Origin of the sequence: Bacillus sp. FSL H8-0545, from assembly GCF_038006105.1 — a bacterium.
Lineage (GTDB): Bacteria > Bacillota > Bacilli > Bacillales > Bacillaceae_G > Bacillus_A > Bacillus_A cereus_U.
Map to the genome: position 1 here is coordinate 1,682,915 of NZ_JBBOUO010000001.1, position 461,373 is coordinate 2,144,287.

The window sequence follows — 461,373 nt, forward strand, 5'->3', positions numbered from 1 at the left end:
TTTAGTTACTTAGTCATTACAGGCGAAACGGACGGACCGATTTCACCATGTGGTGCATGTAGACAAGTTATTGCTGAATTTTGTAATCCGAAAATGCCAGTTTTACTAACGAATGTAAAAGGCGATGAAAAAGAAGTGACTGTAGAGCAGTTATTACCTGGTGCCTTCTCAATTGAAGATTTAAAATAAGTTAGAAGGCCATTCCACAATTAATAGTTGTGGAATGGCCTTTTTATTTTCAAGAAATAAAAAACCAAACTAACAATGTAATACTCTGTTCATATTCCGTTCATAAACTTTGCGTAAAATGATTGCAGTGAATATGGAAAGTGACGATATTAATTGTCGTTCTACAGCAGGAGGAATATAATGAAGAAATTATATAATGCAGCATTCATTTACTTAATTATTGGTTTATTATCAGGTGTATTTGCTAGAGAGTATACAAAAGCGCAAGGAATTAAAGGATCTACTATGTTGCAATTAGTGCATACACACGTATTAGTGCTCGGCTTCGTATTCTTTTTAGTCGCTTTAGCTCTATTTAAAGTATTTAATGTCCGTGAAACAAAAAGTTTTCGTGCATGGTTTGTTGTGTATAACATAGGATTAATTTTTACAATCGCTACAATGGTATTTAGAGGTATTTTACAAGTAAACGGAACAGACTTTAACGGTTTAAGCCATATGGCTGGATTAGCTCATGTCATTATAAGTGTCGGGCTTGTTTGGTTTATGATTTTGCTCAAAAAGTCTTTTAAATAGATAGGGGTGGAGAGTATGAGTTTAGCACTTTTATCAAGTATCGTAGCAGTTTGTATGGCCGTTGGAGTAATGTTTCTTCGATTTAAGTCAGCGAAAAAACCGGTAACGAAAAAGAAAATTATATTACCGCCAATCTTTATGAGTACTGGCGCATCGATGTACTTCTTACCAGAGTTTCGGTTAACATCGTTAGAAATAGTAGAGGCAATTAGTATAGGACTTATTTTCTCTATATTTCTTATTAAAACATCTAAGTTCGAAATAAAAGGTGAAGACATATATATGAAACCGTCAAAAGCGTTCATATTTATTTTAGTTGGATTATTAGCTGTACGAGTAGGACTTAAATCATATTTAAGTCAATCGATTGATTTAGCACAATTAAGCGGGATGTTTTTCTTACTTGCCTTTGCGATGATCGTATCGTGGAGAATTGCTATGTATCGCTCGTATACTAAATTAGAAAAGACAATAAAAAGAGCTGGAATTTCTATATAGGAATTTCAGCTCTTTTTATGTTTTATTGAATGTATTCTTTAGCACGGAGCTCATTCGCTAAATTTCAAACGGTCTTGGGCATGCTGTAAAGCAAGTGGAGTAATATTTTCTCCGCTAGAATCTACAATTGTTGTATTTAGTAAAATGGAATCTAAACTTCCGCGGAATTCTTTCGTATAGCTTTTTCTTAGCATTTGTTGCTCTTGTTTTTCTGCACTATTTAATCCTAAAGTTTTTTCTTTTTTTGCTAATTCATTAATACGGAATAAAATGTTTTTCATTTCTTTCACCTCTAAGTTTTTTTACTATAAATTAGTAACTTACTAATTTATAGTTATTGTAACCTATCTTTTATAAGGTGTCAATGCCTGTAAAAAATCAACTCTTTATACTGTATATAAAATAGTATGGAGAAACTAAGTAGATAAGTAATACTTGAAATATGAAAATTATTTTTATACAATACCTAAGTAGGGTATGTAAAGGTTTTTTGTATTGACCGCATTTATACAAGCATAATGAAAAGAGATAATAAAAGGAGTATGTAATAATGGATTCAGTAATTTCAAGGAAAGAGACAATTATTTCATATAGCATTGCAATTCTATTTATTTTAGCAATGGTCGCAGCTGGTGTACTATTAGATGATCCAGAAGTAATTTTGCCGGAAATAGCTGCGATGGCAATAGCTTTATGGGCATATCGTGAGCTGGGATGGCTAAGACAACCAGAAAAAATCTTTATTGCGCCGTCAATAACAGCTGTTATTGGTTTTGCAGTGAATCAAATGGATATTTCCTATATAGGAAAAGTTAGCTTAACACTTATATTAATGATGCTATTTTTACGTGTTATTCAATCCAATTTAGCGCCATCTATTGCGACTGGTTTATTACCATTAGTAACAAATGCGACTGAATGGTCATTCGTTATATCGGTCTTCATTTTGACATTCATATTAATGCTAGGTGTTCTTATATTTAAACTGAATAACGGTCTTAAGAGAAAAGTGAAAATACAATATAAATATATGGTAGTATTTCTAATACTAAATTTCGTATGGATAAGTTTATGTTGGATAACTGGTTATGAACAATTAGCGGTCATTCCACCTATTTTAGTCGTTGTGTATGAATCGCTTCAAAAACCGATGTACAATGAAAAGATGGCATGTAAACAAATACTAGTATTAACTACATCGGCAACTGTTGGAACTTTATTGTACTTTGCAATCGATTCATGGATGTTAGTTACTTTATTAAATATGATATTGATGCTTATTTTATTAAAAATCGTTGGTATACGCATTCCAGCGGCTTACGCATTTCCATTACTTCCGCTCGTATTTCCTGATGAAATGATAAAAATGTTACCAGTGGGTTCATTCATTGCGGGGGTATTCTTATTTGGTGCAGTACTACTTTATAAAAAGTGGGAGATGAAGCAAAAGGGAAGGCAAATGTAGAGGAAGCAATGATAAGTTCTAGTTAGCATAATAAATAGACACCCGCGGGTGTCTATTTTCATTAAATGAAATTTAGCTTAATTCATTTAAGTAATTAACAAGTTCTGTTGTTTTAGAAAAGAATGGTGAATGATCAGCTTCCAAAGTAATTATTTTCGTGCAAGGAGTTTCTGTATTCATTCGGCGCTGAAAATCAATCGGAATCGCTCTATCTAGAGTTGTTTCGATATAAATACGATTTACAGTTCCAAAGTTCTCTTCTGATATTTTTAGCTCTTGTTGGAACGGTCCTAGCGGTTGAGGACGCATTTGATTAAAAGATGCTTCTTTAATAGAACCGTCTTCTGTAGCATTTAAAAATGTTTGTTCAATCAACTCTGGTATAAGTTCTGCAGTCAAGTCTTTCTCATTTATAGAGAATTGTGGTCCGGTTTCGCCATTTAATTTACTACCAAGACTTTCACCGTTTTGTGGTAAGAATGCGCAAAGATAAACTAATTTATCGATTTTATTTGGTATATATTCAGCTGCTTGTGTAATAACAATGCCGCCCATACTATGTCCAACGAGAATAACATTTTCATTTTGTTGATGTATCGCATCCGTTACTGCAGTAACATAGGAATCTAACGTTACATTCTGAGAAGGAGTCGTATCTTTACCGCTTCCAGGTAAGTCTAGTGTAATAACTGTATGTCCGAAAGCCTCTAACTGAGGTTTTACAAATTCCCATGCCCATTCGCCTTGCCATGCTCCATGTACTAAAACGTAAGTACTCATTGAATCAACACTCCTCTAATGTTTATATGCTTATTTTTTCGTAATATTGATGATGTATAATTAGTGTATATGAAGTGGGTTGATAAATATAATGAAGCTTATTTATAGATGATATAAATATCTTTTATATAAGGAGAACAGAATGAACGTTTTTGATTTTAAAGTTTTTAAATACGTGGCTCGTTTGAACAGCATTAGTTTAGCAGCTAAGGAATTACATATGACACAACCAGCAATAACGCATATCATTAACAAATTAGAGAAAAGATATGCTTTAACTTTATTCGAGCGATCTAGACAAGGAACGGTGTTAACTGAAAATGGAAAAGAATTTTTAGTTTGTGTAGATCGACTTCTAATGGAGTATGAAAATCTTGAAGAAACAGCTTTACATTTGAAAAATAAGAGCTTGTATAAGATTGTATTAGCTACATATCCTTCCGTTACTGTATATTGTTTGGCAGAGTGTATCGAATTAGGTAATGTTGATCAAAGTCAGTATGTGCTTGCAGTTCGAGAAGGAAGCTATCAAGAAGTGTTAGATTGGCTGTCTTCTGGAAGTGCAGATTTTTCTATTTCTATAAAAGAAAATTTAATACCAGGATTTCATTATGATGTAATTGGTGAAGATCCGTATGTTATGGTTTCTTCTAAGTCAGTTCCATCTGATCTTACAAGAAAAGAGTTGAAAAATTATCCTTTTATAATGCCGCTTTCTGGTTGTAAAGAAGTACTTGAACCATATTTGATGAAAAATGAAATAGTAGTTAATAAAGTGATGGAGTCAGAGTCAATTAGTTCAGCATTAGCACTTACTTTACAAGTTAAAGGAATAACAATCGTTCCATTATCAGGACTTCATAAACAAATTATTCATGACTTTATCGTGCAACCGATAGAAATTAAAATTCCACGACAACTTATTATGCAATGGTCACCTAAAAAAGAGAATGATCCGCTGTTTCTGGCGTTTGTTACGAATTTATTAGTACAATTACAAAATAAAAAAAATTAATAAAATGCTTTTAAAAAAGGTAATTTTGATTCACTTGAACTTACCTTTTTGATTTACAACCAATATAAGGATGTATCATAAAGTCCGATTAAAATGAGAAGTACACCAGCTATACGCTGAATGCTTTTTCCTATTTTTCGGCTCTTTTTGAGTAATGCCCCATTTAATCCAAGATAGGAGATGATGAACATTAGTATAACGATAGGCAGAGCAGTTCCTATCGAAAAGAATGTCGGAAACAAGTACCCATAATTAGATGATAAAGATAAAGGGATTAACGTTCCGAAAAATAGCACAAACATAGTCGGACAGAAAGCTAAAGAAAAGAAGAACCCAAGTAAAAATGAGCTGACTTCATTTTGTTTTCGTATAAATTTGATAGGGAAGATGGAAGAGAAGAAATTTCTTCCTGTTATAATACCTGATAATATTAGACCCATTAAAATTAATAAAGGCCCGATCAGCTTGCGTAACCACGGGAAATACAAAGTTAATATTTGTTGAATCTCTTTTCCTAACACCCATACTAATAGTCCAAGTATCGTAAAAGCTATTACTTTTCCTAAAATGAATAACAGTATATGTTTCCAGGCATGTCCCTTTTGTAAAGATGGATTGCCATAAAGTGAAACTTTAATCAGTGGGGGTTTTGTTCATCCCCCACTGATTATTAGTTGAACCAATCGGGCATTTACGGGCAGTTGATCTCCCGCCTAACTTCTTTGTCCTATCTGAATTTTGAGGTGGGAGTTTTACTGCCCGTTAATGCGGGATAAAGTGTAATAGCACTAATGTTTCCTGTTAATTGGCAAGGAGCAAGGGTACCTACTATGCCTAATAAAAACGCAAATAAAAAAGGCGTTGATTTCGTAGCATTCGCGACATCCATTAAAGGAGACATGAGTTGATAACTCCATTCACTAATTGTTGAAAACACGTTATATTCACCTTTCTAACTAGTTATATTGTAATGATCCCTCTTTAGTAATCTGTTTCCACGTTTTACCGCCATCCGTAGAAAGGAATACATTCGCTTTCATTGTAGCAAATACCATTTCAGATGAATTTTGAGGGTTTTGTGAAATATACATGATGGTATCCTTAGAATCTAAAGATGGAATTTGTATATTTGTTTCTTCATTTGTAGCAATTGATTTTTTCGTTATCATTTGCTCATTTTGCTTATTGATAGAGGCATAAATAACATCTTCATTACTTAATGTAACTGCTGTCGATTCAACTGATTTAGAAAATAGTTCAAATGTATTTCCATAATCCGTAGATAAATACACGCCATCTTTAGCACTTACCGCGACTACACTAGATTGATCGGGATGTGCTGAAAAGGAGTGGATAGTACTTGAAAGCCCCTTTAACTTACTATTTTTCCATTCTTGTCCGTTGTCCGTACTGAAATAAAAACCTTGTTGTAATTTAGAATTAGGACGTTCGTTGTATAAATAAATCGCTTCCGTATTATATCCGACAGCAAGGTTATGAAAATCAGATTCTCCATAGAATGCTAGCTTTTCAAGGTTATTGCCACCATCCGAACTTTTCATTAATCCTAAAGGGTTTTTAAAATTTGCACCTGGTTCAGGATGCCCGCTGGCAAAAAATCCATTTTTCGTTGCTTGAAAGCCCATATAATCGTGTAGCTGTGTAGCAGTTTCAAACCATTTGCCATTTTGATAAACCTTTATACCACTATGAGTTGCGATAGAAATCCCTGGCATATTTCCTGCATAGCCAATTCCATGAATGTGCGCGATTTTTCCGGATGTAATTTCTTTATAGAAGTTTTGCGGAATCGTATTTGCTGTTTCTTTATTTTTTGGCTGAGATTGAACTGTTTCTGTTTTTGCTGGTTGTGTTTCTACATTATTAGAGCATCCTGTAATTATAAATATTGAAGTAATGGCTAGTCCTACGTAATGTTTCACGCTTGTAGGCTCCTTTCCTATATGTATGAGATTTTAAGTATATGGAATAAATGTCAAGAAATTGTGGAGTGGTATGCATAATCTCGAGTGGAATAGTAATGAAAATTTTATCCCGTATATATGCGTGGTAAGAAACCCGGTAATGAAAGTTTTATTTTCAAAATAAACACTATTAATTGACGAAAAATTATAACAATAATAGAATGAATTGTATTGGATAATTAGTTTGAAAAACATACATAGAACGCTAGGGGGATTATTATGAAGTCAACATTTTTTGCTCAAAATAGAGAAAGATTAGTGAAAACATTACCAGAGGAATCAATTACTATTTTATTTGCTGGACAGGCACCTCATATGTCAGCTGATGCACATTATAAATTTGTGCCGAATCGTAATTTTTACTACTTAACGGGAATCGATGAGCCGAATGTTATTTTCATGTTAAAAAAGTTTGGAAATAGTGTAGAAGAGACTCTTTTCATTGAAAAATCAGATCCAGTACTTGAAAAGTGGGTTGGAAAAACAGTTTCTAAAGAAGAAGCAGAGAAATTATCAGGTATAAAGAAAGTTGTGTATTTAGATAGCTTTGAAAAGACGATGACGAATACACTTTTCACAGAAAATGTGAAACACGTGAATTTAGACTTGGAACTTCGTGAGTGGAACGGTACTGAGACGAAAACATTAGCGTTTGCTAAACATGTAAGAGAACAGTACCCGCACATAACAATTGGGAATGTATACCCAAACATTTGTGAATTACGAGTGTTTAAAACAGAGGAAGAAATTGAAATCATTAAAGAAGCGATAGCTGTTACTAAAGAGGGCATTTATAACGTGCTGAAGCATGCAAAAGCAGATGTGATGGAATATGAATTAGAAGCTCATTTTGATTTTACGCTTAAATCATCTGGAATTAAACATCATGCGTTTAATACAATTTTGGCGAGCGGTAAAAATGCTACAGTCCTTCATTATGAAGATAATGATGCACAAATTCAAAATGGTGATTTAGTACTGCTCGATTTAGGTGCTCAAAAAGATTACTACAACGCTGATATTAGTTACACATTCCCAGCTAGTGGAACATTCTCTAGTCGCCAAAAACAAATATATAATATCGTGTTAAAAGCATTGAAAGAAACAACTGAACTTATTAAGCCAGGATTAAAGTTTGCTGCATTAAATGAGCATACAAAAAAAGTACTGGCAGAAGAGTGTAAAGCTATTGGTTTAATTCAAGAAGATGAGGAACTATCTAAATATTATTATCACGGCGTGAGTCATTTCTTAGGTTTAGATACTCACGATGTCGGAACATACAAAGAGAGAGTATTAGAAGAAGGTATGGTTATTACGATTGAACCAGGTTTATATATTGAAGAAGAATCAATTGGGATTCGTATTGAAGATGATATTCTTGTAACAAAAGATGGGTTTGAAAACTTGTCAAAAGATATCGTTAGGTCAGTTGAAGAGATTGAAGAGTTTATGAGAGAAAATAATATAAATGTAAAAGAAGATGAAGTTGTTACGAAATAATAATTAGAAGAGGCGCTCAATTTTGGGCGCCTTTTTATTGTGCACATTTTACATCTCCATATTTTCTTGAAAATTGTCTTCTATAATAAGCTTGAAAAAGAAAAAGGAGGGATTTTCGATGAAAAGATTTGTATTAACAGCAGTTACGGTCTCCGTAATATCTTTAATTGCTGCATGTTCTGCGACCACAAATACAACAAATGATCATAAAAATATGAACGACAAAAAAACAACACAGACTGAAACGGCTACAAAACCATTGAAAGTTGTAAAAGGGCCAGAAGTTACTTTAGTAGCGAAAGAAGAAAAACAAAAGCTAAGTAGCGGTGTTATTGTTCCAGTCTGGACATTTAATGGTTCATCTCCTGGTCCAGAAATCAGGGTGAAAAAAGGTGAAAAGGTTAAAGTGACATTAAAAAATGAACTATCTGCACCAGTATCTATTCATTGGCATGGGTATCCTGTCCCAAATAACATGGATGGAATTCCAGGCGTGACACAAGATGCGGTTGAATCAGGAAAAAGTTTCACCTATGAATTTGAAGCGAACGTACCAGGAACGTATTGGTATCATTCACATCAAGATTCTGTAAATCAACTAGATAGAGGTTTATATGGTGCTCTCGTTGTAGAGGATACAAATGAAAAGTATGATAAAGATTACACATTAATGTTAGATGAATGGGTAACAGATAAAGAAGAAATTAATAAGCAGTTAAAAGAAATGACAAAAGGGCAAACAGAAAAAGTAGATGGTAATAAATCTAAGGATAATGAAAATACGAAAAAGAATGATGATATGAAAGGCATGGATCATGGAAATATGAAGATGGAAGGTCATGATATGAGTGTGTATGACTTATTCACAATCAATGGTAAAAGCGGAGATTTAGTAGAGACATTAAAAGTGAATAAGGGCGATAAAGTTCGTCTTCGATTCGTTAATGCTGGTTATCTATCACATGATATACACGTTCATGGCCATGATATAAAAGTAATTGCGACAGATGGCCAACCAATTAATGATCCAAAAGTTATTAAGGATAAAGTAATTTCAATAGCACCGGGTGAACGTTATGATATTGAATTTACTGCTAATAATCCTGGGAAATGGTATGTTGAAGACCATTCAGAAAATAAAGGTGCAAAAGGAATGAAAGCTGTTATTGAATATGAAGGTAGTAAAGAGATGAAAGACAAAGCAAACGAAAAAGAGAAGTTATCAAAATTGGACATGACGAAATATGGTACTAAAAAATTAGGAAGTTTCACGTTAGATCAACAGTATACTGCCACATATAATATGGACTTGAATACGCAAATGAATGGAAATGAAATGGTATATACAATTAACGGAAAGGTATTCCCAGATATTGACCCAATTCCAGTGAAAAAGGGTGACTTAGTAAAAGTAAAATTAGTAAATCGCTCTAAAGCGGACGATCACCCGATGCATTTACACGGTCATTTCTTCCAGGTGTTAAGTAAAGATGGAAAACCGGTAGAAGGTTCTCCAATTGTTAAAGACACTTTGAACTTAAAACCAGGAGAAGAATATGAAGTAGCCTTTGTAGCAGACAATCCGGGTGAATGGATGTTCCACTGTCATGATTTACACCATGCTTCAGCAGGAATGGTAACAGAAGTGAAATATACAGATTACAAATCTGATTATGTTCCAAACCCTAACATTCCTAATCAGCCAGAATAATATGAAGCAGTTATCCTATGGATAGCTGCTTATTCATTTTCGTTGCAAGTGTTAATGCATATGTTGATCGTGCCCGGATGAAGATGGGGGAGTATGATCTGGAAATGTCACGAATACAGTAAGAACAATTACTACGCTAATGGAAAGTACTAATAAAAACCGGCGGTGGATATAAGTAGAAAAGGTTTCTGATAAAAGCTGAATCATACATGACATAGTCATCGTTATAGTAAGTAAAAGACTAATAAACAGAATACTATGTGCTTGTTGAGCGTTTAACATTTCTGTAATCATAGCTCCCATCATACTTGCCATTAAACCAGAGAACATTCCTTCTAAGGCAGTGTACAGGTGAAAACGTAGACCGACTAAAAAACCGATAAAACCACTAATCAAAATAGCAAGCAAAGTAGAATATAGTAATTCCCCTTTAAAGAGAATACCTAAATAAAAACCTATACTTAAACCGATACTCATACTAAAAGACATAATAAATACCATATACTCCATTAGGGTACCCTTACGTTTAGAAATATATGATGTAATAATAAGCGAGATACAACAAAGTGTTAAGGCAGTTAACGTATAAGCGAACATCATGATACCTCCCTGTCCTATCGTTCACTTCATCATATGTTCAAATGGAGAGTACTTATGCTTATTTATATCTGCAAATTATCTGCACAATTTAAAAAAGGTAAGTTCAATATAATTTTTAAATAATGATGGTTATCTTAGTAGACGATGCTTCATAAGGAATTGTTGTATTTTAAATTTTATAGAATATATGCAAGCAAATAGTAGTGAATGGAAAGGACGCTCGATTTTTGGGCGTCTTTTTTGTTTGTGAGCATGCGAAAGAAAGTGTTATATAATGAGTTTCTATTGTGAAGCCATAAAGAATAAGCGTATAATATTATAGGTCTCCCATTCGTGAGACAAACCGCGAATGATAAATAAGATTGTTGTATTATCATCGCTTCTAAACATATAGACAATGAAAGTAACACTGGAATACAGATAGGGAGTTATAAAATGAAATTAATTATTGCCGAGAAACCAGATCAAGGTTTGGCTCTTGTTTCACAGTTTAAATATCGCCGGAAAGATGGGTATTTAGAAGTAGAAGCAAATGAGTTATTTCCAAATGGAGCGTACTGTACATGGGCAATTGGTCATTTGACGCAGTTATGTAATCCAGAACATTATCATGCAGAGTGGAAAAAATGGTCACTTAATACGTTACCAATGATTCCAGAACGTTTTCAATTTGAAGTAACAAAGTCAAAGTATAAGCAATTTAATGTAGTGAAACAGCTGTTACATAATCCTCAGGTAACAGAAATCATTCACGCGGGCGATGCTGGGCGTGAAGGGGAATTAATCGTACGAAACATTATTAATCTTTGTAACGTGCAAAAGCCAATGAAGCGTCTATGGATTTCGTCTTTAACGAAGCAAGCTATTTATCAAGGATTTAAAAACTTACTTGATGAATCAGATACGATTAATACGTATTATGAAGCATATACAAGATCTTGCGCCGACTGGGTGGTTGGGATGAATGCATCGCGTGTCTTTAGTATTTTGCTAAAGAAAAAGGGAATGAATGATGTATTTTCCGCCGGTCGTGTGCAAACACCAACTTTAGCATTGATCGTAAAGCGTGAGAAGGAAATTGAAAACTTTAAATCAGAGCCGTTTTGGGAAGTGTTCGCAACCTTTAATATAGAAGGAAAGAAGTATGAGGGGAAATGGGAGAAAGATAATGAGTCCCGCTTAAATGATCCTGATTTGGCAAATAAAATTGCAGCGTTTTGTCAAAACAAACCGGCTGTAGTAAAAGAAATGAAAACGGAGCGTAAAGAGTTTCAGCCGCCGTTTTTATTTAATTTATCAGCGCTGCAAGCGACAGCGAATAAAGCCTTTAAATTTTCACCAAAAAAGACACTTGATATAACGCAAGCACTATATCAAAAAGGGATTGTCTCTTACCCTCGTTCGGATTCTAACTATGTTACACAAGGAGAGGCAGCGACGTTCCCTGATATTTTACAGAAATTAAGTCAGTTTGATGAATATAAAGGTTTATTACCAGCACCAATTGAATCGATTATGGACAATAAGCGTTATGTGAATGAAAAGAAAGTTACAGATCACTATGCAATTATACCGACAGAGCAAGTTACAAATCCAAGCAAACTATCAGGTGATGAGAAGAAAATTTACGATATGATCGTAAGAAGACTTATTGCGGCGCATTATGAAGTAGCAATCTTTGATTATACAACGATTACAACTCTTGTAGACGAACGTGCTGAGTTCATTTCGAAAGGAAAACAGCAAATTCAAGAAGGTTGGCGTAAAGTTATTTTCCAAGACGATAAAGATGACGAAACAATTCTTCCAATTGTCGCAGAAGGTGAACAAGGAAAAGTTGTAAAGGTGAAAGTGAAAGAGGGAAAAACACAGCCACCGAAACGTTATACAGAAGGACAACTTATTACGTTAATGAAGACGGCCGGTAAGTATTTAGAGAATGAAGAGCTTGAGAAAGTATTGAAGAAAACAGAAGGTTTAGGTACTGAGGCCACTCGTGCTGGTATTATTACGATGCTGAAAGACCGTAAATATATAGATGTGCAGAAAAACCAAGTGTACGCAACAGATAAAGGGAAAGTATTAATTACAGCAATCGGTGATAAAATACTGGCTTCACCAGAAATGACAGCAAAATGGGAGCAACGCCTTGCGGAAATTGGTGAAGGCACAGCTTCACCAGCGACATTTATGGAACAAACGAAAAAACTATCAGCTAAAATTATTGAAGATGCGGTAGAAATGTCAGAGAAATGGGATTTCACTGGATTACATGTTGAATCGATTGAACGAAAAGGATCGAAATTTACAACAGGTAAAAAGGTAGGGAACTGTAAAAAATGTGATGGCGATGTTATCGACAAGTCCACGTTTTACGGTTGTTCCAACTACAACACAACACAGTGTGATTTTACCATTTCGAAGAAGATATTAAGCAAAGCCATTTCGCAAAAAAACATGACGAAGCTATTAAAAGGTGAGAAGACCGATTTAATTAAAGGCTTTAAAAAAGGCGAGAAAACGTTTGATGCGAAGTTAGAGTGGAAAGATAATAAGATTAATTTTGTGTTTGAGAATTAAGTGGTTTTAACAAATAAAAGGTTCTATAACAGGTTAGGTTTGAAAAAATATGGATAGAAAAGAGAAAGCATGACAATTTTATGTCATGCTTTTTTATTTTTTAATTAAAGGGTTTTGTGTGCTAACAATAAAAAAACATTTGAAAAGATAGTATTAAATAGGACGTTTATATTATCTTTATCATTTCTTTTATATAAAGGGAAAATAAGCAATTAAGAGAACAACTGAAAGTAGCTTATACTGATGTTTGTAAAAATGCACAATAAAAATATTGCCTAAAATAATAAAATTTTATTGCGAAACGATAAAATTTATATTAAAATCAAAATCAGAATAAATAAGTGTGGTGCTTTTTATGGAAAAGGTAACAACGTTATTTTTAAAATTAGAGGAGGTATAAATATGGACATTAACAATTTGATTATTGAAAATATGGATAACCCTCATGAGTTGGAGAGAATGTATAGAAAAGACCCGAAAGCTTTTAAAAAGTCATTCTCACAAGCATGGGCCCAAAACCCTGATTCTCAGGTGCTAGGTGCTTGGTATGAAAGGTTGCATTTCAAGGAGACGGCAAATACAGAAAAACCTTCATTGTTTCAAAAAGGTTTCTTATTCATGGGCATTTTAGCTATTCTGGCAGGGTTAAGCACCAGGGTAATCTTCCATTTTGTCGAACAGGGAGCAATTGCTCCAATTAACTTGGCTTTTGGTGTAATTCCCTTTATTGCTGCTTATTTTATTTACAATAATACTCCGAAAAAAAGTATTATTTATTTCCTTGCAGCGTTGTTCCTAATTTCCGGGTTGTATCTTAATATGCTGCCATTAAATTATAAAGACAGTATTATCCTTGCTTATTTACACTTTCCTATATTCTTATGGGTATTGGTAGGGCTTGCATTTACAGGGAATGAATATTCAAAAGGCAGTACAAGATTAGCCTATATTAAATTTAATTTGGAATATTGTATTCTCTACGCCAGCATGGCAGTTAGCGGAATGGTACTAGCAGCATTAACCATGCAGTTATTTAGGTTTGTTGACTTGAATATAGAAGACTTCTATTTTAGTAATGTTGTTTTATTTGGTGCTGCCGCTCTTGCAATTGTGGCTGCATACCTGGTATCAATGAATCTGAAACTTGCTAAGAATATTACACCATATATAGCTAAAATTTTTAGTCCACTTGTCCTGATCACATTGTTGCTCTATCTAATAACGGTTATATGGGTCGGAAAAAATCCATTCTTGGACCGCAATTTCCTGATAGTCTTCAACGGAATACTCCTTGGTGTATTGGCCGTTACCATATTTTCCATTATCGAGAGCGACTCAGACGAGAAAAAGAACATTTCAGATTATATAAATTTTTCCTTAATTGTTCTTGCACTTATCATTGACAGTGTAGCTTTGTCAGCAATCGTGTTCAGACTTTCTTCTTATGGGATTACGCCTAATAGACTTGCTGCTTTAGGAGTAAACATACTTATCTGGGCAAATCTAATTTGGATTATGCTCTCCTATATGCGTTTTCTACAAAACAAATCCGGACCTTCAACTATCCAAGATGCCGTTACTAAGTATTTGCCGGTATACGGATTTTGGGCAGCTTTCGTTATATTTACTTTTCCTATAATTTTTAATTAGAAAGGCTCTGTTAATGTAACGAAAAGTTAATCTTTTATTATATCATTTTTATTAATGAGTAAGAGACGATAAGTATCGTTAATTCTATAATTTCTCGACAATAAAAAACGTCCCGCAGTGGGACGTTTTTTATTATGTATATTGCTTTTTTTTCTTAATAAGCAGCAACATTTGCGAAATGCTAGCAAGCACAGGTAATTCAATTAACGGTCCAATGACCAAGGCAAGTGCAATAAGAGGTTCGTCTGGAAAAGCAGTCACAGCAATTGCGAGTGCAACAGGCGAGTTTCTCGCTAATGTTGTTAAGCTTAGGCTTACAGTGTCTTCATAGGATAAATGCATCATACGTCCTACAAACTGTCCTAGTATAAAGTTAATCATGAAGAACAGTAATACTGGTATAAGTAACAATAAAACAACATTCATATTTTGTAATAAGTACTTACCTTGTGAGGCAAACATCGCTAATATTGCTAAACTTAAAAATACAATTTGTGCAGAGCTGAAAAACGGAATGAGTTTATTCTCAAGTGTTTCAGTTTTTTTCATTTTATGCATAATGAATTTTGTAGCGTGCGCAAGTAAAAATGGTAAAACAAGTACAATAACAATACTTTCTAATAAAACAGAAATATCAACAGTTTTCATTACACCTGCAAATAAAAACAAATAAATTGGTAGCAATAGTATTTGTAAAATCAAATTTACCGGTAGAATTGATGTAGATAATGCGACGTTACCTTTTGCGATCTCTGTGAAAATTAAATACCAATCTGTACACGGAGTAACCATTAACATAATAAAGCCAACCCAAAGTGCTGGGTGATCTGAAAGAAATAACGCGCCTAATCCCCAAGCGAGAAAAGGTGTCCATATAAAATTAATACCTAGGCTTGTTCCAGCGAATTTTAAGTTGCGGAATCCATTTTTTATATCCTTTAAGGGGATGCTGAGGAATAATCCATAAAGCATTAAAAATAAGAAGGGGACAATAAATTTTTCTGAATACATATGTATCATATTAAATTGTCCTAATATAACCCCAAATATAACAGCTGCAAGAATGATAAAGGTTTGAATCTTTTCTAAAGTACTCATTAATAAATCCTCTCTATAGATGAATTTCCCTTTCTAGTTGTATTATACAAGGTATTTATGTGTTTTTGAATTTATCATTTTGACTGAGGAAATATCTTCATTTAATATTTTTAATTCGAGATACTTTTCTTTTTTGAAAGTTACTTGACTAAAGTAAGTGAGTGTACTATACTCACTTACATAAGGTAATTAATTAAATAAATAAAAGTTAAAACTTCGGTTTAGATAATGTATTTAAATGAGATAGTTTCAGCAGGACATGATGAAACCTTTTCTTAGAATAAGATTTTTAATGCTGATGAATAATGAATATGATAAGAAAGTTTAGGTGAAGAGAATGGGATTATTTAGCTCATTATTTGGTAAAAAAGAAGAAAATACAAAAGTAGAGGAGAATAAAACTATGTCAAAAGTATTATTTGTAAAAGCGAACGATCGTCCAGTGGAGCAAGCAATTAGTTCAAAAATGTATGAAACATTTGTAAGTGCTTATAAGGAAGCAAATCCGAATACAGAAATTACGGAGTTAGATTTATTTGCATTAGATCTTCCGTATTACGGAAATATCGCTATTTCAGGTGGATATAAACGTAGTCAAGGAATGGAGATAACAGCTGAAGAAGAGAAGGCAGTTGCTACAGTAGATAAATATTTAAATCAATTTTTAGAGGCTGAAAAGGTTGTATTTGCGTTCCCATTATGGAACTTTACAGTACCAGCACCATTAATTACGTATATTTCATATCTTTCTCAAGCTGGAAAAACGTTTAAATATACAGCGAACGGTCCAGAAGGTTTAGCTGGTGATAAGAAAGTAGTTGTTTTAGGCGCTCGTGGTTCAGATTACTCTTCTGAACAAATGGCTCCTATGGAAATGGCTGTTAATTACGTTACAAACGTACTTGGGTTCTGGGGAATTACCAATCCAGAGACAGTTGTAATTGAAGGACACAATCAATATCCAGATCGCTCACAGCAAATTGTTGAAGAAGGTTTAGAGAACGTTAAGAAAGTAGCGGCGAAATTTTAAATAATGATAGTAAATGTAAAAACCAACATGGATGACCATGTTGGTTTTTTAGTCTATTCCCTATGTTAAAAAATGTATATTTATAAAATAAAAGAAAAGTTTGAAAATAGTATTGCAAAATATTATATATCAAACTATAATGAGTTCAAGAATAGTTGATACTTAAATTAAATATTCAGAAAATTCAATTAGTTAAAATTGGAAAATGAGATAAGGAAATTTGAATGGGGGTTATATTATGGCGAATAAAGTACCATTTTCGTTTATAGTAGTTATCGGATTAATGTTATTTGCACTATTTTTTGGAGCGGGAAATTTAATATTCCCAGCGATGCTTGGTCAATCGGCAGGAGAGAATGTATGGATTGCTAACGCTGGATTTTTAGTAACAGGAGTAGGTTTACCATTACTAGGTGTATTAGCATTTGGTTTTTCAGGTAAAGATGATTTACAGTCATTAGCAAGTCGTGCTCACCCAGTGTTTGGGATTGTGTTTACAACAGTTTTATACTTAGCAATCGGTCCGTTATTTGCAATACCAAGAACAGGAAATGTTTCTTATGAAATTGGTCTTAAGCCTTTTATGCCAGAGGGATTAGGTTCTACACCTTTAATTCTTTTCACAATTATATTCTTTAGCATCACTTGTTTTTTTTCGCTAAATCCTGCGAAAATTGTCGATATTGTTGGGAAAATATTAACGCCAATTAAATTGACATTCATCGGTATTTTAGTAATCGTTGCTTTTATTCATCCGATTGGAGAAATGCAAGCACCAGTTGAAGGGTATACATCACATGCATTTTTCAAAGGATTCCAAGAAGGATACTTAACGATGGACACGCTTGCATCATTCGTATTCGGAATCATCATCATTAATGCAATTAAAGAAAAAGGTGCGAAAACGAAAACACAAATTATGGTTGTTTGTGCAAAAGCAACACTGATCGCTGCATCTATTTTAGCAATTATTTATACAGCTCTTTCTTATATGGGAGCTTCAAGCGTTGCGAAGCTTGGACATTTAGAAAACGGCGGAGAAGTATTAGCAAAAGTTTCTAACTACTATTTCGGATCATATGGCGGAGTATTATTAGGGTTAATGATTACAGTTGCTTGTTTAACAACAAGTGTGGGACTTGTATCAGCATGCTCTTCATTCTTCCATAAGTTATTTCCAAATGTTCCTTACAAAGCAATTGCAATTACGTTATGTGTGTTTAGTGCTATTGTTGCAAATGTTGGATTAACGCAATTAATCGCAGTTTCTGTTCCAGTATTAACAGCAATTTATCCACTAGCAATCGTGTTGATTTTCTTAACATTCTTCCACTCATTATTCAAAGGAAGAGCTGAAGTTTATCAAGTGAGTTTAATCGTAACGTTTATCATCAGCTTATTTGATGGATTAAGTGCAGCTGGAGTTAACATTGAAGTAGTAAGCCGTGTGTTCACTAAATTCCTTCCGATGCAGGGAGTAGGGTTAGGCTGGATCTTCCCAGCGATTATCGGTGGATTTATCGGATATGGCATTAGCATTTTAAAAGCGAAAAATCAAGTTCAACCAGCAGCTAGTGCGAATAAGAAAATAGGTTGAATTTAAAAAGTTATAGAATTTGATTCTATAACTTTTTTTGTTACTATTAATAATGAGAAAAAATAAAGTAGTAGGGGAAATGAAATGAAAAAAACAATTGATCATATCGGCATCGCAGTTCGTGATATAGATAGTACGATACATTTTTATAAAAAGGTTTTATCAGGAACTTTAATAGATCGATACGTAAGTGAAGCACCCGGTGTTGAAAGCGAAGTAGCTATTCTTGAAGTTGATGGTGATAGAATCGAATTACTTGCGCCAACGAATAATACAACTTCTCCAATAGCACGATTTATAAAGCAAAAAGGGAAAGGTGTCCATCATGTTGCGTATCGTGTAGATGATTTAGATGTAGCTTTAGAAGAATTAAAGGAACAAGGCATTCGAACTTTAGAGCATACCCTTCGAATTAATAAACATGGTAGACGATTAATTTATCTTAACCCAGCGGATACAGAGGGAACAATCATTGAGTATTGTGATTATCCGGAAGAGAAGTAAAGGAAGTTTATCCTTGAGAAAAGGTGTTACGTAATAACGTAACACCTTTTTAATTTGTGTATTTCTCTTTATATGGGAGTTTATTTCACACTTTTTTCACAAATGATTCACGATAACTTTTCTTCTTTAGAAACTTACATAAATATATTTTATGCTATAATGATAATCAACTTTAAAAATATTAGTAATATCTATGAAGGTAGCTACTATTATATTGGAAGTATAGAGGTGAGGAATAAATAGAGAGTGATACTAAATAGATCCTTATACTTAATCAGATTAATATTTTATCAAGAAATAAAACTTGGGAAGTAAAAAGTAATGAAAGTGTAGTGACGAAAAAGAAAGAAGTGAAATGATTGTGAAAGTAATGCGAAGGTTAGGGGCATGGCTATTAATAGCGTGCGTGTTTATCATATTGATACCAAAAAGCACATCTGCTCATGCGTATGTTGTGAAATCAAACCCTACTGAAAATGAAACGTTGAAGAAAGCACCATCTATTGTGAAAATTGAATTCGATGAGGACATACAAGTTTCAAGTTTTAATACATTGTTCGTAAGAGATACCTCAGGTAAAAGAGTAGATTTAAAAGATGCTCATATTGATAAGAAAAACAAAAAATTATTAGAAGCTGGGTTAAAAGAGAATCTCAAAAATGGTCTTTACTCTATTCAGTGGAAAGCTATTTCAGCTGACGGGCATCCGATTCAAGGAGTTATTCCATTCCGGATTGGATTAGCAGAAGCGGGAACAGACGATATACAAGTAGAAGAGATGGGCTATGTTCCGCAAATCGATATGATCATGGAACGTGGGGTTCTATATACAAGTTTCTCACTATTTTTAGGAGTTCTATTCTTTAATCTTATTATGTATAAAGGGAATGCAACCCCAGTTCAATCAAGGAGTAAGAGAATAATATGGATATCATTATTTGGGATATTTATTAGTTTACTATTCAATCTACCATTGCAGGCGAAAATAAATGCTGATGTTTCATGGTTAGAAGCATTCGATCCTATATTATTAAAAGAAACATTACAGCTATCTGTTTTTGGTTATGTATGGATAACTCAAATGGCTCTTATTAGTACGCTTATGATTGTTACATATTTTGCGGTGAAGCGTGAGAAGCTTTCGTCGTTTAAAGTATGGAGCATTCCAATTGTATTATTTATTGGGTTACTTGTTATGAAAGCCTTCAATAGTCATGCATATGGATTAAAGTTTAAAGAAATTGCTGTCGTTATGGACTTTCTACATTTATTCGCAGCTTCGTTATGGATTGGGGGGCTATCATCGATTGTTCTTCTTTTACGTAAAGCGGATGACAAGTGGACTATGTATTGGGATGCGATTAAGCGTTTTTCACCGTGGGCAACAGGTGCTGTCATAGTGGTTTTATTAACGGGTCTTTTTAACAGTACATTTTTTATTCCCACGATCCATTCCCTATTTGATACGAAGTATGGATTGGCCTTATTAGCAAAGATACTTTTATTCGTGTGTATGGGGATATTGGGAATTATTCATTATGTGAAAGGGAGAATGCGAGCGCAGCAAAGGTTAGGAGCTACGGTGAAAGTAGAGTTTATCATTGGAATTATCGTTTTTGTAATCGTAGCGTTTATGACAAATGTACAAACGCCGCCGATGCCTCCTACGGGACCTTTTACAGAGAGTAAACAATTAGATAATGGATATGAACTTACTTTACATGTAAGTCCTAATAAGGTAGGACAGAATACATTTCATATTACTTTGAAGGATGAGAATGGACAGCCTGTTACTGATATGGAACAAATTGTATTGACGACTCAATCTTTAGATATGAATATGGGCAAAGGTTCATTTAAAGTTTCGGCAGTGTCACCGGGAGAATATGAAGCGGAAGGAATGTATATTAACATGACAGGAAACTGGAATATACATGTTCATGGGTTAACAAAATTCCTTGATAGTTTCGATATAGATTATAAATTTATTGTAGGTGGCAGATAAAGAGAAGTTACAGAGGAAAAGGAGTTATAAGAAAATGAAACGTATAAAAAAATTAGGAACAACAATGATAGCGACAATAATTGCAATGGGAATTTTTTCGTTACCTGTAAGTGCTCATGTGACTGTGCAACCAGCAAATTCGGATGCTAACTCATGGGAAACCTACACAATAAAGGTACCAGTTGAAAAAAATGTGGCAACAACAAAAGTCACACTAAAAATACCGTCCGGCGTTGAGTTTCAACAGTATGAACCAGTGTCAGGATGGAAAGTGGAAGAGCAAAAAGATGGAGCTGGAAAAGTTAAAACTGTAGTATGGGAAGCGACAGGGGAAGGGATTTTATCTGGTCAGTTCCAACGATTTACTTTCGTTGCTAAAAACCCAGATAAAGAACAAAAAATAGCTTGGGATGCATATCAACAATATAAAGACGGAGAAATTGTTGAATGGACAGGCGATGAGAAAGCTGAAAAACCGCATTCAGTTACTACAATTGCAAAAGGTACGTCCTTAACTGGAGAACATGGAGAAGTATCTAGTGTGGAAAAAAATGAAGGTACAAGTAATATATCAACAATAGCAATTGTGTTATCAGTTTTAGCGATTGTATCTTCGGTGGGTACGTTTGTTTTTGTAGTACGTCGTAAAAAGTAAGGTATAAGAAAGAGCCTACAAGCAGTAGGCTCTTTTTCACGTTTATTTATTTCACTTCAACTTGCTGCCTTACAGCAAGTGTTTTCGGCTTTATATTCACAAAACAAATACTCACCACAATAAATAATAGTCCGATGAATAAGCTAATTGTAATGGCCTCATGTAAGAAAATTGAACTTACAATAATAGCGATAAGAGGGATAAGGAATGTATAAGCCCCAACTTTACTTGCCTCACCAGCTCCTACAAGTGTGAAGTAAGCAAGCCACCCCATTGCAATAACGAAGAATGAAATAAAGAGTAGTACACTTACAAATGGTATACTCCAAGCGATGTTAGACCAGCTCTCAAATTCTGAACCAAATCCGATTAAGCAAAATCCGCCAATAATAAGCTGAAGTGTTACCATCCAAATGGCATTAACGCGGTGTCCGGTTTTCTTAATAAATACTGTGCCGAGTGCCCAGCCGATAGCGCATCCTAAAGCAAGTAGTACACCGATAATAGAAATATGTCCAGTTAAACTACTAGAGCTAATAACCCCAACACCAATAAATCCAAGAATAAGTCCGAAAATTTTCAAGCCATACATTGCCTCTTCAAGCCAAATCCATGAGAAAATGCCGAGTAAGACAGGTTGGAGAAATACGATTGCGGAGAAGAGTCCGGCGGGCATGTATTGAAGTCCGACAGTTTGTAGTCCATAAAACAAAATAATATTGAGTAAAGATGAAATAAAGTATAAATGCCAAGTTTCCTTTAAATTTAATTGTTTGTATTTCGGTAATGCGAAAATAAGTAAGATAAATCCTCCTATTAAAGTTCTAATCCCTGCAAAGAGTACGGGTGGTGTGTAATGCAGAGCAAATTTAGATAACGGCCAATTAATTCCCCACATAATAACGAGAAATGTAAGGAATATTGTCGCTTTAGTTCGAGAAAGCTGTGTCACTGTAAGACCTCCTTGTTGTAATTCATTTCCCTATGATATGATATCGAGTGTAATAAATAAAATGAATCTTTTTTATGGGGAGTATAAGTAATTAGTTATGACCATTACACAACTTCAAGTTTTAATTAAAACGGTTGAATTAGGAAGTTTTACGAAGGCTGCTGGGATGTTGAATATGACGCAACCAGCTGTAAGTCATGCAATTTCAAGCATTGAGTCAGAATTAGGGGTTACCATTCTTATACGTGATAAACGAAAAGGGCTAATCGTTACAGAGGTGGGAAACCGAATTCTTGTACATATTAGAGAAATTTTGAACGGTGTGGAGAAGATTGAGCAAGAAGTTGCGATGGAGAAGGGGCATGAAGTTGGAACGATTCGAATCGGGAGTTTTCCGAGTGCTTCAGCATATTTCTTACCTAAAATGATTAATATCTTTCATGAAAAGTATCCGAATTTAGAATTAGTTCTTTGCGAAGGTACACTTAAAGAAGTAGAAGATTGGCTATTATCACGAGTAATTGATATCGGAATTGTTATTTTGCCTAATAAAGATATGGAGATCGTGCCCTTAACGAAGGGGAAAATGGTTGTTGTCTTAAGAGAGGATCATCCTTTGTGTAAGAAGAAATCTATTACAATAAGTGATTTAGAGAATGAACCAATCATATTATGTAAGGGTGGATATGAACCTCCCATTATTGATATGTTTAAACAAGCGAACGTACCACTTCGGGCTGAATATGTAATTTCGACAGTTACAACAGCTTTAAATATGATTCAAGAAGGATTGGGAATCGCAATTTTGGCTGAGTTATCTTTAACGAGTTTACCAAAGAATATACAAACGAGAGAATTGGAACCACAAGTATGGAGAGAAATTGCTTTAGCTGTTCCTTCATTAAAGGATTCTTCACTCGCTGTACAGCTATTTATTGAAGAATTCCAAGAGTTATTTGCAGAATAAAAAGAGGTGTCTCATATATCATAATGGGACACTTTTTTAATTTGCTTATAAAAAATCTATAAAAAGGATTGACTTATTTTTCGGTTGTAACTATAATGATTACATCGGGTGGTGATTACGATGAAAATTAGTAGCCGCTTTTCTATAGCTGTTCATATTTTATCTATTTTAAAAAACAATCCATCTTCAGTTTGCACTTCGGACTATATGGCCGAAAGTGTAAATACAAGTCCGGTAGTCATTCGTAAAATAATGTCTTACTTGAAACAATCTGGATTTGTTTACGTAAATCGCGGACCAGGTGGCGCGGGATTATTAAAGGATTTACATGAAATCACATTGTTAGATGTGTATCATGCAGTGAATGTAGTAGAAGAAGACAAACTATTTCATTTTCACGAGCAACCGAATCCAGATTGCCCAATTGGAGCGAATATTCAAGCGGTGTTAGAAGTTATTTTAATTCAAGCACAATCCGCGATGGAAGAAGTTTTGAGAAATATTACGATGGGGCAGTTATTTGAATCTTTACAACAAAAAATGAATGCATAATATGATAATCGCAAGTCTCTAAAAGAGAATGCATATTTTTTTCTTAAAATTGTAACTGTCATGGTTACATCTGAAAATAAAAAGAAGGTAAGGTGCAAATAATATGGCTGTGAAAATGAAAGTATACTCAGATTTTATATGTCCGTTTTGCTTTTTAGCAAAAGGTCCATTAGATGAAGTAGCGAAAGAGAAAGATGTGGAAATCGAATGGATGCCATTTGAATTGCGTCCAAGTCCATATTCTAAAATAGATCCTTGGAACGAGCCAGATAAGTTAGGTTCATGGGATTCTTTCATTCTTCCTACTGCAAAAAAATTAGGGGTTGAAATGCGTCTGCCACGTGTTTCACCGCATCCATATACACATTTAGCTTTTGAAGGATGTGAATTTGCGAAAGAACGTGGACTAGGAAATGAGTATCATCACCGCGTATTCACCGCATTTTTCCAAGAAGAACAAAACATTGAAGATATTGATGTGTTAACAAAACTAGCGGTAGAAGTAGGGCTTCCTGAAGCTGAATTTAAAGATGCTTTAGTAACTCGAAAATATAAAGAAAAACATCAAGAAGCAATTCAGCATGCATATGATGAAGCGAATATTATGGCGGTACCAACTGTCATGATTGGTGATGAAGTCATTCAAGGGCTTGCTAGTAAAGAAACGTTACAAAGAGTAATTGATAAAGAAATCGAAAAGGATAAAACAAATTCATTTGAAGGTATGCAATGTAATACGGATGGATATTGCTAATTCGTTTTGCATGAAAGAATCAAGTTGATTTGTTTAAATAAAAATAATAAAACATATATTTGGAGGAATTAAAATGTCAGCAACTACAACAAACTTAAAAGAAGCAATCGTGAACCGTCGTTCAATTCGTAAAGTAACAAAAAACGCTACAATTACAAAGGAAAGAATTGAAGAAGTTTTAAAAACAGCTTTACACGCACCAACATCTTTTAATATGCAAAGTGGCCGTATGGTTGTATTAATGGATGGAGAGCATGAAAAGTTTTGGGATATCGTAAAAGAAACGCTTAGATCACGCGTACCAGCAGAAAACTTTGAAGCGACTGTAGAAAGACTAAAAGGTTTCCATACAGGTGTAGGTACAGTTTTATTCTTTGAAGATCAAGCAACTGTAGAAAAAATGCAAGAAAATGCACCGTTATATAAAGATCAATTCCCATTCTGGTCTCATCAAGGTAATGCAATGTTACAACATACTGTGTGGATGCTATTATCTGCTGAAGGAATTGGCGCATCACTGCAACATTACAACCCAATCGTAGATGCTGAAGTAAAAGAAACTTGGAACATTCCAGCAGAGTGGAGCTTAGTAGGTCAAATGCCATTTGGTGAACCAAATGAACAGCCAGCAGAAAGAACATTCTTACCTACTGAAGATGTAGTGAAATTTTATTAAGAAATACAATTCAAGATCAAAATTAAAAAAAGTTAGATAAATTAAAGGACAGTACATATTAGTCAAATATAATATGTACTGTCCTTTCTTATTTAATATTCACGCCCGATTTTGGAAAATCTTATTGAAGATAAGTATCCTTTTAGCTTAATAATGAAAGGGTTACTGCGAGAACAATTTCTTTAATATTGATGGATGTCTTCTCCTACAATTAAAAATCTATTATGTTTATTTTTTTGAAATGACAGTAAACATCCCCGTCATGTTTGGTGAGTAATCTTTAAAATCATATTTTTCATAGAAAGATTCTTTACCTTGCGATGCAAACAAACCGACAAACGCCTTATCAGGGGCATTCTGATTTAAGTATTCAACCAAAATATGCATTATTTCTTTCCCAATACCATTTTTCTGATAATCTGGATGAACCACTATATCTTGAATATAGAAATAGATAGCCCCATCACCAACAATTCTCCCCATGCCCACAATTTGTTCATTATCTTTGACTGTGATGCAGTGGATAGAATTCTTTAGTGATGTTTCCACCACTTCAAAATTCATATAATTAGTCCATCCAACAGACTCGCACAAATATTTGTACTCTTCCAATGTTGGAATGTTATTTTTAAACTCATATTTCTTCAAAATGTATCCTCCAAGTCCTCAATTTCAACAAATAAATAAATTCGACATTTTTTTATCTATTCCTCTTATGCAACTAAACTCCCTTTAGCTATTTAATTTAGTACAGCTTATTTGTGTTAATTTATAAGAGTTTAGGGAAGAAATATAAGAAATGATCTGGTGAAAAAGGAAGTGGAAATATGAGTGATGAGAAAAAATATACAGTGGTAGGTACTGATGTCGAGGAAGTAAAGCGTTTAAACAAAAATTCAGGTTTAACGTATAACCAAGTGAAGGAATTGTTAGCGAAGCAAATGCAAAAAAGAAATAATTAAGCTTTTCATTTAGCATTTTTCTAGAGAGAGTTAAGTAATAGATAACTCTCTTTTTTCAATATGAAAAATCTACTAAGGAGCAACAGTCTAAAAATAGACGTTCTCCTAAAATATAGATTTGAAAAATAGTTTTTAGAAAAGTATTAGATGAAAAATCCGACATTAGAAAAGAAAAAAAGGATTCTTCCTAATTAGTAAGAAAGATTGTCTATAGAAGTTCATAAAATGTAATATATTCAATTTCCATCCATTGAAGGGGGAGGTTAATTTTTAATGAATGAAGTGAAAAATTTCTTTCGAAGTAGAGGGTTTCAACGGTTTCTCGTTTTAATAATATTAGTGCTTGTATTGTATGGATTAAAAAGTATGATTAATTTAATATTAATTACGTTTATTCTCACGTTTTTGATGGATCGATTTCAAAAGTTTATTTCAAAAAAATTGAAAGTAAATAGGAAAGTGGTTATTGCTGGTTTATATATTGTATTAGTGACGTTTATTGTAACTACACTATATAAATATTTGCCTGTACTAACGATACAAATTTCACAATTAATTTATCAATTTAAATTGTTTTTTCAGAACCCACCTGATAACGAGATAATTAAATATGCACTTTCGACAATTAATGGAATGGAAGTATCGAAATATATCGAACAAGGTGTAGATGTCATATATCAATCGATAGCAAACATAGGAAAAGTCAGTTTACAAATACTACTTTCTCTTATTTTAAGCTTATTTTTCTTATTAGAAAAAGAACGCATTATAGCATTTACTTCGAAATTTAAAGATAGTAAGCTGAAAATTTTTTATGAGGAGATTGCATATTTTGGTGAAAGATTTGCAAGATCGTTCGGAAAAGTAATTGAAGCACAGTTTTTAATTGCGGTTGTCAATTGTGTGCTCACTGTAATTGCACTTGTCATTTTAGGATTTCCGCAGCTTCTTGTATTGGCTGTCATGGTCTTTCTACTCGGTTTGATTCCAGTTGCTGGTGTTATCATTTCATTGTTTCCACTTTGTATCATTGCCTATAACGTCGGCGGGGTTATGTATGTTGTTTACATACTAGTGTTCATTACAGTAATCCACGCTCTTGAAAGTTATTTATTAAATCCAAAATTTATGTCTGCAAAAACGAATTTACCTGTTTTTTATACATTTATGATTCTTATTTTCTCAGAACATTTCCTTGGAATATGGGGGCTTATTATTGGGATTCCAATCTTTATCTTTTTATTAGATGTACTTGATGTAAATAATGATGAACCGATTAATGATACTAAGTGATAGAAAATGACCGATGTTTTCTCTTGATGAAAACATCGGTCATTTGTTATTTTTTCTTTGGAGGAGGTAGTTTAACGAAGGTATTTGCAATTAAAGCTATAATAACAGCAGCAAAAATAAAGACTGCGATTACACCAACTCCCATACCTGCCCATCCTCCTATAAGGAAGATACTTATCGGTATTGCTAACAAGCTTAAAATAAGTAGAATCAATCCGAGATTCTTATCATATTTTTTAGTTGGAAATAGCGTTCTGATGATTAAGAAGAGGAAAAGTATTAAGGATGCTACAGCTAGCAAGAGGATTACAATCGTCCAAGAATCATTCATGAAATCACTCCTTTTTATAGATAATATTACCGTTTAAATTGAGGGGGAACTATAAAAATATAAAAAAGCAATCCAATATAAATTGGATTGCTTTTTTGATTGAAAAATATGATTAAAGAACAGGAGCCATTGTTTCTTTCAATACTTGAACAGAGTGATCGAATTTTAATTCTTCCTCTTCACTTAGTTCAACTTCTAAAATTTCACGAACACCGCCGCGGTTTAAAACAGCAGGTACGCCGATATAAACATCTTGTTGGCCGTATTGACCTTCAAGATATGCTGATACAGTTAATACGCTGTTTTCATTGCTTAAGATTGCTTTCGTAACACGTAAAAGTGACATGCCGATGCCGTAGTATGTAGCACCTTTTCGTTCAATAATGTGATAAGCTGCATCACGAACGTTTACGAAAATATCATCTAAATCTTTTTGGTTATATGTGTTGTCTTTTTCAAGAAGCGTTTGTAGTTTTTGAATACCAATTGATACGTGACTCCACACCGGAAGTTCTGTATCACCGTGCTCTCCGATAATATAAGCGTGAATGTTATGAGGTCCAATATCGAAGTACTCACCTAACATATAGCGGAAACGAGCAGAATCAAGAGTTGTACCAGAACCGATTACGCGTTCTTTCGGTAATCCAGATTCTTTCCAAGTTACGTAAGTTAAAATATCTACAGGGTTTGTTGCAATTAAGAAGATACCGTCAAAGCCGCTATCCATAATGCTCCGAACAATTTGCTTGAAAATTTTAGCGTTTTTCTCAACTAAATCTAAGCGTGTTTCACCTGGCTTTTGTGGTAATCCAGCTGTAATTACAACAAGATCTGCGTCTTTACAATCTTCATAATTACCTTTCCAAACCTTTGTTGGAGCTGGTGCGAAAGGAACGGCATGGCTTAAGTCCATTGCTTCTCCTTCAGCTTTTGCTTCATTTACATCAACTAAAACAAATTCTTCAGCTACAGCTTGGTTAATCATACAGTAAGCATAACTACATCCAACTGCTCCTGTTCCTACTAATACAACACGGTTAATACCTTTTTTCATTTCAAAATTCCTCGCTATTTCATAAATTTTATTATGTAAGATAATACGTCTTACTTCTATAGTTTCATATCTATTTTATTACATTTTATAAAAGATATTCAAGTGATTGAAAATGTATCCACTCAATTACTTGAATGAAACATAGGAATCCTGTTAAACGAATATAATTCAGTAAAATCCTTCGTAAAAGGGGAATTGGCATGGGGAATCCATTATCAATGGAACAAATGCTTCAAATTGTTCATGAAGGGCTTGCCAAAACGAATAACCCCAAACGGATTACAGTTGCCGGTGCAGGGATATCTGGATTAGTTGCAGCATCTTTATTAAAAGAGGCTGGGCATGAGGTAACGATTATAGAAGCAAATAACAGAATAGGTGGCAGGGTGTATACGATTCGTGAACCATTTAGTGCAGGATTATATTTTAACGCAGGTCCTATGCGTATTCCAGATACTCATGATTTAACTTTAGCCTACATTCGTAAATTTAAACTACCGTTAAACCTTTTTATTAATAAAACTTCTTCAGATATAATTTATACGAATAACAAAAGAACGAGATTGGATGTGTTTGAAAAGGATCCAAGTGTAATTGGATATCCAGTTTTAGATAAAGAAAGAGGGAAAACGGCAGAAGGGTTAATGTTAGAGGTATTGGAACCGATACTTAATTATATTAAGAAAGATCCTGATAAAAACTGGATTATTGTTGAAAAAAAGTATAAAACATATTCGCTCGCTTCATTTTTAACTGAGTATTATTCAGATGGAGCAATAGATATGATCGGAGTACTTCTTGATATGGAAGCATACATGGGAATGTCTTTAATTGAAGTATTACGCGAAATGATCTTTTTCACTTCAACGACGAAATATTATGAGATAACGGGCGGGATGGATAAATTACCAAATTCATTTTTACCAGAACTAAAGGATAATATTTTTATGTCGTATAAAGTAGAAAAAATTATACAGGAAGATAATAAAGTAATGCTGCAAGTAACCCATGAACAAACGTTAAATTCATTTATAGTAACTGGTGACATCGCTATTGTCACAATTCCATTTTCAGCTTTGCGATTTGTAGAAGTCCAGCCATATCATTTATTCTCTTATCATAAAAGGCGGGCAATTCGTGAATTAAATTATATTGCTTCAACTAAAATTGCGATAGAGTTTAAAAGTAGGTTTTGGGAAAGAGCAGGACAATATGGTGGGAAGTCCATTACAGATTTACCTATCCGCTTTACATATTATCCGAGCTACGGCATTCATACACCAGGGGCAGCGATCGTTTTAGCAAGTTATACTTGGGCAGATGAAGCATTAACATGGGATAGTCTCTCGCATAGAGAACGTATTCGTTATGCGTTGAAAAATTTAGCGCAAATATATGGAAACGTGGTTTATAGTGAGTATGTTGCAGGAGAATCTTTTAGCTGGAGTCAAAATCCGTATTCTTGCGGAGCATTTACAGCTTTTGAACCAGGGCAAGAGCTTGAAGTATTTCCATATATTACGCCGCCAGCTGGCAGGGTGCACTTTGCAGGAGAACATACGACGTTAACACATGGATGGATGCAAGGAGCGATTGAGTCTGGAATTAGAGTTGCTCATGAAGTGAATGAAAATGAAACGATAATCTAGCAGTTTTGTTTACAAATAGGTATTCTTTTAATAAAATGATAAATATAAATCGTAATAATTACGCTTTGAAGAAATTTGAAGTAGAGAAATGGATGGTCGGTCGAATGAGTAAAGTAGAAATTCATATATTAGGTGGTTTTTTAGGTAGCGGAAAATCAACATTGCTGCAAAATTTATTATTAGCAGAAAAGAAGAAAAATCGAAAAGTTGCCGTGTTAATGAATGAAATCGGTGAATACTCGGTAGATACAGATATTATTGGAAAAGAGAATGTGTTAAGGGAACTTCTGAAAGGATGTATTTGTTGTACGTTAAAAGAAGAGCTTGAAATACAATTACATTCTTTATATCAACAGGAAAGACCAGATGTAATTTATATAGAAACAACAGGCGTCGCACATCCAATTGAAGTGTTAGATGCATGTGTATCACCAATTTTAGCTCCTTTCCTTGAAGTGAAATCTATAGTAGTCGTATTAGATGCAGTAAGATGGTTAAACCGAAGTATATTAAGTGCAAATGTACAACAGCTATTACATGAGCAAATGAAATATGGAAGTCATATTCTTATTAATAAATCAGATTTATTAACAGATGAGGATAAGAAAAAAGTAATTGAAGAAGTAAAAGAAATAAATAATCATGCGAAATTGTTTGAAACAAAGTATTGTAATATATCTTTGAATGATATAGAAGAAGCTGAATTTGTGAGTGATGGAGAACACGAGACACTTCATGTTAAACAACATTTACATATACAAACAATGACGTATCAATTTACGAAATCGATTGATCAAGAGAAATTGTATGAATGGCTTTCGAATTTACCAGATAGTATTTATCGTGTGAAAGGTTTTGTGAAATTCCATGGAGATAAATACCCTCACTTATTCCAATATTCGTTTGGGGTACCAACTTTACTGGAACAAGACTTCGGTTTCCCGACAAACTTGGTGGTAATAGGGGAAGGGTTAGATAAGAAACAATTGGCTGAAGGGTTAGAGAAAGTGGAACTTAGCTCTAATTAAGATTAAAAGACTAACTTAAAGATAAGTTAGTCTTTTTTGTATGTAGAAAAATACTTGGCGGATTTTGTCTAATGAAAATAATTGTAAAATTCAAAAATATATTTATAATCAAACCTAAGAGGTGATTCAGGTGTCAGAAAAAATAGTAATGGATGTAAAAAAACTAACAACAAAAGGACTGGAAACGAGAGAGAAATTATTGTGTGCTGCAGAAGAGGTGTTTGGTAGTAAAGGATATTATGAGGCTTCTATCGTGAATATTACGCAAGAAGCAAAGGTAGCGCACGGAACTTTCTATAATTATTTTCCAGCTAAAAAAGATATATTTGATGAATTGATTCGTAGATTGAACCGTGAGTTACGCTTAATTATTAAAGAAGAAATGAAGGGGATATCAAGTTATGAAGAGGCGCAAAGAAAAGGTTTTCAGGCATTTTTTCGATGGGTAAAAGATCGTCCTAATCTATATAACATTGTACAACAGGCGGTAGTTGTTGATGATGATTTATATAGATGGTACTATGCAAAGCTCGCAAATGGATTTTTAAAAAGTTTGTCGGCTGGTATGGAAGCGGGAGAGTTTAAACAACTTGATAAAGAAACAATTGCGTATTGTCTTATGTCAATTGGTCAATTTCTAGGAATGCGCTGGGGGTATTGGGAAGAGAAGGAGGTTCCGGAGAAGGTATTTGAGGCAGCGATGTCATTAATATTTGAAGGATTGAGAAAGAGATAAGGGAGTGGTAAATATGGAAGGCATTGCTTATTGGATTGAAAAACGAGCATATTTACATCCTGATCGCATTGCCGTTATTACGGAAGAAGAGGAAATAACATATAAACAGTTACATGAGTATGTGAGTAAAGTAGCAGCATATTTAATTTACGACTTAAATGTGCAAAAAGGAGAGCGAGTAGCTATTTTATCACAAAATAGCTTGGAATATATTGTGCTTTTATTTGCTATAGCGAAAGTAGAATGCATTGCTGTTCCACTGAATATAAGGTTAACAGAAAATGAACTTATATTTCAGTTGAAAGATAGTGGAACCACGGTTTTATTTGTAGAGGAAACATTTCAAAATATGGCACTTTCAATGGAGAAGGAATCATATGTACAAAGAGTTCTTTCGATAAAAAATTTAAAGCGAATAGAAAATAGAAACAACCACTATTTTGAGGATATAAATGAAAGCGCATCCTTTATTATATGTTACACTTCGGGAACAACAGGAACACCGAAAGGAGCTGTACTTACACAAAAAAATATGTTTTGGAATGCGCTCAATAATACATTTGCGATTGACCTAACTATTCATGATCGCTCCATTGTATTATTGCCTTTATTTCATATTGGTGGGATTGGTTTATTCGCATTCCCAACTTTATTTGCAGGTGGAATAATCATTATTCCAAGAAAATTTGAGCCAATCACAGCGCTTTCCATGATAGAAAAACATAAAGTGACTGTAGTGATGGGAGTGCCTACAATTCATCAAGCATTAATTAATTGTTCAAAGTTTGAAAGTACGAATTTACAATCAGTACGTTGGTTTTATAATGGCGGTGCTCCGTGTCCAGAAGAGTTGATAAGAGAATTTATAGATAGAGGATTTTTATTCGGTCAAGGTTTTGGTATGACTGAAACATCACCAACAGTATTCATGCTTGCAGAAGAAGATGCAAGACGTAAAGTAGGCTCAATTGGAAAACCTGTTCTATTTTGTGATTATGTACTTATCGATGGAAATAAAAATAAAGTTGAAGTTGGTGAAGTTGGAGAGTTAATTATAAGAGGGCCAAATGTAATGAAAGAGTATTGGAATCGGCCAGATGCAACAGAAGAAACTATTCAAGGTGGTTGGTTACATACTGGTGATTTAGCTAAAGTTGATGAAGATGGTTTTGTATACATTGTCGGTAGAAAAAAAGAAATGATAATTTCAGGTGGTGAAAATATTTATCCACTTGAAGTAGAACAAGTCATTAATAGGCTTTCGGATGTATGTGAGGTAGCGGTCGTTGGTACACAACATTTACAGTGGGGAGAGATACCAATCGCTTTTGTTGTGAAAAAGAGTAGCAGTGTATTAACTGAAAAAGAAGTAATTGAACATTGTCTTCTATTTCTAGCAAAATATAAAATTCCAAAAGAAATTGTATTTCTAGAGGAATTACCTAAAAATGCAACTGGTAAAATTCAAAAAGTACAGTTAGCTAATCAATTGAAAAGTAGGTGAAGGGATGACCAAATATAGCGCTGGGCAACAAGCATCTTGTAGTAAAACAATAACAGAAACAGATTTTGTACTATTTGCAGGTTTAAGTGGGGATTTTAACCCAATCCATATTGATCATGAGTATGCGAAACAAACTAGATTTAATCAAAGAATAGCACATGGTTTATTAACTTCTAGTCTATTATCACAATTGTTAGGAGTACATTTGCCAGGAAAGGGTTCTGTTTATATGGAACAAACTATTAAATTTACAACACCAGTTTTTATAGGAGATACGATTACAGCTATGGCTACAGTACAAGAGTTTATTATCGAAAAGAGAGTAATAAAGTTGTTAACAGAGTGTCATAATCAAAAAGGAGATTTAGTTTTAACAGGTGTAGCTACTATGATGGTGCCAAAAGAAGGAGGAGTAGTCTAATGAATATCGGGATTGAAGCGACAGGAGTATTCTTCCCAAAAGGCGTAGAGACAGCTGCAGACCTATCTAAAAAAACAGGTATCCCTGAGAATATTATTATAGAAAAATTTGGGCTATATGAAAAGCATGTCGCAGACGAAACGATGCATGCATCAGATTTAGCTATTGCTGCTGCAAAGCCAATATTACTACAAGTTAATCCTCAATCTATTGATGTAGTCATTTATTTTGGCAGTCCACATAAAGATTACCACGTATGGTCTAGTGCCCCAAAAATTCAGCATGAACTTGGATTGAAGAATGCTTATGCTTTTGAAATTATGAATGTTAGTTCTTGCTTTCCAATTGCTCTCAAAGTCGCAAAAGATATGCTCTACTCTGATAAATCAATTGAAAACATATTATTAGTAGGTGGATGTAAAGAATCTCAAATTGTAGATTATGATAATCCACGCTCACGTTTCATGTTTAATTTCGCTGATGGCGGAAGTGCAGCCTTAGTAAAAAAAGGCGCTAGCAACGGTGAAATATTAGGAAGTGCTATTATAACGGATGGTTCATTTCATGAAGATGTACGTATTCCAGCAGGTGGATCGAAACAAATTGCTAGCTATGATACGGTTGAGAATCGACAACATTATATCGATGTAATAGATCCTATTAGTATGAAAGAACGTTTAGATCTGGTTTCAACTCCTAATTTTGAAAAGGTTATTCGGGAGGCGTTAAGAAAAAGTGGATTAACTCCCAAAGATATTAAAGTATTATTACCACTGCATACAAAACGTTCTATGTTAATAGAATTGTTACAAGGATTGGGATTAGTAGAAGAACAAGTTGTATATTTAGATCATCATGGGCATATGTCAGCGCTTGATCCGTGTATCGGTCTTCACATTGCAAATGAACAAGGGAAATTACAGCCTGGAGATATTGCAGTAGCGGTTAGTGCAGGTACTGGGTATACTTGGGCAGCTACTGTGATTAGGTGGTAGTAAGCATGGATTTTATAAAAAAAATTATATGTTGTTTTTTCATTGTTACTGTGAGTCTAGGAATGTTTACTTCTGTAGGAAGTGCCTCAGCTGTAAAATATGTGAAATCATGGGGGAGTGAGCTAGATACTTCTAAGTTATTAAGGACGCCTGTGGCAATGGCAAGGGATGCAAAAGGATTCTTGTATGTTGTTGATATGGGAAATAATAGGGTTGTGAAAATAGATAAGAATGGAGAAGTTGTTGACGCTATAGGAACTTTAGGTGAAGGTCCGGGGCAGTTTAATATGCCATTTGGTATTGCTGTTGATAAAGAAGGTAATATTTTAGTTGCGGATACAGCGAATTATCGTATTCAAAAATTTAATGAGCAGTTTCAATTTATTAAAAGTTGGGGCACGAAAGGTCAAGGAAATGAGCAGTTCTCGTTTCCTAGGGAAATTGCAGTAGATAGCGATAACAATTACTATATTACGGATGAATACAATCATCGTATTCAAAAATATAGCCCGGATGGGCAGTATATTCAAACAATCGGGAATTATGGAAAGGCGAATGGAGAATTGGCTTTACCACAAGGAATCGCGATAAATAAACAAGATGAGATTTATATTGCAGACACATATAACAATCGTATTCAAGTGTTTGATAAAAACGGGGAGTTTCAGCGAGTAATCGGAAATGGAATTGCAGGTTTAGGCCCATATCAATTCTATCATCCAAGAGGAATAAATTTCGATTCAATATCTGGATCGCTATATGTAGCAGACACATATAACAATCGGATAATGAAATTTACAAATAAAGATCAATTTTTATATACAGTAGGTAACTTTTTTCAGTTTGTTTATCCCAATCAAGTTCTTCCGGATGGTCAAGGAAATATCTATATTACGGATACGGGAAATAATCGTGTACTTTTATATAATGGGGTAGGTTTAACAGCGATAATGAAGAAAATCATAGGTAATGAAAGGAGTGGAAATACACAATATTCAGGACCTTATGATGTTGAAAGAGACACGAATGGGAATGTTTTTGTATCTGATTCCTTTAATCATCGAATTTTAAAATATGATATATCTGGAAAGATTGTTGGGAAGTGGGGAAGTTTATTTGGTGCTGGTGGACCACTTGGATTCGGAAGTCTTCCAGGACAGTTTTTTGTTCCAAGACAAATTGCAATGGATCGTTACAACAATGTGTATGTATCTGATTCTGTAAATCATCGTATCCAAAAGTTTACTAATTCAGGGATAGTGCTTGCTTCATATGGTTCATTTGGAGTATTACCAGGATTTTTTCAATTTCCATCTGGAATAGCTATTGATAGTAAAGGAAACATATTTATAGCTGATTCAGAAAATAATCGTATTCAAAAATTTAATCCATTCTTTGTATATATGAAAGAGTGGGGGAGAAAGGGAAGTGGAGAGGGAGAGTTTTCTCAACCTATGCAATTAGCAATTGATTCAAAAGATAATGTTTATGTTGTTGATCGGATCAATAATAGGATTCAAAAATTTGATAACGATGGTAAATTTCTTACTAAATGGGGTACAAATCATGGGGCAGGAAACTTAGATCCACTAGAAAATTGGAGAGAGGGTCCAGGAGATCTCTTTTTGCCAATAGGAATTGAAATTGATATAAATAATACGGTTTATGTCACAGATACTTCTAATAATCGTGTGAATATTTATAATGAAAATGGAATCTTTTTAGAGTCTTTTGGAAGTTTTAATGGTATGTCAGGGCAGTTTTTCTCACCACAAGGAATAGATGTAGATAGCCAAGGAAATATAATAATTACAGATGGTTTACTCCAAAGAATTCAATTTTTTAAGAAAGCAAATTAATACTGGAGACTCAAAATACTTGTTAGAAAGGATAGAAGTTTAATAGTGTGGGAATGCTTGTATATATAGGAATTAAATATTTATATCAAATTGTAAAGGTATTCAATGGAAATCGGAGAAAATACATTAATATTAACAACCTGGTTTATTTTTGTTTAAAGAAAAAGTCATAATTACAGATGGGGTACTTTGGCGTGTTTGATTCTATCAGAAAGTAAAGTATGGGGGGAATCACGATGTCGATGAAAAAACGTAAATGGCTCAAAATGATGTTGACTGGTTGTGTTTTAGGTTCATTGTTAGTAACGGCAGCTTGTTCAGGAAAGAAGACAAGTACAGAAGATGAAAAAACGATTAAGGTAGGGGTTCTTGCTTCGTTAACAGGTCCATTAGAATCATATGGAAAACAAACGGTAAATGGATTTGAATTAGGGTTAGACTATGCAACTGGTGGAACAGGGAAAGTCGAAGGAAAGAAGATTAAGTTTGTTGTAGAAGATACAGAAACGAAAGCAGATGTAGCAGTTAAAAAAGCTACAAAGTTATTAGAAGAGGAGAAAGTTGACTTTTTAGTCGGATCATCTAGTTCAAGTGATACATTAGCGGTTTTACCACTAGCTGAAGAATATGAAAAAATAATGGTTGTAGAACCAGCTGTTGCTGATAGTATTACCGGGAAGAACTGGAATAAATATATTTTTAGGACTGGTAGAAATTCATCTCAAGATGCAATCGCTGGTGCTGCGGCAATTGCTAAAAAAGATGTGAAAATAGCAACGCTAGCACAAGATAATGCTTACGGTCGTGAGGGGATTGCTGCATTTAAAGCTGGAGCGAAGAAATTAGGTGCAAATATTGTAAACGAGCAATACGCGGATACGAATGCAACTGATTTCACTGCGAATATTCAAAATATTATTAGCTCAAAACCAGATTATCTATTTATCGTTTGGGCAGGTGCGAATTCACCATGGAAACAGTTGAAAGATATGAATGTAGAAGCGCAAGGTATTAAAATTTCTACTGGTGCACCTGATATACCAGCATTAAAAACGATGGATGCGCTAATAGGGATGCAAGGGTTTTCCGTTTATTATCACTCACTTCCAAAGAATAAGGTGAACGATTGGTTAGTAGAAGAACATAAAAAACGATTTAATGGTGCTGTTCCAGATTTATTTACAGCAGGAGGAATGTCAGCAGCAATTTCTATCGTCGAAGCTGTAAAGAAAACGAAGGGCGATACAGATGTAGATACACTTATTAAGAAAATGGAAGGGATGGAATTTGAGACACCGAAAGGAAAGATGAAATTTAGAGAGAAGGATCATCAAGCATTACAAACTCTATATTCTATAACTCTGAAAAAGCAAGATGGTGTTGATTATCCAGTACCAGTGTTAGAGAGAGAATTAACGATGAAAGAGACAGAACCATCAATTCAGAATAAATAGACTGAATTTTCTGTTGTTTTTGTATAAAGAGGGGATACCCTCTTTATACTTATTTCTTTCATAAACATGGTTTTCAGTGGGAGGGATTTCATGACACATTTGTTAGAGACGAAAAATCTTTGTGTATCTTTTGGGGATCATCATGTTATTAAGGATGTTAATTTAACGGTACAAAAAGGAAAGCTCATTTCAATTATTGGACCGAATGGTGCTGGAAAGACAACACTGTTCAATTTACTAAGTGGGCAAATTTCTCCGACGAAAGGTGAAGTTTATTTTAAAGGGCAGGATATTACAAAATTATCAATTTCAGATCGAACGCGTTTGGGCATTGGTCGTTCTTTTCAGTTGACAAATATTTTTCCAGAGCTAACAGTACTTGAAAATGTACGTCTAAGTGTTCAATCGTTTGTTCAGGATTATTACAGTTTCTTTCCGAATGCAGCCAAGTTAAAGCAGCAAACTGGAGAAGCGAGACGTCTTTTGAAGACAGTACTCCTTCACGAGAAAGGGGACGTATTAGCTAAGGATTTAGCTCACGGAGAAAAAAGAAAGTTAGAGCTTGCTATGTTGTTAGCATTAAAGACAGATGTATTACTACTAGATGAGCCGACAGCAGGTATTTCAGTTGAGGAAGTTCCGGCTATATTACAAGTAATCGAAAATATTAAAAAGAATCCAGAGAGCACAATCGTACTTATCGAACACAAAATGGATATGGTGCTAGATTTATCAGATCGTCTTATCGTTTTATTTCATGGTGAGTTATTGGCTGAAGGATTGCCAGAAGAAATGATGAAAGACGAACGAGTACAAAGTGCTTATTTAGGGGGATTATATAGTGGCACTACTACAAGTGAATAATATAGAGACGTATTTAGATCAGTTTCATATTTTACAAGGAGTGTCCCTTTCGGTTGAGAAGGGAACGATTACAGTATTGTTTGGAAGAAATGGAGCTGGAAAAACAACAACATTGCGCTCGGTTATGGGGTTTCACCGGATAGCAAATGGAGAAGTTTATTATGATAACACAAAAGTAAATGGATTATCTACACATTTAATTTCAAGAAAAGGTATAGGGTATGTACCAGAAAATCAAGGTATTTTTCATGATTTAACAGTAGAAGAGACATTCGCACTTGCTAGGGGAAAAAATGGGGAAGAAGCTGAAGAGAAGATAGAATGGATGCTCGAACTATTTCCAGATTTAAAGCAATTTTGGTATAAAAAAAGTGGACTATTAAGTGGGGGACAAAAGCAAATGTTGGCAATTTCAAGAGCATTTATTAATAGTGATGGACTATTGCTTATTGATGAGCCGAGTAAAGGGCTATCTCCAATAATGATAGAAAAATTAATGGTAGCTATTTTGAAAATGAAGGAAAAAACGACTGTTTTACTTGTTGAACAAAATTTTATGATGGCTAGTCAAATCGGTGATTATTTTTACATTATGGATAATGGGCGTATTGTGCATAACGGTTTCATGGAGGAACTGCGAGAGGATAAGGAAACATGTTATAAATATTTAGGTATTTCTTAACATTGATACGGGGGGATAGAACGTGGATGTGCTAATTAACTTATTTGTAAACGGCGTTTCGACAGGGATGCTTATTTTTTTATTAGCGTCTGGTCTATCACTTATTTTCGGTTTAATGAGCGTACTAAATTTTGCGCATGGCGGTTTGTTTGCATGGGGAGCATTTACAGGCGTTTGGTTATTTAATATGACAGATAGTTATTTATTAGCGCTAATTGGCGCAGTCGCTATGGGTATGTTTCTTGGTTTCATTTTAGAAAGATTTCTTATTAGACCAGTGTATGGAAACCATGTTCGGCAGCTTCTCGTTACACTCGGAGGAATGCTCGTTCTTAGCGAGTGCATCAAAATATTTTGGGGTCCTAATCCAATTGCTGCAAAATTACCGTTATGGCTTCAAGGAAGTTTTACATTTGGAGGAGTTATCTTAATAAAATATCGCCTATTCGTTATTTTAGTTGGGATACTAATTTACATCGCTTTACTATTATTGCTGAAAAAAACAAAGATAGGACTTATGATTCGCGCGGGTGTAATGGATAAAGAGATGGTTCAAGCTCTCGGTATTAACGTAAAAGCGATATTCTCATTTGTCTTTTTATTAGGAGCAGGAATGGCAGCATTAGGTGGTTTCCTACTTGCACCATATTCAGGCGTTATTTTCGCCGAGATGGGCATGCAGTATGCGATTTTAGCTTTTATAGTAGTAATAATTGGAGGGTTAGGTAGTGTACAAGGTTCAGCTCTAGCTTCTTTAATCGTCGGATTAGCCGGTGCTTTTACAGCGTATTTTATACCAGATTTATCTCTTGCAATTAATATGTTAATGTTACTATTTTTCTTAATAGTGAAGCCGACGGGACTCGTTGGTGAAAAGGGGTGACATGGTGAACAGCATATCGGGTCGAATTAAAGTATACTTCGGAGTTTTTATGCTCATTTGTTTAAGTGTATTTCCATTCGTAAATGATTCACGGAGCTTGTTAATTTTGTTCACTCAAATTTTCATCTTTGCTATTTTCGCTATGAGTTTTGATGTTCTCCTTGGATATACGGGTATTGTTTCATTCGGTCATTGTATGTTCTTTGGAATAGGGGCGTATGGTGTGGCACTCTTATTTGATCGGCAAGGGGTGTCTATAGTGAACTTTTTTATAGGAATAGCAGCCGCTATTATTGTATCAGCTATCGTTAGTTATATAATCGGTATGCTTTCATTACGTTTGAAAAGTCATTTTTATGCAATGTTAACGCTCGCTATTTCTCAGCTGTTTTTTGTACTTGCTGAAAAATGGCGTTCGCTGACTCACGGAGGAGATGGATTTACATTTCGTGTACCAGATATATTCCGTGATCGTTTTACGTATTATTACGTAACACTTATATGTTTAATCAGCATCTTCATTTTGTTACGTCTTTTCACAAAGTCTTCTATTGGAAAAGTATTAAATGCAATTTCACAAAATGAACAACGTGTTGAAGCGCTTGGATATAAAGTTCTCCATTATAAAATTATCGCAAGTGTAGTGGCAGGAGTAGTAGCGGCAATTAGCGGTGGTTTATTCGTTATCACATTGCGTTTTGTAAATACGACGGTATTTTCAATTGAAATGACGCTAAACGCATTATTGATGACAATGATCGGGGGAGTAGGAACGTTAATCGGAGCAATTGCTGGAGCTGGGATTATTGAATCACTGAAATACTATTTATCAGAACTAGCGACGGAGTATCCGATTTTTGAAAGATGGACGATTATACTTGGTTTATTATATATTATCGTGCTACTAGTTTTTCCAAAAGGATTAGTTGGAACGATTAAGAAGTTGAAGAATTTTAAAAGGGGTAAGAAGGAGAAGAGTGCAGGGGTGGAACAGAACATGTAAAAAATGGGTGGAAAAGGTTTTAAGTGAAGTTATAGTATGAAACCCCCTCCTTTAGATAAGTTAAAGGAGGGATTTTTCATTTCTAGAAAGAGAAGTCTGGCTTATGTAATTCATGAAATTGATATTTTTAAAAAAGTCAATTGTTTTAATTGAATAGTTCAATGGGAATCTTTTTTTCTAATTCTCGATGCGTAAAAAAATTAATAGATAGGTTTTCTATTGGCATATCTTCAATTGGTGCTAATTTATCATTTCTAATCGGTAAAAAGGCTATCCCGTTCCCCTCAGCGATGAATTCTTCAATAAGCGAATAAGAATCTAACTGTTGAAGTTGATGCTGAGATAGATTGTTTTCTTTTAGAAATTGTATTGTCATATTTCTAAAAGGGCACTTTTTGTCGTTACTAACAAAGAAAAGTTCTTTTGAAAAGTCAATGGTACACTGTTCCTTCGTTTTTAATAAGCCTACAGAAATTGAAGTGGTGAATACTTTTTTAAACGCTGCGTCAGGATAATCCTCATAAGTTATGACCATATCAACTTTTTGCTTTTGTAGCAGTTTTTGCAAATGACTACTACTTTCTATGTATATTTGATAATTCCTGAAATTTTCTTTAATACGCGTACTCAAATAATTAGTTAAAATAGATTGTGACGTCGCTATTCGATAAGATGTACAACTCATTTTAATTTCATTTTTTGCTTCTTCTAATAAAGTTAATATTTTGCTAGTGTAATCTAATAAAATTTCACCTGAAGGTAACAGTGAAACCCCTTTGTTATCTCTATGTAGTAAAGCTGTTTCTAATTCTTGTTCTAATTTTTTGATTCGCTCAGTTACATTTGGTTGAACATAACCTAACTCTTTAGCAGCTTTACTAATAGAGCCCTCATTCGCTACAGTTTTAAATATGATAAGATCATTTATTTCCATTCATTTCAGCCCCTTATACGGTATCATTATAAATGATAGCAAGCATAATTTATACCTATTTTACACCGATCCAACATCGATTTATCATTATGTATATAATATCGAAAGTGAGTGATAAACATGATTGGAATGCAATATAAGGTCATATTGCCAAAGGATTATGACATGGAGATTATTAGGCAAAGGGTAAAGGCAAATGGGTATAAAACAGATGGTTTTCAAGAACTGAATTTTAAAGCCTATTTAATTGCTGAGGCGGGTAAGAATGGGAATTTCTATAATTGTTATGCACCTTTATATATTTGGAATAGTCATGAAGGGATGAATAAATTTATCTTTGAAGGATATTACGATAATATTTTACAATCATTTGGATGGCAACAAATAAATATAGGTGTTCCTTTAGTTGTTAATCTAAGTGATGATTTTAAGAAAAGTAGATATGTTGTTGAATGTGAAGGAAGTATCTCTCAAAGTAAATCATTGATTGGTACTCAATTAAATACAATGAACGAAAATGTACAAAATACAGAAAAGTGTTTAGGTAATGTAATAGTTTATAATCCAGATAAATGGGGTTATAGTCAATTCAATTTTTATAATGAGAAGCCTGAAATAGATGTAATGGACAATGTTACAATATATGAGATTTTACACATTTCACAATAAAATCTTCTTGAATGCCAAAATAAGAAAAAGGAATGAGAATATATGCCTTTTGTAAACGTTTATTATCCTGAAAATATATTAAATAAAGAAACGTTGAAAAAGATAAGTGAATGTATTCATCTGTCATTAATTGATCATTTTAACATCCCTGAAAATGATTATTTTCAAATGTTTTTACCTTATCGACTAAACGAATTTTTTTATAATCCATATTATTTGTTAGAGCAAGAAGAAAAGAGAACAGAGAACATAATGCATGTTTCTATTACATGTGGACCAGGAAGAACGATAAAGCAGAAAAGAGAGTTATATCAATCGATATCACATAAAATATCTGAATGTTCAAACATCGGTAGCGCTGATATTTTTATTACACTAAATGAGACAGCTGCTGAAAACTGGTCATTTGGTCAAGGGGTGGCACAACTAGTGAAGAGGAAGGGGGAGTAAAATGATGAATGAACCAATTGAATTTTATATTCAAAAGAAAATGAGAGAAATGGCACCTGCATTTGCTCATTATAGTGAAGAGATATTGTTTGAAGAAGTGTGGCGGGATGCCACTTTAACATTAAGAGAAAGAAGCTTATGTACATTGTCGGCACTAATCAGTCTTGGTAATACAGAACAATTACCATTTCATCTGAAGCTAGCTAAACAAAATGGGATGATGGAGAATGAATTAGTTGCATTAATAACACATATGGCTTTTTACGTTGGTTGGCCAAAAGCTGTGGCAGCTTTAAATATAGCAATGAATGAAATGGAAAGTTAAGAATAATGATTTTGGGAGGTGTTTTTAACATATTTCTACTTGCATTACTATCACTTGAGTGGTAAAGTGATAGTAAGATCAACGCTAGGAAGTGATGAAACATGCGTGAAAATACGATAGGATCGTTAATATGGTTACGCCTAATACGGTTTACGAACCAAAGTAATCAGATGTCAAATGAGTTTTTGAAACGTTTTGATTTGACGACAGCTCAATTTGATGTACTTATGCAAATACGGATTTATCAGCCCCTTACACAAATGGAGTTAGCCGAAAAAGTTACTGTGACGCAAGGTGGTATTTCTAGAATGTTAACACGTCTTGAAAAAGAAGAGTATATAGTACGTAAACAAGATTGGAAAACAAAAATGATTAGCCTTACTGAGAAGGGTGAAGCAGTATTAGAAGGAGCATTGCCAGAGCAACTTGCATTCCAATCATCCTTTTTTGATGATGTATTAGATGAGGAAGAACAGAAAATACTATACGCGTTAATGACAAAAGTTCATAAGCATAGTGAAAAAAAAGAATTACCACATGAGTAATTTTTTTTACACCATCAATTGACTAATCAAGTGATGGTTAGAGGAGGAAATATTATGTATACAATTCCAGGGCATCACCACATTTCTATGGTGACAAAAAATGCGAAAACAAATAATGATTTTTATCAAAAAGTATTAGGATTACGCCGAGTGAAAAAGACAGTCAATCAAGATAATCCATTTATGTATCATTTGTTTTATGGCGATTTAACAGGGAGTGCTGGAACTGAATTATCATTTTTTGAAATGCCGAATGTAGGAAGAACAATCCGTGGTACAAATGCAATAACACAAATAGGCTTGCTCGTACCTTCAATAGAAAGTCTTACATTTTGGAAGAGACGTTTTGAGTCGCTCCAGGTGGCGCATGGGGAAATTACAACTTACGCCGGAAGAGACGCACTGCACTTTGAAGATTCAGATGGCCTACGGTTAGTGCTGTTAAATAATAACGGTGAAGAGGTGCCTGAATATTGGACTGGATGGGATGAATCTTCTGTAGAGCAGAATCATCGTATTTTAGGTATGGGAACAGTTGAAATGACAGTGCGCAGTTTAAATAAATTATCAAAAACATTAACAGGCTTGTTTAGTTATAAAGAAGTATCTCGTTCAGACGATGAGGGGATTTATCAATCTATTGCTGGTCAATCTTTTGGAGAAATTTTGGTGAAACAGCAAGTGGGAGAGAGTGAAAGACCTGGAAAAGGAAGTATTCATCATTTAGCTATTCGTGTAAAAAATGATGAAGAACTGAGCTATTGGAATGAAGCGGTGAAAGATAAAGGGTTCCAATCAACAGGGATCATCGATCGCTTTTATTTTAAAAGTTTATATTTCCGTGAGTCAAATGGCATTTTATTTGAGATTGCGACGGATGGACCAGGATTTACAGTAGATTCAGCAGTTGAAGAATTAGGAAAAGAGCTGGATTTACCACCATTTTTAGAAGAGAGAAGAAAAGAGATTGAAGAGAAATTAATACCACTTGATTAAAAGGGAGAGAGCAACTATGGAAAAATACCGTATTGATACAAGTAAAGGAATTGAATTTGGATTATATTCAATTGGAGATCATATTTTAAATCCGCATAATGGTTCGAAAATAAGTGCAGAAAAAAGAATTCATGAACTAATTGAAACAGCCAAGTTAGCAGATGAAGCTGGAATTGATGTGTTTGCTGTCGGTGAAAGTCATCAAGCGCATTTTACAACGCAAGCTCATACAGTTATTTTAGGAGCTATTGCACAAGCTACGAAAAATATTAAAATCGCGAGTTCTGCAACAGTATTAAGTACGTCAGATCCGGTTCGTGTATATGAGGATTTTGCTACAATTGATTTAATTTCTAATGGTCGTGCTGAAATCGTTGCTGGTCGTGGATCTCGTATTGGGGGATATAGTTTACTTGGTTACGATGTAAATTATTATGAAGAACTATTTGAAGAGAAGATGGATCTTTTATTAAAAATAAATAAAGAAGAAAGTGTAACATGGAAAGGGCAGTTTAGAACGCCACTTGAACATGCGGCAGTTATACCGAGAGCTAAAAATAACAATATGCCAATTTGGCGTGCTGTCGGAGGGCCACCTGCTAGTGCGATTAAGGCAGGGCACGCAGGTGTACCAATGATGCTTACGACACTTGGTGGCCCAGCTATTAATTTTAAAGTTTCGGTTGATGCATATCGTGAAGCTGCTGAGCAAAGTGGTTTTGATCCAGCAACATTACCAATTGCGACAACAAGTTTATTTTATACAGCAGAAAATTCACAAGATGCACTTAGTGAATATTATCCTCATATTAATGCTGGTATGCTTGCGCTACGCGGTGGTGGGTATCCGAAACAACAATTTACTAATGCAGTAGACCACCGTGACGCGTTAATGATTGGTAGCCCGCAACAAATTATTGAAAAAATGCTTTACCAATATGAATTATTTGGACAGCAACGTTTTATGGCACAAATTGATTTTGGCGGTGTACCATTTGATAAGATTGAGAAAAATATTGAATTAATTGCTACTGAAATTATGCCGGCTGTTAGAAAATATACAACAAAATAATGATAAAAGTACCGAGAATATAATCTATTCTCGGTACTTTTTTATTTAGGCAGTTTGAAAAAATGACGAAAAAATGAATTTTTAGTCTAAAAAAGGAAAGGATTTTTCTATTTGTGAATAACAATATTATTGATTTGAATTTTGGAAATACATTTTTCTCTTGACAAAAATCTAGCGTATTTCCGGATTTGATGCGAGGACATTTTTCAAGAGGAAAGTCAAGCGTATGAAGAGAAAAACGTAATAATAATTGATATAAGAGTATGTTATATGTTTGAAAAATACGTTTTTAAAATGTGAGAAATCTAATTCAAAAAAATTACAAAAGACATATTTCAGACAAAATCCTGTCAATAATACGTCAAAAATTACCTGAATTTATTATGTAAGTATATTATACAATTCGATTAGCGAATAAAACACTACTGAAATAGTGAAAAGGTAAATCGTATGAAGAAAGTTCTTTTGTAATTATCTAAAAAACTGACAATCTATATTTTCAGAAAGTACATAAACGAATTTATCTTTTTGTATTTCCAAATGATTGAATTGTTCGTTATGAAGTGAATTCATACAATTCAATCGATATTACGATATAAAAAATTATGAAGGAAGTGACTTTAGCATGGAAACGCTCGAATTGGCACGAATACAATTTGCATCTACAACGATTTTTCATTACTTTTTCGTTCCGCTATCTATTGGTTTAGCTTTTATCATTGCGTTAATGCAAACGTTGTATGTGGTAAAGGGACAAGAAGTTTATAAGAAAATGACAAAGTTTTGGACACAAATATTCCTTGTTAACTTTGCAGTAGGTGTTGTAACAGGTATTTTACAAGAATTTCAGTTTGGTATGAACTGGTCAACATATTCACGTTTTGTTGGTGATGTTTTCGGACCGTCATTGGCAATTGAAGGTTTATTAGCATTTTTCATTGAGTCTACATTCCTAGGTTTATGGGTATTCGGTGAGGATAAACTTCCAAAGCGAGTTCACCTTTTATGTATTTGGCTCCTTTCAATAGGAACAATGTTATCAGCATTTTGGATTTTAACTGCAAGTGCATTTATGCAGTCCCCGGTAGGATATGAAATGGCTGCAGATGGACGTGCGCAGATGAATGATTTCTTGGCGATTATTCAAAATCCACAACTATGGGTGCAATTCCCGCATACAATTACAGCGGCACTTGCAACAGGCGCATTCTTTATTGCTGGTGTTAGTGCATGGAAAATCGCAAAACAACAAGAGACTGAGGTGTTTAAGAAGTCTTTCCGAGTTTCTATCGTTGTTGGAACAATTTCAACAGCATTGGTATTATTTTTCGGTCATGCACAAGCGCAAAATTTAATTAAGACACATCCGATGAAAATGGCAGCAGCTGAAGCATTATGGAATACGAGTGAGGATCCAGCGCCATTTACAGTATTTGCAAAAATTGATACAGAGAAGAAAGAAAATTCGTTTGAAATTCAAATCCCTTATATGCTAAGTCTATTGTCATACGATAAATTTAGCGGTCAAGTAGAAGGAATGAATCAAATTCAAAAACAATATGAAGAAAAATATGGACCTGGAGATTATATTCCGCCAGTACATACTATGTTCTGGAGTTTTAGAGCGATGGTAATGAGTGGAACATTCATGCTTCTTCTAGGAGTGTACGGCTGGTTCTTATCAAGAAAAGATCGTTTAGCTGAAAAAACTTGGTATTTAAAATTAATGGTATATGCAATTGCACTACCGTTTATCGGAAATACAGTAGGTTGGATTATGACTGAAATGGGACGTCAGCCTTGGGTTGTCTTCGGTGTTATGAAAACAGAAGATGCAGTATCTCCAAATGTTTCATTTGGAGAAGTATTATTCTCTCTTGTTTCATTCACATCACTATATGTAATTATTGGAGGCATTACTGTTTACTTATTCGTTCGTATCATTAAAGGACATGCGAATAAGAAAACGAAAAAGGATTATCAGAGCCATGATCCATTTGATAAGGAGGAAGAGTATGTTATCTCTTAATGAGTTGTGGTTTCTAATTATCTCAACCTTATTCGTTGGCTTCTTTGTACTTGAAGGTTTCGATTTTGGTGTAGGAATCGTTTCAAGGTTTTTAGGAAAGAATGATTTGGAAAAGCGTATATATTTAAATACAATTGGACCGTTTTGGCACGCTAATGAAGTATGGCTTGTTTGTGCTGGTGGCGCTATGTTTGCGGCATTTCCGCATTGGTATGCAACTTTATTTAGTGGGTTCTATATTCCGTTTGTGTTTATGCTTCTTGCATTAATTATAAGAGGTGTTTCCTTTAAATTCCGTGCGAAAATAGAAAACCATAAGTGGAAAAGTTTCTGGGATTGGGGCATGTTTATTGGAAGCATGCTACCTCCTATACTTTGGGGAGTTGCAATTGCAAACTTTATGACAGGTGTACCAATTGATGAAAGTAAAAATATGGTAGGCGGATTTATGAAATTACTTCACCCATTTGCATTACTTGGAGGAGTTATGTTTCTTCTTCTATGTATTGTTCATGGTTTACAATTTCTTACTATACGTACAACAGGAAAATTACGAGAACGCGCACGTATTGCCGCAACAAAGATTGCACCTTTTGCATTAATAACACTGCTTGTTTTTGCAGGTGTAGGGTTATGGAAAACAGATATTTTCACCGCACATGGTTCAGAGTGGCTAATGGTTCCGATCGGAGCTTTTGTAGCACTATTTGTTTCTACTTTATTAAATAAAAGAAGAAGAGATGGTTGGGCCTTCTTTATGACAAGTTTAACAATCATTTTGCTAAGTGCAAGTGTGTTCATCGGTATGTTCCCGCGTGTCATGATTAGCTCATTAGGAGCGGTAAATGATTTGACAATTTATAATGCAGCATCAGGACCTTATGCATTAAAACTGATGAGCTATTTCTCTCTTGCTATTTTACCGTTTGTTATCGGTAGTCAAATATGGAGTTTCTATGTATTTAGACAACCTGTTAAGTCAGACAAAGATTTGGAGTACTAATGAAAAGAAAAAGAGGACTTCCGTCGTATCCTGGTAGCCGAGTTTTATATGTAACTTTAAGTCTTATTAGCATTTTAGAGGCGTGTAGTATCATTGCGCAGACAGTGTTTTTAGCACGAGCAATCACATTTTTATTTCAAGGAGAAACAGTGCAAGCTGTGCTAAATGAAACTGTTTATTTTGGAATCATGTTTGCAGCACGCCAAATGTTGGTGCGAGCATCGCAAATATTGGTTGAGCGTTTCGCTGAAAAAACAGGATTGGCATTACGTAAACAGTTAATAGAAGCATATTTTACATTAGGGCCGAGATTTGTCCAAACGAATGGGACTGGCCATCTGGTTACTTTATCGATAGAAGGTATTGAGAAATTTAAAACTTATATTGAATTAACAATTCCTAAAATGATTAGAAGTAGTATCGTACCAGGACTAATTGTTCTATATGTTTTTACACTGGACATTAAGTCTGGAATCATTTTAGTTGTAACGATTCCAATTGTGATTATATTTATGATCCTTCTAGGATTAGCAGCGCAGAAAATGGCGGATAGCCAATATGAAACATATCGTGTACTTTCTAATCATTTCGTAGATACGTTAAAAGGATTAGAAACATTAAAGTATTTAGGGAAAAGTAAACAGCACGAAGGAAAGATTGAAAAAGTAAGTAAACGATATAGAAAAGCAACGATGCGTACTTTGCGAGTTGCTTTTCTTTCTTCTTTTGCATTAGATTTCTTTACGAGTTTATCAATTGCATTTGTAGCAGTTGGATTAGGGATACGGTTAATAGATGGGACAATTATACTGTTACCAGCTCTTACGATTTTAATTTTAGCGCCGGAATATTTTCTGCCGATAAAACAAGTTGGAGCGAATTATCATGCTACATTAGATGGACAACTTGCAATGGAGCAAATAGAAGAAATTTTACAGAAACAAAAAGAAATAGAAAAGAAAGATTCAAATGTAGATATAGTATGGAATTCTTCTAGTAGTTTGAAATTACAAGATGTAAAAGTAAATAATGATGAATCTGAAAAGGCTATATTAGAGGGAATTGATTTTACTTGGCAAGGTAACGGTGCTATAGGCATTATTGGTGAAAGTGGGGCAGGGAAATCAACGTTAATCGATGTGTTAGCAGGATTTCTCCCTCCTTCGGGTGGGAAGATGTTAGTAAATGGTGTGGAAATTGATGAATCTACTCGAGAAGATTGGCAAAAAAATATTGCTTATATTCCGCAACAACCTTATATTTTTCCACTTTCGTTAAAAGATAATATTTGTTTCTATGAAACGAATACACCTGATGAAGAGGTTGAGAGAGTTATAAATGAAGTGGGCCTTCGTTCGCTCGTTGCATCATTACCACATGGGATGTACGAAAGGATTGGAGAAGGTGGACGTATGCTTAGTGGCGGACAAGAACAACGTGTCGCTATGGCACGTGCACTTTTAAGTAAAAAGCCAATCATTTTATTAGATGAACCTACAGCACATCTTGATATTGAAACTGAATTTGAAATAAAGCAATCGATGTTACGTCTGTTTGAAGGTAAGTTAGTATTTCTTGCAACGCATCGTCTCCATTGGATGAAGCAAATGGATCATATTCTTATTTTAAATAAAGGGGAAATTAAAGAAAGTGGAACATATGAAGAGCTTTTAAAGAATGAGACATTACATTTTCATAGGGAAGAGAGGGGAGAGCGATGAGTAACTGGATTAAACCTCATATACAGCAAAATAAAGGTAGAATGACGTTGACTATTTTCCTCGGGTTTCTTGGAGTTAGTTCAGGTGCGATGTTACTTTTCATTTCAGGTTATTTAATTTCTAAATCTGCTCTCAGACCAGAAAATGTAATGGTTGTATATGTTCCTATAGTTGCAACGCGTGCGTTTAGTATAGGGCAAGCTGTCTTTCATTATTTAGAGCGTTTAGTAGGGCATGACGTCGTTCTACGAATTTTAGAAAAAATGAGGACAAAACTATATAGAATTGTAGAACCACAGGCGTTATTTTTACGCTCAAGATTTCAAACTGGTGATGTACTAGGTGTATTGTCTGATGATATAGAACATTTACAGAATCTATATTTACGTACAATATTCCCTAGTATATTAGCGTTAGTTGTATATAGCATTTTCGTACTTGTTATCGGTGCATTTGACTTAGTATTTGCACTTATCGCAGCTTGTATGTTAGCTGTTATTGTTTTTCTTCTTCCATTCGTATCACTACTTTTGATGAAACGACATCATGTTGCTTTGAAGCGAGGAAGAAATCGTTTGTATCAACAATTGACAGATGCTGTATTTGGGTTATCTGATTGGCAGGCGAGTGGTAGAAAAGATGAATTTATTAATGCGTATGTAGAGCAAAATGTCCAGCTGTTAAAGACAGAAAAGAGAGTGAAACGCTGGTACCATATTCGAGATAGTATCATTCATTTAATAGTAGGTATTGTAGTTATTTCGATGATTTTGTGGACTGGAAATCAAGCAGCAAGTGAACAAATTGCACCTACAGTTATCGCAGCATTCGTATTAATGACATTATCTGTGACGAATGTGCTTATTCCTGTATCAGATGCTATTGATCGAATTCCATCTTATGTAGAATCTGTTCATCGGCTTAATGGCGTAGAAAGTGATACCGCTTTAGATGATGGTAAGGAGTTACCTGGAGATAAAGAATACGTTGTACCAAAACATGTAGATATTGAACTGAGTAATGTGTCGTATAATTACCCGAATAGTAATGAATCCGTATTAAAAGATGTATCATTGCAAATAAAGGCAGGAAAGAAAATTGCTATTTTAGGTAGAAGTGGAACAGGGAAATCTACTTTACTAAAATTGTTAACTGGGGCACTACGTCCGGTGAGTGGCCAAGTTATATTGAATGGTGAACAAGCTCATACGGATTTTCTGTCAAAATATATTTCTGTATTAAACCAAAAACCACATTTATTCGATACGACAATTGGAAATAATGTGCGGATCGGTAAACCAGAGGCTAATGATGAAGAGATATGGAAAGCTTTAGAGAAAGCACAGCTAGCACCACACATTGCTTCTCTTCCTGATGGATTACAAACAAAAATGCATGAAATGGGAAAGAGGTTTTCTGGCGGAGAAAGGCAAAGGGTAGCATTTGCAAGAACTCTCATGCAAGAAACACCAATCATTGTACTTGATGAACCAACTATCGGTTTAGACCCTAAAACAGAATTAGCCTTAATAGAAACAATGTTTTCTGCAACAGAAGAAAAGACTGTTATTTGGATTACACATCATCTTGTAGGAATTGAACATGTAGATGAAGTTATTTTCCTTGATAGTGGCCAAATCGCTATGCAAGGTAGTCATGAACAGCTACTGAAAGAAAATGAGAAATATCGTAGGTTATACGAGCTTGATAAAGGTATATAAGAATGAAATGCAAAAAACACAAATTCTTGATAGTTCAAGGTTTGTGTTTTTTGTATTTGTGGTGAAATCATATAGACTGTATAAGCTAGTTGAGCATGAAATGGTTATATATTGTTAGAAAGGGTGTTTAAAACCTATCCTTTCAAGGCAATACTTGAGCCATAGTGAATGGATTGTTGGAAGGCGTGATTATATGTTTGAAGAGGATGGCATTGTTTTAATTCTGGAGCCTGCTGATGAACGGAATATGAGGAAATTTATTTTTACAGTACCGAAGTCAGTTTATGAAAAAAAAGAGATTGTATTACATTACGGAACACCTTTAGGCCAAGGATATACGGACATTATAGAAGATATTATTAGTGTACATATAGACATAGATATTGTAACGGTAATAGGGCGTGTGAGAGGATAAAGAGAAACTTTAATTAGTGGGAGTAATACTTACCTGGAAAATAGACGTACTTAAAATAAGTATGTCTGTTTTTATATTTATATGAAGATAGTTTCGAGGTACATGTTGAACAGGATAATAATGATTTTTCTAGAATGTATAAGAGGAAGATTAAAAAATAAGATATGATGTGATAAGGTGTATAAGAAGAAAACAAAGTGTTTATAAATGAATAAAAGTATGACAATTATTTAGGAGGTCAAAATGAAGTTTACAAAAACAATGTTACTTTCAATTGTAGTTTCAATTGGTTTGATGGGATGTTCGCTAGTGGAGGAAGGGAAGAACTCCATAGATTACGCTCAAAAAGCGACAGACTATGTAAATGAAATAAGTGCATTTGCAAATGAAGCGCCAGCATTAGCTGAAAAGACTGTTAATGATGGAGAAGCTCGAAAAGAACTAGAAACGAAACTTACTGAAATTAAACAAGATATACCAGCTTTTAATGAATTAACACCACCGGATGTAGCGAAGGATCTTCACCAGCAAATCGTCGGATATAATGAAAAGTTAAATACATTAATTGATACCTCTATGCAAAAAATAGAGGAAGGAAAAATGAATGTAGAGCAGTTTAAAAACTCTGAGCTTATGCAGACGATAGAACAAGTTCAGGATTTGAAAGATAAGGTTCAAAATTTAGGACAATAATAAAAAGATCCGTTTATCATAAACGGATCTTTTTATTATTGTATACAATAGATGATTACACCAATGACAATAATAATGTTGCCAATGATTTTTCGCTTCGTTATTTTCTCTCCTAGGAAGTACCAACTAAAAATTAAAATGATGATATAACTTAATGATTCTAATGCAGATGCTTGCTTTAATGCCAAGCCTTTTAAGGTGATTACATTTAATCCGACATTAATTATAAATTTGTCTTTAAAATATAAAACAATAGAAGGCCATACGTAGCTTTAGAGTTGAAGATAATAGAGGTAGTAGAGTTAGATTTTCCACTGTTCTATAATTTGTATCGTTTTATTTGTTGCATCCATCTCTACTTGAATACCTATTGGTAAAGTAATCATTGGATGAGTATGACAACAATCAAAATCGGCTAGAAAAGGAAGCTTTTGATTTTGTAATACTTCTAATAGTATTTCGTAAGGATTTCTATTTGTACCACAATCATCAAATTGCTCATGTTTTCCAAGGATGATACCTGAAACTTTATCAAAAACGCCGTTAATTTTAAGTAATGAAAAACTTCTTTCGATAGTAGCTGCATCTTTTGAGCTATCTTCAATAAAGAGAATGTCACCTTCTTGAATATGTGGCATATAGGGGCTACCCCAAATACCTTGTATAGTGTTTAAATTCCCACCAATAATACGTCCAGTAGCTTTTCCACCAATTACTGAAATCCAATTGTTCGGTCGAAGATCTTTTTCTTTCGTTTTTTCTTCCCAATTAATAAATTCATCTGACCAAAATAACGGCTGGTTTATGTCGTAAGGAAGGTGTTGATCAGTTAATAAAGTATCCGCAAAATATTTGTATGTGCAATCTACGAAAGGCTCAAATTCACCAAAAGAAGGAACGAGTGCTGGACCATAAAATGTAGGAATTCCTGTTTTTGCATAAATTCCTAGTAATAATGCTGTTGCGTCTGAATAGCCAATCATTATTTTAGAGTTTTCTTGAAAAGAAGCATAATCAATATAAGGTAATAATGAATTTGAATTCATTCCCCCAATTGTCGACATGATACAAGAAACGTTAGGGTTTCTAATCAATTCATTTAGTTCCTCAGCACGATCTTTAATGCTCCCTGAACGATAATAATCATATTGACCTGTTAGTGAACCTTCTAATATATGAAATCCTTTCTTTTGTAAGTATAATTTTGCTCGCTCAAATCTCTTTGGAGAAGTATGGGTTACTGGTGAAGAGGGAGAGTAGATGCCAATTGTATCGCCATATTTTAATGCTTTTGGAAGTATCATTTGTATAAATCCTTTCTATTATATAGTGTTTTTGCGCTTAGATGTTATTGAATATTCTTACATTTCGTTGTTTTTAGTGTAACATACATGAAAAGAGAAAGAGGTTGAAATTATAATTGCTGTAGATGAATAAATATGCTTTTTACCTTGACGATATAAAGTAATTGTTGTTATGGTTAAACATGAGTGTATAAAAGGTTTGCTAAAGGAGTTTTAGAATGAAGCAGTTAAAATGGGGAAGATTAACAATCCCATTAGTAGTAATTCTGGGTATATGTTGGTTCTTTTTTCAAGGAGTTCAAAAGAGTGAAACAAGTTTAGATACTCAGCCTTTACAAGTGGCAGAGCTACCTAAAATAGGGCTATCTGAAAAAGTAGTTCCACCAAAATATATACCACCAGAAATTGATGTAAAAGCAGCTATTATTATCGATGCGAGTGATGGAGATGTTATTTATCAAAATAATGAAAATGAAGCTGTTGCCCCTGCTAGTATGTCAAAAATGATGACAGCATATCTCGTTTTAGAGAGTATACATAATGGGAAAGTCCGCTGGGAAGATCCAGTGAAAATAAGTGCAAAATCGGCACAAACAGAGGGTGCAAAAATCCCAATGCAAGTAAATGATACGTTAACTGTTAAGGACTTATATCATGCGTTAATGATTGAATCGGCTAATAATTCGGCTGTCGCTTTAGCTGAACATGTAGCTAAGACAGAAAAAAACTTTGTTCAACTTATGAATGAAAAAGCCCAGCAGTTAGAAATGTCAGATAAAGCTAAATTCGCGAATGCTTCCGGATTACAGGAGCCCGACGGAAGTGAAACAAAAATGACAGCAGCTGACGTAGCGAAATTAGCGTATCATCTTATAAAAGACTATCCAGAGATATTAGAAGTGACTCACTTACGTCAAAGTCAGTTAGCATTTAATAATATTAATGTTACAAACACAAATGAGATGTTAAACAAAAATAATAAAGCTTTATATATAGAAGGAATAGACGGATTAAAAACAGGATTTACAGATAGCGCAGGGTATTGTTTTACAGGTACTGCAAAACAAGGCGATAATCGCATTATTACAGTTGTTATGGGGACAAAAAGTAAAACAAAACGTTTTACAGAAACAAATAAATTAATGTCCTATGCATTTCAATTGCTTAATTAGGTGAAGAAGTAAGTTAATTGCTATAAAAAAAGACAGACAGTTTATTTGAACCTTGATGTTGGTGATAATAAGCTGTTTTTAAATTTTTGAGAGTATGGGGAGTAAAAGCTCAAGTGATATCATTTGAGTTTGTTTTTGTTTGTTGATATTATAAAGTTAAGAACTTATTATTAATAAGTTTAAGAGATGTTATATGCTTCGTACATATGATATTGCCTCAAATGAAAAATTGGAGGGAATTGTGATGGCAAAAGATTTTTACTCAGCAATTGAAGACAGAAGATCTATTTACGCGATTAGTAAAGAGCAAGTAGTTTCTGATGAAAGAATTCAAGAAGTGATTTATCATGCTGTGAAACATACACCTTCGGCTTTTAATTCTCAAAGTGCAAGAGTTGTTGTATTACTAGGTGAACAACACGACAAATTATGGAATGTTACGAAAGAAACGTTACGAAAAATTGTACCTGAAAATAATTTTGCACCTACTGAAGAGAAAATGAATGCATTTAAAAGTGGCTATGGAACAGTTTTGTATTTCGAAGATAGTAAAGTAGTAGAAAGTTTGCAAAAGAACTTTGCACTATACAAAGATAATTTTCCTACATGGTCTCAGCAATCTTCTGGAATGTTGCAATTTGCGATTTGGACAGCATTAGAGATTGAAGGTTTTGGTGCTACACTACAGCATTATAATCCGTTGATTGATGAAGAAGTAAGGAAAGAATGGGATGTACCTGGAAACTGGAAGTTAACTGCGCAAATGCCATTTGGTAAACCAGTAGTTTCTGCAGGAGATAAAGAATATCAGCCATTAGAAACTCGTGTGAAAATTTACAAATAAAATAAAAAAATAAAAGGTGAACAGAGATAAAATCTGTTCACCTTTTTATACGTGGTATGGTTTTTTGTACTGAATTATTTTCATTTGCTCTTTTAGTTCGTTTTTCTTTGTTTCAATGATTGTTACCTTTTTTAATGTTGTAAACGATAATAGGTGAGTAAGAGCATAGTAAAGTTCGATATTATTATTTATGTGATCGTCTATTATTTTTTCCACGAATGCAACTCCTCTTTTCATGTGATTATACATATTCTATCAATAAACCCCTAATAATTCCATATTTAGCAGGGAAACAAAATAGTCAATGGTGTTTTTGGAATGGGAATGCTTTCGAGTGGGGGGGGAATCTTACAAATCATCACTTTGTTTAAAATCATACATAGTATAGAGAATTCATTTTTTTAAAATATTATACTATTGATAAATAAAGTGTTTTTTGTCATGATAAGAGTGTGCCTCATGAAAAAGAACTTTCTAGAAAAACATATTGCGTTTAAGTATTAGATTAATGGAATTTCTATATTAGATAAAAAGTGTAAAATCTATATTGAAATAACGTATGGAATTTTAAATTTTGATGTAATACATAAGAAGTTTGAAAAAATCGTTGCAAAAACACACAGTTTAATGGTAAAGTTCACATGAAGTTCACACGGAAGTCACCTCAATCGTTTAAAATGAACGACGTGTGAAAAATAAAACTCTTGCTAAAAAATGGAACTAGATGAATATTTTACTTTGATAATATTGTAAAGTACTAAGTTTATAGTTTTTCTCAAGAGGATAGTAGGGAAAGGAAGTAAAGACAACTTATGAAAAAAGTAATCGCAGGTTTAGCAGCAGCATCTGTAGTAGGCGTAGCAGTTCCAGGAATGGATTCTGCTCATGCACAAGTTTCAAATGATGCGCTAAAAGAAATTAATGGACAAACTCAAACTCAAACGACTGTAACTGAAACAAAAAAGGTAGAAACAACTTCTGAATTAAAATACACGGTAACAGCTGATGTATTAAATGTACGTTCAGGTGCTGGTACAGGACATAACGTTATTTCTAAAGTAAAAGCAGGTCAAGTACTTCAAGTAATTGGACAAGAAAACGGTTGGTTCAAAGTTAGTGTAAATGGTCAAACAGGTTATGTAAGTGGGGACTTCGTAACAACTGGTGGCAATAAAGGAACTACTGTTCAACAAGGAACAGGTACTTACACAGTAAACGTTTCTTCACTAAACGTACGTACAGGCCCAAGTGCATCTCATACTGTTTTAGGTTCTGTAAATAAAGGGAAAACAGTTCAAGTTGTAGGTGAAGTTCAAGATTGGTTTAAAATTAACTTCAATGGTGGAACTGGATACGTAAGTAAAGACTTCGTAACAAAAGGTGGTTCAGCTGTATCTAACGAAACACAGCAACCAACTACAAACAACAATACTACTACAGTTCAAACTGGTGGTTCATATGTTGTTAACACGGGTGCTTTAAAAGTACGTACAGGCCCAGCTACATATAACGCTGTAATTGGTGGGGTAACGAACGGTACAGTATTAAACGTTACTGGCGCTGAAAACGGTTGGTACAAAATTAACCATAACGGCCGTACAGGCTACGTAAGTGCAGACTTTGTTAAGTTTGTAAAAGGCGGAGTGAACAATGTAGTTACTGGTGGTAACCAAGGTACTAATCAAGTACAAAAACCAACAGCGCCAACAGGTGGAGATACATCTTCAATCGCTGGATTCGCTAGATCTTTAAATGGTTCAAAATATGTATTTGGTGGTCAAACTACTGCTGGTTTCGACTGCAGTGGATTCATTCACTACGTATTAAATCAAACTGGTCATTCAGGCGCTCGTCAAACAGTTGCTGGATACTGGAGCTCTAAAACAAAAACTAGCAATCCACAACCAGGTGATTTAGTATACTTCTCTAACACTTATAAATCAGGTCTTTCTCACATGGGTGTTTACCTAGGGAACGGTCAGTTCATTAGTGCAGAGAATGAAAATGTTGGTGTAAGAATTAGTTCAATTAATAACTCTTACTGGGCTAAACACCTAACAGGTTACACAAAAGCATACTAAGAAAAAGTAGTTTATATACTACTTTTCGTATAGAGAAAAGGCTTTCCAGGGAAACTTGGGAAGCCTTTTTCATATTTAGATAAACTAACAGTATAGTAGTGTTTATCCCGCTTCAAAGTTCATTGGGGTTCGGGCAAATAATGAGTGGGGGTGGACAATCCCACTCATTAAAGCTTGACTTTATTTCAAATTCCCATGCAAAAACTTAGCATATAAATCATGAAAATAGTTTGGACGGAATAAGTTTGCTGCATGACCTGCTAATGGAATTTCTTTATATAAAACGTTCGGAAGAATGGACTTCAAATCAAAGAGACACGATTTATAGAGATGATCATGTTCTCCCATCACCCATAATATAGGGTGATGAAGTGCTTTTAATTTAGATTTCAAGTCGAATTCTAAGCGGTGTCGTAATGACTCAGCAATAATGGACGAGTGTAATTGTAATCCGAAACGGTAATAGATATTTCGTGAAATAACAGCGAACGGATTTGCCCTTAGTATTCCACTTGGAAAAATAGTACTAGCATACTGAGAAAGCCAAGATGAATATTCATCACCACGTTTTTCCCAAAATTTTTGAAAAACATTATATAAACGGGAAGGGTTATTATAATGTCCACCAATATGACAAATGCTCAATACTTTTTCTGGATGCATTTGTGCAAATGTCGTAGAGATATAACAGCCATAGCTTAGAGCGCAAATATGAGCCTTTTTAATTCCCTCTTTTTCATACAAGTTCAATAATTGATCTACCAAGCGCTGTATTGAAAAGTCGATAGCTTCTCCTTTATCGTCACCGTGACCTAATAAGTCATAAGTTATAATGTTGTAGGATGCAGAAAATCGTTTATGCTCTTTTTTGAAGGCGCGGCGATTTCCAACTAATCCATGAATAAAAATGATTGTTTCCTTTTCGGAATGTTTATTTGTTTGCAAAAAGGATACTCCTTTCAATGCTGGAGATTTATATAGTATTTTAAATTAGCTAATTGATAAAATCAGTTATTATTATTCTATGCGTAGTCTATAATTCACATAGAATAATAAGTACCAGGTAATAATATCAGATGTTTACACTTGTTGTAAAGATGAGTTTATATGGATATTTTGTAAAAATATAAAAAGTGTGTTTACATTCAGTTTACATTTATAGCGTATTCTAGTTTTAGAGATAATAGTTTTGTTTATAACGAGGAGATGAACGACAATGGAAGTTAGGAATACAGAAAAGAAAAAAGGAAATTGGAGGCAGTTTTTACGTCTCATTCAAGATACAAATCCACCGAAAGGCATTCTTATTTTTGCATTACTAATGAGCTTACTTTCTACTGGAGCGAGTTTGTTTATTCCAATGCTGACAAAAGGTTTAGTTGATAATTTTTCGCTTTCCTCAATTAGTACGGGACAAATTATTGGATTAATTGTATTCTTTATTATTCAAACAATTGCTGCAGGATTGTCTATTTATTTACTGAATTATATTGGACAAAAAATTGTGGCTGGACTTAGGGAACGATTGTGGAAAAAGGTACTTATTTTACCAGTGTCTTATTATGACCAAAACAGAACGGGAGATACAATTAGTCGTATGACAAATGATACAGGCGTTGTTAAAACATTAATTTCTGAGCATTTGTCAAACTTATTAACAGGCGGTATCTCAATTATTGGGTCATTAATTGTATTATTTGTTTTAGACTGGAAAATGACAATTTTACTTTTAACGGTTATTCCGTTATCGGTACTAATTTTAGTTCCACTTGGACGGAAAATGTATAAGATTTCAAAAGCACTTCAAGATGAAACGGCTTCTTTTACTAGTGTATTAACACAAGTACTATCAGAAATTCGTTTAGTGAAATCTTCAAATACGGAAAAAAAAGAATATGAAACAGGGAATACAGGTATCCGAAAATTATTGCAATTTGGTTTGAAAGAAGGAAAAGTACAAGCATTAATTTCACCAGTTATGTCGTTTGTTTTAATGGCATTGCTTGTTATTATCGTAGGGTATGGTGGAATGCGAGTTTCTAGCGGTGCATTAACAACAGGTGAACTTGTAGCATTTATTTTGTATTTAGTTCAAATTATTATGCCGATGAGTCAGTTATCTATGTTCTTTACTCAGTTCCAAAAAGCAATTGGTGCAACCGAAAGAATTAATACGATTTTAGAATATGAAGTAGAAGATCATGAAACAGGTATGAATGTTACAAATGCGAAGCAGCCGATCGTTATTGAAAATGTACATTTTGAGTATAACGAAGAAGAGAAAGTATTGAAAAATATCGACTTCACGATTGAATCTGGAAAAGTAACAGCGATTGTAGGACCAAGTGGTAGCGGAAAAACAACTTTATTCTCGCTGTTAGAACGTTTTTATGAGCCGACTAGTGGTTTCATAAAATTAGGGAAAGAACCAATTACAGCATATTCATTACAGTCATGGCGACGTCAAATTGGTTACGTTTCACAAGATAGTCCGTTAATTGATGGAACGATTCGTGATAATATTTGCTACGGTGTTGAGGGCGAAGTGACTGACGAAGAAATTGAAAAAGTAGCAGCGATGGCGTATGTTGATGCGTTTATTCATGATTTACCAAGTGGATATGCAACAGAAGTTGGAGAGCGTGGTGTGAAGCTTTCTGGAGGGCAAAGACAGCGAATTGCGATTGCTCGAGCGTTACTACGAAATCCGCAAATCCTGATGTTAGATGAAGCGACTTCAAGTCTTGATAGTAAATCGGAATCAGTTGTTCAGAAGGCGTTAAATAACTTAATGAAAGGTAGAACAACTTTAGTTATTGCGCATAGACTTTCTACTGTTGTCGATGCAGATAAAATTATCTTTATTGAAAAAGGGAATCTTACAGGAAGTGGCTCACATGATGAGTTATTACGGACACATGACATGTACCGTGAATTTGCAATGCAGCAGTTGAAAATTAAAGAAGGAGCATTATAGAATGAAAACAATCAGTGAGGGGGCACTTCACTGATTGTTGATTTTAGAGTGCTAAAAAGTATGTTAAGCAGAAAGGATATGATTCCTTGATACCTAAAATATTAATTGTAGATGATGATCCGCATATTAGAGAACTTGTTTCTGTATTTTTGGAACGAGAAGGTTTTCAAACATATGAGGCCGTTGATGGATTAGATGCTCTTCGAAAAATAGAAGAAGTGAAAGTCGATATGGCGATTCTTGATATTATGATGCCAAATATGGATGGGTTTGATTTGTGTTTTGAATTAAGAAAATACTATGATATTCCGATTTTGATGCTAACTGCTAAAGGAGAAACATCTCAAAAGATAAAAGGGTTTCACCTCGGAACAGATGATTATCTTGTGAAACCCTTTGATCCTTTAGAATTAGTTGTGAGAGTGAAGGCATTATTGAAACGTTACCAAATTACAGTATCTCAGTCTATTCAAGTTGGGAATGTACTGTTAAATCGTAAAACATTTGAAGTTAACGCCGGAGAACAAACGGTCACATTGCCTCTAAAAGAATTTGAGTTACTCTTTACATTAGGATCTAAGGCGGGAAGAACTTGTTCAAGAGAGCAATTAATTGAAGACGTATGGGGATATGATTTTGAAGGGAATGAACGCACGCTAGACGTTCATATTAATCGGTTGCGTGAAAAGTTTCAAGAAGAGCAATCGAAGTTTAATATAAAGACGATAAGGGGTTTAGGGTATCGCTTAGAGGTAAGTAAATGAGACAAAGAAAACGAATGAGTAAGATGAAGATGTTAAAAATAATGGGGGCGATAATAGCGCTCTTTACTTTTCTTACTATAATTTGGTCTATAGCCTTTTTTGTATCGTCTAGTGTAATGAAAGCTTTGGAAATAAACGTATCGCCTTTTGTTACGTTTCTAATTAGTGATATGGTCGGCTTTGTATTCAGTGTTCTTATTTGGGTATTGATCGGAATATTAATGAGACCGAAGCGAGAAGCGATGATTTGGACGATCATTGAACCGATACAAAAAATTGCAAAAGGAGATTTCTCCGTAAAAATACGAAATGAAGAAAAGTATGATGGAGAGATTGGAGTACTCGTAAAAAGTATAAATGATATGACAGATGAACTGAATGCGATGGAGAAACTGCGCCAGGAATTTGTATCGAATGTTTCTCATGAAATACAGTCACCATTAACTTCTATAAAAGGATTTGCTAGAGCGCTACAAGATGATAATCTGCCAGCTGAAAAAAGAAAGCATTATCTTACCATTATTGAAACTGAAACAACGAGATTATCTAAACTGAGTCAAAATTTATTAAAGTTAACACTTTTAGAATCAGAAGAGTATGTACCAGAAAGAGTGACTTATCGATTAGATCAGCAGTTAAAGCAAGTTGTATTAAATAGTGAACCGCTTTGGGCTGAAAAAGAAATTGAGTTAGACCTTGATTTAGAAAAAGTGCAAATGACTGCTGACCAAGAAAGTATGAGTCAAGTATGGATAAATTTAATTCATAACAGTATTAAATTTACTCCAAGTGGTGGTACGATTACAATTCAGTTAAAAGAACATGCGGAGTTCCTGGAAGTAAGTATTCATGATACGGGAATTGGTATATCAGAAGAACAGAAGCAACATGTTTTTGAGCGTTTTTATATAGCGGATTCTTCACGAAACCGTGCTTATGGAGGAAGTGGCCTAGGTTTAGCGATTGTAAAAAAAGTACTCGACCTTCATCAAGGAGAAATAAAATTCGAAAGCGTGGAAGGGAATGGTACAAAATTTATTGTACGTATTCCAAATCATGAAGAAAAATAGTGTTAGGAGGAGAACCTTCTAACACTATTTTTTTTAAAAATGCATTTACCATTACCATAGTTACCTATAAGTAACCTACGCACATGAAAGTGCATCATTGCCTTTTTGCATAAATATAGATACACTTTTAATATAATAAACAACTGAGATGATTAAGGAGTGTTACACTTGGCAGAATTATTACAAGGAAAAAATGCTTTAATTACAGGAGCAGGTAGAGGGATTGGTCGCGCTGTAGCGATCGCATTAGCGAAAGAAGGCGTAAATGTTGGTCTTTTAGCTCGTTCAGAAGAAAACTTAAAAGCAGTTGCGAAAGAAGTAGAAGCAGAAGGCGTAAAAGCTGTTATTGCGACTGCTGACGTATCTTCATATGAAGAGGTGACTACTGCAATTGAAACGTTAAAAAATGGTTTAGGATCTATCGATATTTTGATTAATAACGCTGGCATTTCTAAGTTCGGTAAGTTTTTAGAACTAGAAGTTGCTAATTGGGAAAAAATCATTCAAGTAAACTTAATGGGTGTATACTATGCAACCCGCGCCGCTTTACCAAGCATGATTGAACAACAATCTGGTGATATTATTAATATTTCATCTACAGCAGGACAAAAAGGTGCACCTGTAACAAGTGCATATAGTGCTTCTAAATTTGGTGTTCTTGGTTTAACAGAATCGTTAGCAATGGAAGTTCGTAAACATAACATTCGTGTAACAGCGTTAACTCCAAGTACAGTAGCAACTGACATGGCTGTAGACTTAGGATTAACTGATGGAAACCCTGATAAAGTAATGCAAGCAGAAGATATTGCAGAGTTTATCGTAGCGCAGCTGAAATTAAATAAACGTACATTTATTAAATCTGCTGGACTTTGGTCTACTAATCCGTAAGGGCTAAAGTTATAAATAAAGAAGGGATATCTATTCTGTAATGGAATGGGTGTCCCTTCTTTATTTTTTGTATATGAAACAGAATTTTCGGTATAATTAAATATGAATGGTAGAAAAGTATTAAAAACTTTAAGGGGATGGTATTTACATGAGTACGATTGAGAAATGGACGGCTGTGGATCAATATATGAGTGATGTATTAATACCGAAAGATTCTACATTAGAAGAAGTTCTTCTAGCAAATGCTGCAGCTAATTTGCCGGCACATGATGTATCGCCAACTCAAGGGAAGTTTTTACAACTATTAGTACAAATTCAAGGAGCTCGTAATATTTTAGAAATTGGCACTCTAGGCGGATATAGCACTATATGGCTTGCAAGAGCATTGCCATCTGGAGGGCGAATTGTTACATTAGAAGCAAGTGAAAAGCATGCTGAAATTGCACGGAGCAATATTGAACGTGCCAATTTGAATGATAGAATAGAAATACGAGTAGGATTAGCGTTAGATTCTTTACAGAAAATAGAAAACGAGAAGTATGAACCATTTGATTTTATTTTCATAGATGCTGATAAACAAAATAATCCGGCTTATTTTGAATGGGCAATGAAACTATCACGCCCTGGTACTGTAATTATTGGGGATAACGTAGTACGTGAAGGAGAAGTTATTGACAATACTAGCAGCGATCCTCGTGTACAAGGGATACGCCGATTCTATGAATTAATAGCTGCTGAGCCGCGTGTAAGTGCTACGGCGCTTCAAACTGTCGGAAGTAAAGGGTATGATGGATTTGTAATGGCAGTCGTTAAAGAATGATGTAAGGAGATAAGTGGAATGAAAAAGATGTTTCAAAAATTATAACATGTATCGTGTGTAACAAAGTTAGCCCGAGGACCTCCAACATACATAACAATATAAGTTTATATAAAAAATTGGGGGTTAGGAATAGATGAGAACTGAAAAAGAAATGCTAGACTTAATTATAAATACAGCAAAAGAGGATGAAAGAATTCGAGCTGTCATTATGAATGGGTCACGTGTGAATCCAAATGTGAAAAAAGATTGTTTCCAAGACTATGATATTATTTATGTTGTAAAAGATATACAATCTTTTACGTGTAATCATAGTTTGATTCATAGATTTGGAGAAATAATGATTGTGCAAATGCCGGAAGAAATGTCGTTAGTTCCAGCGGATGAAGACGGGAAATTTCCGTATTTAATGCAGTTTATGGATGGAAACCGGATTGATTTAATGCTAGTTCCAGTGGGTTTAATAAATAAATTTATTGGACAGGATAGTTTAAGTAAATTACTACTGGATAAAGACAATTGTATTGGAGAATTTCCGCCAGCAAGTGATAAAGATTACGTTATAAAAAAGCCTACAGAAAAAGAGTTTTTCGATTGCTGTAATGAATTTTGGTGGTGCAGCACAAATGTAGGGAAAGGGTTATGGAGAGAGGAATTTTCTTATGCGAAAGGAATGCTTGAAGGCCCTGTACGAGATATGTTAATCGTAATGATAGAATGGCATATTGGCATGAAAACAAATTTTACAGTGAATACCGGAAAGTTTGGTAAGCATTTCGAGCAATATGTTGAAAAAGATACGTGGGAGCAATTTAGAAAGACATTTTCAAATGCAGAATATGAAAATATATGGCAGTCATTCTTTGTAATGGGAGATCTATTTAGGGAAGTTGCGAACGAAATTGCTAACGCTTATGGATATCAATACCCGCAAGGTGATGATGACAGGGTGACAAGTTATTTAAAACATGTGAAAGTTTTGCCGAAAGATAGTACATCGATTTATTAATTTTATAAAGCAGTAAGACTGTCCTAATTATGGACAGTCTTATTTTTGTATATTGATAAGAATTTCTCTAACAAAGTGCAGATGAATCACATATGAAATTTTAGGGAGGTTTTTATCATGTATTATTTTTATGCGTCAGAAATGTTCGTTCCATTTCAGTTGGGGACAGAACGTAATATTTCGTATGCTTATATGCCATATCATTCATTTTATTATGGAGACTATATAAACGCATTGCCATACGCATTACATGTTCCTCAAAATTATGAAGCCCAAATGAAAGAAGAGGATCGAGGGTCATGGACACCATTTTCATGGGTCGAAAAATATGCGTATGCATTTTCAGGACCATACAATAAAGCAGAAGTAGCTCTTACATTTGATGATGGACCAGATTTAGTATTTACTCCAAAAATTTTAGATAAGTTAAAACAACATAATGTGAAAGCTACATTCTTCTTGCTTGGTGAAAATGCAGAAAAGTTTCCGAATGTAGTAAAGCGTATCGCGAATGAAGGGCATGTAATTGGTAATCATACGTATAGCCATCCGAATTTAGCGAAAGTAAATGAGGCTGAGTACCATAATCAAATTATAAAAACGGAAGAAATATTAAATCGTTTAGCTGGTTATGCACCGAAATTTATTCGTCCACCATATGGTGAAATACTTGAAAATCAATTGAAGTGGGCAACAGAGCAAAATTTTATGATTGTACAGTGGAGTGTTGATACAGTTGATTGGAAAGGGGTAAGTGCTGATACGATTACAAATAATGTGTTAGGGAATTCATTTCCAGGTAGTGTCATACTTCAACATTCGACTCCAGGTGGACATTTGCAAGGGTCTGTAGATTCGCTAGACAAAATCATTCCGCAGTTAAAAACGAAAGGAGCACGTTTTGTAACACTTCCAAGCATGTTCCAGACATCGAAAGAAAGAAAATAAACAAATATGCCACTAATTGGAAAATGTAGGGTTATACCGTATAATGAAAGTGTAAGTTAGGGGGGATATAATTGATGGATGCACTAGTAAACATAGGAATAAGCATATTGATTGGTATTATATTTATACTTGCGGCCCTTATTCTTCAAAAAAATCCACCGACGGATATTAACGCAGCATACGGTTACCGTACGAAACGATCTATGAAAAATAAGGAATTATGGGATGCAGGTAACAGGTATAGTGCAGAAGTGATGAAACAAAATGGATTCATTATGATGTTAATTGGAAGTGTTATTAGTATACTGTTTAGATATCCACATACAATGATAGCGATTATGGTTATTATGCTGTTGTTAATCATTCGCTTATTTATGAGAGTAGAGAAAAGATTAAAGATACTTGAACAATAATGAGAAATAAAATAGGACTTCCGCACAATATAAGCTGGGAGTCCTATTTTATTTACAAACTATTATTTTTTAGCAATTCTTTTCCTTGTTCTATAACAAATTCATAGTATTCAAGGTCATAGGGATAAATATCTTCAAATGTTATCGTTATCGGTTTACTATTTAAAACAGAAATAGTCGTTAAAGATGAAATATCTCTTTTTAATAGTTGTAGAAAAGAAGTTGCATGTACTTTCATCACGTCGTCTACTTCTTCACCCGGTGCAAATGGAAGTGGTTGTATTACATTGTGAAAATACATATGACAAAACTCACGATCAGTAAGATTTGAAATTTCATAATCTATTTTAAAGATTCCGTTGTATGCTAAATCAGTCGTTTGAAAGGAAAGCCCCAATTCTTCTTCAATTTCACGTAGGCCACCAATTTGTACATCTTCATCATGCATAATGTGTCCAGCTGATGTAATATCCCATATACCCGGCGCCTCCTTTTTATTTATAGAGCGTAATTGAAAATATAAGAACATATCTTCATCATCTTTTTCTACAAACCAGCAATGAAATGTTTCGTGCCAATCACCGTCACGATGCACTTCATCACGTAATTTCTTCCCAAGTGTATTTCTTTCAGGATCAAATATTTTTAACCACTCTGTCATTTTAATTCCCCTTTCTGCAAATTTTATTATACAATAATTGTATTGAATTTTGGGAAAATAAAGAAAAAGGAGCGGTTATAAGTGGGGATAGAGAGTAAGGAAATTAAATCGATTATTTCAACAGAGGAAGAATTACGAGAAATATTAGGGCAACCGAGTGAGCGGGCCTTGAAAAAAGTTATTTCATCATTAGACCACCATTGCGTAGATTTTCTATCTAAATCTCCTTTTCTAGTATTATCTACTGCAAATAAATTAGGAGAGTGTGATGCTTCGCCGAGAGGAGACGCACCTGGATTTGTATATGTATTAAATAAAAATAAAATTATCATTCCAGAAAGGCCGGGTAATCGTCGTATAGATTCAATTTTAAATATTATTTCAAATCCGCACGTAGGGTTAATCTTTTTTATTCCTGGTCTTGGGGAAACACTCCGAATAAACGGTAAAGCATATATTACAAACGATGAAGAAATTTTGAAAGAAATGCAGGCGAATGGACGTAATCCGTTACTTGGAATTGTTGTTGAAATAGAAGAATGCTATATTCATTGTGCAAAAGCTTTTATTCGTTCAAAAATGTGGGACCCAGAGTCATGGTTAAATAAAATAGAGTTACCTTCAGCTGCAAAGATGTTACGGGAGCATGCGAAAGTGAATGCTTCAGAAGAGGAAGTTGCACGTTCTTTAGAAGAAAGTTATACGAAAAGATTGTATTGAAAATGTTTTATAAATATAGTTTTAGGAAGTGGGAGGCTTCTCGTTTTAGAATGAATTATTTATATATGAACTGCTGATTTACAAGTTAGAAATTTAAAATATAGGTAATAAGAGAAGTCTTTGTAAAATGTTATTGTGAAATATAATGAGAAATTATCTTTAAAATATTAAATAAAAATAGGCTTGCTTTTTAAAATTTTCATAACTATAATAAGTTAACAAATAGACATGAACGAAAAAGTAACGATAAGGACATGAGATGATTTTTACGGTTTACAGAGAGGGAAGCCAAGGCTGTGAGCTTCCTAACACGAAAAATGATCTTACCACCTTTGAACTTCAATAGTGAACGAGTAATCTAGTAATTATTGACGGTATCAGCCGTTATCTGAACTTGAGCAACCTAGAAGGAAATAAGCCTGGGTTGGAACAAGGGTGGAACCACGAAAACACATTCGTCCCTTTCCTAGGGATGAGTGTGTTTTTTTATAGTTATTAGATTGAAAATTAAAAATAATTAAAAAATAGTATTGATTTTGTTTTTTATGCGAGTATAATGAGTTAACAAATATATATGAACGGAAAAGTAACGATAAGGACATGAAATCATTTTTACGGTTTACAGAGAGGGAAGCCAAGGCTGTGAGCTTCCTAACACGAGAAATGATCTTACCACCTTTGAACTTCAATAGTGAACGAGCAATCTAGTAATTATTGACGGTATCAGCCGTTATCTGAACTTGAGCAATCTAGAAGAAAATAAGTCTAGGTTGGAACAAGGGTGGAACCACGAAAACACATTCGTCCCTTTCCCAGGGATGAGTGTGTTTTTTTTATTACTTTGAAAGGAGGTGCGGTAACATGAAACGATTAGTACGTACGGAAATAACCACCACCTGCATGAAAAAATGGCAGAGCAAGGTGATTGATAGAGATAAAAAATAAAATTTTAGGAGGAGATTAGAAGATGAATAATGTTATTAATGTTGGGGTATTAGGGTTAGGTACTGTCGGAAGTGGTGTTGTCCATATTTTGAAAGAACATTATAAAAAAATCACTCTTGATACAGGATATGAAGTAAAGGTAAAGACAGTCGTTGTACGTGATTTGGAAAAAGAACGTGATGTTTGCATTGATGGAATCGTAGTAACAAGTAATGTTGATGAAGTTCTAAATGATTCAAATATTGATATTGTAGTAGAGGTAATGGGCGGAATTGAAGAAGCGAAAGAGCATATTGTGAAGGCTTTACAAAGTAAGAAACATGTCGTAACAGCAAATAAAGATTTAATGGCCGTATACGGTGCGGAGCTTTTGCAACTGGCAAATAAAAATGAATGTGATTTATGTTATGAAGCAAGTGTAGCGGGTGGGATTCCGATATTAAGAGGATTAACAGACGGGCTAGCGTCAGATCAAATTGAAAAAATAATGGGAATCGTAAATGGAACAACAAATTATATGTTAACAAAGATGAGTCAAAATGGATGGTCGTATGAAGAGGCTTTACAGGAGGCACAAAAATTAGGTTTCGCAGAATCCGATCCAACAGCGGATGTAGATGGGCTAGATGCTGCGAGAAAGGTAGCAATTCTTGCTAACTTAGGTTTTTCGATGAATGTTTCTTTAGATGATGTTCAAGTTAGAGGTATTCGAAAGGTTGAAAAAGAAGATTTAGAGATGGCCGAAAAATTAGGATTTACTATGAAATTAATTGGTAAAGCTGAAAAACAAGGATCATCCATTCACTTAAGTGTAGAACCGACTTTATTACCAAGTCATCATCCGCTATCGAATGTGAATAATGAATTCAATGCGGTGTATGTTCACGGTCAAGCAGTAGGAGAAGTGATGTTTTACGGACCTGGAGCTGGGAAGTTACCAACTGGTTCTGCTGTAGTAAGTGACATTATTTCAATCGTTAAAAATATGAATCAAGTTCCGAAAAATAAAAGTGTATTAAAAGAACCGGAGCCGTATGAATTACAAGGAGATGAAGAAGTAGTTTCGAAATACTTTTTGCGTATTTCATTACGAGATGAGCCTGGAATGTTACGAAAAATAACAGAATGTTTCGTTGATTATTCTGTGAGTTTAAAAGAGGTAATTCAATTACCTTTGAATCGTGAGCTTGCAGAAGTCGTTGTTGTGACGCATCGAACTTCAAAATATCAATTCGAACAAGTTTTAGGGGCGATAGAAGATGTCGCAAGTGAAATAAACAGTTACTACATTATTGAGGAGGAAAAACAATATGTATAAAGGTCTATTAAAACAGTATGCTTCTTATTTACCAGTGAATGAAAACACACCTGATGTCAGCTTAATGGAAGGAAATACACCCCTTATTCCATTATTAAATATATCAAAACAATTAGGGATTCAGTTATACGGAAAGTATGAAGGAGCGAATCCAACAGGTTCTTTTAAAGATCGTGGTATGGTAATGGCCGTTGCAAAGGCGAAAGAAGAAGGGGCAGAGGCAATCATTTGTGCATCTACAGGTAATACATCGGCATCGGCTGCAGCTTATGCGGCACGCCTCGGTATGAAATGTATTATCGTAATACCAGAAGGGAAAATTGCGCATGGGAAATTAGCGCAAGCAGTTGCTTATGGAGCGGAGATTATTTCAATAGAAGGGAATTTTGATGATGCACTTAGAGCTGTAAGAAATATTGCTGCAGAAGAGCCGATTACATTAGTAAACTCAGTGAATCCTTATCGAATTGAAGGGCAAAAAACAGCGGCATTTGAAATTTGTGACCAGTTGCAAAACGCACCAGATGTTCTAGCTATCCCTGTTGGAAATGCTGGGAATATTACAGCATATTGGAAAGGGTTCTGTGAATACGAGAAAGAAAAAGGCTATAAGAAGCCAAGAATTCACGGTTTTGAAGCGGAAGGAGCCGCGGCAATTGTAAAAGGACATGTCATTGAGGCACCTGAAACGATTGCAACAGCGATTCGCATCGGTAATCCAGCAAGTTGGTCGTATGCAGTAGAGGCAGCCGAGCAGTCTAATGGTGAAATAGATATGGTGTCAGATGCAGAAATATTACATGCGTATAGATTGTTAGCAAAAACTGAAGGAGTTTTCGCAGAGCCAGGATCGAATGCTTCATTAGCGGGCGTAATTAAACATGTTCAATCTGGAAAAATCAAAAAAGGCGAAACAGTTGTTGCAGTTTTAACTGGAAATGGTTTAAAAGATCCTGATATCGCAATTTCTTCTAATAAATTTGATATTGCAAGTGTGTCAAATGATATAGAACAAATTAAAGAGCATATTAAAGGGGTGATTATGTCGTGATACCATTAAGAGTTCGTGTTCCTGCTAGTACAGCGAATGTTGGACCTGGATTTGATTCTGTTGGAATAGCTTTGTCATTATATTTAGAAGTGAGTGTAAAGGGAGAAGCTGATAAGTGGCAAGTGATACATTCTTTTGACGATTCAATTCCAACAGACGATAAAAATTTAATTGTTAGCACGGCATGTAAAGTATGTCCTTCTTTATCACCTCATATAATAGAAGTTACTAGTAATATTCCGCTGACAAGAGGGCTAGGAAGTAGTGCATCAGCGATTGTAGCAGGAATAGAGCTTGCGAATCAACTTGGAAATTTACATTTAACAACTGATCAAAAGGTCCAAATTGCTACAAATTTTGAAGGACATCCAGATAATGTTGCTGCTTCTATTTTAGGTGGAACTGTAATCGGAGCACTGGATGGAAAGAATGTTTCGGTTGTAAGGATTGAAAGTAAGGAATTAGGCGTAATTTCTCTTATTCCGAATGAAGAGCTAAATACGGATGAAAGTCGATCTGTATTACCAGAGATGTTTCCGTTTCATGAAGCGGTTAAGGCTAGTGCGATAAGTAACGTATTAGTAGCTGCGTTATGTCAAAAGAAGTGGGAAGTTGTAGGTGAAATGATGGAAAGAGATCATTTCCACGAGCCATATCGTTTAGAACTTGTACCGTTATTACCATCAATTCGTAAATGTGCAAAAGAATTCGGAGCATATGGCACAGCGCTTAGTGGCGCGGGACCATCCATTTTTATTTTAACTCCGTATGAGAAGCGTCAAGAAATTGCTGACCAATTAGCAAGAGTATTTGCAGCTATGAAAGTATGTGAGCTTGAAATCGATCATAAAGGGATTACTGTAAATAAGGAAGAACATATTGGATTATAAAGAAAGCTAGCATCGCTAGCTTTCTTTAAGTTATGGGGAATTTATTTTAACTAGGATTTTTTGGGAGTAATAATATTTTAGAAAGAGAATATAAAATGAATATTAATTTTAGAGGTGATCATATGAGTTCAAAAGAGTCACCAGAAGAAAAAAGAGAGCGTATGAGACAAAGTGAATTGAAAAATAATCCTACCGGTTCTTTGAATGATGGACTCAACAGGGCGGAATCAGGTAGCCCTGTTGATATGACAGGTGGTATGAATTGGAAAGGTACAGGGATATTAATTTTAGTGCTAGTTTTAGGATATATTATATACAGTTACTTTTTCAGTTAAGGAAAGCTTGTTAAAATTTTGATTTGTTTGAACTCATAATTAGTAAAAATGAACTTATTTTTACACTTTGAAGAGGGTCGTCCAAAAAAAATTGGACGGCCCTCTCTTATTATTTGTGTTCGATATAATTTCATGTACTGTTGCAAATTTACCCAATAAGAACATGACTCCATTTCAAAGTTCGGCTTTTGGGGCAGGCCCTATTATTTTTTGCCACATTCCTGTAACAAAGCTCCTGTATATTCAGTGGTGGAGGTGCAGAAGATGAAAAAAATGATAGCAATATGTCTTCTTACTACTATGTCATTTTCGACTTTAGTCGGGTGTGATGTAAAAGGTAATAATGCTTTACAAGAGTCTAAAATAAAGAAAGCGACGTATAAAGATTTTACTTACGATGTAAATCCAGAGACTTTCACGTTAACTGTAGAACATGATGGTGTAAAGGAACAGGCATCACAACCGTTACCGAAAATGAAGGTGTCGAATTTTAAAAAAGACAAGGATCGCACATCGTGGGAATATCCAGATCAAAAAGTAAAAGTAAACTTAGAAAAGAAAAAAGAGCACTTAAATATTGAAGTGGAATCGACTGGTGCAGAAAGTTTTACATGGCCGAAAGTACAAGCTGAAAATTATACACTTCCGTTATGGGAAGGTAAGCAAATTCCAAGTAATGATGAGAATTGGAAGAAGTTTTTAAAGGATGATGCATATTCATTTGCTGAATCATTTTCTATGAAGTTTTTTGCATTAAATGGTTCTAAATATTCGATCGTATATATTGCGAATAATATGTTTAATAATGAATTGAAATTTCATTCAGATCCGAAAATAGGGTTTGATTTTACACATGAATTCCCGAGTATAAATAAAAATAAAACATATGGCTTTCAATTATATGTGACAAATAATGATGCAGTAAGTATCGCAAAACTATACAAGGACAATATTATTGAAAAAGGTGAATTTAAAACATTACAAGAAAAGGCAAGAAAAAATAAAGAAATTGAAAAACTTTACGGTGCAGGTCATTTTTATTTTTGGAATCAAAATGGTTTATCAGAAAGTAATGTAAATTGGCCAAAGCTAAGGGAGCAAATAAATAGTCCGCTGTTTAGCCATATAAAAGAGCTTATTCAAAAGAATAGTTCAGAGCCTGGGGAACTGAATGTATTTGAACAAATAAGTAAACAAGATTTCATTGATAAGTATCAAAAAAATGTTATTTTGCGTTATGTAAACGAAGCATTATCAATGAAGGAATTGTATAAAGAGGATATTTTCCCGAAAGTTGATCAGGAAGCTAGTGTGTTATTAAAGAAAGGTGTAGATCACTTATCGAAGACAGAGCTGTATAGCTTAAATAAACATTTACTAAAGTCAGTACTCGGTGATGCGGTTGAAGAAGTAAGTAAATGGGGTAATGCAGATGGAACGGATATACTAAAGGAAATGAAAGAGGCCGGGATAGAAAAGGCGTGGATTGGTCTACCGAACTGGGAACAAGGATATATGCAACCTAATTTTGTTACAGAAGCTAAGAAAATGGGATATTTAGTTGGTCCGTATGATTCTTATCATTCCATTCATGAAAAAGGTGATAAAAATTGGAACACAGCTTCCTTTAATGATCCATCGTTATATGAAGAAGCAACTGTAACGAAGAAAAATGGAGAGAAAGTGCAAGGGTTTTTAGGGAGAGGCCGAAAATTAAATCCGACATTATCACTTCCTAGTGTAAAAGAACGAATGAACGATATATTACAAAATGGCCCTAAATATAATTCATGGTTTATTGATTGTGACGCGACGGGCGAAATTTATGATGATTATTCAACAAAACATTTAACGACACAAGAACAAGATTTAAAAGCACGATTAAAACGAATGGATTATATTGCACAAGAAAAAGGTATGGTAGTTGGCTCAGAGGGCGGAAATGATTTTGCGAGTAGTACGATTGCATTTGCTCATGGCATTGAAACACCAGTTATTAAGTGGGACGATGAAGATATGAGGAAAAATAAAACAAGCCCGTATTATGTCGGTGGGTATTGGTCACCAAATCAAAATGTTCCTGAAAAATATGCAAAACAAGTACCGTTGAAAGAAGAATATAAACAAGTATATTTAAATCCGGTATATTCGGTACCGTTATATAAATTAGTATACAATGATTCCGTTATTACAACGCATCACTGGGAATGGGGAAGTTTGAAAGTAAAAGATGAGGTAGGAAATCGTATGTTGTATGAGTTATTGTATAATGTTCCTCCTTTGTACCATTTAGATGAAGTAGAGTGGAATAAGCATAAAAAAGAAATTACAGAGCATCTGAAAGTTTGGAATGAAGTTCATGAAAAGGCAGTAAAAGAAGAAATGACGAACTTTGCATATTTGTCAGAAGATAAGTTAGTACAATCTGCTTCATATGGAAAAAACATTAAAATCATTGTGAATTTCTCTAATGATGAGGTGGAAATAGAACAAACGAAAATAAAAGCAAAGTCAGCTTTAATTAATAATAATGGGAAGCAAATAATATACACACCAAATGAGAAATAATAAAGTGAAACTTTAATCAGTGGGGGATTTATCTCTCACTGATTATTAGTCATCATCAATCAAAATTTTACGGCACAAACTTGACTCTTTATTCCTACTAAATTGTGAGGTGAAAATCTTACTACCTCAAATAACAGAATGATAATTCTGTAAATCTGAATGTTCCGAAGTGATGGGTTTTTTAAGTTGATAAATAGTGACTTGCCAAAAATAAGCACAAGAGTATAATGTGAAATGGAATACATGTTGGATTCATGAAGTAACCTTACAAAATTGTAAGGTAATTGAAAGGAAATTCAATATGAAGATTAATAGACTTACATTATACTAGGGAAAGAGAAAGAGAGGCGAGTGGGTATGAGCTCTGAATTAGAACAAAACACGAGAAGTAATAAAAAACGTTCTAAAAGAAAGTCATTAAAATGGTTCATTTTAATTCCATTTTTCCTACTTATTTTTGGAGGAGTAGGATATGGATCGTTTATATATAACAAAGCAAAAGCTGTTGTAAGTGATGCGTATGCAAAAATTGATAAGTCATCAAAGCGTGATAAAGAAGTTGAACCTTTAAAGGATAACATTTCAATATTAATCATGGGTGTAGATGGAAGTGAAATGAGAAAAAGCCAATACGGCGAAGCAGTTCGGACAGATGCACTTTTATTAGCGACAATTAATAAAGATGATAAGTCAGTTAAATTAGTAAGTATTCCACGTGATTCACGTGTTTATATTCCATCTAGAAAAAAATTAGATAAAATTACACACGCACACGTATTTGGTGGTGTTGAAAGTACACGAGATACAGTGGAACGATTTTTAAATGTTCCAGTTGATTATTATGTGAAGTTTAACTTCGAGTCATTTGTACAAATTGTAGATTCAATTGGTGGTATTGATATTGATGTACCGGTTACTTTCACAGAACAAGATAGTAAAGATCAAGCAGGTATGATTCATTTAGAAAAAGGTTTCCAACATTTAAATGGAGAACAAGCACTTGCACTTGCGAGAACGCGTAAAATTGACAGTGATGCAATGCGTGGTCAAAGACAACAACTTGTAATTGAAGCAATTGCGAAAAAAGCAATGTCTGTTCAATCTATTAGTAAAATGGGCTCTCTACTTGATGCAGTTGATAAAAATATGAAAACAAACTTAACGTTTGATGATATGCTTGCTATTACGAAAAATATGGCAGGATCAGATTTGCAAATGGAAAAGATGCAAATAGAAGGAACGGATAAACGTATTGGTGGTATTTATTATTACATTCCAAACGAAAAAAATGTGAAAGATATTTCGAATAAGTTAAATGAGCATTTAGGTGTTACACCAAAACCAACTCGAAATGAATAAGTATAAAAAAAGGTTGGCCTCAGCCAATCTTTTTTTATGGAAATGGATTGCTTTATTTGTTTTTTTAGTAGAAAAGCTACTAGGTTTTTCAAGTCTACATTCAAATCATTTAAATTTATATAAACAAAAGGTGTAATTGTACGATATACTAGAGGAGAATAATTGGTAATTAACTCCTAAAGTAGAGAAAATAGATTCATCTCATTACAAATTGAAAGCGAATTGAATTGATGGAAGATCAAACAGGTTAAAACAAATCTTCTTGAAAGTTGTACATAGTGCAATCAAGAATTGGTATGAAAAGAATAAAGAGTTTGTTGAGGCAGGAACAACAATTTTGATAAAACTCCCACTATAATTTATATAAAGTTTATATAGTGTAATAAGAATAAATAGATGTATAATTATATTGGGTGATTTATATATAAGATTAATAGGGAGAGGGAATCGATAGAATGGAAAAAGCTTTTAATATTAAACGAGTAGTAGTCGTTTTAATAGCGATTGCAGCAGTAGCTATTGGGTATTTCATGTTTCAATCTATTACTTCACCAGCAAAAGCTGTTGCGAAACAAGAAAATGTAATACAGCTTGCAAGTGAACAACCGAAAGTTGAAATGAATAAAACGGCACCAAGTCGTTTTAATGGACAGGAAAGAAAAGTTGCTTACCTTACATTTGATGATGGGCCAGGAAAATATACGGCTGAATTATTGAATATGTTAAAACAGCATGATGCGAAGGCGACATTCTTTTTAATTGGTGCGAATGTGAAACAGTTTCCTGATTTAGTAAAACGTGAGAATGCAGAAGGACATTATGTTGGAATGCATAGTATGACACACAATTTTGCGAAGTTATATAAAAATGGCGAGTATGTTAATGAAATGAAAGAAGATCAAGGCTTAATCGCAAATATTATTGGGAAAGCCCCTAAATTAACACGTCCTCCATACGGATCGATGCCTGGTTTAAATGAAGGTCTCCGAAATAAAGTAGTTGAGGATGGTTTAAAAGTGTGGGACTGGACAATTGACTCTTTAGACTGGAAATACAATAAAGTTCCAGTTGATGCAGCGGCAGCGCAAATCGCTCAAAATGTATTAGCTGGTGCAACAAAACCGCAAGAAGTCATTTTAATGCATGACATTCACCCGCAATCAGTTGCTGCTGTGCCAGCAATTTTAAAGGGTCTAAAAGAAAAAGGTTATGAATTTGAGGCATACCATGAAGAGAATCACTTCCCAGTGAATTTCTGGCACGATAACCGTATGTAATTGGAGGAATTGAAGTTGAAGTATGGAAAAGTAGCAGTAGTTGGAGCATTATCAGTAGGATTATTATCAGGTTGTTTCGGTGAAAAACCAGAAGAAAATTTATATACGGCTTTTGAAACAGCAGCGACACAAGAAAAATCGTTAGCTGATGATACGAAAAAGTTAGAGCAATTAGAAAAGCAAGGGCAAGAACTATATTCTCAAATTTTACAAGAAGGTAAAGAACATAATGAAGCAGTCACGAAGAAGATAGAGGAAGCTACTGCAAATGTAAATGAGCGTGAGAAAGTATTGAAAAACGAGAAAGAACTGTTAGAGAAAGCTCAGAAGGAGACGAAATCAGTTCAAAGCAATATAGAGAAGCTTGAAGATAAGAAATTACAAAAACAAGCTAAAGCAGTAGAAGAGTCGTATAAAAACCGTTATGCTGCATTCCAAAAAATGAATGAGGATTACACGAAGGCGTTAGCGAATGAAAAAGAGCTGTATGAAAAATTAAAAGTAAAAGAAACGAAGTTAAAAGAAATTGGTGAAAAAGTTAAAACTGTTAATGAGTTAAATGTGGAAGCGCAAAAGGCGAAAGAACAATTTAACAATTATACAAAAGAGTATAATGATAATAAATTAGCATTTTATAAAGATGCACAAATTAAAATTAAAGAACAAAAATAAAGAAAGATCTGAATTATAATAAAAAGCCGGGGAAACATTGTCAAAAATGTTTTTTCGGTTTTTTACTTTAAATGAATAGAAAAGACTGGAATTGATATCATAAAAGAGTTATAGTGAAATATTCGAAGGGAAACATTGTAAAGTAAGGAGAATGAATTATGTCATATGAATTTTTATTCAAATTAGGTTTAGCACTCTTTTTAGGATTATTCATCGGAATAGATAGGCAGCTAAAGAATAAACCGCTTGGTGTGAAAACAAGTATGGTTATTTCCGTAGCGAGTTGTTTAATTACAATGGTTTCAATTGAATCAGTGAATGTTTATTCTGTACCGGGTCATACAAACATGGATCCAATGCGTCTCGCTGCTCAAATTGTAAGTGGTATCGGTTTTCTTGGAGCAGGGGTAATTTTACGAAGAAATAATGACGTTATTTCAGGATTAACGACAGCTTCTATGGTATGGGCCGCTTCAGCACTAGGTATTGCGATTGGCGCAGGGTTTTATATACAAGCGACGGTTGCCATGATTTTAATTATATTAGCGATTAATGTACTTCCTCAACTTGTGAAAATCGCAGGACCGTATTCATTGAGACAAAAGGACTTGTCGATAAAAATTACCGTAAACAAACATCGAGAGTTAGACGGGATTTTTAAGCAAATTAAAAATTTAAATATGCAAGTGAAACGAGTGAAAATTAAAGATATTGATAATGGGGCATCTCAGCAATTGGAAATGGTCATTTTAGCTCCAGAAGATTTATATACAACTGAATTATATAGTTCTTTAAAAGAAATCGATCATGTTGTTTCAGTAGAAGTTGAAAGTAGATAAAAAGAGTGATGAAAATTCACTCTTTTTTTAATGCATACAAAACATTTTGCTATAATTATTTTCTAAGGGGGATGAATATGGTGGAGATACATATTAGAAAGGCAATGAAAGCTGATATTGCGGCAATAGCGAAAGTGCATGTGGAAAGCTGGAAAACGACGTATACTGGGATATTCGCTAACGAAATTTTAGAAAATTCAACATTTGAACAAAGAAAAAAGCAATGGGAAAACATTTTTCAAAAAGAAGACAATCTGCAATATAGATTTGTAGCAGAGATGTTAACTGGAGAAATTATTGGATTTATCGATGGTGGAACTGAAAGGATGGGTACATATAATTGTGATATGGAATTATATGCGATTTACATTTTACAAGATTATCAAGGTTTGAAAGTAGGGAAAAGATTATTTCAAGCTTTACTGTCAGAATGTATAAATAATAATATGGAATCTCTTTTAGTTTGGGTAGTTTCTAATAATCCTTCTAAAAAGTTTTATGAAAAATATAATCCGGAAAAAATTGACACGAAACTTTTAGAAAGACTAAATGTAGAAGAAATAGCATATGCTTGGCGAGATATGGATTGTTTATACAAATCACTATCAATTTAGAAGAAGATAATATTATTATGTAAACTTAATTTACAAGAATGAAAAAATACATCAATTATTATATTGGTGTATTTTTTGTTGATGGATTAAACGTTTTGAAAAGATGAAAAGTTTAGTTAGATAAAAAAATTCTGAAATATATCTTGAAATGATTATCATTATCAATTAGAATCATAGTTGATAATAAAATTCAACTGTCAGAAGTTTTATAAAAAATGATAGTGTTCGTCTAAAAGAGGAGGAGCAGTATGCAGCATGCGAAACAAATCGCGGAACATGCAACAATACAAAGCTTTTTAAATTGTTATTTAAGAGAAACAGGAAGTGGAGAATGGATTACGGAGGATAAAAGGATAGAGGATATTTTCTGCCATTCATTTCAAAGAGATACTATCCCCACTTATTTATGCTGCCCTTTATCGGCACAAAACGTTACTTTGTATGGGGAAGTTATATATAAATCATCAACGGACCGTCATCTATTTGGAGAACAATTTTATTACCAAATTGGCGAAAATAAAAATGTTATTAAAGCAGATTATATTACGGTTATTATGTTTTTAATAAAGGAAATGTCTATTAACTATGGAGAAGGTACGAATCATGATGAACTTATGCTTCGAGTTATTCGTAGTTGTCAAAATATTGAGAAGTTTATACAAGGAAGGGAGCAGGATATAGCTGAATTATATGGTTTCCATACGACTTTTATAGAGGCGGAGCAATCTTTATTATTTGGACATTTAACTCATCCTACACCAAAGAGTAGACAAGGTATATTGGATTGGAAAAGTTCAATGTATTCTCCTGAATTAAAAGGGGAGTGCCAACTTCACTATTTTCGGGCACATAAAAGTATAGTAAGTGAAAAATCATTGTTACAAGATTCCACAACGGCGATGATAAAAAAGGAATTAAAGAACGATGAAAAGGTAGGTCAAGAATTTATTGAAAAGTACTGTCAAGAAGATGAATATTCATTAATTCCAATCCATCCACTACAAGCAGAATGGCTATTACATCAATCTTATGTGCAAAATTGGATGAATCAAGGCGATCTTGAATATATCGGTCCAGTAGGTAAGTGTTATATGGCGACATCATCACTTAGGACGTTATATCATCCTCATTCCAAGTACATGCTTAAATTTTCATTCCCTGTAAAGGTGACGAATTCAATGCGTATTAATAAATTGAAGGAACTTGAGAGTGGTCCTGAAGGGAAGGAAATGTTAAATACTAAAATTGGTGAAGTGTTAGAAAAGTTTCCGGGGTTTGATTTTATATGTGATCCCGCCTTCATTACAATAAATTATGGTATGCAAGAGTCCGGATTTGAAGTAATTATTCGGGAGAATCCTTTTTATAGTGAAAATGAAAATGATGCAACGCTTATCGCTGGATTAGTACAAGATGCAATTCCAGGTGAAAGAACTCGTTTAGCGAATATTATCCACCGCTTAGCAGATTTAGAAGGTAGAAGCTGTGAAGAAGTAAGTTTAGATTGGTTTAGACGATATATGAATATCTCTTTAAAGCCGATGGTATGGATGTATTTACGTTATGGCGTTGCATTAGAAGCGCATCAACAAAATAGTGTTGTTCAATTGAAAGATGGTTATCCAGTTAAGTTTTACTTCCGTGATAATCAAGGTTTTTATTTCTGCAATTCAATGAAGTCAGTGCTAGATAATGAACTAGCCGGTATTGGCGAACGTACTGGAAATTTATATGACGATTATATTGTAGATGAAAGGTTTCGTTACTATTTAATTTTTAATCATATGTTTGGACTTATTAACGGTTTTGGTACAGCAGGATTAATTAAGGAGGAAATTCTTCTCTCTGAATTAAGGTCTGTACTTGAATCATTCCTTCCATATAACCGTGAACCTTCTACATTTTTAAGAGAATTGTTGGAAGAGGATAAGTTGGCATGCAAAGCAAACTTGCTAACGAGATTTTTCGATGTTGATGAACTGACAAATCCTTTAGAGCAAGCAATTTATGTACAAGTAGATAATCCACTCGTTAGAGAAGTGGCTGTTCGTTCATAAGTAGTGCTAAAATTTCACGTAATACAAATAATGGAATTCAATATTCCGTATTATAGCGGAGGGATTTATGAAAGAAGAAGTTTATCACATAAAAATATTGAAGGCACTCCAATCAAAAGAGTACATTTCAGTAAGAAGAAGAGTATTCCGGCAATTAGTAGAATCGTTAATTTATGAAGAAATCATTACGCCGATTCGTATACAAAAGGGAGAGCAAATACTTTTTATTATACAAGGTCTTGATGAAAAGAATCAAAATGTAACGTACCAATGCTATGGACAAGAACGTATGACATTTGGGCGTATTTGTTTACATGACTCATTAATAATGAGAGTTCAAGATGAGGAAGAAGAAATACAATCAGTTTCACAATTTTTACAGGAGATTTTTCGAATTGTTCAAGTTGATCGAACGAAATTGGATTCTTTTATTCAAGAATTAGAACAAACAATCTTTAAAGATACGATTGCACAATATGAGAGAAGTTGTGAAGAAGACTATCTTGCGAAATCTTATGATGAGCTTGAAAGTCATTTAATAGATGGACACCCGTATCATCCTAGTTATAAAGCACGCATCGGGTTTCAATATCGTGATAATTTTCAATATGGATTTGAATTTATGCAACCAATGAAAATTATATGGATTGCAGTTCATGAGAAATATACGACTGTAGGATATGAAAGTGAAGAGAGTTATAACTGTACCTTTAAAGAAGAAATTGGTGAAAAGAAAATCGAAGAGTATATGGATCGTATTCGAAAAATGGACTGTGATTCGAAGAAGTATATGTTTATACCTGTTCATCCTTGGCAGTGGGAGAACTTCATTATTCCGAATTATACTGACCATATACAGGATAAATATATTATTTATTTAGGGAAATCAGAAGATGATTATTGCGCGCAACAGTCGATGCGGACATTAAGAAATGTTACGAACCGAGCGAAACCATATGTAAAATTATCAATGAATTTACTCAATACTTCAACTATCCGTACATTAAAACCACATTCGGTTGTGAGTGCACCTGCTATATCGAATTGGTTAAAAGATATAGTAGATCATGATCCGTATTTAAGGGATGAATCGCGTTTAATTTTGTTAAATGAATTTTCGAGTGTTACGTACGATGCGAATAAAAAAGCTACATATGGCTCATTAGGATGTATTTGGCGCGAAAGCGTTCACAAATATTTAAATAAGAAAGAAGAGGCAATCCCATTTAACGGTTTATATGCCAAGGGAAAAGATGGGACACCAATTATTGATTTGTGGTTAAAGAGATATGGAGTAGAAAGCTGGCTACAATTGCTTATTCGAAAGGCAATTATCCCAGTTGTACACCTCGTTGTAGAGCATGGAATCGCATTAGAATCACATGGACAAAACATGATTTTAGTTCATGAAGAAGGAATACCAGTCCGTATTGCACTAAAAGATTTTCATGAAGGACTGGAGTTTTATCGTCCATTTTTGAAAGAAATCGAAAAATGTCCTGACTTTACTAAAATGCATAAAACATATGCGAATGGTCAAATGAATGATTTCTTTGAAATGGACCGTATTGGATGTTTGCAAGAAATGGTTTTAGATGCGCTTTTCCTATTCAATCTAGGTGAACTGGCTTTCGTGTTGGCAGATGAGTATCAGTTGAAAGAGGAACAATTTTGGATCATTCTTGTTGAAGAAGTAGAAGATCATTTTGAAAGATTTTCACATTTGAAAGAACGTTTTGAAGCATTACAATTATATGCACCTACATTTCATGCAGAGCAATTAACGAAGCGGCGCTTATATATGGATGTGGAATCACTTGTTCATGAAGTTCCAAATCCGTTGTATAGAGCAAAGCAACTTACAATACAAAAATCAGTTGTTACAGGGGGAAATCATGCTAATCGTTAATAAACAAGAATTTAGCAAAAATGATTTTGAATTGAGATTACAAGGTTACGAGGGAGTGGAACAATTTCAAGAAGCAGAAGGAAATAGATTTGCACTTTGTCTGAAAGATCCATTCGATATTATTACGCTTGTGTTTTTCCTAAAAGAAAAAAGAGCATCTGTGCTACTTATTCATGAAGATACGCCAAAGGATACAGCTATTGAAATGGCAAAGCGTGCAAAGTGTACTGCACTTTTATACGGAGAAAGTAACGACTTTACAAAATTAGAAGTTCCAAATCTATTACAAGAAGAACCGTCTTTATTGCAATATAGTTCAGGCACAACAGGAGAACCAAAACTAATTCGTAGAGCATGGACGGAAATTGAAACGGAAATTGCTGCTTACAATGAAGCTTTAAAATGTGAAGAAGACGAAGTGCCAATTGTAATGGCTCCAGTTTCACATTCATACGGATTAATTTGTGGCACGTTATCAGCAATTACGAGAGGTAGCAAGCCTATAATCATTACTAATAAAAACCCTAAATTCGCATTAAATATAGTTCGTAATACCGAAAAACATATCATATATACAGTACCACTTATGCTACATATTATGGGGAGTTTTCCACAAGGGACTTTTCAGTTTCATAAAATTATGACATCAGGATCACCATTGCCAGAACCGCTATTTTATAAGTTAAAAGGCATGACGAAATATATGATGCAGCAGTACGGCTGTTCTGAAGCTGGTTGCATTAGTATATGTCATGATATGAAGACACATTTAGACTTAGGGAAGCCACTTTCTCATGTAAGTATTAACATAGGTTCAAATGAAGATGAACCTGAAGAAATCGTAGTGAAAATTGCTGGAAAGGATATTTATACGAAAGATTTAGGGTATAAATCTGAGCAAGGCCTTCATTTCATGGGGCGAATAGATGATGTTATTAATGTGTCCGGTTTAAAGGTCTTTCCTATAGAAGTGGAAGAAACGATGCTTCGATTAGAAGGTATTCAGGAGGCGATTGTATACCGCGGCAAGCATCCTGTGATGGGGGAAATTGTAAAAGCGAAAGTAGTCTCTCGTATTGAACCAGTACAAATAAGAGAATGGTGCATACAGCATTTACCGTTTTATAAAGTACCGCATGAAATTGAAAATGTAGCAGAGATTCCGAAAAATAAAACAGGGAAAGTAAGTCGTAAGTTATTAGAGATGGGAGAGATAACAACATGAGTCGTGAAATGTTAAAAGAAGCAGTTTTAAGCATTATGAGAGAAAAAATGGAACTGAAAAATGTAACGCATTTAGAAGAAACGATGCGTTTAAATCAAGATTTATATATAGATTCGGTAATGATGTTACAGCTTATAGTATACATAGAAATGGATTTAAAGCTATGCGTTCCAGAGGATGAGATAGACCCAAAGGCGTTTCTTACTGTAGGATCTTTGCTTGACTTTATGGAAGAGTTGCAGCCGTTACACGAAGTAAATGTGAATAACTAACCTTTTAGGAAAGTGGATGAGAGTATGACTTCAATTAAAGTTCACTGTTTAGTGAGTTGTTTTTGTGAAATTATAAAAAGGCGTAGCGATATAGATTTCCGTCCATTTTATTTCGGATTATGGGATGGAGATTTTGATATAACAGAAGGTGGGGTTATTTCTTATCATTCCGAAAACATTAACCATGATAACTACTTACTCTGGTATGAAAAATTGTATGGTATTAAAGTGAACGAATGGTACGATCATTCAAAAGATAAAAGTAGCAATGTAGAAACATTTTTAGAATTAGTAGAAAATAAGCCGGAAAATCGTTACGTAATTGTAATGGTTGATATGTCTTTATTGCCAGAGAGAGAAAATAAGTTTCATCAAAAACCGTTTCCGCATTACTTAATGATATCGAAGACAGAGAAAGAAGATGAATGGTTCATGCTTGATCCTGATTTTCGCTGGGAAGGGAATATGGAAAGAGAAAAAGTGCTCCATTCTGTTAAAGATAATCCATTTGGTGGAGGTTATTTCATTGATATAGAAGGAATTCAGGAGCCAACACAAGAGATGGTAGAAAGTTATTTCATGGAAACATTCAAAAAGAATGATAACAAACTAACTATGGAATTAAAAAATTTAATAATAAAAATGGTAAATGAAGAGGATGGGTATTCACTTTCCAGGCTCGTAACGGCAGTAAAGCAAATACCCGTATTGGCAATACGTAAATATAGCTATGAACATGCCTTTGCATACTTCCGTGAAACTCTACAATATTCGGAGCAAGAATTTGATTATTGGTGTGATCGAGTGGAAGACATTGTACAAGGATTTACAAATGTACAGTACCGCGCAATCAAAATGGTAATGACAAACGATAAAGATATGTTAATCCCAATTGTTGAGAAGCTTAATGAAATGAATACAATTGAACTGCAGATTAAGGATGAATTAGAGAAACAGTTTCTGTCATGGAAAGACATGATAACAAGTCAGTCTGTCTTAACTAATACAAGTTCATTGAATATAAGATAAGGGAGTTCAAACCAATGAAATATTCGCTATGTACAATTTCATTTCGCCATCAACTAATTTCATTTACTGATATTGTTCAATTTGCATACGAAAACGATTTTGAAGGAATTGAGTTGTGGGGGACCCATGCACAAAATTTATATATGCAAGAGCGTGAAACGACAGAACGAGAAATAGATTATTTAAAGCATAAAAATTTAGAGGTCACGATGATAAGTGATTACTTGGACATATCATTATTAGCAGATTTTCAAAAAACGATGGGAAAATGTGAACAGCTGGTAACACTAGCTAATTGGTTTAATACAAATAAAATTCGTACGTTTGCCGGGCAAAAAGGTAGTGAGGATTTCTCGGAACAAGAGAGAAAAGAGTATGTGAAGCGAATTCGCATGATTTGTGATCTATTTGCTCAGCACAATATGTATATACTATTAGAAACACATCCAAATACGTTAACGGATACTTTGCCGTCTACTTTGAAATTGTTAGAAGAAGTAAATCATCCATATTTGAAAATAAACCTCGATTTCCTTCATATATGGGAGTCTGGTGCAGACCCTATAGATAGTTTCCAGCGACTAAAGCCGTGGATACAACATTACCATTTTAAGAATATATCATCAGCGGAGTATTTACACGTGTTTGAACCAAATAATGTATATGCCGCTGCTGGAAGTCGTATAGGAATGGTTCCATTATTTGAAGGTATAGTAAATTATGATGAAATCATCCGGGAAGTGAGAGATACTGATCATTTTGCTTCGCTTGAATGGTTTGGGCATAATGCGAAAGATATATTAAAAGAAGAAATGAGAGCATTAACAAGTAGAAAATTAGAAGTAGTAACCTCATAAGATGAAATGATGTAAGAGTCTTGTTTAAGAGACTCTTTTTTTATGGAATGAATAACCAAAAATTACCATGTATTTAATTTCGGATTTGGTACAATTTAATATATATAAGGAGGTGATCGGTAATGGCTAGAAATCGTAACGCTAATCAATTAGCATCACATGGAGCACAAGCAGCTCTAGATCAAATGAAATATGAAATTGCACAAGAGTTTGGTGTACAGCTTGGGGCTGATACTTCTTCACGTGCAAACGGTTCTGTAGGCGGTGAAATTACAAAGCGCCTTGTAGCGATGGCAGAACAACAGCTTGGTGGCGGATATACTCGCTAAATGTAGAAGGTTATAGGAGAAAGGAAGGATTCTTCCTTTCTTTTTTATTTTCAATTAATTGGTATGGATATATTGTGAACAGGATTCAAAGAATAGGAGTAATGCTATATTTTACCCAATTTCTTTTGTTGTAAATGGAAAGTAGTAAAGATGAAATAGCCTTGGTGGAATGTAAACATAATTTCCAGCAGGGCTATTACATGGTAAGAAATATATGATGAAAGGTTCCGAAATCAACATGTTAAAAAAAGAAAACTGTTGTTTAATTGCACTTGCATCAGTTCCACTTGTTATGACGTTAGGTAATTCAATGCTTATTCCAATCCTGCCAACCATTGAAAAGAAATTACATATTTCATCTTTCCAGGTATCCATGATTATTACAATTTATTCTATCATTGCAATTATACTTATACCGATTGCTGGTTATTTATCAGATAGATGGGGACGGAAGATGGTAATGGTTCCAAGTTTATTAATTGCAGCTATTGGAGGAGCGATAACGGGCTGGGTATCATGGAAAGTTGATAACCCTTACGTTTGGATTCTTATCGGAAGAGCAATTCAAGGGATAGGAGCTGCGGGTGCTATGCCAGTTGTCATACCATGTGTAGGTGATTTATACAAAGATGAAAAACAGGTTAGTGCAGGTTTAGGAATCATTGAGACGTCAAATACATTTGGAAAAGTATTGAGTCCTATATTAGGATCAGCTCTTGCAGCTATTGTATGGTTCTTACCATTTTGGGCGATTCCAGTTTTATGTGTAATATCGATTGTTTTATTACTGGTACTAGTAAAGGCGAAGAAACAAGAAGAAGAAGTCCCACCACTTAAAGAATTTATTCAATCTATTATCTCTACGTTTCGAGAAAAGGGAAGATGGTTAATTGCCATTTTTATACTAGGTGCAATTATTATGCTTATTTTATTCGGAATACTTTTTTATCTGTCAACTATACTGGAGTCGAAGTACGATATTCATGGTATATGGAAAGGGTGTGTACTCGCTATTCCTTTACTTGTACTATCACTTAGCTCATATATGGCTGGTAAAAAAATTGGAGATAAACAAGATATTATGAAAAAGTGTATCTATATTGGATTTTTACTGGCTGCTGCATCTGTCTTCTTACCTTTATTTCTAAAAGGAATCTATTTGCTACTTCTTTGTCTCGTTATTATGGGGGGAGGAATTGGTATGGCGTTACCGTGTCTAGATGCTCTTATTACACAAGGGATTGAAAAAGAGCAGAGGGGGACAGTTACGTCATTTTATAGTTCAATGCGATTTATCGGTGTAGCAGCTGGACCACCCATGTATTCTTTTTTTATGAAAGGGGCGGACCATGAAGTATTTTATTTAACAAGCATCTTCGCTGCTATTGGTGCGGTCATAGCAATTATTTGGATTAAACCAGCAAAAGATACAATGATGGTAAAACAGAAGCCGGAACCAACGTCATAATCCGAAAGAGAATTGCATGTTAATTACACAACATGCAATTCTCTTTAATTAGTTAGGAAAAATAACTTGTTTTAACATATAAAGTGCGACTCCCCATATGATTAGCCCTGAAAATTTATTTAATACTGTAATCGTTTTTCCTGTCGAGTCTAATCCTTTTAGAAATTTTCCAGCAAAAGCTAAACTAATAAACCAAATCCAAGAAACTATAATTGTTGCAAAAGTGAAAGCCCATTTCTCACTTCCTATGTACTGTATAGAGTTTGTTCCGATTACACCAATTGTATCTAAAATTGCGTGTGGATTTAGTAATGAAACCGATGCGGTGAAAATAATTTGATTTTTTAAAGGCATGCTTTTTTCTTGCTTTACATCATTTGAAGGATCGCTTCTCCAAATAACCCAGCCCATATACATAAGAAAGAAAAATCCAATCATATACAGAGTGGTTGTTAACCAAGAAAAAGTAAGGAGTACAAGGGATACACCTTGTACAGCAATTAATATTAATAATGTATCACATATAGATGCAGTCAAGACTACAGGAGCAGCTCGCCAAATATTTGGTTGACTCGCGCCTTGATTAAAGACGAAAACATTTTGGACACCTAATGGAATGATAAGACCAAATGCAAGGATGATACCGTGAATAATTGCTTCACTCATCATATTACCTCCTACTTAATGTGATTAGTTATGATAGTGTATATTGTATAGAAGAAATGAAAATTTGTATCCATCCATATGGTTGGATAGGTTACCAACCATAAAGTATGTGAGGTGATATAGTGGAAAGGCTCGTTTGGAAACCTAATATGTCTTCGCCTATTCCTTTATATAAACAAATAGAATCTTATATAAAAGAAAGAATTGTTAATGGGGAATGGACAGTTGGAACTAAATTACCTTCACAAAGAGATTTGGCGCATACGTTTGAAGTGAATCGAAGTACAATTGTAATGGCTTTCGATGAATTAGTAGCAAAAGGGTATATTGAGGGGAATGGCCGGAAGGGAACAATTGTTATAAATAATAGTGAGAGTACTTCTACATATGCCCCGCCTCCAAACTGGCAGTCTTATGTAGAAACAGGACTTCATTATCCGAATCTTCCTGCTGTACAAGAGATTAATCAAGCTGAATTTACTCCCAATGTAATTCGATTAGGAACAGGTGAACTTTCACCGAGTCTCTTGCCTGAGAAAAAGATGAAGGGTATTATTAGTAAAATTTTACAATCAAATGTTACACTTGGGTATGAGGAACCGAAAGGAAATCTCCATTTAAGAAAAAAAATTGCGGAATATTTAAAAGGGCATGGGGTATATGTATCTCCTGACTCTATTTTAATTGTTTCGGGGGCAATTCAAGCACTGCAACTTATTTCTATGGGTCTTCTTCCGAAAGGAGCGTCAATTTTATTAGAAAAACCATCATATTTATATTCGCTTAATGTATTTCAATCAGCAGGAATGCGCTTGATTGGAATACCAATGAATGAGAATGGTATAAATACTTCATATATTACAAAATATAAGAAACAATTTAACGCATCTATTTTATATACAATCCCATCTTTTCATAATCCGACCAATTTTAGTATGAACGCTAAGAAGAGGAAAGAAGTGATGGAGATATGTAATGAAATTGGATTGCCTATTATTGAGGACGCGGTATATCAAGATTTATGGTTCGATGCACCAGTTTCAAAGCCTTTAAAGGCATATGATAAAAATGGTATCGTGCTACATATTGGAAGTATGTCCAAAGTCATTAGTCCTGGTTTAAGAATTGGATGGGTTGTTGGATCAGAATCCGTTATTCAAAGATTAGCAGATATAAAAATGCAAACTGATTATGGTTCAAGTTCTATATCCCAGCAAATTGCAGCGGAGTGGTTTGAAAATGGATTGTATGATGAACATTTACAGTTTGTAAGAAGTGAATTGAAAAAACGTAGAGATTTTATGATAAGTATGTTAGAAAAGTATTGTAGTGGCATTGCAACTTGGCATGAGCCAGTAGGAAGCTTTTACATTTGGCTACATATAAATCTACCAATTTCGAATCGTAGTTTATTTGACAAAGCTTTGCAAGAAAAGGTGTTATTAAACCCAGGCACTTTGTATGATAGAAGTGCTAACCAATTTTTACGTCTTTCTTATTCATATGCAACTATAGAAGAAATTGAAGTTGGAATAAAAAAGATCGCGCAATTAATTAAAGGGTAAAAGGAGAAAACCATGAAACAATATGTGATTTGCCAAATGATTGATGGAGATAAATATTTAGCTGCTTATGCGGAAACAAAACAGGATGCAATTGAAAAAGCAGAATTATTAGGGTTAAGAACTGGAAATCGTTACATAGTAATTACCGCAGAAGAAGCAGAAGGGTTAACTTATCCTTAAATAATGGGAGAGTACATAAGAAGTAAATAAGCCTAATAATGTACTATATTATTAGGCTTATTTACTATTAAAGTGTGATAGGGAAAATAATATAATTATGAGTCAAGTTGACGGAAATACCGATTTGTTTTTCGATCCTGATTTCCGTCTCTATATTCATCAACATATTGCCTGAAGTTCCAAGATTGTAAAAATTTATTAGCGGCATTATAACCAGAGTTATAGAGCCATTCTTTCTCTACTTTAGTTAATTGAAAATTAGTACTTGTAATGGTTCCTGTTGGAATTGTAATAGTTCTAGCCTTCGATTCTTTATCTAAATGACGTAAATCATGAGCTTGCATCATCGTTTTAAATAGTCCTTTGAACATGGAAATAGGTTCTTCATAGTGGGCGGGATCAGCTTGAATCTCATCTTTTACAAAATGAAATCCAAAGGTAGGCCAGCGAGGAGAAGTCGGTGAATCGAAAATCCAAATTGGATAATTACTTAAAATACCGCCGTCAACCATATAACAAGGTTGTTTCCATTTTGGTGTTCTCCATTTCACTGGTTCGAAGAAGAAAGGAATGGTTCCACTCATTCTTACTGCTTTAGCGATAGAGAAGCGATAATTTAAAAATCCGTAGTTTGGCAAGTCATCGGGAAAAATAACCATTTTACCATTGCTTATATCTGAAGCGATAATTTTGAGTTTATTCAAATCGGATAAGTCTGTAAACAAATGAATTCCTTTTTTTCTAAGCAGGTCTTCTAGCCATTCTTCGAGAAATACATTTGAATAAATACCTAGAGTAGACCAAGCGTTTAATCCTTTACCAATAAAGGGGATTCTATCAAGAAAAGTTTTTTTAGTGAATTTTTCATAATCAATGTCTGTTACAATAGTTTTTAATTCGGAACAAGAATATCCTGCTGCTAGAAGAGCTGCAATAATAGCGCCGGCTGATGTTCCAGCTAAACGTTCCCATTCATAACCTTTTTCGGCTAACGCGCAAATTGCCCCTACATGAGCAATTCCGCGTACACCGCCTCCCTCGAAAACACCATCAATCTTCATTAAACATACTTCCTTTCAGATGGGAAATTTGAAAATGGCAAAAAAGCACGTATTGTACGCGCTTTTTTACAATAGTTTTTAAGTTTACTAGCAGCCTACAAAGCCGCCCCAACAGCTAGCTCCAATGATGATTAGAAGGATAAATAAAACGATTAATAAAGCGAAACCTCCATAACCGCAACCACCACCGCAACTACCGCCGTAACCGTAACCACCGCCGTAACCACCGCAACTATATCCGTAACCCATGTGGAATTCCTCCTTATATTAAAAGTGAAAATGAACGAGGGAAAGTATACTGTAAGAAATTATGAGATATCATGTTTGTAGGAACAATGTATACTATGCTCTTTTAAACTTGTTCGCGTACGAGGGAAGAGCCCGTTTTTTCTTGAGCTTGTTGAATTTACAATGAATGAAGTATAATCTTTGTGCTATGATACAAATAAGTATGTAAATGTAAGGAGAATTTATGGAACAGAAAATTGAAGTATTAATTGATAAATATGAACTAACACATTTGAAACAGGAGCTTGTAAATACTATATTTCCTTGTATAAAAGTTGTGCCAAAGGTGCAGGAGACAATCGGAAAAGGTAGTTCAAAAATGGGCGGAGTTCCTGATTTGCCAAATACATTTGAATATCCAACATACAAAGAGAATCCGTTACGTTTTATCGCACAATTTAATTTAAGTGATTTACAAAACGTTGGTATGGATCACAATCTTCCTAAGACAGGGATGTTATATTTCTTTAGTATTGAAAATTACTTTGAAGAAGATGTAAATCCAAACGAAGCGGGACGTGTGCTTTATTATGATATCCCTGTAGAGCAATTACGTAGAGCAGATGAAGTTCAGGGGGAATTTAATCAATGTGCAATTTCATTTGAACTGACGTATAAATTACCTGAGCTTTTCATTGAAGATGAGGCGGATTCAGATCGTTTCTTGCAATTACTTGAAGAGCTAATCCCAGACAACTATGATAATCATCAAATGTTTGGAGAACCATTCTCTGTACAAGATGAGGTATTGTATGAGACTGGACAATATATGGGAATAGATCCACAGCATATGACGCTCTTATTCCAAATTGATTCAGATACTAAAAATTGTAATATGATGTGGGGAGATTTAGGGATGCTTTATTTCTGTATTGGAAATGAAGACTTGAAAAATCGCCAGTTTGAAAATACATGCTGTGTGTTACAAACTTGCTAAAAAAAGGGTTGTTCTTTTTCTAAAAGAACAACCCTTTTAAAAATGTTAAATATGCATAATCTCATATGACCTATTTTGAAAAGTATTGTATACTCTGAAACTATACGATACTTTTTCGTATAGTTATAGAATGTAAGGAGTGACAAGATGAGAAAGACAAATAAGTATGGGACAGTTGCCCTGCTTTGTTCAACAATTGTAATGGGTGGCTTACACGCGTCGTCTGTATCTTACGCAGCTACGAAATCGACTGTAGTTACTACACAATCAGATGCTAAATTATTAAATGATTTTCGAAAAGAATTAAAAAAACATATTGATAATCGAGATGAAAATATTACAATCGCATATAAAACAAAAGATAGAAATGCTAGAGATGTTATGGACCAATTATACAAAGAATATAATAAAATTGTAGATGCTGATGAGTATGTAAAATATAATGTAGCGTCTACTAAATATTCTATAAAAGGGATGCCTGGGAATTATACATTTACATTACAAGTGAAGTATCGTGAATCAAAAGAGCAAACACAGTATGTAAAGTCTCAGGCGAAAGCAATTGTAAATTCTATCATTAAACAAGGCATGGATGAACATGAAAAAGTGAAAGCTATTCATGATTATGTTGTGAAACAAGTATCATATGATACGTCTTATCAAGCATATACAGCGTATGAAGCGTTAGCGAATCGTTCTGCCGTTTGCCAGGGATATACATTGTTAACATATCAATTACTAAAAGAAGCAGGTATTCAAAATCATATTGTAACAGGTACAGGGAATGGACAAGCTCATGCATGGAATTTAGTGAACATTGATAATAAGTGGTACCACCTTGATACTACATTCGATGATCCGGTGCCAGATAAAGCTGGGCGCGTAACATATTCATATTTTAATATGTCTGATGACCAATTAAGCAAAGACCATGAATGGGATCGGAGTAAATATCCAGCGGCAACTACAAGTTACTTCAACGAATTAACAAGCAAAATAAAAGCCGGTAGTTCAAAAACTGCTGTATATGAACAAATGTTAAAAGAAACAAATTTAAAGTATTTATCTGCACAATATGGAGCGGAAAATTACAATGAGTTTAAGAAAAAATTACAGCAACAATTTGCTTCCAAGCCAGAAAAAGTAGAAGTACGATATAAGCAGTCAATGGATGGAACGATGCAAGATATAAAGACAGTATTAAATGAAATAACTTGGCCAAAAGGTGCAAAGCGTGTATCTTATCAAGTTGCGCCATATAGTGCAATGACAGGTTATTCATTAGCGACAATTACATTTACGTATTAATGAAAAAGAGCATCTTTAAAAGGTGCTCTTTTTGCGTTTGATTATAATTATAGTGACTATTTAGAATCGTGTGATAAAATGATTCTAAATAGAGGATGTGATAGCTGAATGAATTTGTTCGAAAATAATATATATGCATTGATATATTTTTGTCTAGTAATCGGGCTTATCGTTTTGTTTTTTGTATCATTTACTCTGTTTATTAAAAGATTATTGCAAAACAACACTATGAAAAAACAACATGTGATCAATATGAATCAGAAGTTAGATCGGATTATTGAATTGCTTGAAAAAGATAAAAAAGAATGATGGAAGATGGATAAAAAGGAGAAGCAGATGGCGAATTATATAAAGGAATTACGTGAAAAAATAGGGCATGATTATGTTATTTTGAATTTTGCAGGTGGTTGTGTGTTTAATGAATTTGGTGAAGTGCTTCTGCAAAAAAGAGGAGACTTTAATGCTTGGGGATTTCCGGGTGGCGCAATGGAAATCGGGGAATCTGCGGCAGAAACTGCGATTCGAGAAATTAAAGAAGAAACAGGATATGATGTGGAAATTGATGAGCTCATTGGTGTGTATACGAAATATTTTCAAACATATCCGAATGGAGATCAGGCACAGGCAATTGTAATATTCTTTAGGTTTTCAATCGTTGGAGGGAACAAAAAAATAGACGGTGATGAAACATTAGATCTGAAGTTTTTCCCGTTAGACAAAATGCCGCCATTGTTTAATAAACAACATGAAGATTGTTTGCAGGATTTATTAGAGAAAAGAGTAGGGGTATTTCGTTAATATATAGAAAAAGAAGCTAATTTCCATTTAGCTTCTTTTTCTATATAATTTACTTCCACCAATCATCAAACATAGATGCTGGGACTTGTCTTTTATGTTCACTCACTTTGTAACGCTTCTCGATCTTTTCAGCAACGTCAGCTGGAACGGATTTACCTTCTAAATAGTCATCTAATTGATCGTAAGTAATACCTAATTCTGTTTCATCAGCTTGACCTGGTTTTTCATCTAATAAATCAGCTGTTGGCATTTTTAAGTAAAGTCGCTCGTCTGCACCTAACTCTTGTAATAAAGCACGTCCTTGGCGCTTCGTTAAACCTGTTAATGGCAATAAATCTGCACCACCATCTCCGAATTTTGTAAAGAATCCTGTTACAGCTTCAGCCGCGTGATCAGTTCCGATAACAAGTAATCCTTGTTGTCCGCCGATTGCATATTGTGTAACCATGCGAATACGTGCTTTTACGTTTCCTTTATTGAAATCTGTTAATGATTCACCTAATAAGTTTTCATATTGATTTGAGAAGGAATCAACAGTTGAAGCGATATCAAAAGCAACAGATTGATCAGCTTGAATAAATTGTAATGCTAATTGTGCATCATCTTCATCTTTTTGTACTTTGTACGGAAGACGTACGGAGATAAATGTTGCGTTACCACCTTCATTACGAACTTCTTCGACTGCAAGCTGCGCTAAACGTCCTGCAAGTGTAGAGTCTTGTCCGCCGCTAATTCCAAGTACAAATCCTTTAGCACTTGTTTTTCTTACATAATCCTTTAAGAAATCAATTCGTTTACGAATTTCTACTTTCGGATCAATTACAGGTTGAACATGTAATGCTTTCATAATTTGTTCTTGTAATGTCATTATGTTTTCCTCCTATTCATATTAAAGCGGTAAATAAGTTTATATGTATATTGGAACATACTTCTATCCTTTATTATTTCGCAAAACTAACGAATATACAATAGAATGCGTGTATGAATATGAATGAAGTTATTATAAAAAAATTGTTTTGTATAAGCAATTTTTTTAAACCTTTCAATAATGTAAGGTTTTTGTCATTTGAATCGATGGAAGGTATTTCCGTACTTTACTAATATAAAAGCATAGTTAGTAGAAGGGCGGAGAAGTAGTATGAACATTAGAGAACTCGCATTTCGAAATGTAACGCGAAATAGACGAACATACTCAGCTTATTTTTTGAGTAGTGCATTTGCCATTATGGCTTTTTTTGTGTATTCATTTTTTGCGTTCCATCCGGCATTAAGTGCTGGACAATTAGGACAGTACGTATTCGTAAGTATGTCTTTTGCACAGTCTATTATTTACTTGTTTACATTTTTCTTCATTTTATATTCTATGGGAATGTTTTTAAAAACGAGAAAACGTGAGCTAGGGATATTAATGATGCTTGGAATGACGAAATATCAATTAAAGCGTCTTATCTTCTTTGAAAATATCATGATTGGAATAGGGGCAATTATTTTCGGGATTCTTTCAGGTATGCTGTTTTCAGGAGTACTAATTTTTGTAGCCCCAATGATATTAAAACTAGATATTTCCTTATCCTATTACATACCGATGAAAGCGATAGTTGTAACGAGTATTATGTTTTTCATATTATTTATTATCATTTCCTTATTTAGTGCCGGAATGGTTCGTAAAAATAAAATTATGAAATTGTTTAGAGGATCAGCAGAGGCGAAGCCAGAACCGAAAGCATCAATTATTTCTTCTATATTAGCAGTAGTATTGCTTAGTGCTGGTTATGCAGGCGCTCTTATGTCACATGGTGCAATGGTATTTATTATGATGATTCCTGTTACAACGGTAGTCACTATCGGTACGTATTTGCTGTACAAGCAGTTGAGCGTCTTTATTATTCGATTATGTAAAAAAAGTCAACGTTTCTATTGGACACAGACAAATATTATTACTTTGTCAGATTTAGCATACCGTATGAGAGATAATGCAAGGATGTTCTTTATTGTAACAATTATTTCAACAGTAGCATTTTCAGCAATAGGTACATTGGTTGGGTTTGCTTCGATGACGAAAGAAATTATGGACAGACCAATTGCGTTTCACTATCATTCTAAGCAAGGTAATAGCAATGAGTCACAGCATCTGAAGATTATTGACGAAGGATTAAAGAAACATAATATAGCAGCTTCAAAAATAAATATTTCATCGAAGACAACGGAGGAGCAGTCGTTAAGAAACGCCAGTTTTATAAAAGAATCAGATTATAAGGAGTATGCGAAGTTAACGGGGGAACCGTTCAATACTTTATCAGACAAAGAAGCCTTATTTCTATCAGTAGAAATACCAGGGCCACCGATAAAGGAAAGAAAAGAAATTTCTTTCCAAAATGCCAATGAGCCCTTAAATGTGAAAAAAGTTAATGATTCTTCACTAAGTAAAATACTTATGGGTAATGTGTATGTAATCTCTAAAAATCAATATGATTCATTACAAGATGGATTTAAAGAAGAAAAAGATTATATGTATAAAACAAAAGGAACGAAAGATGAAATTGAGGTTGGTAAAGAGCTTACGAATCAGATTAAGCCTTATCAAGAACATGCAACGTTTAGTGCAGAAGAGTACGATCAAAATCAAAGTTTACAAATCGCAGGACCCATTTTATTTGTAGGTTTCTTTATTGGTATTGTATTTTTCGTTTGTGCAGGAAGCTTCCTTTACTTCCGCTTATTTTCTGATTTGGAGGACGATACTCGTTTATTTGAAATGATTCGAAAAGTTGGATTGACGAGAGGCGAATTATCGAAAGTAGTCACAATCCGCTTAGCGCTTTTATTCTTCGTTCCAGTTGGAGTTGCAACATTACACGGGGCAGTAGCATTAACTGCGTTAGGACAGATGTTTGAGTACTCACTGTTTAAAGAAAATACAATTGTATTAAGTATTTTTGTAAGTATTCAAGTTGTATACTTCTTAATTATACGATCTCGTTATTTAAAACAATTGAAAGAAAGATTGAATATTCGTTAAATGTGTTTTTTTAACTTTTGTACTATATTTTCTAAAAAGAGTAAGCCATTACCAAATATATAGTGATAAAATGAAAATAGCGAGGTGAAAAAAATTAATAGAGAGTAAGGGGGGAGTAACATGAAAGCAACAGGAATTATTCGAAAAGTAGATGAATTGGGACGGTTAGTTATTCCTAAAGAATTACGAGATGTATTAGGAATACAAATTAAATCACCACTTGAAATTTTTGTAGAAGAAGACAAAGTCATTTTACAAAAATATCAACCTTACAATGCTTGTCAAATAACAGGTGATGTTTCAGACCAAAATATTTCATTAGCAAATGGAAGCATTACTGTTAGTATAGAAGGCGCAAAACATGTAATAAAAGAAATTGAGCAGTTTTTGAACAAGAGTGAGATTTAGTCTTAATTTATTATTCTTTTGAAAAACTGAAAAAGAAAAGGACCATAATCGGTCCTTTTCTTTTGTTTATTGAGAAATATTTGAGAGGAAGGGAAATGGAACGAATAAAACGAATGTTAAATCTAAACGTATTCAATAGTGGTCTGAAATGAAAATAATACATTTTCAGGAGGGATTACGATGAATAGTAGTACAGCGAATAAACAAAAAGGCATTAAATTAATTCCGTTTACTGTAAATAAAGTGGTTGAGCAAGTAAATGAAATTCCACCAGGTGTACAACTGATTCATGCTCCGCAAGTATGGGAAAAGAGTGCGAAAGGGAAAGATATTGTCGTTGCCGTTTTAGATACAGGTTGTGATATAAATCATGTAGATTTAAAAGATCGTATTATTGGTGGGAGAAATTTCACGAAAGATTATGAAGGTGATTCGAAAATTTATCTTGATAATAATGGCCATGGTACTCATGTAGCAGGGACAATCGCAGCAACCGAAAACGGAGTGGGTGTATTAGGTGTAGCACCACTTGCTAAAATGTTAGTTTTAAAAGTATTAGCTGGAGATGGTTCTGGAAGCTATGAGCAAATTATCGAGGCCATTCATTATGCTGTAAATTGGAGAGGACCGAATAAAGAGAAAGTGAGAATTATTTCAATGTCACTTGGTGGCCCGCAAGATGTACCAGAGTTACATGAAGCTATTCAAAATGCGGTAAAACAAGACGTACTTGTCGTATGCGCTGCTGGAAATGATGGAGATTGTAACGATGATACTTCAGAATTAGATTTTCCAGGTGCTTATTCTGAAGTAATTGAAGTAGGTGCTGTTAATTTAGAGCGGAAAATTTCATGCTTTAGTAATTCAAATCAAGAAATTGATTTAGTAGCGCCGGGTGATGAAATACTGTCTACGTATCCAGAGGGGAAATATGCAGTATTAAGTGGTACTTCAATGGCGACGCCGCATGTCGCTGGGGCGCTAGCACTTCTCATAAAGCAGTGTGAGAGAGAGTACGGTAGAAAATTATCAGAGCAGGAAATATACGCGCAACTTATAAAAAGGACTGTACCTTTAGGGTATGAACGTACATCTGAAGGGAATGGATTAATAGATTTGCTAAAAGAATAGGAATTATTAAAAACCATCTCATATTCATATGAGATGGTTTTTAGTATGGTTCTGTAGCGTTTAATACAACATCTAATAAACCGGGGAATCTAGCATTTAAGTCTTCTTCACGAATTGAAATGAAACGTTGTGGAAAATAGTTTAAGAAGATTACAGACAGAGTATATTGATTTATATTATTTACATTTTACAAACTCTGAAACAAGTTACATAGATTCAATTGGAGAACTGATCCGTTTAAAAGAAGAGGGGAAAATCCGTTCAATTGGGATATCAAATGTAAATGTAGAACAATTAAAAGAGGCGAATCAATATGGAGATATAGATGTTGTACAATCGCCTTACAATATGTTGGATCGCACTGCAGAGGAAGAACTATTACCGTATTGTATAGAAGCTGGTATTTCATTTATACCGTATGGACCTCTTGCCTTTGGAATATTAGGTGGTAAATATACAGAAGATTTTAAATTGAACAAAGTCGATTGGCGCCAAAGTGTAAATCTATTTGAAGAAAATACATATAAGAGTAACTTTAAGAAAGTTGAAAAGTTAAAAGACTTAGCTAAAGAAAATAATATTGAAGTATCTCATTTAGCCTTAGCATGGTTATTAAACAAAAAAGGAATTGATACTGTTATTCCTGGCGGAAAGCGAGTAGCGTAAATAAGAGAAAGTGTTAGAGCAGTGGACGTTTTATTGAGTGAGATGGATATGAAGAAAATCAAATCTATATTAGAGGAATAATAGAAAAGAGGGGTATTACCCTCTTTTCATATATAAGGAGATGGCAAAAATGAAAGGGAGTTGCACCATAGAAGCGTTCTAAAGAAAAAGCACTGTTTTAGCTAAAACAGTGCTTTTCTCTTTGATTGCACAGTTGCTGCATTTTCATCATGTATGCCTGCTTCTTCAGTAATTCGTTTTTTTACTTTATTTAATAGATGGTCTACTGCTTCACCAAAATAATTAGCTTCGCTTTTTGTGCGGGCTTCTCGTAAACATTTATAGTTTTCTAGCAGTTCCTCTTTTTCGGAGTTTGTTAAGAAATCTTCTATTTTCTTTTTTGTCATACGAAACACCCTTTCTTCTGACAAACGACGCAATAGAAAATATTTATTTTTCATTATAACAATAATTTTTAAAGAAAGTATAGATTAACGTCGTAATAATTTGTCAATTTCTTGAATTTTCTCATCAGCTTTCCCAATTTGTGAATTTTTAGCCTGTTCACCACCTAGAGCTTGATGAAGTAAAAATGTTTGGCCTGAAATAGCGGTTACAATAGATACTTTTATAATTTCTTTAATTAAGGTGACATCGAATAAAACAAGTCCAAGAAGTGCAGCTAGGCTACCGGTAAATATATCGGTTAAAAACCCAAAGTGGAAAAACGTTTTTAAACGGCGTGGAAGCAATAACTTACCTTGGTTATTGATCAGATGGGAAACGAAGCCAGTAACGCCACCAACAAGAACAGCAGTTAGCCATTGATACATTTCCATCGAATCCACTCCTTTTAGTGAATAAGATTCGTTTACTAAATATATATTCCTTTTTAAATTTTATATAAGCATATTGAGAAAGTTTGTTCTGGCTAATTGCTTGTTCAATTTAATTATAACAGAAAAATCTGATATATTTCAGTCTATTATATGAAGCCTTTTTTCATTAATATGAATTCAGAAAGGGGTGCGTGAAATGTATATAGATTATCGAATAAGAAGTGTAGATGGTTATACAAAAAATATAGGTGAACTTGTAAGTATGATGGAGCATACGCGGGCAGTAACATTACAGGAAATAGATGATTTAGCAGTGGAGCAATTGGATTTAATAATGCCGAGTGGTGAGAATTCAATTGGTGCTTTACTGAAGCATATAGCGGCTATAGAAAAAGTCCATCAGCTTATTTCTTTTCAAAATCGTGATTTTACAAAAGAAGAATTAGAAATATGGGAAGATGCAATGTATTTAGGGGAAGCGGGGAGATCTATCCGTGGTTATGAAATACAGTATTATGTACAACTTTTACAGAAAGTTCGAGATGAAACAATAGAGTGTTTGAGACAACAGGATGATGAATGGCTAATGTCAGAAAGAAAGTGGCCTAATGACGTAGCGTATAATCAGCACTACCTTTGGTTTCACGTGCTAGAAGATGAAATTAGTCATCGTGGACAAATTAAAATGTTAAAAAACAAGTTATTTGAAAATTATGTTAAATAATGTAGCTTTTTAATGAGATATTCCATATAATGAGAGTAATTAAAATTAGAACGGAGTGATGTATTATGGCGAATATGACTGATATGAATAATAAATCAAATACAAAGGTGGATGGAAAGGGCGATATTATATAAGATAGTTCGCAATCCTTCCACTTAGTACAAACTAGGGAGGATATTTATTTGAATCAAAATATTTTAGAATCGTTCGGCTGGGATTCATTTTTTGAAGAGCAAGCTGTAGAGAAGAATTATGAAGTAGGGCGTATTTTACTTGAGCATAAGCATATATATCGGATTATTTGTAGTGACGGTGAATATATGGCAGAACTGTCTGGGAAGTTTCGGCATGAAGCGTTAACGAAGGGGGATTATCCGGCAGTTGGTGATTGGGTGTATATAAAGAAAATAGAAAATGAGAAAAAGGCAATTATTCACCGTATTTTTCCGAGAAGAAGTTCTTTTTCAAGACAAGAAGCTGGTAACAGAACTGAAGAACAAATTATCGCAACAAATGTAGATTATCTATTTTTAGTGAATGCACTTAACCATGATTTCAACGTAAGAAGGATGGAACGTTATTTGCTGGTGGCTTATGAGAGCGGTGCAATGCCTGTTATTGTTTTAACGAAGAGTAGTTTATGTGAAGATGTGGAACAGAAAATTGCAGAAACTGAAGCGGTAGCAATCGGTGTTCCGATATTTGTTGTTGATAGCTTAGTGTACGTCGGAATAGAATCATTGCAACAATTTGTTTCACCAGGAAAAACAATTGCTTTAGTTGGATCTTCAGGTGCAGGGAAATCTACTTTGTTAAATGCATTAATAGGAACAGATGTAGCAAAAACCGGAGATATACGTGAAGAAGATAGTAAAGGAAGGCATACGACAACTCACCGTGAATTGTTCCAATTACCGAGTGGCGGTTTAGTAATTGACACGCCTGGTATGAGGGAACTTCAGCTTTGGGAAGGAAGCGCGGCAATTCAAACTACATTTTCCGATATTGAAGATCTTGCAAATACTTGCCGCTTTCGAGATTGTAAACATGAAGGTGAACCAGGATGTGCAGTGCGAAGTGCTATAGATAACGGAACTATACCCGTAGAGCGCTTACTAAGCTATAAAAAACTGCAAAGAGAATTGGCATATGTTATGAGAAAACAAAACATTATTCTGGCAAGAGCGGAACGAGATAGATGGAAAAAGGTTTCTAAACAACATAAAAAAATGTAAAAAACCAAAGGGCTTGTTCCTTTGGTTTTTTTGTATTTGTAAATTTTATAATAATGTTATTCGTATATATAGACAAAAGAAATTAATTTGTTTAAACTTTACAAAGTGTTCATCAAAACAAGTTATAAAAATAGAAACTAAGGAATGGAATATATTCAAAATTAGCTCTATTTAATCTTTAAAGCTTAATATTGAAATGCAGGAGGTTTATAATGAGTAAACTAGTAAGTTGGTTTAGAGATATGAAAGTAGCAAAAAAGCTATTAATTTCATTTTTTGTTATATTAATTGCGGCAGTCTCTATTATTGGGGGCATGTCGTATCAAACAGCTAAAAAGAATTTTGAATCACAAATTATGAGTAGCGCTCAGGATAATATAAAAATATTGGATAATTTAATCAATCAAATGATTGAAGCGAAATTCAACGATGTAAATAATTTTGCACGAGTGATTCATAGTGATATGTATCAAGGAGATAATCAGGATGAACTAAGAAAAACATTATCCCAATATATTAGTTTGAACAAAGATGTAGAACAAGTGTATGTTGCTGGAAACGATAAAAAATTTGTACAAGAACCAAATATACAAATGGCAGCAGATTATGATCCAACAGCGCGTTCTTGGTATAAAGATGCAGTGAATAAGCAAGGTGGAATTGTTGTCACTGAACCATATAAGGCACAAGGAAATGGACATATTGTCGTAACAATCGCAAAACAAACTGAAGATAAAAATGGTGTTATTGCGGTAGATTTAAGTTTAGATAATTTATTAAAAACAACAAAGTTAATCAATATTGGTAAAAAAGGCTATGCTTTCATTTTAGATGGAAAACAAAAAATAATTGCTCACCCTCAAGAAAAATCGGGTGACAAGGCAGATGATTCTTGGGGAAAGAAAATATACGAAGATAACCATGGCACTTTTTCATACACTTATGGTGGTAGTGAAAAGAAAATGGTATTCGCGACAAATTTAAAAACAGGTTGGAAAATTGCGGGGACGATGTATTCAAATGAAGTAGTTGAAGCTGCTCAACCTGTATTTTATAATATGTTAATTGTAATGTTTATTTCATTAGTTGTAGGCGGAGCGCTTATTTATTTCGTGACACTTTCTATTACCAAACCTTTAAAACAATTAGTTGTCACTTCTAAAGAAATAAGCGAAGGGGACTTAACTCAAACGATTCAAATACATTCAAATGATGAAATTGGACAACTTGCTAAAGGTTTTAATGAGATGACACATTCACTACGTACATTAATTGGAAGAATTAATACTTCAGCAGGGCATGTTGCAGCTGCATCTGAAGAGTTAACAGCAAGTGTGAGACAAGCGAGTGAAGCGACTGAACAAATTACATCAGCAATGGATGAAATATCAAGTGGTGCAACGACGCAAACAGCAAGCGTAGAAAATGGTGCTATGTTACTGTTTGATGTAACAGAAGGGATTCAGCATGTAGCAAATAGCTCATCATCTATTAATATTGCTTCTGCTCACACTCGCGAAAAAGCAGAAGATGGCGGCAAGCTAGTTGGAAAAACAGTAAATCAAATGCAATCTATTGCGGAATCTGTTTCACAGTCAGATGCTGTTATTCAGTTGTTGAATAACAAATCAAAGCAAATTGCTGAGATTTTACAATCTACAAATGAAATTGTTGATCAAATTAAAACGATGGTTGAAACGGCTAATGGAATGTCAAAAGGTGCAAATGAAGTATCCATTTCAGTTGGCCAAATTGCAATGACAGCACAAAATAACGCGACGAGTACACAAAGTGTTGCAGCGTCAGCTGAGGAGCAGCTAGCTTCCATGGAGGAAATTGGTTCTGCAGCTGGTACACTAGCTCAAATGGCTGAAGAGTTACAAGTATTAATTGAAAGATTTAAAGTATAAAAAGGGGAGGCTGTCTCAAAATAGCATTAGTGTTATTAGAGACAGTCTTTTAGCTGATATTTTAATAATTAGTGGAGGATGGGCGGAAAAAGGGGTACGGAAACGATTCTAGGGGGATTAGTTATGCCTAGTATTCAAGATACGATATATCCAAGAATTAAACATAATTTAAGTACGGAAGATTTAAGTAGTGTATATACGCCAACAAGAAGTGAAATAGAATGGACAAGTTTGAAAACAAAAGGAACATTACAACAGCTCCCGCCGAACCGAAAAAAGAAATAAAAAAAGAACAACCTAAACAAGATGTTCAACAATCTGTATCGGGATTTACAAATCCTATAAAAAATATCGATCAAACAGCTGCTATGAATGCCGTCAAAGAAAAAGCAAAGAAAGACTTTCCAGATGATTACATGACACAGAATTACGTAGCAGAGGGACAAGATAAGGCGTTTGACCATTTAAATGGTATTGAACTCAAATCCCAGGAAGAACTAAACGTTATGAAGAATGCGATCGGCGACTTCCCTAACGACTTCATGACTACCAAATATGTGTATGAAGAACAGATAAAAGCTATGAACAAGCAGTAATAAGATACTATGTTGTTCATTTTTTCCTGATCGAAAATATAGTAAAACAGAAATCGGATGGGAGTCCAATACATATTATTAAAATTAAGATGGTTCAAGTCAGAGGAAGGCACTGAACTGTACCCCGAATCATGGACACTTAAAAAAAGCCCCATGATTCGGGGTTTTTGTGTATTTTTATCAAAAAACCTCGTTATAATGGAACCAACGATAGAAATGAGGTACGGAGAATGAGTAAAATTATTTTTAACGAAATTCAAATGAAACAGCTAGAAAAAAATAAAAATGTATTAAAAGCGTCGGACCGTTCGATTAGCTATTGTTCAGATTTCAAAGTAAGAGCGGTAAAAGAAAATCAACAAGGAAAAGGTCCTAGCCAAATCTTTTTAGAGAATGGGTTTGACTTAGCTGTGATCGGTGAGAAGAAACCAAAACAATGCTTGAAACGTTGGCGAAGAACCTTTGAACAATTTGGTGAGGAAGGCTTTTATACAGAACGCCGTGGGAAAGGAAGCACGGGACGCCCTTCGGAAAAACCCCTCTCTTCTGATGAAAAATTAAAGAAAGCGGAAGCACGTATTGCGTTTTTAGAAGCGGAATTGACATTCCTAAAAAAGTTAGACGAACTCGAAAGGCAGGCGTTACAGAAGAAGCGTTAACACCACGAGAAACATACACACTGATTGAACAAACCATACGTCGATTCCAATTCCCACGTATGGTGCGTTACCTTTGCACACTGACTGGGGTAAGTCGGAGTGGATACTATGCGTGGCTTCATCAGACAGATAAACAGCTGGAAAAAGAACGCAATGATGAAACAGATTATGAATGGATCCAAGAAATTTTTAATCGAAAAGGGAAAACATGTGGTGGTCGTTCTATCAAAATGGTGTTGGAAAAGACAAAAGGAATTTGTATGAATCTCAAGCGTATTTACCGTATTATGCGTAAATATAACCTTGTGACAAAGATTCGCCGAGCGAATCCTTATAAACACATCGCAAAAGCGACACAAGAACATAAAACATGTCCGAACCTTTTAAAACGCCAATTCAATCAAGAAGAGCCTGAAAAAAGTATGTTAACGGATATTACCTATTTATTTTATGGAAAAGGAAAGAAGGCTTATTTATCATGTGTAAAAGACAGCGCAACACGAGAGATTTTAGCCTATCATGTCTCTTCCTCTTTACGAATGGATATCGTCTATCAAACATTAGATAACTTGAAAGAGAGATTAGGAGAAGTCATTCATCCTGAAGCGCTTCTACATTCAGACCAAGGTATTCATTATACACACCCTGAATTTCAGAAACGTGTAAGAGAAATGGGGATCAGACAATCTATGTCCCGTAGGGGCAATTGTTTAGACAATGCACCAATGGAATCCTTTTTTGGTCATATGAAAGATGAATTAGATTATAAAGATTGTCAAACCTTTGAATCCCTTGAGCTCAACATAAAGGATTATATGGAGGAGTATAATTATAATCGTTATCAGTGGACATTAAAAAAGATGGCTCCGATCGAATATCGGAATCACCTTTTAAGTGCTTGATTTTTCAGGGCTTTTTTATTAAACTGTCCATTTTATAGGGTACAGTTCACACCTTAGGGTGTCTTTTTTATTTCTTTTCGACAAAATATAACAGAATAGTTGTAATTGGATTTGTTATGATTGTTCAGGGAAATCTTACATTTAAAAATATTGATGAAGCTAAAGAATACGAAAAGAGTTTAAAAATAAAACAATAGACTTGAATCATATTTCTCAATGAATAATATAATTTAACATGGTAAAATAATATATCTATGAAAAGGTAATTTTGTATAATATTGTTTATATAAAATATTAAAATGAAGATAAGGGAAGTGAATATGGACAAGAAGCTAACGTATTGGCTAGGATTGATTATAGGAGTAATAGTACTTGCAGCTGGTATGACTTATGGAATGTTACAGTTTGCTGAAGTACCAATGGGTAGTGAGAAGCATGCTTTTGCAGAGTCTGATTATAAAGAAGCACCACCATCGAATGAAGCAGAAATTGAAGGTTCAAATGCACAACTTCACATCACTAAAAATTCTACTGAAGAAGAAGTTATTTCAGCTATGCATAGCATGACTCATCAAAAAGTAAAAGTGAATGACGGACGGGGAGCAACTCCTATGTCTAAAAAGAATGCAGGAAAAGTAAGAAGCATTCTAAGCCAAAATGATTTTAAGAACAAAGAAGAACTATTAGCAATCACTGAAAGATGGGTAAATAGAGATTTTAGTAAAATCGTAGAAGAACATAACTATTTCTGGGAACTTCAAGACGGCAAGATAGGTGAAGCTACAGAAATGGATCCGATAGAAGAGCAAACATTCTCTTTAAATAATTTCGGTGATGAAGTAACAGCCGCATTACATAAATCAGGAGATCTTCAGTACGTTGGAGAGTAATAAACATCTATAAATTATAGTTAGAAGCTTCCCTTTTTGTATTTATCTTTTCTAAATTTCTTCAATACATAGATGTGATCTCAAGTCGGAGGAAAGCAATTAGGGGGATTTAAATAAAAAAATCACTTTAAAATATGATCTCCCTTACTAAAATTAAAATCCTCCTAAGTTAATAATTATTTTAAATTAACTAAAGTGTACATCAATAAAAGATATAGCTCTAGTCCCTATTGGTTTGCTATGAATAAGTGATGTTATGTAATAAAGTTGGTACAAGTTAATAGATGGCAATAGATAAGATGACTTTAACAGGTAATTCAAGGGTTAATCTTATCTATTATCATCCATATTCGAATGTAAAGTATTAGAAATTAAGGTTATGGATAACTGGTATATCTATTCTAGGGAAACCACCCATACCTGTTCCAGGGAAACCGCCCATACCTGTTCCAGGGAAACCACCCATACCCATTCCAGGGAAACCGCCCATACCTGTTCCAGGGAAACCACCGATACCCATTCCAGGGAAACCACCCATACCCATTCCAGAGAAACCACCCATACCTGTTCCAGGGAAACCACCCATATCCATTCCAGGGAAACCGCCCATACCTGTTCCAGGGAAACCACCCATACCCATTCCAGGGAAACCGCCCATACCTGTTCCAGGGAAACCGCCCATACCTGTTCCAGGGAAACCGCCCATACCCATTCCAGGGAAACCGCCCATACCTGTTCCAGGGAAACCGCCCATACCCATACCCATACCCATACCCATTCCAGGGAAACCTATAATACGGTGAGAATCTAATGTCATGTTTGCACCTACTTTTTATAAATATTTCATATTCTTTTACATGTTATGCTTAAAGAAAATAAAAGAGCTTATTCTCATTTGAAATTAGGCAGACTAACTACTGATAAGAGGGTTTTATGTCAATTAGTTGGCGGGGCCCCTACTAATAAAAATCCTCTATTGCTATAAAAATGAAGTCGGAGAAAGGCACCTTAGGGTGTCTTTTCTTTATTTTCAAAAGGACCTGCTCAATTAATGCGTAAAAACATAAAGTAAAATGAATCCGTTAAAATACATGAGTGACCCCTTGTTTTCTCCTCTTATCTAAAGGAGGAACTATTATGGGCTTTGGTGGTAGTTGCAGTAGTTGTGGCGGCGGCTTTGCTTTATTAGTTGTATTATTTATTCTATTAATCATAGTTGGAGCTTCTTGCTTCTGCTAAAAAAAACTATCAGAAAGGACGCTCATTTGAGTGTCTTTTCTTTATGCGTTAAAAAAGCCACCTATTTCCGTAGGTGGCCTTTATCTTTATTACACAATACCAAAGTATACTCTCTTTTTTTCATGAACTTTATGTAATTTTTACAAATATGTAATTATACATATTTGTAAAAATTACACTAAATAAATATTACATGTAATAAAATATAAATTGTGAACACGTTCTATAAAGCAGATTCTCCGATTAGAAGGCGTAACACATCTCAACCATATAGATGTGGCGTTGCTTTAATCTAGCCAAACAAACGATCTCGATTCTCTTGTATTTGTACACTAACAATCTGGTGAAAATAAATGATTCTGTTTTATAGGATGTGTTTACTTAATGTCCAATACATATTATTAAAATTAAGATGGTTCAAGTCGGAGGAAGGCACCTTAGGTGTCTTTTCTTTATGCACAAAAAAAGCCTATCCATTTCCATGGTGGCCCGTATTATGCTTGTACAAACTAGAAACCATTCAAAGTTATTAATAATGATATTTTAAATTCTTCAACACTTCTATCCGGATTAACTATAGTTAATTTACCTTCTTTTATATTATCGGGTTTAGGTAGACTATTAGTGGAAAATGAAGATGCACTCTTACACTTGCAATCATTAGAATTACAGCTTTCAATAGATAACTCTTCACCCGGGATATCTGAAAAACTCAGAGTGGCCCCTCATCCCTAGAATCGTTTCCGTACTCCAAAAACATTAAATAAAGTTTCACTTTATTTAATGTTTGTCGAAAAATAGAGGAATTTGTTAAGTGGGTGTATAATGAATATAGTATAGATTACATATAAAGGAGATCAGTATGGGAGTGTATTGGGGAACGAAAAGAAATTCTTGGCTTAGCTATGTCTCGTTTTGGTTAAGTATTTTATTCTTTGTTGTTTTTTTAATTGAAGTGTTTGTATTTAAAACACTTTCAAATAGCTCATTACAAATCGCTAAATACTTTTATTTTATATTTGTTCCATTAAATATCATTCTTAGTTTAAGGTTATTATTTAAGAAGAATGAAAAGAAAATATTACCGATTTTTAGTTTAATTGTATCACTATTATTTGCAAGTTTAATTATAGTGTTAGCATTAGCAGCTACAGGAAAAGTCTTATGAGGAGAGTGATATAAATTACTCTTCTTTTTTGTGGTTTTTTTAGATGTATAAGTAGTGTGTAGGAAATAAGGAAAGTGATAAGTTATCAGTAAGAGGGCGTACTAGTGAATAGAGAGTGAACTGAAAATACTATATGTTTTGTATGTGTATATAAAGCAAATGAATGCAGTAAGATTCGTGATATATGGTACAATAAACATGGATAGTGATAGAGATAAAGGGTATATAAAATACTCATCGTTTTTTAGTAAGAGAGGGGTTATCTTATGCTATACGAGGATTTGATGACATTATTCCAAGCTACTCCGATAGAATTGGATAGAGGCGGCTGGAAATATATAATCCAGGAACAAAATGATAATTATGAAATTGTTGATGAAATGTTAAAAAAGAAAATGAATGTTGAATTGTATTTTAATGAGTATGATGAGGTGAAAATCACTTTATATAAAGATGGAAGCCCTATTACTACTATGCAAAGAATTGCTATTTCAAAAGTTGAGTTGGATGAAGAAGAAGAAGGCATTCAATTCGTATTAGAACGCATGCCAAGTCGAATGATTCGTTTGCAATTAAAGCCATACCTTGCAGTAGAAATGGGGCCGTACTGGGAAGTATGTGAAGACTGTGAATGAACATGAAAAAACATCCGTATACACGGATGTTTTTTCATGTTTTTTGAAGTTGTTTAAAGGCAATAATCGGTAGTAAAATGATGCTCACCCAACCGATAATAGGGTATAGAATATGAAGTAATTCACTATATCCGATGAAACTAAAGCAATAACTAATTAGTAATATGAAATAAATAATGTTATTACTTTTCCATCCGGTAATGGATTGCATTTGTTTTGTCATTCCGAATATATTCCCAACTAATGTTGTGAATACTTCACCAAAAATGATAAGAACAAAGAAAAAATGGAAAGTTGCATTAAACCTTCTTACAACTTCAGCCATTGGGATGTTATATTGATAAAATTGATCAACTGATAATATTGCTAAATGGCTACATAATAAAATAAAGCAAAGCCCCGCGCCTCCTAAAATGCCACCCCATAAAATAGCTTTTCGATCTTTTACTTCACTGGCCAATGGGACGAGAACACTTTGGGCGAGAGAAAGATTTAATGCGACATATGTAATAGGGCTAGTAATCCATTTCATATTCCAACTTTCTGTAGGAACAGTTTCAATAATAGGAGTTGTACCATGAATAAAGGTTGTAATAGCAAGTCCGATAATAAAAATCATCATAATAGGTACGACAAGTGTATTCACTTCAAAAACACCTTGTAACCCCCGGCTCCCAATAATGAGGCAGGCGATGACTGTGATGAAAATACCAAGTTGTCTCGGGAGACGGAGTTGTTCTTCAAATACTGCCCCGGCTCCTGATAACATAACGCTAGTTACGCCAAATAATACGAGTAATAATAAAGTATTTACGACATTTCCAAATACATCCCCAAATAAATATTTATTAAATTCTTGCGCTGAAAATGCCCCGATTTGTGATGAAAGTAACATCATTTTTGTACCGAGCCAAATAAAAAAAAATCCACTTATACATATGCCAATGGTCCCGTACAATCCGTTAACTGTAAAAAATTCAACAATTTCTCGCCCAGTAGCAAATCCAGCTCCAACGACCGTTCCGATATAAGTAGCAGCGACTTTCTTTGCTACTTGCCATTGTTGATTGTCCATGTTATCCCTCTTTCTTCTATGATGAGCTTGACTTACTATTATGCATATGTGTGAGCTTGGACAATTAGACATATGAAGTAGTTGAAAGGATACATGAATTATATGATATTAGGGAAATATTAAGGTTGTTAAAACTTTGTTACATATAAGCTGTTCATTCGGAAGAATAGGGGATATATGGTAAAATGAAGTTAGGTTATTAAAAGATAGTAACATGATAAGAGGAGTGGATTGTATGAGTACGAAAACAAATGTTGTTGAAGTATTAAACAAGCAGGTAGCAAACTGGAATGTATTATATGTGAAACTGCATAATTATCATTGGTATGTGACAGGACCACACTTCTTTACATTACATGAGAAATTTGAAGATTTTTATAATGAAGCAGGAACGTACATTGATGAGTTAGCAGAGCGTATTTTAGCGTTAGAAGGAAAACCGTTAGCGACAATGAAAGAGTACTTAGCAACTTCAACTGTAATCGAAGGGACAAGCAAAGAGTCTGCAGAAGAAATGGTACAAACTTTAGTAAACGATTTTTCTGCACTTATTCAAGAATTAAAAGAAGGTATGGAAGTAGCTGGTGAAGCTGGTGATGAAACGTCAGCTGATATGCTATTAGCAATTCATACGACATTAGAACAACATGTATGGATGTTAAGTGCATTCTTAAAATAAACATAAATTGATTAAAGAAAAACTCTATCGGAAAATTCTTTCAATAGAGTTTTTTATAATTTTTCAGTTTTCTTTTATGCTATAATATAGTAAAAAGGAGGCGATACGATGTTTCGCTTTTTCAGAACTGGAAAAGAAGATAGGGAAATTACGAAAGATGAATTAGAACAAGCGATGGCTAAGTTTCTAGAAACGAATGCTAATATCGTTTATACAGTCTTAGTAAATGATGATTACACAGTAAATTATGATTTGTTAAAGCCTTATTTACCTGCATTTCCAACAAATTTTTTTCTGATAACGAAGGAAACGCTTGAAGTATTTGAACATACAGAAGAAAATTTAAACCTAGTTAAAGAAATTGATATCGTACAAAAGGCCGTAGATCAATATGTAACAGAAAAAGAAATGTTCCCAATTGTTGAAGATAGCGAAGATCGCCTCATATGCGGAGTGAAATTAGGACCATATTTAAATCGTATATTAAAAAGAAACTTATATATTTCAGAAAAGCATTATTTAGTTTCAAGTAAACCAGATAAGAAAAAAAGAATAGTGGGTAAGATGTTATGAGAACAACAATAATATATTGTTGTCTTTTTTTTTGTTAAAATATTGATTTTTTCAGTTTATTTAGTTTTATACTACAACTAGTGGATAGGAAGGAGTGGTGTATTATGCGTATACATACATTAATTATTAAATATCATTCTGAGAATCAGGTATTGTTAAGTTGAATTGTAGAATTCACCTACTTATACCGTGACCCTAGAATGATAGGAAGATTGGAGAAACAATTATTATAAAAGGTTACGGGGGGAATTTCTATATGAAAAATAGTATGACTTATATTAAGTTATTAAATGAAACGTTAGATTGTTATGCAAATAAAGGAAGTTTTGAGGCGTATTCTTACATAATGAAAAACGCTAAAGATGTAATGGGTAATGAAGCACAAATGAATAATTTTAAATATGCATTAGCAAGTGCAGCAGGACTTGAAGAAGAAGCGCTGCATTTAATGAAGAAAGCAATTATAGAAAATGGATTTTGGTATGGAAGTAAGTATTTAATTTCCGATGATGATTTAAAACCACTACATAAATTTGAAGAGTTTCATAGAATGGTTCAATTATGTAAAGAAAGAGAAGAATTAGCAAAGAAATCGGAACAAGCAGACGTGAAATATACATACAGCAAACAAAATGAAAATCTATTAATAACGCTGCATGGGGATCAAGAAAATATACAAATAATAGAACCATATTGGAACTCTGTAATGGAACAAGGTTTTATGCTAGCGTTGCCTCAATCTTCCCAAATTCAATTTTCAGATGGATATGTTTGGGATAATGTCGAAAGAGGAAGAGAAGAGTTAAAAGGACATTACAATAAGATTATATTGAATAATACATTTGAAAATATTATTATTGGTGGCTTTTCTGCGGGGGCAAGAGTAGCGTTACATTCCATGTTACAAGGTGAAATAGAAGTGAACGGTTTTATTTTTGTGGCACCTTGGCTCCCGGAAATGGAAGAATGGGAAGAAATGATTGGAATATTACATGATAAAAGCATAAAAGGATATATAATATGCGGGAATCAAGATGAAGATTGTTTCGAAGGTACACAGCAATTTGTACAGTTATTAAAGGATAAAAACATAGAACATAAGTATAAAGTTGTGCCTAACTTAAATCATGATTATCCTCATAATTTTGATGAGTTATTAAAAGAAGCTATTGAATATATAGGAAGCAAAAACAATTGATTGGTAGTAAGAAAGGGAGATGCATCATATGTGATGTATCTCCCTTTCGCTATTATAAATTAAAAGCGTCTGCCAATAGGCGATAAGAGTTTAATTTATCTTCAAATTGATGAGTGATTGTGACAATCATAAACTCTTCAGTATTGTAGGCTTTGCTTAAGTTTAATATTTTTTCTTTCACAGAAGACGGATCACCGACGATCATACGTTGACGATTTTCTTTTATGCGGAATAGATCATAAGCACTATACGCATAATTTTGAGCAGTTTCGATAGAAGGAGTACCAGTAGTCCGTTTTCCTTGTTCTAATAGTAAAATCGATAAATCAAGGCTTGATGCTATCTTCTCCGCTTCTTCATTTGTTTCTCCGCAAATAACAAAAATAGATACGATTGATTTTGGTTTATCACCTAAATAGGAAGGTTGGAATTGTTCTTGATAAGCCCTCATTACTTCAGGGCCACCGTATCCGTTAATGAATTGTGCAAATGCAAAAGAAGCGCCTTGCTTTGCGGCAATCATTGCACTTTCTCCGCTAGAACCGAGCATCCACATTTCAGGAGATGTTGTGATAACTGGAGTAGCCTTTAAGTTTGCATAATGATGATTTTCTGGTACTTGATCATGTAAGTACATAGCAACATTTGCAATTTGTTCTGGATATTGATCAAGTGAGACCATTTTACCTTCTTGAAGTGCGCGAGTTGCTATCGGCATACCACCAGGTGCTCTCCCGACACCAAGGTCGATGCGGTTTGGATAAAGTGCTTCTAGAACGCGGAAATTCTCGGCAACTTTATATGGACTATAATGTGGCAGCATAACACCACCAGAACCAACTCTAATACGATCAGTTTTCGCGGCAATATGTGAAATGAGTATTTCTGGACTTGAACCAGCTAAGCTAACTGAATTATGGTGCTCGGATACCCAAAAACGTGTGAATCCTAGTTTTTCAACTTCTTGTGCAAGCGTAACTGTATGTGAAAAAGCTTCAACTGCTGTGCTACCATCTGAAATAGGTGATTGGTCTAATACACTTAATTTGATCATAGAATATACCTCTCAATCTTAATGTACATTCTATTATATATTTACTTACGAAAAATGCGTAGTGAAATGCTCACACAAAAAAGAGGGTGATATTATATCGGCTTTTAACGAGAGAATCCTCGTTCATAATGATTCATTTCGACTAAGTTTAATATATATTCGTAGTTATCGATCTCGAGTTTTATTTGTTCACGTTCTTTATTAGATAATTTCATATTACTAAGTTTTTTGCATAGGTGTTGTTTCTTTAATTCCAAATGCTTTTTTGTAGCATGGTAGTCATAAGTATGTTTCATTTATCTAACTCCTTCCTTACCGTTTCCTTATTATATGAAGCATGGGGAGATGCGAGAGCTATACCTTATGTATTTTTAGTGAATATTCCAATTGCTATGGTGTTATGTTTATAGGAACTTATGAATAAAATGCACTAAACCACTAATGCATATTTTATCCCGCATTAACGGGCAGTAAAACTCCCACCTCAAAATGCGGCTGGAGCAAAGAAGGTAGGTGGGAGATCAACTGCCCGTAAACGCCCGATTGGTTCAACTAATAATCAGTGGGGGATGAACAAAACCCCCACTTCATAAAGTTTCACTTTATGAAGTAAGGGGTGGAATTGTGCAGAAAGATATAATGTTTAACACTGAGATGGATGAAACGTTAAAAGTTATAGATAAAGGATTGAAGAAGACGACACACCCGAAACAAATTATTGTAGTAGGGGCTGGTATGGCGGGATTAGTTTCGGCATCTTTATTAAAGGCTGCAGGACATCAAGTGAAAATTTTTGAAGCAAACAACCGTGTAGGGGGCCGGATAGAGACGGTTAGAATGGAAGATACCGGATTATATCTAGATGTTGGAGCGATGAGAATACCATATTCGCACACATTGACGATGGCTTATATAAGAAAATTCGGGCTCCAGGTGAGTCCTTTTATGAATCGGAATGAAACAGATATTATATATGTTAATGGCCGAAAAACGACATTGCAACAATACGAAAAAAATCCAAGTATTTTAAGATATCCCGTTGAAATGAATGAAGTTGGGAAAACATCTGAAGAATTATTATTATTAGCAGTACAGCCAATTATAAATTTTATTAAAAAAAATCCAGAAAAAAATTGGGATATTGTAGTAAAGGATTTTGGGAGATACTCTACAGGTCAATTTTTAAAGTATCATCCTTATCAATATAATACGTATTTTTCACCGGTAACGATCGAGATGATTGGTGTTCTATTAGATTTAGAAGGTTTTTTGGAAAGGTCATTCGTTGAGACATTAAGATTTTTATATATTATGCAAGAGGAAAGTGGATTTTGCGAAATAATAGGTGGGAATGATAGATTACCAAAGTCTTTTTTACCACAATTAGAAGAAAATATTATATATAATCAAAAATTAATGAAGCTTCATCAACAAGCCAATGGTGTAACAGCCTATTACCGAAATGAGGAAACTTTTGAGTATAGTAGTATAACTGGCGATTTAGTTATTGTTACAATTCCTTTTTCAACAATGCGATTTGTAGAAGTAGATCCATTTGATTCGATATCTCATGCGAAGTGGAAAACAATTCGCGAATTGCATTATATGCCGGCTACAAAAATAGGGATTCAATTTAAAAGTCGTTTTTGGGAGGAACAAGGGCAATTAGGTGGGAGAATTATAACAGATCTTCCTATACGTTATGCGTATTATCCAAGTCATGGAATCGGTTCAAAAGGACCAGCCATTATGCTTGGGAGTTATACGTGGTCATACGATGCATTACTATGGGATGGTTTATCAAAAGGGGATCGTATCTATTACACATTACAAAATTTAGCAACAATATTAGGTGGTCAAGTATATGATGAGTTCATGTCTGGAATATCAAAGAGTTGGACATTAGATCCATATGCGCTTGGAGGGTTTGCACTATTTCAAGCTGGCCAAGAATCTGAATTACAGCCAGTCATTGTAAAACCTGAGGGGAGAATATATTTTGCTGGTGATCATACAACGCTGTATCACGGATGGATTCAAGGTGCGATTGAATCCGGAGTGCGTGTGGCGGTAGAGGTAAATGATTCGAAAGTATAAAATTCAGAAAGTTCTTTACTGTCTACCTTGAGATGGATATTATTAAATACAAAAGAATTATGGGGAGTGTTTAATTTGAATCCATTATTATTCGATTTTCCTTCTGAATTTTATACCGAAAGGCTTTTAATTCGAATGCCAAAACCAGGTGACGGTAAGGTTGTATATGAAGCGATTCAAGCTTCAAAGAAAGAATTAAGGCCTTGGATGGTTTTTGCACAAAAAGAGCAAACAGAGGAAGAAGTGGAAGAGAGTATTAGAAAATCGCATATTCAATTTTTGCAGCGAGAAGATTTGAGGTTACTAGTGTTTTCGAAAGAAACCGGCGAATTTATTGCATCTGCCGGATTACATCGTATTAATTGGGATATACCTCAATTTGAAATCGGGTATTGGATTGATTCAAGGTGGAGTGGAAAGGGCTATATGGTAGAGGCGGCAAAAGGTATAACGGAGTTTGCTTTCACTGAACTGAAAGCAAACCGGGTAGAAATTCGTTGTGATTCTCTAAATAAGAAGAGTAGAGCGATACCTGAGAAATTAGGTTTTAAATTAGAGGGGATTTTAGAAAGTGCGAGTGTTGCGGTAGATGAAAATGGATTAAGAGATATGTGTGTATTTGCAATGACGAGAAATACATATAAAAAAGAAGAGCTGTAAAGTAACGGCTCTTCTTTTTGTACATTATGGGACAGGATGTCCGTTAGAGCTTTCGAAAATTGTAAACCATTGTTGGCGGTCTAAGTTAACTTTTGTTGCCATTGCAGCCGTTTTTACTCGATCTAATTTACCAGAGCCAACGATTGGCATCATTTTAGCTGGATGAGCAAGTAACCATGCATACATAACAGTATCGATGCTATCAATGCCTAGCTCAGTAGCAATTTTTTGTAAAGTTTCACGTACACGTACGGCGCGTTCTGATTGGCCAGTAAAGATTTCTCCACCAGCAAGAGGTGACCAAATCATTGGATTGATTCGTTTTTCTTGGCATAAATCAATCGTACCTTTTTCAAAATGCTCAAGCTGCATCGCAGATACTTCAATTTGATTTGTAATGAGCGGGAAATCTAAATATGAACTTAACATATTAAATTGAGAAGGTAAAAAGTTAGAAACACCGAAGTGACGAACTTTTCCTTCTTGCTTTAAGCGTGAGAACGCTTCTGCCACTTCGTTTGGGTCCGTGAATGGATCAGGACGATGAATGAGCAATACATCAATATAATCTGTATGTAAGTTTTGTAATGAATCCTCCGCGCTCTTTATGATATGTTCAGCACTCGTATTGTAGTGAGCAACATATCGCTCTGGAAATTTCGGTGATGGGGGAGCGATTCCACATTTTGTGATAATTTGCATGTTTTCGCGTAAGGAAGGCTTGAGTTGTAACGCTTCTCCAAACAATCCTTCACATGTATATCCGCCATAAATGTCAGCGTGATCAAAAGTAGTAATCCCGATATCCATACAAGATTCAATAAAAGAAAGTAATTCTTGTTTCGTCATATTCCATTCTGCTAAACGCCAAAACCCTTGAATAATACGAGAAAATTCTAGTGTTTCGGCCATTTGAACTCGTTCCATTATAAGTACCCCCTTGATGAATGATAATGTTTTTGAAAAGGCTTTCTTGCTACATATTATTATATAGTTACAGGGTCGTACATACAATAAATATGTTTTGCTACAAAAACGATTTTCTCTATATGCTATAATGTAAAAACATATAGCTATAAGGAGAGGACGAAATGATTCCAGTAACAATATTAACGGGTTTTCTTGGATCTGGGAAAACGACATTATTAAATCGCATTTTATCAGAAGATCACGGCAAAAAATTAGCAGTGATTGTAAATGAAATAGGGCAAATTGGTATCGATAATCAGTTGATTATGAATGTTGAAGAAGAAATTATGGAAATGACAAACGGCTGTTTATGCTGTACTGTACGTGAAGATTTACTCGTTGCTTTAAAACAATTACTGGACGTAAAAGCAGAAGGGAAAATGGACTTTGATGGCTTAGTAATTGAAACGACTGGTCTTGCAAATCCAGGACCGATTATACAAACATTCTTTTTAGATCCAGTAATTCAATCTGCATATCAAATTAACGGTGTTGTAACAGTAGTAGATAGTTACCATATACATAAACATTTTGAAAAAGGGCTAGAAGCAAAGGAACAAATTGCATTTGCAGATGTCGTTTTAGTAAATAAATTAGATTTAATTGACGAAAGTGAAAAGGAAAATCTTCTGCATGAACTGCAAGGAATTAACCCGACTGCAAAATTAATCGAGACGACTAACTGTGAGGTAGATATATCATCGTTACTACAAATTCAAACGTTTAAAACGAAAGATACGTTACAAATTTACCCTCATAAAGAACATAATCATCTGGAAGGTGTAAAATCATTTGTATTACGTGAAGAGCGTCCGTTAGATTTACAAAAATTAAATGAGTGGATGTCAGCTGTCGTTCAAGAGCTAGGCGAATATTTATATCGTTACAAAGGAATTTTATCGATAGATGGAGTAGATAAACGTATTGTGTTCCAAGGCGTCCATACGTTATTTGCCGCTTCGTACGATAGAGAGTGGCAAGAGGGAGAAGAGCGAGTAAGTGAAGTAGTTTTCATCGGAAAAGATATTAATAAAGAATGGTTCCAAGAACATTTTCAGGAGTGTGTGAAATAAGTCTGTGTAATTGCAGGCTTATTTTTTATGAGCATTCTATTAGAGATAGTATTAGATTGCAAAACGAAGCACATAAGGGAAAGAAACTAAAAATAGAAAACATAACATTGATAAATAAATAATAAAAAGCCTGTTTTCACAGGCCTGTATTTTCATCTATACGTAATTCCATTACAACACCTACAACTGGACCCTCGTCATCAATATCCCCGTTTAAACGGAAGCCGAATGACTCATATAGTCCCATTGCGAGTTTGTTGTCTGGATGTAAACTTAAATAAATTATTTTACATTCAAATTTTTCTTGTAAGAATTGAATGAGTAAGCGAAGGAAACGTTTTGCGTATCCTTTTCCTTGATATTGTTGGTCAATCATAAAGCGATCTAGCCAAACACTTTCATGTTTTTCCGAATACCATCCATACATTGCATACCCTATAAGTGTTTCTCCATCATATAAACCTACTGACGTTCCGTTTCCTTCAAATAATGATTCTGCTAAAGAAAACGCATTACTTTCAATAAATTGCTGCTGGTCTTTTGCTACGTTTAAAGCAGCTACTGAACGCCAATTTTTTGCTGTTACTTCACAAATGTGAAGAGTCATAATTCCAACTCACCTTCTAAATTAATATAGCTTAACAGCTAATATGGATAATTTTACTTGTTATTTCAGTCTCGTCAAGCAGAAGAACATAAAAAGTCGGCTAAATGACATATTTAGCCGACTAGAAAATATAGTTGATTAGTTTGTTGCTTCTTTTAAAGTATTTACGTTTTCTTCCATTAATGTGAAGTAATCTTTATTGTTCTTTGCATCATCCTCAGAAATAGTAGCAAGGTGATTTAAGCGTAAAATTTTTGTACCTGTTTCTTTTTGAATAACTGATGCTACTTTTGGCGTAGAGAATGTCTCAAATAAAATATATTTTAAACCGTGTTCTTTTACTGTTTTTGTAATGTCAGCAAGCTGTTTTTGAGATGGTTCATCAGACGCTGAAATTCCAGCGATTGGAATTTGTTTTAGACCGTAGCGTTGTTCCCAGTAGCCATAAGCTGCATGTGAAACTAATATTTCTTTCGTTTTTGCATTTGCAACAACTGCTTTAAATTGATCATCTAAATCAGTAAATTTTGTTTGTAGTGCTGCGAAGTTTTTTTCGAACTCTTTTTTATGTTCAGGCTGTAATTCTACAAGTGCATTTTTAATTTTTTCTGCTTGTTTCATCGCAAGAGTAGGATCTATCCAAACGTGTGGGTCTTTATCATGGTGATGTTCATCTTCTTTATGACCGTCTCCATGATCGTGCTGCTCTTCTTCAGATGAAGCACGAAGTTCGATATCTTTAGATGCATTTACAACTTTTACGTTTTCTTTTTTTAATGATTTTTCCATTTTTTCGGCAAATGGTTCTAATTCTGCGCCATTATAAACGAATAAATCGGCTTTTGCGATTTGTACAGTCTGTTTTTGACTCGGTTCAAATGTATGAGAATCCGCACCAGGTGGGTAAATTGCTTCTACATTTACATAATCACCACCGATTTTTTTTGCGAAATCAGCAAGTGGGAAAATGGTTGTATAAACAGTTAGTTTTCCATCTTTCTTGGCAGTATCTTCTTTTTTATTTGAGCAGCCAGTAAAAATTAAAGTGAAAATAAGTAAGAATGAAAATATAGTCAATCTTTTAGGCATGAAGTTCTCCTCTTTTCTTTTTTTACCGATATATCTTCCCCAATTATAGAAGAAAAATATCATTTTAATGCAAAACGGAATAATTACGTTTTAGTTCGCGAACTTAGTATAATACATCTTTAATAAAGTTGCAATAAATAATAATCATTACGATTTGATTTTGTTCTAAAGTTGTCAAATATAGATGTATTATTTTTGTGAATGCATGCATATGTGACAACGCTGCTTTCATATATTTGAAAGGAGGGAGAAGAGGGGGATGAGTATTTGGGTTATTTAATGGAAGCTATCTTATTGATATTAGCGGTAGTATTGCCATTATCTTTTGTTCTCATTTTTTTAAGAAGGTTAATAAGTAATTTAGGGGATGCATCAACAATAACAAAATTGCCAATGGAAGAAAAAGAAAAGAAAAAAGAGTAAGTAAAGCACTATGCATACGCATAGTGCTTTACTTATGGTAATATAAAAAGAAGGAAACTCCTAAAAGTTGTATTTTGCTGAAGGAGAGAAAAGGAAACTAAGAGGTATATGCATATATGAATACACGAACAGCGTTAGTACTTGGTGCAAGTGGTTTAGTTGGGCAAGAGATAACGCGTCTATTACTTGAATCAGATTACTACGATTCGGTTACTATTTTTGTAAGAGAACCAATGCAATGGCAACATGAGAAGTTACAGCAGAAGCAAGTAGATTATTCTGTATTAGAGGAATATAAAGAGTTTTTTGCTGTAGATGATGTTTTTAGTTGTCTAGGAACAACAATAAAAAAAGCAAAAACAAAGGCGAATTTTAAAAAAGTAGATTATGAATATACGTTACGAGCAGCTTGTCTAGCTGAAAAACAAGGGGTGCAAAATTTCCTTGTTGTGTCTTCAATGGGAGCAAATCCTAAATCGTTTTTCTTTTATTCACAAGTAAAAGGGAAAATGGAAGAGGAATTGCAAAAGTTAGTGATCGGTGGTATTCACATTTTTAGGCCATCTTTATTAGTAGGCAATCGACAAGAATTTCGTTTCGGTGAACGAATGGCTGAAAAGTTATCTCGTATTATTCCTTTTATATTTAAAGGGGCTTTCAAAAAGTATAAACCCATTTCAGCTAAAGATGTGGCGAAAGGGATGTATATAACTGCGCTGCGAGAAGAATCAGGTATCTATACTTATAATTCAAATGAAATTAAAACGATAGAATAAACAAAACCGAGAAGAATATGTAATACTGAATCTAAAATAATTAAAGATATATAAGATATACTACACGACAACACATGTTGTTTAACAATGTAGTTTTAAGGTGTATCAACACTTTGCTTGATACACCTATTTTTTATGTTTTTATCACCCATTTATCACTACATTCAAACTCTTTATTACCACTTTTATTACTACATTCATTAAGTCAACAAATATGTTATGTCCTTTCTTTTAAAACTGCTTTCTTTACTTTAAGTACAATACTTCACAATTTTTTTACACCTAAATAAATTCAATCTCTTAAAAGTATTATCCATGTGAAAAGATGGCACCTTATTAAAGAAAAGCGCCCTATAGTGGAATAACAAAATAGAGAAATAGAAACAACTTAGGTTATTTCCCTTCAAGTAGGGGTAGCGTCACATGCCCATCAACTTAAGATATGGATATGAAATAAAATCACGATGTTTATAAGAAAGATGCGATACTATATCTTTTCAATTAAAGAATTCTAAATGTGTTTTGATCAAACTTTTTTATAAAAATTGAACATCCAGTCACAAAGAAAGACTCTATTTTGATCAAACTTTTTTCAAAATGGAGTCTTTTTGTGTAACACAGAATGTGGATTTGTAAGAGGTTTTTAATCAAACTTTATAAACAGTATGTTTTTTATCTTAAATCAATTATATCCATAAATTTAAGAAAAATTCTGTTATAAGATGCATCAGTACAAGTTATTAAATTTATTATCGGATTTATGTCAGTTACAGTCATATATCTAGTAAGCAAATGATCATCTCTATAATAAGTAATCAATTTCTTCTCTTCAGAAAGAAATGGACATAATAACATGTTTTCAATACGTTCTTGTTCGTCTTGGGTTAATGTAGGGCGCTCCACTTTTGTCTGCTTTTTAACAATCTTACCAATACCGATGAATTTCTTCGGTATCGAAGCGAATGGAGTCCGCTTAACCATTCCTATTCTTTTTGGCATATTTGTATAGTTCATGCTGTATATCCCCCTAATTGCTATTAATAACCGTATCATTGTATCTAACTTTAGTTATATTAGGATTAATTATGTGATTATAAAATAAATATTTAGAGGTTTTTGGCTTCTTATAAAATCAAACCAATTTAACTAAGCATGATTTATATATAATAGGAGAAATTACTGTGGAGTCCCTTTGTAGGTAAGTGTGTTGTTGCTGGTTCTGTTGATGCAGGATTAGGATTTATAATTGATGTGGAGATAAGGGTTCTGGTGCAAAAACTTAAGGACAATTGCAATGAATCTATAAATCTTGGACATACTGTTACTATTACTTTAGAAAGGGTGCGTGATTGGTATGGAAAATGTATTCAAATGGAGGAATTATCAGCCTGATATTATTTTGTTAACGGTAAGATGGTACCTACGGTACAACCTCAGTTTTCGTGATTTGGTGGAAATGCTAGAAGAACGGGGTTTATCCATTTCTCATACAACGATTATACGTTGGGTACACCAGTATGGTCCTGAATTGGACAAACGAATCCGACGTCACCTCAAACAAACAAATGACTCTTGGAGAGTCGATGAAACATATATCAAAGTAAAAGGTCAATGGATGTACCTGTATCGTGCTGTTGATTCGAAAGGAAACACAATCGATTTTTGCCTAGGCAAAACAAGAGACCAGAAGACTGCAAAGCGCTTTTTCAAGAAAGCTTTGCGGTCTTTTCATGTTTCGCAGCCTCGTGTTATGACAGTCGATAAGAATCCAGCTTATCCTATAGCAATTGAACAGTTGAAAAAAGAGAAAAGCATACCTGATGGTATGCAACTTAGACAACAAAAATACTTGAATAACATAGTAGAACAAGATCATCGCTTTATAAAGAAGCGATGATCTTGTTCTATGCTAGGGTTCAAATGTTTTGACACAGCTACATCCATTCTTTCTGGAGTAGAAGCTATGCATATGATTAAAAAAGAACAGATTGATTTACGGGACCAGTCTGTTCAAAACCAGAAAAAATTCATCCATCAATTGTTTGGACTGGTAGCATAAGATACGATTCCGTTAGGAATATATGCGCTTTATTCTCTTTTATTTTATTTTTGCACCAGCCCCCCCTAAGGTGCCTTCCTCCGACTTGAACCATCTTAATTTTAATAATATGTATTGGACTCCCATCCAAATATTATTTTACCATGTTAAGTTATATTGTTCATTGAGAAATATGGTTCAAATCTATATTTCTAATTTACTTGATTACACCACCAGAAACTCCGGACATTGCCATAATATTAATTATTTTATCTGATACGGTGGCTTCTTCTCCGCCTCCATAGTAGGCGTTTAATGCATCAATAAACCAATATCTATCTTCACGACAAACCTTACAGGAGAGCGTTTAGAAGGCGCATATGATGAACGAATTGTATCGCGTATTTTCAATAACTTTAAAGCGCTTGTTTTCAAAGATACAAAGGATTACAGAAGAAAGGCGCTATCATTCTAAGGGGGAATTAAGATGTGTGCATGTAACGGAACAGGAGTAATCAGAAACGATATGGGAACGGAAATATATCAATTTGGGCCATGTATTTGCGAGGCAGGGAATATTACACCTGAAGAATCGGATAGAAGACGTCATGCCGTTATGGCCGAACTAAGAGAAATTCATCAATTACAACTGGAGGAGGAATGGGATGCCGAGACTTGGGACGGATTTGGAAAAGGAGAATTACACAATCGCAGCACAGCAAAGGAAGTACATGAAGAAATCGCGTCGTAACATGTATGTAGCGTTAGAAGATTTGGACTTGTTATTCGATGAGAGTGAAGTGATTCGATTCCAAGAAATGTGGGAAGAAGATAAAAGTTTCATTGAAATTGCAGTAGAGATGGGAAGACATCAATTAGAAATCGCAGCATTAATCATGGACCGGGCGGATAAGAGCAAGATAAAATCTCGCCCAATGGGGTTAGGGGCATGAAACAACTAACACTTGAGGATGTTGTGGGAAGTTTTGACTATGCAGCAAAAAGTACGTCAGAGAGGTTCTTGCAGCGTAATAGCGTTATGACGTACTCAATAGAGTTTTATGACAAAGATGAGAAGTGGAAGCTTCGTTGGATTGAGGCGGGGTCCGAGGGCGAAGCTATAGGAATGGCTAAAAAGAAATACGGAAAGATACAAATTATTACCACTTATATTTCGGATAGAACCTTAGAAGAGATAATGCATTTGGATTGGGAGGCATAGTGCTATGACGTGTGATACAAAGTTACGCGTGGTTATCGGATAGTGAAAGAGGCAATAACGGGTTTGGATCGACAGGAGTAAAGTAAGACCAATTTTGAATTTTATTCAGGATGGGAATTCAGTGCAACAAAAAGTAATATCTCTCCTATAAAATCCCTGCGGGGACAGGGATTTTATAGGAGAGATATTATTGTCGTATGGTGTCGAAATTTGGCGTATTCGACGAATTAATATTATCACGAGTTTTCAAGTAATTGTGATGGTTGATGTGTCAAAAATGTGTACGACTTTCATATAAAAGCGTTATTTTATTGCTAAATGTATTTAAAAATTTTGAAGAGGCTTTCTAAAATATAGAAAGGGAATTTTTGTTTATATAAATTATGTTATTAGAAATTCCCCTTCATTTATCATTATGGGTATAGAAAATGGTAAGAACTTAAGGTATAGGACTTGTAAGTGGGAATCTTGCTGCAGAAAAACTAAGCATTGATGGAGTCGGTAAAGCTAAAATTCTACCTTTTATAGTAGCAAGAAATACTACTCTTAGGGTATCACCTGGATGTAATCCATAGATAGTGGATACGCTGAAACTAGTAACATCGTCTTTTATATCTCGATAAACGGAAGTGTCATTGACAAATAAATCTAATATTCCCACAAAAGGCTGAATGAATACAGGTTCAAATGTCAAATTTGCATTAATTTGGTATAAACCTTCTTGTTTGGCTGTAAAAGTATTTATACCATCATATTCATTATTAAAATCAAAGAGTTCAGTTGTGAAATTTACAGTTTGAGAGGTAAAAGCAACAGTAAATTGTTCATCAGTTCCTATATTTGCCCTGAATGCAGATTCTATAGCTCCCGGTCCAGTCGGCCCAGTAGCACCGATAACTCCTCTGCGGCCAGTCGGTCCAGTCGGCCCAGTAGCACCGATAACTCCTCTGCGGCCAGTCGCTCCAGTCAATCCAGTAACACCGGTAACACCAGTAGGACCGGTATTGCCGGAAGGACCAGTAATTCCTATTCCGGAAGGTCCAGTAGGTCCAGTGTCGCCGGAAGGACCAGTAATTCCTATTCCGGAAGGTCCAGTAGGTCCAGTGTCGCCGGAAGGACCAGTAATTCCTATTCCGGAAGGTCCAGTAGGTCCAGTGTCGCCGGAAGGACCAGTAATTCCTATTCCGGAAGGTCCAGTAGGTCCAGTGTCGCCGAAAGGACCAGTAATTCCTATTCCGGAAGGTCCAGTAGGTCCAGTGTCGCCAGAAGGACCAGTAATTCCTATTCCGGAAGGACCAGTAGGTCCAGCGTCGCCGGAAGGACCAGTAGGTCCAGCGTCGCCGGAAGGACCAGTAATTCCTATTCCGGAAGGACCAGTAGGTCCAGTGTCGCCGAAAGGACCAGTAATTCCTATTCCGGAAGGTCCAGTAGGTCCAGTGTCGCCGGAAGGACCAGTAATTCCTATTCCAAACGATCCAGTAGGTCCAGTATCGTCGGTAGGACCAGTCGGCCCTGTTGAATCGATTGAATCTGGGTTTAGAGCAGCGGAAGACAGAAATTCATCCATTATATTTTCACCTCTGAAAAGATTTTAATATCAATAATAAATATAGGGGGAGTGTAAAGTGAAGTGGGCAAGTGATTGTATTTTATAAATTTAACAAAATAGTTATTTTGTAAGAATCAAAAAAGAGCACCTCGTATAGGTGCCAGAATAAGAATTATTCAATGATCAAGATAATTACTTACCACCATTTTGATATATATGTTTTAAATAAAAAAATAGAACAAGATTCTTATTTTGTACATCAAGGTAGTCAGCACAATTAACTAACGGCTTGTTGAAAAAAGAAGCCCTGAGGAATTGTTACAGGACTTCATAAGGTTGAGTTATGTCATACTCACAAGGGATTTTAACATGAATGTTGTGGTAAATAAACTGGTAAATGTGTCCGATTGGTTTAGATCTATTATTTTAAACAAAAACGCTATTTGGTAGCTAGACTTAAAAGTAAAAAGAGCTCCGTCTACTGGTCGGAAGCTCTTTTATGAAAATCAGTGAGTTTCGTTCACTAATTGAATATATGTATAGATTATATGTATAGATTATTTTAGTGTGACTAGTACTATAAAAATTTCATTTTGTAGAAAAAAGTAAAAAGAGCACTATCAATTAGTGCCCTTTGTAAAAATAGCGTAAGTGGCCAGCTCACGTTATAAAGAGAGGTAGAATTTAATATATTCACCCCCTGCTTAAATGGTGAAAACAAAAGAACAGCTAGCAAAAGCTAACTGCTCGCCTCCAGAGGAATTGGAGAATGGGTTGTCTGCAGTATTGACGGAATATTGAGTTTTATTCAGGAGGTAGAGGGAAATGATTAATTTTAGACTGTTCCAACTTGATTTTGGTCTGCAACATCAGAATCGAATGTGTTTGTTGCACTAACACCGCTAAATGTATTGGCAACAAAAGCAACATTTGATGAACCTGAACCATTATAAGCTTTTGTATTTTCCTTTGGAGAAACGTTATAAAAATCACCTAAGTTGAAAGAACCGTTACTATTTTGTACAACCAGATTTCCAACAACAGATGGCATAGGTTTCACCTGCTTTTCTAAAAAGTATTTAAATTAGTATATGGTGTATGCGTCTAGAGGTTCATTTGAATCTGAAAATTTTGAAATGAATTTTGTTAGAAAACACAACAAAATAATCCTTTGAATAGAAAGCGAGGAATAAAAATGGGACAAGGTAACCGTGGAATGGCATTTGAAATGCTTACCAATCTAGCTAATGAAATGTATCAAAGAGGGGGAGTGGCACTTATAAACAAGCGTCCAACTCCTGTGAAGGTGTTAAAGAGTAAAGGTGGCCGTGTGCTAAATAGATTCTATGAAGCTAAAAGTACAGTAGACTATGACGGCGTGTCTGTTGCATTTGAAGCGAAGTCTACAGAGAGTGCTACACGCTTTGATTTAAAGAACATTGCACAGCACCAGTTAGACTACTTTGAAAAAGCAGAGAAGATGGGAGCAATTTGTTTCTTCCTTATTGAGTTTAGCAAGGACCAGTCAATATTCGCGGTATCACTATCAGTCATTCAATCTTATGTAAGGATATCGCAGCAACTAAAAGGTAAGAAGTCGATACCGAGAGCAGACTTTGATATTTATGGATACTTAGTAGATCAGACAGAACGGGCGCCAGTTGATTACTTACAATACATTGATGAAGCAGTATCTCCAGTTATGTTTGATAGAATGATTCAATTCGATCAGGACCATAAAAGGGTAACGAATAACATTGAAGCAGCAAAAGCGAAGATGGCCAACAAGAAACACAAATTATTAAAGGCCTAATGGATAAGGGAAACATGCAGAGTGGATGGTGGGGGCTACTCGCTATGCATGTTTCCCTTATTCAACAAAGAGGTATTAAAATTTCACGTACCTGATGTGAATGTAAAAACCAAAATTTGAAATAAGGGGATTCCTTCATGGAGAGACAATTAACATTATTACCAGCAATCGATGACAAGAAAGTACAAAAGGAAGTAGTCAGCATCTTAAAGGAATACCGTGCATTAAAGATGCGATTCAATAATGAAGTGGAACAGGAAGGGATCAGTTTGTTTCCTGAGTTACGTGATTCAAGAGTGACGAGTAGGATGAAGGTGCAGCAAATAGAAAAGACATTAAACAATATCTTAGATGAAGATGAAAGAAACATCATTACTATGAAGTTCTTAGATAATAAACCAGTTAAAGATTCGTTCGTACAAAATGAACTGATGATGAAAAACTCATACTTTTACGAGAAGAAGAAGAGTGCCATTAAATTGATTGCTACTACATTAGGAATCATTTAAAAATGGTAGAGAAAATGTAGAGAAATAGCGTATTTTTTGGGGAGTTTTTGCAAATGAAATCAATGGTAAGCTATTCCTATAAACAGTTCTTTGAAAAGAGAATACGTTTTGGGGATAGCGTTCCCATTATAATAAAGTTACTCGGTGACGCGGAGGCTAGAGGGGATAAGAGCTTCCCGAAATTATTTGTATTTATCGATCAGCTCGGAATGCGTCCTCTGGGTTGATAATAAATATAAGTCTATTACTCTCTAGTATGTCGGTTCTTGAAAATGGAATGGGGGTGGTTGCTTATGATTGAGTGATACTTACATTAAATTTTAAGAACAATAATGTTTTACCAAGTACATCAGTAATTACTCACGATCTTTATTGATGTAGCGAGCAGAGAGCTTCCGCTTTTTGTTTGAGCTAACGTAGCGGAGCCTTCTCTCCGCCCCCTTGAAAATACGTTAGTCCAAACAAGGCGTCGGAAGAAACATATACGTCTTGGATATTATATAGATCCTTTAGATTTCGACATAGGCCAGCAAAGGTGAAAATGACATTAAGTAGCCGAAGTATTGAGCAAGCTCTACGGAGTGTAAACGAGAAGATTCTTAGTCTTCTCCCAGTCACCGAACACAGAGCGTGTAGCCATACTAGTTGATACGGCGGCTTGGAGAAGCCCGAGAGTATCTAGAATACCAGAGGCTTGAAGAGATATTTATTGCCATTTGTTATCTCTCTTCCCCTTTGAGGAGCTGTCACCTTTCGGTGATGGCTTTTTCTTTGTTATATAGAAATTACACATTAAACCAGTGAACATTCTAATCAGACAGGCATATAATGGATTCGTGGGACGAGTTATCATATGAGGTGAGACTTGGAGCACCATACTTATTTTTGAAGAGTATCTAATGGCAGGTACTCTTTTTTATTGCAGCTTTTGATAAGGACATGCATATATTGAATTGTGGGACAAGTTTTTCATGTCTCATTCAATACCCATAGGAAACTCCTTATCACATTAAGAGCACCCACGGCATGGGTGCTCTTTTAAATTTGAACAAAATGGACATTTGGATTAAAGGATATCTATATAAATAGGTAGAATCTAGTGATTTGGTTCACATTTTAATCCAAGGGGTACAAATTCGATGCGACGTGAAAGGATTTGTTGAAACAGTGGAAGGCGGATTTGCAAGCTGTTCAAGAAGAAAAGAGGCTGAAGAAGAAGGCTAAGAAAAACAACAAAAAATATAGCATTCCTGGTAATACAGCTGACTTCATGAATGGAAAGAATACTTATCGTAAAGAGAATGGGGTATGGAAGCAAAGAAATAAATAATGTGAGGATAAATGAGTTTGATTAAGTGTATAGCAATTATCGTAGGCGCTGCCGTGATTTGGGTGGCGTCTTGTTTGTTGTTAGGGAAAGATAAGGGATGAAATAGATTTGAAACTTAAAGATTAGATAATAATATTATTACTTTAAAATGCAGAAAGTAGCCTAGTAAACAAGCCGTTTTTGTTTTTTAGCATAGAATATGATGAATCCTAGAGTTAAGAGGAGGTAATTATATTTATGGAATGTAATTGTAATTTCAGACGTTCCCGAGATTGTGATAGATTTTGGGATGATTTAATGTTCTGCAGACGCAGAAATAGAGATTGTGATGACCGTCGTTGTAGACGTGACCACGACTGTGATTGTGATGAATGTCGTCGTAGACGTAATCATGATCATGACTGTGATTGTGATAAGCGTAAAGATTGGTAAAGTCCTTTGAATGAGTGCGTTTCTTCACAGCACTCTTTTTTTGTTTATGGGTTTCCTAAATTTATACTTATTAAATACGAAGAATGTAGTTGCAATTCGATTTAAGAACTAACAAAATAAACGAACTCAACGAACGGAAATAAATGTTCTCTTTACCTGTCTAAAAGTTGACCTTCTTGTACAATTTAAATTTATAGGGTAAAAACTTTGTAAACAGATAGTTGTTAATGTCTAAAATAAAATTATATAATTCTTAAAAGAATGAAACCAGATTTTGTGTTTACAATATGTCCAAAAACAGTTAAAGTCTATCGGCAATTAGGAGTCCCAGCTGCTCATTTGGACTTTGGCTTTGAAGAAACAGCACACTACAAATCTCCTAAATCCTCAGAATACAATTGTTCAATTGCAGTTGTTGCAAATGTATATCCTCATATTTTGGGAAAATACCCTGATCATTTTAGAAGTCATGCTCTTAATGCCCTAATTCGACCGCTTTTGGAAAAAATATTCGTATTGATTTTGGGGGGAATAAATGGGATGAAATGAATCGTTTTTTTGGCATGGATATACCAAAAGACTGGATTCATGGCCCTATGCACTATTTAGAGACATATAAGGTGTATAACTCGGCAGATATTATAATAGGGTTACAAAATTATCAAGAGCTAATTACCCAAAGAACGTATGAAATTTTAGGATCGGGTGGATTTCTTCTTACGCTAGATACTCCAGGTGTTAAGAAGATATTTAGGCCAGGGAAAGATTTAATTACGGTTTCATCATCAAAAGAAACACTTGAAGCAATACACTATTTTTCGAATCATCCAAAAAATAAAGCGAAAATTCAAGAACGGGGGCGAATAACAGTACAGGAGCATACTTATCAAGCTCGTGCTAAACAAATTATAGATACACTAATTGAGCATAATATATTAATAGAAAGAGAAAAAACAAGTAAGCAAACAGGGAAAATGATGTATGTTACTGATTTAGAAGAAGACTATGAAATGTATACAATTGAAAAAGGAGATACGTTACACGGGATTTCAAAGAAATTCGGTGTATCTATTGAATCTTTAAAAAAATTAAATCATTTAACATCTAATATGATAGTAGAAAACCAAAGATTAGCAATAAGAAAGAAGAATATCGAATGGAATTTTTAAATTGCATATAACGAACTTTAAGAATTCTTAAGATTTGACTTTTATAGATTTCACCCCAGACCATGGGCACTTTTAAAAAGCGTCTGTCTGGGGTTATATTTTATATACGCATTTCACTTCCTTTTATAAAGAACCTAATAAGATGGGATGGATGAGAAGCAAAAATTTGGTTCATCACCGTAACATGGGGTTGATATTTTGCAAATGAATCAATTTTAGCACACTCTAAGTGTCCACTCAGAATGGAGTGTACATCTATCCAAATGTTACCCTGTCTTTTGGTGATGAACTAAAAGTTTACATATTTTCTTTAGCATAGAATCCGTACAGTTGAATTTGTCTATATGACTTTTTCACTACAAGTATCCATAATAGTTGGAGAACCCCTGTTTCAACTGCTCTGTATTTAAATAAAGAGGATGCATACCATATATATCGTCCATATTCGGGATACTTAAAGGATTCCAATCAGGTTTGTCTAAGTTAGAGAAGAAAGGACAAATATCTAAAGAGGTGAAATGGATGCAAATCCTACTAATTCGTCATGGAAAATCTGAAGATGATTTTTTAGAAGAGGGTTATAAAGGATCTACTGATTTACAGTTAACAAAAAGGGGATTGGAACAAGTTGAAAAAATGTCTAGTTATATATCAAAGGAACTCTCTCCAGAACTTATTTGGTCGAGTACTCTATTGAGAGCAACTCAATCTACTGAAATTTTGAATAATGCTGTTAAATGCCCTGTAGAGTATCTAACTGAGTTATGTGAAATGCAGAATAGAGAGAGTAAACTAGACTTTAGATTACGTGCTGAGAACATCCTTGCAGCTGTTAGAGAAAGGGGGAAACAGTACAAACGAATTGCAATTGTTTCCCATGGAGGAGTGATTACAAAAATTATAGATAGCTTCCTTCGGTTACCGAAAGAACATGATGTGTGGTTCCATACTGACAACACAGGCATACATCTACTTGAATATAAGTCAAATTTCCGTATTATTAGGTTTAGTAACAATACCAATCATTTAAACTAAGACAAAAGTCAACTTCTGAAATCGGGAATTAAGTAACCTACTAATCATTTTTTTCATATTCATCATTGTAAAAAGATAAAAAGAGAACGATCGGAATGCCATTTGTATGGGCAACTGATTGCCATTCTACTCTGTTCTTCTACCATGTTTCAAATGCGGCAATTACTTCTTATGAAAAAGAAACGAGAACTGAGTGAATATAAGGCAATATATATGATTAAAGATTACTTTCTTCTTCTTTTCCAAGCTATACAGAAAGACACCCAAGAGCTATCAAAGATTCTAATTCGTCTGTTCAACCTCCTACAGCAAAACGAGCGAAAATCCCATCGGTATGAGAAGGAAACAGTCTTTGATATATTAGGTGTCGTTTACAATTGTAACATGTCTCATAATCAAGCGGCCTAATTCAAAAAATGAAACCCGATAAGTTTTATTTCACATACAAATCTTTAATTTCTCTACACATACCCTTTAAAAAAAGAAACAATCTCTACTATAATTGACATTGTATGAGCTTAAGTTGATAGCGATGTGTTTGTACACCACATCTATCAACTTAAGCATTTTTTCGTTTTGGGACACTTGTTTCTCTTATCTTAATAGTGATGTGGTGAGACCTATTAATTGTAATCATCATTTTGATAATTGTTATCTAATCTCAGCACGCTTCCATATGAACGATATTATGTTTTTACTTATACTGAGGCTCTTCCTGTTCAATTTGCTGAAGTCGAGGATTTAAAGATTCAATAATTTCTTGAGTTTGTTGTGCTGCACCTATATATAATTGTTTTGCTTGCTTGTTATCAGTATCAAGAACAAATCCTTCTAGGCATGCTTGAGCACTCTTTAATCCAGCAATAGTTTGTTTAAGTTTAGTGATTACTGTCATGTAATATTCCTCCTTGTAAATGTACTTCAAAACATAGAATGCCTCTTTTGTTATCATAGTACGATTTCAAATTTTAGGGTTATGCGAATGGAGAATTTTACAGTTAATCATTCAAAGAAGAATTTTTTAGCTAATAAATGCATGGAATAGCTTTGTCCCAATAACAAAAGAAAAAGAGTACATATTTAATATGTACTCTTGAAAAAGGAAGTCTATAAACGTGATGGAATATTATATGTTTGTCGCGTTTAAAAGTTCAAGGAAATCAATAAAATTGTTATTTAGTAATAAATAGAAAGAACACATGTATTCAGCTCATGTTAAAATATGTACTTTCATATGAAGGGTAAGAAGAAAAAATAATTATGAAGCAAATATTATACGCCCTAACTTTATCTGTTAAATATCAAAAAACTATAAGGATGTATTCATGTAAATATTGGTAATGGAGAGGCTGACCAACAAAATCCTTATTTAATATTGAAATGAAAAAACATGTACAAAAATTGTACATGTCTATATAAGACCTATGCCTTATCTCTGTAAATATATGTTTGTTTTATGAAAATGTTGAGTACCTTTGAAAAATAAAGAGTACTTTAAAAGGTACTCAACAACTAATACTGAGGTGACTATGATTATTATATGTACGTTTCCAATGAATGAGCATTTTATTAAAAACCTTTAATTCATTATATTAAAATGCACAAATAAATATCGATTGAGATCACACCTTATACAGAAAGGTAATAATTATAGTTTTTCGAAACATGAGATTAGCGAATGGGTTCAGATAAAATTTTAAAAATATAAAAGAGATCTTAGTGGTCTGAAATCAAAAGCAAAATATTATCTTTAAAGAGAAAGTAACATCTTGATATGAAATTGTTTTTAAAAATCTTGATACAAAAAACATTACAAAAATAGTTATTCAAATAAAAATACATGCTGGTCTAGGTTACATATGTAAGTGATGAATCATAGAATGTGAGATGGGACTACTGCAAAATCAAGAAATACTTATTAAGGAGATATAAAATGAACAAATACTTTAATAAAAGAAAAATAAGTAGAAAAGATTTAGTGGAATATAAGCTCATTGGAGACGGAAAAGATGGAGAAGTATACCAATTAAGCCATGATAAATGCGTAAAAATATTTTTCCTGGAAGAAACTCAAAAAAAAGAGTTGAGAGCTCTAGTAATTGGGCAATCATCACCTATTATTCCAAGACTTTATGGATATGGAGAAAATTATATTATCATGGAGTATATACAAGGAATTTCACTTGCACGTCACTTGAAAAAAGAAAAACAAATTACAGAAGAACTAACTGAAAGGATATTAATAATGTTGGATGAATTAAAAAGGATTGGATTTACTAGGTGGGACACGGAAGTAAGACATGTGTTAATAAATGAAGAAGGTCAGTTAAAAGTCATTGACCATAAAAGAGCTTTTACTTCAAATAGTGAGGTTCCTACGAAGTTGTTAAAAGGGTTTAAGAAATTTGGACTATCACAAGATTTTCTGAACTATGTGAAAAATATACGTTCTTCTGTTTATAATAGATGGGCGGAACATCGATAAAAAACAGATTATCTTGTGTATAACGTTTTTATATTGAAACTTTCATTTGGCTTCTTAATTATTCCCTTGTAAAATTCATTATAAAAATGAATAAATATATATGTAAATCTTAATACAAGATTATTTTCTCTCTCTTTTTGCGGGCAGTACCCCCATCGTCATCAAGCTAATAAAGGCAAATACCCCCAAAATAAGAAAAATGGCATATAAGGTTCTATATTTCATGTTGCAAGCAAAGTAAAAGAACCCTACACAAAGCCGGATTCTCTTACAAATGTATTCGTTTATAAAAGGCTGCACTAAAGGAATTGAGCCTGAAACACTCAATTCCTTTTTTATGTTATAACAAATGAATAAAAATTTTCAATAAAGGAAATTCCTTTTTGTCTTAAACTTAATTACAAATTGAAATTTTGAAGCAGAAGAATAACAGAACCACTCAAGGTGTTTTCTTAATCTCGCATTGCCCCTGCCTCTCGGGAAGTCATTGCCCCTTGTCCTTCACTTACATCTTTTTGGATGTCTTGCTTTACTTTGTTTGCATCAGTTCCAACAAAATCAGGTTTCAAAATAGAACCCGAATTTTCTTTAGCTTTGTTATGATTTAGCATACAAGTCCTCCTCAATTTCTTGTTTAACGATCTTATTATTTACAAAATTCATTTGGTATATCCCGAGTAGTTGAGCGAATTTTACGTAAAGTAAAAGGGATTTAAATTGTATAAGTGGTTTCTTATTTTAGGAATAGCCATTAGTCGGATTTTATAACTTTTCGCTTACATTTTTGATAACATTTTCAATAGATTGGCACATATAAACTGAAAAGCCCCTCCGGTACTTCTGAAGGGACACATTAATATATTCATTGTTATCAGCTATTTATAGTTCTATTTGGTGAGAGTCTCCCTGAATATACATACATATACTCAACAGTGACAACATAATACCCACAACGAAAGTCATAGGATTATCTTCTTTTTCCTTGTCAAAAGTAAAGAAAGTTACTATACAAAAAATAATTGTGAATATGGGCATGATTACAAATGCGTAACCGAATATAAATGAAACTCCACCCATAACCATCCCTATTAGTCCATATAGATTTTGGGTTGGAATTTTTTCTATAAGTTCCCTCTCATAATCAGATATGCCTTCATAATCATCTTCTTTCCATTTGTTCTTTAGTTTATTAAGAAAATTGATTGTTTTTTTGAAAAACTTCATTGTTTACACTCCTAGAGATTACATGAACGCTACGGTTTATTAAGTTTTCTCCTCTTTATTTTAACAGTAGGTACATTTGCTTTTTCTAAATAAAAACTATTCATTAGTCTAAACCATTACATAAGTAAAGTAGAAAAATAAGAATAGAAGATTGAAATTTTGTTTAAAACGTGGAAGTCATTTTTTGAAATTGATGAATGTAAAAATATTAAAAGAGAACGCCTAGAGTGTCATTTATATGGACAACTCATCGGCATTCTCCTCTGTTCTTCTACGATGTTTCAAATACGACAGTTTCTGCTTGAAAAGACAAAGCAGGAACTGAGTGAATACAAAGCGATTTATATGATTAAAGATTACTTTCCTTTACTGTTTCAAGCGATAGCCGCTGGCACAGAAAAACTTTTAAAAATTCTGCATCGTCTTTATCTGTTGCTCAAAAAGAATGGTCGTAAATGTCATCGGTATAAGAAGATGACCGTCTTTGATATTCTAGGGATTGTGTATAAAACGACGGTGAAGCATAGACAAGCTGCCTAGCGAAAAAATCACGTTTTAATAGGCTTCTTTAGCATGCCTACTTTTCTATCAATTGCTAGTTTTAAAACAAGGATCGTTTCATATCTAGTAATTTACTCGGTTAGCTTGATGGGCATGGGGTAGTACCCCTTATATCATAAAATTGTTGGGGGAGTAAAGAAGTTAGGGCGGAGATAGACTGGCAAGGGTATGAAAAGATGGCAAACAATGAAGCGGTATTTCCGCTAATGCCAGTTTCTTTTTGTAGCATCATTCATACATTAGGATTAGGTCGTATAGGGAGGGATAAGAGTTATGAGAGAGTGTGTTTTAGTTATTGGTGCTCACCCAGATGATGAGTTATTAGGATCTGGAGGGACTTTAAAAAGATTAGTGGAGAATGGCCATCGGGTTATTTCAATAATTATTGCTTCAGGAAGAAGGGAGGAAGCGGATCGGATACATCAACTAGGCAAGGATGCAAATAAAGAAATTGGTATTGAAGAAGTGATATTCCTCAATCATCCTAATTTAGAATTGGAATTAATTCCGTTGCATCAATTAACGAAAGAATTAGAACAATTAATACAGAACTATAAACCAAGTAAAATTTTCACCCACCATTATGGAGATGTCAACATTGATCATCTAATTACCTTTCAAGCGGTTTTGACCGCAACGCGACCTCTACCTAAACGAAATCCGATAGAATTAATTACGTTTGAAACGGTTTCCTCTAGTGAGTGGAATGTCTATACAAATGATAAAGTTTTCAAACCTAATTATTTTGTTAATATTACAGATCAAATGGATTCAAAGATTGCGGCGCTCAAACATTATGATGTAGAAATGAGAGATTTTCCTCATCCTCGTTCGTATGAAGGCGTTCAGCATTTAGGAAGGGTTAGGGGTATGACGATTGGCGTACCATACGCTGAAGCGTTCGAAGTGATAAGGAGGATCTGGCAATGAGAAATGAGAGTATGTTTCCGTATTCCTATTTAATCGAAGCGATGGATAAATATTTTGGAATGCATTCACCTTCATCACCCAAAAAGAAAGATGCAACGAGAGAACGATATGTAAATGCAAAGCCAAAGGTGACTTCAAAGAAAAGAAGACTTTCTATATTAATTGCTACGTTTTGGGATTATCCTCATACGGGGGGGTTATCTAATTATATTACAGCACTTAGAGAAGGTTTAAAAAAATTGGGCCATAAAGTCGATATTATATCTCCTAATCAATTTCTTACGAGCGAAGTAAGAAACATGCGTAAAAAGGTTGTTCCAGAATTGAAAAATTTCTTTTCTGCACGTTATGGAAGCTATAATACCACGATTTTGAGAAATTGCAGACGTATGTATATCTACGAAATGATGTTGCTTAAAAATATCAACTTAAAAAAATATGATGTTTTTCATGCGCAAGATTTGTTTACAGCCAATATATTGGGAAGAATCAATCGACTTTATAAGAAACCTTTGCTATTTACACCCCATGGGATGTTTACTTTTAACCGGGTGAAATTTGGTATATTTGAAAAAGATTCACTAGAAGAAGCCTATTATAAAACATTAGAAAGTAAAGCTATTGAATTTGCCAATCATCTTATTATTCTCAGTGATTCATTTCGTCAACCGTTAATGCAACTGGGGGCAAAGCAAGAGGAAATGACAACTGTGCTTACGGGTATTGATTATCCTGAGAAGTATGATGTAAAAAATACATTGGCACAGAAAAAAATCGTTATTACATGTGTGGCGAGATTAGGACCAAGAAAAGGTCATAAAGTATTATTTGATGCACTTTCACAGATGGAAAGGAAATATACTGAAAACATTAAGGTGCTTATTGTCGGAGATGGCGAGATGAGAGATGCGTTAGAAAAGCAAGTTGCTTCTTTGAATCTTTCCATGGTGGAGTTTTTAGGGGAAAGAGATGATGTACCAAACATTTTAAGTAAAACCGATATTTTTGTACTTCCAACTCTAAATGATAGTCTGCCTATTTCTATTATTGAGGCCATGCATAGTGGAGCTTGTGTCATTTCGACAACATCGGGAGGAATACCTGAATTAGTGCATCACGAGAAGACAGGTATTCTAGTAGATGTAGGAGATGTAAATAAACTAAAACACGCATTAAAGTTCGTTATTGAAAACCAGCAAGATCGGGAGAAGTTAGGTGAAAATGCCAGAAACTTCGCTAAAAAATATTTAACTAGAGAGACAATGATAGCTCATATCGAAAAAATCTACAAAGATATTTAAGTGAGGAAGGATTCTATGTATCATGAACACAGTGCAGTTGTACTGGACTTAAGTGCCAATGGAGTTGGAATTATTAGAAGTTTAGCGAGAAAAGGAATTAAAGTTTATGCGTTTGATGTAGAGGGGCCTTATAAGATAGGGAGATCACGCCTTGCTTCATGTGGAGTATGTCCAAGTCCTTTATCGGAAGAAAAGGAATTATTAACTTTTTTAATCCACTTGGCTAAAGAATTAAAATTGAAACCAGTTTTGTGTACAGGTGCGGATGATTATGTGGTATTTATTTCAAAATATCGAGCGGAGCTGTCTGACTACTATTTATTTTTGTTTCCTGAGCATTCATTAATTGAAACAATACTAGATAAACATAAAATGTATGAACTGGCTGTGAAGCATAATATTCCATGCCCGAAAACATATGTGATTGAACATAAAGGACAGTTAGAAGAAGCAATATTGAACCTCGGTTTTCCATGTATATTAAAGCCGACTTTGGGCCATAAGTTTCGAAAAAAAATAAATAAAAAGGCTATATTTATAAAAGATCCAGATCAACTAAGAAATGAGTATGAATTGTACCGACAGCATGGAAAGCTCATCGCTCAGGAAATCATTCCTGGAGACAATCAGCATTTTTATAAAGTGGCTACTTTTTATGACGACAATATGGAGCTATTAGCATTATTTTCTTTGCAAAAGAACCATCAATTTCCAGCTGACTTTGGAACAGGAGCTCATATTGTTAGTAAACAGATTCCAGAACTAGTGGATGTATGTTTACCTCTTTTTAAAAAAATACAACTTAAAGGTATTGGCATGGCAGAGTTTAAAAAGGACCCGCGAGATGATGTTTATAAGTTTATTGAAATCAATCCCCGTTTTTGGTTAACTCATAGCCTAACAGAATCTGCAGGCATCGATTTTGCTTATATGTATTATTTATATCTAACCAAGCAAAACCCAGCGCCAAGACTTAAACAAAGAGACGGTATCAAATGGATTTATCTTGTGCGGTATTATTTAACGTTCCGTGACAAGAAAAAAAGAGCTGAAATGACATGGCAAGATTTTTATGAAGGCTTGCGAGGAAAAAAAGAGTTCGCTCTTTTTGCGTGGGACGATCCGATGCCATTTATTAGAAGCGCATGGTCTCATTTGAGGAATGCATGGAAACGAAAATGAAAATGAAAGGAATGAAATCATTGTATGAAGCAAAAGAATTATCCTATTATTTAAAGAAGTTTAGAATTTCAGATAAAATCTCTTATTCAATGGGTGAAAGGGTAGCAATAGATCCTGCTAAAATTGAATGTCTGAAATCAACAACAAGAACTAGTATCTACAAATTATTTCTTCGAAAAAAAATGAAAAACTATCCCATTATTTTAAAAGTATATAATTCAACAAGCTACAGAAATGAAGTAGAGATTCAAGTATATGAAAAAGCGTATCCGATATTGAAAGAGTTTCTTCCTCAAATATATTATATTGAAAAAAAAGGAACTGAAACCTGGATATTCATGGAGTTTGTCCAGCAAGTACGCGGCCAGATTACTTTCTCCCCAAAACATTTAGAACATATTATCCCCACTGTTGCCAAACTTCACGCACACACATTTGAAGACAATTTGAAAAAACATAAAAATATTTGGAATGAATGGCTCCCCATTTATGAATCAAGCAAAATGAGAAGTGGTCGATCTAAATACATTGGAAGAACGATTACTTTTCTCGATGATGCAGTGCAAGACGATAGGGTAAGTGAGACCATTAAACCCTATCATAAATCGCTAATAAAACTGTGTCAGAAGGGACCGGATTTTTTTCCGGAATTATTTGAAAACGGTTCATCTATAACACATGGAGACCTTCATATGCAAAATATATGTAGTAATAATGTGACACTAGATGCTCCATGGAATATTCAGTTTATCGATTGGGAGTCTATTAAATACGGACCCGTCTGGTTTGATATGGTTGTTTTAGTCGAAATATTATTAGGCTTTAGAAAAGATTGGCAGAGCAATGCAGAAGAGATTCGCACGCATTGTGTGAATTTATATACAAAACAAATGCAGAAGAATGGGATTGAATTTAAAACAGCTCCAATTGATCTTTATAAAATGGCGTATTTGCAGAGAACATTAGAAAAGGGGCTGCATACTCAGTTACGAAGAATATTCAATAACCGTTCTGGTTGCGAATTATTAGCATATCATCTTGAAAAAGTTTCAATTTGGGGAGAAGAATTAGGTTTATAGAGGATAAATCTCCCTTGTATCATTAGAAGAGTTAGGATGTAATACTTTTGATTGCAATAAAGGAAGAGTGAAATAAATATATCAAATATAGAACTGCAATTTGGATTTGGCAGGAGGCACATCTATAGATTTGGAAAAAGATGTTTAGAAAAGGACGAATTTGAAATGATAATGGGCTATAGAGCTCTAATCCCTTATAAAAAATTACCGTAGGGAATCTTTTCCGATGGTAATTTTTTTTCGATGGCTTATATTGCAAAGGAAAATTTTTTAGGTGCTTTTAATTTATTAATCAATACGTATCCCTAGATAAGAGAAATGATAATAAATTTGTATTTTAATAGAAATAGTAAATATAATGTGAATGATCCAATTATTTATATCAAACCTCATGTTCGTTCAATTAGTAATAACTAATCATGGACAACTAATTCAATCCTTATTTAATGACTTAGACTCCGATACAGCACATGAGCCAACATTAAAGACTGATATAGGAGTTACCATCATTGATGAGGCCCATGAATTTCAAGAAGCATTTATGAAAATAATCGAAAGAAAGGTTAACATGCCTCAATTAAAATCAATAACTAATACGATTAAAAGAAAAATGAAAAATGGAAAAACTCAGTGCAATAGCTATTAAATTGGATACATACATTAAAAAAGAACACCCAGATATAGATAACGGTAAACCTTTAAGAGGTCGAGATGAAGGCGATCCTTTAGGATGTGCCCATTATGATTGCGAATGGGATACTGGTGATCTTTTTGGAGAAGTCAAATATGTTTATAATAAAACTGATGAATCGGATAATAAATAATACACATAAAGAAAAGACACCCATATAAGAGCATAGTCATCAACTTTTTTTACAATCATTGAGTAAAATCCTGTATTTTGGGCATACTCAAATAGAACTTCCCTTGGTTCATATTTTATGAAGCCACTGGAAGTTGCTCCGTTGATATCTCTATTAAGCCTAGGATTTCAAACGGCGTTGTTTTTCGGTACCGCCGCGCTTTTTTCCCATTCTTACTAATATCTTGAAAGAGCCTGCTAAGCACTGAAACAGGATGTTGGAAAGTACAAAAAAGTGTGGTGTGTATTTTTTTAGATAGATTTGCACCATATAAGCGCATTTAAGCTCACTCATTTCTTTTCTATGTTTCTCCCATAAAAGTCTCCGCATTTGATAGGTCGTGCTTGCGACTAGACATAATCGCAAGAGTTGGCCATATAAGTGACATTGAAACCGTTCTAGTTTCATCCGTTTGTTTACATGAATGCTAAATATAGATTTCCATGTTTTGAATACAATTTCTACTTGCCATCGTAAAGAATAAAAAGCGTAAACCTCTGTGGCTGGCAATATTTCTGAAGGAGCGTTGGTAACTAATAAGTTTACGCAACTTGCAGCTTTAGGCATCTTTTTTTTCATTTTTTTATGATGTATCAACCGTTTATCCCATTCGTTTTGTGTTAAACGGTATAAGATGAGTCGAGTTCGATGCTTGTGCTTCAATCCGATATATACCTCTGGCAATTCTAGCGTCTCTCCTTCTTGTAATTTCTTCGTTAAGGTTTCTATATGTAATAAAATCCATTTCCCATCTTCACCCTTTTGGTACACTTGCGTGTTCCAACGAATTCTAGATATATAGTAAGCCTCGCGTAGTGAGATATTCTCTAAATCCACCAATATCATGATATCCAAGATCGCGAAGTACAAGATCTCCATTTTGTAAGGTCTTCGTGCGTTCTTGCCCATATTTTGCGTCGTTACTAGTAGCGTGATCTACCGTCATGCCTAGAAACTCTCCTGAAAGTAGCTCATATTCCAATTGAATCTTCACACCAGCCTCAGAACCTCCACCCCCAAAGCCTTTATAAATTTCGGCATAGGAAGAAGGTAGTTGAAAGGATGTCGAATCTAAAATACGGATTCGTGTAAAGAGACTGGATAATGATGTGGCGGAACAAACTTTTTGCCGGAAGGCATACAGAAATAACTTTTTAAGGAATACCACAGTTCGTGTATTCCAACGCTTATTAAGCGCTTCGGCTGAGATACAAGTTCCTGTGGCTTCATTTAATTTTGTGCAGAGACTAACTAAAGACTCAGAACTGATTGTTTGACCCAAAAATACACAGAGTGATACAAGGTCTTGTGCCTGAAATTTTCGTTTTCGTTGAATCATACCTGTTTGATACGCAAGTTCTTGTAAGTGATGGATAGAAAATTTATTTCGAAATTCTTTACCCAATATGCGTAATTCCTCAACTAATATGTTGTTTGTAGACATAAATTAAAACACCCTTTCATGCAGTACTGCATGAAAGGGTGCCCTAATTTTATTATTTTATTCATTTTCTTAAGTTGATGGCTATGCACCCTAAGGTGTCTTGCTTCGACTTGAACCATCTAAATTTTAATAATATGTATGGACTCCCATCCAAATATTATTTTACCATGTTAAGTTATATTGTTCATTGAGAAATATAATAAAATTTAATTAGACATATTTTTGCTACTTACATTATAAAGGTCCACTTGCTTATTTATGCTGGTTGTCTGTGTTAGGTCGTTTTGTAGTCCATGCAGCGATTAACAAGAGAAAAATAGCAGTGACGACACCTAAAAGTCCTTGTTGGAGCCACATAGATAATGCGAAATTTGAGCCAATAGCTAGAAAAATAAGCATTACTGTGTATTTATTGAATTTCATTACGAACAACCTCTCAATGGAACTATATTTAAGGGGATTTTACCATAGATTTAAGGAGGATATTTCATAAATGGAGCAGGTTATACAAGAGTTTTTTTCTCCAAGTAAAAACTATAAGGTTCAAATCATTAAAAGAAAAGATGGTCTATATACAACAGAAGCCTATAGATGGATGGAGGATTGTGGTTATGAATTTTGGAGTTATATATCACAAGGATTGACTTTGATAGATAGTGAGGAACATGCGTGAAAGATTGCTATGGAACAACTAAAAGAATGTTCAAGAGAAAGGTTTTAAAAATACGTTATTCCATCTGTGAAATTATAGGAAAGTATGATGTTTTATTATTGGTGAAAGAATACAAATATTTTGTAAGTGAACCTAGTATTATTTATTTCAATAGTCATTGAGAAAATATTAAAAAATACTTTAGTAAACATAAAGCGACTGCAAAATCTACTTTTAGTGTATATTTTGCAGTCGTTTTATTTGAAAAAATAAATTACTTGTAGATGTATGAAGTGGTTATAAATAGTTCAATATGAGTATATTGAAACATTAAATATGCAGTAATCAAACAATAAGAAGAGAGTGGTAAAAACTCTCCTTTTTATAGAACTGCAAAATCCGTACATCGTAAAAAATTATACGAAAATTTAAATGAAATGCCATTTTACATAGAAGAATTTGTGGAGTACAAAGAATTGCATGATGCCTCTCCCTCCACCCTACTGAATTATGTATATGATTTTAGAGTCTTCTTTAATTGGCTATTATCTGAACAAATTATTGAATTTAAGCCCATTAAAGACATATCTTTCTCTGATTTGGAGAATTTAAGGAAAAAAGATATTGAGAACTTTATGAGGTTTCTAAAACTACAACAAAACATGCAAAATTCCTCTGTTAACAGAAAAATTTCAGCTTTAAAATCTTTATTTAAGTATCTTACTTCCCTTTCAGAAGATGAAGATGGAGAATGCTATTTTTATAGAAATGTAATGGCTAAAATTGAAATACATAAAGATAAAGAAACATTAAACGCCCGTGCGAAGCGTATGAGATCTAAAATATTCCATAATGATGACGATCAAGAATTTTTAAATTATGTTAAGTTTGAACATGAAAAAGCTTTAACAAAACATCAGTTGTTCTATTTCCTAAGAGATAAAGAGCGTGATGTAGCTATTCTCTCTCTCTTTCTTGGTAGTGGTATTCGTGTAAGTGAATTGGCCGATCTTCGTATGGAAGATATAAACTTAAAAGAAAGACTAATTGATGTAATACGAAAAGGAAACAAAGAAGATTCTGTATGGATTACCCCAATTGCATTGAATGATCTTGAGAAGTATATGGAAATTAGAGATAACAAATATGCTCCGGGGAAAGAATTAAAAAATGTATTCTTATCAAAGTATAAACATACTGCACAGCCTCTTTCAGTCAGGGCTATCCAAGAGGTTCTGGTGCAAAAACTTTGAAGTAGATGAAAATGGTCTATCAAACTTGGAAATACTGATAGTACTACTCTATAAAAGGTGTGTGATCAGTATGGAAAAGGAGAATTTATTTAAGTGGAAACATTATCAACCAGACATCATCTTGTTAACTGTACGTTGGTACCTACGGTACAACTTAAGCTTTCGTGATTTGGTGGAAATGATGGAGGAACGAGGGTTATTCCTGGCTCATACAACTATTATGCGATGGGTACATCAATATGGACCGGAGTTTGATAAACGAATTCGACGTCATCTCAAACAAACGAATAACTCATGGAGAGTGGACGAAACATATATAAAAGTAAAAAGACAATGGATGTATTTATATCGTGCTGTTGATTCTGAAGGAAATACGATTGACTTTTATTTGAGTAAATCTAGAAATCATAAGGCTGCAAAGCGATTCTTCAAGAAAGCCTTGCGGTCTTTTCATGTCTCAAAACCTCGTATCATCACGGTTGATAAGAACCCTGCTTATCCAATTGCTATCGAACAGTTGAAGAAAGAAAAAAGGATACCAACAGGCACCAAAATCCGAAGGATAAAATATTTAAATAACATAGTAGAACAAGATCATCGTTTTATTAAAAAACGTATACGCTCTATGTTGGGATTTAAATCATACAAAACATCAGCCTCTATATTGAGTGGTGTTGAAGCCATGCATATGGTCAAAAAAAACAAATTGATTTGCAGGACCAGTCTGTCAAAAATCAGAATATTTTTATCAACCAGCTGTTTGGATTAACTGCTTAACAGGTGATTCCGTTAGGAATCATTGATTCTTTTTTATTTATCATCTTTTTTGCACCAGAACCGAATTTTCTTACATTGTATCATTCACTTTTTTGCTTTACTAATAAAACGCCTATACGAAAAATTTTGTCTATTCGTGTTACAATGACTAATATGAACTGGATGGGAGGATAACATATGTACCAGGCTTATTATGAAAGTGAACTAGGTTTGCTGGAAATTACAGCGAATCAAGAAGGAATTACGTCTGTTATATTTGTTGATGAGCGACAAGAAGAAAATACAAATGAAATGATAGAACAATGTATAAATGAGTTAGATGAATATTTTAAAGGAAAAAGAAAAGAGTTTACAATCCCGCTGTCTGCTGAGGGAACATCATTTCAAAAAAATGTATGGGATGCGCTCTATACTATTCCGTACGGCGTAAGTGCTTCATATCTAGATATTGCAGAGAAGGTTGGAAATACGAAAGCTGTACGAGCGATAGGAGGAGCAAATAGTCGTAATCCCATTTCAATTATTGTTCCGTGTCACCGCATAATAGGAAAGAGTGGAAAGCTTGTAGGGTATGCGGGTGGTTTATGGAGGAAAGAGTGGTTGTTAAAACACGAAGGTATTTTGAAATGAAGTGTGGAAGGAAAGAGGGATTGTTTTGGAATGTATAAATTGTGGGCAACCTTGCGTGAGTAATCAGTTGAATTGTGCAAATTGTCAACGAAACTTGCACAATGAACAAGGTGAAGAAAGCTCGCTAATAGATAAAGAATTAGAAGTATATGTAGGGAGACAATATCGATATTACAAAAGAAAATGGGAGCTTGAGAATAAGCGAATTGCTAGGTGGAGCTGGAATGGTTGGGCTGCTATTTTCAATGTAGGTTGGCTTGGATATCGTAAGTATTATTTACCTGCTGCTTTATTTATACTGTTATTAGTAGCATGTGATGCATTTTCTTATTATATGGGGTTCAACGTAGCATTGCCAATCATTAATATGGTGCCTCTCACGTTTTTATTACTCGTTTTTATTCTATTTGGGATGGGGATTTTTGCAAATGGATTATATTATCAATTTGCAGAAAGGCGTATATATAGAATAAAAGCACGGGGAATTAAAGATGAATCGGTTGAAAATTATCTCATTCGTGATAGTGGCGGAACAAGTAAAATGGGAGCGACAATCGTTACTATTTTAGCAGTTGCTAGTATTTTTTTCAGTCATTTCTTTTTTCCGACTGATCGAGATATTATACAAAAAGTACGTACAAGTTCGCTTTATGAATATCCGTTCTTTTCGATTGGTGAATCGTTTGAAAGCTATTTTCAAAATTCAGGGTGGATATATTATCGTGGTTCGGAAGGTATGGAATTAGTAGAATTTCAAGGATACAGCCCAGGGATGCCAAGACAAAAAGTTACAATTCAATTTATTGTTGATTATAAATTGAGTGAAATTGAGCCATACTCCCTTACGATTAATGGTGAATCTAAAAATGAAGAAGAGTTTTTGAAGATGATGGAAGAAATATTCAAGGTTCAAAATCCGTTTGAAATAGAGGATGGATTGCAAGTAAAAATGATAGAAAAAGAAGCGGATGGAAAGAACTCTCTATCTGCTTCTTTTTTATTTGTGAAAAATAATATTTGAAATAATCTGAATCTTTTGTATAATAATATATATTATACTGGCTTTCATTTATACATATAGATTGGGGGAAGGAAGAATGAAGAGAAAGGTAACAGCGATTGCTGCAGTTGCATTATCGACGAGTGTATTGGTTGCAGGTTGCGGAAGTGGGGAGAAGGCATCTACAACGAAGAAAGAAGCAGGTAAGGGAATAGCAGATAAGCAAGTATTAAACTTACTAGAAACAGCAGAAATTCCTTCAATGGATACATCAAAATCAACAGACTCTGTATCATTCCGTGCCTTTGTAAATGCAATGGAAGGGTTATATCGTTTGGACAAGGATAATAAGCCAACTCCAGGTATGGCAAAAGATGTGAAGATTAGTGAAGATAAAAAGACATATACATTTGAATTACGTGATGCGAAGTGGTCAAACGGAGATCCAGTTCGAGCGCAAGATTTTGTATATGCATGGCAACGTACATTAGATAAAGCAACAGCTGCAGAATATGCATTCATTTTATTTGATGTGAAAAATGCACAGAAAGTAAATAAAGGAGAATTACCGTTAGATCAATTAGGAGTGAAAGCGAAGGATGATAAAACGTTAGTAGTAGAATTAGAACAACCAGCACCGTATTTCCTTGAACTTACTTCATTCCCAACATTTTTCCCTTTAAATGAAAAATATGTGAAAGAACAGGGGGATAAATACGCATTAGAAGCAGATAAATTATTGTACAATGGACCATTTACAATGAGTGAATGGAAACATGAGCAAAGTTATCAGTTAAAGAAAAACCCTAATTATTGGGATAAAGATACTGTAAAGTTAGAAGAAATTAATGTAAGTATTGTGAAGGAAACGAGCACGGGAGTAAATTTATATGATAGTGATCAAGCAGATCGAGTTATTTTAAGTTCTGAATTTGTTGATAAATATAAAAAGAATAAGCCAGATGAATTTAAAACGAAGTTAGATCCACGTATGTATTTCTTGCGCTTTAACCAAAAAAATGCAACATTTAAAAACCAAAAAGTACGTGAAGCGATTGATCTGGCATATGATAAAAAAGGAATTGCAAATGTTATTTTAAATGATGGCTCATTACCAGCATATTTCTTAGTCCCTGAAAAATTTACGACAGGACCAGATGGAAAAGATTTCCGTTCTGTAAATAAAAATTTCCGTGACAGTAAAGACAATGCAGCAAAAGCAAAAAAATTATGGGAAGAAGCGAAGAAAGAACTTGGCCAAGATACAATTACAGTAGAATTTCTAAATGATGATAACGGTAGCCGTAAAAAAGTGGGCGACTTTATTAAAGAAGAGTTAGAGAAAAATTTACCTGGTATTAAAGTGAATTTGAAACAACAACCATATAAGCAGAAACTAGATTTAGAAAAGAAATTTGAATATGAATTCTCATTATCTGCATGGAGTCCAGATTATCCAGATCCAATGACTTATATTGATATGTTCGTTACTGGAAGCACATTTAATGAAATGGATTATTCTAATCCGAAGTATGATGATTTAGTAGCGAAATCAAAAGGGGAACTATTAAAAGATGATGCAGCACGCTGGAAAGCACTTGCGGAAGCTGAAAAAATCCTAATTGGTCAAGACGCTGCAATCTCACCTGTGTATCAGCAAAGTACAGCGTATTTAGAGAAGCCGTATGTAAAAGGTATTGCTAACCATACGTTTGGTGGAGACTTCAGTTATAAATGGGCATATATTACAAAAAAATAGTATAATAAAAGATGAGTGAATTTTCGCTCATCTTTTATTTGTATAAGGGGGAGCCATAGTTGTTAAAGGGAATCAATCATCTTTGCTTTTCAGTTTCCGATTTAAAAAAATCTATTATGTTTTACGAAAAAGTACTAGAAGGAAAATTATTGGCTAAAGGGAGAAAACTTGCATATTTTAATATATGCGGGATATGGATAGCACTTAATGAAGAGGCGCATATTCCGAGAAATGAAATTCACCGATCTTATACACATATTGCATTTTCTGTTGAACAAGAAGACTTTGAAAGCTTACTACAGCGGTTAGAAGAACATGATGTTCATATTTTACAAGGAAGAGAACGTGATGTAAGAGATTGTGAGTCTATATATTTTGTTGATCCTGATGGTCACAAGTTTGAGTTTCATTCAGGGACGCTAGAAGACCGTCTAAATTATTATAAGGATGAGAAACCTCATATGACATTTTACTAAGGAGGACGAGTATTTGCATGCACTTGTAATTGGTGGAACAGGGATGTTAAAGAAAGTTTCCATGTGGTTTTGTAATCAAGGGTTCCATGTTTCTATTATTGGACGAGATGAAGTGAAATTAGAAAGTGTAAAGCGAATGAGTCCTGCACCAGAAAATATTACATGCCTTTCGTTAGATTATCATAATGATGACGATGTAAAGTTAGCTATTAAAAGTACGATTGAGAAAAATGGTCCAATAACATTAGTTGTCGCATGGGTACACTCAAGTGCAAAGCATGCGCTATCAAACATCTGTAAAGAACTAGATTTGTCGTCTGAAACATATAGTTTATTTCATATTTTGGGCAGTAAAGCATCGCGTATGACCGCATCGAAAATAGGTGGTACACAATGTAATTATCACAGAATTATATTAGGTTTTATGTTAGAAGGTACATACGGAAGATGGCTTACCAATGAAGAGATAGCGGATGGGGTTATAAAAGGGATTGAAAGTAAACGAGCGGAATGGATTGTAGGGAGAGTAGAACCGTGGGAATTACGACCAAAATGGTGAGGGGGAATAAGAAATGAAAACAACTGTCTATGTAACAAGGCATGGTGAAACGGAATGGAATGTAGCGAAACGAATGCAAGGACGGAAAAATTCAGCTTTAACTGAAAATGGTATGTTACAAGCGAAACAATTAGGGGATCGAATGAAAGATTTATCGATTCATGCGATCTATAGTAGTCCGAGTGAAAGGACCCTTCATACTGCGGAGTTAATAAAAGGTGAACGTAATATACCTATTATAGAGGATGAGCACTTCTATGAAATTAATATGGGTATATGGGAAGGACAAACAATCGCGGATATAGAAAAGCAATATCCAGAAGAAGTACATTTATTTTGGAATGAGCCACATCTTTTTCAGTCAACATCAGGAGAAAATTTTGGGTCTGTTTATAAAAGAGTTATTAAAGGGATACAGCTTCTATTAGAAAAGCATAAAGGAGAAAATATATTAATTGTTTCTCATGCGGCAGCGGCGAAATTACTTGTAGGACATTTTGCGGGTATTGAAATTGCAAATGTATGGGATGATCCATTCATGCACAGCGCGAGTCTTAGTGTGATTGAATTTGATGGAAATCTTGGTAAAGTAAAACAATTTGCAGATATAAGCTATTTTCAGTAAACGTAAAAAAGGCCGCAATGCGGTCTTTTTTGGTGGGTATAAAAACTAGCAATTACGCTTTTTATACCAGAAGTGATCGAATTTTTTATTTTTGCAAGAAGAGGACTTGTGTCCGCTATCTTTGTAATCATTCCATTTACGCTCTGTTGTACATTTACGCCCTGTTGTACATTTACGCCCTGTTGTACATTTACGCCCTGTTGTACATTTACGCCCTGTTGTACATTTACGCCCTGTTGTACATTTACGCCCTGTTGTACATTTACGCCCTGTTGTACATTTACGCCCTGTTGTACATTTACGCCCTATTGTACATTTACGCCCTTTTGTACATTTACGCCCTGTTGTACGTTTACGCCCTATTGTACATTTACGCCCTGTTGTACATTTACGCCCTGTTGTACGTTTACGTCCTGTTGTACATTTACGCCCTGTTGTACATTTACGCCCTGTTGTACATTTATGATGAGAGAATTTATCATCATCGCACTCAAAATTACTTGGATCTTGATATAAGAAATCCTCCATCCCTGCACTTTTGATTTCTTCAACAGCTTTTCTAATATCACGTTTCATAGAAATCCTCCTTATGGTGTATTAAATTGAAAAGGTATTCTTTTTCCTTAACATGATATGAGATACGGTTTCTTTCTGAACAGGACAAGAGTGTAATTTTATATAAATGGATGATAGCGGATGTATGGACAAGGCGTGGTGCATACATTGAATGAAGAGAACTGAGAAGGGATGAGAAAACATGCTGCCTTCATATGATTTTTTTGTTCATCCAATGTACTTAGTGGAATTGAAAAAAGACATTTGGTCAGATAGTCCAGTGCCAGCAAAATTAACTTATGGAAAAAAGAAGTATGACATTGATATTGTCTACCGTGGTGCTCATATTCGTGAATTTGAGAAAAAATCTTATCATGTTATGTTTTATAAACCGAAAAAATTTCAAGGTGCGAAAGAATTTCATTTAAATTCTGAGTTTATGGATCCGTCTCTCATACGAAATAAATTATCTCTAGATTTCTTTCATGATATTGGTGTACTTTCACCAAAGTCACAACATGTATTTATAAAAATTAATGGTCAAACTCAAGGGGTATATTTACAGTTAGAATCAGTTGATGAAAACTTTTTAAAAAGTAGAGGATTACCGAGTGGTTCTATTTATTATGCGATCGATGATGATGCGAACTTTTCTTTAATGAGTGAGCGAGATAAAGATGTTAAGACAGAGCTCTTTGCAGGGTATGAATTTAAATATTTGAATGAAAATAGTGAAGAACAACTGAGCGAATTTGTATTTCAAGCGAATACTTTGTCGAAGGAAGATTATGAAAAAGAAATTGGGAAGTTTCTAAATGTAGATAAATATTTACGGTGGTTAGCTGGAGTTATTTTTACACAAAATTTTGACGGTTTTGTTCATAATTATGCACTATATCATAACGATGAAACAAATTTATTTGAAGTCATACCGTGGGATTATGATGCGACTTGGGGGCGCGATGTACAAGGGAGACCACTTAATCATGAGTATATTCGTATTCAAGGATACAACACGTTAAGTGCAAGATTGTTAGATATACCTGTAATTCGAAAACAATATCGAAGTATTTTAGAAGAAATATTAGAAGAGAAATTTACAATTTCTTTTATGAGGCCGAAAGTAGAAGAAATGTGTGAATCGATTCGTCCATATTTAATACAAGATCCATATATGAAAGAAAAAATCGAAACATTTGACCAAGAGGCTGATATGATTTGTGAATATATAAATAAAAAAAGGAAGTATATACAAGACCACTTACATGAATTGGATTAATTTTGAAGAGATTGAAACATTATCAATCTCTTTTTTGTATAATAAAGAAGTATCGATAAAAAGTGAAATAGTATGAATATAATAGAGAATGGGGTTGTGTAGAGATGACGATTAAATGGATTGATTGGGTAAAGCAAATACAATCTATAGCCCAGGCAGGGTTAACGTATTCCAAGGATGTGTATGATATAGAGCGTTTCCAACAATTAAGAGATATTTCAACTTCTATGATGTCCCATTACACAAAAACAGATTGGGAAGTAGTGGAAAAATTATTTGCAAGTGAGACAGGCTATCAAACACCAAAAGTGGATATACGAGCAGTAATTTTTCAAAATGAAAAACTATTATTTGTGAAAGAAAAAAGTGATGGGAAATGGGCATTGCCAGGTGGATGGGCCGATATTGGTCATACTCCAACAGAAGTCGCAGCGAAAGAGGTTTTAGAAGAGACAGGATATGAAGTAGCTCATTTTAAATTATTAGCTATATTCGATAAAGAAAAACATCAACCATCACCTTCAGCAACACATGTATATAAGATTTTCATTGGATGTGAGATTGTAGGTGGAGAAAAGAAAACTAGTATTGAAACAGAAGAAATAGAGTTTTTTGGTGAGGATGAATTGCCAGATTTATCAATTGCTAGAAATACTGAAGAGCAAATTAAAGAAATGTTTGCCTACATGAAAGATCCACAGAAAGAAAAACTAATAGATTAGTGTTGCTATACATATTGTTTTAATGAAGATATTGGCAGATTGCAACCTTTATGTGATAATGGGATGATATGTGAAGAAAAAAGGAGATAGAAAAGAAGATGTTAGCAAACATAATAGATCAGTTATTGCAATTCTTTGCAAGTCTAGGATACTTTGGAGTAGCACTAGGTTTAATGATTGAAATTATCCCGAGTGAAATTGTTCTTTCATATGCAGGATTTTTAGTTGCAGAAGGAAAAATTAGTTTTGTCGGAGCTGTTATCGCTGGAACAATCGGTGGTACTTTAGCACAAATCTTTTTATATTGGCTTGGATACTACGGCGGGCGTCCTGTTGTTGAGAAATACGGAAAATATCTGCTTATTAATAAACATCATTTAGACATAGCAGAAAATTGGTTTAAGCGTTATGGAGCTGGAGTGATATTTTCTGCACGTTTTATCCCAGTTGTACGTCATGCAATTTCTATTCCAGCAGGATTAGCAAAGATGCCTTTAAAACTCTTTACAATGTATACAGTAGTAGCGATTATTCCATGGTCAATTCTTTTTATATATTTAGGAGAAAAGCTTGGTGGAAATTGGCGACATATTAAAGAATATGCATCTGATTACACACATTACATAATTATAGGAGCGGTTTTCTTTATTGCTTTATACTTCGGTTTAAAGCTTTTGAAAAAGAGAAAAACAACTCATTAAAGTCAATGATTTTTCATTGGCTTTTTTTAATTGTTTCGGTTCTAAAAAAAAGGAGTTGTCCATAATGTGTAATAATAAAGCGTAGCGGGGGAATGTGATGAAAGGATCACCGTTTTTACGTGGAACGATATTTTTAACGATGGCAACGATGATATCTAAAATGTTAGGGTTCATATATGTTATACCATTTACAGCAATGGTGGGTACGAGTGGGTACGTATTATATACGTATGCATACCGTCCTTATACAATTATGCTTAGTATTGCAACGATGGGATTGCCACTTGCCGTTTCGAAAATGGTATCAAAATATGATCAACTCAATGATTATCATACTGTTAAGAGAGTATTAAAGAGTGGTATTGTTTTTATGCTTTTAATGGGGGTTATCTCGTGTTTTACGTTATATATGTTAGCGCCGCATTTAGCTGAACTTGTAATCGATGGAAACGATCAGTCGGGGAATAGTGTAACGGCGGTCACTTACAATATTCAAATTGTAAGTTTTGCGTTATTACTCGTTCCTGTAATGAGCTTGTTACGTGGTTTCTTTCAAGGTTTTCAATCTATGGGACCTTCTGCGCTCAGTGTAGTTGTAGAGCAATTTTTTCGGGTCTTAACTATTTTGATAGGAAGCTTTGTCGTTTTATATGTCATAAAAGCTTCTGTTTCGTTGGCAGTTGGTATTTCAACGTTTGGAGCATTTATGGGAGCACTAGGTGGATTAAGTGTTTTAAGTGCGTATTATATAAGAAGGAGAAAACATTTAAAGAAAAAAGAGATGGCAAGTATACCACAAACAACGAAATCTTTTTTCTCGTTATATAAGGAGCTCTTTACATATTCAATACCGTTTGTTGTGGTTGGTTTAGCGATTCCGTTATATCAGACAATTGATACATTTACAATTAATAAGCTACTTATACAAGTAGGATATATGCAAGGAGAAGCTGAAAAGATTAATGCGATAATTGGTCTTGTTCAGATGGTTGTACTTATCCCGGTTTCTGTTGCAACGGCTTTTAGTATGTCCCTTGTACCTGAAATGACGAAAGCTTATACAGCGGGAAATGAGAAGCTACTGTATAAACACCTTACAAGGACAAATTTATTAGTGGTAGGAATTACCGTACCGGCGGCGATTGGAATGATGGTTTTAGCAAAACCAGTGTATACTCTTTTATTTGGTGCTGGAAATGATCCAGAGATGGGCAGTATTATTTTGCAGTATTATGCTCCTGCTTGTATACTATTCTCACTATTTACAGTAACCGCTGCCATGTTACAAGGAATTAATCAACAACAGAAAACAGTGCTAGGATTAGTAATCGGAATAACTGTGAAGATAGTTTTAAATATTGTATTGCTACCTTATTTTGATTATGTAAGTTTTATTATTTCAACATACGCTGGCTATACGATTTCAGTCGGCTTTAACTTGTGGATGCTTTCTAAATATGTTATAAAGGCAACATAAGCTTTTTAAAAGGCAGAGAACACTCTGTCTTTTTCTATGTTTACAAGATTTTTCTTAAAAAAACGTTTTCAAAATAATTTTTCTATTGAAATTTAATCGTTTGTTTCATATGCTGAAAATAGCGGTTCAAAAACTGTTGTTTAAGTGAGGTAGATTCCCACATGTAAAAAGAATCGGGGTGATAGTATGTTAAATATTTATTTAACAGACCGAAACGGAAAACTACAAGAGATTGAGGAAATGCAAAAGGGCTGCTGGATTAATGTACTTCATCCAACAGAAGAAGAAATTCAGTATCTAGTACAAACTTTAAATGTAGACTTAGATTTCATTAAAGATCCTTTGGATGATGAAGAACGCTCTCGTATTGAAAAGGAAGACAATAATACTTTAATTATCGTGGATATTCCGACAGTCAGCCATGATGAAGAAGGAAATTCAATTTATGACACGATTCCAATAGGTATGATTGTAATGCCAGATTGTTTTGTTACTATTTGCTTAGAAGAAAATCCAATTTTTGAACGCTTTATTAATCAACGTATTAAAGAATTTTATACGTTTAAAAAGACGCGCTTCGCACTTCAGCTCTTATATACAATTTCTACTTATTATTTAAGGTACTTAAAGCAAATTAATCGAAAAACAATCGATTTAGAGCACCAATTAAATAAGTCGATGAAAAATAAAGAAATTTTCACATTGCTCGGCCTTGAAAAAAGTTTAGTTTATTTTACAACATCATTAAAGGCAAATAAAATTGTAATTCAAAAATTAATGCGAAACAGTACATTTTTGAAAATGTATGAAGACGATCAAGATTTACTAGAAGATGTATTAATTGAAAATAAGCAGGCTATTGAAATGGCGGAAATATATAGTCACATCTTAAGTGGAATGATGAATACATTTAGTTCGGTTATTTCTAACAATTTAAATAGTGTTATGAAACTGTTGACTTCTATTACAATCATTTTATCATTACCAACGATGGTTTCTAGTTTCTTTGGAATGAATGTAAAGGTTCCATTTGAAGGGGAAGCATATGGTTTTGTAATTGTACTTATAATATGTGTAACATTATCTTTCACTTTAGCATTTGTTTTTTGGAAGAAACGTTACTTTTAATGATAAGAAAGCTGCTCTAGCATAGTTATAAAACTGCGCTAGAGCAGCTTTTTTTGCTATAAAATCTCAATTTTGGAACAGAATATAACTTGTGAAATGTAATGTGTATGAAGGTTATGAATTCCATATAACTCTTGTTCAAATAATAAAATGGAGTTAAAATTACATATTGTTAATGAAAAGTTGGAGGAAATACATCATGGAATTGTTTCAATTACCGAAAGCATTCCTGCAAATGAATACAATCTTTATCTCAATATTAATCGAAGCACTTCCTTTTGTGCTAATTGGTGTATTTATTTCAGGATTCATTCAAATGTTTGTGACAGAAGATATGGTGGCAAAATGGATGCCTAAAAACCGATTTCTGTCTGTTTTATTAGCTACTTTTTTAGGTATGATGTTTCCTGGGTGTGAATGTGGAATTGTTCCGATTGTAAGACGATTAATCGGAAAAGGGGTTCCACCCTATGCAGGAATTGCATTTATGTTAACTGGACCGATTATTAATCCAGTTGTATTATTTGCAACATATGTTGCTTTTGGAAGTAGTATGCACATGGTATGGTATCGTTCTATAGTAGCGATTATCGTAGCAATTATCGTTGGAATTATATTATCATTTATGTTTAAAGAACATCAATTAAGAGATGATCACTTCCCAGAAGTGAATCATAAGCGTCCGTTACGTAAAAAAATGTGGGATGTATGTACACATGCTGTTGAGGAATTCTTCTCAATGGGAAAATATTTAGTGCTAGGTGCGTTAATTGCAGCTGCGGTTCAAACATTTGTACAAACTTCAACATTGCTTGCAATTGGACAAGGTCCGTTTTCTTCATCAGCTGTTATGATGGGACTTGCTTTCATTTTATCACTTTGTTCAGAGGCAGATGCATTTATTGCTTCTTCATTCCAAAGTACATTTTCAACAGCGTCACTAGTCGCGTTCCTCGTATATGGACCGATGGTGGATATTAAAAATATGTTTATGATGCTTGCGACATTTAAAACAAAATTTGTAATTGTTGTGACGGTTACAGTTACACTTGTTGTTTATGCAAGCTCACTACTCATTTATGCGATGGGGTGGTAGGTTATGTTTCGAGCATATATATTACTAGGGTTCACAATTTTAATTGGACAGCTTCATATTTCCGGTAACATTACGAAGTATATAAATATGAAGTATGCCTATTTATCAAAAACTGCAGCTATTATTTTAGGCTTCTTAACGATTATACAAATTATTATCGTTTTCCAGAAAGAGCATCAAAAGGAAAAAGAGAAACATGATTGCAGTTGTGATCATAGCCATTGTGGGCATGATCATTCGAAAGATGAAAATACATGGTGGAAACGAACGTTTTCTTATACTCTGTTCTGTTTTCCGATTATTTCAGGATTATTTTTCCCAATTGCAACATTAGATTCGGACATTGTTAAGGCGAAGGGGTTTCACTTTCCTGTTGCACAAGCGGAAAGTAAAGATCCATTTATGACAAGACAATTCTTAAGACCGGATACGAGTATTTATTACGGGAAAGAAGGATATCGTGGTGTAATGGAAAAAGGGAAGAAAGAGTTTGTTACGAAAGACAATATCACTTTAAAAGATGAAGATTTCTTAAAGGGTATGGAGACAATTTATAATTATCCTGGTGAATTTACTGGTAAAACCCTGTCTTATAAAGGATTTGTTTTCCGAGATGATTCTTCTAAAAAGGAACAATATTTCTTATTCCGTTTCGGTATTATACATTGTGTTGCGGATTCGGGTGTATATGGTATGTTAGTTAAAAAACCAGAAGGTGTAGAGTGGAAAAATGATGATTGGATTCAGGTGGAAGGAGAAATTTCAACTGAATTTTATCAGCCATTCCATGCAAATATTCCAGTGTTAGAAGTAACGAAATGGAATAAAGTTGAACAGCCGAAAGAACAATATGTATTTAGAGGAGCCGATTGATAAAATCGGTTCTTTTTTTGTGGACTAAAAGTTCTAAAAATTGTTAATATTAAACGTGTAGTTCATGAGATGTAGTAAATGTTTGGATATTAGAGATATATAATTAAAGGGGTGATAACAATGACTGAAGTAAAGGGTAAAACAGCTAATGAATCAAGAGTTTTTAAAACAAGTCGAGTATTTCCAACGGATTTAAATGATCATAACACGCTATTTGGTGGAAAGATATTGGCGGAGATGGATATGGTTGCTTCAATTTCAGCAACGAGACACTCGAGAATGGAATGTGTCACAGCGTCTATGGATTGGGTAGATTTCTTATACCCAGTACGTTCTTCAGATTGTGTTAGTTATGAATCTTTCGTAATTTGGACGGGAAGAACTTCTATGGAGATATTTGTGAAAGTAGTAGCAGAAGATTTAATTTCAGGTGAAAAACGTGTAGCAGCAACTTCATTCGTTACTTTTGTTGCGCTTAGCAAGGAGAATAATCCAGTCCCTGTACCTCGTGTTATCCCTGAGACAGAAGAGGAGAAAGAATTGCATCGAATTGCTGTGTTACGTGCAGAACAGCGTCATATTCGTAAGGCGGAGAGTAAGAAGGTAGCTACACTGCTAACTTTTTGATGTAAAATACTTTCCTAGTGGTACTATTTTTGTAATGGGCTAGGGGATTTTATGAAATGAAAAGCGGACACCTAAAAATAGGTGTCCGCTTTTATAGTTTTTTCATCCCCATATCGTATTACAATAACTGCTTAGCAGAAGCAAGCAGCACCGACGATAATTAAGAGGATAAATAATACGACTAGTAGCGCAAATCCATTACCATGTGCGAAGCCCATTGTTATTTCCTCCTTTTATTTTAAGATACAACATACAATATGCAGATGAGCTCTTGTTTGATATGGACGTATATCATGCAATGACATATTTTTTTGTATGATAATGTTTAAAAAAAGGAAAGATATAGGAATAACAGTAGTTAGAGAAAGGAACGTATCCATGAAGCACTTTTTAATTGTAATAATTTGTTTTATAGGTGTATTCATATGGATGAACGTTGATGTGGAAATGGGGAAGAAAATGGCTAGTGGATATGAATTAGAAAAAATTCGATCAGGGGATTTTCAATTATATACGAACGGTGATGAGTTATATAGAAGTTTATTTGAGAATATAAATCGTGCAGAAAAGAATGTGTATATTCATTTTTATATTGTAGGTAAAGATGAGGTAAGTAAAGAATTCTTACAATTATTAGAGAAAAAAGCATCTAGCGGAGTAGATGTAAAATTGTCAGTAGACCGCATTGGCGGATATAAGCTTAAGAAAAAGATAATTAATCAATTAAAAGAAAAAGGCGTGAAGTTTACATTTAGTAAAAAACTTAAATTAAAAAACTTATTTTATTCTTTGCATCAACGTAATCATAGACGCATTGTTACTATAGATGGGAAAGTTTCGTACATTGGTGGCTTCAATATCGGAAAGGAATATCTTGGGCAGGATCCTAAATTTGGTCCGTGGCGTGATTATCATGTACGCATCGAAGGAAATGGAGCTACTGATATGGAACGGAAATTTGCGGAAGATTGGCAGGAAGATACGGGAGAAAAGGTCCCTATACGTCAAGAGTTACCTGTACAAGGAAATATAAAATATCAATATGTATTTTCGAATGGGAAAGGTTTATGGCAGGAGTACGGAGCGCTTTTAAAGAAGGCAAAACATTCCTTAATTATCGCTACACCATATTTTGTACCGAGTAAAGAGATGGTAAAAGGACTGAAAGATGCATTAAATCGTGGTGTTCATGTGAAAATACTCGTTCCATTTAAAAGTGATGCCGTATTGTTAAAACAGGCTGCCTATCCTTATTTGAAAGACATGTTAGATGCTGGAGCGGAGATTTATCAATATCGAAATGGATTTTTTCATGGGAAAGTAACAATCATTGATGAGGACATCGTTGATATCGGTACAGCGAATTTTGATAATAGAAGCTTTTATTTAAATAACGAATCTAACTGTTTCATATATGACAAGAAAGTCGTTGCTGACGTATGGAGTCGATTAAAAGAAGACTTTCATAAATCAAAACGATTTTCTGAAGAAGATTTTGAGAAAATTAGTAGCTGGGATTGGTTTCTAGCAAGAATAGCGAATGGTATCGCATCATATTTATAGTATATAGATGAAAAATAGGAAGGGAGGAGCTTTAATGGATTGTATGAAAGAATTGATGACATATAGTTACACACTTATATATAAAGTTGGAGAGTACACGGGCAAGGTTCGAGATGAAGAATTAAAGGATATTTTACAGCATCATTTGCCGTATATGTTACAAGCATATAATGAACAAGTGAATTTTCAAGAAGGAGAAAATGTACAGCATATAACTTGTAAACAAATGTGGCCGGAATTTACAGAAATGGATAGGGAAACAGATAATGAATATACAGGGGATATGGGGATTGCTATTTGTTATATTACACATTTGAAACGATTGGCATTAAAGTTTGCTCAAGTGGCAGTAGAAGTTGCGAACCCGGAGTTTCGTTCTTTTCTGGAAAATTGTTTTGTGAAAATGAATCGTTACGCATATAATGTTTGGCAATATGTTGTGAAGAAGGAATATAAGATTAAACATGTATATGAAAATGAAAAATTCGCGTGAAAAGCTAAGGTGGAATGAAAGGCGCCTTAGTTTTTTTATGTCTAATTAGAGGGGGGATTAAAGATTGGTTATGTTATCCGAAAATTTACAAAAGTTTACTGTATCTTTACTATTTTTAAATCTTTCCTTTAAAAATAAAGAGTAATATGGGATTGTACATATTCTATCAAAGGGAGGAAACGCAAATGAACAAATGGGTTAAGTCATTAACTGCTATGGCACTTGCAAGTTCTTTATTAATGGTAGGTTGTAGTAAAGATGAGGATAAAAAGAAAGAGGATGACACAACAACAAAGCAAGATGAAAAGAAAGATAAAGAAACAAGCGGAACAGATAAGTCTTCAGATTCGAAAGAAAAGAAATAAATGGATAATAGAGCTTCCTCACATATATGAGGGAGCTTTTTTGTTGCGTATTTGTAAGTTTTGCGGAAAAATAGAGAGAAAGAATTGAAAAGGAGAAAGTAAATGAAAGTATGTATATTAGGAGCGACAGGTAGAGTAGGGTCACACATTATGAAATTGGCATTACATGATTCATATGAAGTGACGGTATTAGTTCGTGATTTGAGTAAAGTAGAAATAGAGCATGAAAGGTTGCATGTTATTAAGGGAAATGTATTAAACGGAGACGATATAAAGGAAGCGATTAAAGGATGTGATATTGTAATTAGTGCTCTTGGAACTGATCGAAATGGAACGTTAGAGAAGAGTGTACCGATTATTATAAAACAAATGGAAGAAGAGGGCATAAAGAAAATTGTTACAATAGGAACTGCTGGTATTTTACAAGCGCGAACAAACCCCAATATATATCGTTTCCAATCAAAGGAATCGAAAAGAAAAACAACAACAGCTGCGAAAGACCACTTAGCTGCTTATAAAGCGCTACATAACAGTAATTTATGTTGGACTGTTGTTTGTCCGACTCATTTAATAGACGGTGATGTAACTGGGGTATATCGAACTGAAAAAGATATATTGCCAGCAGATGGATCCAAAATTACAGTTGGTGATACAGCTCATTTTACATGGAGATTACGTAATAAAAGCTTATACGAGAAAAGCCGAGTAGGTATTTCATATTAAAAAACCATCCCAAAATAGGGATGGCTAAAAAATGATATAGCATACAAAGATGATAATCATAATGATTTGGAGAATGGCTTTGGCTACTGTACTACTTAAAAAACCGACTACAGTTGCAATTCCGACTAAAAGGGCGTCTTTTGGCGCCTTTTTATGCATTAGTTCCGTAATAAATACAGATAAGAACGGTATGATAATAAGCCCGAATGGTGGGAAGAAGAACGATCCGACAATGATAGAAACCATACCAACACGTTCGCCCGATTTTGTACTTCCGTATTTTTTTAGGAAGTATCCATTTGCAATAAAGTCAGCAACGAAAATGAAGAGTGTAAAAATGACTTGAATAATCCAAAAAGATGTCGTTAACTCTCCGCCATTTATTCCAAAATGATAAATGAAATAGCCAGCCCATACGGCAAGGATGCCAGGAATAATGGGGTAAATAAAGGCAAGAAATGAAACAATGAAACAAGCAATGATACAAATTGTTAGTAAAACAGTCACTTTATAACTCCTTTGTAGTATCTAATTTATGTACAGCGATCTTTTTAATTTGATGCCCATCAAGTTCTAATGCTTTAAATTGAAAACCATCATATTCAACTGAATAGCCAGCCTCAATATTTAAATCAATTGATTGAGAGAGAAGCCAACCACCAATTGTATCTAAATCACTTTCATCGATATGTAGGCCAAACATATCATTTACTTCAGAAATGAGTACTTTCCCATCTAAAACAGTAAGCTTAGGAGTACGCTTTTCAATCATTGGTGATTCGTCTGCGTCAAATTCATCTTGAATTTCTCCGATAATTTCTTCAAGAATATCCTCCATCGTTAAAAGGCCAGCAGTTCCACCGTATTCATCCATAACAATCGCCATTTGTACGCGGTTCTTTTGGAGGTGTATTAACGTTTTACGAATGGGAACTGTTTCAAATACAGTTAAAACAGGATGTATGTAAGCATCAAGTGGTTTGTAAATGCCTTTTGTTTGATTATGAAAAATCTCTTTCGTATTTATCATTCCGATAATATCATCTTTATCCTTTTCAATAATAGGATAACGTGTATACTTTTCAGTTGCAACGATTTTCATATTTTCTTCTAACGTATTTTCAGTAGATAAACAAACCATTTCAGTTCTAGGTACCATAATTTCTTTAGCAACACGATCATCAAATTCAAAAATATTATTTACATATTTATATTCGGTTTGATTAATTTCGCCGCTTTTATAGCTTTCACCTAAAATGAGTCGTAGTTCTTCTTCGGAATGAGCAAGTTCATTTTCTTTTGCAGGTTCTAAACCTAATAATTTAGTGAAAAATACAGCTGAACTATTCAGTAACCAAATGAATGGATACATAATTTTATCAAACAAAATAAGCGGTTTTGCAAATTTTAATGTGATTGCTTCAGCTTTTTGGATTGCGAAAGACTTAGGAACTAACTCGCCTAATACAACATGGAAAAAAGTAATCACACTAAAAGCAATAATAAAGGATAGCGTGTTAGCCATTGTTCCAGTAATATTTATTCTTTCAAATAGTGGTCGTAATAAATGCTCTACAGTTGGTTCACCAAGCCAACCAAGTCCTAAAGAAGTGATAGTAATACCGAGCTGACAAGCAGATAAATAAACATCTAAATTAGATAAGACGCTTCTTGCAGCTAATGCTTGTTTATTACCTTCATTAGCAAGCTGGTCAATTCGACTTTTTCGTACTTTTACGACAGCGAATTCTGAAGCAACGAAAAAACCAGAAATAAGGATAAGTATAAAGATGAGAAAAATATTTAATATGTCCAAGTGTGTTCTTTATTCCTACTTTGGAATAAAGATGTCACCTCCTGCAATTATGTTATACTTTTATAATAAATCCAAATGAAAAGATTAGTCAAAGAAAATGGGTAAATAATGGTAGGTTTTAATAGTAGTTTTTTAATTTGCTGTTATTTTGTCCTCTATATAATAGGAATAACCGTCTACTTTTAATTTAAGTAGACGGTTATTCTATGTTATGGTTTCGAAATACTTCTAGTTAAAGTATACGTGTTCTGTTTAGGGTAGTTTGTTGTCCATAAAGCTTGGAGAAACGATAAGATGCTATATGGAATATAAAGTAGTAATAAACCAATCGTGACAACTATAGGTGCATTTCCGCCAAATTGGACGATAAATTGTAATAGTCCGTTTGTATGAAAAATACATTCCATAAAAACGAATGAAAGAATAATGGAACTCAAAATAGATTTATGATTAGAAGTAAGCGCAATAAATAACGTATCAACAAGGAAAGATGAATTTTTTATTTCGTATTCATTAGTAGTATTTAAAAACGGTAGCCATTTTTTAATTGCTTGCATAACGATTATCATAGAAGTGCTACATACGATGATAAAAGAGGAGAAGAAAGGAAACTTTATGAATTTCGCGATGTAGAGAAGTGATAATAGGACTAAACATTGTAATATCACCGTGCCAAAAGAATACGGTATCCAGCGAAATAAAGAACTACACTTTTTTAAAGAGTTTGGTGCTTTTAAAAATAGATGACCAATTCCTAGACTTATAAAGAAACCGATTACAAGAGTGAATGTGAAACGAACGATCGATAAAAAATATATTTCCCATATGTAGGGGAACAGTGGTGACGAATGGTTAGAGGTATGTATTATATTTTGTGTATGTATAAGCTGATTTGCTGAGAAAAGGATAGGTTCATGCATCCAATCAATTGTTGGAATTGAAATGGAAGAAGGCTGTGCTAAATTATGAAAAATGCTTATAAATCCAGTTAAGTAGGAGTAATTATGTGTAATGAATAATACTGGAAGAGGACTTATGACAAAAATAATCAAAACACCGGCTATAAATTTACATATATGTGAGCGCAATAAGGACATACAACCACCTACTCTTTGAATATTCAGAAAATTCTTATTCTTATTTTATCTTTTTTCGGATGAAGTTACAACATATTTTTCTCGAAGTAAGTTAGAGAGAATATACTATACTGTGATTAAACAAGTGTATGATTAATGAATAAATTATGACGGAAAAACGAATAATTTTCAGAAAAATAAAATAATATATTTATTTTTTTCTGAAAATATAATATAGTTATGGCACAGAAAGTATTTTAGCATAAGGAGGCTTTTTTATGAGGATTAAAGGGAATTATGTGCCAAAGAGGGAAGTTTTGTTTTGCTCAAGTTCAATTACGATAGGGGAAACGCTGGAGCATTTAAATAAAACGGGGTATCGTTGTGTACCAGTTTTAGATGAAAAAAAAGAGAAGTTTTTAGGGAATGTATACAAAGTAGATATTTTAGAATATAAAGGTTCACTTGAAGATAATGTATTACAATTATTGAACGATACGAATGGGTACGTGAGAGAAGACTCTTCCTTCTTTAAAGTATTTTTTACAATTAAAAAACTACCGTATTTATCAGTAGTTGATGAAAAAGGGATCTTCCTTGGTATTTTAACTCATAAAAAAGTTTTTGAACTATTAGAAGATGCATGGGGAGTCCATTCTAGTAAATATTCTGTCATGATTGGAACACAAGATTATAACGGGGCCATTCAAAAATTATCGACAGTGCTAAAGAAATACACTGGTATTCAAAGCTTAATGACTTTTGATAATGATGCTTTATTAGTACGTAGAATTATGTTTACATTGGGAGAAGAGTTTGAAGATAGTGAATTAGAAACATTGCTAAAGGATTTAGAAGATCATGGATTTAGAGTTGTGTATGTTGAAGAGATGAATAATCCACGTGAAGTTGAAACGATAGAGTAACAAGTAAAAGCCATCTTATTTTTTGATGGCTTTTACTTTCTTTCGCATAAAAATATTCAAATATAATAAAATGTAAAAATCGTAAATTTCTAAAAAAATTTGTGTAATAGAATAAATAAAGGAGTTATGTGTGGATAATTTTGATTTTCAAAAAATTCTATTTAAAAATATGTTTTTATTTTTCAGCCAAATATGTTACTATATGTGTGATAAAAACAAAGAGGTCTGACAACTAAACTCCACGTTATAACACTCTAATGACTTAAATATTCAAAAAAATCAAAATCTATCATTTGGAGTAATTAAAAGGGGAATGGAGAAATTATGGAGAAAGACATTGCTTTGTAAGGGGCATATTTTATGATTATGAACAGAGAGGAGGATGCATAGCATATTGTGAAAATAGAGAAAAACAATGAAAAAGTGCTATGCAAATGAAAAAAATGAAGGGACGATTAAGGCCAGGTGATACGCTAGCAATCGGTTTAATGTTATTTGCATTATTTTTAGGAGCAGGAAATTTAATTTTTCCACCAGTTTTAGGTCAACAAGCAGGAGAAAATGTTTGGATTGCTACCATTGGATTCCTAGTAACAGGAGTCGGATTACCCCTATTAGCTGTCACAGCTGTCGCGTTTGTAGAGGGGGACTTGAAAGCGCTATCTTCTAGAGTTCACCCTATATTTGCGTTTATTTTTCCACTAGTTAGTTATTTAGCAATTGGACCATTCTTTGCGATCCCGCGTACTGGAGCTGTTTCGTTTGAAATGGGAATGAAGCCGTTTTTATCAGAAGCAATGGTTTCAGAATGGTACATGCTGTTCCTTTACACTATAGTTTTCTTCGGAGTAACGTGGTACTTATCATTAAATCCATCTAAATTAGTTGATTGGTTTGGAAAGTTCCTTACACCGTTGTTAGTATTAATAGTTGCTGTTATTGTCGGAAAGGCAATTATTGATCCGATTGGAACACCGGCGGAACCGTTAGCTGCTTATAAAGAAAATGCTTTCTTTGGAGGGTTTATTCAAGGGTATTTAACGATGGATGCAATTAGTGCTCTTGTGTTTGGAATTGTTGTTGTACAAGTTATTCGCTCAAAAGGAATAAAAGAGAGCGGACAAATCGCAAAAATAACAGTCGTATCAGGAGTAATTGCTGTAATAGGTTTAACGTTAATATATTTATCACTTGCTTATCTAGGTTCAACAAGTACATCACTTGGTGTTTCAGAGAACGGTGGTCTTATATTAACGAATGTTGTAAATGAGTTGTATGGAACGAGTGGGAAAATTTTATTAGGACTTGTTATTACACTTGCTTGTTTAACGACTTCGGTTGGATTAGCATCTGCATGTGCAGGGTTCTTTTCAAACTTATTCCCGAAATTTTCACATAAAACGATTGTAACAATAGTATGTGTATTTAGTTTAATTGTATCTAACTTAGGATTGACACAATTAATCGCAGTAACTTTACCAGTGTTAATGATCATTTATCCAGTTGCAATTGTATTAATTGTACTTTCGTATTTCCATAAATGGATTGGAAAGCGTAATACAATTTATATTGGTGCAATATTAGGTGCATTGTCGATTAGTTTATTTAATGGTTTAGAAAGTGCGAACATCAAAATTGACGCAATTTCAAATGTACTACAAATGTTACCGTTATATAAAGAAGGAATAGGGTGGTTAATCCCATCATGTATTGGCGGAGTTCTCGGTTTCTTCTTCTATAAATCAAATGAATCATGTGAATTACAAAAGAAAGGTGCCTAGGCGCCTTTCTTTTTTTTGAAGGAGATTTTTATGCTTTGTCTAAGTAATAATTGGGAGGATTGATAAAATGGCTAATTTTGAAGATTTTTTAACTTTGGATTTGCGTATTGGGACGGTAAGAAAGGCAGAGGAATTTAAAGAAGCAAGAATTCCTGCAATTAAGTTAGAAATCGATTTTGGAGAGTTAGGGGTTAAGCAATCAAGTGCTCAAATTACGAAAAGATACAATCCAGAAGATTTAATCGGTCAACAAGTCGTTGCTATTGTGAATTTCCCACCAAAGCGTGTGGCAGGATTTAAATCGGAAGTACTTGTACTTGGCGGAGTTCCTGAAGCTGACGATGTTGTTTTACTTCAGCCTAATATGGAACTACCGAATGGAACGAAAATTAGTTAGTGTGAAGGTAGGTGTTAATTTGGATATCGGACGAGAATATTTAAAATGTGCAATTTCGAATTTTAAAGCAACACAAAGCCAAGGAGAACGAGTACTTTCTCAATTATCTTATGAACAGATAATGTTGTCTTCTCATGAGGAGATAAATAGTATTGCGATTATTATTAAGCATTTGCATGGTAATATGCGTTCGAGATGGACGGATTTTTTAACGTCTGATGGTGAAAAAACAGATCGTAACCGAGATGGTGAATTTGAAGGGGGCTATCGTTCTAAGGAAGAAGCCCTTGCAGCGTGGCAAGAAGGGTGGGAATACGTTTTTAAAACGATGAATACTATAATGTCTGAACACTTATTAAAGACAGTATACATTCGCGGTGAAGCACTTACTGTCATACAAGCAATTGAAAGACAAATTTCTCATTATGCTTTGCATATTGGACAGATTATTTACATTGGAAAAATGTTAAAAGAAAATGAATGGGAGTGTTTAAGCATTCCTAGAGGTCAGTCTACTAGTTATTTAGAGAAAAAACGTTCAACGTAATAATAGGAAAGAAATCGATATAAGATAGGAAGCAAAAAAATAAGCCAAACGATAGATGGCTCCGTGAACATTAGAATGCTACCAGCAATAAGTCCATATATAATAAGAAAGAAACCAAAGAGTGTATTTATAGGAATAAAACGTGAGACAAATAATTGCTGATTTTTGAAACAAGTGTTGTGAAATAAATAAAAGCGGAAATGCCATGTAGAGGTAATAAGATCTTTCTTTCTTGCTATTCTTTTTTTGCATTTATGACAGATGAATGGTGGCTGCATTTCGTTACGCTCCATTTTTTATATTCATTAGTTTCATAATAATTTGAGACAAAATTAAGTACAAAGTGTATATACCTATATATGCTCCTGCAAGTAGAAAAAGTGGATTTAGTAAAATTCCATGAATGCTTGTCATGAAAACTAAATTTTGTATTAAAACATCATATATATTAATAGAAATAATTGTCCCGAGTACATACAGTGCTAAGTATGCGAAAATATGTAGCGTAATACGAATTTTAGGATGTAAAGCAAACAAATAAAAAATAAATGATAAGACGATTGGTAATGTTCCTATTAGTAGCTTCAATTCATTTCACCTCATTAACAATATAGCCGGAATTTAAGCGGTCTATTCTCTAGAGCTTGTACATAACTTGAAATAGAGAGGGTGATAGTATGAATCGAGGCTTTTTTTACGTGAAATTAACAAGTGTACGCAAGTTAATTATATTTGTTATTACTACGGTATTAGCGACTTTCTTTCTTATTAGTGTAATGGTAACTTCCATGAAAGAGACAAAGTCAACGTATTTATATAATTGGTTAAATGAGTTATCAATGAATGGTTACATGTACGTTATTGGGAAAGAGAATCATTATTTTACACAGGAATACCGGAATTTGAATCAAGACTTTTCTATTTCTTCATTCCTCTTTTCGATGGCTACGAATATTCGTTTTGATGATGTACGTAGTTTTGTCGGGAAAGAACTTCCGGGATTTGGGAAATATGATACAGAAATCGTTATAGCAGGTGAAGGAACAAATTACTCCAACTTACCGATAGAATCGAGTGTTCCTCTTGAAGAAGTAGTGAAGGAACGGACTGGAGAAGCTGGACAAGTTCCTAAGCCTGATCCGAATAAAGAGAAGAAACAACCATCTCAAACGACGGGAAAAAGACAAGTTGCATTGATTTATCATTCACATAGCTGGGAATCTTATTTGCCGTTACTCAACTTAACGAATGACCCAAATCCAAATAAAGCAACGAGTTCTGTAACGAATATTTCAATAGTTGGCGATCGATTGCGTGAACAGTTAGAAAGTGAAGGGATCGGTGCTACTAACGATAAAACTGATGTTGGTCAAAAATTAATAAGTAAAGGATTAAATAGTAATAGTTCTTATAAACTGTCACGAGAAATTGTACAAGAAGCGATGGCTGGTAATAAAGAACTCCAATATTTTTTCGATTTGCACCGTGATAGTGCACGGAAAAATGTCACGACAAAAACAATTGGAGATAAATCATATGCAAAGCTTGCTTTTGTAATTGGGAAAGGAAATAAAAATTATGAAAAGAACTTACAATTAGCAACAGCTCTTCATGAGGAAATTAATAAGAAATATCCAGGAGTAAGCCGTGGTGTCATTCAAAAAGGGTTCCAAACAGGAAATGGAGTCTATAATCAAGACTTATCGGGACAAGCGATTTTAATTGAAGTTGGTGGTGTAGATAATACAGATGAAGAATTAAATAGATCGATTGATGTTCTTGCTAAAGCATTTGGAGGGTATTTTTGGCAAGCGGAAAAAGTGAATGGATAAAGTGGGAATTTAATTAGCCCTCATCAATCGGGATACCCGTTAATACGGGAAAAACGTAAGCGAGAAGCTTACGTTTTTTTTATTCATAATCTATAGGTAGAAAGACATGTCACATTATAGACATAATTACCTATTATTATAGTAATATCGAAATTTGTCTATTTATAGTAAGAAATTTAGAAAGGAATTTTCAGAATAGTGGAGAAAATGTTTTTACAAGGGAAATTTTAAACTAACAGAATGGATAGGGGATCAAGATGATACGAGAGATTAGAGTAGAAGATGCAGCATCATTTTTACAATTAAGTAAGCAATTAGACGAAGAAACGAAATTTATGTTATACGAACCAGGAGAACGAAAAACTACAGTAGAGCAACAAGAAAAGATGGTCCACCGTTTTATAGAAAATGAATATGCGACAATATTTGTAGCAGTTGAAGATGATAGAGTAATTGGATTTATTTTAGCTAATGGTAATGATGTTCAAAGAAAGAGACATGTTGCGACAATTGTAATTGGTATTTTGCAAGAGTATAGTGGCCGAGGTATTGGAACGAGTTTGTTTAAAGAAGTGGAGATGTGGGCAAGATTACATGATGTATGGCGTTTAGAATTAACGGTAATGGCCCACAATACAAGAGCTCAGGCACTATATAAAAAAGCTGGATTCGAACAAGAAGGTGTCAAAAAAGCTTCTCTTATTATCGATGGAAAGGACGTCGATGAGTATTACATGGCCAAATTATTAAAATAAGAGGTCGTTATATGAAAAAAAGATGGACATTACTTGGTATCGTAGCAGTGATACTGATTGTTGGAGTAGCGGGAATAAATTATAAAATGTATAAGGATCAAGAGGCGCGAGAAGTAAATGTAAACAATATATTTCCGAAAGCAAAAGAAACGATTGCTAATATGGATGGGGATATCGCAGTCATTAGTAATCCAAATTCGATGCTTGTACTTGTGAATAAAAATAGGCGTTTACCAGATGGGTATAGACCGCCAGATTTAGTTGTTCCGAAAGTACGTTATTCTAGTGAAGGTGATCAGGAGAAGAAAAAGATGAGGAAAGAGGCAGCGGTGGCACTTGAGGAAATGATTCAGCAAGCCGATAATGAGCGGATTTTCCTTTTTGCAGTCTCTGGATTTAGATCTTTTGATCGACAAAAAGCATTAAATACAATGTATAAAAAACAAGATGGAGAAGCAAAGACAGCGATGTCTAGTGCAGTCCCTGGTACGAGTGAACATCAAACAGGACTAGCTATGGATATTACATCTCAATCTGCTAAATTTCAGTTAGAAAATGTTTTTGGGGAGACGAAAGAAGGAAAGTGGCTTTCTGAAAATGCCCATAAGTTTGGTTTTGTTATTCGATATACGAAAGAGAAAGAAGGGATTACCGGCTATCGTTATGAACCGTGGCATGTACGGTATGTTGGGAATCCGCAAGCTACATATTTATATGAAAACCAACTGACGCTTGAAGAAGTAACGCAGTAATGAATTGAGGGGAGAGGGCTAAGATGACGATGTTATATAAGAAAAAGGTACATGCATATATTACGAGAGAAAAAGAAGGGGTTATGCAACTACTCGTTTTTAAACATCGTGATATACGAGAGGCTGGTATCCAAGTGCCAGGTGGGACAGTAGATGAAGGGGAAACGTTAGAGGCAGCAATTTTACGCGAAGTACAAGAAGAGTCAGGGCTACGCCATTTTTGTATCGAACGCTTCCTTTCTGATTACATTATTTATATGAAAGAAAAAAAGGAATATCAAAAATGTCATTTTTTCCACATTTCATTATTAACAGATGTGAAAGATACGTGGGAACATATAGTAAGTGCCGGTGAGGAAGACAAAGGTTTAGTATTTTGTTATGAGTGGATTGATATTAACAAATGTCCTGAATTAGCGGGTAAACAAGGCGAGTTTTTACATTTGTTAGAAGAGGTATATGTAAAATAATAAAAAGGGTCTGAGGCGATATTGAATTCGTTTCAGACTCTTTTTATTTCTCTGGAAATTAAAGGTTTTTGAACTAGTAAGTTGAAGTCCTTTAAAGGGTAACTAACTGTTACGATTTATTTAACCAATTATAACCAAAGTTAATTAAATATATCAGTAAGCCCTGCTAGTCAAGTGATTGGCTAGTAGGGCGGGTTAACTGCGGGCAATCCCTAAAGCTGATTGAACTACAACGTGGCTAGAAATGGTGAGCGTGAATGTTGCGAAAGCTGAAAAAATCAATCAGATGATTAAGGAGTTGACTTCTGATGATATTGTCGAAGAAAGTCAGACTGATTCCAACGCCTGAACAAGAAAAAGTGCTTAGAAACCATGCTGGTGCTGCAAGATTCGCTTATAACTATTGTAAAAGAATGAGTGATAGATACTATAAGCTATTTGGAAAATCTGTTTCACAGTTAGCTTTACAGAAACGATTTACAAAGATCAAGAAGCGAAAGAGATATAAGTGGTTAAAAGACATCAATGCACAAGTTCCCAAACAGGCTTCAAAAGATTTTGACAAGGCGAGGAAACATTCGTTCGAAAAGTACAAAAATGGTTATCACACTTCTTATAAATCCAAAAAAGATTTAATCCAAGGATTTTATGCCAATTATGAAAGACTGATTATAGGAAAGAAAGTAGTTGATATTCAGTCCATTGGAGAAGTAAAAACAAGCCAACAACTACCAAGAAACAAAAAACCATCAAATCCAAGAGTTACCTTTGATGGTCGTCACTGGTGGATTAGTGTAGGGTTCCAAGAATCCTTTGAAGCACAAGAATTAACCGATGAGTCGATTGGTGTGGATGTTGGTTTAAAAGAGCTGTTTGTAGCTTCTAATGGTACGAAAGAACGAAATATAAACAAAGATGCTAAGGTTAAAAAACTTTTAAAAAGGAAAAAGTCAGCGCAAAGAGATATGTCTAGGAGATTTAAAAAAGGTGTGAAAATTCAATCTGCCGGATATGAAAAAGTTAAAACTGAGCACCTTCGGTTATCTAGGAAAATTATTAATATCCGAAATAACCATATCCATCAAGCAACAGCTAACTTGGTGAAAACCAAACCAATGAGGATTGTTGTGGAAGACTTACATATCTTAAACTTGTTAAAAAACAAAAAACTATCGAAAGCATTTTCATTTCAAAAATTAAACTTCTTCTTTCAATGTTTGTCATACAAGTGCGAGAAGTACGGCATTGAATATGTAAAAGCTGATAAATGGTTCGCTTCAAGCAAGATTTGCTCATGTTGCGGAGTTAAATACGACCATTCAGTTCAATCAGAAGGACAGTGGAGTTTAAAGATTCGTGAATGGGACTGTGTTCAATGCAATAGCCATCACGATAGGGATTTAAATGCTTCGATAAATTTATCAAGATGGGTAAAATAAATGCTTGATAATATGAGGTAACGATACTGCCTCGTGTGGAGTGTGATACCCCTCGTCCCTTCGGGGTTGCGAGAACACGATGAAGCACTAACTTGTGTAAATTTGATTGAATTGTATAGATTTAGTTAAGTTTATCGTATCGGCTTATAAAAGGAGAATGAAAATGGAAATTCAGTTCAATACATTATTGCAAAAAGAATTAACAATTCATGATATACAAACTGCAATGGAAGAAGGAAAATTAACGTCGAAAGAATTAGTCATGTATTATTTTTATAGGATCGCAAAGTATGACCAAGATGGTCCGAAAATCAATTCTATTTTAGAAATAAATCCAGATGCTATCTTTATTGCAGAAGCGTTAGATCATGAAAGAAAGACAAAAGGTGTGAGAGGTCCATTACATGGTATACCAGTTTTACTGAAGGACAATATTGAAACGAATGACTCCATGCATACAAGTGCAGGTACGATTGCCTTGGAACAAAATATAGGTAGTGAAGATGCATTTCTCGTAAAAAAATTGCGAGAAGCAGGAGTAGTTATAATAGGAAAAACAAATATGACAGAACTAGCAAATGCAATGTCTTTTGAAATGTGGGCCGGGTATAGTGCAAGAGGTGGTCAAACAATCAATCCATATGGAACGGGCAAGGATGATATGTTTGTTGGAGGATCGAGTACAGGTTCTGCTATAGCGGTTGCCGCTAATTTTACAGTGTTATCTGTTGGGACAGAAACGGATGCTTCTATTTTAAGTCCGGCTATTCAAAACTCTGTAGTAGGTATTAAACCGACTGTTGGTTTAATTAGCCGTAGAGGAATTATTCCGTTCACTTATTCACAAGATACAGCCGGTCCGTTTGCTAGAACGGTAACAGATGCAGCTATTTTGCTAGGGAGTTTAACTGGGGTAGATGAGAAAGATGTAGCTACTCATAAAAGTGAAGGTATGGCAGAGAAGAGTTATACAAAATATCTCGAGGTTAATGGCTTAAATGGAGCGAAGATTGGTGTATTTAGCAATGCACCAAAAGATTATTACGAATCTAGTGAGTACGATGAAAAATTGTTTGAAGAAACACTTCAAGTATTACGTAGTGAAGGAGCGACAGTAATAGAAGAGATAGATATTCCATCCTTTCATAGGGAATGGAGTTGGGGAGTTCCGCTTTATGAACTGAAGCATAGCTTAGATAACTATCTTTCTAAATTACCTTCTACTATCCCAGTACATTCTATTTCGGAGTTAATGGAATTTAATAAAAATATAGCAGAAAGAGCTTTGAAATATGGACAAACTAGGTTAGAAATAAGAAAAGATTTTCCTAATACGTTAAGAAATTCTGAATACTTAAATGCAAGATTAGAAGATATATATTTTTCGCAAGAACAAGGAATTGATTTTGCATTAAAAAAATACGATCTTGATGCGATACTGTTCCCTTCCTATATAGGCTCTACAATATGTGCAAAAGCTGGGTACCCATCTATAGCAATACCAGCAGGATATATGAAAAGCGGGAGGCCTTTTGGAATTACGATTGCCAGTACTGCTTTTAGTGAGGGGACTTTGATTAAATTAGCATACGCTTTTGAACAAGCGACAAAACATAGAAAAATACCAAACTTATCGTAAATAGAAACGAGAGAAGGTTGCCTGAAATGGATTTATTATAACAAGAAGCATAAGATGGCCGTTTTGGTCAACTTATGCTTCTTTTAGTATACGGCCAACTTGTGCTTCCAGGATTTGAAGAATATTTTTAATGTCGCGACTTTTAGGGATAGCATCACATTGCCATCAACCTAAGAATAGCAAATACCCCAAAATGAAAAACGAGCTGAATTCCCATAAATAAATGTAGAAAGAACAAACTTCGTTTTGGATACATTTCAAAGTCTCAAGTCTATAGGCATATGGCTACTTTTCAACTAGTACGATATCATCAATATAGGCATGAAGATATTCATTATCATCGCCTGGTAATACGGAATCAGTAAAAATGTTGATGTTTGGACTTGGAGAACTATAATTTCGAGTAGTAAATTCGAACGATTTTTGTTCATACTGTGAGGAAGTAAATCTAATGCCGTCTGGTTTTATTACATCAGGCCCCCCTACTGATACGTATATACTTCTACCAGGAGTAGTTACTTTTCCAGATGCGGACAGTATGTATGTAGTATTAGGCTTCAAAGTTACGTCCCCCAAAAATCCACCGCTATATCCACTTAAATGAAGTCCTTTAGAATTATTTACTCCTGCATGCTCTTCAATATTGTAATTTATATAGCCATATGGTTTAAGAGGTTCTAAACTTGAATTGTGGTCAAAATCAACATTTAAAATATAAGATTTTTCCTTTTCCTTTAATTGTACATTATCAAACTTAACCCTCCCATTTGCTGTAGAAGCAAGTTTGACAGCAAAGTTTGACACATCTTCCCCTGTTTTAAACTTTATCTCATGATGTTCCGGCTTAAATCCTGTATACTGCTTCTTTGTTAATGGAACGATTTCTTGATTGGCATTCAGATTACCTACTGTTACTTCTGATGGGGAAACTATACTTCCCGCTATATCAAATGTTAATGTATATTCTGTATACGGCTTTACAGTAACAAGCTGATAGGCTGTGTCTGCATGTATTAATTTGAGATAATGATTGCCTGGTTCAGAAGTGCCGATATTCTCGGTAGAAGAATTAGGATTAGATAAAATCCAGTTATTTAGCCCATCCTCAAAGTCTCCATTCCTAACTTGTTCATTTGCAGATGGACTATCTGCTGATACAATACCTGAAAAACCTATACTGGCACTTAATGCAATTGCTGTAGAAAATACTCCTATACCGACTTTTTTTAACAATTTCTTCATCTCCTCTGGTCAGATTAAAATTTACTTTTTCACATTTCTATATATATTTGGATAAACCTGCCAAAGAACAACTTTATTTATAAATGATTTATAGGTTATTTTCAATTGAAAGATCTTCAACATATACAAGGACACTTTGCTCAAATTGAACGGGTAAAGAAAGCATATCAAGAGAGCATAGTGACCTATTAACTAACGAAAGCGTCAGTTCCACTTGCTCGTATATTAAGGTTATTAGTATCAATTTAACCAAATATTATTCCAAAGCTACATGAATAAAACACACGGCCAGCTTATGGGTTAATAATTAACTTACGGCCAATTTATGTTTCCAATTCCGTTGAATAACTAGATAATTATTTGCAAAAATAAGTGTTTTCTGGTCAACTTATGCTTCCAACTGCGGCCAACTTATAGGTAAAGTGACATTTATGGAGGCCAGCCTTCTCTTATTAATAGCTAAAAGTATTGTCGATTTCTGTTGATGAATCGATATCTCATATCGAATCGTTGATATATTGTAAGCTGTGATAGATATAATTGGAAAATCGTTGATATAAATTCATTGGACTATGTAGTTGGAAGTCTTATATAAGAAATAAATCACTTAGATACAATATGTTAAATAGAAATCTCTTTCTTTTGCAATCTCTGATGCTTTAATAAACGAAAAGACAAACAAGCAGAACATAAAATAAGAAAAGAAGCGATGATATAAATAGTACGAACACCGAAAATATCGGTAATTGTAGCTGATTTAGTTGTGATATAGATATACAATGTCAGCGAGGGTAATACACATTTTGGAGCCTAAATAGTAAGCTAGTGAACGTTTCGGCAATAAGAATCCCATCTTCAAATCAATAATATTTTTAAAATTATAATCTGAAAAATATATTTTTGAAAGAATTAAATTTTTTGTCATTTTTTGAAAGGGATTTTCATGTATAATGAGGAATATATTAATATAGTATTTTATTAATGCTTGTTGTAACAGCGAATATACATAATAGCTTGTAGCAAACGCCCCTCTATGAGAAAGGGCGGATAAACCATTCTTTTCTTCATATACATATAGAAAATGAGAAAGAAAGTGAGGGTTGCATATGGCTGGATGGGTGATTTGGTTTATAATAGCGGGTATTTTATTTATTGCAGAAATGTTGTCGATTACTTTTTACATGCTTTGGCTTGGAATTGGAGCTGTTGTCGGAGGTCTTATTGCTTTGTTTGCTCCTGATGCACTATTCTTACAAGTTGTTGTTGGGGCGATTGTAAGTTTAACATTGACTTTCTTTACGAAAAGAATTTCAAAAAACTTTCGAGAAGCAAAAGGTTTTACTGATACAGTAGATAAACTGGTTGGTAAAAATGGAATTGTTATGCAAGCGATTACAAGTGAAGTGAACGGTATTGTGAAAGTGGATGGAGATACTTGGACAGCTATTTCGGATACTCCTATTGATGCTGGAGAAAAAGTCGTTGTTATAAAGAGGCATAGTACTATTTTACAAGTGAAAAAGGAGAGTGAATAAATATGGCAGTAGCATTAACGTTAACGATTATTTTCGCATTGATTGTCGTTGTATTTATTGCATTGACGATTAAAATTATTTCGCAGCAAAAAGTTGGGGTTGTTGAAAGGTTTGGTAAATTTCAACGGATTATGCACCCAGGATTAAATATTTTAATCCCAATTGTAGATCGTGTTCGTGTATATCATGATTTACGTATTCAACAAACGAATGTACCACCACAAAAGGTAATTACGAAAGATAATGTACAAGTAGAAATTGATACAATTATTTTCTATCAAATTGTTGAACCAGAGCTTGCGACATATGGTATTTCAAACTATGAATATGGTGTTCGTAATATTACATCTGCAACAATGCGACAAATTATTGGTAAAATGGAGCTTGATGAAACATTATCAGGTCGTGAAAAAATTTCAACAGAAATTCGTTTAGCACTTGATGAAGCGACAGAAAAATGGGGCGTTCGTATTGAGCGTGTCGAAATAGTCGATATTAACCCACCAAAAGATGTGCAAGTATCAATGGAAAAACAAATGAAAGCAGAACGTAATAAACGTGCAATCATTTTAGAAGCTGAAGCAGCGAAACAAGATAAAGTCCTTCGTGCTGAAGGGGAAAAACAAAGTAAAATTTTAATGGCTGAAGGGGATAAAGAAGCGCGTATTCGAGAAGCTGAAGGTTTAAAAGAAGCAAAAGAATTAGAAGCGCAAGGGGAAGCAAGAGCGATTGAGGAAATCGCAAAAGCAGAACAAAATCGAATTGAATTACTTCGCGCAGCAGATTTAGATGAGCGCGTACTTGCTTATAAATCATTTGAATCATTGATTGAGGTTGCAAAAGGACCAGCAAATAAAGTCTTTATTCCGTCTAATGCAATTGAAACACTTGGTACTCTTGGTGCTATTGGGGAAATTTTTAAAGAGAAACAAGCGAAGAAATTACCTTCGTCAGATACAGAAAAATAACTATCAGAGTGAGGAAGAGAAATGGGATGCCATTTCTCTTTTTTGTGCGTATATTGCGAAAGGCTTGTACATATCCATGTATAAAGAAGGTGATACAGTGAAAAAGTATGCTACTCGTATACATGGGAAAAAACTAGTTTCGTTACTCTTTCTATATGCACTAATAGTAATTATTATTGCGTCGATTTTGACGTCACTTTTACATACAATGAAATCGAATTATGCGAATCAATGGTTTGGAAAAGTATCTATGCAAGGTTTTGTTCAAATGATAGAAAGTGAGAATCGCTATTATGGATTTGATTATTTTAAGCAAAATAAACGAGAATCGGTTGGGAATTTAATGTTCTCTATTGCGACAGATTTAAAAATAAAAGATTTGAGAACGTTTGTCGGTAAAGAAGTACCTGGTATGTCAAAGTATTACTCTAACATTATCGTAGCTGGAGAAGGGACAAACTTTACGAATATCCCAAATGAATCTAGTGTACCGATTGAAGAAGTAACGAAAGAGCGAGAAGTAGCAAAAGATAAAGTTACAGAAGCGGAAAAGAATAATCCAATCAAGAAAAAGAACGGAACGAAAAAAGGAGAAAGCGCAGTATACATTTATCATACACATAGCTGGGAATCCTTCTTTCCGTTATTACCAGGGGCTACCGATCCATCAAGTCCGGATGTAAATGTGTCCTTACTAGGGAAACGTATGAAAGAACAACTTGAAGGACAAGGAATTCCGGTAATTCATGATAAAACGAATATGGGGGATTTATTAGCGAGTAAAAAATGGAAATGGCCGCAATCATATAAAGCGTCTCATGGATATGTAAAAGAAACATTAGCACAAAATACTAAAATTGCGTTTCCGATTGATATACACCGTGATGATCAGCGGAAGAAGGTAACAACAAAAGTAATTAATGGAAAATCGTATGCAAGATTATATTTTATAATTGGGATGGAAAATGAAGGGCGTGCTGAAAATGAAAAAATTGCAAGGGCAATCAATAGTTATTTAGATGAAAACTATTACGGATTAAGTAGAGGGATTTTTCCGAAGTATAAAAAAGATGGAAATGGCGTTTATAACCAAGATTTATCTAAAAATGCGATGTTAATTGAAGTTGGTGGTGTTGATAATACGTTAGATGAATTATATAACACAATTGATGTGTTAACGGAAGCGTTTAGTAAGTATTATTGGAATGATGCAGAGAAAGTGAATGGGTGAGGAACGGGAAACCGTTCCTTTTTTATTTTTGAAATCCTAAAATATGATATAATAGAATTTTGTGAATATTAAACAAGGAGTGGGATAGACATGCAAATACTATTAATACGTCACGGTGAATCAGAAGCTGATATTTTAAATGTACATGAAGGTCGAGCTGATTTTGAATTAACAGAAAAGGGAAGACAGCAAGTACAAAGACTTGTACAGAAAGTGAAAGCGGACTTTCCGCCAGATTTCATTTGGGCAAGCACATTAAAACGTGCTCGAGAAACGGCTGAAACATTAGCTGAAGCGATTCAGTGCCCAATTCAATTAGAAGAGGAATTAATGGAGTTCAATAATGGAGTGCAAGCAGGTTTATCATTTGAGGAAGCAAAAAAATATCCAGAGCCAAAGTTTCTTCATGACCGGTTTGAAAACGGGGAATCATTTATTGAATTTAGAATGAGAATAGAAGGAATCTTTTCTAAAATCGTGACAGAAAATACATATGATCGGATTGCAATTGTTGCACACGGTGGTGTAATAAATAGTATTTTACGAGCATTTTTCCAAATGCCAATTAGTATGGACTATTATTTTAAAATGGGAGATACGGGTATTAGTTTGATTGAACTTACGGATAAACAGAAAACTGTTCATTTTATAAATGATACAAATCATTTGGATGGATTGTAAGAGGATATGTACAAAGTTGTATTTTTCGATGTTGACGGTACTCTTTTAAGTGAGATTGATAGAAGTATGCACGAAAGTACAAAAGAAGCGATACAAAGGTTAATAGATAAAGGAATTCACGTCGTTGTTACAACTGGGAGACCATATAGTTTATGCTCACAATTTAAAGAACTGGGCATAAATACGTTTATTTCTGCAAATGGTGCACATATAAAATGTGCTGATGAAGTTATACATAAATCGGTACTTTCAATTGAAATTGTTCATGACATTTCAAATTTCGCTGAATTACATGGTCACAGTGTTTCTTATTTTACAGAAGAATTTGTAATGAATGGTATTGCCTCAAAAGACGAACGTGTAATACGAGCATTAAATGAAACGTTAAATTTAGAGCGGTATCCTGACAAAGTTAGAAACTTGTCAGAAGAGATTTATTGTGTATGTCTGTATGCTGATGAAACAGAAGCTCAAAAATTCTTTGAAAGATATCCAGCACTTACGTTTGAACGTTTTCATGGTTACATTATGAATGTGTTGGAAGATAATAAAGTATCGAAGCTAACTGCAATTCAAAAGGTATTGGAACATCTGAAAATTTGTAAATCAGAAGCAATTGCTTTTGGTGACGGTGGAAATGATATTGAGATGTTACAGTATGTAGGACTGGGAATTGCGATGGGGAATGGTGGAGAAGAGTTAAAAACAAAAGCTGATTTTGTTACAAAGAAGGCGAGCGAAGGTGGTATTGCTTTTGCTTTAAAAGAGTTTCGTATTATTTAAAAATAATAGCTAGTCAGTGTAGAGAGATCCTGTTTAATAACAGGATTGTTTTGTCTAATAATATTCTTGCAATAAAAGGAAGAATGTGAGTATAATGAAAAGTAGTTAGGTAAGCTAATTAATTGAGGGGAAAGGAGAGTGAAGATGAATGAATTCAAGAAAAGATTCTCTTCCTTTAGGGATTGAGCCATATGCAGAGTTAATAAAAAAGACAGCATCAGCGGATACGGATCAAGTCGCAGCAAAACTTGGTTTGTTAATGTTATGGACGTCTGATAATGTTCTTGATGCTGTTGACGTAGATTTAGCTCCGCTTGGTATTTCGGAAAGTAAATTAGATTTTTTACTGTTATTTATTTTGCGTGAAATGGAATCGAATGGGGAAGAAGTGAACATGAGTCCTTCGGATATTGCGAGTCGATTAGGGATTACACGTGCTTCTGTCACTGGCTTATTAGATTGGATGGAGAAACGAGAGTTAATCGTCAGATTCCATCATTCTGAAGATCGAAGAAGATTAAAGGTGAAAATTACTCCAAAAGGAAAAGAACTAGTTACGCATTCTTTACCAACTTTTTGGTTATCTTGCGCTTCGTTAGTTGATGACTTTAATCAAGAAGAGCGTCAAGTTTTAGAGAAGCTATTAAATAAAATGCAAGTAACTATGCAGGTGAAATTAGGAGAAGGTAGATAAATAAGTTGATTGTGAGAGTCAACTTTTTTATTTAAACATATAATTAGGTTACCTAATTATATGTTTAGCTAATTTGATCAAGGTGGTGATATGTCTTTTAACGTAAACAAATTAAGTGAGTATTGAAGGAATGTCCTTTTGAGTAATTTGCTTCAGATGTTTTAACCCGATGGGGAAAATCATTGTAAGGGGGAGATTTTATGATGGAAATATCAAAAGAAGTAAATAGTGAAAGGAATTACGCAGTAATGACAGCGGTGTTATGTTGGGCAGGTATGGTAGTTATGTCCAGCTTATATGTGACAATTCCTTTAATCGCTCTATTTTCAGACCTTTTTAAGGTTTCATTAGCGCAATCTGCGGCTACAGGCAGTATATTTTCTGTAGGCTTTGCTATAGGTTGTTTGTTATTTGGGGCAATCTCTGATAAATATGGGCGGAAGAAAGTGATTTTTATCGGATTACTTGCGCTGTCGATTGTTTCTTTTTTATTAGGGTTTGTCGATAGTTTATTTTGGTTTGTTATTCTTCGAGGATTACAGGGGATAGCAGCAGCTACATTTTCTCCAGTAGCGTTGGCTTACGTCGTAGAAATGTTTCCAGTAGAAAAAAAGGTTACAACAATAGGATTTGTTAGTACCGGTTTTTTAGTAGCTGGAATTGCAGGGCAAGTAATAAGTACAGCTGTTAGTCAGCATTTTGGATGGCATATGGTGTTCTTTCTTCTTAGTATTGTCTATATCATTACTGCTGTATGGATTCATTATTCTCTTCCGAAAGGGGAAACGTCTCAATCCTATACTGATATTTTGGGACCAATTAAACAGATGGGTAAAGTTTTTACACATAAAAGCTTAGTATTGAGCTATATGATTGCTTTTGTTTTATTAATGGCTTTTGTTAATATGTATACTGTTTTAGGGAATTATTTGAGCTCTCCTACTTACAATTTAACTCCAGAACAAATTCTTTATTTTCGCTTAGCAGGGCTATTTGGTATGTTGCTGTCACCACTTGCGGGTCGCTTAACAAAGAGGTTCGAAGTAAGGCAAGTTCTTCAAGGCGGATTGTTGGTCTCTATTTTTAGTCTAAGTTCAATGGGCTTTATTTCGAACCTGCCGCTACTTGTAATGATGAGCGTCTGTTTTGTAATAGGTATTGCTATATCCGTTCCGTCTTTAGTTTCTCTTGTCAGCCAATTAGGAGGAAAATCAAGGGGAATAGCAGTTTCTATTTATACTTTCATTTTATTTTTAGGAACTAGTATAGGACCTATTATTTCTATTTATCTTATGAAAATAGGGGACTATGCTCAGACGTTTATTTTATTAGGGTTGATACTCTTTATTGGTTTTGTTGCTTCGCTTTTTATAAATAACGAATCTATGTTTGATAAGGCATGAAAATGGTTTATATAAAGTGAGCAGGCATTCGCTTTCTCTCTATATGTTAACTTTGTCAGGGGGTGACCGTTTTTATGCAAAATTTTTAAATTACATTTATATAGAAAGAAAGTGGTGATTTCATATTAACGAAAAATTAGGAATGTATGTAGAATAATGAATGGGTGGAAAAGCTATTCAAATAAGGGAATGCAAGGATCTTTAATATGCTCAACTAATAAAACATGAATTTGCCCGCGATGATGATAAAAATGTGCAACGATTTCAAGTAACCATTCGAATCGAGAGTAAGAAATACCCCAATAAGCAGTCATAATTTCTGCTAATTCTTCATTGGAATAGGATAAAAAAGTTTTAGAAAGTAAATCGTACCCTTGTATCATCGTTTGTTGCATTTGAGTAATTGTTTCTGGTGTTTGTTCTATATAAAAGGTATGTAATTCTTTTTCTGTAATACCATTTAATATGAGTAAATCAGCATGGAAAATAAGGGAAAGATGTGTACACATTTCAAATAATGACCGCTTTGATTCAATCGGTTGTATTTTCAAATCACTTTCAGTATATTGGTTCAGTATTTGAATGGAAGTATCGATAGCAATTTTAACTTGATTCAATGCAGATGGAACAAACATTGTAATTATTCTCGCCTCCGTATATAATAATTTCTTAAGGGTATTATATCATACTCAAAATTCCGAAAATTCTAGTAGTTTGACTAGCATAGTGAAAAGTATTATATTGTAAAAGGTCATATGAAACATGAAATAGAATGGAATGTAATTATTGAGTTAGGAGTTAGACCAATGAGCTTGAAATATGGAAGAGATACAATTGTTGAAGTTGACTTAAATGCTGTAAAACATAATGTAAAAGAATTTAAAAAACGTGTGAATGATGAAAATATTGCAATGATGGCTGCTGTAAAAGCAAATGGGTATGGTCATGGGGCAGTTGAAGTTGCGAAATCGGCTATTGAAGCAGGAATAAACCAACTTGCAGTTGCATTTGTAGACGAAGCAATTGAATTAAGAGAAGCTGGAATCACTGTACCTATTTTAATTTTAGGATATACACCAGTAGCAGCTGTAGAAGATGTAATTCAATATGACGTTATGATGACTGTTTATAGAGTAGAAGATTTACATGGTATAGATGAAGTTGCAAACCAACTTCAAAAGAAAGTGCGAATTCATGTGAAAATTGATACAGGAATGAGCCGTATCGGTTTACAGGAAGAAGAAATTAAACCGTTTTTTGAAGAGTTAAAAAGTATGCGATATGTAGAAGTAGTAGGGATGTTTACACATTACTCTACCGCTGATGAAATAGATAAAACTTATACAAATATGCAAACAAGTTTGTTTGAGAAAGCTGTAAATACAGCGGAAGAATTAGGAATTCATTTTCCATATATTCATAGTTCAAACAGTGCAGGATCAATGGAACTTAGTAACACATTTCAAAATATGGTTCGTGTCGGTATTGGAATTTACGGTATGTATCCTTCAAGAGAAGTGGATCATACAGTTGCTTCCTTACAGCCAGCGTTGTCTTTAAAATCAAAAGTAGCTCATGTTAAACATGCGAAGAAAAATCGTGGTGTTAGCTATGGGAATACGTATGTAACAACGGGTGAAGAATGGATTGCAACTGTACCAATTGGTTATGCTGATGGTTATAATCGTCAGTTATCTAATAAAGGGCATGCATTAATTAATGGAGTTAGAGTACCTGTTATTGGTCGTGTTTGTATGGATCAGCTTATGCTAGATGTTACAAATGCAATGCCAGTACAAGTAGGAGACGAAGTTGTATTCTACGGCAAACAAGGTGAAGAAGAGATTGCGGTGGAAGAAATAGCAGATATGTTAGGTACAATTAACTATGAAGTTACATGTATGTTAGATAGAAGAATTCCACGTGTTTATAAAGAAAATGATGAAACGACTGCGGTTGTAAATATATTAAGAAAAAACTGAATCGATATGATTCAGTTTTTTTATTTTTGACAAATGAAAAATGTTCTATTTGCACCATGTATTTGAATGTTTTTAAATCCCACAGAGTTTAAAGAGATAATAATTTCGTCTCTAGAATAACATGCTTCCTCGATGGAAAAGTCAATATTATTCCGATAATTCGTAATAATCATACTTTGTTATAATTTCAAATCCACACTGTGTATATAGTTTTAAAGCATTGTTATTTTTCGTTTCGACGTCTAATTCAATTGTTGAAACGCCTTTTGTAATAAGTGTATGTACCATATAACTAAGAATATCTTTACCATATCCTTTACCTTGATAAGAAGGATGAACTGCGAATCCTGATAGTGTAGTAGACTGCTCTTGCTCAGTAACGGTAATCGTTCCAATTGCTTTTTCATTAATAAAAGCAATGTAAACTTGATGAGAAGGTGACTTCATCATTTTTTGTAACCATGTGGATGTATTTGCTGCCGAATCTCCAAAAGCTTCACTAGCGATTTCTATAAGATCAGGAAGTAATTCAGAGGATGCAACGGTAAGGTTAATATGATTTTTCATTGTTTTTTGTGCTTCGTTTATTTTGAACTCCATACCGTACTCACTATATAAATAAGGTAAGTTCATTTGTTTTGCAAATGATTTCCCTGAAATAGAGTCACCATTAATTATAAGAAGGGCTTCATCTGCCTCTCTTTTTTGTATTTCTTTCATTGCAGTTTGTAAAAGAGTAGTGCCTATATGTTGTTTTCTATAGTTTGGATGAACAAATCCTATTAACTCCAGTTTAGTCGGTCTTTCAAAGTCATACATACTTAATGCACCGATTAATTGAGTATCATCATAAAATAGAAAATCATTTACCACTTCTTTATTACGGGCAGTTAAAAAGTTGACATGCAAATCTGACGAGTAATCAATTTTATCGTGTTGCCCGCAAACATGAGCTAAATCTTTCAGCTGTTGTATTTCATTTTCAACTAAAAAGTTCTTTTTCTGAATATCCATTTCATAATCCCTCTCAATCATATTTAAAAATAGGATGGGTGACATAACCACTTTTCTAACTCCACACTACCTTGAATAGATAATAAGCGATATAAATATCGATAGGGTTGTCTACATTCTTCAAGACGAGGAATGGGCATAATGGTCTCATAACCTTGTTTAAAAGCACGAGCCTCTTTTTCTGTAAGTACATATTCTAATCCAATAAAATCGAACTCTCGTGGAGCAATTGCATAAGCTTCTGTATCTACTAAACCAGTAATAGATTGACCATCTGATAAAAACTGAGTAGGATCCATATCAATTAAAATGAGTGTAGATTCCTTCGGTGATGGCAAGGAAGAGAGTTGTGATTCAAAAGTATGAAATGCGTTATGTATGCTCGCATTATCGGAATAAAACATATTTACAAGATTCTTGCTTACTTTTAAAATATGAGACTTAAATTCTTCAAGTGGAACTTGGAAAGTACCAGAAGGGTTTCCTGTGAAATTAGCTTTAAATGAATGAATCTCTGCTAGTCCTTTTCCAAGGCTGAATAAAATAGAATCAGGTTGTCCAATAAATGATTGCAGCGTATTTCCTGCTAGTTTTTCGGCGATAACATACTCTCGTCCATTTAAAACATGTTTTTGCAAAATAGTCGGGATGGGTAAGGTAGTATGCTTTTTCAATAGTGCGTGTATCGTTTCTAAATGATGTACATTTCTTGGGTCAATTCCAAATAGGTTTTTGCATTCCCACCAAAAATCATTGCTTGGCTCTTCAGTCATTTTTGAGGAACGAACAATAACTTTTTCAGCTTCTGTTTTAACAAGAAACACGTCGCTTGCATGGTCTTCATAGCCCGGATGTAGTGCTTGAACAGATAGGATAGGTGAAGTGAAGAGTTGTTGTAGCATGAAAAGGCTCCTTTTTCTGTAAATTCTATAAATTGATTATATACCATAATTTAATTAAGAGGTAAAAATCAGGAGGGTTATTATTTCTATATATAGTGTATTAAAGTTTGAAATTCTACATAAGAATTAACAAAAAGGTGAAGGATGTGTGTATATAAAGCAATTTCTTTGTATTTGCGAAAAAAATTAGTTATGATAATACTAAGAAAATATATATGTTTTGGGGGTAATGAATGAAAAAATTATTCGAATACGTATTATTAACAATTGGATCTATTATTGTAGCTGGTTCACTAGAGCTTATTTTAGCGCCTAATGGATTAGTAGATGGCGGAGTAACTGCGATTGCTATTATGGCAAATAAAGTTGCAGGGCTACCACTTTACGGAGTGTTTTTAGGACTTAATATTCCTATTTTACTATTTACTGCAAAAGTAATGGGAAAGAAGTTTTTTATCCGTACATCCTATGCAAATGTTGTTACAACACTCGGATTGATTTATTTAAAACCATTTCCAGCAATTACGACTTCGGAATTATTAATTGTACTTTACGGAGGAGTTCTATTTGGTGTTGGTGTTGGGATTGTTGTAAAAATGGGCGGAGCAATTGACGGATCAGAAATGTTAGCTGTTTGGATGAATAAGCATTTTAAAGTACCAATTAGTACATTTTTACTTGCTGTAAATGCGGTTATTTTTGTATTTGTTGCTATTTTATTTTCAATTGAGCAAGCGATGTTCTCATTAGCAATTTTCTATATTGTTACGAAGATGATTGATTTCATATTAGACGGTATTAATCAAGGAAAGAGCGTCATGATTATTTCGAATAAAAATAAAGAAATTGGCGAACTGCTTATGAAAGAATTACAACTGTCTGTTACGTATCTACATGGAGAAGGTGGTTTTTTAGGAGAGCACCAGAGAATTATTTATTGTATTACAAACCGTTTCATTTATCCGAAAATGAAAGATCTCGTTCTCTCTGTAGATCCAAGTGCTATAATTGAAGCTTCTTATTCAACAGAAACAACTGGTGTAAAGCGTCCAGGAAGGACAGCGAGATCAGGGCAAGTATCAGAAAAATAGTGAATGAAAATAACTCCACGCAAGTATAACTTGCGTGGAGTTATTTTTAGTTAGGGAACCAGACTCTTTTCAGTAATTTGACAACAGTTACGATACAATCTTCTGGAATACTGCCGAAACCGAGTAATACATACGACGCCTCGCTTAAATTATGAACAGAATCGTATGTTGAGAGAGGGTACAACTTAATGCGTTGTTTCGCAGCGACATGAATAAGTTCTTGTTCGTTCATCCCATTATGAACGTGAAGTACGATATGAAGTCCTGATTGTTCGCCGAGTATTTGAACACGAGATTTCATTTCATTTTTGATAGATTTAACTAGTAATGTATGCTTTCTTTTATATAACGTACGACTACGGTTTAAATGACGTTCCCAATCACCTTTTTGAATAAAGGTGGCAAAAGCGAGTTGTTGCAGGGTAGAAACCGTTTGTTTAAACATGCCACCAAGTTCTTTATAGATTTTTAAAAGATGAGGTGGTAAGACGATATATCCCATTCGTAAAGAAGGTAAAAAGGATTTCGAGAAAGTTCCCATATAAATAACACGTTCCTTTGAATCCAGTCCTTGTAAAGAAGGAATAGGTTTGCCTACATAACGAAATTCCCCGTCGTAATCATCTTCAATAATATATCCTTCGCAATCATTGGCCCATTTTAATAGTTCGAGTCTTCTAGATAAAGGCATAATTATTCCAAGTGGAAATTGGTGAGATGGAGTAACGTATGCTACATTAGCACCTGATTCACGTAAAGCTGAAATATGAATCCCTTTATCATCTAAAGGGATAGGGTGAACAGGAAGATCAGCACTTTGAATCATAGCAGTTATACGGTGAAATCCAGGATTTTCGATTCCGTATTCTTTTTTTGAACCAAGCAGTTGAAGTAGCAGCCAAAGAAGAGGTTGCGTACCGGCTCCGATAATAATTTGATCAGGTGAAGAATGTACCCCGCGGGCATGATATAAATATTTTGAAATATGCTCTCGTAGAACGAACTCACCTTGAGGATCTTCTTTAGCAAATAATTCATTTTCATACTGGAATAAAGTTTCTTGTAATGCTCTTTTCCAGTTTGTAATTGGAAAAGCTTTTTGATCAATAAGCCCTTGGCTACAATCATAGTCATATTTTTCTTTTTTAATATTGTTAGTGCTGTTTGACACAACTTGTTGTTTATTTTGAATGACATCAATATCAACTTCTGCAACAAAAATCCCACGTTTCGGTTTACTTTCTACGTAACCTTCAGCTAATAATTGTTGATAAGCAGATTCAACAGTAATACGGCTAACATTAAGTTGTACCGCTAAATTTCTGTGAGAAGGAAGGCGTGTACCAGTAGGTAGTAATCCCTGAGAGATTTCTCGTTTCATATATTCGTAAATTTGTAAGTAAATTGGTGTTTTACTTTCAAGTTGCAATGGGATAGTAAAATCCATTTTATGAATTCTCCTTTAAAAACTGGCCATATAAAAAATAATCGAACTGTCACTTAAGTTAGGGGCAGTTACTTTTTATAATAATGATATAACATTTAGAAAATTTTATAAATAGTAAGGAGAGAATCATAATGAATATTAGAGAAGTAGTAACAGAAGCTGATTTACATGATGTATTCCCCGTATTACAGCAATTACGAACGAAACTTTCAAGAGAAGAAGCAAGTTCTTTATTTCAAAAAATGAAAGAAGAAAATTACAAACTACTCTCGTTACAGAATGAAGATGATGAAGTTGTTTGTCTCGCTGGTGTAGCGATTTGTACGAACTTTTATAATGAGAAACATGTTTTTGTATATGATCTTGTAACTGCGAAAGCTCACAGATCAAAAGGGTATGGTAAGGTTCTGCTATCATATGTAGAAAAATGGGGGGAAGAGAAAGGGTGCAGTTCTATCGTTCTTACATCAGCGTTTCCAAGGGTTGATGCCCATCGTTTTTATGAAAGAGAAGGCTATGATAAGGTAAGTTATTCTTTTTATAAAGAGTTATAATACTAAGTAGGTTCTATGTGAGATAACATATAGAACCTACTTTTATTTAGAAGTATAAGATGAAGAGGGTTAATTGCTTATTTTGTCGAATAGTTTCTTTACAATTGAGACGATAATATTGAATTTAAAGAAGGTTAGGGGAGTTTATACTTGGAAAAAGTTCAGAAACTATTAGTCCCAAAAGGTGTAAGAGTTATCGTAATATCTGATATTCATGGGGAATTAAATCTTTTAAAAGAATTATTACATAAAGTTAATTTTAAAGATGATGATTATTTAATTATAAATGGCGACCTTTGTGAGAAGGGGAGCGATAGCATTGGCGTCGTAGACTATGTGATGGATCTAGTAATTAGCAAGTCAAATGTTTATGTTGTTGAAGGGAATTGTGAAGTTGTAGTTGAAGCGCTTGTAAATGAAAATCCTGCGCTAATAAATTATTTATGTACGCGAAAAAATACAATTTTTAATGAATGGCTAGGGAAATTGAACGTTACCGTTCATGAAGAGAGTGATATTTGTGAAGTGAAAAACATATTGATGAGCCATTTTTCAAAAGAAATAAAGTGGCTAACAGGATTGCCAACTGCTATTGAAACTGAGGAGTATATCTTTGTGCATGCTGGCCTTGAAGATAGAGAGGATTGGAAACAAACAGATAGGAAAAATGCAATTGCAATGCCAGGGTTTTTTAATAAGTCACACCGAGCGGATAAGTACGTAATTGTTGGACATTGGCCTGTTGTGAACTATTCTGAAGAAGCGCCGTCTAATAATCCAGTTATTGATAAGGAGAAAAAAATTATTGCGATTGATGGTGGTAATGCGATTAAAGAAGCAGGGCAATTAAATGCATTTATTATTTATCGAGATATTTTAAATGATACATTTTCCTATACATATGTAGATCATTTTCCGCAGTATGAAGTATTGGCCGATTTTAATGCGAATTCAGAAATGCAGGGCGGGGTTACATATCCGCATTATTACATAGAGCCTGTGGAGAGAATGAAAGATTTTACCGTATGTAAACAAAAAGGAACAAATGAACTACTTCATGTAAAAAACGAGTATATAAAGCAACTTGAATCAGGTGAATACACGGTAAAAACCGATATTTCTTGCGCGCAAATCAATATTAGAAAAGGGGATACAGTTTCTTTAATTGATGGTAGATGCATGGGATATGATTTAATTAAAAAAGATGGAGTAGAGGGCTGGATAGAGAAAGGAATTCTACTTAAGATAGAAAGGAAGGAAAATAAAATATTTAGCTAAAATGGGAGGGATATAACCTCCTATTTTTTATTAACTATGTTACGAGTTCGTACTTCATCTAATTTTTTTCGAAGTTCCGTTTCTAAATTAAGCTCGAAAAAATTAGCGAACTTACATAAATAATTCGTATCTTATAACAAAATTATACAATATAGAGTATAGTTTTGTTTTGATTTTTCTGAAAAAATATTATAATTATATATGAAATAAAGAGGAATGTAGGAGGAAATTATGCAAAACGTTATATTAAAGGGGAACAAAGTTACAATTCGTACAATTGAAGAATCGGATATAAAAACATTATGGAGCTTCATATATAAAGAAGAAAATCCAGAATGGAAGAAATGGGATGCACCGTATTTTCCGTTTGCAATGCAAGAATACTCGTCCTATAAAGAGAAGATGCAAACTCGTTTGCAAGAAGAACCACTATCAAATTTAATAATAGAAAATAACGGTCAAATTATAGGGACAGTCGGATTTTATTGGGAACATAAACCGACGCGTTGGTTAGAAATGGGAATCGTAATTTATGATCCAGCATACTGGAATGGTGGCTATGGTACAGAAGCATTAACACTATATAGAGATTTACTATTTGAAAATATGGAGATTGGTAGAGTAGGGCTCACAACTTGGTCTGGAAATGAACGAATGATGAAAGTAGCGGAAAAAATAGGAATGCGATTAGAAGGTAGAATGCGAAATTGTCGATATTATAACGGGACATACTATGATTCTATTCGAATGGGAATGATTCGTGAAGAATGGGAAGCGCTATGTGTAACGAAGGGGTGAGGAAGCATGTACGCTATTATTGCTACATTTGATTGTGTGTTCACTAATAAAATTAGAGAATTGCAAAATGAATTAACAAATATAATAGGAATAAATCAACTAGCTGGAGTAGAACCCCATATAACATTGGCTGATTATAATGAGTTAGATGTTAATTTATATACGGAGAAATTAGAGGAGTTTGTAGTTTTTCAAGAGAACATTGCTGCTGTAACTTTTCCTTCTGTTGGAACTTTTCCTACTAATAGAACGATCTTTCTAGCACCAACCATTACCGATGAGTTATTAAGACTTCATCATTCTTATCATGATTATTTCAAAGTTTTTCATGATAATCCGAATTCATATTACGTACCAGGAAAATGGGTTCCGCATTGCACGATTGCTAATGGGTTAAATTCAAATCAATTTTTAAGTGTAATGGAATATATATATGAAAAATTTGATGTTACACTAGCTTCGATTGAGAAGTTAAAATTAATTAAGGTAAATTATGAAAATGGTTCTGCCATTTCTTCTAGTATATTAGCAGAATATAATTTAAAGAGAATGGAGACAGCGAGATGACATATGTAATTAGAGAAATGAAGCAAGAAGATATTCCTGCTGTACAAAACGTAGCAAAAATAGCTTGGCATGATACTTACGAAGGAATTATTCCGAGAGAGGTTCAAGATAGTTTTTTAGAGGAAGCATATTCTGATGAAAAAATGAAATATCGTCTTAAAAATACACATTTATTCGTTGCAGAAGAAGAGGGAGAAGTAATTGGATTTGCGAATTTTTCACCTGTTAGACTGCAAAATGAAGCAGAATTAGGTGCGATTTATTTGTTACCAGATCAGCAAGGAAAAGGGATAGGAAGTACCTTATTACAAAGAGGGATTAAGACATTAAAAGGGATCCGGAAACTGTACATACATGTAGAGTCAGCAAATGAAAAAGGAAAGCGCTTTTATGAAGCGAAAGGTTTTGCCGAATTAGAGCAATTTGAAGAAGATTTTGAAGGACATTTGATGCAGACAGTAAGGATGGTTTTATACATATAAGGAGGACTAGAAGTGAAAATTTTTGATTTTAGTGAAAAAGTGGGAAAGCACATATCAGTATTTCAATCTAATTTCATAATGTCGAAAATATTAAACCATCAAGGGAATATACATATCGGTGCTATGCATTTACAAGAGAATGGAATCATCGGATATCATGAAGCAGTTGTATCTCAACTGCTTCTTATTGTGGACGGCGAAGGATATGTGTGCGGGACAGATAAAGAAAAAGTGACAGTAGAAGCTGGACAAGCTGTGTTTTGGGAGAAGGGTGAGTTTCATGAAACAAGTACAGAAAAGGGATTAATGGCAATTGTTATGGAAGTGGAGAATCTTGAACAAGCGATAATAATGCCTATTATTCAAGGGGAGTTGTGAAAAATGATAATAAAGGCAAATCAAGAAGATACAAATGAAATATTAAAATATGCAGCTCAATCGCTTTTTGAAGGGACGAGAGGAAATTGTCAGTTAAGTACGGAGAAAGCGATTGAAATTACAGAGCCAATAATAGAAAAAGGAGCATATTATTTAGTCATTAAAGAAGAAAATAAAGTAATGGGATGGATATTAATAGGGGAAAATACTGATTATTTTTCTCGTGAAAAACTTGGATTTATATACGAATTGTATGTGTTTTCAGAGTATCGCGGGAGAGGGTTATCACGAAAATTAATGGAGGCTGGGATCAAAGAACTACAAGAAAAATATTCAGAAGTTCGTTTGAATGTATTTGCAGGGAACTTTGCGAAAGAAATGTACGAAGATTTTGGGTTCGTTGAAAGACAAGTAATTATGACTTTGAAGTGAGAAAATAGCTCAAGCTGGAATAGCACAATATAAATAAAAGAAGCCGATGAATAAATCGGCTCTTTAACGATACATCGTCCACATTCCAATATCTTTAAACCCTAGTCGTTTATAAATACGTCCAGCAGTTGGATTGTTATAAAATAGGCAAAGTGTTCGGCCTTCTTTCGTAAAGTCCTGAATCATTTTCTGTAATATGAGTGAAGCATATCCGTTTCCGCGATAATTCGGATGTGTACATACGCCAACTACCATAGCGGATAATGAATTTTCAGCGGAAGTAGAGGCGGATGCGATGATTGCACCGTCTTTTTCAATATAATATGTACGTCCTGTAGTTGTTTCGATAGCTTGCCTTAACATTTTTTCTGATTCATTAGCGGTCGGGAATTCAGAGATGTTACTTCGTAATTGCATAATTCGTTCTATATCATCTAGTGAGGCAAGTTTAATTGTTTCATGAATTGGTGTGTTAGGTAAGTTATTGTCATCTAGACATTCACAAAAATACATTTCATTTTTGGCCCCCAGTTGTATACTTGGAGCAGTTTCAAATCTTTCTACAATAGTTGACTTGCCAGAGAGTTTAAGCGGCTTATATGCTGAAAGAAGTGCCTCATAGTCAGTAACCACAAACTCTTCTTTACTATAAGGTATAAACGCATCATGAAAGCGAAGTAAAATAGATTTTAATGTTCCGCTTTCTTCAAATGCTCCCCATAACTCTTGAAAGTCTGTTTCGTAACCAAAAGCCTCAATATCTCCAATAATAAACAAGTTAAGGGCTACTTCTTCTTTTAGAAAAGAAAATACTTGTTCATGATCTTTCTTTGTTAATTTTCGTATCATAACAAACTACCTCTTTTTTGTTTTTTCTAAATATTATAACTTTATATTTTTGAAATCAATATAAAATTTTATGTTTAGTTCACAAACTTTCGGAAAAACTAGGAAAGATATGACAAAGGAGGTTATGAACGGTGGATCATCCAATTCAAGGGTTAATGAAAGCAGCGATGGAAAATTTAAAGGAAATGGTCGATGTAAATACGATTGTTGGGGAGCCTGTTCAAACGGCTGACGGTGGTGTAGTGTTAACAGTTTCTAAAGTAGCGTTCGGTTTTGGAGCAGGAGGTTCTGATTTCCAGACGAATGATGGACAAAGAGCGAATGGTAACCCTGCATTTGGTGGCGGTAGTGCGGGTGGTGTGTCAATTACACCAGTAGCATTTCTAGTCGTGAATAAAGATGGGGTAAATATTCTTCATTTACAAAATGCGACACATTTAGCAGAAAAAATAATTGAATTAGCTCCACAAACAATCGATAAAATTCAATCGATGTTCCAAAAAGATGAAAAAAAAGAGGGGAATCATCACCCTCAAAATCCAGATGATATCCTTTAAAAACGCCTGCTTATGAGCAGGCGTTTTTTCTTGTAATCAGTATGTAATAAAACACATGAAATTGTAAATAGTTTTTGAAGTTTTTTCTATGTTTCTAAAATTTTTCATGTTAAAATATGCTATAGAATTGAAACATATAAAACGAAGGTGGCTAGGTGCTTTGTCTGGAGGATCTGACCAAGTAAACAATATGATATATATTAATGGTAATCGTCGGGGTCATTGTTTTATTACATCTGGAATTACGTTTAAAGAGTTTGCAAGTAACATCCCTTCACCGCTTCATCAAGTATTGCTTTTAAAGCATAATTTTGAGTGGACAGATTTTCATTATCATACTTTATTTGAATATGTTGAGGAAGAAAACATACATAAACTCATTCAAGCAGAGATTGATGAATTTGATGAATTTTGTTGGGTAGATTTCGATGATGCAAGCGATTTAGATGAGTTAGAGCCAAAAGAAATTGCAGAATTATTATATTTGGCTCACAAAAAAGAACCACTTGGAAGAACGTTCTTCCCATTGTTGAAGAATAGATTCGTTTATTTTTCACATGATGACGGTTGGTACAACAAAGTGTATTACCGTAGAATCGGTGATTTTGTAGGAATGCTAAGTAAAGTGATTCCATATAAACTCGGTTCGTTTGGAAAGAAACGTTTTACTTTCTTCCAAAAATCAAAAATTTTCCCAGCAATTTCAAAGGAAGTTATCCTTGGGCTTATGCCGTTAATGGAAGATGGGTTATACATTGATTTAGCGGGGAAAATTGAGTCGAGAAGAGGTCTTGAAATTCCGGTATATGTAGTAGGATCATTCGAAAGTACGGATGAGGTACTAGATAATATCGATGAATTGAAAGCGGAAGCAACAGAAACGGGTTGGCTCATTTTTGATAAGAAAGAACAAGAGTGGCAATGGGTTGTGGACTAAGAAAACTTGGCGCATGAAGTCAAGTTTTCTTGTCTTTTGAAAGGAGAACAAATGAAGAAATATTATACAATTGTGGGTATTGTAAGTATTATTCTCGTGGCGATATTACTTATAACTTGTCCGAAAGAATCAGATTTTAAATTGTATTTAGAGGATAAGTATGCATTGAAATGTGACGAGAGTAGCTTTGAATGCACGCAAAATGTAGATGAAAAAAAAGAGAAATTACAGTTTGAAAGTATTGATGCACGAAATGGTGTTTTCTTTATGACTGTAAAGCAAACGTATAAAACAGAAGCTGGTGTTACGAAAGAATATAGCGGAGTAGGTATATTCGGTACATTTCTTTTTGTTTCAGAGAAGACTTTCTAGTAATAGAAGGTCTTTTTTTTATGCTTATGTTCATATAGATGAAGTAAGACAAGCATAGGAGGGGTATTGATGAAGAAGGGATGTATCGTTTGTGGTGGTGAGGAGTTTTTTTCTTCAACATTATATGCACGTACGAAACAAGATTGGGCATATGCGCCAAACATGTACCGATTTGAAAAGGTGTTTATTGAGCATAGAGATGAAGAAAATTATCCGGTTTTTCAAGAAATTACAGCGAAGCATTGTTGTGGATGCGGTCATATCATGTTGTATCATGAATGAACACACCAAGTATAACTTGGTGTGTTTTTTTTTAAAACGCTGATAAAGCAAGCGGATATAGTAGAGTGAATAAAACAGAAAAACTGCCAAAACCAATTGCGGTATATCCAAGTGTTCTTGCCCCAAAATTGACAGCTAATAAGCCAACTAAAATAGCAAGGGAGCCGAGTGTAACAGGATAAAAAGCAATGGAGAATAACGAAAGAAATAATGCGACATAGCCGATCATTGCACCGGTATTTGTACCTTCAATTTCATTTGCAATTTCTTTGCGCTCATGTCTAATCGGAATACCAGCTGGAGATATTTCAGCTGCATACTCTTCGTTTTTTTCACCACTTTTAAAATGATGATTTCTCTTTCTTCGCATGTACATCCCTCTCTTTCAATTGGGTGTATCTATAGTATCTTTCATAAGGAACAGAACATGAGTATGAGTTAAACCCAAGTAAAGCAAAAATTGGAGAAAATAGATTTCGTTGTTATCCTGTTCATCTCCTTATGAAGATAAAGTGAAACTTTAATCAGTGGGGGTTTTGTCCATCCCCCACTGATTATTAGCCCTCACCAATCGGGCTTTTACGGGCAGTTATCTCCCACCTAACTTCCTCGCATTCGCCGAATTCTACTGCCCGTTAATGCGGGATAAACAGGAATTTTGGAAAATGATGTAGAATGAAATGAATGATAATAACTGAAGGTAGGGGAATGTATGACGAGGTTTAATTGGCATGAATCGGCGGAGAAAAAATGGGATAACAATGCAGAGTTTTGGAATCAAAATAGTCAAGAAATGTGGGATAGCGGGAGCAGGAGTACAATCATTCCATTTTTTGAGCAGTACGTGGAAAAGGAAGTACAAGTGCTAGATGTTGGCTGTGGTGATGGGTATGGTACATATAAATTAAGTCTTACTGGGTACAAAGCGGTTGGGGTGGACTTATCGGAAGTTATGATTCAAAAGGGTAAGGAACGCGGAGAAGGCCCAAACTTATCTTTTATAAAAGGTGATCTTTCTTCATTACCATTTGAAAATGAGAAATTTGAAGCAATTATGGCAATTAATTCTTTAGAATGGACCGAGGAGCCATTGCGAGCATTAAATGAAATAAAGCGTGTTTTAAAGAAAAATGGATACGCATGTATTGCAATTTTAGGACCGACAGCAAAACCGAGAGAGAATAGTTATCCGCGTCTATACGGCAAAGATGTTGTTTGCAATACGATGATGCCTTGGGAATTTGAACAGTTAGCAAAAGAACAAGGATTTGAAGTTGTAGATGGCACCGGCGTATATAAGCGCGGAGTAAATGAGAAGATGTTAGGTCAACTACCTACAGAGTTACAACAATCGTTAACGTTCTTATGGGTATTTATGTTAAAAAACGTATAACGAAATCAAAAAATTTTTAGGAGGTAAAAAAGTGCAGAAAATACAAAAAACTGATACAATATCATCAGAACCAATTAAAGGGGGACTAGGGTATATGACAACTACTACAACAGTTAAATCCGATATTGAAATCGCACAAGAAGCAAGTATGAAGAAGATTCAAGAAATTGCAGCTAATTTAAATATTTTAGAAGAAGAACTAGAGCCATACGGACATTATAAAGGCAAGTTATCTCTTGATATTTTTAAGCGTTTACAAGATGAGAAAGACGGTAAAGTTGTTTTAGTAACAGCGATTAACCCAACTCCAGCAGGAGAAGGTAAATCAACAGTAACAGTTGGTTTAGGTCAAGCTTTTAATAAAATTGGTAAGAAAACAGTAATTGCACTTCGCGAACCATCTCTTGGACCAACAATGGGATTAAAAGGCGGAGCAGCAGGTGGCGGTTATTCTCAAGTAGTACCAATGGAAGATATTAACCTTCACTTTACTGGAGATATTCATGCGATTACAACTGCCAATAACGCATTAGCGGCGTTCATTGATAATCATATCCAACAAGGAAACACACTTGGAATTGATACGCGTAAAATCGTTTGGAAACGCTGTGTTGACTTAAATGATCGTGCCCTTCGTAACGTAGTAATTGGCCTTGGTGGACCGGTTCAAGGTGTGCCACGTGAAGACGGTTTTGATATTACAGTAGCATCTGAAATTATGGCCGTATTCTGCCTTGCAACAGATATTCAAGATTTAAAAGCTCGTCTATCTCGCATTGTTGTCGCTTATAATTTTTCAAATCAACCTGTAACAGTTAAAGATTTAGGCGTAGAAGGTGCGTTAACACTTCTATTAAAAGATGCATTAAAACCGAACTTAGTACAAACATTAGAAAATACACCAGCTATCATTCATGGCGGACCATTTGCGAATATCGCTCACGGTTGTAACAGTGTTATCGCTACGACGATGGCAGCAAAATTAGGTGATTATGTTATTACAGAAGCTGGATTCGGTGCAGATTTAGGTGCTGAGAAGTTTTTAGACATTAAAGCACGTGCAGCTGGTATTAAACCAGAAGCGGTAGTTATTGTTGCGACTATTCGTGCGCTTAAAATGCACGGTGGCGTGGCGAAAGATCAATTAAAAGAAGAAAATGTAGATGCGTTAGCAAAAGGAATGGAAAACTTACAGAAGCATGTTGAAACAATTCAAAGCTTCGGTGTTCCATTCGTAATTGCCATTAACAAATTCATTACTGATACAGATGCAGAAGTTACATACTTACAAGAATGGTGCAATGAGCGTGGCTATGCAGTATCCTTAACAGAAGTTTGGGAGAAAGGTGGCCAAGGCGGAGTTGACCTTGCTGAGAAAGTGTTAAAAGAAATTGAAAAAGATGAAAACAACTACGCACCACTTTATGAATTAGAATTACCATTAGAAGAAAAGATTCGTACAATTGCTCAAAAAGTGTACGGCGCAAAAGATATTGAATTTGCTCCGAAAGCACGTAAGCAACTAGCTCAATATGAAGGGGAAGGTTGGAGTAACCTACCAATTTGTATGGCGAAAACACAATACTCTCTTTCTGATGATGCAACAAAATTAGGTCGCCCATCTGACTTTATCGTTACAATTCGTGAATTGAAACCATCTATCGGTGCAGGGTTTATCGTTGCGTTAACAGGAACAATGTTAACAATGCCTGGTCTTCCTAAACAGCCAGCTGCGCTTCAAATGGATGTAAATGAAGATGGAAAAGCAGTAGGTTTATTCTAAAAGGTTGTAATTCATCTCGTTTATCTGTAAACTATATATACATCAAGTGGCGCCTTTCCATAGAAAGGCGCCTGTTTTTTGGAGGAAATTATGTTTGATCCAACTGCTTTTGAAAATTTAAAGGTAATTGTGGAAGGAGCTGTCTATGATTTCGATTTACACGGTGATATTCTCGTAACAGATCGAAAAGATGTGATGGATCTTGCTTCATTAAGTCGTATGTATAGTATTTCATTTCAACTAACAGAAACATTTAAAACGCTGGTAGAGGCGACATTTTCACTATCTGTTGATGCGAAGAATTTATCAGGTGAAATATTAGAAGTACCTCAGTTTATACCAGGTTGTGAAATGAAGTTAGCGTTCTCGTTCGAAATGGAACAGCCAGAGATAGGATGTCAAGAAATTGAAGCTTTATTGCAATCTATTTGGGGAAAAGAGCGAATGATTACACAGAAAATTTCATACGAATATAATAAGCAAGCGATTTCATATCATAATAAGGTAGAGGTTCTATTTCAAAAAGCGATTACAGAAGACCATGTTGATGATTTAATAGCTGTTATTTCACACATGATAGAAACGGTGCGAACAATACAACATTTTCTTCAAAAATAGAGATAAAGGAGAAAAACAAATGATAAAAGATATGCAACCATTTTTACAACAAGCTTGGGAAAAGGCTGGTTTTAAAGAGTTTACTGAAATTCAAAAACAAGCGATTCCAACTATTTTAGAAGGACAAGACGTTATAGCTGAATCTCCAACTGGAACAGGAAAAACATTAGCGTACTTATTACCACTTTTACATAAAATTAATCCTGAAATTAAACAACCTCAAGTTGTAATTTTAGCGCCAACTCGTGAACTTGTTATGCAAATTCATGAAGAGGTTCAAAAGTTTACAGCAGGAACTGATATTTCAGGTGCGTCTTTAATTGGTGGTGCGGATATTAAGCGCCAAGTTGAAAAATTAAAGAAACACCCAAGAGTTATTGTCGGTTCACCAGGACGTATTTTAGAATTGATTCGTATGAAAAAATTAAAGATGCATGAAGTGAAAACGATTGTATTTGATGAGTTTGATCAAATTGTAAAACAAAAGATGATGGGTGCTGTACTTGATGTAATTAAATCAACGATGCGTGATCGTCAATTAGTATTCTGCTCGGCGACAATAACAAAAGCTGCAGAAGATGCGGCACGTGATTTGACAGTTGAACCACAATTAGTACGTGTAACACGCTCAGAGGCACAGAGCCTAGTTGAACATACGTATATCGTTTGTGAACGTCGTGAAAAAAATGATTATATTAGAAGAGTTATGCATATGGGAAATGTAAAAGCAGTTGCCTTCTTAAATGATCCATTCCGTTTAGATGAAATTACTCAAAAACTAAAATTCCGTAAAATGAAAGCAGCAGCACTTCATGCAGAGGCAAGCAAACAAGAGCGTGAAGTAACGATGCGCGCTTTCCGCAGCGGGAAATTAGAGATTCTACTTGCTACTGATATTGCAGCACGTGGATTAGATATCGATGATTTAACACACGTAATTCACTTAGAATTACCAGATACAGTAGACCAATATATTCACCGCTCTGGACGTACAGGACGTATGGGTAAAGAAGGAACAGTCGTTTCTCTTGTAACAGAACAAGAAGAGCGTAAATTACTTCAATTTGCGAAAAAATTAGGTATCGTGTTTACGAAACAAGAAATGTTCAAAGGAACATTTGTAGAATCGAAACCACCAGCACCAAAGAAAAAGAAACCAGCTTTTACTGGTAAGAAAAAGCCTAGATAAATGAATGGAAAGACGTAACTATGCGTAGTTACGTCTGTTTTTTGTGGAATAATAGATGAAATTTTATTAACGATGATTAAAATTTCATCTATCGTAACTTTAAAAATATTAACGATTCTACAGGGAATATTGATAAAGGTGTAGCATTTCTAGTTTAGTTTGTACAAGGAAGTAACATAAAAAAAGTCGAATATTAACATGATACGAAATAATAAAAAGAAGGTACATGTATGGCTAGGAAATTAGGAATGTTTTTAAATACGAAACATATTGAAGTAAACGAAGGAATAAGAAAGGCGAGAGAATGGGATTTAGAATATATTCAACTATATGCTATGAATGAGAATTTCAATTTAGCTAATATTTCAAAGTTAGAATGGATTACTTTAAAGGATAGCTTATCTTTTAATGGGATTAAAGTCCCATCATTAGCGATTAATTTTGGAGAAAACGGAATTGTAGGAATGGAAGTTGACAGTGCAATAGAACGGTTTAAATATATTACTGACAGAGGGTTAGAGTTGGGAGCAAGGATAATAACAGCTCATATTGAGGGAATTCCAAATGATGAAAAAAGTGAGTACTATAATAAAATGGAACAAATCTGTTACGAAATAGGGAATTTAGCATTCAAATTCGGGGGAGTCTTCGCTATTGAGACGGGATCTGAAAAAGCAATAGTGTTAAAAAGATTTTTAGAAACTACAAACTCAAAAGGACTAGCTGTTAACTTTGACCCAGCAAATTTAATAAGTGATGTAAATAAAAATCCGATAGAAAGTTTATTGCTATTAAAAAATTATATAGTACAAACGCATATTAAAGATTGTAAAGAATTGAAAAGCGATAGTTCAAGTAAGTATATAGAAGTCGCAGCAGGAAATGGTGAAGTAGATTTCGACTTGTTTTTTCATACATTAGATAACATCGGTTTTGATGGATATAACATGATTGAAAGAAATGATTATTTTGACGAACGTGAAGGAATGATCCAGTCGATAAATTTCATAAAGAAGTACATATAAATGAAAAAGGAATAACAATAGTAATTGTAGAAAGCTACATAGAATATAAAAACCATTAGGGGGAAATGAAATGATTCATAAAGTCGGACAAATTATGTTATATGTAAATAATCAAGATGAGGCATTAAATTTTTGGACAGAAAAAGTAGGGTTTCATGTAATCGCAGAGGAAGATAACAATCAAGGAATGAGATGGATTGAAATCGCTCCAACTAATGATGCTGAGACGAGTATCATATTACATAATAAAGAGGTTATCTCCAAAATGAGCCCAGAATTGAATCTTGGTACACCGTCTTTAATGTTCTTCTCAGAAAATCTGGAACAACTATATACAGATTTAACAAATAAAAATGTTACAGTTGGCGAAATGGTAACAATGCCTTCGGGTAAAGTGTTTAACTTTGCTGATAGTGAAGGGAATTATTTTGCGGTTATGGAAAAGAACAAATAATGATATTGTTATGTCAAAATCCCCCTCATATATAATGAGGGGGATTAAATGTTTGAAGTGGATTTTTCATTAGAGAGTTGTTTGATAAAAAATGTCCCTTTTTCAATAGCTGTCTCAATATAACCAACGATTTGATCAAATGTAAACACCTGTAGGTCTTCATACAAATGTTGCTCGGGGTACAGCATATCTTCAAAAATATATTGCCGAAAAGCTAAAGCATTCTCTCTAGAAATCTCCTCGATATTTACAATGTTAGCCTCTTGATTAAGTAGGGCGAAGAGCTGTTGTTCTTTATCGTAATGATGCAACAATTGTGCGTTCAATAATTTAAAATCGTTATAGTACATAGGCACGATAGTTTCGTCGTTCTCAATTCTGTTTTTTAGCCAAGGTAGAAAAAATCCACTTAGCCAATTATCATCGGCAATGAGGTGGGTATAATAACCTAAAATATAAGAGGCATCCATATGATCTTCATATTTATGAATAAATGAATCATAATCTATTCTTCTCGTATAGTTTTTCGTTGTACCAGCGTAAAAATGTGAAGTTCCTTTTTCTTCTTTTGAATGAACAGCATCAGGAGCTACACCACCAAGTAAGAAAGAGGTTTTATCTTGAATAGAAAGTTTCTCAGCAATACCGTTAGCGATAATGATATGCATAATTCGTGATCCCATGAATAACACCTCTATTTCATGTATTCATTTTAGGGAGCTGTCTGAACGTGTAGTATTACTTTCCCTGTACTTTGTCTACTTTCGACCCATTCATGTGCTTTCCCTGCATCTTGAAGAGGAAAAGATTTCGTAGTTTTAATTTGTAAACTTCCATCGCGTAAATAACGGAAAACTTGATTAGCAGTTTCTTGAAGCAATTCAGGACGTTTTTTTCGTGTAGTGCCAAAGCTGAAGCCGAGTATAGAACGGCAACTTGCGTGTAAATCTTTCGTTTGAAAACTACCAACTTCTCCGCTAGCATTGCCGAAATGGACGAGACGACCGTAATAAGCAAGGCAGTCTAAACTTCTTTCGGACACAGTACCAGAAATAGAATCTAAAACAATATTAACGCCTTCTCCGTTTGTAAGCTGACCTACCCTCTCTACAAAATCGTCATCTTGATGACAAATAACATAATCAGCGCCAGCATCTAAAGCAATTTTTCTTTTTGCTTCACTTCCGACAGTCCCGATTACTTTTTTAGCCCCTAATAATTTTGCGAGTTGAATCGCAGTAGTACCAATTCCTCCAGCAGCGGCATGAATTAGAACAGATTCACCTTGCTGAAGTCTTGCAACATTTGCAAGTAAATTGTAGCTTGTAAAAGATACGATAGGGCAGGCAGCTGCAGTTTGGAAATCAACTTCATCAGGTAATACAAAAGTAAGATTTTCGTTCGCGACAACATATTCAGCGTAAGAGCCATTTTGAGGAAAAGTAATGACACGCTGGCCAGGATAAATATTTTTCACATGAGAACCTACGTGTTCTACAATACCAGCTGCATCTATCCCTGGAATAAAAGGTAAGGCTTTGTTTCCTTTTTTGCCATAACGTGATTTAATATCGGCGAAATTAACACTAGTAGCAACAACGCGAATTAAAACTTGATTATCTGAAAATGTAGGAATATCCATGTCCGTATATTTCAACACTTCAGGACCACCGAATGAAGTTACAACGATAGCTTTCATATACATCCTCCTAAATTTGAATATATATATTATTTTAAATCTTCATTAGGAATTGGGAAATTATATAATTGTTATGCAGGGTTATAAGTGAAGCTTATGAAGCCATTGCATCCTTATATTAATTTATTTGAAAAATCTTTGAAAGAAATCGAACGAAATATCGTTTGCTTGCCAATATATAGTGTAGGACAAAGGAGGGATGGTATATGAAGGATGAAACAGTATACACAGAACTAATCCAATTAACTTTATCAGGCAATAAAGAAGCGTATAGTGAGTTGTATGATAAAACGATTCAAGAAGTATATAAGACAGCACATTTTTTAATAGAGGATAAAGCAGATATAGATGATGTCGTTCAGGAAATATACATACAGCTATATGAATCGCTTCGTAAATATGATAGTGAGAAGCCATTTCGTCCATGGTTAATTGGACTTGCGATTAAACAAATTCATTCTTATAGAAGAAAGAGGTGGATGCGACTGCGAATTGTAAAAAAAGCAGAAGAGCAAAGAAAACCAGTACAAATTGATTTTTCTAGCGATGTTGTAAGTAAAATATCAAACCAAAAATTAATTGAACTCATTCATAAATTACCATATAAATTGAAACAAGTTATTATCTTAAGATACTTACATGATTACTCACAAGAAGAAGTAGCACATATATTACATACTCCAATCGGTACCGTGAAGTCCAGAATTCATGCAGCACTAAAGAAACTACGTCAAAAAGAGCAAGTAGAAGAAATCTTTTTAGGAGAGGTAGGGAATGTGAAATGAGTTTAGATTGTAGAGTTAGGGAATCCATACAAGAAGAAGCGAAAGGGATTATAGCCCCGCCAGAGTTAAAAGAAAAAGTAATCGTTCAAATTAAAATGAAGAACGGTGGAAGTAAAAGGAAGAAGCGCCTTATCGCAGGAGTGCTTGCAGCCGCATTTTTAATTCCGACAACTGGTTTTGCTTATCAATCTATTATGGCAGATGGTATATACGGGTCGTTTGAAAATTTAAAGAAGCATGCCGGAGCTATAACATTAGAAGGATACATGCGTTTTAATGCAAAGTTATCTCAAGCGAAAGATGAAATAGGTGCAAAAGAATATGAAGAGTTTACAAAAGAACTAAAGAAATTAACGAATGCAAAGCTTGAGTACGGGGATTCGAATGGTAATATTGATTATGATCAATTATCGCCAGCTAAAAAAGAGGGATTAAAAAAGGTAGAAATGGAGCTTCAGCCGTATTTTGATAAATTAAATGGCCATAAATCTAGTAAAGAAGTATTAACTCCTGAAGAGTATGAACAATATATGGAAGCATTAATGGCATATCAAACCGTGTTAGTAAAAACGAAATCGAGTGGTGGGATAACAGTAGAAGAAGTACCTGAAGCGTATAAAGAAAGGTTTATTAAAGCAGAACAGTTTATGGAGTATGTAGATGAAAAGGTGAGCTTTTCTTATTGAAACGTAAATATATTAACCACCTATTCCTTTTGCTAGCAATAAGAAATATACAAATACTAGTATTACTCCATTTAATGCCGTACCAACTATTTTAAATAGCCAATTCTTTGATGCGATCGCAAAAATAATACCGAGTAATGAAAGCATACTTAGAAGCACAATAATTAATGTTAAATTCGCATTAGGTCCTCTTAAAACAAAGAAAGAACATATACTTGCGATAAACGTTAGAAACGAGAAAGTCCCTAATTTCATAATAAGTCTCCCTTGTTTGAAATGTATTTTGATTTAGTGCACGACTTTCTTTAGTTTAACATAAATTTCCTATTATCAATTAAATATATGAACAATAAAAAACGAGTATAAAATCTATGCGATTTCATACTCGTTTTGTTATTACTTAAATTTCCTTACCGCATGTATAGCAACTCTTACAAGGAGTATTGCACTTATAAATAAACCACCATAACCAACGACACTTAAAAATTGAACATTAGGCTCTTTTGCATACAAGTCAGGGGCAGAATTAACTTGATTTGCTTAATAAAGTGAAAGTGGGAAATCACTTAGTTATATTCCTTACTATTCTCCTTGTCTTTTTGTATAAAACAATCTAATAGTGAATAACCAGCTATTAAACTAATAATGGTAACGAAAGTTGTATTCACAAGAATAATATTAGTTAAATAAGGTAGGTATTCGCCAAGTGGTGAAAAGAGTAGAGCTGGAGAAAAGGAAATGAATAGTGTAGGCAACGTAATAGCGATAAATTTATCCAGCTGAAAGTTCCAGTTTTGTTTGCTCGTTTCGCGATTAATTGATTGTAGGAATCGTAATAAAATGCCGACTAAAAGAGGGAAGAGTGTAAAGTAGAATAACCTTGGATAAAGGTTAAAGTTCACTTGCGCATCTGTATCTAAATAAAATTGAATTTTTACTCCGACAAATAATAATAAGACGATAAATAATGTAAAGCAGAGGTATAGCATCACTTTTTGCATTGCATTCCACCATCCTTTACTAAAAATATATTCAAAGAAAGAAGAGATATACAATAACTACTGTTGTATATCTCTTTTTTTGCCGTTATTTAATAGTGGAATTTGTTTTTTCTTGCTTTGTGAAATAATCAATAATGCCCATGGCGCTAATTTCTATATCTAGATGTAAAATGTTATAAACGGAATGATTTGATGGGACGTTTAATTTTGTAAGGTGAGAAGAGATTTTATCCATTAATAAAGTTTGTAATGCTTTGGTTGCCTCATCGAAATCATTACATTTTTCAAAGACATCTTTACCAGTATGAACGAAAATGGGTAACCAATGTTCAAGTTGGCTATATACTTCTGTAACATTGGCAGATGCGCCGTAATGACCGAAATAAATAGTATCTACATTCATACTTTGAATGTGATTTTTAGAGGCAATCATCGCATCTGGCTGGAATTGTGAAGGGGACGTTGATGGTAGATATAATTCTACACCAAGATCAGCTAGCTCCCTATAATAAATTCCAATCGTATCACCAGTGAAAATGCCGTTTGTTTTTGAATCGTGAATGCTAATATGGTGCTTCGCATGTCCCGGTGTATCATAAAATGTAAGTGTACGGTCTTCTGCAATTTTTAATGTATCACCATTTTGTACAATGTGAACACGTTCTTCTTCAATTGGAAGAATTGGATCAAAGAGTGTATCAAAATCTTCTTTGTACACAGCTTTTGCGCCAAGAATTAGTTTTGTGGGGTCAATCATATGACGTGCCCCGCGCGGATGCACAAATAGAGTAGCATTTGGGCACTTTTCCATCATTAACCCTGCTGCGCCTGCGTGATCTAAATGAACATGTGTAACGATAATGTTTTTTACATCATTTAAATTAATATGTAATTGCTGTAAGCCGTCTAAAATATAGGGAAGAGAAGGGGCCGCACAAGTTTCAATTAAAGTAATATCGTCACCTAATAAAACGTATGTACCTGTGCGTTCATCATGTTGTAAGTCATAATCATCAATAAGATATAGATGAGAAGATAGTTGTTCTACTTTTTTCATACTTACCACTCCTTATATACTTGCATGTTTTTTATTATACGCTAAAAAAGAAAAAGGCAGAAAACGAAAATTTCGTCTTCTGCCTTTATGTAATGTTGTTATTTAGTTTGTTCTTTATTGATAAACATAACGAACAGTCCAACAATGCCGCCAACTAAGGGAAGAATAATCTCTCCTGCTAAATTAAAGTAGGAACTTAGGAATAAGCCATTTACATCAATTACCCAACCAGTAACATACAATAACATCATATATAGTACGAAATAAAACTCACGATTTGAAATCATTTCACGTTGTGCAGTTTTCATAATCAACACCATCCTTTTCTTTTATAATGGAATTGAAAATGTCACAATTTATAATGCAAACTGTCACATTTTGTTCACAATTCAATTGTAAAACTTTCCATCATTAAAGTCTAGTAATTTGTGTCGAATTTTTGAACAAAAATAAAGCGCTATCATTTTAATGTGTAAGTATTGTAATAAGAGCCGTATATTCACTAATGTAGTATAGTATAAACATAGAATGATAGTGAAGAGAGGGGTAGGAACAATGACAGTTTATGATTTTTCAGCTAAAACAATAACAGGAGAAGAAAAATCGTTAAAAGATTACGAAGGAAAAGTACTTCTCATTGTAAATGTAGCTAGTAAATGTGGATTTACACCTCAATATAAAGGGTTACAGGAAGTATATGATAAATATCAAGAACAAGGACTAGAAATACTCGGTTTCCCTTGTAATCAATTCGGGGGACAAGAACCTGGTACAGAAACGGATATTACAAGTTTTTGTGAATTGAACTACGGTGTAAACTTCCCGATGTTTGCAAAGATTGGTGTGAAAGGTGATAAGGCTCATCCTCTTTATGCATACATGACAGAACAAGCACCAGGTTTACTTGGTATGAAAGCTGTGAAATGGAACTTTACTAAGTTTTTAATTGGAAAAGACGGGAAAGTAGTAGGGCGTTTTGCACCGCAAACGAAGCCGGTGGATTTAGAGGTTGAGATTGAGAAGCTGCTTGGGGAATAATTAGGAGTTAGCTATCTTTTATTATGTTTATTAAATAACACCTCAAAGAACAAAGTAGTTCTTTGAGGTGTTTTCTTTAAACTCACATTATCAAGATTAAATCACTGTATCGAAGTCATTTGATTTAGGCAGAGAAGTTGCTTTTTTCATAAGCACTTCCCATAAGTGTACGGATTTCTTCCATTCGGCTGCGGCCTGTCCCTTTTGATACATAGCGTTCTCATAACTGAAAGTAAGTTGTTGCATATCGGCCGAGTTGTAAAGTGTATCGATCTGGAGAGCATACTCTCGGAATGTTTGACTTTCACCCCGTGGTATGCCAATTCTCGCAAATTGTTTTAAAAGTGCACTGTAAGCTTTTTGATAAACAGCATCATCTTTTCGGTATTTATAGAAAAGAATAATAAAAAATGTAATCCATTTCATTCTAGTAGTGAAGAGAATGTATCCGATGATACTAATCGGTATCGTAGAGAGGAATACGTACCACCAAGAAATCCTATTTTTAGAATTTGTAATCTTTTTAGTAGAGGCTTCTTCTGTATTTTCTATTAAACTTTTGAGCTTCGCTTCATTGTTCCGTTGGTGTATTTGCCCACTATTAGAATTAGTTTCTTCGCTATTTTGTGAAGTAGAAGCAGGGGTATTATTTATAAAATTATAGGGATTGGTAAACCCTTTTGTTGGTTCGAATGGAATCCATCCGTATTCTGGAAAATATACTTCGACCCAAGAGTGTGCGTTATTGTTCGCGATTTTATAAACATTCTCACCTTCTGTACCAGCAAGTGTATTCTCAAGAGTTCCTTCTGTATAGCCTTTTACCCAGCGAGCAGGAATCCCGGCAGAACGAAGTAACACGATCATAGACGTCGAAAAATTATTACAGTAGCCGCTTTTTGTATCGAAAAGGAATTGATCTACATAATCTTGGTTTTTGGCAGGGAATAAGACATTCATTGTTTCGTATACAAAAGAATTGTCTGTGAAGTAATTTTCAATAGCTAATACTTTATCATATCGATTGTCTTTATCATTTGTAAGATTGATAGCCAAGTCTTTTACTCGCTGCGGTAATGATTCGGGAAGTTGTGTGTACTTTGTCATGAAATAAGAACTTGTTTCCTGACCTTCATTCGTTTTTACAGCTTTCAAGTTTTCTATGGAAAACTCCGGGATCTCATATGTTACTTTATATGAATTTAAAGTAGTAGAAGAGTCTCCGTGCATCGTATAGATTTTTTCTGAAAATGGGTCAACGCTGTATGATACATCAGAAGAAGCCTCAACTGATACTAATCCTGCTGGATAGGTAAGGTGAGGATAACTTTTTTGCATGGTGATTGTTGCCTCCGTTGCCTCCGTCTTTGTATTTTGTTCGTACCAGCTCACGACGTCGTTTTTATTTTTAAAAGAAACCTTTTTTTGATTTTCAGAAACTTCCCAGCCTTTTCCTGTATAAAAATCTTTTGTTTCTACTCTCCAATATTGTTTGTTTTGTGTTTGTGCTGTGAAAACAATTGTAGGATCCGCCTTAAAAGGACCGCCTAATCGGGAGTCATCTAAACCATACCCAATTTTAGAAACTTCTTGTTCTTTACTTGCTTCGGATGTGTTGAATTTTAAAAAATTCATTGGGTTTGGCCATTGAGGACCAAATTTTGGAGCAAAGTATGCGATGATTGCTGACAATACAATAAATATTGTAAGAGGTCTAAGTAATTTTGAGATTACTCTAGCATAATTTTGTAAGTGTTCCATCTCTTTTATTCGTTCTATGTGAAGAAGACTAAGCATAAAAAAGCCGATGACAACAGTACGAATAATAGCGTAGTTTGCATTGTATAAATGTAAGTTATGAAAAGTTGTGATATAAATAATAGTCAATACAAGAAATAACAATCCACGTTTTTTATGAATCATCCAAAAAGAGATGAAAGCACTCAAAAACCAAAATGATAAAAAAAATAAAAGTGTTGGAAAAACTGGAGAAATATCTAGCAAATTCCCTTGGAAAAACAGGGAGGAATTTCGAGAAATATCAGTAAAAAATTTCGTTAACCAAGATGGATTTATAAAAGTATTTTTATAATACAGAAAATGAATGATGAATAATATCGTGACGATCTTTATTGGAATCTGCCACCTTGTTTGAAAAAAAGAGAGAGTGAAGCAAATTCCTATAAATATTACAAAAATATCTAATCTACCTACGTTTGTAATACCTATAAGGGGTCTTAGCCATTCTAGTAAAAGAAGAAGTGCACATACATGCATGAAGAATCTGCTCATATCCCATTGGTATTTTGTTTGTAATGTTATCATTTGCTCACCTCAAAAAACACGTTTGTATACCGGTTTTCATAAACCGCGTTTACAAATATTTTTCGTTTTTGTAGAGTTTCTAGTATACTGAGTTCTCGCTGTGAGAGTTGATTCGCTTTTTCTTTCACGACAAACACCATTAATTTTCTATTTTTTATAGCAGCACAGTCAGCCGACTTTTGAATATCGGGAGAAAGATCGCTTGTCACGAGTATAATCGTTACGGGCTCATAAATTTTTCTTAATTCCATTTCTACACTCTGGGAGAGCGGGAATACACTGTCTGCTTGTACTTTCGCTAAATGACAAAAGATTTGCTGCAACTGAGTATCTCCATTGTCTAAAGGGAAAATAGTTTGTTCTTTTCCGACGGACACGAATGACGCTGGTGAATTTTGCTTCAAGACAGCCCTCACAATAGAGGCAGTAAACGTTACGACTGATTCGAATAGAGGGGATGTGGTTCTGTCCATGAATATCATGATATTATGGCTGCGCTGTTGTTCAAACTCTTTCGTCATAATATTGTTTGTTCGTGCAGTTGCTTTCCAATCAATCCATGAAAAGCGGTCACCAGGTTTATAGTCTCTGACACCGACAGAGATTGTAGAGTCTTTTGCTAAATTTATATTTGCTGAAAGCGCTCCTTGTTCGAAATGATTTTCCAATTGTCGATACGTTATATCTACGTACTGGGGATAGATTAAAAATGTATCTGGAACTGAAAAAGTTACTTCTTTCTCCATCATACCGAATAGATCGCCAGTTTTGACACGTACGCTTGAAAAAGTGTGCTCTCCTCTAGGGAGTGTGTCAATCACATATTGAAACGAAATATTTCGTTTTAATCCTGGAAAGAGTATTACCTTATTCATCTTTGTTTGTATACAACTTGTAAATTGTGATGGCAGTTCATCTTCTATAACTAAATAAAGTAAGGGAAAAGGAAATTTTCTTTTTATTGTAATAGTGCTTAAAAATTGTTCTCCTGCTACATATTCGTTTTGGTTTGTTATTCGTTTTACTTCAGCATCCCGTAAAGCGTAGAAGGGGAGTAGTAGTGAATAAAGACCAATAGGAATCGTACTGTAAAACAAAAACCAACTTACAAATCCTCCTTGAAGCATAGCGTAAACAAATGTTAAGACTAGGCATAAAGGGATTAGCGATAACTTGGTAACGTGATATAGTGCTCGTAGTAGTCGTTTCATCAAAGGTTCGTCGTCCTTTGAGTTGGCACGGTAGTTCGTGCAACGATTTTGGCGACAACTTGTTCTCCTGTTATTCCTTCAAATCTTGCTTCCATTTTTAGAATGAGTCTGTGTGCTAAAACGTAAGGAGCTAAAAATTTAACATCGTCTGGAATAACATAATTTCTACCATGGATGAATGCATAAGCCTGTGAAGCTTTCATTAAAGCAATTGAGCCGCGTGGACTTGCACCTAGCTGTATAGAACTATAAGAACGAGTCTGATTAACAAGCTTTATAATGTAATGCTTGATTGCTTTGTCCATGCTTACTTCCCGTACGCTTTGTTGTAAATAAAGTAATTCTTTTATTGTAGTAATAGCTTGTAAATGGGAGAGTGGATTTGTTTTTTCCATCCGGTTTAAAATTTCAAATTCTTCTTCTGGTGTAGGATATCCCATTCTTAGCTTCAACAAGAAACGATCGAGCTGAGCTTCTGGTAAAGGGTATGTTCCCTCATATTCGACCGGATTTTGTGTAGCCATTACAAAGAACGGTTTTGGTAACGGTCTTGTAATGCCATCTATTGTGATAGTGCCTTCTTCCATACTTTCAAGTAAGGCAGATTGCGTCTTTGGAGATGTACGATTAATTTCATCAGCAAGTACAAAATTCCCCATAATTGGTCCAGGCTTAAACTCAAATTGGAGCTCTTTTGGATTGTAAATAGAAACACCTGTTACATCTGACGGCAGTAAATCAGGTGTGAATTGAATCCGCTTGTAATCGGCATCAATTGATTTAGAAAGAGCACGTACTAGCATTGTTTTCCCGACACCGGGAACATCTTCTAATAGTACATGACCTTCAGCTAAGAGAGCTGTCAAGACTAAGATCGTTTCTTTTCGTTTTCCGACCATTAATTTTTCAATATTGTTGATTATTTTTTCTACAATGGGATGTAATGAATCAATCTGGGGCATCGTAATCCTCCTAGTTTTATTATCGTTTTCTAATTCATTTAGTGAAAAATAGAATTTAGGTTAAAGAAAAGGAGTTCCTTCATTTTATTGCAGTATGATAGTAATCTAAGAGGTAACTCGTAATGGTATTATATAAGTTCATATTGAGAACTTGTATAAATAGGAAGAAACTTACATGTTAAAAAATCATGGTGAGATACTTTACAATTTCTATGCCCTCAAAGGAAATCCTACTCTTAATTCTAAGAATATTCAGATTATTAATTCAAATTATATCTAGTATAATTGTTTCCGTAACCAAGGGCAATATAGTAAATAATGATTTCTAGTTTAATGTAAAATATGTCTTAATATAAAATAGTATCGCTGAAAAAATAAATTCCTTACATACAATTTATAATCGTTTCCTTATAGCATTTTTGAAATAATATCAAAACTTTTTTTAATATATTTATAAAGAAAAACGTAGGAATGTCTCCTACGTTTTTTCTTTTGCAAAATGGTCGATACCTCAAAATACTATTCTCCTAATAATCACTGTTGACCTTAAAACTTCACAACGGAGCAAAGAAACCTTTATTTACGAATACTTTCTCTCAAACTTATTTTTTTATGAATTTTTGACAATCTCTTGAACTGTGCGAAATGTCACATCTGTATTTTACAACCTCTTTTATAGTAAGGGTATGTAAGAGAGACGTATTAAAGGAGTGAACACTATGAAGAAGAAACCTTCAGCACTAATGAGACGTTTAAAATATTTTTCACCAATAGATCGTTATAACGATAATCATACACAAGAAACATATGAAGATCGTGAATGGGAAAATGTGTACAGAAAGCGTTGGCAGCACGATAAAGTGATCCGTTCTACACACGGTGTGAACTGTACTGGTTCGTGTAGTTGGAACATTTATGTGAAAGATGGAATTGTAACATGGGAAGGGCAAGAGCTTAATTACCCAACAACAGGTCCTGATATGCCTGATTTTGAACCACGAGGATGTCCACGTGGGGCGAGTTTTTCTTGGTACATTTATAGTCCACTTCGTGTGAAATATCCGTATGTACGTGGTGTTCTTTGGAGTATGTGGCAAGAGGAATTACAAAATAACGATTCACCACTAGACGCTTGGAAAAGCATCGTGGAAAACCCTGAAAAAGCACGTGCTTATAAAGAGGCACGCGGTAAAGGGGGATTCATCCGAGCGAATTGGGATGAAGTATTACAACTTGTTTCAGCTTCTTTACTTTATACAGTAATTAAATATGGTCCAGACCGAAATGTTGGATTCTCACCAATTCCAGCTATGTCGATGTTAAGTCATGCTGCTGGTAGCCGTTTTATGCAACTTATGGGTGGGCCGATGCTAAGCTTCTATGATTGGTACGCTGATTTACCACCAGCTTCTCCGCAAATTTGGGGTGATCAAACGGATGTGCCAGAAAGTAGTGACTGGTATAACTCTGGTTACATTATGACATGGGGTTCAAATGTACCGATGACAAGAACACCAGATGCTCATTTCTTAGCAGAAGTTCGTTATAAGGGGACGAAAGTCGTTTCTGTAAGTCCTGATTTTGCCGAGTCTACAAAGTTTGCTGATGATTGGATTAGTGTGAAGCAAGGTACAGACGGTGCCCTTGCGATGGCAATGGGGCACGTGATCTTACAAGAATTTTACGTAGATAATCAAGTGGAATACTTCACAAAGTATGCGAAGCAATATACTGATTTTCCGTTCTTTGTCACATTGAAACAAAAAGGAGATCAATTCGTTGCTGATCGTTTCTTAAACGCTTCTGATATTGGACGTGAAACTAAGTTAGGTGAATGGAAACCTGTTCTTTGGAATGATAACACGAAAGATTTTGCAACACCTCACGGCACAATGGGATCACGTTGGGATAACGAGAAGAAATGGAACTTGCGTTTAGAAGATGAACAGACAGGTGAAACGATTGATCCACGTCTTTCTTTACTTGGAATGGAAGATGCTGTTGAAACTGTACAAATCCCGTACTTCTCGGATGATGGAAACAAAGTATTAGAACGTACCATTCCAGTGAAAAAAGTTATGACAGAAGAAGGCGAAGTGTTCGTTACAACTGTATACGATTTAACGTTAGCAAATTACGGTGTGAACCGAGGTCTTGGCGGGCAAGAACCGAAAGATTTCAATGATGATGTACCGTTTACACCTGCATGGCAAGAGAAGATGACTGGAGTAAAGCGAGAACTTATTATTCAAATTGCTCGTGAGTTCGCGCAAAATGCAGTTGATACGAATGGTCGCTCGATGATTATTGTCGGAGCTGGTATTAACCATTGGTTTAATTCTGATACGATTTATCGCGCAGTTTTAAATCTTGTTCTTCTCGTCGGGGCACAAGGTGTCAACGGCGGTGGTTGGGCACATTATGTTGGTCAAGAAAAGCTGCGACCAGCAGAAGGGTGGCAAACAATCGCAATGGCAAAAGATTGGCAAGGGCCACCGAAATTACAAAACGGTACGTCATTCTTCTATTTCGTAACAGATCAATGGCGCTATGAAGATACACCTGTTGGACATTTAGCATCACCAATTGAGGGCAACTCACGTTATCAACATCACGGTGATTACAATGTATTAGCGGCACGACTTGGCTGGTTACCTTCGTATCCAACATTCGAGAAGAATGGAATTGAATTATATAAAGAAGCTGTTGCTGCTGGTGCAACAACGCAAGAAGAAATCGGAAAATACGTTGCACAAAAATTAAAAGAAAAAGAACTGAAATTTGCAATTGAAGATCCAGATAATAAAAACAACTTCCCGCGTAACTTATTCGTATGGCGTGCAAACTTAATTTCAAGTTCCGGTAAAGGTCACGAATATTTCTTAAAACATTTATTAGGTACAACAAACGGATTAATGAATGACGATAGTGATTCATTACGACCAGAAGAAATTAAGTGGCATGAAGATGCACCTGAAGGGAAGTTAGATTTACTCATTAATTTAGATTTCCGTATGGCTGGAACGGCGCTTTATTCTGATATCGTCTTACCTGCTTCAACTTGGTATGAAAAACATGATTTAAGTAGTACAGATATGCATCCATTTGTACATCCATTTAATCCAGCAATCGGTTCACCGTGGGAAGCACGCTCTGACTGGGATATTTTCACCGCTCTTTCTAAAGCTGTGTCGGATTTAGCGAAGAAAATTGATCTTGAGCCAATGAAAGAAGTTGTTGCAACACCACTTCTTCACGATACACCGCAAGAATTAGCGCAACCACTTGGCAAGATTAAAGATTGGAGCAAAGGTGAGTGTGAACCAATACCAGGTAAAACAATGCCGCAAATTCATGTTGTCGAAAGGGATTACAAAACGATTTATGACAAGATGACAGCGCTTGGACCAAATACCGGAAAACAACCGATTGGTACGAAAGGGATTTCTTGGTCAGCAGAAAAAGAATATGAGCAATTAAAGAGTCGATTAGGAGTTATTCGAACGGATTCTATTGCGAAAGGGTGCCCAGATATAAAAGAAGCAATCAATGCTGCTGAGGCGGTATTAACACTTTCTTCTACAACAAACGGTCATATGGCTGTAAAAGCATGGGAAGCACTTGAAAAACAAACCGATTTAAAACTACGTGATTTAGCAGAAGAACGTGAAGAAGAATGCTTCACATTTGAACAAATTACAGCGCAGCCTAAAACAGTAATTACTTCTCCAGCCTTTACGGGTTCTGAAAAAGGTGGACGACGTTACTCACCATTTACAACCAATGTTGAGCGTCTCATCCCTTGGAGAACGATAACCGGTCGACAATCTTTCTACTTAGATCACGACATGATGAAAGAATTTGGTGAAACGATGGCAACATTTAAACCAATTCTGCAACATAAACCGTTTCGTAAATCACGACCTGAAGTAGAAGGGAAAGAAATTACACTAAACTATTTAACACCGCATAATAAGTGGTCGATTCATAGTATGTACTTCGATTCATTGCCGATGTTAACGCTGTTTAGAGGCGGTCCAACTGTTTGGATGAACAAAGATGACGCGAATGAAGCTGGAGTTGCCGATAATGATTGGATTGAATGCTTTAATCGTAACGGCGTTGTCGTAGCACGTGCTGTTGTAACGCACCGTATACCGAGGGGAATGGCATTTATGCACCATGCACAAGATCGTCACATTAACGTGCCTGGTACGAAATTAACAAGCACCCGCGGGGGAACACATAATAGTCCAACCCGTATTCACGTTAAACCAACACATATGATTGGTGGATATGGCCAATTAAGCTATGGATTTAACTACTATGGTCCGACGGGGAACCAGCGTGACTTAAATGTCGTAATCCGTAAACTGAAGGAGGTAGATTGGCTTGAAGATTAAAGCGCAAGTCGGAATGGTAATGAACCTAGATAAATGCATCGGCTGCCACACTTGTAGCGTAACATGCAAAAACACCTGGACAAATCGTCCAGGTGCTGAATATATGTACTTCAATAACGTAGAAACGAAACCTGGAATTGGTTATCCGAAACAATGGGAAGATCAGGAGAAATACAAAGGCGGCTGGGAATTAAAAAATGGTGAAATTCAGCTGAAATCCGGTTCGAAAATGAAGCGTCTTATGAACATTTTCCACAATCCAGATCAACCAACAATCGATGATTACTTTGAACCTTGGAATTATGATTATGAAACGTTAACAAACAGCCCGCAGCGTAAGCATCAACCAGTTGCTCGTCCAAAATCAGCAATTACGGGCGAATTTATCGACAAAATTGAATGGGGTCCAAACTGGGAAGATGATTTAGCAGGTGGACATATAACAGGATTACAAGATCCGAACGTCAAGAAAATGGAAGAAGGAATTAAAACGGATTTTGAAAATGTCTTTATGATGTATTTACCACGCATATGCGAACATTGTATGAATCCATCTTGCGTTTCGTCTTGTCCATCTGGTGCGATGTATAAACGTGAAGAAGATGGAATTGTCCTTGTTGATCAAAATGCATGTCGTGCTTGGAGATTTTGTGTATCGTCTTGTCCGTATAAAAAAGTGTATTTTAACTGGCAAACAAATAAAGCAGAAAAATGCACAATGTGTTTCCCGCGTATTGAAGCTGGTATGCCAACAATTTGCTCTGAAACATGTGTAGGACGTATTCGCTATATAGGGGTAATGCTATATGACGCTGACAAAGTAAAAGAAGCAGCTTCTGTTGAAAATGAAAAAGATTTATATGAATCTCAGCTTACTGTTTTCCTAGATCCAAATGATCCAGAAGTAATAGCTGAAGCAAAAAAACAAGGAATTCCTGATGAATGGATGAAAGCTGCTCAAGAGTCACCTATTTATAAAATGATTATTGATTGGAAAATTGCTCTTCCTCTTCATCCAGAGTACCGTACAATGCCGATGGTTTGGTATATCCCGCCGCTTAGCCCGATTATGAATATGGTGGAGGGGAAAGGAAGTAACTGGAAAGCAGAAGAAATTTTCCCTGCTATTGATAATATGCGTATTCCAATTCAATATTTAGCGAATTTACTCACTGCAGGAGATGAATCACACATTCGTCTTACATTGAAAAAAATGGCTGTCATGCGAACACATATGAGAGCACTGCAAATTAATAAGGAACCAAATGAAGCAGTATTAAAAGAAATTGGTTTAACGAAAGAGGATGTAGAAGATATGTATCGTCTTCTTGCCATTGCGAAATATAAAGATCGCTTCGTCATTCCGACATCTCACCGCGAACAAGTTGCAGATTTATATAGTGAACAAGGAAGCTGTGGTCTTTCCTTCACAGGTGGCCCAGGCTCTTGTATGACAATCTCTTAAATAAAGGGGGCAGACAAATATGAAACAAAGTTTACAAACCGCTTTTTCTTGTTCTTCTTTTCTTCTCTCCTATCCTGAACTAGGTTGGAGAGAAGCTTTACTAGAATTACAGGAAGAGATTCAAGAAATTGAACAGGAAGAAATCAGAGCATCACTTACAACATTTATAAAAGCAGCGCTAGATAAAACAGACAATCAACTTATTGATTCTTACGTCTATACATTCGACTTTGGAAAGAAGACAAATATGTATCTTACCTACATGAAAACAGGTGAACAAAGAGAGCGTGGAATTGAATTATTAGAGTTAAAACAGCATTATCAAAAATCTGGTTTTAACGTAACAGATAAAGAACTACCTGATTATTTACCGCTTTTACTTGAGTTTCTTGCAAACGCGAATGAAAAAGATAGCGAACCAATTATGAGTAAATACACGGAAAATATACAAGCACTGCACGGGCAATTAAAAGAAGCAAACTGTATGCACGAACCAATTCTTGCAGCCGTTCTCTTAGCTATCGATGCATGGGGAGTACAGACGAATTAGAAAGGAGTGTTGTCAAAATGATGGATCAATTTTTATGGGTGCTGTTTCCCTATATCATTTTTGCAATCTTTATTGGTGGACACATTTTCAGATACAACTATGATCAATTTGGCTGGACATCAAAATCTAGCGAACTATTAGAGAAGAAAATGCTCCGGATCGGAAGTCTATTATTCCACTTTGGGATAATGTTCGTAATTGGCGGTCATGTTATGGGGATATTAATTCCAGAGTCCATATACCGCTCAATAGGTATTTCTGAGCATATGTATCATATAATAGCGATTAGCTTCGGACTTCCGGCAGGGATTGCCTCTATTATTGGATTAATTATATTAACGTATCGCCGTTTAACAGTAAAACGCATCATTGCAACGAGTACAACAGGAGATTATGTTGCGCTTATCTTATTGCTTATTGTGATGCTGGCGGGACTGACTTCAACCTTTTTAAATATTGACTCAAAAGGATTTGATTATCGTACAACAATCGGTCCTTGGTTCCGTAGTCTCTTTATTTTCCAACCGAAAGTTGAATATATGATGGAAGTATCTGTATGGTTTAAAATTCATATTATTGCAGGGATGGGGCTTTTCGCAGTATGGCCGTTTACAAGACTTGTCCATGTTTTTAGTGCTCCGATTAAATATTTAAGCCGTAGTTACGTTATTTACAGAAGACGTATTCCTAATGAATTGAAAAAATAATGCCGTTATACCTATTTAGTAATATATCAAGAAAGACGAGGTTTAATTGAAGCCCTCGTCTTTCTTGATATAGGGGATAGCAACAAGGAAAATAACCAGTAACTTAATATGAAAAAAGAGTAGCATCTAAATAAGATGCTACTCAATACTACAAATTGAGGCAGAACAATCCTCACAAGCAATTTCACATTTTAAGAATTGTAAATCATGAATTGTAATCTTACCTTTGTAAATAGAAATTGTCCCTTGTTTTTTTAAATCACTTAACATCCGATTTACGCTTTCACGGGAAGTTGCACAGAAATTCGCAAGTTCTTGATTCGTTAAAGGTAAATCGATGAGAATCCCATTTTCTTTTAAAATACCATAACTATTTGTCATTCGAATGAGTGTAGAATACAGGGCACCTTTTTTACCGTGTAATACTAGATCTCGGAATTTTGTTTGCATTCTTCTTAAATGTTCGCTAATCCATCTCATAAATTCAAATACAAGTGCAGGCTTTTGAAGTAATGCTATTTCTAAGGCTGCACGTTTAATAACCCCTACTTCAACATCTTCAAGGCATTTCGAATTTAATAAATACCTTGCATTTTCCGTGAACAATGTTAATTCCCCAATAATATCATTTTGTGAACAAATGCGAAGTGTTAATTCTTGTCCGTCAGCACTAAGTTTACTGATTTGCACTTTTCCAGAGTGAATGATATAAATTTCTGTTGCTTCCATACCTTCTTGAAAAATAAAACTCCCCTTATTGATTTGCATTTTATATTCAACAGATGAAAGTAACTCCTTTAAATCTTTGGATAATGCCGTACTGTTTGCCACAGCAATCACCTTTCTTCTTATAAGCAGTATATTTCTTATTTTGGATGTAATCATGATGAAATTGCAAGAGATATTTTTGGAAATAAAGTGAAATTTCAATGACCGTAAGGAAAAACGACTTTAAATGTCTAAAAAGCTACTTATAGTAAGGGATTATATTATGTGAATATAAGTTTTTTAGTTTAAGAAATTTTAGTATGTAAAGAGAATGGGACTAGAGATGTGAACAAAATTCGAACGGATTTGTGAAGATTTTTTAAATGGGGAAAGTAATGTGAGAAAAGTCACATTGAATATGTAGCTTCTTTTTTATAATGAAGGCAAATGAAAAATTGAAAACTTACTAAGGATTTAAGTAGAAAAGAAGGGATATAGATGCAAGGGAAGATGAAAGATTCTTTAGAGCGACCACTTCAAGATTTACGTATTTCAGTTATTGACCGTTGTAATTTTAGGTGCACATACTGTATGCCGGCTGAAGTGTTCGGACCTGATTATGCTTTTTTACAGGAAGAGTGTTTACTGACATTCGATGAAATTGAAAGGTTAGCGAAATTATTTATTAGCATGGGAGTGAAAAAAATTAGGATCACAGGCGGGGAACCTTTATTACGTAAAGACTTACCGAAGTTGATTGCAAGACTTGCAAAGTTAGATGGCTTAACGGATATTGGACTCACAACAAACGGTATTCATTTAGCAAAACAAGCTAAGCTATTAAAAGAAGCAGGATTACAACGTGTAAATATTAGTCTAGATGCGATAGAGGATCATATCTTTCAAAAAATTAATGGTCGTAATGTAAGTACGAAGCCTATATTAAAGGGAATTGAGGCAGCAAAGGCAGCAGGACTAGAAGTAAAGGTAAATATGGTCGTAAAAAAAGGGATGAATGATAGTCAAATTCTTCTGATGGCAGGTTATTTTAAAAAGCAGGGAATTCAGCTCCGTTTTATCGAGTTTATGGATGTTGGTAGTACGAACGGATGGAACTTTGAACAAGTAATTACGAAGGAAGAGTTAATAGAAAAAATTAATCGTGTATATCCTATTGAGCCCATTAAGCCTCGTTATTTTGGAGAAGTAGCGAAATTGTATCGGTATGTAGGGAGCGATACAGAAGTTGGATTTATTACTTCTGTTTCTGAGTCATTCTGTTCTTCTTGTACGAGAGCTCGTATTTCGGCAGATGGTAAATTTTTCACGTGCTTATTCAGAGCAGATGGAACAGATTTACGAACGCTTCTTCGGGAAAATATTTCTGATGCATCATTATTAAAAATTCTAAAAGGTGTATGGGAGTACAGAAAAGATCGGTATTCAGATGAACGAACGGCAGAAAGTACAAAAAATCGTCCTAAAATTGAAATGTCTTATATTGGTGGATAACGAAAGGAGGATTCTGCATGGAAGAGCGTTATTCAAGGCAAGTTTTATTTTCTGGAATTGGTGAAATGGGCCAAAGAAAAATAAGAGAAAAGCATGTGCTCCTAATCGGTGCGGGTGCACTAGGAGCTGCAAATGCGGAAGCGCTAGTTAGAATGGGAATTGGGAAATTGACAATTGCTGACCGTGACTACGTCGAATGGAGTAATTTACAGCGGCAACAGTTATATACAGAAGAAGATGCACAGCAGTGTAAACCAAAAGCAATTGCAGCTGCAGAACATTTAGGGAAGATTAATTCTGAAGTAGAAATTGTACCAATTGTAACGGACGTCACAATGCAAGAGATGGAAGTGTTAACAAAAAAAGTGAATCTCATATTAGATGCGACTGATAATTTCGATACGCGCCTACTTATAAATGACATTTCGCAAAAAGAAAATATACCTTGGATATACGGTGGATGCATTGGAAGTTACGGTGTAACGTATACAATTCTTCCTGGGAAAACACCATGTTTTCGCTGTCTGATGGATCATCCTATGGGCGGAGCAACATGCGATACAGCAGGGATCATTCAGCCAGCTGTACAACTGGTCGTTGCTCATCAAGTAACAGAAGCAATGAAAATATTGGTGGATGATTATGAGTCGCTAAGAGGGACAATGTTATCATTTGATATTTGGAACAATGAGTATCTCTCATTAAAAGTAAATAGACAGAAGAAAAATACATGTCCATCTTGTGGAAATGCACGCACGTACCCAAGTTTAACATTTGAATCACAGTTGAAAACAGAAGTGCTATGCGGAAGGAATACGGTTCAAATCCGCCCAGGCATAAAACGAGTTCTTCATTTAGAGGAAGTTCAAAAGCGCTTACAAAAAAGTGTGAATGTCCAAAAAACGCCGTATTTACTATCGTTTTTAGTTGATGAATATCGTTTCGTTTTATTTACAGACGGTAGGGCATTTATTCATGGAACAAATGATGTGAAAATGGCAAAACGATTATACGCAAAATATATAGGTTAAATAGAAAGAGAGTTTTTCTTTCTCAAAATGAGGTGAAAAAAGAATGTTAGAAAAACGTATACCAATTCAAGTGGAAGAAGCAGTCGCACGTGTAATGGAGTATGCCTATCTAGGTGAAACGGAAAAGGTTTCTCTTATAGACAGCTACGGAAGAACTCTTGGAGCAGATGTAGTTGCGGATCATGACGTCCCGCATTTTGATCGATCTCCATACGACGGGTTTGCGATTCGAGCGGAAGATACAAAAGACGCAAGTAGCAGTAATCCTATTCGGTTTGAAGTTATTGGTGAAATCGGGGCTGGTTTTGTTTTTACAGAAGAGGTGAAGGTATTTCAAGCTGTTCGCATTATGACAGGAGCCGCAATTCCAGTAGGGTGTAATGCTGTCGTTATGTTAGAGCTAACGGAAGCATTTGAAGAAAACGAAAAGACTTATATGAAATTAAAACGTCCTTTCGCCTCTGGTGATAACATTTCTTTTACAGGAGAAGATGTGAAAAAAAATTCCATACTTGTGAAAAAAGGGACTTCTATTACCCCTGGAGTAGCAGCACTTCTTGCTACGTTTGGTTATAGTTCAGTATGTGTTGTAAGACAGCCGGTTATTGGAATTGTAACGACGGGAAGTGAACTGCTCGAAGTACATGAACAACTGAAACCAGGGAAGATTCGAAATAGTAACTCCTATATGATAGCTGCTCAAATTGAACGAGCGGGCGGAGTTGTACAGTATTATGGACAATTTGCTGATGATTTAGAGACGTGTTATAACACTGTAAAAAAAGCGATGAAAGAAGTCGATATTTTAATTACAACTGGTGGTGTTTCAGTAGGAGACTACGATTATTTACCTGCTATTTATGAGAGGTTACAGGCTAATGTATTTTTCAATAAAATAGCGATGCGGCCAGGAAGCGTGACAACTGTAGCTGAGCTAGAAGGAAAACTATTATTCGGTCTATCTGGTAATCCTTCTGCTTGTTATGTCGGTTGTGAATTATTTGTTCGACCCGTCATTCAAACATATTTGTATAGGAAAGATCCGCATGTATATCGTACAGAGGCGATTTTACAGAAAGACTTTGCGAAAGCAAACCCATTTACTCGTTTTGTAAGAGGGAGAGTGGAAATTGTAGATGGTCAATTGCAAGTTACACCAGTTGGCTTAGATAAATCAAGTGCAATTTCTTCACTTGCAGATGCGAATGCATTTATCGTTTTACCGGGAGGAACGAGAGGATTTGAAGCAGGAATAACTGTTTCGGTACTGTTATTAGAATCAAACGTAGGCAGTGAGTGTCCATGGAAAGAACCACTTCGATCATACAAGTAATAGAAAAATAGATTGATGGCTTCTTCGCGGATTATGATTTATACAAAGATAAGAGGTGCAAGATGACACATACGTATTATGAAGTAATTGATACGCCTATTTCAATTGAAGATGTTACAAGTAAAGTAATTCGACGTGAGTGTGGTGCAGTTACTACTTTTATTGGTACTGTCAGAGAATTTACGAAAGGACGTCGTACGTTATATTTAGAGTATGTGGTTTATAAGGCAATGGCGGAAAAGCAGCTTGCGAAAATTGGTACCGAAGTAGAAGAGAAATGGCCTGGGACATATGTGGCAATTACGCATCGCATTGGTACATTGCAAATTTCTGACCTTGCTGTTGTTGTAGCTGTTTCTACACCACACCGGAAAGCAGCCTATGAGGCGAATGAATATATTATGGAACGAATTAAACAAATTGTTCCGATTTGGAAGAAAGAGTTTTGGGAAGATGGTGAGTCATGGATAGGGGATCAGTTAGAGAAAACAGCATATTTAAGTGGGGAGCCTGAAAAGGAGATGAGAAGATGATTGAAGTATTATTATTTGCAAATTTGCAAGAAGAAGCAAGTAAGCCAGCGTTGCAAATAGATTGTGAAAAGATTACTGTTGCTGAGCTAAAAGATATTCTTGTTAAAGAATACAACATAACAATTTCAAACCAGATTATGGTCGCTATAAATGAAGAATACGCAAATAAGGACGACATCATTCAAACTGGCGATATTGTAGCGATGATTCCGCCAGTAAGTGGTGGTTGATTCTTTTCAGTCTAATCATGTTAAGACGTGATTAGACTGGAGGGAATTAATATAACTACGAATACATAGGAGGGAACAGGATGAAGAGTCCTAATTTTCAATTAAGTTTACAAACTTCTAATCTAGTTATCGGTTTTATGGTATGGGTAATTTTATCATCATTAATGCCATATATTAAAGCAGATATTCCATTAACTGCGGGAGAAATTTCTATGATCACAGCAGTACCGGTTATTTTAGGTTCTATTCTTCGCATTCCAATTGGTTATTGGACAAATCGTTTCGGAGCAAGAAAATTATTCTTTATTAGTTTTATTCTATTATTATTCCCTGTCTTTTATATTAGTGTTGCCAATTCTATGAGGGATTTAATTATTGGTGGCTTATTTGTAGGGATTGGTGGGGCTGTATTCTCTGTAGGGGTAACTTCTTTACCGAAATACTTCCCGAAAGAGAGTCACGGCTTTGTAAATGGTATTTACGGTGTAGGTAACGCCGGAACAGCAATTACTTCATTTTTAGCACCTGTCATTGCAACTTCATTTGGCTGGAGAACGACAGTACAGTGTTATTTAGTTTTACTTGCAGCATTTGCACTTATGAACTTTTTATTAGGTGATCGTAAGGAGAAAAAGGTGAATACACCATTAATGGAACAAATAAAAGGTGTATATAAAAATGAAAAACTTTGGTTTTTATGTATCTTTTACTTTTTAACATTCGGATCATTTGTAGCATTCACAGTATATTTACCAAACTTTTTAGTATCTCACTTCGGATTAGAGAAAGTAGATGCAGGTATGCGGACAGCCGGATTCATCGTATTAGCAACAATGATGCGTCCGATTGGTGGTTGGCTCGGTGATAAGTTTAATCCATTTAAAATATTAATCTTCGTATTTATCGGCTTAACACTATCTGGTATTGTGTTATCATTTATGCCTAGTATGAACGTGTATACATTTGGTTGCTTACTAGTCGCATTCTGTGCAGGTATTGGAAATGGTACAATCTTTAAACTTGTTCCAATGTACTTCTCTGAACAAGCAGGGATTGTAAATGGGGTTGTGTCAGCTTTAGGTGGACTAGGAGGGTTCTTCCCACCATTAATTTTAACACTACTATTCCAACTAACAGGTCATTATGCAATTGGATTTATGGCATTATCAGAAGTAGCGCTTGCTTGTTTAATCATTACAGTGTGGATGTATAGCCAAGAGAAGCTGTTAGTGATGTTAAAGAATAATTAATAGAGAAAAAGGGTGCCTAGTAGAGGCATCCTTTTTTTATACTTGAACACGAGAGGGGATGAATGGTTGTATCAATATCGTTCTATAGATAACGATATTTTACTTGTTTCATAAAAAAGAACAAACGTCTCTAAAAACGTTTGTCCAAAGTAAATTCATATGCTAGCTAAGAGATAGATTCCGATTTATGTGTACGGGAAAGTTTTTTTATAAGCTTAGGAAGTATAGAGGTTAGTTCCTGCTTCATACGTTTTGTAAACGATGGATCTTTACCTGAAGTTGAAATACTGACAACAAATTCATCATTTCGTATGACACCAGGTGTGTGAAATGATGATGCTGTACCATCACTTACAACGTTAACCCATTGGAAATCATGGGCAGCTTGCTTGACCATCATATTTACAGTATGTTGATTTGTTGCGGCATAAATAAGATGGGCATCTTTAATATCATCATTAGTAAAAGTTTTTTGCTTCCATGTAACATAAGGAAGCTCCTTCATTTCCTCGCAAATTTCCGGGCTGACAACCGTGACAAAAGCGCCTGTATCCTTTAATCCAGACGCTTTTCGATATGCAATTTTACCACCACCAACTATAACAACCACTTTTTTATTTAGATTAAGCATAAGAGGGTACAGGTTATACATACACACATTCCTCCATTCGTTCTAATAATGTTAACTTCATGTATGTATCAAACTGAAGGCAGTTGCAAGTTGTAACGGGATCATACTTTTTTGTATGTAATTTAATTTTTTGAAGCAATAATCCGGTAAAGAGAAGGTACGGCATGACATATACATGTGACGCAGTCGATGTTATATTTTTGAGCTCAGCAGTAAAAGAGGGAGTTCCTTTTGTTAAAAAGGAACAAGATACTGGCATACCGAGTTTTCGTCCGGCAGCTGCTCCAATTTGTTGTAATTCATATATCGGCTGAGGGTCACTACTACCTCGACCGACGAGTATAATTCTACTGTCTTGCATTGGCATTGTTTCACGTATTCTTTTAACTACAAGTTCAACCATATGTGGATGCGTACTAAAAGGTGGTGCAACTGAAAAATTTATATGTGGATATTTCTTTTGCATTTGCTCTATCTCAAAAGGAATATCACGTTTATAGTGAGCTGCTGCAAATAATAAAACAGGAACTATCATTATTTCAGTTGCTCCCTCTAGTATTGTTTCTGTAACTGCATCTTGAATGGTAGGTGTTGTTAGTTCAAGAAAAGCTATTTTTTGAATTCTTTCGTTACGCTCTGTCATAACTGATTGAATAAAGTGAATGAATTGTTCATTGCCTTCTTGTAGTCGACTACCGTGTCCAACATATACAATTCCTTTCATCTTGCCACCATATCCTTCTTCATAATAATGTCTTGTAATTGATGATCAATGTTATGTAACCCGACTTTATTCGCATAGTGTAAAGTTGGAACGTCTGTATACGAGAATGGAAGAGTAAGAACATGCATAAATCCAAGACGCTTTACTTCTGATAGAAACGTATCAATTGAAGCGCGTCCTTCAAATACAATGCTATCCCATGAGAATTCCGAAAGCATACGGGAATGAATTTCATCGAAGCGATTATCGATTGTATACTCATGAGTCATCATATAGGAGCCTGCACCAATTTTTTCTTGAATGAAAGCAATTCGATTAATATTTCGGCCTAAATAAATAGTTGTATTAGAAGAAAACGCTGCAGGTTTACTTAACAATCCATACTGCATAAGCTTTTCTTGAACAGGAAGGTTCATATATTGCAGTTCTGCCTGTAAGGAACGAATATCTTTATGGTGCTTACTGCATGATTGCATCAAAATCTCTACACTCTCAGCTGAACAAAATACAAGGCGATCAACACTAAAAATTTCATTGATTTGTTCAGAGGTTAATGTGTATTCTTCCTTTTGGAAAGTTGGAATTTGATATATTTCTGCACCAGATTCTTGTAACATTTGTTTTATTGAACTTTCTTTATTTGTTGCAGATGCAAATAAAACTTTCTTGCCGTGCAATGGTTTACGTTCTTTCCAAGCGATTTGATTCCGCAAAGTAACAACATCACCAACAATTGTCATGGAAGGGTTAGAAATATTTTCGTTTTTGACGATAGGAACAATGGTTGAAAGTGTCCCTGTGGCAACGCGCTGCTTTCCAGTTGTACCCCATTCAATGACTGCTACGGGTGTATCTTCTTTTTTTCCTGCTTGTAGTAAGTTTTCACAAATGGTAGGTAAGTTTTTTATACCCATATAGTAGGCGATCGTGTCGCTATTGTGGGATGAATTGTATTTTCCATGATCGGTTAAAGGACCTTTTGAATGTCCAGTTAGTAAAGTTACACTATTACTGTAGTTGCGGTGGGTGAGGGGGATACCTGCATAACTACTAGCGGCGATGCTAGCTGTAATACCTGGCACAATCTCGTATGGAATGTTTGCTGCCGCTAAAGTTTCTGCTTCTTCACCAACTCTGCCGAAAATAGATGGATCTCCGCCTTTTAAGCGGACAACGATTTTCCCTTCTTTCGCAAATTGAAGGAGGTGGGCGTTAATCATTTCTTGTCGCATAGTATGATTCTTAGGCATTTTACCGCAATAAATAAGTTCACAAGTTTGCTTTGTATAACTAAGAAAAGTAGGGTTCAATAAGCGGTCATATAAGACAATATCTGCACGCTTTAAGCAATCTATCGCTTTTTTTGTAATAAGCCCTTCATCACCTGGTCCTGCACCAACTAAATATACATATCCGTTCATATTCGCACCTCGTTTGTTTTTATTTAAAAGGAAGCCAGGGGAGGCTTCCTTTTGTAAATTACATATATATATAAATATCTCCGTCGATAACTTCTACTTCGTACGTTTGAATACAGCCGTCATCCGGTTTTTGAACTTCACCTGTTAGTAATGAAATTTTCCAATCATGTAGTGGACAAAAGACGAATTCTCCAGATACAATTCCTTCCGCTAACGGTCCGTTTTTGTGAGGACAACGATTTTCTACAGCTCGAATATCGCCATTTGAAAGACGAAATAGGGCGATAGACATGTCTTTCATTTGCACTTCTTTACCAATTTGAATAGGAAGGTCTTCCGCACGCATAACTTTTATTTTCTCTTTCGTTTGTAACATATGGTTCACAGCTCCTTATTTCACAGTTTCTACTTCATACATAGCTTTTAATGATTTCGTTTCTAGTGCCTGTCCCCAAGCTTCCGTATATGTGCTACGAGCTGTTTGGAAACGCTCATTTAACATCGTGACCATACTTGTATCCTGTAGTATTTCTTTTATGTGATCGAAGCCTAACCGTTCTGTCCAGTAGGCAGTACGTTCCCCATAAATACCAGTTTCACGATAATATTGCATGTAAGCTGTTGCGATGCGAAGGACATCATCTTCAGTAGGGACGATCATTACAAAATCAGCTTCACGTACTTCCGTACCACCATTTCCGCCAATATAAAGTTGGAATCCATTTTCAACACACACAACGCCGAAATCTTTCGTAAGTACTTCCGCACAGTTACGTGGACAGCCCGTTACACCCATCTTCATTTTATGAGGTGTATCTACCATTTCTAATGATTGTTCAAGGAGCATACCAAGTCCTAATGAATCTTTCGTACCGAACCGACAGAAACGAGAACCAACACATGATTTTACATTACGAAGCGATTTTGAGTACGCATATCCAGAAGTCATATGTAAGTCAGCCCATACGTTAGGTAAATCTTGTTTCTTAACACCATATAAGCCGATTCGACTCGCACCTGTAATTTTCAAGAGAGGGACGTCATATTTTTTCGCAACCTCAGCAATCTTCATTAAATCATCTGCGGTTGTAACCCCTCCGTACATACGTGGAATAACAGAAAATGTACCATCATGTTGGATGTTACCATTCATTCTTTCATTAACGTAACGGGATGATTTATCATCTGCATATTCTTCTGGAATCGCCATACGTAAATAGTAGTTTAAAGCAGGGCGACATTTCGAACAGCCGTCTTCATGTGCAAAACCAAGGACATTTCGTACTTCTTTTGGTGATTTTAAACCTTTCTCGTGAATTGCCGCTACAACTTCATCACGCGATAAAGTTGTACATCCACACATACCGGCAGATTGCGTTGAGGCATCAAAAGCATCTCCAAGTGTATGAGATAAAATTTGTTCAACAAGTGGACGACATTTACCACAAGAACCTGCGGCTTTCGTGCATCCTTTTACTTCTTCAAAAGTAGTTAACTCTTGTTCTAAAATGGCGTGAACTATTGTGCCTTTCGTAACACCATTACATCCGCAAATAGTGTCATCCGCACTCATAGTAGCTACGTTAAGTTCACTTTCTTCACCAGCTTTGTGAAGAAGGGAAGCGGCTGTATATTCTTGTATGTCTTCTTCTTTCTTTAACATGCTAAAGAGGCGTGTACCATCAGCAGTATCACCATATAAAACGATACCAACGACTTTATTGTCACGAATTAATACTTTTTTATAGGAACGTTTACATTCATCAAAGATTGATATTGCTTTCGTTATATCATCTTCATAAATTTGGCCAGCAGAGAATAAATCACAACCTGCAACTTTTAATTGCGTACCGACGATACTGCCTGTATATCCATCCGTTTGTAAATTCGTTATTTGTTTTGCTAATATTGCACCTTGTTCATAAAGAGGAGCAACAAGTCCATATGCGATACCATCATGTTCTGCACATTCTCCAACTGCATAAATGGATTCATCATTTGTTTGCATATAGTCGTTGACTACAATGCCGCGATTTACAATTAAGTCAGCATCTTTTGCTATTTGAGTATTTGGACGTATTCCGACAGCCATTACGATTAAATCACAATTTACAATTTCACCATCTTCAAATTGAATACCCTCAACATGATCGGTACCAAGAATCTTCACAGTTTTCTTTTCCATTAGAAATTTCATGCCTTGCGTTTCTAAATCTTCACGCAATAGAGAAGCAGCTTTGGCATCTAATTGTTGCTCCATTAAGCTCGGCATTAAATGAACAATATGTACGTCCATTCCTAAGTCAATAAGACCTCTTGCGGCTTCTAAACCAAGTAATCCACCACCAATGACAACGGCCTTTTTCTTATCTTTAGCAGTATTAATCATAAATTGTGTATCTTCAATTGTTCGGAATCCAGTCACACCAGGAAGGGTGGAACCTTCAACAGGTAATATAAAAGCACTAGATCCTGTTGCGATAATGAGTTTGTCATATGTAAGAGTACGATTTTTTTCTGTGACAATGACTTTTTCTTCTCGGTCAATACTTTGAACTCTCTCGTTTGTATATAAAGTTATTTCATTTTCTTCGTACCAACTATATTCGTTCATAATGATATCTTGCATATTTGTTTTTCCCTGCAGAACATGAGAGAGCATAATGCGATTGTAGTTTGGATGTGGTTCATCTCCAAAAATAGTAATATTATATAAATCACTATCATGTTTTAATATTTCTTCCATACAGCGTATGCCAGCCATACCATTCCCGATCATAACTAAACGTTTTTTCATATTCATTTCCCTTTCTATGTGAAAAGTTGAACAAAGAATTATATTTCCATTATAGAAAATTAAAAAAGAGGGAGATGTGATATTTATCACATATTTATAATGATTCACAAATTGTTAAAATTCGGGTTTATGTGAAGGGAGAAGCGAAAGAGATATTTGGTTATGTGGGCAGATAACTAGATTGTAGTGGAAGTGAAAGGAGAGAGGGACGCTTAATGGTCTGCGGGAAATGAACAAAACCCCGCAAATTAGAAGTTTTACTTTATGAGAGGACTTGTTTTTTAGTGAGATTAAAGAAGAGAGGAAGGAGGAATAATCAGTTGGGAATGAAGAACCCTCCATAACAAGCTGTAGTTCTTCTTCTGAAAGTTCTTTAAAGAGGAGGAACTCTCGTAAATGTTTTTTAATCATTTTTTCTTTCATAAATACAACGCCTTAATGCTACCTGATATATTCCTTTGATAAATTAAATTATATCAAGCTGTCCAGTGAAACGGTGGGGGAACGTGTGAATATTTTTTACAAAATGAAAAGCAGGACATGAGTAAAAATGCTCATGTCCTGCGCCGTAATTAAGCTTTTGCGATAGCACGTGGAAATAAAATGTTATTTTCTAAATGAATATGTTCAAACAAGTCAGATTCAAGAGCTTCAAGGCGCTGGTAAACAAGACGATAAGTGCCGCAAGCTCCTTCTGGAGGAGTAAAGTCATTTGTCACCTTACGAAGTTCTTTAATAATATTGCCAGCGTGGCTATGTTCATTCTCCAACTCATCTACTACTTTACGTAACTTTGCATAGTTTTCATCAGTTGGATTTTGCTCGAATTCTAAAATTAATGGGAAATCTTCGGTTTCTTCTTTAATTAAATGCTGTTCTAATTCAATTTTAAGTTCATGAAATAGCTTATGAATTTGAGCTAAATGAGGCTGACTAGCCCCATGAACGCGTAATACTTTCGTCACATATGGGCTTAACTGTGGCAATTCTTCATTTAAATAGCGATGATGCTTATTTATAACATAATCAATCAATTCTTGATAAGAAGCATTTTTCCAATCAACTTCAGATTCGTTTAATAGTTTCGTTTTATGATAAAGCGTATTTAACTCTGTGATTACCTCTGATGCTGATAAATTTCTTTCATTAATTGCATCAATAAGTGGTCTATTTCCACCACAACAAAAATCTATTCTATATGATTTGAAAAGATCACTAGCTTTCGGAAATTGTGTTACAATCTCACCGATAATTGAAGTTTCAGTAAATGTATGTTCCATATGAAGACCTCCATAAAGTTTAAATGTAATATCTAAATCAAGAATAGCGATAAATTAAAATCAATGTGGTGATTTAAATCACTTATTATGTGTCATTTTTGAGAATAATAAAAGGAGTTTTATTTAAGTAAGAGGAAGCGTAATTCGTCGCAATACTTTAGGATAATAAAAAAAGAAGCTTAGTGGAAGCTTCTTTTTTATTACTATCTTTCACACGCAACTCCATCGCCATCACGATCAAGTTTAGAGCTATATCCTGGTTGGTCTCTATATAATGGGGCTTTCCCAGCATTTTTAACTTCAGTACAATTTTTGAAATATGTATTACTATTGCTTCCAGCAGCCGGTTGGGTTTGAGTTTGCTGTGCTTTTTGTTGTTCCTGTTGTACGCGAGCTTGTTCAGCAGCTTGACGTTGTTGTTCTTCTTGTTGTTTGCGAGCTTGTTCAGCAGCTTGACGTTGTTGCTCTTCTTGTTGTTTGCGAGCTTGCTCAGCAGCTTGACGTTGTTGCTCTTCTTGTTGTTTACGGGCCTGTTCTTCAGCTTGACGTTGTTGCTCTTCTTGTTGTTTACGGGCCTGTTCTTCAGCTTGACGCTGTTGCTCTTCTTGTTGTTTACGAGCTAGTTCTTCAGCTTGACGTTTCTCATCTTCTTGCTTACGAGCTAGTTCCTCAGCTTGACGTTTCTCATCCTCTTGCTTACGAGCTAGTTCCTCAGCTTGACGTTTCTCATCTTCTTGCTTACGAGTTTTTTCGTCCGCTTCTTTCTTTTCTAATTCCTTTTTCTTTGCGTCATCTTTTTTCTCTTCACTATTAGAAGCGACTTGTTTATTAGTTGCTTTCGTTTTTTCAGAAGAAGGACTTGAAATACCTGATAGCGCAACAAAAATGACAAATAAAACAGCTGTAATTATAAATTGTTTTTTTGCTACACCTGTTTTCTTAATAACAGATAATATTGCAAGAACAAGGAAAAATATAAATAGAATGAAACTTAAAGTAGAAAAAAATTCGACGACTGGGTGTTCAGATTTTGTTGTGCCGGTCATTATTAACATAATTGAAATCATAAAAAGAATAACAGTTGGACGACCATATTGTTTTGCTTTTCCATTTTTCTTAAAGAATGAAATGATACATAAGATTAAAAGAATGATAGCAATCAAAAATAAAGCTACACCAATATTACTCAAAATAGCCATTTTCATACCTCCATTTGTAAGATTTTCTTTATTGATTATATAAGAATTCATTGGAAATTACAGGGTTTTTAATAAAATAAAAAGATTTATATTATTTTTAATAGATAAACAAACATTTATTTTATATATAAGGAAAAATAGATTTAATTCCTATTACATTTTGAAAAGATTTTCATAGATTATAGTATCTCATTTGAAAGGAGGAGATTTGAATGGAATTTCAATTATTAGTGAATTGCGTGTTACAAGAAGGGAATGCTTACTTTTTAGTAACAAAAGTAGATGATGTTATTACGTTGAAGGTGCCAATTACAGCAGGAGTAGCGGGTTTATTTTTAGCTTTAGGTGTACCAAGGTGTTCTTAATTTAGATTTCTATAGTAAAAGGATGAGGGACAAGCCTTACCCTTTTACTATTACATAATTTTTTTATGTAAACTAAATGAGGTTTTTTCAGTTTTTTAATATTATTTTTGCCATAGCACGTTTAAAATGGACATGCATATACTATAATGTTTCATTGGCCTTTGATGATGAACGATAGTTTTAAAAAGTGTATCGAAAGTAGAAGTGGTACTCTTTTTATTAATGAAAATAGAAGAGGTGCTAGTATATATGAAAAGACGAACGTATGAAATTCCAATCGCGTTGCGAAGAGAATGGTTTTTAATAGAGTTAGCGCATTTAACAAAAAAATATGGAATCGAAATTGCAACTAGTAAAATAGAAGATGCACCATTCCTTAGAGATCAAGTTACAGAATTGAGAATAGGAGCTGGTTTGCAATACGATAAATATGATGATGAGTATATCATCGGATTTTAAACAAAGAAGCTGCGTATAAAAGGTTATTAAAGAGACCTTTTATACGCAGTTTTTTTTGTGAAGAGAAAGCTTTATTGAGAAATATTCAAAACGCTTATTGTAAAAAGGAATGAATGAATGTTGAGAGAATAACGTTTGATAAGAAAGAAATGCGGCTACTAATTTCTAATTCTAATGTATCGAAAAAGTAATTGATTAAATGGAATTTAAAACAATTGGTGTTCAATGTAATGGTAGCGTTTTCTTTCTTGCAGAAAAGGGGGATGTTAATGGGAATTATGAAAAGGAGTATAGCATTATTTATTGTACTTTGTTTTATGAGTCCGCTGGTTTTTAGTACAAATGTACACGCGGAGGTTGTAACAGAGCTTAAGACTGGTTTTCCAGACAAAGAAGTATTTACTCCTGGAGAATGGTTTTTAGGTCAGAAACCTGCTAATTATGATGAGAATAAACCACCAATTCTCTTTGTGCAAGGAAGAAATGGTAATGCGGATAGTTGGTATGGAAAGACAGTATATCATGATATGAATGATATGTACGACTACGCCTTGAAAGCAGGCTATCAAACTGTATTTATTCAATTATACGATGCTGCGGGGAAAGGATCAGCTAGCCAATGGGACAATGGAAAATTGTTAGCACAAAAGCTTGAAGAAATTTATAATCATTTTGGTGAAAAAGTAAATGTTGTAGCTCATAGTAAAGGTGGTATCGATACACAAGCTGCGTTAGTTGGATATGGAGCGAATCGATTTGTTGGAAATGTTATTACACTTGCCACTCCGCATTACGGATCAAATTTAGCGGATTTATCATATAGTTGGTGGGCAGGGTGGCTCGCCTCTATATTAGGTCAAAAAGATGATGGGACATATTCATTGCAAATAGGTGAAATGGCAAAGTTTCGTTCTACAATAGATAATAATCCTGCAGCTAAATTAAACCGTTACTATACGGCTACTGGGACAAGCTGGGGACCTGTTTTTTCAGCATTATCTATGGGCGGGTTGTACTTGTCATCATACGGTTCTAATGATGGATTAGTGAACGAATGGAGTGCTAAGTTACCATATGGAACACATTTATTTACGGATGCACGATTTGATCATGATAATATACGAAAAGGTTCAGCTGTTTTCGCACGAATTGAGCCATATTTACGGACAGCAAATTTACCAGTACCGGCTTTATTAGCCCCGAGTAATAGTTCAGAGGAAAAGGTAGAACAATTAAACACAACTTCTAATCAAGCTATTTTAGGAGGAGAGTTGTCACAAAATCAGTGGGTAGGGCAAATTGTCGCAGTTGATAAAAAAGCAGAAGGGGTAGTTTCTGTTTTAACAGCTTCTTCGGATGTAGAAATACAACTAATATCTCCAAAAGGAAAAGTTTATACAAATAAAGATAGTGCTGTATCTACTGGTGAAGGTGAATCTCTCTTTAAAGGAGCGACTATAAGAACATTTAAATTTGATAAAATGGAAGCAGGAGAATGGCAAGTTAAAATGATGGCAAAGCAGCCAAAAGATGCATATTTAATCGTAACCGATTACAAAAAAGATGCTCCGTTCGTCCTTCAAATGCCGGCAAAAGTTAAAGGAAATAAAGCAGAGTATAAACTCAAAAAATCACCTGCAGCTCCAGAAATGAAAGGCAATCTTTCAGTAACAGTAAGAGTAATTAATAAAGATGGAAAATTAGTTTCTGAATCAAATGAATCGCAAAATATTAATACAACTACATTCACAGGTGCTTTGAAAAATATAGAACAGCCAGGTGTATATAACGTTACAATTGATATGAAAGGGATGAATAAGGAAGGACAACCTTATAATCGTACGATAGTTAAATCGGTTTATGTAGAGAAGTAGGAAAGAAGGAATCTGTTTTAATAAAAAAAGTGCCGAATTCTTGTGGTAGAAGGATTTCGGCACTTTTTCATGTTTATTAGATGAATAGAAAAGTGAAATGGGAGTTTATGTTCTATAAGAGGACGATAGGAATCAAAAAAACGTTATGCAATAAAAAAAGATGCGGAATTAGCATCTGAATGTGAGGGAGTAGTATTAACTTAGTTTTGTAACTGTTAATTCAACTGAATTTATACCATTATCACAAGTTATAATACTTTGATGATTGAAACCACTATTATTTCTAAGTTGAAGTGTTGAATTAGCTGGAACCGTAACAATAGTTTCGCCAACTAGTTGAAGGCATTCGTTATTTGATGAAGTATTCATTTGAAAAGCGAAATCACCTTGACTATTAGCAAGTGGATTGTTATTTAAAAATATAGTTATGACTGGAATATGGGGCAATACAGGATTTAAAGTAGTGTTAATGCTTGAAATGAATGAGATTCGATAATCACCTGCTGGACTAAATTGTATAGTAGTAGGATTTAGTAAAGAAACTCCTCCCGCCAAAGGGCCAACGTGATTAGATGGAAAAGAATCGCCAAAAGGGACAGTTATAAACTCAGTTTGCCAAAAAGTTACGTAAGCTGAGCAGGATGGTTTATGTGAATGGTCGCATGAACATTTTTTATACGAACTGGAAGATTGATGGCACGAACACTTTTTATATGAACTAGAAGAAGAGTGGCATGAACATTTTTTATATGAGCTTGAAGAATGATAGTATGAACCCAATATATTACCTCCTATTATTAATAAATGTATAATATATAGTAGTTTATGTAATTGAAAAGTAATTGGCGTGTATACTTGTCCATATATAAGGTGATAGATTTGGGATAAAAAGCTGGCATAATATAAAGTGCTCTAATGAGGAGATACAGTTTTCAAAAGAATAGAACTAGAATATTATATGTAATGACTTTTGAAGACGAAAAAGGCTGGAAATTTAGCAGATAACTCTATCCGAGGTTTTAAAATGTTGAAGTATTTAAAGGAAAGCATCTTAGTGACACAGAGAAATGGATAAAGCGATGATTAAGTTTCCAGCTTAGTCATCGCTTTTTATTTATGCAATTGAGCAGGAAGAAGACAAAAGATATCGAATGAATGTAATTATACAGAATTGTTTGCTTTTGGTATGAATAGTAGTTAAAGATACGTTAGTTATATTTCAAACCGTAAGAAAAGAGAGATTAAATAATAGAGGGAGCAACGTACATGGAAAATATATTAAAGGTATCCTCAAAATCAAGTCCAAATTCAGTGGCAGGTGCAATAGCCGGTGTACTAAGAGCAAGTGGCAAGGTAGAAATTCAAGTAATTGGAGCGGGTTCTTTAAATCAAGCGATTAAAGCAATTGCGATTGCAAGAGGTTTTGTCGCTCCAAGTGGAATTGATTTGGTTCTTGTTCCAGCGTTTCAAGAGGTTACTATCGATAATCAAGAAAGAACAGCAATCAAATTAATTGTAGGTCCTAGAAGGAAAAGATCTTAATAGCGAACACTAATATAAGGGGATTTGAAAAGGCCAATAGACTCCAAAAAGTTAGACACGTTATTTCATTTGGCAGTTCCTTGGGCGTGGACACAGTATTGTACCGGATTCATGACTTTTAATTTCCCCTTATATTTAGCGGGTTTTTCTAGAACCTTAAAAATGCCAAATCCTTTGTGACATAAGGGATTTGGCATTTTTGAGGTTTTTATGTTTTTTAAAATCAACAATTCTAAAACTGCTCATTCTTCTCCCAAGATTCTACAATATAATGAGCAATCGTTGGGTTGAATCCTTTACCAACTAAGAACATAATCGCAGCAACTTCTGTTAAAGCATGTTTGTGTGATGTATGTTTCGCTTCATTTAAACCGTAATCTACCCAAGGTTTTACGAAATCAAGTACAGGTTTTTTTAAAGGTAAAAACTGTGTACCGACAACTTGTTGGATTTGTTGTTGCGTTGGTTCTGTAATAGGTCCTGGTGGTAAAATTTGTGGCTGTGTAATATCGAATGTTGGTCCAGGCGGTAAAATTTGCGGTTGCGTAGGATCGATAGTTGGCGGTGCTGGCGGTGAGACACGTGGGTCATAGTTTGGCTGATACATTTGTTGTTGGTATTGCGGTTGTTGTGGCTGAGTTGTGTATGGATTTTGTTGATATTGTTGTTCTTGAGTGTACTGAGTTGTGTATGGATTTTGCTGATATTGTTGTTCTTGAGTTGGTGGTGCTGCATATGGATTTTGAGGATATTCATAATTTGGACGTGTGTCATATGGATTTTGTTGATATTCAGTTTCTTGAGTTTGCGGTGTTGCGTATGGATTTTGTTCGTATTGAGGCTCTTGATGTTGTGTCTCTTCCTCCCCATACTGTTCAGCATATCTTTGTTCCTGATGTTGAGGGGAAAAAGGTTGTTGTGGGTAAGGCGGTTGATTATTATAGAACATGTTTATTCCTCCTTCATAATGATGCCTACCACCTAGTGTATGGGCAGACAAGAAAATATGTGATGAAAAAATGCGGGCGTGTTACAATAAGTAACTGGGTGAAGATAAAATGATAAAACAAGAAAAAATTCAAAAAACAATAACTTTCGTAAAGCATATTTTAGAAAAAGATGCGAGTGGGCATGATTGGTATCATATTGAACGCGTACATAAATTGGCGATTTCTTTATCTGAGCAAGAAGGGGGAAATCGTTTTATAATTGAAATGGCAGCATTACTTCACGATGTAGCAGATGAGAAGTTAAATGAGAGTGAAGAAGCAGGAATGAAAAAAGTTTCTGATTGGTTAGAAGAGTTACGTGTTGAAGAAGAGGAAAGTAAACATGTTCTTCATATCATCGCCAATATGTCTTATAAGGGTGGTCATGGTGGCACAGTTGAGTCACTTGAAGGTAGAATTGTTCAAGATGCGGATCGTTTAGATGCTCTTGGTGCAATTGGAATAGCTCGTACATTTGCATACGGAGGAGCGAAAGGGAGATTAATGTATGATCCAACTATCCCTCCTCGAGAAGTGATGACGAAAGATGAATATAGAAAAAATAATGATCCATCTTTAAATCATTTTTATGAAAAACTTTTAAAACTAAAAGATTTAATGAACACGAACGCAGCAAAACAAGAGGCTGAAGTTCGTCATCGTTATATGGAAGAGTTTATTGAACAATTTATGAAAGAGTGGAATGCACAAATATGAAAATGTTAACTGTGGAGAACTTATCGAAATCATACGGAGAAAAACCGTTATTTGATGGATTATCATGTAGTATTACAGAAGGACAACGTGTCGGAATTATTGGTGTAAACGGTACTGGTAAATCGACATTATTAAAAATAATTGCAGGATTAGAAACTCCTGATACAGGTGATATGACGCATTCACGTGGTTATACAATTAGTTATTTATCACAGCAACCAGAGTTTGATGAAAAACTAACAGTATTAGAGCAAGTGTTCCATGGTGATACACCTTTAATTCGTCTTCTTCGTGATTATGAACAATCGTTATTAAATATCGAAAAAGATCCAAGTAATGAAAAAGTACAGGAACAATTATTTGCCGTACAGCAACGTATGGATGCAATGAGTGCATGGGAAGCAAATGCAAATGCGAAATCTCTTTTAACGAAATTAGGAATTACAGATTTTACTGCAACTGTTGGAAACCTATCTGGTGGACAGAAAAAACGTATCGCAATGGCACAATGTTTTATTGAAACACCTGATCTATTAATTTTAGACGAGCCTACGAACCATCTTGACCATGAGACAGTTGAATGGTTAGAAGAATATTTAGCAAGATATACAGGTGCGGTATTACTTGTAACCCATGATCGTTATTTCTTAGATCGTGTGACAAACCGTATTTTTGAATTAGATAACGGTAAACTATATAGCTACGAAGGAAACTATAGTACATTTTTAGAAGCGAAAGCACTTCGTGAAGAGCAAGAATCGGCACAAGAATCCAAACGCCAAAATTTATATCGTCGTGAACTTGCTTGGATTCGCCGTGGTGCAAAAGCCCGTTCTACGAAACAAAAGGCGCGTATTCAGCGTTTTGATGAGCTGAAGGGACAAGAAGGACCAGCAGCGAAGCAATCAGTTGATATTGCACTAAGTGGAAGTCGTCTAGGAAAGAAAGTACTTGAGTTAAAAGATGTAACGAAAAAATTTGGCGATAAGACGGTACTACATAATTTTAATCATATTGTGAAACCAGGCGATCGTATCGGAATTATTGGGGCGAATGGAAGCGGGAAATCTTCGCTATTAAATATGCTTGCAGGCAAGTTATCTCCTGATAGTGGTGAAGTTGAAGTAGGACAAACTGTAAAAGTTGCTTATTATACGCAAGAAAATGAAGAGATGAATTTAAATCAGCGTATGATTGAATACATTAAAGAGATTGCAGAAGTGATTCATACGACAGACGGAAAAGTAATTGGTGCATCTCAAATGTTAGAACGTTTCTTATTCCCGACACATTCACATGGTACACCGATTGGTAAACTATCTGGTGGTGAAAGAAGACGTTTATATTTATTACGTATTTTAATGGGAGAACCAAACGTACTATTACTTGATGAACCTACGAATGATCTAGATACACAAACATTAACAGTACTGGAAGATTATTTAGAAGATTTCCCAGGTGTCGTTTTAACTGTATCGCATGACCGTTACTTCTTAGATAAAGTAGTAGATGAATTGTTCATCTTTAGTGGCGAGGGCGAAGTGCGTGAATTCCTAGGTAGTTATACGGACTATTTAGAAATGGAAAAGACGAAAGAACTTATTGAGAAGGCGGAAGTTCAAAAAGAGAAAAAAGTAGTAGAAGAAGCTCCAAAACAACAACGTAAACGTAAACTTTCATACAATGAGCAGCGTGAATGGGAAACAATTGAAGATACAATTGCCGAACTAGAAGAGAAAATTGAGTCAATTGGAGAAGAACTTGCGAAAGTTGGATCTGACTTCACAAAGGCACAAGAATTATCTGAAGCACAGCAGAAAACAGAAGAAGAGCTAGAAAAAACGATGGAAAGATGGAGCGAACTATCAGACATTGTTGAAGGATTAAAATAAAAACAAGCTGCATATATTGAAAAGTAAAGAGAAAAACTTTACACTATTGGTAGAACCTATTTTAGGAGGGGAAAAAATGAGAACATCTAATCCAATGTTGAAAAAAGACGCATTTCGTAAAGAGGGAGCAAGTGCTTCTGCGATGACTATTGGTGGAACAGTAGGCAAAACGTTTATCATGCTTATCTTGCTTCTTGCAACGTCTGTCTATTCATACATACAGATGACAAATAATACGATGAAAATGCCAGTATTAATTGGTGCTTTAGTTATTGCGGCAATCGTCGCATTTGCATCTATCTTCTTCCCGCGTATATCACCAATTGGTGCACCGATTTATGCAGCGGTAGAAGGGATTGTATTAGGAAGTATTTCAGCGATTTATACAATGAAATTTGGCGATACTATCGTTTTAAACGCTGTCTTACTAACAATTTCAATTCTATTTGCAATGCTAGTGTTGTATGCAACGCGCGTAGTAAAAGTAACTGATAAATTCCGTACGGGTGTAATAGCAGCGACAATGGGAATTATGGTTATGTATTTAATCGTATTCTTACTAAACATGTTCGGTGTTACTGTTCCATATATTCACCAAGGTGGAACAATTGGTATGATCATTAGTGCAGTTATTATTGTAGTTGCTGCATTAAATCTATTACTAGATTTCGATTTAATCGAAAGCGGTGCACGTAGCCAAGCTCCAAAATATATGGAGTGGTACGGTGCAATGGGTCTAATGATGACTCTAGTATGGCTATACTTAGAAATTCTTCGTTTTGTTTCTTACTTTACGAAAAATGACTAATAAAAAAATCCTGCATGAAATGTGCAGGATTTTTTTGTTTTCAAAGATAAATTGAAAATATGGATGTTGGCGACTTAAATTGAAGGGGGATGGAATATGATGAAAGAGGAAAAAGGATTATGAAAAAACTATTTTCTAAAAGTTTTTTCATAGAACTAGATGACGCTTTAACATATCCATCAGCAGAAGTCATTCGTTCAGCTATTGAAGGATATGCGGCTGAATGTAATGGGAAATTAAAATTTGAGAGTAAAGTTAAACCGATTATTTTTAACTTGGAAAATGTAATGTACTGCGCTGAAATAAAGATGGGTCGCGGAGGATATTACATATCTTGCAGTGAAGTATAATATTTTTGGAAACCTTACATGTTTAAACTATGTAGGGTTTCTTTTTTAGTTTTGTAAGATATAAAGTAATACTTTTTATTTACAAACATGCCGTTTTGTACTTTTTACCCTTCCAACATTTTTCCTTACAATGAAGAAAAATATGTGAGGTGGTATAACTTATGATGAATCGAGTTGTATTAATCGGTAGATTGACAAAGGAGCCAGAATTATACTACACAAAACAAGGAGTCGCTTATGCACGAATATGTGTTGCGGTGAATAGAGGTTTTCGAAATAGTTTAGGTGAACAACAAGTCGATTTTATAAATTGTGTCATATGGCGAAAATCGGCTGAAAATGTAACAGAATATTGTATGAAGGGCTCACTTGTTGGGATTACCGGGCGTATTCATACGAGTAATTACGATGATGAACAAGGAAAGAGAATATATAGAACTGAAGTTGTAATTGAGAGCATTACATTTTTGGAGAGAAGGCGGGAGGGTGCATCGCAATAATATTAGAATTTTAACGATAGTTTCGGATTGATTAGGTGGAAAGAGAAAGAATGAAAAAGTATGAAAAAGTATGATGATGGGAAGAAATCAGCAAAATTAAGCATCCGAGTAGGAGTATAAAGGGTTAACATGTTACAATACAGCTAAGAACACGCAATAAAGGAGAGTTTTTTACGTGAAGATTAAAGCTATTGAACCGACGCCAAGTCCGAATACAATGAAAGTTATTTTAAATGAAGTATTACCATCAGGAGCGCGTAATAATTATACAAATGAAAATAAAGAACAAGCACCAGTACAAGTGCAAGAAATTTTGAAAATTGAAGGCATTAAAGGTGTGTATCATGTAGCAGACTTTTTAGCAGTGGAGCGAAATGCGAAGTATGACTGGAAAGTTTTATTACAACAAGTTCGTGCCGTTTTTGGTGAAGAAATAGTGGAAGAAAGCGAAGAACAACAACTTTCTCATTTTGGAGAAGTGAAAGTGTTTGTTCAAATGTTCTTTACTATTCCGATGCAAGTGAAGTTAACAGATGGAACGACAGAAGAGCGTGTAGGCTTACCTGATCGTTTTAAAGAATCCATTATGAAAGTGCAAATGTCTGCACCTAACGTTGTGAAAGAGCGCAAATGGGTAGAGCAAAGTACACGTTACGGTAATTTTGAAGAAATCGGGAAAGAAGTAGTAGAAGAAATTGTTGCTGCTTATTCAGAAGAACGTGTAAATGAAACGGTTAAAGAATTATTAGATCAAGCGGGTGCTGTTGAAGTAACGATTCAAAAGCGTGAGCCATATAAAGTAACAGAAGAGATGATGAAGGATTCCGACTGGAAAAAACGTTTTGCAGCTTTAGAACAAATGGATCCTACTGAAGAAGATATGCCAGTATTGAAAATGGCGTTAGATGATGAGAAAGTATCTATCCGCCGCCTAGCAACAGCTTATTTAGGTATGGTAAAAGGTGATGGAGTATTGCCGTTATTATATAAAGCGTTATTAGATCGTTCTGTAAGTGTTCGCCGTACAGCAGGAGATTGCTTATCAGACGTAGGTGACCCAGCAGCGATGTTCGTTATGATTAAATCTCTGAAAGATTCAAGTAAATTAGTACGCTGGCGTGCAGCAATGTTCTTATTTGAACTTGGTGATGAAAGTGCAATTCCGGCATTAAAAGTAGCTGAAGATGATCCAGAGTTTGAAGTAGCAATGCAAGCACGTTTAGCTTTAGAACGTATTGAAGGCGGCGAAGAAGCAAAAGGATCAGTATGGAAGCAAATGACGGAGTCTCGTAAAGGGGAATAGTTTATGATTGTTTTCTATGATAGTTGGTGTCCGATGTGTACAGCAGTTGCAGAGCGTACGGAAAAATTAGATAAAAAGGGTACGATGAAATTTGTTTCATTTCGAGATGAAGATGTAGTTGAGAAGTATGAACTTTCTCAAGAATTACAAAGTAAGATGGAACAGAGATTGTATATTTTAAAAAATAATAAGTGGTATGACGGAATTCATAGCATTAACGTATTAGCAAAGGCCGTTCCATCTTATTGGTTTGCAGTGCCGTTTATAAAATTATCTATCGTACTTGGATTTGGAAGTAAAGTATACGATTATATTGCCAACAATAGAAAACTTGTCCCAGTTGGACACTGCCATGAAGGGGTTTGTGAAATCCCTACAAAAAAATGAAATCATCACTATCTTTCTTTTGCACCTATTAATAGCGCGTGATATGATGAAGTTGGAATGAAAGTTGAAGGAGAGATTACAAGATGTCAAATGCATATGAAGAATACATGCGCCAAATGGTAATTCCAATGCGCCAAGAATTAGTGCGTTCTGGATTTGAAGAGTTAACTACAGAAGAAGCTGTAACAGAATTTATGGAGAATGCATCAGGTACAACTTTAGTAGTTGTAAACTCTGTTTGTGGTTGTGCAGCTGGTTTAGCACGCCCATCAGCAGGTCAAGCGGTTGTACGTGCTGAAAAACAACCTGATCATCTTGTAACTGTATTTGCAGGTCAAGATAAAGATGCTACTGCGAAAATGCGTGAATACTTCGGAGAAATTCCTCCATCTTCACCATCTATGGCATTACTAAAAGGAAAAGAAGTTGTTCACTTCATTCACCGTCATGAAATTGAAGGCGCAACAATGGACGAAATTATTACAAACTTAGAACAAGCTTTCGAAAAGAATTGCTAAAGTAGGGGGAGAGTAAATCTCCCTCTTTTCTTTATATAGAGGTGAAAAAATGATAGTAACAACAGCAGGAAGAACAAATAAAGAAATGACAGCTTATGCAAATAAGGTAGCAGAAGAATTAAATTGTTCTTTCGTTTTACGTAATGATATACCTGTGCACAAACTGCATGAGCAGTATGAACAAGATGTGCTGATTGTAGGGAAAAACCGATTAGCTATTTATCCAAAGGGTACGGAAGAGTCGTTTTTCTTTCATCCAAACTCAGCAATGTTTCGTGTGAAAAGGTTAATGCGCGGAGAACACGATCCCTTTGTACAAGCTGCTAAACTAGAGAGCGGAATGACCGTATTAGATTGTACGCTTGGTATGGCATCAGATAGTATTGTTGCTAGCTATATTGTTGGTGAAGATGGAAAAGTAACAGGGCTTGAAGGAAACGAATATATGGCGTACATCATGGGAAAAGGCTTGAAAACATGGTCTTCATCCGTTTCTGAAATCGATGAAGCAATGCAAAGAATCGATGTAAAACAAACTGAGCATTTCGCATTTTTAACGCAATGTGAAGATAATAGTTATGACGTCGTATACCTTGATCCGATGTTTGAAGAAACTGTCATCGAATCAGATGGAATAAAAGGGTTAAAACATTTCGCTTTGTATCATGATATTACTGACGAAACAATTGCGGAAGCGAAGCGTGTGGCGAGAAAACGTGTCGTTCTGAAAGATCATTTCCGTAGTTCTAGATTTGAAAAGCACAATTTTCACGTATACAAAAGAAAAAGTGCAAAATTTCATTTTGGTGTAATTGACCCTTGCTAATTGTTTGAAAAGATGTATAATAAGCAATAATTAATTAAATATACTGTCTGTGATGAAGAGAGTAGTCTTTTTCAGAAGGAAAGCGAGCTAGGGATGGTGTGAGCCTAGTGCAGAAGAAAAAGATGAAGCGCACTTCGGAGACGCTTCTTGAACGAATAGTAGAGTAAGCCGAGGCCCCCTGTCCTCGTTATAAACGGGAAAGTGGTTCGGAATGAACAACAAGGGTGGTACCACGGGTTAAAACTCGTCTCTTTTTTAGAGACGAGTTTTTTGTGTTTTAAAAAATAAGGAGGTTACAGTATGGAGTATAAAAAGCAGTTTGCGAAGAGCTTATCAAATATTATTACGAACGAATTAACGCAAAATCAAGTTTTAGATTTAATTGAAACACCAAAACAAGATGAATTGGGTGATGCAGCGTTCCCATGTTTTTCACTAGCGAAGCAATATAAAAAATCACCAGCTGCTATCGCAAAGGAAGTTGCGGAGAAATTAAATGACCCATTTTTTATGAAAATAGAGGCTGTTGGCCCGTATGTAAACGTCTTTTTTAATCGTCAAACAGTAAGTGATGAAGTATTAAAAACAATTTTAGCGGAGAAAGAAGAGTACGGTCAAAATCATTTTGGATGTGAAAAAACAGTAGTTATCGATTATTCCTCTCCTAATATCGCGAAACCTTTTTCAATGGGGCATTTACGTTCTACAATGATCGGTAATTCGCTGAAACATATCGCCGAAAAATGTGGATATGAAGTTGTCGGAATTAATTATATTGGGGATTGGGGAACACAGTTTGGAAAGTTAATTACCGCATATAAAAAATGGGGAAATGAAGAAGTAGTTAAAGAGGATCCAATTCGTGAGTTATTTAAGTTATATGTTCAGTTTCATGAAGAAGTAAAGGAGAATAAAGAACTAGAAGAAGAAGGGCGATCATGGTTTAAAAAACTGGAAGAAGGAAATGAAGAAGCAGTCGAACTTTGGAATTGGTTCCGTCATGAGTCTTTAAAAGAATTTTCTCGTATTTATGAACTTCTCGGTGTGGAATTTACAAACTTTCAAGGAGAAGCTTTCTATAACGATAAAATGGAAGACTTTATTGGGATTTTAGAAGAGCACGACTTACTGGAAGAATCAGAAGGGGCATTAGTCGTTAATTTAGAAGAAGAAGGTATGCCGCCATGTTTAATTAGAAAATCAGATGGTGCTACCATTTACGCAACACGTGATTTAACAGCGGCATTGTATCGTCAGAACACATACGAATTTGATAAAGCTTTATATGTAGTAGGACCCGAACAAAGCTTGCATTTTAATCAATTTTTCACTGTATTAAAAAAGCTTGGCTATAACTGGGTGGGTGGTATGGAACATGTACCGTTCGGGTTCATATTAAAAGATGGTAAGAAAATGTCGACACGTAAGGGCAGAATTATTTTATTAGAAGAAGTGCTAGAAGAAGCTGTTGCACTTGCGGAACAAAATATTGAAGAGAAAAATCCGAATTTAAAACAAAAAGAAGAAGTGGCAAAACAAGTCGGTGTTGGAGCAGTTATCTTCCACGATTTAAAAAATGAGCGTATGCATAATATCGAATTTTCATTAGAAAATATGTTGAAATTTGAAGGAGAAACAGGACCGTATGTACAGTACACGCATGCGCGTGCTTGCTCTATTTTAAGAAAAGAAAGTGTGGAATTTGAAACGTGTAATTTTGAATTAAAAGACGATTACAGCTGGAGTGTAGTAAAATTACTCAACAAATTCCCGCAAGTAATTGAAGCGGCCTTCAACAAAAATGAGCCATCTATTATTTCAAAATACGTATTAGATGTAGCACAAGCGTTCAATAAATATTATGGAAATGTTCGTATTTTAGAAGAGAGCGAAGAGAAGGACAGTAGACTCGCATTAGCTTACGCTGTGACGGTTGTATTAAAAGAGGGATTACGTTTACTTGGGGTGGGGGCGCCTGAGGAGATGTAAAATAATAATTTTGTAACAAAAAGGCAAATCAGGCGGTCATTAACCTGATTTGTCTTTTTGTATTTTCTTGAATAAATTCTTATCTATAAAGTGTTATACGCTACGAAGTGTAAGAATTCTATAATTTTGTTACGAAATCAATTAAAATATTTTTAGAGAGGATGGTTCGTATTGATTCGAAGTTTCATTTTAAATATTCCTTGTCATAGAATACAGGAAAGGAGTTTCCTGAAACTACAAAAATACATACCTTTATGTGCACGATGCACAGGTATGTTTATTGGTTTCTGTATATTCCCAATATATTTTTTAATAACGCCTTCGTTTAGTCTTTCATTAATACTATCCTTTTTTGCTCAAATTCCATTATTAATCGATGGATTCACCCAAAAGTGGAAATGGAGAAGCAGTACAAATTTACTAAGAGTAACGACCGGTTTATTAAGCGGTAATGGTATGGGATTATTCATTTCATCTAGCATTATATGGATATTGTCTTAAAACATATACTAACGGAGGTACCTACATACATGTTTTGGATCTACTTAATTCTAATTTTTATTTCAGGGGGAAGCGGAATTGGTTTTATTATTCATGAAAAATATATAGAAGCAATAATAGCCTTTGTTATTTGCCTATTATTTATGGTACTACTATATTTTTATCTTAAAAGAAACAAAAAAAGGAGAAATTTAGATTGTGACGTAATAGATTGTACCGATTGCTCAGATTGTGATTGTACTAACTAAACCTCCATTTGTTTTGATATTTTTATAAAAAGGATTATATATCGTTTTAGGTATGTAATCCTTTTTATTTTTTGAAGCGTTTCATATACATTCTTCTTTGGTGTACGCTCCTAATATGAAAATTACATACGGTGAAATAAGGAGATAAATCTAATATTAGAAAAGTAGGGATATAATGAGAATTGCTATCCTCAACATTTGGAATCATCAAACTTTGTGGTCAGAGAGATTAGAGGCTATTTGTGAGGAAGTTCAAAATGTTGCTCCTCATATTCTAGCTATTCAAGAAGTTAGGAGTCATATGGATGATGAAAAGAAGATAAATGTAGCACAATATATCGCGAATCAAATAGGTTATCCATTTTGTATATTTAAAGAGTATCATGCGTATTTCCGAGTGATCATTACGGTGTTTTTGTGGATATAAAATTTGATAAGTGAAACGACCTCTCTAATATATGAAATAGAAGGTAGGGCAATTGTTGTTTTGTCGATAAATCGATATTCCTTGTCGGATCGTTGATATATTATGAATTATGATAGATATATTTAAAAAATCATTAATATAATTTCATTTACTGAGAATGATCTCTTAAGAACATACATTATTACATCAAATTAAACAAAATAACGAGAAAAAGTATCGTTTTTAAGATATTTAGTTATAAACTTGAATAATATTAAATAATATCGTTCATTATATGAGGTTTTAGTTGAATGCATACTATATGATGTGTAAAATCTAAGCAAGTAGGTTAGAATACTGCTTGCAAATGGCAGTATAAATAATTATTTGAGGTGAATACATGCTAGATTTTAAACAATTAGAAATTTGTTTGAAAGAAAAGAGATTTGTAGATGGATTACATGAGATAAATAATGAAATTGCACATATAAAAGAAACGAATAAGTTATCATACGTGAAGAACTGGCTTTCTAACGTCTCGTCACCCAAGGAGTTTGATACATTAATTCGTCTTGCTGATGAAGGTTTGATGCATCAATATAGCTCCTTTTTAATTCGGTATACGTATAAAAAATTCCCAAATATGAGAACGCTCTCTTTATATTGTGATGAGTTAATTGATGAGCGTAAAATTCTTGATGCTGAACAATTGTTAAAAGATTCTTTGGAAGAGGTAAATGAAGAGGAAACTGATGCGGATGTTTTAACGAAAGCATATTTTACGTTAGTTAGATGTTTGTTAGATATGAAGCGAAATGAAGAGGCCTATGCCTATATGCAAAAGGCGGAAAAGTATAGTACACGTGCAGTTTTTGATAAATGGGGTTACTTATATATACAGACTGGTGAGTGGGAGAAGGCAGAGGAACAACTTTTATCCGGTCAGCAGCATAAAGATTGTGAAGAGTTAGCTACGTACTTATTGGCGCAATTATATGCATATAAAGGTGAACAGCAGCGAGCATTACAACTCATTAATGATGCGATTGCAAAGTTCCCTCAAGTACCATATTTCTATTTTGAAAAAGTAAAATATTTATTAGATTTAGAGCGCTATGAAGAAATGTTAGCGGTAATAGATAAAATTAATCATATGCTTCCGCATCATGCATATACAACTTATTTTATACATTTACGTGCAGAAGCATTTTATAAAACGAATAGTATTCACGATTTGCAAGCACTATTGAAAAGTGAAAAGAGTTTGAAGAATTCTCTATATCATCATATAGAAAAAAATCCTGATGGGAAAAAGGTTCGTTTACCGATAGTTCCGGTTGTACAAAAGGATAACTATTGCGTTCCGACAAGTTTGGAAATGATGTTAGGGGTATGGGGAGAAAAATGTACGCAAGATGAAATTGCACAATATATTTTTGATGTAACAGGTTCTAAGTTTTCAGATACAGTTACATATATAGAAGAGCAAGGTTACGAATATCGTTATTTTCAAGGGAATGCGGAAAATTATAAGAGATTACTCAATCAAGGTATTCCCGTTTTATTAAGTATAGATATTGAGCACGCTTCCCATGTACAAGTGCTTTCTGGTTATGACGATGTACTGCAAGCTTTTTATATTCAAGATCCGAATTTCTTGGAACCGATTCTTGTGGAATATGATAAGTTGCAAGAAAAATATCGTTATACAGATTGTTTAGCTATTACGTTTATACCGAAAGATAGAATAGAACAACTTTCATTTTTAAATGAGGAAGAACACACTTATTATAAAACAATCTTTTCTCTTACAGATCATTTAGCTGAGCAAGATAAAGAGGGGATTGAAAAGTTAGTACTATTTTTAAAAGAAACAAGTGAAAATCCAAACACTTGGCTATATACGATTAAACATTTAGATGCTGAAGTAGATAAAGATTTTATTCAGTTTTGTATAGAAAAATTAATGGAAAAGTTTCCGAGCTCTGACTTTGTGAAATTGCATAGTGCACAGTGTTTTATTCGTCTGCAAGATATGGAAAAAGCAGGACATATGCTTCAAAGTGTGGAGAAGAAAAATAGTCAAGCGTTGTATCATCTTATAAATGGACGTTATTCTTTTGAGCAAGATAATTATGCAGAAGCGATTGCTAGTTTTCGTTCATCATTACAATTGGATGCAGATCAACCAGTTGCGTGGAGTTTCTTAGCATTATCATACATGTATATGGATCAATCCGAAAAGGGGCTAGAGTATTCTCTAACAGCTATAGAACGTAGCCCAGAAAGGTTTACACTTGTAAATCACGGTTTGATTTTAATAGATTTAGAACGATATGAAGAAGCATATGTATTCTTTAATGATTTATTAAAAGAATATAAGTATGAAGCGCACATATGGTATGAACGTGCAAGATGTGCTCAGCATTTAGGAAAAGTGTATTTGGCGGTAAAAGGACTTAAAGTAGCAATTCAATTAGATAAAACGGCAGCGTATTTATATACGAAGCTTTCGGAAATCTATGAATCAGATTTGGATGATGGGAATAATGCGAAGGAAATTTTATTACAAGGAATTCAAAATTGTGAAGATCAGGCATCTTTATATGTTCGTTTAGGAGATGTGCATTTTCAAAATGATGAACTTGAAGAAGCGGAAAATATATATAAGCGTTCTTTAGAAGAAAATAATGAAGATGTATATGCCCATTTCGGTTTAACTCAAGTTTATATGGCAAAGGAACAATATGAGGATGCAAAAAACTATATTGTTAGTATTAATGAGCAATTTGAAGACAATCAAGATTTCCTTATGAATGCTGGCATGGTGCTATGGGATGCTGAAATGGCATTAGGTGGGGATGAAAAAGAGTTAAAACTTGCACTTTCTAAATTAGAGAGCGGTATACGAAGTGTATACGCTAATATAGCGAGCGTGTTGGATGAGTATGTAAATCGAATAAAAGACACAGCTTTTGTGCAACGAGGCATAGCGTTTTTAAGAACGTTAGAAAAAGAGAAAACGGAAGTAATTGAATACGGTTGTTACGCTGGTGTTTTATATGAATCTATTGGACAGTATGATCAAGCAATAAAACGGTATAATGATGCACTTAAGAAAAAACAGGATTTATTGCCGTATTTCCGAATCGGTGAAACATTCATGGCGTTAGGGCAATTTCAAGAAGCGAAGCATGCGTATGAAACATGTTTAGAAATGGATAAGAATTTCACAGGTGTACATGTGCAACTAGCAGAAATATATGAAAAAGAAGAAAATAGTTCTAAAGAACAAAGTCATATGGTCCAGGTAATGAAAGAAGAGCCTTTGCATATTAATATGGAATATTTGGCACAGCTTTCAGTAGATTTGAATCTTCATGAAGAATTGCTAGTTGAACTAGAACAATTAGCAGAAGAGGTACCAGAAATATGGCGTTTAGATGCAATTGCATATGTATATGGTGCGATGAATGAGGTAAATAAAGAAAAAGAATATATTGAATGCGCAATGAAAATAGATGAAGCGCATGTGGAAGTACTATATCATTATGCGAAAGTACTAGTTAAAAAGCAGAGTGCAGAAGCAATCGAAGTTGCGCTGAAAGTAATGCATAAAGATTTGGAAAGTGAACGTATATTTGGTGTGTACGTAAAAGCAATGGAACAACATAAAAAATTATCCCAAATACGAGACGTACTTAATACGCTAAAGGTGAAAAAAGCAGAAAGAAGTACAGCGTTTATGTATGCAGCTACTGCGGTTGCCGAAAGATTAGTAGAAAGGCAGCAAAATGAGCAACCGAAAAAATCTTTATTTACAAGAGCATTTTATCGCATGAAAAATCGTGCGAAGGAAATTTCAATGATTACAGTTATTATTGATTTATTTGAGATTTCCTTAAAGTTAAATCCGAAAAATAGTACGGCAGCGAAGCGTTTTGCACTATTTTACGAGAATGCAGCGATGAATAAAGAAGCGATAGAGGTATTACAAACATCGTTAGAACATAAGTGGGATTATGATGTAGCGAAGCAACTTGTAAATCTTTTCATTGAGTGTGAGGAAGAAGCTATGTTACGAGATGCTTTGGAATTAACGAAACAAATGGTTCGAGAGCTACCGGATGATTATGATACTCTTCTTTTACAAGCGAGTGTATTATGTAAAACCGGAGAAGAAAGAAAAGCGGAGAAAATTTGCTTACAATTAATTGAGAAAACACCATTTGTAAGTAGAGGATTCCTTGCTTTAGCAGAAGTATATCAAAGTCAAGTGAGGTTTGAGGATGCGATTTATTTATTAGAAGATGCTTCTGTACATCATCCAAATGAAACGGCAATTCTTCTTACGTTAGCATCTTCGTGTCATAGAGTTGGGCAAACGACAAAGGCAGAAGAAATAACAAGTGAAATATTAGCAATTGATGCTACTGACTTGTTAGCAAGATACGATCATGCTTGTTACTTAGCGTTATTAAATAGAAATGAAGAAGCGAAAGAAGAACTTGAAATTGTGCTTCGTGAAGATGAAACAGGATTTTTCGCTGAACTTGCAGAGGAAGATGAAGATTTAGCAGGATTGCGAGAGTTTGAAAAGTAATTGTATAAGAATAGAAAAAAAGGGTATAAATAAAAATATATTTTGAATTAGTTGACAATTAATTGCCCAATGGCATAAAATAACTTTTAATAAAGTATACAAATCTGAAGACGAGAAAGAGTAAAATAGTGAGCTGTTCCCCAGAGAGCCGGTGTATTGCTGAAATCCGGTGTGCAGACGTTATTTGAAAATCATCTCCGAGGAGCCGTGGCTGAATAAAGTAAGCTCGGACGGATGTCTACCGTTACAAAGAACGCGTATGTTAGTACGTTGCTAAGTGCTATTAGTGAAAAGCTAATAGAATTAGGGTGGTAACGCGGGTAAACCCGTCCCTACTTCATAGGGACGGGTTTTTTGTGTGCTTTTTAAAAAATTCAAAGGAGTGATTGTACATGAAAAAAGTAGATGTCAAAGAGTCAGCTGTAGGGAGAGAAACACGTATTCGTAAGCAGTGGAACGAACAAAGTATTTTCGAGCAATCAATTCAGAATCGAGAAGGCGCACAATCTTTTGTGTTTTATGAAGGGCCACCAACTGCGAACGGATTACCACACGTCGGCCATGCACTTGGACGGGCGATTAAAGATTTAGTAGCGAGATATAAAACGATGGCTGGATATAAAGTTTTAAGAAAAGCCGGATGGGATACACATGGATTACCTGTAGAATTAGGCGTTGAAAAACAACTTGGTATTTCAGGTAAACATGAAATCGAAGAGTACGGCATTGAACCATTTATTCAAAAGTGTAAAGAAAGTGTATTCACATATGAGAAGCAGTGGCGTGAATTTACGGAGAGTATTGGATATTGGGTAGATATGGATGATCCGTACGTTACTTTAGAGAATCCATATATCGAAAGTGTATGGAATATTTTAGGGACGATTCATGAAAAAGGTTTGTTATATAAAGGGCATAGAGTTTCACCGTATTGTCCAAGCTGTCAAACATCTCTTAGTTCACATGAAGTTGCACAAGGATATAAAACAGTGAAAGATTTAAGCGCGACAGTTAAGTTTAAAGTGAAAGATAGTGAAAATGAATATTTCCTTGGATGGACGACAACACCGTGGACACTCCCAGCGAATGTTGCACTTGCCGTACATCCGAATATGGAATACGTTAAAGTGAAACAAGAAGGGTATGTGTACATTGTTGCGAAAGAACGTGTACAAGAAGTACTAAAAGAAAACTATGAAGTACTATCTGTTCATAAAGGTGAAGAATTATTAAATACATCGTACACAGCACCGTTTCCGATGAAGGAAGTTACAAATGGATACCGTGTTATTGCGGCAGATTTTGTTACTGCGGATAGTGGTACAGGACTCGTTCATATCGCTCCAGCATATGGGGAGGACGATTATAAAGTCGTTCAAAGTGAAGGGTTATCGTTCTTACATGTTGTAGATGAAAAAGGTGAGTATACAGAAGCGGTACCATTTCTTGAAGGTAAGTTTGTAAAAGAATGTGACGTTGATATCGTTCGTTATTTAGCGAAGGAAGGTTTACTATATCATAAAGAAAAATATGAGCATAGCTATCCACATTGTTGGCGCTGTGATTCACCATTACTTTATTATGCAGGAGAAAGTTGGTTAATCCGAACAACTGAGATTAAAGAAACATTTTTACAAAATAATGATACTGTCACGTGGTATCCAGATCATATGAAACATGGACGCTTTGGTAAGTTTTTAGAAAATATGGTGGACTGGAATATTAGCCGAAATAGATATTGGGGAACACCGTTAAACGTATGGGAATGTGAAAGCTGTGATCATCAATTCGCACCAAAAAGTATTGCTGAATTAAGAAAGCATAGTACAAAAGAAACGCCTGAAGATTTAGAATTGCATAAGCCATATGTAGATGAAGTACAAGTGTGCTGTGAAAAATGCGGAAGTACAATGCATCGTACACCAGAAGTAATTGATGTTTGGTTTGATAGTGGTTCCATGCCTTTTGCGCAATATCATTACCCGTTTGAAAATAAAGAGTTATTTGAAGAACAGTTTCCAGCAGATGTAATTGCGGAGGGAATTGATCAAACACGCGGCTGGTTTTATAGTTTATTAGCGGTATCGGCACTATATACAGGGAAAGTACCATATAAACGAGTATTATCACTTGGGCATGTTCTAGATGAAGAAGGACAGAAAATGTCTAAAAGTAAAGGTAACGCACTAGATCCTGTTGATTTAGTAGAGAAGTTTGGTGCCGACGCTCTAAGGTGGGCTCTACTCGTGGACAGTGCTCCGTGGAATGCGAAACGTTTTTCTGAAAGAACAGTACTGGAAGCAAAATCGAAATTTGTAGATACATTAGTCAATGTGTATAGTTTCTACGTTTTATATGCAAATTTAGATGAGTATAATCCGAAAGAAACGTATGATGTAAAGCGGACGAAATTAGATGAATGGGTATTATCAAGATTGCATAGCACAACGAAAAAGGTAAGAACGGCACTTGATGATTATCAATTCACAAATGCAGCTCGTGAAATTGCTGCTCTTGTAGATGAAGTGAGTAACTGGTATGTAAGACGTTCACGCAATCGTTTTTGGGAATCTGGTATGAATCCTGAAAAAGCAGCTGCGTATGAAACACTTCATGAAGTGCTTGTAACAATTAGTAAATTAATCGCACCATTTACACCGTTTGTAGCTGAGGATATTCATCTGAATTTAGAAGGAAGCAGCGTTCATTTAGCAGATTATCCGGTTGTAAACGAATCACTTATCCAGCCTGAGTTAGAAGCGGAAATGGATGCTGTTTTACAAGTTGTTGAACTTGGAAGAAGTAATCGTAATCAACATTCATTAAAAGTAAAACAGCCGTTAGCAGAGCTTGTATTACTTGAGCATAACGAAAGTGATATGGATTGGGAATCTTATCGTGATATCGTAATGGATGAGCTAAATGTGAAAGCATTCCATGTTGAACTCGATGAATCGAAATACACATCATATCAATTAAAGCTGAATTTTAAAACAGCGGGACCGAAGTTTGGTAAAAATGTGAATGCAGTAAACGGGTGGTTAAAACAATTATCACAAGAAGAAGTACAAAATTTTGTATCAACAGAAAAAGCAGTATATGAGGCAACAGCAGGGGAAGAAGTAATTGTCACGGCTGAAGATGTATTAGTAGAGAAAGTTGCGAAATCAGGATTCTCAAATACGACTAACGGACAATATACGGTCATGTTAGATACGAATGTAACTGAGGAATTGTTACAAGAAGGAGTAGCACGTGAATTTATTCGTGCAGTTCAAGAATATCGTAAGCAGTTGAATTTACCGGTTAATTTACGAGTGGATGTAATTCTTGATACAGAAGAAGAACTACAGCAAACGTTAACGAATCATAAAGATCTATTGGAAGAAAACTTACTCGTCAAGCAATTTACATTTGGTCACTTAACGAATGAAGACGACGAACTTTCTTTAGGGGAGACAAAACTCCGAATTAAATTAAACGCGGCTAATTAAAGAAAAAAGGAAGTTGGAATGATTCCAACTTCCTTTTTTCATGCTAGAAAATTATCCCGCTATTTGTGGGAGTCGGACTGCTCGTAAAAGCCCGATTGGTGAGGGCTAATAATCAGTGGGGATGGACAAAACCCCCACTGATTAAAGTTTCACTTTATCCGGCCAATTTCCTCATAATCCATTCGATAGGGCCTCTAGAAAATTTCTTTCTCCATAAAACGCTAAATAATACACTGAAAATGAAAAATCCAGTAGCAAATAGTAAAACGAATAATAGTGTTTGATGTTCGATCCTATTTAATAGAATCAATAGCCCAATACCGATAAATACATGACTTACATAATGAGTTAATGTTAATTGACCGGTTTGTACAATGGATGTAATAAACCAATTCTTTTCATATTTTTCAGTAAGATGGAGGCAGATTATTAATATAGCAATAGCAGATCCTGTAGCGGATGCGACGTATAATATATTTGGTAAAATCGGTCCTGTATTAAATAAAAATGTAGATGCTTCCTCACCAATGTATGGGATGAAAAGGTGAGTTAACGCTTTGGATAATAGCTCTATAATTAACGTTACTGTTAAACCGAGCAAGAGCAATCTATGCCTAATTTGTCTATTATGAAGATCTAACCTGCCAATTATCATACCGATTAAGAAGAAAGAAAACCACGGAAAAATAGGGTGATAGCCATTAAAAAGTAAGTTGCGAAGAAATCCTTTTAAGGTCCAAAAGTCTATATAGTTTATAAATGGGATTGTGCCTCCCCATCCTTCGAAGGCGTTGAAAGTAAGTTGGAGATATTGTGCAGCAAGTAAAATAATGATAGAAAGCCATATTAGTATAGTTCTTCGTACAGTAATTAGTAATGCAGCGATGAAAAGGTAAACGCCGTAGTAGTGTAAAATATCACCCGTCCATTCCATTACATACAATAATAATCCTAAAATAAATAAGAATAGTGATCGTTTCCAAATCAATATTCGGCTGGTATTGATTTTTATTTTCTCTTGGCTAGCAACAGATGATTTAGTCATTAAAGTTATGCCAATCCCAGCAAGTATAACAAACAAGGCAGAAGCTCTACCTTCAAAAAGTGACATAAAGGTTTTTAACAGAGGAGGCCCATTTCCTTCCGCCCCTGTTATCACCATGAAATTAACTAGTAACATTCCAAACATCGCCCACGCTCTAGCAAAATCTAAGCCGATAATTCGTTTTTTAGTTTTCATATGAATCACTTCTTTCGAATATGCTGTGGACAGCTTCAATCCATATTTGTTTATAATTCATATTTACATCAAACATCATGAAGTTTCCGATATTATCAAGTACTAATGCTAACATATGAGCTTTTGAAACTAGATTTTTATTTTGAATGAGTTGAAGTTCATTTGCTTTTGTGAGCAGTGATTCAAATCCGTTTAAATATTCTGTTTGTACAGTTAGTAATCGATCTTTGTACATATCGTTTCTTGAAGATAGTAATACATATTCTTGTAATACACGATTAAAATAAGGATCTTTCTGTTGTTCGTCTATCATTTTAAATCCAATTTCAATACATTTCTCAATGAAATTCTCTTTCGTAAACTCTTCTGTATGGAAGAATGAGGAGAACTGCATCGCTTCGCATAATTCATTAAAAATACTTTCGATTAATGCATCTTTAGATTTAAAGTAATAATAAATAGATGGCTTGGCGATACCAACTTCCTCAGCAATCATTGAATAGGTCGTTTTGGCAATGCCGTGTCTGGCAAATAGTCGATAACTTGCTCCAACTATGGAAGAGAGTGTTTCTTCACTTTTGCTCATGATAAGTCCTCCTAATAAAATAGGTTACATATAGTGTAGCATTCATCAGTAACTTTTTCAACCTACCGTTAGGTAAAAAATATCCTATTTTTCAATACATTATTTAAAATAATATAAGGTGAAGGAAATTGGTAAAAGAAATATATTTCTAAAGTATTTTTCTCATTTTATACATAAATATTGAGAAAATTTCACTCACCCTAAATGGAAAGGTAATAGAATTGCTCGTATAGAAATACTCGTAGATTCACTTTATTTCGTTACTTGTGGACAGTAATAGCCTTATAGGAATGGGGTAAAGGTTTCAATTTATTAGGGGGAGTGGTTCTATGTTAAACAAAAAAATGGTGGCAATGGCAATGACTGTGCCATTAGTAATGGGGACAATTTCTACTGTTTCGGCACTGGAAAAACAACAGCAAGTAAAGTTAGAAGCTTATTCACCACAGAAAAAAGCAATTGAATATTTAAAGGGACATGCTACGGAATATGGATTGAAGGCGGACCTTTCAGACTTACAATATATTTCTACAACAGAAACATCAGTAGCTTCATATGTTAGGTTCCAACAAGTAGTTAATGGTGCTCCTGTATTTTCAAAACAAATTACAGTTACTCTTAACGGTGAGGGAAAAGGATTACTTGCAGTTTCTGATTATCAGCCTGTTACAGGTGTGAAGGAAGTTACGAAAAAAATTAGTGAAAAAGATGCAGAACAAAAATCGATGGCGTATGTTGGAGGAGAAAGTGAGCAAAATCTATGGGCTCCTACAGAAAAAGAATTCGGATATATTGTTGAAGAAGGTGTCGCTCTTCCAGTATATAAAGTGGTAGTCCATTCTAATAATCCATTCGGTGCATGGGAAACATTCATTGATGCAGAAAATGGAAAGTTAATTAAAAAGGTTGATATAAACCGAAAAGCAGAAGGAACAGGAAAAGTATTTTTACCTAATCCTGTCGTATCTAGTGGTAGTAAAACAGGATTAAAAGATAGTAATGATGCAGATTCAACAGCACTAACGAATCAACTGAAAACTGTTACGTTAAAAGGTTTAGATGGTACAGGATTTTTAATTGGTGAGTATGTTACAATTTCTTCAAAAGCGAAGACGAAATCTACAAACTTACAATTTAACTATACACGTGCAAATGATAGCTTTGAAGATGTTATGTCGTATTATCATATCGATACATTGCAGCGTTACATTCAAGGATTGGGCATTAACAATATTAATAATCGTTCTATTAAAGTGAATGTAAATGGTACAACTGATGATAACTCATTTTATTCACCATCAACGAAAGCCTTAACTTTCGGTACTGGCGGAGTAGATGATGCAGAAGATGCGGGCATTATCGCGCATGAATATGGACATTCTATTCAAGATAATCAAGTACCAGGCTTCGGAAGTTCACCAGAAGGTGGAGCGATGGGAGAAGGGTTTGGAGACTTCTTAGGTGCTACTTATGAAGATGCAGTATCGACAACAGGTTACGGTAAAGCATGTATTGGAGAATGGGATGCGACCGCTTATTCTAGTTCAGATCCGACGTGCTTACGCCGATTAGATACGAATAAAGTATACCCGAAAGATATAACGAATGAAGTGCATAATGATGGAGAAATTTGGGCTCAAGGTCAATACGAAATGGCACAGGCCTTTGGCCGTGATGTAGCAACAAAAATTATTTTACAATCACATTGGTCATTAACGCCAAATGCTAAATTCCGTGATGGAGCGAAGGCGATTAAACAAGCAGATGCTCTTTTATACGGCGGACAACACGCGGCTGAAATTGATCGCATTTGGGCAGCGAGAGGGATTAGTACGAATTAATTAAAAACGTCGTGGCATTTATAAGCCACGACGTTTTTAATTTGCTTAAGAACTGGTACTGGAAAATTTATTGGTATCGGTAATAATGTACATATACCGATAAATTTACTTTACTGCTTCTTTAAAAACAAAATGCTCTTTAAATTTTCTAGATTCAAATTTTTGACCGTTTCTCATGGAGAGGAAAGGATGTTCTTGCCACGTAATGATCACGTCAATCTTATCCGCTTTTGTAGAAACTGGAAAATTAGCGTGTTCAAATCCAGTTTTTCCGCCCGATAGGCGACTTTCTTTTAGGGAAAAGAGTTCATATTTTGTTTTCGTATGTGGTTCATTCCGAAAAACTTCAACTTGTACATTATACACTTCACTTTTTCCAAGATTTTTTACAGAGAAATGATATGTTTGAAATACACCTTTTTTTGGTTGTAACAATTTTTCACTCGTTTTTTTCACTTCATCAATATTTACTTGCCATTGATCAGAGTTTTGAGAGATTGGTAAAGACTTTGGTGAATAGGCATATGTTTCATTTACAACAATAAGGCAAAACAAAAGGAGAAAGAAACTAATTGCTTTTTTCATATGTACACCTCCGATAAAACTTTAATAATAATATGCGTGGGAAACGTGTAATTTATGTAATAAAATGGAAAAACGAGTGCGATTGAAAGAATTTGAGAAGGATAAAATATTTCTAAGCTGTCAAATGATAATTGTATAGAGTTCAATGTTCATATTACATACCTTTAGAAGGGGTCTGTTTAGTGAGAAATCGCAATATTTTCCTAAAAAGGCTTGCGTTTTATAAAACAAAGAGATAGAATACTCTGTAAATATAAAAAGTGATGATTAGGAAAAGTACATGATGCAAGGGTCTACAGAGAGCAATCGGTTGCTGGAAAGATTGCGATACCGCATGATGGAAAGACACCTGTGAGTGTTGCTTTGAACGTGATAATTAGTAAAAGCAAACGGTACCTACCGTTATCAGGGCTAAGATGGTCATTATGACAATTTGGGTGGTACCGCGGAAAAATCCGTCCCTATTTATAGGGGCGGATTTTTGTATTCTTTGAAAGGAGGTGAGTGACCGTGGATGATGACGACGACAACAATAACAATAACGTAAATAAAAATAAAATTAATGGAGGGAAATATAATGGATCAAATAATGAAGCGTTCACTCACACGAGAATGTACGGAGCATAGCGGAAAGGTTGTATTACTACAAGGGTGGGTAAAAAAGATTCGTCATCTAGGGAATGTTAGTTTTTTATTATTAAGGGACCGAACGGGAGTTATTCAATGTGTATTAGAAAACGAGTTAGCTGGGTATAAAGTTGATGTTGAAAGTGTCGTCCAAGTAATTGGTGAAATAGTAACGACAACGAAAACAGAATTAGGGGTTGAAGTACTTGCTCATGAAGTGAAAGTATTAAATGGTGCAGAACAACTTCCATTTGAAATAAATAAAAAGAAGTTACAGGTTGGCTTAGATCAACTGTTGAATGAGCGGGTATTATCATTAAGACATGAGCGAATCGCTGCGATTTTTAAAGTGAAATCTACACTCGTTCAAAGCTTTAGTGAATTTCTAATAGAGAACGATTTCACACGTGTATTTACTCCGAAAATTGTCTCGCAAGGGGCAGAAGGAGGAGCAAATGTTTTTAAGATTCCATATTTCCAAAAAGAAGCGTATTTAGCTCAATCACCACAATTTTATAAACAAATGATGGTAGCAGGAGGGCTCGAGCGTGTTTTTGAAATTGCACCTGTATACAGAGCGGAACATCACAACTCCTCCCGTCATTTGAATGAATATATATCGTTAGACGTAGAACTTGGATTTATTCATGATTTTCATGAAGTGATGCAATTAGAAACAGATGTTTTACGATATATGTTTCAACAAGTAGGAGAAAAATGTGAAAGAGAACTACAACTATTACAAGTAACAGTACCTGTTATTGCGGAAATTCCTAAAATCACATTATCAGAAGCACAAGAAGTTTTGAAAAGTAAGTATCGAAAAGAATCTCCCATAGGGGATTTAGATACAGAAGGTGAAAAATTACTAGGGAAATATGTGAAAGAAACGTATAATAGTGAATTTGTATTCATTACACATTATCCGAAAGAAGCGCGACCGATGTATACGATACCGAATAAAGAAAATCCAACTATTACTGATTCATTCGATTTATTATATAAAGGGTTAGAAATTACATCAGGTGCACAGCGAATTCATAACTATGACATGTTACTTGCTTCTTTTAAAGAAAAAGGATTACATCCAGAGAAATTTCAATCTTATTTAGATACATTCCGATACGGTTGTCCACCACATGGCGGATTTGGGATAGGATTAGAAAGGGTTGTGTATCGACTTTTAGAATTATCCAACGTGAGGGAAGCGAGTGCTTTTCCGAGAGATTGTACTCGTCTTATACCGTAAAAAAGAATCTTCGCGATTATCGCGAAGATTCTTTTTTAATGTTCTTTATATTTCATTTGTAAATATTTTCTATATAAGTCTATAAAAATCCTTTTCGACAAAATAATTAATATATACCTTGACAGTTATAAATATAACCGATATACTTCATATTAATTTCAAAAGAAAATATATTCTAAATATTAAAATGTGTTGAATAGGAGTAGTAAGGTCATGTATTTGTACAGAGAGCTATGGGTTGGTGTGACATAGTCAAATGACATCCTGAACTCGCCTAGGAGCAGTAAGGTGGAACGGAATCACATTCTTAGTAAATCTTAACGGTTAACCTTCGATATTAGGTTTGTAATCAAACGATTACTACTAAGGTGGATTCATAATGGAATCAATAAGGGTGGTACCGCGTTAAGTAAATGGCTTAGCGTCTCTTTATATAAAGAGATGCTAGGCCATTTTTTATTTTATAGAAAAAGAAATGGAGGGTTTATTCGGATAGGTATATAAAATTTATTTATTTATATAAAAAGATTTAAATAGGAGGAAAATAAGATGAAACAGACGGAGCAATGGACTTCGAAATTAGGTTTTATAATGGCAGCAGCAGGATCAGCAATTGGACTTGGCGCAATATGGAAGTTTCCTTATATCGCTGGAAAGAGCGGGGGAGGAGCATTCTTTTTAATCTTTATATTATTTACTGTATTAATTGGACTACCACTACTTATTGCTGAATTTATGATTGGACGCAGTACACAGAAACAAGCAGTTGGAGCATTTAAAAGTATCGCACCAAATACAGGATGGCACTGGATTGGCCGTCTTGGCGTTGGAACTTGTTTTATATTACTATCATTTTATAGTGTTGTAGGTGGATGGGTATTAATTTATTTATTCAGAGGAGTGACAGGACAGCTTATTACTCCAGGACAAAATTATAGTGCATTATTCACAGAGACAATTGGAAATCCGACTTGGGCCATTATCGGTCATTTTGCATTTATGTTCATTACGATATGGGTTGTATCAAAAGGTGTACAAAATGGGATTGAAAAAGCAAGTAAATATATGTTACCAGCGTTGTTCGTATTATTTGTCGCTCTTATTATTCGTTCATTAACACTTGATGATGCGATGCAAGGTGTGAAGTTTTTCTTACAGCCGGATTTCTCAAAAATTACTTCAGAAAGTATTTTGTTCGCAATGGGGCAATCATTCTTTGCGATTAGTATAGGAATTTCGATTATGGTTACGTATAGCTCGTATTTAAATAAAAAAGAAAGTTTACCAAAATCAGCAGTTACGATTGTTGGATTGAATTTATTCGTTTCTTTATTTGCGGGACTTGCTATATTTCCAGCAGTATTTTCATTAGGAATGGAGCCAACAGAAGGACCTGGATTACTATTTATCGTATTGCCATCTGTATTTAGTCAAATTCCATTCGGTGGACTATTCTTAACAGTATTTCTTGCGTTATTTACATTTGCGACATTAACATCGGCATTTTCACTACTAGAGACGGTCGTTTCAGCATTAGCAAATGGCGAGCAAGAAAGAAGAAATAAACTATCATGGATCATCGGTTTCTGCATTTTCCTAGTAGGTATACCATCTGCGTTATCATTTGGAGTATGGAGTGATATTACGATTTTTGGGAAGAATATTTTTGATGCGATAGACTTCTTATCTAGTAATATATTAATGCCACTCGGAGCATTATTTATTAGTATTTTCGTATCATTCAAAATGGAAAAGAAAGTGTTAGAAGCTGAATTTTTTATAGGTGGAAATTACGGAAAGAAAGTATTTACTACCTGGGTATTTTTACTTCGATTTATAGCTCCACTTGCAATAATTATCGTCTTTTTAAATGTAATAGGGATTATTTAAGGTAAAATGTTATAATATTCAGTAAAAAAAGAAGGTGATGATAATAAAAACGAATTTGATTGAAGTTGGGAAATACATAAACATTAGAGGGAAAAAGCTATATGTTGAAACACATGGAAGTCCTAAGAATAAACCAGTATTATATTTGCACGGTGGACCAGGAGAGAGCTGTTATGATTTTTCATTTCATCAAGCGGAACGATTAAAAGAATCATTGTATGTAATTATGTTAGACCAACGAGGAGTTTGTCGTTCGGAAGTAATTACTGAGGAAGAACCTTTTGGACTAGGTGATTTAATTCAAGATTGTGAAGAACTAAGAAAAGTATTACAAATTGATAAATGGTCTGTAATAGGACATTCTTTCGGTGGGTATTTAGCATTGTTATATGTAGCGATGTATCCAAATTCAATAGAGAAAATAATATTTGAAGGTCCGACTTTCGATTTTGCATTAACAAGTAGAGCTTTGTTACAAAAGACAGGAGATTTATTAATAAAGTATGGAAAAGAAGAAGCAGCAGAAGAGTGCCTAGCTTATTCATCTAGTAATGCTAGTTCAGAAAAATTGCTAGAAGCTTATATAAGATTAAGCTCTGAATTAGAAGAGAAGAGAATGGAGATTTACAATTATAAGGAAGATGAGACAGACGATAGTTTATATAGTGACGAAGAGTGGGAACAATTTTCCAATCGTTCAAAAACCCATTTTGATAGATTAAAATCAGAGGGATTATGTCATACGTCATTATTATCAAAAATAAAAGATGTACAGAACCCAATGTTATTAATTGTAGGAAAACATGATGTAGTAACGTGTGAAAAGCAAATTGAAATATTCAATCGAGATTCTCTAAATGGAAAGTATATCATATTTGAAGAAAGTGGTCATACACCACATTATGAAGAAGCAGATCGATTTGCTGAAACAGTCATTCATTTTTTGAAATAAAAAAAGAAAGGGTGCTTCTAATAATGAGAAGCACCTTTTTTAAATTTCTGGATAAGTGATTGTAATGTTAGGCCATTTGCTTTGCCAATTCTTTTGATTAACCCTATTTTTGTACATATGTATTCCTTCTTTCGTTTCACGAAAATGGGCTGTAGGCTGCACTTGTAATGAAAGTACATCTTCAATTCCGCACGGGGATGTTAATATGACATTATTCTTCTCGTCTAATGTAACACCAAGTGCGGTTGCTGTTTCAGGAAATTTAGAAATAGCATCAACAGCAGAAGAATATGGTGGCATGTTATTCACCACATGCATACGAGCTTGATTCTTTACTGACCAAGGGATAGTAGTATCCATATTCATTAGTTTCGTTTCTAACGATTGTTCGTATGTCTCATCTTTATGTAATTGATCAAAATAGATGACATCAACATCTGGTGTAGCTGTCCGTACTTCGTAGTTATGTAAAGTATCCCAAATTTTAGAACGAACAAACCCAGCGCAAATCCACCAATCAGGTAGCTCTAGTGATCTTGCAATTTGTAATACATTCATCATCCACGGATCATTTTGTATCAAGTGGATAATATCTTGTTCGGTTTTAATAGTCATTTGATAGTACACCTACTTTTTTAGAGAGTGAATTAATGCATAAGCTCAATAATCCATAAAATCCAGTAAGCACCTGGTACAAATAAAAGTTGTGCTAATAAGGTGCCGAGAAGTCTAGAAATCATTAGCCAGCCATACATTTTACTCATTGCTTCAGCACCCTTTTCTGATTGTAAAGCTCGTTCTGTTAAAAGAGCAATGCGTGGATCGAGTAGCACTGTTAATAAAATGGTAGCAAAACCATTAACAAGGCCAGAAGCTGTACTTGCATTTGTTGCGTAATCTGGGTTTAAAAAGGAAGCGTAAAGGGCTGAAAGGACACCCGCTGTATAAATTGCAGTAGCAAACATGTTGATAAGCATAATACGCTTTGGGATACCACCGATCCTCATTCGATGAATCATTTCGAATTTTGGGAAGCGTACATATTTTTTTGTGTACTTTAATTTTTGAATGTTATTCGTCTTCATCATTCGAATGAATGAACCATCTGTTTCAAAGTTTTGAATTACGTATCCAAATAGCTTTGTCAAAGTTGGATAGAGTATAATCGCGAGCAATGTACCGACAGAAGCAGATAATAGAACGAGCCGTATAATATGCTCTAAATCAATAGAAGAATCTAGCTTTGCTTCATCGACAATACCACCAATTAAAAAAGCTTGTAGTAAGTTAGATGTTCTTGAAATAAGTAGTACCATTCCTACGATGGATAAGGCAACGACAATCTTTTTTAAACGTACACCAGCTAATCGAATACTATAAGAGCTAGTTTCAACTGCGTGGATAACAATTGTGAAAGCCATTATAAAAATTAACGTAATTGACATGTGTTTCACCAGTTTCTATTAAATTAATTATAACTTTTTCACTTTATCATATCTTTTGTGATTTTGTAACTGAAAGTATAAGGGGTAGAAAAAGTAATTTTCTGAAAAGTTGAATGGTGATAGTATAGTAAAGGTGTAAGTAGGAGAATGGCCTTAATGGGGTACATATAAAATCAGTGGGGGAATGAAATATGTATACAACATTTCTATTTGATTTAGATGGAACATTAACTGATCCGAAAGAAGGGATTATAAATTCTGTTCTATACGCGTTAGAAAAAATCGGGATCGAAGAAGTAAATATAAGTGAATTAGATTCATTTATCGGCCCACCAATACAACAATCTTTTGTAGATAGATATAATATGAATGAAATAGAAGTAGAACGAGCAGTGTTTTATTTTCGGGAATATTTAAAGCAAAGTGGTTTATTAGAGAATAAAGTATACGATGGAATTCCAACCCTATTGCAAGAATTAAAGGATGCTGGCAATCGTTTGTTTGTAGCAACTTCAAAGCCTACTGTATTTGCGAGACAAGTAATAGAGCACTTTCAGTTAACATCTTTTTTTGAAGAGATTGTTGGGAGTAATTTAGATGGGACAAGAATAAAAAAGGAAGAAATAATTGCTCATATTTTACAAACAAATGAAGAACTTCAAAAAGAAGAAATTGTGATGATTGGTGATAGAAAGCATGATGTAATCGGTGCGAACAGTAACGGAATTGCTTCAATAGGTGTATTGTATGGATATGGTAATGAGAATGAATTGAGTGATGCTGGGGCGAGTCATATAGTGAAAGATGTCGAAGAGTTACAAAGCTTTTGTATAGAGAATAGTACGATAAAACTATAGAAATAGAACCTAGAAATCCCTTTATAACATATGACGATGAAATCGTTTTTGTTTAAAGGGATTTTACATATGTAATCGAATACTATAATTAGACAATTTTAGCATGAAAAATTTGTAATAAAGTGAAACTTTAATCAGTGGAGGTTTTGTCCATCCTCCACTGATTATCAGCCCTCACCAATCGGGCTTTTACGGGCAGTTGATCTCTCGCCTAGCTTCCGCGCATTCGCCGAATTTTAAGGTGGGAGTCATACTGCCCGCAAATAGCGGGATAAAAAGAGGAGGAATGTCATGAAATAAAAGGTTTCGAAATACTAGTGAAAGTTCGTTGTCAAAAGATTGAATTTTCAGTTTAAAAGGAGGGTTATAATTGGAGCTAGTTATTATTTTATTAGCACTTAGTTTACTCATGTTTGTAGCATATAAAGGATTTTCTGTAATATTATTCGCACCGATTTTTGCATTATTTGCGGTATTTTTGACAGAGCCTAGTTTTGTATTACCTTTCTTTTCAAATATTTTTATGGAGAAAATGGTAGGGTTTATTAAATTATATTTCCCTGTGTTTTTACTTGGAGCAATATTTGGGAAAGTAGTAGAAATGTCAGGAATCGCTGATTCCATCGCAAAGACGATTGTAGAGTTAGTTGGAGAAAAACGTACAATTTTAGCGATTGTTTTAATGGGAGCTATTTTAACGTATAGCGGTGTTAGTGTGTATGTAGTGGTATTCGCTATATTTCCGTTTGCGGCTAAGTTGTTTCGACAAGCGGATATCCCAAAGCGTTTAATCCCTGGCACAATCGTTCTTGGAGCAGCAACATTTACAATGGATGCGCTTCCTGGATCACCACAAATTCAAAATGTAATACCTACAAGTTTTTTTAAAACTGATATTTATGCAGCACCGATACTTGGTATTTTAGGCGCAATTTTTGTTTTAACGTTAGGTTTACTTTATTTAGAGAGTAGGCGTAAGAAGGCAAAAGCAGCAGGAGAAGGGTATTTTGGTTTTAACGATGGAAAGTCTGAAATGGCAGCATCTTTACAATTAGAACAAAAAGATATACCGATACTAAGCAGTATTGAAATCACAAGAGTACAGCAAGTAATTGCGTTTGTACCACTTATTTTAGTAGGTGTAATGAATAAAGTTTTCACAATCATGATACCAAAGTGGTATCCAAATGGTTTTGATTTCTCAGCTATTGGTATGAAAGCATTTGGAAAAGTAGAATTAAGTGCGGTAGTTGGAATTTGGTCTGTAGAATTGGCACTTATTATAGGGATTTTATCAACGCTTTTATTATATTGGAAACGAGTAGTAACTGGATTTCAAGCTGGATTGAATACAAGTATTGGTGGAGCGCTACTTGCAACAATGAATACAGGAGCTGAATTTGGATTTGGTGGTGTAATTGCAGCACTTCCAGGTTTTGCAATTATGAGAGATAGCATCTCTGCAACTTTCACGAATCCATTAGTAAATGGGGCAGTAACAACGAATATTTTGGCTGGTATTACTGGATCAGCATCAGGAGGAATGGGGATTGTTTTAAGTGCGATGGGAGATAAATTTATTGCAGCGGCCAATCAATATGATATTCCATTAGAAGTTATGCACCGCATTGTATCAATGGCATCAGGCGGAATGGATACATTACCACATAATGGTGCAATTATTACTATTCTAACGGTAACAGGATTAACACATAAACAGTCATATAAAGATATATTTGCTATTACAGTTTTGAAAACGGTCGCTGTATTTGCAGTCATCGCGTTCTATACTTTAACAGGAATCTATTAATACTAGTTAATATACGAAAAGAAAATATTTATCAGATTGATATTTTACATAATAAAATATTTATTGTAACTACGCAGTCACTCTATGAAAAATCGGCAGAAAAGTTTTTTAAGTTGGTCGAGAGAGGACCTGGCTATGTATAGGAGCGGTCAGGGCCTTTCCTGCCACGCGCAAAGTTTTAAAACAAAGAAAGGTAGCAAGGTGTAGGTCCATTTTTATCTTCATGGCAGCAATCTATATGCTGAAAAATGAAAACAACTTTCTATAGTTAATAAGGGGGCTTATTTTAACTGGAATAATACACTTTATCAAACTTCTGAATGAAATGCATGGCTGAGTAGTTGCAAATATTTATTATAGATAGAAGGGGTGGAGTACTTGCAAGAAGTTGCTGAGTTTCGTATGCCGAAGTCTGTATTATATGGGAGAAATTCGTTTGAAAAACTAGGGGATCAATCAAGAAAGTTAGGGAAAAGGGCTTTTATTGTAAGTGATACAATTATGGAGAAGTTGGGTTATGTTGAAAGATGTGTGGATCACTTAAATGCGAAAGGGATTACTGTTATTACGTACAATGAAGTAAATACTGAGCCTACAAATTTACACGTATTAGAAGCGTTATCTATTTGTAAAGAAGGAAAATGCGATTTTATCATAGGTATTGGCGGAGGAAGTTGTATTGATGTTGCGAAAGCAGTAGCAGTGTTATATACAAATGGTGGAGAAATTGAAGATTACGTCCAAAAGGATATAGAAATAGAATACAATCCACTACCGCTAATCGCAATCCCAACGACTTCTGGTACTGGATCGGAAGTAACAAGTGTAGCAGTAATTACGAATAAAAAAACAGATGTGAAAATGATGATAAAACATCCAAGCTTTATCCCTCATGTTGCGATAATAGACCCGATTTTTACAAGTTCGGTACCACCTCATATTACTGCAGCAACGGGAGTAGATGCATTATGCCATGCAATTGAAGCTTATATTTCTAAAGTTTCACAACCTCTTACAGATGTTCTTGCTCTTTCAGCTATTGAAAGCATTATGAAATATTTACGTATCGCATATGAAGATGGAGATAATATGGAAGCAAGGGAAGCAATGATGATTGCTTCATTACAAGCTGGGATTGCTTTTTCAAATGCATCTGTTACATTAGTGCATGGTATGTCTCGTCCAGTGGGGGCATTATTTCATGTGCCACATGGAATATCGAATGCAATACTATTACCTGCAGTTTTAGAGTTTACAAAAATGAGTGCAATAAAAAGGTTAGCGGAAGTAGGACGTAGCTTAAACAAAGATTTGTATTCTCATTCTAATGAAGAAGTAGCGAACTACACGATTGCTGAAATTAAGAAACTTTGTTTTGATCTTCGTATTCCTAATTTAAGAGAATACGGAATTGATGAAGTAGAATTTGAAAATGCTATTTCTAAAATGGCGAAAGATGCTATCGAAAGTGGGAGTCCAAGTAACAATCCGCGAGTTCCATCTTGTGATGAAATAAAAGAGCTCTATCGAAAATGCTTTGATTATAAATATGAGTCTACTACAAAAGTTATTTTCTGAATGTTCTTTAATTATTTCCGTGGAAATGAAAAATAACTTTAAATCATGTAGAGGGTTTAATTTGATAAAGAAAATGTTTTCATTGCTATAAAACGATATTCATTATGTATAAATTACAGTATTAGTGTTGACTAAAACAATATTATCTTAAAGGTGAATATATGAAATTAATAGGTCTTATTGGGGGAATGAGCTGGGAGTCATCTACTGAGTATTACAAAATGATAAATGAAGAAGTAAAAATAATATATAATTTTATTATGTAAACAACAATCGTATGTGTGGAAAACATTCAGAAAATATCTTATAATGTAAGTGGTTACATTTAAGGGGGAATGCGGATGTTTTCAGTTCGACCAATCGCATTTGTACATAATGAAAGAATGGAAATTGCGGATGATGAGTGGGGAGAAGTAAGATCACTTATTACTTTAAGCGAGTCGTTTACAGAGGAAAGTATACAGGGGATCGAAGAGTTTTCTCATATTGAAGTTATTTTCTATTTTCATAAAGTAACAGATGAACAAATTCAGTATTCTGCTAGACACCCTAGAAATAATAGTAAGTATCCGAAAGTAGGGATTTTTGCACAGCGTGGAAAAAATCGTCCGAACCGAATAGGAGCGACAATTGTTAATGTGATAAGAAGAGATGGAAAAACAATTGTTGTTGAAGGATTAGACGCAATCGATGGTACACCTATATTGGATATTAAGCCTGTTATGAAAGAATTTATACCGAGGGAAGAAATAAAGCAGCCTAAATGGGCAACAGATATTATGAAACAGTATTGGAAGGGGAATGGAGTAAAATGAGAATATATGAAGCAACAATTGCAGATTTAGATGGACTAGCATCTGTTTTTAATAACTATCGAGTATTTTATCGACAAGATTCTGATATTGAAGGAGCAAAAGTGTTTTTACGAAATCGAATCGAGAGAAAAGAATCCATTATTTTCGTCGCAGTTGAAGACGGTGAATATATTGGATTCACGCAACTATATCCTTCATTTTCTTCCATTTCGATGAAAGAATTATGGATTTTAAATGATCTGTTTGTACAAGAGGCAAAGCGCGGAGCCGGAACAGGTAAAAAATTATTAGAAGCTGCTAAAGAATTCGCCTTAGAAAATGGCGCAAAAGGTGTAAAATTACAAACAGAGATTGATAATTTATCAGCTCAGCGATTATACGCTGAAAATGGATACTTGAGAGATAATCGTTATTTCCATTATGAATTAACTTTTTGAAATATATATAGTTAAATGAGACGTTTTCAAAGTGAAGACGTCTCATTTAATTTTTTTATTGATGATTTAAAATCCAATTTGTAGCGTCTTCAAAGTTTTCTGCAATGTAATTCGGTTCAATAGGTGCCCATTTGTCTCGGAACGTATGTAAAGCATCATATCCAGCACCAGTTCGAACTAATATTGTTGTTGCATTTACTTTTGCACCAGCAACAATATCAGTCCAGCGATCACCGATTACAGCGCATTTTGTTAAATTAAGCTCATGTTTTGCTGCTGCTTGCAGGAGCATACCTGTGCTCGGTTTGCGGCATTCACATCCGCCACCATGTTTATGAGGACAAAGGTAAATATCATCAAAACCAAACTCTTTTAATTCTTGAACAAAATCATTCGCAGTTGCTTTTCCATCCGCGATACCTGGTTGATTCGTAAAAGAGAATAGTTTAATATTTTGAGCTTTTAACTTTTGTAAAGATGCCTTTGTAAAAGAAAATAATGTGAAAGAACCTGGATAATGTATTGTAGTATCACCGCCAATTGTTCCGTCACGATCAATGAAAATAGCTTCAATGTTTTTCATAGTTACAGTCCTTTCAATTTAAAACTTCAAACATTAAATATTCTGTTAAAATATGTTTTTTCCTGCTACCGAAACAAATATATCAGAAGTGATATAATACTAAATTAAGAGGGGTATGTTATTTTTTTCCTTGATTGTAATGTAAATGGAAAGAAGGTAAGTATTATGCTAGAGGTGAATATCCGCTCAGCCGGATATGAAATTGGTGAAAAGACAGTTCATGATATTGCCTTTGCAATTGAAAAAGGCGAGTTAGTTGCTCTTATTGGTGCAAATGGCGCAGGAAAGAGTACGACAATTAAATCGATACTCGGTTTGCTTGTCAATACGGATGGTGAAATCTCATTTGGTGAAAAGAAAAATCCATATGCATATGTACCGGAGCATCCCACTTATTATGATTATTTAACTTTATGGGAGCATATTGAATTGTTAATGGCTGCCCGTGGAAATGAAGAGGGAAATTGGGAGGGCAAAGCAAGGGAATTATTACATACGTTTCGAATGGAAAAACATATACACGAATACATATCAAAGTTTTCAAAAGGTATGAAACAAAAGTCGATGCTTATATTAGCATTTTTAACAGAGCCAGATTTTTATATTATTGATGAGCCTTTTATCGGTTTAGATCCAGTAGCTACGAAAGAATTTTTGAATTACTTATATAAAGAAAAAGAGCGAGGAGCCGGAATTTTACTTTGTACGCACGTACTGGATACAGCTGAAAGAATTTGTGAAAGATTTTTACTCATTTCGCAAGGTACGTTAGTAGCAGATGGACATTTAGGGGCGATCCAATCGTTAGCAGAAATGCCAGGAAGTACACTGTTAGATTGTTTCGATGCAATTGTAAGGCGGGAACAAAATGATTAAACAACAGTTTAATAAAAGGTTACGTCATGAATTGCAAAGAAAATGGAAAGCGATTCGTTCTGTAACAGATTGGACAGTAGCATTATATATTATTATTCCCGCACTTATATTTATTGGAATGTATTATCGTTCATTATGGGTAAAAGAACTATCAATGGAAGAGACCGTTTATTTCGGATTAGGTTTACTTGCATTTTACTTTGTTACATTTTCAAGAGGAGTTCGCTCATTCTTTGAACAAGCAGATAGCTTATTTTTAATTTCGTACCCAAATCATATGCGAAGGTTAATGAAGATTGGCATGATATATACGTTAATTCGGATTGCAATAACGAACGCAATTGTAGTATTCATTATGCTGCCTATATTGATGAAAAGTATGGGAGCGACAATTATACAAATCGTACTGTTCTGGATTTTCTTTACTGTTTTTCGATTTATGCTATCGTTGTTGACGAGATTCATAAATGTACGTGTGGGGAAACGATGGGTTTTATTGATTATAAAAGATGTTATATTTTCTTTTAGTTTGATTTTTTTTGGAATCAGTGTATTTTTTATTTATAAAAATCCATTGTATTCCATATTATTTATCGGTCTAGCAGCTTTATTTACTATAGTCTTGGTAAAAGAAAAGGTGAATTATAAAAATTTCTTTTTTAAAGAAGTTGAGAAAGAAAAAGAAGAAAGTATGCGTTGGACGGTAGGGATTATGCAAGTTGGTGGCCATGCTGCGAAGCCGAGTAGTTCGAATAAAAAACCGTGGATGTTCCCTCGTTCTAAAAAGATATTAGGAAAAAAATCTGATTCGCGTATTGTAGAAGCTTTTTTAAAAGAATTTTTGCGTACAAGTAGTGCTTTAATGTTTTATGTTCAAATTGTATGTATAAGTACTGTAAGTATTATCGTGACTCCGCAGTGGATAACAGCTATTATTCTTGTATTTGCTATAGTTGCTATTTCTCGCTATGCGCGTGATTATTGGAATGAATTTACGAAGAAAATGTTTCTACATTTATATTGTGATGAAGGAGAATTACTATTATTAAGGTGGAAGGCGGATCGTTATTTGCTCCTTCCAGTCGTATTTATGTACGGAACAGTCATCCTCTCACAGTTTTATTTATTGCCAGCAGTAATTATTGGAGTTATTTTTATAGTATTCATTGGTTGGATTGTATTTTTACCATAGAAAAAGAGCCGGAAATGGCTCTTTTTCTAGTCTGTAACACACTGATAAATAAAATATACTAAAACGAGTATGCTTGCGGCGGAATATATGACATCTAAAGTCATTTAATCGCCTCCTCATTGTTGTTGTATTTCTAGTGTATGAAATCTTACAATTTCATATTCAAGTGAAAAATATGTGAACGTTAACAAATTTGTAAAGTGCAAAAATTACAATCATTTTGTATAATAGAAGAAACAACCGTTAAATAAAATATAATGAGTGAAAGGGGAGGGAACATAAATGCCAAATTGGTTTAGAAAAACCTTAGTCGCATTAATTACCGTATTTACGTTTGGTTTAGTGACGCCTCCTTCCATATTACTTGATAATGCCAAAGCTGCGGACAAGCCTACGAGCACAGCTGGGCAACAAAATTTGGAGAGTACGTCCTATACATATGAAGAAACGAATGATAGGTTAACCACCGATACTTTTGTTAACTATGCGATGCAAGAAGCAGAGAAGCAATCTATGCAAAAATTTGGCTCTAAAATTGGGCCTGTAATTGAAGATGAATTTAAAGATGTTGTATTACCTAAAATTGAAGAGGCAATTGCGGAACTTGCAAATGATGTACCAGAAGAATCGTTACAATCATTAGCGATTTCTCAAAGACCAGCTGGCGGAAATAATGAAAAGATTTTTCATGTTTATGACACGAAATCAGGAAATGACTTACTGCGATTTCATGTAAGGAGAGATCATCCACCGCAAGATGGATATTATTTTAATTTCCACTATCATCGTTTTGATGATGGATACTCAGGACACCATGAGTTAGGAAATATTTATTGGAATACGAATGTACCGCCGAAATGGTTGTCTTAATGAAGAACAAGAGAAAATCTTGTTCTTTTTTTATGTGTATGAAAGGGTAAGACATTTATGCTGTTGAATAACATAGGTTTAGGAAAAAAACAAAGGGAGTCTGGGAATGCAAAAATACATTGTTTTTGACTTTGATGGCACGTTAGTAGATTCACAAAATATATTTGTACCAATTTATAATCAACTTGCTGAAAAGCATGGATATAAGACAGTTAGTGAGGAAGAAATCGAGCCTTTACGAAAACTGACTATTGCTGAAAGATGTAAACAACTCGATGTACCACTGTATAAATTACCGATATTAGCGTTAGAGTTTTATAAATTATATCAACCTGCTATAAAAGATCTCGTTTTATTCCATGGGATGAAGGATGTTTTAGATGAATTACATAAAAAAGGCTACGGGATTGCGGTTATATCTTCGAACTCAGAAGAGCATATTAGGGCATTTTTACGTAATAATAGAATAGAAAATATTCAAGAAGTGTATTGTTCTAAAAATTTGTTTGGTAAAGATAAAATGATAAAAAGATTTTTAAAGTCGAAAAAGCTAACAGAACAAGATATGTTGTATGTCGGTGATGAACAACGTGATATTGCAGCTTGTAAAAAAGCTGGTGTGAATGTCATTTGGGTTTCGTGGGGGCATGACGTAATTGAGACGGTAAAAGGAGACGCGCCAGATTACATGGTTAATACGCCAGGGGAAATTGTGCAAGTAGTACAGGCAGCACATTCTTAATATAAATAAACTTCGAGCAGGTATTCATCATATTGAATTTTGGGTTGCAAAGTTTCTTGCGGGTAATAAGGTGAAGGTTATACGTAGTCCTATTGAAATGAATCATTATTCGGATGGTTATACAATAGACTTTTATGACCCGAATGGCTTTATTGTAGAGGTTGCGTATACACCGAATACAGAAATGTAAGGAGAATAGACATGAAGATAATTACAACGTGGAAAAACAGTATACAAATAGTAAAAAATGCCGCAAACATTGAAGAAATCTCTAAAGGTTTCTCTCCTGATAAAAAATATATTATTACGACTACTGATGATGAAAAATATTTATTACGGGCAGGCAATATAAAAGAGTATGAAAGAAAGAAAATAGAGTTTCAAATTTTAAAAGAAATGCAAAAACGAAACGTACAAGCACAAAGACCGATTGAACTCGGTATGTTGGAAGAAGTAGGTTTATGCTATAGTGTTTTTTCATATTTAGAAGGGGAAGATGCGAAGAATCTGTTACCAACATATACGCCAAGAGAACAATATAATATTGGTATAGAAGCAGGAAAAGACTTAGCAACAATGCATACACATGAAGCTCCTAAGGATATACTCCCATGGTATGAAAGAGCAATGAAAAAACATAGAAAATATTTAGAGGCATATAAAACATGTGGAATAAAAATAAAAAATGATGATAAAATTATTAAGTTTATAGATGAAAATGAAATGTATGTACAAAATCGCCCAAATCGATTTCAACACGATGATTTTCATTTAGAAAATATAATTGTGCGGGATGGGAAATATGTAGGTGTTATTGATTTTAATGGTTATGATTGGGGCGACCCACTTCATGATTTCGTAAAAATTGCACTATTTGCAAGGGACATTAATATCCCGTATTCAATCGGACAAATAGAAGGATACTTTAATGGTAGAATACCAGAGGAGTTTTGGAAATTATATGCGGTGTACGTTGGCATGACGGTTTTCTCTTCAGTTGTTTGGTGTTTACGAGCAGCGCCGCATATGTTAGATGATACGTTAGAACGTCTTACTATAGTTTTAGAGGATCATAAAGACTTTGAGTTATCAAAGCCAATTTGGTTTGATGGTGAAATAATGAATAGAAAATAAGGATAGCAGGTGGGAGATCTCACACCTGCTATTTGTAAATAACTCATGAGATAATCTCTTTACATACTATATATGTAGTTTTTTTATGAAGGAATGAAAACCTTGACGTCTACTTTATAATATAAAAAGGGGGTGGACTATTGAAAATCAGGCAAGGCAAATATGAAGAAATAAAATTACGCGATAGAATTCCAGGAATGGTTGAATATATAGAGGATACAATGCTACCTACTGGTTTTCACTATTATATTCCTCCTCACTGGCATAGAAGTATTGAAATTAGCCTAGTCGTATATGGAGAAGTTTTCTTGTATGTGAATGGGCAAAAAAAGAAAGTATCCGCTGGCGAATTTATTTTTGTAAATAGTGGCGATGTTCATGAATTCGAAAAAGTTGAAAATACAAGTTGTGCAGTAATGATGTTAATTATTTCTTATGAATTTCTTAAAGAGGTAAATGGAGATTTTGATAAATATAGATTTAATATAAAAGAATCAGTTGTTCAGAAAACTAACCTCCAGCAAATATTTTATGAATTAAAGGAGTTAGTCGCAAATTCTGATGATTTAAGTTACATAAAAATTAATAGTCTAATTTATGAAATTGTTTATATTCTATTGCGATATTGCAAAGATGGAGAGAGTATAGACAATAATTATCAACTTGGAAATAAACAGAAAGAAATGATTACATATATTTATAAACATTATGATGAAGAACTTAAACTGAAAGATGTGGCTAAACATTTTTTTGTAAGTGAAGAACATTTTTCACGTATGTTCAAAAAATCGTTCGGATCAAATTTTACCACTTTTTTAACGAGATATAGGCTCTATAAAGCTTATGAAGATATTATTAGAAGTACAAATTCTATACAAGATATAGCAGTAAAACACGGATTTCCAAATGTAAAATCATTTATTTCACAGTTTAAAGAGAAATATGGATATACACCATTACAGTATAGAAAAAATATCATATCAAAAAATGCCTATAATTGCATCAAATATAAACAACAATAAAAAAACGTTCCATGTTACATTTTGTACATGGAACGTTTTTTTATTTAGTAATAGTAAATGAAGTGAGATTCAATAGAGATTTATCTAATCCGAAGAAATGAAAGCATTTAAAAAAGGGAGGATGAATACTAGATGACTAGAAAATATGACTTAAATCTATTAGAAAAAATTCAAGAAAAACAAGAAAACATCAATGTACAGGGGGCAAAAGTCTTAGTAAAAAACATACCAGATTGTGATGAAAAAGGAGCGATGGATCCACGTCTTTATAAGGATATGAAGGTTCAAATGAATATCATGAGGTTTATGCCTAAAAATATGATGAAAATGGACGCTTCTGAAAAATCGGTAAGGAATATGCGAAAACAATTTAATGGAATTAAAAGTGTTCCAATTGTCACTAAAGACATTAATATTACACATAAAACAGTGAAAGCGGAAGATGGATATGATATTCCGATAAGAATTTATAACAGTGTTTCTAAACAGGAGAATGCGCCAGTTTTATACTTTATTCACGGTGGTGGATTCATGGCAGGATCACCAGATGTAGTAGAAGAACTTGTGAAATTGATAGTAGAAAAAACAGATATACTAGCCGTTTCTGTGGATTATCGATTAGCTCCGGAAAATCCTTTTCCAACTGGGCATACAGATTGCTACACTACTTTAAAGTGGATTTATGAAAATGCTGATACATTAGGCGGAGATAAGAATAATATCTTTGTGGCAGGTGATAGTGCAGGAGGGAACTTAACACAGTATTGTACAACTAAAGATATGGAAGATGGTAGGAAGTACGTGAAGGGACAGTTGCTTCTGTATCCTACAATTAATATGTGTGATTATGAAGATGAATTTTATTCTTGGAGTATAGATAAATATGAAATTGCTCCTAAGTATAAAAAAGGATTAGAAAAAATGCTTAATATTATGCATTCAATGGTTGGAGGTATGTCAGAAGTGCTTGGTACGACAGAAATTCATTCTAAGTATTTAAGTCCATATGTTGATGTATCCTCAGATTATCCAAGTACATTTATTACGGTAGGAGAGCATGATTTTTTAATGATAGAATGTTTAGCGTATGCAGCTAAATTAACTAAAAAAGGAGTTGATACTGAAACAGTTCTTTATCGTGGTTTAGGGCACGCTTATGGAGATAACGTAGGTGTCTATCCTCAAAGTGAAGATTTAGCAATTGAGATGGGGAATTTTATATTAAAACATAGTGGGAAGTAGGAGGGATGATGAAAAGTAGAAAAGTGATATTAATTTCCAGCTTCGCTATTTTACTATGTATCTTTGCATTTACAGACTTACAAATATCCCATAGTTTATATGAACCAACTAATAAGATCGCTCTTTTTTTACAAGCTATAGGAGAAATTCCAGCGATGCTTATTGCCTTATTTTCTAGTATGTATTTATTTAAAACTAGAAAGAATAAAGGTTCAAGAGGGTATTATCTATCTGGAATTGGCTATGGAGTAATCATTCTTTTGTTCGCTTTCATAGCTTCATTTATGCTAGTACATTATTTAACTATTTCAAAAATATTGATTCCAACTTTTATGCTTTGCTTTATTGTAGCTTGTTATATGATTTCTAAATCATGGAGTAAATACGATGATGCAAAATTGAGAGACATTGCATTAATTGGATTATTAAGTGTAGTTATTGTGTTAATTACATTTAATCTAATAAAACTAGGATGGGGTAGAGAACGCTATCGTCATATGATTTCTATTGGATCATTTGAAGGATTTTCAAAATGGTTTATACCTCAAGGAATTGCTAAAAGTGATGAGTTTATGTCATTCCCTTCAGGCCATAGTGCTAATGCAGCGTTGGTCATTTTGTTTAGTTTATTACCAGAATATTTCGCTTCACTAAAAAGAAAAAAATAGGTGTTTGGATTCTCATTCTTTTATGGATGATACTAGTACCAATGAGTCGTATTATGGTAGGAGCTCATTTTGCTTCAGATGTTACAGTTGGAGTCGCTATTTCAGTAACTGTGTTTATGTGTTTGAAAAAATTCATATGGAGAGATAAGAAAAATAAACGCACCAATAATAATGATGTTCTTCCACATTCATTGAATCGGTGATAAGAAAGTCTTGTCCGTTGAGGGAATATATAATAATTAATGCATCGCTTGTTCATTAAGCTGTTTTGATAAATGAGTTAGTATTTGGGTTATCCTCATTTCATTTATTAAATTCAATAATAGGATTATAGGTTTCAAGGTGGATTTCTAATTTCAAAATAATAGAGGGAAGAGTAATCTTCCCTCTATTTAATTTGTTATTTAATTTTCGTAAATGTAAGAGGCTGAGTACTTAAAGTTGCAGGTACATGTAATTGAAGAGTCGGGAATTCACCATTTACATTCATATCATAAGCGAATAAAAGCCCCATTTTCATTTGGAACAAACTAATTGATGCTGAGAAGATGTCGTAATGATGGTGCTGTAGTTTAATTTCCGTATCCATGAATTGTACATGTAAGGAATCATCTTGTTTGTATATTTTCAGTGTTCCATAAGCAGGGTGCTCAAAAGTTCCAGTGTAGTCATCTAATGTATGAGAAGGGGTAGTCCCATTTATTGCTTCAGGAAGTGATTCAGTTGCCTCTTTCATCATTTCTTTCATTTTTTCACTATCTTCTATAGCACGTTCATGCCAGTCGATATATTCTAGTCCGAGAAGTTCGTCGTAAATATGTTTTGTAATATAAGTAGGGAGTAAAGTTTGTCCAGAATTTGTTAGCACGATAACACCGATATTTTCGTTGGGCATAAATGACGCAAGTGCAGAAAATCCATCAATATTACCGCCGTGATGAATCAGTTTATAACCGCGGTAAGCGCTAATAAACCAACCGAGTCCGTAGCTATTTAATGGTGATTCAGTCGTTGATAACATTGGCTGATCTGGAATTGGAGTATGCGGTGTATACATTTCTTGGAGTAGTTCAGTAGAAATCAAATCATGATTTTCTGTTTTTCCTTTGTTTAAATGAAGTAGAACCCATTTTGCCATATCTTCAATGGTAGAGTTAATACATCCAGCTGCTCCAACGGTATCGATATTTCGGAATGGAATTTCTTTCATTTCACCATTATCTTCAGTGTAAGGTAATGCGTAATCATCTGTATGTTGTGAGTCTGTAACAGAGAAGTTTGTATGCCTCATATTTAAAGGTTCTAAAATATGTTCTGTAACGTATTGCTCCCACGTTTGATTCGTAATGCTTTCCACAATATAACTAATTGTCGCATACATTAAGTTGTTATAAAGAAATGCTGTGCGGAACGGTGCATCAAGTGATAAATGTTTTATTTTTTCTACGATATCTTTTCGAGTTAAGGAAGAACTGTACCAAAGAGCATCGTGACGACTTACCCCAGTACGATGAGAAGCTAAATCTCGTCCTGTAACTTGCGAGTTAGCGAGCATATCAGATAAAGAGAAGTTAGGTACGTAAGTTTGGACAGGAGTATCCCAATTAAACTTTTTTTGCTGTGCTAATAAGCTTAATGAAAGTGTACCGAATGCTTTCGTTGCGGAACCGATTGCGAATCGTGTCTGCGGAGTAACAGCCTCTTTTTTCTCTATGCTACGATAACCAAAACCTTCAGAAATAATGACCTCACCATCTTTTATAACGGCTATAGCAGCGCCAGGAACGTGTAAATCCCTCATCATCTTCTCAACCTTATGTTGTAACGTACTTAAAACAGGAGTTTTGATTTTAGACATGCTTCCAACCTCCAAATATAATTTTTATGTTCCGCACTATACTTTCTGTAATAGAAAAGTGAAAACCTTTTTTAATATTGAAAGTTAATAATTTTGTAAGAAATATTGAAAGAATTTTTATTAATTTGGATTATTAAATTCGCTGTTTTTCATGTTATGATAAATCTCATATAAGATTGAAAGAAGGTTTTCCTACATATGAAACATGCTGAATATGAATACTTAAATTTATGCCGTCATGTAATGGAGCACGGTACGAAGAAAGAAGATCGTACAGGGACAGGTACTGTATCTGTATTTGGATATCAAATGCGTTTCGATCTAAGTAAAGGATTCCCTTTATTAACTACCAAGAGAGTCCCATTTCGCCTTGTAGCAAGTGAACTGCTTTGGTTTATGAAAGGTGATACAAATATTCGTTATTTATTACAACATAATAATAATATTTGGAATGAATGGGCGTTTAAGAGCTGGGTAGAAAGTGACGAGTATAATGGCCCTGATATGACAGATTTCGGTCTTCGCTCTCAACAAGATGAGGAATTTAAGAAGCAATACGATGAGCAAATGGAATTGTTTAAAAAGAACGTTCTAGAAGATGATGATTTTTCGAATAAATATGGTTATTTAGGAGATGTATACGGAAAGCAGTGGCGAGCTTGGAAAACGACAGCTGGTGAGACGCTTGATCAGCTAAAAGATGTAATTGATATGATTAAAAAAACGCCAGATTCACGTCGCCTAATTGTTTCTGCTTGGAATCCTGAAGATGTACCGAGTATGGCTTTACCGCCTTGTCATACGCTATTCCAGTTTTATGTAGCAGATGGAAAGCTTTCTTGTCAGTTATATCAAAGAAGCGGTGATATTTTCCTTGGCATTCCATTTAACATTGCAAGCTATTCACTTTTAACACATTTAATTGCACATGAATGTGGTCTCGAAGTAGGAGAGTTTGTTCATACAATTGGTGATGCACATATTTATACAAATCATTTTGAACAAGTAGAAAAGCAGTTGGCACGTGAACCACGTCCGTTCCCTAAACTTACATTAAATCCAGATGTGAAATCTGTGTTTGATTTTGAAATGGACGATTTAACTATTGAAGGATATGATCCACATCCAGCAATTAAAGCACCAGTTGCAGTGTAATTGTAGAGGAGATGAAAAGATGATTATTTCATTTATGGTCGCAATGGACGAAAATAGAGTAATTGGTAAAGATAATAAATTGCCTTGGCATTTGCCAAGTGAATTACAGTATGTGAAGAACACGACAATGGGTCACCCGCTTATTATGGGAAGAAAGAACTACGAAGCGATTGGTAGACCACTGCCAGGAAGACGTAATATTATCGTAACTCGCAATGGAGAGTATCATGTTGAAGGTTGTGAAGTTGCTCATTCTGCGGAAGAAGTGTTTGAGCTATGCAAAGATGAAGAAGAAATCTTTATTTTTGGAGGAGCGCAAATTTATGATTTATTCTTACCGTATGTGGAGAAATTGTATATAACAAAGATTCATCATGCGTTTGATGGAGATACATTCTTCCCGGAAATAGATATGACTGATTGGAAAGAAGTTTTTGTGGAGAAGGGCTTAACGGATGAAAAAAATCCGTACACGTACTATTATCATATTTATGAAAAGCAACAATAAAAAAAGATTGATGTGAGCATTCACATCAATCTTTTTATTTATATTATTAAATGTATCTTTATAGAGGGGATTCGATAGTGCTATAATGAGAGTTAGCATGTATAGAATGCTATAAATCTTTAGAAGTACGCTATGTAATAAAAGGAGGAGAATCGGTTGAGAAAAATATGGGGGATTCTTTTTCTTTGCTTTGCATTAATGCTAGTCGGATGCGGCAAAGAAGAAAAACCACAAGAAGCGTTTGATACATATGTAAAAGCATGGAATAAACAAAAATTTGCAGATATGTATGATCAATTATCAGAAAATGCAAAAAAAGATATTTCACAGAAAGAGTTTACTGAGAAATATGAAAAGATTTATTCTGGTATTGAAGTGAAAGACTTAAAGGTAGAAACAGGGGAAGTAAAAGAAGATAAAAAAGATGAAGGCCCTGTTCCTTTTAAAGTAAGCATGGATACAGTTGGTGGTAAAATCACTTTTGGCCATGAAGCAAAAATGGTGAAAGAAAAAGATGGGGATAAAGAGTCTTGGAAAATAGATTGGACTCCTGATTTCATTTTCCCTGGCATGACAAAAGATAGTAAAGTGCGTATGCAGACAACACAACCAAAACGTGGTGAAGTTTACGATCGTAATGGAAAAGGTCTTGCGACGAATGGTAAAGCTTCTGAAATCGGAATGATTCCTGAAAAGTTAGGGGATGCTGCTCCGCAAACGAAAGAAACGGTAGCGAAGTTGTTAAATATGTCTGTAGAAGAGATTGATCAAAAACTAGCTGCGAAATGGGTAAAACCAGGGTATCTCGTACCAATTGGAATTTTGCCTGAGGGGGCAACGCAAAATACGTACATCGATTTACCAGGTGTTGCAACAAAACCTGTAAATGTTCGTACATATCCGTTAGGGGAAGCAGCAGCGCATCTTACTGGTTATATCGGAAAAGTAAATGCTGAAGATTTAAAAACGCTTCAAAAGAAAGGCTATCAAGCCGATGAACCAGTTGGTAAGGCTGGATTAGAGCAAGTATTGGAAGAACAGCTACGCGGGAAAAAAGGTGGCCGTGTCTTCATGGAAGATGCACAAGGAAAAGAAATTAAAAATTTAGCGAAAACAGATGCTGTTGATGGGGAAAATGTAACTTTAACTATTGATAGTGCTACTCAAGAAAAAATTTATAATGAAATGAAAGGAGAGGCTGGATCTAGTGCTGCAATTAATCCGAAAAGCGGGGAAACGATTGCACTTGTAAGTAGTCCAGCATACGATCCTAATCTTATTGCGAGAGGGACATCAAAAGCTCAACGTGAAGCTTGGAATAATGACCCGAAAAAACCGATGACGAATCGATTTACACAATTATCGGTTCCGGGTTCTGTATTTAAGCCAATTACAGGTGCAATTGGACTTGAAACAAAAACAATTGATCCGAAAGAAGAATTGAAAATTGAAGGATTGAAATGGACGAAAGATTCTTCTTGGGGCAATTATTACGTAACACGTGTAAAAGATGCAAATCCGATTGATTTTGATAAGGCAATGAAATACTCGGATAATATTTACTTTGCACAAGAAGCTTTGAAAATTGGAAAAGATAAATTTATGGCTGAGGCGAAAAAATTCGGATTTGATGAGAAATTACCAATTGAATACGGATTCCCGGTTTCTAAAATCGCAAGTGATGGCATAAAAAATGATATTCAAATGGCAGATACAGGATATGGACAAGGACAAGTCTTAATGACCCCTCTTCATTTAGCTTTAACGTATGCACCGATTGTAAATGATGGAACGATTCCGTCGCCATATCTTATTAAAACAGATAAACAACCAAAGGCCTGGAAAGAAAATGTGATTTCTAAAGGAACTCAAGATATATTGAAAACGGCTTTAACAAAAGTAATTAACGATCCAGATGGTACGGGGAAAATTGCGAAAATTGATGGTATGACCCTTGCTGGTAAAACAGGAACAGCAGAATTAAAAGTATCAAAAGAGGCAGAAGGAAAAGAACTAGGTTGGTTCGCTGCGTTTGATTTAAATTCACCTGATATGGTCATTACAATGATGATTGAAGATGTAAAAGGTAGAGGTGGAAGTAATATTCCGGCTGAAAAAGTGAAACATGTTTTTCAAAAGTAGTAATTGATGAAGACTATCTCCATGAAATATGGAGGTAGTTTTTTTATTTGATTAAAACCTTAATATTTATATACAAAAACTAACTGAAATAATATAACTTATTAACTTACGAAAAAAAAGCAGCTATTTTTTTATTGACAGCCATTAAAACTTTTTGTATTATACTTACATAAGGTAAGTTATTTACTATAAAATAATAAATCTCAAATTAAAGATAAATTTAAAAAAGGGAGATAATACAATGACAAAAGTACTATTTATTACAGCAAATCCAAATTCAGCAGAAGGTTCTTTCAGTATGGCAGTAGGGGAAGCTTTCATCGAAGCATATAAAAACGAACATCCACAAGACGAAGTTGTAACAATTGATTTATTCAATACAACTGTACCAGCAATCGATGCAGACGTATTCGCTGCTTGGGGTAAATTTGCAGCAGGCGAAGGATTCGAAACTTTAAGTGAAAATCAGCAACAAAAAGTTGCAGCAATGAACAATAACTTAGAAACATTTATGCATGCAGACCGTTATGTATTCGTGACTCCAATGTGGAACTTCAGCTACCCAGCAGTAGTGAAAGCATACTTAGATAACTTATCAATTGCAGGCAAAACATTCAAATATACTGAAAATGGTCCAGTTGGCTTACTAGAAGGCAAAAAAGCACTTCATATTCAAGCTACAGGCGGCGTTTACTCTGAAGGAGCATACGCATCTATGGACTTCGGTCGCAATCACTTAAATGCAGTATTAGGATTCATGGGTGTATCAGACACTGAATATATTGCAGTTGAAGGAATGAATGCAAATCCTGAAAAAGCACAAGACATTAAGGAAGCAGCAATTGTAAATGCACGCGAATTAGCAAAACGTTTCTAATATAGAAAACTTCAAAATGTCCAAACACTTGTTGTTTGGACATTTTTTCTTCTTTTTCCTTCGTTTGTCTAGTATAATGAAGGTCGGAATGATAATAGGTGGGGGTTCTGTATGATTCAAACGTTTTTTAAAATCTTTTATTTAATTTTAATCGTAATTGCGATTACACCAAGATTGTGGCGTATAAAAAGAAAAGCAAATGCGATGTCACCGCAAGAAAAAGATAGTGTTGTGTATAAAACCACAAACTGGTTTGGTAAGAAAATGGTGGGTGTAACTGGATCGACTGTAGAAGTAAAGGGACTTGAAAATGTTCCGAAAGACAAGCCAGTGCTAGTTGTAAGTAATCATCAAAGTAATATGGATATTCCTGTTTTACTAGGTTACTTAAATAAGCCAATTGGATTCGTTTCAAAAGCGGAAATTAAAAAGTTTCCGGTTGTACCAACATGGATGGAACTAATGAATTGTGTGTTTATGGACCGCAGCGATCGCCGTCAATCTCTTAAGGCAATTAAAGATGGAATTGAACTGTTAAAGAACGGGCATTCTATCGTAATTTTTCCAGAGGGAACGAGAAGTAAGGGTGGCGAAATCGGTGAGTTTAAAGCAGGGAGTTTTCACCTTGCTGTAAAATCTGGCGTATCTATATTACCAGTAACTTTAGATGGTACATATAAGATGTTTGAGGCTAATGGAAATCGTATGAAACCAGCTCATGCAACATTAACAATTTCTAAGCCAATTACACCTGAAGAATATGCAAGTATGGATGCTAAAGAGTTAACCCAGCATACAAAAGATATTATTGCATCTCAATTACATAAGTAATAAAAAAAGTTTCAGCTTAAACAAGCTGAAACTTTTTTTATGCTGCGGGTAAGACATAAAACAGTACGCAGAAAAACATCATTGTACTACCGCCTAGTACGAAGAGATGCCAAATGGCATGATTGAACGGAAGCTTTTCCCAAAGGAAGAATATAGCTCCGACAGAATACAAAATGCCGCCTATTAATAGTAGTGAGAAGCCGTGACCGGTTAAATTTTCATAAAGGGGTTTAATGGCAACGATGATGAGCCAACCCATAATGATATAACATAATGTTGATGTTTTAATAAAGCGACGAACAAAGAAGATTTTGAAAATAATTCCACCAATCGCAAGGGTCCAAATAATTGCGAGTAAAGTCCAACCGAGCGGGCCACGCAGTGTAATGAGTAGAAATGGTGTATACGTGCCGGCAATTAATAAATATATGGCGGAGTGATCTAAAATGGTAAATAACTTTTCTACTTTTGGATGATGGATACTATGTAGCAGTGTAGAAAATAAGTATAGCAAGAACATGCTTACGCCATAAACGGTAAAACCAACAACAGCAGATGCTGTACCATGTTTGGAAGCATGAATAATTAATATGATTAAGGCAGGGATGCTTAAAATGGCACCGATACCATGGGTAATTGCATTCGCAATTTCTTCTTTTACAAATTGGGTCATTCTTGTAATTTTTTGCGTCATAATGTTAATCCCTTTCACTGTATTGAGATAAGTTATATTTTCCTTAACCATATCATATACAAAAGGAATAGAAAATGATATTTGTATAATTGATTTTATTTTTGAATTTTTTTGACAAAAGACAACGGATACATTGACGTTTACAAAATTTTTTGACAAAATGAACTTATGGAATAGTAGGACAAGAATCTACTTATGAAGGGGATGGGGAAATGTTTTCAAATATTGGCTTTCCAGGGTTAATTTTAATTTTAGTAGCAGTGTTAATTTTATTCGGCCCAAAAAAGTTACCGGAAATTGGGAAAGCTTTAGGGGAAACGTTAAAAGAATTTAAAAAATCAACAAAAGAATTGACTGATGAGGCATTTCAAGAGAAAGAAAAAAATAAATAAAAGAATCTGATGAAGTTTTTCTAGGAATGGATAAATAAAGTGTGGTGAACGAGATGGAAGATCGGGAAATGAGCGTAGTAGAACATATTGTTGAGCTTCGCAAACGAGTAATATATACAGTATTATCCTTTGTATTATTTTTAATTATTGGATTTACTTTTACGAAGGATATTTATTTTTGGCTTGTAAAAGATTTACCAATGAAATTAACTGTTCTCGGTCCAAGTGATGTGTTGTGGATTTTTTTCTTGATTGCTACAGTATTTGCTATCGTTTGTACAATTCCTTTTGCTGCGATACAAATTTGGTTATTTGTAAAACCAGGTTTACATCCCAATGAACAAAAAATGACATTAATGTATATACCGGTATTGTCTATATTATTTATAGCAGGCCTATCTTTCGGTTATTTTATCGTCATGCCATTTTTATTTCATTTCCTAACTACAATTGGTAATGAGATGTTTAATACAATGTTTACAACGGAAAAATATTTTCATTTCGTATTAAATTTAACAGTTCCGTTTGCTGTTATATTTGAATTACCTGTAGTTGTTATGTTTTTAACGAGTATAGGTCTTCTAACGGCAGAATTTCTGCAGAAAATAAGAAGATATGCTTATGTCGTGTTGATTATAATTGCATCGTGTATATCGCCGCCAGATTTTTTATCACATAGTTTAGTAGCGGTACCGCTTATTTGTATTTATGAAATTAGTATCGCTTTATCAAAGATAGTTAGTAAACGAAAACAGAAAAGAGAAGAAGAAACACAGTCGAAAAGTGCCTCGTTATAAAGGCACTTTTTAATTTATTTGTTATACTCTAGCCATAATTGTATACAATATATAGAAGAAAAAAATTATAGAATCTCCAAAATTTAGACAAACTTTTCATTTTTATAAGGTTATACTGAAGTTATCAAGCTATATATGGGTAATAAGACTCCCGTCTCAAAGTATATATAGGACAGGGTTCGAATTAGGTGGATATAAATGAAGTATTAACTTCTAAACGGGGGCAGTTTAAGGATATTTTAGTATTCATAGGAAACCTACACTAAAAAACGTGTTAAAGAATAAAGTGGAGGAAGTTCAAAAATCCAACGAAAAAGAGGATTGATATTGTGATTACGAAAAGTTTTTATTTCACTCATGCAACAGGGAATTGTATTAAAATATTTGAAATCCCTGTCCTACAAACACAGCATCCATTAGCGTTTCTAATTCAGTCTCGTCTTCAATTGTTTATTGCAAAAATTCAAAAACATAAAAACCCAAGAGTCTCGTACTCTTTCCGTGAATATTTACAAAGTTGTTTGAAGTGGAATGATTATTCAAATGTATATAAAACAAATACTCTTGAAAAGAATGCATAATATACAGCAGGGACAGAGTTAGGTAGGCTCTGTCTGTTTTATTTTAGGTATAAAAATATAATTAATTTGGTGAAATTTATTCGAAATTGTTGAAAGCATCAGGAATGCTAGTATAATAACAGGGAGAGCGTATTCGAAAGGGAAGAATATAATATGCAAAAAATTAAAATTGTAACAGATTCAACGGCAGATTTAACTCAAGAAGTGATTGAGAAGTATGATATTCATGTTTTACCATTATCTATTTCTGTAAATGGACAAACATACTTAGATCGTGTAGATTTGCAACCGGATGAATTTATTGAAGAAATGATTAAATCAGAAGAATTACCAAAAACATCACAACCGGCTATGGGTACATTTGTAGAAATGTATGACAAGCTAGGCGAAGACGGAAGCCAAGTGCTTTCTATCCATATGACAGGTGGAATGAGCGGTACTGTCGCAACAGCGAATAGCGCTGCATCAATGACAGATACAAAAGTAACAGTTGTTGATTCTCAATTTATTACACATGCTTTAGCATATCAAGTAATTGAAGCTGCAAAAATGGCAAAAGAAGAATGCTCACTAGAAGATATTTTAAAACGTATTGATGAAGTAAGAAAGAATACTCGTTTATATGTTGTCGTAGATACATTAGAGAACTTAGTGAAGGGTGGACGTATCGGTAAAGGGAAAGCTTTTATCGGTTCATTACTTAATATTAAACCTATTGCAAGCCTTGAAGGTGGCGTATATAATCCGGTAACGAAAGTACGTAGCCAAGGGCAAATTGTAAAAACATTGGCTAAAATATTCGAGGAGGATACTACTGGAAAAGTGGTGAAAGCTGTTGCGATTCCACATGCTAAAGCAATTCCTTTAGCAGAAAGTGTAAAAGCAGCTGTTGAAAAAGTGAATGGATTCACTCAATCAGAGATTTTCTATACAACACCAGTTATCAGTACTCATACAGGACCAGGAGCAATTGGTTTTATGTATTTAGCAGAGTAATAAAAAAGCTACTTGAAATGAATTTTCAAGTAGCTTTTTTATGTGTATATGAAGTAAGAAATGAGAAGGGCAATACAGGCGCTTCCGCTAATGATATAGCGAGTCTGTAAATAATCTTTCATGGAAAACACCCTTTTCGATTTTTTGAAGTATATGGTAAATTACTCAGAAAATTTAGTTCTATTATACAGGAGAAGTTTCTGTGATTTTTACTGGTTCTTTATCTGGGACAATAGGGCTATAAGTGAAAGTTTGACCTAAAAAGAGAACATGTAGTTGTTCCCACGGTAGCATTCGTAAATTCCAGTTATTTCGTAGTCGTGTTACTGCTTCCCTTGGTGTTTCATCTGCTAAAGCAAAAGTACCGTAGTGCATGGGAATGAAATGTGTAGCTTTTATATCTAGATAGGCTTGCACAGCTTCTTCTGGTGAAACGTGAGACACTTTCATAAACCATTCTGGCTCATAGGCACCAATTGGCATAAGTGCAATATCGATTGAAAAACGTTTGCCGATCTCTTTAAATCCTTGGAAATAACCACTATCACCACAAAAATAAATGATTTCTGAAGAAGTCATATTATCAATGATCCATCCTCCCCAGTGAGAGGTGTTCATATCAAATAATGTTCTTCTCGTCCAGTGCTGGGCAGGTACGAAGTGAAAAGAGACTTCATCAATTGTTGTACTTTCCCACCAATTGTATTCTTCTACATTGGTGAATTTTTTACGAGTAAATAATTTTTTTAGCCCAATAGGAACTAGGTATAAAGTATCATCGCTTAGTTGACGAAGAGATGAAAAGTCTACATGATCGTAATGACCGTGTGAAATAAGAACGATATCGATTTTAGGTAGTTCTTTTATAGTGAGCCCAGGCTCAGTAAGTCGTGGAACTAACTTTAATTTATTAGCCCATACTGGATCTGTTAAAATATTTAAGCCGTTCGTTTGAATGAGAAAAGTTGAATGACCAATCCATGTGACAGTCGTTTTTTTAAAGTTATTTAGCAGAAATTTACTTTGTTTAACAGGTGATTGTTCTACTAGGAAAGAAAAGTCTTTTTTGTTTTGCTTTCTCTCTTTACGCCAGCGTAAGAAGGAGCGAATTGATTTTTTTGTACTTACATTATCCATATTTTCATAGCGCTTTGCCATGAACATCACCTCATTTAAAATCGTTGTAGTTGTATTGTACCGAAATGTTGTTAAGGAATACAGTGTTTAACATGGATTAATGTTTAAGTAATTGTAAAAAAATAGGGAGATTTATTTACAAATTTAACAATGAACTTTGTTTCGCAAATAATGGTTAGAGAAATAATAGTGGTAAAATATATTTTGTCTAGTAATTAGCTTGAAATAAAGAAGTAACATACGTAAATTCGTACGATTTCGTGAACAAATGAAGTAAACAATTTTCTCATAGTATTTACTTTTGTTATGATATACATAACTTACATAAATTAAGGATAGAGAAAAGAGGTTTAATAATGAAGCGTTATCAAAAATTAATTGGTCTTATGGTTGTATTTTGTCTCTTTGTACTTGCCGGTTGTAGCAGTTCAGGTTCAAAATTACGTAAACCATTAAACTGGGATTTGGAAACTTTCCAATACACAAATCAAGAAGGAAAGCCGTTTGGTACAAAAGATTTAAAAGGGAAAGTCTGGGTAGCTGATTTCATGTTTACAAACTGTCAAACGGTTTGTCCGCCAATGACTGCTAATATGGCTAAATTACAAAAAATGGCTAAGGAAGAGAAATTGGATGTTCAGTTTGTTTCGTTTAGTGTAGATCCTGACCTTGATAAACCAGAAAATTTGAAAGCTTTCATTCAAAAGTTTACAGAAGATACAAGTAACTGGAACTTGTTAACAGGTTATTCACTAGAGGATATTACAAAGTTTTCAAAAGATAACTTCCAATCGCTTGTAGATAAACCAGAGAATGGGCAAGTTATTCACGGAACATCATTTTTCTTAGTCGATCAAAATGGAAAAGTAATGAAAAAATATAGTGGTATTAGTAATACACCATACGAAGATATTATACGTGATATGAAGCGATTAGCTGATTAAAAAGAAGGGTGCTTAGCACCCTTCTTTTTTGTCTTTTAGTCTATGGATAATATGTCATGCTGTTGTGGTAGTTTCGGTGCGCGAATTTCTAACACACCGTTTTGATAAGAAGCTTTCGCTGTTTTTTTATTAATTAAATATGGTAACTTAATAATTCTTGACGCTTCTGAAATGGAACGTTCTCGGCGATAATAATTGTGAGAAGATTCTTCTTCTGTCTCTTCAAGTATATCTTCTTTTACAGAGACTTTTAAGTATTCGCTTTGTATTTCAATTTGAATTTGTTCTTTTTGTATACCTGGTAGTTCGGCTGTAACGACGAGTTCGTCACCAACTTCGTATAAATCTACTGGGAATGTTAATAAACGGTTTCCTTTTTGGAAAAAATGATTTAAATCAGCAATTACGCCACGAAGAGGTGTTTGTTCGAAAAAATCATCAATTTGCTTTAAATAATTACGAACCGGTGGGCGAGAAGAATCTTTTTTTTCTTCACTCATGGTATTACCTCCTAGAAATCAATTTGCAATATCATATGACAAAAGCGGAGAAAGGTGAGTGCCTAGTTTTCATGTTTTCATAAAAAATTGTTAAAAATGTGAAATGGAGTGAGTTTTTTATAGTTTTTGGTCGCCATATTCAGTTGATTATGCTAGTATAAATAGGGTTGATATATAGTATAGAAACAGAATGAAAACCGAAAGAGGGTAAGAAGTATGTGTGGTTTTGTAGGATGTTTATGTGAAAACCCTAGAGGGTTTTCAGAAACAGAAAAACATCAATTTGAAAATATGAACACGATGATTTTCCACCGCGGTCCAGATGACGAAGGATATTTTCGTGATGAACATGTACAATTTGGCTTCCGCCGTTTAAGTATCATTGACTTAGAGGCAGGACATCAGCCGCTAACTTATGAAAATGATCGATATGTAATTATTTTTAATGGTGAAATTTACAATTATGTAGAACTACGTGAAATGTTACTTGAAAAAGGTGCAACTTTTGCTACACAATCGGATACAGAAGTTATTATTGCATTGTATGCACATATGAAAGAAAAATGTGTAGACTACCTTCGTGGTATGTTCGCATTTATGATTTGGGATCGTGAAGAAAAGAAACTTTTCGGTGCACGTGACCACTTCGGTATTAAACCTTTATACATTGCACAACAAGGTGATACTACATTCTTCGCATCTGAGAAGAAAAGTATTATGCATGTAATGGAAGACAAAGGGGTAAACCCAAAGTCACTACAACACTACTTTACGTACCAATATGGTCCAGAGCCAGAAACATTAACAATTGATGTTAACAAAATTGAGCCTGGTCATTACTTCGTAAAAGAAATCGGTAAAGAGATGGAAATCCATCGCTACTGGAATCCTTATTTCAACGCTTCAAGCGCAACGAAAGAGGAGCATATCCAAGCAATTCGTGATGTATTATACGATTCTGTAAAAGTACATATGCGTAGTGATGTACCAGTAGGTTCTTTCTTATCTGGTGGTATCGATTCATCTATTATTGCTTCTATCGCAAGAGAAATGAATCCAAATCTATTAACATTCTCTATTGGTTTCGAACAACGCGGTTTCAGTGAAGTTGATGTTGCGAAAGAAACTGCTGAGAAATTAGGAGTTAAAAACCATAACGTATTCATTACAGCGCAAGAATTTATGGATGAGTTCCCAAAAATCATTTGGCATATGGATGATCCTTTAGCGGATCCAGCAGCTGTACCATTGTATTTCGTTGCGAAAGAAGCGCGTAAACATGTAACGGTTGTTCTTTCTGGTGAAGGTGCAGACGAGCTATTTGGTGGATATAACATTTATCGTGAGCCAAACTCTTTAAAAATGTTCTCTTACATTCCTAGCCCAGGAAAGAGTGTTCTAAAGGCATTAAGTGGTGCTCTTAAAGAAGGGTTTAAAGGAAAAAGCTTCTTAGAGCGTGGATGTACGCCAATCGAAGAGCGTTACTATGGAAATGCGAAAATCTTCCGTGAAGAAGAGAAAGCTGAATTAATGAAGTATTACGATGAAAGTGTTAACTATATGGATATCACGAAACCATTGTATAACGAAATTAAAGATTATGATGATGTAAGTAAAATGCAGTACATTGATATGTTCACATGGTTACGCGGCGATATTTTATTAAAAGCTGATAAAATGACGATGGCAAATTCATTAGAACTTCGTGTACCGTTCTTAGATAAAGAAGTATTTGACGTTGCATCTAAAATTCCGACAGAATTTAAAATTGCAAACGGAACAACGAAAGCTATATTACGTGAAGCTGCTCGTGGAATTGTTCCGGATCACGTGTTAGATCGTAAAAAGCTTGGATTCCCAGTACCAATTCGTCACTGGTTAAAAGATGAAATGCACGATTGGGCTGTAAATATTATTAAAGAAAGCAAAACTGAGCATTTAATCGAAAAACAGTATGTATTAAACTTACTGGAAGCACATTGTGCAGATAAAGGCGATTATAGCCGTAAAATTTGGACTGTACTTGCGTTTATGGTATGGCATCAAATTTATGTTGAGCATAAATACGATACGAATAAGTTCCACGAAGAAACAAAGCGTGCGTATAGCTTAGTTTAATAAAAAACCTTAAGGTCGCATTTGATCTTAAGGTTTTTTTCATAAATTGCATTTATTATTGATACAATAATAGTAAAAGGATGGACAACATATGATTACGTTTGAGAAAGTAAATACAGAAAATGAAAGCGCTGTAAAAGAAATGTTTCACTCACACAGCTTAGATGAGAAAAAGGTTCAGCATTGTGTAAAGGTTGATGATACATATATTGGTGTAATAGATTATAGCGTTCAAGAAGAGAGTGCTATTTTGTCACAGTTAATTATTCATTTTGATTATCAAGGTTATGGATACGGGACAAATACGTATTTTACATTTGAAGAAATGATGAAACAGAGAAATGTGAAAGAAATAAAAGTATTGCATGAGGTATTTACAGAACAAGCTAACTCTTTCATAGAGGGATCTGGTTTTATTGAGGAAAATGGAATATATGTAAAGAAAATATAGTGAATATTGATTGCTTGATGAAATGAATATGGGGTAGGTGAACGTATGACAATGACTGCTGGTCTTGCATTAGTTGGAAGTTGCTTTATTGTAGCAGAGTTATGCCAGATTTTCATTCGAAAAAAAATGTATAAGAAGAGAAGGCCATATGAATTACAATATATACCTGTGTTTGTAATTTTGTTTTGCATGTTATTTGTATTACAAAACGCATCTCATTTCCCGCCTCTTTTGAACATCTTTTTGAAGTTTGGTTTGCTATATGGCGGTGTTGGAATGTTCCTTTTGTGTCTTTTATTTTGCGTACGTTACATCCACTATCAATCATACATATTCATTTTAAATTGGTTAAAAAAAAGTGATAGAAACCCCCTTGCATAAGGGGGTTTTTTATTTGTACTTGTAACGGAACTTGTACAATTAACATAAAATAGGACGAGTAGAAATGAAAGCTTATTACAATAAAGAAAGGAACGAAAAAGATATATGAAACTTGTTATAGACGCAGGGCATGGTGGGTATGATTCTGGTGCTGTTGGTAATGGGTTAGTGGAAAAAGAGTTAACACTTCAAATTGCTAGACGTGTGCGAGATATTTTATCTGCAAATTACCCAATCAATATTAAAATGACACGTGATAGTGATGTGTTTATCTCTTTATCAGAACGTGCTAATATTGCTAATTCATTTGGTGCAGATTATTTTATCTCATTTCACATTAATAGTGGCGGTGGAACTGGATTTGAAAGTTATATTTACAACGCGCTATCTAATAGTAGTTCCGCATATGAAAAGCAACAAAAAATGCATGCAGCAGTCAATCCTGTATTAACAAAATACGGCCTTCGTGACCGAGGAGCCAAAAAAGCAAATTATGCGGTACTAAGAGAGACTGCAATGGATGCAATATTAACAGAGACTGCCTTTATTGATACTACATTTGATGCTAATTTATTGAAAAATCCACAATTTATTGAAGATCTAAGTCAAGCGTATGTAAACGGAATAGCAGCTATTTTTGGAGTAGCTCCAAATCCGAATCCTCCAAATCCACAACCTCCAAACCCGCAGCCAACACCACAAACGAAGGGGATTGCTTATATCCTTGGAAAAAATGTGAATTTAAGAAGTGGTCCATCAACGTCTTCTTCAGTTATTCGTCAACTAAACTCCCCAGAATCGTATGTCGTATATCAGGAAAGTAACGGATGGTTAGACTTAGGAAATGGACAATGGGTGTATAATGATCCTTCGTACATTAATTTTGTAAAGACGAGCAATAGTGATGGAAGCGCAATTGGTGTCGCATATATTCAAGGAACGAATGTGAATTTAAGAAGTGGTCCATCAACATCTTCTTCAGTTATTCGTAAATTAAATAACCCGGAATCTTATTTAGTATATATTAATCAAAACGGTTGGTTGAACCTTGGTGGAAATCAGTGGGTGTATAATGATCCATCATATATTAAATATAATCAATATTGAAAAATATAATTGAATATGTCTCCATCTTATTGCTGAAATGATAAGATGGAGACATGTTTTTGTATTACTTATGTTATTTGTTGACTGGAATAATAATTACTTTCTTATGGTCATTGATTTTTCAAATGTTTCGAATGAAAAAATGAGGGTTAAAGACGGATATATATGTATTTCGAATGGGGAAGAGTGTCTAAATTATATATATTTAAAAGTTTTCTGATATATGTATTGACAATATGTAAGATATACATTACTCTTTTAAACGTTATTGATAATCACTTTCAACTAGGAGGGCATATGACACGAACTAAAAATATGCTTATACTTTGTATTATGTTACTAATGGTCATAATCGCAGGGTGTGGTAAAGAAGAGAAGAAAGAAAACGATACATCGGTAAAGGCAAAAGATTCATATAGTATCAAGCATGCAATGGGCGAAACGACAGTAAATGGGACACCGAAAAAAGTTGTTGTTTTAACAAATGAAGGTGCGGAGGCACTTTTAGCTGTCGGAGTAACGCCAGTTGGAACTACAAAACCACGTGCTGGTGATGAATGGTATCCTCATTTAGCGAAAGAGTTAAAAGATACGAAAGTTGTAGGAACTGAGCGTGATATTAATTTAGAGGCAGTTATGAAGCTTAAGCCGGATTTAATTATCGGGAATAAAATGCGTCATGAAAAAATATATGAGTAATTGAACGAAATAGCGCCAACTGTATATGCTGAAACATTGCGCGGGGATTGGAAGGAAAACTTTACGCTCTATACAAAAGCTGTAAATAAAGAAAAAGAAGGGCAAAAGGCTCTTGAAGATTATAAAAAACGTATTAAAGGAATACAAGAGAAGTTAGGAGATAAATTGAATTCTAAAGTTTCTATTATTCGCTTCGTACCAGGTGATGTTCGGATTTATCAGAAAAACTCATTCTCAGGTGTTGTTTTAAATGATATTGGATTTAAGCGACCACCACTACAAGATAAAGATGAATTTGCGATAAAAGGAATTACAAAAGAGCAAATTCCGAATATGGATGGGGACTACTTATTTTACTTCACATCTGATAAAGATGCAGATAAGAATAACGAAGGAACCACGTTAGCAAAAGAATGGACAGAAGACCCACTCTTTAAGCAGCTACAGGCTTCTAAAGACAATAAAGTATTCCAAGTGGATGAAGTAATTTGGAATACAGCAGGCGGTATTAAAGCTGCAAACTTAATGCTAGATGATATTGAAAAATATTTTTTGAAATAAATGAATGGTTGAGTGCATCACTTTAAATAGGTGATGTACTTTTTTGTTGAGTTAAATACAGAAAATTCCTTCTTTTAAGTGTGGATAAGTTGTACAATAAAACCAATCATGGAATAAAGGAGTGGGAAGGAATGAAAGCTACTCATAAAGATTGGATTTTGTTTAACGGAAGAATTGAAAATACGAAAGAAGAACAGCCAATGGTTGCGTTAGAAGAGCGAGGACTCCAATTTGGTGATGGCATATATGAAGTATTTAGGCTATATGATGGGAAGCCTCATTTATTAGACTTACATTTGGAACGCTTTTTTAAATCTATGAGGGAAATAAATATTGTTCCGCCGTTTACAAAGGAAGAGTTAGTTGAAGAACTTCATCAAATGATTGAAAGAAATCAATTTCAAGAGGATGGGAATGTGTATCTTCAAATATCACGTGGAGCTCAAGCTCGAAATCATGTGTATGAAAAAGATTTACAGCCAACATATTTTGCGAATATTGTTTCGTTTCCAAGACCTACTACTACTATGGAACAAGGAATAAAGGTTACTGTAGAAGAGGATATACGCTGGAAGTTCTGTCATATAAAATCTTTAAACCTTCTACCTAATATCATGATTAAAAATAAAATAAACGAGCAAGGGTATCAAGAAGCGATATTAGTACGAGATGGAGTTGTAACAGAAGGGTGTCATTCGAATTTCTTTATGGTGAAAAATAATAAATTAGTTACACATCCGGCCGATAATTTCATTCTACACGGCATTACTCGCCACTACGTTATTACATTAGCAAAAGTTTTACATATTGAAGTAGAAGAGCGTGAATTCTCATTGCAAGAAGTATACGAGGCTGACGAATGTTTCTTTACAGCGACACCACTTGAAATATTCCCTGTTGTTCAAATTGGTGATGAGAAGTTTGGAAGCGGCGAAAGAGGACCAATTACGAAAAAACTACAAGCTGCATATGAAGAAAGTATTAGTTTGTTTAAAGTGACAAATTAATAATGAGGGAAAAAGCTGGTATTCCCCCAGCTTTTTTTCATGATATAATTCAACCGTAGGACAAATTTTGAAAACGCTGTAAAAAGGGGATTTAATGTATGAATTATGAAGATTTTAAAGAAGTAATTCACGGTAGAAGAAGTGTTAGAAAGTTTACAGAACAAGAAGTATCCACTAGTGATATAAAAGAAATTATTGATTGTGCTCGTTATGCACCGAGTGATACGAACTCACAAACGTGGGAGTTCTTGGTCATTATGAATCGAGAGAAAATTAAAGAAATTGAACAAATGACATGGGATGCATTACATAAACTCGCAGCAAGGGCGGCAGAAAATGGAGAAGAAAAAGCAGGTAAGTTATTAACACGTTCATTTGGACCTTATGCAACTGCTTTTTCGGAGGCGCCAGTGTTAATTGTATGTTTAGCAACGCCTTACGAGTCAAAATTTCGTGAAAAGATATTTGACCCAATTGCCTTCGTTCCTGATTCAGTATGGGAAGAGGAAGGAATTAAGAGTAGCTGTTTAGCAGCACAAAACTTAATGTTGGCTGCACATGCGAGAGGACTTGGCACTTGTCCAATGACAGGACCTGTATTATTAGCTCAAGATGAACTGCGAAAATATTTACAAATTGAGCCTCAAAAACAAATTAATATGGTAATTTCACTCGGCTATCCGAAAGATAAGCCGAAGAAACTTTCTCGAAAAGAAGTAGATGAGATCACAACATTTATTTTTTAAATGCTATGTGGAAAAGACATTGAAATAACAATGTCTTTTTATTTTGAGTGGATATTTTTTTAATGAATTGGGCTAAAATGATGAATAAGGTGAAATTACTATTTATTTCTTTAAAAAAATTAATGTTCTTAAAATGAAAGTATGGTACAGTAATCGTGAGCAAGCTAATATTTGTTCATGAAAGTGTTAAAAACTAGTTTTAAAATTAAGAAGTTATTTTTGTATAATAAATTATAATGAAATTACAGGGGGGATGAATTTTGAAGAAATTCATAATCACTGGATTGTCTGTATTGTTATTAGTAGGCTGTGGTGCTCCAAAGGAAAAAGAAGATGCACAGTCAAATCAGGAAGAACAAGTTGTAAATGCAAGTGATGAGAATATGGTCGTATTTCCAGAAGGAGCAGTGCCAATCGGAGAAGGGAAAGTAAAAGTAACTACGCCAGATGGTACTTCTGAAAATGGCAATATACCGACTGTATTTATCAAAAAAGATACTTTAATTCAGCAAGTTGAATTAGAACTTTCTAATTTTCAAAACGATAAAGAAACATTCGTATTTGTAGATCAAATATTTGCAGATAAACATCAAGTAACTAGTACAACACAGACAACAGTACAATTAAAAGAAAAGACACTTGAGACAGGTAGTCATACGATTACCGCAGCTCAGTTTGAAAACAATGACCCGAAAGGAAAAGTCATTAGCTTTAATCAAGCGACGTTTGAAACGAAGCCTGCGTCTTAATTATGGATAAAAAGTACATTACTTAAAGTGGTAGTGTACTTTTTAATTTGGATAGAATTAGGTTGTTGAGAATAATTTGTTTCACTTTCTAGTACGTATGAATAGTAAGAAATTACTCTTTACTACTACGAAAGTGAAAGAGGTTGAAGATGTGAATCGGTTTGTTCGTATCTAAATTAAGTTAAGTTATCAAATCCATGACTTGATAATAGGAACTGTATGTTTTGTCATTGTGTACCGATTGTAGGATAAACTCGGATTAAGGTAAGTATTGAGAGGGAAATGTAGGTATTTCATTTGTAATGTCGAATAGTACATACGATGTCGTAATAACAAATTTTCTATTGTTTACTGTGAAACAGAAGAAGGAGAGATTGTAGTTATGAAAAGAGCTCTTATAAATATTGATTATACATATGATTTTGTAGCTGAAAAAGGTGCTTTAACTTGCGGAAAAACAGGTCAAGAAATTGAGAAGGAACTTGTGAGTGTAACGAAACAATTTATTGAAAAAGGTGATTACGTAGTATTTGCGATCGATAAACATGAAGACAATGATGTATATCATCCTGAAGCGAAATTGTTTCCACCTCATAATATAGCAGGTACAAATGGAAGAGACTTGTTTGGTGAATTACAAGATGTATACGAAAAATATAAAAATGCTGAGAATGTATACTATATGGACAAAACACGTTACAGTGCTTTTGCAGGAACGGATTTAGAAATGAAGCTAAGAGAAAGAGGAATAGAGGAAGTGCATCTTGTAGGTGTATGTACAGATATTTGTGTCCTTCATACAGCAGTAGATGCTTATAACAAAGGGTTTCAAATTGTGGTTTATGAAAAAGCAGTTGCATCTTTTAATGCGCAAGGACATGAATATGCACTTGGACATTTTAAATCTTGTTTACATGCAGAAGTGAAGTGAAAAAAAGAGGCCTTCAAAAAGGTCTCTTTTTCACATTTAAATAGAGACGACTTGCTGTTGAATTAACTTTTTAATGAACGGGCTAATGTTTTCTGGTAGCCCATTTAAATCAAAAAATTGTACATGTAATGATTCAACTCCATCAGCTTTTAGCAAGCCACCTTTAATGTCTTTGCAAAGGTAAGCGATTGTTATAGGATAAAATTCATCTCCGTTCGCTAATTTCACAAAAAACTCTTTACCTGAAAATACACTTACTAACTGAAGTGTACCAATTTCAATACCTGTTTTTTCAAGCACTTCTCGTCTGCCAGCTTCTTCTGTGGATTCACCAAGTTCCACAACACCTCCAGGAACACCCCAAATGCCATTTAGTTTTTGTTGGAGTAATATTTGTCCTTGTTCATTAAAAACAGCTACAGCAACTCCTGCTAGATTGAGTGGTCTTGATCCAACAACCTTTCTTAGTTCTTCGATATATCCCATTGCTTGTAACCTCCGTGAGTAAAAATAGTATGAAATGAACTATTCGGTGTAATGTGAAAATATTCCTTGTAACGAGGTGAGTATTGCGGACTTAAAAGAAAGGCGTTTATAAAAAAATTCTATTGTAATATCCCTTTAGGGGATTAAAAAGGGTTATAGTAAATAGAAAAGAACATCTGAAGTTGAAAGATTGATTAAAGGGTTATATTGTTGAAGATGAACAATGAATACAAATACATAGTTAAGAAAGTGCGATTTAAGATCAGGATGAAAGATGTTTTGAAAACAAGTTTTGAGATAATCAATAAGTATTTACAATAGATTAGCTCTGCATGAAATTTTCATTAGTAAGGAAGTGGATAGATGAGTTTATTAACGTATACTGAGGAGTTTTTTAATTATGTAAGGGAGTTTTTACTTTTAAGGTTTTTACTATTTGCTTTAGTTCTTATGATTATTTCTTTTGTCATAAACCGCATTATTGATTGGTTTTTTAGAAAATCAAGCTTTTTTGATGAAGAGGTAGAGCAGACGATTCAAAGTGTAATTCGATCTATTTTTAGGTATATCATTATCATCAGTCTGATCATATATTTAATTAGTCAATTTGTAGATATAAAAAGTATTATTGCAGGCGCAGGGATAGCGGGAGTTGTCATCGGTTTTGCTGCACAACAGATGCTAAAAGATGTAATATTAGGCTTTGCAAGATTAGCGGACAAAGAGTTTCGTGTTGGCGATTTTGTTACTTTTAACGGAACAAATTCAGGAACTATTGAGGAAATTAGTATTCGTTTTATGCAAATTCGTGAATGGTCAGGAAAACTCCTTACCATACCACACGGAGAGATTAGAACGATACAAAATTTTAATAAAGGATGGATGCGAGTTATTGAACGCATCACGGTAAGTTATCAGGAAGATCCTACAAGAGTTAAGGAATTGTTAGAAGAGGTCTGTGTTATGTGTAATGAAAAATTGGATCAAAGTCTTTATAGAGTAGAGGATGAAGCTGTTGAACCATTTAAATATGTTGGTGTTACAGACTTAAACCCTAACCTTAAATATGTTGGATATGAATTTTGTATTACAGGTTTGATTAGGCCAGAAGATTATTTTGAAACTTCAAGGCAAGTAAGATTTGAATTAATGTCTATGTTCCATAAAAATCAAGTACAAATGCCAGCAGCGAATATGTTCGTTACTACTGAAAGTTTACAAAATATCCATGTGGGACAATCTTTATCAGACAGTTAATGAAAACTAGCTAATTTCTGTTTTGGTTTAGAATTTAGATTTGCAAATCAGCAGATTTGAATGCACTGTATGGGATATTTCCTAAAAAAGAGCTGAAGGAATTCAGTTCTTTTTGTTTGTAGTATTTAGAAATTTCTTAATGTTATAATGGTAGTTGGTGATGAGAATGAACATAGATGAAAAAGAGATGCATCGTTTAGAAGCATTAAAAGAAATTGCGGAATTGCTAAATGAAGCAACGAATTTACAGGACATGTTAGAAAAAGTGTTACATACATTATTACAAGTTATGAATTTACAAACAGGGTGGATATTCTTTATTGATGAAAGTGGAAAGCATCGTATGCTTGTAGACCAAAACTTACCCCCAGCTCTTACGTGGCAGGAAAAGAAGCCGATGTGTGAAGGAGATTGTTGGTGTGTAGAACGTTTTGTGAATGGAAGATTGGAAAAAGCGACAAATATTATTGAATGTAAACGAATAGAGGATGCGATTGAATGTAATTGGGGAGAGACCGAAGATGTTACACATCATGCGACAATCCCGCTAAGATCTGGATCAGAGAAATTTGGTTTATTAAATGTAGCCTCGCCCCATAAAACACATTTTTCTGAGGAAGAGTTAGCGTTATTAGAAGCGATTGCATTTCAAATTGGAACGACAATACAACGTATTCAATTAGTTGAGAAAGAACGAAAATATGTAGTAGTAGCTGAAAGAAATCGACTTGCACGTGACCTACATGATTCCGTTAAACAATTGTTATTTTCAATTATGCTAACAGCGAAAGGGACTCTAAATATGACGAAGGATAGAGACTTGCAAGAGATGTTAAGTTATATTGGAGAATTATCACAGGAAGCATTGCAGGAGATGACACTTTTGATTTGGCAATTAAGGCCTGAAGGATTAGAGAAAGGTTTAGCAGAAGCGATTCAAAATTACGGAAAACTGTTAGGGATTCAAGTGGAAGTTCGAATTGATGGAATGGTTTTAATTGAAGATGAAATAGAAGAAGTTTTATGGCGTATAAGCCAAGAGGCATTACATAATTGTAAAAAGCATGCTTCGTGTGAAAAAGTATGTGTTTATTTAAGGATTGAAGATAATAAGCTGCACTTTTACATAGAAGATAACGGTATAGGATTTATACAGGATCAAGTAAGAGAGTCAGCACTTGGTTTGAAAAGTATGAAAGAACGAATTGAATTAATGAGGGGAATTTTTCGAATAAAAGCAGAACCGGAAAAGGGGACAAAGATAGAAATTCAATTACCGGTTTGAGAGGGAGAACATCAGTGAAAATTAAATTATTACTTGTAGAAGATCATCATATCGTTCGAAGGGGACTCGTATTCTTTTTGAAAACGAGAGAGGAATTTGAAATTATTGGGGAAGCAGAAAATGGTGAAGAAGCATTAACATTCGTCCAAACAGAAAGGCCAGATGTAGTATTAATGGATTTATCAATGCCGAAAATGGATGGTATTGAAGCGACAAAACGTATAAAACAATACGATGAGACAATAAAAATTCTTATGCTCAGCAGTTTTTCAGAACAAGATTACGTTTTACCAGCATTAGAAGCTGGGGCAGATGGTTATCAATTAAAAGAGGTGCAGCCAGATCAACTCGTTGCGTCAATTGTTGCGGTATATCAAGGAAATGCGAATTTTCACCCGAAAGTAACACCTGCACTATTAGGACGGTCAGCAGTCAAGAAAGAAAAAGAGAATCCTTTTTCCATGTTAACGAAAAGGGAGCAAGAAGTACTTCGTGAAATTGCGAAAGGAAGGAGTAATAAGGAGATTGCAGCGGAGCTTCATATTACAGAACAAACGGTTAAAACACATGTTTCTAACGTATTGGCTAAATTGGAAGTAGATGACCGCACACAAGCTGCCTTATACGCAGTAAAGCATGGGGAAAACTAGAAATAAGTATGAATAATTGTGTCATATGCTACGGAAGAATACATATGAGAAATTAAAATGTATAGAGATGCCGAATAAAGGTTTTTCTTCTTTCGATAATTAGGTACAATAAAGTGAAACTTTAATCAGTGGGGGGGCCATCCCCGCTGATTATTAGTTGAACCAATCGGGTTTTTACGGGCAGTTGATCTCCCACCTAACTCCCTTGCATTCATCGAATTTTGAGGTGGGAGTCTTACTGCCCGTTAATACGGGATATAGCTACTATGGAAGGGGAAGATACGATATGCCTGGTACAAAAAGTGGGATTGGAAAGATTCAGGCTTCGTTAAATGGTTTATCACCGAAATTACGAAGTATTGCCGAACATATTTTGAAACATCCACAAGATGTTGTACATAAATCGATTACGGAGTTAGCGGAAGTTACGAATAGTTCTGAAGCAACGATATTCCGCTTATGCAAACACCTAGGTTTTCAAGGGTTTCAAGACCTGAAAATTACATTAGCTCGTGAGATTGTACATACTCCGATGCAAAACATTCATGAGGAAGTATCGGTAGAAGATAATATGGTCACTGTTGCTAAAAAAGTTTTTCATTCACATATTACAGGACTGCAAGATACATTACATTTGTTAAATGATAACGCGTTGGAACAGGCAGTAAGTGCGCTGAATGAAGCAAAACGAATTGAGTTTTATGGAAATGGTGGGTCGGGTATTATTGCGATGGATGCTTATCATAAGTTTATGAGAACGGGTATTTCTTGTATTGCCCATACGGATTCTCATTTTCAAATTATGGGAGCTGGCTTGCTGACAAAAGAAGCAGTGGTCATTGCAATTTCTCATTCAGGCAGTAATAAAGGATTACTTGAAGCATTAGAAGTAGCAAAAGCAAAAGGAGCTCGCATTATTGCGATTACGAGCTATCAAAAATCGGCATTAAGCCAACTTGCTCATATAACGCTATATACTTCGACGCGTGAGACTGAATTTCGTACAGAAGCAAGTTCATCACGATTAGCGCAGCTTAGTTTATTAGATACTTTGTATGTGGGTTTGTCGTTGCAACGACAGGAGGAAACACTGCAAAATTTACAAAGCATACGTGAAACAATTTCAATGAAGCGAATATAAAAAGCTCTTCAAATGAAGAGCTTTTTAGTTTGTTGATGTATCCTCAAGATCTACTTGTCCGTAGAAATACGCAACATGTTCATCTTTAGCCTTTTAATTAGTTTTATCCCGCTATTTGTGGGCAGTAAGACTCCCGCCTCAAAATTAGGCACAGGCGAGGAAGTTAGGTAGGAGATTAACTGCCCGTAAAAGCCAAATCGGTGATATCCCATCACAATCAAGCTAAGAAAAGTAAATACCCCAAGATGAACTACAAAAAAATTGTTTGAAACGTTTTACTTATAGTCATAATCTCCCATCTTTACAACCATTCATTTTTTCAACCTCTATACTCTTTATATTTTTTCATCATATTACTTCACATTTAAAATCAAAAGAATAGCTTGATAAATTCAAATGTAGATATAATAAAGTTTCAGATTTTCCTTTTAAATACATCAAAAAGCCTTTATGTAATAATTCAAATATTGTTCAATATTTCGCGATTTGTTTATAAAATTCCATGTTATGATGAACCTGTAATGATGATTGAACACTTAAATTTGGTACAATAATTAGCCAAAATAGTGAGGACAGTAGTTGTGAGATAAACTCATTAAAACTCTAAAACACTAAAGGGGAGATCACATATGAAAGCAGTAGTAGTTAATAAAAACAGCAAAGCAAATATTGAAGTTATTGAAAAAAAATTACGTCCGTTACACTCGGGTGAAGCGCTAGTAGATGTAGAGTATTGTGGAGTTTGCCACACTGATTTACACGTTGCGAATCATGATTTTGGAAACACCGATGGCCGCATCCTTGGTCATGAGGGTGTAGGTATTGTTACTAAAATTGCTGATGATGTTACTTCACTAAAGATAGGTGACCGTGTAAGTATTGCATGGATGTTCCAATCTTGTGGACGTTGTGAATATTGCGTAACGGGGAGAGAAACATTCTGCCGTGAAGTGAAAAATGCTGGTTATTCAGTAGATGGTGGTATGGCTGAACAATGTATTGTTACAGCTGATTATGCGGTGAAGGTACCAGAAGGATTAGATCCTGCTCAAGCATCATCAATCACATGTGCGGGCGTAACTACATATAAAGCTATAAAAGTATCAGACATTAAACCTGGTCAATCTATCGTAATCTATGGTTGTGGTGGATTAGGTAACCTAGCTATTCAATATGCTAAAAACGTATTTGGTGCAAAGGTAATTGCAGTAGATATCAATGACGACAAATTAGCCTTAGCAAAAGAAGTTGGTGCTGATATGACTATCAATCCGATTTCTCAAGGTCCTGCTGATAAAATTGTTCAAGAGGAGTTTGGTGGTGCTTATGCTGCTGTAGTAACAGCAGTTTCTAAAGTAGCCTTCAACTCAGCAGTTGATGCAGTACGTGCTTGCGGTAAAGTAGTTGCGGTAGGTTTACCAGTAGAAACTATGGATTTAAACATTCCACGACTTGTATTAGACGGGATTGAAGTAGTTGGTTCTCTAGTTGGTACTCGTAAGGATCTGGAGGAGGCATTTATGTTCGGCGCAGAAGGAAAAGTAGTGCCAGTTGTTCAAACGTGTTCTCTAGATAAAGTACAAAATGTATTCGAAGAAATGGAACAAGGTAGAATTCAAGGACGTATGGTAATCGATTTTAAACAGCATAATTGTGATTGCAAATAATTCACTTTAAATATAAAAAGCATGAGTCTAGCAAAGGACATTTAAAAAAGTTAGACGGCATAAAAAAGATGATCCCTCGTATTCAATAGGGATCATCTTTTTTATATTCTACTAATATCAATGCCAATTAATACTTAATTGATGAGACATGATTAAAAGTTCACTTTATTTGCAAACGAAAAAGAATCTTTATTTTCAACAAATTTTTTATGATCTGGAACGGTTTGAATTGCTACAACTTGCGAATCTCTTGCTTTCAGTGCATCTTGAATCCCGATTGTCATAAGCTTAATAAAAAGAATCGTAATAAAGAATGAAATGAGAGTATAAAAAATAACCCACCATGAAAGATTCATTTCATAACGATTTAATCCAATAAGACCTGCCCAATCATTAGATAGAGAAACAGGTTTGGGCACTCCGTCATAGAGTTCCCGCATTTGTATCCCGCCAATTACAATGTTAAGCAACGCTAAATGGATAACGAGTATGAGTGTTTGGACGATATGTTCCATAAATAACACAAATAAGCGATCAAGTAATAAGACTCGTAAGTGTTTTTTGATAATATGAAAACGGCTAGCACCCAGTAATTGTGAACTTAAAATGTAATCTCGTTTCATAAATTCATCAACCTCTGAGGAGATATATAAAGAAAGTGTAGGTAGAGCGACGAAAATAAGTACGAGAACTTGATAAAACGTAAATGAAATATTTGGATCTAATCTATCAGCATTTGATGTAATTACAATATTAACGGGCGTGATGAGTATGAATGCGATAAATAGAGTTGGGATATAATAAAAAACTTCTGAGCATGCCTGGAAAAATCTCTTGAATCTTGGAGCGTATAAACTCAAGAGGATTCCTATACATGTTCCGCATAAAATTCGAAAGAAGCTAATTGCCACGGCTAATAAAATGGTGAATTTTGCTCCTTCTACAATTTGTAAGAAAACAGACTCTCCAAAACGATCAGATCCAAAAGGCGGCATTAACGATGGCGAAAAGGGGGCCTTTCCAAGTAATTCGTTATTGTCATTGTAAAGTAACTGAGGAGGTTTTGGGATGTTATCTTTAAAGAACCAACTATAAATAAAACTAGCTGAAACAAGTATGAATAGATAAGTAAACCCGATTAAAAATCGTTTTGATTTCCAAATAGATTTCATAATGCTGCTCCTTTCAATTGCTTTTGCCATCTATTCATCATGAATGAGATTATTTGAAAAATGGCATAAAACGGTAAAATAATCATAACAAGTATGATAAATGCAGCTGGAGGTGAAATAAACGCCTTCTTAAATAAAAATTGAATAATGCCTTCCATATTAAAAACAAATTCTAAAATGAATAAGTTAGAAAGTAAGAAAACAAAAATCGTTTTTAAATGGTGAAAGAAGTGGATAGATATATTTTTGAATAAATGAATGCATAGTATATAACTTGATGAAAGTCCTTTTCCATATGCAACCTCTACGTAATGTTTTTCATGTTCTTCTTTTATGTATAACACCATCATCCGAAACATTTGTAATGTAGGTAAGACTGCTAAAGATAAAATAGGGAGTAAATAAGCTCGATTTTCATTAAAAGAAATAATGGTGACAGGAGATTCCCCGAATTTCTGAAGTACCCATATGAAAAATATTTGCAAACAAATCATCATCATCATATCAGGGACAGCTTCTAATATGAATACAATTCGGTTTATCCATTTTTTTATATAATCTTTTGCTAAAAAATAAAAAAATGCCATACTAGATGATAGAAAGAGTGCAAGCAAAAAGGCTACAAATAATACAGTAAATGAATAGAGGTAAGGTTCTAAAACAGTTGGAAATAATGGTGTCTTTTTGAAATGACCAAATTTCGGGTCTGATCCTATAACCACTAATGATTCAGGTGAGAAAACCTGTTTTAACATAGTAACGATCTGATTAAAAAAATGAATTGGTTGAAAAGTGAATCCCTGTTGAGTGATAAATAAATAAGGTAAATTTAGTAATAGTAAGAGTGATAAAAGAATTGATGAAAGTTTTATTGTGAATTGAGATATTTTATTTAACATTAAATCCCTCCGACATCTTTTTACAACATTATACAATAAAGTTTATATTTTGTTTTGATTTTTCTGAAAAATATAAATACTATTAGATTTTATAGTATGGAACATATATTTACAAGGTAAAAAAGTGATAGTAGGGAGCCGTGCTCTATGTCCATCAAGATAAAAGAACTAGTGAACCTAAAGCAATAAAAAGAGCAAAATGCACAAAATTTACGTATTGGTGGTAATTGCTTTTTAACTCCTTTTTCATGCAAATGAGTAGAAAGTATGGAAGGACTATGTATGTGTTGTTAATGAGAGGAAAAGAGTGTGTTGCAAAACGAATATAATGCAACTTTACCGCACGGAAAAGCTAATTTTAGTATGTAAATGAAATGGAATGAAGGGGTTTATTTTTTTGTTATGAAAAAAATTTTCTTTCTAAAACTTGATTTATGAAAAAATATTTTATATACTAATTCATGTAAACGGTTTACTAGATCGCATTTTGCTAGAAACGAAGGGAAGATTCGCATGGAAACAAGGGGGAGAGTAATCGGGATTGACATCGGTACCACTAGTACGAAGACGGTTGTATTCACTGAAAAGGGAAAAGTCGTTGCTTCACATGCAATTGATTATCCAATCATTCAACCGAACGTCGGATGGGCGGAGCAAGATCCTGATGTAATATGTGCTGCTGTATACAAAACTGTAAGCGTTGCCATCGAGAAGGGTAATGTGTTACCGGAAGATATTTCTTCTATCGGGATTAGTACAGCAATGCATGCCTTAATTGCAGTAGATGAAAACGGTGCGCCGTTAACGCGCTCTATCATTTGGGCAGATAATCGAAGCACAAAACAATCAGAAAAACTTTTACAACAAATGAATGGTCATGACATTTATAGAAGAACTGGTACACCAATTCATCCGATGTCACCACTTTCTAAGTTACTGTGGATGAAAGAAGAAGAATCGGATTTATTCAGAACTGCTCATAAATTTATTTCTATTAAAGAGTATGTCATTTATCAATTGTTCTCACGCTATGTAGTTGATTATTCTATCGCATCTGCTACTGGGTTATTTAATTTAGAAACATTAAACTGGGATGAAGATGTTTTAACTATGTTAAATATGTCACCAGAACAATTATCAACACCTGTACCGACTACATATATTTTATCGGGAATGAAGCCGGAATTAGCACAAAAGATGGGGATTAGTGAGGATACTCCAGTTGTTATTGGTGCAAGTGATGGTGTTCTTGCAAATGTAGGTGTCGGTGCAATATCACCTGGCTCAGCTGCAATTACGATTGGAACAAGTGGAGCAGTTCGAACAATTTCATCAAGTGTTAATACAGATGAAAAAGGAAGAACTTTTTGTTACGCATTAACAGATGAGCACTGGGTAATCGGTGGACCGACGAATAATGGTGGGATTTTATTAAGATGGCTACGTGATGAATTCGGTAGTCCAGAGCAAGAAGTTGCAAGGAAGCTTGGGATTGATCCTTATGATTTATTAATTAAGTATGCAGAAAGTGTACCAGCTGGAGCAGAGGGATTGCTATTTTTACCGTTTTTATCTGGAGAACGTGCACCCTACTGGAATGCAAATGCTCGTGGTACATTCTTTGGAATTAACCTTCAGCATAAACGTGAACATTTCATACGAGCTGTCATGGAAGGAGTTTGTATGAGTGTGTATTCAGTTGCACTTGCCATTCGTGATTGTACGGGGCCACTTTCTGAAATACGTGTTTCAGGAGGCTTTGCAAAGTCTGCATTTTGGAGACAAATGTTATCTGACATGATGGGGAAAGAATTGCTTGTTCCAGAAAGTCATGAAGCATCTGCGCTTGGGGCAGCGGCACTTGCTTTGTATGCAATTGGGAAAATGGATTCGCTTGAAGAGGTGAAGGATTGGATTGATATTGTCCATCACCATGTACCGAATAAAGAAAATACGGCTTTATATTTAGAGATGTTTTATATGTATGAACGACTTTACAATCGTTTGAAAGAAGAATTTGATTGTATAGCTGCTTTCCAACGTAAACAATAGGGGGATTGGGAGAAATGGTAGTTGGGATCATACTAGCGGCTGTTGTCATATTACTTTTACTAATTACGGTAGTAAAATGGCATCCATTTGTCGCGTTAATTTTAACAGCAATCGGTGTAGGGCTAGCAATGGGGATGCCCTTAATTGGAACTTCACCACAACATCCAGGGATTATCGATTCTATTAAATTAGGTCTTGGTAATACGTTAGGATTTTTGGCGATTGTTTTAGCTTTAGGAACAATGCTTGGAAAAATGATGGCTGAGTCTGGCGGTGCTGAACGAATTGCTAACACATTAATTGGACGTTTTGGGAAAAAGCGTGTTCACTGGGCAATGATGTTCGTTGCATTTATAGTAGGGATTCCGGTATTTTTCCAAGTTGGATTTGTACTATTAATTCCGTTAGTATTTACAATTGCGTTAGAAACAGGGGTATCACTTATTACAATCGGTATTCCGCTAGTAGCAGGTCTTTCGGTGGTACACGGACTTGTTCCACCGCATCCAGCAGCTATGGCAGCGGTAGGTATATTTAAAGCAGATGTAGGGAAGACAATTTTATATGCATTAATTGTCGGACTTCCAACTGCAATAATTGCAGGTCCGCTTTACGGGAAATGGATCGGTGCTCGTATACATAAAGAAGTACCATTAGATATAGCGGAGCAATTTATTGAAAGAGATAAGAAGAAGGAACTTCCTAGCTTCGGAAATACATTGTTTACTATTTTACTTCCAGTATTTCTTATGCTAGGTGCATCGATAGCGGAAGTAGCATTAAATAAAACAAGCCAACTTGCACAAGTATTGCACTTTATTGGAGATCCAATAGTCGCATTATTAATTGCAACGATATATTCTTTCTTTAGTCTTGGCTATGCAAAAGGGTTTTCTAAAGACAAAGTCTTACAAGTCACAAATGATTGTTTAGGCCCAATTGCAAACATACTGTTAGTTATCGGTGCAGGTGGCGCCTTTAATAAAGTGTTATTAGATTCTGGAATTGGAACTACAATTGCGGAGATGGCGAAAGAATCACATATTTCACCAATATTATTAGGGTGGGGAATTGCTGCACTTATTCGAATCGCGACTGGCTCTGCTACTGTTTCCATGATGACAGCAGCAGGAATAGTGGCACCGATTGCGGCAAGTACACCAGGAGTGAATGTAGAGTTACTGGCACTTGCAACAGGAGCAGGGTCATTAATATTATCACATGTGAACGATTCTGGATTTTGGATGATTAAAGAGTATTTCGGAATGACTGTGAAAGAAACATTATTAACATGGACTGCAATGGAGACAATACTATCTGTTGTAGCACTTGGACTAATTTCGTTATTAAATATATTTGTATAGAATGGGAGATTGATTAATATGAAACTAGGTTTAATTGGATTAGGAAAAATGGGATTCCCGTTAGCTGAACACTTACATGAAGACAAGCATGAAGTAGTTGTATACGATGTAAATAATGAGCTTGTTGAAAAGGCAGGAAAACTAGGGATTACTGCACGTCATACATTAAAAGAAATGATCGCTGAACTAGAAGCACCTCGTACAATTTGGGTAATGGTACCTGCAGGAGAAGTTGTTGAGTCAGTACTAAAAGATGTATATCCATTATTAGAGGAAGGCGATATCGTTATTGAAGGTGGAAATTCATTCTATAAGGATACGTTGCGCCGTGCTGAAGAAGCGAAAAGCTTTGGCTTACATTACGTAGATATCGGTACATCAGGTGGTGTAGAAGGAGCTAGATACGGTGCGTGCTTAATGGTTGGTGGAGAAAAAGAAATCTATGATCAATTAGAACCGTTATTTAAAGACTTAGCAGTAGAAAACGGTTATTCTTATGCAGGACGCGTTGGAAGTGGTCATTTCTTAAAAATGGTTCATAACGGTATTGAATATGGAATGATGCAAGCAATCGCTGAAGGATTTGAAGTGTTAGATAAAAGTGATTTTGATTTCAATTATGAAGATGTTGCAAAAGTATGGGCAAACGGATCGGTTATCCGTGGTTGGTTAATGGACTTAACTGAAAAGGCATTTGCAGATGATCCAAAACTTGATGGTATTAAAGGGGTAATGAACTCTTCAGGAGAAGGGAAATGGACTGTTGAAACTGCGCTTGAACTACAAGCAGCGGCACCAGTTATTGCAATGTCATTATTTATGCGCTACCGTTCTCAAGAAGATGATACATTCCATGGGAAAGTTGTCTCAGCTCTTCGTAATCAATTCGGTGGACATGAGGTTGTGAAAAATTAGTTTTGTGAAACTCATACGAAAGTATGAGTTCTTTTTTTATTTCTCATACTATTTTATGAAAGCTTTTACCTCTTTTTACTGTATTTTGTATAGAAATTTCTGATAATATAAAGGTAGAATTTGAAAACAAAGGGGAGAAATGGTTATGAAGCTAGTCGTAATTAATGGTACACCAAGAAAATTTGGAAGAACTCGCGTGGTGGCAAAATATATTGCAGATCAATTTGAAGGGGAGTTATACGATTTAGCAGTAGCGGAATTGCCTATATATAATGGAGAAGAATCACAACGTGAATTAGAGGCAGTAAAAAAATTAAAAGCTTTAGTGAAAGCTGCAGACGGTGTAGTACTATGTACACCAGAATATCATAATGCGATGAGCGGAGCGCTGAAAAATTCGTTAGATTACTTAAGTAGCAGTGAATTCATCCATAAACCTGTCGCATTGCTAGCAGTTGCTGGAGGAGGTAAAGGGGGAATAAACGCATTAAATAGTATGCGCACTGTCGCTAGAGGCGTTTACGCAAATGCAATCCCAAAACAAGTAGTACTTGATGGATTACATGTGCAAGATGGTGAACTTGGAGAAGATGCAAAACCATTAATTCATGATTTAGTTAAAGAATTAAAAGCATATATGAGCGTATATAAAGAGGTGAAAAAACAATTAGGAGTTGAGTGATATGTCCTCTCTTTATCATGATTCTCGTTTGTATTACATTCTAGGAGCCAATAGTTTATCTGCTATTGGTTCTGGGATTGTTATGATTACGATTCCATGGCTATTGATTAGGGAAAGTGGAGGAGAGACGACATTTGGTTATGTTTCTATCGTTGCAACTCTCATAATGTTTTTATTAACGCCATTTATTGGGCAAAGTATAGATCGTTTTTCAAGAAAATATTTGTTGTTATGTAACGAAGGTATCGGGATAGCGATTATAGGAATGATGGCTATTTGGGGATTTGCTGGGCAATCATATAATTCTATTCATTACATTATTATTTATATAGCGGGTTCTTTCTATTATCTATTATTCTATCCTACAATTTTTGCATTCAACCAAGAAATATTTCAATCTGAGCATTATAAAAGTTTAAGCGGCACGATGGAAATACAAGGACAATTAACGCAAGTTATTTCAGGGGCAGCTGCTAGCTTTTTAATTGAGATCATTTCTTTGAAATGGATCTTGTTAGTAGATATGTTAACTTTTGCAGGAGCATTTTTTCTTTTCTTATGTATACCGTATGTAAAGAAAAAAGAAGTAAAACGGAAAGTAACATTTAAGAAGCAATTGTTCGAAGGTATTCATTTTATGAAAAAACGTCCTAAGTTCTTTTGGTTTTTACTTGCCACTTATATGCCGTTTATCGGTGTTATGATGGCAAATTATTTAATCCCAGTTTATATTTCAGATATACTCAAAGCTAGTGCCTCTGTATACGCGATAGAAGGTATGATGTATGGTGTAGGGGCTGTTATTGCGGGAATAAGTATTCCAATCATGATGAAATATGTCAAAATAGAAGTTTCAATCGTTATGACGATGTTTATTTATGTAATTTCAATTACCGCAATGATTATTGAGCCTTCCATTATGTTATTATATGGACTTGCGATTTTTCATGCGATTGGAAATGCTGGAACGAGAGTGGCGAGAAATGTATTGATGATGGAAGAAATCCCAAATGAATTAATGGGACGTGTGGACAGCTTATTTCGACTAATTGGTACAGGAATTCGAATTGTATTATTTATGTTGTTTACGGCAGGCGTATCTAAAGCCGGGGTAATGATCCCGTTTTACGTACTAAGCTTTATATTGATCCTATCATTAGGGATTGCTTTTTATTATGTAATTTCAAAACGTAAAATGAAAGCGAATGTGTCTAATAAATCAATTGTTTAAAAAATACTTCTGCCTCCTTTTATTTTTCTATATAATAAAAAGAAAGGGAGTGTTAACTTATTTATGAACAAATGGATATTGCTTATAATCTTATTACTACCTCCGCTATACATCATTTATATGACGATTCGAATGAATAAAGTTGCTCGTGAAAAATTGAGTAATCACTCTCCATACGTTCTTATATTAGGTGCAAAGTTATTTGGAGATAGGCCTTCTTTATCTCTTCAAAACCGTTTGGATGTGGCGCTAGAATATTTATATTCTCACCCTGAGGTGAAAGTAATCGTTTCAGGTGGTCAAGGGGAAGATGAAGATATACCGGAAGCTCACAGTATGCGAAACTATTTAATGGTACATGGTATAGATGAGAATCGTATTTTAATTGAAGACCGCTCTACAAATACGTATGAAAATTTAAAGTTTAGTATGGATTTATATGATGTAAAGCATGCGGTAGTTGTAAGTAATACGTATCATTTATATCGAACGAAAATAATTGCAAAGCGTTTAGGGATAAAGATGGAAGCACTAGCTGCTGAAACACCGATTCGTTCTAAGAAAAAAGCGTATGTGCGTGAATATGCTGCAATTATGAAAACGATATTGTTCGACCGTTAGAGCTCAAATGAGAGCTCTTTTTTTGTATAATAAAGCGTATCATTTGAAATGAATTCTATATTCCATCAAAATAAAGGAAACAACATGAAAGGAGTTGTGTCTGTGATTCAATTTAATCATGTGTCAAAAGCGTATGAAGATGGCACAAAAGCAGTGGATTCATTGCATTTAGAAATTAAAAAAGGAGAATTTTTTGTTCTCATTGGTCCGAGTGGTTGCGGGAAAACAACGACAATGAAGATGATTAATCGTTTAATTGAAACGACGGAAGGATCAATTTTAATCGATGGAAAAGATATTCAAGAATATAACATAAACGAACTGCGTTGGAATATAGGGTACGTGTTGCAGCAGATTGCGCTGTTTCCACATATGACAATTGCTGAAAATATTGCAGTTGTCCCTGAAATGAGAAAGTGGAGTAAGGAGAAAATAAAAACGCGTGTTGATGAACTGTTACATATGGTTGGATTAGAACCAGATGTATATCGTGATCGTATGCCAGATGAATTGTCGGGAGGACAGAAGCAGCGCGTTGGTGTCGTTAGGGCATTAGCTGCCAATCCGAAAATCGTTCTTATGGATGAACCATTTAGTGCGTTAGATCCATTAAGTAGGGAACAACTTCAGCAGGATATAGTGCAATTGCAAAAAAAAATTCAAAAAACGATAGTATTTGTAACGCATGATATGCAAGAGGCTTTATCACTTGGTGATCGCATTTGTGTAATGAAAGAAGGGAAAGTTGTTCAATTAGATACACCAGAAGGTATTATACATAATCCGAAAAATGAGTTTGTAGAGGAGTTCATTGGAAATCGTGGACGACCTTGGTATGAGGGGAAGAGTATAGAAGCGGTATTGCCGCTAGACAATCGTATACGAGTAGAAGGGAAGGCTCTATCTTTACATTCGACTTTACAAGAAGCGCTAGTCCGCTTACAAACTGAAGAGTCAGTGCCGGTTGAAGAAAATGGTCAATATGTTGGAGCGTTAACAAGTCGTCATATTGTCAATTACATTGTTGAACAAATGAAGGAGAGAGGCTAAACAGTGACTGATTTTATTCAAACGTTTCAAGAACGAAAAGTAGAATTGCTAAGTGCATTAAGTGAACATTTACAAATATCGCTTATTTCATTATTTTTTGCAGTAATTATTGCGGTGCCTCTTGGCATTCTATTAACGAGAAAAGAACGGATGGCTGAATTTATAATAGGGACTTCTGCTGTTATGCAGACTGTGCCATCACTTGCATTACTTGGACTTTTAATTCCATTAGTAGGAATCGGAAAACTTCCAGCCATTATCGCATTAGTTGTGTATGCACTATTACCTATTTTGCGAAATACTTATACAGGAATACGGGAATTAGATGAATCACTTATAGAAGCGGCGAGAGCTATGGGAATGAATAGCTGGAGAAGATTATGGAAGGTAGAGCTTCCTCTCGCATTGCCAATTATTATGGCTGGTATTCGGACAGCGATGGTATTAATTGTTGGAACGGCTACATTAGCTGCTTTAATAGGCGCTGGTGGACTCGGTAAGCTCATACTACTCGGTATCGATCGGAATGATCATGCGCTTATCATTTTAGGGGCCGTACCAGCTGCGTTACTCGCTTTATTCTTTGATATAGTACTTCGCATGCTTGAGAGGCCCAAACGCTCATATAAGCGCGTTATATTAACGATATGTATAGTTGGCGTAATGATCGCTTCGCCATTTCTTTGGAATACACAAAAGAAAGATATAGTTATTGCTGGAAAACTTGGATCTGAACCAGAAATTTTAATTCAAATGTACAAGCAACTTATTGAACAGGATACAGATTTACAAGTAGAATTAAAACCAGGCCTTGGGAAAACAGCATTTGTATTTGAAGCGTTAAAATCAGGTGAAGTAGATATATACCCAGAATTTTCAGGAACAGCTTTATCTACTTTCGTGAAAGAAGAACCGAAAAGTACAAATCGTGATGAAGTATATGAACAAGCGCGTATGGGAATGGAAAAGAAATATAATATGGTTATGTTAAAGCCAATGGAGTATAACAATACATACGCACTAGCTATGCCGAAAAAAATAGCAGATCAAAATAATATAAATACAATTTCTGATTTAGGAAATATTGCACAGGAAGCTAAGGTAGGATTTACATTAGAATTTGCTGATCGTGAAGATGGTTATAAAGGTATGCAAAAATTATATAACTATAAGTTTTTAAATGTTAAAACGATGGAACCGAAACTACGCTATAGCGCAATTCAATCGGGGGATGTTAACGTAATCGATGCATATTCAACAGATAGTGAACTTGAGCAATATGGACTTAAAGTGCTAAAAGATGATAAAGGACTATTCCCTCCTTATCAAGGAGCGCCATTATTAAGAAAAGAGACGTTACAGAAATATCCTGAGCTTGAAAAAACATTGAATAAATTATCTGGAAAGATTACAGATGAAGAAATGCGAAAAATGAATTACGAAGTAAATGTGAATGGGAAAAGTAGTGAAGAAGTAGCAAAACAATTTTTACAAAAAGAGAATTTACTTCGTTGATTTTACAAGAAATATACAACTTTATATGTTTGAAATAACCGTTCATTACAAAATGAACGGTTATTTTGTGCATACTTATACATTTTTTCAAAAAAGTATTCCATTTTTCTTCATTTTATTTTAGAATAAGTAATGTTTTCCTGAAAAAATATAAGAGAAACGTCTATTAGAGAAAAGGTGACTTTAATAGTTGAACGAACATAACACCTAGAATGACAGATGGGGTGGTACAAATAGAAAAGAAGTTAGGTTTTTTTCCGTTAATCGCATTAGTAGTTGGAACAATGGTTGGTGGCGGTGTTTTTAGTTTACCGCATGATTTAGCAGTAGGAGCAAATAGTGGTGCAACAATAATTGGTTGGTGTATTACAGCGATGGGAATGATTCCGCTTGCGCTCGTATATCAAACGTTAGCAAGACAAAAACCGGAGCTTGAGGGCGGAATTTATAGTTATGCACGAGCTGGTTTCGGTGAATATATTGGTTTTAACAGTGCGTGGGGGTACTGGCTGGCAGGAATTTTAGGAAATGTCGCAACAATTATGTTGTTGTTTAGCACATTAGGTTATTTCTTCCCGATTTTTAAAGGAGGGAATAATATTGCGTCTATCGTTGGTGCCTCTCTTTTATTATGGACACTTCATTTTCTTATTTTATTTGGAATTCGTGAAGCGTCCATTATGAATGTTATCGCAACAATTGGGAAATTAGTTCCGATCTTATTATTTATTGTTGTGATGGTAACGGCGTTTCGCTGGGATACATTTACACATGACTTTTGGGGCGAAGGAACAATCTCAGTTTCCTCTGTACTAGGTCAAGTGAAAAATACAATGCTTGTAACTCTTTGGGTGTTCATTGGGGTTGAAGGAGCAGTTGTATTATCAGGAAGAGCTAAAAATAGCAGAGATGTTGGAAAAGCGACAGTACTTGGGTTAATTTTAGTTATGTCTATTTATATTTTAATTTCTGTTCTGTCAATGGGAGCTATGACGAGAAATGAACTTTCGGTTTTAGAAACTCCTTCAATGGGACATGTATTAGAACATGTTGTTGGACCATGGGGGGCAGTTGCGATTAACATCGGTTTAGTTGCTTCACTTGTAGGGACATTGATTGGTTGGTTTTTACTTGTTTCTGAAATTTCGCATGTAGCAGGAAAAGATGGCGTGTTTCCGAAAGTCTTTACGAAAACAAATAAGAAGCAAACGCCGCATATGGCATTATGGATTTCAAATATCGTTGCCCAAATTATATTTATAATCGTTCTGTTTTCAGAATCGACATATCAAATTATGTATTTTATTGCGTCAACATCAATTTTATTACCGTATTTATTATCAGCGCTATTTCAATTGAAATTAGTCATTACGAAAGAGCTGAAAGTTGCGAGAGTAAAAAATGGCTTATTAGCTTTAATTGCTTGTGTATATTCTGTATGGCTCATTTATGCAGCTGGTTTAAAGAATTTATTACTTGTTTCAATTGTATATGGAATCGGGATTATCGTGTACGTTTTTGCAAGAAAAGAAAAAGGGAATCGTTGTTTTGTAGGTATAGAGAGATATGTGATGTGGGCAATTGTTATTGCAGCTATCACATCACTTTATATGTTACTGACAGGAAATATAAAAATGTAAAAGTCCTTTTAATTTAAAGGGCTTTTTTCCTTGTCTAGAGAATATTTAATACATAAGATATTCAGGAGGGATGAAAATGGAAGAAAAAGAACAGTTGTCTAGAATTATGGATTTAGCTAGTGATTTAAGGAAAGTATTAGTACAAGAATCTTTTTTTAATCATCATCCTGAACTTCGAGGCGTGATTGAAAATTTAGCGAGTTCTGTAGAGAATTTGGCGAGTTTGCAGCAAAATAAAGATGAAAATGCCGAAGATCGATTACGGTACGTACTTGCTAAAATGAAAATCGCTCATAATGCCATTTTACAAGAAAAAAAAGCATTTCCTTCTCATTAATATACGTTTTAATTTTGAACCTGACGGATGACGTCAGGTTTTTTATTTCTAGTTTTAGATTGTAGTTCATACACTAAGAATAGTATGAAAAAAAGAAGGTGACTACGTTGAAGTTACATAAAGCTCTTCATCCAAGTTTTATAAAGCGAATGTATTATATGAGGTTTATTGGGAAGTTTGCAAAAGCTGAGGGAGAGAAGAATGGGGAAAATTTCTTTGTACAATGTCTTTCTCCAATACCTTTAACTTTACAAGAGTTATTTCCGACTGGAAAATATTTGTTTGAAGGATTATGCAGTAATAAAAAGAATGAAAAAATCTTTACTGATTTAAAGAAGCGTAAATTAGAAAAGCAACTGGTTATGTTTCGTCTTTATTATGATCGTGGAAATTTATTACTGGAATTAATATGCACAGAAGAGCCTCGGGAAATAGCATCTTCATATAAATTGATTCCTTCACCAAAGGTCTCAAATTATAAAAAGAGAGCGTCTTTGGAACGGAAGTTAGGCAACGGGTACTTATCATTTCTTATGCCTAAATTACCAAAAGACTTTGAGCCTCCAGAATTATTGTGGCATGAAGGAAGGCTATATGGAAATTTATCGTTAAAATCATCAATAAGTTCAATTTCATATTTTGAGCAAAGAAAAGAATGTAAATATATTGAAATAAACGAGTGGATGAAACATGTAGAAATAGCAGTAGATGATCATTTATATTTTGTAAGTGAAAATGTGTATGCCCAACTAAATAAACGAATTGTTGAAGAAGGTAAGTTAGTTGAAGTAGAAGATATTAAAATGCAAAAGGAGGACTGGGAATGGGATGAGCGTGAATCCTCTTTTTTGCAGTATGTACAAAGTATGGTTCGTAATAAAGGGCTATATTTGGATGATACAGATATATATAATTTTCACATTAGTATTAAAACCAATATGTTAACAATTGTTGGTGGTATACCAGGTGTTGGGAAATCACGCTTTGTGCAAGCTTATGCAGAAGCACTTGGGTTACGTTATGGTGAAGAATTAATTTGGATTCCGATTTCACCATCGTATCAAGAACCACATGATATTCTCGGTTACCTTCATCCGAATGGTAATTTTATTGAAAGTGAAACGAAGTTAGTTCGGACATTGTTAAAGGCTAAAGAAAACCCAAATCAGTTGTATATAATTGTATTCGATGAAATGAACATGTCACATATTGAGCATTGGTTTACTCCGTTTCTATCTGTTCTTCAACTTGAAAAGAAAAATCGTATTTTGAGTTTGTATGAGAAAGTACAAGAAATAGAAAATCAAATTCCACCTTCAGTGGAAATTGGTGAGAATATTATTTTCGTAGGCACTGTAAATTTTGATGAAACGACGAAAGAGCTTTCCGATCGATTATTAGATCGAACAAATTTGATTACATTACAAAAAATTCCGTTTTGCGAGATGAGTATAGAACATGAGAAAGTTGTTCAGCAACCCCCGCTGAAAGTAACAACGGGAGAATTTCGACTCAATTGGTTTAGGAATAAAGAGATGATCGAAGTGTTTACTGAAGAGGAATTAGAGTTATTGGATAAGTTACATGATGTATTATCATCACACGATATATCAAAAGGAATTTCTTTCCGATGTGCAAGCGCAATCGCTACGTATTTGCAAAATATACCGTTCCAAAATAATCAATCCTATATGATTAGCAGGGAAGAAGGTTTTGATTTGCAAATAAAGCAACGTGTATTAACGAAATTAAGGGGGACAGAAATGACAGTGGGCTCTCTACTTTCTGAAGAAGCAAAAAGGGGAGCGACATTGATACCACTTTTACAGTCTCCGCTTGCAAATCGTGTATCTACATTTGAACATTCTCTAGCTTATATAAGACAAAAGCGTAGAGAACTGGAGCTGTATGGCTATGCAAAATGAGGAGCGTTATGAAACAGCAATCGTCGATACGAAAGAAACGCTCCCGTTTGTATTGAAGCTAATTATTGGTACTGAGGGGAAAGGCGATTTTATCCTTTTAAACCGGCTTTGTACGTCTACTACAGCACTAGTTCAATGTATTTATAAAGTACAGGAATTAAAACCACTGAAATTGCATTTCCATTATCAAAATCCAATGGATATTACATTCGTATGGAATAAAGTATATGAGGGACAAAAGAATATAAAAGAGTCACAATATGAATTAAATGAAAAAAAACAAAGAGTATTAGTGTATGAACATGGAAAAACTGAATTTTTTTATCCGTGGCGCTGTGGCTTATACCATTTTGAAGTGCGTATAGAAGATAGAACTTATTATGGTGCGTTTCAAGTTGTTCCTAAAAACTTTTTTGATGACCAATTTGAAATGATTCAAGATTATGTGAAGTCAATTTTAAACGAGTTAATTTTAGATAGAGGTTATTACAAGAAAACTTTCTCAGCACTTAGCGATATTGAAGATTCTTCTTATTTGGTACTGTTAAGAAAGTTGCCACAAAAAATGAAAAGAATAAAACAAATTTTTAAGAAAGTAGAATCGAATGCGGAATTTGTACACGAATATGAATGGGAAACGAAAGAGCGGAAGACAACGAGAAAAACTGCCATTATGACAGAAAGAAAGCTTTATGCGAAATATTACAACCGTAAATTTAAGGAGAAAAAAAATAGTATTGAAAATGCATTTCTTAAATTTAAAACGATGCAATTCTATTATTATTTACTTGAAGCAGAAAGTTTTGTACGCAAAACTATTGAAATACTAGAAGGAGAAAAGAAGAAAAAGTCAGATGAATTTCAGGCTGTTAAAACAATTATGAAAACGATTGAACGAAATGGATCCGTGACGGATAGGGAAAAACAAAAATATAGAAATTTACATTTACTGAAAGAAGCAGATTTACGGAAAAGTTCTGTGAAAATACAAGAATATAAAATATTAGCTCATATCGTATATGAAAGCGTGCAATACTTTCGAAATTTATTGTATTCTCCATTTTGGAGGGAAGTTTCTGAAACAGCTACCATTAATTCGAACACTTTATCTATACCGCATCAACAATTAATCCACCATTTAGAATTGTTACCGCAACATACAGAGCAACCCCCATCTTTATTATTCGTATATAAACCAACGTTTTTAGTGTATGAGTATTACGCTTTTTTTATCGTTATTTCTATATTAGAACAAATCGGATTTGAAGATAAGAATCCTATCCGTGAACAAATACAAGAACATTTTTATTTAGACGGATTACAAGATGGAACGACAGTGATATTACATCGAGATGATATAAAAGTGCACGTAGCGTTTAATGATTTAATTGAAACACACCCTCTTATCGCACTAAGCAAAGGAAGTAATTTTTATAACGGAGAGGACACAAAGAAGCCGGATATTCGTTTAGATTGTTATGTAAAGGAAGAAGAAAAGTATGTATATAAATCTTCTATTATTATCGAAGTGAAATACAGCCCTATGTACAATATTTTTCAGCCTGTCGGTAATACGAAAGCAACTGAGCAAATGTATAAATACTGGTCCATTAAGTATGTAGAAGAACAGAATGGCAAACGAATTTTTAAGCGAAGAGCGATTTATGAAGTGATTTGTGTATATCCAGGTAGCCATATGCATAGTAAAAAAATTGAATCTGGTTGTGGAGTGTTTTTACAACTATATCCATATAAAACGAAACAAGGAGAAGAGAAGTTGGCTGGGAAGCATGGGATGATTCAAATTTTTGAGAAATGGTTAAAAAGTAATAAAATGTAAAAGGAATCCTTTTTAATGAAGGATTTCTTTAGGTTAAGAAGAATTATATGCCATAAGGAAAGAAGCATAACGTGGGTCGAACTTGAAAGGATAAACATTTTTCATTGGAGCAATTAACTTTCTTTGTATGTATGATTGTATAAGAAAGTAAGAAATGGTACATGCGGGGGAAAAGAGTGTGAAATAGGAATTTAATTCAATTTGCAGAATATAATAAGACATAAATATTTTTAGTTGCATACGAAGATTTGTTCTTATATGATAGTAAGTGAAAGCGTTATCAAAAACAGAACGGCGATGGGAAAGGCGGGTAAATATGTTCCAGCGTGTTCAAACAAAGGAAGAACATTTTTGGTTCGAGCAACTGTGGGGAGATTTTTGTGAAGAAAGAAACTTAATGTTTGTAGAACGTAATTTAAATCCATCACGATTTTTATTAATAGAAGATGAACATCATATTGGTACAGTAGAATGTATTAAGTTTACAGTACCTGAACAATCAAATTCTGAGTTTTTCTATCCGTTTTCTAAAAATGATTTAGTGAAAGATTTGAAAAATGTGTATGAAATAGGAAAGTTAAGTATTGCTAAAACGTCTCGGGGGAGAGGACATTTCAAAAGGCTGGCAGCTATTTTATTTATGCATGCGTTAGAGACGAAAGCGGAATGGTATATTGCAGCAGTTACAAAAAGAATGTATATGTATTTACTTACACTCGGTTTTCCAATTGAACCGATAGATAGTCCATTCCAGTTTCATGATACTTTACAAGGTGTACCAGTGCGGATTCATGCTCGAAAAGGGGCTACACATCTGTATTCTTTGAAAGAATTCCGTGATATTATTCAAGGGAATGCTCATGCGCAGGTACTTATTGCAGAATACAGTAAAAATATTATGTTAACAAAATGAAAATATATGAATATGTATAGTATGAAGAAGGATGTCATATTACAGTCATCTTTCTTCATACGAAAAAGTAGACCCTTATTTTTGTAATAAGGGTCTAAAAGGTTATAGTCCAAATATACTAAAAATCATTTTACGACGCTTCGGTTTCTTTTCTCTTTCATATGTTGGTTTTGCATCAGGAGTAATGTATATTGGTTCTTCTTTTTTTAGGGCAGCTTCTAGTTTTTGAATTCGTTCTAACATTTCCTCCATTTCGCGGCGATGTTGTAAAAGTTGGTATGTAACGACATCATTTGCTTTATCTTGCATTTGTTCTTCCATTCGATCTAGTCTTCTTGTAATTGTGGTTAATTGAGCTGTTAATTGTTTAAAATCATTCGATGATGTATTTTGAACAATTGTGTTTACTTGAGTTTTTAATTTTTCTACATCATTTGAAGATGTTTTTTGAGTAGTTTGAGAGTTTTGAGGCTGGTCCATTTGAGAACGATGGTATTCTAACATTAAATCTAAATCACCTTGTGTAAAAATAAAATGACCATATTTATTTTTTTTTATCGTAAGATTTAATTGTTGTGCAATCCGGACAACAGCCTTTGGGCTAACACCTAATTTCTTTGCGATAAATGGTGTTTTATATTCCAAAATAATCCCTCCTATATATATCCTGTTGAATGATTTCTAGTTATGTAGCAAGTTCCCTTCAGGTGTGACAAAAGAAGTGTGGAATCGGCAAAGAAAGTGTTTTTTCACGAAGTTCAGCTGTTTAGCACATACGATTTATATAAATCATTTTCAGTTATCGGAAAATTGGGCTTATTATAGTTTGACGATAATAAGCTAATTAGATTATCATAATTATAAATATCTTTTTTATGTATGCATATAATATATAAAAAGGTGGTTACTAATGTAGAATTTTATTAGAGTATAAGAATGCTTACTTCACTTGAATAAATTTAAGTAGGAGGTGGCTTCCTTGCTTACACTGTAAGTAAGGAAAAGTATTTGGACATATATAGTATAAGTATAGTGATTGTTTTAATTGCCTTAACGGCATTTTTCGTTGCAGCAGAATTTGCAATTGTTAAAGTGAGGAGTTCACGAATTGACTATTTAATTGCAGAAGGAAATAATCGTGCAATATCTGTCAAAACAATCATTACAAACTTAGACGAATATTTATCAGCTTGTCAATTAGGAATAACTGTTACAGCTCTTGGGATTGGGTGGTCTGGTAAACCTGCGCTAAAGCACATGTTTGATGTGTTGTTTGCAAATTGGAACGTCCCTACTCAACTCGCAGACATTTTCGCTATAATTTTGGTATTTTTGTTTATCACATTTTTCCATGTGGTAGTAGGAGAGTTAGCTCCAAAAACATTTGCGATTCAAAAAGCAGAACAAGTGAGTTTCTTTGTTGCTAAGCCACTCATTTTGTTTTATCGGATTGCATTCCCATTCATTTGGATTTTAAATGGATCAGCTCGGTTAATTACAAAGTTTTTTGGGTTGAAACCACCAAAAGGGCATGATGAAGTGCATTCAGAAGAAGAATTGCGGTTGTTAGTTTCAGAAAGTTATAAAAATGGTGAGATTAATCAATCTGAATATAAGTATGTGAATAAAATATTTGAATTTGATGATCGTATTGCGAAAGAAATAATGGTACCACGAACAGAGATGAATATTTTAAATAAAGAAATGCCTGCTGAAGAGGCTTTACAAAAAATGTCTCATGAAAAATATACGAGGTATCCGGTTGTTGATGGTGATAAGGACCATGTAATAGGCTTTGTGAATTTTAAAGATATATTTACAGATTTTGTGAAGCATCGAGTTGTTAGTGAAAAGACAGTGGAGCAATATATTAGGCCAATTATTTTAGTTATTGAATCTATCCCAATTCATGATCTATTTTTAAAAATGCAAAGAGAAAGGACACATATCGCTATATTAATTGATGAATATGGTGGTACATCAGGTCTTGTAACCGTTGAAGATATTTTAGAAGAAATTGTAGGGGATATTCAAGATGAGTTCGATACTGATGAACAACCGGAGATCCAACAAGTTAGTGAGACGAAAACGATTTTAGAGGGAAAAGTACTTGTTAGTGAAGTGAACGCATTATTAGGTTTGACTATTGATGACGATGATGTCGATACGATTGGCGGTTGGATTTTAACAAAAAATATTGAGATTTCCGAAGGCGATACCATTAAAATTGAAAATTATAAATTTTGCGTGAAAAAATTAGATGGACACTATATTAAGAGGTTAGAAGTAACGAAACCTTCAGAATCGATTGTTATTGTAGGAGATGAAAAAAAGATTTCGCTCCAAGAACAAATTAGTTCGTAAACTCTGCCTTGTAGCAGAGTTTTTTTGAGCAAAATGTTTTTTGGTGTATTAGGGCTATGATACAATTACATAAGTCAGACCTTTCACTAGGTGAAGTAAATGTAATGTATTATTGTATACATATATTTGGAAGGAGAACCACTATGAAAAAGCATTTATATATAAATGGGATATGGAAATCAGTAGGGACGTATAAACCATTGTATGCACCATATTCTGAAGAAACATTAGCGGAGATTGCGCAAGGTACAGAAGATGACGTTAAGGAAGCAGTAGTTTCAGCTAAAAATGCAATGAAAGAAATGAAAAAATTATCTGCATACGATCGCGCAACCATTTTAGAAAAGGTTGCACAAAAAATGGATGAGAGAAGAGAAGAGTTTGCAGAGATTATCGCAAAAGAAGCTGCAAAACCAATTCGTGCTGCACGGGGAGAAGTAGATCGCACTGTTCAAACATATAAGTTTGCAGCTGAAGAAGCGAAGCGAATATATGGTGAGACGTTACCATTAGATGCTGCGCCAGGAGCAGAGGACCGTATAGCGTATACAATTCGACAACCAATCGGGGTTATTGGTGCTATTACACCGTTTAATTTTCCACTTAATTTAGTAGCACATAAAGTGGGTCCAGCAATTGCGGCTGGAAATACTATTGTGCTAAAGCCAGCAGACCAAACGCCACTTTCGTCGTATGCATTGGTAGAATTATTTGAAGAAGCTGGTTTACCAAAGGGAGCTTTCAATATAATTTCTGGACCTGGATCTGTTGTAGGTGAGGCATTAGTAAAAGATGAGAACGTTGCTAGTATTACTTTTACAGGAAGTCCGAAAGTAGGTATTGAAATTAAGGAAAAATCTGGATTGAAACGAGTGACGTTAGAATTAGGATCGAACGCTGCTGTAATTATTGATGAAGATGTTGAATTGACAGACGAAATAATTGAACGTGTAAAATGGGGCGCGTTTGTGAATAATGGACAAGTTTGTATTTCAGTACAACGTGTTTTTGTGCATGAATGCAAAATGGAGGAGTTTATTACAAAATTAACGAAAGCAATGGAAAACGTTGTAGTAGGAGACCCGCTTCATGAAGAAACAGATGTATCGGCACTTATTTCAAAAAACGATGTAGAACGTATAAATTCATGGGTGGAAGAGGCAGTTAAGGAAGGAGCAAATGTTGTATACGGTGGTAACAAACGTGATGCAAGGATTTTTGAACCAACTGTATTAACAAATGTTCCAGAGTATGTATCTGTTCAGTGCCAAGAAGTATTCGGTCCACTTATGACTGTAAATACATTTAAAGAATTTGATGAGGCTTTAGAACAAGTAAATAATTCACGTTATGGATTACAAGCAGGTGTATTTACAAACAATCTATGTAAAGCAATGCGTGCAATTGATGAATTAGAAGTCGGTGGTGTCATGATTAATGATATTCCAACGTTCAGGGTAGATCATATGCCTTATGGTGGTGTAAAAGAGAGTGGCACAGGCCGTGAAGGGATTAAATATGCAATAGAAGAAATGACAGAAATGAAATTAATATGTATTAAAAAATAAAAAGTACACTTTTTTAATCAAGTGTACCTTTTATTTTACTTCATTTCTTGTTTGAAAATATCATCTTCGGCATAAATGTGTTCTTTATCTACAGCAGTGCTATGAGATAGTACTAAACCGATTGGTGTTTCTGTGCCTTTATTTTGAACAATTGTAAAAGGAACATTTTTTTCATTTGCTAATTTAATGTATTTTGATAAATGTGGGTAAGCAATGCTACCATTTAGGAATAGTTGTAATGATTGAGAAGAACGCATGCTACCTGTTACTTCTGTATACACATTACTTTGCATTACTTGACCGATGGTTAAAGCGATTTCTACACGCTCACGTAATGTAGTTAAGTACATATTACGTTCTTCTGGTTTGTTTTGCTTTTGGCCATATATGCCTTCTTGGAGATAGTCTTCCACATTTTTATTTACCATATTTTTCACACCTTTCACTTCTTATTGTACGCAAGAATTAAAAAGGATGCAAAAAAAGTAGTTTTGAACAGGAAAATAATTTAAAAAATGAGAAGGGAAAAGGGATATATGAATACAACTTATTTAAATAAGAAAGGAAAAATAAATTTTATCAACAGAAATTAACAAAATGTGACAAAAATCTATTAACGAAATGTATTTTTTGTGTTAATATTCAAAATATAAAGGGTATTCGTCGTATGGAAATGGAGGGAATGGAGGTTTTTCCAATCGATAAGGATATTAAAGAAGTATTTTGTTCGCACTTGAAAAACAACAGGCACCAATTCGTAGAGAACTGGAAAAACAAAATGATAATTTCCGAAAAAGATCCATTTAAACAAGAAGTTGTTCAAAATGGAGAAAATTTATTAGAGTTAATTATCGAACTTATTATGGAAGATAAAGACATTAATTATCTTCAGCCATTATGTGAGAAAATGGCTATTGAGCGTGCAGGTGCAGATGCGAATATTGGAGATTTTGTTTACAATGCAAATGTGGGAAGAAATGAACTTTTTGAAGCAATGTGCGAATTGGATGTAAGCGCCCGTGAATTGAAACCGATTATGGCCAAAATACATACTTGTTTTGACAAATTAATTTATTATACCGTTTTAAAATACTCAGAAATTATATCGAGGAATTTAGAAGAAAAACAGCAATATATAAATGAAACACATAAAGAAAGACTTACGATTCTAGGGCAAATGTCGGCTAGTTTTGTGCATGAATTTCGTAATCCGCTAACTTCGATTATGGGATTTGTCAAGCTATTGAAGACAGACCATCCTCATCTATCGTATTTAGATATTATTTCACATGAATTAGATCAATTGAATTTTAGGATTTCGCAATTTTTACTTGTATCGAAAAAAGAAATGTGGAATGAATCGGAACGTTTTTGGCTAAATGACTTATTTCAAGATACTATACAATTCTTATATCCAAGTTTAGTTAATGCAAATGTTTTGATTGAAAAGAATTTGCCGTATCCTATTCCACTCGTTGGTTACCGGAGTGAAGTGAGGCAAGTAGTTTTAAATATTTTAATGAATTCGATTGATGCTCTTGAATCGGTGAAAGAAGAGCGGAAAATTATCATTGATGTATTTGAAGAGGATCAGGCTGTGCGCATTGTTATAAAAAATAATGGACCTATGATTCCAGCAGAAAATGTAGAGACTATTTTTGAGCCATTTGTAACTACTAAAAAGCTAGGAACTGGTATCGGATTATTTGTATGTAAACAAATTGTAGAAAAACATAATGGATCCATATTGTGTCGTTCGAATAACGATTGGACAGAATTTCAAATTACGTTTCACAAGTAAACAGTCTACACCATACGAATGGTGTAGACTGTTTTAATTTGTAAGTATAACGGTCTCTAATTTTGGATCCTCAGTTGAATAACCTACCATTGAAATTGTGTAAATTGTATTTGGTTCAACGTTGAATTTCGGAATGGTTAATAGTACTTTTTTTGTATCCGCAAGTGAAACTTCAATATCTGCTGTACCAGGGCTAACTTGTAAAAAATCTGTTATTTGTTTAAAGAGTACATTTTCAAATAAATGATCCCCATCTTTTAAATTTACATTTACTACTGGAGTGTCTGGTGAAAAATGTGCAAACCGTATTTTTGCTTGACCAGATGGTAAATGAGTATTATCAAGAATAGGTTGTAATTGGAGATGATTATCGCTATTGACCGCTGCAAGGGTATAAGCGTGATTCCCCATTATTGGTACTAATGCTGAGAATATTGGAGTTTCGTTTCCGACAGGGACAATATCAATACGGTATTTACCTTGTACTAATGATAAATAAGGACTGAATTGTTTAAAAGAAATATTTTTAATAACCTTTTGTCCGTTTATTATAATATCAACTGCTGGTGTATGGGGAGCTGTGTGAAAAATTCTCATATGTGACGGTAAAGTTGCTTCTTGTGAATCTCTCTTTTCATATGCTTGTACAAGTTTTGTAATTGCATCATGGTATTTCATATAGAGTTCTACATATCTTTTAGGATTGCTATATTGATAGTAACGAGCGAGCTGTTCGTAACGTGCAGCTTCTTGTCCATACTTTTCAATTTCGGATTGAGTCATGAACATTCCTCCTTTATCATCATTACAAATATATGCGAAGCTAGAAAGAGGTTATGCAAAAAACTTACCTTTCTAGAAGGAAAAGTTAAAATGGGGATTTTTTTATTTATAGGCAAACACACATACAAATCGATAATTGTCCTACATAAATTATAAAGGAAAGGTAGTTTGACTTTTATGGAAGGAGTGGAACCCTAGGGATGGGGATATCCCAATAGTTATTGGGAATGAAGTTATGGAGGATTTGGTGCAATAGGCTGTGGGACGAATTATGGATTTGCATTATGAGTATTTCTATTAATTTTAGAGATGCGTTGGATAAGGTAATACCGATAAAAGAGCGTCGTGCCGAACTGATTAATATGGTTAATCGGTTCTTTTTTTATTGTTCTAAACAGGTGATACTATTTGTTAAGTAATCGTTACGATAAATATGGCGAAGTAAAATGTCGAATTTTGTTTGAAAATATGCAATATAAAGTAGGATAATAGGAAGGAGAATAACGGGAGTTCCGTCGAAGTTTACACAATGTCAGCAATTGAGGGAAGCTGATATTATGTTGAAAAAATATTCGATTTATTGTTATCTTAAATCAGGAAGGGGTATTTAAGGGTAAAGATAAGGATTGGTCTTCGTGTTCGATTCTGAATTTTCTGTTTTATAATTAATATTTAGCACTCATTTGTATATTTTATAATAGTTTTTTGATAAATTCACTGCTTTCGCAGAGGGTTCTTTTTTATGAAAGAAACGTCAATTTTCTTCATATATATATACAAATTGGAGAAATGGGGGAGCGCTATGCGCGATTACTTAATTAAGCCACTTGTTGGTCAGCCGTATCCAATGATTTCACATGGAAAAGGTGTTTATTTATATGATCAAAACGGAAATAAATATTTTGATGGTTCGTCAGGAGCGATTACGGCAGGTATTGGACATGGCGTAACAGAGATTGCGGAAGTTATTAAAAAACAGGCAGAGGAGATTGCGTTCGTTTATAGATCACAGTTTACGAGTGAACCGGCTGAAAAATTAGCGAAGAAGTTGAGTGATTTAAGTGTAGGAGATTTGAACTGGAGCTTTTTTGTGAATAGTGGTACGGAAGCAAATGAAACAGCTATGAAAATCGCAATTCAGCATTTTCAGGAGCGTGGCATTCAAGGGAAACATAAAATTTTGTCACGGTGGATGAGCTATCACGGGATTACAATGGGAGCTTTATCTATGTCTGGGCATCCACTGCGCAGACAACGTTTCGTTTCTATTTTGGAAGATTATCCGACTATTCCAGCGCCATATTGTTTCAGATGTCCTGTACAAAAGGTATATCCAACATGTCAACTTTCTTGTGCGACTGAACTAGAAAGAGCGATTGATCGAATTGGTGCAGAGCATATTGCAGCTTTTATTGCTGAACCGATTATCGGAGCTGCTGGAGGCGCGGTTGTCCCACCGAAAGAATACTATAAAGTAATTAAAGATATTTGTAGTCATTACGATATATTATTTATTGCGGATGAAGTAATGACTGGACTTGGTCGTACTGGTGCATGGTTTGCTATGGAGCACTGGGGTGTAGAACCGGATATTATGACCCTTGGTAAGGGGCTAGGAGCGGGTTATACACCAATGGCAGCGACAATTGTAAGTGACCGTGTTATGGAGCCGATTTTACATGGATCACGTTCTGTAATGAGCGGGCATACGCTTAGTGCAAATCCATTGTCTGCAGCAACGGCTTTAGCTGTTATTGAATATATGGAGAAACATAATTTACCTGAAAAAACAGCAGAAAAGGGAGAGTATTTATTAAAAGGTTTGCAGAAAGTTCAACAACAATCGACAATCATTGCCGATGTGCGTGGAAAAGGGTTGCTAATTGGAATAGAATTGCAACCGTTTACAAAGGCATCAGAGCTTATTTCAGTTGCTGCTAAAAATGGACTGCTCTTATACCAAGCTGTTTCAGGGCAAGCAGGAAAAGAGGATAGTGCACTGCTTGTTGCACCACCAATGACAACTACATATTCCGAGTTAGATGAATTACTTTCAATTTTTGTACAGAGCGTGGAAGAGATGATGCAAAAAGGAGGGCATAGTATCGCATGACAACCATTACAAATACATTCGGTAAATTAAAAGAAATAGAGGAAGTAATTTCTTTGTTCCATGATGATATGACATTAATGTTTGGGGGATTTGGAGGAATCGGATCCCCTCCATCTTTAATTCAAGCTGTTTTAGATAAAGGTATTACAAATTTAAATTTAATAGGAAATGATACTGGATTTCCTGATGTAGGAATCGGTCGTCTTGTTACGAATGAAAGGGTTAAATCTTTAGTTACTTCTCATATTGGGTCAAATCCAAATGCGGGAAGACAATTAAATGAAGGAAGATTGCAAATTGAATTCTCTCCGCAAGGAACACTCGCAGAGCGTATTCGCGCTGGCGGTGTAGGGCTTGGTGGTATTTTAGTTGATGTTGGTGTTGATACGATTGTAGAAGAAGGAAAACGAACAGTTGAAATGAATGGAAAGACATATTTAGTTGAAACAGCTTTAACGGCTGAAGTCGCAATTGTATATGCGAAAAAAGCGGATCCGTTTGGCAATCTTGTATTTGATAAAAGCGCTCGTAATATGAATCCACACGTAGCTATGGCTGGTGACATAACGATTGTAGAAGCAGAAGAAATTGTTCCACTTGGAAGTTTAGATCCAGAAGAAATTGTCGTCCCAGGTGTATTTGTAAATTATATCGTGCCATCGGAAGGAGTGAATTGGAAATGGGTATGGGCGTAGAAGTAAGAGATAAGATTGCAAGACGTGCAGCGAAAGAAATTCAAAATGGTATGCTTGTAAATTTAGGTATTGGGATTCCATCGCTTGTACCGAATCATTTGCCAGAAGATATGAATGTTATGTTTCATGCGGAAAACGGTATTGTTGGTATGGGACCAACGCCAAGTAAAGGGAATGAAGATGAGAATTTATGTAACGCAGCTGGTTTACCAACATCTCTTATTACAGGAGCAAGTTATTTCGATAGCTGCATGGCGTTTGGCATGATTCGAAAAGGATTACTTGATGTTACGATACTTGGTTCGTTACAAGTAAGTGAAAATGGTGATTTAGCGAACTGGATTGTACCAGGAAAACGCGTTCCAGGTATTGGAGGAGCGATGGATTTAGCACAAAAAGCGAAGCGGGTCGTTGTTGTGATGAATCATGTTGATAAATACGGAAATGCAAAGATTGTTTCGGAATGTACATTGCCATTAACTTCGAAAAAATGTGTAGATTTAATTATTACAGAAATGGCTGTTATGGAAGTGACTCCAGGAGGACTTGTCTTACAAGAATTAATGAGTCCGTACACTGTAGAAGATGTAAAACAACATACGACAGCTGATTTTCATATAAGCTCAAATTTACTAGTAATTGAATGAGGGGAGTTGTAATATATGGAGCAATTAAAAAAACAAGTTTGTGATTATATTGAGAGTCATGAAGAAGAGAGCGTAAAATTTTTAACACGATTAATTCAAGAAAAGAGCGTATCTGGTGATGAAAGTGGTGCGCAGGCAATTGTTATCGAAAAGTTGCGTGAGTTAGGTCTAGACCTTGATATTTGGGAGCCTGCTTTTAATGAAATGAAAGAGCACCCTTATTTCGTATCACCTCGTACAAGCTTTACAGATAGCCCGAACATTGTAGCGACTTTAAAAGGAAGTGGCGAAGGGAAATCTATGATTTTAAATGGGCATATTGACGTCGTGCCAGAAGGGGATGTAAATCAGTGGGACCATCATCCGTATAGTGGAGAGAACATAGGAAACCGCATATATGGGCGTGGAACAACAGATATGAAAGGCGGCAATGTCTCACTTATGCTTGCGATGGAAGCAATTATTGAATCTGGTATTGAACTAAAAGGTGATATACATTTTCAAAGTGTAATAGAAGAAGAGAGCGGTGGGGCAGGAACATTAGCTGCTATTTTACGAGGGTATAAGGCAGATGGCGTTATTATTCCTGAGCCGACGAATATGAAGTTTTTTCCGAAACAACAAGGGTCAATGTGGTTTCGTCTACATATAAAAGGAAAAGCAGCACACGGTGGTACACGGTATGAAGGAGTAAGTGCAATTGAAAAAAGTATGTTTGTTGTAGATCATTTGAGAAAATTAGAAGAGAAGAGAAACGGTCGAATTACAGATCCGTTATTTAAGGGGATTCCGATTCCAATTCCAATTAACGTTGGGAAAATTGAAGGGGGAAGCTGGCCAAGTTCTGTTCCCGATTCATTAATTTTAGAAGGAAGATGTGGTATTGCGCCGAATGAGACTATAGAGGCAGCAAAAGAAGAGTTTGAAGGCTGGATTGGTGAATTAAAAGAAGTGGATAGTTGGTTTGTAAAAAATCCTGTAGAAGTAGAATGGTTTGGAGCGAGATGGGTTCCTGGTGAACTAGAAGAAAATCATCCACTTATTACAACGCTTCAACATAACTTTGTTGAAATCGAAGGGAACGAACCGATTATAGAAGCTTCGCCATGGGGAACAGATGGAGGTTTGTTCACACAAATCGCTAACGTACCAACGATAGTATTTGGTCCAGGAGAGACGAAAGTAGCACATTATCCAAACGAATATATAGAAGTTGATAAAATGATTGCTGCCGCAAAAATAATTGCATGTACATTACTAGATTGGTGTGAGGTGAAGAAATGAAATACTATGAATCTTTTAGTGAACAGACAAAGCATTATACAGTAGAAGGGGTTTTAGATTATTTTAATAAACGTGTTAGAGTTGATCACTATACAGGAAATGTTGAAAGTATTATACAAACAATCGATGAATTAGCAGAGAAACATTCTTTCACTAAATGTATTATTAAAGGAAAGGGAGAGCATGTTTCAACATGGCTCTCTTTCGGTTTCTTACTGGAAGCAACGATACCTCATTATTTTCAAGGACACGATGCGCACTTCTTCGTGAAATATCATAATGATGAAAGACGAAATAGTATTCATTGGACTGAGGAAGATACCATTTTAAGTGGTGTAAAAGCAAAAGAAGTGAAAGAAAAAATAGTCCCAGAGGAATTTGTGTTAAGAAAAGCGACAGAAGAGGATGCGGAAGAATTAGCAATTGTCTTTGGAAAAGTATTTGAAGTTTATCCGACACCTTTAAATGATGCGAGTTATGTAAAGCAGACGATGAAGGAAGACGATACAATTTACTATGTTTATGAATTCGAGGGGAAAATTATTAGTACAGCATCTGCTGAAATGAACGTGAAAGAAGGTAATGCAGAATTAACGAATTGTGCTACATTACCTGAATATCGAAAACATGGTTTCATGAAAAGTCTGTTAATTAAATTGGAGGAAGAGCTCCAAGAAAAATCTATTTTTTGTTCTTATACAATTGCTCGCTCGCTATCTTTCGGTATGAATGCAGCCTTTCATCAATTAGGCTATACATATACGGGAAGGCTTGCGAATAATTGCTACATTTTTGATAAGTTGGAAGATATGAATATATGGGTGAAAGATTTATCCAGCTATTCGAAAGCAGTAAGACTCCCGCCTCAAAATTCGGCAGTAAAGCAAAGTAGTTAGGTGGGAGTCGGGTTAATAATCAGTGGGGATGAATAAAGCCCCACTGATTAAAGTTTCACTTAACCATAAATAAGCAATAGAAATATATATAAATTTCATCAAAATCATAGAACGGAATCGTCATGCTTATAATCGCACAGAGGGATGCCGGAAATCCGGCATGCATTTGCCAGATTTTCGGCAAGAGGGGGGATGACATTGCTAGCAGTTTCGACACAAGAAGTCATTGAAGCGATTTTGGGCAGTATTGATGAGGCTATACATGCAGTGGATGAAAATGGTATTACAATTTTTTATAATACAGTTGCTGCAAAACATGATGGATCAAAAATTGAGAATGTGCTAGGAAAACATTTATTAGAAGCATTCCCTTCATTATCTAGGGAAACGAGTACACTAATGAAAGTGTTACATACGAAAAAACCGATTGTACATCAAGTTCAGCATTATCAAAATTTAAATGGAGAAGACGTTTGTACGGTAAATACGACGCTACCTATTTTTATAGATGGAAATATTGCCGGTGCTGTTGAAATTGCGAAAGATTATTCTACAATTCAAACGCTTACTGACACAATCGTAGATTTACAATCGAAAATAAAACGGTCGACTAGCAAAAAAATGGTAAAAAAGCATGTTGCATTCGAGACAATTGTAACAAATGATTCCCGCTTTAAACAGACGAAAGAGTTAGCTCAAAAAGTAGCCCCAACTGATGCAAATGTTTTAATATATGGTGAAACAGGAACAGGGAAAGAGCTATTTGTGCAAGCAATTCATGAAGCTTCTAAACGGAAAAACAAGCCGTTTATTGCACAAAACTGCGCAGCTTTGCCAGAGTCGCTATTAGAAAGTTTATTGTTTGGAACTACAAAAGGAAGCTATACAGGGGCAATTGAACGAGCAGGATTATTTGAACTTGTAGATGGAGGAACATTGTTTTTAGATGAACTTAATTCAATGCCACTCGATTTACAAGCGAAGATGCTACGTGTATTAGAAGATGGAGTTATTCGTCGCATTGGTGATAATAAGACGAGAAAAGTAGATGTTCGCGTTATTACTGCAATGAATCAGCCTCCAGAAGTATGTTTAAGAGAAAATAAAATTCGCACTGATTTATACTATCGATTAAATGTGTTTTCATTATATATTCCGCCGCTTCGCGAAAGAACTGAGGATGTACTGTTATTAGCGTCTTACTTTTTGAAAGAATATAATAAAAGTTATAAAAAAGGTGTACTTCAAATTGATAAGGAAGCGAAAGAAAGATTACAAGCTTATCAATGGCCTGGAAATGTTCGTGAGTTAAAACATACGATTGAACATGCTGTCATTATTACGGAAGGGAATTCGTTAACAGCAAATTGCTTACCACGAACATTTCGGAAAGAGAAACTTCCGAAGAAGAAAAGTATATTACCGCTTAGGGAAGCTCTGCATCAAACGGAAAAGGAATTAATAGATCAAGCGTTAATTGAAACGGAAGGGAATATTTTGCAAGCAGCAAAAATGTTAGGTATTCCGCGTCAAACGCTTCAATATAAACTGAGCAAGTACGACAAAACCGCCGAATAATCGGCGGTTTTTGTGTGTTTGCACCAATAAAAGAGCGTTTACATATATAACAAGTAATGAATATGATAGTAAATATCGTTTTAGTACAGTACTTAAAAATATTTATTCTCTTATATAATAGGGTATTTCTCGCATTTACTTATCAAGTATATGAAGTTGGCATAATTATTGCTTATATAAAGGATGAGCGTATAAAAAGGGGGAATAGCAATGTTACATGATGTATACAAACCAAATCGTCACTGGAAGGATATTGAATTATGGAAAGATGTTACAGAAGAACAATGGAATGATTGGGTTTGGCAATTAACGAATACGATCAAAACTTTAGATGATTTAAAGAAAATAATTAACTTAACATCTGAAGAAGAAGAAGGTGTTAAAATTTCAACGAAAACGATCCCGTTAAACATTACACCGTACTATGCTTGGCTAATGAATCCTGATGACCCACGCTGTCCGATTCGGATGCAATCAGTACCGATTTCGGAAGAGTTATATAAAACAAAATATGATTTAGAAGATCCTCTTCATGAAGATGAAGATTCACCAGTTCCAGGATTAACGCATCGCTATCCAGACCGCGTACTATTTTTAGTAACGAATCAATGTTCTATGTATTGTCGTTACTGTACACGTCGTCGTTTTAGTGGACAAATTGGAATGGGCGTACCGAAAAAGCAATTAGATGATGCGATTGCTTATATTAGTGAAACACCACAAGTACGTGACGTTTTAATTTCTGGCGGTGATGGACTTCTAATTAATGATAAAATTTTAGAATATGTATTAAAGAATTTACGAGCAATCCCGCATGTCGAGATTATTCGTATCGGAACGAGAGCACCAGTTGTATTCCCGCAGCGTATTACAGAAAACCTGTGTAACATTATTAAAAAATACCATCCAGTATGGTTAAATACGCATTTTAACACTTCTATTGAGATTACAGAAGAATCGAAACTAGCATGTGAAATGCTTGCGAATGCAGGTGTTCCAATTGGAAACCAAGCTGTAATTTTAGCTGGAATTAATGACAGTGTTCCAATTATGAAAAAACTTATGCATGATTTAGTGAAAATTCGTGTTCGTCCATATTATATTTATCAATGTGATTTATCAGAAGGTATCGGTCATTTCCGTGCACCAGTTTCGAAAGGTCTTGAAATTATTGAAGGCTTACGTGGACATACATCTGGTTATGCAGTACCGACATTCGTTGTTGATGCACCGGGCGGAGGCGGAAAAATTGCGCTTCAGCCAAACTATTTAATTTCACAAAGTGCGGATAAAGTTGTTCTTCGTAACTTTGAAGGGGTTATTACAACGTATCCAGAACCAGAAAACTATATCCCAGGAAGAGCAGAAGGCTACTTTAAAGAAATTTATCCGACTTATGAAGAGAAACGTTCTGATATCGGCGTTGCAGGATTGATGAGTGATAAGAAATTTAATCTTGTTCCAGATGATTTACAACGTATGAATCGCCGTAAAGATTATGAAGTCAATGAAACGCATGCTTCTTTAAAAGATAAACGTGATAAGCGTGATCAATTAAAAGATAAAAAATATCAAGCACAAATAGCAAAGTTAGATGATGACAAAAAAAATGAGGGTGACGTAGTATGAATTGTATGTGGTGTGACAGTACAGAAGCGAAAGAAAGCTTGAATACTGTATATTGGGAATTACCAGATGGTACGAAAGCCATTGAAATCCAAGAGACACCATGTATTACTTGTTCCTCATGTGGAATGGACTATCAAGCAGACCATACTGTAAAAGAAATTGAAGATCAGTTGTTTTTAATTTATACGAAAGATTTGCCAAAACAACTAACATACGAAGAGTTGATGGGAAGACCACGTTTATTAAAAAGGAATTATTTCGACTTTTAACCAGCTTTTATGCTGGTTTTTTTCTTTTTTGCCTTGTATAATGTACCCAAGTTAGAAAGGTAGGGAATATTTTTGAAAAAGACATTTTACCATTATATGATGAAGCATCGTGCAGCTTTATTTAAAAATGCAATATCAGATTTAGCAGAGGCGATGTATGATGATTTAAGTTTTCCGAAGCAATCTGAAGACTATGATGTAATTAGTTCATACTTAGAGTTAAGTGGAATGATAGAAAGTATGTCTATATTTGATGATGCATGGGATTTGTATATACAAGAGAGATAGAAAGTATAAAAAAACATACAGAATACTTCACTTTAAAAAAGTAATGTATTCTGTATGTTTTTTTATACGAAATTTCTTGATTTGAAGCTAGTCTATTTACTAGCTTTTTTTGCGTTTCACATAAATTTTTATGTAGTGATATTTTTTTATTGAAAAAATTTATGAATATAAGCTTCTGTGATAAGCGTTTTTATGTAGGTTGCATATACTGTTATCAAAATCACGACGTCAAAAAAAGGAGAGATAGAGATGGCAAGAAAAAAACAACCTAAATACAACGTAGGGGACATAGTCGTGATTACGCTATATGGAACCGTTGGAAAAATCACAAATATGAAGATTTTAGATGGAGTTTACGTATACGAAGTAAATAATCACGATGGGTTTTACGTTGAGCAAACTTTACAGCATGTAACAGAGCAAGAAATGAAAAAGGGCGACACAGAGTGGATTGAATTAAATTATAACTTTACGTTTGGTGATCTCGTGCAAGTAACTGGATATGATAAAGATGTTTTTCGTATTGTTGGTTTTCGTACAGAAGTATGGAGATATAAAAATGATGCATGGGAAGATACTATATATGAATTGTCACGAATTACTGATGGTGAATGGTTAGAAGCTGATGAATCTGATTTAACATTACTTGCCAATGCACAAACGGCAAATGCAATTTTGAAGAAAATGAAACAAGATAAAGCTGGTATGAATAAATTGGATTTAGGAAAATTGAAGTCAATTAACAATTCGAAAAAAGTAAGTGTAAAGACGAATCGCCAAGAAATTATTGATGGGTTATTAGATATTTATAATGATTATCATTTATTATTCGATACATTTAAAGATGAAGAATATAAAATTGTTATGGATGTTGTTCAAAATTATTTAGTTAAATTGACAGAGAAAAAATAGTTAACTAGAAAGAGAGAATAAATTGAACAACAACATATGCAGTATAAGGTATGCCTACAATTATTAAAAAAATAAAAAGCCATTTAATAAGAGAGTCTGCCCATTGATCTTCATGCATGAACTCTTCTTTTGTTTGCTCTACTTCGTATTGGTATTCCATTATTATTTCCCCCTTTGGATAGCTTGTACTAACATCGTATGCCCTTTGCCTACATGATATGACTTATAAAAAAGAAAAAACTATTTTTCTAATCTCATATACATAATTTTGAGATTTTTTCATAAAACAGAAATAAAGGAGTGATGCTCATGAAGGAAATTGAAGTCGTAATTGACACGGAAGAGATTGCGGAGTTTTTTTATGAGCGACTAATTGAAAGAGGGTACGTTCCAAAAAGAGAAGAAATTGAGGACCTGGCAGATATTACATTTGAGTATTTATTAGAGAAATGCATGATTGATGAAGTTTTTGATGAAGAGGAAGATTGAAAGTAACGGCGGGCTTAACTCGTCGTTTTTTACTCTTTACAAACTTGTCACAAATATAGACAAGAATTGTTGGTATAATTAAAAGAAAATTTTATACAAGAGGTGAAGGGATGTTCAAAAAAATTATTGATTCTTTATTAGGAAAGAAAAAACATCGTTCGTATTCAAGTAGTGATTATCGTCATAGAGGGCGCTCGTATTCAAGTAGCGATAATAAACGACGTTCATCTGGTTATGGGCATCAGCATTATAAAAGAAAACGTAAAAGCCGTAGCTTCTTTTCAAGTAGCTGATGAAATGGCGTCGTATACTAGCTTTATTTGATAGACCACTGCGAAAAAATACAATCGTTGCAGAGCGTTATAAGATTGAATCAGTAATTGGAATGGGCAGTTATGGGGTTACATATGTCGTTAATGATTTACAAATAAATAAATATAAAGTCTTAAAACAATTAAGGCAAAGTAAACAAAGATATGAGTCTGGTAGAAAATCATTTGAGCAAGAGAAAGTGATTTTACAAACATTAAATCATGCGTCAATTCCTAATCTACATGATCATTTCATATGGGAGAAAAAGAACTTTTTTGTGATGGAGTATATGCCGGGGGAAAATTTCGAAGATCATATTTTCTTAGATGGGCAAGTATATGATGAACGTGAAGTTTTTGAAATTTTATATGAAGTACTAGGAATTGTTTCGTATTTTCATAGTAAAGGTATCATTCACCGAGATTTACGTATTCCAAACATATTAATGAAAGAAAATCAGATTAGTATTATTGATTTTGGATTGGCTAAATTGAAAGATGAGGGTGATGAGCGAGCTATAACTTATGAAGGTGAACAAGCTTTGATGCGAGAAGTTCACTTTGGTAGCGACTTTTATGCGCTCGGTCATTTCGTATTATTTTTATTGTATGCTGGTTATGAATCGACTGAAAAAAAGGAAAAACCTTGGTATGAAGAGTTAGTGCTGGAAGAATATAATCGCGACATGCTAATGCGAATGTTACAAATGAAAGCGCCATACTATGAAAATGTACAAGATTTGAAAAAAGATGTAGCTTACGCTTTAGAAAGGATGGAGACCCCATGTTTCAAAAGTTTTTAGCAAGCGTTGGAATTGGAAGTGCAAAAGTAGATACTGTTCTTGAAAGAGATGAGTATACAGTTGGAGAAGAGATAGTAGGGAAGGTTCATATAACTGGAGGTTCAGTTAGCCAAGAAATTGAAAGCATTTACTTAACGTTGTCGACGTCATATGTAAGAGAAGTGGATGATAAAAAAGTAACTGCATCGTATGATTTAGAGCGAGTTCGTTTAACAGATCCATTTTCTGTAGAGCCAAATGAAAAAGTGGAAATTCCATTTTCGTTTTTAATGCCAATTGAAGCACCACTAACACTTGGAATGAAAACGGTTTGGGTTCATACAGGTCTTGATATTAAACGTAGTATTGATCCAAGTGACCGTGATTATATTCAAGTATTGCCGAATGCGCTATTGAACAGTGTATTAGCTAGTGTAAATCAATTAGGTTTTAAAGCGCGTCATATAGAATGCGAAGAATTACCGTATCGATTACGTAAGCAAGTTCCATTCGCGCAAGAATTTGAGTTTATTCCAGTTTCCGGAGAGTATTATGGGAAATTAGATGAATTAGAATTATTAATTTTGCCAAGTGCCCACGACCGATTAGAAATCATTATGGAAGTAGATAGAAAATCACGTGGATTGGCTGGTTTATTCGCAGAAGCGCTTGATCTTGATGAGAAGGTTATTCGCTTTACAGTAACAAACGAAGATATTCCAACGATGCAGCAAAAAATTAACAATAATATTTTTTAATAAACTATGCATAAAAAAGAAATGGAGAGGAAAACTAAAACAACCGCTCCATTTTTTTGCATAGTGAGGTTATGTATGTGAAACGATACCGACATTTATACTTGTTAAGTTGTACACTACTCATTTGTTTTGTCGCACTATCACTTTCGTATCATACCGCTTGTATTGAAAAATTTGATAATGTAGTCGCACACTTTATTCAAAGTTTCCGAAACGATTATTTGACAACCTATTTTACTTGGGTATCCTTTATCGGTTCAAAAAGAATATATTTCCCGTTACTCATTATACTTGTAATGTATTTTCTTCTTAGAAAAAAAATATTAAGTGCATTACTTCTAACAATTAATTATTACGGATCACGTTATTTGAACAGTATGCTCAAACTATGGTACGAACGAGCAAGACCTGATGTGACGCAGCTTGTTACAGCAACTGGATATAGCTTTCCGAGCGGTCATACGATGAACGCTACTGCTTTTTTAGGATTTATTGCATACGTCACAATTACAGAAGATCGTATTTCATTGCATAAAAAGTTACTGCTTATTTTTATAGCAAGCTTCGTTGTATTATCTATTTCAGTTAGCCGAATTTATCTTGGCGTGCACTATCCATCTGACATATTAGCCGGATGGGCAGCGGGCGGTAGCTGGCTCGTTTTATGTGTTATATTTCATAAGGCGTTCATTAAAAAAGAACCTATGTCATAATAGGTTCTTTTTGCATAGGCTCCACATGAATATGAGCATGGTAAATTCCGAATTTCTTTCGAAGCATATCTTCAATATTGTCAGTAATACAATGGCTTTCGCTAACATCCATTCGAGCATCTACTTCAATTGTAATATCTACATACGTTTGATTCCCATACATACGAGCGCGAATATCTACAATATGTTCCACACCTGAAATATGCTCGATAGCATCAGCATATTCATCCATTTTCTCAGGATCGATTCCATCCGTTAGCATATGAGAAGCTTCTACGAAAATTTCCCATGCAGTCTTACAAATAATAAAACCGACAATTAAAGCAGCGATAGGGTCTAAAATAGGCATTTTGAACTGTGCTCCGACAATACCTATTACTGTACCAATACTTACGAGAGCATCTGATAAATTATCTTTTGCAGCGGCTTCTAACGACTTACTCTTTGTTTGAATCGCAATCTTTTTCGTATATTTATATACGAAATACATTACGACGGCAGAAAATAAAGCAACCCACGCAGCGAGTACATTAGGCGCTGCTTGTTTCGGATTTAAAAACGATTGAATTGCACTAATCACAACTTCTAATCCGACCGTTGCCATAATAAAGGAAGCAACAAGTGATGCGATTTGTTCTGCACGCGAATGCCCATATGGATGATCTGGGTCACGAGGCTTACGAGAAATTTTTAGGCCAATTAATATTGCTAAAGAAGCACCAATATCCGTTAAGTTATTCAAACCGTCAGCACGTAATGCGCTAGAGAGGGTAATATAACTGATGATGATTTTCAAAGAGGATAAAAATATGTAGGCTATAATGCTGACAATAGCACCTTTATCAGCTTCTTTATGAGAAAGAGAATCCATTTTAATCACTCGCCTTTCTACAAGGAGTTTCTTTCTATACATAGAGTATCAAACGAAACTCGTGTGGGTCTATACAAACATTGTTGACGTTTTATAGCTTTTTAAGAAGGGGATAACAAAGTTTCGTTAAGGAAAAATATGTTGAAAAGCACAAAGTGGAAATTTATTAAACAATTAATGCTGATTATGGCAAAAGGAAAGAGAGCGAGAATAATGATTCTCATAATTTCTTTCATATATATTTTTCACAAAATGACTCTTTGTAATTCCCCGTGTGAGTAATATATAAGAAATGATAAAAAAATTCTTCAATAAGAAGAGGAGAAAGCATTATAATATTCACTTTCCAGAAAGAGACAAAGGCAAAGACCAATTTGAAAACGAAAAAAACCTCTGATGATTTTTCAGAGGTTTTTCGTTTCTTAGTATGCTTCTAAAAACTCAGTAACTTGCTCTTCCGTTTTTGCATTTGCACTATGTAAGTGACCTAACTTTTCGCCATTTTGATATACAAGTAGGCTTGGAATACCCATTACTTGATACTCTTCAGCAATACTTGGGAACTCATCTTTATTAATAGAATACCATTCAAACTTATTGAACTCTTCCATTACATCTCCGATAAAGTTGTCCATACGCACGCAATCTGGGCACCATGTAGTAAAGAACTTAACAACTACTGGCTCCTCGCTTGCGATGATGTCTTTGAATTCCTTGTCAGACTTGATTTCTCTCATGTTTTGTTGCTCCTTTTTCACTTATAATATTTTGGGTTATTTAGGCGGCGTTTTTGCCAAGAAAAGAAAACTTCTAACGAAAGTTCTTCTTTCCGAATAATTCTTTTGCAAATTGATCCACCGCAGTTTCCTGAAGTCCTGGTACAACATGTGAGTAGGTGTCCAGTGTGATACCTACTCTTTTATGTCCTAATCGTTCACTTACAATCTTCGGATGTATACCTTGTTTCAACATTAATGTTGCATGAGTATGCCTCAGATCATGGAACCGAATATCAGGAACCTCACTTTTCTTTATAAGCTTTTTCCAGAGCTGTGTCAAACTTCTGAAACGGCAGACCAAATCGCAGTCATTATAGCCTTCACCATATCGCTCTTTTTCCTCAGAGATTTTTTGCAGATGGTCATTTAGTGCCATTAAAGTAATGTCAGGCAAAATCAGCAATCTCTTTCCTGAAGAGGTTTTTAGTTCATGGAATCCCTTTGTAATGTGAGAGAGGGAACGGTTAACAGATAACGTTCGTCTCTCAAAATCAATATCTTTCCATTGTAGACCTAAGATTTCACCTTTACGCATTCCACATGTAATAGCAAGAAGATAAGCGATATAATAACGGTTTTCTTTTGCATGTTCTAAAAAACGAAGAACTTCTTCATCGATTAAAAAATTAGGGGGTTAACGCTGATTTAGTGGAAAGAGCTCATTATATCACTCTTTCGGAGGAGGTGAGTTAGGATGCGGAAATGGTTAAAGAAACTATTTTCGAAAAAACGCCCACCCTGCATTGTTTGTGAGGAACAAGAAGGTGAGCTTCAATTAAACGAAACTGATAGGATCTGTGAAAATTGTGCCCAAAAATTATGCATGAATAAGGTATTGAAAGAGATGAATAGTACCCTTTACATCTTATTCCATATATAACAAAGCTGGTTAGCTTCTGATTCAAGCGCTATTAAATGATCATTATTAATAGAGTTATTAGTATGCATTCTGTTCTTTTGGATGTTAAGAACCGTATAATTCACATCGTTATGTTCATTTGAAAATGTTGATTCGTTTAATAATGTCAGCGTTGAGTTGATGTTGTATTTATCAATTCGCTCTTTTTTTCCTTTGAAAAACAGTTTGATAAGATGCGGCTCATCATTAATGAGCAAACCGAGTTCAGGTGATGAGCGGACGATTAAATCATCTGATATCCAATGTGATTTACCTGGATCGAACCAAGAGACGTCTTTGTTTTTAATAAATTTTTTGTACTGTTTTATGACATCAATGTAGTTTTGCTTTTTCTTCTGATCGACCGTTTGCACTAATGTTTCGAAACATTCAAAAGGTAGTTCGTTTTGATGAAATTTAATAACAGTGTCTCGTAATTGTTTCCAGTAATCAAAAGCTGGTTGGTATTCCGGTTGAGATTTTAGATTTTTTATAAAGTTTGTTTTAGCTGCACTACTTTTCAGTGTGAAGTCTAGAAATTGTGTAAGTCCTACTTTAATTTCTGCCATATTACACCCCCTTTTCAAACATTACTAATTCGATAATGGAAAGGAAAATCCTGCATTTTTTAAGGAGGTGAGCTAGATGCTAGAAAACCCGATGTCCATGCACAATGGCTACGGCAAAGCTGATCCCCAAGAACAAGAGGGAATTATTACAACTTCTATCGATATCGAAAAGTTACAAGATGTCATAAGTCGAGCGGTAGTGATTTTGCAGGAGTGTCCAGAAGATGCTGAACTTGATGATTTAAATGGGAGCATTAATGAAGCGTTGGAATTGTTACAAAAGTATTTGGGGCAATAAAAAAGGACGAGCAGTCGTACCTGCTGTCCTTTATAGGAGGAAAATTATTCTGGACTAGAACTACGAATAACCAGAAAACGCGCTTTTAACCAGTGTTGTCAAAGATGTAATAATCTGTGCAACATAAAAGCTTAGTCGGAATTCAAAACACCAAAATGGCTTGCGTTGGTAAACAGGCTCAAAAGTAGTATATGCAAAATGAAAAATTCCATACAAAAAGCAGACAACAATTTTGGTTGTCTGCCTGTGAGTTGAATGAGTTAGCTAATTGTGATAAATTGCTTTCCCATTACAAGAAGAGTGAAGCTGCTAGTTCAAACAGCTTGTAGGTAGTATTTTCGATATCTAAAAAAATATACAGAGAAAGCAGATAGGTGAAGAACCTGCCTGCTTACTACTGTAACAAAAGAAAGAAGTACTAGCCGTGGATACGACGGCTTGAAAATAGTATGTATTTTTATTTAAAAAATATTCAAGGGGTGAAGAAACATGGAGTGTTTGATAAATGGTGTCTATGAAATAGATAATGATTTTTTTGGTCCAATAAACTTTGCTAATGTTGTAGCTGTTTCATCCATAATTCAATTGAGTGCAGGGGATTTAGTCGAGATTTTTGCACAAAGTAGCGTAGCTGGAGTTATTAGTAATGTAGAAGATAGTACGCATTTTGAAGCTGCAAGATTCCCGTCTCCAAAAGTATAAGTGGTATGAAACCTTGTAAATAATTTAATATCAGGACATTCCAAAATTTATACTCACCCTGTACAAGAACGGATAATTTATTTGTAGTGCATGAAGTATTTTAACGGTGTACAAGCTGTTTTGAAAGCGCTGGATAAATGAACTATGTACTGTTAAATAGTTTCTGATGATTGTAAACGAAACAGTCGAAGAAGAGTAGCGGTGTATGCAAAAAGAAATGCATGATGTTCAGGTAAAGAAAACTAACTAGTAAGGAGATCTTACTGATTTAGTTTATGAAAAAAGGCCCTGTTGTCTCCAACAGGGCCTTTCCTAAAATGGCAAAGAGTAACTCTTACCTTACTCCTTGTCCATAAAATACACAAAAATTATACGTTTGTACAGGTCAATAATTTACAATAATAATATTTGAATATAATGCTTACAGGTAATTCTGAAGGATGAAAAAGTATTTGTTATAGAGTAAGTGTTGATTTTAAAGTGTTTTTAAGAGAATGTTTACAACTCAACGATAATAAAGGAATATTGAAATAATAAAATATGAAATATTGCATATCTCACTGAACAATATAATCTATTCAATAATAATAAAATCGTACAGAGGAGTTTTTTCTGAAACTCCGAGTTGATGAAACTAGATAATTTGTATTACTGATTTAACCAGAATATTACATGAGTGCTTTGTTTTTAAAAGTTATACTTTCTCTTCGCTCTGCCTTATGGTGGAGCATTGTTATTTTTGTAATCGCAATAACCTGTCCAAACTTTCCAAGTCTAGCATACATATTATGCAGTAGTAGATTAGAAAGGAGCGATTTTTATGTCTTACTATTACAATTGTAAGGGGAATGAAAAGAAGCATTATAATTGTTGTAAAAAAAGAAGTGACTATAATAATAAGTGCGGTAAAAAATATGATGACTGTTCTTGTGATCATAAGGGGAATAACCTTGTAAGAGCATCTGCTTTTAGAGCTGTAAATACAGTTGATCAAAACCTTCCGGCCAATACTTTTGTTAAAGTATTATTTCAAAATGAACAATTTGATTTAGCGAACGAATATAACCCAGCAACATCAGATTTTACTCCGAAGACTAGAGGAGTTTATTCTGTAATTGGAACGATTGGTTTCTTTCCGAACGATACAAATTTAAATTATAGAGCGCGTGTAGAAGTTCGAGTGAATGGAAATGCGGCAATTGCTATAGATAATGACTTTTTTGGTCCAATAAATTTCGGTAATGTCGTAAGTGTTTCAACAATACTTCAATTACGTGCAGGTGATATTGTCGAGATTTTTGCACAAAGTAGTATAGATGGGGTTATTAGTAGTACAGAAGACGGTTCTCATTTTGAGGCTGCAAGATTCCCATCTCCAATAAAATAAAAGACATGTTATAACTATTTATGGACTATCTTTTTTTTAAGGCTCTACCTTATGGTAGAGCCTTTTAGTTAAAATTGTTTAGAAGGTAATATATTAAAATAAGTTCATAAATACTTGATAAGCAACACCTAGAGTTAATACGATAGCTAACAGTTTTGCTACCCATCTCGGTGCATTTAAATTTAGTAAAAGGGAATGACATATATTAAATGTAATGCCGAGTGTTAAAAGAATTGCGATAAGATATAAAACTAATAGGAAGAAAGGTTGCTCTATGGAGCCGAAGTCAATTTTGGATGGATTCATGTAATATGTACCTCGTTTTTTATTGATATATTAATATAATAATGAAAAATACAAGAAATTGGAAGAGTAATGTAATAAATACTATAAAAGTAAATTTGAAGTTATGGATGGAGTAGATCAAATGATCTTTGAAAGACTATTCAAAGTCATCATTTGTTTAAGTTTGATATACAAGAACGAATGTTCTTGGTATACTGAAAAATAAAAAAGGTGCGTTTACATGACAAATTTTAGTAATATAATTGAAAAACTAGATGAAATGATTTATAAACCTAATAATCTATTAATTACTAAACGAAAAGAAGAAAAGCAAAATTCAGAATATGCAGGATGGGTATTCCAGCTAAATAATAGAAGCATACGATTTAGGGTATCGAAAATTACGCCTAATAAGATTGGACAATTTGTTTCTTTTTGGGAGAAAAATGCCTCTATGAGCAATCAGGCATTTTTTTATGATTCGGCTCCTAACCTTTTAGTTATCACTTGTATAGCGGATAATAAACTAGGCCAATTTATTTTTCCAAAAGAGATTCTTCTAAAAGAAAAAATATTAAAAACGCAAAACCAAAAAGGGAAAATGGCTATGAGGGTTTACCCTATTTGGGATAAACCTGTTAGTAATCAAGCTAAGAAGAGTCAACTGTGGCAACTTCATTATTTTGTCGATTTAAGTGATACTGAAAATGTAGCTACAGATAAATTATTAAACTTATATTCATAGTGCATTATAAGAAAATGTTTTTTTGAAATATTCAATGTTTGGAAATGTTAACAAGATAATCCGTTAAGTAAAGAATAAAAAAGGAGCATACAAACAAAGTATGCTCAAAAAAGATAGGTTTTATGAGTGGAGAATCTCCATACGATAATATATGCTCATTTCATTAATATGTGTAAAATATCAACAAAATATCAATAGAATATCAATTAATGAGTTATTTTAGTTTTTTAATGAAGTCATGTTTTTGTGAAATGAAAAAGAGCCGTTTCTTTTGAAAGATGCGGCTCTTTTTACTATTTTGTTATCGTACTGTTCGAAATGATAAATCATAAAATTATACGATTAACAATTTGATAATGATCGGACTTCAGTTATATATTTCTTAAAGTCTGGATATTGAGATACAGTTTGGCAGGTAGGGGTGGGTAGTTGATTAATTAAAGACACATTTGTAATTACTTCGTTACAAGGACCGTAGAATGTAACTTTTAGCTTTGAATTCGGGGGAACTTTGAATACGATAGGGATTTTTCTCATTAAATAAACTCCTTACATAACAGGGGTTATATGTTTATTTCCTTTTAATTAGGAAGACATATTAATATAATATGTAATTTTTATTGTAGTTGATTATTACATATACTGTATGAGTTGATTTAATTTCTAGTACGTATCAAAATAGTGTTGTAAAAAAATATATATCATGTTTATAAAAAGCTTAAAAACAGACTAATACGAGGGAATAAGCGGTAATTAACTTGTCTCTATATAATAAATTGTAAAAAGGCAGCTTTTTTTAGCTGCCTTTTTACAGGGAGATTGAAAAATCTTGGAGGTCATTCATGAGTATAAGCAAAAATTGCTTATATATAGTATGTGCATTATTTGTGATTTCATCCCAATATTTAGTGTGAAATAAACGTAAGTCTATCGTTTACAAATGTAAAAAGAAGAACTTGTTTATTATGGATAAAAAGAAATTATTTAGTTTTAAAAAATGATGAAAATATATTTATTTGTCTTATAGAAGCTTGTTATTAGGCATATGGGTCTAGCAATAATACAAGCTTTGAATAAGATAATAAAAAGGAGTTGATTAGTAATGGGTTATATTGTAGATATTTCGAAATGGAATGGAAATATTAATTGGGATATTGCAGTGTCCCAGCTAGACTTAGTTATTGCTAGAGTTCAAGATGGTTCGAATACGGTCGATTTTATGTATCAAGGTTGTGTGAAAGAAATGAAGAAACGTAGTATTCCATTTGGGAATTATGCATTTTGCCGTTTTATATCTATTTCAGATGCAAAAAAAGAAGCGCAAGATTTTTGGAATCGTGGCGATAAAAACGCTAAATTTTGGGTGGCAGATGTAGAAGTTCAAACAATGGTAGATATGCAAGGCGGGACTCAAGCATTTATTGATGAATTACGCCGATTAGGTGCAAAAAAAATTGGTTTATATGTAGGACATCACACGTATGTATCATTTGGAGCTCGCAATATTGATGCTGATTTTATTTGGATTCCTCGTTATGGAGGGAATAAACCAGCATATCCTTGTGATATTTGGCAATATACTGATTCAGGAAATGTTCCTGGTATTGGAAAATGTGATTTAAATCAATTAATTGGGAATAAAAATCTTTCTTGGTTTATAGGTTCAAATCAAACAAATCAATCTAGTATTGGAGATAGTAAGCAACCAAATGGAATTGGTATTGCAGTTTCAAAATATGATGATGGATACGGCATTAATTTATATGAAAATCCTGCGAATCCACAGTTTACAGGAAGACTTACGAAAAAAATCCCATATTTAATCTTTAAAGGTTATTGGGGAGGTGGCGAAAAAGATATGATTTGTTTAGGTAGTGAACAACAGTGGGCTAAGTTAGAACATTTTAATGTACAATGGTTTTATGCATATTCCAAATACACACCTGGATATGAAATTAGAACGTACGATGGACCAAACGGGAATGATACAGGTGCGGTCGATGGGAAGGTCCCTTATCGTATTTGGAATCGTCAAGATGGATATATAGATATAGGTGGGAACAAATGGATTAAAGAAGAACATGTGCGGATTAAATGATGTTAAAAAGTCGGCTTTATGCCGGCTTTTGTATTTAATAAAGCTTGTCTCTGGCATGAAGAGAAATACTTGCGGAAAACACATTAATTTCACAATAGCGCTGTATAGTTCCTAATATACATTTATCAAAGTGAGGTATTTGAATTGAAAAAGAAAAAGCTATTTATGGGAACTATTATTACATGTGTGGCGCTAACATTGTCTGCGTGTGGTTCCTCAGAAAATGTTGCAACATCAAAAGTAGGAAACGTGACAGAGAAAGAGTTTAGTAAAGAATTAAGGCAAACATATGGAAAAAGTACTTTATCTCAAATGATGTTAAATAAGGCATTGCTAGATAAATATGAAGTTTCAGATGAAGAAGCTAAAAAACAAGTAGACGCAGCGAAGGAACAAATGGGTGACAAGTTTAAAGTGGCTTTAGAGCAAGTAGGATTAAAAAATGAAGATGAATTAAAAGAGAAAATGAAGCCAGAAATTGCACTGGAGAAAGCGATTAGAGCGACTGTCACAGATAAAGATGTGAAAGATAACCATAAACCAGAAATGAAGGTAAGTCACATTTTAGTGAAAGATGAAAAAACTGCGAAAGAAGTAAAAGAGAAAATAAATAATGGTGAAGATTTTACTGCTTTAGCGAAACAATATTCGGAAGATACTGGTTCAAAGGAACAGGGCGGAGAAATAGCTGGTTTTGCTCCTGGTCAAACTGTGAAAGAATTTGAGGAAGCTGCGTATAAATTAGATGCAGGACAAGTAAGTGAGCCAATAAAAACATCTTTTGGTTATCATATTATAAAAGTGACGGATAAAAAAGAATTGAAACCATTTGATGAAGTGAAAGATTCGATTCGAAAAGATTTAGAACAACAAAGACTACAAGATGCGACAGGTAAATGGAAACAACAAGTAATCAATGATCTATTGAAAGAAGCGGATATTAAAGTAACAGATAATGAATTTAAAGATACATTTAAATTCTTAGATGCGAAGTAAAGTTTAGAAGGAAAACAGAGATTTAGCATAGTGCTATATTTCTGTTTTTTAATTTTTAATAGAAAAGGGAACTCATATAGAGTTCCCTTTTCTCGTTAGTGTGTGTGTTATAAATAGATAGTAAGACAATACAATATTACATTTAAATATTAAGAATTACAATAGAAAATTTTGGTGTGAATAAAAAGGAATAAACAATTACTTCGCAAAATGTTGAAATGATAATGTTTTAGTTAATTAATTTTGTTAAATATAAACTAAATATATTTTTAATATTTTCTTAGAAATTGAATAGAGGACATAATTTAAAGAATGGTACATATCATATTTATTGGAGTATAAACTAACTTTATAGGAAGTGAAATGTTGAACATTTATTACAAAAGGATGTTCTTAACGATGATATGAATTATTTATTAAAGTAGGATGAATATTTTTATATTTACTAGATTATTAAATTAACTTGGGGGAGAATATATGAAAGTTATTTTTAAGAGAGAAGGCGGAGGGAAAATTTTTGAATCATCTAATGAAAATATAAGCGTTCTATTAGCTGTATTAAAGGAAACAAAAGGGATAAAGATTGGGATGGTTGAGTATGAAGTATTAGAATATAAACTGGAATACTATCGAAATCCGAAAAAAACAGAAACAGAGAGAGAATTACATATTATTATGCAACCTAAACTTATTCAATAAAGAAAGTGAAATATTAATCAATTTGAGTTTTGTTCGTTCTCACTGATTATTAGCCCGCAAATAGCGGGATAAATGGTAGTAATTGTCGATATGTATGAAACTTATGAGGAATGAATGGTTTTACATCATAAGTTTCTAAAGATTTGTGCGTTCGTTCATAATCAAAGTATATGCTTTTGTTGAAGGATGGTTAATGAGATGTAGCTGAAATTTGTATTCCAGAAAGAACGTTAGTTAGGATAGAAAAGTAAAATTAGAAATATAATTAGTTCAATAAAAGCGATTTCACATTAGGTGGAGTCGCTTTTATTGTTGCTACACGTATTTTATGATGCGATAGGAAGTGCAAAGAGAATTCATTAATTAAAAGGAGGAATCAATCAGTATGAATAAACTTCATAGATTAAGGTTGCATTTTGTTTAAAAAATTTACATGTTGTACTTCCGAAAGAACATTCGTTCGTGTATAATTAGAACTAACGTTCTTTTTGGGTGGAGATTCCTACAAATTCATAAATAATTTTGAATTGGAAAGCTACGCTACATATTAAATAAGAGATGGATAAAGTGTATTTAGAAGTGAAATTTATGAATGGATAGATGTAGAAAATTGAGGAGTAAAGAAAATGAATTATGTAAAGGTACAGGAAAAAGGAAGAGAGTGGGTTCCATTTACAGTAATGTCGGAACAATTATTAAGTATGAGAAAAATTATTGGAGAGAAATTAAAAGTCCAAAGGCCACTAATAACGAATGAAGCGAAAGAAAGTATTTCAGACAAATTATTAACTTCATTATTGTCTGAAAAAGAGATGTTAGTGACCTATTTTGAAGAAGGATACATACTTACGAGTTATATGACAGTGGTTCATATAAATCCAATTCAACAAATTGTAAAATGTACAGATGCATTTTATAAAACATATATATTTGCTGCAAGGGACATAATTGATGTAACTTAAAAGAAGCTGAATTTTGAAGTTTAGCTTCTTTAATTTATCTAGCTATTTGCGGGCAGTTAGATTTACGCCTCAAAATTCGGCTGTGAGTCAGGCTGCCTGTAAAAATCTAATTTTTTTGAAGAGGTGAAGAACTAAATGAAAAAGCAGCTAGCTGCTTAGTCCCAGGGAAAGGGAGAAAAAGATTGGCACTCAAAAAATCGACGATAGCTGTGTATCAGCCTGAGTATAGTATAGACAAATTTTAAAATATTATACAAAGATGATTACCGATCTGGTTAGGCCGTACCAACTTGGTTTTGATCTGCTAGATCAGAATCAAATGTATTAGTCGCGCTAACCCCACTAAAAGTGTTCACTACGAAACCAACGTTAGATGCGCCAGATCCGTTATAAGCTTTCGTATTCTCTTTTGGAGAAACGTTGTAGAAATCACCTAAGTTGAAAGATCCGTTACTATTTTGTACAACTAAATTCCCTACAACTGAGGGCATAATTTTCACCTACTTTATAAGTAATTGTTTGCATTACTATATGAAGGTATAGTCTAATTGGTTCATTTGACAAATATTCCGGAAGAGAAAAATGTTATAAGCTTTCGAAAAAGCATTTTGTCCTAATGAAATAAAATTAAAGTTTAATGAAATAGCAATTTTATCGGCAATTAAAACCGCATATATTACGAAAGTATCTATAAGGAAAGAACTTGAAGCGATTTTTCACGATACAGGCGTTTTATTAGTGAAGCAAAATGTTGAAAGGAATAGTATTCAATCTATAACAATGCATTTTGAGCAATTTAAAAAGTTGCAAAATGAGATTGAGAATTTAAATAAAAGTATGTTATAAGACTAGGTGGAAATTTATTGATAGAGGTGGGCTCTGTTAAGTTGAAAAAGTGAATTGAAAAGTATTTGGATAAATCGAACCGTAAACATAAATATACTTTCATTAAGATGTAGCCTATATTTATCGATGTGAGAAATGTAGGAGAGAAAAGGTACAATTTAAAAATAATAACGATACAAACAAAAGAGTAACTATTATGGTTACTCTTTTTGTTTGTTAATATGTAATATCAAAAATACTTCTAAAGTATGAAATGAATTGATACTTAAGTGAGAAGTTGAATAAGAATAAAAAGAGTAATATTAATTGAAAGGAGGAGATGCAGTTGGAGCGAAACGACATTGGGAAACTTGTAATTATTACTGGAGTAACGCAAGGGTTAGGACGTGCAATGGTTGATAGGTTTCATGAATTGGGATGGAAAATAGCAGGGTGTGGACGCTCAAAAAATAAAATTGAAGAGCTTAATAAATATTACGGTGCTTCACATGATTTTCAAATAATTGATGTTTCAAATCATCACCAAGTTAGTAAATGGGCAAGTCGTATTCTTAATAGGTATAGGGCTCCCGATATGTTAATAAATAATGCATCGATTGTTAATCAAAATGCACCGCTATGGAAAGTTACCGCTCAAGAATTTGAAAGAGTAATGAGTGTAAATGTGAACGGGGTAGTAAATGTCATTAGGGCGTTCGTCCCGGCGATGATAGCTAGGAAAGAAGGAATTATTATTAATATGAGCTCTAGTTGGGGAAGAGAAGGCGAGGCTGAACTTGCGCCATATTGTGCTTCGAAGTTTGCTATTGAAGGTATCACGCAGTCAATGGCAATGGAACTGCCAAATGGTATGGCCGTAGTTGCTTTAGATCCAGGTGGAAGTATTAGCACTCCAATGCTTCATTTATGTGCACCTCAATATGTAAAAGAATCTCCTACACCTGAAATGTGGTCACATAAAGCAATTCATTATATATTAAATATATCAATAGATAAAAACGGAGATTCATTGACATGTCCGGTATGCATTTAATCTTCAGATAGGTATTAAATGCTATATTCACAGATTTGAAGGACAAGCATATATTGAAGTATGTAGGAAGCATTTGCAAATTATACATTCATCGAGAAACTCCTTGTCAAAAAGAGCGCCTGAAAGGTGCTCTTTTTTATTATTAGTACATTATGTGATGCACAAAATTACATATGAAAAATAAAATAATGAATTAAAGGTGATATTTGTTTATTTCGAATGTACTAGAAAATTTTAATATAGGTGATGGGAAATGAACCTACGCGATTTAGAATTGACAGGGGCATGGTTTCAAGTAGGAGGAAATCTTATAGCAGCTATTGGAACAACTAGAGGGTTTGCAGGAGAAGAAAAAATTGAGTCGGATCTTGTTATTGTAGGGAGTTCATTACAAGCCCTAGGATATATATTGCAAATTATAGCAACTATTGATGTGAAAGATGAAGATAAATGTGAGAAGCAAGATGTAACTATAGATAATAAAAATAAAGCGCTAGCGAAAACGGGGATTGAGTTATTAGCTTTAGGTAATATTTCTAATGTAATAGGAACGTATTTTAATCTAAATGAACAAATAAAAGAAAATGATTTCCTTATAATTACTGGAAATAGTTTGCAATCAATTGGAGCTTTTTTAGGAGTAGAAGTAGCATTGAATGAGATAAGTGGAATACAGTGGATTATTGTATTAGGGAATTCAATGCAAAGTTTAGGTGCAGGATTACAAGCATATGAAGGTATTCACAATATATCAAAAGAAGAAAAGGGAAATGAAGACAGTAATATAGATAAAGAAAATCAACGTATAATAGGGCTAATAGGTATTTGGATACAGGCAATAGGTACTGTAATTTCAGCAATTGGATTAACTGAAATAGTAGAGGAACAACGATTGGAATCTAAGAAAAGGCAATGAAATACTCATTTAAATGAAGTTTGGAGTATTTCAATTTTAGAAATAGGACAAGATTGATGTGATAATTCTTTTTGTAGGCTGTTTCATATAGGTGTAGAATATACATATAAACGAACAGGTGAAAATAGCTTGTTAACGTTAGTGAGAGGCTCCTCATTTAGTTATACTATTATATGTGATTTTTGTAATGATGAGTTCTTACATACGCTTTTAGAAATAACATGATTTCATAGGTTTGATAGTGTAGGAGATGGATGGGTAAGAATTGAAAAATAAACAGTAAGGAGTTTTTCAGACATGATGTACTTATTAGCAATTCTACTTCCGCCGGTAGCTGTTTTATTTTGCGGAAAGCCGTTTCAAGCGATTATTAATTTCATTTTAACCTTAATTTTTTGGGTTCCAGGAGCGATACATGCAGTTCTTGTCGTACATGATAAAAAAGCCGATAGGCGACTTAAAAGACAAGTTCAGGCGTACGATGAAATTAATAAAAGAAATAGAAGGTAAATTGCGAGTGGAAACATACAAAAAAGAAAGGGAATTTGATTCGCCTTTCTTTTTTGTATGTCAATCAAGTTTAAATTTTAGTATAGCGGTAAGAATTTTTAATATAAGTATTATGATAATAACTTTTAGAGTGTGCGTTTAATAAACCGGTGTAAATGCTTTCTGGCACGTTAAAGAAATCATACATACCATTCTTTAGTTGAATACGTAAAATCATAGAAAAAGGATTATAGCCAACAGCAACTAAATTTTTTGAAATAACGGGAGAGAGCTTCATCATTACGCAACTCCTTACTTTTCATTTTAGATGGTTTCTTGTAGAGAAGGGGATTGTCGTGTTGAAATCCTAATAATTAAAGGGGGATTATACCTATATGCAATATATTAAATGTTCGTTATACGTAATTATAGGGAAGTTCACACGAAGTACATATCGTTGTGCTATTTTTATTTCACCTTTGATTTATAAATAAGAAAATATTGACCATTTGAAAAAAAGGTATATTATTTATACGAGGTATTAAAAATTCACTTCTTACATTCTATGCTTTAAGGGGCAGTATTATTAGAAAAAATAGAAGTGAAATAGTTTGTATAAGAAGTATTCTAAAATGTATAATCTGTGAATTAGGAAAATATTGAATGCTCCAGGTCAATATACTTTCTTGATTAAATGTATTTGGGAAAGTGACCTCAATATTTTCAAGTAAATCAACGGGAGAATTGAAAGGCAGGAGAAAGTAACATGTCAGAAAATTATCGTTCTCGAGAGGAGCGACGACAAGTTCAAAAGAAAAAACAGCCAGCTTCTAAAAAAACAAAACCAAAAGGTAAAACATCGTTTTTTCGTAAATTTTTAATCAGTTGTTTACTACTTGGTATTGTAGGTTTAGTGGCAGGGGTTGCTACCTTTTTCGTTATGATAAAGGATGCGCCAAAACTTGAGAAATCAAAACTTGTTAATCCGTTATCCTCAAAAATTTATGATAAAGACGGGAATTTGGTATATGAATATGGGAAAGAAAAGCGAACGAATGTTACGTATGATCAAATTCCAAAATTAGTAGAAAATGCATTTTTAGCAACAGAAGATGCACGTTTTTACGAGCATAGCGGGGTAGACTTTAAAGGTACTGCCCGTGCGGTTTTAGTCAGTCTTAAAGGAGATTATGGCTCTCAAGGTGGAAGTACGATAACGCAGCAAGTTATTAAAAATTACTTCTTATCGATGGAAAAAACGTCAAAGCGTAAGGTTCAGGAAATATATTTAGCGTATAAGCTAGAACAACAATATTCAAAACATGAAATATTAGAGATGTATTTAAATAAAATTAATTTAGGTAACCGTTCATATGGAATCGCAACAGCAGCGCAAAACTACTACGGTAAAGAATTAAAAGATTTAACATTACCAGAAGTTGCGATGCTTGCCGGTTTGCCGAAAGCACCGAATAACTATGATCCAACGAAAAAAGAAAATGTCGAAAGGGCAACAGAAAGAAGAAATACTGTACTAAACTTAATGAATCGACATGGTTATATTACAAAGGCAGAAATGGAAGAAGCATCAAAAGTTCCAGTAACAGATGGGCTTAAGACTGTAACTGAACAAACAATGCCATATCCTGCATTTATGGATGCGGTTGTGAAAGAAGTAGAAAAAGAATTACCAGATGCTAATATTGGTTCTGATGGTTTAGAAATTTATACAACGTTGGATCCAAAAGCACAGAAATTGGCTGATAATATTTTAAATACAAATATTATTGATTATCCAAATGATAAATTCCAAGGTGCTTTCACATTTATGGATACAAAAACAGGGGAAGTTCGCGCTATAGGTAGTGGTCGTGGCGAAAATAAAGCAGTATTTAAAGGTCATAATATGGCGATTGAATTAGATCGTGCAGCTGGTTCGACAATGAAGCCAATCTTTGATTACGCTCCTGCAATTGAATATTTAAAATGGGCTACGTACCATCAAATTGATGACTCTCCATTTAAGTATTCAACGGGGCAAGAAGTTCGAAATGCAGACAGAAGTTATTCAGGCCCAATTTCAATGCGTGAAGCATTAAAAATGTCGCGTAATATTCCGGCAATTAAAACTGCAAAAGAAGTGGGAATTAGTAAATCGAAAGACTTCTCTGAGAAATTAGGTATTACATTTAATACAGCACCGACAGAATCTACAGCGATTGGGACAAACGAAGTATCACCAACTGAAATAGCGGGTGCTTATGCGGCATTTGGTAATGATGGTAAGTATACAAAGCCGCATTTTGTTAAGAAAGTAGTTTATCCAGATGGCAAGTCACAAAGTTTTGGACAAAAACCAAAATCAGTTATGGCGGATTCTACAGCATATATGATTACTGATATGCTTCGTTCTGTAGTTACATCAGGTACTGGTACATCGGCAAATGTGGCCTCTTTAGATGTAGCTGGTAAAACAGGTACAACTAACTATTCTTCAAAACAACTAGCACAATATGGAATTCCAGAAAGTGCAACTCGTGATAGTTGGTTTGCAGGATATACACCGCAATATACGATGGCAGTATGGACTGGGTATATGAAAGATGGTAAAAATGAGTATATTAGTAGTAAAAATACGAAAATTGCACAGTTGATCTTTAAAGAAATGATGAGCGAGATGGCTACAGATAAATCACGCTTTAAAATGCCAAGTAGTGTTATTCAAGAAGGTAGTGAGTTGCGTATAAAAGGTGAAAAACGTGATTCATCTCCAAATACGAGCGTACCTAATACAACTGAGCAACCAAAACAAGACCAACAGCAAAAAACTGAAGAAGAGAAAAATCAAGAGGAATTAAAGAAACAGGAAGAGCAAAAGAAACAAGAAGAGCAAAAGAAGCAAGATGAACTTAAGAAGCAAGAAGAGCAAAAGAAACAAGATGAACAGAATAAGCAAAATGAACAAAACAATGGAAATGGTCAAGGAACTCCAAATCCACCGAACAATGGAAATGGTCAAGGAACTCCAAATCCACCGAACAATGGAAATGGTCAAGGAACTCCAAATCCGCCGAACAATGGAAATGGTCAAGGAACTCCAAATCCACCAACCACTGGAGGTGGCCAAGGAACTCCAAATCCACCAACCACTGGAGTTCCAAATCCGCCAACCACTGGAGGTGGCCAAGAAACTCCAAATCCACCAACCACTGGAGGTGGCCAAGAGACTCCTGCTCCACCAACTGCTGGCGGGAACGCAGGAGAAATCCCTGCCAATAATGGACAATAAATAATGTATTTGAAAAGCACGTAAGGAATCGCAAAAAGCGCTTCCTTACGTGCTTTTTGTATTTAAAAAGGTCGTGATTTCTTACGATTTTTTTAAATATTAAAAGTACCATAGAAATTTTGAAAGTAAATTGATGGGAAATGATAAAAAATTTGAGTCGGAGGTATTGGATAGCTAGGGCTATAAAAAGTAGTACTACTAGGATGTGTGCCATGGTGCCAATATGAAGGGGTGACTTGGCCGGGCAATTGATATTGTTGCCATGCAGCAGGAAGTTCGATACCAACATCAGAACTTGCTGTATGAACGGCAGGAACATGTATTGAGGGAACTGACGGGACGGCAACGGTTATTCTTGGTGATACCCACATGAAAACAATCACTCCTAAGTTTTAATGATAAAGTAGTATATTCTTTTAACAGCTATAAAGGTACATATGGATAAGACTTTCGAATGAAACATACGTACAAAGTCGTAAGACCAAATTAAATTGATCGTGGACCATTTAGTATGAAAAGATACGTCTATTTGCGGAGGGCAAGGGGACATGAAAAATATACAATTGATGTGTTGATTGCAATATTTTACGTGTTTATGGAGGAATTTTAATGGAACGATTATGGACGAAATCATTTATTCAAATGACTATCGCGATGTTATTTTTATTTACAGGGTTTTATTTACTAGTTCCAACGCTACCGCTCTTTATTAAAGAGATTGGTGGAAATGAATCACAAGTTGGACTGATGATGGGAATGTTTACAATAGCGGCAGTTGTAATACGACCGATTATTGGAGGAATGTTAGATCAATATGGTAGAAGATCTTTTATTATTTTCGGACTCATATTTTTTGGGATAACGATGTATACGTATAATTTAGCATCGACTATTGTCCTTTTAGCTGTTTTACGCGTTATTCACGGAGTGACGTGGGCTGTTTCTACAACAGCAGTTGGAACAGCGATAACTGATATTATTCCAGATTCACGTCGTGGTGAAGGAATGGGCTGGTATGGCATGGCGATGACAATCGCGATGGCAATTGGCCCGATGATTGGATTATGGGTTGTACAAAATTATTCATTTCATGGCCTATTCTTATTAGCAACTCTTTTATCCTTTATGGCAGTCGTATTATCGTTAATAACGAAAATGCCATTTACGCCACAAAAAGAAAAAGGGAAAATCCAGCTATTTGAAAAATCTGTTTTATCAATTACAATTGTTATTTTCTTTTTATCGTTTGCATACGGAGGCATAACAACATTTTTACCGTTATTTGCGTCATCAATTGATGTGAATCCTGGGACGTTCTTTCTTGTATATGCAATTGCTTTAACAATTGTACGTCCGATTTCAGGAAAACTATTAGATAAATACGGAGAAGTATTTATCATACTCCCGGCACTATGTATTACCATTTTAGCTATAGTTGTATTAACTATTTCAAATAGTTTAATGGGTATAATTATCGCAGCGGTATTATACGGTGTTGGATTCGGTTCAGCACAGCCCGCTTTACAAGCAGCGATGCTGACAATTGTTGATCCTAGTAAAAGAGGAGTTGCTAACGCTTCATTCTTTACCGCATTTGATTTAGGTATTGGATTAGGTGCGATTTTACTTGGAGTTGTTTCACAAATGTTTGGTTACCGTATTTTATTTGCTGGTAGTGCAATTTCTGGATTAATAGCTTTAATTCTTTTCGTTGTTTTTGTAAAACAACGATTAGGCAAAAAAGATTTTGCGTAAACAGGAAGAGCGAAGATGAAAATTTCAATTGAACATGATGCTCTACGATGGTTTAAGGAAGAATTGCGTATAAAGTATGATGAATCGATTTGATTTATCCCGCTATTTGTGGGCAGTAAGACTCCCACCTCAAAATTCGGCTGGAGCAAAGAAGTTAGGTAGGAGCCCTGCTGCCCGTAAACGCCCGATTGGTGTGGGCTAATAATCAGTGGGGGATGAAAAAAACCCCACTGATTAAAGTTTCACTTTATTGTAAGGTACGGAGGAAATAGCGCAATTCATCCAGGATATTCTTTAGGAATTGTTTCTGAGAAAACATTTCGGGAAATAGTGTCAGTTGAGAAAGACGGTATTTTATTTTTATAGATTTTGATAATCTTTGGTACTTTCAAAACTATGATTTAGTTGTAAGTTATCGTAAAGGAACGGAAGAAATTTAATTTAATTATGTAAAATAATAATTTTATTAAAAATAAATAAATTTTATATAAGAATTATATTTTTGGGAATATGAAATAAATATTATAAAAAACGAGCTGTGCATGAATGCAGCTCGTTTTTTATATTTGTTAAAGAAGAAGAGATTAAAGGTGTATTTAGTGGGATTATATGGATAATTGCTATATTTCGTTTTAGAAAATTGTAAAAGGATGTCTGTCCTTTCTTTATAAAAGATGAAAGTTATTTTTGAAAAATTGTATTATTACATCGGTAAAAGTATAGGAAACTTATCATTATAAAATAAATTGAAATCTTCTAAAAACTCTGATACATTGAAATGGAGAAATGTAGTTTCACAGTATTGTAAAGGCTTACAGTTATGTGCACGAAGATCTATTAGGATTGGAGGAAATAATGATGAAAGCTGAAGAAAAATTTTCCCCGGGATTAGATGGTGTAGTAGCAGCGGAGACGAAAATTTCGTTTCTTGACACAGTAAAAGGTGAAATTGTAATTCAAGGGTATGATTTAATCGAACTCTCAAAAACAAAAGAGTATTTAGACATTGTGCATCTTTTATTAGAAGAACAGCTACCGAATGAGGATGAAAAAGCAACAATTGAAAAGAAATTAAAAGAAGAATATGCAGTGCCAGAAGGTGTATTTAATGTGCTAAAGGCATTGCCTAAAGAAACGCATCCTATGGATGGGTTACGTACAGGTGTGTCAGCATTAGCTGGTTACGATAGTGATATCGAAAACCGCTCGTTAGAAGTGAATAAAAGTCGAGGGTACAAGCTTTTAAGTAAAGTGCCAAATATCGTAGCGAATAGCTATCATATTTTAAATAACGAGGAGCCAATTCAGCCCCTTCAGGAATTGTCATATAGTGCGAATTTCTTCTATATGTTAACTGGTAAAAAACCAACTGAACTTGAGGAAAAGATCTTTGATCGTTCCCTTGTTTTATATAGTGAACATGAAATGCCAAACTCTACATTTACAGCTCGCGTAATTGCATCAACACAATCGGATTTATACGGCGCTCTAACAGGTGCAGTTGCATCTTTAAAAGGAAGTTTACATGGTGGTGCAAATGAAGCGGTTATGTACATGCTTTTAGAAGCTGGCAATGTTGAGAAATTTGAAGAACTATTACAGAAGAAACTTTATAACAAAGAAAAAATCATGGGCTTTGGACATCGCGTATATATGAAGAAGATAGATCCAAGAGCACTTATGATGAAGGAAGCTTTAAAACAGCTTTGTGATGTAAAAGGCGATTATACACTATATGAAATGTGTGAAGCTGGAGAGAAGATTATGGAGAAGGAAAAAGGCATTTATCCGAATCTTGATTACTATGCTGCTCCAGTATATTGGATGCTTGGTATTCCAATTCAACTTTACACACCAATCTTCTTTAGTTCTAGAACAGTAGGGTTATGTGCACACGTAATTGAGCAACATGCGAACAATCGTTTGTTCCGTCCACGTGTAAATTATATTGGCGAGCGACATGCATTTAGTAAATAAAAACAACTGGGGAGTTGTTAGCGCCGCCCGCCAGATGGGTGTTTGACCGACACCCATCATTAATAATAACGAATTTTCGACAGAAAGGGAAGAATAGTATGATTAAAACAAATGAAATTAAACAAAAAGATGCATTATTAGAAGAAATTACGGATTATGTATTAAATAAAGAGGTTACAAGTGCAGAAGCATTCAGCACTGCTCGCTACGTATTACTTGATACACTTGGATGCGGAATTTTAGCGCTACAATATCCAGAGTGTACAAAATTATTAGGACCAGTTGTACCAGGAACAATCGTGCCAAATGGTACACGCGTACCAGGTACGTCATATGTACTTGATCCAGTAAAAGGCGCATTTAATATCGGATGTATGATCCGTTGGTTAGACTATAACGATACTTGGCTTGCAGCAGAATGGGGACATCCATCTGATAACTTAGGCGGAATTTTAGCAGTAGCAGATTATATTAGCCGTGTTCGTATTTCAGAAGGAAAAGAACCATTAAAAGTACGTGAAGTACTAGAAATGATGATTAAAGCACATGAAATTCAAGGTGTACTTGCTTTAGAAAACAGCTTAAACCGTGTTGGTCTTGACCATGTATTATACGTAAAAGTAGCAACAACTGCGGTAGTTGCGAAAATGCTTGGCGGAACGCGTGAAGAAATCTTTAATGCATTATCACATGCGTGGATTGATAATTCTAGTCTTCGTACATATCGTCATGCTCCAAATACTGGTTCACGTAAATCATGGGCAGCAGGGGATGCGACGAGCCGCGGTGTTCATCTTGCAATGACTGCTCTAAAAGGTGAAATGGGTTACCCAACAGCATTATCTGCGCCAGGATGGGGATTCCAAGATGTATTATTTAATAAGCAGGAATTAAAATTAGCAAGACCACTAGAATCGTATGTAATGGAAAATGTATTATTCAAAGTGTCATTCCCAGCAGAGTTCCATGCACAAACAGCTGCAGAATGTGCTGTGAAATTATATCCTGAAATTAAAGAAAGATTAGAAGAAATTGATCGTATTACAATTACAACTCATGAATCAGCAATTCGTATTATCGATAAAGAGGGACCATTAAATAACCCAGCTGATCGCGATCATTGCTTACAATACATTACGGCAATTGGTTTATTAAAAGGAGATATCGTTGCGGATGATTATGAGGATGTAGCAGCGAATGATCCACGTGTAGATGAATTACGTAATAAGATGGTTGTTGTTGAAAACAAACAGTACAGTTTAGATTACCTTGATCCGAACAAGCGCTCAATCGCCAACGCTGTTCAAGTTCATTTTAAAGATGGTACTGTAACAGAAAATGTGGAATGTGAATACCCGCTTGGCCACCGTTTCCGTAGAGACGAAGCGATTCCAAAAGTTGTTCAAAAATTCACTGCAAATATGGCAGGTCATTATTCTAGTAAGCAACAAGAAAAAATTCATGAAGTTTGTCTAAATGAAGAAAAACTAGAAAATATGAATGTAAACGAATTTGTAGATCTATTCTTAATTTAATAATAGGGGGAATTTAGAATGGCTTGGGTTGTGAATAAACAGTCAACACAAGAGGAGCTTGCGAATCGCTTCCGAGCTTTAGTAGAAGCAAATGAAATTTTACAAATTCCAGGTGCTCATGATGCAATGGCGGCTCTTGTTGCGAAAAATACAGGTTTTTCAGCTCTTTATTTATCGGGAGCTGCTTATACTGCAAGTAAAGGGCTACCAGATTTAGGAATCGTGACGTCTACTGAAGTAGCAGAGAGAGCAAGGGATCTAGTAAGAGCTACAGATTTACCAGTTCTTGTTGACATTGATACAGGATTTGGTGGAGTACTAAACGTAGCGAGAACAGCTGTAGAAATGGTGGAAGCGAAAGTTGCGGCTGTTCAGATTGAAGATCAACAATTACCAAAGAAATGTGGACATTTAAATGGTAAGAAACTTGTTACTACAGAAGAATTAGTTCAAAAAATTAAAGCGATTAAAGAAGTTGAGCCAAGTTTATATATTGTAGCACGCACAGATGCTCGCGGCGTGGAAGGATTAGATGCAGCGATTGAAAGAGCGAACGCATATGTAAAAGCAGGGGCAGATGCAATATTCCCAGAAGCGCTTCAATCGGAAGAAGAATTCCGTTTATTTACTAGCAAAGTGAATGCACCTTTATTAGCAAATATGACTGAGTTCGGGAAAACACCATATTATAGTGCAGAGGAATTTGCGAATATGGGCTTCCAAATGGTAATTTATCCTGTAACTTCACTTCGTGTTGCTGCAAAAGCATATGAGAATGTGTTTACGCTAATTAAAGAGACAGGTTCTCAAAAAGATGCACTTTCTAATATGCAAACGAGAAGTGAGTTATATGAAACAATTTCATATCATGACTTTGAAGACTTAGATACTGGAATTGCAAAAACAGTATTATCTGAAGATCAATAGGTAGAAGGACTTAGGCGATGAGAATACATCTTTGGCAAAACGAACTGCTTGATGTGAAAAATCATCGCCTTCTGTTTTCAATAGTAAGATATTCCACTCATCGTAGACGAGCATATGCAAAAAGCAATGAAGGCCGAAATGATAGGGGGATTCAGATGGAGAAAACGAAGTTACCATGGGCTGAATTTTTTTCACTCAATAAAGATGTGAATAATACTTTCTTTACACCAGAAGATTTTTCAGGGGATGAAGATTTAATTGCAAAAACGACAGAACAATTCGTTAAACAAGAAATTGTCCCACAAATGGAGAATATTGAACAACATAACTATAAAGTTTCTCGTCAATTATTTGAGAAAGCTGGGGAACTTGGATTATTAGGCATTGAGGTACCAGAAGATTATGGTGGATTCGAGTTAGGAAAGGCTGTCTCAGGTCTTGTAGCAGAGAAAATGGGTTACGCTGGTGCATTTAGCGTTTCTTTTAATATACACGCCGGTGTAGGTACATTGCCTTACATATATTACGGAACGAAAGAACAGAAAGAAAAATATTTACCGAAAATCGCATCGGGAGAATGGATTGGGGCTTATGCTTTAACTGAGCCAAATGCTGGTTCTGATGCATTAAGTGCAAAAACGAGTGCAGTATTGAATGAAGAGGGTACTGCTTGGAAGTTGAATGGTGAGAAGCAGTGGATTACAAATGCTCATATGGCAGATGTATACGTTGTTTTTGCGAAGACAAATAAAGGAATGACAGCGTTTATTGTCGAAAGAACATGTGAAGGTGTATCAATAGGATTAGAAGAAAAGAAGATGGGGATTAAAGGTTCTTCAACAGCGACGCTTATTTTAGAAGATGTTGTCATCCCCGCTGAAAATGTTTTAGGGGAAGTTGGGAAAGGGCATCACGTAGCTCTTAATATTCTTAACTTCGCGAGACTAAAACTTGCTTTTGGAAATATTGGAACAGCAAAACAAGCAATTGGTTTGTCAGTTCAATATGGAAAGGAACGAAAGCAGTTCCAAACAGAATTAGTAGATTTTACGATGATTCAAGAGAAAATTGCAAATATGATTATTTCTACATATGGAGCAGAAAGTGCAGCTTACCGTACAGCGGGTGTAATTGATGAAGCAATTCATGAGAGTGATGAAGATCTTATGAAAAAAATGTCCCAATTTGCAATTGAATGTGCACTTAATAAAGTAAATGCTTCTGAAACACTTGGCAATATTGTAGATGAGGCTGTACAAATTCATGGTGGATACGGTTATATGCAAGAATACGAAGTAGAACGTTTATATCGTGATGCTAGAATTAGCCGTATTTTTGAAGGAACGAACGAAATTAATAGATTAACAGTTGCTAAAATGTTAATGAAACAATTTGAGCAAATTGAAGATCATGTAGTAGAAAGTGATATATCAAATGTAGAAAGAAACCATCGTTACATTTTATTATCGAAAAAATTGTTGAAACAATCTTTGAAAACGCTCTCTAAAACTCCGGACTTAAAAATTGATCAGGAGCAAGAATATTCACGTGTACTATCAAATATGTTGACGGACGTGTACGTCATGGAATCAGCATTTTTACGTACGAGGAAAGCAGTTAGTAAAAATGGTGAGGAAAAAGAGCGTACGAAGCAAATGATAACAGATGTTATTTGTGAAGAGGGATATCGTAAAGTAGAAGAAGCTTCGATTTCCATTCTTTCAGCAGCTGTCACAGAAGAACAAAATAGACAAGAAATATTAGCTGAAATCCGTCAATTATTAGTGCCTTTATACTCGAACTTATTTACGAAAAAGAGAGACATTGCGAAAGTTATTATAAATCGCGGGAAATATATTGTGTAAATAGGAGGAAAGCGATATGAAAAAGATTGGTTTTATCGGTTTAGGTAACATGGGTCTTCCAATGTCTAAAAATTTAGTTAAATCGGGCTACACAGTATATGGAGTGGACTTGAATAAAGAGGCGGAAGCTTCCTTTGAAAAAGAAGGAGGAATTATCGGCTTATCAATCTCAAAACTAGCAGAGACATGCGATGTGATTTTTACAAGTTTACCTTCACCTCGTGCTGTGGAAGCGGTATATTTTGGGGAAGAAGGATTATTTGAAAATAGCCACTCGAATGTAGCTTTAATTGATACAAGTACAGTATCTCCACAATTAAACAAACAATTAGAGGAATCGGCGAAGGAAAAGAAAGTAGACTTTTTAGCAGCACCTGTTAGTGGCGGGGTAATTGGTGCAGAAAACCGTACATTAACGTTTATGGTTGGTGGATCGAAAGAAGTATATGAAAAAACTGAATCTGTCATGGAAGTACTTGGAGCGAATGTTTTCCATGTTAGTGAGCAGATTGATAGCGGTACAACTGTTAAATTAATTAACAATCTATTAATTGGTTTTTATACAGCTGGTGTGAGTGAAGCTTTAACATTAGCGAAAAAGAACAATATGGATTTAGATAAAATGTTTGATATTTTAAATGTAAGTTACGGTCAAAGTAGAATTTATGAGCGTAATTATAAAAGTTTTATTGCATCAGAAAATTATGAGCCGGGCTTTACTGTAAATTTATTAAAGAAAGATTTAGGATTTGCGGTAGATTTAGCTAAAGAAAGTGAACTTCACTTACCAGTAAGTGAGATGCTATTAAACGTATATGAAGAAGCGAGTGAGGCAGGATATGGTGAAAACGATATGGCTGCTTTATATAAGAAAGTTAGCGAACAATTAATTTCTAATCAAAAATAGTGCACTTATAAAAATCATGATAAAAAAGGAGAGAATATAATGATTACAACTGAAATTAAACGCGTGAAAAATCATATTAATGGCGAATGGGTAGAATCTACTGGTACTGAAGTAGAAGCGGTTCCGAATCCGGCAACTGGAAAAATCATCGCTTACGTTCCACTTTCTCCAAAAGAAGATGTTGAAAAAGCTGTTGAAGCGGCAAAAGCGGCATACGAAACATGGTCTAAAGTGCCAGTTCCAAATCGTTCAAGACAACTATACAAATATCTACAACTGTTACAAGAAAATAAAGATGAGCTTGCAAAAATCATTACGCTAGAAAACGGTAAAACGCTAACGGATGCAACTGGTGAAGTACAGCGTGGTATTGAAGCGGTAGAACTTGCAACATCAGCACCAAATTTAATGATGGGACAAGCCCTTCCGAATATTGCTAACGGAATTGATGGATCGATTTGGCGCTACCCAATCGGAGTTGTTGCTGGTATTACACCGTTTAACTTCCCGATGATGATTCCGTTATGGATGTTCCCACTTGCAATTGCTTGCGGTAATACATTCGTATTAAAAACATCTGAAAGAACACCACTTTTAGCTGAGCGACTTGTAGAGTTATTCTATGAAGCTGGTTTTCCAAAAGGGGTATTAAATTTAGTACAAGGCGGAAAAGATGTTGTAAATAGTATTTTAGAAAATAAAGATATTCAAGCAGTTTCGTTTGTTGGCTCTGAGCCAGTGGCACGCTACGTATATGAAACTGGTACAAAAAATGGTAAACGTGTACAAGCGTTAGCAGGTGCGAAAAACCATGCGGTTGTTATGCCAGATTGCAACCTTGAGAAAACAGTACAAGGTGTAATTGGGTCTGCGTTCGCAAGTAGTGGAGAGCGCTGCATGGCATGTTCAGTAGTAGCAGTAGTTGATGAAATTGCTGATGAATTCATTGATGTATTAGTAGCAGAAACGAAGAAGTTAAAAGTAGGTGACGGTTTCAACGAAGATAATTATGTCGGACCATTAATCCGTGAATCTCATAAAGAACGTGTTTTAGGCTATATTAATAGTGGTGTAGCAGATGGAGCAACTTTACTAGTAGATGGCCGTAAAATCAATGAAGAAGTTGGAGAAGGTTACTTTGTTGGTGCAACAATCTTTGATGGCGTAAATCAAGAAATGAAAATTTGGCAAGATGAAATTTTCGCTCCGGTATTAAGTATTGTAAGAGTAAAAGATTTAGAAGAAGGTATTAAGCTGACAAATCAATCGAAATTTGCGAATGGTGCTGTTATTTATACATCAAATGGTAAACACGCACAAACATTCCGAGACAATATTGATGCTGGTATGATTGGTGTAAACGTTAATGTTCCAGCACCAATGGCATTCTTCGCATTTGCAGGAAACAAAGCTTCATTCTTTGGAGATCTTGGTACAAATGGTACGGATGGCGTTCAATTTTATACACGTAAAAAAGTTGTAACTGAGCGCTGGTTTTAATAAAGTGAAATGATAATGAGTGGGGTGCATTCCCACTCATTATAAAAATAATGCAAACGAAAATACACTACTCATAATGGAGTAGTGTATTTTCGTTTGCATTGTGTTAACTATTTCTTTCAAAGGCTAATTTAATACCAAACCCAATTAAGACGATTCCTGTAATCCCTTGAATATAACGCTGTGTCTTCGGCTTTTTCATAAAAGCACTAATTTTATCAATTAAAAATATATAAAAAGCAAACCAAATGACTGTTAAAATGAGATAAGTAAGTCCCATAACGAGAAGTTGTATAAATGTATTATGATTTGGATTTAAAAACTGCGGTAAAAAAGTTAAAAAGAAGACTGCAACCTTAGGGTTTAGTAAATTTGTAAGAAAACCTTGGCGAAAGCAAGAAGTATGTTTATTGTCATTATTTATTGGAACGTCATTTGTATTTAAGTCTTCTGTGTTTCTTACTGCTAAAAGGGCTTTAATACCAATATAGACTAAATATACAGCACCAACATATTTAAAAATAGAAAATAAAAGAGCAGACTTTACAATAAGTGCTGAAAGACCAATTACAGCAGCTAAAGTGTGAATTAAAAGCGCAACACAAGTACCAAAAACAGTTTTTACGCCGCCGATTTTGCCAGCAACCAATGTGTTTTTCGTAGCCATTGCTGTATCAGGACCGGGTAGAATAATAAGACATATAGACATAATAATAAACAGAAAAAAATTTTCCATAATGTTATCCGCCTTCCTTTGTTGTTTTTAGAAAATTCGATTAATGTTAGTTTAACATACATTTTAGTTAAATAAAATTAAATTATATTTAAAATTATTTAACTAAAAAGAAGAGGCCATATAGAGTAGCTGAGAGTGAGCTACAATATATGACCTCTTTGTTTAGGCGTTAAGTAAGTTAAAGAATCGATTTACATCTTCTTCTGAAACATCACTTAAGTGTTTATATTTATAATTTGGATTTTGGTCTTTATCAACTACAACGGAGCGTACTCCTTCAAAGAAATCTTCATGTCGCATGAAATTTTTAGCGAGTATAAGATCTGTCGCAAAACATTCTTCAACTGACTTTTCTTGGCCATCGATAAACTGTTTTAATGTTACCTTTAATGAAACAGGGGATTTTGATAATAACTGTTCTTTCGTTGTTTGGGCAAATGGACTTTGATTTTTCTCTAAAGATTGAATGATTCCTTCAATTGTATCGAATGCAAAATGCGAATTAATTTCTTCTAATAAAGAAGAAAGATTGCCATCTAAGTTTGGAGCGGTTGCAAATGTACGAATAACTTCTTTTAAATGAGTATGTACATCTTCTTTTTTCCAATTTACATTTTCAAGTGCGGTAAGGAAATTTGGTAATGAATCTGATGTCATAAAGTAATCAGCAGCGTTAATATATAATACATCAGGAGCTTTTAAAATGGATGCTGTTAAAGCAACATATCGGCCAGTATATCCAGGCGCTTTATTTAAGAAATAAGCAGCACCGACATCAGGGAAGAAACCGATGTTCATTTCAGGCATTGCCCACTTCGTACGCTCTGTTACAATTCGATACGTAGCTCCATTTGTCAGACCGACACCACCGCCCATTACGATTCCATCTAAACAAGCGATAATTGGTTTTTTGTATTGATAAATAAATGTATCAATTTCATATTCTTCTTCAAAAAACTGCTCTGCATGTTGTAATGCAACTTCGTTAGAACGTGCTTCGTATAGCGTTTTAATATCACCACCTGCACAAAAACCTTTCGTCCCAGCTCCTTTTAAAACGATGAGTTCAATACGCTCATCTTGTTCCCATTCTTTAAGTTTTTGCCCAATTGGCTGTAACATGTCATAGGATAAAGAATTGAGTGCTTTTGGACGGTTTAAAGTAATTGATGCAACGCCGTTTTCGCTAACAGAAAATAAAACGTGTTCAGTCATTATAAATCCTCCCTTACTTATCTTCTTATTCTTATTTCTTGATACATGCTGAAATGTCCTCTATAATTTTTGTCTAAATTAGGTGCTTAATGTTATTATTTATTGCATATTTTGACGAGTTATATTTGCAGGATTTCAGAGAATGAAGAGGAATATTACAACATTACTGTAAGTGCTATTATTTGAAAACGTCGTGTTGAAGGCGCTATTATATGTATAACTTAAATTGAGTTAGTATACGTGGGGTAACAATACATTAAAGAGTGGATGTAGAAAAGATTAAAAGGCTGAATTATCTAACTTTTAAATATCGTGGGGTTTGTATATAATTAGAAATAGAGAAAGGAGAGATCGGAATGCCAGGACCTTTACTATTGTCGGTTATTATTTTGTCATCTCTTATGGTAGGAATTACACAGTATTTTCATCATACAGATACGACAGAAGAAGTGAAGGATAAGGTACGTCTCGTGTTTCCGATTTTTATAATATCTATTTCCATATGTTTTTTATTAAATAAAGATGGGTATGTTGTGGCCGTATTCGCGTTTTTTGTAGCGATTGTGTTAATAACTGTATTGTACTACGTTATGAAAGAGTACTTACAAAAATAAGGATGCCTGAAAGGGCATTTTTATTTTTGTAGATTAAGAATTTCACATACCGTATTTTATGTAAAAAAACATAAAATATTTATAAATAAAAAAGTATGTACATCGTAGTGTATTTACTTGTCAATCTTGCATGACCACTATACTATTAAAATGTAGAGATTAGAAAAAAAGGGGTTGTATCTAGCATGAAATTTGAGATGCACACAAAAATTATTTCAAATGAAAAAGAAGTAAGATTACATATAGAAGATAATTTATTTCAATTAATTTTAGATGGTTATCATCTATTTACTATTCAAGAAGTATTACCTTTATATAAATCAAACGAAGAAAGAATCGGTAGTGCAATTGTCCAAAAGTTAGAATGGGAGAACGGAAAAACTACACTAAACTATCAGCTTGTTTCACTACAATCAGTAAACTAAAAGGAGAAGGGTAATATGAAGTTTTTTCATACAGCGGATTGGCATTTAGGTAAGCTTGTTCATGGTGTATATATGACTGAAGATCAAAAAATTGTGTTAGATCAGTTTGTACAAGCTGTTGAAGAGGAAAAACCGGATGCTGTAATTATTGCAGGAGATTTATATGACCGAGCAATTCCACCTACAGAAGCAGTAGACTTATTAAATGATGTATTACAAAAGATAGTTATTGATTTACAAACACCAGTAATCGCAGTTGCAGGAAACCACGATAGTCCGGACCGCATACAATTTGGTAGTAATTTAATGAAAAAACAAGGATTACATATTGTTGGACAATTCCAGTTTCCATACAATCCTGTTGTTTTAAATGATGAATACGGAGAGGTTCAATTCCATCTCGTTCCGTATGCAGACCCAAGTATTGTTAGACATATATTGAAAAATGAAGATGTTCGTTCTCATGATGATGCGATGCGTATTTTTATGAACGAACTCTCTGAAACGATGGATAAAGAAGCGAGACACATATTTGTAGGACATGCATTTGTAACTTCTTCAGGAGAGGCAGAGGAAAATACGAGTGATGCGGAACGCCCACTTTCAATTGGTGGTGCTGAATATGTAAATAGCCATTATTTTGATAAGTTCCATTACACGGCGCTTGGCCATTTACATCAAGCACATTTTGTACGTAATGAGAAAATTCGTTATTCAGGTTCGCCACTTGCATATTCTATTTCTGAAGAAAAGCATAAAAAAGGATATTATATTGTGGAACTGGATGAAAAAGGTGAAACAACAATTGAAAAACGTTTACTTACACCGCGTCGTAAAATGCGTACAGTAGAAGCGAAAATAGACGATTTATTACTTCATCCAGTAAATGAAGATTATGTATTTGTGAAATTATTAGATGAAAATCCTGTCTTGCAGCCAATGGAAAAAATACGTTCTGTATACCCAAATGCAATGCATGTTGAAAGATCTATTCAAAGACGAGAGTTCACAGATGAAAATGAAGTAACTGTTTCAAGGCATAAAACGGATGATTTATCTCTTTTAAAAGCATTTTATAAAGAAATGAAAGGGCTAGATTTATCAGAAGAGAAAGAACGTCTATTTTTAGATGTTTTGCAAACAGTGCAAGAACGGGAAGGTGAGCGAGGATGAGACCGATTCAGCTTATAATGACCGCATTTGGTCCATATAAACAGAAAGAAGTAATCGATTTTAAAGATCTTGGTGAGCATCGTATTTTCGCTATTTCTGGAAATACAGGAGCTGGAAAGACAACGATTTTTGATGCGATTTGTTATGTGTTATATGGAGAGGCTAGTGGAGAAGAGCGCAGTGATACAAACATGCTTCGTAGCCAATTTGCTGATGATGATGTTTATACAAGTGTGGAATTAACTTTTCAATTAAAAGGGAAAAGTTATGAAATTAAACGACAACTGGGCCATAAAAAACAAGGAAATAAAACAATTACAGGACATGCAGTCGAATTATATGAAGTAATTGATGAGGAAAAAGTTCCATGTGTCGATCGTTTTCATGTAACGGATGTAAATAAAAAAGTTGAAGATTTAATTGGATTAAGTAAACATCAATTTAGCCAAATTGTCATGTTACCGCAAGGAGAGTTCCGAAAATTATTAACATCTGAAACGGAAAATAAAGAAGAAATACTACGCCGCATTTTTAAAACAGATCGTTATAAATTAATGCGTGAGATATTAGATCAAAAGCGTAAACAATGGAAAGACGTCTTACAAGAAAAACAAAAAGAACGTGAGCTATATTTCCGTAATGTATTTAAATTACCAATACGTAATGGGGCATTATTAGAGACATTAGTGGAGCAAGAGCATGTAAATACACATCAAGTAGTAGAGGCATTAGAACAAGAAACAATTTGGTACAATGCAGAGGTTGAGCAATTACACTTAGAACAAAATGACAAAACGAAACAATTAAAAGAAGCAGAGGCACGTTTTCATGCAGCAAAAGCTGTAAATGAGAAATTCAAAGATTTAGAACAAAAGAATGAGAAGTACAGTACTTTACAAGAAAACCGTGCCGTAATCGAAATGAAAGAAAAATCTTTTAAACATGCGGAACAGGCGAAGCGATTATTACCATTTGAGCAATGGTATGAGGAAGCGATGCAACATGAACAGCAGTCTGAAAGTTTGTTAAAACAGATAATCGCAAAAAAAGAACATATAATGAACAGTTTTGCACTTGCTCAGGAGAAATATGAAGCATTAAAGAATAAGGCATCCGAGCGAGAAAATGCTAAAAAACAAGTTCAAAGACTAGAAGAGTTACAACCAATTATTGCATCATTAGCTGAGAAAAAGTTAAATTTGCAAAATGCTGAGATTCAAATAGGAAAATTAAAAGAAGGTATGCAAAAGTTAGATGAACAACTAGAAGCGCATACAAATGAAAAACAAAGAATGTCTGGCGAATTACAGCAATTAGAAGTAGCGCTTGAACAATATGTAGCTAAAGTAGAAGAACTAACGAATATGCGAGAAGATGGAAAAGTATTAAAGCAGGCATATGATGTATGGCAAGAAAAACAAAAATACGAGCAAGAAAAAGAAATTGCATTTCATAAGATGCAACTGGCAGTTAGTGCGTATGAAGATATGGAACGCCGCTGGTTAAGTGAGCAAGCTGGTATATTAGCTCTTCATTTACATGATGGTGAATCTTGTCCAGTATGTGGTAGTATGGATCACCCGAAAAAAGCTACAGAGCAAAGTAATGCCATTGATGAAAAAGAGTTAAATGGGCTAAGAGAAAAGAAAAACGTTGCGGAAAAATCACATGTTCAATTAGAAGAAAAGTGGAATTTCTATCGAGTTCAATATGAACAAGTGATAGAAGAAGTGCTAAAGCGAGGGTATCGCGCAGAAGAATTAGTAGAAACATATAGGGCGCTCGTTCAAAAAGGAAAGCAATTAGCAGCAGATGTTAATGCGTTAAAAGCAAGTGAAGAAACGCGTAAGCAAATTGCTGTGAATATAAAAAGCGTAGAAGAAAAAGTAGAAGAACTCCAGAAACAAAAGCGTGAAGTAGAAACAATGCAGCACCGTACTGAAATGGAGTGTATGCAGCTTCGTACGTCATATGAACATGATAAGCAAAATATTCCGGAAGGCTTGCAAACGGTACAAGCTTGGAAAGTACAGTTTGACCAAGCTCTGCAAGAACTCAGGTTCATGGAAGATGAATGGGAGAAAGTACAAGAAGCGTATCAACATTGGCAAAATGAAAATATACGTATTCAAGCAGAACATGATAGTGCTTCTAATCAATTTAATAGTGCAAAAGAGAAGAAAGAAGAGACTTTCACACGCTTTATGAAAGAGCTAGAACAAAGCGGATTTACAGATCAATTAACATATACAGAATCCAAATTAAATGATGCTGAGATGGATAAGTTACAACAAGAAATCCGAAGTTATTACTCATCTCTAGAAGTACTTACAAAACAAATTGAAGAATTAAAGGCAGAATTAAAAGATAAAGAGTATATGGACATTTCTTCATTAGATGAGCAAGTGAAAGAATTGGAAATTCACCTTGATATTATTAAAGAAAAACGACAACGTGCTCAAAATGCCGTATCATATATTACGGATTTACATGAAAATATTAAACGAATTGATGAACAAATTCATGAGGAAGAAAAAGCATTCCAAGAACTTGTTGATTTATATGAAGTAATGAAAGGGGATAACGATAGTCGTATATCCTTTGAACGTTACATCTTAATTGAGTATTTAGAACAAATTGTTCAAATTGCGAACGAACGGCTACGTAAATTATCAAATGGACAATTTTATTTAAAACGAAGCGAACGAGTTGAAAAGAGGAATCGACAAAGTGGATTAGGCTTAGATGTATACGATGCATATACAGGTCAAACCCGAGATGTAAAAACATTATCTGGCGGTGAAAAATTTAACGCATCACTTTGCTTAGCGCTTGGAATGGCAGATGTAATTCAAGCGTATGAGGGTGGTATTTCCATCGAAACGATGTTTATCGATGAAGGATTCGGCTCATTAGATGAAGAGTCATTAACGAAAGCAGTTGACGCCCTAATCGACTTGCAAAAATCAGGCCGATTTATCGGCGTAATTTCACACGTTCAAGAACTGAAAAACGCAATGCCAGCTGTATTAGAAGTAACGAAGCAGAAGGATGGCTGTAGTCAGACGCGGTTTGTGGTGAAATAAGCTTGTCAAATTGAAAGTATCTATCATTATTTTGAACATTGTGCCAAATCGGTATAACGTTTTTTCAATAAAGTTCAAATGAATTTAATAATGTTTTTATATAAAGCCGTCTCTATAGTAGAGGCGGCATTTGTATTATATAAAGGAATGAACGATGCAATTATGAATCATTTGAAGAAGGTGGCGTATTTGCCAAACGGTTATAACTTTTAAAGGCTGAAATTGCAGATATAACACCACCTGTTAAAAATAAAGCTGAACCACCAACTAAAATAATACGACTGACGTACGTTTCACGAGCTTCTTCAACTTGTTCTTGTGACGGTGTTGGCATATAAATTCCCCCTCAATAATAATGTGTTTTGCAATAGTATATACAAATGCCTAACATGTGTTAAAAAAGCTGGATAGTTATAGGTAGAATCATCTAGTTGTTTTTAGTTTTGTAATAAAAAGTTATAGAAAGTTAAATGAATTCTATAGTATCCAAAAGCGTTTCAATTATTTGAAAAATCTTCATCCTAAATTTACGCTAACTTCACATGCAGCACAAATTGAAATTGTATTATGTATATGTACCAAATAAATAAAATTGTATAGCATTGCTTTTTTAAATAATCAAAATCCTATTATTTCTATATAAGGGTCTTAATTGTATGTTAGAGATTACATTTTATTTAGAAGCAGATTTTAATAAAAAGGAATTCAAACAAAAGGGGAATGTCTTATGACAACATATACGAGCGAGATAAAAAAAGGTTTAGTTACTGAAGAAGATGTGGACATTTTAAAAATAATGGCGCATCCAATACGATTACAAATTGTAAATGAATTAAGTGTACGCAAAACTTGTAATGTAACGCAATTAACAGAAATATTAAATATTCCTCAATCGACTGTTTCGCAGCATTTATCAAAAATGAAAGGTAAAGTGCTAAGAGCTGAAAGAAGAGGATTAGAAATTTATTATTACATTAATAATTTAAAAGCAAGTAAGATTGTTAGTGTTTTAGGATATGTAAATTAATGAAGTGTTATTATACAAAATAGCCTCCGCTGTTAAGCGGGGGCTATTTTGTATTGTTTTATTTATTTGCATTTAAAATTTTATAGTTTTTATGATTTACAATTGTTCGGTCAAATTCAAAAGTACCACCGCTTACATCTGTAACTTCAACTAAGACCGATTCAGTGTATAGTTTTAGTACAGATGCTGTGATCTTTAAGTTATTTCGTTGAAATAGTATAGTATCGCCTACGTTTGCTTTCATAGTACCTCCTTATAAAAGTCAGAAATGTTTGTTTATTATATATATTAAACCACGTATAGATATATTAGTGAATGTTTAGTTTTTATTTATCAATAAAATATTTGTTGTTTAATAAAAATTAAAGTGCAACATTATGTAAATGAATTATATATTTTCTATTTTTATGTAGAAAATTGTAAAAAAACGTTGTAATTCTGTATGTTTCGTTAGAAAAACAAGATATACGGAAGTGGAAATGTATAAATGATGGAATTTTTGATTACAAGCATTGTAATGAGAAGCCAGATTACAAGACTATTAAATGATTTGTATCAAGAAATACAGACGCAACATGTTATAAACGTTGAAGAGTTAAATAAGAATAGGATGTTTTTTGTTTGTATAGGATAAGCAAAATATTGAAGTCCAGCCATGGTATAATTCGATAATTTTTTTGTAAAAGAAGATGTAAAAGCCTCCGTAGGTCGTACTGATGCAAAACATTATAAAAGCTGCTACGTATTTAACAAGTAGTTTTTTGTATTTCATCCTTCGTTTTATGTAACTGGTTCCATATATTTGACGCTCCGTCTTGTAAGTGCTTACATAACGGGTAATATCCTATACAATGAAGTTGTTAAATCGAATGAGGTGGCGAAAATGAAAATGAAAAAAGCATATTTAGCGAATAGCATTGAAATAGAAAGAGGAGGAGAGATGGTATGAAAAAATCATCGGTTAATCCATGGCTTGTTGTCCTTGGAACAGTCATAGTACAAATGGGGCTTGGAACGATATATACATGGAGTTTATTCAATCAGCCCTTAGTGAGTAAATACGGTTGGAGTCTTAACGCTGTTGCTATAACTTTCTCAATTACTAGTCTTTCTTTAGCATTTTCAACTTTGTTTGCAAGTAAATTGCAAGAAAAATGGGGACTTCGTAAACTTATTATGATAGCTGGACTAGCGTTAGGACTTGGATTAATACTTAGTTCACAAGCTTCCTCATTATTAATGCTTTATGTACTAGCAGGAGTTGTTGTAGGTTACGCAGATGGTACAGCATATATTACTTCACTATCCAATTTAATAAAGTGGTTTCCAGAGCGTAAAGGTTTAATCGCCGGTATATCTGTCTCTGCATATGGTACAGGTAGCCTAATATTTAAATACATAAACGCAATGTTGATTGATTCAGTTGGTGTATCGCAAGCGTTTATATACTGGGGTTTAATTGTTACAGCTATGATCGTGATTGGCGCTTGTTTAATCCATCAAGCTGCTGATCAAGGTGCAGTTCAGGAAACAAAAACTAAAGAATATACAACAAAAGAAATGTTAGGCACAAAACAAGTATACTTATTATTTATTATGTTATTTACATCATGTATGAGTGGCTTATACTTAATTGGCATGGTAAAAGACATCGGTGTTCAACTTGTAGGGCTTAGCGCAGCAACAGCAGCTAATGCGGTGGCTATGGTTGCAATCTTCAATACATTGGGTCGTATCATTCTAGGACCGTTATCAGATAAAATCGGCCGTTTAAAAATCGTTACTGGTACTTTTGTTGCTATGGCGACTTCAGTCTTGGTTCTAAGTTTCGTAGATTTAAATTATGGTATCTACTTCGTCTGTGTAGCAAGTGTAGCGTTTTGCTTTGGTGGAAATATCACTATTTTCCCAGCTATTGTTGGTGATTTCTTCGGTATGAAAAACCATAGTAAGAACTACGGAATTGTGTATCAAGGATTTGGATTTGGAGCGCTTGCAGGTTCCTTTATCGGTGCACTTCTAGGTGGATTCAAACCAACCTTTATGGTGATCGGCGTATTATGTGTCGTGTCATTCATTATCTCAATTTTAATTCAAGCACCTAATCAGAAAAAAGAAAAAGAAGAAGAGTATCGCAGCGTAGCGTAAATATTTAAATTATCTATAACACTATGATAACTAAAAAGTCCCCTATTAAATAGGGGACTTTTTTCTGATACATAATAAAATTAGGAAAGGAAAGTGGATAACGAACCACTTTCTTTTTTTCTTCATGAACTATTTTTAATTGTTTTTCTTTACTCAGCCTTTATGATTTACATAATTTTACTAATGGAAGGGCCAGTGAAGCACCTAATTGGATTATATTGGAATACTATTGATTGATGCATAATATATGAGAATCTTTGATTATATATAGGATATTCATTGAGAAATGCAAGATGAAAAATAAAATATTTTCAGAAAAATGTTGAGAAAAGAAAAACTTAAATTTTTGATAAAGTATTGTAGGTGAAGAAATCTACAGGTTCTCTTTTGGAATTTCAAAAAAGATGATAAGAAATTATAGATTAAATTTTTATTTAAAGTACTATGTAATGCTTAAAGATGAAGCATTACATGGAAACGTAAAAAAAATTTTATCTGAAAAATAAAAAAAGATTGACAAGTATATTGAGAAACATTATCATTTAGATGCAGATACAGAAAATGAAAATCATTATCAATAGATTGGTTTTGTTTCCTTTTCTATAATTAAGTAATAGAAAACACACTTGACCAATTAGTTTAGTAAGTGTATTATTTTTTGCATCATAATTGATAATAAAAATCATTATCAATTATGATGTTTAATGAGATTAATTTTTATATGAGAGGATAGAGGAAATGAACTTAGGGGAATTTGATGGAAAAACCGTTTTAGTAACAGGTGCCGCTCAAGGTATAGGTAGTGTTGTAGCAAAAATGTTTTTAGAAAGAGGAGCTACAGTTATTGCGGTTGATCAAAATGCAGAAGGGCTTAATATGTTTTTAAATCATTATGCATCAAATGAAAGTCGTATTAAGACGTTTCATTTAGATGTGAGTGATAGTGTCACTGTTGAAGAGGTAGTAGAACGAATTGAAAATGATATAGCGCCAATAGATATATTAGTAAATGTTGCAGGGGTTCTACGTATGGGAGCGATTCACTCTTTAAGTGACGAAGAATGGAATAAAACATTCTCTGTAAATACTACAGGAGTTTTCTATATGTCCCGAGCAGTAAGTAAACATATGATGTTAAGGAAGTCAGGGGCAATTGTTACAGTTGGTTCAAATGCGGCAAATACTCCGAGAATGGAGATGGCTGCGTATGCTGCATCAAAAGCTGCAACGACGATGTTCATGAAGTGTTTAGGATTAGAACTTGCAGCATACAATATTCGTTGTAACTTAGTTTCTCCGGGTTCTACTGAAACTGAAATGCAAAGATTACTATGGGCTGATGAGAATGGAGCTAAAAATATAATTGCTGGTTCTCAAAATACATATAGACTCGGAATTCCTTTACAAAAAATTGCACAACCTTCAGAAATTGCTGAAGCAGTATTGTTTTTAGCTTCAGATAAAGCAAGTCATATTACAATGCACAATTTATGTGTAGATGGCGGAGCTACATTAGGAGCTTAATAAAAAATTCAGGAGGTTATTATACTATGAATGAACTTACAGCCGTAAAGGAACTGTCAGAAAAACTTTTAGAAGATTATAAGACTGAATCTTCATTCTTTTTCGCTTCACCAAATCGAACGATATTGGCAGAAGGAGAGTTTACTACAGTAAAACATAGTGAAATCGAAAGTTTTCCAGAGCTTGTAAAGGCGGTATTAAGTAATGCCAAACAGGATGGAAATCCAAATCCTATCGTTGTAGGAGCTTTGCCATTTGATCGTAGAAAAGAAGTTCAACTTATTGTACCAGAATATTACAGAATTACTGAGCGTTTACAGTTAGAAAAAACAAATGAGATAAAACAAAATGAGAAACTGGCATTTGAAATGACACCAGTTCCAGAGCCTGAAGTTTACATGAATGGTGTGAAGCAAGGAATAGCAAAAATTCAGGACGGAGATTTAAAGAAAATCGTGCTATCTAGATCGTTGGATGTTAAATCTTCAGAGGTAATTGATAAACAAAAGCTTCTTCGTGAATTAGCAGAACATAATAAGCACGGCTACACATTTGCTGTTAATTTACCGAAAGATGAAAACGAGAAAAGTAAGACGTTAATTGGAGCAAGCCCTGAATTACTTATTTCACGTCATGGTATGCAAGTAATTTCTAATCCGTTAGCTGGTTCAAGACCACGTAGTGATGATCCAGCAGAAGATAAAAGAAGAGCAGAAGAATTACTTTCTTCTCCAAAAGATTTACATGAACATGCGGTAGTAGTTGAAGCGGTTGCCGCTGCACTTCTTCCGTATTGTCATACATTACATGTTCCGGAAAAACCATCAGTTATTCATAGTGAAGCAATGTGGCATTTGTCTACAGAAGTGAAAGGTGAACTTAAGGATCCAAATACTTCTTCTTTAGAATTAGCAATTGCTCTTCATCCTACGCCAGCAGTTTGCGGAACTCCAATGGAAGAAGCGAGAGAGGCTATTCAACAAATTGAGCCATTTGACCGTGAATTCTTTACAGGCATGTTAGGGTGGAGCGATCTAAATGGAGATGGCGAATGGATTGTTACAATTCGATGTGCTGAAGTGCAAGAGAATACACTTCGATTATTTGCAGGAGCTGGAGTTGTTGCTGAATCAAAACCAGAAGAGGAGTTAGCGGAGACATCAGCTAAATTTCAAACAATGTTAAAAGCTTTAGGGTTAAGTGATAATTCATTGAATGAAAAGTAGGGGGAAGAAAGAATGTTAACAGGTTATACGGAATGGCCAAAAGAATTAGTAGACCGTTATCGAGAAGAAGGTTGTTGGCTTGGAGAGACATTTGGTGCGATGTTAAGAGAACGCGCTGAAAAGCATGGAGATGAAATTGCGATTGTAAGTAGTAATACACATATAACGTATAGTGAACTTGATAAAAAGGTAGATCGCTTAGCTGCAGGTTTATTGAATTTAGGAATAAAGCAAGAGGACCGAGTTGTTCTTCAGCTACCCAATGTTATAGAGTTTTTCGAAATATGTTTTGCACTATTTCGAATTGGAGCGCTTCCTGTTTTTGCGCTACCTTCACATCGAAGCAGTGAAATTAGTTATTTTTGTGAGTTTGGTGAGGCGAGCGCTTACGTTATTTCAGATAAGGCACTCGGATTTGATTATCGAAAACTAGCAAGAGAAGTGAAAGAGAAAGTTCCAACCTTACAACATGTAATCGTAGTGGGGGAAGAAGAAGAATTTGTGAACATAAATAATCTTTATATGGATCCGGTTCCATTACCAGAAGTTCAGCCAAGTGATGTTGCGTTTCTCCAATTATCAGGAGGGACAACAGGGCTTTCTAAATTAATTCCTAGAACACATGATGACTATATTTATAGTTTACGTGTTAGCGCTGAAATTTGTAATTTGAATGCAGAAAGTGTCTATATGGCAGTTCTTCCAGTAGCACACAATTACCCAATGAGTTCTCCAGGGACATTTGGAACTTTTTATGCGGGTGGAAAAGTAGTGTTGGCAACTGGAGGGAGTCCAGATGAGGCATTTGCTCTTATAGAAAAAGAAAAAGTGACGATTACCGCTCTCGTTCCGCCATTAGCAATGATTTGGCTTGATGCTGCATCTTCCCGTAACAACGATTTATCGAGCCTGCAAGTTATTCAAGTAGGAGGTGCGAAATTTAGTGCCGAAGTTGCGAAGCGTATTCGCCCTACATTTGGATGTACGTTACAGCAAGTGTTCGGTATGGCGGAAGGATTAGTAAATTATACAAGATTAGATGATCCTGAAGAAATTATTATTCATACGCAAGGTAGACCGATGTCTACGTTCGATGAAGTAAGAGTTGTTGATGAAAATGATAACGATGTAAAGCTTGGTGAAGTAGGTAGTTTATTAACACGAGGGCCATATACAATTCGTGGCTATTATAAAGCGGAAGAGCATAATGCACGATCGTTTACAGAAGATGGATTTTATCGTACAGGTGATCTTGTGAAAATAAATGAACAAGGTTACATCATTGTAGAAGGAAGAGATAAAGATCAAATTAACCGTGGTGGTGAGAAGGTTGCTGCGGAAGAAGTTGAAAACCATCTATTAGCACACGAGGCAGTACATGATGTAGCAATTGTATCTATGCCTGACGATTATTTAGGAGAACGTACTTGCGCTTTTGTCATAGCTCGCGGACAAACTCCAACTGTAAGTGAATTAAAAATGTTTTTAAGAGAACGTGGTATAGCAGCTTATAAGATTCCAGATCGAATTGAATTTATTGAATCATTCCCGCAAACAGGTGTTGGAAAAGTAAGCAAAAAAGAATTACGTAAAGCAATTGCTGAAAAACTTATTATAGTAAAACGTTAAAAAACTATTAAAATCGGAAGGAAGTGATTAGATGGCTATCCCATCTATTTCAGTATATAAAATGCCAGTTGAATCAGAACTACCAAAAAATAAAGTGAATTGGACGCCAAATCCGAAATGTGCAGTTCTTCTAATCCACGACATGCAAGAATATTTTCTTGATGCATATAGCGATACAGAATCGCCAAAAGTAGAACTAATTTCAAATATTAAGGTGATAAGAGAAAGATGTAAGGAACTAGGTATACCAGTTGTTTATACAGCACAACCTGGTGGACAAACGTTAGAACAACGGGGGTTATTACAAGACTTTTGGGGTGACGGTATTCCTGCTGGACCAGATAAAAAGAAAATTGTCGATGAACTTACTCCTGATGAGGATGATATATTCCTAACAAAATGGAGATATAGTGCATTTAAAAAGACGAATCTATTAGAAATTTTAAATGAACAAGGAAGAGATCAACTTATTATTTGCGGTATTTATGCGCATATTGGCTGCCTTTTAACAGCTTGTGAAGCTTTTATGGATGGTATCCAGCCATTTTTTGTAGCAGATGCAGTTGCTGATTTTTCACTAGAGCATCATAAACAAGCATTGGAGTATGCATCTAATAGGTGTGCAGTAACGACATCAACAAACTTACTATTAAAAGATTTACAAAGTGTAAAAGGCGGTGAAAGTGAAGGAATCACTTTACAGGAAGTGCATGAACTAGTTGCACAACTACTCCGAGAGCCAGTAGGGAGTATTGAAGTTGATGAAGACTTATTAAATAGAGGACTTGATTCGGTTAGAATTATGAGTTTAGTAGAGAAATGGCGTCGCGAAGGGAAAGAAATCACTTTTGCAGATTTAGCAGAACGTCCAACTGTTGATGATTGGTACCGTTTACTATCTTCACAAGCAGCACAAGTGCTGTAACAAATAGACTACATAATAAAGGGGTAGTAAAGAATGCCTAACAGTCAAAAGATTTGTCATTCGTTATCATCTGCGCAGTTTGGTATGTGGTTTGCGCAACAATTAGATCCGCTTAGTCCGATTTATAATACTGGGGAATATATAGAAATAAACGGAAATATTAATCAAGAAATTTTCGAGTTAGCTGTACGTAAAGTTGTAACAGCAGCAGAAGCACTTCATGTTCGTTTCGAAGAGGATGAAATTGGCCCATGGCAAGTTATTGAGGAATCGTCAAAGTTTCATATGCATTTTATTGACGTTCGTAAAGAGGAAAACCCTGAAGAAGCTGCTAAGGTATGGATGAAAAATGATTTATCTATGCCCGTGGATTTAACAGAGGATAAATTATTTACTGAAGCACTTATTCAAATTGAAAATAATCGTTTCTTTTGGTATCAGCGCATCCATCACATAGTGATGGATGGCTATGGATTTTCACTTCTTAGCCAAAAGGTAGCGAATGAGTATACATCACTTATAGAAGAAACAAACAAGAATGAAAAGCCATTTGGCTCTCTTGCAAAAATTGTACAAGAAGATAATGAGTATCGTGAATCTAAACAATTTCAGGAAGATCGTAATTTTTGGTTAGAGAAGTTTGCAGATGAACCGGAAGTTGTAAGTTTAGCAGAACGAGCGCCGAGAACATCAAATGGATTTTCACGAGAAACTGCTTATTTATCAAATTCTAGTACGAAAACGTTACTAGAAGGTATCAATATTTCGTTAACGAGTTGGCCCGAATTTGTTGTAGCCGTAACAAGTATTTATATGCATAAATTAACAGGTGCAAATGATATTGTTTTAGGTTTACCGATGATGGGGCGTCTTGGTTCTGTATCTATTTATACACCAAGCATGGTAATGAATTTAGTTCCACTGCGTCTCACTGTAACTCCAAATATAACTCTTGTGGAATTAATACAGCAAGTTTCTAAAGAAATTCGAGACGTACGTCGTCATCATAAATACCGTCATGAGGAATTAAGAAGAGACTTAAAATTACTAGGTGAAAATCAAAGGTTGTTTGGGCCGTTAGTGAATGTTATGCCTTTTGATTACGGGCTTAACTTTGCTGGAAATCGTGGTATTACACATAATTTATCAGCAGGACCCGTCGATGATTTATCGATAAATGTATATAAACGTTTCGATGAAAATGAGTTAATGATTCATTTTGATGCGAATCCGGAAGTATATAGCGATACGGAACTAGCATTGCATAAAGAAAGATTTATGAATCTATTAGAATTAGTGATAAATAATTATCACAAAGACGAGCCGATTGGAAAAATAAACATTACTCTTCCTGAAGAAAATCATAAAGTTTTATTGGAATGGAATGAAACTAAGAAAGCTGAAGATCTAATTAATCTACCTATATTATTTGAAAAACAAGTACAAAAAAATCCAAATAAAATAGCGGTTATTTGTAACGGGATAAAACTTACGTATAAAGAGCTGAATGAACGAGCGAATGAACTTGCAAACTATTTATTAGAAGAAGGAATACAATCAAATCAGTTTGTAGCCTTAGCATTTCCAAAATCAATAGAAATGGTAGTTAGTATGTTAGCAGTTCTAAAGGCAGGTGCAGCATATTTACCAATAGATCCAGAATACCCAGCCGAGCGAATTACTTATATAGTAAATGATGCAAATCCAGTTTGTATCATAACACATTCAGCTGTTTCATCCTCTTTAGTGATAGAAAATGATATTAAAAAAATCGTATTAAATAGCGAAGAAACGAAAATAGCGTTAAAAACATATTCTCATATGAATATACCATTCAGAAATGATGAATCCCTTTTAAACCCAGCTTATACAATTTACACTTCAGGATCAACAGGGAAGCCAAAAGGTGTAATTGTTCCTATGAAAGGTTTAAGTAACTTCTTATTATCTATGAAACATACGTTTTCATTAAATGAAAACGATCATTTATTAGCAGTTACAACGTTTGCGTTTGATATTTCTGCTTTAGAAATTTATTTACCTCTTATTAGTGGTGCAAGTATAACAATTGCTCAGAAAGAGGTAATCCAAGAGCCTTCTGCGTTAACGACACTTTTACAAGAAGAAAGAGCGACAATTATGCAAGCTACACCGACGCTCTGGCAGGCGTTAGTAACTGAATATCCAGAGAGGCTACAAGGGCTAAACGTGCTCGTTGGTGGTGAAGCTCTTCCGGCACATTTAGCAAATAAATTAAAAGAATTAGGTTGCTCTATAACAAATTTATATGGACCAACTGAAACGACAATTTGGTCTACCTTCATGAACATTGATGAAAGTGAAAGTGGTATACCTCCTATTGGAAAGCCAATTTGGAATACTGAAGTGTATGTGTTAGATGCAGGGTTACAACCAGTTCCACCTGAAGTTATTGGTGAATTATATATTGCGGGTGAAGGACTTGCGAACGGATATTTAGGAAAACCTGAGTTAACAGCTGAACGGTTTGTTGCAAACCCTTATGGAAAAGCTGGAGCACGTATGTACCGCACAGGTGATCTTATGAAATGGCGTACCGATGGTGTGTTAGAGTACATTAGTCGCACAGATCATCAAATTAAAATTCGTGGTTTCCGAATTGAATTAGCTGAAATTGAAACGGTGTTACAAGGGCATCAAAGTATTCGACAAGCGGTAGTAATAGTACGAGAAGATCATCCAAATGATAAACGAATCATTGCGTATCTCGTTGCAGAAGAGAAGGAACCAATTAATCTTTCAGAAATTCGTGCTTATGTTTCAGAAAGTTTAGCGAATTATATGGTACCATCGGCATTTGTTGTGCTAGAAGAATTACCATTAACACCAAATGGTAAGGTTGATAGAAAGAAATTACCTGCTCCTGATTTTAATGGAATGAATAATGAGAGAGTTGCTAGAAATCCGAAAGAAGAAATACTATGTGATTTATTTGCAGAAGTACTTAGTATTTCGCGAATTAGCATTGATGATAATTTCTTTGAAATGGGTGGCCATTCGCTTCTTGCATCTCGTTTAATGGCAAGAATTCGTGAAACGTTAAATGTCGAATTAGGAATCGGGAAACTATTTGAATCATCAACTGTTGCTGAATTAGCGAAACAATTGGATCGTGCAAAAAGCGCGAGACCAGCTATTAAGAAAGTAAGTAGACCAAATGAAATTCCACTTTCATTTGCACAGCGCAGGTTATGGTTCTTAAATTGTTTAGAAGGTCCAAGTCCTACTTATAATATTCCGTTAGTTATTCGTATGTCTGGAAAATTGAATGAGGAAGCATTACAAGGTGCCTTTTATGATGTAGTTGAGAAACATGAAACACTTAGAACAATTTTCCCGAATTCACTTGGCAGTTCATATCAAAGAATTCTAGAAATGGATAAATTGAATTTAAAAATGATTATAACAAATACATGTAAGGATGAATTAGAAAGTACACTGTCTGAAGCTGTAAGATATAGTTTTAATCTTGATATCGAACCAGCAATTCGTTTGCAACTTTTTAAAGTAAGTGAAAACGAACATGTATTACTAATTCTCTTGCACCATATTATAGGAGATGGTTGGTCATTACAACCATTAACGAGAGATTTTACAGCGGCCTATAAAGCACGACATCAAGGGGATAGTGTTAAATTAGAAATACTTCCAGTCCAATATGCAGATTATTCACTATGGCAACAACAGCTACTAGGTGATGAAACGACACCAGATAGTCTTATTTCAACACAATTAGATTTTTGGAAAGAGGAACTAAAAGGTTTACCAGATCAAATGGAGTTACCTACAGATTACCAGCGCCCAATTGAAACTAGTTATCGCGGGGAAACAATTTATTTTCATATAGATGAAGGTATGCATAGTAGGTTAGTAGAGCTCGCTCGTAAAAATGGAGTTAGTTTGTTTATGGTGTTGCAAGCAGGACTAAGTGCGCTATTTACAAGATTAGGTGCTGGTACTGATATACCAATTGGTAGTCCGATTGCTGGAAGAAACGACGATGCACTCTCGGGTATAGTCGGTTTATTTGTAAATACATTAGTGTTACGTACGGATACATCGGGAGATCCAATCTTTAAAGAGTTATTGAATAGAGTGAAGCAGGCAAATCTAGCAGCTTATGAAAATCAAGATGTTCCATTTGAACGACTCGTTGAAGTGTTAAACCCAGTACGTACTCGAAATAGTCACCCGCTGTTTCAAGTTATGTTAGCTTTTCAAAATACGCCAGAAGCAACGTTTGATGTTCCAGATTTAGAAGCGAGCCTTGAAATTCAAAGTGTTGGCTCTGCAAAATTTGATTTAACATTTGAAATTAGCGAGAGTAACGGAGTTGATGGTACTCCAAACGGCTTACACGGATTGTTAGAGTTTAGTACCGATTTATATAAACGTGAAACGGTTCAAAAACTAATAGAACGATTCATTCTGTTATTAGATGATGCGGCAAGACATCCGGATCAATCAATTGGTAGATTAGAAATATTAACTTTAGCAGAGCGAAATACAGTTTTAGAAAAGTGGAATGGTGGTTTTCAAATTGTACCTGAAATGACATTGCCACAATTATTTGAAAAGCAGGCTTATGTAAGTCCAAATTCTATTGCTGTCGTCTTTGAAGATGAAAAGCTAACTTATGAAGAGCTAAATAGAAAAGCGAATAGAATAGCTCGTTTGTTAATAGCGAAAGGAATCGGTCCTGATCAACTCGTTGCTTTAGCGATGCCGAGATCTTTAAATATGGTTGTAAGCTTACTTGCTGTTCTTAAAGCTGGTGCGGGATACATTCCGTTAGATCCGGATTATCCGTCAAATCGTATCTCATTTATGCTATACGATGCGAAACCATCATGTGTTTTAACAAATTCAGATGTGGAAATTGAATGTGATGAGGCACTAAAGATTTTAGTTGATGATGTGAACATAATAGAAGAAATTGAGAAATATAGTGAAGACAATATTGATGAAATGGAGCGCATTAAGCCGTTATATCCTTCACATATTGCTTACGTTATTTATACGTCAGGCTCAACAGGTAGACCGAAAGGCGTTATGATACCTCATCAAAATGTAGTAAGACTTTTAGGAGCAACTGATCATTGGTTCCAATTTGACGCAGACGATGTGTGGACGATGTTCCATTCATACGCTTTTGATTTCTCAGTTTGGGAAATTTGGGGACCTTTATTATATGGAGGGCGTCTAGTCGTAGTACCACATACTGTAAGTCGCTCGCCGAAAGAATTTTTACAACTGCTTGTTAAGGAAAAGGTGACTGTTTTAAACCAAACTCCATCAGCGTTCTATCAACTGATGCAAGCCGATCGTGAAAATGAAGAGATTGGTCAAAAATTATCTTTACGATATGTTGTGTTTGGAGGAGAAGCACTTGAACTAAGTCGATTAGAAGATTGGTATAGTCGTCATCCTCATAACTCACCGAAGCTTATTAATATGTACGGTATAACGGAGACGACGGTACATGTTAGTTATATTGAATTAGATGAGAGCATCGTCTCTTTACGGGCAAATAGTTTAATCGGGTGCAGTATACCGGATCTTAAAGTATACGTATTAGATAACTATTTACAACCGATGCCACCTGGAGTAGTTGGAGAAATGTATGTTGCAGGTGCAGGACTGGCTCGTGGATATTTAGGAAGAGTAGGATTAACTGCTGAACGTTTTATCGCAGATCCATTTGGTAAGCCAGGTACAAGAATGTATCGTACAGGAGACCTAGCGCGCTGGCGTCAAGATGGGACGTTAGATTATATAGGACGTGCAGATCATCAAATTAAAATTCGTGGATTCCGAATTGAATTAGGGGAAATAGAAGCGGTAATAATGAAACATCCTAAAGTTGAACAAGTAGCTGTTATTGTACGGGAGGATCAACCAGGGGATAAACGATTAGTTTCTTATATCGTCGCATCAAATAATGAAACGATTGATACGAATGAAATGCGTCAGCATGCTGGTGGTAGTTTACCAGATTACATGGTTCCCTACGCTTTTGTAGTAGTAAATGAGTTACCTTTAACTCCAAACGGTAAATTAGATAGAAAGGCATTGCCAGCTCCAGAATTTATTGCATCATCTTCTAGCCGCGGACCAAGAACACCGCAAGAAGAAATGTTATGTGACTTGTTTACAGAAGTTTTAAGTGTGTCTCAAATTGGAATTGATGACGGATTCTTTGATCTTGGTGGTCATTCACTTCTTGCAGTACAGCTTATGAGTCGCATTAAAGAGGCACTTGGAGTGGAACTAAATATCGGAACTTTATTTGCAGCACCTACTGTTGCAGGGCTTGCTGAAAGACTTGAAATGGGGAATGGTCAAAGTGCACTTGATGTGTTGCTTCCATTACGAGCAAGCGGAGATCAATTACCACTATTTTGTGCACATCCAGCGGGTGGATTAAGTTGGTGCTATGCAGGACTTATGAAATCTTTAGGAACAGATTATCCAATCTATGGTGTACAAGCACGTGGTATCGCTGAAAACGAAGAACTTCCAAAAAGCTTAGAGGAGATGGCGGCGGATTATTTGAAACACGTTCGTGAAGTACAGCCTCACGGACCGTATCGTTTACTCGGTTGGTCGCTTGGAGGAAATGTTGTTCATGCAATGGCAGCGCAACTACAAAATGAAGGGGAAGAAGTAGAATTACTCGTTATGCTTGATTCGTATCCTGGTCACTTCTTACCGAATACGGAAGCACCTACTGAAGAAGAAGCGTTAATCGCATTACTTGCTTTAGGTGGATATGATCCAGATAACATGGATGGTAAACCACTTACTATGGAAAGTGCGGTTGCAATACTTCGCAAAGATGGAAGTGCATTAGCAAGTCTTGAAGAAGAGACTATTTTGAACTTGAAAGAAACATATGTAAATTCGGTAGGGTTGTTAGGGAAATACGTACCGAAAGTTTATAACGGGGATATTTTATTCTTTAGATCTACTGTTATACCAGACTGGTTTGATCCTATTTCTCCAAATACGTGGCTAAATTATTTAGACGGGGAAATCGTGCAGTATGATATTGATTGTAGACATAAAGATTTATGTCAACCAGGTCCACTTACAGAAATTGGACAAGTATTAGCGAAATATTTGCAGAATAAGAAAGGGGTAAGTAAAGTATGACGAATCCGTTTGAAAATGATAATTACACATATAAAGTATTAATGAATGAGGAGGGCCAGTATTCTCTCTGGCCTGCTTTCCTCGATGTACCTATTGGTTGGAATGTCGTACATGAAGAAGCTAACAGACAAGTTTGCTTAGAATACGTTGAAGTTAACTGGAACGATTTAGATCCGAAAAAAAATCAAATTAGCGAAAAAATATTAGTAGGAAAACAATAATGAAAGCAAAAATAAATCCAAAAGTAGTTGTAAGCATCGTTTATATAACAGCGATGTTTATGGCTGCGATGGATGCAACGATTGTGAATGTAGCACTGCAAACGATAAGTAAAGAACTACAAGTGCCCCCGTCTGCAATGGGGACAGTAAATGTTGGGTATTTAGTTAGCTTAGCTGTTTTTCTTCCGATTTCTGGTTGGTTAGGCGATCGCTTTGGTACGAAAAAAGTATTTTTAACTGCCCTTTTCGTTTTTACAATTGCATCTGCATTATGTGGAATTGCTAATGATATTACTTCATTAAACATTTTTCGTATCATTCAAGGTGCTGGTGGTGGGCTTTTAACACCAGTCGGGATGGCGATGCTATTCCGAACATTTTCACCAGAGGAAAGACCAAAAATTTCTCGATTTATTGTACTTCCAATTGCTGTAGCACCAGCGATTGGACCAATTATTGGTGGTTTCTTTGTAGATCAAATGTCTTGGCGCTGGGCATTTTATATTAATTTGCCGTTTGGTATCATTGCCTTGCTATTTGGACTTCTATTTTTAGCAGAGCACATTGAAAAATCAGCTGGTCGTTTTGATTCTCTCGGTTTTATTCTTTCAGCACCAGGTTTTGCAATGCTCATCTATGCACTCAGTCAAGGTCCGGCAAAAGGTTGGATTTCTCCAGAAATAATAAGTACTGGGATAGCTGGGATTGTATTCATTACATTGTTTATAATTGTAGAACTGAAAGTAAAGCAACCGATGTTAGATTTACGCTTATTAAAAGAACCAGTTTTTAGAAAAATGAGTCTCATATCTTTGTTTTCATCTGCTGGTTTACTAGGAATGCTATTTATTTTTCCGCTTATGTATCAAAATGTAATAGGGGTTTCCGCGCTGGAATCAGGTCTTACGACATTCCCGGAGGCGATTGGATTAATGATTTCTTCACAGATTGTGCCATGGTCATATAAGAAATTAGGAGCTCGAAAGGTAATCTCTATTGGATTAGTAAGTACGGCGGTTATATTTGTTTTATTAAGTTTTGTAAATCATGATACGAATCCATGGCAAATTCGGGCACTATTGTTTGGCATTGGTATTTTCTTAGGTCAATCTGTCGGTGCGGTTCAATTTTCTGCTTTTAACAATATTGCACCACCTTCTATGGGGAGAGCAACTACTATATTCAATGTGCAAAACCGATTAGGATCTGCAATAGGAGTTGCTGTTTTAGCTAGTATACTATCTGGTTTTGGAAGTAATAACGTACAGAATAATGCACAATCAGATTTCTTACCATATCAAGCGGCATTAATTGGATCAGCGGTATTTTTACTTGTAGCATTACTATTTTCTTTACGTATTTCCGATAAAGAGGTAATGTCAAAGAAGAATAAAAAGCCGTTATCTGTATTACAAAAAGAGAAAGAAGTTGTAAATGAATGAGTTGCAGCATGCTAATACTCTTTTGAAATAAAGTAATATTGGCATTTAAAAGGAGAGAGTTTACATGATAGAGAGTAAAGTTGTAGATTCTGTACCAACTCTTAATGAGAATAGTTGTCAAATATGGTGGGCAAGAATTTCAGATTTACAATCATGGCATTACAATTTACTAAATGATGTAGAGAAAGAGAAAGCAAATTCATATCATCATTCGGCAGACCGTGCGCGTTTTATAATAGGTTGCGTAATTAGTAGATTAGTACTTGGAAAGGTACTTTCTATGTCGCCAGTTCAAGTGCCAATTGATCGAATGTGCCCAGTATGTAAATTACAACATGGCAGACCACAGTTACCAGAAGGTATGCCGCAAATATCAGTCTCACATTCGGGTGAGTGGGTTGTTGTTGCATTTACTAAATCTGCACCTGTGGGTGTTGATGTTGAGCAAATGAATCCAAATGTAGATGTTATGAAAATGGCAGAGGGCGTATTAACAGACATTGAAATAGCACAAGTTATGAAGTTACCTGATGAGCAGCGACTAGAAGGATTTTTAACATATTGGACTCGAAAAGAAGCAGTGCTGAAAGCGACAGGTGAAGGACTATTGATCCCACCAGTAGAAATTACAGTATCAGCTCCAAATGACCCTCCAAAATTGTTAATTTTTAAAGATAGACAAGAGTTAGCAGAAAATACAGTGATGGAAGATGTAAGACCTAGTTTAGATTATATGGCTTCCATTGCAATATTTAGTAAAGAAGTAACTGAAATTACGCAGTTAGACGCGGTATCGCTATTAAATTATAAATCAATTTAATAAAATATTTTATAGAAGAGGTGTTCCTCATGTTAGTGGCGGAAAATAGAAAAAGCGAATTAACTTATAATGTACAAGCAATTAAAAATATTTTATTTTCTGGAGATACATCATCTATTCTTGCTTTAGAAAAGCTTTTGAATGATACAGTTCAATTTGATGTTCTAGAACAAGAGGTAATTGATAGACAGTACATTCCGAAAGAAGCAAAAAATTTCTTTGATAAAAACGGAACATTTCTTTACCGCGTATCTAATGTTAGTTATAAAGGTAAGGTGTTATCTGAAAATCTAATTTTTGCAGACACTTCGTTTTTACCACATACTATAAAGCAAGAATTAGAGGATGGAAATATTCCAGTTGAAAAACTTATAGAAAAGATGGAAGTAAGAAGAAACGTATTATATGAAGGATATCAGCCATCTGGAAATATTATTGAATTGTTTGATGGATGTTCTGTTTCAGCGAATGTTTATCCAACTAGAAAATATCAAATTGTAAGGAACTGCAAATGTATATTTTATATTTGTGAAGTGTATCATGCAGAGAATATACAGGAACTGCTTAAATAAGAAATAAACAAGAAACCAGCCTATAAAATGGCTGGTTTCTTGTTTATTTTACAGCTTCTTTTAATTCTTTACCTGCTTTAAATGCTGGAACTTTACCAGCAGCAATCTGAATTTCTTCTCCAGTTTGCGGATTACGCCCTGTACGAGCAGATCTTTCACGCACTTCAAAAGTTCCAAAGCCGATTAGTTGAACTTTATCGCCAGATTGTAATGCAGTAGCAATTGTGTCAAATACGGATTGTACAGCTGCAGAAGCTTCCTTTTGAGAAATATCAGCTGATTGTGCCACGTTTTTAATTAATTCTGTTTTGTTCATGTTTTCACCTCATAAAAAATTTTTTAGAATGAATGTTTTAGTATAATGGTTAGTAAAGATAAAGCTAACTTTGTGATTAGAAAGAATGCTGTATATTTATGTTAATTTCGTTGAAAGAAACTGAATCCCTGCAAATTAAAGGGATTTATTAAGAATTGATGCATACGACAAGCTATAATATGAAGATGAGGGGGGAGTATACGGATGATTTTTCGTGAAAAGAATGAGAAAGAAAGTATATTAATTCGTCAACATGATCATGGTTTTTTAGCTGGTGAGATTGCAAGCCATATAAAAGAAGATATTTTTGAAGATAAAACATACTTAAAAGAGACAATTGATGCAATATACGAACATGATAGAGGATGGATAGAGCTTGATAAAGTACCAATTTTGAATGATGCTAAAAATATTCCATATACATTTATGGATTGTCCAAGTTCATTACGCTTTGTTTTTTATACGATTGGTTTGAATGCAATTGAAGAGTCAAATCCATACGGGGCGTTACTTTGTAGTAAACATTTTTTATCGTTTCCATTAAATGAGGAAGACGAAGAGATGATGTCATTTTATACAGGGGAATTGGGACGACAAAAAAGAATATTGAAAACGTTAACAAAAGAACAATTTGCGATGTTCGATAAACATTATAGGTTATTAAAGTTTTGTGATGAACTTTCTTTATATGTATGCATGAATAAGCCTGGTGTAAAAAAGAAAAATGAAATTGATTTGTTTAAAGATGGTTTTGAAGGAACAGAAATCTTTAATAGTAAGGATGAGAAACCTATTCGAGCTGATTGGGTGGATGAAGAAACAATTCGAATTACACCGTTTCCATTTAAAACGGAATTTCATACGTACGTAAAATATAAAACTATAAATAAACATGAAATTAATGAAAAAGGGATTGTAAAAGCTGATAGAGAATCGGAAATGAAGAAACAAAACATTCGTTTCATACAATAAGGAGGCGATGTAAATTGAAAGATTACATGTTAAAACAGTTTGATTATCATGTATGGGCTAATACACGCTTATTCAATCGATTAAAAGAGCTACCAAATTATGAGATAATCTTCAACGAAAAGGTTCAGAGTGTATTTCCATCAATTAAGGATACTTTTGCACATATTTATATTACTGATCACGTATGGTTACACATATTACATGGTAAAAGTATGAGTGAGGCAATACAAGATCGTGAAAAACTACAAAAACAAGTCGAAGCAAAGTCGTTACATGAATTAGAAAAAATGTTTATAAATATGGCCAATCAGTATAAAGAATTTCTAAGTACACTAAAAGAAGTAAATGCTGTATTTGTTATTGAGAACCCTTATGTAGGGAAATTAGAAACTTCAATTTTAGAGCTAGTACAACACGTCGTAAATCATGGTACATATCATAGAGGGAATATAACAGCGATGATTCGTCAACTTGGTCATTCCTCGACTATGATGGATTTTGTACTTTATTTACATATGGTTCAGAAGGATGGGGAATAATATAGTTTGAAAAAGGAATGCTCATTATATATGAGTCATTCTTTTTTTGATAGATTAACTGTGGCTTTAAAATAAAGTTATACTGTTTAAAGAAAGCGTTATTTATGTTAATCATGAAGGCATATTCTTAAACTAACAGTTGTGTTTGTTTAAGTGGATAATAATTAAAACCCACATATTTTGAACAATCATGTTTCAAAATGTGTGGGTTTATTCTATATACAATCGATATTTGTAATGAAATTTGAACTGACTTTATTTCAAGCAAACATTAACTTGCCTGTTTTTTATTGCTTTTTTTTAATTTCTCTGCTTGTAAAAACCGATTTGTTTCAGCGACAACTACACCACTTAATCCAATAAGACCAATTAAGTTTGGTATCGCCATAAGCCCATTTGCGATATCTGCAAATGTCCATACAACACCTAATTTTAAATTAGCACCAATAGCAATCATAACGATAAAGATTGCTTTATAATATCGTACAGCACCTTGTCCAAATAAATAAGCAACACACTTCTCTCCGTAATACGACCAACCTAAAATAGTAGAGTAGGCGAATAATATAATGGCGATACCGAGAATCATACTACCAGCAGTACCGAATACGGATTGGAATGCTAATGTTGTAGCTTCAACACCAGTTTTACCTGATTTCCATGCGCCTGTAGTAATTAATACTAGCCCCGTAATTGTACATACAATAAATGTATCTAGAAAAGTACCAGTCATAGAAACTAAAGCTTGTTTTGCAGGTGAATCTGTTTTGGCAGCAGCCGCAGCAATAGGAGCACTTCCTAAACCAGCTTCGTTCGCAAATACACCGCGCGCCATTCCGATTTGAATAGCTGATGCAACTGTTGCTCCAATAAAACCACCAGCAGCAGCTGTACCTTGAAATGCACCAGAAAAAATAAGTGAAAATGCTTCTGGAATTTGATCAAAGTGATAGAAAATAATAATAAGACCAGCAATTATATAAAAGAAAGCTTTAATAGGAACGATAAATCCTGTCACTTTCCCGATTTTTTTTACACCGCCTAAAATGACAATAGCGATTAAAAATGACATTAATATACCAGTTAAAGCAGGGGGGAAAGAGAAATTAATTCGCATTGCCTCTGCAACTGAGTTAGATTGCACCATATTACCGATACCGAAAGAAGCAGTTGTACCGAATATAGCGAATAAAACAGCAAGCCATTTCTTACCTAAGCCACGCTCTAAATAATACATTGGTCCACCTGAGTATTCACCATTTTCATTACTAACACGGTATTTCACCGCAAGAATTGCCTCGGCATACTTTGTTGCCATACCGAACAAAGCAGTAATCCACATCCAAAAGATTGCACCAGGACCACCAATAGTAACAGCTGTTGCAACACCTGCTATATTTCCCATACCAATCGTTGCAGCCATAGCTGTCATGAGCGCCTGGAAGTGACTAATATCTCCAGAAGAAGATGTATCTTCTGATTTTTTAAATGCAAGTTTATGAGCGTATAATAGTTTACTAAACTGTAAACCTTTTAGACGCACTGTGAGAATGATTCCAGTTCCGACTAGTAGCAATAAAGTCGGTAATCCCCACACATAATGATTCATTTGTTCTAATACTTTACTTACTGTCTCCATCTTTATTCTCCTTTTTTTAGAAAAAATAAAAACCACTTCAAGTAAATGAAATGGTCTCTGGAGAAACAAGGGATAGAAAAATAAACCGATACAAATCGGCATTTTCTTTCGCTTGTCTCTGTCCTTTTACCTGAGAGATTATCCGCTAAAGTAGCGGATTTGCTCCTTCGGTGCTCGTTTTCCTCCGCGCTATACAAAAGCGAGAGGGAGTCTCTCCAGAGATTCGTCCCCATGCAGTTCTACTTGTAACCAAGACCTGAGAGTTTCAAAGTTCGTTTAACAACTTCTTGCCCCGTCGGTAGATCAATAGATCTTCTCCTGAATGGTTCATCCGAATTATAAAATTCAAAACTTAAACGTATTGATTGTGTATAGAATCAATAAAAATATTATAGATATACAATTAGTGAAATGCAATCATTTTTTATTTTGAAATAGTAAATAAACTTATTTTTTCGATATTCCTAATTTATCTTCAACTTCATTTAAAGTAGATAAAGCGATGACAATATGTTGATCCGCAAGTCCTAAAGCATGCTTTGTATTTTCAATTGTTTCATTGGTTGGAGTAGAATTGTTGTATCCGTCTATAATCAAATCTGCTGCATTTTTCATAAATTTAGAAGCAGCCTTAAATTCAGTTGTGAAATAAACTAGTTGCTTTTGTATATGTACTTCTGTTATGTTTTCTTCAATTTGTATTGTGTCTATTTCTTTCATAATTTTTTCATATTGTTTGGAAACAGCACTCATTGTAACTAATAGTTTATTTCTGTCCACTGAATCTCCGTTCGTGTTAATCTCTTCCCAGGCAGGCAACCAATCATTCTCAATAATGTCATTATAATTAGTAGTTAATTCATTCATTTTAGGTTGCAATTGAGTTCGGAAAGTTGTGGTATCAACGGTTTCTTTTTCAGCATTTTTTCGATCTTTAGTTGCGTAGAAAATAGTGCCGGCAATAATAAGAATAGAAACCACAAGCAACCATTTGTTTAAAAGTAATTTCTTCAATATATAAATCCTCCAAATTCTAAAAACTTATAATTATAATATATAACAATAATGTTATTGAAGGCAAAGAGTAAAGTACAGAAGTGATTTGAATCATATTTATTCTATACATGAATAAATAAAATTAGTAAAATAATGAAGATATTATGTTAGAAAAGGGAATTTTTAGTGGGAACGAAAAGAAAAAAACGAGCTTCAAGTATTGCAACGGCTATGTTATTAGTTGGTGTACTTGCACTCATATATATGAACAAGGGATCAAAAATTGAAGATTTTCCAATATCAATGTCAGCAATACATATTAACGATGATAACGAAGAGAATTATAAATATATAAGTGTAATGCCTATTACGAAGGCAAGTGGATGGGAGAACTTAGGGGAAAACGGGCATACTGTTAGTTTTAAAAAAGGGGATCGGAAAGTAACTGTATTACATTATCCGGGAGAGATTACTTATTATTTATTTGAGCAATAGATATACAAGGGAGATAAGATTTAGATGTCATTCGTATAGGGTTACATTTTTTATATTCCGAATTATTTGAAATGAAAATAGATAGATGGTTTGATAGATATAGTGTTAAAAAATGATTGGTTGTATATTTGTAAAAAAATAGAATAGTTAGTTACCGTAGTTTTATTATGTAAACTGATTATTGTAAGAGAGAGATTGTATTATAAGGGGGAATTAGAAATGTTACTAAAAACAATCTACTGTAGGGTGGAAGAAGAGAAAAGGGAATTGTTTTCTGATGCACAAGAAAAATGGCGTGATTTACAGTATTTAGACGGATTCCATGGACAATTTGGTGGGTGGAATGAAGCTGAAGCGTGTGTGTATACTTTATGGAAAGATAGAAATGCATATCAATCATTCATGAATGATGCTCATGATACAATTTTTTTAAATAGTAATCAAGAAGGCACATATATTTCCTGTAATATTGAAATGTTTCAAACGTTGTATGATATAACAGAAACTCCTTTGAAAGACGTAATTGTACAAGGGTCATTTGTAAGAGTTGCAATTTGCGATGTGAAAGAAGGAAAAGAAAAGCATTTTTTACATACGCAAGAAACAATTTGGAATAAAGGAATGGAAAATGCGAAAGGGATATTAGGTGGAGTTGTTGGGAAGTCTTTAAAGAATGAAAATCGTTACATAGTATTAACGTATTGGCAAGATGAAATAGTACATGAACGTTATATGAAAGAAATTTTTCCTGAGTTATATAAGTTAGCAAATGTAAATGAGTATGTTGAAAATATAAATGGAAAGAAAGTTATTAGGAAGGAAGAATGGTCTGTTGCCGCTTCGAAATAAAGTTAGAACTTGTTAAAGTAGCTGGTTTAGATAAAGTTGAAACAGAACATTTGTTCTTGTATAATTGTTTTGTACAAGAACAAGAGGGGGTATTTAAATGAGTAAAGTTTTAAGATTTGAATTGCAAGTTCCAAACCCTGAAGAAGCTATTCAATTTTATACAAATAGTTTTGGATGGAAGTTTGAAAAAATGCCTGGGCCACATGACTATTGGTTCATAATTACAGGTGAGAGTGATAGACCTGGTATCGATGGTGGATTAATGAAATCACCTGATGGTGCTACTAGGACGACTAATTCGATTGAAGTACCTTCAGTTGATGAGTACATAAAGAAAGTTACTGAAAATGGTGGACAAGTAGTTGTACCTAAAACTGCTATTCCTAATATGGGTTACTTTGCTTATTGTATAGATAATCAAGGGCTTCTTTTTGGAGTATGTGAAGAAAATATTGAAGCATAAAAAATTAGGGGCTTTTGAGATTACTTTGTTTGTTGAACGATATTGAATGATGTTTTCAATTAAAGGTTATAATTATTAAAAACCCTTTTGTATAAAAACTAGTATTATTTTAGCTGAAGAAGGATCCATTTTGATTATTTTCAAAAGGATTCTTTTTTGTTTTTCACATATTGTGAGTTATTTAGGCATTATTAATCAAACTTATATCGGTATATTATCTATGAAAAAAGTAAATAAATGATGTTATATTCAAGGGTTAATCTATTGACTGCTAAACAGTTTGAGGTGAAAAGGAAAAGAGGACCAATTATTTTCGTGTAAACATGTAATTAAGTGAAGACGTCATATACCCTTTCATGTTAATATATTTAAGTTATAATAGGAGGCTTACCCTTTTGTATTGTACGGTAGAAGCAGTGTGAGCTTGAAATTTTTTATGAAAAGGATGTGCCTAACTTGCGTATCAATAAATTTATTAGTGAAGCTGGAAAAGCGTCTCGACGTGGAGCAGATAAGTTAATTAACGAGAGAAAAGTAATTATTAACGGTAAGGTTGCAAAAATTGGTGACCAAGTAAATCCAGGTGATGACGTACGAGTAAATGGAGAGCAACTTCGTATTGCTCGAGACCATGTGTATATCGCTTTAAATAAACCAGTAGGTATTACATGTACAAGTGAAAAAGCAGTAAAAGGTAATATTATCGATTTAGTGAATCATCCTTTACGAATTAATCACATCGGACGTCTCGATAAAGACTCAGACGGTTTAATTTTGTTAACGAATGATGGCGATATCGTTAATGAGATTTTACGTGCTGAAAACAAACATGAGAAAGAATATATCGTTTCAGTAGATAAGCCGATTACACCGGAGTTTTTAGAGAAAATGGCAGCAGGTGTTAAAATTTTAGATACAAAAACTCTTCCTTGTGAGATTACACAGTTATCAAAATATGAGTTCCAAATTATTTTAACACAAGGATTGAATCGTCAAATTCGCCGTATGTGTGAAGCTTTAGGTTATCAAGTATACACGTTAAAACGTACGAGAATTATGAATATTGAGTTGAATAATTTACCAGTCGGACAGTGGAGAGATTTATCGAAAAAAGAGAAAAAACGACTATTTTCAGACTTAAATTACGAACCACAAGATTGGTAAAATAGAGAAAAAGAAACCAAAAAATGTTTTTGGTTTCTTTTTTATTCAACCAAAAATATATTTTTAACACTTGTAAAAACGAATTGAATAGGATATATTAAGTAACAATAAATGGATTTATTATAAAAGCAAAGAAAAGGACACGAGTTATTTTAAACGGTTATACAGAGAAGGAAGTAGAGCTGAGAACTTCCTAACGCAGAAAAATAACTTACCACCTTAGAGCTGCACTGGGGAAATCAAGTATCTAGTGCCGTGTAAGCGACGTTATCGCAAAAGAAGCCATTATGTTTTTTGTGATGGGAATCTGGGTGGAACCACGAATATAAGCATATTCGTCCCTATTTACTAGGGATGAATATGCTTTTTTATATTTTATTTCATAATAAGCGAAGAAAAGGACATGAGTTATTTTAAACGGTTATACAGAGAAGGAAGGAAAGCTGAGAACTTCCTAACGCAGAAAAATAACTTACCACCTTAGAGCTGCACTGGGGAAATCAAGTATCTAGTGCCGTGTAAACGACGTTACCGTAAAAGAAGCCATTACATTTTTGTGATGGGAATCTGGGTGGAACCACGGGTAAAAGCACACTCGTCCCTATTTTAGGGATGAGTGTGCTTTTTATTATGAAATGGAGAGATGAAAAATGAAAGAACAGATGATTGAAATTAAATTTCCAGATGGTAGCGTTAAAGAATTTGTGAAAGGCATTACTTTAGAAGAAATTGCTGGTTCGATTAGTAGTAGCTTGAAAAAGAAAGCAGTCGCAGGAAAAGTTAATGAGCAGTCTTTTGATTTACGACGAAACATTAAAGAGAATGCAGAAGTAGAAATTATTACTATTGACTCAAATGAAGGTGTAGAAATTGCAAGACACTCTGCGGCACATATATTAGCGCAAGCTGTGAAAAGAATTTATGGTGATGCGAAGCTTGGAGTAGGGCCAGTTATTGAGAATGGATTTTATTATGATATGGATCTTCAAAGTAGTGTAAACGTAGAAGATTTACCGAAAATAGAAAAAGAAATGAAAAATATTATAAATGAAAATGTAAAGATAGAACGAGTTGAAATCTCTCGAGAAGAAGCAAAAAAACTGTTTCAAGAAATGAATGATAGTTTGAAATTAGAGCTTTTAGAAGCAATTCCTAATGAGGAAAGTGTAACACTTTATAAACAAGGTGAATTTGTAGATTTATGTAGAGGACCACATTTGCCATCTACTGGTTATCTGAAAGCATTTCAATTAACTCATGTTTCTGGTGCATATTGGCGAGGTGATAGTAACAATCAAGTGCTTCAGCGTATATACGGTGTGGCATTTGCTTCACAAAAAGAATTAGAAAATTATTTGCATTTTGTTGAAGAGGCTGCGAAGAGAAATCATCGGAAATTAGGTAGTGAACTTGAATTGTTTATGTTTTCGGAAGAGGCTCCGGGAATGCCGTTTTACTTGCCAAAAGGACAGATTATTCGCAATGAATTAGAAGCATTTTTAAGAAAAATTCAAAATGAGTACAATTATCAAGAAGTGCGTACTCCATTTATGATGAATCAAGAATTATGGGAGAAGTCAGGACACTGGGGACATTACAAAGACAATATGTATTTCTCAGAAGTGGATAATAAAAGTTTTGCATTAAAACCGATGAACTGCCCAGGCCATATGCTTATGTTTAAAAATAAATTACATTCTTATCGTGAATTACCGATTCGTATGTGTGAGTTCGGTCAAGTGCATCGACATGAATTTAGTGGCGCTTTAAATGGATTATTAAGAGTTCGTACTTTCTGCCAAGATGATGCTCATTTATTTGTAACACCAGAACAAATTGAAGATGAAATCAAATCAGTAATGGCGCAAATTGATTACGTATATAAAACTTTTGGATTTGAGTATGAAGTAGAGCTTTCTACTCGTCCAGAAGATTCAATGGGTGATGATAAATTATGGGAGCAAGCAGAAGCAGCATTAGCAAATGTATTACAATCATTAAATTATAAATATAGATTAAATGAAGGTGATGGTGCATTTTACGGACCGAAAATTGATTTCCATATTAAAGATGCTTTAAATAGAAGTCATCAGTGCGGAACAATCCAGCTTGATTTCCAAATGCCAGAGAAATTTGATTTAAATTATATAGATGAGAATAATGAAAAGATAAGACCAGTTGTCATTCACCGAGCAGTTTTAGGATCTTTAGATCGTTTCTTAGCAATATTAATTGAGCACTTTGGAGGCGCGTTCCCAGCGTGGGTGGCACCGGTTCAAGTGAAAGTAATTCCAGTTTCAAATGCAGTGCATGAACAATACGCAAATAGGATTGCAGATAAATTAGCACAAGCCGGAATTCGTGTCGAACGAGATATACGAGATGAAAAGTTAGGATATAAAATTAGAGAAGCGCAAATGCAAAAAGTTCCTTATGTTCTTGTTATTGGTGATAAAGAAATGGAAAGCAAAGCTGTAAATGTACGAAAATATGGGGAAGAGAAGTCGGAAGTTGTTTCGCTAGATATATTTGCGGCAAGTATTGAAGAGGAAATAAAGGGTAGAAAGTAATAATTGATTAGAAAATACACCATTATAATGAAGTGAACCCGAATAGTGGTACATGAAAAAAAACACCTCTTGAATTCGCATACTAAGTATGTCGATTCAACGGAGGTGTTTTTCATTTGAAGGGAGAGTACATTACCAGGAAGAATCAAAGTGGAAAGTGATTGATTTGATATTGAAAGGCCCCCAACATTGTAGACATATCTAAAATGTTGGGGGCCGATTTGTTTTCTAGTTAATCACTTATTAAAAGTAAAGCTGTTAACTTTCCTTACAAATTTTCTTCAAAAAGTTTCGGTAAAAATTTGCTGAACTGACTCATTTCTTCCACATTGTGTTTATATAAACCACTTAGATTAATAAATGGTGGTAATCCTTTCGGGAAAATGAATGTAGAAGTCATTACTGTACCGTTCTCAGATTTTTGGTATTGATGTATTACTTGTGAAATTACATCCTCATTATCATCTAAACATGAACCCATTAAAACATGGCTGTAATGGGTATTTATAGGACAATTTTTAGGATCTTCCCATCGAATCCTTAGCGGAAATTCTAGTCCATCCCCCGCAGATTCGATGGAAGCTGATATGGCTCCTACGTGTCCATGTACTTTAGGGTCAACTAACCACTTAAAATCAACATGTTCTTCTGGGTGCCATAGTTTATATCGTTCAGGGGTATCAATATTATCCCACCACCAGTCAATCATTTCTGGTTTTACGTCATTCAATTCATGTTCAACTACTAGTGATACTTGGTTTTTCATTTCTATACCTCCTATTTTTTAATCAACATAGTGTTGATTGTTTATAGTTAGTATTATAGTATGGGTATCTTAAGGGTTCAATAAACAGAAATAGTTGATCTGTTGCATTCTGAACATTATATAAAAATATGTCTAAAAAAATTTAGGAGGGAAACAATTGGAAAAATCATACACTGATTTACGTATAGCTCGTACTAAAGAAGCAATACGTGCTGCACTAACTGAATTAATAAATGAAAAAGGGTTTGATTCCATTACAGTTAAGGATATTACAGCTAGAGCCAATATTAATCGAGGGACATTTTACTTACATTATCGTGATAAATATGACCTATTGGAAAAATGTGAAAAAGAAATTATGCGTGATATTGTCGAAATTGAAAAGCAAGGCATTTCTACCGAACTTGTAAATCTTGAAGATATTTTACTACCTTTCCCCTTTGTGATTTCAGTATTTGAGTATGTAGATAAACATGGAGAATTTATGAATGCTGTGTTAGGTCCTAAAGGTGATATATCTTTTCAAATAAAATTAAAAGACTTCATGTGGGAAAACTTGTTTAAAAAAAACATAAAGCAACTTATAAAAAGAGAAAATTTACTAGTCCCAGATGAATACTTATCCCATTATATCGCTTCGGCACATTTAGGAGTAATCCAGCGATGGCTCCAAAGAGGCAGGAAAGAATCTCCTAAAGAAATGGCTCGTATCCTATCAACGATTACAGTCAATGGTCCTTACTTTGCAGCTGGTTTGAAGAGGTAATTATTTAAAGGGAATAGGGACAGTACCTATTTTGGGTCTGTTCGGCTAGTAGGTGTTGTAAAAGTAGGACGGCCGCCTTATTAAACCGTTGATTCAGTCCCTCAGGACTGATGAGGACTTCTGTTGATGCTTCTAAACAGCTAGATAACTGAGTTAAAGAAGTCATAGCTACATTTCGGCTCACCCATACACATAAAGCTACTAAATCTTTTGCTTGGTACTTACTGGTTCGTTGTACAAAACCAACATCTCTAGCAAGATCCCGTAAGGTATTTGGAGATAAAAAACTTTGAAACTCTTGAGCAAATGGTTGTAATTCGTCAGACACAGAAACAGACATAAAAAACGCCACCTAGATCATGGTAGCGCCTACGATAATTACTATTGGTTTAATCATTAACAAGTATATCTGGACCCTTTTTCAACATATACGCGAAACCTGAAATAAATACGATACTAAATATAATAATGGAAGACCACATATTAAAATAAAATTCTTTACCTACAACTAAATAATAGATGTTATGGACCAAGAAATTAGCACCTATGATAATCCCACCTAACATTGAACTAATTACAAGGCTAATTAAATAAAATTTGAGCTTCTGAAACATTTTCCCTCTACTCCTTTTCTAAAATCAACTTTATTCAGAATGTTTTAGAAAATCATACCATTTATTTTTCGGATATTCTTAAATCTATAATATATTTAAGGTTATTTTAAGAGAAGAAGGATTGCCAATCCAAATGTTCATTTTAGGGTCTCACCAACATGCCATCAAGGTAATGAAACTAGTTGCTCCAAAACAAAAATGTATATTTTTACCTGGATATGCCGGTTTTCTCGTTTTGGGGGTATTTGCTTTTCTTAGCTTGATGGCGATGGGGTCTTGCCAACATTTCGAAAAGTTTCTATGCTAAGCGAACTTCGGCTATGATTTTGCTATTTTTGTGTATGTTAAGCCCTTCCCAAAAACCATATTAGTCCAGATTATTGAAAATTTGTTTTTGGGAATGAGTTTCGGATCTGAAAATCAGCTATTCCCAAATAAAAAGCAGCTTTTCTAGATCCAGCACCAAAAACGAACGTTAGCGGAACATCCCTTTTGTATCAATAGTTGAAACTTTAGCGTACGTTTTTCCCGAAATGTTGTCTGTACGCCTATATAAAGATCATATAACATAGCCCATCCTCCAACAAACCGTTGACATACAATAAAATATGAATATAACAAAGATATTCATATTTATGGATCCTAATTCCATTCTAATTTTGGTTCGTTTATTTAATCTTATTATTTTTTTATTATCTCCTTGAAAAGTAAAGATATTGGACGTCTTCACTTTTTTGCAAAGAAAAACTCCTTCACTGATTTGAAGTGAACCCGAATAGTGGTACATGAAAAAACACCTCCTGAATTGGCATACTAAGTATGTAAATTCAACGGAGGTGTTTTTCATTTGAAGGGAAGAGTATATTACCCAGAAGAAGTAAAGTGGAAAGTGATTGAGATGAAAAAGGATGGCTATTCAAATCGTACCATTATGGAAATAATCGGAATTAAAAATGTTTCCCAAATTAAGACATGGATGAAATGGTATCGTACAGATCAAAATTATCGTATTCAACAACTTGTAGGAAAACAATATCCTTTTGGAAATGGGCCAAAAGAGTTAAGTGAATTGGAACAGATGGTTTAGGTGTTTTGATATGTGTCCCGATTTCGGGGTTCACTTCAAAGTGGTGTGTTTTATTTTTTACCTTACAAAAATGTAAGGTAAATGTAAGGTAAATCGAATGAACTGATTTTAGAAAAATGAGAATATTAAGTGGAGAAATCGTTCGTAATTCTTATGTATCTCAATTTATGTTTGAAAAATTTAAAAATTCTTAAGGATTTTTATGAGAAAAATATAAGAAATATATGGGAAATTAATACTATACAAAAGGGATGGAGTGAATGAGATGTCAACAAATGTAGTTACTGTAGAAAGTGTAGAAAAAACGTATGGGAAAAGAAATGAGAATCAGTCAAAAGCATTAAGGGGTGTTTCGTTAAGTATTAAAGAAGGAGAGTTTGTAGGGATTATGGGTCCTTCTGGATCTGGTAAAACGACATTACTAAATGTGATTAGTACACTTGATCAAGCGACAGGTGGCAGTGTAACAATAGCTGGCACAAATATTACTTCTATGAAGGGGAATGCATTATCAGATTTTCGTTCTCAAAAATTAGGATTTATTTTTCAAGACTTTAATCTACTAGAAAATTTATCAATTTATGAAAATATCGCTTTACCACTTTCCCTGCAAGGCGTACCGTCAAGTGAGATTACTGGAAAAGTAAATGAAGTAGCAAAGAAATTAGGGATTACTGAAATTTTAACAAAATATCCGACTGCTGTTTCTGGTGGGCAAAAACAAAGAACAGCGGCAGCACGAGCTTTAGTACATAATCCGGCAATCGTATTAGCAGATGAACCGACAGGAGCACTTGATAGTAAAAATGCAAAAAGTTTATTAGAAGCGATGCAAGATTTACATGAAAATCACAATGTCAGTATTTTGATGGTAACACACGATGCATTTAGTGCGAGTTACTGTGAGCGTATTTTATTTATTCAAGATGGTCTACTTTATAAAGAGTTAAATCGTCAAGGAACACGAGAAAATTTCTATCAAGACATTTTAGGGGTGCTTGCCCAAATGGGCTCAGCAACTGAGTCGAAGTAAGGGGGCGAGACTATGTTATTCAAATTATCACGTCATAGTATGAAAAAAATGTTAAAGGATTATATGGTTTTACTTATTGGTCTAGTCATAAGTATTAGTATTTTTTACATGTTCCAAACGATGGCGATGAATAGTGAATTTACAAAAGATAATAGTCTCATTAGTAGTATTAGGCTCGTCTTCTGGGTTGGTGCAATATTGCTCTCATTCATTACAGTTTTTTACATCATTTATGCCAATTCTTTTTTACTTACATTAAGAAGAAAAGAACTCGGTATGTACATGATGCTTGGAGCGAAAAAGAAAAAAGTAGCGCAATTATTATTTATTGAGACTTTTGGTATGGGTATTGTCAGTATTATTATCGGTATTTTAGTAGGAATCATACTAGCTAGTGTAGCAGGAAATTTTTTAATGAATGGAATGGAAATTTCAGCAAAAGGTAATTACGCATCTGTATACACACCAGCTATATTAGTTACATCTATTTTCTTCTTAATATTATTTTTCATTACTGGTGTAATGAATAGTTTCCGATTATTACGTAAAACAGAATTAGAGTTAATACGTGAAGACGAAACGCAAGATGAAGTGAAGAAAAGTAAAACTCGCACAGTTATTATGACAGTACTAGGTGTATTGCTAGTAAGTACAGGATACTATTTTATGGTAAATATAAAAATGTTTGCTGAACTAGGATTTATAATAGCGACAATTGTTACGACATTAGGAACGTATTTCATTTTTAGCTCGTTACTCCCACTTTTTGTAATGAAAATTAAGGGGAATAAAAAACGAAATGAAACGGGATTAAATAGTTTTACTTATGCACAGTTACGTTTTCGAGTAACTAGTTTATCGAGAGTACTAGGAACTGTAGCGATGTTAATTGCATTAGGTGCAGGTGCGATGACAGCAGGTATGGCGTTTCAAAAGAATGTAGGCATTATGACAGACTTCTCACGTGTATATGATGTCGTAATTCATGATCCAAATGAACAAGATAAAGCAGCATTAAAAGAAATGGAAATTGTTGAAGAAAGCAAGTATAAGTATAAAGTAGATGGAGAAGCGGTTTATTATTTACGTAACGACTTAACTGAAAAACCACCACTTATTTCAGATCATTTTGATACAAAAACTTTAAAAGAACCTGCTCGTAAACGCGTGGCTGAACCTTTAACTGAACCTGTCTATTCTGCTTTGGAAGCTCCTGAAGTAGTGAATAAGCTTCCTCGTATGCCAAAAGATTGGGAGGATGCGGTTGTAAGAGAGATACAAATTACACATAATCAATTTAACGGAAAACCTGTAAGAATTGCAGATGAAGAGTATTATAAAGGAATTCAAGGAACAGAACATACTGTAACATTAGCAAAAGTAGATGATATGAAAAAATATAAACCACTGTTGATCGAAATAGATAAGAGACAAGAAGAAGTAATTGAAAAAACAACAGGTACAAAAGTAGACTTATATACGAAAATGACAATTTATCAGTTCATGAATAGTTTCATGAGCGGAACAATGTTTATGGGATTTTTCCTTGGAATTGCATTTTTAGCAATGATGGCGAGTTCTCTTATGTTTAAAATATTAACAGGAGCTTCTCGTGATGTACGCCGTTATGAAATGCTGCGAAAAATCGGTGTGAGGCGTAGTATGTTAACAAAAAGTATATATAAAGAAATCTCATATTTATTTATCTTCCCAGCAATTATTGGAATTTCCCACGTTTTAGTAGGGCTTAACTTATTCAGCTTCATATTAGTTGACCCATTTGTAAAAGTGTGGATGCCAATAGGAATCTTCATAGTAATTTATTTCATTTATTATTGGATTACTGTCCAACTTTATAAAGGTATGGTAATGCCGAAAGAAGAGATAGCGAAATAGGAAAATAATTGAGTCCTTGTTATGAAAACAAGGGCTTTTTTCTGTGTTTGTGATACATAAATACGTGTATGCGAGATGTTTTCAAGTCTTTCTGTAATGAATATATAGAAAATTAAGGAAATGTTAAGGGTTTATGTAGTGGAAAGTTAAGAAGTGTATGGGAGACTAATAATGTACAAACAAATTTAGATGGAATTGATATTTTTATAAATTTAAAGGAAAGGAAACGTTGTATGAGGAAGATAAAAAAATTAATAAAACTTATCGGAGTCATTACTATACTATTACTAATCATAGCGTTGGTATTTCCTACATGGACCTCACAAATAAAGGTCAAAAACAGTATAAGTACATTAGAACAAGTAGAGATAAATGGAACTGGTCATGAAATTATGATACGCGGCAAAGATAAGAGTAATCCAGTTATTATCTTTGTACATGGTGGACCAGGTTCTTCGGAAATACCATATGCTCAAAAATACCAAGACTTATTGGAAGAGAAATTCACGGTTGTCAATTACGATCAAAGAGCAAGTGGAAAATCGTATCATTTCTTTGAAGACTATTCTAACCTTTCATCAGATCTACTCGTGGAGGATTTATTAGCTATGACGGATTACGTTTCAAAACGTCTAGGCAAAGAAAAAGTAATATTAATAGGCCATTCTTATGGTACATATATTGGAATACAGGCTGCCAACAAAGCTCCTGAAAAATATGAAGCATATATTGGCATTGGACAGATGAGCGATACAGTAGAAAGTGAGATGGATAGTTTAAACTATGTTATTGAACAGGCACAAAATGCTGGGAATGCGGATGAGGTTTCACATTTAAAAGGGTTAACTGAACAAATTAAAAATGGCGATACATATACCCCGCGAAATTATGTTGCGAAATACGGTGGAACTTCAAGACTTATTGAAAATCCAGAGGGTGATAACATAGGGATGTTATTCAGTAATGAATATAACTTGTTAGATGTAATTCGTTATAACGTTGGATTATCACACTCTCAAACTGTCTTATTAGAAAAAGACTTAAAGAATCCATTACCTACTAAAGTAACTAAACTGAAGTTACCGCTTTATTTTCTTATGGGTAAATATGACTATAATACTTCATTTTATGCAGCTAAACAGTATTTTGATAGGATTGAAGCGAATCAAAAAGAATTTATAGCTTTTGAAAACTCAGCACATTACCCTCAATTTGAAGAGAAGGAAAAGTTTTATGAGTGGTTGTGTGATACATTCGTAAAATGAAATTAAATAAAAAAGCACTTATTTTAAAAACAAGTGCTTTTTTATAGTATATAATCGATCGAGAAGGAAAATGTTGGATAATAGTCGAAAGATATAATACAACTTCAGAGAAATGACGAGAATCGATATGTTTTGTCGAGAGAGGAGTTATTTTATTAAAAGATATAGGTACTATACATAGTTTTAATTTCTGAATATTCATTTAAATATAAGGGGTAATAGTTATGTTCATTCGAATTGGTAAGTGGTGTGGGGTTACATGTTTACAATTATTTGCGGCGCTTATTTGTATTCTATTTTTAGGGGCACTCCCGCGCTTATTTAAGGGGCTGCAAATTGATTTAATCGGTTTTTGGAACACAGTTGTGTTTCTTGGAGAGAAGTTACTTCAACCAGGTGAAATTACGTATGGGTTTCGGAATTCAAGAAAGTTGTTTCCACAAATATGGATTCATTATGTAGAGACAATGTTTGTATTTATTTCAGCATTTATACTATCTTTACTCATTGCGTATTTTATCGTTGTTTGGGTATTACAGCGCTCTCAATCAAAGCAACGTATGTGGAATGGGATTTTCGTCGGACTTGAAAGTATTCCGGACATTTTATTAATTTTATTATCTCAACTTTTAGTAGTAATAATCTTTCAAAAGACAGGTTTTATGCCAGTGAAATTTGCAGGACTTGGAGAGGAAAGGGCTCGCCTGTTACCAATAATATGCCTTTCTATACCTACAACTTTATTATTTATTAAGCTACTATTATTACGTTTCAGAGAAGAATTAGAGAAAGATTATAGTATATTTGCTAAGAGTAAAGGGCTAAGTTTAAGACATATTTTGACGCACCATATTTCAAGAAATGTCTTGTTAACAACAGTCTATTATGCAAAAACAAATATTTTATTTATGTTATCAAATTTATATATTATTGAATGGCTGTTTAATACGTACGGTATGTTTGTTTTTGTAAAAGAAAATTCAAAATTAGAAATATTTACAGTGAGTTTAGTTTTATTATACGTACCGCTTTTTATACTATTTCGTTTATTACATACGCTTTTACAAAATGTTATAAAGGAGCGTGTGTAGCATGTGGAAAGTTGTAAAAAGAGATGTGAGATTTTGGCTAGGTGTTACTTTGTTAAGTGTACTAATGATTGTTAGTATTGGAAATACGGTGTTTTTTGACGGAAATATTCGTGAACTAACGATGATGTATAACGAAAAAGGAGAATTAGAGGCTGCTCCGTTTTCACCGTCGAGTAAATTTTGGTTCGGAACTGATGAGAAAGGCCGCGACCTGTTCCAGTTAATAATAGAAGGAGCGAAATGGACAGTTGGTGCAAGTATCGTTATCGCAGTTTTACGTGTAGTAATTGGCGGAGCTATTGGTTTATTATTTGGTATGTACAGTAAACGCTCATTTCCAGTTATCTCATCTTTTTTTGATCCGTTTAGTATTGTACCAATGATTATGATTTCTTATTTTATGTTAAATGCAGTTTTAACGTTCGAAAGTGGAGAGGCGGCTGCTCCGTTTCATTTGCGAGTTGCGTTTCAAGTAGTGGTTCTTGCGTGCCTTGCTGTACCAACTGTTATGTTGTATGTAGCGCAAGAAGTAAAACGTATTAAGAATGAAGAATTTATGTTGGCGGCCACTGTGCTCGGCGGGAGTAAGTGGCAGAGGTTGAAACGCCATGTATGGCCGCATATGCTACCATCATTTCTTTTATTAGTAGCCCAGCAATTTGTAAGTACTTTATTACTCCTCTTGCATCTTGGTTTGTTAGAATTATTTTTTGGAGGAACAATAATTTTTGGTACAGAGGCAGATAGTGTAACAAAAGAATGGACTGGCCTAATTGGTCAAAATTTCCGTCACTTAACTACACATACATGGATTGTACTTATACCAATTGCTTTCTATAGTATGACGATCTTGTCAGGGAATCTGATTAGTAATAGTATGCAAGATGCGATTAAACTAGGTAATGTTAGAAGAGCGAATCGGAAGAAGGAAGAAATGCAAGTAGAGAAACAAATACAACCTACTGTGAATGATTTTTCTTTCTATAGAGAGGTACAAAAATAAAGAAAGATAGCTGAAGACAAATTGTTTTCAGCTATCTTTCTTTTATATTTTAAAGTGGCGGTAAATCAATCTTACCTTCTTCAAATAATTCTTTTATCATATGTTTCGTATAACCGGCTGCTTGACCAAATGTGATTTTTGCTGGCATTGGTGCTTCATTTACATCTACAACTACATCAATAATGCACGGTTTATTTTGTTTTACTGCATTTTCAAAGGCAGGAAGTAAGTCATCTAAATGTTCTACGCGGTATCCAATACCACCGCACGCCTCAGCATATTTTGCGAAATCAGGATTCGTTAAGTCTGTACCAAATTCAATATTTCCCATAACTTCTTGTTCAAATTTAATCATAGCAATTTTATTATTGTTTAATACAACGACAACGATTGGTAGTTTATATTTAACAGCTGTTACGAAGTCATTCATTGTCATTCCGAATCCGCCGTCACCACAAACTGCAAACACTTGTTTATCCGGGAAAGCAATTTGTCCAGCCAGTGCACCAGGTAAACCGCAGCCAAGTGTTGCAAGCCAACTAGAAATGATAAATTTCTGGTTTGTCATACGGAAGTGCCTTGCAGTCCATACTGTTACATTTCCGACATCGACTGAAAGAATTGCGTCATCTTCTGCTACTTTCTGCAGTGCATGCATAACTCGCTGTGGTTTAATTGGAGTCGAAGAATCTTCTTCTTGATTGTGTAATTTTTCTTCCCACTTTTTCATCATTTCTTGATGATGCTCTAAGAAGGAATGGTCCTCGTGTTTTTCTACATTTTCAATTAACCATTTTAATGTTTTATCAGCATCACCAGCTAAGCCGATATCTGTCGTATAACGTTTCCCGATTTGTGCGGGGTCTGTATCAATATGAAGTGTTTTTGCTTTTTCGGGTAAGAAACCAGTGAACGGATAAGAAGTGCCCACCATAATTAAAGTATCTGCATGTTTCATTGCTTCATAAGAAGGTTTCGTCCCGATTAATCCTAATCCACCGATACAAAGAGGGTGTTCATCAGGAACAATCCCTTTAGCTGGTAATGTAAGTACGATTGGAGCACCGATATGTTCTGCAAATGCAAGCAAAGACTCTCTCGCATGTTTAGCTCCTTTCCCGGCTAAAATAACAGGTTTTTTAGCTTCATTAAGTGCGAGTTTTGCTATAGCTAAATCTTCTTCTTGCGGAAATATTTCAGGTAATGTAAAGGAAGAGTTTGTAATACGTGCACCATTTTTCACTTCGAATTTCGGAACATCATCTGGAATTGTAAGAACTGATACACCTTTTTTTGTATATGCCATTCGAATAGCTTGATTCACTACAGCGGGTAACTGTTCAGCTGACATTATTCGTTGGTTATAAACGGCAACATCATCAAACATTCTTTCTAAGTTTACTTCTTGGAAAAAATCCGTTCCGAGTAAATCGGTTTCTACTTGTCCTGAAATTGCTAGTACGGGAGCTTGATCGAGTTTGGCATCGTATAAACCGTTTAATAAATGAATAGCCCCAGGTCCTGCAATAGCCATACAAACACCAAGTTTTCCTGTTAATTTTGCATAGGCTGCCGCTGCTAACGCGCCAGCTTCTTCATGGCGAACTTGAATAAATTTAATTTTATCTTGTTTTTTTCTTAAAGCTTCAATTATAGAATTGATGGAATCTCCTGGCATACCATATATGTGTTCTACACCCCAGTCAATTAAAAGATCCACTAATGCTTCACCGGCTGTTTTACCAAACATAATCGTTCCTCCTTATAATAGGTAGATACTATTATGTTTTGGAGAAAAAGGAAAAATATACAAGTAATATAACTTATTTGTTTTAGTGATGTCCAGTGAAAAGAGTGAAGACTGTTATTAGTAAAAATCCACTAATAGACCACGATAGAAACGGAAGGAAAGGTAGCTGTTTTTTTGCTTTCCAAAGCATTTCGTGAATTGTGACATAGCCAAGAGAACCAATTGCGCTTCCCATAATAAGTCCTTGTAAATGGAGAGCTTTCCCGTCCATCATAATGCCAAAAACAGTACCGGTCCCTAGGATAAGAGAAAGTAATAAAGTTGTTAATAAAAATGAAATGTATTTATGTTTTGTAAAGAGAAATGGAATAATTAAAGCTAACCCTTCTGGAATATGATGAATGACAATCGCAAGTAAGAAAGGAATGGCAGAGTCATTATGATTTATAAACGCTGTTCCTAACGCAAATCCACTCGGCATATTATGAATGAATATAGCGAAAGAAAGAAAAAGGAAGGTTTGCCATGCTTGTTGATCTTTCTTATGTATAATCGGATGATGGCAATAGTTATCTAATAAGCTCATAACTAAAATACCGATAGCTATACCGAGCATAGGCCCAATTATTTCATAGCTTGAAAATGTTTCAGGAATAATTTCAAGTGATAATAATCCAAGTAAAATCCCACCACATAATGCGTATAAGCGATGCATCTTTTCTTCAATTAGTTGGCGTGTTGCTACTCCAACAGCACCTCCTAATAGTAATCCACCGAACGAAAAAAACGTAACGATTATTGGAATCCATAGACGTTCCATATTATCACACTCCGATTCTATACCCTTAATTTCAGCTTACTAATGGGGGAGGGAGATTAGTCCAAATAATTATGTTTGATTATAGAGAAAAATCTATCAACTCGTTACACCATTTGGTTAAAAAGGTATCTAGATGAAAGAAATAATGAGGAGCCTTGTTTGTTTATTACGGAAAGAAGGCCAAAAAGACGTATGAGTATTGATAACCTAAGATTTATTATCAAACGTATATCGAATCGTGCCGGGATTAAAAAGAGTATTCATCCTCATCAATTACGTCACAGCTATGCTACACATATGATTAACAACGGTGCGTCACTTGAAGTAATACAAAGCTTACTTGGTCATGAGAAGAGTGAAACCACGAGAATATATGCTCAGCTGAGCGGAAAGCTGAGACGCGATTTTTATATTGAATATTTTTGAAAGCTACTGAAATTAATCTTTAATCAAAATCGAGGCGTGCATATATAAAGACGTATCTTTTTGAATTGGGCCACTTAATGGAATATGCAGGAATTTCTTGAAAAGGTTTCGAAGTAGTTATTATACTGAAGTTATTCAAAGGAGCAGGAAAATGCAAGAAAATATATCAATTCTTTTAAGTAATGTAAAATTTAAATAGTTGAGAAAGAGAAAGAAATATCAAAAATACAGAGGTGGCTTGCTTGCTAAGAGAAGAATTAAAGAAACGTGCAATATCGATGGTCAAAATTCCTAGTCATTTTCAACCTCTCATAGAGGAGTATGTTGAGCGAGAGAATGGAGAAGGGGAGGCTATTTTTTCATGGACAAACGAAGAACAAGATGAGGGTATTACTGTTAACTTAGATTTATCTGGTAATTTGACTGGTTTAACAATTGATAATAACGATAAAAATTCAGATGTGATTCCTTTAAATATAGAGGAAAAAAGAGAATGTGCCGAACAATTCTTACTTAGCAATTATCCTGAAGCATTAAAAGATTTAACATACTATAAAACAAAAAAAATTACTTGTGCAGACCGTTTTTACTATGAACAAATCGTTATGGATTTACCGTTAGAACATGCTGGTTGTTATATTGATATAGACCTCGCGGGGAATATTGTTAATTTTATATATAAAGGTGTGAAAGGGATTCTTGTTATTCCAAAAATGTTGATTTCAAAAGAAAAACTGGTTGAACACGTACAAAATAGACTTGATTTTCAACTGACAATTGCAAAGTTGTCTACTGCTACTCATGATGTAGCAGTAGATGGACTCCGTCTTGTGTACGAACCTGAGCAATTTTTTATGAAATATAAAGCTGACGTTTTGAAACCAACGTTAACGATTATACATGACGAAGACGCTCCGCAAACATATGTCTTGCTTACTCCTCCTTCGAGTACGACCGTACGAAAAGATTTATCTATTGAAGATATCATTGGTATTACCGAGAGGATGGAAGTCATTCGTGAAGTAGATATGGGAGAAGAAACGGGCATAGTGTGGCGTAATCGGGACTGGGAGATGAAGGAAGGGGATTTATCTATAAATGACTTTTTCAAAAGACAGTCAGAAGATACAGTTAAAGCCTTCATTTCAAAGAAAACTGGTAAAATCAGAAGCTTTATGTGGTTTAATGAACGAAGTGGCGATCTTAGACTTAGTCGTGAGGCGTGTTATCAAAAAGCCATTGCGTTTTTACAAATGATTGTTCCAGATTATTATCGGTATTTACAACTGATTGTTCGAGAAAACGAGGAAGAAGAGGATGATTCTTCAATGAAAGAATCATTTACATTCCATATGCATAACGGTCATGGTATACCAATTCAACTTGAATTAGTTATGGTTGTTGTTAATCGTCAAACAGGACAGGTTGATCATTATAGTGGACCGCGTTTTGATATGGAACAATTGAGCCAAATCCCTGTTGAACCGGTTATTTCTAAAAAAGAAGCAAGTGAAATATTTATCAATCATTTGGATTTTGAATTAGCTTGGAACAAAAATTATGATAGTGAAACAGAATCCTATATCCTTGTTTATCGAGCGTGTGATCGTCATTCCAGGACCTCCATCCAGTACATTGATGCCATGACTGGAGCAGTTATTTCCAATATAGATAAATAACATGTGATGACGTCAAATTGCACAGGTTCAAAGGGACAAAATTAACTAACCAAACAACTATGTTTTCTTATTAAACTAAATCTATAGTTAATTAAGAATTAAGTGATTTTAAGATAGTTATTCCATTAAAGGGCGCGATTGTTGAACAATACAGACAGAAAATGATCAAACTTTTTTATAAAAGCTAAATAATTAATCTCAAAAGTTGAATCCATTTTGATCAATCTTGAACAGCTCCCACCCCAAGGAATGGGTAGGAAATGGACAAATTAGTAGGGGGAGATAAATGGCGGTTAGGAAAAAGCCTAAAGGGTCTTCTTGTTGAAGAATTAGTATAAGGTATCGTAATCAGTTCGTTCTTATAGAAAGAAAATGCTGCGGCTCCGAAGCGTTCTTACATCTACGGAATTGTTCCATTGTAAAAGTTTTATCAGCAATGGAAAGGGAAAAATATAGAAAAGATAAAAACTAACACGGTAGCCGAAACTACCGTGTTAGTTTTTATCTTATTATTTGTTCCGTAATAAACGCATACTGTTCAGGATTACAATAAGTGCAGCGCCAGTATCACTTAGGACAGCCATCCAAAGAGTAAGCCAACCTGGGAAGATAAAGGCAAGGGCGATAAATTTAATAATCAATGAGAACCAAATATTTTGTTTTATGATGTGCAATGCTTTCCGACTTAGTTTCATTGTATAAGGAAGTTTTTCAAGATTATCTGCCATTAATACAATATCTGCCGTTTCCATTGCGGTATCAGTTCCTGCACCGCCCATTGCAATACCAAGGTTTGCGGTAGCGAGGGCAGGGGCATCATTAATACCATCCCCAATCATGGCTACTGTTTTCCCTTCAGATTGAAGTTGTTTTACAGAATGAACTTTATCTTCTGGAAGCAAATTAGCAAAATAACGATCTACTTTTGCTTTCAGTGCAATATGTTCAGCTGTTCCTTCATTGTCTCCTGTTAACATAACAGTTTCTTGAATACCTGATCGTTTTAATTCTTGAATTGTTCCATAAGTAGTAGAACGGATGGAGTCTGCTACTGAAATCATCCCTAAAATAACTTTGTCTGTTCCAACAAGTATCACGGTTTGACCAATTCTTTGCATTTCCTGAATTGGTTCGTTCCACATTTGAAGTGAAACTCCAAACTCTTCGTATAATGCTTTATTTCCAGCGTAGTATGTTTCGCCATTTATCGTTACTTGCGCACCTTTTCCTACAATGGCGCGAAAGTCGGTTCCACTTTGAATAGAGGTCTGGTGTTCTTTCGCATATGCTGTAATGGCTTTTGCAATTGGATGATTAGAATATTCTTCAATCGTTGCTGCAATTGATAATAACTCATCTTCAGTACAATCTGAGCTTCGTACATGCATTACTTTTGGTTTTCCTTCAGTCAATGTACCTGTTTTATCAAATGCAATAGCATTTAATGAACCTGCGATTTCTAGAGCAGTACCACCTTTAATGAGTACACCGTTTCTTGCTGCATTTCCAATTGCAGATACAATAGCAACAGGAGTTGAGATAACTAAAGCACAAGGACACGCAACAACAAGAAGTTCTAATCCTTTATAAAACCATTCCATCCATTCGCCCATACCAAGAAGGGGAGGGATAATCATGACACCAATTGCTAATACAAAAACGATAGGTGTATAGATTTTTGCAAAACGATCAACAAATGCTTCTGTCGGTGCTTTATTTTCCTGTGCTTCCTCTACAAGGTGAATAATTCGAGATAACGTAGTATCCTCAACAAGTTTAGTGACTGTAATCTCAAGAGAACCTTCATCATTAATCGTTCCTGCATATACGGAATCACCAATTTGTTTATCAATTGGGATAGATTCACCAGTTATCGGCGCTTGGTTTACAGTAGAAGTGCCTCCTATAACTGTGCCGTCTAATGGGATTTTTTCACCTGGCTTTACAACAATCGTTGTATTTACTGCAATATCATCAATGGATTTTTTTATAAGTTCAGTTCCAATTTTTATCCAAGCTTCTGATGGTGCTAAATCAATTAATCCACGAATAGATTCTCGTGTACGTTCAATTGATTTATTTTGTAGCGTTGCCCCTAATGCAAATAACCAAACAACTGTTGCGCCTTCTAGCCATTGACCAATTAATGCAGCACCAATAGCGGCTGATATCATGAGAACGTTCATATCGAGCGATTTACTTCTAATTGCATAAAAGGCACTTTTAGCAGGTTTATAACCACTAATACCAATGCTCATAGCATAGAGAAGTGTAATAAGAAGAGGGGATATGATTGTAAAACTTCCTCCAAATCCTAAAGCTAAAAATAAACCTGAGAGAATCAAAGTTGTATTTTTTGATTTTGAAATAGGTGTTGCCCCTCTACGAGCGCCAGCTAGAGACGCTTCAAATCCTGCGTTAGACACTTCTTTTATAATGTCATCCACATTCCGGTCATGACGAATATGCATTTTTCCAGTAGCGAAGTTTACTCGAACTTCTTCCACGCCAGAAACATTGTGTAGATGCTTTTCGATTGTTAAAGCACATGCCCCACAATCCATACCTTCTACAAGATAAGTTTGTACGCCATCTCCTGATATTTTTTGAGTATTAAGAAGAGGTGATGGGTCACTACAGCAAGAAGATTTTGATGTCACTGGTTCTTTGGGTAGGTCTAATTCAGATGAACAACAGGTTTCAGTTTTAATAGAATTGTTGTTACTACTACAGCAAGAGATTTCCTTAGTAATAGGGATAATTGGAATCTCTTTTTTTGAAGAGCAACACGATGAAGTTTCCGTTGCTAATTCTTCTTTTGTGGGTGCTATGGAAGAATCTTGACAGCAATTCGTTTGTTTTTCGCTCTCCTTTTTATCTGTCATGTCAGTTCTCTCCTTTTTGAGATAAACAACCATCGTTTTTATCACATGATGCTACTTCATTTTGTACCTCATGAAAGACAACATCGAACATTGTAAGTAACTGTTCAATTTGTGTACTGCGTAAGGAATAGTAGATATATTTTCCTTCTTGTCTACCTAGGATGATGCCGCATCCCTTTAAACAGTTCAAATGTTGTGAGATATTTGATTGATTTCCTTTAGTGATTTCTACAATTTCGGATACCGTTTTTTCACCATCTAACATACATTGAAGAATCTGAAGTCTTGTTTTATCAGCAAAGCCTCGAATAAATTTGGCTTTAATATCTAAGTCATTTGAGTTGCACAATCGTATTCACTCCAATCGTATTAGTCATTACTAATATGTTTATTCTTCATTCATATTAGCATTGGCTAATATGTGTGTCAAAGTGTTTTCGAAAAGTCTGATAAAAATTACTGCGCTTTACTTTTTACTGTGAGAAGGAATGTAAATAATGAACAAAAAATAATATAGTTAGTGGAAGCGGAGGGTATGGTATAGTGTTTGGTGCACGCATTAAGAAATCTAAGGAAACAGGGGAGAGAAATTCTTTGTTTAATTTTCAGGGTATTTCAAATGTTAACGTTGACTGGGATTTATTTCTCATGCTAACATATAGATAATTTAATCAAGGCGGTGGAAATGTATTGGACTCAGATGTTGACTCGGATAGGTGGCTAAATGACCTCGATTTTCTCAGAGTACCCCTCATCATTTTGAGAATGTAGATTGTATACAATCTCATGTTAATGTGTATGAAATTATAGGTATGGAAAGAGAAAATATATCAGGAGGTGAATCCTTTAGTTTCAAGAAAGCTAAGGGAATTAGTTGGACATATTTAATTTAATCATGGTAGCGGTTTTAATCGCATGTACTGCATTTTTCGTGGCAATTGAGTTTGCTATTGTAAAAGTAAGAGGTTCAAAGATTGATCAATTTGTATTAGAAGGAAAGAAGGGTGCGCTGGCAGCTAAGAAAGTGACATCAAACTTGGATGAATATTTGTCAGCTTGTCAATTAGGGATTACAGTTACAGCAATGGGACTTGGAGCACTAGGTGAACCAACGATTGAGAGACTTTTACATCCTTTATTTGATAAGTGGAACATCAATCCTTCCATTGCAGGTGTATTATCTTTAGGAATTGCTTTTACTATAATGACGTACTTACATGTTGTAGTTGGTGAATTAGCACCAAAAACATTCGCGATTCAAAAGGCTGAGAAGGTTACTTTATTACTTTCGGCTCCGCTTATCTGGTTCTACAAAATCATGTATCCGTTTATTCGCTTGTTAAATGGCTCTGCAAGGATGATAACCGGAATGTTCGGCTTAAAACCTGCATCAGAGCATGATGTAGCACATACAGAAGAAGAATTACGATTGATTCTTTCTGAAAGTTATGAACGTGGAGAAATTAATCAAGCTGAATACAAATATGTAAATAATATTTTTGAATTTGATAATCGTATTGCGAAAGAAATCATGGTCCCTCGTACAGAAATTATAGGGCTACATGTAGATAATTCTTTAGCAGACCATATGAAAATAATCCGTGATGAAAAGTACACACGTTACCCAGTATTTGGGGAAGATAAAGATGAAATCATTGGTATGGTGAATGTGAAAGATTTCTTTATCCGTTATATGAATAAGGAAGCAAAAGAATTCAGTTCTATTCAATCGTATACGCGTCCAGTAATTGAAGTAATTGAGACCATACCAATACATAATCTTTTACTACAAATGCAAAAGAAACGTATTCCGTTGGCTGTCTTATATGATGAATACGGCGGTACGGCTGGTATTGTAACCATTGAGGATATACTGGAAGAGATTGTAGGAGAAATACGTGATGAATACGATGAAGATGAGCGTCCGCCCATTCAGCAAATGAATGAAGGACATGTTGTCGTAGAAGGTAAGGTATTAATTAGCGAATTAAATGATTTACTAGGATTACATATGAATGATAGTGATGTTGACACGATTGGTGGTTGGATTCTGATGCAGAATTATGATATCCAAGAAGGGCAAACAGTAAATAGCGAAGGATATGCATTTAAAATTCTTTCTAAAGACCCTCACCAAATCAAACGTGTTGAAATACAAAAAGAAATGTTGGAAGCAGCAACTGTATAGTTGCTGCTTTTATTCAGCTGATAACATGGTAGCCTTCCTCATTAAATTCATTGATTAATCAACTTTTTATCTGTTAACACATTACCGAAATAGGGAATGATTGTTTCCTTTGCATTCACGGTTCAGCACTCCTTCGATATTGTAAAATGTATCTCATTTATACAAATTGTAATATAATTTAAAGGCAAGTTCGTAGCGTAAAATAGATTAAAGGTAACAAATATCGAGAAAGGATTACCTGTCAAAATTATCATTAGTATTTGTATTTCACTAGATAATAAAAAATGTAGAATGATTTCATTTCTGACATTGTTATTTACTAGTAATCAAAATAAAGAATAAAGAAATTTCTCGGCTGGGAATTTTTACACAGTCATAAAATGGAGGCAATAGTTATGCAGCAAATTAAAAAAATAGGAAACGCATTTTGGTATATGACACCCGTTTCCGAGACTGATAGACCTATCTTAGGAATCGTAGTTGGAAAAGAAAAGACTTTGATGATAGATGCAGGTAATTCAGAAGCACATACACAATTGTTTTTAGAAATGCTAAAAGAGCAAAATATCTCAAATCCTGATTTTGTAGCATTAACGCATTGGCACTGGGATCATATTTTTGGATTGCCTGTATTACAAAATGCATTGTCTATCGCACATTTTGAAACAAAAAAAGAGATGAACACACTTGTTTCTTATGAGTGGTCGGATGAGGCATTGGACGCACGAGTGAAAGAAGGTACAGAAATTGAATTTTGTGCGGACTGTATAAAAAAAGAGTTCAGTGAAAAACCAAGAAATATTCAAATTCTTCCGCCGCCCTTAACCTTTCAGAAACAACTTGAATTAGACCTTGGTGATGTGACATGTGTGTTAGAGCATGTGGGCGGAGACCATTCTCATGACTCTGTTGTTATTTATATTAAAGAAGAAAAGATTTTGTTTTTAGGAGACTGTATATATGCAGATATCTTTTCTGAAAAGCGGAACTATACAACGAAACGAACGTTTAAACTGATACAAGAATTAGAGAAATTTGATGCTGAGACATATATTCTTTCTCATGGGACAGCTATAAATCGGGATGAGTTTTCACAAGAAATTCATTTGCTAAAAACAGTAGGAACTTATACGGAAACTCATAAAGGCGATGAAGAGAAGATAAAAGCAGCATATAAACAAGAACTAGATAGAGAATTAAATGAAGATGAGCTAGAAACAATAACGTACTTTGTAAATGGTTATGAAATGGTTAATCTGTAAAACCTAACTCAAATCGGATTGAAGCTTATTCTGATTTGAATATAGTTAAACTGCACAAAAAGAGTATTGAAATTTAATTCAATACTCTTTTTAAAAATTAAATATTAAGTTCCAACCAATTTCTAAATTTTTTGGCTGGCTCATCACCTGGGTTTATACGGCTTTCAACACTGGTTGTGATTAGCAGCTTTTTTAGCTAATTCAGTAATATATTCAAAGAATGCATCACGTTTCACATCATAAACGACATTTACTGGTCTTCCGTTAGCAGTTTCCACTGTACGTCCTTGGCTGGGTCCGTATGTATGAACGATACTAGTAATCATTTGTGTTTTTACGAGATCAGTGTTTCCAACAAATGCAGTAGTTAATACATCCCACAAATAGTAGGTAGAGTTAGTTGAAAAGTGAACGAGAGGAGGGACCATTGCATAGCATTGACCAAGGAAGTCAACACCAATATACTTTCGCTCTTTTGCCCAACGTTCACGTACGTCTACAGTTAGTGGAACCTGATTAGTACTTTCTAGAGTTACTAAATCAATTACTATATTAGCATCCCAAACACGAGATACTGCTTCGGGATCCCAAAATGAATTCCATTCGGCTGTTCCATCGTGTTCAGGTTCATGAACATTTCCTGCAGTACGAAATGTGCCGCCCATCCAAACGAGACGTTCAATTTTTTCTTCGATTACAGGTACTTCATATAATGCACGGGCAAGGTCAGTCAGGGGCCCTGTAAATAATAAAGTTGTTTTTCCATCAGTTTGTAGAAGAGTCTCTATTATATGATGATGTGCAGGTTTAGCTGCTACGGGTGTTACAACTTTCCCAGACTCATTTAAAATTGGTAAAGCATCTACATAAAATGCATGCATCCGCCAGTCTTTTGGAAATGGATTTTTCCCACGAGAGTTTGACGCTGCTACTTCAATATTACCTTTTCCAAAGCGATCGATAATTTTACGACTTGCAGATATTGCTGGTTCTAAATAGCAATCTGCTGGGATAATAGAAACACCTGTGAGGTCAATATTGTCCATCTGAAGTAATAGGAACAATGAAATTAAATCATCTACACCACCATCATGATTGAAGTACACTTTTTTCATCATTGTAATCTCCATCCTATATTAATTAAATATGAATTGAGGAAAAATCATCGATAATTTCTACCACTTCAATTTTTCCATTAATTAATAGCTCAGGAAGTTCATTTCTAACGTTTCCTTTCCAATACTCTTTAGCCTGTTCAATTTTTTGAGCGAAAGGAATACCATCTTCTTTCGGTAAAAGATTTCCGTCACCTTCAAAAGAACTACCGATCACTCGTAGTTTAACAATCTGCAAAACTTTTCGATTGTAAGAATCAAATAGCGCTTTCCATTTCAAAGCATCTTCATAGCTTTTGGAAGCATATAAGCAAGACAACCTTGAAGGATATTCAGGAAATTCTTGCAGTCTAACCATTTCTACAATCGTTTCTCTAACCGCTCTAATTGTTTGATCTATATAATTCATAACTACTTTAGCATTTTCATTATGTATATGTAATTCCTCATTGAGATAATGACTTTTTAAAATTTGAATGGAGTCTTCATCATGAGAATTTAATTGTTCTCTTTCAAAAAAGAAGTGATAGAGGGTATTAGTTTGATTTTTGTCAAAATGAATGATTTGTCCGATACTCATTGTTTTCCTTGTAACGATGTGATATGCGTAAAATTCTGCTTTATTCATGGTTATCCTCCTAGTAGTAATTATCATATAATTCAATATTAAATTTAATAATTCAACATTAAAATATATAAAACCTTTATAAGTGAAAAGTTATAAAGTGGGAGGATTGGAGTGAAGCCTGAAAGAAATGCACGTAAACGCTTTAAAAACGTTCACAAAATGTTCACTTACGAAGGGGTTTCCAATATCGATATAATGGCAAAGACTTAAACAGAAAGGATGATAGAAATTGCCAACAACAAGAAAGGAAAACCTCCAATTCGGTATGATGATGTGCCTAGGGATGGTTATCGTTATGACGTTTTACAATTTATTAATGAATGGAGCAGGAGGGCCAATTCATATCAAGGAGATCGCATTAGAACTAATAATTGGATTTATTATTGCGCTATTAATTGAAATATGTATCGTAGGACCGTGTGCGAAAAAGATTGTATTTGCATTACCACTTGATAAATCCAAAAAAATAAACATGATTATTGCGATGGCAACAACAATGGTAATCGGAATGGTATTCTTCATGTCATTTTATGGAATGGCTATGATGTATTTACATAATGGGTTACATGGTGACTCATTCATTTCAATTTATTTCTCGGTCTTTATTAAAAATTTTATTATGGCGTACCCACTGCAATTAATAATAATGGGACCTCTTGTACGTTTCTTATTTGGAAAGTTTGTTTTGAAGAATAAAGCTGTTAATGTAGCGTAGTTAAAAATGTTTTATTTGATTATGAAAATTAAACAATAATATGAATTCAATGTATCGAAAGAATTTGAAATGCATGTTAACAAATGAATTATTGAAGTCATGTGAAAGTGATTTAGTTAGGATAATAAACCTCTTAGTGTATGTTGTTAAAAAGCTGTACCTTTTTTGTATAAGGGTACAGCTTTTGTTGTAATACTTGTTTGGAATTTATATAGAAACATGTAGCTAATCAGCTATTGTTTAAAAATCAAGAATTTGCAGAGTTAAATCGTAGTCTTTGGGAAGAAAATCATTTAAATAATACAGGGAAGATGAGTAAAGTTATTTTTGAAACGAAATCAATTGTATCGCTTATTGAGCGCATTAATGATTTGGAACAAGATACATGTGTCATTGTTGGAGCGCATGACTATAATACTGGTGTGGAAATGAGTAAAAGGATAACGAGTCATTTGAAAAATAGTAAACTTGTTATATTTGAAAATAGTGCACATTTTCCAGAAATCGAAGAAACAGATAATGTATGTGAAGCGATTATAGAGTTTTTAGAAATATAGTATAAAAACATGGAGAGGATTAATTATAGGGATATTGAATTATATAAGTTGTGGATTATTTATAATTGGGGAGGATGCAATATGATTGAATACAGAAAAGCAAGAGTAGAAGATATACAAGGGATTATTAAAGTGTGTTCAGACGGTTATAGAAATACATACCCAGGTTTGTTGCCCTGGCAATACATAGAAAGTACGATCAAGGAGTTTTACAATGAAGAAAGAGTGAGAAGGGAAATGTTAAATATTAGCCAAGAGTGGAATGGCTGGTTTGTTGCAAGTAATAATGGAGAAATACTCGGAGCTGGTGGAGGTGGGTTCACTGGCAAAGAAACAGCAGAGTTATTTGTAATATATTTAAATCCAAATAGAAAAAGAGAAGGCATTGGTACAGAATTACTTTCTATAATTACAAATGATCAAATTGAACGTGGTGCAAAAGAACAATGGGTTTCAGTTGCAAAAGATAATGCTATGGGGATTCCATTTTATGAAGCAGTTGGATTTAAATACCAAGATGAAAGACCAGCTTATGGACTACCTGTAGGTGAAGGTTTCACATCTATTCGATACAAACGTGAGTTAGCAATTAGCTTAGTTGAAAGATAAGTAAAAAAGACCTCGTCCGAATTATATTTAGGTTATAGTTGTTGAAGTCAATAAAAGTAAAGGCAAGGACCTATTTGATATGTATAATATGTTTTTGCCTTTATATTATAGTTAGTTTTGAAAAAAGTTTGATAAAAAGTTCTATTTTGTAGGGTAATTACCTATTCATAAAATAACACTAATTTTTTGTACACTGTTGCTATAAATTCTCGCGAGAGCTGGAAAATAGATTCGCGAATCAGCCGGGTTTCCAACCTGATGTGGTGATGAGGTGCGAAGCTATTATGAGTGCAGTGACATAACTAGGAGGTTTCCACTATGACAACTTTATTTAAAGCTATGGAGTTCCAGCTGAAAACTGAACGACTGGATTTGAGTATGTGGGAGGAATCTGATTCAGCCTGGATGAGAGCATTAATTGGCGAACGTGGTGTGGATATGCCAACCCTTGACGCCGTTCGTAGCAAGCTTATCGAGATGCGTAAGAAAGCAAGTGAAAATGGTATTTCCCTTCTCACTATTCGCCGACGAGACGAAGGTGATTTCATCGGATACTGTGGCTTGATTATCGGTCGTTCCACACTGGAAGAGCCGGAGATCGCATACGAGTTGTTCCGCAGTGCTCATCGTAAAGGCTATGCGACTGAGGCAGCATCCGTTGTGCTGGACGCTGCGATTGCTACCGGGCGCCGCAGACTTTGGTCGACTGTAGGCGCTTGGAATGTTGCGTCTTTCCGGGTGTTAGAAAAGATAGGATTTGAGAGGCATCACAGTACGTGGGACGAGCGTGGTGAGATTGTTTGGAACGTACGCGACCTTTAGAAATCCCGGACCTAACTCGAAACTATTGAAAAGGAGAACAGCCCATTAGTTTTGGGGGAAATCCAGATAAAGATAAAATGACTGATTTATAACCCAAATAGTGACAAACTATAACTGAAGCATGTCCTCCTTCCGAATTCAGTAAAAGGTAAGCCTTTCTATTAACAATGGGTATTTCGTGAACTCTCATTAAAACACTCTTCCGTCCTTTGTTTATCTTTAAGGCTACTTCTAATCAAATTAGGATTGTTTATTTAATGTCCTCGAAAGCGGAGTGCTGCCTTCGCATCGGGGCTTTGTCCTCCTCCCAAAACCAAAAAAATGTTTCAAATTATATATCCACATCATACTGATTAAACTAAATATTTAATCTTCGTTTATTTCATTCATTATGTAAATAAAAAAGGATAATTAGCCCTCATAATGGACTAACTATCCTATTATTATATGAATTTAATAAAATCGAGGTCTTTTTTGTATACGATATAATATATAAGCTATAGATTAATCATTTTTCAAACCGTATATGAACGAACTTCAACATCTTTATTAAATTTACAATCCGCATCATAATTCGTGTACTTCCATCCCAATTTTTATTTGTAGGTATATGTTTAAAGAAAGGGGAGCAGCTTAATATTTTTATGTTAGAAGACCATTTTTCTATTGTCTTTGGATTATTTACGTAAAAATACATCATAGCGCCGTTATTACCAGATTTTTTTACAGTAGCATTCGAAAGCGTCAGTGCGAACTTTGATTCAGCATCAAAATATAACTCTCCTCTAGGAAAACGTTTTGCCATAGCGACAATTATCTCCTTCAGTTCTTCTTCTTTAAAGTAATAAAACACACCTGCTGATATAAAAAGAATACCGTCTTTTGGATCATATTTTATATCGTTGAACCAAGAAGTGTCAAAGAATGATTTGGCAATATTTATATTTCGTGGTGTATCTTCAATTAATGTTTTGCGGAAAGCGATCGCATCAGGCAAATCAAGGTTATACCACTGTATAGTACCGTTATCAATTCTTGAAAAAGTAGTGTCTAGTCCAGAACCGATATTTACTATAGTAGCATTCGGATTCTTTGTAATAAATTGTTTTATAGTATCATCAATTTTTCGTGCACGGGTAATGTAAGTGATACATCCGTATTCGCCAAATGTATCTGCTATTTTAGAGAAATCAAAGTCGCATTCTTTAATAATCCGAATAGCTTCCGTATCATCTAAAATATCCTTGTTTTTCTCACTACCATATGCTCGTCCCCATAGTGGAATAAGCATAGTACCTTGAACTGATTGTAAATCTATTTCTTTAACCATGAAACGTCCTCCGTTTAATAATAAAAAATATTATATATATATGATTAGTCGTTATTTAGCATTTTTGATAGCATTTTATTTGTTTTATACAGTCCGTAAGTTAAATCATGTTGATCTTCTTCATTGAGTTTTTCAAGATTACTAGTGAAATTATTATAAATTTGTTTCCATCTTTCATAATGTGCTTTTTCAGCTTTATCTGTTAAGGAAATTAAAACAGCTCGTTTATCTACTGTATCTTGTTTTTTTATAATGTATCCGTTTTGCTCTAAATTACGAACGGTTACACTTAATTGTTGTTTAGGTATGTTTAAATAATTAGCAATCATTTTTAAATTTACAGCGACCTTTTGCTGGGCAATATACTCAACTATGTGTTGCTCTAAATGTGTAAATTCAGTGGATTTCTCTGATAATAATTTAAAAGTACCTGACATATTTAATAATAAATTCATGTATTCGTTTGTTAATTCTTTATTAGTCATTATTTTTCGTGTCCTTTATCAATTTAGTAATTATTTTATTACTATTTTCACTTAAAATCAAATAATTATATTGATATTAGTAATTATTTATTTACTAATACGATGTTATTTAAGTCGTGAGAAATACAGTAGAGGAAAAGTTAAAGTATTTTTATGAGAGGAGAATGAAAAAATTATAAAATATTACTTTATACATAAAAAACTAATGAAGCCAATGTCTTTTTCAGTCATTATACTATTAATAATTTTATGGTAAAATCTTTTACATAATGAAATAAAGGGGTAGTATTCTATGGGTTATTTCTCAAATAGTTTATTAGTTTTGTTTGTTCTTCTCGTATGTAGCTGTATGATTTTCGGTTGATAATATAATGATAGATTGATATAAAAGAAGGTATCTCACAAAGTGATATGATCCCCTTATAGTAGACAGGAAAAAGAAAGCACATTAACCTGTTTACTATGGAGGGGATTTTTTTATGGGGAAAATTAGAGTCACTTACGATGTAGAATTTAAGAAAAAAGCTATAGATTTATACTTAAAAGAAGGCATGAGCTATAAAACCATTGCGAAAGAATTAGGTATTCATCACTCGGTTGTAAGTCGTTGGATGAAACACTTTGAAGCTGAAGGAATCAAAGGACTAGAAGAAAAACGCGGTAAAGCAAAAGGACCAGGTTTAGGTAGACCAAGGATTAGACCCGAAGATCCAGAAGCTAAGATCAGACGATTAGAAGCGGAAAATGAAATGTTAAAAAAGCTCTTAGGGATGTAAAAGGAGGAATGAAAGTCGTATCCAAAACGAAAAAATTCGAAGTCATCCATGAAATGACAAAAACAGGTTATACAGTGACCATTCTATGCGATATTGCTGGTGTAACCAGAAGTGGGTACTACAACTGGATAAAACGGCATACGACGCCTTCAAAAAAACAATCAGAGGATATCGAAATTAAGAAAAAGATATTGGCGTGTCATAAAAAATTAAGAGGAATTTATGGATATAGAAGAATACAAGTGTGGCTGAAAGCCACATATAACCTTCATTTGAATCATAAGCGCATCCAAAGATTGATGAGTGAACTAGGTATCAAAGCCGTAATTAGGAAAAAACGACCTTATTACGGAAAAAAAGAAGCTTATGTGATTTCAGAGAACCATCTAAATAGGGAGTTTCAAGCTTCAAAACCGAATGAGAAATGGGTAACCGATATTACCTATTTGATTTTCAATGGACAGCGCTTGTACTTATCCGCTATTAAGGATTTATACAATAATGAAATTGTTGCCTATGAAACCAGTCGTAGAAACGACTTAAAACTTGTGTTAGATACACTGAAAAAGGCAAAGAAAAAACGAAATGTGAAGGGAATCCTCTTACATAGTGATCAAGGGTCCCAGTATACATCTCGTCAATATAATCAATTACTTAAAAAATATCAGATGAAGGCAAGTATGTCTCGAAGAGGCAACTGTTGGGATAATGCTTGTATGGAAAACTTCTTCAGTCACTTTAAGGCAGAGTGTTTTCATTTACACTCCTTCCATAAAGCGAATGAGGTCAAACTTGCCGTGCGTAAATATATGCACTTTTATAACCATCAAAGATTTCAAAAGAAATTAAATAACCTGAGTCCATATAAATATAGAACTCAGGTTGCTTAGTTGCGCTTTTTAAATACTGTCTACTTGACAGGGGTCACTGCAAAGATGAGATACCTTCTTTTTCTTATAATTGTAATTTAGATTCAGTATTTGGTGATGGTTGAAATGTATATATTTTATACTCACCATTAGTTGATATACTAAACAAATATTAAATAGAGAAATATGTATGGTACCAATCTTATTAAGTTCCTTATGTTTTTAAAGAGAAGGAGTTTCCTTTTTTCTTATTGAAGTATTGTTCGAGTCAGTTTGACGACGGTCAAAATTTTTTTGGAATAAAAACAAAAAGGATGATAGGGAGTATTTACATGAAAACTATTTTAAAGTACACAATTGAACCCCCTAAAGATTTCAATGAATTATTAACTATGTATGAATCTTTAGGGTGGAATTCTCTTAACTTATCGGTTAATGAGTTAGAGAAAATGTGTAAACAAAGTTGGTATGCAATTTATGTTTTTGATGACCAAAAGTTAGTAGGGATGGGACGGATTATATCAGATGGTGTAATTACGGGCATTATTTGCGGAGTGTGTGTATTACCGGAATATCAGTCCAAAGGCATTGGAAAAGAAATAGTGGAACGATTAATCCGGCACTGCGAACAAAAACGAGTTATTCCACAACTTATGTGCGTTGAAGATTTAAAACATTACTATGAATCAATTGGATTTGAGGAATTTTCGATTGGTATGACGAAGCATATTATACGATAGCAGGGTTTTATTTATTAAGTTTTTTATGTATTCAAATCTATTTTTAGATTTTAAAAACCTAATAATAAAGGAGACAAAAGTCATGGAGATTGCTAAGGGAGTAGAGATGTTACATCTTGAATTTCAAGAGTATATTATTCACCCAATTCTTTTATGGGATGATGAAATGGCAGTTTTAATAGATACTGGATTTCCTGGACAAATTGAAGATATACGAGTAGAAATGGGTAAGGTTGGAGTATCGTTTGATAAACTAAAAGCCGTGATTTTGACGCATCAAGATATAGATCATATAGGTAGTCTTCCTGAACTATTACAAAACTGTGGAAGTAATATAAAAGTCTATGCTCACGATCTAGATAAGCCATATATCGAGGGGGAGTTACCTTTGTTGAAGGATGCACAAGTACAGAATCCTCCGAAAGGAAAAGTGGATGATACTTTGGTTGACGGCCAAGAACTTCCATATTGCGGTGGTATTCTTATTATTCATACCCCAGGGCACACTCCTGGTCATATTAGTTTATATTTGAGACAAAGTAAAACTCTTATCGCTGGGGATTCAATGTATAGCGTAAACGGAATTTTAGGGGGAATTCATGCCCCAACTACTTTGGATATAAAAGAAGCGCAAAATTCTTTGAAGAAGTATTTAAATCTAGAAATTGATTCGGTAGTTTGTTACCATGGTGGATTAAGTAAGGGGAATATAAATGCACAAATTCAAAAGCTGTAGATAAGAATTTTTTGTTAATCGGTGCTAAAGTATAATCTAATTGCTAGTATATAAATAAAACCCTTAAATTAATAAAGAGCATGTTTGAAGGGATTTCAAACGTGCTCTTTATTAAATATAATCAATTTAATTTTAATGACTTAACCCATTCCAATAAAACGAAACGATTTGTTTTGCTAATTCATCTATATTTGCAAGAGTAGGATTGTGATTCTCATCTTTAAAATTCCCGATTGATAATAAAGCTACGAAAGCATGGGCAGCAAATTTAGGATCTCCTTTAGGTATTTCTCCAAGGGCCGTCGCATTATCGAGTGCTTTTTCCAATACGTCATACATGTTATCCTCGGCATTTTTTAATTCCTTCAATTGCTCTTCAGATAAGGATAGTTTTGCATCTTTCATAAAGTTCTTCATATCAATATCCATCGTTGCGTGTAAGTATACTTTAGCAAAGTCCAATAATCTTTCTTCCAAAGTCTTATTTGTAGAGAGGATTTGATCCATATTTTCTCTTATTCGTACCATCATTTGAATCATAGTAGCGGTAAATAAATCCGCTTTTGTTGAATAGTAATAGTAGACGGTTGCTTTTGTAACACCACATTCTTTCGCGACCTCATCCATCGAAACAACTTGATAATTTTGAGTGAGAAATAACCTAGTTGCAACTTCTAAAATGATTGCTTTTGTAGATTTTGTATTTTTATTTTGACGAGGCCTTCCGAGAGGACGTTGTTTTTGATCCAAATACATTCGCTCCTGACATTTATGATTGAGATAATTATAACATAATTTTTTAATCATTCTTGATTAATTAACCGACCAGTATATATAATTAATATTGGTGGGGAAAAGGAAGGTGGGTTTTTATGAAAAAGCACCCGTTAAATATGTTAGGGAAGCTTGTAGCAGGGAAGAATACGCAATGGATAACTTTATCGGTTTGGATTCTTATTACATTGGTACTTTCATTTACGTTGCCACAAGTAAACAGTATGAAAGAACCGAATCCGAAAAATTTACCTGAAACAGCTATGTCACAGCAAGCTGAAGCACTTATGAAAAAAGAATTTCCTAATAATGCAGGAAATCCGTTGTTAGTTGTATGGCATCGAGATGGTGGATTACAGTCAAAGGATTATAAACTCATACAAGACGTTTATAAAGAATTAAAGGCCAGTCCTTTAAAAGAACAATCATTGTTACCACCATTTGATACAATTCCTGAACAAGTATTATCAAAAAGTGCATCAAAAGATGGTACATCATTTGTCACACCAATATTTTTTAATAAATCTGCTGGAACGGATATATTAAAAAGTAATTTAGAAGAGTTACGAAAAATAGTGAATAGTAAAGTGGATGAAGATCCATTCAAACAAAAAATTACCGATTCTGGTTTACATGTTCGATTATCTGGACCTGTAGGTATTCAAACGGATGCGGTAAGTTTATTCAGTCAAGCTGATGTGAAATTATTAGTTGCTACTGTACTTCTCGTATTAGTTTTATTAATTTTACTGTACCGTTCACCAATTTTAGCAATTTTACCTTTAATTGTCGTTGGATTTGCGTACGGTATTACAAGTCCTACACTTGGTTTTTTGGCCGATCATGGATGGATTAAAGTAGATGCACAGGCTATATCGATTATGACTGTTTTACTGTTTGGAGCAGGAACGGATTACTGTTTATTTTTAATTTCAAGATATAGGGAGTATCTGTTAGAAGAAGAAAGTAAATATAAGGCACTGCAACTTGCGATAAAAGCTTCAGGTGGTGCAATTATAATGAGTGCACTAACTGTAGTATTAGGATTAGGAACATTATTGCTTGCACATTATGGAGCCTTTCATCGATTTGCAGTACCATTTAGTGTTGCTGTTTTCATAATGGGAATCGCTGCATTAACAATTCTTTCAGCATTATTATTAATTTTTGGTAGAGTTGCATTCTTCCCATTCATACCGAGAACAACTGCAATGAATGAAGAGTTTGCGAAAAAGAAAGTTTTAAAAGTAAAAACTACAAAGGGGGCCTTTAGTAAAAAGATTGGTGATATTGTTGTACGTAAACCGTGGACAATTATTATGCTAACTGTATTTTTATTAGGAGGATTGGCTTCATTTGTACCACGTATTCAATACACGTACGATTTATTAGAATCATTCCCGAAAGATATGCCATCACGTGAAGGATTTACATTAATAACGGATCATTTTTCAGCTGGAGAATTAGCACCAGTAAAGATTGTAGTTGATTCAAAAGGAAAAGATTTACCTATTAAACAAGAAATAGAGAAATTATCCTTTGTTAATAAAGTGAAAGAACCAATGAAGGGAAAAGAAAATAATCAATTGCAAATGTATGAAGTTTCTTTAGTGGAAAACCCATACTCAATTGAAGCATTAGATCAAATCCCTGAATTGAAAAATAGTGTAAAAAAAGTATTAAAAGACACAGGGATTAGTAATGCAGAAAATCAATTGTGGATTGGCGGGGAAACAGCTTCCTTATATGATACAAAACAAATAACAGAACGTGATGAAGCGGTTATTATTCCTGTGATGATTAGTATTATCGCTTTATTATTGCTTGTTTACTTACGTTCTATCGTCGCGATGATTTATTTAATTGTAACTGTCGTTTTATCATTCTTCTCAGCGCTAGGAGCAGGATGGATAGTACTTCACTTTGGTATGGGAGCTCCCGCAATACAAGGCGCGATCCCATTATATGCATTCGTATTTTTAGTTGCCTTAGGAGAAGACTATAATATCTTTATGGTCTCAGAAATATGGAAAAATAGAAAGAAACAAAATCATGTAGATGCAGTAAAAAATGGTGTTATACAAACAGGAAGTGTAATTACATCAGCTGGTTTAATTTTAGCAGGAACTTTCGTAGTATTAGGTACGTTGCCAATCCAAGTTCTTGTTCAATTTGGTATTGTGACTGCAATCGGCGTATTACTAGATACGTTTATTGTGAGACCATTATTAGTACCAGCAATTACAGTTGTATTAGGACGTTTCGCTTTTTGGCCAGGAAAACTTTGGAAAGAAGAAAAGCAATTACAAAAAGAAGATACTTTATAAAAGAAGGTTGCCGATAAAGTCAGTAAAACTGATTTTTAGGCCACCTTCTTTTTTGTTGGTCTGATATAGAATGATCATTTTGAATATGCAACGAAAAAAATAGATGAAATGTATGATGAAGTTTTAAGTGCATTAAAATTTTTCTTATCAGACATAATAATTCATAAGAAATTCCAATTGAGTGAGGAATTTCTAAAATTATGCATTGTTATAGGATGATAAAAATGTGGGACAAGATTGTTTCGTATGTACCTGAGTGGAAAGTTTTTATACAAGCCTTTATCGTACTATTCATTCCATATATAATTTCAAGATTTTTTAGTTGGATTCGCACATTAGAAAAAGAATAATATAACAAACTATATTCAAGTGAAAACAAATATTGATATGTAAAGAAGAGTGGTATAAGAAGCTTTTTTGGAGAAAGAGTGATGAAGGTGAAAGCGCAGGATTCAATAGTTAATCAAAGCCAAGAACAGGGAAATACATATGAGAATAACGCGACAAAAGTTTCTGAAAACCACTTTACAGGTGATTTCAACTTAGATTTAGAGGTAATAAAAAAAGAGGCTCTTGATAATTCGGACGTTTATTGTCGAGAGTTTAATATCGGCGGGACTAGCATCCGCGCAGTTCTTGTTTTTGTAGAAGGGCTGTCAGATAAAGATCTTATTGATATGCACATTTTGAAATCATTAATGTGTAATTTTCCTGATGAGTATAAAGATGAATCATCTAATATGAAAGATAGTGTTTCAAAAGAGTTTATTAAAAACCGAGTTCTTCCTATTAGTGGAGTGGAAGAAGTACAATCTGTGCAAAAAATGATGTCAAAGGTGTTAATGGGTTCAACGGCATTATTAATTGATGGATTATCAGATGTATTAATACTTAATACAAAAAAAGGAAAAACACGTAATATTGAAGAGCCAATATCAGAGGGATCGGTTAGGGGTCCACGGGTAGGTTTCACAGAAGTTTTATCGGACAATACTGCTTTGTTACGGTTACACGGTGAAAATGAAGGATTATCATTAGTGAAATTTCATGTAGGAGAACGGGCTAAGAAAGACTTGGTTGTTGCCTTTATGAAAGAGATTGCTGATCCAGAATTAGTAGAAGAAGTTAAGAAGAGAATTGAGAAAATTAATATTGATAATGTGCCAGAATCAGGTTATATAGAACAACTTATTGAAGATAATTATCTTAGTCCTTTCCCGCAAGTACAGAGTACGGAACGTCCTGATAAAGTTATCGCTGCATTAATGGAAGGAAGGGTTGCAATTTTATTAGATGGAACACCTTTTGTATTAATTGTTCCGGTTACATTTAGTATGATGATGCAATCACCCGAAGATTATTATGAACGCTGGATACCAGGTACGCTGATTCGGTTATTGCGCTTTGGAACGGCTATTATTTCTCTATTTGCTCCCGCTCTGTACATTTCATTTATTTCATTCCATCCTGGATTGATTCCAACTAAGTTAGCCATTTCAATTATAGGAGGGCGAGAAGGCGTCCCGTTTCCTGCAATTATAGAAGGATTATTTATGGAAATTGCAATTGAAATTTTACGAGAAGCAGGGCTACGACTACCTAAGCCTATTGGTTCAGCGATGGGAATTGTAGGAGGATTAATCATTGGGCAATCAGCTGTATCAGCTGGAATTGTGAGTCCAATAATGGTAATTGTTGTGGCGGCCACAGCTATTTCTTCTTTTGCACTTTCTCATTATAGTACAGCAATTCCATTACGTATTCTTCGCTTTGTAGCTATGTTTTTCGCTGCTATATTCGGATTATATGGAGTTATTCTATTTTTCTTATTTATATGCAGTCATATTTCAAGGCTTAAAAGTTTTGGTGTACCTTATGCTAGCCCGGCTGTCTTATATCAATTTACCGATTGGAAGGATTTTATTGTTCGTATGCCAATTCAGATGATGAAGCGACGTCCAAAAATGTTGAATTTAAAAGACTATGTACGGAAAGGAAGTGAAGAGGAATGATTATGAACTCAAAGGACAAAATTCCCACTTCACAAGCAGCTGTGATTCTTATCAATTATATACTTGCTGTCGGAATCCTCACTTTACCTAGAACAGCAGCTGAGAAAGTGCAAACTCCTGATGTTTGGATAACGGTTATTTTAGGAGGACTAATTGCGATAGTTGCAGGCATAATTATCGTGAAGTTAAGTCAACAATTTCCTGAAAAAACATTTTATCAATATAGCCAAGAACTTGTAGGGAAATGGCTTGGAGTGTTAATTAGTTTGTTGATTATCGGTTACTTTTTAACACTTTCTTCCTTTGAACTTAGAACGTTGGAAGGTATAACAAGTTTCTTTCTATTAGAAGGTACGCCTGACTGGGCTATTCTTATACCATTCATGTGGATAAGTCTGTATTTAAATCTAGGCGGAATAAATGCGATAGCACGCTTATTTGAAATTATTTTTCCAATTACAGTTTTTATTTTTTTAGTGACATCTTTTATGAGTATAGGAATATTTGAACTCGATAATCTTCGTCCTGTATTAGGATTAGGGATTGTTCCGGCATTAAAAGGCCTAAAAACAACAACTACGGCATATTCGGGTGCTGAAATTATGTTGTTACTTTTAGCATTTATGAAGAAACCGTCTCAAGCAGTAAAAGTTGTTATAATTGGCACTACGATTCCTTTATTTTTTTATGTTATTACAGTAGTAATGGTTATAGGAGCGTTTTCTATCGATGGTGTATTGTTGAGAACATGGCCTACAATTGACCTTATGAGAAGTTTTGAAATTCAAGGTTTAATTTTTGAACGGTTCGAATCTTTACTATTAGTGATATGGATTATGCAAATCTTTGCAACATATACAATCTGTTATTATGCAGCTGCTTTAGGGTTAGCACAACTTTTTAATAAAAACATTCATTCCTTCTTGTATGGATTACTCCCAGTCATATATATCATTGCTGCAATTCCAAAAAATATAAATGAGTTATTTGAATTTGGAAATTTGATTAGTAACGCAGCGATAATATTATTTGGTATTCTCCCGTTTCTTCTCCTTATGATAGCGAAGGGGAGGAAAAACAGGCATGAACCAAAGTATTAAAAGCAGAAAAATTTTTATAGGGATAACGTCAATTGTTTTTCTCTTATTACTTACAGGATGCTGGAGTAGCCATGAAATTGAGGAGTTAGGTTTCGCTGTAGGTTTAGCAATAGATAAAGGAAAAGAAACAAAGATTGAGAAAGAAATTGAAGAAAAGGGCGGTGGATATAAAAAGAAGAATTTAATAACAACCACCTATCAATTTGTTAAAGCACAATCATCATCAGACGGAGGAAAAGGTGGAGTATCACAACAAAAAGCTTATATGAATGTTGCAGAAACAAGTGATTCTCTTCATCAATCAATACGTGAAGTTGCATTAAGAAGGCAACGGCCTATCATTTTTCATCATACGAAAGTAATAGTTGTTAGTGAAAGTATCGCCCGAACATATAATTTAACGCAGTTATTGGACATCTATGTTCGTGATAATGAGATGAGACCTAGTTGTTTTATTATGGTTAGTAAAGGGCTAGCTAGTGATGTGTTAAAATCGAAAGAATCTGGGGAAATTCCAGCATTTCGCTTGATTGAAATCGAGGATAATCAATATAGATCCTCACGAATTTTACCGCCGATGCCACTAGCTAAACTACCAGGAAAGGTGAAATCTGGTGCGAGTTTTCTTTTACCGAATGTGATTTCTATAAACGGAGAAGTGAAATATGTAGGTGCAGCTGTTATGAAAGGGAGTACAAAAAAACTCCGTGGTTTTTTGAACGAGAATGAATTAGAAGGACTAATGTGGATAACTGCAAAAGGGAAAAGTGGCTTGGTGAAAAGTTATGATAAAAAGACGGGAAAATTAGTTATGTATGAAGTGAAAACTATGAAAAGTAAAATTACGCCCCATGTAAAAGGAGATAAAATTTCTTTTGATGTAAATGTTCAGTCTGTGGGGCGATTATCTGAAAGTTGGGCGGAATCCGAGGGAGCTTTTAAAAACGCATTTCTCAAAAGAGTGGAGCAAGCAGCGGAGCAAGAAGTGAAGCGATTAGTGAAGCATACATTACAAAAAATTCAAAAGGAATATAAAACTGATGTTGCTGGCTTTAATACTAGTTTGAAAATCGAGTATCCAAAAGTATGGAAGAAAGTTGAAAAGGATTGGGATAAAGTGTTTAGTAAGGCGCCAATTAAATATAATGTTAAGCTAACCATTGAAGACTATGGTACGGAAGGTGCATAACGAAGAAACATCATAAAATATACAAAAGCTCTAAATCGTGGCCTTTTATTAATGCTCACGATTTAGAGCTTTTATGTTATGCAGATCTAATTTTATTAAATCAATTAATAGATATTAAATATTTTATTTTAATGTTCTTTATTTTATAATTATTTCTAGATGATATTAAGGGGGATTCAAAATGGCTATGATATTTATTGAAAAAGCTACAATCTTAGATACTGAAAAGTTGACAGAAATAATGAAAAGAACATTCGATGAAGAAGCAAAACAATGGCTATGTGGCCAAGAGGGTGTAATAGATTATAACATTCAACCACCAGGATATTCTTCAATTGAGATGACTATGTATTCGATCGAAGAATTGGATTATTTTAAAGTGATAATGGACGAAGAAATTGTCGGTGGAATTATAGTTACGATTTCTGGTAAGTCTTACGGTAGAATTGATCGTATATTTGTAGAACCTAAACATCAAGGAATAGGAATTGGAGCACAGGTTATTGATTTTATAGAAGAAGAGTTTCCAAGCGTAAGAATTTGGGATCTTGAGACGTCTAGCAGACAAATTAATAATCATCATTTTTATAAAAAAATGGGCTTTGAAACGATTTTTGAAACGGAAGATGAATATTGTTATGTGAAGAGAATAAAGACAGCTTCAAGCGAAGAGAACTTAGTTAATAATAATGATATGAAAACTGGGCGATATGAAAACTGTAATTTGGCAAATTCAGAGTATTATCAAGTGAATTTAAAAGATAGCTCATTTGTTTATAGCAATGTAATGAATATTAATATGAGTAATTGTAATTTAAGTCAATCAAAGTTTAAAAATATAAATTTAAGGAACTCCTCATATGCAGATTTAAATCTTTCGGGCAGTAAATTTAATTTGGTGACTTTAGGTGGAGTTCAATTCAAGAATACAAATCTTGGAGCGGAAAAGGAACCTATTTTATTTGATAGATGTGATTTGGAAGGATGTACAATAAGTAACAGTAATCTTAAAAACGTTGAGATAGAAAATTGTAATATAACTGGTATGAAAATAAACGGTATTCCAGTAGAAGAACTGCTTGAGTTGTATAATCGGGTGAAAAATTAAACAAAAAAACACTTAGTATCTTCTAAGTGTTTTTTTTATTTTGAACGAGAGAATATAAGAGATGATGTTCAAAAAATGAATATTATATCGAAATAATTATATAAAAATAACACAAAGAAATAAGGGTAGGCAGGATTTTAATATTGGATATTAGAATATGATAATTGAATGGAGGGGAGAAAGATGGGGATTAACGTTAGAGCAGTAGAAACACAGGATGCTAGAGCAATTCATCGTATATGCATTCAAGATGATGTTTTACCATATATGGTTTTCCTACCTAGTATGCGTGTAGATGCAATGGAGAATAGAATTCGAAATTTAGCACAGAATCAATTTGAATTTGTAGCAGAATATGATGGAGAAGTTGTTGGATTTGTCGGTTTAACCCAAAGTCCAGGACGAAGATCTCACTCGGGTGATTTATTCATCGGAGTAGATAGTGAATATCACAATAAGGGAATTGGAAAAGCACTTCTTACAAAAATGCTTGATTTAGCTGATAATTGGCTAATGTTAGAGCGAGTGGAGCTTGGTGTATTAGAAACGAATCCTAGAGCCAAAGTATTATATGAAAAATTTGGATTTACCGAAGAGGGTGTAAAGGTTGGGAATTTGAAGGCTCATGGGAAATTTGTTAACGAAATCATGATGAGTCGTTTTAGACCAAATGGTTTGATTGTACATAATAAATAGAGGTGTAAATTGAACGGAAATATCGATTTGTTTTGAAAAAAGTATGGCAAAAGGACGCCATGCTTTTTTAGTTTGTTAAAAATAAAGAGCAATTTTTATTTAACGGATGTTTTAACGGGTGAAGCATTAGGAATCATCTTGATCCGGAAAGCATATGACTTAATAGAATCTATTTCTATGTGCAAGGGGAATGCATATGTGGAAAATTCAAAAACCTTGAAAAAACCATCGCATAAGTATATTTAAATTTTATTTATTTTCATACATAGCATAATTGCGCATTCAAGGAACAAGGAGTGATTGTAATGTCGACAGACCAACCTATTCCTGGACATTTTATTATGGACCCACAGCGGGCTATGCTGTTGCCACCGGAATTGAAAGCAGCTCCACCTGAATCATTAACAGAACAATTATTTATTGAACGATCTATAACTGAAAATAGAT

At 34.5% G+C, this 461,373-nt stretch carries 447 protein-coding genes, 27 pseudogenes, 1 riboswitch and 8 other annotated features (2 of these 483 only partly in view); of the genes and pseudogenes, 356 read left to right on the forward strand and 118 right to left on the reverse strand.

Going from position 1 to position 461,373, the window contains the following annotated elements; all coding sequences use genetic code 11:
- From MHI07_RS08870 to MHI07_RS08880, 3 genes are all read left to right on the forward strand, one after another.
- Window positions 1–189: the end of a cytidine deaminase gene (locus MHI07_RS08870; protein WP_002158324.1), read on the forward strand. It extends 207 nt beyond the left edge of the window; the window shows 189 of its 396 coding nt (coding positions 208–396); its start codon lies off the left edge, out of view; the stop codon is at window positions 187–189.
- A gap of 180 nt (window positions 190–369) precedes the next feature.
- Window positions 370–765, forward strand: a complete 396-nt coding sequence (locus MHI07_RS08875; protein ID WP_002158323.1) for a DUF2871 domain-containing protein — start codon at window positions 370–372, stop codon at window positions 763–765.
- A gap of 15 nt (window positions 766–780) precedes the next feature.
- Window positions 781–1,263, forward strand: a complete 483-nt coding sequence (locus tag MHI07_RS08880) for a CcdC family protein (protein ID WP_002202406.1) — start codon at window positions 781–783, stop codon at window positions 1,261–1,263.
- A 50-nt stretch (window positions 1,264–1,313) separates the two neighbouring features.
- Here MHI07_RS08880 and MHI07_RS08885 read toward each other — a convergent pair whose 3' ends face one another.
- Window positions 1,314–1,544: a DUF896 domain-containing protein gene (locus MHI07_RS08885; protein ID WP_002148814.1), complete on the reverse strand. Its 231-nt coding sequence runs from the start codon at window positions 1,542–1,544 to the stop codon at window positions 1,314–1,316.
- A gap of 269 nt (window positions 1,545–1,813) precedes the next feature.
- On the opposite strand from MHI07_RS08885, the gene MHI07_RS08890 reads away from it, so the two are divergent.
- Window positions 1,814–2,728, forward strand: a complete 915-nt coding sequence (locus MHI07_RS08890) for a hypothetical protein (RefSeq protein ID WP_340823150.1) — start codon at window positions 1,814–1,816, stop codon at window positions 2,726–2,728.
- A gap of 72 nt (window positions 2,729–2,800) precedes the next feature.
- Here the strand turns inward: MHI07_RS08890 and MHI07_RS08895 are convergent, their stop codons facing one another.
- Entirely contained in the window at window positions 2,801–3,508 is a 708-nt protein-coding gene (locus tag MHI07_RS08895; RefSeq protein ID WP_215581330.1) for an alpha/beta fold hydrolase, read from the reverse strand.
- A gap of 142 nt (window positions 3,509–3,650) precedes the next feature.
- Between MHI07_RS08895 and MHI07_RS08900 the strand changes: the two genes are divergently transcribed.
- Window positions 3,651–4,523 carry a LysR family transcriptional regulator gene (locus MHI07_RS08900; RefSeq protein WP_088078322.1) on the forward strand — a complete coding sequence of 291 codons (873 nt, stop codon included), beginning with the start codon at window positions 3,651–3,653 and terminating at the stop codon, window positions 4,521–4,523.
- A gap of 53 nt (window positions 4,524–4,576) precedes the next feature.
- Here MHI07_RS08900 and MHI07_RS08905 read toward each other — a convergent pair.
- Window positions 4,577–5,460, reverse strand: a pseudogene (locus MHI07_RS08905) (urease accessory protein UreH domain-containing protein).
- Window positions 5,461–5,479: 19 nt separating this feature from the next.
- Window positions 5,480–6,466, reverse strand: coding sequence for a F510_1955 family glycosylhydrolase (locus MHI07_RS08915; protein ID WP_002158315.1), 987 nt, complete (start codon window positions 6,464–6,466; stop codon window positions 5,480–5,482).
- Between the two features lie 261 nt (window positions 6,467–6,727).
- On the opposite strand from MHI07_RS08915, the gene MHI07_RS08920 reads away from it, so the two are divergent.
- A complete protein-coding gene (locus MHI07_RS08920; protein ID WP_340823154.1) occupies window positions 6,728–8,011 on the forward strand; it encodes an aminopeptidase P family protein in 1,284 nt (427 codons plus the stop codon).
- Window positions 8,012–8,129: 118 nt separating this feature from the next.
- A complete protein-coding gene (locus MHI07_RS08925) occupies window positions 8,130–9,722 on the forward strand; it encodes a multicopper oxidase family protein (RefSeq protein WP_215581336.1) in 1,593 nt (530 codons plus the stop codon).
- A gap of 51 nt (window positions 9,723–9,773) precedes the next feature.
- Here the strand turns inward: MHI07_RS08925 and MHI07_RS08930 are convergent, their stop codons facing one another.
- Window positions 9,774–10,319, reverse strand: coding sequence for a hypothetical protein (locus tag MHI07_RS08930; protein WP_340823156.1), 546 nt, complete (start codon window positions 10,317–10,319; stop codon window positions 9,774–9,776).
- Between the two features lie 438 nt (window positions 10,320–10,757).
- Between MHI07_RS08930 and topB the strand changes: the two genes are divergently transcribed.
- Together topB and MHI07_RS08940 are read left to right on the forward strand one after the other, a co-directional pair.
- Window positions 10,758–12,902, forward strand: a complete 2,145-nt coding sequence (gene topB / locus MHI07_RS08935; protein WP_340823157.1) for a DNA topoisomerase III — start codon at window positions 10,758–10,760, stop codon at window positions 12,900–12,902.
- A gap of 402 nt (window positions 12,903–13,304) precedes the next feature.
- On the forward strand, window positions 13,305–14,552 hold the full coding sequence (locus MHI07_RS08940; protein ID WP_340823158.1) for a DUF4153 domain-containing protein: 1,248 nt from the start codon (window positions 13,305–13,307) through the stop codon (window positions 14,550–14,552).
- 132 nt (window positions 14,553–14,684) lie between these two features.
- Here MHI07_RS08940 and MHI07_RS08945 read toward each other — a convergent pair whose 3' ends face one another.
- Entirely contained in the window at window positions 14,685–15,650 is a 966-nt protein-coding gene (locus MHI07_RS08945) for an arsenic resistance protein (RefSeq protein WP_215581341.1), read from the reverse strand.
- Between the two features lie 337 nt (window positions 15,651–15,987).
- On the opposite strand from MHI07_RS08945, the gene MHI07_RS08950 reads away from it, so the two are divergent.
- From MHI07_RS08950 to MHI07_RS08970, 5 genes are all read left to right on the forward strand, one after another.
- Window positions 15,988–16,680, forward strand: a complete 693-nt coding sequence (locus MHI07_RS08950) for an FMN-dependent NADH-azoreductase (RefSeq protein WP_340823161.1) — start codon at window positions 15,988–15,990, stop codon at window positions 16,678–16,680.
- A gap of 238 nt (window positions 16,681–16,918) precedes the next feature.
- Complete coding sequence (brnQ, locus tag MHI07_RS08955; protein WP_215581345.1) at window positions 16,919–18,277, forward strand: branched-chain amino acid transport system II carrier protein; 1,359 nt, start codon at window positions 16,919–16,921, stop codon at window positions 18,275–18,277.
- A gap of 84 nt (window positions 18,278–18,361) precedes the next feature.
- Window positions 18,362–18,781, forward strand: a complete 420-nt coding sequence (locus MHI07_RS08960; protein ID WP_002202379.1) for a VOC family protein — start codon at window positions 18,362–18,364, stop codon at window positions 18,779–18,781.
- Between the two features lie 355 nt (window positions 18,782–19,136).
- Window positions 19,137–20,786: a copper resistance CopC/CopD family protein gene (locus MHI07_RS08965; protein ID WP_215581347.1), complete on the forward strand. Its 1,650-nt coding sequence runs from the start codon at window positions 19,137–19,139 to the stop codon at window positions 20,784–20,786.
- A 34-nt stretch (window positions 20,787–20,820) separates the two neighbouring features.
- Window positions 20,821–21,441: a YcnI family copper-binding membrane protein gene (locus MHI07_RS08970; protein WP_340823164.1), complete on the forward strand. Its 621-nt coding sequence runs from the start codon at window positions 20,821–20,823 to the stop codon at window positions 21,439–21,441.
- 46 nt (window positions 21,442–21,487) lie between these two features.
- Here MHI07_RS08970 and MHI07_RS08975 read toward each other — a convergent pair whose 3' ends face one another.
- Window positions 21,488–22,393 (reverse strand): DMT family transporter, encoded by a 906-nt coding sequence (locus MHI07_RS08975; protein ID WP_340823167.1) that lies wholly within the window; start codon window positions 22,391–22,393, stop codon window positions 21,488–21,490.
- A 97-nt stretch (window positions 22,394–22,490) separates the two neighbouring features.
- Between MHI07_RS08975 and MHI07_RS08980 the strand changes: the two genes are divergently transcribed.
- The 4 genes from MHI07_RS08980 to MHI07_RS08995 all read left to right on the forward strand — a co-directional run bounded on the left by MHI07_RS08980 (window position 22,491) and on the right by MHI07_RS08995 (window position 25,342).
- Window positions 22,491–23,360 (forward strand): LysR family transcriptional regulator, encoded by an 870-nt coding sequence (locus MHI07_RS08980; RefSeq protein ID WP_340823169.1) that lies wholly within the window; start codon window positions 22,491–22,493, stop codon window positions 23,358–23,360.
- A 120-nt stretch (window positions 23,361–23,480) separates the two neighbouring features.
- Window positions 23,481–23,912, forward strand: coding sequence for an Rrf2 family transcriptional regulator (locus tag MHI07_RS08985; protein ID WP_340823171.1), 432 nt, complete (start codon window positions 23,481–23,483; stop codon window positions 23,910–23,912).
- Window positions 23,913–24,015: 103 nt separating this feature from the next.
- Entirely contained in the window at window positions 24,016–24,666 is a 651-nt protein-coding gene (locus tag MHI07_RS08990; RefSeq protein WP_078173167.1) for a DsbA family oxidoreductase, read from the forward strand.
- A gap of 73 nt (window positions 24,667–24,739) precedes the next feature.
- Entirely contained in the window at window positions 24,740–25,342 is a 603-nt protein-coding gene (locus tag MHI07_RS08995) for a nitroreductase family protein (RefSeq protein ID WP_078173168.1), read from the forward strand.
- 228 nt (window positions 25,343–25,570) lie between these two features.
- On the opposite strand, the gene MHI07_RS09000 is transcribed toward MHI07_RS08995, so the two are convergent.
- Window positions 25,571–25,990: a GNAT family N-acetyltransferase gene (locus MHI07_RS09000; RefSeq protein WP_199671706.1), complete on the reverse strand. Its 420-nt coding sequence runs from the start codon at window positions 25,988–25,990 to the stop codon at window positions 25,571–25,573.
- A gap of 179 nt (window positions 25,991–26,169) precedes the next feature.
- On the opposite strand from MHI07_RS09000, the gene MHI07_RS09005 reads away from it, so the two are divergent.
- Both MHI07_RS09005 and MHI07_RS09010 read left to right on the forward strand, forming a co-directional pair.
- Entirely contained in the window at window positions 26,170–26,304 is a 135-nt protein-coding gene (locus MHI07_RS09005; protein WP_002086208.1) for a hypothetical protein, read from the forward strand.
- Between the two features lie 273 nt (window positions 26,305–26,577).
- Window positions 26,578–27,597: an AI-2E family transporter gene (locus tag MHI07_RS09010; protein ID WP_002158297.1), complete on the forward strand. Its 1,020-nt coding sequence runs from the start codon at window positions 26,578–26,580 to the stop codon at window positions 27,595–27,597.
- A 46-nt stretch (window positions 27,598–27,643) separates the two neighbouring features.
- Here the strand turns inward: MHI07_RS09010 and MHI07_RS09015 are convergent, their stop codons facing one another.
- Window positions 27,644–27,928: a YesK family protein gene (locus MHI07_RS09015; protein ID WP_002158296.1), complete on the reverse strand. Its 285-nt coding sequence runs from the start codon at window positions 27,926–27,928 to the stop codon at window positions 27,644–27,646.
- 112 nt (window positions 27,929–28,040) lie between these two features.
- Window positions 28,041–28,985 (reverse strand): L-lactate dehydrogenase, encoded by a 945-nt coding sequence (locus tag MHI07_RS09020; RefSeq protein WP_340823178.1) that lies wholly within the window; start codon window positions 28,983–28,985, stop codon window positions 28,041–28,043.
- Between the two features lie 200 nt (window positions 28,986–29,185).
- On the opposite strand from MHI07_RS09020, the gene MHI07_RS09025 reads away from it, so the two are divergent.
- The 12 genes from MHI07_RS09025 (at window position 29,186) to MHI07_RS09080 (ending at window position 42,063) form a co-directional block, all read left to right on the forward strand.
- Window positions 29,186–30,634 carry a flavin monoamine oxidase family protein gene (locus MHI07_RS09025; RefSeq protein ID WP_340823180.1) on the forward strand — a complete coding sequence of 483 codons (1,449 nt, stop codon included), beginning with the start codon at window positions 29,186–29,188 and terminating at the stop codon, window positions 30,632–30,634.
- A gap of 104 nt (window positions 30,635–30,738) precedes the next feature.
- Window positions 30,739–31,662 carry a CobW family GTP-binding protein gene (locus MHI07_RS09030; RefSeq protein ID WP_340826890.1) on the forward strand — a complete coding sequence of 308 codons (924 nt, stop codon included), beginning with the start codon at window positions 30,739–30,741 and terminating at the stop codon, window positions 31,660–31,662.
- Between the two features lie 130 nt (window positions 31,663–31,792).
- Window positions 31,793–32,398 (forward strand): TetR/AcrR family transcriptional regulator, encoded by a 606-nt coding sequence (locus MHI07_RS09035; RefSeq protein ID WP_340823183.1) that lies wholly within the window; start codon window positions 31,793–31,795, stop codon window positions 32,396–32,398.
- Window positions 32,399–32,411: 13 nt separating this feature from the next.
- Window positions 32,412–33,902, forward strand: a complete 1,491-nt coding sequence (locus MHI07_RS09040; protein WP_340823185.1) for an o-succinylbenzoate--CoA ligase — start codon at window positions 32,412–32,414, stop codon at window positions 33,900–33,902.
- A gap of 4 nt (window positions 33,903–33,906) precedes the next feature.
- Entirely contained in the window at window positions 33,907–34,323 is a 417-nt protein-coding gene (locus MHI07_RS09045; protein WP_340823187.1) for a MaoC family dehydratase, read from the forward strand.
- Window positions 34,323–35,318 (forward strand): 3-oxoacyl-ACP synthase, encoded by a 996-nt coding sequence (locus MHI07_RS09050; protein ID WP_002158289.1) that lies wholly within the window; start codon window positions 34,323–34,325, stop codon window positions 35,316–35,318. The genes MHI07_RS09045 and MHI07_RS09050 overlap by 1 nt, the downstream gene beginning before the upstream one ends.
- A 62-nt stretch (window positions 35,319–35,380) precedes the next feature.
- Entirely contained in the window at window positions 35,381–37,177 is a 1,797-nt protein-coding gene (locus MHI07_RS09055; RefSeq protein WP_340826891.1) for a 6-bladed beta-propeller, read from the forward strand.
- Window positions 37,178–37,413: 236 nt separating this feature from the next.
- Complete coding sequence (locus MHI07_RS09060) at window positions 37,414–38,631, forward strand: substrate-binding domain-containing protein (RefSeq protein WP_016104548.1); 1,218 nt, start codon at window positions 37,414–37,416, stop codon at window positions 38,629–38,631.
- 90 nt (window positions 38,632–38,721) lie between these two features.
- Entirely contained in the window at window positions 38,722–39,495 is a 774-nt protein-coding gene (locus MHI07_RS09065) for an ABC transporter ATP-binding protein (protein WP_078180881.1), read from the forward strand.
- Window positions 39,473–40,177 carry a branched-chain amino acid ABC transporter ATP-binding protein gene (locus MHI07_RS09070; RefSeq protein WP_340823191.1) on the forward strand — a complete coding sequence of 235 codons (705 nt, stop codon included), beginning with the start codon at window positions 39,473–39,475 and terminating at the stop codon, window positions 40,175–40,177. The genes MHI07_RS09065 and MHI07_RS09070 overlap by 23 nt, the downstream gene beginning before the upstream one ends.
- A gap of 22 nt (window positions 40,178–40,199) precedes the next feature.
- Window positions 40,200–41,060, forward strand: a complete 861-nt coding sequence (locus tag MHI07_RS09075) for a branched-chain amino acid ABC transporter permease (protein WP_002158285.1) — start codon at window positions 40,200–40,202, stop codon at window positions 41,058–41,060.
- 49 nt (window positions 41,061–41,109) lie between these two features.
- Window positions 41,110–42,063: a branched-chain amino acid ABC transporter permease gene (locus MHI07_RS09080; RefSeq protein WP_002158284.1), complete on the forward strand. Its 954-nt coding sequence runs from the start codon at window positions 41,110–41,112 to the stop codon at window positions 42,061–42,063.
- A gap of 145 nt (window positions 42,064–42,208) precedes the next feature.
- Here the strand turns inward: MHI07_RS09080 and MHI07_RS09085 are convergent, their stop codons facing one another.
- Window positions 42,209–42,997 carry a LysR family transcriptional regulator gene (locus MHI07_RS09085; RefSeq protein ID WP_002158283.1) on the reverse strand — a complete coding sequence of 263 codons (789 nt, stop codon included), beginning with the start codon at window positions 42,995–42,997 and terminating at the stop codon, window positions 42,209–42,211.
- Between the two features lie 120 nt (window positions 42,998–43,117).
- On the opposite strand from MHI07_RS09085, the gene MHI07_RS09090 reads away from it, so the two are divergent.
- From MHI07_RS09090 to MHI07_RS09145, 12 genes are all read left to right on the forward strand, one after another.
- A complete protein-coding gene (locus MHI07_RS09090) occupies window positions 43,118–43,666 on the forward strand; it encodes a DUF4865 family protein (RefSeq protein ID WP_002158282.1) in 549 nt (182 codons plus the stop codon).
- Window positions 43,667–43,708: 42 nt separating this feature from the next.
- Window positions 43,709–44,116 carry a tautomerase family protein gene (locus tag MHI07_RS09095; RefSeq protein ID WP_002158281.1) on the forward strand — a complete coding sequence of 136 codons (408 nt, stop codon included), beginning with the start codon at window positions 43,709–43,711 and terminating at the stop codon, window positions 44,114–44,116.
- A gap of 1 nt (window position 44,117) precedes the next feature.
- Window positions 44,118–44,441 carry a carboxymuconolactone decarboxylase family protein gene (locus MHI07_RS09100; protein WP_002200858.1) on the forward strand — a complete coding sequence of 108 codons (324 nt, stop codon included), beginning with the start codon at window positions 44,118–44,120 and terminating at the stop codon, window positions 44,439–44,441.
- 101 nt (window positions 44,442–44,542) lie between these two features.
- The gene (locus MHI07_RS09105; RefSeq protein ID WP_002158279.1) at window positions 44,543–44,986 is read left to right on the forward strand and encodes a MarR family winged helix-turn-helix transcriptional regulator; all 444 of its coding nucleotides are present in this window, start codon (window positions 44,543–44,545) and stop codon (window positions 44,984–44,986) included.
- A 54-nt stretch (window positions 44,987–45,040) separates the two neighbouring features.
- Complete coding sequence (locus tag MHI07_RS09110) at window positions 45,041–45,982, forward strand: ring-cleaving dioxygenase (RefSeq protein ID WP_340823199.1); 942 nt, start codon at window positions 45,041–45,043, stop codon at window positions 45,980–45,982.
- Window positions 45,983–45,998: 16 nt separating this feature from the next.
- On the forward strand, window positions 45,999–47,054 hold the full coding sequence (locus tag MHI07_RS09115; protein WP_016104557.1) for an LLM class flavin-dependent oxidoreductase: 1,056 nt from the start codon (window positions 45,999–46,001) through the stop codon (window positions 47,052–47,054).
- A gap of 625 nt (window positions 47,055–47,679) precedes the next feature.
- Window positions 47,680–49,083, forward strand: a complete 1,404-nt coding sequence (gene cydA, locus MHI07_RS09120) for a cytochrome ubiquinol oxidase subunit I (protein WP_002158276.1) — start codon at window positions 47,680–47,682, stop codon at window positions 49,081–49,083.
- Window positions 49,070–50,086 carry a cytochrome d ubiquinol oxidase subunit II gene (cydB, locus tag MHI07_RS09125; protein ID WP_002158275.1) on the forward strand — a complete coding sequence of 339 codons (1,017 nt, stop codon included), beginning with the start codon at window positions 49,070–49,072 and terminating at the stop codon, window positions 50,084–50,086. The genes cydA and cydB overlap by 14 nt, the downstream gene beginning before the upstream one ends.
- Window positions 50,086–51,807, forward strand: coding sequence for a thiol reductant ABC exporter subunit CydD (cydD, locus tag MHI07_RS09130; protein WP_078173180.1), 1,722 nt, complete (start codon window positions 50,086–50,088; stop codon window positions 51,805–51,807). The genes cydB and cydD overlap by 1 nt, the downstream gene beginning before the upstream one ends.
- Window positions 51,804–53,528, forward strand: a complete 1,725-nt coding sequence (gene cydC, locus MHI07_RS09135) for a thiol reductant ABC exporter subunit CydC (protein WP_002158273.1) — start codon at window positions 51,804–51,806, stop codon at window positions 53,526–53,528. Before cydD ends, cydC begins: the two co-directional genes overlap by 4 nt.
- 193 nt (window positions 53,529–53,721) lie before the next feature.
- Window positions 53,722–53,943, forward strand: a complete 222-nt coding sequence (locus MHI07_RS09140; protein WP_002158272.1) for a hypothetical protein — start codon at window positions 53,722–53,724, stop codon at window positions 53,941–53,943.
- A gap of 243 nt (window positions 53,944–54,186) precedes the next feature.
- Window positions 54,187–54,636, forward strand: coding sequence for a DUF6376 family protein (locus tag MHI07_RS09145; RefSeq protein WP_340823204.1), 450 nt, complete (start codon window positions 54,187–54,189; stop codon window positions 54,634–54,636).
- 35 nt (window positions 54,637–54,671) lie between these two features.
- Here MHI07_RS09145 and MHI07_RS09150 read toward each other — a convergent pair.
- Both MHI07_RS09150 and MHI07_RS09155 read right to left on the reverse strand, forming a co-directional pair.
- A pseudogene (locus MHI07_RS09150) lies at window positions 54,672–54,869 on the reverse strand (EamA family transporter); the annotation flags it as partial.
- Window positions 54,870–54,938: 69 nt separating this feature from the next.
- Complete coding sequence (locus MHI07_RS09155; RefSeq protein ID WP_131231269.1) at window positions 54,939–55,940, reverse strand: S66 family peptidase; 1,002 nt, start codon at window positions 55,938–55,940, stop codon at window positions 54,939–54,941.
- 218 nt (window positions 55,941–56,158) lie between these two features.
- On the opposite strand from MHI07_RS09155, the gene MHI07_RS09160 reads away from it, so the two are divergent.
- Both MHI07_RS09160 and MHI07_RS09165 read left to right on the forward strand, forming a co-directional pair.
- A complete protein-coding gene (locus MHI07_RS09160) occupies window positions 56,159–57,112 on the forward strand; it encodes a D-alanyl-D-alanine carboxypeptidase family protein (RefSeq protein ID WP_078173184.1) in 954 nt (317 codons plus the stop codon).
- Between the two features lie 244 nt (window positions 57,113–57,356).
- On the forward strand, window positions 57,357–57,956 hold the full coding sequence (locus tag MHI07_RS09165) for a nitroreductase family protein (protein ID WP_033710618.1): 600 nt from the start codon (window positions 57,357–57,359) through the stop codon (window positions 57,954–57,956).
- Window positions 57,957–58,001: 45 nt separating this feature from the next.
- On the opposite strand, the gene MHI07_RS09170 is transcribed toward MHI07_RS09165, so the two are convergent.
- Window positions 58,002–58,193 carry a hypothetical protein gene (locus MHI07_RS09170; protein WP_033714768.1) on the reverse strand — a complete coding sequence of 64 codons (192 nt, stop codon included), beginning with the start codon at window positions 58,191–58,193 and terminating at the stop codon, window positions 58,002–58,004.
- A gap of 575 nt (window positions 58,194–58,768) precedes the next feature.
- Here MHI07_RS09170 and entFM point away from each other — a divergent pair.
- The gene (gene entFM, locus MHI07_RS09175) at window positions 58,769–60,037 is read left to right on the forward strand and encodes an enterotoxin EntFM (protein WP_340823209.1); all 1,269 of its coding nucleotides are present in this window, start codon (window positions 58,769–58,771) and stop codon (window positions 60,035–60,037) included.
- 180 nt (window positions 60,038–60,217) lie between these two features.
- Here entFM and MHI07_RS09180 read toward each other — a convergent pair whose 3' ends face one another.
- Entirely contained in the window at window positions 60,218–60,982 is a 765-nt protein-coding gene (locus tag MHI07_RS09180) for an alpha/beta fold hydrolase (protein WP_215581360.1), read from the reverse strand.
- 271 nt (window positions 60,983–61,253) lie between these two features.
- On the opposite strand from MHI07_RS09180, the gene MHI07_RS09185 reads away from it, so the two are divergent.
- The 8 genes from MHI07_RS09185 (at window position 61,254) to MHI07_RS09220 (ending at window position 68,923) form a co-directional block, all read left to right on the forward strand.
- Entirely contained in the window at window positions 61,254–63,014 is a 1,761-nt protein-coding gene (locus MHI07_RS09185) for an ABC transporter ATP-binding protein (RefSeq protein ID WP_340823212.1), read from the forward strand.
- Window positions 63,015–63,100: 86 nt separating this feature from the next.
- Entirely contained in the window at window positions 63,101–63,778 is a 678-nt protein-coding gene (hitR, locus tag MHI07_RS09190) for a response regulator transcription factor (RefSeq protein WP_215581362.1), read from the forward strand.
- Window positions 63,775–64,848, forward strand: a complete 1,074-nt coding sequence (gene hitS / locus MHI07_RS09195) for a sensor histidine kinase (protein ID WP_215581364.1) — start codon at window positions 63,775–63,777, stop codon at window positions 64,846–64,848. The genes hitR and hitS overlap by 4 nt, the downstream gene beginning before the upstream one ends.
- 168 nt (window positions 64,849–65,016) lie before the next feature.
- On the forward strand, window positions 65,017–65,736 hold the full coding sequence (locus MHI07_RS09200; RefSeq protein WP_340823215.1) for a 3-ketoacyl-ACP reductase: 720 nt from the start codon (window positions 65,017–65,019) through the stop codon (window positions 65,734–65,736).
- Between the two features lie 148 nt (window positions 65,737–65,884).
- Window positions 65,885–66,556, forward strand: a complete 672-nt coding sequence (locus tag MHI07_RS09205) for an O-methyltransferase (protein WP_002158261.1) — start codon at window positions 65,885–65,887, stop codon at window positions 66,554–66,556.
- Between the two features lie 133 nt (window positions 66,557–66,689).
- A complete protein-coding gene (locus tag MHI07_RS09210; protein ID WP_340823218.1) occupies window positions 66,690–67,562 on the forward strand; it encodes an aminoglycoside 6-adenylyltransferase in 873 nt (290 codons plus the stop codon).
- Between the two features lie 117 nt (window positions 67,563–67,679).
- Entirely contained in the window at window positions 67,680–68,510 is an 831-nt protein-coding gene (locus tag MHI07_RS09215; RefSeq protein ID WP_340823220.1) for a peptidoglycan-N-acetylglucosamine deacetylase, read from the forward strand.
- A 74-nt stretch (window positions 68,511–68,584) separates the two neighbouring features.
- Entirely contained in the window at window positions 68,585–68,923 is a 339-nt protein-coding gene (locus tag MHI07_RS09220; protein ID WP_002158258.1) for an SdpI family protein, read from the forward strand.
- Between the two features lie 52 nt (window positions 68,924–68,975).
- Here the strand turns inward: MHI07_RS09220 and MHI07_RS09225 are convergent, their stop codons facing one another.
- A complete protein-coding gene (locus tag MHI07_RS09225) occupies window positions 68,976–69,584 on the reverse strand; it encodes an NUDIX hydrolase (RefSeq protein WP_002158257.1) in 609 nt (202 codons plus the stop codon).
- Window positions 69,585–69,665: 81 nt separating this feature from the next.
- On the opposite strand from MHI07_RS09225, the gene MHI07_RS09230 reads away from it, so the two are divergent.
- From MHI07_RS09230 to MHI07_RS09320, 19 genes are all read left to right on the forward strand, one after another.
- Window positions 69,666–70,304 (forward strand): pyridoxamine 5'-phosphate oxidase family protein, encoded by a 639-nt coding sequence (locus MHI07_RS09230; RefSeq protein WP_078180893.1) that lies wholly within the window; start codon window positions 69,666–69,668, stop codon window positions 70,302–70,304.
- Between the two features lie 234 nt (window positions 70,305–70,538).
- Window positions 70,539–70,770: a binding site (T-box leader), on the forward strand.
- Window positions 70,771–70,884: 114 nt separating this feature from the next.
- Window positions 70,885–71,116: a binding site (T-box leader), on the forward strand.
- A 155-nt stretch (window positions 71,117–71,271) separates the two neighbouring features.
- The gene (locus MHI07_RS09235; protein ID WP_215581370.1) at window positions 71,272–72,567 is read left to right on the forward strand and encodes a homoserine dehydrogenase; all 1,296 of its coding nucleotides are present in this window, start codon (window positions 71,272–71,274) and stop codon (window positions 72,565–72,567) included.
- Window positions 72,560–73,618 (forward strand): threonine synthase, encoded by a 1,059-nt coding sequence (thrC, locus tag MHI07_RS09240; RefSeq protein WP_078181403.1) that lies wholly within the window; start codon window positions 72,560–72,562, stop codon window positions 73,616–73,618. Before MHI07_RS09235 ends, thrC begins: the two co-directional genes overlap by 8 nt.
- Window positions 73,615–74,508, forward strand: a complete 894-nt coding sequence (gene thrB / locus MHI07_RS09245; protein WP_016104576.1) for a homoserine kinase — start codon at window positions 73,615–73,617, stop codon at window positions 74,506–74,508. The genes thrC and thrB overlap by 4 nt, the downstream gene beginning before the upstream one ends.
- A gap of 122 nt (window positions 74,509–74,630) precedes the next feature.
- On the forward strand, window positions 74,631–74,843 hold the full coding sequence (locus MHI07_RS09250) for a DUF6366 family protein (protein WP_016104577.1): 213 nt from the start codon (window positions 74,631–74,633) through the stop codon (window positions 74,841–74,843).
- A gap of 264 nt (window positions 74,844–75,107) precedes the next feature.
- Window positions 75,108–77,411: a glycoside hydrolase gene (locus MHI07_RS09255; RefSeq protein ID WP_340823231.1), complete on the forward strand. Its 2,304-nt coding sequence runs from the start codon at window positions 75,108–75,110 to the stop codon at window positions 77,409–77,411.
- A 357-nt stretch (window positions 77,412–77,768) separates the two neighbouring features.
- A complete protein-coding gene (locus MHI07_RS09260) occupies window positions 77,769–78,770 on the forward strand; it encodes an LCP family protein (RefSeq protein ID WP_078173228.1) in 1,002 nt (333 codons plus the stop codon).
- Between the two features lie 455 nt (window positions 78,771–79,225).
- Window positions 79,226–80,047, forward strand: coding sequence for a peptidoglycan-N-acetylglucosamine deacetylase (locus tag MHI07_RS09265; RefSeq protein ID WP_002158249.1), 822 nt, complete (start codon window positions 79,226–79,228; stop codon window positions 80,045–80,047).
- Window positions 80,048–80,062: 15 nt separating this feature from the next.
- Window positions 80,063–80,719 carry a YkyA family protein gene (locus MHI07_RS09270; protein WP_088078367.1) on the forward strand — a complete coding sequence of 219 codons (657 nt, stop codon included), beginning with the start codon at window positions 80,063–80,065 and terminating at the stop codon, window positions 80,717–80,719.
- Window positions 80,720–80,877: 158 nt separating this feature from the next.
- Window positions 80,878–81,558 carry an MgtC/SapB family protein gene (locus MHI07_RS09275; RefSeq protein ID WP_002158246.1) on the forward strand — a complete coding sequence of 227 codons (681 nt, stop codon included), beginning with the start codon at window positions 80,878–80,880 and terminating at the stop codon, window positions 81,556–81,558.
- 77 nt (window positions 81,559–81,635) lie between these two features.
- Window positions 81,636–82,172: a GNAT family N-acetyltransferase gene (locus tag MHI07_RS09280; RefSeq protein WP_204208022.1), complete on the forward strand. Its 537-nt coding sequence runs from the start codon at window positions 81,636–81,638 to the stop codon at window positions 82,170–82,172.
- A 248-nt stretch (window positions 82,173–82,420) separates the two neighbouring features.
- Window positions 82,421–84,229 (forward strand): IucA/IucC family protein, encoded by a 1,809-nt coding sequence (locus MHI07_RS09285; protein WP_340823242.1) that lies wholly within the window; start codon window positions 82,421–82,423, stop codon window positions 84,227–84,229.
- A 67-nt stretch (window positions 84,230–84,296) separates the two neighbouring features.
- Window positions 84,297–86,138, forward strand: coding sequence for an IucA/IucC family protein (locus MHI07_RS09290; RefSeq protein WP_215581373.1), 1,842 nt, complete (start codon window positions 84,297–84,299; stop codon window positions 86,136–86,138).
- Window positions 86,125–87,363 carry an AMP-binding protein gene (locus MHI07_RS09295; RefSeq protein WP_078181408.1) on the forward strand — a complete coding sequence of 413 codons (1,239 nt, stop codon included), beginning with the start codon at window positions 86,125–86,127 and terminating at the stop codon, window positions 87,361–87,363. Before MHI07_RS09290 ends, MHI07_RS09295 begins: the two co-directional genes overlap by 14 nt.
- Window positions 87,360–87,635, forward strand: a complete 276-nt coding sequence (asbD, locus tag MHI07_RS09300; RefSeq protein WP_002158241.1) for a petrobactin biosynthesis protein AsbD — start codon at window positions 87,360–87,362, stop codon at window positions 87,633–87,635. Before MHI07_RS09295 ends, asbD begins: the two co-directional genes overlap by 4 nt.
- Before the next feature lie 24 nt (window positions 87,636–87,659).
- On the forward strand, window positions 87,660–88,664 hold the full coding sequence (locus MHI07_RS09305; RefSeq protein ID WP_002158240.1) for a DUF6005 family protein: 1,005 nt from the start codon (window positions 87,660–87,662) through the stop codon (window positions 88,662–88,664).
- A gap of 14 nt (window positions 88,665–88,678) precedes the next feature.
- Window positions 88,679–89,521 carry a sugar phosphate isomerase/epimerase family protein gene (locus tag MHI07_RS09310; RefSeq protein ID WP_340823248.1) on the forward strand — a complete coding sequence of 281 codons (843 nt, stop codon included), beginning with the start codon at window positions 88,679–88,681 and terminating at the stop codon, window positions 89,519–89,521.
- 122 nt (window positions 89,522–89,643) lie between these two features.
- Entirely contained in the window at window positions 89,644–89,850 is a 207-nt protein-coding gene (locus MHI07_RS09315; protein ID WP_000113539.1) for an alpha/beta-type small acid-soluble spore protein, read from the forward strand.
- 238 nt (window positions 89,851–90,088) lie between these two features.
- Window positions 90,089–91,318 carry an MFS transporter gene (locus MHI07_RS09320; RefSeq protein WP_340823250.1) on the forward strand — a complete coding sequence of 410 codons (1,230 nt, stop codon included), beginning with the start codon at window positions 90,089–90,091 and terminating at the stop codon, window positions 91,316–91,318.
- A 48-nt stretch (window positions 91,319–91,366) separates the two neighbouring features.
- On the opposite strand, the gene MHI07_RS09325 is transcribed toward MHI07_RS09320, so the two are convergent.
- The gene (locus MHI07_RS09325) at window positions 91,367–91,984 is read right to left on the reverse strand and encodes a LysE/ArgO family amino acid transporter (RefSeq protein WP_016104587.1); all 618 of its coding nucleotides are present in this window, start codon (window positions 91,982–91,984) and stop codon (window positions 91,367–91,369) included.
- A gap of 122 nt (window positions 91,985–92,106) precedes the next feature.
- Here MHI07_RS09325 and MHI07_RS09330 point away from each other — a divergent pair, with 122 nt between their 5' ends.
- A complete protein-coding gene (locus MHI07_RS09330) occupies window positions 92,107–93,549 on the forward strand; it encodes an aminotransferase-like domain-containing protein (RefSeq protein WP_340823252.1) in 1,443 nt (480 codons plus the stop codon).
- Between the two features lie 12 nt (window positions 93,550–93,561).
- A complete protein-coding gene (locus MHI07_RS09335; RefSeq protein WP_000816387.1) occupies window positions 93,562–93,729 on the forward strand; it encodes a DUF3933 family protein in 168 nt (55 codons plus the stop codon).
- A gap of 95 nt (window positions 93,730–93,824) precedes the next feature.
- Here MHI07_RS09335 and MHI07_RS09340 read toward each other — a convergent pair whose 3' ends face one another.
- Together MHI07_RS09340 and MHI07_RS09345 are read right to left on the reverse strand one after the other, a co-directional pair.
- Complete coding sequence (locus MHI07_RS09340; RefSeq protein WP_340823255.1) at window positions 93,825–94,790, reverse strand: patatin-like phospholipase family protein; 966 nt, start codon at window positions 94,788–94,790, stop codon at window positions 93,825–93,827.
- A gap of 87 nt (window positions 94,791–94,877) precedes the next feature.
- On the reverse strand, window positions 94,878–95,039 hold the full coding sequence (locus MHI07_RS09345) for a YjcZ family sporulation protein (RefSeq protein ID WP_002012392.1): 162 nt from the start codon (window positions 95,037–95,039) through the stop codon (window positions 94,878–94,880).
- Window positions 95,040–95,262: 223 nt separating this feature from the next.
- On the opposite strand from MHI07_RS09345, the gene MHI07_RS09350 reads away from it, so the two are divergent.
- From MHI07_RS09350 to MHI07_RS09365, 4 genes are all read left to right on the forward strand, one after another.
- Entirely contained in the window at window positions 95,263–96,015 is a 753-nt protein-coding gene (locus MHI07_RS09350; protein WP_002158233.1) for a YwqG family protein, read from the forward strand.
- 147 nt (window positions 96,016–96,162) lie between these two features.
- Window positions 96,163–97,323: a transglutaminase domain-containing protein gene (locus MHI07_RS09355; protein ID WP_340823258.1), complete on the forward strand. Its 1,161-nt coding sequence runs from the start codon at window positions 96,163–96,165 to the stop codon at window positions 97,321–97,323.
- Window positions 97,324–97,431: 108 nt separating this feature from the next.
- Window positions 97,432–97,632 carry a DUF4083 domain-containing protein gene (locus tag MHI07_RS09360; RefSeq protein WP_215581385.1) on the forward strand — a complete coding sequence of 67 codons (201 nt, stop codon included), beginning with the start codon at window positions 97,432–97,434 and terminating at the stop codon, window positions 97,630–97,632.
- 27 nt (window positions 97,633–97,659) lie between these two features.
- A complete protein-coding gene (locus tag MHI07_RS09365; RefSeq protein WP_002158230.1) occupies window positions 97,660–98,121 on the forward strand; it encodes an NUDIX hydrolase in 462 nt (153 codons plus the stop codon).
- A gap of 49 nt (window positions 98,122–98,170) precedes the next feature.
- On the opposite strand, the gene nadE is transcribed toward MHI07_RS09365, so the two are convergent.
- A complete protein-coding gene (gene nadE / locus MHI07_RS09370) occupies window positions 98,171–98,989 on the reverse strand; it encodes an ammonia-dependent NAD(+) synthetase (protein ID WP_340823261.1) in 819 nt (272 codons plus the stop codon).
- Window positions 98,990–99,259: 270 nt separating this feature from the next.
- On the opposite strand from nadE, the gene MHI07_RS09375 reads away from it, so the two are divergent.
- From MHI07_RS09375 to MHI07_RS09385, 3 genes are all read left to right on the forward strand, one after another.
- On the forward strand, window positions 99,260–101,140 hold the full coding sequence (locus MHI07_RS09375) for an FtsX-like permease family protein (protein WP_215581387.1): 1,881 nt from the start codon (window positions 99,260–99,262) through the stop codon (window positions 101,138–101,140).
- 120 nt (window positions 101,141–101,260) lie between these two features.
- Entirely contained in the window at window positions 101,261–101,548 is a 288-nt protein-coding gene (locus tag MHI07_RS09380; RefSeq protein WP_340823264.1) for an AbrB/MazE/SpoVT family DNA-binding domain-containing protein, read from the forward strand.
- A gap of 180 nt (window positions 101,549–101,728) precedes the next feature.
- Window positions 101,729–102,679, forward strand: a complete 951-nt coding sequence (locus tag MHI07_RS09385; RefSeq protein ID WP_340823266.1) for a serine protease — start codon at window positions 101,729–101,731, stop codon at window positions 102,677–102,679.
- 40 nt (window positions 102,680–102,719) lie between these two features.
- Here MHI07_RS09385 and MHI07_RS09390 read toward each other — a convergent pair.
- A pseudogene (locus MHI07_RS09390) lies at window positions 102,720–102,809 on the reverse strand (transcriptional regulator); the annotation flags it as partial.
- Between MHI07_RS09390 and MHI07_RS09395 the strand changes: the two are divergent.
- Window positions 102,803–103,426: pseudogene (locus MHI07_RS09395) on the forward strand (aldo/keto reductase); the annotation flags it as partial. The pseudogenes MHI07_RS09390 and MHI07_RS09395 overlap by 7 nt on opposite strands.
- 101 nt (window positions 103,427–103,527) lie before the next feature.
- Here MHI07_RS09395 and MHI07_RS09400 read toward each other — a convergent pair.
- Both MHI07_RS09400 and MHI07_RS09405 read right to left on the reverse strand, forming a co-directional pair.
- On the reverse strand, window positions 103,528–103,752 hold the full coding sequence (locus tag MHI07_RS09400; protein WP_002158225.1) for a hypothetical protein: 225 nt from the start codon (window positions 103,750–103,752) through the stop codon (window positions 103,528–103,530).
- 84 nt (window positions 103,753–103,836) lie between these two features.
- Window positions 103,837–104,184 (reverse strand): DUF4257 domain-containing protein, encoded by a 348-nt coding sequence (locus MHI07_RS09405; protein WP_002158224.1) that lies wholly within the window; start codon window positions 104,182–104,184, stop codon window positions 103,837–103,839.
- Window positions 104,185–104,380: 196 nt separating this feature from the next.
- On the opposite strand from MHI07_RS09405, the gene MHI07_RS09410 reads away from it, so the two are divergent.
- The 7 genes from MHI07_RS09410 to MHI07_RS09440 all read left to right on the forward strand — a co-directional run bounded on the left by MHI07_RS09410 (window position 104,381) and on the right by MHI07_RS09440 (window position 111,100).
- Entirely contained in the window at window positions 104,381–104,908 is a 528-nt protein-coding gene (locus MHI07_RS09410) for a DinB family protein (RefSeq protein ID WP_340823269.1), read from the forward strand.
- Between the two features lie 182 nt (window positions 104,909–105,090).
- On the forward strand, window positions 105,091–106,143 hold the full coding sequence (rsgA, locus tag MHI07_RS09415; protein ID WP_340823271.1) for a ribosome small subunit-dependent GTPase A: 1,053 nt from the start codon (window positions 105,091–105,093) through the stop codon (window positions 106,141–106,143).
- A gap of 212 nt (window positions 106,144–106,355) precedes the next feature.
- Window positions 106,356–108,053 (forward strand): HAMP domain-containing methyl-accepting chemotaxis protein, encoded by a 1,698-nt coding sequence (locus MHI07_RS09420; RefSeq protein ID WP_340823274.1) that lies wholly within the window; start codon window positions 106,356–106,358, stop codon window positions 108,051–108,053.
- A gap of 123 nt (window positions 108,054–108,176) precedes the next feature.
- Window positions 108,177–108,338: a hypothetical protein gene (locus MHI07_RS09425; RefSeq protein ID WP_215581391.1), complete on the forward strand. Its 162-nt coding sequence runs from the start codon at window positions 108,177–108,179 to the stop codon at window positions 108,336–108,338.
- Window positions 108,275–108,649 carry a hypothetical protein gene (locus MHI07_RS09430; RefSeq protein WP_445661748.1) on the forward strand — a complete coding sequence of 125 codons (375 nt, stop codon included), beginning with the start codon at window positions 108,275–108,277 and terminating at the stop codon, window positions 108,647–108,649. Before MHI07_RS09425 ends, MHI07_RS09430 begins: the two co-directional genes overlap by 64 nt.
- A 230-nt stretch (window positions 108,650–108,879) precedes the next feature.
- A protein-coding gene (locus tag MHI07_RS09435) for an IS3 family transposase (protein ID WP_340822743.1) occupies window positions 108,880–110,210 on the forward strand; the annotation gives its coding sequence in 2 pieces (ribosomal slippage) (window positions 108,880–109,267 and window positions 109,267–110,210; 1,332 coding nt in all).
- 320 nt (window positions 110,211–110,530) lie between these two features.
- A complete protein-coding gene (locus MHI07_RS09440; RefSeq protein WP_340823277.1) occupies window positions 110,531–111,100 on the forward strand; it encodes a PRK06770 family protein in 570 nt (189 codons plus the stop codon).
- 364 nt (window positions 111,101–111,464) lie between these two features.
- Here MHI07_RS09440 and MHI07_RS09445 read toward each other — a convergent pair whose 3' ends face one another.
- Window positions 111,465–111,917 (reverse strand): hypothetical protein, encoded by a 453-nt coding sequence (locus tag MHI07_RS09445; protein ID WP_340823279.1) that lies wholly within the window; start codon window positions 111,915–111,917, stop codon window positions 111,465–111,467.
- Between the two features lie 320 nt (window positions 111,918–112,237).
- Here MHI07_RS09445 and MHI07_RS09450 point away from each other — a divergent pair, with 320 nt between their 5' ends.
- The 3 genes from MHI07_RS09450 (at window position 112,238) to MHI07_RS09460 (ending at window position 114,142) form a co-directional block, all read left to right on the forward strand.
- A complete protein-coding gene (locus MHI07_RS09450) occupies window positions 112,238–112,339 on the forward strand; it encodes a YjcZ family sporulation protein (protein WP_000505688.1) in 102 nt (33 codons plus the stop codon).
- A gap of 862 nt (window positions 112,340–113,201) precedes the next feature.
- Window positions 113,202–113,507, forward strand: coding sequence for a hypothetical protein (locus tag MHI07_RS09455; RefSeq protein WP_215581398.1), 306 nt, complete (start codon window positions 113,202–113,204; stop codon window positions 113,505–113,507).
- Between the two features lie 266 nt (window positions 113,508–113,773).
- On the forward strand, window positions 113,774–114,142 hold the full coding sequence (locus MHI07_RS09460; RefSeq protein WP_215581400.1) for a DUF3979 family protein: 369 nt from the start codon (window positions 113,774–113,776) through the stop codon (window positions 114,140–114,142).
- A 34-nt stretch (window positions 114,143–114,176) separates the two neighbouring features.
- On the opposite strand, the gene MHI07_RS09465 is transcribed toward MHI07_RS09460, so the two are convergent.
- Window positions 114,177–115,217 (reverse strand): YkvI family membrane protein, encoded by a 1,041-nt coding sequence (locus MHI07_RS09465; protein ID WP_002158216.1) that lies wholly within the window; start codon window positions 115,215–115,217, stop codon window positions 114,177–114,179.
- Between the two features lie 235 nt (window positions 115,218–115,452).
- On the opposite strand from MHI07_RS09465, the gene MHI07_RS09470 reads away from it, so the two are divergent.
- From MHI07_RS09470 to MHI07_RS09480, 3 genes are all read left to right on the forward strand, one after another.
- The gene (locus MHI07_RS09470) at window positions 115,453–115,896 is read left to right on the forward strand and encodes a Dps family protein (RefSeq protein ID WP_340823281.1); all 444 of its coding nucleotides are present in this window, start codon (window positions 115,453–115,455) and stop codon (window positions 115,894–115,896) included.
- A 108-nt stretch (window positions 115,897–116,004) separates the two neighbouring features.
- A complete protein-coding gene (locus MHI07_RS09475; protein ID WP_002158214.1) occupies window positions 116,005–116,469 on the forward strand; it encodes a DUF3939 domain-containing protein in 465 nt (154 codons plus the stop codon).
- Window positions 116,470–116,725: 256 nt separating this feature from the next.
- Complete coding sequence (locus MHI07_RS09480) at window positions 116,726–117,667, forward strand: alpha/beta hydrolase (RefSeq protein ID WP_340823284.1); 942 nt, start codon at window positions 116,726–116,728, stop codon at window positions 117,665–117,667.
- A gap of 52 nt (window positions 117,668–117,719) precedes the next feature.
- On the opposite strand, the gene MHI07_RS09485 is transcribed toward MHI07_RS09480, so the two are convergent.
- Together MHI07_RS09485 and MHI07_RS09490 are read right to left on the reverse strand one after the other, a co-directional pair.
- The gene (locus MHI07_RS09485) at window positions 117,720–118,721 is read right to left on the reverse strand and encodes an LLM class flavin-dependent oxidoreductase (protein WP_215581404.1); all 1,002 of its coding nucleotides are present in this window, start codon (window positions 118,719–118,721) and stop codon (window positions 117,720–117,722) included.
- A 104-nt stretch (window positions 118,722–118,825) separates the two neighbouring features.
- On the reverse strand, window positions 118,826–119,017 hold the full coding sequence (locus MHI07_RS09490) for a DUF3896 family protein (protein WP_016104605.1): 192 nt from the start codon (window positions 119,015–119,017) through the stop codon (window positions 118,826–118,828).
- A 328-nt stretch (window positions 119,018–119,345) separates the two neighbouring features.
- On the opposite strand from MHI07_RS09490, the gene MHI07_RS09495 reads away from it, so the two are divergent.
- Together MHI07_RS09495 and MHI07_RS09500 are read left to right on the forward strand one after the other, a co-directional pair.
- Window positions 119,346–120,818, forward strand: a complete 1,473-nt coding sequence (locus MHI07_RS09495; RefSeq protein ID WP_340823287.1) for a flavin monoamine oxidase family protein — start codon at window positions 119,346–119,348, stop codon at window positions 120,816–120,818.
- A gap of 75 nt (window positions 120,819–120,893) precedes the next feature.
- Window positions 120,894–121,478, forward strand: a complete 585-nt coding sequence (locus MHI07_RS09500) for a GNAT family N-acetyltransferase (protein ID WP_215581406.1) — start codon at window positions 120,894–120,896, stop codon at window positions 121,476–121,478.
- A 24-nt stretch (window positions 121,479–121,502) separates the two neighbouring features.
- On the opposite strand, the gene MHI07_RS09505 is transcribed toward MHI07_RS09500, so the two are convergent.
- Entirely contained in the window at window positions 121,503–122,405 is a 903-nt protein-coding gene (locus MHI07_RS09505) for an aldo/keto reductase (protein WP_340823290.1), read from the reverse strand.
- A 164-nt stretch (window positions 122,406–122,569) separates the two neighbouring features.
- Here MHI07_RS09505 and MHI07_RS09510 point away from each other — a divergent pair, with 164 nt between their 5' ends.
- On the forward strand, window positions 122,570–123,520 hold the full coding sequence (locus tag MHI07_RS09510) for a CobW family GTP-binding protein (RefSeq protein WP_340823291.1): 951 nt from the start codon (window positions 122,570–122,572) through the stop codon (window positions 123,518–123,520).
- A 136-nt stretch (window positions 123,521–123,656) separates the two neighbouring features.
- On the opposite strand, the gene MHI07_RS09515 is transcribed toward MHI07_RS09510, so the two are convergent.
- Both MHI07_RS09515 and MHI07_RS09520 read right to left on the reverse strand, forming a co-directional pair.
- Window positions 123,657–124,127, reverse strand: coding sequence for a GNAT family N-acetyltransferase (locus tag MHI07_RS09515; RefSeq protein ID WP_215581410.1), 471 nt, complete (start codon window positions 124,125–124,127; stop codon window positions 123,657–123,659).
- A 138-nt stretch (window positions 124,128–124,265) separates the two neighbouring features.
- Window positions 124,266–125,216, reverse strand: a complete 951-nt coding sequence (locus tag MHI07_RS09520) for a metal ABC transporter substrate-binding protein (protein WP_002118552.1) — start codon at window positions 125,214–125,216, stop codon at window positions 124,266–124,268.
- A gap of 267 nt (window positions 125,217–125,483) precedes the next feature.
- On the opposite strand from MHI07_RS09520, the gene MHI07_RS09525 reads away from it, so the two are divergent.
- Window positions 125,484–125,639, forward strand: a complete 156-nt coding sequence (locus MHI07_RS09525) for a hypothetical protein (RefSeq protein ID WP_164881572.1) — start codon at window positions 125,484–125,486, stop codon at window positions 125,637–125,639.
- A 116-nt stretch (window positions 125,640–125,755) separates the two neighbouring features.
- Complete coding sequence (locus tag MHI07_RS09530; RefSeq protein ID WP_128281325.1) at window positions 125,756–126,415, forward strand: oxidoreductase; 660 nt, start codon at window positions 125,756–125,758, stop codon at window positions 126,413–126,415.
- 672 nt (window positions 126,416–127,087) lie between these two features.
- Here MHI07_RS09530 and MHI07_RS09535 read toward each other — a convergent pair.
- A complete protein-coding gene (locus tag MHI07_RS09535) occupies window positions 127,088–127,429 on the reverse strand; it encodes a YolD-like family protein (RefSeq protein WP_199661833.1) in 342 nt (113 codons plus the stop codon).
- A gap of 334 nt (window positions 127,430–127,763) precedes the next feature.
- Here MHI07_RS09535 and MHI07_RS09540 point away from each other — a divergent pair.
- The 5 genes and pseudogenes from MHI07_RS09540 (at window position 127,764) to MHI07_RS09560 (ending at window position 129,675) form a co-directional block, all read left to right on the forward strand.
- Window positions 127,764–128,474 (forward strand): annotated as a pseudogene (locus tag MHI07_RS09540) (IS6 family transposase).
- 313 nt (window positions 128,475–128,787) lie between these two features.
- Window positions 128,788–128,928 (forward strand): annotated as a pseudogene (locus MHI07_RS09545) (ATP-binding protein); the annotation flags it as partial.
- Window positions 128,929–128,940: 12 nt separating this feature from the next.
- Window positions 128,941–129,204 (forward strand): hypothetical protein, encoded by a 264-nt coding sequence (locus MHI07_RS09550; protein ID WP_078175166.1) that lies wholly within the window; start codon window positions 128,941–128,943, stop codon window positions 129,202–129,204.
- Window positions 129,119–129,406 carry a helix-turn-helix domain containing protein gene (locus MHI07_RS09555; RefSeq protein WP_078175165.1) on the forward strand — a complete coding sequence of 96 codons (288 nt, stop codon included), beginning with the start codon at window positions 129,119–129,121 and terminating at the stop codon, window positions 129,404–129,406. Before MHI07_RS09550 ends, MHI07_RS09555 begins: the two co-directional genes overlap by 86 nt.
- Entirely contained in the window at window positions 129,403–129,675 is a 273-nt protein-coding gene (locus MHI07_RS09560; protein WP_002158198.1) for a hypothetical protein, read from the forward strand. The genes MHI07_RS09555 and MHI07_RS09560 overlap by 4 nt, the downstream gene beginning before the upstream one ends.
- Window positions 129,676–130,114: 439 nt before the next feature.
- Here the strand turns inward: MHI07_RS09560 and MHI07_RS09565 are convergent, their stop codons facing one another.
- The gene (locus tag MHI07_RS09565) at window positions 130,115–131,242 is read right to left on the reverse strand and encodes a hypothetical protein (RefSeq protein ID WP_340823301.1); all 1,128 of its coding nucleotides are present in this window, start codon (window positions 131,240–131,242) and stop codon (window positions 130,115–130,117) included.
- A gap of 817 nt (window positions 131,243–132,059) precedes the next feature.
- On the reverse strand, window positions 132,060–132,275 hold the full coding sequence (locus MHI07_RS09570; RefSeq protein WP_002158195.1) for a spore germination protein: 216 nt from the start codon (window positions 132,273–132,275) through the stop codon (window positions 132,060–132,062).
- A 144-nt stretch (window positions 132,276–132,419) separates the two neighbouring features.
- Between MHI07_RS09570 and MHI07_RS09575 the strand changes: the two genes are divergently transcribed.
- The 9 genes and pseudogenes from MHI07_RS09575 to MHI07_RS09615 form a co-directional block, all read left to right on the forward strand.
- Window positions 132,420–133,037, forward strand: a complete 618-nt coding sequence (locus tag MHI07_RS09575) for a Holliday junction resolvase RecU (protein ID WP_215581411.1) — start codon at window positions 132,420–132,422, stop codon at window positions 133,035–133,037.
- 137 nt (window positions 133,038–133,174) lie between these two features.
- Window positions 133,175–133,546 (forward strand): ArpU family phage packaging/lysis transcriptional regulator, encoded by a 372-nt coding sequence (locus tag MHI07_RS09580; protein WP_002158191.1) that lies wholly within the window; start codon window positions 133,175–133,177, stop codon window positions 133,544–133,546.
- Window positions 133,547–133,599: 53 nt separating this feature from the next.
- Window positions 133,600–133,773 carry a hypothetical protein gene (locus MHI07_RS09585; RefSeq protein ID WP_002158190.1) on the forward strand — a complete coding sequence of 58 codons (174 nt, stop codon included), beginning with the start codon at window positions 133,600–133,602 and terminating at the stop codon, window positions 133,771–133,773.
- A 932-nt stretch (window positions 133,774–134,705) separates the two neighbouring features.
- Window positions 134,706–134,876, forward strand: coding sequence for a hypothetical protein (locus tag MHI07_RS09590; protein WP_176108048.1), 171 nt, complete (start codon window positions 134,706–134,708; stop codon window positions 134,874–134,876).
- Window positions 134,877–135,113: 237 nt separating this feature from the next.
- Window positions 135,114–135,308: a hypothetical protein gene (locus MHI07_RS09595; RefSeq protein WP_199661838.1), complete on the forward strand. Its 195-nt coding sequence runs from the start codon at window positions 135,114–135,116 to the stop codon at window positions 135,306–135,308.
- A gap of 261 nt (window positions 135,309–135,569) precedes the next feature.
- Complete coding sequence (locus MHI07_RS09600; RefSeq protein WP_252198750.1) at window positions 135,570–135,857, forward strand: hypothetical protein; 288 nt, start codon at window positions 135,570–135,572, stop codon at window positions 135,855–135,857.
- 14 nt (window positions 135,858–135,871) lie between these two features.
- A complete protein-coding gene (locus MHI07_RS09605; RefSeq protein WP_340823312.1) occupies window positions 135,872–136,477 on the forward strand; it encodes a glycosyltransferase family protein in 606 nt (201 codons plus the stop codon).
- Window positions 136,478–136,999: 522 nt separating this feature from the next.
- A complete protein-coding gene (locus tag MHI07_RS09610; protein ID WP_252198753.1) occupies window positions 137,000–137,512 on the forward strand; it encodes a histidine phosphatase family protein in 513 nt (170 codons plus the stop codon).
- A 48-nt stretch (window positions 137,513–137,560) separates the two neighbouring features.
- Window positions 137,561–137,920, forward strand: a pseudogene (locus MHI07_RS09615) (IS4 family transposase); the annotation flags it as partial.
- Window positions 137,921–138,206: 286 nt separating this feature from the next.
- On the opposite strand, the gene MHI07_RS09620 reads toward MHI07_RS09615, so the two are convergent.
- Window positions 138,207–138,407, reverse strand: a complete 201-nt coding sequence (locus MHI07_RS09620) for a DUF1657 domain-containing protein (RefSeq protein ID WP_070142656.1) — start codon at window positions 138,405–138,407, stop codon at window positions 138,207–138,209.
- Window positions 138,408–139,445: 1,038 nt separating this feature from the next.
- Between MHI07_RS09620 and MHI07_RS09625 the strand changes: the two genes are divergently transcribed.
- On the forward strand, window positions 139,446–139,997 hold the full coding sequence (locus MHI07_RS09625) for an AarF/UbiB family protein (protein ID WP_215581415.1): 552 nt from the start codon (window positions 139,446–139,448) through the stop codon (window positions 139,995–139,997).
- Between the two features lie 452 nt (window positions 139,998–140,449).
- Here MHI07_RS09625 and MHI07_RS09630 read toward each other — a convergent pair whose 3' ends face one another.
- Window positions 140,450–140,608 carry a hypothetical protein gene (locus MHI07_RS09630; RefSeq protein WP_340823320.1) on the reverse strand — a complete coding sequence of 53 codons (159 nt, stop codon included), beginning with the start codon at window positions 140,606–140,608 and terminating at the stop codon, window positions 140,450–140,452.
- 268 nt (window positions 140,609–140,876) lie between these two features.
- Window positions 140,877–141,221: a DNA translocase FtsK 4TM domain-containing protein gene (locus MHI07_RS09635; RefSeq protein ID WP_002158180.1), complete on the reverse strand. Its 345-nt coding sequence runs from the start codon at window positions 141,219–141,221 to the stop codon at window positions 140,877–140,879.
- 147 nt (window positions 141,222–141,368) lie between these two features.
- Between MHI07_RS09635 and MHI07_RS09640 the strand changes: the two are divergent.
- From MHI07_RS09640 to MHI07_RS09665, 6 genes and pseudogenes are all read left to right on the forward strand, one after another.
- Window positions 141,369–141,761 (forward strand): annotated as a pseudogene (locus tag MHI07_RS09640) (IS4 family transposase); the annotation flags it as partial.
- A 294-nt stretch (window positions 141,762–142,055) separates the two neighbouring features.
- Window positions 142,056–142,712 (forward strand): PIG-L deacetylase family protein, encoded by a 657-nt coding sequence (locus MHI07_RS09645; RefSeq protein WP_002158179.1) that lies wholly within the window; start codon window positions 142,056–142,058, stop codon window positions 142,710–142,712.
- The gene (locus tag MHI07_RS09650) at window positions 142,709–144,013 is read left to right on the forward strand and encodes a glycosyltransferase family 4 protein (protein WP_002158178.1); all 1,305 of its coding nucleotides are present in this window, start codon (window positions 142,709–142,711) and stop codon (window positions 144,011–144,013) included. The genes MHI07_RS09645 and MHI07_RS09650 overlap by 4 nt, the downstream gene beginning before the upstream one ends.
- A 15-nt stretch (window positions 144,014–144,028) precedes the next feature.
- On the forward strand, window positions 144,029–145,195 hold the full coding sequence (locus tag MHI07_RS09655) for a carboxylate--amine ligase (RefSeq protein WP_128283606.1): 1,167 nt from the start codon (window positions 144,029–144,031) through the stop codon (window positions 145,193–145,195).
- 11 nt (window positions 145,196–145,206) lie between these two features.
- A complete protein-coding gene (locus MHI07_RS09660) occupies window positions 145,207–146,274 on the forward strand; it encodes a phosphotransferase (protein WP_215582043.1) in 1,068 nt (355 codons plus the stop codon).
- A 617-nt stretch (window positions 146,275–146,891) separates the two neighbouring features.
- Window positions 146,892–147,098, forward strand: a complete 207-nt coding sequence (locus MHI07_RS09665) for a hypothetical protein (RefSeq protein WP_002158174.1) — start codon at window positions 146,892–146,894, stop codon at window positions 147,096–147,098.
- A 159-nt stretch (window positions 147,099–147,257) separates the two neighbouring features.
- Here the strand turns inward: MHI07_RS09665 and MHI07_RS09670 are convergent.
- Window positions 147,258–148,581: pseudogene (locus MHI07_RS09670) on the reverse strand (IS4 family transposase).
- Between the two features lie 493 nt (window positions 148,582–149,074).
- On the opposite strand from MHI07_RS09670, the gene MHI07_RS09675 reads away from it, so the two are divergent.
- From MHI07_RS09675 to MHI07_RS09715, 9 genes and pseudogenes are all read left to right on the forward strand, one after another.
- Window positions 149,075–149,254 (forward strand): hypothetical protein, encoded by a 180-nt coding sequence (locus MHI07_RS09675; protein WP_215581418.1) that lies wholly within the window; start codon window positions 149,075–149,077, stop codon window positions 149,252–149,254.
- A 374-nt stretch (window positions 149,255–149,628) separates the two neighbouring features.
- Window positions 149,629–150,471, forward strand: a pseudogene (xerS, locus tag MHI07_RS09680) (tyrosine recombinase XerS); the annotation flags it as partial.
- An 85-nt stretch (window positions 150,472–150,556) separates the two neighbouring features.
- Window positions 150,557–151,263 (forward strand): annotated as a pseudogene (locus MHI07_RS09685) (IS6 family transposase).
- Between the two features lie 177 nt (window positions 151,264–151,440).
- Complete coding sequence (locus MHI07_RS09690; RefSeq protein WP_097905880.1) at window positions 151,441–151,893, forward strand: methylated-DNA--[protein]-cysteine S-methyltransferase; 453 nt, start codon at window positions 151,441–151,443, stop codon at window positions 151,891–151,893.
- Between the two features lie 25 nt (window positions 151,894–151,918).
- On the forward strand, window positions 151,919–152,914 hold the full coding sequence (locus MHI07_RS09695; RefSeq protein ID WP_215581422.1) for a DUF2628 domain-containing protein: 996 nt from the start codon (window positions 151,919–151,921) through the stop codon (window positions 152,912–152,914).
- A 76-nt stretch (window positions 152,915–152,990) separates the two neighbouring features.
- Window positions 152,991–154,652, forward strand: a complete 1,662-nt coding sequence (locus MHI07_RS09700; protein WP_215581424.1) for a peptide ABC transporter substrate-binding protein — start codon at window positions 152,991–152,993, stop codon at window positions 154,650–154,652.
- 59 nt (window positions 154,653–154,711) lie between these two features.
- A complete protein-coding gene (gene fosB / locus MHI07_RS09705) occupies window positions 154,712–155,128 on the forward strand; it encodes a FosBx1 family fosfomycin resistance bacillithiol transferase (protein ID WP_340823332.1) in 417 nt (138 codons plus the stop codon).
- Window positions 155,129–155,141: 13 nt separating this feature from the next.
- On the forward strand, window positions 155,142–155,687 hold the full coding sequence (locus tag MHI07_RS09710; RefSeq protein ID WP_340823334.1) for a short-chain dehydrogenase: 546 nt from the start codon (window positions 155,142–155,144) through the stop codon (window positions 155,685–155,687).
- A 13-nt stretch (window positions 155,688–155,700) separates the two neighbouring features.
- Window positions 155,701–156,312 carry a phosphoserine phosphatase 1 gene (locus tag MHI07_RS09715; protein ID WP_340823336.1) on the forward strand — a complete coding sequence of 204 codons (612 nt, stop codon included), beginning with the start codon at window positions 155,701–155,703 and terminating at the stop codon, window positions 156,310–156,312.
- A gap of 45 nt (window positions 156,313–156,357) precedes the next feature.
- On the opposite strand, the gene MHI07_RS09720 is transcribed toward MHI07_RS09715, so the two are convergent.
- The gene (locus MHI07_RS09720) at window positions 156,358–156,888 is read right to left on the reverse strand and encodes a CotG/ExsB N-terminal domain-containing protein (RefSeq protein ID WP_340823338.1); all 531 of its coding nucleotides are present in this window, start codon (window positions 156,886–156,888) and stop codon (window positions 156,358–156,360) included.
- A 181-nt stretch (window positions 156,889–157,069) separates the two neighbouring features.
- Between MHI07_RS09720 and cotH the strand changes: the two genes are divergently transcribed.
- The 8 genes from cotH (at window position 157,070) to MHI07_RS09760 (ending at window position 164,770) form a co-directional block, all read left to right on the forward strand.
- The gene (cotH, locus tag MHI07_RS09725; protein WP_340823340.1) at window positions 157,070–158,146 is read left to right on the forward strand and encodes a spore coat protein CotH; all 1,077 of its coding nucleotides are present in this window, start codon (window positions 157,070–157,072) and stop codon (window positions 158,144–158,146) included.
- A gap of 104 nt (window positions 158,147–158,250) precedes the next feature.
- Window positions 158,251–158,868 carry an NUDIX hydrolase N-terminal domain-containing protein gene (locus tag MHI07_RS09730; RefSeq protein WP_002158159.1) on the forward strand — a complete coding sequence of 206 codons (618 nt, stop codon included), beginning with the start codon at window positions 158,251–158,253 and terminating at the stop codon, window positions 158,866–158,868.
- Window positions 158,869–158,966: 98 nt separating this feature from the next.
- Entirely contained in the window at window positions 158,967–159,569 is a 603-nt protein-coding gene (locus MHI07_RS09735; protein ID WP_215581434.1) for a DedA family protein, read from the forward strand.
- 97 nt (window positions 159,570–159,666) lie between these two features.
- Complete coding sequence (locus tag MHI07_RS09740; RefSeq protein WP_002158157.1) at window positions 159,667–161,046, forward strand: putative polysaccharide biosynthesis protein; 1,380 nt, start codon at window positions 159,667–159,669, stop codon at window positions 161,044–161,046.
- A gap of 186 nt (window positions 161,047–161,232) precedes the next feature.
- A complete protein-coding gene (locus tag MHI07_RS09745; RefSeq protein WP_078181202.1) occupies window positions 161,233–162,174 on the forward strand; it encodes a magnesium transporter CorA family protein in 942 nt (313 codons plus the stop codon).
- 199 nt (window positions 162,175–162,373) lie between these two features.
- Window positions 162,374–163,270: a permease gene (locus MHI07_RS09750; RefSeq protein WP_002118586.1), complete on the forward strand. Its 897-nt coding sequence runs from the start codon at window positions 162,374–162,376 to the stop codon at window positions 163,268–163,270.
- A 3-nt stretch (window positions 163,271–163,273) separates the two neighbouring features.
- Window positions 163,274–164,143, forward strand: coding sequence for a TIGR03943 family putative permease subunit (locus MHI07_RS09755; protein WP_002200765.1), 870 nt, complete (start codon window positions 163,274–163,276; stop codon window positions 164,141–164,143).
- A gap of 120 nt (window positions 164,144–164,263) precedes the next feature.
- Entirely contained in the window at window positions 164,264–164,770 is a 507-nt protein-coding gene (locus MHI07_RS09760) for an acyl-CoA thioesterase (protein ID WP_002200764.1), read from the forward strand.
- A gap of 131 nt (window positions 164,771–164,901) precedes the next feature.
- Here the strand turns inward: MHI07_RS09760 and MHI07_RS09765 are convergent, their stop codons facing one another.
- A complete protein-coding gene (locus tag MHI07_RS09765; RefSeq protein WP_000505094.1) occupies window positions 164,902–164,988 on the reverse strand; it encodes a YjcZ family sporulation protein in 87 nt (28 codons plus the stop codon).
- Window positions 164,989–165,148: 160 nt separating this feature from the next.
- Here MHI07_RS09765 and cls point away from each other — a divergent pair, with 160 nt between their 5' ends.
- From cls to MHI07_RS09785, 4 genes are all read left to right on the forward strand, one after another.
- Window positions 165,149–166,333, forward strand: coding sequence for a cardiolipin synthase (cls, locus tag MHI07_RS09770; protein WP_002158154.1), 1,185 nt, complete (start codon window positions 165,149–165,151; stop codon window positions 166,331–166,333).
- Window positions 166,334–166,367: 34 nt separating this feature from the next.
- The gene (locus MHI07_RS09775) at window positions 166,368–166,826 is read left to right on the forward strand and encodes a spore coat protein (protein ID WP_002158153.1); all 459 of its coding nucleotides are present in this window, start codon (window positions 166,368–166,370) and stop codon (window positions 166,824–166,826) included.
- A 185-nt stretch (window positions 166,827–167,011) separates the two neighbouring features.
- On the forward strand, window positions 167,012–167,191 hold the full coding sequence (locus tag MHI07_RS09780; RefSeq protein WP_002148549.1) for a hypothetical protein: 180 nt from the start codon (window positions 167,012–167,014) through the stop codon (window positions 167,189–167,191).
- A gap of 102 nt (window positions 167,192–167,293) precedes the next feature.
- Window positions 167,294–167,914: an NAD(P)-dependent oxidoreductase gene (locus MHI07_RS09785; RefSeq protein WP_340823352.1), complete on the forward strand. Its 621-nt coding sequence runs from the start codon at window positions 167,294–167,296 to the stop codon at window positions 167,912–167,914.
- A 24-nt stretch (window positions 167,915–167,938) separates the two neighbouring features.
- On the opposite strand, the gene MHI07_RS09790 is transcribed toward MHI07_RS09785, so the two are convergent.
- The 3 genes from MHI07_RS09790 to MHI07_RS09800 form a co-directional block, all read right to left on the reverse strand.
- A complete protein-coding gene (locus tag MHI07_RS09790; protein ID WP_000217328.1) occupies window positions 167,939–168,421 on the reverse strand; it encodes a DUF456 domain-containing protein in 483 nt (160 codons plus the stop codon).
- A 1-nt stretch (window position 168,422) separates the two neighbouring features.
- On the reverse strand, window positions 168,423–169,730 hold the full coding sequence (locus tag MHI07_RS09795) for a hemolysin family protein (protein ID WP_002200762.1): 1,308 nt from the start codon (window positions 169,728–169,730) through the stop codon (window positions 168,423–168,425).
- A gap of 209 nt (window positions 169,731–169,939) precedes the next feature.
- Window positions 169,940–170,827 carry a hypothetical protein gene (locus MHI07_RS09800; RefSeq protein WP_340823354.1) on the reverse strand — a complete coding sequence of 296 codons (888 nt, stop codon included), beginning with the start codon at window positions 170,825–170,827 and terminating at the stop codon, window positions 169,940–169,942.
- 257 nt (window positions 170,828–171,084) lie between these two features.
- On the opposite strand from MHI07_RS09800, the gene cbpA reads away from it, so the two are divergent.
- From cbpA to MHI07_RS09820, 4 genes are all read left to right on the forward strand, one after another.
- Window positions 171,085–171,732: a cyclic di-AMP binding protein CbpA gene (gene cbpA / locus MHI07_RS09805; protein WP_340823356.1), complete on the forward strand. Its 648-nt coding sequence runs from the start codon at window positions 171,085–171,087 to the stop codon at window positions 171,730–171,732.
- A 443-nt stretch (window positions 171,733–172,175) separates the two neighbouring features.
- The gene (brnQ4, locus tag MHI07_RS09810; protein ID WP_445661757.1) at window positions 172,176–173,513 is read left to right on the forward strand and encodes a branched-chain amino acid transport system II carrier protein BrnQ4; all 1,338 of its coding nucleotides are present in this window, start codon (window positions 172,176–172,178) and stop codon (window positions 173,511–173,513) included.
- Between the two features lie 67 nt (window positions 173,514–173,580).
- Window positions 173,581–173,910, forward strand: a complete 330-nt coding sequence (csaA, locus tag MHI07_RS09815; RefSeq protein ID WP_340823360.1) for a chaperone CsaA — start codon at window positions 173,581–173,583, stop codon at window positions 173,908–173,910.
- Window positions 173,891–174,457 carry a DUF1572 domain-containing protein gene (locus tag MHI07_RS09820; RefSeq protein ID WP_340823361.1) on the forward strand — a complete coding sequence of 189 codons (567 nt, stop codon included), beginning with the start codon at window positions 173,891–173,893 and terminating at the stop codon, window positions 174,455–174,457. Before csaA ends, MHI07_RS09820 begins: the two co-directional genes overlap by 20 nt.
- Here MHI07_RS09820 and MHI07_RS09825 read toward each other — a convergent pair.
- The gene (locus MHI07_RS09825) at window positions 174,430–174,735 is read right to left on the reverse strand and encodes a hypothetical protein (protein ID WP_002158145.1); all 306 of its coding nucleotides are present in this window, start codon (window positions 174,733–174,735) and stop codon (window positions 174,430–174,432) included. The two genes, MHI07_RS09820 and MHI07_RS09825, sit on opposite strands and share 28 nt — an antisense overlap.
- 4 nt (window positions 174,736–174,739) lie before the next feature.
- Window positions 174,740–175,045 carry a hypothetical protein gene (locus MHI07_RS09830; RefSeq protein ID WP_002148531.1) on the reverse strand — a complete coding sequence of 102 codons (306 nt, stop codon included), beginning with the start codon at window positions 175,043–175,045 and terminating at the stop codon, window positions 174,740–174,742.
- A gap of 89 nt (window positions 175,046–175,134) precedes the next feature.
- Here MHI07_RS09830 and spoIIP (MHI07_RS09835) point away from each other — a divergent pair, with 89 nt between their 5' ends.
- From spoIIP (MHI07_RS09835) to MHI07_RS09860, 6 genes are all read left to right on the forward strand, one after another.
- Window positions 175,135–176,289, forward strand: a complete 1,155-nt coding sequence (gene spoIIP, locus MHI07_RS09835; RefSeq protein ID WP_078173780.1) for a stage II sporulation protein SpoIIP — start codon at window positions 175,135–175,137, stop codon at window positions 176,287–176,289.
- Window positions 176,290–176,546: 257 nt separating this feature from the next.
- Complete coding sequence (locus MHI07_RS09840; RefSeq protein ID WP_340823366.1) at window positions 176,547–177,044, forward strand: GNAT family N-acetyltransferase; 498 nt, start codon at window positions 176,547–176,549, stop codon at window positions 177,042–177,044.
- 11 nt (window positions 177,045–177,055) lie between these two features.
- On the forward strand, window positions 177,056–177,796 hold the full coding sequence (locus MHI07_RS09845) for a M15 family metallopeptidase (protein ID WP_340823368.1): 741 nt from the start codon (window positions 177,056–177,058) through the stop codon (window positions 177,794–177,796).
- 23 nt (window positions 177,797–177,819) lie between these two features.
- The gene (locus MHI07_RS09850; protein ID WP_340823371.1) at window positions 177,820–178,266 is read left to right on the forward strand and encodes an NUDIX hydrolase; all 447 of its coding nucleotides are present in this window, start codon (window positions 177,820–177,822) and stop codon (window positions 178,264–178,266) included.
- A gap of 308 nt (window positions 178,267–178,574) precedes the next feature.
- Entirely contained in the window at window positions 178,575–179,705 is a 1,131-nt protein-coding gene (locus MHI07_RS09855; protein ID WP_340823374.1) for an RNA-guided endonuclease InsQ/TnpB family protein, read from the forward strand.
- A 163-nt stretch (window positions 179,706–179,868) separates the two neighbouring features.
- Complete coding sequence (locus MHI07_RS09860) at window positions 179,869–181,344, forward strand: amidase family protein (RefSeq protein ID WP_340823378.1); 1,476 nt, start codon at window positions 179,869–179,871, stop codon at window positions 181,342–181,344.
- 285 nt (window positions 181,345–181,629) lie between these two features.
- Here MHI07_RS09860 and MHI07_RS09865 read toward each other — a convergent pair whose 3' ends face one another.
- Both MHI07_RS09865 and MHI07_RS09870 read right to left on the reverse strand, forming a co-directional pair.
- Entirely contained in the window at window positions 181,630–182,577 is a 948-nt protein-coding gene (locus MHI07_RS09865) for a choline-binding protein A (protein ID WP_340823383.1), read from the reverse strand.
- A 630-nt stretch (window positions 182,578–183,207) separates the two neighbouring features.
- Window positions 183,208–183,333: pseudogene (locus tag MHI07_RS09870) on the reverse strand (MFS transporter); the annotation flags it as partial.
- Between the two features lie 359 nt (window positions 183,334–183,692).
- Here MHI07_RS09870 and MHI07_RS09875 point away from each other — a divergent pair.
- From MHI07_RS09875 to MHI07_RS09905, 7 genes are all read left to right on the forward strand, one after another.
- Entirely contained in the window at window positions 183,693–184,121 is a 429-nt protein-coding gene (locus MHI07_RS09875; RefSeq protein WP_002158137.1) for an NfeD family protein, read from the forward strand.
- 2 nt (window positions 184,122–184,123) lie between these two features.
- A complete protein-coding gene (locus MHI07_RS09880; protein WP_002158136.1) occupies window positions 184,124–185,089 on the forward strand; it encodes an SPFH domain-containing protein in 966 nt (321 codons plus the stop codon).
- A 76-nt stretch (window positions 185,090–185,165) separates the two neighbouring features.
- On the forward strand, window positions 185,166–186,320 hold the full coding sequence (gene spoIIP / locus MHI07_RS09885) for a stage II sporulation protein P (RefSeq protein ID WP_340823391.1): 1,155 nt from the start codon (window positions 185,166–185,168) through the stop codon (window positions 186,318–186,320).
- Window positions 186,321–186,410: 90 nt separating this feature from the next.
- Window positions 186,411–187,001, forward strand: coding sequence for a histidine phosphatase family protein (locus MHI07_RS09890; RefSeq protein WP_002200747.1), 591 nt, complete (start codon window positions 186,411–186,413; stop codon window positions 186,999–187,001).
- 6 nt (window positions 187,002–187,007) lie between these two features.
- Window positions 187,008–187,784 (forward strand): Cof-type HAD-IIB family hydrolase, encoded by a 777-nt coding sequence (locus tag MHI07_RS09895; protein WP_340823399.1) that lies wholly within the window; start codon window positions 187,008–187,010, stop codon window positions 187,782–187,784.
- 148 nt (window positions 187,785–187,932) lie between these two features.
- The gene (locus tag MHI07_RS09900) at window positions 187,933–188,478 is read left to right on the forward strand and encodes a MarR family winged helix-turn-helix transcriptional regulator (protein WP_340823402.1); all 546 of its coding nucleotides are present in this window, start codon (window positions 187,933–187,935) and stop codon (window positions 188,476–188,478) included.
- Between the two features lie 203 nt (window positions 188,479–188,681).
- Complete coding sequence (locus MHI07_RS09905) at window positions 188,682–189,881, forward strand: MFS transporter (protein WP_340823404.1); 1,200 nt, start codon at window positions 188,682–188,684, stop codon at window positions 189,879–189,881.
- A 173-nt stretch (window positions 189,882–190,054) separates the two neighbouring features.
- On the opposite strand, the gene MHI07_RS09910 is transcribed toward MHI07_RS09905, so the two are convergent.
- On the reverse strand, window positions 190,055–190,516 hold the full coding sequence (locus tag MHI07_RS09910) for a DinB family protein (RefSeq protein ID WP_199709732.1): 462 nt from the start codon (window positions 190,514–190,516) through the stop codon (window positions 190,055–190,057).
- Window positions 190,517–190,687: 171 nt separating this feature from the next.
- On the opposite strand from MHI07_RS09910, the gene alr reads away from it, so the two are divergent.
- Entirely contained in the window at window positions 190,688–191,863 is a 1,176-nt protein-coding gene (alr, locus tag MHI07_RS09915; RefSeq protein WP_340826892.1) for an alanine racemase, read from the forward strand.
- Between the two features lie 20 nt (window positions 191,864–191,883).
- Here the strand turns inward: alr and MHI07_RS09920 are convergent.
- From MHI07_RS09920 to MHI07_RS09930, 3 genes and pseudogenes are all read right to left on the reverse strand, one after another.
- A pseudogene (locus MHI07_RS09920) lies at window positions 191,884–192,006 on the reverse strand (class I SAM-dependent methyltransferase); the annotation flags it as partial.
- Window positions 192,007–192,010: 4 nt separating this feature from the next.
- The gene (locus MHI07_RS09925; protein WP_340823408.1) at window positions 192,011–192,877 is read right to left on the reverse strand and encodes a GNAT family N-acetyltransferase; all 867 of its coding nucleotides are present in this window, start codon (window positions 192,875–192,877) and stop codon (window positions 192,011–192,013) included.
- 23 nt (window positions 192,878–192,900) lie between these two features.
- Window positions 192,901–193,779, reverse strand: a complete 879-nt coding sequence (locus tag MHI07_RS09930; RefSeq protein WP_340823409.1) for a nitrate reductase — start codon at window positions 193,777–193,779, stop codon at window positions 192,901–192,903.
- A gap of 233 nt (window positions 193,780–194,012) precedes the next feature.
- Between MHI07_RS09930 and MHI07_RS09935 the strand changes: the two genes are divergently transcribed.
- Window positions 194,013–194,870, forward strand: coding sequence for a YitT family protein (locus tag MHI07_RS09935; protein ID WP_000732301.1), 858 nt, complete (start codon window positions 194,013–194,015; stop codon window positions 194,868–194,870).
- 46 nt (window positions 194,871–194,916) lie between these two features.
- Here MHI07_RS09935 and pdxR read toward each other — a convergent pair whose 3' ends face one another.
- Window positions 194,917–196,317 (reverse strand): MocR-like pyridoxine biosynthesis transcription factor PdxR, encoded by a 1,401-nt coding sequence (pdxR, locus tag MHI07_RS09940; protein ID WP_340823412.1) that lies wholly within the window; start codon window positions 196,315–196,317, stop codon window positions 194,917–194,919.
- Between the two features lie 131 nt (window positions 196,318–196,448).
- On the opposite strand from pdxR, the gene MHI07_RS09945 reads away from it, so the two are divergent.
- From MHI07_RS09945 to MHI07_RS09975, 7 genes are all read left to right on the forward strand, one after another.
- On the forward strand, window positions 196,449–196,871 hold the full coding sequence (locus tag MHI07_RS09945) for a GNAT family N-acetyltransferase (RefSeq protein ID WP_002158126.1): 423 nt from the start codon (window positions 196,449–196,451) through the stop codon (window positions 196,869–196,871).
- Between the two features lie 150 nt (window positions 196,872–197,021).
- Window positions 197,022–198,149 (forward strand): metallophosphoesterase, encoded by a 1,128-nt coding sequence (locus MHI07_RS09950; RefSeq protein ID WP_340823414.1) that lies wholly within the window; start codon window positions 197,022–197,024, stop codon window positions 198,147–198,149.
- A 231-nt stretch (window positions 198,150–198,380) separates the two neighbouring features.
- Window positions 198,381–198,947, forward strand: a complete 567-nt coding sequence (locus MHI07_RS09955) for a GNAT family N-acetyltransferase (protein WP_002158124.1) — start codon at window positions 198,381–198,383, stop codon at window positions 198,945–198,947.
- A 6-nt stretch (window positions 198,948–198,953) separates the two neighbouring features.
- The gene (locus tag MHI07_RS09960; RefSeq protein ID WP_078181689.1) at window positions 198,954–199,514 is read left to right on the forward strand and encodes a 2'-5' RNA ligase family protein; all 561 of its coding nucleotides are present in this window, start codon (window positions 198,954–198,956) and stop codon (window positions 199,512–199,514) included.
- Window positions 199,511–199,996, forward strand: coding sequence for a GNAT family N-acetyltransferase (locus MHI07_RS09965; protein WP_215572719.1), 486 nt, complete (start codon window positions 199,511–199,513; stop codon window positions 199,994–199,996). Before MHI07_RS09960 ends, MHI07_RS09965 begins: the two co-directional genes overlap by 4 nt.
- Window positions 199,997–200,008: 12 nt before the next feature.
- Window positions 200,009–200,374 (forward strand): cupin domain-containing protein, encoded by a 366-nt coding sequence (locus MHI07_RS09970; RefSeq protein ID WP_088078408.1) that lies wholly within the window; start codon window positions 200,009–200,011, stop codon window positions 200,372–200,374.
- A gap of 3 nt (window positions 200,375–200,377) precedes the next feature.
- Window positions 200,378–200,806: a GNAT family N-acetyltransferase gene (locus tag MHI07_RS09975; protein ID WP_340823419.1), complete on the forward strand. Its 429-nt coding sequence runs from the start codon at window positions 200,378–200,380 to the stop codon at window positions 200,804–200,806.
- 63 nt (window positions 200,807–200,869) lie between these two features.
- Here the strand turns inward: MHI07_RS09975 and MHI07_RS09980 are convergent, their stop codons facing one another.
- Window positions 200,870–201,655 carry a GNAT family N-acetyltransferase gene (locus tag MHI07_RS09980; RefSeq protein ID WP_340823420.1) on the reverse strand — a complete coding sequence of 262 codons (786 nt, stop codon included), beginning with the start codon at window positions 201,653–201,655 and terminating at the stop codon, window positions 200,870–200,872.
- 131 nt (window positions 201,656–201,786) lie between these two features.
- Here MHI07_RS09980 and ytfJ point away from each other — a divergent pair, with 131 nt between their 5' ends.
- From ytfJ to MHI07_RS10000, 4 genes are all read left to right on the forward strand, one after another.
- The gene (gene ytfJ / locus MHI07_RS09985; protein WP_002158105.1) at window positions 201,787–202,212 is read left to right on the forward strand and encodes a GerW family sporulation protein; all 426 of its coding nucleotides are present in this window, start codon (window positions 201,787–201,789) and stop codon (window positions 202,210–202,212) included.
- A gap of 160 nt (window positions 202,213–202,372) precedes the next feature.
- The gene (locus tag MHI07_RS09990; protein ID WP_002085994.1) at window positions 202,373–203,149 is read left to right on the forward strand and encodes a hypothetical protein; all 777 of its coding nucleotides are present in this window, start codon (window positions 202,373–202,375) and stop codon (window positions 203,147–203,149) included.
- Window positions 203,150–203,200: 51 nt separating this feature from the next.
- On the forward strand, window positions 203,201–203,521 hold the full coding sequence (locus MHI07_RS09995) for a hypothetical protein (protein ID WP_002118741.1): 321 nt from the start codon (window positions 203,201–203,203) through the stop codon (window positions 203,519–203,521).
- A gap of 69 nt (window positions 203,522–203,590) precedes the next feature.
- Window positions 203,591–203,803 carry a hypothetical protein gene (locus tag MHI07_RS10000; protein ID WP_002012518.1) on the forward strand — a complete coding sequence of 71 codons (213 nt, stop codon included), beginning with the start codon at window positions 203,591–203,593 and terminating at the stop codon, window positions 203,801–203,803.
- Between the two features lie 31 nt (window positions 203,804–203,834).
- On the opposite strand, the gene MHI07_RS10005 is transcribed toward MHI07_RS10000, so the two are convergent.
- Window positions 203,835–204,173: a hypothetical protein gene (locus tag MHI07_RS10005; RefSeq protein WP_001253195.1), complete on the reverse strand. Its 339-nt coding sequence runs from the start codon at window positions 204,171–204,173 to the stop codon at window positions 203,835–203,837.
- Window positions 204,174–204,515: 342 nt separating this feature from the next.
- Between MHI07_RS10005 and MHI07_RS10010 the strand changes: the two genes are divergently transcribed.
- The 6 genes from MHI07_RS10010 to MHI07_RS10035 all read left to right on the forward strand — a co-directional run bounded on the left by MHI07_RS10010 (window position 204,516) and on the right by MHI07_RS10035 (window position 210,265).
- Window positions 204,516–205,196: a class I SAM-dependent methyltransferase gene (locus MHI07_RS10010; protein WP_340823423.1), complete on the forward strand. Its 681-nt coding sequence runs from the start codon at window positions 204,516–204,518 to the stop codon at window positions 205,194–205,196.
- A 94-nt stretch (window positions 205,197–205,290) separates the two neighbouring features.
- Entirely contained in the window at window positions 205,291–206,979 is a 1,689-nt protein-coding gene (locus MHI07_RS10015) for a formate--tetrahydrofolate ligase (protein WP_340826893.1), read from the forward strand.
- 90 nt (window positions 206,980–207,069) lie between these two features.
- Window positions 207,070–207,597, forward strand: coding sequence for a hypothetical protein (locus MHI07_RS10020; protein WP_002158102.1), 528 nt, complete (start codon window positions 207,070–207,072; stop codon window positions 207,595–207,597).
- A 19-nt stretch (window positions 207,598–207,616) separates the two neighbouring features.
- Complete coding sequence (locus MHI07_RS10025; protein WP_002158100.1) at window positions 207,617–208,786, forward strand: DEAD/DEAH box helicase; 1,170 nt, start codon at window positions 207,617–207,619, stop codon at window positions 208,784–208,786.
- Between the two features lie 230 nt (window positions 208,787–209,016).
- Window positions 209,017–209,811, forward strand: coding sequence for a sugar phosphate isomerase/epimerase family protein (locus MHI07_RS10030; RefSeq protein WP_340823425.1), 795 nt, complete (start codon window positions 209,017–209,019; stop codon window positions 209,809–209,811).
- A 70-nt stretch (window positions 209,812–209,881) separates the two neighbouring features.
- A complete protein-coding gene (locus MHI07_RS10035; protein WP_070128275.1) occupies window positions 209,882–210,265 on the forward strand; it encodes a VOC family protein in 384 nt (127 codons plus the stop codon).
- A 44-nt stretch (window positions 210,266–210,309) separates the two neighbouring features.
- Here the strand turns inward: MHI07_RS10035 and MHI07_RS10040 are convergent, their stop codons facing one another.
- Window positions 210,310–210,948, reverse strand: a complete 639-nt coding sequence (locus tag MHI07_RS10040; protein ID WP_340823431.1) for a zinc dependent phospholipase C family protein — start codon at window positions 210,946–210,948, stop codon at window positions 210,310–210,312.
- A 29-nt stretch (window positions 210,949–210,977) separates the two neighbouring features.
- Window positions 210,978–211,964: a quinone oxidoreductase family protein gene (locus MHI07_RS10045; RefSeq protein ID WP_340823433.1), complete on the reverse strand. Its 987-nt coding sequence runs from the start codon at window positions 211,962–211,964 to the stop codon at window positions 210,978–210,980.
- 206 nt (window positions 211,965–212,170) lie between these two features.
- On the opposite strand from MHI07_RS10045, the gene MHI07_RS10050 reads away from it, so the two are divergent.
- Together MHI07_RS10050 and MHI07_RS10055 are read left to right on the forward strand one after the other, a co-directional pair.
- Window positions 212,171–212,749, forward strand: coding sequence for a sigma-70 family RNA polymerase sigma factor (locus MHI07_RS10050; RefSeq protein ID WP_002158094.1), 579 nt, complete (start codon window positions 212,171–212,173; stop codon window positions 212,747–212,749).
- On the forward strand, window positions 212,746–213,435 hold the full coding sequence (locus tag MHI07_RS10055) for a DUF3600 domain-containing protein (RefSeq protein ID WP_340823436.1): 690 nt from the start codon (window positions 212,746–212,748) through the stop codon (window positions 213,433–213,435). The genes MHI07_RS10050 and MHI07_RS10055 overlap by 4 nt, the downstream gene beginning before the upstream one ends.
- A gap of 12 nt (window positions 213,436–213,447) precedes the next feature.
- Here the strand turns inward: MHI07_RS10055 and MHI07_RS10060 are convergent, their stop codons facing one another.
- The 4 genes from MHI07_RS10060 to MHI07_RS10075 all read right to left on the reverse strand — a co-directional run bounded on the left by MHI07_RS10060 (window position 213,448) and on the right by MHI07_RS10075 (window position 215,801).
- The gene (locus MHI07_RS10060; RefSeq protein WP_078173750.1) at window positions 213,448–213,690 is read right to left on the reverse strand and encodes a hypothetical protein; all 243 of its coding nucleotides are present in this window, start codon (window positions 213,688–213,690) and stop codon (window positions 213,448–213,450) included.
- 311 nt (window positions 213,691–214,001) lie between these two features.
- Window positions 214,002–214,436: a hypothetical protein gene (locus tag MHI07_RS10065; RefSeq protein WP_340823438.1), complete on the reverse strand. Its 435-nt coding sequence runs from the start codon at window positions 214,434–214,436 to the stop codon at window positions 214,002–214,004.
- A gap of 85 nt (window positions 214,437–214,521) precedes the next feature.
- Window positions 214,522–215,493, reverse strand: coding sequence for an MBL fold metallo-hydrolase (locus MHI07_RS10070; protein ID WP_340823440.1), 972 nt, complete (start codon window positions 215,491–215,493; stop codon window positions 214,522–214,524).
- A 98-nt stretch (window positions 215,494–215,591) separates the two neighbouring features.
- Entirely contained in the window at window positions 215,592–215,801 is a 210-nt protein-coding gene (locus MHI07_RS10075) for a DUF3925 family protein (RefSeq protein WP_070128281.1), read from the reverse strand.
- Window positions 215,802–216,048: 247 nt separating this feature from the next.
- Between MHI07_RS10075 and bsaA the strand changes: the two genes are divergently transcribed.
- On the forward strand, window positions 216,049–216,531 hold the full coding sequence (bsaA, locus tag MHI07_RS10080; RefSeq protein ID WP_340823443.1) for a glutathione peroxidase: 483 nt from the start codon (window positions 216,049–216,051) through the stop codon (window positions 216,529–216,531).
- Between the two features lie 96 nt (window positions 216,532–216,627).
- On the opposite strand, the gene MHI07_RS10085 is transcribed toward bsaA, so the two are convergent.
- Genes MHI07_RS10085 through MHI07_RS10095 form a run of 3 tightly spaced genes read right to left on the reverse strand, consistent with a single transcriptional unit; the run spans window position 216,628 to window position 221,029 of the window.
- The gene (locus tag MHI07_RS10085) at window positions 216,628–218,856 is read right to left on the reverse strand and encodes a transglutaminase TgpA family protein (RefSeq protein ID WP_340823445.1); all 2,229 of its coding nucleotides are present in this window, start codon (window positions 218,854–218,856) and stop codon (window positions 216,628–216,630) included.
- Complete coding sequence (locus MHI07_RS10090) at window positions 218,853–220,067, reverse strand: DUF58 domain-containing protein (RefSeq protein ID WP_340823447.1); 1,215 nt, start codon at window positions 220,065–220,067, stop codon at window positions 218,853–218,855. The genes MHI07_RS10085 and MHI07_RS10090 overlap by 4 nt, the downstream gene beginning before the upstream one ends.
- A complete protein-coding gene (locus MHI07_RS10095) occupies window positions 220,067–221,029 on the reverse strand; it encodes an AAA family ATPase (RefSeq protein ID WP_340823449.1) in 963 nt (320 codons plus the stop codon). Before MHI07_RS10095 ends, MHI07_RS10090 begins: the two co-directional genes overlap by 1 nt.
- Before the next feature lie 719 nt (window positions 221,030–221,748).
- On the opposite strand from MHI07_RS10095, the gene MHI07_RS10100 reads away from it, so the two are divergent.
- From MHI07_RS10100 to narI, 4 genes are read left to right on the forward strand one after another with little or no spacing between them, the layout of a single operon-like run.
- Window positions 221,749–225,432 (forward strand): nitrate reductase subunit alpha, encoded by a 3,684-nt coding sequence (locus MHI07_RS10100; RefSeq protein ID WP_340823451.1) that lies wholly within the window; start codon window positions 221,749–221,751, stop codon window positions 225,430–225,432.
- On the forward strand, window positions 225,422–226,897 hold the full coding sequence (gene narH, locus MHI07_RS10105; protein ID WP_340823453.1) for a nitrate reductase subunit beta: 1,476 nt from the start codon (window positions 225,422–225,424) through the stop codon (window positions 226,895–226,897). Before MHI07_RS10100 ends, narH begins: the two co-directional genes overlap by 11 nt.
- 19 nt (window positions 226,898–226,916) lie before the next feature.
- Window positions 226,917–227,447: a nitrate reductase molybdenum cofactor assembly chaperone gene (gene narJ, locus MHI07_RS10110; RefSeq protein ID WP_002158082.1), complete on the forward strand. Its 531-nt coding sequence runs from the start codon at window positions 226,917–226,919 to the stop codon at window positions 227,445–227,447.
- A 17-nt stretch (window positions 227,448–227,464) separates the two neighbouring features.
- A complete protein-coding gene (gene narI / locus MHI07_RS10115; protein WP_340823459.1) occupies window positions 227,465–228,154 on the forward strand; it encodes a respiratory nitrate reductase subunit gamma in 690 nt (229 codons plus the stop codon).
- Between the two features lie 138 nt (window positions 228,155–228,292).
- Here the strand turns inward: narI and MHI07_RS10120 are convergent, their stop codons facing one another.
- Window positions 228,293–228,985 (reverse strand): Crp/Fnr family transcriptional regulator, encoded by a 693-nt coding sequence (locus MHI07_RS10120; RefSeq protein ID WP_002158081.1) that lies wholly within the window; start codon window positions 228,983–228,985, stop codon window positions 228,293–228,295.
- Window positions 228,986–229,360: 375 nt separating this feature from the next.
- Between MHI07_RS10120 and moaA the strand changes: the two genes are divergently transcribed.
- The 6 genes from moaA to narK all read left to right on the forward strand — a co-directional run bounded on the left by moaA (window position 229,361) and on the right by narK (window position 234,751).
- Complete coding sequence (gene moaA, locus MHI07_RS10125; protein WP_002148399.1) at window positions 229,361–230,374, forward strand: GTP 3',8-cyclase MoaA; 1,014 nt, start codon at window positions 229,361–229,363, stop codon at window positions 230,372–230,374.
- A 17-nt stretch (window positions 230,375–230,391) separates the two neighbouring features.
- Window positions 230,392–231,405 carry a molybdopterin-synthase adenylyltransferase MoeB gene (locus tag MHI07_RS10130; RefSeq protein ID WP_340823463.1) on the forward strand — a complete coding sequence of 338 codons (1,014 nt, stop codon included), beginning with the start codon at window positions 230,392–230,394 and terminating at the stop codon, window positions 231,403–231,405.
- Window positions 231,406–231,448: 43 nt separating this feature from the next.
- Window positions 231,449–232,738 (forward strand): molybdopterin molybdotransferase MoeA, encoded by a 1,290-nt coding sequence (locus MHI07_RS10135; RefSeq protein WP_340823465.1) that lies wholly within the window; start codon window positions 231,449–231,451, stop codon window positions 232,736–232,738.
- A 62-nt stretch (window positions 232,739–232,800) separates the two neighbouring features.
- Window positions 232,801–233,271, forward strand: a complete 471-nt coding sequence (locus MHI07_RS10140) for a molybdenum cofactor biosynthesis protein MoaE (protein ID WP_340823467.1) — start codon at window positions 232,801–232,803, stop codon at window positions 233,269–233,271.
- Window positions 233,268–233,501 (forward strand): molybdopterin converting factor subunit 1, encoded by a 234-nt coding sequence (moaD, locus tag MHI07_RS10145; protein ID WP_002148393.1) that lies wholly within the window; start codon window positions 233,268–233,270, stop codon window positions 233,499–233,501. Before MHI07_RS10140 ends, moaD begins: the two co-directional genes overlap by 4 nt.
- Before the next feature lie 80 nt (window positions 233,502–233,581).
- Window positions 233,582–234,751 (forward strand): nitrate transporter NarK, encoded by a 1,170-nt coding sequence (gene narK, locus MHI07_RS10150; protein WP_340823469.1) that lies wholly within the window; start codon window positions 233,582–233,584, stop codon window positions 234,749–234,751.
- A 166-nt stretch (window positions 234,752–234,917) separates the two neighbouring features.
- Here narK and MHI07_RS10155 read toward each other — a convergent pair whose 3' ends face one another.
- The 8 genes from MHI07_RS10155 to MHI07_RS10190 all read right to left on the reverse strand — a co-directional run bounded on the left by MHI07_RS10155 (window position 234,918) and on the right by MHI07_RS10190 (window position 242,803).
- Window positions 234,918–235,403 carry a precorrin-2 dehydrogenase gene (locus tag MHI07_RS10155; RefSeq protein WP_070170080.1) on the reverse strand — a complete coding sequence of 162 codons (486 nt, stop codon included), beginning with the start codon at window positions 235,401–235,403 and terminating at the stop codon, window positions 234,918–234,920.
- Window positions 235,396–236,106 carry a sirohydrochlorin chelatase gene (locus MHI07_RS10160; RefSeq protein ID WP_340823473.1) on the reverse strand — a complete coding sequence of 237 codons (711 nt, stop codon included), beginning with the start codon at window positions 236,104–236,106 and terminating at the stop codon, window positions 235,396–235,398. Before MHI07_RS10160 ends, MHI07_RS10155 begins: the two co-directional genes overlap by 8 nt.
- Complete coding sequence (locus MHI07_RS10165) at window positions 236,103–237,527, reverse strand: uroporphyrin-III C-methyltransferase (protein WP_340823475.1); 1,425 nt, start codon at window positions 237,525–237,527, stop codon at window positions 236,103–236,105. Before MHI07_RS10165 ends, MHI07_RS10160 begins: the two co-directional genes overlap by 4 nt.
- A 58-nt stretch (window positions 237,528–237,585) precedes the next feature.
- Window positions 237,586–237,903 carry a nitrite reductase small subunit NirD gene (nirD, locus tag MHI07_RS10170; RefSeq protein ID WP_002148387.1) on the reverse strand — a complete coding sequence of 106 codons (318 nt, stop codon included), beginning with the start codon at window positions 237,901–237,903 and terminating at the stop codon, window positions 237,586–237,588.
- A 15-nt stretch (window positions 237,904–237,918) separates the two neighbouring features.
- On the reverse strand, window positions 237,919–240,324 hold the full coding sequence (gene nirB, locus MHI07_RS10175; protein ID WP_340823477.1) for an NADPH-nitrite reductase large subunit: 2,406 nt from the start codon (window positions 240,322–240,324) through the stop codon (window positions 237,919–237,921).
- A 114-nt stretch (window positions 240,325–240,438) separates the two neighbouring features.
- Complete coding sequence (locus MHI07_RS10180) at window positions 240,439–240,747, reverse strand: hypothetical protein (protein ID WP_340823479.1); 309 nt, start codon at window positions 240,745–240,747, stop codon at window positions 240,439–240,441.
- A gap of 149 nt (window positions 240,748–240,896) precedes the next feature.
- Complete coding sequence (gene ric, locus MHI07_RS10185; RefSeq protein WP_340823481.1) at window positions 240,897–241,604, reverse strand: iron-sulfur cluster repair di-iron protein; 708 nt, start codon at window positions 241,602–241,604, stop codon at window positions 240,897–240,899.
- Window positions 241,605–241,807: 203 nt separating this feature from the next.
- Window positions 241,808–242,803, reverse strand: a complete 996-nt coding sequence (locus tag MHI07_RS10190; RefSeq protein WP_340823483.1) for an excalibur calcium-binding domain-containing protein — start codon at window positions 242,801–242,803, stop codon at window positions 241,808–241,810.
- 212 nt (window positions 242,804–243,015) lie between these two features.
- Between MHI07_RS10190 and exsG the strand changes: the two genes are divergently transcribed.
- From exsG to MHI07_RS10205, 3 genes are all read left to right on the forward strand, one after another.
- Window positions 243,016–243,168: an exosporium protein ExsG gene (gene exsG, locus MHI07_RS10195; RefSeq protein WP_000395676.1), complete on the forward strand. Its 153-nt coding sequence runs from the start codon at window positions 243,016–243,018 to the stop codon at window positions 243,166–243,168.
- Window positions 243,169–243,417: 249 nt separating this feature from the next.
- Entirely contained in the window at window positions 243,418–243,627 is a 210-nt protein-coding gene (locus tag MHI07_RS10200) for a hypothetical protein (protein WP_002158072.1), read from the forward strand.
- Window positions 243,628–243,890: 263 nt separating this feature from the next.
- Window positions 243,891–245,501 (forward strand): lipase family alpha/beta hydrolase, encoded by a 1,611-nt coding sequence (locus tag MHI07_RS10205; protein WP_445661749.1) that lies wholly within the window; start codon window positions 243,891–243,893, stop codon window positions 245,499–245,501.
- A gap of 195 nt (window positions 245,502–245,696) precedes the next feature.
- Here MHI07_RS10205 and MHI07_RS10210 read toward each other — a convergent pair whose 3' ends face one another.
- Window positions 245,697–246,281, reverse strand: a complete 585-nt coding sequence (locus MHI07_RS10210; protein WP_340823488.1) for a preprotein translocase — start codon at window positions 246,279–246,281, stop codon at window positions 245,697–245,699.
- A 486-nt stretch (window positions 246,282–246,767) separates the two neighbouring features.
- On the opposite strand from MHI07_RS10210, the gene MHI07_RS10215 reads away from it, so the two are divergent.
- Entirely contained in the window at window positions 246,768–247,043 is a 276-nt protein-coding gene (locus MHI07_RS10215) for a stage V sporulation protein S (protein ID WP_002148380.1), read from the forward strand.
- A 232-nt stretch (window positions 247,044–247,275) separates the two neighbouring features.
- Here MHI07_RS10215 and MHI07_RS10220 read toward each other — a convergent pair whose 3' ends face one another.
- Window positions 247,276–247,992, reverse strand: a complete 717-nt coding sequence (locus tag MHI07_RS10220) for a hypothetical protein (RefSeq protein WP_088078448.1) — start codon at window positions 247,990–247,992, stop codon at window positions 247,276–247,278.
- A gap of 109 nt (window positions 247,993–248,101) precedes the next feature.
- Between MHI07_RS10220 and MHI07_RS10225 the strand changes: the two genes are divergently transcribed.
- The 15 genes and pseudogenes from MHI07_RS10225 to ileS all read left to right on the forward strand — a co-directional run bounded on the left by MHI07_RS10225 (window position 248,102) and on the right by ileS (window position 266,574).
- On the forward strand, window positions 248,102–248,749 hold the full coding sequence (locus tag MHI07_RS10225) for an HD domain-containing protein (RefSeq protein ID WP_002202190.1): 648 nt from the start codon (window positions 248,102–248,104) through the stop codon (window positions 248,747–248,749).
- On the forward strand, window positions 248,746–250,641 hold the full coding sequence (locus tag MHI07_RS10230) for an ABC-F family ATP-binding cassette domain-containing protein (protein ID WP_070170087.1): 1,896 nt from the start codon (window positions 248,746–248,748) through the stop codon (window positions 250,639–250,641). The genes MHI07_RS10225 and MHI07_RS10230 overlap by 4 nt, the downstream gene beginning before the upstream one ends.
- A 76-nt stretch (window positions 250,642–250,717) precedes the next feature.
- Window positions 250,718–251,449 carry a Bax inhibitor-1/YccA family protein gene (locus MHI07_RS10235; RefSeq protein ID WP_002158065.1) on the forward strand — a complete coding sequence of 244 codons (732 nt, stop codon included), beginning with the start codon at window positions 250,718–250,720 and terminating at the stop codon, window positions 251,447–251,449.
- A gap of 96 nt (window positions 251,450–251,545) precedes the next feature.
- Window positions 251,546–251,799: pseudogene (locus tag MHI07_RS10240) on the forward strand (DUF4318 domain-containing protein).
- A 161-nt stretch (window positions 251,800–251,960) separates the two neighbouring features.
- Window positions 251,961–252,299, forward strand: coding sequence for a single-stranded DNA-binding protein (locus MHI07_RS10245; RefSeq protein WP_016100419.1), 339 nt, complete (start codon window positions 251,961–251,963; stop codon window positions 252,297–252,299).
- A gap of 175 nt (window positions 252,300–252,474) precedes the next feature.
- Complete coding sequence (locus MHI07_RS10250) at window positions 252,475–253,602, forward strand: conserved virulence factor C family protein (RefSeq protein WP_002158061.1); 1,128 nt, start codon at window positions 252,475–252,477, stop codon at window positions 253,600–253,602.
- 3 nt (window positions 253,603–253,605) lie between these two features.
- Window positions 253,606–253,989: a thiol-disulfide oxidoreductase DCC family protein gene (locus MHI07_RS10255; protein WP_340823503.1), complete on the forward strand. Its 384-nt coding sequence runs from the start codon at window positions 253,606–253,608 to the stop codon at window positions 253,987–253,989.
- Between the two features lie 83 nt (window positions 253,990–254,072).
- On the forward strand, window positions 254,073–254,507 hold the full coding sequence (locus MHI07_RS10260) for a BrxA/BrxB family bacilliredoxin (protein ID WP_000063703.1): 435 nt from the start codon (window positions 254,073–254,075) through the stop codon (window positions 254,505–254,507).
- Between the two features lie 49 nt (window positions 254,508–254,556).
- Window positions 254,557–255,333 (forward strand): class I SAM-dependent methyltransferase, encoded by a 777-nt coding sequence (locus tag MHI07_RS10265; RefSeq protein WP_215581543.1) that lies wholly within the window; start codon window positions 254,557–254,559, stop codon window positions 255,331–255,333.
- Window positions 255,334–255,373: 40 nt separating this feature from the next.
- Window positions 255,374–255,588, forward strand: a binding site (T-box leader).
- 45 nt (window positions 255,589–255,633) lie between these two features.
- Window positions 255,634–257,322 (forward strand): arginine--tRNA ligase, encoded by a 1,689-nt coding sequence (gene argS, locus MHI07_RS10270; RefSeq protein ID WP_340823505.1) that lies wholly within the window; start codon window positions 255,634–255,636, stop codon window positions 257,320–257,322.
- Between the two features lie 171 nt (window positions 257,323–257,493).
- Window positions 257,494–257,823: a DUF2085 domain-containing protein gene (locus tag MHI07_RS10275; protein WP_078181754.1), complete on the forward strand. Its 330-nt coding sequence runs from the start codon at window positions 257,494–257,496 to the stop codon at window positions 257,821–257,823.
- 29 nt (window positions 257,824–257,852) lie between these two features.
- Window positions 257,853–258,071, forward strand: a complete 219-nt coding sequence (locus MHI07_RS10280; RefSeq protein ID WP_080025011.1) for a hypothetical protein — start codon at window positions 257,853–257,855, stop codon at window positions 258,069–258,071.
- Between the two features lie 175 nt (window positions 258,072–258,246).
- On the forward strand, window positions 258,247–258,498 hold the full coding sequence (locus MHI07_RS10285; RefSeq protein ID WP_340823509.1) for a hypothetical protein: 252 nt from the start codon (window positions 258,247–258,249) through the stop codon (window positions 258,496–258,498).
- Window positions 258,499–258,877: 379 nt separating this feature from the next.
- Window positions 258,878–263,080: a tetratricopeptide repeat protein gene (locus MHI07_RS10290; RefSeq protein ID WP_340823511.1), complete on the forward strand. Its 4,203-nt coding sequence runs from the start codon at window positions 258,878–258,880 to the stop codon at window positions 263,078–263,080.
- Between the two features lie 98 nt (window positions 263,081–263,178).
- Window positions 263,179–263,417, forward strand: a binding site (T-box leader).
- A 55-nt stretch (window positions 263,418–263,472) separates the two neighbouring features.
- Window positions 263,473–266,574: an isoleucine--tRNA ligase gene (gene ileS / locus MHI07_RS10295; protein WP_340823513.1), complete on the forward strand. Its 3,102-nt coding sequence runs from the start codon at window positions 263,473–263,475 to the stop codon at window positions 266,572–266,574.
- Between the two features lie 154 nt (window positions 266,575–266,728).
- Here the strand turns inward: ileS and MHI07_RS10300 are convergent, their stop codons facing one another.
- Complete coding sequence (locus tag MHI07_RS10300; RefSeq protein ID WP_340823515.1) at window positions 266,729–267,814, reverse strand: DUF418 domain-containing protein; 1,086 nt, start codon at window positions 267,812–267,814, stop codon at window positions 266,729–266,731.
- Complete coding sequence (locus MHI07_RS10305) at window positions 267,804–268,400, reverse strand: TetR/AcrR family transcriptional regulator (RefSeq protein WP_340823517.1); 597 nt, start codon at window positions 268,398–268,400, stop codon at window positions 267,804–267,806. Before MHI07_RS10305 ends, MHI07_RS10300 begins: the two co-directional genes overlap by 11 nt.
- A 329-nt stretch (window positions 268,401–268,729) precedes the next feature.
- On the opposite strand from MHI07_RS10305, the gene MHI07_RS10310 reads away from it, so the two are divergent.
- Entirely contained in the window at window positions 268,730–270,241 is a 1,512-nt protein-coding gene (locus tag MHI07_RS10310) for a M36 family metallopeptidase (protein ID WP_002200669.1), read from the forward strand.
- Window positions 270,242–270,346: 105 nt separating this feature from the next.
- Here MHI07_RS10310 and MHI07_RS10315 read toward each other — a convergent pair whose 3' ends face one another.
- Window positions 270,347–270,826 (reverse strand): hypothetical protein, encoded by a 480-nt coding sequence (locus MHI07_RS10315; RefSeq protein WP_340823521.1) that lies wholly within the window; start codon window positions 270,824–270,826, stop codon window positions 270,347–270,349.
- Window positions 270,827–271,080: 254 nt separating this feature from the next.
- Window positions 271,081–271,292: a binding site (T-box leader), on the forward strand.
- 111 nt (window positions 271,293–271,403) lie between these two features.
- On the opposite strand from MHI07_RS10315, the gene aspS reads away from it, so the two are divergent.
- The 3 genes from aspS to MHI07_RS10330 all read left to right on the forward strand — a co-directional run bounded on the left by aspS (window position 271,404) and on the right by MHI07_RS10330 (window position 275,544).
- Window positions 271,404–272,702, forward strand: a complete 1,299-nt coding sequence (gene aspS / locus MHI07_RS10320; protein WP_340823523.1) for an aspartate--tRNA(Asn) ligase — start codon at window positions 271,404–271,406, stop codon at window positions 272,700–272,702.
- A 183-nt stretch (window positions 272,703–272,885) separates the two neighbouring features.
- Window positions 272,886–273,134: a binding site (T-box leader), on the forward strand.
- 117 nt (window positions 273,135–273,251) lie between these two features.
- Entirely contained in the window at window positions 273,252–274,592 is a 1,341-nt protein-coding gene (locus MHI07_RS10325; RefSeq protein ID WP_016104721.1) for a sodium-dependent transporter, read from the forward strand.
- A gap of 37 nt (window positions 274,593–274,629) precedes the next feature.
- Entirely contained in the window at window positions 274,630–275,544 is a 915-nt protein-coding gene (locus tag MHI07_RS10330) for an alpha/beta fold hydrolase (protein ID WP_340823527.1), read from the forward strand.
- Window positions 275,545–275,583: 39 nt separating this feature from the next.
- Here MHI07_RS10330 and MHI07_RS10335 read toward each other — a convergent pair whose 3' ends face one another.
- Window positions 275,584–276,159 carry a nucleotidyltransferase family protein gene (locus MHI07_RS10335; protein ID WP_340823530.1) on the reverse strand — a complete coding sequence of 192 codons (576 nt, stop codon included), beginning with the start codon at window positions 276,157–276,159 and terminating at the stop codon, window positions 275,584–275,586.
- A gap of 32 nt (window positions 276,160–276,191) precedes the next feature.
- Entirely contained in the window at window positions 276,192–276,989 is a 798-nt protein-coding gene (locus tag MHI07_RS10340; protein WP_078173709.1) for a lipid II flippase family protein, read from the reverse strand.
- Window positions 276,990–277,180: 191 nt separating this feature from the next.
- On the opposite strand from MHI07_RS10340, the gene MHI07_RS10345 reads away from it, so the two are divergent.
- The 6 genes and pseudogenes from MHI07_RS10345 (at window position 277,181) to MHI07_RS10370 (ending at window position 282,486) form a co-directional block, all read left to right on the forward strand.
- On the forward strand, window positions 277,181–277,846 hold the full coding sequence (locus tag MHI07_RS10345; protein WP_340823533.1) for an HAD family hydrolase: 666 nt from the start codon (window positions 277,181–277,183) through the stop codon (window positions 277,844–277,846).
- Window positions 277,847–278,216: 370 nt separating this feature from the next.
- Window positions 278,217–279,656, forward strand: coding sequence for a GntP family permease (locus tag MHI07_RS10350; RefSeq protein WP_340823535.1), 1,440 nt, complete (start codon window positions 278,217–278,219; stop codon window positions 279,654–279,656).
- A 378-nt stretch (window positions 279,657–280,034) separates the two neighbouring features.
- Window positions 280,035–281,234, forward strand: coding sequence for an iron-containing alcohol dehydrogenase (locus tag MHI07_RS10355; RefSeq protein ID WP_002202165.1), 1,200 nt, complete (start codon window positions 280,035–280,037; stop codon window positions 281,232–281,234).
- A 161-nt stretch (window positions 281,235–281,395) separates the two neighbouring features.
- Window positions 281,396–281,476 (forward strand): annotated as a pseudogene (locus tag MHI07_RS10360) (aspartate racemase); the annotation flags it as partial.
- Window positions 281,477–281,575: 99 nt separating this feature from the next.
- Window positions 281,576–282,049, forward strand: coding sequence for an SAM-dependent methyltransferase (locus MHI07_RS10365; RefSeq protein WP_016104727.1), 474 nt, complete (start codon window positions 281,576–281,578; stop codon window positions 282,047–282,049).
- On the forward strand, window positions 282,046–282,486 hold the full coding sequence (locus MHI07_RS10370) for a GNAT family N-acetyltransferase (RefSeq protein WP_033710381.1): 441 nt from the start codon (window positions 282,046–282,048) through the stop codon (window positions 282,484–282,486). The genes MHI07_RS10365 and MHI07_RS10370 overlap by 4 nt, the downstream gene beginning before the upstream one ends.
- 55 nt (window positions 282,487–282,541) lie before the next feature.
- Here the strand turns inward: MHI07_RS10370 and MHI07_RS10375 are convergent, their stop codons facing one another.
- A complete protein-coding gene (locus tag MHI07_RS10375; RefSeq protein ID WP_340823539.1) occupies window positions 282,542–283,069 on the reverse strand; it encodes an HAD-IIIA family hydrolase in 528 nt (175 codons plus the stop codon).
- Window positions 283,070–283,234: 165 nt separating this feature from the next.
- Between MHI07_RS10375 and MHI07_RS10380 the strand changes: the two genes are divergently transcribed.
- From MHI07_RS10380 to MHI07_RS10420, 9 genes and pseudogenes are all read left to right on the forward strand, one after another.
- Window positions 283,235–283,945 (forward strand): ABC transporter ATP-binding protein, encoded by a 711-nt coding sequence (locus MHI07_RS10380; RefSeq protein WP_340823542.1) that lies wholly within the window; start codon window positions 283,235–283,237, stop codon window positions 283,943–283,945.
- The gene (locus tag MHI07_RS10385; RefSeq protein WP_016100423.1) at window positions 283,938–285,137 is read left to right on the forward strand and encodes an ABC transporter permease; all 1,200 of its coding nucleotides are present in this window, start codon (window positions 283,938–283,940) and stop codon (window positions 285,135–285,137) included. The genes MHI07_RS10380 and MHI07_RS10385 overlap by 8 nt, the downstream gene beginning before the upstream one ends.
- Before the next feature lie 282 nt (window positions 285,138–285,419).
- Window positions 285,420–286,007, forward strand: a complete 588-nt coding sequence (locus tag MHI07_RS10390) for a YpjP family protein (protein ID WP_002031682.1) — start codon at window positions 285,420–285,422, stop codon at window positions 286,005–286,007.
- A 106-nt stretch (window positions 286,008–286,113) separates the two neighbouring features.
- The gene (locus MHI07_RS10395) at window positions 286,114–286,749 is read left to right on the forward strand and encodes an HAD family hydrolase (protein WP_340823546.1); all 636 of its coding nucleotides are present in this window, start codon (window positions 286,114–286,116) and stop codon (window positions 286,747–286,749) included.
- A gap of 43 nt (window positions 286,750–286,792) precedes the next feature.
- Window positions 286,793–286,939 (forward strand): annotated as a pseudogene (locus MHI07_RS10400) (VOC family protein); the annotation flags it as partial.
- Window positions 286,940–286,950: 11 nt separating this feature from the next.
- The gene (locus MHI07_RS10405; protein ID WP_340823548.1) at window positions 286,951–287,883 is read left to right on the forward strand and encodes an aminoglycoside phosphotransferase family protein; all 933 of its coding nucleotides are present in this window, start codon (window positions 286,951–286,953) and stop codon (window positions 287,881–287,883) included.
- 140 nt (window positions 287,884–288,023) lie between these two features.
- On the forward strand, window positions 288,024–288,905 hold the full coding sequence (locus MHI07_RS10410) for an AraC family transcriptional regulator (RefSeq protein WP_002158021.1): 882 nt from the start codon (window positions 288,024–288,026) through the stop codon (window positions 288,903–288,905).
- Window positions 288,906–289,037: 132 nt separating this feature from the next.
- Window positions 289,038–290,147, forward strand: a complete 1,110-nt coding sequence (locus MHI07_RS10415; protein ID WP_215572761.1) for an alpha/beta hydrolase — start codon at window positions 289,038–289,040, stop codon at window positions 290,145–290,147.
- 8 nt (window positions 290,148–290,155) lie between these two features.
- Window positions 290,156–291,018: pseudogene (locus MHI07_RS10420) on the forward strand (phosphatase PAP2 family protein).
- 197 nt (window positions 291,019–291,215) lie between these two features.
- On the opposite strand, the gene MHI07_RS10425 reads toward MHI07_RS10420, so the two are convergent.
- The gene (locus tag MHI07_RS10425; RefSeq protein ID WP_002158018.1) at window positions 291,216–292,673 is read right to left on the reverse strand and encodes a serine hydrolase; all 1,458 of its coding nucleotides are present in this window, start codon (window positions 292,671–292,673) and stop codon (window positions 291,216–291,218) included.
- 198 nt (window positions 292,674–292,871) lie between these two features.
- Between MHI07_RS10425 and MHI07_RS10430 the strand changes: the two genes are divergently transcribed.
- The 5 genes from MHI07_RS10430 (at window position 292,872) to MHI07_RS10450 (ending at window position 298,186) form a co-directional block, all read left to right on the forward strand.
- The gene (locus tag MHI07_RS10430; RefSeq protein WP_016104733.1) at window positions 292,872–293,828 is read left to right on the forward strand and encodes a thymidylate synthase; all 957 of its coding nucleotides are present in this window, start codon (window positions 292,872–292,874) and stop codon (window positions 293,826–293,828) included.
- A gap of 19 nt (window positions 293,829–293,847) precedes the next feature.
- Window positions 293,848–294,336, forward strand: coding sequence for a dihydrofolate reductase (locus MHI07_RS10435; protein WP_016104734.1), 489 nt, complete (start codon window positions 293,848–293,850; stop codon window positions 294,334–294,336).
- Between the two features lie 156 nt (window positions 294,337–294,492).
- On the forward strand, window positions 294,493–296,478 hold the full coding sequence (gene pbpC, locus MHI07_RS10440) for a penicillin-binding protein 3 (protein ID WP_340823554.1): 1,986 nt from the start codon (window positions 294,493–294,495) through the stop codon (window positions 296,476–296,478).
- 241 nt (window positions 296,479–296,719) lie between these two features.
- Window positions 296,720–297,355: an FMN-dependent NADH-azoreductase gene (locus tag MHI07_RS10445; RefSeq protein ID WP_002158014.1), complete on the forward strand. Its 636-nt coding sequence runs from the start codon at window positions 296,720–296,722 to the stop codon at window positions 297,353–297,355.
- Window positions 297,356–297,466: 111 nt separating this feature from the next.
- Window positions 297,467–298,186 (forward strand): lysophospholipid acyltransferase family protein, encoded by a 720-nt coding sequence (locus MHI07_RS10450; RefSeq protein WP_002158013.1) that lies wholly within the window; start codon window positions 297,467–297,469, stop codon window positions 298,184–298,186.
- 37 nt (window positions 298,187–298,223) lie between these two features.
- Here MHI07_RS10450 and trhA read toward each other — a convergent pair whose 3' ends face one another.
- Window positions 298,224–298,880, reverse strand: coding sequence for a PAQR family membrane homeostasis protein TrhA (trhA, locus tag MHI07_RS10455; protein WP_002118985.1), 657 nt, complete (start codon window positions 298,878–298,880; stop codon window positions 298,224–298,226).
- Window positions 298,881–299,092: 212 nt separating this feature from the next.
- Between trhA and MHI07_RS10460 the strand changes: the two genes are divergently transcribed.
- From MHI07_RS10460 to MHI07_RS10475, 4 genes are all read left to right on the forward strand, one after another.
- Complete coding sequence (locus MHI07_RS10460) at window positions 299,093–299,272, forward strand: twin-arginine translocase TatA/TatE family subunit (protein ID WP_002012719.1); 180 nt, start codon at window positions 299,093–299,095, stop codon at window positions 299,270–299,272.
- Between the two features lie 53 nt (window positions 299,273–299,325).
- Window positions 299,326–300,069, forward strand: coding sequence for a twin-arginine translocase subunit TatC (tatC, locus tag MHI07_RS10465; RefSeq protein ID WP_033714706.1), 744 nt, complete (start codon window positions 299,326–299,328; stop codon window positions 300,067–300,069).
- Window positions 300,070–300,398: 329 nt separating this feature from the next.
- Complete coding sequence (locus MHI07_RS10470) at window positions 300,399–300,650, forward strand: DUF2535 family protein (protein ID WP_002158010.1); 252 nt, start codon at window positions 300,399–300,401, stop codon at window positions 300,648–300,650.
- A 153-nt stretch (window positions 300,651–300,803) separates the two neighbouring features.
- Window positions 300,804–301,646, forward strand: coding sequence for a DegV family protein (locus tag MHI07_RS10475; protein ID WP_340823559.1), 843 nt, complete (start codon window positions 300,804–300,806; stop codon window positions 301,644–301,646).
- A 183-nt stretch (window positions 301,647–301,829) separates the two neighbouring features.
- On the opposite strand, the gene MHI07_RS10480 is transcribed toward MHI07_RS10475, so the two are convergent.
- Window positions 301,830–302,804, reverse strand: a complete 975-nt coding sequence (locus MHI07_RS10480; protein ID WP_340823561.1) for an MBL fold metallo-hydrolase — start codon at window positions 302,802–302,804, stop codon at window positions 301,830–301,832.
- A gap of 335 nt (window positions 302,805–303,139) precedes the next feature.
- Here MHI07_RS10480 and MHI07_RS10485 point away from each other — a divergent pair, with 335 nt between their 5' ends.
- Window positions 303,140–303,727: an SCO family protein gene (locus MHI07_RS10485; protein WP_002202146.1), complete on the forward strand. Its 588-nt coding sequence runs from the start codon at window positions 303,140–303,142 to the stop codon at window positions 303,725–303,727.
- Between the two features lie 35 nt (window positions 303,728–303,762).
- Here MHI07_RS10485 and MHI07_RS10490 read toward each other — a convergent pair whose 3' ends face one another.
- Window positions 303,763–304,227: an Hsp20/alpha crystallin family protein gene (locus MHI07_RS10490; protein ID WP_144506186.1), complete on the reverse strand. Its 465-nt coding sequence runs from the start codon at window positions 304,225–304,227 to the stop codon at window positions 303,763–303,765.
- Window positions 304,228–304,443: 216 nt separating this feature from the next.
- On the opposite strand from MHI07_RS10490, the gene asnB reads away from it, so the two are divergent.
- From asnB to MHI07_RS10535, 9 genes and pseudogenes are all read left to right on the forward strand, one after another.
- Complete coding sequence (gene asnB / locus MHI07_RS10495; protein WP_002148240.1) at window positions 304,444–306,345, forward strand: asparagine synthase (glutamine-hydrolyzing); 1,902 nt, start codon at window positions 304,444–304,446, stop codon at window positions 306,343–306,345.
- 91 nt (window positions 306,346–306,436) lie between these two features.
- Window positions 306,437–306,796: a GNAT family N-acetyltransferase gene (locus MHI07_RS10500; RefSeq protein ID WP_340823573.1), complete on the forward strand. Its 360-nt coding sequence runs from the start codon at window positions 306,437–306,439 to the stop codon at window positions 306,794–306,796.
- Between the two features lie 45 nt (window positions 306,797–306,841).
- Window positions 306,842–307,177, forward strand: a complete 336-nt coding sequence (locus MHI07_RS10505) for a hypothetical protein (RefSeq protein ID WP_340823575.1) — start codon at window positions 306,842–306,844, stop codon at window positions 307,175–307,177.
- Window positions 307,178–307,282: 105 nt separating this feature from the next.
- Entirely contained in the window at window positions 307,283–308,284 is a 1,002-nt protein-coding gene (locus tag MHI07_RS10510) for an N-acetylmuramoyl-L-alanine amidase (RefSeq protein ID WP_340823576.1), read from the forward strand.
- 297 nt (window positions 308,285–308,581) lie between these two features.
- Window positions 308,582–309,544: pseudogene (locus MHI07_RS10515) on the forward strand (ABC transporter substrate-binding protein).
- 131 nt (window positions 309,545–309,675) lie between these two features.
- Window positions 309,676–310,551: a D-amino-acid transaminase gene (dat, locus tag MHI07_RS10520; protein ID WP_340823578.1), complete on the forward strand. Its 876-nt coding sequence runs from the start codon at window positions 309,676–309,678 to the stop codon at window positions 310,549–310,551.
- A 98-nt stretch (window positions 310,552–310,649) separates the two neighbouring features.
- On the forward strand, window positions 310,650–311,297 hold the full coding sequence (locus MHI07_RS10525) for a nitroreductase family protein (RefSeq protein WP_002157999.1): 648 nt from the start codon (window positions 310,650–310,652) through the stop codon (window positions 311,295–311,297).
- Window positions 311,298–311,557: 260 nt separating this feature from the next.
- The gene (locus tag MHI07_RS10530; protein ID WP_002157997.1) at window positions 311,558–312,046 is read left to right on the forward strand and encodes a hypothetical protein; all 489 of its coding nucleotides are present in this window, start codon (window positions 311,558–311,560) and stop codon (window positions 312,044–312,046) included.
- 382 nt (window positions 312,047–312,428) lie between these two features.
- Window positions 312,429–312,977, forward strand: a complete 549-nt coding sequence (locus tag MHI07_RS10535) for a cysteine hydrolase family protein (protein ID WP_340823581.1) — start codon at window positions 312,429–312,431, stop codon at window positions 312,975–312,977.
- Between the two features lie 36 nt (window positions 312,978–313,013).
- Here MHI07_RS10535 and MHI07_RS10540 read toward each other — a convergent pair whose 3' ends face one another.
- A complete protein-coding gene (locus MHI07_RS10540) occupies window positions 313,014–313,463 on the reverse strand; it encodes an NUDIX hydrolase (protein ID WP_340823583.1) in 450 nt (149 codons plus the stop codon).
- Window positions 313,464–313,826: 363 nt separating this feature from the next.
- Between MHI07_RS10540 and MHI07_RS10545 the strand changes: the two genes are divergently transcribed.
- The 5 genes from MHI07_RS10545 to adhP all read left to right on the forward strand — a co-directional run bounded on the left by MHI07_RS10545 (window position 313,827) and on the right by adhP (window position 319,463).
- The gene (locus tag MHI07_RS10545) at window positions 313,827–314,720 is read left to right on the forward strand and encodes a mechanosensitive ion channel family protein (protein WP_340823586.1); all 894 of its coding nucleotides are present in this window, start codon (window positions 313,827–313,829) and stop codon (window positions 314,718–314,720) included.
- A 187-nt stretch (window positions 314,721–314,907) separates the two neighbouring features.
- Entirely contained in the window at window positions 314,908–316,005 is a 1,098-nt protein-coding gene (locus MHI07_RS10550; protein WP_176555907.1) for a GAF domain-containing sensor histidine kinase, read from the forward strand.
- Window positions 316,006–316,019: 14 nt separating this feature from the next.
- Window positions 316,020–316,655 (forward strand): response regulator, encoded by a 636-nt coding sequence (locus tag MHI07_RS10555; RefSeq protein ID WP_071745187.1) that lies wholly within the window; start codon window positions 316,020–316,022, stop codon window positions 316,653–316,655.
- Window positions 316,656–316,941: 286 nt separating this feature from the next.
- The gene (locus MHI07_RS10560) at window positions 316,942–317,796 is read left to right on the forward strand and encodes a MurR/RpiR family transcriptional regulator (protein ID WP_340823589.1); all 855 of its coding nucleotides are present in this window, start codon (window positions 316,942–316,944) and stop codon (window positions 317,794–317,796) included.
- Window positions 317,797–318,425: 629 nt separating this feature from the next.
- Entirely contained in the window at window positions 318,426–319,463 is a 1,038-nt protein-coding gene (gene adhP, locus MHI07_RS10565; protein WP_340823590.1) for an alcohol dehydrogenase AdhP, read from the forward strand.
- Window positions 319,464–319,615: 152 nt separating this feature from the next.
- Here the strand turns inward: adhP and MHI07_RS10570 are convergent, their stop codons facing one another.
- On the reverse strand, window positions 319,616–320,635 hold the full coding sequence (locus MHI07_RS10570; RefSeq protein ID WP_340823592.1) for an ABC transporter permease: 1,020 nt from the start codon (window positions 320,633–320,635) through the stop codon (window positions 319,616–319,618).
- Complete coding sequence (locus MHI07_RS10575) at window positions 320,632–321,534, reverse strand: ABC transporter permease subunit (protein WP_016104747.1); 903 nt, start codon at window positions 321,532–321,534, stop codon at window positions 320,632–320,634. Before MHI07_RS10575 ends, MHI07_RS10570 begins: the two co-directional genes overlap by 4 nt.
- A gap of 513 nt (window positions 321,535–322,047) precedes the next feature.
- Here MHI07_RS10575 and gntK point away from each other — a divergent pair.
- From gntK to MHI07_RS10640, 13 genes are all read left to right on the forward strand, one after another.
- Window positions 322,048–323,586: a gluconokinase gene (gene gntK, locus MHI07_RS10580; protein ID WP_340823595.1), complete on the forward strand. Its 1,539-nt coding sequence runs from the start codon at window positions 322,048–322,050 to the stop codon at window positions 323,584–323,586.
- A 14-nt stretch (window positions 323,587–323,600) separates the two neighbouring features.
- Complete coding sequence (locus MHI07_RS10585) at window positions 323,601–324,950, forward strand: GntP family permease (protein WP_002157986.1); 1,350 nt, start codon at window positions 323,601–323,603, stop codon at window positions 324,948–324,950.
- A gap of 18 nt (window positions 324,951–324,968) precedes the next feature.
- Window positions 324,969–325,865, forward strand: coding sequence for a phosphogluconate dehydrogenase (NAD(+)-dependent, decarboxylating) (gene gnd, locus MHI07_RS10590; protein WP_002119040.1), 897 nt, complete (start codon window positions 324,969–324,971; stop codon window positions 325,863–325,865).
- 145 nt (window positions 325,866–326,010) lie between these two features.
- The gene (locus MHI07_RS10595) at window positions 326,011–326,547 is read left to right on the forward strand and encodes an NADPH-dependent FMN reductase (protein ID WP_002119042.1); all 537 of its coding nucleotides are present in this window, start codon (window positions 326,011–326,013) and stop codon (window positions 326,545–326,547) included.
- 1 nt (window position 326,548) lies between these two features.
- The gene (locus tag MHI07_RS10600) at window positions 326,549–327,778 is read left to right on the forward strand and encodes an MFS transporter (RefSeq protein ID WP_340823597.1); all 1,230 of its coding nucleotides are present in this window, start codon (window positions 326,549–326,551) and stop codon (window positions 327,776–327,778) included.
- Window positions 327,779–327,841: 63 nt separating this feature from the next.
- Window positions 327,842–328,399 carry a YdcF family protein gene (locus tag MHI07_RS10605; RefSeq protein ID WP_340823598.1) on the forward strand — a complete coding sequence of 186 codons (558 nt, stop codon included), beginning with the start codon at window positions 327,842–327,844 and terminating at the stop codon, window positions 328,397–328,399.
- A 102-nt stretch (window positions 328,400–328,501) separates the two neighbouring features.
- Window positions 328,502–329,449, forward strand: a complete 948-nt coding sequence (locus MHI07_RS10610; protein WP_033711815.1) for an ABC transporter ATP-binding protein — start codon at window positions 328,502–328,504, stop codon at window positions 329,447–329,449.
- Window positions 329,450–329,452: 3 nt separating this feature from the next.
- Window positions 329,453–330,964, forward strand: coding sequence for an ABC transporter permease/substrate-binding protein (locus MHI07_RS10615; protein ID WP_340823599.1), 1,512 nt, complete (start codon window positions 329,453–329,455; stop codon window positions 330,962–330,964).
- A 212-nt stretch (window positions 330,965–331,176) separates the two neighbouring features.
- A complete protein-coding gene (locus tag MHI07_RS10620) occupies window positions 331,177–332,604 on the forward strand; it encodes a basic amino acid/polyamine antiporter (RefSeq protein WP_002119048.1) in 1,428 nt (475 codons plus the stop codon).
- 76 nt (window positions 332,605–332,680) lie between these two features.
- Window positions 332,681–332,941, forward strand: coding sequence for a hypothetical protein (locus MHI07_RS10625; RefSeq protein ID WP_002085825.1), 261 nt, complete (start codon window positions 332,681–332,683; stop codon window positions 332,939–332,941).
- Between the two features lie 107 nt (window positions 332,942–333,048).
- Window positions 333,049–334,866, forward strand: a complete 1,818-nt coding sequence (locus MHI07_RS10630) for an AAA family ATPase (protein ID WP_199709550.1) — start codon at window positions 333,049–333,051, stop codon at window positions 334,864–334,866.
- Window positions 334,856–336,706, forward strand: coding sequence for a hypothetical protein (locus MHI07_RS10635; RefSeq protein ID WP_078181616.1), 1,851 nt, complete (start codon window positions 334,856–334,858; stop codon window positions 336,704–336,706). The genes MHI07_RS10630 and MHI07_RS10635 overlap by 11 nt, the downstream gene beginning before the upstream one ends.
- A 316-nt stretch (window positions 336,707–337,022) precedes the next feature.
- Window positions 337,023–337,619, forward strand: a complete 597-nt coding sequence (locus MHI07_RS10640) for a hypothetical protein (protein WP_002157977.1) — start codon at window positions 337,023–337,025, stop codon at window positions 337,617–337,619.
- 102 nt (window positions 337,620–337,721) lie between these two features.
- On the opposite strand, the gene racA is transcribed toward MHI07_RS10640, so the two are convergent.
- Complete coding sequence (gene racA / locus MHI07_RS10645; RefSeq protein ID WP_002157976.1) at window positions 337,722–338,264, reverse strand: chromosome-anchoring protein RacA; 543 nt, start codon at window positions 338,262–338,264, stop codon at window positions 337,722–337,724.
- Between the two features lie 363 nt (window positions 338,265–338,627).
- Between racA and MHI07_RS10650 the strand changes: the two genes are divergently transcribed.
- Complete coding sequence (locus MHI07_RS10650) at window positions 338,628–339,983, forward strand: hemolysin family protein (RefSeq protein ID WP_078174241.1); 1,356 nt, start codon at window positions 338,628–338,630, stop codon at window positions 339,981–339,983.
- A gap of 143 nt (window positions 339,984–340,126) precedes the next feature.
- Complete coding sequence (locus MHI07_RS10655; RefSeq protein ID WP_340823600.1) at window positions 340,127–341,551, forward strand: aldehyde dehydrogenase family protein; 1,425 nt, start codon at window positions 340,127–340,129, stop codon at window positions 341,549–341,551.
- A gap of 35 nt (window positions 341,552–341,586) precedes the next feature.
- Here the strand turns inward: MHI07_RS10655 and MHI07_RS10660 are convergent, their stop codons facing one another.
- On the reverse strand, window positions 341,587–341,979 hold the full coding sequence (locus MHI07_RS10660; RefSeq protein WP_002157973.1) for a YueI family protein: 393 nt from the start codon (window positions 341,977–341,979) through the stop codon (window positions 341,587–341,589).
- 239 nt (window positions 341,980–342,218) lie between these two features.
- On the opposite strand from MHI07_RS10660, the gene MHI07_RS10665 reads away from it, so the two are divergent.
- The gene (locus MHI07_RS10665) at window positions 342,219–343,352 is read left to right on the forward strand and encodes a BA2291 family sporulation histidine kinase (protein WP_324287228.1); all 1,134 of its coding nucleotides are present in this window, start codon (window positions 342,219–342,221) and stop codon (window positions 343,350–343,352) included.
- Window positions 343,353–343,385: 33 nt separating this feature from the next.
- Here MHI07_RS10665 and MHI07_RS10670 read toward each other — a convergent pair whose 3' ends face one another.
- Window positions 343,386–344,135, reverse strand: a complete 750-nt coding sequence (locus MHI07_RS10670) for a DUF4397 domain-containing protein (protein WP_002148186.1) — start codon at window positions 344,133–344,135, stop codon at window positions 343,386–343,388.
- A gap of 802 nt (window positions 344,136–344,937) precedes the next feature.
- Between MHI07_RS10670 and MHI07_RS10675 the strand changes: the two genes are divergently transcribed.
- The 10 genes from MHI07_RS10675 to MHI07_RS10720 all read left to right on the forward strand — a co-directional run bounded on the left by MHI07_RS10675 (window position 344,938) and on the right by MHI07_RS10720 (window position 354,446).
- Window positions 344,938–346,248 carry an aspartate aminotransferase family protein gene (locus MHI07_RS10675; protein WP_002157971.1) on the forward strand — a complete coding sequence of 437 codons (1,311 nt, stop codon included), beginning with the start codon at window positions 344,938–344,940 and terminating at the stop codon, window positions 346,246–346,248.
- Window positions 346,245–346,943, forward strand: a complete 699-nt coding sequence (gene atoD / locus MHI07_RS10680; protein ID WP_002085805.1) for an acetate CoA-transferase subunit alpha — start codon at window positions 346,245–346,247, stop codon at window positions 346,941–346,943. Before MHI07_RS10675 ends, atoD begins: the two co-directional genes overlap by 4 nt.
- Complete coding sequence (locus tag MHI07_RS10685) at window positions 346,928–347,590, forward strand: CoA transferase subunit B (RefSeq protein ID WP_002157970.1); 663 nt, start codon at window positions 346,928–346,930, stop codon at window positions 347,588–347,590. The genes atoD and MHI07_RS10685 overlap by 16 nt, the downstream gene beginning before the upstream one ends.
- A 15-nt stretch (window positions 347,591–347,605) precedes the next feature.
- Window positions 347,606–348,874: a peptidase gene (locus tag MHI07_RS10690; RefSeq protein WP_002157969.1), complete on the forward strand. Its 1,269-nt coding sequence runs from the start codon at window positions 347,606–347,608 to the stop codon at window positions 348,872–348,874.
- Window positions 348,871–349,770, forward strand: coding sequence for a putative beta-lysine N-acetyltransferase (ablB, locus tag MHI07_RS10695; RefSeq protein ID WP_215581598.1), 900 nt, complete (start codon window positions 348,871–348,873; stop codon window positions 349,768–349,770). Before MHI07_RS10690 ends, ablB begins: the two co-directional genes overlap by 4 nt.
- A gap of 192 nt (window positions 349,771–349,962) precedes the next feature.
- On the forward strand, window positions 349,963–351,348 hold the full coding sequence (gene rocR / locus MHI07_RS10700) for an arginine utilization transcriptional regulator RocR (protein ID WP_087952667.1): 1,386 nt from the start codon (window positions 349,963–349,965) through the stop codon (window positions 351,346–351,348).
- A 210-nt stretch (window positions 351,349–351,558) separates the two neighbouring features.
- Window positions 351,559–352,977 carry a lysine 2,3-aminomutase gene (gene ablA, locus MHI07_RS10705; protein ID WP_340823611.1) on the forward strand — a complete coding sequence of 473 codons (1,419 nt, stop codon included), beginning with the start codon at window positions 351,559–351,561 and terminating at the stop codon, window positions 352,975–352,977.
- Window positions 352,974–353,246, forward strand: a complete 273-nt coding sequence (locus MHI07_RS10710) for a YokU family protein (protein WP_002085797.1) — start codon at window positions 352,974–352,976, stop codon at window positions 353,244–353,246. Before ablA ends, MHI07_RS10710 begins: the two co-directional genes overlap by 4 nt.
- 72 nt (window positions 353,247–353,318) lie before the next feature.
- Window positions 353,319–353,534 carry a YozE family protein gene (locus MHI07_RS10715; protein ID WP_002157964.1) on the forward strand — a complete coding sequence of 72 codons (216 nt, stop codon included), beginning with the start codon at window positions 353,319–353,321 and terminating at the stop codon, window positions 353,532–353,534.
- Between the two features lie 249 nt (window positions 353,535–353,783).
- Window positions 353,784–354,446 carry a hypothetical protein gene (locus MHI07_RS10720; RefSeq protein WP_002119090.1) on the forward strand — a complete coding sequence of 221 codons (663 nt, stop codon included), beginning with the start codon at window positions 353,784–353,786 and terminating at the stop codon, window positions 354,444–354,446.
- 4 nt (window positions 354,447–354,450) lie between these two features.
- Here MHI07_RS10720 and MHI07_RS10725 read toward each other — a convergent pair whose 3' ends face one another.
- A complete protein-coding gene (locus tag MHI07_RS10725) occupies window positions 354,451–354,606 on the reverse strand; it encodes a DUF3930 family protein (protein ID WP_002018281.1) in 156 nt (51 codons plus the stop codon).
- Window positions 354,607–354,755: 149 nt separating this feature from the next.
- On the opposite strand from MHI07_RS10725, the gene MHI07_RS10730 reads away from it, so the two are divergent.
- The 5 genes from MHI07_RS10730 (at window position 354,756) to MHI07_RS10750 (ending at window position 357,499) form a co-directional block, all read left to right on the forward strand.
- A complete protein-coding gene (locus MHI07_RS10730) occupies window positions 354,756–354,935 on the forward strand; it encodes a YozD family protein (RefSeq protein ID WP_002012644.1) in 180 nt (59 codons plus the stop codon).
- 110 nt (window positions 354,936–355,045) lie between these two features.
- Window positions 355,046–355,228: a hypothetical protein gene (locus MHI07_RS10735; RefSeq protein WP_002141661.1), complete on the forward strand. Its 183-nt coding sequence runs from the start codon at window positions 355,046–355,048 to the stop codon at window positions 355,226–355,228.
- Window positions 355,228–356,049 carry a serine/threonine protein kinase gene (locus MHI07_RS10740; protein ID WP_340823614.1) on the forward strand — a complete coding sequence of 274 codons (822 nt, stop codon included), beginning with the start codon at window positions 355,228–355,230 and terminating at the stop codon, window positions 356,047–356,049. Before MHI07_RS10735 ends, MHI07_RS10740 begins: the two co-directional genes overlap by 1 nt.
- Entirely contained in the window at window positions 356,031–356,786 is a 756-nt protein-coding gene (locus MHI07_RS10745) for a sporulation protein (RefSeq protein WP_002157963.1), read from the forward strand. Before MHI07_RS10740 ends, MHI07_RS10745 begins: the two co-directional genes overlap by 19 nt.
- Before the next feature lie 77 nt (window positions 356,787–356,863).
- Window positions 356,864–357,499: a phosphatase PAP2 family protein gene (locus tag MHI07_RS10750; RefSeq protein WP_002157962.1), complete on the forward strand. Its 636-nt coding sequence runs from the start codon at window positions 356,864–356,866 to the stop codon at window positions 357,497–357,499.
- Here MHI07_RS10750 and MHI07_RS10755 read toward each other — a convergent pair.
- The 4 genes from MHI07_RS10755 to MHI07_RS10770 all read right to left on the reverse strand — a co-directional run bounded on the left by MHI07_RS10755 (window position 357,489) and on the right by MHI07_RS10770 (window position 360,616).
- Complete coding sequence (locus MHI07_RS10755) at window positions 357,489–358,370, reverse strand: cation diffusion facilitator family transporter (protein WP_002157961.1); 882 nt, start codon at window positions 358,368–358,370, stop codon at window positions 357,489–357,491. The genes MHI07_RS10750 and MHI07_RS10755 overlap by 11 nt on opposite strands.
- 422 nt (window positions 358,371–358,792) lie before the next feature.
- Window positions 358,793–359,107, reverse strand: a complete 315-nt coding sequence (locus tag MHI07_RS10760; RefSeq protein WP_001206934.1) for a thioredoxin family protein — start codon at window positions 359,105–359,107, stop codon at window positions 358,793–358,795.
- A gap of 73 nt (window positions 359,108–359,180) precedes the next feature.
- Window positions 359,181–359,714, reverse strand: coding sequence for a site-specific integrase (locus tag MHI07_RS10765; RefSeq protein WP_229163518.1), 534 nt, complete (start codon window positions 359,712–359,714; stop codon window positions 359,181–359,183).
- Window positions 359,715–360,007: 293 nt separating this feature from the next.
- Window positions 360,008–360,616 carry a hypothetical protein gene (locus MHI07_RS10770; RefSeq protein ID WP_340823619.1) on the reverse strand — a complete coding sequence of 203 codons (609 nt, stop codon included), beginning with the start codon at window positions 360,614–360,616 and terminating at the stop codon, window positions 360,008–360,010.
- A gap of 76 nt (window positions 360,617–360,692) precedes the next feature.
- Between MHI07_RS10770 and MHI07_RS10775 the strand changes: the two genes are divergently transcribed.
- From MHI07_RS10775 to MHI07_RS10785, 3 genes and pseudogenes are all read left to right on the forward strand, one after another.
- Window positions 360,693–360,914 (forward strand): hypothetical protein, encoded by a 222-nt coding sequence (locus MHI07_RS10775; RefSeq protein WP_002085775.1) that lies wholly within the window; start codon window positions 360,693–360,695, stop codon window positions 360,912–360,914.
- 516 nt (window positions 360,915–361,430) lie between these two features.
- Window positions 361,431–361,616, forward strand: a pseudogene (locus tag MHI07_RS10780) (hypothetical protein); the annotation flags it as partial.
- An 820-nt stretch (window positions 361,617–362,436) separates the two neighbouring features.
- Window positions 362,437–363,003, forward strand: coding sequence for a C1q-like domain-containing protein (locus MHI07_RS10785; protein ID WP_215581602.1), 567 nt, complete (start codon window positions 362,437–362,439; stop codon window positions 363,001–363,003).
- A 93-nt stretch (window positions 363,004–363,096) separates the two neighbouring features.
- On the opposite strand, the gene MHI07_RS10790 is transcribed toward MHI07_RS10785, so the two are convergent.
- On the reverse strand, window positions 363,097–363,309 hold the full coding sequence (locus MHI07_RS10790; RefSeq protein WP_002157952.1) for a hypothetical protein: 213 nt from the start codon (window positions 363,307–363,309) through the stop codon (window positions 363,097–363,099).
- 220 nt (window positions 363,310–363,529) lie between these two features.
- Here MHI07_RS10790 and MHI07_RS10795 point away from each other — a divergent pair, with 220 nt between their 5' ends.
- Window positions 363,530–364,033 carry a MepB family protein gene (locus tag MHI07_RS10795; RefSeq protein WP_016104770.1) on the forward strand — a complete coding sequence of 168 codons (504 nt, stop codon included), beginning with the start codon at window positions 363,530–363,532 and terminating at the stop codon, window positions 364,031–364,033.
- Window positions 364,034–364,375: 342 nt separating this feature from the next.
- Here the strand turns inward: MHI07_RS10795 and MHI07_RS10800 are convergent, their stop codons facing one another.
- Window positions 364,376–364,570 (reverse strand): hypothetical protein, encoded by a 195-nt coding sequence (locus MHI07_RS10800; protein ID WP_016104771.1) that lies wholly within the window; start codon window positions 364,568–364,570, stop codon window positions 364,376–364,378.
- Window positions 364,571–365,135: 565 nt separating this feature from the next.
- Between MHI07_RS10800 and MHI07_RS10805 the strand changes: the two genes are divergently transcribed.
- The 4 genes from MHI07_RS10805 (at window position 365,136) to MHI07_RS10820 (ending at window position 368,788) form a co-directional block, all read left to right on the forward strand.
- Window positions 365,136–366,131, forward strand: a complete 996-nt coding sequence (locus MHI07_RS10805) for a glycoside hydrolase family 25 protein (protein ID WP_340823624.1) — start codon at window positions 365,136–365,138, stop codon at window positions 366,129–366,131.
- Window positions 366,132–366,275: 144 nt separating this feature from the next.
- Complete coding sequence (locus MHI07_RS10810) at window positions 366,276–367,127, forward strand: peptidylprolyl isomerase PrsA (RefSeq protein WP_002202103.1); 852 nt, start codon at window positions 366,276–366,278, stop codon at window positions 367,125–367,127.
- Between the two features lie 477 nt (window positions 367,128–367,604).
- Window positions 367,605–367,826, forward strand: a complete 222-nt coding sequence (locus tag MHI07_RS10815; RefSeq protein ID WP_002157948.1) for a hypothetical protein — start codon at window positions 367,605–367,607, stop codon at window positions 367,824–367,826.
- A gap of 626 nt (window positions 367,827–368,452) precedes the next feature.
- Complete coding sequence (locus MHI07_RS10820; protein ID WP_002012722.1) at window positions 368,453–368,788, forward strand: YolD-like family protein; 336 nt, start codon at window positions 368,453–368,455, stop codon at window positions 368,786–368,788.
- A 275-nt stretch (window positions 368,789–369,063) separates the two neighbouring features.
- Here MHI07_RS10820 and gerPF read toward each other — a convergent pair whose 3' ends face one another.
- On the reverse strand, window positions 369,064–369,279 hold the full coding sequence (gene gerPF, locus MHI07_RS10825) for a spore germination protein GerPF (RefSeq protein WP_001141569.1): 216 nt from the start codon (window positions 369,277–369,279) through the stop codon (window positions 369,064–369,066).
- 106 nt (window positions 369,280–369,385) lie between these two features.
- Here gerPF and MHI07_RS10830 point away from each other — a divergent pair.
- The 4 genes and pseudogenes from MHI07_RS10830 to MHI07_RS10845 form a co-directional block, all read left to right on the forward strand.
- Window positions 369,386–369,634, forward strand: a pseudogene (locus MHI07_RS10830) (hypothetical protein); the annotation flags it as partial.
- 325 nt (window positions 369,635–369,959) lie between these two features.
- Window positions 369,960–370,667, forward strand: a complete 708-nt coding sequence (locus MHI07_RS10835; protein ID WP_215581606.1) for an SDR family oxidoreductase — start codon at window positions 369,960–369,962, stop codon at window positions 370,665–370,667.
- 253 nt (window positions 370,668–370,920) lie between these two features.
- On the forward strand, window positions 370,921–371,583 hold the full coding sequence (locus MHI07_RS10840; protein ID WP_002157943.1) for a DUF6944 family repetitive protein: 663 nt from the start codon (window positions 370,921–370,923) through the stop codon (window positions 371,581–371,583).
- A 297-nt stretch (window positions 371,584–371,880) separates the two neighbouring features.
- On the forward strand, window positions 371,881–372,093 hold the full coding sequence (locus tag MHI07_RS10845; protein WP_002065263.1) for a YqaE/Pmp3 family membrane protein: 213 nt from the start codon (window positions 371,881–371,883) through the stop codon (window positions 372,091–372,093).
- Between the two features lie 70 nt (window positions 372,094–372,163).
- Here MHI07_RS10845 and MHI07_RS10850 read toward each other — a convergent pair whose 3' ends face one another.
- Window positions 372,164–372,373: a KTSC domain-containing protein gene (locus tag MHI07_RS10850; protein WP_002157941.1), complete on the reverse strand. Its 210-nt coding sequence runs from the start codon at window positions 372,371–372,373 to the stop codon at window positions 372,164–372,166.
- A 465-nt stretch (window positions 372,374–372,838) separates the two neighbouring features.
- On the opposite strand from MHI07_RS10850, the gene MHI07_RS10855 reads away from it, so the two are divergent.
- Window positions 372,839–375,361 (forward strand): PBP1A family penicillin-binding protein, encoded by a 2,523-nt coding sequence (locus tag MHI07_RS10855; protein ID WP_340823633.1) that lies wholly within the window; start codon window positions 372,839–372,841, stop codon window positions 375,359–375,361.
- A gap of 92 nt (window positions 375,362–375,453) precedes the next feature.
- Here MHI07_RS10855 and MHI07_RS10860 read toward each other — a convergent pair whose 3' ends face one another.
- On the reverse strand, window positions 375,454–375,732 hold the full coding sequence (locus MHI07_RS10860) for a hypothetical protein (protein ID WP_016104776.1): 279 nt from the start codon (window positions 375,730–375,732) through the stop codon (window positions 375,454–375,456).
- Window positions 375,733–375,970: 238 nt separating this feature from the next.
- Between MHI07_RS10860 and MHI07_RS10865 the strand changes: the two genes are divergently transcribed.
- The 8 genes and pseudogenes from MHI07_RS10865 to MHI07_RS10905 all read left to right on the forward strand — a co-directional run bounded on the left by MHI07_RS10865 (window position 375,971) and on the right by MHI07_RS10905 (window position 385,827).
- Entirely contained in the window at window positions 375,971–377,116 is a 1,146-nt protein-coding gene (locus MHI07_RS10865) for an MFS transporter (RefSeq protein ID WP_215581610.1), read from the forward strand.
- A 246-nt stretch (window positions 377,117–377,362) separates the two neighbouring features.
- Window positions 377,363–377,556 (forward strand): annotated as a pseudogene (locus tag MHI07_RS10875) (HesB/YadR/YfhF family protein); the annotation flags it as partial.
- A gap of 415 nt (window positions 377,557–377,971) precedes the next feature.
- A complete protein-coding gene (gene mmgD / locus MHI07_RS10880; protein WP_002202097.1) occupies window positions 377,972–379,093 on the forward strand; it encodes a citrate synthase in 1,122 nt (373 codons plus the stop codon).
- Window positions 379,094–379,191: 98 nt separating this feature from the next.
- Entirely contained in the window at window positions 379,192–380,628 is a 1,437-nt protein-coding gene (prpD, locus tag MHI07_RS10885; RefSeq protein WP_002157934.1) for a 2-methylcitrate dehydratase, read from the forward strand.
- Between the two features lie 18 nt (window positions 380,629–380,646).
- Window positions 380,647–381,555, forward strand: coding sequence for a methylisocitrate lyase (prpB, locus tag MHI07_RS10890; RefSeq protein WP_002157933.1), 909 nt, complete (start codon window positions 380,647–380,649; stop codon window positions 381,553–381,555).
- 155 nt (window positions 381,556–381,710) lie between these two features.
- Window positions 381,711–383,420 (forward strand): acyl-CoA dehydrogenase family protein, encoded by a 1,710-nt coding sequence (locus MHI07_RS10895; protein WP_340823638.1) that lies wholly within the window; start codon window positions 381,711–381,713, stop codon window positions 383,418–383,420.
- A 16-nt stretch (window positions 383,421–383,436) separates the two neighbouring features.
- Window positions 383,437–384,327, forward strand: coding sequence for an NAD(P)-dependent oxidoreductase (locus MHI07_RS10900; protein WP_002157931.1), 891 nt, complete (start codon window positions 383,437–383,439; stop codon window positions 384,325–384,327).
- A gap of 39 nt (window positions 384,328–384,366) precedes the next feature.
- Window positions 384,367–385,827: a CoA-acylating methylmalonate-semialdehyde dehydrogenase gene (locus tag MHI07_RS10905; protein WP_340823640.1), complete on the forward strand. Its 1,461-nt coding sequence runs from the start codon at window positions 384,367–384,369 to the stop codon at window positions 385,825–385,827.
- Between the two features lie 106 nt (window positions 385,828–385,933).
- On the opposite strand, the gene MHI07_RS10910 is transcribed toward MHI07_RS10905, so the two are convergent.
- Entirely contained in the window at window positions 385,934–386,566 is a 633-nt protein-coding gene (locus MHI07_RS10910) for a LysE family translocator (RefSeq protein WP_087947231.1), read from the reverse strand.
- 159 nt (window positions 386,567–386,725) lie between these two features.
- Entirely contained in the window at window positions 386,726–387,778 is a 1,053-nt protein-coding gene (locus MHI07_RS10915; protein ID WP_340823642.1) for an enoyl-CoA hydratase/isomerase family protein, read from the reverse strand.
- Window positions 387,779–388,134: 356 nt separating this feature from the next.
- Between MHI07_RS10915 and MHI07_RS10920 the strand changes: the two genes are divergently transcribed.
- The 4 genes from MHI07_RS10920 to MHI07_RS10935 all read left to right on the forward strand — a co-directional run bounded on the left by MHI07_RS10920 (window position 388,135) and on the right by MHI07_RS10935 (window position 393,076).
- Window positions 388,135–388,392 (forward strand): hypothetical protein, encoded by a 258-nt coding sequence (locus MHI07_RS10920; RefSeq protein ID WP_001119412.1) that lies wholly within the window; start codon window positions 388,135–388,137, stop codon window positions 388,390–388,392.
- Between the two features lie 185 nt (window positions 388,393–388,577).
- The gene (locus MHI07_RS10925; RefSeq protein WP_016104781.1) at window positions 388,578–388,817 is read left to right on the forward strand and encodes a DUF2584 family protein; all 240 of its coding nucleotides are present in this window, start codon (window positions 388,578–388,580) and stop codon (window positions 388,815–388,817) included.
- A gap of 15 nt (window positions 388,818–388,832) precedes the next feature.
- Complete coding sequence (locus MHI07_RS10930) at window positions 388,833–389,990, forward strand: exonuclease SbcCD subunit D (protein WP_340823645.1); 1,158 nt, start codon at window positions 388,833–388,835, stop codon at window positions 389,988–389,990.
- On the forward strand, window positions 389,987–393,076 hold the full coding sequence (locus tag MHI07_RS10935; RefSeq protein WP_340823648.1) for an SMC family ATPase: 3,090 nt from the start codon (window positions 389,987–389,989) through the stop codon (window positions 393,074–393,076). Before MHI07_RS10930 ends, MHI07_RS10935 begins: the two co-directional genes overlap by 4 nt.
- Window positions 393,077–393,236: 160 nt before the next feature.
- Here MHI07_RS10935 and MHI07_RS10940 read toward each other — a convergent pair whose 3' ends face one another.
- Window positions 393,237–393,410: a hypothetical protein gene (locus MHI07_RS10940; protein ID WP_002157923.1), complete on the reverse strand. Its 174-nt coding sequence runs from the start codon at window positions 393,408–393,410 to the stop codon at window positions 393,237–393,239.
- 393 nt (window positions 393,411–393,803) lie between these two features.
- Between MHI07_RS10940 and MHI07_RS10945 the strand changes: the two genes are divergently transcribed.
- Window positions 393,804–394,103 carry an ArsR/SmtB family transcription factor gene (locus MHI07_RS10945; RefSeq protein WP_002157922.1) on the forward strand — a complete coding sequence of 100 codons (300 nt, stop codon included), beginning with the start codon at window positions 393,804–393,806 and terminating at the stop codon, window positions 394,101–394,103.
- A gap of 58 nt (window positions 394,104–394,161) precedes the next feature.
- Here the strand turns inward: MHI07_RS10945 and MHI07_RS10950 are convergent, their stop codons facing one another.
- A complete protein-coding gene (locus MHI07_RS10950) occupies window positions 394,162–394,347 on the reverse strand; it encodes a YkvS family protein (RefSeq protein WP_002012762.1) in 186 nt (61 codons plus the stop codon).
- Window positions 394,348–395,048: 701 nt separating this feature from the next.
- On the opposite strand from MHI07_RS10950, the gene MHI07_RS10955 reads away from it, so the two are divergent.
- From MHI07_RS10955 to MHI07_RS11000, 10 genes are all read left to right on the forward strand, one after another.
- The gene (locus MHI07_RS10955) at window positions 395,049–396,251 is read left to right on the forward strand and encodes an L-lactate MFS transporter (RefSeq protein WP_078174211.1); all 1,203 of its coding nucleotides are present in this window, start codon (window positions 395,049–395,051) and stop codon (window positions 396,249–396,251) included.
- A gap of 738 nt (window positions 396,252–396,989) precedes the next feature.
- Entirely contained in the window at window positions 396,990–397,775 is a 786-nt protein-coding gene (dhbA, locus tag MHI07_RS10960) for a 2,3-dihydro-2,3-dihydroxybenzoate dehydrogenase (RefSeq protein WP_002202090.1), read from the forward strand.
- Window positions 397,776–397,801: 26 nt separating this feature from the next.
- The gene (dhbC, locus tag MHI07_RS10965) at window positions 397,802–399,001 is read left to right on the forward strand and encodes an isochorismate synthase DhbC (RefSeq protein WP_340823652.1); all 1,200 of its coding nucleotides are present in this window, start codon (window positions 397,802–397,804) and stop codon (window positions 398,999–399,001) included.
- 12 nt (window positions 399,002–399,013) lie between these two features.
- Window positions 399,014–400,630 (forward strand): (2,3-dihydroxybenzoyl)adenylate synthase, encoded by a 1,617-nt coding sequence (locus MHI07_RS10970; RefSeq protein WP_340823654.1) that lies wholly within the window; start codon window positions 399,014–399,016, stop codon window positions 400,628–400,630.
- A 31-nt stretch (window positions 400,631–400,661) separates the two neighbouring features.
- Window positions 400,662–401,555 (forward strand): isochorismatase family protein, encoded by an 894-nt coding sequence (locus MHI07_RS10975; RefSeq protein ID WP_340823656.1) that lies wholly within the window; start codon window positions 400,662–400,664, stop codon window positions 401,553–401,555.
- Window positions 401,556–401,588: 33 nt separating this feature from the next.
- Window positions 401,589–408,749: an amino acid adenylation domain-containing protein gene (locus MHI07_RS10980; protein ID WP_340823658.1), complete on the forward strand. Its 7,161-nt coding sequence runs from the start codon at window positions 401,589–401,591 to the stop codon at window positions 408,747–408,749.
- On the forward strand, window positions 408,746–408,970 hold the full coding sequence (locus MHI07_RS10985; RefSeq protein ID WP_098776332.1) for an MbtH family protein: 225 nt from the start codon (window positions 408,746–408,748) through the stop codon (window positions 408,968–408,970). The genes MHI07_RS10980 and MHI07_RS10985 overlap by 4 nt, the downstream gene beginning before the upstream one ends.
- A complete protein-coding gene (locus tag MHI07_RS10990) occupies window positions 408,970–410,412 on the forward strand; it encodes an MDR family MFS transporter (protein WP_340823661.1) in 1,443 nt (480 codons plus the stop codon). The genes MHI07_RS10985 and MHI07_RS10990 overlap by 1 nt, the downstream gene beginning before the upstream one ends.
- 64 nt (window positions 410,413–410,476) lie before the next feature.
- A complete protein-coding gene (gene sfp, locus MHI07_RS10995) occupies window positions 410,477–411,232 on the forward strand; it encodes a 4'-phosphopantetheinyl transferase Sfp (RefSeq protein WP_340823664.1) in 756 nt (251 codons plus the stop codon).
- 29 nt (window positions 411,233–411,261) lie between these two features.
- The gene (locus MHI07_RS11000) at window positions 411,262–411,804 is read left to right on the forward strand and encodes a chorismate pyruvate-lyase family protein (RefSeq protein ID WP_078181582.1); all 543 of its coding nucleotides are present in this window, start codon (window positions 411,262–411,264) and stop codon (window positions 411,802–411,804) included.
- A 43-nt stretch (window positions 411,805–411,847) separates the two neighbouring features.
- Here MHI07_RS11000 and MHI07_RS11005 read toward each other — a convergent pair whose 3' ends face one another.
- Entirely contained in the window at window positions 411,848–412,120 is a 273-nt protein-coding gene (locus MHI07_RS11005; protein WP_002157910.1) for an HU family DNA-binding protein, read from the reverse strand.
- Between the two features lie 204 nt (window positions 412,121–412,324).
- Between MHI07_RS11005 and MHI07_RS11010 the strand changes: the two genes are divergently transcribed.
- Both MHI07_RS11010 and MHI07_RS11015 read left to right on the forward strand, forming a co-directional pair.
- A complete protein-coding gene (locus MHI07_RS11010; protein ID WP_340823668.1) occupies window positions 412,325–413,092 on the forward strand; it encodes a DUF3891 family protein in 768 nt (255 codons plus the stop codon).
- A gap of 14 nt (window positions 413,093–413,106) precedes the next feature.
- Window positions 413,107–413,631, forward strand: a complete 525-nt coding sequence (locus tag MHI07_RS11015; protein WP_002157908.1) for a DinB family protein — start codon at window positions 413,107–413,109, stop codon at window positions 413,629–413,631.
- Window positions 413,632–413,902: 271 nt separating this feature from the next.
- Here the strand turns inward: MHI07_RS11015 and MHI07_RS11020 are convergent, their stop codons facing one another.
- Both MHI07_RS11020 and MHI07_RS11025 read right to left on the reverse strand, forming a co-directional pair.
- Window positions 413,903–415,270, reverse strand: coding sequence for an alanine/glycine:cation symporter family protein (locus MHI07_RS11020; RefSeq protein ID WP_340823670.1), 1,368 nt, complete (start codon window positions 415,268–415,270; stop codon window positions 413,903–413,905).
- Window positions 415,271–415,378: 108 nt separating this feature from the next.
- Window positions 415,379–415,499: riboswitch (glycine riboswitch) on the reverse strand.
- Between the two features lie 218 nt (window positions 415,500–415,717).
- Window positions 415,718–416,284 (reverse strand): hypothetical protein, encoded by a 567-nt coding sequence (locus MHI07_RS11025; protein WP_016104795.1) that lies wholly within the window; start codon window positions 416,282–416,284, stop codon window positions 415,718–415,720.
- Between the two features lie 168 nt (window positions 416,285–416,452).
- Between MHI07_RS11025 and MHI07_RS11030 the strand changes: the two genes are divergently transcribed.
- The 5 genes from MHI07_RS11030 (at window position 416,453) to thrS (ending at window position 421,807) form a co-directional block, all read left to right on the forward strand.
- A complete protein-coding gene (locus MHI07_RS11030; protein WP_340823673.1) occupies window positions 416,453–416,761 on the forward strand; it encodes a hypothetical protein in 309 nt (102 codons plus the stop codon).
- A 219-nt stretch (window positions 416,762–416,980) separates the two neighbouring features.
- Entirely contained in the window at window positions 416,981–417,610 is a 630-nt protein-coding gene (locus tag MHI07_RS11035; protein ID WP_340823675.1) for a DUF4937 domain-containing protein, read from the forward strand.
- 97 nt (window positions 417,611–417,707) lie between these two features.
- Window positions 417,708–418,073 carry a VOC family protein gene (locus tag MHI07_RS11040; protein WP_215597485.1) on the forward strand — a complete coding sequence of 122 codons (366 nt, stop codon included), beginning with the start codon at window positions 417,708–417,710 and terminating at the stop codon, window positions 418,071–418,073.
- Window positions 418,074–418,529: 456 nt separating this feature from the next.
- On the forward strand, window positions 418,530–419,237 hold the full coding sequence (locus tag MHI07_RS11045) for a pseudouridine synthase (RefSeq protein ID WP_002200551.1): 708 nt from the start codon (window positions 418,530–418,532) through the stop codon (window positions 419,235–419,237).
- A gap of 122 nt (window positions 419,238–419,359) precedes the next feature.
- Window positions 419,360–419,583: a binding site (T-box leader), on the forward strand.
- A gap of 37 nt (window positions 419,584–419,620) precedes the next feature.
- Window positions 419,621–419,843, forward strand: a binding site (T-box leader).
- 44 nt (window positions 419,844–419,887) lie between these two features.
- Window positions 419,888–421,807: a threonine--tRNA ligase gene (gene thrS, locus MHI07_RS11050; RefSeq protein WP_340823680.1), complete on the forward strand. Its 1,920-nt coding sequence runs from the start codon at window positions 419,888–419,890 to the stop codon at window positions 421,805–421,807.
- A gap of 268 nt (window positions 421,808–422,075) precedes the next feature.
- Here the strand turns inward: thrS and MHI07_RS11055 are convergent, their stop codons facing one another.
- Complete coding sequence (locus tag MHI07_RS11055) at window positions 422,076–422,573, reverse strand: DAPG hydrolase family protein (RefSeq protein ID WP_340823682.1); 498 nt, start codon at window positions 422,571–422,573, stop codon at window positions 422,076–422,078.
- 157 nt (window positions 422,574–422,730) lie between these two features.
- Here MHI07_RS11055 and MHI07_RS29365 point away from each other — a divergent pair.
- A pseudogene (locus MHI07_RS29365) lies at window positions 422,731–422,938 on the forward strand (TetR/AcrR family transcriptional regulator); the annotation flags it as partial.
- A gap of 59 nt (window positions 422,939–422,997) precedes the next feature.
- Window positions 422,998–423,339 (forward strand): annotated as a pseudogene (locus MHI07_RS29370) (TetR-like C-terminal domain-containing protein); the annotation flags it as partial.
- Window positions 423,340–423,379: 40 nt separating this feature from the next.
- On the opposite strand, the pseudogene MHI07_RS11065 reads toward MHI07_RS29370, so the two are convergent.
- Together MHI07_RS11065 and MHI07_RS11070 are read right to left on the reverse strand one after the other, a co-directional pair.
- Window positions 423,380–423,679: pseudogene (locus MHI07_RS11065) on the reverse strand (IS4 family transposase); the annotation flags it as partial.
- 49 nt (window positions 423,680–423,728) lie between these two features.
- A complete protein-coding gene (locus tag MHI07_RS11070; RefSeq protein WP_002109836.1) occupies window positions 423,729–423,953 on the reverse strand; it encodes a hypothetical protein in 225 nt (74 codons plus the stop codon).
- An 847-nt stretch (window positions 423,954–424,800) separates the two neighbouring features.
- Here MHI07_RS11070 and MHI07_RS11075 point away from each other — a divergent pair.
- The 6 genes and pseudogenes from MHI07_RS11075 to MHI07_RS11100 form a co-directional block, all read left to right on the forward strand.
- Window positions 424,801–425,034, forward strand: a pseudogene (locus tag MHI07_RS11075) (helix-turn-helix domain-containing protein); the annotation flags it as partial.
- Window positions 425,035–425,296: 262 nt separating this feature from the next.
- On the forward strand, window positions 425,297–426,073 hold the full coding sequence (locus MHI07_RS11080; protein WP_078174198.1) for an ABC transporter ATP-binding protein: 777 nt from the start codon (window positions 425,297–425,299) through the stop codon (window positions 426,071–426,073).
- 12 nt (window positions 426,074–426,085) lie between these two features.
- Window positions 426,086–427,969 carry an ABC transporter permease gene (locus MHI07_RS11085; protein ID WP_340823687.1) on the forward strand — a complete coding sequence of 628 codons (1,884 nt, stop codon included), beginning with the start codon at window positions 426,086–426,088 and terminating at the stop codon, window positions 427,967–427,969.
- Window positions 427,970–428,202: 233 nt separating this feature from the next.
- A complete protein-coding gene (locus MHI07_RS11090; protein ID WP_340823688.1) occupies window positions 428,203–429,234 on the forward strand; it encodes an alpha/beta fold hydrolase in 1,032 nt (343 codons plus the stop codon).
- A gap of 224 nt (window positions 429,235–429,458) precedes the next feature.
- On the forward strand, window positions 429,459–430,325 hold the full coding sequence (locus MHI07_RS11095) for an ABC transporter permease subunit (protein ID WP_340823690.1): 867 nt from the start codon (window positions 429,459–429,461) through the stop codon (window positions 430,323–430,325).
- Between the two features lies 1 nt (window position 430,326).
- Window positions 430,327–431,328 (forward strand): ABC transporter permease, encoded by a 1,002-nt coding sequence (locus tag MHI07_RS11100; RefSeq protein ID WP_131231888.1) that lies wholly within the window; start codon window positions 430,327–430,329, stop codon window positions 431,326–431,328.
- Window positions 431,329–431,377: 49 nt separating this feature from the next.
- Here MHI07_RS11100 and MHI07_RS11105 read toward each other — a convergent pair whose 3' ends face one another.
- Together MHI07_RS11105 and MHI07_RS11110 are read right to left on the reverse strand one after the other, a co-directional pair.
- Entirely contained in the window at window positions 431,378–433,078 is a 1,701-nt protein-coding gene (locus MHI07_RS11105) for a pyruvate oxidase (RefSeq protein ID WP_002109846.1), read from the reverse strand.
- A gap of 82 nt (window positions 433,079–433,160) precedes the next feature.
- A complete protein-coding gene (locus MHI07_RS11110; RefSeq protein ID WP_002031888.1) occupies window positions 433,161–433,898 on the reverse strand; it encodes a ZIP family metal transporter in 738 nt (245 codons plus the stop codon).
- Window positions 433,899–433,997: 99 nt separating this feature from the next.
- Between MHI07_RS11110 and MHI07_RS11115 the strand changes: the two are divergent.
- Window positions 433,998–434,324 (forward strand): annotated as a pseudogene (locus MHI07_RS11115) (tyrosine-type recombinase/integrase); the annotation flags it as partial.
- Between the two features lie 242 nt (window positions 434,325–434,566).
- Entirely contained in the window at window positions 434,567–436,003 is a 1,437-nt protein-coding gene (locus MHI07_RS11120) for a YcdB/YcdC domain-containing protein (protein WP_340826895.1), read from the forward strand.
- A gap of 509 nt (window positions 436,004–436,512) precedes the next feature.
- Here the strand turns inward: MHI07_RS11120 and MHI07_RS11125 are convergent.
- On the reverse strand, window positions 436,513–438,888 hold the full coding sequence (locus tag MHI07_RS11125; protein WP_340823695.1) for a heavy metal translocating P-type ATPase: 2,376 nt from the start codon (window positions 438,886–438,888) through the stop codon (window positions 436,513–436,515).
- Window position 438,889: 1 nt separating this feature from the next.
- On the reverse strand, window positions 438,890–439,237 hold the full coding sequence (locus MHI07_RS11130) for an ArsR/SmtB family transcription factor (RefSeq protein WP_340823697.1): 348 nt from the start codon (window positions 439,235–439,237) through the stop codon (window positions 438,890–438,892).
- A 525-nt stretch (window positions 439,238–439,762) separates the two neighbouring features.
- On the opposite strand from MHI07_RS11130, the gene MHI07_RS11135 reads away from it, so the two are divergent.
- Together MHI07_RS11135 and MHI07_RS11140 are read left to right on the forward strand one after the other, a co-directional pair.
- A complete protein-coding gene (locus tag MHI07_RS11135; protein ID WP_016104808.1) occupies window positions 439,763–441,076 on the forward strand; it encodes a hemolysin family protein in 1,314 nt (437 codons plus the stop codon).
- Window positions 441,077–441,456: 380 nt separating this feature from the next.
- Window positions 441,457–442,338 carry an MBL fold metallo-hydrolase gene (locus MHI07_RS11140; RefSeq protein ID WP_340823699.1) on the forward strand — a complete coding sequence of 294 codons (882 nt, stop codon included), beginning with the start codon at window positions 441,457–441,459 and terminating at the stop codon, window positions 442,336–442,338.
- Between the two features lie 164 nt (window positions 442,339–442,502).
- Here MHI07_RS11140 and MHI07_RS11145 read toward each other — a convergent pair whose 3' ends face one another.
- Both MHI07_RS11145 and MHI07_RS11150 read right to left on the reverse strand, forming a co-directional pair.
- Window positions 442,503–443,468 carry a nucleoside hydrolase gene (locus tag MHI07_RS11145; protein WP_195743333.1) on the reverse strand — a complete coding sequence of 322 codons (966 nt, stop codon included), beginning with the start codon at window positions 443,466–443,468 and terminating at the stop codon, window positions 442,503–442,505.
- Window positions 443,469–443,478: 10 nt separating this feature from the next.
- Window positions 443,479–444,081: a DUF2441 domain-containing protein gene (locus MHI07_RS11150; RefSeq protein WP_340823703.1), complete on the reverse strand. Its 603-nt coding sequence runs from the start codon at window positions 444,079–444,081 to the stop codon at window positions 443,479–443,481.
- Between the two features lie 229 nt (window positions 444,082–444,310).
- Between MHI07_RS11150 and MHI07_RS11155 the strand changes: the two genes are divergently transcribed.
- The 4 genes and pseudogenes from MHI07_RS11155 to MHI07_RS11170 all read left to right on the forward strand — a co-directional run bounded on the left by MHI07_RS11155 (window position 444,311) and on the right by MHI07_RS11170 (window position 446,784).
- Window positions 444,311–444,796: a DUF2798 domain-containing protein gene (locus MHI07_RS11155; protein ID WP_335471011.1), complete on the forward strand. Its 486-nt coding sequence runs from the start codon at window positions 444,311–444,313 to the stop codon at window positions 444,794–444,796.
- A 227-nt stretch (window positions 444,797–445,023) separates the two neighbouring features.
- Window positions 445,024–445,353, forward strand: a pseudogene (locus tag MHI07_RS11160) (alpha/beta fold hydrolase); the annotation flags it as partial.
- Window positions 445,354–445,434: 81 nt separating this feature from the next.
- The gene (locus tag MHI07_RS11165; RefSeq protein ID WP_340823708.1) at window positions 445,435–445,962 is read left to right on the forward strand and encodes a GNAT family N-acetyltransferase; all 528 of its coding nucleotides are present in this window, start codon (window positions 445,435–445,437) and stop codon (window positions 445,960–445,962) included.
- Window positions 445,963–446,280: 318 nt separating this feature from the next.
- Window positions 446,281–446,784: a GNAT family N-acetyltransferase gene (locus MHI07_RS11170; protein WP_340823710.1), complete on the forward strand. Its 504-nt coding sequence runs from the start codon at window positions 446,281–446,283 to the stop codon at window positions 446,782–446,784.
- Window positions 446,785–447,292: 508 nt separating this feature from the next.
- Here MHI07_RS11170 and MHI07_RS11175 read toward each other — a convergent pair.
- Window positions 447,293–448,114, reverse strand: coding sequence for a class I SAM-dependent methyltransferase (locus MHI07_RS11175; protein ID WP_340823712.1), 822 nt, complete (start codon window positions 448,112–448,114; stop codon window positions 447,293–447,295).
- A 44-nt stretch (window positions 448,115–448,158) separates the two neighbouring features.
- On the reverse strand, window positions 448,159–448,599 hold the full coding sequence (locus MHI07_RS11180; RefSeq protein ID WP_088078528.1) for a MarR family winged helix-turn-helix transcriptional regulator: 441 nt from the start codon (window positions 448,597–448,599) through the stop codon (window positions 448,159–448,161).
- Between the two features lie 479 nt (window positions 448,600–449,078).
- On the opposite strand from MHI07_RS11180, the gene MHI07_RS11185 reads away from it, so the two are divergent.
- The 4 genes from MHI07_RS11185 to MHI07_RS11200 all read left to right on the forward strand — a co-directional run bounded on the left by MHI07_RS11185 (window position 449,079) and on the right by MHI07_RS11200 (window position 451,720).
- Window positions 449,079–449,375, forward strand: a complete 297-nt coding sequence (locus tag MHI07_RS11185; RefSeq protein ID WP_215578889.1) for a transposase — start codon at window positions 449,079–449,081, stop codon at window positions 449,373–449,375.
- Between the two features lie 8 nt (window positions 449,376–449,383).
- Window positions 449,384–450,265, forward strand: a complete 882-nt coding sequence (locus tag MHI07_RS11190; protein WP_215582334.1) for an IS3 family transposase — start codon at window positions 449,384–449,386, stop codon at window positions 450,263–450,265.
- Window positions 450,266–450,576: 311 nt separating this feature from the next.
- Window positions 450,577–450,984 (forward strand): GNAT family N-acetyltransferase, encoded by a 408-nt coding sequence (locus tag MHI07_RS11195; protein ID WP_002157875.1) that lies wholly within the window; start codon window positions 450,577–450,579, stop codon window positions 450,982–450,984.
- 82 nt (window positions 450,985–451,066) lie between these two features.
- Window positions 451,067–451,720, forward strand: coding sequence for an MBL fold metallo-hydrolase (locus MHI07_RS11200; protein WP_215598371.1), 654 nt, complete (start codon window positions 451,067–451,069; stop codon window positions 451,718–451,720).
- A gap of 132 nt (window positions 451,721–451,852) precedes the next feature.
- Here MHI07_RS11200 and MHI07_RS11205 read toward each other — a convergent pair whose 3' ends face one another.
- Window positions 451,853–452,470 carry a TetR/AcrR family transcriptional regulator gene (locus tag MHI07_RS11205; RefSeq protein WP_340823721.1) on the reverse strand — a complete coding sequence of 206 codons (618 nt, stop codon included), beginning with the start codon at window positions 452,468–452,470 and terminating at the stop codon, window positions 451,853–451,855.
- Between the two features lie 122 nt (window positions 452,471–452,592).
- Here MHI07_RS11205 and MHI07_RS11210 point away from each other — a divergent pair, with 122 nt between their 5' ends.
- From MHI07_RS11210 to MHI07_RS11240, 7 genes are all read left to right on the forward strand, one after another.
- Entirely contained in the window at window positions 452,593–454,821 is a 2,229-nt protein-coding gene (locus MHI07_RS11210) for an MMPL family transporter (RefSeq protein WP_340823722.1), read from the forward strand.
- A gap of 431 nt (window positions 454,822–455,252) precedes the next feature.
- Window positions 455,253–456,833, forward strand: coding sequence for a spore germination protein (locus tag MHI07_RS11215; protein ID WP_340823724.1), 1,581 nt, complete (start codon window positions 455,253–455,255; stop codon window positions 456,831–456,833).
- Window positions 456,830–457,933 (forward strand): spore germination protein, encoded by a 1,104-nt coding sequence (locus MHI07_RS11220; RefSeq protein WP_033713972.1) that lies wholly within the window; start codon window positions 456,830–456,832, stop codon window positions 457,931–457,933. The genes MHI07_RS11215 and MHI07_RS11220 overlap by 4 nt, the downstream gene beginning before the upstream one ends.
- Window positions 457,917–459,122 carry a Ger(x)C family spore germination protein gene (locus MHI07_RS11225; RefSeq protein WP_340823727.1) on the forward strand — a complete coding sequence of 402 codons (1,206 nt, stop codon included), beginning with the start codon at window positions 457,917–457,919 and terminating at the stop codon, window positions 459,120–459,122. The genes MHI07_RS11220 and MHI07_RS11225 overlap by 17 nt, the downstream gene beginning before the upstream one ends.
- Window positions 459,123–459,303: 181 nt before the next feature.
- On the forward strand, window positions 459,304–460,230 hold the full coding sequence (locus tag MHI07_RS11230; protein WP_340823729.1) for a GNAT family N-acetyltransferase: 927 nt from the start codon (window positions 459,304–459,306) through the stop codon (window positions 460,228–460,230).
- A 183-nt stretch (window positions 460,231–460,413) separates the two neighbouring features.
- Window positions 460,414–460,926: a GNAT family N-acetyltransferase gene (locus MHI07_RS11235; RefSeq protein WP_340823731.1), complete on the forward strand. Its 513-nt coding sequence runs from the start codon at window positions 460,414–460,416 to the stop codon at window positions 460,924–460,926.
- 305 nt (window positions 460,927–461,231) lie between these two features.
- Window positions 461,232–461,373, forward strand: the 5' end (the start) of a protein-coding gene (locus MHI07_RS11240) for a DUF2935 domain-containing protein (RefSeq protein ID WP_002109881.1). The gene runs 764 nt beyond the window's last position; 142 of the gene's 906 nt are visible here — the first part of the coding sequence; its start codon is at window positions 461,232–461,234; its stop codon lies beyond the right edge, outside the window.

What these genes read in the sequence shown, in the direction of transcription:
- MHI07_RS08875 (WP_002158323.1), top strand. Translation starts at nt 370, where the DNA reads ATGAAGAAATTATATAATGCAGCATTCATTTACTTAATTATTGGTTTA.
- MHI07_RS08880 (WP_002202406.1), top strand. Translation starts at nt 781, where the DNA reads ATGAGTTTAGCACTTTTATCAAGTATCGTAGCAGTTTGTATGGCCGTT.
- MHI07_RS08885 (WP_002148814.1), bottom strand. Translation starts at nt 1,544, where the DNA reads ATGAAAAACATTTTATTCCGTATTAATGAATTAGCAAAAAAAGAAAAA.
- MHI07_RS08890 (WP_340823150.1), top strand. Translation starts at nt 1,814, where the DNA reads ATGGATTCAGTAATTTCAAGGAAAGAGACAATTATTTCATATAGCATT.
- MHI07_RS08895 (WP_215581330.1), bottom strand. Translation starts at nt 3,508, where the DNA reads ATGAGTACTTACGTTTTAGTACATGGAGCATGGCAAGGCGAATGGGCA.
- MHI07_RS08900 (WP_088078322.1), top strand. Translation starts at nt 3,651, where the DNA reads ATGAACGTTTTTGATTTTAAAGTTTTTAAATACGTGGCTCGTTTGAAC.
- MHI07_RS08920 (WP_340823154.1), top strand. Translation starts at nt 6,728, where the DNA reads ATGAAGTCAACATTTTTTGCTCAAAATAGAGAAAGATTAGTGAAAACA.
- MHI07_RS08925 (WP_215581336.1), top strand. Translation starts at nt 8,130, where the DNA reads ATGAAAAGATTTGTATTAACAGCAGTTACGGTCTCCGTAATATCTTTA.
- MHI07_RS08930 (WP_340823156.1), bottom strand. Translation starts at nt 10,319, where the DNA reads ATGTTCGCTTATACGTTAACTGCCTTAACACTTTGTTGTATCTCGCTT.
- topB (WP_340823157.1), top strand. Translation starts at nt 10,758, where the DNA reads ATGAAATTAATTATTGCCGAGAAACCAGATCAAGGTTTGGCTCTTGTT.
- MHI07_RS08940 (WP_340823158.1), top strand. Translation starts at nt 13,305, where the DNA reads ATGGACATTAACAATTTGATTATTGAAAATATGGATAACCCTCATGAG.
- MHI07_RS08945 (WP_215581341.1), bottom strand. Translation starts at nt 15,650, where the DNA reads ATGAGTACTTTAGAAAAGATTCAAACCTTTATCATTCTTGCAGCTGTT.
- MHI07_RS08950 (WP_340823161.1), top strand. Translation starts at nt 15,988, where the DNA reads ATGGGATTATTTAGCTCATTATTTGGTAAAAAAGAAGAAAATACAAAA.
- brnQ (WP_215581345.1), top strand. Translation starts at nt 16,919, where the DNA reads ATGGCGAATAAAGTACCATTTTCGTTTATAGTAGTTATCGGATTAATG.
- MHI07_RS08960 (WP_002202379.1), top strand. Translation starts at nt 18,362, where the DNA reads ATGAAAAAAACAATTGATCATATCGGCATCGCAGTTCGTGATATAGAT.
- MHI07_RS08965 (WP_215581347.1), top strand. Translation starts at nt 19,137, where the DNA reads ATGATTGTGAAAGTAATGCGAAGGTTAGGGGCATGGCTATTAATAGCG.
- MHI07_RS08970 (WP_340823164.1), top strand. Translation starts at nt 20,821, where the DNA reads ATGAAACGTATAAAAAAATTAGGAACAACAATGATAGCGACAATAATT.
- MHI07_RS08980 (WP_340823169.1), top strand. Translation starts at nt 22,491, where the DNA reads ATGACCATTACACAACTTCAAGTTTTAATTAAAACGGTTGAATTAGGA.
- MHI07_RS08985 (WP_340823171.1), top strand. Translation starts at nt 23,481, where the DNA reads ATGAAAATTAGTAGCCGCTTTTCTATAGCTGTTCATATTTTATCTATT.
- MHI07_RS08990 (WP_078173167.1), top strand. Translation starts at nt 24,016, where the DNA reads ATGGCTGTGAAAATGAAAGTATACTCAGATTTTATATGTCCGTTTTGC.
- MHI07_RS08995 (WP_078173168.1), top strand. Translation starts at nt 24,740, where the DNA reads ATGTCAGCAACTACAACAAACTTAAAAGAAGCAATCGTGAACCGTCGT.
- MHI07_RS09005 (WP_002086208.1), top strand. Translation starts at nt 26,170, where the DNA reads ATGAGTGATGAGAAAAAATATACAGTGGTAGGTACTGATGTCGAGGAA.
- MHI07_RS09010 (WP_002158297.1), top strand. Translation starts at nt 26,578, where the DNA reads ATGAATGAAGTGAAAAATTTCTTTCGAAGTAGAGGGTTTCAACGGTTT.
- MHI07_RS09015 (WP_002158296.1), bottom strand. Translation starts at nt 27,928, where the DNA reads ATGAATGATTCTTGGACGATTGTAATCCTCTTGCTAGCTGTAGCATCC.
- MHI07_RS09020 (WP_340823178.1), bottom strand. Translation starts at nt 28,985, where the DNA reads ATGAAAAAAGGTATTAACCGTGTTGTATTAGTAGGAACAGGAGCAGTT.
- MHI07_RS09025 (WP_340823180.1), top strand. Translation starts at nt 29,186, where the DNA reads ATGGGGAATCCATTATCAATGGAACAAATGCTTCAAATTGTTCATGAA.
- MHI07_RS09030 (WP_340826890.1), top strand. Translation starts at nt 30,739, where the DNA reads ATGAGTAAAGTAGAAATTCATATATTAGGTGGTTTTTTAGGTAGCGGA.
- MHI07_RS09040 (WP_340823185.1), top strand. Translation starts at nt 32,412, where the DNA reads ATGGAAGGCATTGCTTATTGGATTGAAAAACGAGCATATTTACATCCT.
- MHI07_RS09045 (WP_340823187.1), top strand. Translation starts at nt 33,907, where the DNA reads ATGACCAAATATAGCGCTGGGCAACAAGCATCTTGTAGTAAAACAATA.
- MHI07_RS09050 (WP_002158289.1), top strand. Translation starts at nt 34,323, where the DNA reads ATGAATATCGGGATTGAAGCGACAGGAGTATTCTTCCCAAAAGGCGTA.
- MHI07_RS09055 (WP_340826891.1), top strand. Translation starts at nt 35,381, where the DNA reads ATGTTTACTTCTGTAGGAAGTGCCTCAGCTGTAAAATATGTGAAATCA.
- MHI07_RS09060 (WP_016104548.1), top strand. Translation starts at nt 37,414, where the DNA reads ATGTCGATGAAAAAACGTAAATGGCTCAAAATGATGTTGACTGGTTGT.
- MHI07_RS09065 (WP_078180881.1), top strand. Translation starts at nt 38,722, where the DNA reads ATGACACATTTGTTAGAGACGAAAAATCTTTGTGTATCTTTTGGGGAT.
- MHI07_RS09080 (WP_002158284.1), top strand. Translation starts at nt 41,110, where the DNA reads ATGCTCATTTGTTTAAGTGTATTTCCATTCGTAAATGATTCACGGAGC.
- MHI07_RS09085 (WP_002158283.1), bottom strand. Translation starts at nt 42,997, where the DNA reads ATGGAAATAAATGATCTTATCATATTTAAAACTGTAGCGAATGAGGGC.
- MHI07_RS09090 (WP_002158282.1), top strand. Translation starts at nt 43,118, where the DNA reads ATGATTGGAATGCAATATAAGGTCATATTGCCAAAGGATTATGACATG.
- MHI07_RS09095 (WP_002158281.1), top strand. Translation starts at nt 43,709, where the DNA reads ATGCCTTTTGTAAACGTTTATTATCCTGAAAATATATTAAATAAAGAA.
- MHI07_RS09100 (WP_002200858.1), top strand. Translation starts at nt 44,118, where the DNA reads ATGATGAATGAACCAATTGAATTTTATATTCAAAAGAAAATGAGAGAA.
- MHI07_RS09105 (WP_002158279.1), top strand. Translation starts at nt 44,543, where the DNA reads ATGCGTGAAAATACGATAGGATCGTTAATATGGTTACGCCTAATACGG.
- MHI07_RS09110 (WP_340823199.1), top strand. Translation starts at nt 45,041, where the DNA reads ATGTATACAATTCCAGGGCATCACCACATTTCTATGGTGACAAAAAAT.
- MHI07_RS09115 (WP_016104557.1), top strand. Translation starts at nt 45,999, where the DNA reads ATGGAAAAATACCGTATTGATACAAGTAAAGGAATTGAATTTGGATTA.
- cydA (WP_002158276.1), top strand. Translation starts at nt 47,680, where the DNA reads ATGGAAACGCTCGAATTGGCACGAATACAATTTGCATCTACAACGATT.
- cydB (WP_002158275.1), top strand. Translation starts at nt 49,070, where the DNA reads ATGTTATCTCTTAATGAGTTGTGGTTTCTAATTATCTCAACCTTATTC.
- cydD (WP_078173180.1), top strand. Translation starts at nt 50,086, where the DNA reads ATGAAAAGAAAAAGAGGACTTCCGTCGTATCCTGGTAGCCGAGTTTTA.
- cydC (WP_002158273.1), top strand. Translation starts at nt 51,804, where the DNA reads ATGAGTAACTGGATTAAACCTCATATACAGCAAAATAAAGGTAGAATG.
- MHI07_RS09140 (WP_002158272.1), top strand. Translation starts at nt 53,722, where the DNA reads ATGTTTGAAGAGGATGGCATTGTTTTAATTCTGGAGCCTGCTGATGAA.
- MHI07_RS09145 (WP_340823204.1), top strand. Translation starts at nt 54,187, where the DNA reads ATGAAGTTTACAAAAACAATGTTACTTTCAATTGTAGTTTCAATTGGT.
- MHI07_RS09155 (WP_131231269.1), bottom strand. Translation starts at nt 55,940, where the DNA reads ATGATACTTCCAAAAGCATTAAAATATGGCGATACAATTGGCATCTAC.
- MHI07_RS09160 (WP_078173184.1), top strand. Translation starts at nt 56,159, where the DNA reads ATGAAGCAGTTAAAATGGGGAAGATTAACAATCCCATTAGTAGTAATT.
- MHI07_RS09165 (WP_033710618.1), top strand. Translation starts at nt 57,357, where the DNA reads ATGGCAAAAGATTTTTACTCAGCAATTGAAGACAGAAGATCTATTTAC.
- MHI07_RS09170 (WP_033714768.1), bottom strand. Translation starts at nt 58,193, where the DNA reads ATGAAAAGAGGAGTTGCATTCGTGGAAAAAATAATAGACGATCACATA.
- entFM (WP_340823209.1), top strand. Translation starts at nt 58,769, where the DNA reads ATGAAAAAAGTAATCGCAGGTTTAGCAGCAGCATCTGTAGTAGGCGTA.
- MHI07_RS09185 (WP_340823212.1), top strand. Translation starts at nt 61,254, where the DNA reads ATGGAAGTTAGGAATACAGAAAAGAAAAAAGGAAATTGGAGGCAGTTT.
- hitS (WP_215581364.1), top strand. Translation starts at nt 63,775, where the DNA reads ATGAGACAAAGAAAACGAATGAGTAAGATGAAGATGTTAAAAATAATG.
- MHI07_RS09205 (WP_002158261.1), top strand. Translation starts at nt 65,885, where the DNA reads ATGAGTACGATTGAGAAATGGACGGCTGTGGATCAATATATGAGTGAT.
- MHI07_RS09210 (WP_340823218.1), top strand. Translation starts at nt 66,690, where the DNA reads ATGAGAACTGAAAAAGAAATGCTAGACTTAATTATAAATACAGCAAAA.
- MHI07_RS09215 (WP_340823220.1), top strand. Translation starts at nt 67,680, where the DNA reads ATGTATTATTTTTATGCGTCAGAAATGTTCGTTCCATTTCAGTTGGGG.
- MHI07_RS09220 (WP_002158258.1), top strand. Translation starts at nt 68,585, where the DNA reads ATGGATGCACTAGTAAACATAGGAATAAGCATATTGATTGGTATTATA.
- MHI07_RS09225 (WP_002158257.1), bottom strand. Translation starts at nt 69,584, where the DNA reads ATGACAGAGTGGTTAAAAATATTTGATCCTGAAAGAAATACACTTGGG.
- MHI07_RS09235 (WP_215581370.1), top strand. Translation starts at nt 71,272, where the DNA reads ATGAATAATGTTATTAATGTTGGGGTATTAGGGTTAGGTACTGTCGGA.
- thrC (WP_078181403.1), top strand. Translation starts at nt 72,560, where the DNA reads ATGTATAAAGGTCTATTAAAACAGTATGCTTCTTATTTACCAGTGAAT.
- MHI07_RS09250 (WP_016104577.1), top strand. Translation starts at nt 74,631, where the DNA reads ATGAGTTCAAAAGAGTCACCAGAAGAAAAAAGAGAGCGTATGAGACAA.
- MHI07_RS09255 (WP_340823231.1), top strand. Translation starts at nt 75,108, where the DNA reads ATGAAAAAAATGATAGCAATATGTCTTCTTACTACTATGTCATTTTCG.
- MHI07_RS09260 (WP_078173228.1), top strand. Translation starts at nt 77,769, where the DNA reads ATGAGCTCTGAATTAGAACAAAACACGAGAAGTAATAAAAAACGTTCT.
- MHI07_RS09265 (WP_002158249.1), top strand. Translation starts at nt 79,226, where the DNA reads ATGGAAAAAGCTTTTAATATTAAACGAGTAGTAGTCGTTTTAATAGCG.
- MHI07_RS09275 (WP_002158246.1), top strand. Translation starts at nt 80,878, where the DNA reads ATGTCATATGAATTTTTATTCAAATTAGGTTTAGCACTCTTTTTAGGA.
- MHI07_RS09280 (WP_204208022.1), top strand. Translation starts at nt 81,636, where the DNA reads ATGGTGGAGATACATATTAGAAAGGCAATGAAAGCTGATATTGCGGCA.
- MHI07_RS09285 (WP_340823242.1), top strand. Translation starts at nt 82,421, where the DNA reads ATGCAGCATGCGAAACAAATCGCGGAACATGCAACAATACAAAGCTTT.
- MHI07_RS09290 (WP_215581373.1), top strand. Translation starts at nt 84,297, where the DNA reads ATGAAAGAAGAAGTTTATCACATAAAAATATTGAAGGCACTCCAATCA.
- MHI07_RS09295 (WP_078181408.1), top strand. Translation starts at nt 86,125, where the DNA reads ATGCTAATCGTTAATAAACAAGAATTTAGCAAAAATGATTTTGAATTG.
- asbD (WP_002158241.1), top strand. Translation starts at nt 87,360, where the DNA reads ATGAGTCGTGAAATGTTAAAAGAAGCAGTTTTAAGCATTATGAGAGAA.
- MHI07_RS09305 (WP_002158240.1), top strand. Translation starts at nt 87,660, where the DNA reads ATGACTTCAATTAAAGTTCACTGTTTAGTGAGTTGTTTTTGTGAAATT.
- MHI07_RS09310 (WP_340823248.1), top strand. Translation starts at nt 88,679, where the DNA reads ATGAAATATTCGCTATGTACAATTTCATTTCGCCATCAACTAATTTCA.
- MHI07_RS09315 (WP_000113539.1), top strand. Translation starts at nt 89,644, where the DNA reads ATGGCTAGAAATCGTAACGCTAATCAATTAGCATCACATGGAGCACAA.
- MHI07_RS09320 (WP_340823250.1), top strand. Translation starts at nt 90,089, where the DNA reads ATGTTAAAAAAAGAAAACTGTTGTTTAATTGCACTTGCATCAGTTCCA.
- MHI07_RS09325 (WP_016104587.1), bottom strand. Translation starts at nt 91,984, where the DNA reads ATGAGTGAAGCAATTATTCACGGTATCATCCTTGCATTTGGTCTTATC.
- MHI07_RS09335 (WP_000816387.1), top strand. Translation starts at nt 93,562, where the DNA reads ATGAAACAATATGTGATTTGCCAAATGATTGATGGAGATAAATATTTA.
- MHI07_RS09340 (WP_340823255.1), bottom strand. Translation starts at nt 94,790, where the DNA reads ATGAAGATTGATGGTGTTTTCGAGGGAGGCGGTGTACGCGGAATTGCT.
- MHI07_RS09345 (WP_002012392.1), bottom strand. Translation starts at nt 95,039, where the DNA reads ATGGGTTACGGATATAGTTGCGGTGGTTACGGCGGTGGTTACGGTTAC.
- MHI07_RS09350 (WP_002158233.1), top strand. Translation starts at nt 95,263, where the DNA reads ATGGAACAGAAAATTGAAGTATTAATTGATAAATATGAACTAACACAT.
- MHI07_RS09355 (WP_340823258.1), top strand. Translation starts at nt 96,163, where the DNA reads ATGAGAAAGACAAATAAGTATGGGACAGTTGCCCTGCTTTGTTCAACA.
- MHI07_RS09360 (WP_215581385.1), top strand. Translation starts at nt 97,432, where the DNA reads ATGAATTTGTTCGAAAATAATATATATGCATTGATATATTTTTGTCTA.
- MHI07_RS09365 (WP_002158230.1), top strand. Translation starts at nt 97,660, where the DNA reads ATGGCGAATTATATAAAGGAATTACGTGAAAAAATAGGGCATGATTAT.
- nadE (WP_340823261.1), bottom strand. Translation starts at nt 98,989, where the DNA reads ATGACATTACAAGAACAAATTATGAAAGCATTACATGTTCAACCTGTA.
- MHI07_RS09375 (WP_215581387.1), top strand. Translation starts at nt 99,260, where the DNA reads ATGAACATTAGAGAACTCGCATTTCGAAATGTAACGCGAAATAGACGA.
- MHI07_RS09380 (WP_340823264.1), top strand. Translation starts at nt 101,261, where the DNA reads ATGAAAGCAACAGGAATTATTCGAAAAGTAGATGAATTGGGACGGTTA.
- MHI07_RS09385 (WP_340823266.1), top strand. Translation starts at nt 101,729, where the DNA reads ATGAATAGTAGTACAGCGAATAAACAAAAAGGCATTAAATTAATTCCG.
- MHI07_RS09400 (WP_002158225.1), bottom strand. Translation starts at nt 103,752, where the DNA reads ATGACAAAAAAGAAAATAGAAGATTTCTTAACAAACTCCGAAAAAGAG.
- MHI07_RS09405 (WP_002158224.1), bottom strand. Translation starts at nt 104,184, where the DNA reads ATGGAAATGTATCAATGGCTAACTGCTGTTCTTGTTGGTGGCGTTACT.
- MHI07_RS09410 (WP_340823269.1), top strand. Translation starts at nt 104,381, where the DNA reads ATGTATATAGATTATCGAATAAGAAGTGTAGATGGTTATACAAAAAAT.
- MHI07_RS09420 (WP_340823274.1), top strand. Translation starts at nt 106,356, where the DNA reads ATGAGTAAACTAGTAAGTTGGTTTAGAGATATGAAAGTAGCAAAAAAG.
- MHI07_RS09425 (WP_215581391.1), top strand. Translation starts at nt 108,177, where the DNA reads ATGCCTAGTATTCAAGATACGATATATCCAAGAATTAAACATAATTTA.
- MHI07_RS09430 (WP_445661748.1), top strand. Translation starts at nt 108,275, where the DNA reads ATGGACAAGTTTGAAAACAAAAGGAACATTACAACAGCTCCCGCCGAA.
- MHI07_RS09440 (WP_340823277.1), top strand. Translation starts at nt 110,531, where the DNA reads ATGGACAAGAAGCTAACGTATTGGCTAGGATTGATTATAGGAGTAATA.
- MHI07_RS09445 (WP_340823279.1), bottom strand. Translation starts at nt 111,917, where the DNA reads ATGACATTAGATTCTCACCGTATTATAGGTTTCCCTGGAATGGGTATG.
- MHI07_RS09450 (WP_000505688.1), top strand. Translation starts at nt 112,238, where the DNA reads ATGGGCTTTGGTGGTAGTTGCAGTAGTTGTGGCGGCGGCTTTGCTTTA.
- MHI07_RS09455 (WP_215581398.1), top strand. Translation starts at nt 113,202, where the DNA reads ATGGGAGTGTATTGGGGAACGAAAAGAAATTCTTGGCTTAGCTATGTC.
- MHI07_RS09460 (WP_215581400.1), top strand. Translation starts at nt 113,774, where the DNA reads ATGCTATACGAGGATTTGATGACATTATTCCAAGCTACTCCGATAGAA.
- MHI07_RS09465 (WP_002158216.1), bottom strand. Translation starts at nt 115,217, where the DNA reads ATGGACAATCAACAATGGCAAGTAGCAAAGAAAGTCGCTGCTACTTAT.
- MHI07_RS09470 (WP_340823281.1), top strand. Translation starts at nt 115,453, where the DNA reads ATGAGTACGAAAACAAATGTTGTTGAAGTATTAAACAAGCAGGTAGCA.
- MHI07_RS09475 (WP_002158214.1), top strand. Translation starts at nt 116,005, where the DNA reads ATGTTTCGCTTTTTCAGAACTGGAAAAGAAGATAGGGAAATTACGAAA.
- MHI07_RS09480 (WP_340823284.1), top strand. Translation starts at nt 116,726, where the DNA reads ATGAAAAATAGTATGACTTATATTAAGTTATTAAATGAAACGTTAGAT.
- MHI07_RS09485 (WP_215581404.1), bottom strand. Translation starts at nt 118,721, where the DNA reads ATGATCAAATTAAGTGTATTAGACCAATCACCTATTTCAGATGGTAGC.
- MHI07_RS09490 (WP_016104605.1), bottom strand. Translation starts at nt 119,017, where the DNA reads ATGAAACATACTTATGACTACCATGCTACAAAAAAGCATTTGGAATTA.
- MHI07_RS09505 (WP_340823290.1), bottom strand. Translation starts at nt 122,405, where the DNA reads ATGGAACGAGTTCAAATGGCCGAAACACTAGAATTTTCTCGTATTATT.
- MHI07_RS09510 (WP_340823291.1), top strand. Translation starts at nt 122,570, where the DNA reads ATGATTCCAGTAACAATATTAACGGGTTTTCTTGGATCTGGGAAAACG.
- MHI07_RS09515 (WP_215581410.1), bottom strand. Translation starts at nt 124,127, where the DNA reads ATGACTCTTCACATTTGTGAAGTAACAGCAAAAAATTGGCGTTCAGTA.
- MHI07_RS09520 (WP_002118552.1), bottom strand. Translation starts at nt 125,216, where the DNA reads ATGCCTAAAAGATTGACTATATTTTCATTCTTACTTATTTTCACTTTA.
- MHI07_RS09530 (WP_128281325.1), top strand. Translation starts at nt 125,756, where the DNA reads ATGAATACACGAACAGCGTTAGTACTTGGTGCAAGTGGTTTAGTTGGG.
- MHI07_RS09535 (WP_199661833.1), bottom strand. Translation starts at nt 127,429, where the DNA reads ATGAACTATACAAATATGCCAAAAAGAATAGGAATGGTTAAGCGGACT.
- MHI07_RS09550 (WP_078175166.1), top strand. Translation starts at nt 128,941, where the DNA reads ATGTGTGCATGTAACGGAACAGGAGTAATCAGAAACGATATGGGAACG.
- MHI07_RS09555 (WP_078175165.1), top strand. Translation starts at nt 129,119, where the DNA reads ATGCCGAGACTTGGGACGGATTTGGAAAAGGAGAATTACACAATCGCA.
- MHI07_RS09560 (WP_002158198.1), top strand. Translation starts at nt 129,403, where the DNA reads ATGAAACAACTAACACTTGAGGATGTTGTGGGAAGTTTTGACTATGCA.
- MHI07_RS09565 (WP_340823301.1), bottom strand. Translation starts at nt 131,242, where the DNA reads ATGGATGAATTTCTGTCTTCCGCTGCTCTAAACCCAGATTCAATCGAT.
- MHI07_RS09570 (WP_002158195.1), bottom strand. Translation starts at nt 132,275, where the DNA reads ATGCCATCTGTTGTTGGAAATCTGGTTGTACAAAATAGTAACGGTTCT.
- MHI07_RS09575 (WP_215581411.1), top strand. Translation starts at nt 132,420, where the DNA reads ATGGGACAAGGTAACCGTGGAATGGCATTTGAAATGCTTACCAATCTA.
- MHI07_RS09580 (WP_002158191.1), top strand. Translation starts at nt 133,175, where the DNA reads ATGGAGAGACAATTAACATTATTACCAGCAATCGATGACAAGAAAGTA.
- MHI07_RS09585 (WP_002158190.1), top strand. Translation starts at nt 133,600, where the DNA reads ATGAAATCAATGGTAAGCTATTCCTATAAACAGTTCTTTGAAAAGAGA.
- MHI07_RS09595 (WP_199661838.1), top strand. Translation starts at nt 135,114, where the DNA reads ATGGAATGTAATTGTAATTTCAGACGTTCCCGAGATTGTGATAGATTT.
- MHI07_RS09600 (WP_252198750.1), top strand. Translation starts at nt 135,570, where the DNA reads ATGAAACCAGATTTTGTGTTTACAATATGTCCAAAAACAGTTAAAGTC.
- MHI07_RS09605 (WP_340823312.1), top strand. Translation starts at nt 135,872, where the DNA reads ATGGATATACCAAAAGACTGGATTCATGGCCCTATGCACTATTTAGAG.
- MHI07_RS09610 (WP_252198753.1), top strand. Translation starts at nt 137,000, where the DNA reads ATGCAAATCCTACTAATTCGTCATGGAAAATCTGAAGATGATTTTTTA.
- MHI07_RS09620 (WP_070142656.1), bottom strand. Translation starts at nt 138,407, where the DNA reads ATGACAGTAATCACTAAACTTAAACAAACTATTGCTGGATTAAAGAGT.
- MHI07_RS09625 (WP_215581415.1), top strand. Translation starts at nt 139,446, where the DNA reads ATGAACAAATACTTTAATAAAAGAAAAATAAGTAGAAAAGATTTAGTG.
- MHI07_RS09630 (WP_340823320.1), bottom strand. Translation starts at nt 140,608, where the DNA reads ATGCTAAATCATAACAAAGCTAAAGAAAATTCGGGTTCTATTTTGAAA.
- MHI07_RS09635 (WP_002158180.1), bottom strand. Translation starts at nt 141,221, where the DNA reads ATGAAGTTTTTCAAAAAAACAATCAATTTTCTTAATAAACTAAAGAAC.
- MHI07_RS09645 (WP_002158179.1), top strand. Translation starts at nt 142,056, where the DNA reads ATGAGAGAGTGTGTTTTAGTTATTGGTGCTCACCCAGATGATGAGTTA.
- MHI07_RS09650 (WP_002158178.1), top strand. Translation starts at nt 142,709, where the DNA reads ATGAGAAATGAGAGTATGTTTCCGTATTCCTATTTAATCGAAGCGATG.
- MHI07_RS09655 (WP_128283606.1), top strand. Translation starts at nt 144,029, where the DNA reads ATGTATCATGAACACAGTGCAGTTGTACTGGACTTAAGTGCCAATGGA.
- MHI07_RS09660 (WP_215582043.1), top strand. Translation starts at nt 145,207, where the DNA reads ATGAAATCATTGTATGAAGCAAAAGAATTATCCTATTATTTAAAGAAG.
- MHI07_RS09665 (WP_002158174.1), top strand. Translation starts at nt 146,892, where the DNA reads ATGGAAAAACTCAGTGCAATAGCTATTAAATTGGATACATACATTAAA.
- MHI07_RS09675 (WP_215581418.1), top strand. Translation starts at nt 149,075, where the DNA reads ATGGAGCAGGTTATACAAGAGTTTTTTTCTCCAAGTAAAAACTATAAG.
- MHI07_RS09690 (WP_097905880.1), top strand. Translation starts at nt 151,441, where the DNA reads ATGTACCAGGCTTATTATGAAAGTGAACTAGGTTTGCTGGAAATTACA.
- MHI07_RS09700 (WP_215581424.1), top strand. Translation starts at nt 152,991, where the DNA reads ATGAAGAGAAAGGTAACAGCGATTGCTGCAGTTGCATTATCGACGAGT.
- MHI07_RS09715 (WP_340823336.1), top strand. Translation starts at nt 155,701, where the DNA reads ATGAAAACAACTGTCTATGTAACAAGGCATGGTGAAACGGAATGGAAT.
- MHI07_RS09720 (WP_340823338.1), bottom strand. Translation starts at nt 156,888, where the DNA reads ATGAAACGTGATATTAGAAAAGCTGTTGAAGAAATCAAAAGTGCAGGG.
- cotH (WP_340823340.1), top strand. Translation starts at nt 157,070, where the DNA reads ATGCTGCCTTCATATGATTTTTTTGTTCATCCAATGTACTTAGTGGAA.
- MHI07_RS09730 (WP_002158159.1), top strand. Translation starts at nt 158,251, where the DNA reads ATGACGATTAAATGGATTGATTGGGTAAAGCAAATACAATCTATAGCC.
- MHI07_RS09735 (WP_215581434.1), top strand. Translation starts at nt 158,967, where the DNA reads ATGTTAGCAAACATAATAGATCAGTTATTGCAATTCTTTGCAAGTCTA.
- MHI07_RS09740 (WP_002158157.1), top strand. Translation starts at nt 159,667, where the DNA reads ATGAAAGGATCACCGTTTTTACGTGGAACGATATTTTTAACGATGGCA.
- MHI07_RS09745 (WP_078181202.1), top strand. Translation starts at nt 161,233, where the DNA reads ATGTTAAATATTTATTTAACAGACCGAAACGGAAAACTACAAGAGATT.
- MHI07_RS09750 (WP_002118586.1), top strand. Translation starts at nt 162,374, where the DNA reads ATGGAATTGTTTCAATTACCGAAAGCATTCCTGCAAATGAATACAATC.
- MHI07_RS09755 (WP_002200765.1), top strand. Translation starts at nt 163,274, where the DNA reads ATGTTTCGAGCATATATATTACTAGGGTTCACAATTTTAATTGGACAG.
- MHI07_RS09760 (WP_002200764.1), top strand. Translation starts at nt 164,264, where the DNA reads ATGACTGAAGTAAAGGGTAAAACAGCTAATGAATCAAGAGTTTTTAAA.
- MHI07_RS09765 (WP_000505094.1), bottom strand. Translation starts at nt 164,988, where the DNA reads ATGGGCTTCGCACATGGTAATGGATTTGCGCTACTAGTCGTATTATTT.
- cls (WP_002158154.1), top strand. Translation starts at nt 165,149, where the DNA reads ATGAAGCACTTTTTAATTGTAATAATTTGTTTTATAGGTGTATTCATA.
- MHI07_RS09775 (WP_002158153.1), top strand. Translation starts at nt 166,368, where the DNA reads ATGGATTGTATGAAAGAATTGATGACATATAGTTACACACTTATATAT.
- MHI07_RS09780 (WP_002148549.1), top strand. Translation starts at nt 167,012, where the DNA reads ATGAACAAATGGGTTAAGTCATTAACTGCTATGGCACTTGCAAGTTCT.
- MHI07_RS09785 (WP_340823352.1), top strand. Translation starts at nt 167,294, where the DNA reads ATGAAAGTATGTATATTAGGAGCGACAGGTAGAGTAGGGTCACACATT.
- MHI07_RS09800 (WP_340823354.1), bottom strand. Translation starts at nt 170,827, where the DNA reads ATGTCCTTATTGCGCTCACATATATGTAAATTTATAGCCGGTGTTTTG.
- cbpA (WP_340823356.1), top strand. Translation starts at nt 171,085, where the DNA reads ATGAGGATTAAAGGGAATTATGTGCCAAAGAGGGAAGTTTTGTTTTGC.
- brnQ4 (WP_445661757.1), top strand. Translation starts at nt 172,176, where the DNA reads ATGAAGGGACGATTAAGGCCAGGTGATACGCTAGCAATCGGTTTAATG.
- csaA (WP_340823360.1), top strand. Translation starts at nt 173,581, where the DNA reads ATGGCTAATTTTGAAGATTTTTTAACTTTGGATTTGCGTATTGGGACG.
- MHI07_RS09820 (WP_340823361.1), top strand. Translation starts at nt 173,891, where the DNA reads ATGGAACGAAAATTAGTTAGTGTGAAGGTAGGTGTTAATTTGGATATC.
- MHI07_RS09825 (WP_002158145.1), bottom strand. Translation starts at nt 174,735, where the DNA reads ATGCAGCCACCATTCATCTGTCATAAATGCAAAAAAAGAATAGCAAGA.
- spoIIP (WP_078173780.1), top strand. Translation starts at nt 175,135, where the DNA reads ATGAATCGAGGCTTTTTTTACGTGAAATTAACAAGTGTACGCAAGTTA.
- MHI07_RS09840 (WP_340823366.1), top strand. Translation starts at nt 176,547, where the DNA reads ATGATACGAGAGATTAGAGTAGAAGATGCAGCATCATTTTTACAATTA.
- MHI07_RS09845 (WP_340823368.1), top strand. Translation starts at nt 177,056, where the DNA reads ATGAAAAAAAGATGGACATTACTTGGTATCGTAGCAGTGATACTGATT.
- MHI07_RS09850 (WP_340823371.1), top strand. Translation starts at nt 177,820, where the DNA reads ATGACGATGTTATATAAGAAAAAGGTACATGCATATATTACGAGAGAA.
- MHI07_RS09855 (WP_340823374.1), top strand. Translation starts at nt 178,575, where the DNA reads ATGATATTGTCGAAGAAAGTCAGACTGATTCCAACGCCTGAACAAGAA.
- MHI07_RS09860 (WP_340823378.1), top strand. Translation starts at nt 179,869, where the DNA reads ATGGAAATTCAGTTCAATACATTATTGCAAAAAGAATTAACAATTCAT.
- MHI07_RS09875 (WP_002158137.1), top strand. Translation starts at nt 183,693, where the DNA reads ATGGCTGGATGGGTGATTTGGTTTATAATAGCGGGTATTTTATTTATT.
- MHI07_RS09880 (WP_002158136.1), top strand. Translation starts at nt 184,124, where the DNA reads ATGGCAGTAGCATTAACGTTAACGATTATTTTCGCATTGATTGTCGTT.
- spoIIP (WP_340823391.1), top strand. Translation starts at nt 185,166, where the DNA reads ATGTATAAAGAAGGTGATACAGTGAAAAAGTATGCTACTCGTATACAT.
- MHI07_RS09890 (WP_002200747.1), top strand. Translation starts at nt 186,411, where the DNA reads ATGCAAATACTATTAATACGTCACGGTGAATCAGAAGCTGATATTTTA.
- MHI07_RS09895 (WP_340823399.1), top strand. Translation starts at nt 187,008, where the DNA reads ATGTACAAAGTTGTATTTTTCGATGTTGACGGTACTCTTTTAAGTGAG.
- MHI07_RS09900 (WP_340823402.1), top strand. Translation starts at nt 187,933, where the DNA reads ATGAATTCAAGAAAAGATTCTCTTCCTTTAGGGATTGAGCCATATGCA.
- MHI07_RS09905 (WP_340823404.1), top strand. Translation starts at nt 188,682, where the DNA reads ATGGAAATATCAAAAGAAGTAAATAGTGAAAGGAATTACGCAGTAATG.
- MHI07_RS09910 (WP_199709732.1), bottom strand. Translation starts at nt 190,516, where the DNA reads ATGTTTGTTCCATCTGCATTGAATCAAGTTAAAATTGCTATCGATACT.
- alr (WP_340826892.1), top strand. Translation starts at nt 190,688, where the DNA reads ATGAGCTTGAAATATGGAAGAGATACAATTGTTGAAGTTGACTTAAAT.
- MHI07_RS09925 (WP_340823408.1), bottom strand. Translation starts at nt 192,877, where the DNA reads ATGGATATTCAGAAAAAGAACTTTTTAGTTGAAAATGAAATACAACAG.
- MHI07_RS09930 (WP_340823409.1), bottom strand. Translation starts at nt 193,779, where the DNA reads ATGCTACAACAACTCTTCACTTCACCTATCCTATCTGTTCAAGCACTA.
- MHI07_RS09935 (WP_000732301.1), top strand. Translation starts at nt 194,013, where the DNA reads ATGAAAAAATTATTCGAATACGTATTATTAACAATTGGATCTATTATT.
- pdxR (WP_340823412.1), bottom strand. Translation starts at nt 196,317, where the DNA reads ATGGATTTTACTATCCCATTGCAACTTGAAAGTAAAACACCAATTTAC.
- MHI07_RS09945 (WP_002158126.1), top strand. Translation starts at nt 196,449, where the DNA reads ATGAATATTAGAGAAGTAGTAACAGAAGCTGATTTACATGATGTATTC.
- MHI07_RS09955 (WP_002158124.1), top strand. Translation starts at nt 198,381, where the DNA reads ATGCAAAACGTTATATTAAAGGGGAACAAAGTTACAATTCGTACAATT.
- MHI07_RS09960 (WP_078181689.1), top strand. Translation starts at nt 198,954, where the DNA reads ATGTACGCTATTATTGCTACATTTGATTGTGTGTTCACTAATAAAATT.
- MHI07_RS09965 (WP_215572719.1), top strand. Translation starts at nt 199,511, where the DNA reads ATGACATATGTAATTAGAGAAATGAAGCAAGAAGATATTCCTGCTGTA.
- MHI07_RS09975 (WP_340823419.1), top strand. Translation starts at nt 200,378, where the DNA reads ATGATAATAAAGGCAAATCAAGAAGATACAAATGAAATATTAAAATAT.
- MHI07_RS09980 (WP_340823420.1), bottom strand. Translation starts at nt 201,655, where the DNA reads ATGATACGAAAATTAACAAAGAAAGATCATGAACAAGTATTTTCTTTT.
- MHI07_RS09995 (WP_002118741.1), top strand. Translation starts at nt 203,201, where the DNA reads ATGAAGAAATATTATACAATTGTGGGTATTGTAAGTATTATTCTCGTG.
- MHI07_RS10000 (WP_002012518.1), top strand. Translation starts at nt 203,591, where the DNA reads ATGAAGAAGGGATGTATCGTTTGTGGTGGTGAGGAGTTTTTTTCTTCA.
- MHI07_RS10005 (WP_001253195.1), bottom strand. Translation starts at nt 204,173, where the DNA reads ATGCGAAGAAAGAGAAATCATCATTTTAAAAGTGGTGAAAAAAACGAA.
- MHI07_RS10010 (WP_340823423.1), top strand. Translation starts at nt 204,516, where the DNA reads ATGACGAGGTTTAATTGGCATGAATCGGCGGAGAAAAAATGGGATAAC.
- MHI07_RS10015 (WP_340826893.1), top strand. Translation starts at nt 205,291, where the DNA reads ATGACAACTACTACAACAGTTAAATCCGATATTGAAATCGCACAAGAA.
- MHI07_RS10020 (WP_002158102.1), top strand. Translation starts at nt 207,070, where the DNA reads ATGTTTGATCCAACTGCTTTTGAAAATTTAAAGGTAATTGTGGAAGGA.
- MHI07_RS10025 (WP_002158100.1), top strand. Translation starts at nt 207,617, where the DNA reads ATGATAAAAGATATGCAACCATTTTTACAACAAGCTTGGGAAAAGGCT.
- MHI07_RS10030 (WP_340823425.1), top strand. Translation starts at nt 209,017, where the DNA reads ATGGCTAGGAAATTAGGAATGTTTTTAAATACGAAACATATTGAAGTA.
- MHI07_RS10035 (WP_070128275.1), top strand. Translation starts at nt 209,882, where the DNA reads ATGATTCATAAAGTCGGACAAATTATGTTATATGTAAATAATCAAGAT.
- MHI07_RS10040 (WP_340823431.1), bottom strand. Translation starts at nt 210,948, where the DNA reads ATGGGATCACGAATTATGCATATCATTATCGCTAACGGTATTGCTGAG.
- MHI07_RS10045 (WP_340823433.1), bottom strand. Translation starts at nt 211,964, where the DNA reads ATGAAAGCTATCGTTGTAACTTCATTCGGTGGTCCTGAAGTGTTGAAA.
- MHI07_RS10050 (WP_002158094.1), top strand. Translation starts at nt 212,171, where the DNA reads ATGAAGGATGAAACAGTATACACAGAACTAATCCAATTAACTTTATCA.
- MHI07_RS10055 (WP_340823436.1), top strand. Translation starts at nt 212,746, where the DNA reads ATGAGTTTAGATTGTAGAGTTAGGGAATCCATACAAGAAGAAGCGAAA.
- MHI07_RS10060 (WP_078173750.1), bottom strand. Translation starts at nt 213,690, where the DNA reads ATGAAATTAGGGACTTTCTCGTTTCTAACGTTTATCGCAAGTATATGT.
- MHI07_RS10065 (WP_340823438.1), bottom strand. Translation starts at nt 214,436, where the DNA reads ATGCAAAAAGTGATGCTATACCTCTGCTTTACATTATTTATCGTCTTA.
- MHI07_RS10070 (WP_340823440.1), bottom strand. Translation starts at nt 215,493, where the DNA reads ATGAAAAAAGTAGAACAACTATCTTCTCATCTATATCTTATTGATGAT.
- MHI07_RS10075 (WP_070128281.1), bottom strand. Translation starts at nt 215,801, where the DNA reads ATGAAAACTGCACAACGTGAAATGATTTCAAATCGTGAGTTTTATTTC.
- bsaA (WP_340823443.1), top strand. Translation starts at nt 216,049, where the DNA reads ATGACAGTTTATGATTTTTCAGCTAAAACAATAACAGGAGAAGAAAAA.
- MHI07_RS10085 (WP_340823445.1), bottom strand. Translation starts at nt 218,856, where the DNA reads ATGATAACATTACAAACAAAATACCAATGGGATATGAGCAGATTCTTC.
- MHI07_RS10090 (WP_340823447.1), bottom strand. Translation starts at nt 220,067, where the DNA reads ATGAAACGACTACTACGAGCACTATATCACGTTACCAAGTTATCGCTA.
- MHI07_RS10095 (WP_340823449.1), bottom strand. Translation starts at nt 221,029, where the DNA reads ATGCCCCAGATTGATTCATTACATCCCATTGTAGAAAAAATAATCAAC.
- MHI07_RS10100 (WP_340823451.1), top strand. Translation starts at nt 221,749, where the DNA reads ATGAAGAAGAAACCTTCAGCACTAATGAGACGTTTAAAATATTTTTCA.
- narJ (WP_002158082.1), top strand. Translation starts at nt 226,917, where the DNA reads ATGAAACAAAGTTTACAAACCGCTTTTTCTTGTTCTTCTTTTCTTCTC.
- narI (WP_340823459.1), top strand. Translation starts at nt 227,465, where the DNA reads ATGATGGATCAATTTTTATGGGTGCTGTTTCCCTATATCATTTTTGCA.
- moaA (WP_002148399.1), top strand. Translation starts at nt 229,361, where the DNA reads ATGCAAGGGAAGATGAAAGATTCTTTAGAGCGACCACTTCAAGATTTA.
- MHI07_RS10130 (WP_340823463.1), top strand. Translation starts at nt 230,392, where the DNA reads ATGGAAGAGCGTTATTCAAGGCAAGTTTTATTTTCTGGAATTGGTGAA.
- MHI07_RS10135 (WP_340823465.1), top strand. Translation starts at nt 231,449, where the DNA reads ATGTTAGAAAAACGTATACCAATTCAAGTGGAAGAAGCAGTCGCACGT.
- MHI07_RS10140 (WP_340823467.1), top strand. Translation starts at nt 232,801, where the DNA reads ATGACACATACGTATTATGAAGTAATTGATACGCCTATTTCAATTGAA.
- moaD (WP_002148393.1), top strand. Translation starts at nt 233,268, where the DNA reads ATGATTGAAGTATTATTATTTGCAAATTTGCAAGAAGAAGCAAGTAAG.
- narK (WP_340823469.1), top strand. Translation starts at nt 233,582, where the DNA reads ATGAAGAGTCCTAATTTTCAATTAAGTTTACAAACTTCTAATCTAGTT.
- MHI07_RS10155 (WP_070170080.1), bottom strand. Translation starts at nt 235,403, where the DNA reads ATGTATAACCTGTACCCTCTTATGCTTAATCTAAATAAAAAAGTGGTT.
- MHI07_RS10160 (WP_340823473.1), bottom strand. Translation starts at nt 236,106, where the DNA reads ATGAAAGGAATTGTATATGTTGGACACGGTAGTCGACTACAAGAAGGC.
- MHI07_RS10165 (WP_340823475.1), bottom strand. Translation starts at nt 237,527, where the DNA reads ATGAACGGATATGTATATTTAGTTGGTGCAGGACCAGGTGATGAAGGG.
- nirD (WP_002148387.1), bottom strand. Translation starts at nt 237,903, where the DNA reads ATGTTACAAACGAAAGAGAAAATAAAAGTTATGCGTGCGGAAGACCTT.
- nirB (WP_340823477.1), bottom strand. Translation starts at nt 240,324, where the DNA reads ATGAAAAAACGTTTAGTTATGATCGGGAATGGTATGGCTGGCATACGC.
- MHI07_RS10180 (WP_340823479.1), bottom strand. Translation starts at nt 240,747, where the DNA reads ATGAAAGAAAAAATGATTAAAAAACATTTACGAGAGTTCCTCCTCTTT.
- ric (WP_340823481.1), bottom strand. Translation starts at nt 241,604, where the DNA reads ATGGAACATACATTTACTGAAACTTCAATTATCGGTGAGATTGTAACA.
- MHI07_RS10190 (WP_340823483.1), bottom strand. Translation starts at nt 242,803, where the DNA reads ATGGCTATTTTGAGTAATATTGGTGTAGCTTTATTTTTGATTGCTATC.
- exsG (WP_000395676.1), top strand. Translation starts at nt 243,016, where the DNA reads ATGGAATTTCAATTATTAGTGAATTGCGTGTTACAAGAAGGGAATGCT.
- MHI07_RS10200 (WP_002158072.1), top strand. Translation starts at nt 243,418, where the DNA reads ATGAAAAGACGAACGTATGAAATTCCAATCGCGTTGCGAAGAGAATGG.
- MHI07_RS10205 (WP_445661749.1), top strand. Translation starts at nt 243,891, where the DNA reads ATGTTAATGGGAATTATGAAAAGGAGTATAGCATTATTTATTGTACTT.
- MHI07_RS10215 (WP_002148380.1), top strand. Translation starts at nt 246,768, where the DNA reads ATGGAAAATATATTAAAGGTATCCTCAAAATCAAGTCCAAATTCAGTG.
- MHI07_RS10220 (WP_088078448.1), bottom strand. Translation starts at nt 247,992, where the DNA reads ATGTTCTATAATAATCAACCGCCTTACCCACAACAACCTTTTTCCCCT.
- MHI07_RS10225 (WP_002202190.1), top strand. Translation starts at nt 248,102, where the DNA reads ATGATAAAACAAGAAAAAATTCAAAAAACAATAACTTTCGTAAAGCAT.
- MHI07_RS10230 (WP_070170087.1), top strand. Translation starts at nt 248,746, where the DNA reads ATGAAAATGTTAACTGTGGAGAACTTATCGAAATCATACGGAGAAAAA.
- MHI07_RS10235 (WP_002158065.1), top strand. Translation starts at nt 250,718, where the DNA reads ATGAGAACATCTAATCCAATGTTGAAAAAAGACGCATTTCGTAAAGAG.
- MHI07_RS10245 (WP_016100419.1), top strand. Translation starts at nt 251,961, where the DNA reads ATGATGAATCGAGTTGTATTAATCGGTAGATTGACAAAGGAGCCAGAA.
- MHI07_RS10255 (WP_340823503.1), top strand. Translation starts at nt 253,606, where the DNA reads ATGATTGTTTTCTATGATAGTTGGTGTCCGATGTGTACAGCAGTTGCA.
- MHI07_RS10260 (WP_000063703.1), top strand. Translation starts at nt 254,073, where the DNA reads ATGTCAAATGCATATGAAGAATACATGCGCCAAATGGTAATTCCAATG.
- MHI07_RS10265 (WP_215581543.1), top strand. Translation starts at nt 254,557, where the DNA reads ATGATAGTAACAACAGCAGGAAGAACAAATAAAGAAATGACAGCTTAT.
- argS (WP_340823505.1), top strand. Translation starts at nt 255,634, where the DNA reads ATGGAGTATAAAAAGCAGTTTGCGAAGAGCTTATCAAATATTATTACG.
- MHI07_RS10280 (WP_080025011.1), top strand. Translation starts at nt 257,853, where the DNA reads ATGTTTTGGATCTACTTAATTCTAATTTTTATTTCAGGGGGAAGCGGA.
- MHI07_RS10285 (WP_340823509.1), top strand. Translation starts at nt 258,247, where the DNA reads ATGAGAATTGCTATCCTCAACATTTGGAATCATCAAACTTTGTGGTCA.
- MHI07_RS10290 (WP_340823511.1), top strand. Translation starts at nt 258,878, where the DNA reads ATGCTAGATTTTAAACAATTAGAAATTTGTTTGAAAGAAAAGAGATTT.
- ileS (WP_340823513.1), top strand. Translation starts at nt 263,473, where the DNA reads ATGAAAAAAGTAGATGTCAAAGAGTCAGCTGTAGGGAGAGAAACACGT.
- MHI07_RS10300 (WP_340823515.1), bottom strand. Translation starts at nt 267,814, where the DNA reads ATGAAAACTAAAAAACGAATTATCGGCTTAGATTTTGCTAGAGCGTGG.
- MHI07_RS10305 (WP_340823517.1), bottom strand. Translation starts at nt 268,400, where the DNA reads ATGAGCAAAAGTGAAGAAACACTCTCTTCCATAGTTGGAGCAAGTTAT.
- MHI07_RS10310 (WP_002200669.1), top strand. Translation starts at nt 268,730, where the DNA reads ATGTTAAACAAAAAAATGGTGGCAATGGCAATGACTGTGCCATTAGTA.
- MHI07_RS10315 (WP_340823521.1), bottom strand. Translation starts at nt 270,826, where the DNA reads ATGAAAAAAGCAATTAGTTTCTTTCTCCTTTTGTTTTGCCTTATTGTT.
- aspS (WP_340823523.1), top strand. Translation starts at nt 271,404, where the DNA reads ATGGATCAAATAATGAAGCGTTCACTCACACGAGAATGTACGGAGCAT.
- MHI07_RS10325 (WP_016104721.1), top strand. Translation starts at nt 273,252, where the DNA reads ATGAAACAGACGGAGCAATGGACTTCGAAATTAGGTTTTATAATGGCA.
- MHI07_RS10330 (WP_340823527.1), top strand. Translation starts at nt 274,630, where the DNA reads ATGATAATAAAAACGAATTTGATTGAAGTTGGGAAATACATAAACATT.
- MHI07_RS10335 (WP_340823530.1), bottom strand. Translation starts at nt 276,159, where the DNA reads ATGACTATTAAAACCGAACAAGATATTATCCACTTGATACAAAATGAT.
- MHI07_RS10340 (WP_078173709.1), bottom strand. Translation starts at nt 276,989, where the DNA reads ATGTCAATTACGTTAATTTTTATAATGGCTTTCACAATTGTTATCCAC.
- MHI07_RS10345 (WP_340823533.1), top strand. Translation starts at nt 277,181, where the DNA reads ATGTATACAACATTTCTATTTGATTTAGATGGAACATTAACTGATCCG.
- MHI07_RS10365 (WP_016104727.1), top strand. Translation starts at nt 281,576, where the DNA reads ATGTTTTCAGTTCGACCAATCGCATTTGTACATAATGAAAGAATGGAA.
- MHI07_RS10370 (WP_033710381.1), top strand. Translation starts at nt 282,046, where the DNA reads ATGAGAATATATGAAGCAACAATTGCAGATTTAGATGGACTAGCATCT.
- MHI07_RS10375 (WP_340823539.1), bottom strand. Translation starts at nt 283,069, where the DNA reads ATGAAAAACATTGAAGCTATTTTCATTGATCGTGACGGAACAATTGGC.
- MHI07_RS10380 (WP_340823542.1), top strand. Translation starts at nt 283,235, where the DNA reads ATGCTAGAGGTGAATATCCGCTCAGCCGGATATGAAATTGGTGAAAAG.
- MHI07_RS10385 (WP_016100423.1), top strand. Translation starts at nt 283,938, where the DNA reads ATGATTAAACAACAGTTTAATAAAAGGTTACGTCATGAATTGCAAAGA.
- MHI07_RS10390 (WP_002031682.1), top strand. Translation starts at nt 285,420, where the DNA reads ATGCCAAATTGGTTTAGAAAAACCTTAGTCGCATTAATTACCGTATTT.
- MHI07_RS10395 (WP_340823546.1), top strand. Translation starts at nt 286,114, where the DNA reads ATGCAAAAATACATTGTTTTTGACTTTGATGGCACGTTAGTAGATTCA.
- MHI07_RS10405 (WP_340823548.1), top strand. Translation starts at nt 286,951, where the DNA reads ATGAAGATAATTACAACGTGGAAAAACAGTATACAAATAGTAAAAAAT.
- MHI07_RS10415 (WP_215572761.1), top strand. Translation starts at nt 289,038, where the DNA reads ATGACTAGAAAATATGACTTAAATCTATTAGAAAAAATTCAAGAAAAA.
- MHI07_RS10425 (WP_002158018.1), bottom strand. Translation starts at nt 292,673, where the DNA reads ATGTCTAAAATCAAAACTCCTGTTTTAAGTACGTTACAACATAAGGTT.
- MHI07_RS10430 (WP_016104733.1), top strand. Translation starts at nt 292,872, where the DNA reads ATGAAACATGCTGAATATGAATACTTAAATTTATGCCGTCATGTAATG.
- MHI07_RS10435 (WP_016104734.1), top strand. Translation starts at nt 293,848, where the DNA reads ATGATTATTTCATTTATGGTCGCAATGGACGAAAATAGAGTAATTGGT.
- MHI07_RS10445 (WP_002158014.1), top strand. Translation starts at nt 296,720, where the DNA reads ATGACAAAAGTACTATTTATTACAGCAAATCCAAATTCAGCAGAAGGT.
- MHI07_RS10450 (WP_002158013.1), top strand. Translation starts at nt 297,467, where the DNA reads ATGATTCAAACGTTTTTTAAAATCTTTTATTTAATTTTAATCGTAATT.
- trhA (WP_002118985.1), bottom strand. Translation starts at nt 298,880, where the DNA reads ATGACGCAAAAAATTACAAGAATGACCCAATTTGTAAAAGAAGAAATT.
- MHI07_RS10460 (WP_002012719.1), top strand. Translation starts at nt 299,093, where the DNA reads ATGTTTTCAAATATTGGCTTTCCAGGGTTAATTTTAATTTTAGTAGCA.
- tatC (WP_033714706.1), top strand. Translation starts at nt 299,326, where the DNA reads ATGGAAGATCGGGAAATGAGCGTAGTAGAACATATTGTTGAGCTTCGC.
- MHI07_RS10475 (WP_340823559.1), top strand. Translation starts at nt 300,804, where the DNA reads ATGCAAAAAATTAAAATTGTAACAGATTCAACGGCAGATTTAACTCAA.
- MHI07_RS10480 (WP_340823561.1), bottom strand. Translation starts at nt 302,804, where the DNA reads ATGGCAAAGCGCTATGAAAATATGGATAATGTAAGTACAAAAAAATCA.
- MHI07_RS10485 (WP_002202146.1), top strand. Translation starts at nt 303,140, where the DNA reads ATGAAGCGTTATCAAAAATTAATTGGTCTTATGGTTGTATTTTGTCTC.
- MHI07_RS10490 (WP_144506186.1), bottom strand. Translation starts at nt 304,227, where the DNA reads ATGAGTGAAGAAAAAAAAGATTCTTCTCGCCCACCGGTTCGTAATTAT.
- asnB (WP_002148240.1), top strand. Translation starts at nt 304,444, where the DNA reads ATGTGTGGTTTTGTAGGATGTTTATGTGAAAACCCTAGAGGGTTTTCA.
- MHI07_RS10500 (WP_340823573.1), top strand. Translation starts at nt 306,437, where the DNA reads ATGATTACGTTTGAGAAAGTAAATACAGAAAATGAAAGCGCTGTAAAA.
- MHI07_RS10505 (WP_340823575.1), top strand. Translation starts at nt 306,842, where the DNA reads ATGACAATGACTGCTGGTCTTGCATTAGTTGGAAGTTGCTTTATTGTA.
- MHI07_RS10510 (WP_340823576.1), top strand. Translation starts at nt 307,283, where the DNA reads ATGAAACTTGTTATAGACGCAGGGCATGGTGGGTATGATTCTGGTGCT.
- dat (WP_340823578.1), top strand. Translation starts at nt 309,676, where the DNA reads ATGAAAGCTACTCATAAAGATTGGATTTTGTTTAACGGAAGAATTGAA.
- MHI07_RS10525 (WP_002157999.1), top strand. Translation starts at nt 310,650, where the DNA reads ATGAATTATGAAGATTTTAAAGAAGTAATTCACGGTAGAAGAAGTGTT.
- MHI07_RS10535 (WP_340823581.1), top strand. Translation starts at nt 312,429, where the DNA reads ATGAAAAGAGCTCTTATAAATATTGATTATACATATGATTTTGTAGCT.
- MHI07_RS10540 (WP_340823583.1), bottom strand. Translation starts at nt 313,463, where the DNA reads ATGGGATATATCGAAGAACTAAGAAAGGTTGTTGGATCAAGACCACTC.
- MHI07_RS10545 (WP_340823586.1), top strand. Translation starts at nt 313,827, where the DNA reads ATGAGTTTATTAACGTATACTGAGGAGTTTTTTAATTATGTAAGGGAG.
- MHI07_RS10550 (WP_176555907.1), top strand. Translation starts at nt 314,908, where the DNA reads ATGCATCGTTTAGAAGCATTAAAAGAAATTGCGGAATTGCTAAATGAA.
- MHI07_RS10560 (WP_340823589.1), top strand. Translation starts at nt 316,942, where the DNA reads ATGCCTGGTACAAAAAGTGGGATTGGAAAGATTCAGGCTTCGTTAAAT.
- adhP (WP_340823590.1), top strand. Translation starts at nt 318,426, where the DNA reads ATGAAAGCAGTAGTAGTTAATAAAAACAGCAAAGCAAATATTGAAGTT.
- MHI07_RS10570 (WP_340823592.1), bottom strand. Translation starts at nt 320,635, where the DNA reads ATGAAATCTATTTGGAAATCAAAACGATTTTTAATCGGGTTTACTTAT.
- MHI07_RS10575 (WP_016104747.1), bottom strand. Translation starts at nt 321,534, where the DNA reads ATGTTAAATAAAATATCTCAATTCACAATAAAACTTTCATCAATTCTT.
- gntK (WP_340823595.1), top strand. Translation starts at nt 322,048, where the DNA reads ATGGAAACAAGGGGGAGAGTAATCGGGATTGACATCGGTACCACTAGT.
- MHI07_RS10585 (WP_002157986.1), top strand. Translation starts at nt 323,601, where the DNA reads ATGGTAGTTGGGATCATACTAGCGGCTGTTGTCATATTACTTTTACTA.
- gnd (WP_002119040.1), top strand. Translation starts at nt 324,969, where the DNA reads ATGAAACTAGGTTTAATTGGATTAGGAAAAATGGGATTCCCGTTAGCT.
- MHI07_RS10595 (WP_002119042.1), top strand. Translation starts at nt 326,011, where the DNA reads ATGAAGCTAGTCGTAATTAATGGTACACCAAGAAAATTTGGAAGAACT.
- MHI07_RS10600 (WP_340823597.1), top strand. Translation starts at nt 326,549, where the DNA reads ATGTCCTCTCTTTATCATGATTCTCGTTTGTATTACATTCTAGGAGCC.
- MHI07_RS10605 (WP_340823598.1), top strand. Translation starts at nt 327,842, where the DNA reads ATGAACAAATGGATATTGCTTATAATCTTATTACTACCTCCGCTATAC.
- MHI07_RS10620 (WP_002119048.1), top strand. Translation starts at nt 331,177, where the DNA reads ATGACAGATGGGGTGGTACAAATAGAAAAGAAGTTAGGTTTTTTTCCG.
- MHI07_RS10625 (WP_002085825.1), top strand. Translation starts at nt 332,681, where the DNA reads ATGGAAGAAAAAGAACAGTTGTCTAGAATTATGGATTTAGCTAGTGAT.
- MHI07_RS10635 (WP_078181616.1), top strand. Translation starts at nt 334,856, where the DNA reads ATGCAAAATGAGGAGCGTTATGAAACAGCAATCGTCGATACGAAAGAA.
- MHI07_RS10640 (WP_002157977.1), top strand. Translation starts at nt 337,023, where the DNA reads ATGTTCCAGCGTGTTCAAACAAAGGAAGAACATTTTTGGTTCGAGCAA.
- MHI07_RS10655 (WP_340823600.1), top strand. Translation starts at nt 340,127, where the DNA reads ATGAAAAAGCATTTATATATAAATGGGATATGGAAATCAGTAGGGACG.
- MHI07_RS10660 (WP_002157973.1), bottom strand. Translation starts at nt 341,979, where the DNA reads ATGGTAAATAAAAATGTGGAAGACTATCTCCAAGAAGGCATATATGGC.
- MHI07_RS10665 (WP_324287228.1), top strand. Translation starts at nt 342,219, where the DNA reads ATGGAAATGGAGGGAATGGAGGTTTTTCCAATCGATAAGGATATTAAA.
- MHI07_RS10670 (WP_002148186.1), bottom strand. Translation starts at nt 344,135, where the DNA reads ATGACTCAATCCGAAATTGAAAAGTATGGACAAGAAGCTGCACGTTAC.
- MHI07_RS10675 (WP_002157971.1), top strand. Translation starts at nt 344,938, where the DNA reads ATGCGCGATTACTTAATTAAGCCACTTGTTGGTCAGCCGTATCCAATG.
- atoD (WP_002085805.1), top strand. Translation starts at nt 346,245, where the DNA reads ATGACAACCATTACAAATACATTCGGTAAATTAAAAGAAATAGAGGAA.
- MHI07_RS10685 (WP_002157970.1), top strand. Translation starts at nt 346,928, where the DNA reads ATGGGTATGGGCGTAGAAGTAAGAGATAAGATTGCAAGACGTGCAGCG.
- MHI07_RS10690 (WP_002157969.1), top strand. Translation starts at nt 347,606, where the DNA reads ATGGAGCAATTAAAAAAACAAGTTTGTGATTATATTGAGAGTCATGAA.
- ablB (WP_215581598.1), top strand. Translation starts at nt 348,871, where the DNA reads ATGAAATACTATGAATCTTTTAGTGAACAGACAAAGCATTATACAGTA.
- rocR (WP_087952667.1), top strand. Translation starts at nt 349,963, where the DNA reads ATGACATTGCTAGCAGTTTCGACACAAGAAGTCATTGAAGCGATTTTG.
- ablA (WP_340823611.1), top strand. Translation starts at nt 351,559, where the DNA reads ATGTTACATGATGTATACAAACCAAATCGTCACTGGAAGGATATTGAA.
- MHI07_RS10710 (WP_002085797.1), top strand. Translation starts at nt 352,974, where the DNA reads ATGAATTGTATGTGGTGTGACAGTACAGAAGCGAAAGAAAGCTTGAAT.
- MHI07_RS10720 (WP_002119090.1), top strand. Translation starts at nt 353,784, where the DNA reads ATGGCAAGAAAAAAACAACCTAAATACAACGTAGGGGACATAGTCGTG.
- MHI07_RS10725 (WP_002018281.1), bottom strand. Translation starts at nt 354,606, where the DNA reads ATGGAATACCAATACGAAGTAGAGCAAACAAAAGAAGAGTTCATGCAT.
- MHI07_RS10730 (WP_002012644.1), top strand. Translation starts at nt 354,756, where the DNA reads ATGAAGGAAATTGAAGTCGTAATTGACACGGAAGAGATTGCGGAGTTT.
- MHI07_RS10735 (WP_002141661.1), top strand. Translation starts at nt 355,046, where the DNA reads ATGTTCAAAAAAATTATTGATTCTTTATTAGGAAAGAAAAAACATCGT.
- MHI07_RS10740 (WP_340823614.1), top strand. Translation starts at nt 355,228, where the DNA reads ATGAAATGGCGTCGTATACTAGCTTTATTTGATAGACCACTGCGAAAA.
- MHI07_RS10745 (WP_002157963.1), top strand. Translation starts at nt 356,031, where the DNA reads ATGTTTCAAAAGTTTTTAGCAAGCGTTGGAATTGGAAGTGCAAAAGTA.
- MHI07_RS10755 (WP_002157961.1), bottom strand. Translation starts at nt 358,370, where the DNA reads ATGGATTCTCTTTCTCATAAAGAAGCTGATAAAGGTGCTATTGTCAGC.
- MHI07_RS10760 (WP_001206934.1), bottom strand. Translation starts at nt 359,107, where the DNA reads ATGAGAGAAATCAAGTCTGACAAGGAATTCAAAGACATCATCGCAAGC.
- MHI07_RS10770 (WP_340823619.1), bottom strand. Translation starts at nt 360,616, where the DNA reads ATGGCAGAAATTAAAGTAGGACTTACACAATTTCTAGACTTCACACTG.
- MHI07_RS10775 (WP_002085775.1), top strand. Translation starts at nt 360,693, where the DNA reads ATGCTAGAAAACCCGATGTCCATGCACAATGGCTACGGCAAAGCTGAT.
- MHI07_RS10785 (WP_215581602.1), top strand. Translation starts at nt 362,437, where the DNA reads ATGTCTTACTATTACAATTGTAAGGGGAATGAAAAGAAGCATTATAAT.
- MHI07_RS10790 (WP_002157952.1), bottom strand. Translation starts at nt 363,309, where the DNA reads ATGAATCCATCCAAAATTGACTTCGGCTCCATAGAGCAACCTTTCTTC.
- MHI07_RS10795 (WP_016104770.1), top strand. Translation starts at nt 363,530, where the DNA reads ATGACAAATTTTAGTAATATAATTGAAAAACTAGATGAAATGATTTAT.
- MHI07_RS10800 (WP_016104771.1), bottom strand. Translation starts at nt 364,570, where the DNA reads ATGAGAAAAATCCCTATCGTATTCAAAGTTCCCCCGAATTCAAAGCTA.
- MHI07_RS10805 (WP_340823624.1), top strand. Translation starts at nt 365,136, where the DNA reads ATGGGTTATATTGTAGATATTTCGAAATGGAATGGAAATATTAATTGG.
- MHI07_RS10815 (WP_002157948.1), top strand. Translation starts at nt 367,605, where the DNA reads ATGAAAGTTATTTTTAAGAGAGAAGGCGGAGGGAAAATTTTTGAATCA.
- MHI07_RS10820 (WP_002012722.1), top strand. Translation starts at nt 368,453, where the DNA reads ATGAATTATGTAAAGGTACAGGAAAAAGGAAGAGAGTGGGTTCCATTT.
- gerPF (WP_001141569.1), bottom strand. Translation starts at nt 369,279, where the DNA reads ATGCCCTCAGTTGTAGGGAATTTAGTTGTACAAAATAGTAACGGATCT.
- MHI07_RS10840 (WP_002157943.1), top strand. Translation starts at nt 370,921, where the DNA reads ATGAACCTACGCGATTTAGAATTGACAGGGGCATGGTTTCAAGTAGGA.
- MHI07_RS10845 (WP_002065263.1), top strand. Translation starts at nt 371,881, where the DNA reads ATGATGTACTTATTAGCAATTCTACTTCCGCCGGTAGCTGTTTTATTT.
- MHI07_RS10850 (WP_002157941.1), bottom strand. Translation starts at nt 372,373, where the DNA reads ATGATGAAGCTCTCTCCCGTTATTTCAAAAAATTTAGTTGCTGTTGGC.
- MHI07_RS10855 (WP_340823633.1), top strand. Translation starts at nt 372,839, where the DNA reads ATGTCAGAAAATTATCGTTCTCGAGAGGAGCGACGACAAGTTCAAAAG.
- MHI07_RS10860 (WP_016104776.1), bottom strand. Translation starts at nt 375,732, where the DNA reads ATGTGGGTATCACCAAGAATAACCGTTGCCGTCCCGTCAGTTCCCTCA.
- MHI07_RS10865 (WP_215581610.1), top strand. Translation starts at nt 375,971, where the DNA reads ATGGAACGATTATGGACGAAATCATTTATTCAAATGACTATCGCGATG.
- mmgD (WP_002202097.1), top strand. Translation starts at nt 377,972, where the DNA reads ATGATGAAAGCTGAAGAAAAATTTTCCCCGGGATTAGATGGTGTAGTA.
- prpD (WP_002157934.1), top strand. Translation starts at nt 379,192, where the DNA reads ATGATTAAAACAAATGAAATTAAACAAAAAGATGCATTATTAGAAGAA.
- prpB (WP_002157933.1), top strand. Translation starts at nt 380,647, where the DNA reads ATGGCTTGGGTTGTGAATAAACAGTCAACACAAGAGGAGCTTGCGAAT.
- MHI07_RS10895 (WP_340823638.1), top strand. Translation starts at nt 381,711, where the DNA reads ATGGAGAAAACGAAGTTACCATGGGCTGAATTTTTTTCACTCAATAAA.
- MHI07_RS10900 (WP_002157931.1), top strand. Translation starts at nt 383,437, where the DNA reads ATGAAAAAGATTGGTTTTATCGGTTTAGGTAACATGGGTCTTCCAATG.
- MHI07_RS10905 (WP_340823640.1), top strand. Translation starts at nt 384,367, where the DNA reads ATGATTACAACTGAAATTAAACGCGTGAAAAATCATATTAATGGCGAA.
- MHI07_RS10915 (WP_340823642.1), bottom strand. Translation starts at nt 387,778, where the DNA reads ATGACTGAACACGTTTTATTTTCTGTTAGCGAAAACGGCGTTGCATCA.
- MHI07_RS10920 (WP_001119412.1), top strand. Translation starts at nt 388,135, where the DNA reads ATGCCAGGACCTTTACTATTGTCGGTTATTATTTTGTCATCTCTTATG.
- MHI07_RS10925 (WP_016104781.1), top strand. Translation starts at nt 388,578, where the DNA reads ATGAAATTTGAGATGCACACAAAAATTATTTCAAATGAAAAAGAAGTA.
- MHI07_RS10930 (WP_340823645.1), top strand. Translation starts at nt 388,833, where the DNA reads ATGAAGTTTTTTCATACAGCGGATTGGCATTTAGGTAAGCTTGTTCAT.
- MHI07_RS10935 (WP_340823648.1), top strand. Translation starts at nt 389,987, where the DNA reads ATGAGACCGATTCAGCTTATAATGACCGCATTTGGTCCATATAAACAG.
- MHI07_RS10940 (WP_002157923.1), bottom strand. Translation starts at nt 393,410, where the DNA reads ATGCCAACACCGTCACAAGAACAAGTTGAAGAAGCTCGTGAAACGTAC.
- MHI07_RS10945 (WP_002157922.1), top strand. Translation starts at nt 393,804, where the DNA reads ATGACAACATATACGAGCGAGATAAAAAAAGGTTTAGTTACTGAAGAA.
- MHI07_RS10950 (WP_002012762.1), bottom strand. Translation starts at nt 394,347, where the DNA reads ATGAAAGCAAACGTAGGCGATACTATACTATTTCAACGAAATAACTTA.
- MHI07_RS10955 (WP_078174211.1), top strand. Translation starts at nt 395,049, where the DNA reads ATGAAAAAATCATCGGTTAATCCATGGCTTGTTGTCCTTGGAACAGTC.
- dhbA (WP_002202090.1), top strand. Translation starts at nt 396,990, where the DNA reads ATGAACTTAGGGGAATTTGATGGAAAAACCGTTTTAGTAACAGGTGCC.
- dhbC (WP_340823652.1), top strand. Translation starts at nt 397,802, where the DNA reads ATGAATGAACTTACAGCCGTAAAGGAACTGTCAGAAAAACTTTTAGAA.
- MHI07_RS10970 (WP_340823654.1), top strand. Translation starts at nt 399,014, where the DNA reads ATGTTAACAGGTTATACGGAATGGCCAAAAGAATTAGTAGACCGTTAT.
- MHI07_RS10975 (WP_340823656.1), top strand. Translation starts at nt 400,662, where the DNA reads ATGGCTATCCCATCTATTTCAGTATATAAAATGCCAGTTGAATCAGAA.
- MHI07_RS10980 (WP_340823658.1), top strand. Translation starts at nt 401,589, where the DNA reads ATGCCTAACAGTCAAAAGATTTGTCATTCGTTATCATCTGCGCAGTTT.
- MHI07_RS10985 (WP_098776332.1), top strand. Translation starts at nt 408,746, where the DNA reads ATGACGAATCCGTTTGAAAATGATAATTACACATATAAAGTATTAATG.
- MHI07_RS10990 (WP_340823661.1), top strand. Translation starts at nt 408,970, where the DNA reads ATGAAAGCAAAAATAAATCCAAAAGTAGTTGTAAGCATCGTTTATATA.
- sfp (WP_340823664.1), top strand. Translation starts at nt 410,477, where the DNA reads ATGATAGAGAGTAAAGTTGTAGATTCTGTACCAACTCTTAATGAGAAT.
- MHI07_RS11000 (WP_078181582.1), top strand. Translation starts at nt 411,262, where the DNA reads ATGTTAGTGGCGGAAAATAGAAAAAGCGAATTAACTTATAATGTACAA.
- MHI07_RS11005 (WP_002157910.1), bottom strand. Translation starts at nt 412,120, where the DNA reads ATGAACAAAACAGAATTAATTAAAAACGTGGCACAATCAGCTGATATT.
- MHI07_RS11010 (WP_340823668.1), top strand. Translation starts at nt 412,325, where the DNA reads ATGATTTTTCGTGAAAAGAATGAGAAAGAAAGTATATTAATTCGTCAA.
- MHI07_RS11020 (WP_340823670.1), bottom strand. Translation starts at nt 415,270, where the DNA reads ATGGAGACAGTAAGTAAAGTATTAGAACAAATGAATCATTATGTGTGG.
- MHI07_RS11035 (WP_340823675.1), top strand. Translation starts at nt 416,981, where the DNA reads ATGTTACTAAAAACAATCTACTGTAGGGTGGAAGAAGAGAAAAGGGAA.
- MHI07_RS11040 (WP_215597485.1), top strand. Translation starts at nt 417,708, where the DNA reads ATGAGTAAAGTTTTAAGATTTGAATTGCAAGTTCCAAACCCTGAAGAA.
- thrS (WP_340823680.1), top strand. Translation starts at nt 419,888, where the DNA reads ATGAAAGAACAGATGATTGAAATTAAATTTCCAGATGGTAGCGTTAAA.
- MHI07_RS11055 (WP_340823682.1), bottom strand. Translation starts at nt 422,573, where the DNA reads ATGAAAAACCAAGTATCACTAGTAGTTGAACATGAATTGAATGACGTA.
- MHI07_RS11070 (WP_002109836.1), bottom strand. Translation starts at nt 423,953, where the DNA reads ATGTTTCAGAAGCTCAAATTTTATTTAATTAGCCTTGTAATTAGTTCA.
- MHI07_RS11085 (WP_340823687.1), top strand. Translation starts at nt 426,086, where the DNA reads ATGTTATTCAAATTATCACGTCATAGTATGAAAAAAATGTTAAAGGAT.
- MHI07_RS11090 (WP_340823688.1), top strand. Translation starts at nt 428,203, where the DNA reads ATGAGGAAGATAAAAAAATTAATAAAACTTATCGGAGTCATTACTATA.
- MHI07_RS11095 (WP_340823690.1), top strand. Translation starts at nt 429,459, where the DNA reads ATGTTCATTCGAATTGGTAAGTGGTGTGGGGTTACATGTTTACAATTA.
- MHI07_RS11100 (WP_131231888.1), top strand. Translation starts at nt 430,327, where the DNA reads ATGTGGAAAGTTGTAAAAAGAGATGTGAGATTTTGGCTAGGTGTTACT.
- MHI07_RS11105 (WP_002109846.1), bottom strand. Translation starts at nt 433,078, where the DNA reads ATGTTTGGTAAAACAGCCGGTGAAGCATTAGTGGATCTTTTAATTGAC.
- MHI07_RS11110 (WP_002031888.1), bottom strand. Translation starts at nt 433,898, where the DNA reads ATGGAACGTCTATGGATTCCAATAATCGTTACGTTTTTTTCGTTCGGT.
- MHI07_RS11125 (WP_340823695.1), bottom strand. Translation starts at nt 438,888, where the DNA reads ATGACAGATAAAAAGGAGAGCGAAAAACAAACGAATTGCTGTCAAGAT.
- MHI07_RS11140 (WP_340823699.1), top strand. Translation starts at nt 441,457, where the DNA reads ATGGAGGCAATAGTTATGCAGCAAATTAAAAAAATAGGAAACGCATTT.
- MHI07_RS11145 (WP_195743333.1), bottom strand. Translation starts at nt 443,468, where the DNA reads ATGGAGATTACAATGATGAAAAAAGTGTACTTCAATCATGATGGTGGT.
- MHI07_RS11150 (WP_340823703.1), bottom strand. Translation starts at nt 444,081, where the DNA reads ATGAATAAAGCAGAATTTTACGCATATCACATCGTTACAAGGAAAACA.
- MHI07_RS11165 (WP_340823708.1), top strand. Translation starts at nt 445,435, where the DNA reads ATGATTGAATACAGAAAAGCAAGAGTAGAAGATATACAAGGGATTATT.
- MHI07_RS11170 (WP_340823710.1), top strand. Translation starts at nt 446,281, where the DNA reads ATGACAACTTTATTTAAAGCTATGGAGTTCCAGCTGAAAACTGAACGA.
- MHI07_RS11175 (WP_340823712.1), bottom strand. Translation starts at nt 448,114, where the DNA reads ATGGTTAAAGAAATAGATTTACAATCAGTTCAAGGTACTATGCTTATT.
- MHI07_RS11180 (WP_088078528.1), bottom strand. Translation starts at nt 448,599, where the DNA reads ATGACTAATAAAGAATTAACAAACGAATACATGAATTTATTATTAAAT.
- MHI07_RS11185 (WP_215578889.1), top strand. Translation starts at nt 449,079, where the DNA reads ATGGGGAAAATTAGAGTCACTTACGATGTAGAATTTAAGAAAAAAGCT.
- MHI07_RS11190 (WP_215582334.1), top strand. Translation starts at nt 449,384, where the DNA reads ATGAAAGTCGTATCCAAAACGAAAAAATTCGAAGTCATCCATGAAATG.
- MHI07_RS11195 (WP_002157875.1), top strand. Translation starts at nt 450,577, where the DNA reads ATGAAAACTATTTTAAAGTACACAATTGAACCCCCTAAAGATTTCAAT.
- MHI07_RS11200 (WP_215598371.1), top strand. Translation starts at nt 451,067, where the DNA reads ATGGAGATTGCTAAGGGAGTAGAGATGTTACATCTTGAATTTCAAGAG.
- MHI07_RS11210 (WP_340823722.1), top strand. Translation starts at nt 452,593, where the DNA reads ATGAAAAAGCACCCGTTAAATATGTTAGGGAAGCTTGTAGCAGGGAAG.
- MHI07_RS11215 (WP_340823724.1), top strand. Translation starts at nt 455,253, where the DNA reads ATGAAGGTGAAAGCGCAGGATTCAATAGTTAATCAAAGCCAAGAACAG.
- MHI07_RS11220 (WP_033713972.1), top strand. Translation starts at nt 456,830, where the DNA reads ATGATTATGAACTCAAAGGACAAAATTCCCACTTCACAAGCAGCTGTG.
- MHI07_RS11225 (WP_340823727.1), top strand. Translation starts at nt 457,917, where the DNA reads ATGAACCAAAGTATTAAAAGCAGAAAAATTTTTATAGGGATAACGTCA.
- MHI07_RS11230 (WP_340823729.1), top strand. Translation starts at nt 459,304, where the DNA reads ATGGCTATGATATTTATTGAAAAAGCTACAATCTTAGATACTGAAAAG.
- MHI07_RS11235 (WP_340823731.1), top strand. Translation starts at nt 460,414, where the DNA reads ATGGGGATTAACGTTAGAGCAGTAGAAACACAGGATGCTAGAGCAATT.